The following is a 461,373-nucleotide window of genomic DNA, read 5'->3' as shown; positions in this document are numbered from 1 at the left end:
AACAGGGGAGTGTCAATTGGAGTGAGCCTACTCGGGTCTTTGATTTTTTTGATTTAAAAGGTGATCTTCAATCTTTATTTTCTTCACTTAAAATAAAACAAGTCGAATTCGTAGCTGCTGTCCATGATGCGTTACATCCTGGTCAATCAGCACAGATACATATTAATGGAGTTCTCGCCGGATGGATGGGGATATTACATCCACGTTTGGCAGATGCTTTAGATTTGCAAGAGGATGTCTTACTATTCGAAATCAATTTAGCGGCATTAATGGGACATGAAGCGCCACGTTACAAAGCGATTTCAAAATACCCGCAAATTCGCCGCGATTTGTCATTCTTGGTTGACGCGGAAATCAGCGTTATGCAGATTGAATCAGCTGTTAGAGAAAACATAACCGAAAATTGGTTAAAATCTTTTGATGTATTTGATGTCTACACAGGTGAAGGAGTTCCTCAAGGTAAGAAAAGCCTTGCCGTGGCAATGACTTTGCAAGATGAAAGTAGGACTTTAGTTGATGCAGAGATAAATTCTTTAATTAGTGCTATAATCAACATGTTAGAAAACCAATTTTCAATCATATTGAGGGAATAATCGTGAATGCACTCAGCAAAGCAATAATGGCAGAAACCCTGTGTGATGAATTAAAACTGTCCAAGCCTGCATCAAAGGAAATGGTCGAGAATTTTTTTGAAGAATTGCGACATGCTCTCGAGCATGGCAATCACGTGAAGTTATCAGGATTTGGTAATTTTACATTAAGGGATAAGCCACAAAGGCCGGGTAGGAATCCAAAAACTGGAGAAGAAATTCCAGTAGTAGCCAGGAGAGTTGTGACTTTTAAACCTGGTTTAAAGTTAAAAACAAAAATTGAATCTATAGGAAAGTAGTCCATTGGCCTATTATAATAAACATATTCTCGTATGCACCAATCAAAAAGCTGCAGGCAAACAATGCTGTGGCAATACTGGTGGGGAACCTTTTTTTGATTATTTGAAATCCCGTCTTTTGGAACTGGAGATGCATGGTCCAGGAAAAGTGCGTGTAAGTAAATCGGGATGTCTTGGGCGATGTAGTTCTGGCCCATGTATCGTGATTTACCCTGAAGGCGTTTGGTACAGCTATTCTTCTTTCTCTGATATTGATGAAATCATTGAACAGCATTTAATTTCAGGCAATATTGCAGAGCAGTTATTAATTGACCAGGAATAATCAATAAATCAGGGCAGTCTGGATGTGGAAGTAGAGAAACCTGAAATTAAATTATGAAACACATTGATTTCGGATTCCGCTTTATCGTAGAGAGCCTATAGTTTAGGGTTATGTAGATAATCGCTTAGTACTAATGATGGTGTTTCTGCTTCACACAGATTAAACAAGAGAACAAAAATTATTATGATTCTTGTTTGAAATTTGCTATATTTACGCGGATTTAATTAATTGTTTATAAATTTTTATCCTTTTTTACTTGTAGGATGTTTCTGTTTTGGTTAAAATCGCCCGTCCATGATAGAAGATTACCAATTTAGGCGGTTCGGAGTTCATTTAATGAAGACATTTAGTGCCAAAAGCCATGAAGTCAAACGTGACTGGTTAGTGGTTGATGCCAGCGACAAAGTTTTGGGTCGCTTAGCAAGTGAGATTGCTCGTCGTTTACGTGGCAAGCATAAAGCTGAGTATACCCCCCATGTTGATACTGGTGATTACATTGTAGTTACTAATGCGGAAAAGGTTATTGTGACCGGCCGTAAATTTACCAACAAGATGTACTATCGTCATACCGGATATCCTGGTGGAATAAAATCAGATAGTTTTGAAAAATTACAGGCTAGAAATCCTGTTAGAATTATCGAACTTGCTGTTAAAGGCATGTTACCAAAAAATCCTTTAGGTAGAGAGATGTATCGTAAGCTAAAAGTATATGCTGGCAACGAGCATCCACATACTGCACAGCAACCCAAGCAACTTGATATTGAGGAATAAGTATTATGGCTGAAATGAAGCAATACTACGGCACAGGTCGTAGAAAAAGTTCAACAGCTCGTGTGTTTTTACGTCCAGGTAAAGGCGAGATCAAAGTAAATGGCCGTACTTTACAGGAATATTTTTGCCGTGAAACATCTTGCATGGTTGTAATGCAGCCACTTGAAACCGTTGAGCTTGTTAATAAATTTGATGCTTATATTACAGTATCCGGCGGTGGAGTTTCTGGCCAAGCAGGTGCTGTACGTTTGGGTATCGCCAGAGCATTAGTTGCTTATGATGAAGCAGGATTAGCAGAAGATGCTGAGCCTAGTCCAAATTCGGTTCGTAGAAAATTACGTGCGCGTGGTTTATTAACTCGTGATTCACGTCGTGTTGAACGAAAGAAAGTGGGTTTGCACAAAGCACGTCGTGCAACTCAGTACTCAAAACGTTAATCGTTTATTGGTTAAAAAACCCCGCTTCTGCGGGGTTTTTTATTTTGCGTGGTAAGAGTATGAAGTTCCTAGCCTAGGAGCAAGAAAGCGGGACTCGAGGTATCTATGTCTTATGACCCCGGTTATACTGCCTTGCACCCAGGCTACAAATACATAAGCAAATGATGGTGAATGAAAATACTAAGCCTGATCATGAACAGGATAAAAGCGATCGTATCGATGAAGATCGTCGTCAATTTTTGTTAAAAACAACCTGTGTATTAGGCGGGATAGGTGCTTTATGTGCTTTAACCCCTTTTGTGGCCTCATGGTTACCTAGTGCCAAAGCTCAAGCCGAAGGTGCGCCTGTACATGTTGATCTAAGTAAATTGGAACCAGGTGAGCAGGCGGTTGTTGAATGGCGCGGTAAGCCCGTATGGATAATTAGACGAACCAAGGAAATGTTACAGCGTCTGAGTCAGGGTTCTTCAAGACTTCGTGACCCAAATTCAGTAACGAGACAGCAGCCACCTTATGCAAAAAATGAGTTTCGTTCAATTAATCCAGAATACTTGGTTCTTATAGGGATTTGCACGCACCTGGGGTGTTCTCCAAAATACAAACCCAATTTGGGCGATTTAGGCCCTGACTGGCCCGGGGGGTTTTTCTGCCCTTGTCATGGCTCTACTTTTGATCTTTCCGGTAGAGTTTTTAAAGATGTGCCAGCACCTATTAATTTGGAAGTACCGCCATATTATTTTATCGATCAGCATACTCTTGTTATTGGTGAGGACAAAGTATAGATTCTTTGTCTGCATAATCGGTAGCCTGGGTGCAGCCAAGCGAAACCCGGGATGGTGAACAACATGGTTTTCCCGGGTTTCGCTCGCTGCGCCCAGGCTACAATTTATGATTGGTAACAGAAAAGGCTTGCTTAATGAATAGACTCCTCAATTGGCTCGATGAGCGTTTTCCTTTGATGAGCACCTGGAAAAATTATTTCAGTGCCTATTATCTTCCTAAGAATTTAAATTTTTTATATTTTTTTGGTTCACTAGCCCTTGTCGTTTTGATTAATCAATTGCTAACAGGTTTGTGGCTCACCATGTTTTATACTCCAAGAGCAGAACAAGCTTTTGCTTCTATAGAATATATCATGCGCGATGTTAATTTTGGTTGGTTACTGCGATATATGCACTCAACTGGGGCTTCTGCTTTTTTTATTGTTATTTATTTACATATGTTTCGTGGTTTACTTTATGGCTCATATCAAAAACCCCGTGAATTGGTTTGGCTTTTGGGGATGTGTTTATATATTTTACTTTTAGCGGGCGCATTTTTTGGTTATTTATTGCCTTGGGGACAAATGTCCTACTGGGGAGCAGAGGTAATCACCTCTTTGTTAGGTGCCGTTCCGTATATTGGTGAACATCTTGTCGTTTGGCTTAGAGGGGATTACTCAGTTGGGAATGCCACGCTACAACGTTTCTTTGGGTTACATGTGATTGCCATTCCATTCCTGCTTGTATTTTTGGTGTTCTTGCATGTTATTGCCTTGCATCGAGTGGGATCTAATAACCCTGAAGGTATTGAAATTAAAAATCACTTAGATGCGAAAGGAAATCCTCTAGATGGCATTCCCTTTCATCCATTCTACATAGTTAAAGACTTAGTCATGGTACTTGCTTTCCTTAGCTTATTTTTTGCCGTTGTTTTTTTTGCCCCTGAAATGGGGGGATATTTTTTAGAACATAATAATTTTGTACCCGCAAATCCTTTAATCACACCCGATCATATTGCTCCAATGTGGTATATGTCGCCATTTTATGCCATGTTGCGGGCGGTTCCGAATAAATTACTAGGCATTATCTGTTTGGGCTTAGCGCTATTACTGCTTTTCTTTTTACCATGGCTTGATCGCAGCCCGGTTCGCTCAATGCGTTACAAAGGGAAGTACTCAAGGATTATGTTGTTTCTAGGCGTAACTGCTTTTATGGTATTGGGTTATTTAGGAACAATTCCTGTAACTCCAATACGCTTGTTTTGGGCACGTATAAGTACGATTGCTTATTTTGCTTATTTTATCCTGATGCCTTTTTATTCTCGTTATGAACAATCACGTCCCTTGCCTTCTCGCCTAGGAGGGCAATGATGCGGATGCATGGAATCGCCTTCTACTTGGCCGTATGGTTTGGATGCTTCGTTCTAATTCCAGATGGATGGGCGCATACGGTAAAAGTCGATGTTCAAGATAAGGCTAGTTTACAAAAAGGCGCTCGATTATTTATGAATTATTGTTCCGGGTGTCACTCTTTAAAATATTTACGCTATAATCATATGGCCAAAGGGTTAGGGCTAATAGGATTTAATGGTCAGATAAATCAAGATTTATTAAAAAGTAATCTGATTTTTACCCAAGCAACAATTAATGATCCAATTCGTATTGCCTTGCCTCCTGAGGATGCCAAACAGTGGTTTGGGGTAGTACCTCCAGATTTATCATTAGTTGCTAGAGAAAAAGGGATGAAATGGCTCTATAACTATTTAAATGGTTTTTATAAGGATGATGCTCGTCCATTTGGTACAAATAACCATCTCGTTCCGGATGTTGCTATGCCAAATATTTTAGAAACATTGGCGCATGATCTACCAGAAGTGCAATTTGATCGAAATTTACAAGATTTGGTGACTTTTCTTGTTTATGTGGGTGAACCAGTACAGTCAATACGTCACTGTTTAGGATATTTTGTCGTGGGTTTCTTAGCGATTTTATTTCTCGTCGCCTGGGGTTTAAAAACAATTTATTGGCGAAAAATCGGCGTAAAGTAACCCAAAAAGGTAAAAATGTGGTAAAGTGCGAGTTTTTGTGTGTGTACTTACCTTTGTTATAGGTTGAATTAAATAGGAGTTGCTCATGGCAATTGTTGCGAAGCGCACTATAATGTCTTTATTTTCCGATACAGACGATGTTTACAGCCATCAGGTTCGGATTGTGTTGGCTGAAAAAGGGGTGAATGTTGAAATTCTTGCTGCCAAGCAGGCCGAACCCAGCGCTGATCTCTTATCAGTTAATCCATATGGAACCGTTCCTACTTTAATTGATAGAGAACTTGTGCTTTATGAGCCACGAATTATTATGGAATATTTAGATGAGCGATTTCCTCATCCACCATTATTACCTGTTTACCCGGTTGCTCGTGCTGAAACCCGTAAAATGATGCACAGGATAGAACATGATTGGTATTATTTAATGAACCGTATTTTAAGAGAAGATAATGCGGAACAGGCGAAAGCAAATTTATTTGAAAGTTTAACCGCACTGGATCCTGTATTCGCCGATAAGACCTATTTTTTGAGTGATGAATTTTCTTTGTTGGATTGTGCATTAGCACCGTTATTGTGGCGTTTGCCTCGATTGGGTATTGAAATTGCACCGGAGTTTAAAGGAATAATTGCTTACATGCAGCGCTTGTTCAAACGTGAATCGTTTCAAACAAGTTTGACTGATGCGGAGCGACAACTAAGAGCGGCATAATTATATGACAATGACATCAAATAAACCTTATTTAATACGCGCTGCCTACGATTGGATTGTAGATAACGAATTAACACCTTATATCCTGGTTAATGCCGAATATTCGGGAGTACAAGTTCCGAGAGAACATGTAAATCATGATCGTATTGTGTTAAATATCTCTCCGGCAGCAACTCGCGGTCTTTTGTTGGAAAACGATCGTATCATCTTCACTGCTCGTTTTTCAGGAAAAACAGAACAAATTTTTGTTCCACCAGGAGCAGTATTAGAAATCTACGCTAAAGAAAATGGTAGAGGTATTGCCTTTGCGATCGAAGATGAAGAAGATCCGCCTCCAGCATCTACTGGAGCTGCTGGCGCTGAATCGGATGGCTCAACTGTTTCTAAAAATAAACCTTCATTAAAATTAGTCAAGTAAAATGGACGTAGTCCGGTGCTTTTTAGCCTGGGTTAAGTGCAGTGTATCCGAGCGATTTTATCTCTTTAGCAACGATTCGGGTTCCTTTGTACTTCATCAGGCTACAACGCTTTAAACCAGACTACTTATAAGCAAGTGTTCGAAATAGTAGATTTGGAGCACAAGATGATCATACCAGCAAATGCCTTGTATCGTTGTGAACAAATTAGAACATGTGAGCAACAAGCTTCTTCTTTGTATCAGTTGGATGAAAATGCACTTATGTCCCGTGCAGGAGCGGAGGCATTTTTTCTTATAATTAAACTTTACCCCCAGGTACGACATATTGCCGTATATTGCGGTGCTGGAAATAATGCTGGGGATGGATATGTGGTGGCCAGATTAGCGCATGAGCATGGTTTATCAGTGACGATTTACCAGTGTAAAGCAGTGGCTGATCTCCCTTTTGCTGCACAACATGCAGCGTTAATGGCTATAAATTCAGGAGTGGAGTGTCAAGCGGCTGATGAACCATTAGAGACTGAAGTAGAATTAATTATTGACGCTCTTTTAGGAATTGGCCTAAAAGGGCCTGTACGTGGAGTTATTGCATCAGCAATTAATCAGATCAACTCCAGTGGGCTACCTGTTATAGCTTTGGATATTCCCTCAGGTATAAATGCCGATACAGGAAAGGTAGATAATTTTTGTGTTAAGGCCAACATTACCTTAACCTTTATCGCTCAAAAAGCAGGTATGTATACCGCCGATGGCCCGGATTATTGTGGTATTATTCATTGTTGCTCTTTACAACTTGATTCCTGTGTCTCTCATTTGGTTCCAACTGCTCGTCTTTTAAGTTCAGATACTTTATCTTTACCCTTGGCTAAACGAAAAAAAAATTCGCATAAAGGCAATTATGGCCATGTTTTAGTAGTTGGTGGGGGGCCAGGAATGCCTGGTGCAATCAGTTTGGCTGCTAAAGCAGTAATGCGAACAGGAGCAGGAGCAGTTACCGTTGCTACATGGCCGGAACATGCCAAAAGTGCCTTATCAATAATTCCCGAAGCGATGGTAAATGGTGTTGCAACTGCCCAAGATTTAAAACCGCTTTTAGCCCAGGCTACGGTCTGTGTTATTGGTCCAGGTCTAGGGGAAAGTGAGTGGGCGATGAATCTGTTTTTGACTGCGATTACCTCACAATTACCTATGGTTATTGATGCATCTGCCTTAAGATTGTTAGCCGAAAATCCTCAACTGGATGATAATTGGATATTAACACCACATCCAGGTGAAGCAGCTTGCTTGCTTTCTTCTTCTGCTGATTTGGTTCAGAAAGATAGATACCTTGCCGCGGCAAATATCCAGAAACAATATGGTGGCGTCGTTGTATTAAAAGGGGCTGGTTCGGTGGTTCAAACAGAGAAGGATACTTTTGTTTGTCCCCGAGGTAATCCTGCCATGGCTAGTGCTGGTATGGGTGATGTATTAAGCGGTATTATTGCGGGTCTTTGTGCTCAAGGATACTCTTTATCCGAAGCAGCACAATGCGGTGTGTGGGCTCACGCAGTTGCAGGGGATCTGGTAGCAAAAAAACTGGGAGGAACTGGTTTATTGGCCAGTGATTTATTTGATGTTTTACCTCACGTATTGAATTATCCTGAATGATGACAAATAGTGAATTAAATGATGTTATAACACTAGATTTACCTGATGAGAAGGCCAGTGAACTGTTTGCCTCCCATCTGGCCTCTTGTCTTTGTCCTTCTTTAATCATGACCTTTAGTGGAGACTTGGGGGCAGGTAAGACAACTATTATTCGCGCTATGCTAAGACATATGGGCGTTCAATCTCCAATTAAAAGCCCTACTTTTTCTTTAGTAGAAAGTTATTTATGCAATCATCTAACCCTACATCATTTTGATCTCTACCGTATACATCATGAAGAAGAGTTGGAATATCTTGGTTTTAGAGATTATTTTACCCAGGAGAGCATCTGTTGTATTGAATGGGCAGAAAATGCAGGAGGAGCATTGCCACAAGTCGATATTCGTTTTAAGTTAGCTATTAAGGGGGCTGGACGTGAAATGCAAATTATGGCATTGAGCGCAGCTGGTAAAAGAATTTTAGCGCGTCTTGCAGGTGAAATATGATATTTCGCTTCTTGTGTTTTATAGTGATGTGTTTTTGCTCGATAACAACATTTAGTGCCCAACTCAAATCAATTGTTTTAAAACAGCAAGGAAATCAAACCTCACTGTTTCTAACAATTAATGGTCCATTCACCCATAAATTATTTTTGTTAAATAATCCTGAACGAGTTGTCTTGGACTTAAATAATACACAATTGGCTGTCGATTTAAAGCAATTGGGTTTAATTAATGGATTAGTCCGACAAGTTCGAAGCGGGCATTCGGAGCCTAGAACTTTAAGGCTCGTGTTCGAAGTAAATCAAAAAGTACAACTTAGATCAGCTCCTTGGAAACCCAATGGTGCTTTTGGAGGTATTCGTGTTGATTTACTGCATAGCGGTCATCTTGTTGCGCCTATTGCCGCAACTACTCCTCCAAAAGCAGTGTATGTTGCCCCAAAATCCTACTCCACGCAGAAAATACAACAGCCAAAGTTGCCTGTGAAAGTTGAGACCAAGCAACCAACACTCCCTATCCTCGCAAATCAAAAGCCAATTAAGGTGAGTGGCAGACCCTCTAGACTCCGTGATGTTATTATTGTTTTGGATGCAGGTCATGGTGGCAAGGATCCAGGGGCTAGAGGTCCACACCGCAGTCGCGAAAAAGACGTTGTTTTAGCAATTACTTTGAAGCTAAAACAATTAATTGATAGACAACCCGGGATGCGTGCTGTACTAACGCGGTCGGGAGATTATTATGTTGGCCTGCGGCAGCGTCTTGATATAGCCAGAAAATATAATGGCGATGTATTTGTGGCAATTCATGCAGATGCATTCAATAATCCACATTCAAATGGTGCTTCAGTATTTGCTTTATCGCAGAGGGGGGCTACAAGCGAAGCAGCGCGTTGGCTTGCAGAAAAGGAGAACTATTCAGAATTAGGGGGGGTTAACCTGGGCGATCTGGATGATCAGAATGGTGTGGTGCGTTCAGTCCTGATTGATTTATCACAAACAGCGACGATAAATTCTGGTTTGCAAATGGGGGGACGAGTTTTAAGCCAGCTGGGTAATTTCACCAATTTGCATAATACTAAAGTGGAGCAGGCTGGGTTTGTTGTTTTGAAGTCTGCAGATATTCCTTCAATTTTGGTAGAAACAGGATTTATCTCAAATCCAATTGAGGAACGTAATTTAACCAACCCAGCATATCAAACTCGTTTGAGCCAGGCCATTTTTCAAGGCATTAAAGGCTATTTTTGGGAAAATCCGCCTCACGGATCTCGTATTGAGGCAATGACGACGAACAATGTCCATTTGGTTCGCGCTGGAGAAACTTTACCTGCTATAGCTGCCCGTTATCATGTTTCAGTTGCAGCCCTCCAGTCTACCAATCATTTGCGCGGAATCTCTCGACTTAAGCCGGGCCAAAAACTGGTGATTCCTCCAGCATGGGCATAAGAATTCATCAATTACCGCCGCTCATAGCGAATCAAATTGCTGCGGGAGAAGTAATAGAACGCCCGGCGTCAGTAGTGAAAGAGTTGCTGGAAAACTCTTTTGATGCCGGTGCAGATGCTATTACCATCGAAATAGGTTATGGCGGGCTTAATCAAATCAAGATCAGTGATAATGGAATAGGTATTGTAGCAGAAGACTTGCCTTTGGCCATTGCAGCACACGCGACCAGCAAAATCAGTACCCTTGATGATTTATATGCAATTGACAGTATGGGTTTTCGCGGCGAAGCATTAGCAAGTATTGCATCAATAGCAAAAGTTACTATTAGTTCCAGACCTGAACATCAAGAGACAGCGACCATGCTGCGAGTCCATGGCCTCGAGCGGTCTATTTCACCTTGTGCTCGGGCTGTAGGAACGACGGTAGATGTGGTGGATTTATTTTTTAATGCACCTGTTCGAAAACGTTTTTTAAAAAGCGAAAAATTAGAGTTTCAAGCAATAGAAACCACCGTGAAACGTTTTGCTTTAAGCGCTCCTGGAATTGCGCTCACGTTAAAACATAATGGAAAGCAGGTCCTGGCTCTTCCTGCTGCAACCAATGAACAAACTCGGTTAACACGTATTACCCGTATATTCGGTAGTGCTTTTGTTAAAGAATCAATTTATCTTGATGTGGAACATGGGGAAATGAAGCTCTGTGGTTGGTTAAGTAATACTAATTTTCAGCGTAGTCAAAATGATCGTTTGTGGGTTTATATTAATCAACGGATGGTTAAAGACAAGTTAATTCACCAGGCGTTAAAGCAAGCCTATGATGGTTTATTACATCCTGGTCGATTTCCTGCATGCATATTGTATCTAATGATTAAACATGCAGAGGTTGATGTAAACGTTCACCCCACCAAACATGAAGTTCGCTTTCAACAGCCCCGTTTAGTGTTTGATTTTTTAACCTCCCAATTGACTGCGGCACTGAAGGCTAAAAAAGAAACTTGCGAAGATGCTCCCTATGAATTGAGCGAACCGACGCATCAAAATCAGATTCAAACAATTTATGAACCTTATCCGAAATTAATTGGATCCAGTAACAGCATTTATCATTGTGAAACGGAATTATCTTGGGTCATTTTAAATAGCCGATATATCATAGTGTTCATAAATCAACAACCGTATATTGTGGATATAATAACCTTATATCAACATCGGATGCAGGAGCAAATACCGCAGTTGTTCTTTCCTTTGGCAAGTAGACCTTTATTGGTTCCTATTCGTTATTCTTTTCCGCAAAAGCGACACTCTAGTTCTATAGAATTAGTACAGAGTCTCAAATCATTAGGAATACATATGGAGTGGGTGGACGATAATGAAGTACTTATTCGGAGTATACCGCTTTGTATGCCACATTTAGATTTACGGTTATTTCTAGATTCAATTGCAGAATGCAATGTAGTTCAACAGGATCAATTACTTGAAATAATGAACCAATCACAAAAATTTGATCCTAGACTTCTAAACCGTGAGGAAAAAATTGAATTAAATGAATTATTACTTAAAATATATAAAGAGCAAAACAAAAAGTTTGGCTTATTTACAGCATTAACAAATGAAGATTGTAAAAAATTAGTAGATACATAGTTTTGAGCATAATTAAAATTAAAGAAATAGTTCCCTTCTTCCCTCACCTGGGGAGGAAAGTGTCTAGGGTTAATGAGGCGATTTACACGTACCATATCAGAACCCCAGTCTCACCCTCTCATAACGGGAGGGGTTTCTTCAATATAGGTTACCGCTTGTTTTTTAATTGAGATAATGAATGGTTAAATTAGTTTTATGTTTAATGGGACCCACTGCCTCAGGAAAAACGGCTCTAGCTTGTGAATTAGTTAAACGATATCCTTTTGAACTGATTAGTGTCGATTCAGCAATGATTTATCGGAATATGGACATCGGAACTGCTAAACCCACACCAGAAGAGTTACTAATTGCTCCCCATCATTTAATCGATATTAAAGATCCAATTGAGTCTTATTCTGCAGCTCAATTTTGTACGGATGCATTGTCTTTATGTGAACAGATTTACCTGAAAGGGAAAATTCCTCTACTTGTAGGAGGGACGATGATGTATTTTAATGCATTACAAAAGGGTCTATCAACGTTACCTGAAGCCAATTCGGTAGTTCGCCAACAATTAGAACATGATGCTGCTTTAAAGGGTTGGCCCGCTCTTCATCAAAAATTATTAGAGATTGATCCTGAGTCTGCAGCACGAATTCATGCACATGACGCACAACGAATCCAACGTGCGCTTGAAGTATATTATTTAACAGGTAAAACCTTATCGGCTTTTCATGAACTGGATAAGGAAAAGCCTGACTTTCATTTTGTAAATTTAATTCTCTTTCCAGAACAAAGAGCGTGGCTGCATAACCGTATTGCACAACGCTTTGATCATATGCTAGCTGAAGGCTTTATTGAAGAAGTAACGCAGTTAAAGGAACGATGGAATTTAACCATGCATCTACCTTCAATGCGTTGCGTAGGGTATCGACAGGCAATGGAATTTCTTCAAGGCGATTATGATTTTTCTATGATGCGTGATAGAGGTATTGTCGCTACTCGGCAATTGGCTAAACGTCAATTAACGTGGCTTAGGCATTGGGGAGAGGCTTTGTATTATGATCCACAAAATGAGGCTTTTCGCGATGAGATGATAGCGAAAATCGAGGAAATATTAGATAATCTTAATAAATAAGCGTTAAAGGAACATTATGTTAGAAACTAATAAAGAACCAGCGAGTACGAAAAAAAATTACGTGGTGCATCGTAATGAATTACCCCTGAGTTGTCCCACAAAAGATATGATCTTATGGAATGCCCATCCTAAGGTTTATTTGCCAATTGAAAAAACTGGTATAGAGGTATGTCCTTATTGTGGCTCGAGGTTTGTTTTACAGAATGATTAAATCCATTTGTATTGTACGATTATCTGCATTAGGTGATGTTCTAATGGCGGTGCCACTCATTAGAACCTTACAATCCAGTTTACCCCATGCAAAGTTGACATGGATAATTTCAAAACCTGCTTTTGATTTGGTAGAAGGGATGGATGGAGTAGAGTTTATTCTAATTGATAAACCGAACAACATTGCAGATTATTGGCGCTTTAAAAAACAAATGAAAGGGCGTACCTTTGATGTATTATTAGCTCCGCAAGCGAGTTTAAGAACTAATTTACTCTATCCGTTTATCAAAGCAAAACGTAAAATTGGTTATGATGAGCATCGAGCGAATGACGCTCATGGTTTATTTGTTAATGAACGAATAACCCCGGGTTTAGAGCACACTTTAGATGGATTTTTGAAGTTTGCTCAGGCCTTAGGAATAGAGAAACGTGTTATACGTTGGGATTTACCTATTACTGAAGCAGATTATGAATGGGCAACACAACATTTACCCAAGCAAGGTCCGATTTTGGTGGTTAATCCCGCTGCCAGTAAGCCAGAGCGCAGTTGGCCTGTTGATCGCTATATTGAGGTCTTGCAAAGAGCCAGGAAAAAATGGAATGTACACGTTATTATAACCGGTGGCCCCATCGATTTCGATAAACACTTGGCAGACCAAATTATCCAAGTGATACCTGCGATTAACCTTGTTGGTAAAACAAAACCCAAACAATTGTTGGCGCTCATTAGTAAAGCCACGGTGGTTCTTTGTCCTGATACCGGACCTTCACATATGGCTACTGCTGTAAATACCCCAGTTATTGCGTTACATGCGGTGACCAACCCCCTTATTTCTGGGCCATATCTTTTTCAAGACTTGGTTGTCGATCATTATCCTGAAGCAGCAGAAAAAATTTTAGGTAGTAAACGTATCGAAGATGTTTGGGGGCAACATGTACATGGCGATGAACCCATGCAGTTAATCTCTGTTGATGAGGTGATGGAGAAGCTATCTACTGTTTTAGATGATTATAGATTCCCTACCTAAACGAGATAGCTCTTCGTCTTGGGAGCCTACCAAAATTTTCGAATCCCGATAGCCATAATCCGACCAAATTCTTACTCTGGTAGAGTTAGATCACTTAAAGAAACACCCTTCCTCCACATTTAAAAGAGAATCCTTCGTACTCCTTTCAACTAAATAAAGCTCAATTTCTTCAGTGGATGACTTATTGGGAAGGCAATAATTCCAAAAGAAAGAGGTTGTAGGGCTTTTTGCAGATTTAAAATGGATAGGCTCAGGGTCGCATAGGGGGTCTTTTGAATATAGAGGTGAATGCTGGTTCATTTTTGAATGAGAGGATTCTCTAGGAGAGCTTGCTTCTTGATATTGCTTTTTCTCTTCTTGAAGATGATCTAGGGGTTGTAGTTTAAAGCGATAAACATTCATTAGAATCATGCAGGCTTGAAAAATCATCAATGCAACACCGACTACGGGGTTAAGAGTTAAGCCAACTGAAACTAATAACCCACCTGAAAGCAAAATTGAACCCAGGTTGTAAACCAGACTCATGACCAGATTTTGATTTATATTGGACACGGTTTGTTTAGAGACAGCAAACGCAGAAGCAATTGATAATAATGCTCCATTATGGATTACAATACCTGCTGCCTGCTGGGTTAAAACATCACTGCCGTCGGAAACTACCGCAATACCTAAGTCACTGGCAGTAATTGCAGGAGTATCATTACCTGCATCCCCGATCATGGCTACCTTATGTCCTTTTTTTCTTAAGGCTTGGATATGGGATGTTTTTGATTGCTGCCCTTTTTCTTCAGCCGAACTGGCGATGCAGTTAGCATAAACTGTTTTAATACCCAGCGCTTTGGCATAACGATGAGCGGTTTCCTCATCTGCACCGGTACATAAACAGATTTCTTTGCCCATTGCTTTTAAAGCTCTAATCGTGCAGCACGCATCGTCCCGCACAGGATCGGTTATGACCATAAATCCAATTGCCATTTTATTCCGGGCAACATAGACTATTTGATCACCAGCTTGTAAGTTGGGTTGCTTGAAATTGCGTGGAATTTTGATTCCTTTTTCTTTCATTACGGTCATGCTGCCAATGACATAGTTTGAATCTTTTATTTTCCCAGAAATCCCGGAATGATGAGAGTGATCTAATAAATCTGTTTCAATGTCTGTTATCTTGTATTGACTTGCAAAAGAATAAATAGCTTTTCCTATAGGATGACTTGATTGCCGTTCAAGGGCCGCACAATAAGACAGAAAATCGAGCTCACTAAGTTTACTTTCTTCAAACAGATACAGCTCTTTTACACTAGGAACCCCAGTGGTTAGAGTGCCATTCAAATCAAACATGACCGTGTCTATTTGTTCTGCTTGTTGTAGTGTTTTAGCGCTTTTATATTGTACTCCATGCTCCGCTGCTTTATGCATCCCGGTTTTTACTGCTAAAGGAGTGATCAAGCCTAAAGTACAAGGGCATGCACTTACTAAAACAGATACAGCACATTGAATTGCTATGGCAGCAGGAAAAAAGAGTCCAATAATTATCCCAGAAGTCACTGCCAGTATAATTACGAGTGGGATAAAGTAAGTGAGTAATTGTCCTGTTTTTATTTCAATAGGTGCTTTTTCTAGCGCTGATAGTTCTATGGCTTTATCGAGTCGAGCTAAGAAGGATGAATTTTGAGTTTTTGTTACACGTATTGCTAACGGCTTTTCATTGTCGGCTAAGCGCATACCAGCGAGTACTTCCGTTTGCGGAGAAAAATATTGAGGAAAAATCGCACCGGTATTAATCGTTTTGTAAATGAGACTTTCATCCTCACAAATGCCATCAAGTGGAATAGTTTCTCCAGAATGCACAATAATTACATCATCTACTTCAATCTTATCTAAATCAATTTCATCAAAACCTTGAACGGTTCTTTTGCGCACCGTTCTAGGAGCTCGGTCTTGGAATTTTGCAGTACCAATTTTTTCTTTAATAGTCTCTTCAATTGCAATTCCTAGATGTCTAAATCCATAAATAAGCAAACCGGCCTCAAACATCATGGGAAGCCAAGGTAGAAATAGCGAAGCGACGGAAACGATTAAGATGGAGGCTGTACTGAGCGCAAATAGGCTATCCATAGTTAATGTTCTAGCCTTTGTTAGTTTTGTCCAAGCGTCGTGATACGAGTTTGCACCTAATATTAAGGTTAGTAGGGTACTAAAAACAGCCAGTGAGCTCACTACCGCTAAGGGCAGTCCACTCGTAGCGAGGCAAATGATGAGTACAGCAAGTCCTGAGACACAGCCTACCGCACCGAGAAACCAATGCGATGTAAAAAAGCTTCGAGCTTTCTCTAAGTAATTGGCTTGCTGATTCTTTATTTGTGCATTTTCTTGGGGCTTTTCTTTGGTTGATAAATATTCATATTCTTTACAAATAAATAGTTCATCAATATAGTCTTTTACTTCGTTCCATTCTTTATATTGATCCGTAGGTTCTTGCTCTTCCTCTAGAGTAATGATTGTTTTTTTAGGATCCGCGGTGGTGAGATCGACATGGAACTCTTTCATTCTATCCTTGAGTTTTTGCCTTAAATGGTACTCAAGAGAACCACTACAACTGACACAGGTCATTCCGTCGACATAAAAAGTATAGGTATTATTTTTGGACATGTTGGCTCGTTCATTAAGGTTAATTTATTAAGATTTGATAGGTTCATTTAGGCGAGATGCATCGTGATTTTCCGAACTTAATGGGGCGGATTTTATTGATAAGATGCTAGCCTTAGTCATTGATAAATAAGACGTTTCTTCCTGATTTTAGAAAATATCAAGCCTTAAGTTTTCTTAAAAACTAGAGGATTCAATGTGGGTGAAATCATATCATATGCATCATTTTTTGCACCATGTTTTTTAAATGATTTAATAAAGAAGTTCTTAAAAGGGATCTGTAACTTGGGGTGAATGATTTAGGTAAGCCAATTCATTGTTGTCGGGATGAAAGGAACTCCTTTCACCCCGTAGTTTAACTAAGGTTGTTGCCCGGATGTAAAATCAGTTGAGGGGGCGCCTGTACGAACACTTTGTAATAGCAAAATACTATTAGTCATTAGTAGGCGCTCATGGATTTGACGATCTAAATACAGCTGATAATTGATTTCAGCAAGCAATATGGCAATTTCTTTTTGCACTACGGCAGGTGGCGCATTATTCAGACTATTAATCCATGGAGTATTGCTGGGTCCTGTACCCCCTGTCCCAGAGGTTCCGCCAGTACCCCCTGTACCTGTACTCCCTGTACCCGTATTGTTAGTGCTACCCGCACTAGTCGTGTTATATAATCTCCAGGTTGCCATATTAAATTCGTTCAGTGCTTGGCTCGTTTGACTTCCGCCCTGCTGATTAGGCGCAGTTTGAGGCATTCTTTTTGACATAATGTAATAAAGGTTACTTACTCCTACGGAGTTTTGCGCTGCATAGGTACGTAAACTTGCCAGATATTTAGCCAAAGTTTGTGTGGCCTGCAGTTGTGCAGTTGATGGAGTGTTAGTTCCTGTTTTCATCAGAGTTCTAGTGTACAAATTATCATAATCTGTATATTTAGGTAATGAGATGGGAACGACACTTCCAGTCACGTAGCGTATGAAATTGGCTGCAAGTTGTTCTTGATTTTGTGCTGTTAATCCATTTTTGGGTACCTCTCCGTTGCCTTGGGTACTGCCAAGGTCTTGATTTGAATACATCAGAGGTCCTGTTAGGGCGTTGCTATTAAGATGATTTAAGAATTGCTGAAGGTAATTAGCGTTAAAAAAAGTGAACGCATTAGGAATTTCTCCTACCACTTTTGACGGTACTAAAGTGTCATAAGTCATAGAGCAGTTTTCAGTAAAGGTTTGTGGATCTTTCATGCAGTAAGTATAATTTGGAGTTGCCAAAATATTTAATACTGCTTGGCTTACGGGATCTTGTTGATAGGTTTTTTGGTCCATCAAGGCATTTACAGTAACTTGTCCAGAAGATGACAAATTATTGTAATTAGGAAAGGTATTGTTAGCTAAGGGATTAAGAATGGATGCACTAGGATTCAGGTTAGATGTGCCAGAAGTTTCCGCAGGCAGAAACTGTGCATAAGGATTTCCTGCGTTTCCTGTATTTGATCCCCCTCCACCACCTCCTGCAGTGCTGCCTGAAGTAAAAGTGTTGACAGGAATGGAACCTAATAAAGTATAAAACTGATAGGCCTGAGCAAGTTGGGAAGTTGTTAAATTGATCAGCGAATAACTTATTGAATAGCTTTGATTACCTTGTGTAGGAGTTTCCGTTACGTTATAACCTAAATAATTACCAAAATTTTGGAAGTATTCCACCAATTTTTGAATATTAGTAGAGGTTTGTTGTTGATTATATGAATCGTTTGGATCCTGAGCTGCAGCTGGAAATACAGCAAAAAAAAGTACGTTGAGCAATACAAATTTAGACGCTAATTTCATTTATTCTTCCCCTTCAAGTGCACGTAAAACAAGTTTTAGACGGTACTGACAAAAAACGCGCGACAATAATCTGAGACGCTCAAATACAATATTTCTTTTGAGAAAGACCCCGGCCGGATCGTGGCTTCCAGTGCTTGTCTCTTCGGCATGAATCAAAACACGTGACGCACTGCCTGGATGGACTGTATCAATTGCTTGCAGCAAGCGTAATCCTCGACCTGATTTGATATTACCTACAATTCGAATAAATTTGTCTTCTTCTGATAAGAGGCTCATATCTATTTTTTCGATGTCATCAAGTTCTTTGCCTAATTGCTCCATTGCTTGTTCGAACTCTGGATTTCCATCCAGGGTCCAATCTTCTACACTCTCCATAAAGGTAATGACTCTATAAATCATAGGATCAATATATTCAAACCAATATTGAGCAGACGCTTCATGACTAAGATCAGGCATATTTTTACTCTTTCTTTACTGTATTTTTAGCGGATGGACGAAATCATTACTTACTACTATAGTATATTATGAAAGAGAAAAGAAAGAAGTAAAAAATATGAAAAAGCAGTCAAGAATTGGTAATCTGCTCAGAAGAATAATTAATGTCCGTAGGTGGTTTGATTGGGATCGAATGAAGGCCTTTACCCTGTATTTGGTAAATGGTTTTAAACGTTTATTTGTCCCACAGAAAAAAGTTCAGGGTGAGTCCTTCGACGATGCAGTGAAACATTTGAATCTGACCGACGAAAGTATACTTAGCAAACAAAAATCTCTATTCCGATTGAGTATTATTATGGTATTTGCCGCTCTTTTGATTATGGGATATGCCGTATTTCAGCTTTTCTATGGTTCATTAAAAGCGTTTCTTGTAAGCATTGTTGTAACTTTAATTGCATTGGTTTTAGCCTTTCGTTATCACTTTTGGTACTATCAAATAAAGAATCGTAAGTTAGGATGTACCTTTAATGAATGGTATCGAAAGGGGTTGTTGGGGGAAAGAAATGAATAAGTTGTTGATAACGTTACTTCTCCTGGTGTTTCCTGGTCTGGTTTTAGCCGATGGTTCTTTAAGTTTTGCCCCTCCTGCGAGTGATTATTCTGTTGTCTTTCTCGGTAATTTATTTGGTGTTGTTGATGGAGTTTTAAGCGGTACTGGTAGCCAAATCATGGGAAGCATGTTTGCAGTATTTAATGCTGCAGTTTTGGCATTAGGGGGTATTATTATTATGTATACCCTCATAGTTTCCACCATGAATACTGCTCACGAAGGGCAGATGTTGGGCCAAAAATGGTCTTCAATCTGGATTCCAATCCGTTCCACGCTCGGTTTGGCTTTATTAATACCCAAAGCCTCTGGCTATTGCTTAATGCAAATTTTTGTCATGTGGATTGTTGTACAAGGAGTTGGTGCAGCAGATAAAGTATGGGATGCTGCACTAAGTTATTTGAATCGGGGTGGTGTTATTATCCAAGCCCAGCAAATAAATCCTACCGCATCCTTGACTGAGAATTCCAGCACATCCGGAATAGCGGGCATTGCTACTGGGGCGGTAAATATGCTTGCTGGACAGGTTTGTATGCTCGGCATACAAAGACAACTGGAAAATACCCGCCAAGATCTTCTTGATGCTCAATCCAAACAATCAGGAGCCTGTTACTCTGCTGAACAGGGTAGCTCAATGCAGAAATTTTGTTCCACTGTAGTCCCAGATTTTTTAAGTTCAGTTAATGCAGTAGCTGTTCAAAATGCTTCGCCAACAAATTCGTCTTGGAATGTAAGCATGCCGAATTTTGACTCCAGTTCACCTTATAGTTTTTTAAACGGGATTTGTGGCAGCATCGTCTGGAATAATATTAGCACCCTGAACTCCAAATTTGGTAGTCAACAGTTTCAAGCGACACCTAGTGCAGGGAATAATGTGAAGGTTGGAAATAACACCTTAACCCCAGCAGAGATTGCAGCGACGCAAATGTCAAGAGGCATTGCAGTCCAACAAATGTATATGGACTTAACCTCAGTATCTCGATCTATGGTCAGTAATGATCCACAACTGTCTACAACTACGAATACGAATACTACCAATCCTTTTTCTCCAGTCGCAATGCAACAATTTGGTGTCCCTTATAAGGAAAATGGCACAGTTTGTACTAGTTATAACAGCGGTACTGCCTCACAAGATAAATGTGTGATTTGGGGGCCGGTACAAGGTTCAACAGTCGGGGGAGTTCTATTTAACGGTGCAGAAATTATCAATGCGATTAACGATTATAATGGTATTATGATGCCCACGGTTAATCTCGCCCGTCTTATTTCTCAATCATCAGATAAGAATAAATCCACTGAGTTTATCAACAAAGCTACCACCCAAGGATGGATAATGGCCGGTGCTTATTTCTTTAATCTGGTACAAATTCAGGGCACTTCATCCATAGAAAATGCCGGGCAAGTCGATTCAAAGACAGGGCTGGATTCAAGTTCATTTGATCCCACCGCGATGGCTAGTCCATTTGTTATAAGCTCTGATGGTAAGACCGTCACCTGTGGTCCAGGAAATATGAAAGATAAGGACTTTACTGCCTTGTGTACCTGGTTAGGTGCAAGCAGTGATGGATTACAAAAAATACAAAATGTACAAGCCTTAATTACTAGTACTTCTCCACCTAAAAAACCTTCTTTGTCTTCCAATATGACTGCCGTAGGAAGTGCTCCTTCATCTACGACCTACGGGTATATAAACAATGCATTAATGATGCAAACTCCTGGTCAACCTGGAGTTAAGCCACTTACTTTTGCTAATTCAATTAATTTCGCGATTAATACTGATTTGTATCGTTTACAGCGGCAAAATTTTTCTTGTGGTGAAGTTAAACCGTTCTTTTCAATTTGCTTAGGGCAAATTCTTGGAAATATATTTTATAACATCATTTTAGTGACTATATATAATCTGTTTCTTGACATATTTGGCCAGATTATCAATCAGGTGGTTATGGCATTTTTAATGATCCCATTACAGGGAATGGCAAATATCTTTCAACAGGGGGTGAAGATTCTTGCTGAACCTGGAGTTAATCCAATTGTTGCCTTGGCAAATATGGGGAATTATTACATTAATTTTGCCGGTAATTTATGGATGATGTTGTTAAATATGGCAATTTCCAGCGCTTTAATTCCAGTCTTTGGTATCTTTATTTTTGCGATGATGTCCTTGGCGATGCCGCTAGTAATTGCATGGGTTGGCGTAATGGTCAGTGTCGGTTTTACTACAGCTTATTACATTCCGTTGCTGCCCTATGTGATTTTTACTTTTGGTGCTTTAGGTTGGTTGATTTCCGTTATCGAGGCGATGGTTGCAGCACCGATCGTCGCGTTGGGAGTAACCCATCCTGAAGGACATGATGCCTTTGGTAAAGGTGAGGCAGCAATCATGATTCTAGTGAATGTTTTCCTAAGACCTTCCATGATGATCATTGGTTATATTACTGCTATTGCACTCTCTTATGTGGGCGTTTGGATTTTAAATGCAGGTTATGATCAGGCTGTGTCCTTCATGCAACAGGAGCATACCGATAATTCTGTTCTTGTCGAAGGACTTTTGGGCTCATCTCCATCTTCCTCAGGTAGTGGAATCGGAGGAGTAAGTTATACAGATTGGGCCGGAATTTATGCCTTCTTCTTCTCAATTTTAACCTATACCACCCTATATTTAACGATTATACAAAAAGCATTTACCCTAATAACCTATCTACCCGATAAAGTCTTGCGATGGATAGGCGGCACTCCTGAAAGCATAGGCCAGGAAGCTTCCCAATGGGGTGAGGAAGTAAAAGGTAAGACCCAAGAAGCAGGAAAAGAAACCCAAACCGCACAGGGTCAAATCGATAAGACTTTGGGTGGATATGGTGTGAAAGGTGTTGGGATGGCCAAAGGGCTTCTGGGCAAAGGCGGTGGTGGTGGTAATGTTGATTTTCAAGGAGGTAATTCTACACAGAGCTCTGATGGTGAGGGTGGTGGTAACGAGGGAAAATCTAAAGGTAAATCGTCAAAAAAAAAGAGTAGTAGCTCCAATCAGGACTTGGGCGGCACCGATATGCCAATAACCAAGTAAGAGGCACTAGGAAAAGGGGTGTTTTTTCTTCAGGAGCAAAGAATTTGTTGTACATTGGGCAGAAAAGTATTTGCCCATATGTTATAATTGTATATTAAATAAACACTTAAATAAGTTTTTATCATGGTTGAATTATCTGCTCCTCAAAGTACTATAACGAGTCATTCAGATTTGGCTCAAGATAAGCTTAATGTTTTGCAAAAAGCAAAAATGGATGAAGAGCGATTCATGCAAGAATTGTTTCTTTTTCTGCAAAATAGACGTGGAACAATCTTAGAAGCGCAATTTGACCATAAAACTCCATTAAAAGAAATTGCCACAAGCAGTGGCTATCCTGATCTTCCTACCGCTTTAAATAATGCAAAAAATGCCCGGGGACAGCCCCCCCTAGTGCAAGCGCTGCAAGAACAAGATTTCACAGTAGTAAGATTTTTGCTCGATTCGGGTGCCGAATATGATGCTCAAGCACTCGAAGAATACGATATCGCCATACGTAGTAAACGGGGACAAGAAGCCCTTCAGCAACAGATAATTGCTCCTCCTGAGGGTTATGCTCCATCCGCTTCGGATAAGTTACATTCAGTTAAAGAATTTGGTCTGGTATTAGGTATAGTAATGACCAGCCAAGATGGTGTTTCCTCCCAGCGAGCTCATATTGGACCTACATACCAATTGATGACGGATACGGTCAAGGAATATAGTCAGAGCTATAGTAAAGAACCTGCAAAAGGGGACTTCAAACAAATTGCAGATGCCTTTGCTTTTGCAAATAAAACTGCTAATTTTCAATATAGTACTCCCGAAGGAAGTCCCGAAGCCGGCAATGCACTTTCTAAACGAATACAATCAGGTGAAGTAACCAGTGTTCCTATAAATTGCAAAGGGCACGCCATGGGATTATCTTTTGTGCCAGTCGAAGGAAATCCAGATAAAACCTATTTAGTGTTTACCAACCGTGGCGAAGGTGCAGCAGGAAAACATGGAACCCATATTTATGAAGTAAATACGAAGAAAATCACTCCAGATTTTATAAATCAGGTAATGAGTGGTCATGATAATGGAAAATCCCATGCTCAAATCATGGAACACATTAATCAGGTTACTCAAGGTAAAGATCCGGTTAGTATTATCAATCAAAAACCCCAGAAATATGATAATTGTACCATTGCAAACACGCGCGCTAATATTCATGGAGTCCTTCTCTGTCAGGAAGCCAATCGCAAAGGTGGTTTTGACCATGTGACACAAGAAGTACGTAATGAAGTGAAACAAACTTATAAAGAGTTCACTAGTGACATGAGAGATAAAAAAATTCAGCAATTAGAAAAAGCCATAGAAAAGGATCCTGACAATCCAGATCTAAAAGCTCTCGCCAAAGGGTATTTGGACAAACCCAATAGTAAATCTTCTGATGCCTTGATCGCGACGGTTGCTGAAGACCATCAAGAATCAATCAATATGACTAATCCTTAGCCTAAACACTTGTGTAATATGGGTATAAAATATGAGTTATATCGATAACGCAATTATTTAGGTGCGTTCACAATCGATAGATCAGAAATTCCGCGAATAAATTCCGACATTTCAACAGGCTCTTGACCTATTTTTAAAGAGCTTCGGACAAAATTTGCTGCTTCTAAGATCCTATCTAGTTTATATTTTTTTAATTGGATTGAATGTAAATAAGCAACAAAAAATTCAGTTTTTAAATTACCAATACCTTTACCCATACCTGCAAGGGATGCATCGATAAAGCGAACTCCGGAACTCATTGCTGCCAGGGCGTTTGCTTGCGCAAGACCAAGATTGTCATGAGCATGAAAACCAAATTGAAAAGGATATTTATGAATATACCTATCGTAAATTTCTTGGGTACGAGTGGGGAGTAAACTGCCGTTTGAATCAGCAAAATAAATAATATCAGGGGCATATTCGCTTATTTTTTTGAGGGAATCATCCAGTTCATTATCTTTGTAAAAAGAAATGCACATTAAATTAACCGAGACTTCCAGGTTTGCCTCTTTTGCCATTTTTATCTTAGACAACGCAGATGCAGGTTCGTTTTTAGCGAAGCAGATTCTTAATAAATCGACGCCACATTCTTTTAGCTCTATCAGATCGGTTTGAGAGAGATTGTTTGGAAAAACCATTACGGCCATTTTTGCTCTTTGAATCAAAGAACGACATAGAAGCAGGTAATCTTTGGCGCACCAGCCCGCTCGACCTACTTGGAGAGGTGTAAAAGTGCCATTGCGATAGCCTATTTCAATATATTCAATGCCTGAGTTATCAAGAGGGCGAAGGATTTCTTCGAGTTGAATGTCATCAAAATTAAAATTAGTTCGATGGCCTCCGTCTCTCAATGAGGCGTCTAAGAGTACAACAGGATCAAGCATATAATTCCTAGTGTTGGTAATAAAAAATACCCTTACTTAAATTATAGCTAAAATAACACCTGATGGATAAAATCAGTCAACATAATCGTTTTCTTAAAGGTTCTTATTGTTGGTATTCCTTAGCACCAGCAATAATTAATTTGTAAACTCGTTCACTGATAATACCTTGTTCGAATTTTGCTTTCGCATCCCAAGTCATAAGTTGGCCTTTTTGGCGAACTAATTTACGGGTAGCCGAAGTAACATCATTGGGATCACTTTCAAGTAAAATATCGCGGACTTCTTCGTCAAATACGAGATACTCCCGTAATGCTACCCTTTTTTCATCTACGGTAGGGACAAGTTTTTGCCAAATACACAGTCTAATGGTTTCTAGAATATCAATAGTTCTTCCTAATCGCTCTTCACCAGAAAATGAAGTCACCAACCGACGCATGGTCTCGGCAACCCCCGAAGTGTGTAAGGTAGTATAGACAGGGTGTCCAGTAAGTGCTGCTTCTAATGCGGCACTGATTGTTTCTGCATCACGACACTCACCAACCATGATTAAACGAGGTTTGCGCCGCAAAGCATTTCGTACTCCATCAGCAAAGCTTGGTAAATGCCGAGGAATTTCTGATTGGCTTACCACAGCCGAAATGGTCTCAATTTCATCATAGACAAATTCGATGGGTGATTCATAGGTGAGTACTTTACGGTTGGAGTCTTCTGTTTCGATCAACTCACGGATAATAGAGGCCAATAATGTTGATTTCCCAGAACCGGTTGCTCCGGTAATAAATACGATGCCTTCTTGAGGGGCGATTGCCTGAAGTATATTATCGGGCAGATTCATGGTTTCAAGCCGCGGGGGAGTTGTGGGGATGGTTCTTAAAGTAATTTGGATTGCATCATGTCCTTCTACAAGACACGCGGTTCCATTTACCCGATAACGGTAACGAACGCCCCGATTAGGACGAAATTCATAGTGGGTATCGATATCCTTACCCGAAAGAAGCTGAGTTGTGGCGTTGGGCCCATATATCGCATTAATTAAATCACCCAGTTCGGTATTTGATAAACGACGATTAGTGATTCGTAATAATTTTCCATAAACCTCTGCATAAATAGGTTCGCCAGTTTGGATTGTTATGTCCGAAGCATTGAGACGCTCAGTGTGTTCCAACATTTTATCCATGAAAAGTGGAGTAAAACGCGTGGGTTCATCGGACATTAAATAAACATTATTATTCATACTTCGTATCAGTGGATTCTATTGTTATCGTTAATTGGAGCTATTGTAGGCTGCCAAGATTTATCAGTTATTATAATTTTAGAACGATTTGCCAATTTTTCCATGTTTTTGAATTGCTCTAAAGCATTTTCATCTTTAGAAACCGCTGCCCGCCATTGGTCACTGTTTACATTTAGAGCAGGTAAGGCAGTAATTCTCAATACGCGATCATCGATATGGATTTCGGAGGCATCCCCTGTAATTCCCAAATCAGTATGAGAGACATAAGGAGGAGTTACCATATTCATTGCTAATAATTTTCTATAAAGGATCATTCCACCAAAATCTTCTTTAATTCGCGCAATATTTTCTTCGAGAATGGTATTTGCTTGATCAATACCATTTTTCCAACCTTTGGCCGTGTAGATACACCATATTTTTTTCTCTACTTTGGTTTTAGGCAATAAGGTGTAGTGTGGATATTCTGGTTTAACATAATCGAGCCATAAATATTGGCGCCAAGTTGGTGGAGTGGTAACAAAGTGGGCCTGTTTTGCAACTCGATAAGTACGGTCCGAAATGCGAATGGTTTGCGAATCCGCAAGATTGAGCGTATTTCTACCTTCCAAGAGTACAGGGGGTAGAATATTGTGTTCCAGAATCAGGGAATTGAAATCATAAATGGCATCGAGTCTTCGCGATTGTCTGATCAAGTGCTCATCAATAACTTTTGCTCGCCAGGCTAAACCTGCTTGTGCGCCAAGGCTTAGAGCTGTTTCTTTTAAAGCCATTTGGCGAATTTTACCGTTCTGTTTTTTATTCCTTTGCTTAACATTTACATTTGCCATAGCTTGTATTCCTGCTAAAGAGCCAGTATCACCCATATATTTTGAGGAGTGGCATGCAAGCAACGAAGCAGTTAATACAACAACTATTAAGCTAGGAATAAATTTTGGCATAGCGTAATTCAACAACCTGACTGTTAGGATAAACATGAATATAAGCTTTTCTACCCGCTTGATAATCTATATCACGCAGGATTTCAGCTAAACTTTGATCTTTAATATTAAGACTAATTAAAACAGGAATTGAAGGTGCTTTTCCTAATACACGTAGTCGGAAATGAGCTGATTTAGCAATACGGGCAGTTAACTCTTCAATTGGACCTGACCAATCCACACTTGCTCTGGCTTGTAAGTTGTATGCATTAGGTATCGTGAGCGTATTGTCTTTATGTGGTGGTAAAATTTCTTTTTCGACACGCGCCATTTCATGCATGGAATCACTTACAGATACCGCTGCTTCTGCTAATTTAATTGTAGCATCGTCGCTAGGATTGTTAACTGGTGGTTTTTTGAAGAGTACTCCACCATGTTTACAACCCACAAGCAGGATTGAGGCAATAAATAGCATGAGAAGCTTATTGTTCATTCAATCTTCTTTAATGTCTGGAAATATTCGTTTGATTGAAACAGGAGCTAAGCTCCTTGTCAAGCCTATAAATGAGGAATTATATGAATTTAAACGGAAATAATTTTGCAAAATTTTCGTCCCTTATCTCATCGTAGCCTAGACGCAGCGAAGCTAAATTCGTCATTCGTGTCTCGAATGCGCTAGATTTTATTCGTCGCACGCAGATCACAAATTAATTTAGTTTTTCAAATAAAGCATAAACTACTTGTCCTGCTTTTTTGAGTTTTATTTGACGCCACTGCGTTTCATCCAAGTCAATAACTGTAGGAGATTCCAAGTAAACAAGACCTCCACGTTTAAGGACATTACTTCTTGTTATATAGGAAATACATTGAGGTAGGAGATTGTGAGCAAAAGGAGGATCCAGAAAAATGATATCAAACTCTTCTTGGTGGCCCTGAAGATATTGAAGTGCATCTGTTCTCAATGATTTGAGTTTTGGACTGTTAAACTCAGTGATTACTTTCTGTAAATTGGTATACGCTTTGGGCGATTGCTCAAGAAAAACTACTCGTGCTGCTCCTCTAGAAAATGCCTCAAAACCTAAGGCACCACTTCCTGCAAACGGATCGAGACAGCGAGCATCTCGGATGTCATGCATGAGCCAATTAAATAAAGTCTCGCGAACCCGATCTGGAGTGGGACGGAGTCCTTTTACATCTGGAACATGTAATTTTTTTCCTCGATATAATCCGCCGATAATACGAATGATTTGTTTCACGATTTACCCACGGTAAGTAATAGTAATTTATCTGGATTAACTTGTTGTTGAAATGCCTGTTTTATTTGCTCTTTAGTCACTGCATTAATACGGGCAGTGTATGTATCGAGAAAATCTTCGGGTAAATGATAAAAAGCAATCCGTAATAAAATATTTGCAATGCTGCGATTACCCGATAAAGAAAGGGGAAAACTGCCAGTGAGATATTGTTTTGCAGCATTGAGTTCTTCATCCGTGGGACCTTTATTAATATAAGTTCGCAACACGTTTTGAATGATCTCTAAGGCATTTTGAGTTTGATTATTTTTTGTTGATAAACTGATGAGGAAGGGACCTTTTCCGGACATGGGAACAAATTGACTATCAATACCGTAGGTCAGGCCTCTTTTTTCTCTAACTTCAATAGCAAGTTGAGACACTAATGCACCACCACCTAAAATATAATTTCCTACGATAAGAGGAAAGTAATTGGGTGCATGATGATCAATCCCTATCTGGCCAAGGCGGATCACAGTTTGAGTAGAAGGAAATGGAATCTTTACTGTATCGGCGTGGGTTAATTGAGTGGCTGGGGGAATAGGGGGAGCAGAATGTCCTTCAGGAAGTTCTTGAGTCAGTTGATCGGCAAGTTGATGGGCTGTTTCACTATTAATTGCGCCTACCATTACTAAAATAGCGTTTTTTGCAACATAATAACGTTTATTAAATTCAATTACTTGACTCATGTTAATGGCATTAACTGTCTCTGCAGTACCATTGACAGGATGCGCATAGGGGTGTTGCTGATATAAGGTTTGGAAAAAATGAAGATTAGCTATTTCTTCAGGGGATTCTTGGCGTTGTTCAATGGTCATCAATAATTGTTTTTTTTCTCTTGCAAACGCTTCATCTGGAAAATCTGGATGGTTAATAATTTGTGCAAAAGTGGTCGCTGCTTTGGGCAACGCTTCTGGATCAACGAGTGTTCTGAGACTAAATATCACCATATCTCGGTTGATCTCTGCTTTGTATTGAGCTCCCACATCGGCCAGGGACTCAGCAATTTGGTTTGCATCTTGACCCGCATTGCCCTGGTTCATTACGCGACTGGTTAAGGCACTTAAGCCAAATTGGTTTTCATCGTATGCTGAACCTGCCGCGAAAGCGAGGCTGATATCAAGCATGGGCACTTCCATAGCAGGATAAAACACGACCTGAACGCCGTTTTTGGTAAGCCATTTTTCCGTTTTGAACGTGCTTGCTGTCGTTGTGTGTGACAGTCCGATCATCAATGCCATAATACATGCGCTAAAAATTCTCATGATGCTGCCCTTTGTGGTTGAGGTTCTAATATTGCTGTCGTCATGTTTTTTTCTTGAAAGTAATGCTGGGCGGTTTCCTGAACTTGTTGTGGGGTAATTGCATTGATCGCTTTAGTATAATCGTTTGCCTTTTGCCACCCGATCCCAATGGTTTCTAAGAGACCCAATTCGGAGGCCTGGCCAAAAATTGAATCCTTTTCAAAAGTTTTCTGGGCAATGATTTGATGTTTGATGCGTTGCAATTCTACCTCGTTCACCGGATTTTTTTTCAAATCATCCAATTCCTTAAGAAGCCCATTTTGCAAATCCGTTAAAGTATGATTTTGACTGGGAGAACCATATACAATAAATTGGGTTTGATATCTCGTGTATGGATTATAATAGGTATCCGCACCTGTGGCGATATGCGTTCCACGAATCAAATTTTTGGAAAAACGAGCGCTTTCACCGGCATCTAAAATTCCAGCAATGACTTCCAAAGCATAGGGCTCGTATTCTTTTTTAGCAGTTTTTACACTGGGAACGGAGTAACCCATCATGAGCAACGGTAATTTGGCTGCGCCTTGAATATGAACAATCTTTTGACCTAAGGCGGGTGGTTCATTTTGCAATTTACGCTCAGGAATGGGATGTTTGGGTATAGCACCAAAATAATGTTCTGCCAAAGTCCGAACTTGCTCTGGGTTAACATCTCCTGCAACCACTAAGGTTGCATTATTAGGCGCATAATATTTTTTATACCATTCTCGCAAATCTTCAACGGACATATGCTGTAGATCACTCATCCAGCCAATAACCGGATGGTGGTAGGGAGCACTAAGATGCGCCGTTGCCAGAAAGCGCTCAAAAGCCAGTGCTTGTGGATTATCATCTGTTCGAAGACGTCGCTCTTCCTGGATTACTTTAATTTCTTTGCCGAATTCATTTGTATCTAGAAGCAAATGATTCATGCGGTCGGCTTCCAGCTCAAAACTGGTAGCAAGTTTTGAAGCATCTATTTTTTCGAAAAAAGCTGTGTAGTCATTATTGGTAAAAGCATTTGCTTGGCCACCAATTGCCGCTATAATTTTGGAAAATACCCCTAAAGGAAATTTTGGGGTTCCTTTAAACATCATGTGTTCCATCGCATGCGAGACCCCTGTAATACCACCGGGTTCATCCGCCGATCCTACGTTATACCAAATCATGGAAACAGCGATCGGCGCTCGATGATCTTCTTTTACCAATATTTTTAATCCATTATTCAATGTAAACTCTTGAACTTGGCTAAAGGTCTGGCAAGATAGTACCATGAGTAAAGTAAATAGTATTTTGCGCACAACTTAACCTCAAAGTAAAAAAGATGATAGAATTTCATATTTTTCAGGATTTGTACACTATATGATTAAATGGTTCAAACGCAGTCATGATTCTACCTCCGCGGAGGCCGATCCACAAAAGCCTGCTGACTCGTTGTCTCCAGCTCCTGTAGAAGTAACAGAACAGGAACAAGAGCCTATAAAGGAAGGTATTTTTGCACGTTTCAGAAAAGGATTAAGTAAAACTCGTCACCAGCTTGGTGACGGGATTGGCCGCTTGTTGTTAGGTAAAAAGGAAATTAGCCAAGACTTATTAGATGAGCTAGAGACTCTTTTAGTTAGTGCTGATCTGGGAGTAGAGACAACTCAAACTGTATTAAAACAGTTGACCGATAGTTTAGCTCGTAAACAGTTATCTGATGGAAATGCTGTTTATGAAGCCCTTAAATCTCATTTGCAAGCGATATTAACCCAAAATAATCAGCCCTTAACTGTAGAAACTGCCGACCATTCTCCTTTTGTTCTCTTAATGGTAGGGGTAAACGGTGCAGGTAAAACCACTACCATAGGAAAACTGGCTAAGCAATTTCAGCAGCAAGGTAAAAAAGTTATGTTGGCAGCCGGTGATACTTTTAGAGCGGCTGCAGTGGAGCAATTGCATGTTTGGGGAGAGCGAAATGATATCCCGGTAATTGCTCAACATACTGGAGCGGATAGTGCTTCGGTAATTTTTGATGCCCTGCAAGCCGCAAAAGCACGTAAAATAGATGTCTTAATCGCCGATACTGCAGGCCGGTTGCACACTCAAAGTAATCTGATGGAGGAATTAAAAAAAGTAAAACGTGTATTGCAGAAATTATGTCCTGAGGCTCCTCATGAAACAATGTTGATATTGGATGCAAGTATAGGGCAGAATGCTTTAGTGCAAGCACGACAATTTCATGAAGCAATTGGATTGAGCGGAATTACCATGACTAAATTAGATGGTACAGCTAAAGGCGGTATTTTGTTTGCTATTGCTAATGAACTTAGATTACCCTTTCGTTACATAGGGATTGGTGAAGGGATAGAGGATTTACGCCCCTTTGATGCAGAGCAATTTGTTGGTGCACTATTTAATGATCACATTTGACCAAGTGACTAAACGCTATCCTGGTGGTTTCGAAGCGTTAAGCCAGGTGAATTTTTCCTTGCAGAAAGGAGAGATGGCTTTCCTTACTGGGCATTCAGGGGCGGGGAAAAGTACCCTGCTTAAATTGATTGCTCTTTTGGAATGGCCCACTTCCGGTCAATTAACAGTAAATGGTTTGCGTTTGAACCAATTAAAAAAACGTGACGTTGCAGCACATCGCAGTCAATTGGGCATCACTTTTCAATCACCCTATTTACTAAATGATCGCACTGTATTTGATAATGTAGCTTTACCTTTACAAATTCAAGGCATGGCTTATCCCATGATTGCCAAAAGAGTCCATGCAGCTCTGGATATGGTTGGTCTATTAAGCAAGGAAAAAATGCTTCCTATCCATTTATCAGGTGGTGAACAGCAACGCGTAGGAATTGCACGCGCCGTGGTACATAAACCTGCCTTGTTATTGGCTGATGAACCTACCGGAAATCTTGACCCCAAACTTTCAACCGAGATCATGGCTATTTTTGAGCAATTTAATCAAGTGGGTGTTAGCATCCTTATTGCCACCCATGATTTGCCATTAATTGCAGGAATGAAACACCGTATTGTCATGCTTAAAGGGGGACGAATGTGTTAGGACGAGCACAATCAATCCTGGCCTACCATCTGCAGGCAGCGATACAGAGTTTAAATTCATTATGTCGTAAACCCTTGGCCACCATGATGACCTCCATCGTGATTGCCATTGCCTTGGCCTTACCCGCTCTTTTTTGGGTGTTTTCGGATAACGTGTCTCAACTAACCGCAAGTTGGCAGCGTGGCGGGCACATCTCTCTTTATTTAAAGCCAGGATTATCCGATTCAGAACAACAAGTGGTCTTGGAAAAAGTACGTAAAACTGATGGTGTAGCTCAAGTTTCCTTAAAAACCTCCTCTGAGGGTTTGTCTGAATTAATTCAGCAAGAAGGGATGCAGGATATTATGCGTTATCTTCCGGAAAATCCTCTACCCGCAGTGGTGGATGTGGTTCCGGCTTTAATCATTGATTCACCAGCAAAATTAGATTTACTGGCACGTCAATTACAGACCATAACTCAAGTAGACAATGCCAAAGTGGATATGGAGTGGATAAGTCGCTTGCATGCTCTTTTAGGTTTTGCGGCCAAGTTTGCCAATGCATTATTGGCTTTATTGGCAATGGCAGTTATTATGATTGTAGGCACTACACTGCGCTTGGCCCTTCATAGTCGACAAGAAGAAATTCAGGTTTTGAAGTTAATTGGAGCAAAAGATCCTTTTATTCTCAGGCCCTTTTTATATTCAGGGATTTGGTACGGTGCTTTAGGTGCTATTTTTTCGGTCTTTATGGTTAATATTTTTATTTTCAGCTTGGGAGCTGCGGTGAACCAGTTGGCCGTTGCTTATCAAATGCACTATCCATTAACAGGGCTGTCAATTCGCCAGATCTTGCTACTTGTTTTATTTGCAATTATACTAGGATGGATGGGGGCACGTTTATCGGTAAAACGACAATTGGCTTCCATTGAACCACAATTATGAGTTTGTTCTTTTATCGTGTTTTTACAGAGAAATTTTTAAAGGAAGAAGCATGAGTCAGTATTTGCAACTTGCCGAAATGAATTTACCTGTGGGCAGTCTTGATTCGTACATTCACAGGGTCAATCAAATTCCTATGTTATCCTTAGAGGAAGAAATCGCTTACGCTGAGCGTTTTCATACTGAAGGAGATCTTGAGGCTGCACGCCAATTGGTTCTTGCGCATTTACGTTATGTGGTCCGAGTTGCCCGTGGTTATTTAGGATATGGATTACCTCTAAACGATTTAATTCAGGAAGGTAATATTGGTTTGATGAAGGCGGTAAAACGCTTCGATCCAAAGATGGGCGTACGGCTTGTTTCTTTTGCAGTGCATTGGATAAAAGCAGAAATCCATGAGTTTGTTTTACGCAACTGGCGTATTGTTAAAATTGCAACAACCAAAGCGCAGCGTAAATTATTTTTTAATCTTCGCCAAATGAAAAATCGTTTAGGCTGGATGAGCAATGAAGAGGTGAATGCTGTCGCAAATGATCTGGGTGTAAGCCGCGAAGACGTGTTAGTTATGGAACAACGCCTGAACGCGATGGATACACCTTATGATGCTCCTGACGCCGATGAGCAGGATGAGTTTTATACAGCTCCAGAGCGTTACTTATTTAATGCGAATGACGACCCCTCTGTGTTATTGGAAAAGGAAAATGCTGGGGATCACGGGCGTGAACAACTCATGTTTGCCCTGGATCAGTTAGATGAGCGTAGCCAGGATATTTTACAGCAACGTTGGTTAGCTGAAGAAAAGCTAACATTACACGACTTAGCTAAAAAATACGGCGTATCCGCTGAGCGGGTCCGACAGCTTGAAAAAAATGCCATGAAAAAGCTGCGACAATATATAGAAAGCGCATAACTTCTCAATTCTTAGAGCACCCTCATTGCATGCAGAATCGTCCTATATATCCTGAATACATGCCATATTTGTAGCCTGAGTGAAGCAAAGCGAAACTCAGGTTTTATCATAGATTTCTTGATTTTCGCTACGATTTACCACATCTACGTTATCCAAAAAATCACACACCAATGGCCCCACTCGTTCATCCAATAAAACACTTACATGGTTCGCGTCAGGAAGTAAGCAAAGCCTAGAATTTGGATATTTTTTACAAAACTCGATAGATTCTTTTGTGCTAATTGTATTATCTAACTCTCCATGAATGCATAGAAAAGAGATATCAGGAGATTGAGCTATGAAATGGTGTAAGCGTATTAATTTAATATCAAATTGGGCTTGTTGCTTCATAACCTGACGTAACTGTAGATAACCATGACCGCTTAGTTTAAATTTTTTTGCCATCCGGTTAACAGGGCTGCGCATCTGCGTGGGTGATGCAATTAAAATTGCGCGCTCTGGTTTATGCTCTAATTGCCATTCAGGAAGTTGACCTGCTACATTGAGCGTGTTGAGTAGCATTGAGCCACCAAAAGAATGTCCAATAACGGCATAAAAAGGCCCATGTTGATTAATGGTGTCTTTCAGAATAGCAACCGCATCTGTCCACGGTAGTTGTAACCCCTTTGCCTCTCCATGTGCGGGAAAATCAAGTGCATATACTTCATAACCTTGCTGATGGAGCGCCTGGATTATGCGTGCCATATAGGCGGCACGGGATATCCATCCGTGAGTAATCAGTATTTTTTTCCCTTTTGAGTTCTTTTGGGGTACAAAACGATGCAACACATGGTGCCGAGGAAATTCCTGGTGAATTACTTCAGTACGTCTTCCCTCGATAAACTCACAAGCCAGTTTGGCAAAATCTCGGTACTCCTTTTCCAAAGGAAAAAAAATAGGAGTAATAAAGGCTTGATAACACAATTGGGCATGTAAAATATCTCGTACACGGATTAATGATGAAGTGATCATAATTATATCCCCTTAAGAGTTTACTTTAATTGTAGCACCAAAAATAAAACATTTTGTCAACAGAATAGTTTAGTTTTTTGCTTTTGGCGGGTTGCTGGCTGTGAACTTTTTTACATTAAGAAAGAAAGGAGGGAAAATGGTAAATGCTGTTATGGAGACTCAATAGAACTTAATGTATTTCATCACTTTATCTCTTTAGCTCAATTTTATAAACTAGAGCTTTTAAACGTTAATTCGGGTTTATTTCGGGAGCTTGAGATGCATACTTCAAATTATATTTATCATGATGATGGACAGGAGCTCCATGGATTTGTTGCTTATGACAATTCTTCGGAAGGCCCACGTCCTGCTGTGCTCGTTGTCCATGATTGGTCTGGTCGCAATGAATTTGCGTGCGACAAGGCAAAATTATTAGCCAAGATGGGTTATGTGGGTTTCGCTGTAGATATGTATGGGCAGGGAAAACTGGGTTCCACTACAGAAGAGAAACAGGCGTTAATGACCCCTTTAGTTTCTGATCAGGCTCTATTACGACGTCGTGTTCAAGCTGGATTGACTGCTGTTTGCTCTATGTCTGAGGTTGATAGTAAGAAAGTTGCAATTATTGGTTTTTGTTTTGGAGGAATGTGTGCTCTTGAGTTGGCTAGATCTGGAGCAGCTGTCAAAGGTGTAGTTAGTTTTCATGGTTTGCTGCACAAACCTGGAACTATAAAATCTGAACCGATCAAAGCTAAAATTCTAGCGTTACATGGTTATGACGATCCTATGGTTAAACCCGATACAGTTCATGTATTTTGCAAAGAAATGACAGATGCGCATGTAGATTGGCAAATGCATATGTATGGACATGTGCAACATGCGTTTACTAACCCCTTGGCACATGATACCCAATTAGGAACGATTTACAATTCAGTTGCTGCGCAACGTTCATGGCAAGCAATGAGCAATTTCTTGCAAGAGGTTTTGGGAAAATAATTTACTCTAAACGAAATAGAGGAGCCGGGGAAGCAATATAAACCCCGGAGTGCCACTTAAATTATTTTGCTTCACTTCTTTCGAATGTTTTAGAGAGTTATGGAATAAATCATTAAAACTCGTAGCGAGGGGCTCGATTATTGAACAATAAAGAATTATAATGCCGAAAAAATAATCTTGCTTCTGTTTTCTGTGTTTTTTCCATAAGTCTTTTACTCTAGAGTTAAATATAATATATTGAGTGATTTAAGTTCTTACTCGCTTTTTTATTAAAAGTAGACGACAAAACAAATCAAGTTGTGGAAAATTTACCAATTATTAGGAGCCTATCCCAATTTGAGTTTCTCATCCGGTCATAACACTATGAAATTGCATCACTTCTTTGAGCAATCTGTTGATAATTGTTCAGACAATATTGCTTTGATTTGCGATAATTCATTTATTTCCTATCAGGAGTTAGAACATCGCGCTAATCAATTGGCCCATTATCTCCACGAAAATACAATCTCCAAGGGTAGCATTGTAGGCATTCTATTAGAGCGATCGATAGAATGCTATATTGCTATATTGGCGACATTAAAAACGGGTGCAGCTTATGTACCTATTGAAGTAGATTATCCCAACGAACGAATTAACTATATTTTTTCTGATCTACCCTTTGATGCAGTTTTAACTTCCTCGTTACAATTAGCCCAGAAAAATTTGGAATGGCCAACTTATTATGCAATAGATCAATTGGCCGAAGAAATTTCTCGATACCCAACAAAGCGATTAATTCTTCAAGAAGATTTAACGGCTAATGACTTGTGTTACATCATTTATACTTCAGGTTCAACTGGAAAACCTAAAGGAGTTGAAATTACTCAGCGTAGTATTTGTCACTATGTTGAAGTTGCGAGCAAACTATATGATATAAAGAGTAATGATAAGGTATATCAAGGTTTTTCTTTGGCATTTGATGCTTCTTTGGAAGAATTTTGGATGGCTTTTGCCAATGGTGCCACCCTGGTTGCTTGTACTGCTAAAGAAGTTCGCTCAGGCTTAGGTCTCGTTTCCTTCTTACAACAACATCGAGTTAGTGTTTTTTCAACCGTCCCTACGTTATTGTCTACTCTAGAAGGACAATTACCTGATCTCCGCATACTTATTTTAGGCGGAGAGTCTTGCCCCTCCAGTTTGGTGAAGCGTTGGAGTAGAGAAGGGCTGCGGATAATTAATACTTACGGTCCCACGGAAGCAACCATTATTGCTACTTATGCAGAATGTAACCCTAAGGAAGAGGTTACCATTGGTAAACCCTTGCCCGGTTATGAAGTTCTCATTGTTGATGAACAATTACGAGAAGTAGCTGAAGGAGAAGAAGGCGAGTTGTGTATTGCTGGAGTTGCTTTGGCTCGTGGTTATGTCAATCGCCCCGAAGATACTGCAAAGAAATTTGTTTTTAATCCGTTAAATCACAAACAGCGCTTATATCGAACAGGGGATTTAGTTTCAAGAGCTCCTAATGGTGATCTTCTCTTCGCTGGACGAATAGACGATCAAATCAAGTTGCGTGGATTTCGTATTGAATTAAACGAAATTGAAACAGTAATCATGCAATATACTGGCATAAAACAAGCCGTGGTTTCTTTGCAAACCCTTGAGCAACCGACACTTGTAGCTTATTTAATCCTTGATATTAAAAATGCCTTTGATGTAAATGAATTTAAATCATTTTTGAGGTCGCGCTTACCTGATTATATGCTTCCATCGCTAATTGAAATTTTGGAAACGTTTCCAGTTTTAGCCAGCGGTAAAGTGAATCGCAAAGAGCTTCCTAAACCCGTGCAAAAATCAGAGAGAGTTTATATAGCACCTGAGTCTGAGCTTGCAAAAGAAATCGCTCGCGCCTGGGAAAACGTATTTGATTGTAAAAATATTTCAATAAGTGCAGACTTTTTCTATGATTTGGGTGGACATTCCTTACATGCAGCAAAGGTCATATCTAATTTACGCAAAATACCGGTGTTAAAAAATATTTCCATTCTGGATTTATATAAAAATCCAACAATTCAACTATTAGAACAGAAGTTTAATGATCCTTGCCTTAATCCACAAACCGATGAGCAACAAGCACCCAAGAAAAAATACAAAGTGCCACAATGGAAATATTATTTATGCGGTGTAGGTCAATTTTTTGGGTGTTTATTGCAATATGCAGTGGGAACCTTACAACTATTGGCTGTTATTTTATGTTACAGCTGGGTTAGCTCTGAATATTCAATTATATCTAGAGAATTACAGCTCGCCTTCCTAGGCTTGTTTTTGTCCATGCCAATCATTTCGTTATTTATTACGATTGGTTTGAAGTGGATTTTACTGGGACGCATTAAACCTGGCGAATATCCACTTTGGGGATGGTTCTATTATCGTTGGTGGTTAGTGCAAAGGCTGCAAAAGAATTTATTTTTAGCTAAGTTTTTAGTGGGTTCGCCCTTGGCTGGTATTTATTATCGCTTACTAGGAGCTAAAATAGGTAAAAATTGTTATCTAGGGTCGATGCAGATCTCTGCTCATGATTTGTTAACCATAGGGGATAACACTTCGATTGGTGCGGACAGTAGACTTAATGGTTATATCATTGAGGATGGTTGGTTAAAAATAGGTTCCATCAGTATAGGCAATAATTGTTATATTGGTTCACGTGCAGTAGTTGGGTTAAATGCACAACTTGAAGATTATGCTGTTTTAGATGAAATGTCCATGCTGCCTGATCAAGGCTTAATTCCTCAAGGATCTTATTTTGCAGGATCCCCAGCAGTGCCAGGTACTATTCCCGCAGATCACATTACTCGGAAGAAAGTTGCGATTGAAGAATCTACCCTGTTGGAAAATACCCTTTTTGGTATTTTGCATTACTTAGGCGTTGTTTTTGTCATGGGGGTTTATTATTTATGCTTAATTCCCTCAATCTCATTGATTAGCTATTACTACGATCAGAGTCATTATTTCACCACAATGTTTTTTGCCATACCTTTAGGGGCGATCTTATTTTTAGGGCTATATTATTTATGCATTGTACTCTGTAAAAAAATCATTTTAGATAAGATAAAACCCGGCAATTATCCTTTAAAGAGCTTTTATTACTTCCGTCATTGGTTGATAGTGAAATTATTGGATGGGGATGAAATCTCGATTATGGCAGATACCTTGTTTATGCCTGCTTTTTTAAGATTACTCGGAGCAAAATTAGGTAAGGGCGTAGAAATGGGGGAAACCCCTCATATTATTCCTGATCTAGTCACTATAGATGAAGGTGGTTTCACCGCCAGTTCTGTCGCTCTAGCTTGGCCAGGTGTTTATAATGGTTTTATTTCTTTTGCCCCGGTTTCTATTGGACGTAGAGGCTTTGTAGGAAATGTTAGTTTATTATCGGCGGGCAAATCCATTGGCGAGGGTGCTCTATTAGGATGTTTGTCGGTGACCCCATCTGACGGCAGGGCATCAGAACCTCATTCTGCTTGGCTTGGTTCACCTGCTGTGTTTTTACCGAAGCGCGAGCTTTTTGTTGGCTTTTCTGATAAAGAGACCTTTTATCCCTCCAAAAAACTCTATTTCATGCGCCTATTTATTGAGTTGATACGTGTTATTTTACCCTCGACATTTTCATTAATAGCATTATTTAATATGTTGTATGTCTTGGATTACATGTTAAGTGAATACTCCTGGCTTGTGACCGCATTGGTTCTCCCACCCGTAGAAATGTTTATTACGGTTTGTCTTGTTGGAGTATTGGTTGGCTTAAAATGGATAATGTTAGGTAAATTAAAACCTTTAACCAAGCCTATATGGGATCCTTTTATTTGGAAGAATGATGTGATCGAATATTCGTACAACTATTATACGAATCCGCATTGGACCAATAAAGTTTTAGGCACTCCTTTTGCACTTTGGGTGCATCGTTGTTTAGGAACTAAAGCGGGGAAGAGGGTTTTCACAGACAGTGCTGAATTTTCTGAATTTGATCTGATTACTATTGGTGATGATGTATGTATTAATGCAGAGACAATAATTCAAACTCATCTCTACGAGGATAGAATATTTAAAGTTTCGAATGTTACTATTGGCTCTGGGTGTAATGTGGGTGTTGGTTCAATTGTTCTCTATAACACCTTGATGGAGAATAATTCTTCTTTGGGTAGTCTCTCTTTATTAATGAAGGGTGAACGTTTACCTGAAAATACCCATTGGGCTGGTATTCCTGCCCAATCCACTGCACTTGGTAGGTCATACCCACAAGTGGCTCAGCAACGTGCTCCTGAAGAAAGCCCAGAAGTGCTTCCGGAATTATTATAATAATCAGCCTGGGTTTCGCTTCGCTTTACCCAGGCGTTTATGATAGGCCTTACCTTAATAAATAATTATCAATCAAGCGTATGTTGTCGATTCGTACGGCAGCAAAACGTCGATCGTGATGTTCTTCCACATACTCTACCATAATCCCTTTTTGAGTTAGCTTTTCGATGATTTGCTCACATGTGAGCTCTTTGTACTGAAATATTTTGGCAAACTCTTCAGCTAGAGCTTTTTGATCTTGATTGAGACGGTTATTTCGTGAACTGTAAGCCAATCCACTCGGTTCACGGATCGTCGGACATGCTTTAATTTCAATATCCATAAAAAAAGCATGAACCATACCTTGAATCAATAAGTATTGTTGGTAATCTTTTTCACCGAAATAGGCCCGATGAGGTTTAGTCAAGTTCAAAAGTTTCATAACTACCGTTAATACCCCATTAAAATGTCCCGGTCTATGGGTCCCTTCCATGAGTTGACAAAGTTGGTGTTCACTCACTTGATAGTTGTATTCATCCGCATACATTGAGTGTTCATTGGGAAGAATGCAAAAATCGACACCCGTATCTTCCATAATTTTAAGATCCGCTTCTAATGTTCGAGGGTAATTTTTAAAGTCCTCGGTTTGATTAAATTGGGTAGGATTTACAAATAAACTGGAAACAGTGTAGTGATTCTCTCTTCGACTGGCTAAAAACAAAGATGCATGACCTGCATGCAAATTACCCATAGTTGGGGCAAAGCCTAGAGTGGATTGAGCGGATAAAGTCCTACGAAAACTTATCCATTCTTTTAGATCGTGAAAAATTTTCATGAGTTACTCCTGAATAGGGTTACCATCTGAATAGGACCTGAATGAAGTGACGAATAAGGGTTTGCCATAGCTTTATCCAGATCCTATTCCTACAGTTTCATAGATGAGTCAGAACAATTCTTATTGATAAAAATTTAGGAAGAATTATTCTGCTCAATTTCAAATTAAAATGAATGTTCCGCTGTTGGAAAACTAACTTGTTGAACCTGTTGGGCGTAAGCATTTAATGCAGTCAATAGAATTTCTTTACCCTGAAGGTATCGTTTGACAAACTTAGGATTGAACTCTGTTTGTAAACCAAGCATATCATGCCAGACAAGCACTTGGCCGTCAGTATGAGAACCTGCTCCAATACCAATAGTAGGTATAGTTATTGAATTAGTTATTGTCAGCGCGAGCTGTTGGGGAACACATTCGATGACTAGGGCAAAGCATCCAGCCGTCTCTAACTGACGAGCTTGCTCAATAAGTTGTTCTGCTTGCTCTTTGTTTTTTCCCTGCACTTTATAACCCCCTAATTGATGAATGGATTGAGGGGTTAAACCGATATGTCCTATAACGGGCACACCCGCCTTCACAAGATAAGAAATCGTTTGACAGGTATCTGCATCCGCTCCTTCAATTTTCACGGCCTGCGCACCTGCCTGTAATAAGCTTTTTACATTGTTTACAGTGTGACTCAGAGAACCTTTATGGCATAAAAAGGGCAAATCACTAATTAAAAATTGTTGTTTCAGCCCCCGTGCTACAGCTTGGGTATGAAGTATCATCATCTCCATGGTCGCAGTAACGGTTGTTTCATGGCCATGAACTGCCATAGCTACAGAATCTCCGACGAGTACACAATCTATATTTGATTCAGCTACAATGCAGGCAGAAGGATAATCATAACAAGTGATCACTGAAATTTTTTGGTGTTCTTCTTTTTTACGTTTGAAATCATGAATTTTCATGCTTTTCTCCTCAATAAAAAAGAGTAAGCATTATAGTGGAACGCGAAACACATTATAGGTACCTGTCGCATGGATCAAGTCCTCCAAAAAAAATTAAATATGAAGTCGCTGCCAAGAGGTCAGCGCATTATGAGTCTTTAGAGCTGCTCATAAGGTTATCATATTTGAAATTCGGATAGTTGAGAAGTGGGGATAGGCACATTATCCTTTGGGTGTATCGAGTGGACTTCATCTTGAATTTTGTTACGCTGCATTCAAGCTTACAATGGTTATTTTTATACGGGTAGTACTTCATTTTGTATTTGATGCATTTTATTCATCTATAATTCTGGGTTATCATTGATGTTTCGCGCCACGGGCTAGTTTCATTGTGAGATATTTGGTACGCGGTGTGGAAAAGAGGTTTTTTATAATACGAGTTTTTTATGCAAATCACTGAAAAATTATCCCTCCCAGGCGAGCATCCTTTATTTTTGCAAGGAGCGATTGGGAAACTGGAGGCAGTTATAACTGTCCCAGAGCAGAACCATGCCGACTATATTGCTTTTTTAGGCCATCCTCATTCCCTTCAGGGTGGCACTATGAATAATAAAGTAGTGACCACTTTAGCACGTGTCTTTAGAGAATTAGACATCCCTTCTGTACGTTTTAATTTTCGTGGAGTGGGTCAATCTGAAGGGTCTTATGATGCGGGAGTAGGTGAAAGCGAGGATATCCTGGTGTGGGTTCGTGAGTTGCAAGAAGAGCACCCCGAGAAGAAACTAATTTTTGCGGGCTTTTCTTTTGGTTCTTATGTGACTTATCGTGCTGCGGCCCAATCTGGTTCCAAATTATTAATTTCCGTAGCTCCGGCAGTTAATCATTATAATTACCATGAATTTAATCCTATGCCATCTCCTTGGCTTATTGTTCAGGGCGATGAAGATGAAGTTGTTCCACCTGCTTTAGTTTTTGATTTTGCTGCCAAAGCCGCAATCCCGTTGATTCAGTTTGCAAACACCGGACATTTTTTTCATGGTAAATTAATCGAGCTCAAAGCAAAGCTCCTGGAATATATTCGCTCTCAGGTTGTTTTATAATGAATTTGATTACTCAATATGAAGCCGCAATTCAGTGCGGTGACATTGATGATGACCCTCTGCAACGCGACATCTTGACGCATTTGGAGAGTCTTGCATATCAGGTGAAAAAATCAAATTCGTCCTGGCTTTATCCCTTAATTAAGCCTCGAATTAAAGGGGTATATATTTATGGGCCTGTTGGTGTAGGAAAAACGTATTTAATTGATTTATTTTATGATTGCCTCGAAGAGAAAAAGAAGGCTCGCTTTCATTTCCATCATTTCATGCAACAGGTGGATGCTCAGTTAAGACGCTTACAAGGACAAAAAAATCCTCTTCGCCAAATTGCTAAGGAGTTGGCCAAAACGACTCGGGTACTGTGTTTTGATGAGTTTATGGTCCATGATGTCGCCTATGCCATGATTTTAGCGGAGTTATTGCAATCTTTAATTGCTTATGGGGTGATTTTGGTTATTTCTTCGAATATACCCCCCGATGAATTATATCGCAATGGAGTTCATCGAAAACGTTTTTTACCCGCGATTACCGCAATTAAAGAACATTGTGAGGTGCTCCATTTAAATGAGCAAAGAGATTATCGAGTAGGGAGAGCTCCACTGCTAGATGCTTATTTATTTCCTTTAAATGAGCATACAACCCAAGTGATGGAGCAACAATTCAAGCTTTTGGTGAGTGAATTTAAAGAAAATGGCACCATTACGATACAGAATCGCGAGATTCCTTATCTCAAACTTGCAGAACAATCGATTTGGTTTGCCTTTGATATTCTTTGTAATTTGCCGCGTAGTCAATTGGATTATCTAGAGATTGCAGATAAATTTGATACCATTTTCTTAAGTGAAGTTCCTGCATTAACCGTCAATCATACCTTACAAACGATTATGTTCATTCATTTTATCGATGTGATGTATGATCGCGGGATTAATATTATCATTTCTGCAGAGGTAGCAGTTGAAGAGTTGTATGTCGAAGGAGAAATGCAGGAGACTTTCAAGCGGACATTAAGCCGTTTGCTGGAAATGCAGTCGGTAGATTATCTGGCACGCCATCCCAAAAGAGAGCTTAAGGAGTTGATTTCAAAATAATTCGGCGGGAATGGTTGTAAAAGTGAGCCTATAGGTTCTGTTTGCTTCCCTACATTTAAGAAATAATTAAGGATCTTCTCTCCTGCGGATTGGACTCCCGATCTAGTAATCAAACACATTACTCCATCTCGCGGACAAACCGAAGGACGTAGGATAAGCTAAGGGCTATTATTTAATAACTGTAATGCTGCCTTACTTAGGCTAAGGGTTTATCTGGAATTAGAATAATGTATAATTTTTCCCTAAATTGAGAATGATTCTCGATTTCATTTATGTTAATATGATTAAGTTATTTGACGAGTTGCTGTTAGGACATGATAAATATTACAGAATTAATACAAGGTGATAGAGTACGGTTAACCAGTTTTGGTGCTACTGGGGTGCAATACAGACGCAGACTTTTATCTTTGGGAGTTACTTGCGGCACTGAATTTTTAGTTGTGCGAATGGCCCCTTTAGGATGTCCTATCCAAATTGAAGTCAGAGGAACTTCCTTAACATTGCGCAAGGAAGAGGCGAGCCAACTGATTTTGGAGCGTATATGACTCATGTGTTATTGGTCGGCAATCCTAATTGTGGCAAGACCACTTTGTTTAATGCATTAACGGGTGATAATCAGCGCATAGGAAACTGGCCTGGCGTAACCGTCGAAAAGAAAACAGGGTCGTTTTTGGTCGCGCAACAACGGATTGAAGTAACTGATTTGCCAGGAATTTATTCTCTTATAGCTCATGCAGATGGCATCAGTCAGGATGAAGAAATTGCGGCTCAATCTGTTGTTACTATCGAAGCGGATTGCATCATTAATGTGATCGATGCGTGTCATCTTGAGCGGCATTTATATTTGACCACCCAGATTTTGGAATTAGGAAAACCCGTACTGCTTGCGTTAAATATGATGGATATTGCTCAGCAAAGAGGAATCTCCATCGATCCAAAGGCTTTGTCACAACAATTAGGTTGTCCTGTTATTCCAATCCAAGCACATAAAAAAATAGGCATTGCACAATTGATGCAGGAAGTGACACGATTGCCTCAAGCAGCGACTCCCCTGCTATTTCCCCTAGCCACACCCATACAACAGACATTAATGACCTTGGAAAATACCTTAATTCATCAAGGTTATAGTCAATCGCGTGCTTATTATTATGCCCGTAGGCTCGCAGAGGGAGATAAACTCTTATCCGATAAGACAATTGCTCAAGATTTAACTTTATTGAATGAAGTAGATCCTAATCTGGATGTATTATTGGCTGATGCGCGATATCAAAAAATACATGAAATAGTTACAGTCGTGCAAAAAAAGGGTAGTGATGCCAGCGAACATTTCACTGCAAAACTCGATAAGATAATGTTGCATCGTTTTTTTGCTCTCCCTATATTTTTTGCCATGATGTACTTAATGTTTTTATTTGCAATTAATGTAGGTGGTGCTTTTCAGGATTTTTTTGATATCAGTACCGATACAATATTTGTTCAAGGAACCTCCTGGTTATTGCATCAAATCGATGCACCGAATTGGGTCATCGCTTTATTGGCAAATGGTGTGGGCAAAGGAATTAATACCACATTAACGTTCATCCCCGTTATTGCAGCCATGTTTTTCTTCTTATCCTTGTTAGAAACATCAGGTTATATGGCAAGAGCTGCTTTTGTTGTGGATAAGGCGATGCGAAAGATGGGTTTACCAGGTAAGTCATTTGTACCGATGATTGTTGGTTTTGGATGCAACGTTCCTGCAATTATGGCCGCACGTACCTTAGATTCAGAACGCGATCGCTTATTAACAGTAATGATGAGTCCTTTTATGTCGTGTAGTGCTCGTTTGGCTATTTATGCGGTATTTGTTGCTGCATTTTTTCCATCGGGTGGACAGAATATAGTATTTTCTTTGTACCTTATAGGAATCTTGATGGCAGTATTAACGGGATTCCTCTTGCGTAAAACTACTTTAAAGGGGCATGCATCCCCGTTAATTTTGGAATTACCGGCATATCATAAGCCCGCACTCAAACGTTTACTTAAAGAAACGCTTCTGCGTTTACGTTTTTTTGTAGTGCGTGCAGGGAAATTAATTGTACCCATCTGTGTTATTTTAGGTGGCTTAAATGCCATTACTATAGATGGTGGAATTAACTCTGGTGAAGCCAGTACTCAATCATTGCTCTCTTTAATGGGGCAATCAATAACTCCTTTATTTGCCCCCATGGGGATTCATCAAGATAATTGGCCTGCAACAGTAGGGTTACTGACGGGTATGTTGGCCAAAGAAGTGGTCGTGGGTACATTAAATTCACTTTACGCGCAAATGGGTCATGTGACTGAAATTGCTGCGGCACACTTTGATTTTTGGGATGGAATTAAAACAGCTTTTTGGACAATCCCCCAAAATTTAGCACAATTGGGTTCTGCCTTGGTAAATCCTATATTGGCTAGTGCTGCAGATAATCCGGTATCACAGTCAGTATATGGAATAATGGCAGAGCGGTTTGATGGTAAAATAGGGGCTTACGCATATCTGCTGTTTGTCCTTCTTTATATCCCTTGTGTCTCTACGATGGCAGTAATACGTCAAGAAGCAAATAAGAAATATATGTGGATCTCTGTAATTTGGTCTTTTGTTGTTGCGTATGGTACAGCGGTTTCATTTTATCAAATTGCTAAATGGATGCAAAATTCAGAACAAAAGGCGTTCGTAATTCTTGCATTAATTCTCATTTTTTTTATAGGAATGCGTCAATACACTAAACGCAGCACTAGGAGGCATAATGCTGTTGCAAATACGTGAGTACATTTGCCGTGAAGGCATCGTGAGCACCCAACAATTGACTCGAGAGTTTCGTTTGGATCTTCCAGCATTACAACCTATGCTTGATTTATGGATTGGGAAGGGCGTCATCCGTAAATGCCAGGAAAAGGCAAATTGTCAAAGTACATGCTTTAAATGTCGTTCGAGTGCCCCTGAATACTATCAATATCTTTTATAGTTTATCGTTTGCCTAGATTGCTATTTTTACAGGTATTTTACTTAAGCTGTTTTAACTTTCGTGCTCATTCATTAAAATTGGGCTAATATACTCATATAGGTTTGATTTACATGTGGTAAGCAAATGGCTGATGAACCAGATATTCCAACTGCTGACGAAAACTCAGAATTTATTGATAACATCGATAACAGCATGGACTTGCGCAAGTTGCAAATGGAAGAGGATTTAAATGATCCTGTGACTTTGGTAGAGCGGGTTTATCAAATCTGGTGGCATTGGGCTGATTTTCAGTTGTATATTGTATCTCCCTCTATCGATCTTCTTGTACCTCCAGTACTGATCAAGGCGGAATTAATTCCCGGTACAAATGAGCTTGAATTTGTCTATCCTATTCTTGATTCGGGATCCAAATTATCTACTTCTAAAAGCGAAGAGCTAGTTTCTGCTGGAATGTCAATGTATAAGCTTTATATGACCATAGAAAAAATGATTTATATTTTGGTCGAGCGATTAAAAGAAGGCGGCATTGATAAGGAGACAGAGGTTCAGGTAGCTTTCGGTGGGCATTTGCTTCCTCAAAGAAAAGCGTTTGAGTCGATTATTAATTTACCGTATAACGTTGTAGTTACTAACTTCGATCCAGGCGCATGGGGTGAACGATACTTACAAATTGTGAAACAAAATGCAGAAAAGTTCGGATACCCTTCAGAATCGCCCAGAGAAACATTTAGACAACCACATAAAGCCTCTGGCTCTGGTCCAAAAAGATAAGAATATTCACGCTACTCATCGTTAATGCTTTTATTGCCTATTTAATTATTTTTAGTTGAATTTTATTACTTCACTTTATATTCTTATTATTAGTTACATCTTTACAAAAGTTTCCTTAGCAATACAATAACTTGATCTTTTATTTTGCACATCGGATATAAGCACAACAAAAGATCGAAATGCACCAAAATCTAATTATTTGCATCAGAGAATGACAATTTGTAAAAATATTCTTTTTGATTTAAGTCAGCTATCGAAGTTCTGTCTAATAGTATTTACAAATTTATTTGAATTAGATGGAGACAAATTAAAATTTGCTCGGAATACGCAGGAGCTTATCTTGCACGATAAAAACAGAGTGCTATACTTCGCATTTGTGCTATTTAATTAACTTTTTTAATTAAGGAAGAAATTCACAGTGAACAAAAAAAGACCCGTTAATCTGGATTTGGGCAGTTTAAAGTATCCCCCTATGGCTATAGCGTCCATCTTACATAGGATTTCAGGGGTAGTTTTATTTTTACTGTTACCCATTATGCTGTACATCTTTGGTCAGTCCGTGCAATCAGAAGAAACATTTGCGCAGGTGAAAAATTTGCTATCTCATCCCGCTTATAAAATGGTTATGTGGGCGTTTGGTGCCTCGATGATTTACCATTTACTTGCAGGGATTAGGCATCTTTTGATGGATATAGGGGTTGGTGAGCATCTTGATGCTGGTAGACGTTCTGCTGTGTTAGTCATTTTTCTTGCCATTATTTTGTCAATTTTTCTAGGAATCTGGATATGGTAAATAATGTCACCAGCTTAACAGGTAATGGGTTAAAGGATTGGTTGATTCAACGCGTTACAGCAATTTATTTTGCTGCATATTCCTTTTTTATAATTGGTTTTTTGTTGTTGCACCCTGAACTGGGTTTTGCACAATGGCACGCTCTTTTTTCCAATATATTAGTTCGAATTGCATCACTTATCGCATTGTTTGCGCTTTCATTGCATGCATGGATAGGTATTTGGACTGTAACTACCGACTATATGAAGTGTACTGCTCTTCGTTTATCAGTACAAATGTTCGTACTTTTATGGCTCCTGATTCAATTCATCTGGGCCTTAATGATCCTTTGGGGGTAGTAGCATGGCAATTGCACGTAACACATTTGATGCAGTAATTATTGGAGCTGGTGGAGCTGGAATGCGTGCCGCATTGCAGATGGCAAATTCTGGCTTAAAGGTCGCACTTCTATCTAAAGTATTTCCAACTCGTTCACATACAGTATCTGCTCAAGGAGGTATTACTTGCGCATTGGGTAATGCGCACGATGATGATTGGCGTTGGCATATGTATGATACCGTGAAAGGGGCGGACTATATTGGGGATCAAGATTCAATTGAATACCTGTGTAAAACAGGTCCCGAAGCCGTATATGAACTTGAGCATATGGGATTGCCTTTTTCACGCATGGATAATGGCAGAATTTATCAACGCCAGTTTGGTGGTCAATCCAAGAATTTTGGTGGTGATCAAGCAGCACGTACTTGTGCTGCAGCGGATAGAACTGGACATGCTTTATTACATACCCTCTATCAACAAAATTTAAAAGCTAAAACACACGTATTTAGTGAATGGTATGCTCTTGATCTTGTTAAAGATTCGCATGGACATATATCTGGTGTTACTGCAATGTGTATCGAAACCGGTGAAGTCGTATTTTTCCAATCGCGAGTATGTATTTTGGCTACCGGTGGTGCAGGTCGTATTTATCAATCGACAACCAATGCCTTTATTAATACCGGGGATGGTTTTGGTATCGCATTAAGGGCAGGTATCCCCTTACAAGATATGGAAATGTGGCAATTCCATCCTACCGGAATTGCTGGAGCCGGTGTTTTGGTAACTGAAGGGTGTCGAGGTGAAGGCGGTTATCTGATTAACAAAGACGGTGAACGTTTTATGGAGCGTTATGCACCGAGAGTTAAAGATTTAGCTTCCCGGGATGTAGTTGCTCGCTCTATGGCTCTCGAGATCCGTGCAGGTAAAGGTTTTGATCCCAAAGGAGTGGATCACGTTAAATTAAAATTGGATCACTTAGGTGCCGATCTGATTAAGTCACGCTTACCTGGTATTCGTGAGTTATCTATGAAATTCGCCGGAGTTGATCCAATTGTTGAACCAATTCCAGTGGTTCCTACCTGCCACTACAGCATGGGTGGTATCCCTACAAATATGCATGGGCAAGTACTTACCAAAACCAACGGTGTAGAACATATCGTAGAAGGTTTATATGCCGTAGGTGAGTGCGCGTGCGTTTCGGTACATGGTGCAAACCGTTTAGGTGGTAATTCATTACTGGACTTAGTCGTTTTTGGTCGAGCAGCAGGATTGCATGTTGAAGAGTTATGGCAATCAAATCATTTACCTGAGATGAATTATATTAGTGAGGATGATATTGCTCCGTCTTTACAGCGATATAATCGATGGAACAATTCAACTGAGGGTGAAAGCCCAGCAGTGATTCATGATGAAATGCAACGTGTAATGCAAGAGGACTTTGGCGTCTTCAGAACCGGTGAAGTAATGGCTTCTGGCTTAAAACGTCTTCAGGCTCTGCGGGAACGTTTAGCACATGCTAAATTAGAAGACAAAAGCAAGATATTCAATACGGAGCGAGTCACTGCATTAGAGTTAGATAATTTAATGGCAACTGCATATGCTACAGCGCAGTCTGCAATTGTTCGTACGGAAAGTCGAGGTGCTCATAGTCGTGAAGATTATCCGAAACGTGATGATGCCAACTGGATTAAACATACGCTATATTTTGAGGAAGGTGAGAAGATTGACTTTCGTCCCGTGAATACATCACCCAAGCACGTCGAGCCTTTTGCGCCAAAAGAACGCGTTTACTAAAGAGGATACATTACATGGCAGCAGATAGTAGAACATTGACCCTATCAATATATCGCTATAATCCTGAGGTGGATGCTAAGCCTTATATGAAAGATTATGAATTGGAGATTCCAGTTAAAAGTGATCCTATGTTACTTACGTTACTTGAACGTTTGAAAGCAGAGCAGGATCCCTCAATTACGTACAGACGTTCTTGTCGCGAAGGAGTATGCGGTTCAGATGGCATGAATATTAATGGGACAAATGGCTTGGCATGTATTACCCATGTGTCCCAGTTGAATACTGATAAAATTGTTATTCGTCCTTTACCGGGATTTCCAGTTATTCGTGATTTAGCAGTGGATATGACGCAGTTTTATCAGCAATACGAGCGTATCGAGCCTTATTTGCAAAATAATGAGATTCCACCAGCCCAAGAACGGTTGCAATCACCAGAGGAACGCGCTCAACTTGATGGATTATATGAATGTATTTTGTGCGCATGTTGTACCAGTTCGTGTCCTTCATTCTGGTGGAATCCTGAAAAATTTGTTGGTCCTGCTGGTTTATTACAGGCAAGACGATTTTTAGCAGACAGCCGTGATACCGCAACAGCTCATCGTTTGGATAAATTACAAGATCCATTCAGTGTGTTTCGGTGTCGAAGTATTATGAATTGTACTAATGTCTGCCCAAAAGGACTCAATCCGACGAAAGCAATTTCCGAGATTCGCCTACAAATGTTGACACAAGAAACCTAATAGTACTTTTCTTGTTTATTGGTACTGGTAAAAGCCATATATAGAAAAATATAATTCCTGTAAGACGGGGAACCTCTTAAATGTGCTCGAAACCAGTATAAGGATGATCCCCGCACTTGCGGGGATAGCTGTTTTATCCACGGGGATGAGTGGAATACCCAATTTACTGGTGGTAGTGATTAATACCCCTTTGGAGAAAAGAAAATGAGCAGTTCCGATCTGCAAAAAAAATGGGCTTCTTCCTATTTATCTGGCGGAAGTATGGCTTATGTTGATAGTCTGTATGAAGATTATCTTGCTGACCCCAGCTCGGTTTCATCCGATTGGCGAGCAGTATTTAGTGCTTTGCCTAAGGTGAATACCGAAAAGGAATTCTCACATAGAGATATTCGTGATTATTTTTTGCAGAATGCAGATAAAAAAACCATACCTGTAGCCCAAGCCTCAGACAGTCAGCAATTTAGGATTGCCGACTTGATCAACGCATATCGCTCATTGGGTCATCATGCGGCTAAACTTGATCCATTGGAAATGACAGAACGCACACCGGTCCCTGCACTGGAACTGGAGTATCACCACTTATCTAATGTAGATAGAAATCGTAAGTTTTTTGCAGGCACTACATTTGATGGTCCAGAAATGACTCTGGACGAAATATATCAAGCGCTGCGCGAAACGTATTGCAGCAGTATTGGTATTGAATACATGCATATTTCTAATACTGAAGAAATAGAATGGCTACAAGCACGAATGGAGTCGGTACGCGGTCGACTTAAATTAGATGCGGCAAAAAAAATGCAAATTTTAAAAGACTTAATTGCTGCAGACGGTTTGGAACGTTATTTAGGGACACGTTATGTAGGGCAAAAGCGATTCTCTCTTGAAGGGGGCGATTCATTAATTCCCATGATGAAAGAAATCATTGAGTGTGCCGGTAAAGCTAATGTTAAAGAGTTAGTTATCGGTATGGCACATCGAGGTCGTTTAAATGTGTTGGTGAATGTATTGGGTAAAGAACCCAATCAATTGTTCCAAGAGTTTGAAGGAAAAATAAAATATGAACGTACTGGGGATGTGAAATATCATTTAGGCTTTTCTTCAGATATAAGAACCAATTCAGGTTCAGTAGTACATCTGGCTTTGGCTTTTAACCCCTCACATTTAGAAATTATTGGACCTGTAGTAGAGGGGTCGGTACGTTCTCGTTTAGGTCGTCGTAGCGATCTGGGCAAAAAGGAAAAAGTTGTTCCTATTGTTATCCATGGGGATGCTGCATTTGCCGGTCAGGGCGTGGTGATGGAAACCTTTAATTTTTCTCAGGCACGTGGTTATAGCACGGGTGGTACAGTCCACATTGTTATTAATAACCAAATAGGCTTTACTACCAGTAATCCTTTGGATGCACGCTCTACTTTATATTGTACTGATGTGGCCAAAATGGTTCAGGCACCTGTTTTACATGTGAATGGTGATGATCCCGAAGCGGTCGTATTCGCAACGAAGCTTGCATTTGATTTCAGAATGAAATTTAAACGAGATGTCGTAGTGGATCTCGTATGTTATCGACGCCACGGGCACAATGAGGCAGATGAACCTGCGGTAACTCAACCTGCGATGTACCGTAAAATTAAATCCATGCGTCCTCTGCGTGAAATCTATGCCGAGCAATTGACCCAAGAAGGTTTACTAACCAGTAAAGATGCTGAACAATTAGTAGAAGCATATCGTGATACTCTGGATCAGGGTAAAGCGGTTGTCGATCTGGTTCATGGTGATTATGAAGGAAAGTATGCAGTAGATTGGACTCCCTATCTGAATGCAAAATGGACGGATAAAGTAGATACCACTATTAAAAAAGACAACTTACAAAAATTAGCTAAAATCTTAAGCGAGTTACCGAAAGGCTTTACATTACATCCGGTGGTTCAACGCTTATTAAATGAGCGCGATAAAATGACGGCCGGTGATTTACCAATGAACTGGGGGTATGCTGAGATAATGGCATACGCTAGTTTAGTTCAAGAAGGTTATGGGGTTCGTTTATCTGGCCAGGATTCTGGAAGAGGAACTTTTGCTCATCGTCATGCTGTATTGCATGATGCTGAAACTGGAGAAACCTTTACACCTTTAGAACAAATAACTAATGAACTAGACCGCCCTTTTTCAGTAATCGATTCAGTGCTTTCTGAAGAAGCCGTATTGGCTTTCGAATATGGGTTCGCCGCCTCTGCACCTAATTTCTTGGTACTTTGGGAAGCTCAGTTCGGTGATTTCGCCAATGGGGCGCAAGTGGTTATCGATCAATTCATTAGTTCTGGTGAGCAAAAATGGGGTCGTCTATGTGGTTTAGTTATGCTCTTGCCTCATGGATATGAAGGACAAGGCCCTGAGCACTCTTCTGCCCGTCTAGAGCGTTACATGCAACTTTGCGCTCAGCACAATATGCAAGTTTGTACGCCAACTACCCCTGCTCAGATCTTCCATTTATTAAGAAGACAGGTTATCCGTAATTTCCGTAAGCCATTAATTGTTATGACTCCCAAGAGTCTGCTACGTCATAAACTAGCAGTTTCTCCTTTGGAGGATTTATTCAAAGGTAAGTTTCACACTATTATTCCGGAAATTGATGCGATAGATGCACAAAAAGTTACAAAAGTGGTACTGTGCTGTGGAAAAGTTTATTATGATTTGCTGCAAATGCGTCGTGATAAAGAATTAAACCATATTGCATTGGTGCGAATTGAGCAATTATATCCGTTCCCTAAAAAAGCACTTACTACGGAGCTCAATAAATATCCTCAAGCCAAGAAGATTATTTGGTGTCAGGAAGAGCCGCAGAATCAAGGAGTATGGTTCTCTTCTCAACATAATATATTAGATTGTTTGCGTCCTGAACAAACCTTGCATTATGCCGGAAGAGAATTTGCTGCGGCACCTGCAGCAGGAAGCCCTGCTCTGCATGCAAAAGAACAACAAGCTTTAGTAGAGCAAGCTTTATTGGACTGATTGTAAGTTTATCGTAGTCTGGATTACTGCTTTGCTTTTTACCCAGGTTACAATGTGTTAACGAATTTAATAAAATAAGAAGGTATAACCATGTCTATTGAAGTCAAAGTACCTGTTTTGCCTGAATCGGTGGCTGATGCAACTGTAGCTGCATGGCATAAAAAAGTAGGTGATAAAGTTACTCGTGATGAGAATTTACTCGATTTGGAAACGGACAAAGTCGTCTTGGAAGTCCCGGCTCCTGCTGATGGAATACTGGCTGAAATAATGTTTCAAACAGGCGACACAGTTCGTTCTGGCCAATTACTTGCAAAAATAAAAGCTGGCGCTGGATCTGAGGCTCAAGCCGAGAAGAAAGAAGATAAAGCTGAATCACTGAAGGAAAATGAACAGGCTGAACGTGAGGAAGTAAGTGCAAAAGAAGATAAGTCAACCAGTCCTGTAGTTCGACGCATAATGGCAGAACATGACCTTCAACCTGGGCAAATAAAAGGCAGTGGCAAAGAAGGTCGGATTACGAAAGAAGATGTTCTCGCTTACATAGAGTCGAGTAGAGAAAAAACATCCGCTAAAGAAAGTGGGAAAGAGCAACCCCCCAAAGCATCTATGGGCCTACGTGAAGAACGTCGAGTTCCAATGACACGGTTAAGGGCTAAAATTGCGGAGCGCTTATTAGAAGCGCAACACAATGCAGCGATGTTGACGACTTTTAATGAAGTAAATTTGAAAGCCGTTATGGATTTGCGTGCTCAATATAAAGACAGTTTCGAGAAAAAACATGGTGTAAAACTTGGATTTATGTCTTTTTTCACCAAAGCAGTCGTTGAGTCATTAAAGCGTTTTCCCGCAGTGAATGCCTCTATAGATGGTCAGGATGTGGTCTATCATGGCTTTTATGATATAGGTATTGCGGTATCTACAGAAAGAGGGCTGGTCGTACCGGTGATTCGTGATGCGGATCAGATGAGTATGGCTGATATTGAATTAGCAATCAACGATGCTGCAAAAAAGGCTAGAGAGGGTAAATTAGCCATGGAAGATATGCAAGGAGGTACCTTTACTATTACTAATGGTGGGGTATTTGGTTCTTTATTGGCAACTCCGATCATTAATCCACCCCAAACAGGAATTTTGGGAATGCACAAAATTGAAGATAGACCTGTAGTGGAAAAAGGACAAATAGTGATTCGTCCTATGATGTATGTGGCTTTATCTTATGATCATCGATTGATTGACGGTAAAGATTCAGTACAGTTTTTGGTAAGTGTGAAAGAGTTATTGGAAGATCCTGCTCGTCTTTTGCTTAATGTTTAATGAAATGTAACAGTGAAATTCGCATTGACGCATAAATGTATCTGGGGGAAGGCGTAGCTGGAACCCAGAGGTTTTAAATTTATCTAAGTATATCCTGCTGTTGATCTTATTATTCGTGTCCAGGATATGATGCATAAATTAACACTTATGCTAGTGACGGATTTTGCTTTTTTAGAAAGGTAATCGCAATGAATTTACATGAATACCAGGCCAAACAATTATTTGCTAGCTACAATCTACCCGTACCAAACGGTGAAGTCGCTTACAGCGTTGAAGATGCAATGCAAGTTGCCGCACAGTTATCTACTCCCCGTTGGGTTGTTAAAGCACAAGTACATGCTGGGGGTAGGGGAAAAGCCGGTGGTGTGAAGTTAGTAGCAAATAAAGATGAATTAGCTGCAGCAGTTAAAGCATTATTAGGTACTCGTTTAGTTACTTATCAAACTGATGCTCATGGACAACCGGTTAATGCTGTTTTAATTGAAGAAACATGTGATATCGGCAGAGAATTATATCTTGGCGCGGTTGTTGATCGCGCTACCCGTCGCGTCGTATTCATGGCTTCTACGGAAGGTGGTGTAGAAATAGAAAAAGTGGCTGAAGAAACGCCCGAAAAAATTTTTAAAGTAATTATGGATCCATTAGTTGGTGTCATGCCATTCCAATGTCGGGAGGTGGCATTCAAATTAGGTCTTAAAGACGATCAAATAAAGCAATTTACACAGTTGATGATGGGCTTGGGTAAAATGTTTGTTGATTGTGATCTGAGCTTATTAGAAATCAATCCACTTGTAGTGACAAAACAAGAACAATTAATTTGTTTGGATGGAAAAATTAATATAGATGGCAACGCATTATACCGCCAACCTAAATTAAAAAGCATGCGCGATACCAGTCAAGAAGATGAGCGGGAAAATCGTGCCAGCGATTGGGAGTTAAACTATATTCCTCTGGATGGAACCATTGGTTGCATGGTGAACGGTGCGGGTTTGGCGATGGCGACTATGGATGTGATTAAACTTCACGGTGGTGAACCCGCTAACTTCCTAGATGTGGGTGGTGGTGCGACTAAGGAACGAGTAAGTGAGGCACTGAAAATTATTGTTTCTGATGACAAAGTCAAAGGCATTTTAGTCAATATTTTTGGAGGCATCGTTCGTTGTGACCTGATTGCCGATGGTATTTTGGCCGCAGTGGAAGAAGTCGATGTGAAAATTCCTGTGGTAGTACGTCTTGAGGGTAATAATGCACAACTAGGTGCTGATATTTTAAATAAAAGTGATTTGAATGTGATTGCTGCAACCAGTTTAACTGATGCTGCGAAAAAGATTGTGGCAGCTGTTGCTTAATTACTAAATTTCGAGGTTAACAATGAGTGTATTGGTTAATAAAAATACTAAGGTATTGTGTCAGGGGTTTACTGGAAAGCAAGGAACTTATCATTCAGAACAAGCGATTGCTTATGGCACACGTATGGTTGGTGGTGTGACCCCAGGCAAAGGCGGGCAGAAGCATTTAGATTTACCGGTATTTAATACCATGCGCGAAGCCGTGGAAGAAACCAAAGCGGAAGCGAGCGTGATCTACGTTCCGGCGCCCTTTTGTAAAGATTCTATTTTAGAAGCGGCTGATGCGGGCATTCAATTAATTGTTTGTATCACTGAGGGTGTTCCCGTACTGGATATGTTACAAGTTAAAGTGTATTTGGAAAATAATACTCAAGCTCGTTTGATTGGACCCAATTGTCCTGGAATTATTACCCCCGGCGAGTGCAAAATTGGAATTATGCCCGGTTCTATTCATTTACCTGGAAAAGTAGGTATTGTTTCACGTTCAGGAACATTAACGTATGAAGCAGTAAAACAAACTACAGATAAAGGTTTTGGCCAAAGTACGTGTATCGGTATAGGCGGCGATCCCATTCCAGGAACCAGTTTTATTGATGCTTTAGCTTTATTTGAGCAGGATCCTAAAACTGAAGCCATTATTATGGTAGGGGAGATCGGTGGATCTGCAGAAGAAGAAGCTGCTGAATACATTAAATCGCATGTCAGCAAACCCGTAGTATCCTATATTGCAGGGGTAACAGCACCTGCTGGGAAACGTATGGGGCATGCTGGTGCAATCATTTCGGGTGGCAAAGGGACTGCAGCAGAAAAATATGTCGCTTTAGAAGCAGCAGGCGTGAGAACTGTACGTTCGCCTGCAGATCTAGGTGATGCAATTGCCGAAGTTACAGGCTGGTAATTTATTTGGAGGTTGCCTGGGTTAAGATAAATTCCTAACCCAGGTGTACTTAGTTCCTACCAGTAAGACTGCTGATATTTCATTAACCCTATTTTTATGGTACTTCATGACAAATTTTCGAAGCATTGCGGATATAAGACGAGAGTATGGAGAGCTCAATTTAGATGAGCAATCACTTCCAGAAGATCCAATTGTTCAATTTAAGCTTTGGTTTGAAGATGTTTTAAAAAATGAAAAAAATGATCCTACAGCTATGGTGCTCTCCACAGTAGATGATCAAGGTTTACCAGATTCTCGAGTCGTGTTATTAAAAGGTTTGGAAGGTGGGAGTTTTGTTTTTTATACAAATTATCAAAGTAAAAAAGCAAAACAGATTCAAAATAAGCCATACGTAGCACTTAATTTTTACTGGCCACAAATGGCTAGACAAGTACGTATTCGTGGACAAATCAAACCAATTGATAAAGAACAATCAGATCTTTATTTTTCAACAAGACCTATAAAAAGCCAATTCAGTGCTATTGTTTCCCCACAAAGTCATGAGGTTGCGGGAAGACAAGTTTTGGAGAACGCTCTAAATGAGTTAATTCAAAAGCATGGGCAAGAACCTGTGTTACGACCCACATTTTGGGGAGGTTACAAGGTTATTCCTGATGAAATCGAATTTTGGCAAGGTCGAGACAATCGTTTGCACGATAGAATTCATTATTATCTAAAAAATGGACACTGGACGTTTCATCGTTTAGCACCATAGTAATAACATGTACTAGCGGCAAAATTTGCCGGCAAAAAGGTAAGTTCTGCCACAAATTTACATTTTATCCTTCTTTTTGTACTTACTCTATTTTTTCTGTTTTTTAAAGATACAAAAAAAACTTGGCCTGATTCTTGCTTAATATAATATAGCATTATAAAACTCAAATTGATTCTGAAGTTATTTTTTGCATGCTAAAAGAAAATTTGTCAAGAATTAGTAAATGTTTTTATTTGGTAAATAAGCGTTAATAGAAAGTCGTAAAATTGTCTTAAGTGTAGAAATTATTAACAGTATTATAGGAAATACTGTGCGAATAAATAGAGGGTATAACCATGAACGACATAACAGCCTTACTACCACATATTAAATTACGTTTTAATGTTGAACATCCAAGCTATGAAGACAGTTACGCATTTGGATACGAATGTGCGCTGGCAGAAGTAGCTGAAGAGGATAATCCATTTCGTGAAGGAACCCAACAAGCAGAACACTGGTTAGAAGGATGGTGGGATGCAATGGAGGGCGAAGAACCTTTATTTGAGTTGAATGCCTTAGAAAATGAAGAACTGACCGTAAACGAAGTAGTAGCTGCGAATGATAAAGAGTATGGTCATAAGCATGGCTTTTTATCATTAGTGATTGAAATTAGCGGTGCAATAGCAGCTTCTGCAATCGTTGGATATCAATTGTTTGAGTTGGTTGCATAAACTATATATATATGAGGGATCTTCTCTGACTGCCGAGCAAGACAGAAGATCTCTCGTCGTTACCACATTTGAATGAAGTGGTTGTCTAAGTTAGATCTAATTTTTGAAAAGTTTGAGAACCATTGATCGCATTCGTGCGATTTCAGATGGATTAAATTCCTTATAAAATTCAGTACCTATGTTCAGACATAGGGTCACCTGATCACCAAGCCCCTTAAGCAAGTCGACGCCAGATAATTTTAGCAAATGGATTTCATGTGCAATATCTACTGCCCACGCATCAAGATAGCTCATATCCGTGAACACAGGAAGGAATATATGGCCTTGCTCTTGCAGAAATAAAACCCTGGGTTGCTCGTCATTTAAACTTTGTTCTACAGGGATGATGAAGTTAGCCTTGATAAATTCAAGATAAGCTTTATTTGCTTCTTTAGTAGTTCCAGCTGCATCAAGAGCTTCTTTAATTGCAAGGTTAAGAGCGTTCATTTTTAGCCTTAGTAGTAAATGTTGAGCGATATGATAGCATTTTGGTTTAACAATAACCCAAAGAAATGTACATATAGCAATAACAGGTATATTTTATACCTTAAAATTAAACAACCTAATTATAACCATTTTCTGTACCTATGAAAATGAAATCAAACTATGTGTTGAAATAAATGACAACAGCAGTATAATGTAGGTTTTGTTTTACAGATTTATTGCTCATTTTTTGGATAAATATTTTTAGTTTTTTTCATTTTTATACTCCTAGCAATATAAAATTGAGTCGATCAATGAAATGCTGACAATCTTTATCCTGGGATTGTTTTTTGATGTGTGCGTTGTAACCCTTCAAAGCCAATTAGGATCTTATTAGCGTAGAGAGTTTATGAACAAAATACATGAGTCAAGAGTAGAAATTTATACCGGTAAAAATTATTTAGGATTTGCCTGGTTAGTATGGGGATTAGCTGCTGCATTCTATTTTTCTGATTATATGGCTCGTGTTGCCCCTGGAGTAATGCATCGCTACTTACAAATTGATTTCGGAATCAATGAAGCAGGATTTGGTATTTTAACTGCCTCATTTTATATTCCTTACATCCTCATGCAGATTCCAGTAGGCCTTACTGTAGATCGTTTAAGTATACGTTGGCTACTCACTGTGATGTCATTGGTTACCGCTTTTGGATGTTGTGTGTTTGGTCTTGCGGATAGCCTATTCATGGGCTCAATAGGTAGGATGCTTATAGGTTTTAGTGCCGCTTTTGCTTTTGTTTGTTCTCTCAGATTGGCAACATCTTGGTTTCCTCCCACAATGCTCGGGTTGCTTGCAGGTTTAACCCAGGCTTTAGGAATGCTGGGTGCGGCAGCTGGAGAGGCTCCAGTTTCATTTTTAGTCACTAATGTGGGATGGCGCCACAGTATGTTGATTATTGCTTTTCTGTTCATTGCTCTAGCAGCTTTATTGTATCAATTTGTACAAGATAAACCGGGTGAACATCGAAGTGAGATTCGCTCTATAAATCAGCTTAGTATTCTTCAAAGTTTAAAAATTATATTGTCATGCAGACAAACTTGGCTGAATGCGTTATATGCTGGATTTTTATTCGGCCCAACTGCTGTTATTGGCGAGGCAATCGGTCCTGCCTATCTACAATTTGGTAGGGGATTAGGTGCACATGCCGCTGCTTTTGCTACGGGATTAATTTTCATCGGATGGGGTATTAGTGGTCCTTTATCAGGTTGGCTCTCCGATAAGATGGGACGTCGTAAACCATTAATGATCCTCTCTGCATTATTCGGTGTTATTTTTACTTCCTTATATGTATTCAGCCCAACTTTAAGTCAAAACTCAGCTTATTTACTCTTCTTTCTTTTCGGATTGACCAATACAGGTGTCGCTATTGCCTACGCCGTTTCCACCGAAATCCATGATAGAAACGTGATAGGAACTTCTATTGCATTTACTAACATGATATCCATTTTTGTTGGGGCGTCATTACAGCCTTTAGTGGGCCGATTGGTCGATATGGTATCTGGTGCTCGTTCTTATAATGTCGAAACGCTATTACTTTCTGATTTCCAAGCAGGTTTGAAGTTGCTACCGCTTTGCTCCATAATCGCACTCGTGTTGGCATTTACCGTGAAGGAAACGTATTGTAAGCCAACAAGCCATTCCTAAGTGCCTGAAATTTTTATTGATTAAGCAGAAAATAGTTAACACTGTTTTTTTATAAGCTTATCGCACTCTGATGTTATTTGCTGTTATACTTTCAGCTGCAGTTTTTGCATGCGAATTAATAACATGGAGAAGAGAATGAAAAAATTTACAGGATTAGTCATTATCCTGGCCGTTCTAATTCTAGGCGGGTATTATGGTATGGGCGTTCTTACTGAACGAACAATCAGAAAGAATATACAAGTAATTGACCAATCTAATGGATTATATGCTGAAATCCAACAGTACAATAAAGGATTATTTAGCTCTGAAGCCCAAATTAAATGGCGTCTGCATATTCCCGAGCGTGTAGTTCAAGATGAAAATGGACAATCTAAAACTCTTCCTGCTCAAGACTATAACATGGAGATGCCATTAACCATCCACCATGGCCCATTTATTTTTTCCAATAAACGCTTACGTTTTGGATTAGGTTATGGTGAGGCAATTTTTCCATTTCCTGCAGAATACAATAAACAATTCGAAGCTCAATTTACTCCAAACTCTGTAAAACCACAGTTAGATTTAAGTATTTTTGTTAATTACCTTAATGAAAGTACTGTGGAATTCAATGTTCCTAATTTTAAATTAATTGCAAAAGATGGTTCAGGTACTCTTGAATGGTTAGGAATGGATTCAAAAACCACCATGTCTTCGGGAATGAGTAAAGTTGCGGGTAAAATTGTCTTAGAGGGTTTAAATGCTATTAAAGATGATACCCGAATTAGTTTAAATCAAGTATCCAGTGATTATGATTTACATGAAACACCTGCCGGCTTGTATTTGGGGGATGCAAATTTCTCTCTTCCTTCATTTAATGTTTTTGTAAAAGAACAAAAAATGTTTGCTTTGAACGATCTTATCATCAAGTCAGATAGCGATATTGAACAACATCTGTTTAATACTCATTTTAACTTGGCTATAAAATCAGTATTAGCAAACGGACAAAATTATGGTCCAGGAGAATTGGATGTTGCTTTAAGAAATCTTGACGCAGATGTGTTGGCTAAAATTAACCAACAAACTACCGCTATGCAAAATGGTAATGATATTCAACGCCAACAAGCCATGCTTGCTCTTCTTCCCGAGCTGCCCAAATTATTTAACAAGGGTGCCGAGTTTGAAGTTTCTAAGCTTAGCCTTAAGATTCCTCAAGGACAGATTGAAGGTAATCTTTATGTAACTTTGCCTAAAGGTGAAAATGCTAATCCATTTGAAATGATGCAAAAGATTCAAGGTAAAGCGAAGTTGCAAATTCCTTCAGAGGCTGTAAAAGCAGTTATGAAGCAATCGGTAATGCAACAAATTTCCAAAAAACCTGATCTACAACAAACCTTAACCCAGCAACTCCAAGCAAATCAAGCTGGAGGCCAAACAGCTCAGCCCGCTCTAACCCCTGAGCAATTAGCTGAAATGCAAACGAATAAACAACTAACCGCATTGCAGCAAACTGGGCTCATTACAGTTCAAGGTACGGATTATGTAATTGAAGTGAGTTTGGACCAAGGTAAATTCACAATAAATGGCAAACCTTACGATCCTTCGATGATGAAATTCTAGGATTCGACTGAAGTAATTTTGTAAGGAGTAGATCGTATAAAACAACCTACTCCTTATAAGAACTTTTTGAGTTTAAATTGAACATTATACATTGATTTTTAATACAGTTTTTTCTGTTCTGCCCTTGTCTCCATGGGCTTGTTTCGGTAATATACTGTTTTTAAAAGGAGGAGCTAATAATAATGACAACAATCAGTAATGAAGTAGTGGATAACACCGCTTCTCTAGCCGAAAGCGTAACTCTTTCAGTGCAAAAATATTTTTCAGAGCTTAAGGGAACTGATCCTGTTGACTTATACCAATTTGTACTTGAAGAGATTGAAACACCATTGTTCCGTGCCGTAATGGAACATTGTAAATACAATCAGTCTCGAGCAGCAATTATGCTGGGGATTAGTCGTGGAACTTTGAGAACTAAACTACGTCGATATTTCGATGATAAATATGTTGGTACGCGCGACTAACTCAAATATGTAGTAAAAGGGGAGCTGGGAGCTCCTTTTTTATAATCTAAATGTTAACAAGTTATTCTAATTAGCGACAGTGCAAGTATGTTCCATCTGGACGTTGCGAAGAGTCGTAAATGCTAGCAGTTGAATTTCGTAAGTGTTAAGCCCTTAGACTGAGCGTTATTCTGGCGTATCTTGAATGAAAAGCAGTTCGGAGCTTGGGTGCTGATGTAGGGCTACGTTGCTCAAAAAAACCTTCTCAGGTTCAAACGTTCATCAGTCTTCTAAGAGCTCTGAATCGAATCCAGCCCTCCTTGCAGCAGGGTTCTAAAAGATAATCAATCCTCCTATTTCCGCGGCTTGTCCGCGGGATCAATAATTTCTATCCTAAAAAATGAATTTCGCGGGCAATCGGTGAAGAAATGCCAAAAGGAACCACAATCTGCAGCTAAGATTGATGCGGAGTTGAGAGAACCTGTTTGCAAGCAAACAGGTTAGACCGGTATAGTCCTTAGGAATATTTTATGTTTATTCAGCGAACATGGAACTTACGGACTCTTCTATGTTGACTCGTTTAATTGCCTGAGCCAGCATATCAGATAAACTTACAACCCGAATTTTTTTACATTGACGTGCTTCGTCAGACAAAGGAATAGTATCCGTTACTACAATTTCATCAAGTACGGAATTTTTAATATTATTGACTGCAGGGCCAGATAAAACAGGGTGAGTAATATAGGCTCTTACGCTATGGGCGCCATTTTTCTTAAGTTCATGTGCTGCGGAGCAAAGAGTTCCTGCGGTATCTACAATGTCATCAACAATAATGCAGTTTTTATTTTTTGGCTCGCCAATGATGTGCATTACCTCGGATTTATTAGGACCACTACGACGTTTATCGATGATACATAAGTCCGCATGGTCAAGGCGTTTTGCAACCGCACGGGCTCTAACAACACCCCCAACATCAGGAGAGACAACCATCATATTTTCTAGATTCTGGTCTTGTATATCTTCGAGAAGTATCGGAGTCGCATAAACGTTGTCGACTGGCATATAGAAAAAGCCCTGTATTTGATCCGCGTGGAGATCTACAGTAAGAACTCTACAGATACCTACTGATGCCATCATATCAGCAACAACTTTAGCTGTAATCGGCACGCGTGCAGAGCGAACCCTGCGATCTTGACGTGCGTAACCGAAATAAGGAACTACTGCCGTGATACGGGACGCAGAAGATCTTCTTAGCGCATCAGCCATTGTAAGGAGTTCCATCAGATTATTATTTGCTGGAGCACAGGTTGATTGGATTATAAAAACGTCTCTTCCTCGGACATTTTCTAGAATCTCGATCATGGTTTCCCCATCGCTAAACGTACCGACAGTCGCTTTGCCAATAGGTATTTTCAAATGAGAAGAAATTTGTTGAGCTAATTCCGGATTTGCATTTCCGGCAAAAATCATCATTGTGGACATGTGTAAAAAGCCTTAGATTTAGGTTAATCACTTAACTTAAACACATAGCAGAAGACAGCCAAAAAGATATTATTATTATTTGAGCATTACAAGACGCATCCTTCCAGGTTATCTTCTGCTGTCTGTTTACTTGAATCAACAAGAATGTGGCAGGGGTGCTAGGATTCGAACCTAGGTATGCAGGGATCAAAACCCTGTGCCTTACCGCTTGGCGACACCCCTAAAATTTGCAGATTCTTACAATCATCCGTTATAAAATTGCGCTCATCCCTGCAAATGTGTTGCGTATTTTGCAGTGGTTTTGGGAACATGTCAACTTTGAAAGCAATAATTTTTTCTATTTTTAAGTGAGAGTAAGAGTTGACATTGCTGCTAGATTGTCATATGTACTTGAACAAGTAAAGCGAAATTTAGGAAGAAAATCCCTAAACTTCGCTCGGCAAAATTCAAACATGCAGACTGGATTTATACGGTCCAGTTCTGAATCACTACTTTGATCATTACTCCGTTGCCTTCAAGGCGAATCATGCTTGGCAGATCAACTCCTTTAACCGAAGTGTATTTGGTGAAATTAATCGTATAGCCATTTTGTTTTAATTCGACCAGGTGATTGTAGTCATCACGATGCTCCGCCTGGACTGGGCCTGGAGCTGGAAGCCCTCTTACCCAATAATAAAGATTATTTACCGGAAGCCTAATTCCAGTTTGTTCAACTAATAGTTCATCGGCATTGTGTGACGTTATTTTTTTAGGTCCATCTTGGAATGTGACGGTATCACCTTTTTTATCAATAAGAACCGTTCCCCCGCCTAAAGGACCCATGAGACGAATTTGGTAAGCACTAGGGCCGCTTTGTTTCCAATTCATAGTAGCGGACCAACCTTTGCTTTTACTCTTTGCAGCCATAGCACCACGAATTTCCCAGGAGGAGACCGTTTCTGTTTTAGCTTTACGTTGTTCTACCGGCATCGTTTTGTTTTCAGGCAATTCTGCAGCAGGTCGGGGAGGAGCACAGGCAGTTAGCAAGAAGAAGGGTATTATTATAAATAGTTTCATATTGTTCATTTTTCACCTCAAGTCCATTTTTGTAGTTTTTCAATTAACAATACGCTAGACTTATCGCATATGCAATCAGTCTTAATTAATATGAAATTAAAAGCAATTTATCCTGGTACGTTTGATCCAGTTACCAATGGGCATGTGGATATTATTCGTAGAGCTACTAAGATTTTCCCTGACACGATTGTTGCTGTGGCAAGCAATAAAGCAAAACGGCCTTTTTTACCATTGGAAACGAGGATACAACTCGTAGAAGAAGCGGTTGCAGATTTACCCGGAGTTCATGTAGTTGGATTTGATAATCTTTTAATTGATTTTGTATTAGAACAGAAGGCTGGAATTATTTTACGCGGTTTACGGGCAGTTTCTGATTTTGAATATGAGTTCCAATTGGCCGGCATGAATCGAAAATTATCCAAGCAAATAGAAACAATCTTTTTAACACCCTCAGAAAATTTTATGTATATTTCTTCTACTCTGGTTCGCGAAATTGCGATTTTAAACGGAGATATCTCTCAGTTCGTTCCTTCTTGTGTCGTAAGGGAACTCCAAAAGAGACAGGATGAGCATGGAACGTCAGCTAGTATTTAAAATACTTTCCCTAATTACAATTAGCATTAATTTATTGATTTTTTTTTCAAATACTTTTGCCAAACCAAATAATATTCTTCCACCAGGATATGCAATCGCCAGTGCAAATCCATTGGCAACTAATGCAGGACTTGAGATTTTAGCCAGTGGTGGAAATGCTTTTGATGCAGCTGTTGCCGTTTCTGCGGTATTAGCCGTCGTTGAACCCTACCATTCTGGTCTTGGGGGAGGGGGATTTTGGCTTCTACATCAAGAAGATCAGCATAAAAACATCTTTATTGATGGACGAGAAACTGCACCACTGGCTGCGAAAAAAGACATGTATTTAGCACCGGATGGTAGTGTAATCCCGGGATTATCCTTAAATGGAGGTTTAGCAGCCGCAATTCCAGGAGAACCAGCTGCATTGATCTATATTGCAAAAAATTATGGGCGATTACCCTTAGCAAAATCATTGGCGCCGGCCATTAGAATAGCACAAGAAGGTTTTTTGGTTGATAAACAATTAAGTTCGTTTTTAAGCAATGAAGATCGATTAACACAAATCAAAAAATATCCATCCACTGCTAAGATTTTCTTGAATAAGGGGCGTCCCTATCGCATTGGAGAACGGTTAATTCAAACCGATTTGGCGAATACCTTAAAACTCATTGCAGAAAAAGGAGAGCAAGGATTTTATGCTGGAGAAGTCGCAGATCGATTGGTGAGGGGGGTGAATGCTGCGGGAGGTATTTGGACGCTCGAGGATTTGTCTAAATATCGTATTAAGGTCAGAGAGCCTTTGATAGGAGCCTATCATAATATGCTCATTGTTACTGCCCCCCCACCTTCAGCAGGAGGAGTAGCACTATTGACTATGTTGAATATATTGTCTCACTATTCCCTCGCATCATTTTCAAAAGTTCAATGGGTTCATTACCTAGTAGAGTCTATGCGTCTTGCCTATTGGCAGCGTGAACGGTTTCTTGGGGATCCTGACTTTGTCACTATTCCTGTCGAAAAGTTACTTTCTGCAGAAAACGCCAAGCAGTTGAGTACATTAATTCCACCTAATAAGGCAATACCTAGTTCTATTTTGCAAGAACAAACCAAAAATCATCAAGGAGAACAAAAAAGTCTTACGCACACAACTCATTTCTCCATTATTGATACTGAAGGCAATCGTGTTGCAGCGACTCTGTCCATAAATTTTATTTTTGGTTCCAGTGTTGTCGCTGAGGGCACGGGGGTTTTATTGAATGACGAGATGGATGATTTCTCAAGCAAAGTGGGCCAAGAAAATGTTTTTGGTATTGTTGGAGCAGATCAAAATGCGATCGCACCTGGAAAAAGGCCCTTATCCAGTATGACGCCCACTTTTCTTGAATTACCCGATCGTGTGGCAATTTTAGGAACACCGGGCGGTAGTCGTATTCCTACCATGGTGTTAATCGCATCATTGGTATTTTATGACACGTACGGGGCAATTAGTATGGTATCAGCAATGCGTTTTCATCATCAGTATTTGCCCGATGTGGTACAGATTGAACCCGATGCTTTGCCTCCATCAATTCAACAAGCTTTAAAAGCTATGGGGTATAATCTGATGCAGTTAGGCCGAAATTATGGTGATATGCAAGCAATTACTTGGGATAAACAAACCAATATCTTGACTGCGGCATCGGATCCGAGGGCAATAGGATTGGCAGCATCCATAGTCAATACACCGAGTGGATATGGAGTAAGGTTCTAGTTTGTGTGGCAATTAAGGAGACGTATTTTCTCCCACCAGTTCTTTGATGACTTCAAAAGTCTGATGAATTAGTTTTTCTTTGTTCTCAAGTGTAAATTGTGATGCATCAATTGCCTTGCCTATATGGATTTCTGCTTTTTGTTTTAGATGAAAATTAAACGTACGTGCGGGTAAAATATTATTAGCACCCCGTATCCCTATAGGAATAATGGTTGCCTTGGACTGAATTGCGGTGATAAATCCTCCCTTTTTAAATGAACCGAGTGTTCCATCTTTGGAGCGAGTTCCTTCCGGAGCTATCCACATAACAATTCCACTTTCCATTAATTGCTTAGCAAATGCTAGGTCCTTTATGGCTTGATATCTATTTTTTCGATCAATAAAGGGAAACTCTGCCGCTTTCATGGCTTGTCCCATTAAAGGAATTTTTGCGAGTTCTTTTTTGGATAGCATGCGAATGGAGTTATTTGGAAAAGCTTTAAATGCGAGAGGAATATCATAAGCACTGGAATGATTGCACATAATAATGGTCGCCTTTCCTGCTTGGGGATGAGTATTAAAAGGGTTAATCACTTTATACTCTACTTGTACTGCATTCAGCAGTTGATCAATCCAATGGTGTAATGCTTTATCCGTCCACTTTCGGTTGAGAGTGCTAAAAAAATATTTAGAAAGACAGCGTGTACTGGTTACTGCTGTGTAAAATATGATCTTACAAAGAATCCAAGCCGTTCGGAATTGATTTATTTTCATTAGCGTTAGGGTTAAGTAAATTCGCGGTAATATAGCGCAAGTTGATACAATTGCCCAGAGAGTTTTTGGTAAGAATATAATCTCGGCATAAGTATCCCTGGTCGCAATCTACTTTAGAAAAATCCTATTGCCCTCCCTAAAGAGTTGAAAAAGGATTCGTTTGGGGGAACCATATGTATGTCAAAACCAGAGGACATGATTTTGTCCTCACCCCAACGTTCCAGCATGTAATTACGGTAATGCATTTCATGTAAATGGCCAATAGCTCCTATTTTTTCTCTTGCTTCATGCTTTCGTTCGTCTTCAATGATCTCAAGGTAACGGAGGTTATAATAGAGATTTTCAGGCATAAATTCCTTCGCTTTCTTAAAGTAAGGAATCGCCTCTTGTTTCTTTTCCTCAAAATAAACAAGGACATCAGCTAGTAAATAATACATTTTTGCCAGAGTTTGGCGCATCTCTTTTGACTTGGACTCATTAAAAGCAATGAAAGCTCGAAGCTCCTTTTTCAATTCTTCTACTTCGTCGGTGTGTTCTTTAAGGAATAGGGTTCGAGTGCTTAAATGATCGTTATAATCAATGGGGACCGCAAGTCGTGCAATCAAACAATCAATCTTACGAAGTAATAATTTATTATAAAGTTGGGTTAACGCACTATTGCTATTAAGGAATAAGTATTCACTAAGTAGATGTTGTGCTTTATTCAATTGAGCTCGATCGGAGTCTTTAGCCGAGTGTATGAGTTCATCAATTATCAAAATAGTCGATGCATAAGTCATGCTTGCCTCCATGACAAGAAAATCATGAGGTTTGATACGTATTATCTTTGACGCAAGGATGATTTGCTCTGCAGCAATTTGTGCTGCTTCAGTTTTTTGACTGAGCAATAGTTCTTTTACTCGAGATTCATTGGCATTAAATTGAGTGCAATAATGTTCTCGTAAGCGCTCAAGCCCGTGTTTATTAAATTTGAAATTAGGATGACTTGTATACAAAGTATCTGCGTCTTGAAACCGATTGTTTTCAATGGCAGAGTCAAATTGATGTAAAATCCATTCTTCTTTTATTGTGATATCCTGCATTGAATCCTCTTGATCAAGAATCTGGGGTTCAAGTCGGACGGCTTGGGCTAAACACTCAAGAGTTTGATTACCAATAAGTAGTTTGGTTATCCCCCATTTACTTCTTTCCCTTTTAGCATCGTTTATATAAGATTTAGCGACTTGGATGCGTAATTGGGGATAGGGTATCAAATAAACTGCTTGTTCTTCGTTGTCAAAATTAGCTTTGATGTAATCAACAGCTTGTTCCTGATCGCTCATATTGGGTGATAAAAATAATGCAGCGATAAGCTCAACTGCAAGTTTTAAGGCTTGGGGATCAAATTGTTCCTGAGTTAAATAATAATCGATAAAAGGTTTTTTAAACTTATGTTTGACTTCGGGAGACCATGCTAATGCTTCGTGGTATTGTTGTTGGGCAGCCAAATGTTGGGCATATGCTTCAGCAAAGAGACTGGATTGAAAACAATTTGCTTTGTTGACGGATTGTCCGTAGTAATGAATTTGGCTGATTGCATCTTTTATTATTTGGTAGTCTTGAGGATCGATGGAGGGAACTAAATAAGCCAAATATTCTTGTATTAAGGTTTGTCCAAAAGGGTACCCTACACGAATGGATGCATTGAATTCTGGAAAACTATGGGAGTGAGTGAGGAAATGACTCATTAATAATCGTTGCAGTTCTTTAGAGGTGTGATTGGTTCTGGGTGAGTGGGTTAATTTTATGAAACGTTTAGAGATTGGGAATCCATCGCTGCTTTTATTCAACTCCTCAGCTTTAAAGCCTTTGATATAGCCAGTATAGGCGATTTTGGCTAAAGTCATTTCTATTCGATTAGGATGGCAATGATTTTCAAAGCCTAACCAACCTTTAAATGATTCAAAAATTGTACGAAACCAACTAACACGAAAAATATCGATTCCATCGGTGTATAATCTTTGCCGCGGATACAGTGTAATTTCTCGCCAAAACGTCTGGTATTCATCTTCATCGAAATCGTAGATAACGAAGTCAGGAAGGTGAATTCTCCCGTTTTCTTGATATTTTCGGACGATATGTCTTGCTAATTTTAAACGCAACATACAAAACCTTAATAAAATTAAGCAATTGTATGTTAATTTAAAATCAAGTATTGAGCAATTGAGTTATATGATGAGCAGGGTAAAGACGTATTTTAGATGCATTGTTGTCTTTGTTGCTGCGTAACTGCTGAAATTAATTTTGGCAATTGGGGCAAAAAAAAGAATTACGGCCAGCAATCATGAGGGATTTGATAGGGTGTTGACAAAGCAAGCAAGGTTGATTTTTTCGACCATACACTTTGAGGGACATACTGAAGTAACCTGGTTTGCCATCAAAAGCATAAAAGTCACGCAGCGTAGTTCCACCGCATAATATTGCCTGTTTGAGTACTTCTTTAATCTGTTTTGTAAGTACCTGACATCTTAATTCAGAGAGCATTTTCGCTGGAGTAGCTGGATGAATATTAGCTAAAAATAGACTTTCAGTAGCATAAATATTTCCGACACCTACTACAATTTCATTATCCATAATCAATGATTTGATGGGTTTATTTTTATTTTTTGCCCTTTGGACTAAGTAATGCCCATTAAATTCATCAGAAAGAGGTTCAGGGCCTAAATGAGCAAATAGTGGATGTTGGTACGGATTTTCATCAATATAAAGAAACAAACCAAAACGCCTAGGATCACAGAAGCGAAGCATACAGCCATTGGTCAACGTTAACAGGATGTGATCGTGCTTTTCTGGTTCACTTTTAGCATCGACTATGCGTAAATGACCTGACATTCCGAGATGGATTGATAGATATCCTTTTGAGAGCTGGATCAGAATATATTTTGCCCTACGAGAAACTCCGACTATTTTTTTGCCAGCACACAATTGATCCAAATTAGGAGGAACAGGGATGCGAAGTTTAGAATTACGCACCGTAACCCCTTTGATTGTTTGTCCTTCGAGATGGGATTTTATTCCTTCTTTTGTAGTTTCAACCTCAGGTAACTCAGGCATTATTTTTGATCGTCATGGTCAATGATTCGGCCCTGACTTTTAGTAGTTATTTCTGTTTTAGCCGGGTTGTTTGGAAATAGATATTGTTTTATGGTTGCGATTATCCAGAGAATGCCCCCAATAAGAAGACCCCAAATCAAAACATAGGAAAACATAAACAGCAGTCCAAAGAATAGTGCAATAGCAACCCCTGCTATTAAGAAGGGCACTATATTCTCAAAAATTTTTCCTAAGGAAAATTTATCGTTCATAACATAATTCCTATATAATTATCTATTAATTATCGGCTACATAATGAAATGTTGCAACGTAAAGAGTAAAATTGTGTTATCCTTAATATGATATAAGGATTTTCTGGAATTCTTATCTGGGTACCCAAACTAAAGGATGAGTTTTTTCTTAATTTGCATTTTGCATTTTGCATTTAAAGTGGAGCTATTATGGTTTTTGGTTATTTAAACCTGTCTTTTTGGGGATATGTGATTGCAACGTTGGTTATGACGCAAATTACTATCGCAGCAGTAACGCTATATCTTCATCGAAATCAAACGCATCGGGCGATGACATTGCATCCTATTGTCAGTCATTTTTTCCGTTTATGGCTGTGGTTAACAACTGGAATGGTTACCGCAGATTGGGTTGCTATTCATCGTAAACATCACGCCTCATCAGATGTTGAGGGGGATCCTCATAGCCCTGTAGTTTTTGGCATCAAAAAAGTATTTTGGCAAGGAGCTGAACTTTATAAAACAGCTCGTAAAGATAAAGAAATGGTAGCTAAGTACTCTCATGGTACTCCCACAGATTGGCTTGAGCGAAAAGTTTATTCTCCTCATTCTGCCAAGGGAATTTTGCTCATGTTACTCATCGATCTCTTCTTATTTGGTGTGCCTGGCATTACGGTCTGGGCAATTCAAATGATGTGGATACCTGTTCATGCCGCTGGGGTCATTAATGGAATTGGTCACCATTGGGGATATAGAAATTTTGAATGTCCCGATGCTGCAAGAAATATTTTCCCCTGGGGTTTTTGGATAGGCGGAGAAGAATTACATAATAATCATCATACTTTTGCTTCTTCTGCAAAGTTCTCGGTTAAATGGTGGGAATTTGATATTGGCTGGATGTACATTCGTATTCTTTCCTTTTTAGGCCTTGCCAAAGTTAAAAAATTACCACCAAAACTGGCTATGGAAAAAGGTAAACTGCAAGTCGATTTAGATACGGTTAAAGCCGTGATCTCGAACCGGTTTCAAGTGATGTCTAATTATTATAAAAGTGTGATTAGACCCATACTGAAACAAGAAAAATATAATAACCTAGAGAGCAAGGAAGAAAAGAAACTTTTTGCGCGTGCTGGAAGTTTATTACGACGTGAAAATTGTCTTTTAAGTAATAAAGCAAAAATCCGTTTGTCTCGTTTGTTAGAAGCTCGTGAACAATTGCGTATTGTTTATGCTTACAAGCAATCATTACAAGGTATTTGGTTGAAGACGGCCTCTACCCAAAAAGAACTTATTGAGGCACTACAGCAATGGTGTCGTCAAGCTGAAGAATCAGGTCTTGATGTATTGAGACAATTTGCACAACAGATCAAAGGATATGTTCCTGTGTATAGATAATTTTTCTATATTTCTCCCTATGTCTTTTCATGAAAGTGAAAGGACAGGGTGAGAAATGGTAATTTTATTTGTTTTTTCATTTTGATTGTCTATAGTAGTATTTTAATCTCGTAATAACAGGGAGTGGTTATGATGAAAGGTGTAGCAATAGTTACTGGTGGTACGGGTGGTATAGGGACAGCCATTTGTCAACGTTTAGCTGCCGATTTTCAGGTTGTAGCGTGTTATTTCAAACATGGAAAGCATGAAGAAGCGAAGCAATGGCAAGAGGAACAAAAAAAGCTCGGTTATGATATAGATATCGTTTACGGTGATATCGCACAATTTGCAGATTGTGAAAAAATATTGGCTTTAGTCATGGAGCGTTATGGCCGAGTTGACGTTCTAGTTAATAATGCCGGGGTTACTCAAGATTGTAGTTTACGAAAAATGACTCCCGAGCAATGGCAATGTGTGATTGATGCCAATCTAACCAGCGTATTTAATATGACTCGCAATACAATCCCTGTAATGCTCGATAAAGGTTATGGTCGGATTATTAGCATTTCTTCAATTAATGGACGAAAAGGTCAATTTGGCCAATGTAATTATGCTTCGACCAAGTCTGCGCTCTATGGGTTTACTAAAAGTCTTGCCTTGGAAGTAGCAAATAAAGGCATCACTGTGAATACGGTTTCTCCTGGTTATATCGAAACTCCTATGCTTGCTTCTGTGAAAGAAGAAGTACTCAAATCAATTATCTCAAATATTCCTGTTGGCCGTTTAGGGTATCCAAAAGAGATCGCTGATGCGGTGGCTTTTTTAGCATCTTCGGAAAGTGGATTTATTACTGGTGCGAACTTAGATATTAATGGCGGACAGTATATGTAAAGTTTAGCCCAGGAGGGTGACTCTTGGGCAGTAAAGTCATTTTTTCATTAATTCTCACAACTTTCTAACTCATAGAGAACCATATGCAACATAATAATATTGTATTGATTACTGGTGGTACTGGCGATATCGGCACTGCAATCGCGAAAGAATTGAACTCCTCTTACAAACATATTTTTGCACTTGATTTAATTTCTGAGGATGAAGGAAAAGCATGGAAAAAAGAACGAGTAGATGAAGGTCATAAGAATATCTATTTTCGTCATATGGACGTAACCGATTATGAGCAATGCGGAAAGGTTATTTCTTCCATTATTGAAGAGTACGGTAATATTGATGCGTTAATTAATAATGCAGGAATTACTCGGGATGCTGTATTTACAAAAATGACTAAGCAGCAATGGGATGAAGTATTAACTGTGAACCTCGATGGTATGTTTAATGTAACTCGCCATGTAGTAGAAAACATGAAAGAGCATGAGTCCGGTCGGATCGTGAATGTTTCTTCGGTGAATGCTCAAAAAGGACAATTTTCACAAGTAAACTATGCCGCATCCAAAGCAGGAGTTTATGGTTTTACTAAGAGTTTGGCGCAAGAGCTAATGAGTAAAAACATCACTGTGAACAGTCTTTCTCCCGGTTATGTAGATACTCGATTAATGAAAGGTATTCGTCCAGATATTTTAGAAGGAATCATTGCGCAAATTCCTGCTAAACGTTTAGCACAAACTCAAGAAATTGCTTGGGCTGTAGAATTTCTAATTAGTGAAAAGAGTCGATATATTACCGGAGCTAATCTGAGCGTCAACGGTGGTCTCCACATGTATTAAAATGCTATCTTCCTTATTATAAAGACTTCTTCCTGTTTCAGGAGAGGCAATAGATTCATCTCTATTCAGTTAAGGAATTATTGTTGTTTGTATCCAACGGTCTATCCGCAGGAACCCTTAGGCAGAACCTTAAACTTAAATGGCGATGAAGAATAGGGTGATATTTTTACCCTCACCTAACATAAAGAGAAAACTATGACTCGATTAATAAAAAAATACAAAAATCGTCGGCTTTATGATACTGAAACAAGTCAGTATATAACCCTAGAAGAGTTACAGCGCTATGTTGTAGAGGGAAAGCAATTTAAAGTGGAAGATTCCTTAACCGGAAATGACATCACCAACTCTATTTTATTACAAATTATTGTTGAGATGGAGGCAGGTTCAACCCAATTTTTATCTTCAGAGATATTACGGCAAATTATTGCTCTCGCAAATCATCCAATGCATGCTTCTTTAAAACAGATGATGGAGCAAATGTTCCAAGCGATGGAGAAACCTTTACAAAATAATCCCTACCGCCAGGCTACTGAAACATGGAATCAACAAATGCAAACCATGATGCAACAATGGCAAAATTTATTTAAAGGTTGAGCGGGAAAGTGTTCTTTAAATAGAAAGGGAAACCCACGCATTCATTTTTATGCTGCATTGCAAAAAATATTTGTCTAACCCATTGACATATGTGGACTCTATGGACTAATATTAAATTGTGCAATGCAACATAGAGGAGAATATCATGACTCAACAAAATTTTGAAAGATGGACTGAAATAGCAAAAAAACTTCAAGAGCCTTTTCAAGCCATGGCTGAATTAAATGTAAAAACCTTACAAGGTATGAATTATCTCAAACCTGAAGAGATCGCGGGTATTAAAAAACCTGAAGAACTATTGGAAAAGCAAATTAATGTAGCTGTTGAAAATGGCCACAAAGCTTTAGATTATATGCAAAAATCTTTTCAAATTGTTGAAAAGGCTATGTTAGGTTTCGTTCAAGAAGCTAAAAAAGCATCTGAAGTTAAACATTAGTTATATCTTTTAAAAGCAGCGCTAACATTCAGTTGGTGCTGCTTTTAAGTTTCCTAATCATCTTATCCTTAAATCTTCCATCCATGCAATTAATCTTGATGCTGTTTCTTATAAATCCATTCTCACTCATCTATTTGGATACTTTCAACTCTCATTATTTCACAGTAGATGATTTTCAATTAATCCTTATGTCTTAATACACCCACTAACAGTTGATTAAACTTTAACAAAACTAGTCAAATAATAGATTGTTTCTGGGTGGGGGTAGAAAAGTGCTTTTTTAGTTCTCCACAAGAGGATACAATGTTCAAGATGAGAATGATTCTATGAATAAGACTACTAAAATGGGGGCATTGATTGAGTGATCATTTTTCGTTATTTAGCTAAAGAAGTGTTTCTCACTTTGATCGCGCTAACCTCCATACTGGTATTAATTTTTCTGAGCAACCAATTCATACAATATCTAAATCGGGCAGCCTCCGGAAATATTCCTGGTGTCATTATTATGAAGTTAATGGTACTTGAATTGCCTACTTTACTCAGCTTGTTGATACCATTGGGTTTTTATATTGCCATGTTACTCGCTTACGGGCGTTTATACGCGGAAAGTGAGATGACTGTATTACGTGCCTGTGGATATGGACCCAATCAATTACTAAAACATAGTTTTATCATGGCTACAGTAGTGGCAATTATTGTGGCAATAGTAATGATTTGGGTGAGTCCTTTGATTTATATTGAACGTTCTAAGCTGTTACGCACCACAGGGATTCAAACCTTGGTACAAACTATCATGCCCGGACGCTTTCATGCGATTAATGGAGGCCGGGAAGTATTTTACGTCCAGTCTATGAGCCGGGATCATGCTAAAGCGGAACAGGTATTTCTGGCAAAACGGAGTGTTATCGATAAACAAATACGATGGGATGTATTATGGGCAGACCAAGCCTTTGCCGAAACGGATGCAAAAACAGGTGAGGACTATATCATTCTGCAAAATGGTAAAGAATATCAGGGAATTCCAGGCCATGCTGATTATCAAGTTGCGGAATTTGGTGAATATAAAGCGCGATTACCCCATCCTGTAATGAAGGCATCTGAAGATCTCCGTACAATGAGTACCGCAAGTCTATTACCTTATAATAATGAAAGTCCTGCTAAAGCAGCTGAGTTACAATGGCGTATATCTGTACCCGTCATGGTCTTTACTTTAACTTTGATTGCAGTTCCTTTGAGCCGAATAAATCCACGTTCTGGTAAATACGCCAAGTTACTACCCGCAATCATTGTTTACATTCTCTATGCTAATTTTTTGTTTATCGGACGTGATGCAATGATTTCCGGAAAAACACCTCAGTGGATGGGTTTATGGTGGGTGCATCTTATTATAGGTCTCTTTGGACTATTCCTAATCTGGCGTGATCGGGTGAAGCTGGCATGAGTATGAAAATACTAGATCGCTATATTGCGAAAACTGTTCTTGGCTCCATTGCTTTAGTCACGCTGATGTTAGTAGGTTTAGAGATTTTTATTTTATTCGTAGGCGAAATTAGTGACTTGGGCCGAGTTGATTACGGTATCGTACAAGCAACGTTTTTTATCTTGTTACAAATGCCCTATCAAGTGTATTTATTTTTCCCTATGGCAAGCCTTTTAGGCTCTTTAATTGGCCTGGGTATTTTAGCCAATAATAGCGAATTAGTAGTGATGCGCGCCTCAGGTATGTCTATAGGACAAATAACTTGGGCCGTTTTAAAAGCATCTTTATTACTTATTGTGATAGTTACTGCACTTGGCGAAACCGTAGTACCTTACTTAGCCCATTATGGCAATGACTATAAATCTGCGGCAGTGAGTGGAGGTCAAACATTAAGAACCTCAAAAGGCTTTTGGTTGCGTCATGGCAATGATTTTATTTCTGTGGGTTTGATACGCTCTAATAATACCCTAAACAACATTTATCAGTTCCATTTTGATGCCCATCATCATTTAAGAATGTCGCGTTTTATTCGCGAAGCGAAATATACCCCAACAGGTTGGGTGGCCTATAATGTGCAACAATCCGATTTTGGTGCGGATAAAATCACAGCTCGAACGATTCCTTCTCTTCCTTGGGAGATCTCTGTAAAGCCCAAAATCTTGATGATTAGCAGTAGCGATCCCGATGAGATGACTCTGAAAGAACTAAATCGTTATATACGTGAGCAAAAGCGAAATCATCAAAATGTGCATAACTATCAATTCGCTTTTTTACAACGAATTATTCAACCCTTTACGACCATGGTAATGATGATTCTCTCTATTCCCTTTATCTTTGGGCCACTGCGCTCAAGCACGATGGGATCAAAATTGTTAGTGGGGGCTGCGGTCGGTTTTAGCTTTCATATTGTAAGCCGTTTTTTTGGTCCTCTAAGCACAGTTTTTCAATTGCCATCTGAATTAGCTGCCTTAGGACCTACCTTTATTTTTGCGTTATTGGGTCTATATTTGATGCGAAGAGTTAGGTAAATGACCTAAACAGGCGTTGATGCCCCTTGAGCTTCTACTCATATTCTTATTGTGGTAAAATATTGTACACCCCATGTGAAATCCTAAAAATATGAAAATTCAGTGCAAGTTTTGTCGACAGCGCATGGAACCCACTGTTTGTTGGGAAAAAAGATTAGTTACTACGGATCAAGCAGTATATTATTGCAGTTTATGCAAATCACAATTATTTGTTTTAGGTGGTTTTATGGATAAACCATTTTGGCAGAGACCCATATATTTATGGTTTTGTGGTTCATTAATCATCGATTTGATTGACTATTGGGAAAAAGCAAAAAATCTTTTAAGTGAGATGCATCTTGGTAAATTAGCTTACCTTGTTTTATCCATAATTTTGACACTAATTGCTTATTTCTTTTTGAAGTAAAGAGCCTGTGACGATGCGAGATTTTTGTAGCTTGGATTCCGCTTTGCTGCATCAAGGATTATACCACTTGTCCAGCGGCCCATCCCGATGACCAAGCCCATTGAAAATTATATCCTCCTAACCAACCAGTAACGTCTAAGGCTTCGCCAATGAAATAAAGGCCAGGGGTATCTTGAGCTTCCATTGTTTTAGAAGAAATGGCATGGCAATCTACACCGCCAAGAGTTACTTCAGCAGTACGATATCCTTCAGTCCCATTTGGTTTTACAATCCAGGAGTTGAGTTGTTTTGCTATAGATTCGAAATCACGATTTGATAAATCTGCAAGTTTCTTATCAGCAAGTTCTGGAGAAATAAATAATTCAATAACTCGTTTGGGCAAATGAGTGGACAAGATTGAGTTTAATTGTTTTTGTGGTTTTTCTAGACGTACTTTTTTTAAGTACTCCAATACATTGATTTCAGGTAATAAATTAATACAAATGCATTCTCCAGGATGCCAGTAGGAAGACAATTGCAAAATGGCAGGGCCACTCAAACCGCGATGGGTGAATAAGGTATTTTCACGAAATTCTATGCGGGCATTACTAACTAAACTATCAATACCAATCCCAGAAAGCAGAGCGGCTCGTTCTTTTTCCAATACATCCAAAGTAAGAGGAACCAGCCCGGCACGAGTGGGCCATACTTTTATCCCAAATTGTTCTGCAACTTTATAGGCAAATGGACTTGCTCCCATTGTAGGGATGGATAAACCACCACTGGCAATGATCAAAGACTCACAGCTCAATATGCCCTTGGTGGTTTGTAGTTTAAATTGGTATGATTTTTCAATCTGTTCTATGCGGGTATTAAGTTGAATAGCTGCACCTACAGCAGCACATTCTTTAAGCAGCATATCAACAATATCTTTCGATTTATTATCACAAAATAATTGACCTAAGGTTTTTTCATGGAAAGGAATTTTATGTTTTTTAACGAGTTCGATAAAGTTCCATTGAGTGTAGCGTGTTAAGGCAGATTTTAAAAAATGGGGATTATTTGAGGTGTATTTTTCAGGTTCAATATAATAGTTAGTAAAATTACACCGGCCCCCGCCTGACATTAAAATTTTTTTTCCAACTTTATTCGCATGATCTAACACTAGAACTCTACGATGACGTTTTCCTGCTTCAATCGCACACATTAAACCTGCGGCGCCTGCACCAATAATAATGACATCAACTGCTTCCATCTCGGATCGACTTGTTTTAAAACGTAAACATGCAAGATTAACACGCGTTAAGCGGGATTCAAAGATTTCTTATTGCCCTACGTGAGATTCTTTTATACAATCACTTAACGTACTAATTTTTAATACATTTTATGTATATCCTTAACCACCTATTAGCTATCTTATTGGGTATAACCATCTTACCTTTGCGCATATTTGCATACAATACGTTGTTTGCAATCTTTGCGACGCTTATTGGGGTGGGAGCTGTAATACACCTTCCTCTAGCCTTTGCCTATACGTTTAAAAATGAGGGTATGTCGCCCACAATGAATTTTCTGCTGACTATGTTGGTTGTAGTGCCAATGACAGTAGCGACTATTTCAATCGTTTTTGCAATGACTGCGACTTATTTAATATACGATACGGTACTTGGAATGCTCGAATCGTTTTGGCTGGGTTTTAGAAGTGGTTTGCTTTATGAAATGGAGGGTTTTGGAAATGCATATCGTACCCAAACTTTGAGTTCAGATTTATTTGTACAGCTAAGAGCTTTTATTGATTGGGTCAATGAAGAAGAATCAATTGATGAGGTCGATTTTGATGGGTTTCAACGTATTAGAGGAGAATTACAAGACGTTGTCGTAGTACATGAAGATCTAGAGGTTCCGGATTTGGAACAGAAAAACCCTAAGAAACTTTCCAAATTATTAGATAAAACCCAGTTACAACAAATTGAAAAACTTATAAATGTTTTGACCCAGCCCAAAAAACCTTTATCACATCAAGAAAAACAACAGTTAGAATCTTTAAAAAAGTTGTATATGCAATATAACGATTTGTCGAAGAAACTAGAGGAGGTACGTGTTGCTTTAGAACAAGATGATAAAACTCAAATTAAGGATGAAATAATTGCTTATAATGAAGTGGAAACTCCCATTTTATTGGTAAAACAATATAAAAATGACCAGGATGACAAATGGTATAATGTCCCTGCGAACAGTTATGTAACAGATAAAGAAAGTTTATTACAGTGGTTAAAACTGAAACCGCGCCATCCTCTCAATAAAGATTTGTTGAAAAAACCAGACTTTTATAACGGCATGACTACCCGGTATATCTGGTATGTTCTTACCTTAGAAGATTGCACTTCGCAAGAGCTAGATGAGGCGGCTGCACAAATGTCTGTTTTAGTTGAGGCTTTGCAGCCTTTAGTATCGGATACGCAAAAAATAGAATTGGGGCTGGGTTCTTCTTCACAATCATTTTTTAGTTCCGGACTTCAAATACCTCCATCCGATCCTGGTCCTGCACTTAAACCCTTTAAAAGTGGTCAAGTATAAGCAAGTCTCTTTTGCAAAGAATTATTTTCTTTTTTATCTGGATTATAATCACAATATTAATTTAAGCTTATACTGTAAGTATTCAGCGATCTATTTAAGGACAATCATCATGAATGAACTTGATATTTTACAATTATTTTATGATGAGATGAAAAATCGTAGTGCCACTCGAGATCAAGTCTTTTTGAACATGGAAGAGGATGCTGCGGCAATACTTTCCCAAAAGTTAGGACAGTCGGTATCCGTTGCAGATCTACAAAAATTAACGGATATATGTATTGCTAATGAATGGCTGGAGCGAACGACTGCAGATCCTAATTATAAATATTTATCGTTAACTGAAGCAGGATTACAGACTATTTTAGCTAATCAGTACAGTTAATTGTGCATTAAGGGTATAAACTTTAAGCAAAAGTAGGTAAAATACGTCAATTTTATTCTTTTTTGTTGTTAATATGCCAAAACGAACCGATATTAAATCCATTCTCATCCTGGGAGCAGGCCCTATTGTAATAGGACAAGCTTGTGAATTTGACTACTCAGGTACCCAAGCGGTGCGTGCCCTCCGGGAGGAAGGGTATCGGGTGATCTTGGTGAACTCCAATCCTGCCACCATTATGACCGATCCAGAACTTGCAGACGCCACCTATGTGGAACCAGTGTCCTGGAAAGAGGTCGCTCGTATCATTGAAATTGAACGTCCAGATGCGCTGTTACCTACAATGGGGGGGCAAACAGCTCTAAACTGTGCTTTGGATTTAGTACGCGAAGGAATCTTAGCAAAATATAATGTTGAAATGATTGGCGCAACCCGAGAAGCGATTGATCGGGCTGAAGATAGAGAAAAATTCCGTCAATTAATGATCAAAATTGGTTTGGATATGCCTCGCTCAGCGATTGCTCATAGCCTGGAGGAAGCAATTCAGGTACAAGCGCAGCTCGGTTATCCAGCAATTATTCGCCCATCATTTACCATGGGGGGTAGTGGGGGTGGTATTGCCTATAATCGTGAAGAATTTGAAGAAATTTGTACGCGAGGGTTGGAGTTGTCACCTACCCATGAGTTATTGATTGATGAGTCAGTGCTTGGGTGGAAAGAGTTCGAAATGGAAGTAGTCCGCGACAAAAATGATAATTGTATTATTGTCTGCACCATTGAAAATTTTGATCCTATGGGTGTCCATACTGGAGATTCGATTACAGTAGCTCCGGCGCAAACGCTCACTGACAAAGAATATCAGCGAATGCGGGATGCGGCTATTAAAGTATTAAGAGCAGTAGGAGTGGATACCGGCGGTTCGAATGTACAATTTGCCGTTAATCCTGAAGATGGAAGAATGTTGGTGGTTGAAATGAACCCCAGGGTTTCTCGAAGTTCTGCGTTAGCATCTAAGGCAACTGGATTTCCTATTGCGAAGGTCGCAGCCAAACTGGCTGTAGGTTATACTCTCGATGAGTTAAAAAATGAAATTACCGGTGGGAAGACTCCTGCATCATTTGAACCCAGTATTGATTATGTAGTGACTAAGGTCCCTCGCTTTAATTTCGATAAATTTCCCCAAACTTCAACCACATTGACCACGCAGATGAAATCTGTGGGCGAGGTTATGGCCATTGGATCCAATTTTCAGGAATCATTACAAAAGGCAATTCGTGGTTTAGAAATAGGGCGCTGTGGTCTGCATTCTTTATTTCCAAAAGGTGATTTAGCACGTTTAAGAGGACATTTGCGAGAACCAACTCCTGATAGACTTTGGTATATCGCTGATGCATTTAGAAATAATATGTCTCTTGAAGAAGTTCATCAGGAAAGCCGGGTTGATCCCTGGTTTTTAGCGCAAGTCGAGGAACTGATTGCTTTAGAACGTTCTGTAACAGGTAAGGCATTGGCAGATATCGATACTTTTACGTTACGCTTGTTGAAGCGAAAGGGTTTTGCCGATGCGTACCTAGCCCAAATATGGGCCTGCCCTGAAGAGCAGGTTCGCACACGACGCAAAGAGCTAGGCATTGTTCCTGTTTATAAGCGCATTGATTCATGTGCTGGTGAATTCCCAAGTGATACGGCCTATATGTATTCCTGTTATGAAACTCGTTGTGAGTCTCGGCCTGATACAGACAAGAAAAAGATCATGATTCTTGGTGGAGGTCCTAACCGTATTGGTCAGGGAATAGAATTTGATTATTGTTGTGTGCATGCAGCGATGGCGCTTAGAGAAAGCGGGTGCCAGACGATTATGGTCAATTGCAATCCCGAAACAGTTTCTACAGATTTTGATACCTCGGATCGGTTGTATTTTGAACCAGTAACCTTAGAAGATGTTTTAGGAATTGTCGATGTAGAAAAACCAGACGGAGTGATTGTTCATTACGGTGGACAAACCCCTTTAAAATTAGCACGCGCTTTAGAAGCTAACGGTGTTAAAATTATTGGAACCTCCCCGGACGCCATTGATAGAGCGGAAGATAGAGACCGGTTTCAAAAATTAGTCACTGAATTAAAATTACATCAACCCGATAATGGCACGGTGCGGAGTGAGGCAGAAGCCATAGCTTTAGCAAATAAAATTGGTTATCCGTTGGTTGTTAGACCTTCCTATGTTCTCGGTGGTCGAGCTATGGAAGTTGTCTATCAAGAAGATGATTTACGACATTATCTATCGCATGCAGTTGCGGTATCTAATGACTCTCCCGTTTTATTGGATAAATTTTTAAATGATGCAATTGAAGTAGATATTGATGCGGTTTGTGATGGTAAAGAAGTATTGATTGGTGCTGTAATGGAGCATATAGAACAAGCGGGTATTCATTCAGGAGATTCTGCTTGTACGTTACCTCCATTTAGCTTAAGTGTTGTGGTGCAACAAGACCTAATGGAACAAATGCGGCAAATGGCTTTAAATTTAGGTGTTGTCGGTTTGATTAATGCACAATTTGCAATTCAAGCGGATGACATTTATGTCTTGGAAGTCAATCCAAGGGCCTCAAGAACAGTTCCTTTTGTTTCCAAAGCGACAGGATTGCCTTTGGCTAAAATCGCTGCTCTTTGTAAATTGGGTGTTAGTTTGAAAGAACAAGGATTAAGCAGCCAAAATCACCATATGCCATCGTTTTATTCCATTAAACTTCCGGTATTTCCTTTCATCAAATTCTCTGGAGTAGATTCTATTCTGGGGCCAGAAATGAAATCTACGGGTGAAGTGATGGGTATTGCCAGACGTTTCGGACAAGCTTATGCTAAAGCACAATTGGGTGCTGGTTGCAACATAGCTAAACGACGTCGCGCTTTTGTCTCTGTTCGAGATGCAGATAAAACACGAGTGGGTGAAATTGCTAAACGGTTAATTGAATTGGGTTTTGAAATAATTGCAACGCGCGGTACTGCATTGGCCTTGCAAGCAGCAGGTGTCGATTGCCGTAGAGTATTTAAAGTGAACGAAGGGCGTCCCCACGTTTTAGATTTTATAAAAAATAATGAAATTGATTTTATTGTAAATACAACTGAGGGTAAGCAAGCTATTGCCGATTCATTTGCAATCAGGCGCAATGCATTGCAACACAAGGTTAGCTATACTACAACTTTGTCAGGAGCTGAGGCAGCTTGCTTGGCTATGAAATATGAAGATAGAGAAACTGTGACCCGATTGCAGGATTTACATTAAAAAATCGTAGGGGTAAAGCACAGCGTAATCGGGTTGCTTTTTACAAGTAACCCGTTATGGCTGATGTCCTCATCCCTGCTACGATCTTACAATGGTTTAACTTAATGTGAAAAGCTCTTTTTCTTGTTGTTTTGGAGAAAAAGTAGAATTACCAGGGAATTATTATTTTGAGGTAGATATGAGTAAACACCCCATGACATTACAAGGTGCCCAAGCACTGAAAGAAGAATTACATCGTTTAAAATTTATTGATAGACCTCGTATAGTTGAGGCGATAGCGACAGCACGAGCTCACGGTGATTTGAAAGAAAATGCCGAATATCATGCGGCTCGAGAACAGCAAAGCTTTAATGAGGGCCGTATTCAGGAGCTGGAAGCTAAATTATCTCATGCACAAATTATTGATATCAGCAAGCTTCCCAATAATGGTAAGGTAGTTTTTGGCGCTACAGTGACTGTCTGTCATGTCTCATCAGATGCTACCCTCACCTACAAAATTGTGGGTGAAGATGAGGCGGATATTAAACAAAATAAAATTTCTTATAGTTCTCCAATCGGTCGTGCTCTAATTGGTAAGGAATTGGACGATGCAGTAACAGTAAATACACCCGGCGGAATGGTGGATTATGAAATTATTGATGTACAATACGTCTAATGACCCTAAAAACTAGATCTCCCAAAATGGAACCTGGGCATCACCACAAAGCCCAGGTTTTGAATCGTTATGTTCACTAAATCGATAACCAAGTTTTATACAATAGTTTCACATTCTTCCTTAGTGATTTGTTCTGCGTTTTTCTTCCATTTTGCTTACTTGCTCCCTAAATATAAAAAGAATCTTTTTAATCCAACAAAAGGTCTATAATTAAATATAGCTTTTTGAACCGATGCTAAAAACAATATAATCTGGATGTTTACTATTACAGGAAGTAATAATGAGCGTATTATCTGAATGGTTTCAAACAACACCAATTCCAGCTAATGTCATTACTGGTTATTATGATTTTAAACTCGTAACCTTATCCTATGTAATTGCGGTTCTTGCATCCTATGTTGCCTTAACTTTTGTGGGAAGGCTTCGCGCTACAAAAAATACGTATCGCCGAATTTATTGGCTCGCAGGTGGTGCTTTTGCAATGGGAGCAGGAATTTGGTCTATGCATTTTGTGGGAATGCTCGCCTTTATTATGCCTATGCCCATGGAGTATGACATAAATTGGACTGCTGTTTCGTTAATAATTGCCATACTCGCTTCCGCTTTAGCCTTATTTATTTTACAGAGAAAAGATTATTCGATTGTTCATCTGGCTCTGGGTGGTTTAATCGTGGGTCTTGCGATATCCACCATGCACTATATGGGCATGGAAGGGATGAAAGTGCATGTAAATATTCATTATTTACCCGGGTTATTTTTTCTTTCTATTGGGATAGGGATTGCTGCGGCAGAAACTGCGCTCTGGCTAGCGTTGGAGAGTAACTATGGTTCGAGTAAAAGACAATTTAATCTGAAAATTATTAGTTCTTTATTAATGGGGTTTGCCATATGCGGCATGCATTATACAGGAATGTCAGCCGCTGTATTTACAACCAGTCTAACCCACGTTATGACCGGCGAGAATGTGGCAATTCAACAAAATTATTTAGCCTATTTTGTGGCTGGAATCAGCGGATTAATTTTTATTATTGCCCTCACAGCATCGGGTTATTACAAGAAAATGCTCACCGCAATAGATAATGAGAAAGAATTTCTTAATGCGATGCTTGATAATTTAGAGGATGGCATTATAGCCTGCAATGCAGAAGGGCGAATTACCGTATTAAACCATACAATTCAAAAATACATTAATTCAGATAAGACAGATAAGAACATTGATAATATATTGGATTATTTTAGTCTTCACACCATGCAAAATACGCCCCTCGCCCCAGATGATTTTCCACTTAAACGGGCCTTAAATGGTGAGCGTTTGCGCGACATTGAGCTCTTTATGCATATAAAAAAAAATGGAGTTCGCAATGTGGTGATTGATGGACAAAAGATCATTAACTCTGAAGGAAAGAACTTAGGTGCGGTTATCGTCATCCATGATATAACGGATTTAAAACAAACTGAGAAATTAAAGAATGAATTTGTTTCTATAGTGAGTCATGAATTACGTACCCCACTTACTTCAATACGAGGTTCTTTGGGGTTATTGGTCAGCGGTGTTTTAGGGAAATTTCCTGAAAAGGTAATGAAATTGCTTGAGATCGCGAACAATAATTGCGAACGCTTACTTTTATTAATCAATGACATTTTGGATATTGAAAAAATTGAAGCAGGGAAGATGGATTTTGAGTTAAAAGTAACAAACTTAAATAAACTAGTAAACGAGTCTATAGATGTTAACAAAATGTATGCGGATAAATTTAAAGTTAAAATTAAATTACTCCCACCTGAACATGAGTATTTAGTGACGGTTGATCCTGACCGGTTAATGCAAGTTTTAGCAAATTTGGTTTCTAATGCATGTAAATTTTCTTATGAACATGAGACGGTCACGATACAAATTAAACAATTAAACTCAGTAGTCCGCGTATCGGTTGTAAATAAAGGGAAGGGAATTTCTCCTGAATTTCAGTCACGTATTTTTCAAAAATTTTCTCAAGGAGATTCATCAACTACCCGGGGGAAAGGGGGAACTGGTTTAGGATTAAATATTAGCAAAATGATTATTGAAAAATTGGGTGGTACGTTACATTTTGAGAGTAAGCCTGATGAGCTCACCACATTTTATTTTGAATTGCCATTAGCACAAAAATCCCTTCTCGTGACAGCAGAAAAAAATCAAATAATTATTCCGGAAACCAAAAAGCGCCTACTTATATGTGACGATGATGAGGATCAATCTGATTATATTAAGTTACTTTTAGAGTCAGCCGGTTTTATTGCTGAGATTGCTTCTTCCGCGGCTGAAGCGCGACGGTTATTACAACATCAGCAATACCATGCACTTTTATTGGATCTAATATTACCTGACCAGGATGGGATCTCATTCATTAGAGAATTACGTATGGATAAAAAAACCATGAATTTGCCCATTATTGTACTTTCTGTAATTGCTCAAACAGGAAAAGAGTTATCCAATGGTGATGTTGTTTCAATTATAGACTGGCTGGATAAGCCAATTGATTTTAAAAAACTACTTAAGTCAATTAATAAAGTACAAAAAAGTGATTTTCAAAAAAAACCTCATATATTGCATATCGAAGACAATAAGGATACGCAAGAAATTGTAGAAACGCTTCTTGAAAAACATGCAAATATCTCAACAGCAAATAACCTACAGGAAGCAAAACAAATGCTTGAAAAAGACAAGTATAGTTTGGTTATTTTAGATTTATTGTTACCCGATGGGAATGGAGCAGAAATTTTACCTCTGATCTCAAAATATCATGCACCGGTGGTTGTATTTTCTGATACCAAGTTAAATGAAGATTTCTCAAAGTTTGTTAGCCAGGCTTTACTTAAATCGAATTCTTCAAATGAAATTTTGTTAAATACTATTAAAAACCTTCTTTAAGTCCTATTAAAGGAGAAAACTATGGCGAATAAAGAGCTTAAAAGGATTTTATATGCTGAGGACGAAGAGGATATAAGAGCTATCGCCCAAATTGCTTTAGAAGATATTGGCGGGTTTTCGGTAAAGTATTGCTCTAATGGGAAAAAAACTCTTGAGGCAGCCAAAGAATACACACCCGATTTGCTTTTATTGGATGTAATGATGCCTGAAATGGACGGGCCCACTACCCTACGCGAATTACGTAAGAATCCAGATTTTATAAAAATACCCGCTATATTTATGACTGCTAAAATACAAAGTAATGAGATAGCAGATTATAAGTCAATCGGAGCAATTGATGTAATTAAAAAACCTTTTGATCCGTTGACTCTCGCAACATCAATAAAAAATGCATGGTTGAAATATAATGGATGAAAATACACAAAAAAAATTGCATAATCTTTTCGTTCTCTATAGTAAGAGCCTTCCTGAGAAAATTCACAATATAGAGATGCAGTGGCATGCCCAACTTAAAGAATGGGATTTAACAAGCTTTCAGAATTTTCATCGTGATGTCCACAGTTTGTGTGGCTCAGCGGGCACCTACGGTTATACAGAATTAAGTAAGACCGCGCGTAAGATGGAAATATTATTAAAGGATATTCTTACTAAGGGTAAATTAACTCAGGATGATCAAGAGAAAATCACTCCCTTTTTTAACCAGTTGAAAAGTGTATTGGCTCAAGAAATTCCTAAGAAGCCGATTTTCGCAGAGGAAACTCAACCTACCGATAATAAGTTAGTGTATGTATTGGAGCAGGAAAAGGAATTAGTTAATGAACTTATTGAAAATTTAAAGCAAGCAGGCTATCGCGCGCAATCAATAAAAAATATGCTTTTATTATTGAGTTCAATGCAAGAAAACCAACCTATTGCAATTATTATCAATACGGATTATTTAAAAAAATCGGCACTAGAGCAGCTGATCGACATACAAAAACAACAAAAAACGCCCAGCCAATTGTTTTGTATTATCCCTAATGCTGATTTATTACCTCGACTTACTGCCATCCGGGCGGGTTGTGTGGCGTATTTTCAAAAGCCTCTTGATGTGTCTTATTTGGTGCAGGAATTAAATATAAATTGCAGTTCGTCTGTTAATGAAGCTTATCGAATCTTAATTTTGGATGACTCGAAATCTTTGACGGAATATTACTCTCTGATTTTGAAACAAGCAGATATGATTACGCGTGCTATTACTAATCCATTGAACTTATTAAAAGAGCTGGAAGCATTTCATCCTGATTTACTTTTAATGGATGTTTATATGCCTGGATGTTCTGGTTTAGAACTTGCCGCCCTACTGCGTAAGGACAGAAGATATACAAAAATCCCAATTATTTTTCTGTCTACAGAAGATGATAAAAATAAAAAATTAGCTGCAATCAGTTTAGGTGGAGATGATTTTCTTACTAAGCCTATTTCACCCCATGATTTAGTTTCAGCAGTACGATCACGATCGAACCGCGCCAGTATTTTAAATTATTACATGACCACCGACAGCCTAACAGGCCTATTAAACCACTCAAGTATTTTGAATCGCTTAAACATTGAAATTGCGCGAGCAAAACAACAAAACAGCCCTCTTTCATTTGTGATGGTTGATATTGATCATTTTAAATCGATAAATGACTCTTACGGTCATCCATTTGGGGATCTGGTAATTAAAAAGTTATCTTCTTTATTTATAATGAGTTTACGAAATCGAGACATCATTGGACGGTATGGAGGCGAGGAGTTTGCCATCATCTTGCCCGGTGCAAGTCTTGAATGCAGCCAAAAAATCTGCAATGACTTGCGATTGCAGTTTGCTCAAAATTATTTCACAGTGAATGAACAAAAGGTTCATGTAACCATTAGTGTGGGTATCTCTTATTTTGATGGGAATTATGATATTAACAACTTGGTCAATCAAGCAGATAAAGCATTATATAAAGCTAAAGAAAATGGACGAAACCAAGTAGTTGTTTTTGACGAAACCTTGGTTTTAAATTAGTTGCCAAACATGTAATTTAAGTGAAAATCAAATATTACCTGGGTTTCAAAGAACGAATACCCAGGTTTTAGCCTTAGAATTAAGGTTGGAATACTTCCTGCTGAATACCGCCGACAACCCATTGAGAACTATTAGAAAATTGACGGAAATGCCAAATTTCACACAGTGGATTTATGGGTTCATTATCTTCTTTTATTGAACCGGTAAAGCGGACACTCGCGATGAGCGAATTTGACTGTTTAGAAACATCCAATAACTCAGCATCTAAAGTAATTACATCTGTTTTATTCGCTGCACTTCCCCGCTCATCTAATTGCATCTTGATTTCTGCAAATACCTCTGGTGCGGTGAACTCACTTAAATCTTGGAGATTTTTTTGGTCATAAGCAGCTTGTAAGCGGTTAAATGTCACTTTGGCTTCCCGTAAAAAGGTTTCAGGTACAAAACCTAGGGGATATTCAGAATGATTACTCCCAGCGCTACTTCCTGAGCTGTTATTAAAGGGTTGGGTAAAATTATTAAAAGGACCTTGGCTAGAACGGGTTTGTCCTTGATTAGTTTGAAAACCAGGTTGCATTCTTTTACGGAAAAAGCCAACAATAAAAAAGAGAATTGCACCCATAATTAACCAGGTCAAGATTCCATTAGCAAAACCATGTCCCATAAACAAACTGGTGAGCAAACCGCCAATCAGTAGACCACTGAGCATTCCTCCCCATCGGCTGGTATTTTTGGTGCTTTGACCAAAAGCACTGGACTTTTGCACCTTATTAGGTGAAAACAAAGCACTTTGTGAACGTTGAATGCCAAAACTTCTGCCAGCACCAAAACGTTTTGCTGAGGCTTCATTGACCAATAGTCCAAAGCTTAATAATGCAATAAGTAAATACGAAACAAGCGTACGCATAGTATCAGACCTTTCTTTTTTAAATGAAGACCTAAGTATAAAGGAATTCGAATGAAACCGCATCTTTGTGGTTGAAATTTGCACTATAATTAAAAACTGTAAGAATTTTCAAAATTCAGTAATGGATAAAATCAAATAAAATATGACCAGGTTATGCGTTAAATACATAAGGAGTATGTTATGTCTGAATATCAAAAAGGAGATTTGGGGACTGAGCGCAGTCATTTTTTTCCAAAAGCCATGCATCACACGGCGGAGTCGGAAACAGTATTGATCCGAGTACAGGCTCTATTAAGTCGTATTGAAGAGGGAATCGCCTATTGTAAGCAACAAAAGGAACTGTATCCGAGGATGCAACAATATGCTGACAAAATATCAGTTTTAAATGCCATCAAAAACTATATTTGTGGCAATATAGGTCTTGATCTTTTAGAAGAATATATGATGATGTATCCCAAATGGGATAAAAATCCTGAAGGTGTAGATATTAATAAGTTGCTTCAGGAAGCTCTCACTTTTAAAGGTGAGCCTCAATAAAAGTCATTTATGACTAAGAAGGTTCATCTATTAAATAACTATACTATAGATTCCTTTAATGTGAATCCGTTCAATATTCCTGGGGTGAAGGGGTTTACTTGATTGTTTGTTTTTAAGAGGTAACGTCCTGAGTTACTATTGATTTCAAAGAGAATTTGCAAGCTAGAACTGTCTTGTTCATCAATTAGGACATTCACTTTCTCGAGTAGCTTAAATAAGGCCCAAGTTCCTTGCTCTGCCAATTCATAATGATTGCCTTCAATTGAATCGAGGGCGAGTTTGGCATGAGATTGAGGCCAGCTAAAACGAATAACGGACTCCGTACTTTGATTATCGATTAATTTGGTTCTGCCAATTTCAAGCTCTAGATGCGCAACAACAGGATCTAAGCTAATTTTTTGTAAACTAAAATCAATTTTACTCTCTTCCCCATGATCAGGGAAAAACATATTAGTTATAATATTTGCACGTATCAGCGCATCTAATGTCTCTGAGGCAATAGGTAATACGGAATCATTTACTGCTTTAGGCTTCCATTCTGCACTAGAAATATCCAGAAATGGCTTAACATAGTTTTCAGTAAACGTGTTTAAAGCGCCCCGAGTAGAAAAGAAATGGTTAAAGTCTGTAATTGTGATTTCTTCTTGTTGGGACGCGTCGAACGGATAACGTCTGGCAATAGTCGTTTGAAATTCCCTGTAAACGGTTTGTTGCCATTGTTGGTTAATATACTGGCGACTGTCTTTGATCAAAATACCCCATGCGTCACTCGCTAATTGTTTGGTCCATGTACTTAAAGGTTCAGGTAATTGTCGTGCTTGATTATAAAGCAGACTTACTGGATCAGAAGCACTTTCACTGGAAAAGCGAGTTTTAGTAATGTTAAATGCGGTTCTACCCCCATCATTTATCATGGATAATGTTGAAATAAAGCGTTCTAAATCCACGATTTTTTGACTGAGTTCTTTTGTACTGGAATGACTCATTAAATTTAGATCAGTAAATTGATTGGCAATTGCCTGATTAAAAGGGGACGAAGTATTGGTCAAGTCCGCTTTGGTTTCTTGTTGAATCAGGGAAATTATCTTTCTTAATGAATGAGTTTGCTCTAAATTTTTAACAATTTGTCGTCCTGTTTGATAATCTTGATAATGCAATGGTTGCGACTTACGCATAAACGTTTGCCACCAGGTCACATAGTCAAAACAATAAGCCTGGGTGATCATTTCTTGCAATTGATTTAAGTCATTGCGTGCAAGTACCCAGTTTTCTTTCTGCAGGCTGTAGCTAATGTCAGGAATTTTTTGCATGATTTCGTTAAAGCCTGCACGAGTAAAGTAACTTGGCAATTCATTAGTTGCCAATACAAACCCTTCAATGGCGATTTTTTGTTTCGTACCAGGAAAAAATTCTTTGGCAATGGAATAATAAAGGTAGCTGGTGGGTAATGCATTTAAATAATTTCTCGCATCACTAATTACCTGCGGTTTTACAATTATATTGCGGGGTGGTTTACTTAATAAAAGTTTTAATAGTGCCAGTTGTTTATTTAAAGCACTTTCTGGTTGACTTTTCCATTGATTCGCAAACCAATCTTGTACTTGCATCGCAGAAAAATGTTCCGGCTGGCTTAACATGAGGTAAATTTTCAATGCGTTATAACGAACAATAGGAGTATTCCCTGGATTATTGATTACATCTTCCAATTCACTGGTTAAGGAGGGTAAGAATTCACCGTGGAGACGATTTTGAGCATTATGGTGTAAATTATATTTTAATTGATGTACTGTTGGTAATGATAAGGAGTTACTGGGAATGTGGCTCATTGTTTTGGCTGCATTAGATAAATGATAAAGAGCCTGCTTTTCTTTATTTTTTTGACTATTGAGCACATCATAGGCCAATAATTCTTTACTTGTTTCATCGAGTAAATGGGCGGTTTTGTAATGGTTATAACTTAAAATCAATAAACTCATTCCAGCAATACTTGCGGTTATCGCAATAATAGGTTTTTGTGAGAATTTTCTAACTTGTGGAATTTGGCTACAATGTTCCTGAATAGTGCTTAATGCACCCTCAACAAAATAAGCTCTGAAATTGGTCGCTTGCGGAAAAGTATCTTGTACTACCAAAGCATATTCATGCTGAATTTTCTTGTTCAAGCGATCAATGCTCACCCCGCCTTGTTCCGCACTACAAAAATAAATGGAATGTAAATTAAAGAGTCTGGGCGAAATTCCTTGAATTAATGCTTGAATAGGGGAGCGAAGGCTTGCGACCTGTAGTGGAAACTCCCGAATTAAACTGCGACGCATTGTGGAGCGAGCAGGATGCATTTTGTGAATGACTTGTTGGCCAATTTGTTCGGTGAGTTGATTGAATTGTAATGAATAGGCTTCTACTTTTTTCTTTAATTCATTTCTACAATCGAGCGAAAATCCTAAAGGTTTTAATAATTCAGTTGCATGTTCTGATTGATAAAATTCGGTGAACCCTGCGAGGGTATCCATCTTGGTGAACATCAGCGCCAGATTGACAGGATAGCCTAGATTTGTTCCAAATCGTTCTAATAATTGTAAATGTGCTTTTTTTTGTTCAGCAAACTGTCCTGGATCGGCTATGAGCAAGTCGTTTACATCAATACATAAAACTAAGCCGGTAATTTTAAGATAGGTGTTGCATCGATTTAATTGCTTTAACGTCGTAAGCAACAAGGTTTTACTGTTGGTAAGCCAATTTTCACCAAGCTCAATAATGATCCCTTTCTGATTATAGTAAATTTTTGCATGTTGCTCGCTGAAAACGGGTATTTCTTCCATATTGCTTTGTTTTAATACGGCCGATTTTCCTTGAGCATTTCTGCCCGTAATCACAATAAATGATAGCTGATTGCTTTGAGGCTTTAGTTGTGAAAGTATTTTTTTTATGGCATCACATAATGCCCGTAAAGAATTGTCCATTAGCTATCCAGAAGAGCAAGTTGGGTGTGTCCAAATAAAACGGTTTTTGCTTTATTTTCCAATAAATATTGGCTGGTTAAAAAAGCAAGTGTTACCACAGTAACCGCAGTAACCAAGGTTATGATAACCGCTTTGTAATTCTTTTTAACAATTTTAGGTATAGGATTTTCATTGAATAAGCGGCGCGGTTGATTGAACCGATTTTGCTGAATTATTTGATAAAGATCTTCAATGTAATTATCCAATACCTGCCGTCCATCTGCTTTGAGATGGTAATGGCCCTCAAAACCAATAATCAGAAAAAAATAGACTAACTCAATGAGATCAAGATATTGATTTGGGCGTTCTTTAATGTAATTTAGGATTTCAAAAAAACGTTCTTGTGGTTGAGCATTATCATTAGTGAGCGGAGTGAATGCCTTAAACTCAGCGGTAATTTGGTATACGCGCATGTAATTTTTACCAATGATTTCATCTATAGTTGCGGCCATTAAATAATAAGCGATTGCTGCAAAATCTCCTGGGTATTTAGAAGCATCCATTTTACTTTGAAAAGCGAGTAATTCATGCTCGATATTGTCTCTGATATTCTCAATAGGGGGTAATGAAGGGCTAAGACAGAGTCGCTCTAGTAGTGATAAAAGAGGGCCTGCGGCTGCAACTAAAGCATTAGTAGAAAAGGGAGCAATGAATAATTTAGAGCGATAGTAACCTTGCGGGACGATCATAGTTCCCGAATTAACAAGGTGGCTGCTGACCAGTGAGGCTGGATAATGCGCAACTGTCATGGTCTTGCTCCTAATAGGTCTTGATTCAAGCATGAAATCGTATTGCAAACACTCTAAAGTAAAAAAGAGATGATACGTTATATAACGCGCATTGTTCAAGTGAGTCAAGCTTTATGATTTTGTATTACGGTAGAATGCGGCTGGGGGCTGGGTGTTTACTTCGTTGTTTATACTTTTATCCTTGTTGTAACGATTGCGATCCTATCTAAGGGGGCAAATACCCCCAGATTTCTCGTTAAACATTTTTATATGCAATCAATAACCCGTTCTCCATTTTTTTAACACCTTCGTTCCTTGTATTTACCTATTAACCGCTGCATAAAAATTTGAATTATAGGTCTATGAATTGACACTCAAATTAGTTTTGATTTCAAGGTGTTCATCCTGATTAAAGTCGCGAATCAACCCTATAATTTCAGTATGGCGGCGTAATTGTTCTTTATCAGTTTGCCAGTAACAGGACACCCCTGTAGGTAAACGTCCTTCCTTATCGAGTGCGTATTTATTAGCATTATGATTTAACAACATTAATACAGTCGTTTCATTATTAACATAAGCTGCTTGATGCAAAGCGGTCCATCCAGTTTTTGTTGCCTTTATATTAACATCAGCACCGGCATCAATGAGTGCCTGCAAACATTCTCCATCCTTATCATAATTTGCGAGTTCAATAATAGGATAGCTTCCACCACATTTCGTAATACATTCTTTCGCGATCAACTCCGGATTTTTATCCACGAGAGCCTTAATAACCTCTTTACCACATTTCGTATACATAGACGCATAATGTAAAGCAGTGCCATAGTCTCCTTCAACTGTAAGATCTGAATACTGAATATAAAGTTCAATAATTTTTTTTAATCGAGGAGTATTGTGAAATGCAGTTTTCATGAGAGCAAGTTGCAGCGGCGTCATTTTTTGCTCATGAAAAAACCCATAATTAGAAAATTTTGTTGAATTAATTTCACGTTGACTAGGGCTCTTTTTTTGATCTTCTATCAAAAGTTGTTCTAATTCATCTAATGATTCTTCTGAGATATTAGTTTTCGAAGATTCTACATAATCATGAAATTTATTAGGCATCTTATATCCTTTACAGTTAATTTGGGGCAATAGTAATCTCTTAGTCCTATTTTTTTATCAGTAATAATGGGACGGCCAGATGGTACCGGATAGGCGACATATGCACAATGTGCTTTTTTTTTAAAAAATTACCTCTAATATCATTATGCTTATGGTGCTCATCAACCAAGATTAACTTTGAATATATTTCTGGAGCATATTGCATCGTTCCTTAACAATAAGGTACTATTCTTGTTTGCCAAATATAGAACTATTTTGGTACTATATTTATAATAGGGATAGAAGATAAAATAAGTGAATTTTTGTTTCTAATTAAGACTTATTTAGTACTAGATTATTCGAGTTTGAGGTGTTATGCTTCGCATCAGCAAGTTGGCCGATTATGGAACAGTAGTGATGGTTTATCTCGCAAGGCACGCGAAAGGATTGTGTAATGCGCGCGATATCGCGTTACATACTCATCTGACTGTACCTACGGTAAGTAAAATTTTAAAACGTTTAACCAGTGCGGGTTTGTTAACTTCAGTGCGTGGAGTGACTGGGGGATACCGATTGCGACGACCTGCAACTGAGATTTCTGTGTCGCAAATAATTTTTGCATTGGAAGAACATCGTGGTTTCACAGAATGCAGTTTGCAACCAAATGATTGTTCATTACAAGGTGTTTGTACTATTCAGGGTAATTGGCGCTTAATTAGCCAAGCAATTGAAACTGCCCTAGATAGTGTGAGTTTGGCTACTTTGGCGAAACCCACTTTGCAAGCATACGATGTGGACCGAGTTCGACAATTGGCAAGTGGAGTTAATCGTGGCTAAAAGCAGTGAGCAAATTAATTCTCTGCTCGATAGAGAATACCAACATGGGTTTACCACCGACATTGAAGTAGATACTTTCGAACCTGGCTTGGATGAGGATGTTATTCGACGTTTATCAGCAGTTAAAGGCGAGCCTGAATTTTTGCTGGAATGGCGTTTAAAGGCTTACAGGTATTGGTTAACCATGACCCCTCCTCAATGGTCCAGTGTGCACTACCCGCCCGTGGATTACCAGGCTCTTTCTTATTACTCAGCGCCTAAACAGAAAAAAGATGCTCCTAAAAGCCTGGATGAAGTTGATCCCGAATTGCTAAGAACCTATGAGAAATTAGGTATACCCTTAAGGGAACAAGAGATGTTGGCTGGTGTTGCTGTCGATGCGGTATTTGATAGCGTTTCGGTAGCAACTACATTTAAAGAAAAATTAGCTGAAAAAGGGGTAATTTTTTGTCCTATCTCTGAAGCGGTACACAAATATCCCGAATTACTCATGCAATATTTGGGTTCCGTAGTGCCTTATCGCGATAATTTCTATGCCGCACTGAATTCAGCAGTATTTAGTGATGGCTCTTTTGTTTATGTCCCTAAAGGGGTACGTTGTCCCATGGAATTATCCACTTATTTCAGGATTAATGCGGCATCTACCGGACAATTTGAACGTACCTTAATTATTGCCGATGCCGACAGTTATGTTTCATATCTAGAAGGTTGTACAGCGCCTATGCGTGATGAGAATCAATTACACGCCGCTGTGGTTGAGCTAGTTGCTATGGATGGAGCACAAATTAAATATTCCACAGTCCAAAACTGGTATCCAGGGGATAAGGAAGGAAAAGGTGGAATTTATAACTTTGTGACCAAGCGAGGAGCATGTCGTGGCAAGCGCTCTAAAATTTCCTGGACCCAAATTGAAACCGGTTCAGCAATTACCTGGAAATATCCCAGCGTAATTTTGCAAGGGGATGATTCCGTCGGAGAATTTTATTCAGTTGCCTTAACCAATAATTATCAACAAGCCGATACAGGCACTAAAATGATCCATATTGGTAAGAACACGCGCTCAACCATTATTTCCAAAGGAATTAGTGCGGGGCGTGCACATAATGCGTATCGTGGTTTGGTTCGTATTGCACCAACAGCAACTAATGCACGTAATTATACTCAGTGTGACTCCATGTTGATGGGGTCTGAATGCTCTGCGCATACTTTTCCTTATATTGAAGTCAAAAACCCTACGGCACAGGTAGAACATGAAGCAACTACTTCAAAGATTAGTGAAGAGCAACTGTTTTATTGTCAACAACGAGGAATTGATACCGAGGATGCTGTTTCGATGATTGTAAATGGTTTTTGTAAGCAGGTATTAAAAGAATTACCTATGGAATTTGCGGTGGAAGCGACTAAATTGCTAGGTCTAAGTTTAGAAGGGGCAGTGGGCTAATATGTTAAAAATCAAAGACTTAAATGTTGAGGTAAATGGGCAATCCATTTTGAAGGGCATTGATCTTGAGGTCAATGCGGGTGAAATTCATGCCATCATGGGACCTAATGGTTCAGGTAAAAGCACCCTGTCTAAAGTATTAGCTGGCCATCCTTCGTATCAAGTGACTGGTGGAGAAATAAATTATCTAGGGCAGGATTTGACCCCTTTATCTCCCGAAGAAAGAGCACGTGCTGGTATTTTTTTATCATTTCAATACCCAGTGGAGATACCTGGGGTCACCAATGTTAATTTTCTCAAAGCCTCGGTTAATGCAGTCCGTAAAGGTCAGGGAAAAAATACTCTTGATGCAATTGAGTTTCTCTCATTCATTCGCGAAAAATGTAAGTTACTCGAAATGGACGAAAGCTTTTTATATCGCAGCATTAATGAGGGATTTTCCGGAGGTGAGAAAAAACGGAATGAAATTTTACAAATGGCCGCTCTAGAGCCTAAACTGTCTATTCTCGACGAAACAGATTCGGGCTTGGATATTGATGCATTGCGTATTATTTCGCATGGTGTTAACGCCATGCGGTCGCCTGAGCGTTCGATTATTTTAGTAACGCATTATCAGCGCTTATTGGATTATATTGAGCCAGATTTCATCCATGTGCTGGTAAATGGTCGTATTATTATGTCAGGTGATAAATCATTAGCGCTTGAATTAGAGAAAAAAGGATACAGCTGGCTCGAGGAAACGGTGTAATGATATGAGTGAAATTTTGGATTTTTACCATCAACGAGCAAAAGCCAGTTTATCTACTTTGCCTTGGCTTGCCCAATTGCAAACTAAAGCATTGAGAGATTTGAATCGAAATGGCTTTCCAACACGTCATGATGAGGACTGGAAATATACCAGTGTTGATGCTCTATTGAGCCAGCCATTTATGCTTTCTGATAATGAAAGAACCCCTCAAGAGTCTGCGGTCACAGCACACGATGGAAAAATAAATTCTGATTTACCAGTAAATCAGAACATATCGATCCAAAATGGACTCATTTTGGGGATGGAACAAGTTATCAAAATGGTTCCTCAAGGAGTATTAGTCCTTCCTTTATCGGATGCATTAACGAAACATCCGGAACTACTTAAACCGTATCTAGGAACTATTCTAAAGCAAGAGCATGGTTTTCATTATTTAAATACGGCTATGATTCATTGCGGCCTATTGATTTACATTCCAGCCGGTGTGGTGATTGAAGAACCTATCACTCTAGCCCACATACAGACCCAAACGAATCAGGCAGTTTATTTGCGACATCTCATTATTGCTGAGGCAAACACGCAGGCTACAATCATTGAAGATTATCAAGGTTTGGCTAATTGTTGTTATCTGACGAATACAGTAACTGAAGTTGTAGTTGGTGCTAACGCCAAATTAACGCATTATACAATTCAAAGAGAGAGTAAATCTGCTTTTCATCTAGGTCATTTATCGGTAAGACAATTGGCAGGTAGTGAATTTGCCAACCACTCCTTAAGCCTAGGCGGACAATGGGTGCGGTCCGATATCAGTTTGTATTTGCAAGAAGAAAAAGCTCATTCTTTGATGAATGGAATTTATGCTCCTGCTGAAGGCCAGCATGTGGATCATCATACCACAGTGCACCACTTGGTTCCTAACTGCAGTAGTGAGCAGGATTATAAGGGAATTCTCACTGGACGTTCGCGTGCGGTATTTAATGGTAAGGTAGTGGTTGCTAAAAATGCCCAGCACACCGACGCCAAACAACAAAATAAAAATTTATTACTTTCCGCAAACGCAGAAGTTGATACGAAACCACAATTAGAAATTTTTGCTGATGATGTTTTGTGCTCTCATGGCGCAACAGTGGGACAATTGGATGAGGAGGCCTTATTTTATTTGGCGACTCGTGGAATTGACCGACTCGAAGCATCGCACTACTTAATTCATGCTTTTGCGAGTGATAATTTGCGCCTTATTCCCCATCGTCAATTGGCGGATTATATGGGACATTTATTAACACAACAGTTGGGGTAAGCTAATGGACGCTTTGGATATTCAGGCAATTCGGAGAGATTTCCCTACACTTCATCAAAAAGTAAATGATTCTGATTTAATTTATTTTGATAACGCCGCAACATCACAAAAGCCTAAAGCGGTGATTGAGGCTATTTCTCGTTATTATGAGCATGACAATTCGAATGTGCATCGCGGTGTACACACTTTAAGTGTTAGAGCCACTGAGTGCTATGAAGCAGCACGTTCCAAAGTGAAACGATTTATAAATGCAAACTCGCCCCGAGAATGTATTTACGTACGCGGAACAACTGAAGCAATTAATTTAGTAGCCCAAAGTTTAGTTGCTCCACGTATTTTACCTGATGAAGAAATATTAATCACCCACATGGAACATCATTCCAATATTGTTCCATGGCAAATGGTATGCAAAAAAACGGGTGCCAAGCTGCAAGTTGCACCTATTTCTCTAGATGGCGAGATTTTGTTGGAAGAGTTTGCTAAAAAATTAAATAAAAATACCAAATTTGTTGCTATCTCCCATGCTTCTAATGCTTTAGGTACTATTAATCCAGTTAAAGAAATGATTAAGATGGCCCATGATTTTGGTGCCGAAGTATTATTAGATGGAGCCCAAGCAGCCCCTCATTTTCCAGTAGACGTACAAGATTTAGGGTGTGATTTTTATGCGTTCTCCGGACATAAGCTCTATGGTCCTACGGGTATTGGTATTCTATGGGCCAAAGAAGAACTTTTAGAGGCGATGTCACCCTATCAAGGGGGGGGCGAAATGATTAATTACGTTACCTTTGACGCCACAGAATATGCGGCACCACCTTATAAATTTGAGGCAGGTACTCCTAATATTGCTGGAGCAATTGGCTTAGGCGCTGCAATCGATTATTTAGAGTCGTTAGATAAAGAAGCACTCTTTGCATATGAACAAGAACTACTCGAATATGCAACTGCTGGGGTTCGCTCTGTAAGTGGATTTAACCTCATTGGAACTGCCAAACAAAAAGTACCTGTGGTCGCTTTTGTACATGGAACCATTCACGCGCATGATATTGGCACTATTTTAGACAGTGAAGGAATTGCAATACGCAGTGGGCATCATTGTGCTATGCCCTTGATGGATTTTTATAATGTGGCTGCTACTTCACGTATTTCCTTGGCATTTTATAATACTAAAGAGGAAATTGATGTATGCATACAAGCATTACATCGAGTTAAAGAGGTATTTGCATGAGCGCTGAATTACGAGAACTTTATCAAGAAATCATTATCGATCACAACCGCAACCCGCGTCATCACTATGAAATGAAGGATGCGACAGTGCAGGCGAATGGTTTTAACCCTTTGTGCGGGGATAAGTTAACCGTTTATGTCAAAATCGAAGCGAATTTGATTACCGAATTGAGTTTTTTAGGATGTGGTTGTGCTATATCACAAGCCTCGGCCTCTTTGATGACTGACTCCATAAAAGGCAAAACCATAGAAGAAGCCCATGAGATGTTTCATCGTTTTCACCATATGCTGACGCAAAATGAGGAAAGTCAGTTACTGTATATGGATAAGTTGACAGTTCTTGCAGGAGTGAAAGCTTATCCGGCACGGGTAAAATGTGCTACTTTGGCTTGGCATACTCTTGAAGCAGCATTGAATAAAGACAATAACGTGGTGAAAACCGAGTAATGGTTTATTAAAAGCCGCAACCTAGGGTGCAGTTACCAAAAAAACGCAGGTACTTTATGTTTGGTTTTAAGAAAAAACAGGATCCGGAATTATTGAAAGAGGCTATTATTAATGCGCTTAGGGAGATCTATGATCCTGAAATTCCCGTCAATATTTATGATTTGGGTTTAATTTACGATATTTTGATCGATGATGAAGCCCATGTGGTTATACACATGACTTTAACTACCCCAGGTTGTCCTGTTGCCCAAACTTTTCCAGGAACAGTAGAACAAGCCGTCAATAAAGTTGAAGGGGTTCGCGATTGTTCGGTAGAGTTAGTTTGGGAGCCGCCTTGGTCTCAAGACAGAATGACTGAAGCAGCTCGACTGGAATTGGGAATATTTTACTAATGTGGCAACCTTCCGCACCGATCGAGCATTTGCGTCAACGGGCGAAATTATTAGCAAAGATACGCTCTTTTTTTACTGAGCGCGACTATTTGGAAGTTGAAACTCCAATTATGGCGCGTTATGGCACAACCGATGTGTACCTTAGCAACATAAAGGCCACTTTTCGTGGCAAATCCTACTGTTTACAAACCTCTCCTGAATATCATATGAAGCGATTGCTTGCTGCTGGTAGCGGCTCTATTTTCCAAATCGCCCGTGTCTTTCGTGATGATGAGCTGGGGCGATGGCATAATCCAGAGTTTACTTTGTTAGAGTGGTACCGACTGGGCATAGATCATCATGCCCTCATGGATGAGATGGATGATTTCCTGCATATAGTGATGCAATCTAAACCTCTAATCAGAAAAACGTATCAACAGGCTTTTCTTGAAGCATGTGATGTGGATCCATTCTCTGCTCCAATTACACAATTTAAGCAAATATTGAGACGTTATGAGTTGGATAATGTATTAGCTCCTCAAGAAGAAGATAGAGATCAATATTTATTTCTGCTGATGAGTCATATTGTAGAACCTTTTTTGAGTAAAGAAACTGCTCCCGTTGCGGTCTATAATTTTCCGGAATCACAAGCAGCTTTAGCAAAAATTAATCAGGGAGTAGCCGAACGTTTTGAAGTCTATTACCAAGGTGTTGAGTTAGCGAATGGCTTTCATGAGTTGACGGATGCTACCGCCCAGGAAAATCGTTTCACTCAAGACCAAATGCTAAGAAGGGAAAAGGGTTTTCCCTCTGTGGAGGCGGATCAATACCTATTGCAAGCTTTAAAACATGGCTTGCCTTCTTGCAGCGGAGTGGCCTTAGGTATTGACCGTTTATTGGCTTTAGCCTTAGCACAATTTGAGATTTCACAAATTATTTCTTTCGATTTTAACAGAGCATAAATTTCCATTTTCTTCCCTCAAAATCATTCATAATCAACCTACAATGAATCCAAAGATGGTCTAATATTAATCATATAGGGCTTTTTTGTAGTTTCCAATTATGATACGAGCTGAAGAGATTTTTAAACCTGATTTTAAAGGCAAACCAGATTTTAAAGGTCCAATAGTATTACACATGATCGATCAAAATGGTTATGGTGATGTATCTTTAGGAATTAAAATTGCTAAGTTTCTCTCCAAAAAATATCCAGATGCTCCAGTTTACGTTTTGGCAAGATCAGATTCAATAAAAAAAATAATCGAGATTGAGCCTGACTTTTTAGAGCAAGTCACTCATCCTAAAATTAAAACGGTTAACACACAAATGACGAGTCATTATGCACTCCGTGAGTTATGTGAGGGTGCGCAACTTGCCGTAGAAACAGCTATTTATGATGACTCATTGAACAAATATTATAAAAAAAATACCTGTCCCAAAATCTTTATTGGGGAATATGGACTTTATGAGAAAAAGGACTATAAGTCACCCATAATAAGTTTAAGTGGCAATGTGGGTGTAGGAGAAGATTATCCTGGTATTTTAATTGAATCTGATTTAAAAGAATTTTCACGTTTGAGTCCTGCAGCCAAATTAGAAGCTCGAGCAAAAATTCTTAACGGATTGGATCCCCTGTTGAAAAAACAAATGTTAGGGAGTGAGAGTGGAGATGCCTCAGTTTTTCTTAAAAAGAACAGTTTTGCTTTTTCCTATTATAACTTCCCCTATTCTTATAAAAGAGCAGCCACTGTATTTGCGGCAAGTACTGAGGAAGGAAAACACGCAAACTATTTTGTAAGTGCTTCCGATAAAAACGACAAGGATCAAGTGGTATTAGAGGCTTTAGAAGACAAAGATTTTCAAGATAAGTTAAAACAACTGGGATATAGCAAGCTTGTTTTTTATACTGAAGACTCAGATAAGCCACATAAAGAGATTATTTTAGATAAAACAAATGCTGAGGGTAGGGAGTTTAGAGTATTCCAAAGAAATCGCTTTACTCACGATACCACACTTGATTTGATGCGTTTGTCTGATGTCTGCGGAGTTGCAGGCGACCAATCACTTACAGAAGCATTTTCCCTTGGTGCTTACCCTGTTCCAGAGGAATGGCATTGTCAAATAAAAATAATAAATCAAATTGCAAATACCTATTATGCTAATAATGGGGTCATGTCACATATACATGGGAATACATGGGAAAGTAAAAGCTCACTTAACGAATGGGCCTATGCTGGTGAAATATTGCGTAAATTCCGTCCTACCGTAGATATTGTTCTTACCAAATTCCAAAATGAGGCAAATCTTTACAATGCACTGGACTATCGGCTTAATATGGAACTTGAAAAGCCAAAACAAGAAGAAATAGACAAATATAATAAAGCCTTTATTGAGGCACTTGAGGTGAATCAAAGGAGTCTAAAAACAGACAAGGATAAAGCTTTTCATATAGCTACAGAGATAGCGCGTTATTATGCTAAGTACGAACCCAGTCAACCCCTGACACTTGGTAAAATACTCGATACAATGAGTACGCATGTCGGTAAATCAATTTCCCATATTGATAAAATAGCTAATGTTGTTGTTCAACAAAAAGATTGTGACTTTATAAAAAGTGAGCGCAGTACTAGTTTTATAAAAAGGAATATTACCCACACCTCCTCACGAAATACAGAATTATTTTCCAAACTCCAATCGTTGCAACGACACCATTTTCCCTCCTCAATGGAAGGAAATACCCAAGATAAAAGCAATTCGTTTAAAGAAAAATTTTCTGAAGTGCGTCAATCGGAAGTTACAGAAGGCGATCTCGATTTGGCAGTAAAGTATTTAGCTGGATTAAGTATACAAACACTCAGTGAGGAGATAGGTTTTGGTCATACCCACAATTTTGGCAAATCCTTGCATGACGGATATCACTTGGTTGAAAAAATAACCCCTTACGAACCGGATAAGCCGGTAAATGAAAATAAAAAATTTACGTTTATTATTGAGACTAATTACCATTCGGATGAAAAATATCAAATTACGATTTCTAAAGAGCAATTGCGAGAATTTTCAGAGCGACAACAGATGAAAGAGGCGCAATCTGCATACAATTGCTGAGCATACCTTGGGATTCTGTAGGCGTGAGATCAGATGGTAGCTGCCTTCTCTACGTTCTCTTGAGCGTTGCTTCTGGGGCTCAGCTCTTTTCCTTCATAAATTCTCTACTTTCCTTGTTTCATCCCAAGCTTTGCATGACCCCACCTGGGGTTTAATTACAGCATATTGATTTGCTTTCGGCGAAGATAGAGTACACTTCATTGTCACCAATGATTAAATGATCAAGTAAGCGAGCATCAACTAATTCAAGGGCCTCTTTGATACGTTCGGTGACGACAATATCTTGATGACTTGCATCAGATAGACCTGATGGATGGTTGTGAGCAAGGATGATGGCGGCAGCATTATGTTGTAAGACACGTTCTATGATGGGTCTGGGATGAATCGTTGCGGTATTGATTGTGCCAGAAAAAAGTTCTTCATAAGCTATGATGCGATGTTGATTATCCAGAAAAAGAGCTGCAAAAGTTTCATTTTTATAATCGCGCATCCGCTTTTTTAAATAAGCATAGGTTTGTTTGCTGTTGGTGATTTGGGTGTCTTTTTGCAATTGAATGTAATCACTGCGACGGCACATTTCTTTGACTGCTTGTAATTGGGCATAGCGTACGTCTCCCAAACCATGTATCTGCTTGAAACTCTGTTTATCTGCATTAAGAATGGCGCGTAAATCCCCCAAATGCTTGAGGAGATCAAATGCTAATTGAACACAGGATTTTTTATTACTGCCCGAACTGATAAAAATTGCGAGTAACTCTGGGTCTGAAAGACTTTGTGCACCATGGGTAAGCAATTTTTCACGCAGATCTAACTGCCGTGTTGATTGGACGATCGTCATTTTTCTATTCCTTTATTGCGAAGTTTATGCTTTGATCGAGGCTATTCTTATCAAAAATGTTGAACCATGCAAGATTTTATTGGGAAAAAAGTACTTCTTGGGATTTGTGGTGGGGTCGCCGCATATAAATCAGCTTACCTGATTCGAGAGTTAACTCGAGCCGGTGCCGAGGTTAAAGTGGTGATGACCCAATCGGCCCAGGAATTTGTTAGTCCCTTACTCATGCAAGCTTTATCAGGAAATGAGGTACGTACGAATTTATTTGATGCCCAGGCAGAGCGGGCTATGGGACATATTGAATTGGCGCGTTGGGCCGATTATTTGGTAATTGCACCCGCTTCTGCCAATTGTCTTGCCAAAATAGCACAAGGTATCGCTGATGATTTGCTCTCTACTTTATATCTTGTAGCCGAAGTTCCCGTACTGGTTTGTCCCGCTATGAATCGCAGTATGTGGGCTCATCCCGCGACCCAAGCCAATTGTAAGCTATTACAGACACGCGGTGTTATTTTTGTGGGGCCTGAAGAAGGTTCTCAAGCGTGTGGTGAACAAGGTTTTGGGCGGGTAAGTGAAGTGGAACAAATCATGAGTGCTTTACGTTTACATGAGGTCCATCAGTTGTTAGCAGGAAAAAAAGTACTGGTAACTGCTGGACCCACCCGTGAATCCATAGATCCAGTGCGCTATATCAGCAATTACAGCTCTGGAAAAATGGGCTATGCGCTAGCAGAAGCTGCTGCAATGGCTGGAGCACAAGTTACTTTGATTAGTGGGCCAAGTTCTTTACAGGCATCGGCGACCATAAAGCGGATTCAAGTGGAGTCTGCACAGGAAATGCTGGATGCTGTAATGCGGGAAATGCCAGCAGATGGTATATATATAGGAACAGCTGCTGTTGCCGATTATCGGGTTGAGTCACCAGCTTCTGAGAAAATAAAGAAAAAAAATCAAGATGAAATGACACTAAAATTGATAAAGAATCCTGATATTTTAAGTCGTGTTGTGGATTCAGCTAAGGCGTCTTATGTAGTTGGATTTGCTGCGGAAACAACGGATGTTTTACATTATGCCACCGAAAAATTACAGCATAAAAAACTGGATATGATCGTGGCTAACGCAGTAGGCAAAGGACTTGGATTTGAAAGTGAGGTGAATCAAGTTTCTTTGATTACAAAAAGCAAACAAATCGAGCTGCCCTTAACCCATAAAACGCGATTGGCAGGACAAATCATTGCAATCATTGCTGCAACTCTGCAAAATGATGCGCATTAATGTTAATAGGAAAAATTATGACGCAAGCGATTCAATTAAAAATTCTTGATGCTCGAATAGGAGACACAATTCCGTTGCCTACTTATGCGACCGATGGTTCAGCCGGGCTCGATTTGCGTGTTTGTATGAATGAGCCGATTCAAATTGCACCGCAAGAGACTGTGCTGTTGCCAACCGGTCTGTCCATTTATATTGCTGATCCCAAATTAGCGGCTGTCATTTTACCCCGTTCGGGTTTAGGACATAAAAATGGTATCGTTTTGGGTAATTTAGTTGGACTGATTGATTCTGATTACCAAGGGGAACTTAAGATTTCGTGTTGGAACAGAGGAATGGAGCATTTCACTGTGAACCCTGGAGAGCGTATTGCGCAATTGGTTTTTATTCCAGTTGTACAAGCAGCTTTTGAATTAGTTGCTGAATTTACTGAAACCTCTAGAGGGGATGGTGGGTTTGGTAGTTCGGGGAGGCATTAAAATGAACTATCAGCAAAAGCAAGTTTCTCGCTCTGTATTTAGGGCTTATGATATTAGAGGCATAATTGGCCAGGAATTGGATGAAAATGCGTTCTACAGTATTGGATTGGCGTTAGCCTGTTATTTACGTGATTTACAACGTCAGCAAATTTTTTTGGCACGAGATGGTCGCCTTACCAGTTTGGCTATGTCTTCAGCTTTAAAACAAGGATTACTCGATAGCGGAATTGAAGTACTTGATTTAGGGGCCGTTCCTACCCCGGTGATGTATTTTGCTGTTCATACTCAAAGTATCGATTGTGGATTGATGGTAACCGGAAGTCACAATCCGGCGAATTACAATGGCATCAAAATGGTGTTGTTGGGTAAGACTTTAATGCAAGAAGATATTGATGTCTTGTATCGGATGGTTCATGAAGGAAAACGCATCACTGGCCAAGGTAAAGATGTCGCATTCGATATATTGCCTACTTACAAAGAACGGATTATAAGTGATATAAAAATTAAACGCCCTTTAAAAGTCGTAGTTGATTGCGGGAACGGTATCGCTGGTCCTGTTGTACCTCAAGTGCTTCGTGAATTAGGCTGTGAGGTGGTTGAGCTTTATTGCGATGTGGATGGGCACTTTCCTAATCATCATCCTGATCCCACTGTCGAGGCTAATTTAGCTGATCTGAAAGCTGCGGTAGCAATACATAAAGCAGATTTGGGTTTAGCTTTTGATGGCGATGCCGATCGAGTCGGGTTGGTCACGAACAAAGGGGAAATGATTTGGCCTGATCGTTTGATGATGCTTTATGCTCGGGAATTATTAACACGCCGTCCCGGAGCTACTATAGTGTTTGATGTGAAATGCTCCAGTCATTTAGAATCGGTAATCAAAGAGGCGGGCGGTGTAGCAAAAATGTGTCCTACTGGTCATTCCATTGTGAAGCACATCATGAAACAAGAAGGAGCCGCCTTGGCTGGGGAAATGAGTGGCCATTTGTTTTTTAAAGATCGTTGGTATGGATTTGATGATGCACTCTACAGTGCTTGTCGGTTGCTCGAAATTTTTAGTGCTTCGAATAAGACCGTAAGTGAACAATTTGAAGTAATTCCTAATAGTGTTAATACTCCGGAATTAAAAATTGCCATTGCGGATGATGAAAAATTCCAGTTTATGAAACGATTTAATGAAATGGCAGAATTTCCGCCTCAAGCACGTGTTATTGCCATTGATGGGTTACGTGTGGAATTTGATAAGGGTTGGGGGCTATTGCGTGCCTCGAATACCACCCCTTGTCTCGTTGCTCGTTTTGAAGCGGAAGATGAACATAATTTGGAACAAATTCAGGAGTTGTTCAAAAAACAGATGCATTTATTGGATGCCAAACTTGAGTTGCCATTCTAGTTATAAGGCTGACCTAGGTGAAGAGATATATCCCACCTAGGTTTCTTAAAGCCTCGTTCAAAATAAAGTATTAAGTTTTTATTGAAAAGTATTCCAAAAAAGAACACACTAAGTTCAATTCATGATGAATTTTATGAGAAATGGAGTTAAGCTTGGAACATTTAAAGTTACTTGATCCTTCCAACATATCTACAGCGAACACGAGTGAAAAAGACCTGTCCCTTGTCACGATTGGCCAGGGTTGTCGCTTGACCATTGCTTCTTCGCAAGCAGTGTCACATTATTCATCTGCGGTTGCTTTACCACCCCAGGCTACTGAAGTCATCGAAGCTTCATATCAATTTTTGAAAATTCATGTTGATTCGAGAATTCCCATTTATGGTGTTAATACAAATTTTGGGGATCAGGTTCGCTATATCGACGCCGCTATAAAAGATACTGAAGAACTGGATTACTATGAATCAATTAATGAGCGACAAGAAAACATTATTCGCTCTCTTTCTTGCGGCTTGGGAGCAATTGTCGCACCTCATATCGTTCGTGTGACGATGATGCTGCGCGCCCATTGTCTGGCGCAAGGCTATTCAGGGGTGCATCCCGCCCTGATTAACGCGTTGTTAGATTTTCTAAATGCGGGTATTACTCCTGTGGTTCGGTGTTATGGTTCTATTGGCGCCAGTGGTGATCTGATTCCTCTTTCCATGATTGCTGCAGCGCTTATTGGAGAACCCGTTGCGGTAATTTATCAAAATAAAGTAATGCGGGCACCGGAGGCAATTCAATTAGCTGGACTTAAGGCTTATAAACCTGTCATGCGCGATGGTCTTGCTCTCATTAATGGTACATCCTTTATGACTGCAATCGCGAGTTTGGCAGTTTATGACTTACATCGGTTATTCAAACAAATGTTAGCGGCAATTGCGATGACCTTAGAGTCTTTACTGGTAATAAGTAGTGCTTATCATCCAATGGTGCATCAACTGAAAAATCAAAAAGGCGAAACGGCCATTAATCAATTTTTTATTGACTTCTGGGAAGGAAGTCAGTTATTGACCGATTTAGATGAATTGCGCACAACCGATTATACCTATAAACCAGTGCAAGATTATTATTCTATTCGTTCGGTTCCTCAAGGATTTGGCCCATTTCAAGAAAACTTAGAACGTGCGATTCGATGGATAGAAAATGAAATGAACTCTGTTAATGATAATCCTGTCATTGATGTTGCTGCGAATAATATTCATCATAGTGCAAATTTTATGGGCTATTATATCACGGATGCGTGTGATATTTTAAAAATGAATATTGCCCAGGCTTCTACATGGATGCATGCACTCCTTGCAAACTTAGTTCATCCCCGCAAGAATCATAATTTACCAGTGAATTTAGTACCAAATCCAGAAACGCATAATGGCTTTCGTTCCATGCAGTTGTTGTCAGCAGCACTTGCAGTACAAAATCGTAAATTTGCCCAATCACATCAGTCATTTACTTTACCTACGGAGGGTGATAATCAGGATGTGAATAGTTTAGGAACTCATGCTGCTTTTGATTTTCAAGAATCAGTTGCTAATTTGGAACGTCTCACCGCAATTTTGTTTCTCGCTGCAACACAGGCACTTGAGTTACGGGGTATTGAAAAAGCAAGTAAAAAAGCTCAATCTATCTATCACACGGTTCGTCAGTATTCTCCAAGAATAGAACACTGTAGGCCGATGACAGAAGAAATAGAACTAATTATCAATTTACTAAGGGATAGTAAAATTTAAAGGAGTAAAACGTGCGTCGGTCTCATTTATACCTAACGCTTTCTTCATTCTTCATGGCTTCACCAGTCTTAGCGACGTCCGATTTTAATCTGCCTTTTGTGAACACGGCAGGATTAGGAGTGGCTTATGCCGATTGGGCTACTGCAGCCAGTGATGCGAGTACGGCGTATACAAATCCGGCGGGGCTAGTTAAACTGACTCATCAACAAATAGTCGGTAATGCATTGGGTATAATAGGCACGGCTCGATTCACAGGAACTGCAACGACCCCAACATTTCCCTTTCCATTCCCTGTCGTTCAATCTGGTGAGGCAAAGAGCCAAATTAAGGCTTTTCTGCCTTCATTTTATTATTCTGCCCCTTTAAACCAGCGCCTTTCTTTTGGTTTTAATTTAACGACTCCATTTGGATTGGGTACGAATTATGGTTCTACACGTTCCGCTATAGCGCGTTATGCTACTACGCGTGCTCAAGTTGTGGGAATTGATGCAGGTCCAAGCTTAGGGGTAAAAATAACCGATCGTTTTTCTCTTGGAGCGGGATTCGATGCGCTGCATCTGTCATTCACCCTAAATAATATGTATGGCCCTCCTGTTTCTTTTCCTTTTGATTCAAGACTAGAAAATCATTTAAGTGGCTGGGGGTATGGCTGGCATGGGGGGGCTTTATTTGATTTTTCACCCGAAACCCGGATTGGTTTAAGCTATTATTCTAGAATCTCCCTTACTACAACGGGAGATAGTACGGTTCATGCACCTGCAGTAGGACCCGAAGTTGTCGTTTTCAGTACCAATCAACAAAAAACAAAAGCGGCTTTACCCGCCCGAGGCGAATTGAGTTTGCAACATGATTTCACAAAACGTTGGACAGGAATGGCCACTGTCTTTTACACCCATTGGAGTACCTTTAAACAAATAACCATGGAAAATACGCAAACGCCGATGGGAATAACACTTCCAGTTACAATTCCTTTTAATTATCACAATTGTTTTGATTATGCAGTTGGGGCTACATATAAGGCAACTGAAAAAATATTATTCCGTGGCGGGCTTCAATTTATGAGCACTCCCTCAAATGATAGAGACAGGGGTATTGCTGATCCTGTGGGTAGCGCTACCATTTTGGCTGTAGGGGCTCATTATCAACAAGATGAGCACTTAGGATATGATGTTGGGGTGGGACATTCGTTCTTTAACCCGATGTCAGTGAACCTTATCACTCCGTTGACTGCTCTTAAAGGACATACCCATACCCAAACAACTGCAATAGGTGGACAAATTACCTGGGCATTTGCATAGTTTTTATCATCTTAGAAGAAGCAAAGTAGAAAGTCCTAGTAATTGGATTGAAACTTTGGATCGAAAGATTTCAGATAAATTCTGAATTTAGCTTAAAAAGTGTGGAAAATGGAATTATTTTGAACTAATTTTAATGGATAGGATACCACAAATAAGTTGTCCAACCCATAAGTAATGCGATTAATCATGGAGGATTATCAGCATGAAAAAAATAACCAATTATGATCAATTCAAGAATATTCTTCCTTATTCGAGTGAAATGTTTGGAGTATATCAACCATTAATTGGCTGGAAATCAAAAAGAATATTGAAGCGTATAGAGAAATTTGCCCAGTTACAAAATGAATTTTTGCTGGATCAGCTGACGAAACATTTTGTAAGTGAAACATCCATAGCAGACGTTGATTTACGGAGTTGCCTGTTAGAAAATCCTCATTTTGATTTGGGGGAGTTCTCACCTTCGGGTAAATTGTTTAATCAACGCTCCATTTTATTACAAGAGCTGCGTAGAAGATTACAAAAAAAAATAGTTAAAAATGTTGATGAATGGCGTCAGTTTATTGCGGATAATGATTTAAAACGTATCCTTCATGAACATGTTTTCAACTATTATAAGGAAGAATTCCATGATAAATGTGAGCGGGTTGGTACTTTAAGATCGAATCCCGGCGAGACGAATGACGGACAATTTCAACGGGTTATGCAACGTAAGGAAGATCTTTATCAGCAACTTGTTACTCAATTGAAAATTGAATCGATTATTGCAAGAGTTATTATGGAATTGGTTAATAATCAATCTGTTGCTCCATTGAATAAAATATTTTATTCCAATGCCAAATACAACAGCAAGGAAGCATTTTGGGCCATTGTAAAGAACTATTCTGAGGATTACAAAGACCCCTACCTGACGTTTGATCCTAAAAAAGATATCGATAATGTCTCTTTATCACCGTTAGGTATCGTACACTTATTTCGACAGTATTTTTTTGAATTTGATACGTTTCTTGGCTCACCGACAGGTCATGTTTGGTTAGCCCCAGGATCCACAGTAGAGCTCATTGAAATGAGTACACGGAAAACAATTACTGAAAAAACATATGAAACTGAATATGAATCGATTACAAAGACGGAAAAAAGCACCACTGATCAAGATGAAATCAGCGAAGCTGTAAAACAGGAGAATAAAAACGATTTAAAATTAGGTTTTTCAACTACTGTTAACCAATCATGGGGAACGGGCAGTGCTTCTGCTACGGGTAGTTTAAATATGGATAGAACGCAACAGACAGCACGAGAAACAACGCATAAAAAAATGCGTGAACAAACGCAAAAACTTTCTTCAGAAATTCGGGAAAATTTCAAATCTACCTTTAAAACCATCACTGAAGAAATGAATACTTCTAGCAAACGTTATGTTCTATCCAATAATACCCCTGATTTGATTAATTATGAATTACGTAGAAAAATGCGTCAGGTGGGGGTACAGGTTCAGGATATTGGTAGTTTTTTATGTTGGGAAACTTTTGTCGATGAACCCGGTGAGGATTTAGGATTGTCTACATTAGTGCATATTGCCAAGCCTGCTGATTTAATTCCTAAACCAGTCATAACAGAAACTGTACCTCCTCCGGATACATCAACTAATTTTACTGCGCAAGCTGTTTGGGATTTTGGTGATAACAGAAAGAATAATAAAGATTTTCCTGAATTAGGATTTGTTCCCTTGACTACTTTTCAAGTTCCACCTCCTCCTGATGGTTTTGAACTGCAAAAATCAAATTATCCTGATCGTTATATTAATATTAAATATGTCTCACATAGTGGTGAAGATTCTGAAAATGCAATTTGGGCTTTTAATGGCAAATTTACTCCAGATTTTTCACAAATTGAAATAGGGGTTATCACTGCACCAGACGGATTGGAATGGGATGAGCGAATTGATTTTGTTGTAGGAGGGACACTGCATTACACTACCTCAGCAGCAAAACTTGCTGAAATTGCTGCAAGTAATGCGTCCAAAAAGGCTGCAGCCGTTGATATTGATATTGCTAATGCTGAGAAAACGCGACAAGCTTTTCTGGCCGCTGCTAAAGAACGAATCGAGATGGCGAGCAATATTACCAAACGTAAATATGAAGATTTACGAGAAGAAGAACGTATTATTGTTTATCGTCGTTTGATTAAATCCTTGATGACCGATATTCATTATCAGGTAAAAACAGAACCTAAAACCTTACATGTATTATCCGAATTAATTAATTCTATTTTTGATGTCAATAAAATGCTTTATTTTGTTGCTCCTGAATGGTGGAAACCACGTAAAAAATTCAGTCAATATTTGGGAGTAGGTGATTTTCAAAGTTTGACCGCGGACTCGGTAAATTGGTCAGATAATGTGGCAAGAGAAGATAATTATTTAATTACTGATAAGTCACAACCCGCGCCAATGGGAAGTTCTCTTGGATGGTTATTGCAATTGGATGGAGATAATTTGCGAAATGCATTTCTCAATGCGCCTTGGGTAAAGGCAGTTATCCCCATTCGTCCCGGCAAAGAACGTGCAGCGATAAATTGGTTAAAAAATGTCAATGTGGAAGGGGCTGATGGTTTGGATGCTGCATATGCCGCACCACAATCTGAATTGGACGAAATCAAAGCTAAATTATTGGCGATTGATCCGGCGGATGAAGTAGGATCCCATACCCAAGTAACTATTAATGATGCCATTCGCTTTTTGTGTACTCAAGTTGCACAAAAACATGAAGAATCCAATAAAACGGATCATTATCCTAAAGGGGCAGAAATTCATGATGATGATAAAGTTTCAGCAACCCCGATTGATAAAGTCTATGAATATGGCTTTTATCCTCTGCAAGGAAGCTTTCGTTATGATCCCGGGAATCCTGATCCCAATAATCCTGATAGAAATTTTCAGGTGTTTGATCAATGGATAGAAATACTGCCTACGGATCAGGTAGTACCCGTTAAGGTCACTTATAATCCTCTTACGGGAAGACAGGAACCTCCGGTATAAACAAGTTATTTATTTTTTGAAAGTTTTATAGAGCACAATTGAGTCGTGATTTAAGTTGATTTAAAAGAGGGGAATTCGATTATGGTCGGCCCAGTAGCACCTGCTGTTCGTCAAATGGATAATTATGGCGAGGAAGTCAGCAATGCTTTTGATGATGCTGAAAATGAGTTTTTTTCCTCGGGGAAGCATTTTATAAAAGATGATGTAATTAATCTGATTTCAAAATCAGGATATTTTAGAGTGGATTCCTATGAAAATACGTCAGCAATTGATCGCCACTATGTTGTTTTTTTCTTTAATAAGAAAAATTATGATATGACCAAAAATCCGGAAGTATTTGAAGTTCATGGTACTCTTGCTCAACGGTATATCGAACTTCATAGAAATCAGCCTAATATCACGGACTTTCCAATTGATAACGATCGTCCATTAAAAGTAGATAGCAATTATGTTATTTCAGTAGAAAGTGAATCAGCACTGGTATGGAGTAATGCCACCAATAAGGTAACGCAAAGAAAATATTCTGAATATAAACCGGCTAATGAAAATACATTGGTTGCTTTTACTGAAGAATATCCCATTACTGATACGAATATTAATTTTAAAAATTGGAAAAATTCTAACTTACAAAGCTTATCTACCAGAGGAGCCGGCAGACCTACGCAAATTCTTTTACACGAAACAGCCGGTATGAACATGGATGCTTCAGCTGCTTTCAATGTGCCCGCACACTTTTTGATTGGCAATATTAAGGATAACAAAGGAACTATCTTTCAAATGGTTGATATCGCGGCCAATGTTCCTCATGGGGAAATTACTAATAGCAGAGCCATTGGCATTGAATTTGTTAATGCGCCATTTGATATTTGGGAACAAGTTCAAGATCCGAATAATCCTCAAAGATCCATTGATAAAATACCCCGTGTTAAGTCCAATTTCGGTTTAACCAGCAGTACCCAGGGTATTTATCTTCATGTGGAGAAGATTAATATTAAAGATGTGACCATTAACAAACCGGTTCAATTTATTCCATTAGAGTTTTCTGATGTCGAGGAAAATGGGTTCTTTGAAGTTAAAATTCCTGAAGATAAGTTATTGAACAAAACAGCCTTATTGGCGTTCAAAATAAACGGCAAGGAGATCGCGATTGAGAAAGATAAAATTGTGACGATTCAATACTGCAAGCCTGGTAAATTTGAGCATTTAAAATACCTAGTTGAACTCTTGTATGGTAATGACTTAATTAAAGATGCTGATTTTGAAGAGGGAGAATTTTGGAAAGGTGTTTATTATGACCCTGAACAAGACAAGACCTTTTATATTTACCAAAAACTTTTTACAGAAACGATAACCACGACAGTAAATCCGGCAGGAAAAATGATCAAAAAAATGATCATGCATTTTACGATCAGTCTGGTAGAGCCTTGTATTTTTTGTCACGCCCAAATTGGTCACCATGTTGACGGATATTTACAAGGTTTATACTTGTATTTAAGAATTTATGAAGAATTATCGATTAAAGCAACCTTACAATACATGATATTTTATTTAACTTCAGAAAAAACAAGTGCAGAGAAGATCCCTTTGGAACTAAGCGAAGAAACTACAGTAACTAGAACTTCAGAAATCAATTCAGCAACTAATGCAGAAACTAATATTGATATTCAGTTTTCAAAGCCTGTAAGTCCAGCAATAATTAAAATTAATAATTTTCTAGAAATCGATATTGACGCTGCGAAAACCAAGTTTCCATAGATAAGAATTAATGATATATCTAAGGAAATTCAATGTCGTATTCTCATTAGGTTATGAGGGAAAATAGTATGAGAAAGATAGTTGTTTTATCATTTATAACTCTTGACGGAGTCATGCAGGCTCCTGGCGGCCCAGAAGAAGATCCCACGGGAGGATTTAAACATGGAGGCTGGGTCTTTCCTTATTTTGAGGAGTTCCTTGGCAAAGTGATGGACAAACAAATGGGACACCCCTTTGATTTATTGCTTGGCAGAAAAACCTATGAGATATTCGCTGCTTATTGGCCCTATAAAAGATGACCCGATCGCAGATAAATTCAATCGTGTAAAAAAATACGTTGTCTCGACAACGCTTGGGACTCTTAGTTGGCCGAATTCTGTACTTATCAATGAAAACATTAATGAAGAAATTAGAAGGCTTAAAGCGGAGGACGGGCCTGAATTGCAAATTTATGGTAGCGGTATTCTTATTCAAACACTTCTGGAGCAGGACCTCATCGATGAATTTTGGCTAAAAATATTTCCTATCACGCTTGGAGGTGGCAAACGTCTATTTGATAAAGGTACGCTCCCGGCTGGGTTCAAATTGTTGGAAAGTGGAGTTTCCCCAAGTGGGGTTATTGTTGCCTCTTATGCGCGAGCAGGAGAGGTTAGGGTAGGGTCTTTCGCACAGGATAAACCCTCAGAAGCAGAACTTATTCGTCGTAAAAAACTTAAAGACGAAACAAAGTAACTTGAGCATAAGAAAACAAATTGCTACGTATCAAATCGAGACAATTTGGTTGTTTTCTTCAGTCAGCGAATTTAGATCACAGGTTTTAGACCTCAGATTCAGCCGTATTAAAATGCAGAAGCTTTGCTGTAATTTTTTGAATTACTTGTGTTCTTATTTCTTTTTCTCTAATAAACAAATGTCCGCTATCAAATTGTTGAAACTCGCAACCTCCTAATGAATGCTCCGCCCACCCTAAATGGTCTTCAGGAGAGACCCAAGTGTCCTTTTTACCTAAGAATACCGTAGTCCCTAAGGTTAAGGGTGCTTCATTACGGTAAGAATAACTTTTCACAATGTTCATATCGCCGATAAAAATTGGTAATAACACTTTAATAATACTCTTATTCATTCGCTCATCGCTGTAATCAACAATACCATTTTCCTTAAACACTATGGATAAGGCGGTTAATTGTGCATCATCTAAGGCGCTGATTCGTTCTGAGTTTAAATCAAATAAATTAATATTCATTTGTTGCAGTTTATTGAGCAGATTATCCAGACTTTTGGAGGGGATGCGTGGATCTGGATAAGCCGATGCAAAAAGATGCGCAGGTTGAGGGAGATGATGACGACGTAAATATCGACTCAGTTCAAATCCAATCAGTGAACCAAAACTATGGCCAAAAAAAGCAAAGGGTAAACTAAGTTGAGGTTTGAGCTGATGGGCTAACAAAGAAACCAAGGTATGGAGATTATCAAGTGGTTGCTCTTCCAACCGATTTTCTCTGCCTGGCAATTGGATTGGACATACTTCTATGAAATCAGGGAATTCCTGTTGCCATTCGCGATAAATTGAAGCACCACCTCCACCATAAGGAAAACAAAATAAGCGTACTTGTGCATTTGTTTGTATTTTTCGATAGGCGATCCAGGCGTTATCAAAAGGGGGTTGAGATTCAGTAGTTTCTTCTTTGGAACCTATCCACTGACTCGCTAATACATACTCAGCAATCTCGCTTATGGAAGGGCCTTGCATTATCAAAGGTAAAGAATAGTTGATCCCAATGCTTGTTTCTATGACGCGAATCACCGCCAAAGCCATTAGCGAGTCCATACCTAATTCATGTAAAGACTGCAAGGGACTAATGTCAATTTCAGGCATTGAAAAAATCATGGCAAATTGCTTTGTTAAGTACTGGATCAATTCTTTTTTACATTGTTCATAGGGCAGGGATAAGTCCAGCTGGAATTGGGATTGAATTTCCATGATTTGATTGATTTGAATGGTATCATTGAGGACTGTCATACGTAGATCATGGCAGGCGGCAATCAAGCAGTGGTCTTTATCCAATAAGTACCAATCTGCAATGATGTATTCTCCTTTTGGATGCAGCTCTTTTAATTGGGTGTATACATATTTTTGGTCCTCCAGGGAACCATAAAATTCAAGAGTCCCCATATGGGATGCAATATAGGGTTTGGTGAATTGCTGCGGCAGCAATAAAAAGAGTGTCTGAATGCAGGCATCAATAATTCCGGGGTGCATTTGCGTTACAAATTGTTTCCCACGTTCTGCGGGTTTGGGCTCGCGTAACTCACAAAATAGTTCATCACTATTCGTCCAGTATTGATGGGCCCAACGAATCGTATTACCGGCAGGCATGCCCATGCTTGTTATTCGGTTATAAAACAGTTCCATAGTTCCACAGACCGGAAGTCGTTGCATGAGTTCGGTTTTGGTTTCAATTTTTTTGTAAGAATGGGTGTTATTCAGGACTAACGTACCGGTTGCATGCTCTATCCAGTTTTCTTTGCCATCATTGCTATAAAAGCGAAATGATGAATTGTCGCTTTTTTCATTGGGTTCTATGATGAGATGTACTACAACCGTTTTTTCATCTAAGACCAATATGGGTGATAAATAATTTAGGTTTTGAACCTTAAACGAAATGTGTTGCTGCAATTGTTTTGCTGCATACGCTAACATTTCCAGATAATAGCCGGCATGCAAAACATAAAAGGTATCTTGTACTTCAGGCATTACTTTTGTATCAAACACAAATTCAAATTGTCGTGCTGATAAAGGAGAGGAAAGAGATTTGCCACGCATTGGATAGGCAGTATTTTTTTCATTGAAACCTTGGTCTAGAATGGGCCAGTAAATTTTGCGTTGCCATGGATAAAACGGCATATCTAAAGGCGCATAAACCCGTCCCTCTTCATATTTTTTCCAATCGATGGGTACCTGTTCAACATAGTTTTTTGCTAAAGTGATTTCATCCATGTCGGAAAATTCAGATATTGGAGTGGAATAATTGGATTTCTTTGGTTCGTTATTAATAAAAACCCCCTCAATAGGCGCTACCGGATTTTTGCATAATTGAGCTAATTTTTGATAAAGATCAGCAATTGAATCAGTAATTATTACCAAGCGTTGAGTAAAGTGAGAGCGTCTGATATGGAGGTTATAACAAAGCTGTGCCAAATTGGTTTCGGGATGATTTTTTAAATATCCACACCAGCGGTCGATTAAATCGGTTAATGCAGCAGGTTCTTTTGTTGAAAGCGTAAATAACTCTTTATCCTTAGTAAGAGTGTTGGTACACGTGGGTTGTTCTTCAACAGAAGATTCACGTAACACCAGATGCGCATTAGCACCACCGAAACCAAAACCACTTACCCCAGCAATACTGACCTCCCCGTATCTGGGTAATGGTTCTGCTTTACAGGGAATACTCAAAGAATAGCGGTCAAACGGGATATGTGGGTTCGCATTAGCAAAGTTAAGATGAGGTGGAATTAAACGATTTTTTAGAGCTAAAGCTACTTTAATGACGCTCACAATTCCTGCGGCAGGTTCCAAATGCCCTACATTGGTTTTTACTGAGCCAATCCAACAGGGGTTTTCAACCGCACGATTTTTACCAAGTACTTCGCCTAATGCTTGAATTTCAATTGGATCTCCCAGAAATGTACCTGTTCCATGGCATTCAACATAGGAAACATGAGCTGGATCTGTTTTCGCCATTCGATAAGCAGATCGCAATAATTGTTCTTGTTGTAAACCATTCGGTGCGGTTAAACCATTCGTTTTACCATCTTGATTCATCGCGCTCCCAGTGATTACTGCATAGATCTTATCTTTATCCTGTAATGCTTTGGCAAGCGGCTTTAAAACAATAGAGCCTGCGCCTTCTCCTTGGACATAACCATCCGCCTTGGCATCAAAGGTATGGCATTGCCCGGAAGGAGAAAGCATGGTCGCTTTAGCCAAAACAGAATGGATCGACGGTAATAAATTGATATTTACTGCACTGACTAATGCAGTATCACAAAGCTTCGCTTGTAAGTTTAAGCAAGCTAATTGAATGGCAATAAGCGAAGAAGAACATGCAGTATCTAATACTAAGCTTGGTCCGCGTAAATCGAACAAATAGGATAAACGATTGGCTGCCATGCTGATGGCGCTTCCAGTTGGAATAAACAAAGCATCCATATCTGAGTCTAATTTTTGCAGATGGCTAAACTGACTTGCATATAAACTGGAGAAAACACCCATATTGGAGCCTGCTAAGGCATCAACCGTTAAACCTGCATCTTCCAGGGATTCATAGGCTACTTCCAATAAGATACGTTGTTGTGGATCCATCCGCATTGCTTCACGAGGACTAATACCGAAGAAATAAGCGTCAAATGCTTCAATTTGACGCAGATACCCTCCCCAATAAGGCAAATTAGGATCACGCTGAATGACTTCTCGGGTGCCTTGTAAAAGCTCCCAACGTTCCTCTGGAATTGGCGAAATAATGTTTTTGCTCTGACATAATAACTCCCAAAACTCTTGGGGATTATTGGCTTCAGGTAAACGACAACTCATGCCAATAATTGCAACTGGATCAAATAATTTGTCGTTTTGTTCTTGCAAAAGCTTTTTGAGCTTTTGGATCATTAATAATGATTTTTTTAAAGTCGTTGTCTCATTCATAAGCCTGCTCTAATTCTTTTAATTCCAATTCCAGTAATTCATTGAGTTGTGCTTCGTTTAATTGATCCAAATCAAGAGGTTCCTCTATTTTGAAAAGAGGGACAGGAGAAGGCTCAATATTAATTTGCACACGTTGCATGATGTAATCGGTGAGTTGTTTTAGTGTCGGGTAGCGATATAAGTCCATGGGGGCGACTACATCAGGGAAATGCTTACCCAGTTGCTCGGTATAATCGATGCCAGTAATGGAGTCCATTCCATATTGTTGAAAGGGAGATTCTCTATCAATTTCAGTCACTTCCAATCCGAGTACTGACGCAAAGAGATTCAGGACTAATGTGGTAATTTCCTCCGGGGTTAACGAAGAAACCACCGTTGTTGGCATATTAGAGGCATATTCAGCAACTAAATGTGTAAAGAAATCGAGTTGCTTGGCAGTGGTATTAACCTGTAAAAATTTCTTCCATTGTATCTTACATACGGTAATTTCAGCAGGATTTATTCTGAGAAGATTATGAAACACGGCAATGCCTTCTTTAATACTTAAAGAAGCCATCCCTACAGCATCTAAAAATGCATCATGATTGTGTCTGTGGCTCATTCCTTTTTCTGACCAGGCGACCCAGTTAATACTTGATGCTGGTAAGTTCAAACTACGACGATATAAGGATAGGCCATTCATAAATTCATTAGCTGCTGCATAAGCACTGAGGCCTGCCATGCCAAAATGAGGAACCGCCGCAATGGAAGAAAACAGCACGAAGCATGATAATGGAGCCTGCAAAAAGAGTTCATGCAATACCAAGGAACCGTGTACCTTTACACGTAACACATCCCTCCATAATGTTTCATCCATCTCGGCAATGGTGACATTATCGGTAGTGACGCCCGCTAAATGAAAAACACCATCAATGGAGTGTTGCCATGCTTTTTCGGCCTCCATAATGACCTGACGCATCTGTTCTTGATTGGCTACGTCCACTGCAGCATATCTGACTTGTGCCCCTTTAGCTTCTAACTGCTTGATCCAGTTATTTTTTTCAACTGTGTTAGAGCATAATTCTTTGGTTCCGGTAAGCAAAACAAAACGAGTTCCTTGTGTGACAATAAATTCTGCAACTTCATAACCTAAGGCTCCCAAACCTCCCGTAACCAATGCAGCAACAGGAGCCTTCCAGGCAGGAGGGATTTCATGATTTTGTGGCTCACTATGAGGAAGGAAACGAATGGTGTAACGTTCAGCGGCACGATAAGCAATATGGTTTTCTTTGACTTGATAACGTCCAATTTCCTTGACTAGGATTTTGATATTATGTTCCATCCCTTCATTTACATCCAAATCAAGCAGTAATGCTTGGTATTTTGCTTGTTCGGCGGCAAAAATACGGGTCATGGACCAGAGATAATGCTGCCAAATATTGATGCTATCTAAAGAGCTAACCTGTTGTGATGATTGCGATGCGAGACAAAAGGTTAATTGCTGCGGCCATGAATGCTGCACAATGGCCTGCAACAGATACAGTAACGCATGAGCAGGATCCTTTGAATCGTGTACAGAACATAACTGCTTGTTGCTGTCTATGTCCAGCAGCTTGTCGGCCGAATCTAACGATAATATGAGACCTGTGGATTCCGCGGACAAGCTACGGGGCGTAGTTTGTCGATGTGTAGCTATTTCAGGACATAAATAGACAACGCCTTTTAAATTGTCTTTATGCTGGGCGTGAATTGTGGCAAAGAGTTGTTCGTAATCGGATTTTTGTGACGCATTGACGGTGAATTTATTCTTCTCAATCATGGAGAATTGATCGCCAATAAAACAATAAATCCCTACATTCGTACCCAGTTCTTGTTCTAAGAAAGGTACTGACCCTGGTTCACAGAAAATAAGCCATGTTCCTTCTGTGTCGATTACCCCAAGATGGCATGTTGGTGGGTTTTTTTCCCACTTTGTATGGTAAAGCCAATCTTGAATATCAATCAGTACAGGGTTGTCATCAACAGGTTCAACTACTGGTTGTATTATAGACTGTGCCACCGGTAGGGGTTCTACTTCTTTTGTAGGTATCCAGCAGCGTCGTTTCGTAAATGGATACGTGGGTAAAGAGATAATATGCGGCAATTGTTGTGGGTATAATTGTTCCCAATCTATTTTTGTTCCATTAACCCAATGCTGGACCAACTCTTCATAGCGTGCATCACGGATTAATTGAGTCACCGATTGTGAATTACTTTGAGCATGATAATTCATCCAGGTGTTTGTACCCAGGTGATGAGGATAGTTTGCTAGAGCTACAAGTAATTCATCGGTGTTGGCTGCAATCACTGCAAATCGTGCCCCCATATGCTCACGTCCTGTTTGTAACGTAAAGCATGCATCTCTTAGCCAATTTTCATGTTCTAGATGTTTGTTTTGTTGTAAATAACGGTGCATTTGCTGTACTTTTGCTGTCAAACGGTCTTCATTTAATGCCGATAATAAAAAGATATATGGAATAGGTACCGTGTAGTGTTGTTTTATGGGGGGTATGTATTCTTCAACAATCATATGAACGTTCGCACCGCCCGCACCAAAAGAACTCACCCCTGCACGGCGAGGTACATTATGAGCAGGTTTCCAATCAGTGCATTCTTGTTGGACATAAAATGGGGAGTTTTTAAAATCAATAAATGGATTTAATTGTGTACTATGTAGTGTAGGCGCTAATTTTTTGTGGCGCATCTGTAAGAGTACTTTTGCCAATTGGGATACGCCGGCTGCAGATTCCAGATGACCAATATTGGATTTGACTGAACCCACGGCACAAAATTGTTTGTCTTCGGTATAGTATTCAAAGGCATCTTGCAAACCCCGAATCTCTATCGGATCTCCTAAGGAAGTTCCGGTGCCATGCGCTTCAATATAAGAAATGGTTCGCGCATCAATATTGGCATTTTTTAAGGCTTGTAAAATCACCGCTGCTTGGGCATTGGGATTGGGAACAGTATAACCACTGGTTTTGCCTCCATGGTTCATGCTGCTGCCTTTTATAATTCCATAAATCATATCATTATCGGCAATTGCAGCCGCTAAAGGTTTCAATAAGACTGACCCTACTCCTTCTGAGGGTACGTAACCGGTACCCCCGTCAGCAAAACTCGCGCATCGCCCTTGTTCGGACATAAAATTAAAACTACCCAGGAAGTGATACTTACTTGGATGTAATGACAAGTTAACACCGCCGGCGATTGCCATGGCACAATCACCACGCACGAGGCTTTCACACGCCAGATGAATTGCTGCCAGGGAGGAAGAACACGCTGTATCGACCACAAAACTTGGGCCGTTTACATCAAGGAAGTAAGAAATTCGGTTTGCTACTGAGAATGATTGAATATCCAAAGGCACCCGATTCCCTTTTTGCCACTCCTCTGCGATAAATAAAGGGTAAAAATTATAAGTCACTCCCGCAAAAACACCGACTGAGTTTTTGGCTTTTCGTTTTAATTTGTCGCGGGTATAACCTGCATCTTCTAGCGTGGACCATACAGATTGCATAAACAAACGTTCTTGGGGATCCATTAGTCCTGCATCGCGTGGTGAAATATTAAAAAAGAGGGGATCAAACTTATCGACATCAGGAATAAAGCCTCCATGTGGGAAATAATGTTCTTCACCTCCAACCAGGACAGGATAATCTCGATAATCCCAACGATCTGCTGGAACCTCACCCACACAATCTTGTCCAGAGCTTAAGTTGTGCCAAAATTCATCCATCGAGTTGGCCATAGGAAATGTGCCACTTAAGCCAATAATGGCAATATCCTGAGATGAAGGACTTGCGGGTTTGAAAGTAGATGATATGGGTTTAACCGCTTCCACCTCAAGAGAGGATGACGCCGGCATAACGTCGTTCGTACCTAAGAGCGTCGACAACTTGTCTTTATAATTTTTTATAAAGTATTGAGCTAAATCATTTAATCGATTACGTTCATAAAGTAATGTTTTGGGTAAAGTACCAAAGTCTTTTTCCAGACGGTTAGTAATTTCCAAACCAATTAATGAATCAACGCCATAAACTTCATAGGTCTCATCTTCTTGGATAAGTTCTGCTGAGGTATGTAATTTTTCTGCGAATATCTGTTGTAAATAAGCTAAAGTCTGACCCGAGAAATCCATTACTCCTTTAGTATTCACTGGAGCTAAGGATTGGGGACTTGCCAGAACCTTGGTTTCCTGATCATACCAATAGCGTTGTCTTATGAATGGGTAGGCGGGTAAGGAACCTACACGCTGTATTTTTTCCCCGAGATACACCTGTTGCCAGTCAATGACATAATGTTTCGTATATAAATCAGCCAGAATAAATAACTTATGACGGTATTGAGCGGAGTTTTCTGGTTGATGCAAGCCGTGGATTGCAGCCTGATACACTTCATCAAATACTGGTCCCTGGATCGTGCAGGTTTGGCCTTCATTCATCATGCAATAATCAGGTATTTCATGGTTACTTAATAAGTTTAAAGCATGACATAAAGCATCAACAGAACTCACCACCAATCCACAGCGGTACATAAAATGTGCTCGGCCCACATTTAGGGTAAAACTAAGTGAGGGTAAGGAAATCGTATCTTTATTCTGATTAAGCCATTGGTGCAGATCGACAATTTTTTGGGATAAACTTTGCTGCTGCTTCGCAGACAGGGTAATTAAATAATAGGGTTTAGCCTGATGGTTCTCCGCTATTCTTTGATGGGGGCGTCCCTCCTCAAGTACGACATGAGCATTCGTGCCACCAAATCCAAAAGAGCTGATTCCAGCGCGGAGCGGGATGTCTACCCCGGCATCATTTTTGATACGTTTCCAGGCTTGAGTTTCTTTGATAATAGTGAAGGGTGTATCGTTTAAATTGATGTACGGGTTTAATTCTTGTAAATGCAAAATACCTGGGAGCGTTTCGTGGCTCATGGCCAAAAGCAGCTTGATGATTCCTGCAATTCCGGATGCAGGTTCTAAATGACCGATATTTGTTTTTACAGAGCCTAACCCAATCCAATTTTGCTTTGTTCTCGATGTACGTAACGAGGAAAATGCCAGTTTTAAGCCTTCAACCTCAACAGGGTCACCTAAAGCGGTTCCTGTTCCATGAGTTTCAATATAGGATACAGTATCTGGATCTAAATTGGCTTGGGTGTAGGCACGTATTAATAACTCACTCTGCGCTTTAGCATTCGGTGCCGTCAAAGATTGGGCTTTGCCCCCATGATTTACTGTTGAGGCTTTAATGACTCCGTAAATATGATCCCCAGCTTCTTGAGCCTGTTTTAAAGGTTTGAGTAAAAGACTGGCGACCCCTTCTCCTTTAACATAGCCATTTGCGCTTTTATCAAAAGTCTTGCAGCGACCATCAGAAGATAAGGCGCCTAATTGGCCAGTAACTACTATGGTATCTGGACTCAAAATGAGGCTAACGCCGCCTGCAATGGCTAAATCGCATTCGCCCTGGCGGATTGCTTGTACTGCGCGATGAATGGCCACCAATGAACTTGAGCAGGCGCTATCGATGGCTTCACTCGGCCCTTGAAAATTGAAAAAGTAGGAAACACGATTAGCAATCATGCTGTGTGAGTTTCCGGTAGCAATAAATCCATGATGTTCTTTTTGCTGTTTGGCAATTAAAGTTTGATATTCACTAAATTCAACACCGGCAAAAACACCCACATTTTGTGAGGGAAGTGCAAAAGGGTCGTAGCCTGCATCTTCAATGGTTTTCCATACCGTTTCTAAAAAAAGTCGTTGTTGTGGATCCATAAGATTCGCTTCGCGGGCCGAAATGTTAAAAAATCCGGCATCGAATTGATCGAAATTGTTGATGAAAGCACCCCATTTGGAATTGCTTTGATGTGCTTCATTGCCATAATAATCCCGCCAGTCCCAACGTTCTTTAGGAATTTCAGTCACTAAATCATGGCCTTCCACTAAATGCTGCCAAAATGTGGCCAGGTCATCGGATTGGGGAAAAAGGCCTTGCATACCAATAATAGCGACTGCTTCAGTTTCGCTTGGGACAATACGTCTGGTTTTTATAGTAGGGATATTTATAGGCAGATAAGCTACTTCCTGATGTGCCTGTGCTACTGCTTGAGGAAATTGATTAATTAGGTATTCGCTAATCGCAAGTACACTACTGTGGGTAAAAAACACGGCAGGAGTGAACTCGATTTGGTAATACTCCGTAATTTTTTTTGCCAATTCAATAAAATGCACGGAATCCATCCCATATTCACCAAGATTTTTTTCCAGTGCAATTTTATGTTGGGTAATTTTTAGTATCTGGATTACTTGCCGAATAAGATAAGAATGAAGTTTATCAAGAAGTGCATTTTGAGTTAATGCCAGATTTGTTTGTTTATTATCGATAGAGGCGGGTTGTCCTTCATCAGAATACCAATAGCATTCCTTAGCGAAAGCATAAGTAGGTAGTGAGATTTTTTTCCTGGATTCACCCGCGTGAATTTGCTGCCAATTCAGATTTTGCCCTTCTACATAGAGTTTTGCCAACGAAAGTAATGTCTCTTTATATTGAGAAGGATTTGACAATTGCTGCATTATTACAGGTAAAACGCTAGAATGAATCAGCGTGTTTGCAGCATTTTGTCCTGCATTCATTTGCACGAACAATAGTGGAGAATGTTGGTGTGCTTTAAATTGTTGGATTATTTGTATTGCTTCATCAAGCGTGCTGACCACCATAGCGCAACGGCAATCAAAATGACTCCTACCTGCATTTAAGGTGTAACTCACTTGTTCTAGTTCAGCAAAAGGGTTTTGGCCTAACCAACTTAATAAATCATCGAGCCGTTGATTTAAGGCCAATTCTGTTTTGGCAGATACGGTGAGTAAATAATGCGATTTATTCCTGGTCGGGGTAGGTTGTATTTCCGGTGATTCGGATAAAATCAAATGGGCATTAGACCCTCCCGCACCAAAAGAACTGATCCCCGCAATTCTTGGTATATTGGGTCCAGGTTTTAGCCATTCACTCACATTTTGCTGCACGCGAAATGGTGTCTTAGACCAATCGATATTGGTATTTAAAATTTCTGAAAATAGGGAAGGTACTAGGGTACGATGTTGTAATTGCAACACCACTTTGGTTACTGCAGCAATTCCTGCTGCAGACTCACAATGTCCAATGTTAGATTTTACTGAGCCAAGGGCACAAGGAGATAGTCTTTGACTAAATACTTTATTTAACCCCGCAATTTCAATGGGATCGCCTAGTGCCGTTCCGGTTCCATGTGCCTCGAGATAACTCACTTCATTTGGATTAATATGAGCATTTCGGTAGGTTTCAACAAGCAATTCTGCTTGAGCGTTAGGGCTAGGTACCGTGTAACCGTTTGTTTTTCCACCATGATTAAGCTGGCTTCCTTTAATCACTGCATAAATGAGATCCCCATCGTCTAAAGCTTTATCTAAGGGTTTTAATAGGATTGCCCCCACTGCTTCACCGGGTACATAACCATCGCCGCCCTCACCAAAGCTGCGGCAATGTCCATCACGTGCCAAAAATTTCCCATGACTTAGCAACAGATATTTATTGGGATGCACAGAAAGATTCACGCCACCTGCAAGCGCCATATCACATTCCCCTTCGCGAATACTCTGGCAAGCTAAATGAATTGCGGTAAGCGAGGAGGAGCACATGGTATCCAGTGCCATGCTTGGACCATGAAAATCAAAAAAATAGGAAACTCGATTGGCGATGGAAGCAAATATTGAATTGGTTGGCACAAATGAATGAGCATCAGTCAATTCATTACCAAATAGCTGATATTGCCCATACATTACGCCGACGTAGACGCCTACTTTTTTTCCAGCTAAAGCTTCATGGGGATATCCGGCATCTTCTATCGTTTTCCAGGCTGTTTCTAAAAATAATCGTTCCTGGGGGTCCATCAATGCAGCTTCGCGTGGGGAAATATTAAAAAACAGGGGATCGAACTGTTCCACATCGGTTAAAAAACCACCCCATTTACTGTATGTTTTTCCCTGATTATTTTGATCCCCATCAAAATAATCTTCCAAAGGCCATCGTTCCTTGGGAATTTCGCGAATACAATCTTTTCCCGTATAGAGGTTATGCCAAAATGTGCTCAAATCCTTAGCTTCTGGATAACGACCGGTGATCCCAATAATGGCGATATCTTGCGATAGGGCAGTTTTTTTGGGCATCCTGGGTGAGATGACCAATGGGTGAACGGTATTTATCATTGGAGTGCCAATATCAGATGAATAGGACATTAATTGATGGGCATAATGCTCCATGAAATATTCCGCTAAATCGGCTAAGTTTCGGTATTCAAAAAATAATGTTTTAGGTAATTCACTAAATTCGCGTGCTAAGCGCTGATTGAGTTGCATGATCATCAAGGAATCAACCCCATAGCTTTCGAAAGGGGATTGGGGATCAATATGTTCTGACGAACATTTTAAGGTTTCTGCCAGTATGTTCCTTAAAAAATTTTCAGTGTGATTGCGAAAATTTGCGTTTACCACAGGGCGCTGAGTAGTTGTTGATTGGTTCAGCATTGCGTTATTTTGCAAGGCACTCATGAGTTTTTGTTGATAACCCGGGAGTACAATACAATTGGGGGTATTGTGCTGGAATGCCTGCAAAAATGCAGTGAATCCCTGTTGCGACGATAAACTGATAATGCCTAAGTTTTGCTCAAGCGCCTGTTGGTATTCAGGAGCAATGTGCAACCCTCCTTCTTCCCATAGTGGCCAGTTAATCGAAAGAGTATGTCCAAAACAATGGCCGAGTGCTCTTTGTTGTTCTCGTTCCCAGGCAAACTCATCCAGGAAACAATTAGCATAAGCATAATCACTTTGTCCGGCATTCCCGAACACGGCAGCGACAGAGGAGAACAGTACCAAGAAATCTAAAGGTTCATTAAGGGTCGCTGCATGTAAATTGCACATCCCATAAATTTTAGGAGCTAATACCTTGGCTACTTCGGAAATGGTTTTATGAACGATAAATCCATCATGGGTAAGGCCGGCAGCATGAATAATGCCATTAATTCCCCCGAAACGTTCTTTAGTACTTTGAATGAGGGCTTGGACCTCTTCGTAGGATGCTACATCCGCAGCCAGATAAACGACAGAGGCATTCTTCTTTTCTAATGCTGCAATTCGTTTTTGGTGTTGCTCCGATAGGGTTGAACGACCGGTTAATACGATTTTGGCCTGATAATGCTCTGCCAAATAGGTGGCGAACAAATAACCAAGTTCTCCCATACCTCCAGTAATCAAATATACCCCTGACTCCTTGAGAGCAGGAAACATTGTTATGGGAGAAGGAAGCGGTTCATATCGGCGAACATATCGCTGGTTGTTCCCATCGTATCGAACTTCAATTTCATTTTGAGTTAGTTCTGGTGCAAGGAGTCCAAGATCCTGCAGTTCAATAAAACGACAAGAGATTTTAGATTGTTCTTGATGCAGACTTTTTGCAAAGCCCACTAAAGCACGGGCATAAACACAAGGATTTTTACTAATACAAACCAGTTGTATTGGATTTTTGGGCTTTGATTGGCATATTTGGCGTGTTAGCGTTTGGAGAAAATAATAGGTTCGCTCTAAATTCTTTTGAATCGAATCAATTTCTGTAACTGAATAAGGCCCCTTATTGGAATCGTCCAGGGCAATAACAATACATTCCCGAGGTGAGTCGATTAATATATCTGTACTATAAGGATCAGTCACAAGTTGGCATGAGACCGTTGGAGCTGATACATGCTCCTTAATGGATTGGATTACTTGCGGGTTATTCCCTAAAATCAGGATGGATTCCGGAGACTTTGTTGAGGAACATAGGGATTGAATGCTCCATTGGGAAGAATAATAGGCTACCCTTGTCTCAGGTTTAGGAGATGCAGGCACTGCGCATAAGGTAAATCCCGTAATAACCAATAAGAGTGTTCCCTCTGTATCAGTCACTTGAATATTAAATACAGGCATGTGCTGATTATCTACAGCAGAAATCAAGTTGGCCCGTACGTAACATGTTTTGGTTAAAGCCTTGTAAATATCAATTTGTGTTATGGAAAAAGGCAGGTAGAGTAGGTCGCGATTTCTAAGTAATACCTGGGTAGTCTGTAAAATCCCATCGAACAAAGCGGGATGGAGTACAAATTCATGGTTCTTAAAAGGAAGAATTGCGGGAAGGGTAAGCTCGGCCAAAAGATTATTGTCATCAAAATTTAGGGTTTCAATAACCTGAAAAGCTGGACCGTAGACTATCCCTACCTGTTTAAAATAGGCATAAATTGCATCGGGTTCCTGAGTTTGGTCCAATGCTGATTTTAACTCCTGAATGTTAAGTCCGATGTGGGGGGCCACAGGAGCGCTCTCCGCACAATAGATAGAGCCACTCATATAGGAAATAGCGTGCTCTTTATCAGTTAACACAAACGATACCCAATCGCTTTCAGGAGCTAGATGAACATGCAGAGGATTGGACAAATCCGGAGTTTTTATCGGTTTTTTCCATATTATATTACTTAAGGTGAGTACGTGCTGATTGTTTGAAGCCAGACTTGCAGCAACACGAACCATCTCTAAACACACAGCACCAGGTAAGACCGCTTCATCATGTAACTGATGATCGTGCAAATAAAATTCATTTCCTGAAAATTGCTTACTAAAAATCGATGTCGAAAACGTAGACCTATTTTCATCGATCAATGGATGGATACTTTGATGCGTCTTACTTTTAAGCTCCACCCAATGTGATTCTCTGGCGAAGGGATAAGTAGGGAGCGATATTTTTTCCTGATAATTCCCATAGATGGTACGCCAATCGATGGGTTTGCCTTGTAAATACATACTCTGAATTTGTTTTAAATCAGCAGCCTGCTCATTGGTATTGGATTGTGCTGCTGCGAGCAGATATTGGTCGATATCTTCACTGGATGAAATAGAATTCAAATAGTCCTTTAACTCATCAATCGTCGTCACTATCACGCAAAAACGCTTGGGAAAATGTTGCCGTCCCGCATTCAAAGTGTAGCTGAGAGAAGCTAAAGAAGGAGCATTTTGTTGTCGATCCAACCATTTAAGCAGCTCAGCAGCTCGTTGCTGCAATGCAGATGTCGTGAGTGCAGATAAGCTAATTAGGTAAGCAGAGTTTTGAAATAAGCTTTGGACGCGCTGGGGACTCTCTTCAAGAATAATATGGGCGTTGGCGCCGCCAAACCCAAATGAACTTACTCCCGCTCTTCTAGGATTGTTCGCTGTTTTGGGCCATTGGGTCGGCTGATTCACGAGATAAAATGGGCTGTCCTCAATTTCAATATAAGGATTTAATTCATTTAAATGTAAATTAGCGGGTATCAGTTCATGATGCATTGCAAGTAAAGTTTTAATGATCCCCGCAATTCCTGCTGCAGATTCCAAATGACCAATGTGGGTTTTCACTGCTCCTAAACCGCAATAGTGCTTGGGTAAGGATTCAACCTGTTGTTCCACAGCCAGATGATGAAATGCTTTCTTTAAGCCATTAATTTCAATGGGATCCCCCAACGGCGTTCCGGTCCCATGGGTCTCGATGTATTGAATGCTGTGGACAGGGATTTGCGCGCGCTGACAAGCAGTGATGATCACCTCTGCTTGTGCATTGGGATTGGGCGCGGTAAGCGTATTGACATGTCCGCCATGATTGACTGCAGTTCCCTTAATTATCCCGTAAATATGGTCGCCATCCTCCAAGGCCTGAGTGAGTTTTTTCAATAAAATAGCGCCCGCTCCTTCACCACGTACATATCCATTGGCATCTTTATCAAAAGTTTTGCAACGCCCATCCTCACTTAACATTCCCGCTTGATTGGCAGCAATAAATGAAGTGGGAGTGATTAATATATTCACTCCGCCTGCAAGGGCAAGATCGCAATCACCATGTAAAAGCGCTTGGACTGCTTGATGAACAGCAACAAGGGAACTGGAACACGCTGTATCAATGGTCTCGCTCGGTCCGCGCAAATTTAAAATGTAGGAAATACGATTGGCAATCATGCTATTCATCGTACCTGTTGTAAGATAAGCATCCATAACTTCATTTTTTTGCAACAGTTCGGCGTAATCATGATTAAATACACCCACAAACAAACCTGTTTTCATTGTGGCTAGAGTTGAGGGACTGTATCCAGCATCCTCAATTGTTTTCCAAATGGTCTGGAGAAATACGCGTTGTTGTGGGTCAATTAACTCCGCTTCGCGGGGCGAGATATTAAAAAAAGTTGCATCAAATTGATCGATATGATCAATAAAACCACCCCATTGTACAGTCAAATCATGCCAGTTCCAGCGTGATAGAGGTACTTCACTGATGCAATCTTTACCCTGCAATAAATTAGCCCAAAAGGCATCAAGATCAGGCGCTTGAGGGAATACACCGCTCATTCCGATAATAGCAATATCATTCGATTCAGCAGATGCTGGTGTTTCCTTGTTAAACATGTTTACAACCCCAGGGGCTGCTAATAAATCGGTATAAAATTCTTCCAGAGTGGCATATTCATACAATGCAGCTGGAGATAAGGTTAGTTGATAGGCTTCATTGAGGATCGTAGTGAGGTGAATGATATTAATGGAATCGAAAGAATAACGGCTTAAGGGGGCATATAAGTCGATGTCGTTTTCATCTATGTTCAGTACATTGGCTACTAAAGTGATAAATTGATTTTGCTTACGATGATTTTCATTGGGGTTTGCTGAAATGTTCTGTGAAAAATTCTGAGCTAAAACTGCCAGATTGTGTTCATTATATAATGATTGAGCTTTTTTTCGTTGTAATTTGCCACTACCGGTTTTAGGAAGGGCTCCCTTAGGACTAAAAACTACTTCATGAATATCTACACCATGATGTTTGGTGATTGCATGACGAATGGCATTTTTGATCTCAGGCCATAGTGATTGAGGTGTTTCTTCTCCCAACTCCTGTACAATAATGATTTTTTCTTTGTTGGCAAGTTCTGTAGAAAAGGCGACTTGAGGAAGTGTTATTTTGAACGGGGAGAGGGCATGGGCCACCGTGATTTCCAAATCGAGAGGATAATATTTCTTGCCATACACCACGAGGACCTCTTTTAATCTGCCGGTTAAATAGATTTCATCCTCTTGAATCAACCCAAGATCACCCGTTCTGAAGTAATGGTGATCGATGCCAGGAACGGTTGCATGAAACACTGCTTGTGTTTCATCAGGACGTCTCCAGTATCCCTGAGCGAGTGATTTGCCGGATAACCAAATTTCACCCGTTTCTCCAGCTGCAACGGGACGTTGTGTTTCAGGATCCACAACAAGTGCCTGTAATCCGTGCAATAATTTACCGCTGCTGACTAATCGTCGTTGATGATTCGCATCGTTTTGCTGGATCAATGAATGCGGTTCCGAGCCAAAAGAGGTTACCGCAATTGCACCTGATAATTCGGACATCCCATATGCGGAACAAAACTGCTTTAATGAAAAACCGCAGGAGCCAAACTTAGTAGAAAAATCAATAAGGGTTTGATATTGCACAATATCGCCCCCATTAATTGCGACCTTCCAGTGTTTTAAATTGAGTGCTGCAATTTCTGTTTCTTTGATATCCCGTACGCAAATATCATAACCAAAGTTGGGGCAACCACTATGGGTAACTCGATAGGTTGAAATAGCGGATAACCAGGTAATAGGTTTATTAATGAATGCAGCTGGGGGAACGATAATTGCTTTGGTTCCGTGATATAGCGGTACTAATATTCCACATACCAGTCCATACACATGGGTATGAGGAGCCCAGGTCAAGGTGATGCTTTTTTTCGTGTAATGCCAAACTTTAATCGTTTCTTGCAAACTATGCTGTAAATTTCCATGCGTGATGATTGCGGCTTTGGGAGTCGAAGTTGACCCTGAGGTATATTGTAAGTAGGCTACGGTGTCGTCAGTAATAGGAATTGATTGATAATTTGTTACAGACTTAGTTTTAATTGTATCCGTAGTCAGTATCGGTACTTTTCTCTTTAGAATAGTTTTAATACCTGAGTGGAACGAAGATAAGCTTAAGACTGCGGCAATATCAGCATCTTCTGCAATACTGTTTAGGAATGCCTCATGTTTGGCAAATTCATCTTTTTTAGGGCAGGATACGGGCACGGCAATAATGCCAGCATACCAACACCCAAGCAAACTTGTTACAAACTCAACCCCTGTGGGGTAAAGAAGAATGACGCGTTTGCCAGTCATTTTTTTGGTTTGTAAATGGACGGCAATTATTTTTGCCTGGTAATCCAACTCCGCTAAGGTAAGTTCTGCTGTTTTATGTACACCATCTTCTAGGTAAAGAATTGCTTCTTGATGAGGATTTTTTTGCGCTCTGTTTTGTACTACATTAACAATGTTCTGCATGAGCAACTTCCATTTGCTAAGTCACAGTTGGGTTGCACCATGCTATCAATACTCGCAAATAATGTCATCCTTATCTTGAGAGATATTATTGTAGCTAGTGTGCAAGGGAGCGTAACCCAGGTTTACAACCCAAGAGAGCCCAGGTTTGGCCTCATTTTGCACTGTCGATAGATGTTTACCAATTAGTCAAAGCTTCATAGGTATTTGTGGCGTGTGCTTTTAAAAATTCAGAAAAATCTTTGACATCCAGTGGCTTACTAAAGTAATAGCCTTGCATGATGTAACAACCATTTTCTTTTAAAAATTTAATTTGTTCTAACGTTTCTACACCTTCAGCCAGACAATCAATATTCATTCGATGAGCCAAAGCAATGGTGTTTATTACAATATTTCTACTATCAATACTGACGTCAACATCTTGGATAAAGGTCTTATCAATTTTTATTTTATTGACTTTAAAGAGCTTAAGATTACCAAATTCAGAATAACCAGTACCGAAGTCATCAATGGCTAGGGAGATCCCCATTTCGGTAAATTTATTAATAATTGGGATGGCGTCGTTTTGAAATGCATTGGACTCTGTTAGTTCAAGTTCAAGAAACTTGGGGGATAGCTGCAGTTGATTTAAAATTTTCTCGATACGCTCAACCAGATCTTGTTGGACTAGCTGTTTTGCTGACAAATTAACGGACATAACTAATTTAAAGCCGCTGTCATGCCATTGTTTCAATTGATGGCATGCGGCGTTTAATACCCATTCACCAATCGGAAGAATCATACCGTTGGCCTCGGCTAAAGGGATAAACTCCAATGGGGAGAGCATTCCTAATATAGGATTTTTCCAACGTATTAAAGCCTCGGCACCACAAACTGTTCCCGTTCTTAAATCAATAAATGGTTGGTAATTTAAGATGAATTCGTTATTTTCAATAGCACGATACAGTTGATTTTCTATATTTAATTGTCTGGAGGCATCGGCAGTAATTACGGTATTGAAAATACGTACGCTATTTCCTCCACGCTCGGTAGCTAATGTTCGTGCGGCTTCTGCGTGCGTAATCAAGGTATCTACATCGCGGCCATCATTCGGAAATATACTGATACCCACACTTGCTGTTAAGTTTAATTCTTGTTGGGCAACATACACTGGATTTTCTAATACAACAAATAATTCCTGAGCACTGTCTTCTGCTTCCAGCGAATCAATGATTGGATCGATTAAAATAACAAATACATCTTTGCGTAATAGAGAAATGAAATATTTTTTATTCTTTTCTGCAAGTTGGGCAAAACGTTGGGCGATGCGGTGAATAATTGTAGCGGATGCTTGATGACCGATACTATCATTAATTTTCATCATATTGTTTAATGAAAAACAAGCAATGGCAAATTTTTGGTGTTCTCTAACCGCTCGTTCCGTTATATCCTGAATGTGATCAAAGAGAAAACGTTCATTAGGTAAATCGGTTAATAAATCATGTGTGGCTTGATAGGTTACTAATTTAAGCGATTGTTCTAATTCTTCGGTGCGTTCTTTAACTCGTTGTTCTAACAAAGTATTCATATCTTCGAGCTTATGGTTCAGTAAAGCATTCTCATAACCCAGACGAAATACTTTTAAAATGATTCTATTCCCTACAAAGCAAGCCACGAGCATAAATATCCCGAGCACGAAAAAGGAGCCCGTAACCGACATACTAATATGACTCGCCTCAGAATGAAATAAGTCAATGATTAGGAAGAAATGATATAAAATGGTAGGGGTGAGTAAACAAACAATACTGGTTACACCCATGGTTAAATCAATTGCCGTCGAGAAGGAAAAACAAATTAGAACAGCAGACAAAAAGATGATGGTGGTCATTCGTTGATCCATTCCATCATCCATAAACAAAATACCAATACTGCTCCATACCAGACAGATTAAAATAACAAGATAGAGGAATCCTTTCCGACATTTAAGAATTTCTTCGCGAGTTATATGCTTGTATTCAAAACGAAAAGCCCATAGGACATTGAGCAAGTTGGCAATCACCAAAATAGAGTACCATGAAATAATTAATACAGGTCGAGTTGTACTATAAACCGCTAAAACGTAAAGAAAAGCACCAACGATATTGGCAAATGCACCTAGCTTGACCATGCTGTGAAAGGATTTAGCTGTTTCAAATTCAATTTTTCGATCAATCTCGCGCTGTTCACTGGAAGTTAATTGCGGCGCCTCGATAAATTTATGTCCTGTAATGGGCTTTGACATATAAGCTCCTTGCTCTATCATAATATTGACAGAGTCATTTCCTAAACCCCTATATATAGTATATTACTATTTTATTTTCTTGCTTTGAGTACTCAAATTGTTAAAACATAGAGCATAACCTCCAAAATACTTTTATTTTGAACTCGTCCTGGAATTTTTTCCTGCAGGAGCAATCGAAACTGATTTTGTTCTGCTAGTTTTTTAATATAGTCAGGATGATGGCTGAAACGTGCACTCGTTTCAAGCGACCAAGGGATAGTCGAACTGATCTCAGTACTAAAGATAAAATAGCCTTTGGGTTTTAGATGGTGGTAAATAGTATGAAAGAGTCCGTCAAGTTCACCAAAATAAGGTAATACATCGGCTGCGACAATGAGATCATAAAATGCTTTATTTTGTATTAGAAATTGGTTGATTTCAGCTTTCACCAAATTGTCATAAATTTCTTTTTCTTTGGCCTGAGCCAACATTTTTTCTGCGATATCAACGCCGGTTAAGTGTTTACTTATATCTCGAAGAACGATCCCGGTTAAACCCGTGCCGCAACCTAAATCTAAAGTGTGGGTGTTCATTGGTAATTCGAGTTGATGAACTACACGTGCCACATGTTGCGGGATGGAATAATTTAGTGTCCCTTTCATATGTTGATCATAATAAAGCGCGTAGTTGTTAAATAAATTATGGGCATATTCGGGAGTAGTTTTTGCTTGCTCATCCCCAGTGATTGCGTGAAACATATGGGCACTTATTGTATCTTGTGGATTAATCGCCAGTGCACGCTCTAGATACTCTCTTGCTTTATCTCTTTGTTCTAACTTAATGTAAATTGCGGCCAGATTATTCAGCGATGAGGTATGGGTGGGTTCTAAGTCGAGTATATGGTCAAAAAGAATAACGGCTTCATTTAAATGACCTAAAGCCATTTGCGCTACGCCCGAATTATATAAGTATTCAATATTATCAGGTTCTTTTTGCAACAACACATCATAATGCATGAGCGCATTTTCAAAACGATCATGGTGCATGAATGTTGCTGCCAAATTATTACGGGCTTCAATATTCTCGTTGTCCAGGGCTAACGCTTTACTGAAATAATCGATTGCCAGTTGGTTTTGTTGTCTTTTTAAAGCAATGACGCCTAAGTTGGAAAGTGCCTCTATTTGCCTGCTATCTTGATCTAAAACATTTTGAAAAGCTTTTTCTGCTTCGACAAGTGCATTTTTTTCGAGGTGCAAAACACCGAGATAGAACAGTGCTTCCGTATGAAAAGGATTTAAAGAAACGACATTATTAAATTGAATTTTAGCCGCATCCAATTGGTTATTTTGCAACAACAATAAGCCCAAATTAAAATGAGCTGCACTAAAATCAGGTTCAGCATGAACTGCTCGAGTATAGTGTAATAATGCTTGTGGATAATTATTTTGCAAAGCATAAACTGTCCCTAAATTATTATGAGCTTGGGCATAATCGGGCTGCAGTTTTATGGCTTGTTGATAATACTCTGTTGCTTTATCAAGCTGATGTAATTTCTTGTAAGCGTTCGCTAGGTTATTGAGCAGACTGGCATTATCAGGACTTAAGGAAAGCGCTTGTAACAGATAGAGAATTGCGTTATCCATGTCACCTAGTTGAGCATAAGTGAGTCCTAAAAAATGCAGGGTATTTAGATGCTTGGGCTCCTGGGACAATATTTGTTCATAAAGGCTTATGGCTTGGGGCAGTTGACCTTCATATTGAAATTTATATGCTTGTGCAAAGAGTGCATCCGTATCCATCATCAATTCTTAAGTAGATCACGCAATTGCTTTAAGGCGTGTGCGCGGTGACTGATATTATTTTTAATTTTAGCAGGTAATTGAGCCACCGTGCATTCAAACTCAGGAATATAAAATATGGGATCATAACCAAATCCACCTTCCCCCAGAGGAATGTCCTGGATCACTCCTTTACATCGACCGGTTGCGATGATTGGAGTAGGATCTTTTGCATGTTGTACCACTGCGATGGCACAGTAAAACCAAGCTTCGCGCTGTTGTAAAGGAATATGGGCTATTTTTTCCAATAACAAATGGATATTCTCCGCATCGGTTGCATTGGCGCCTGCATAACGTGCGGAATAGATTCCTGGTTCACCGTTTAATGCAGGCACTACTAGCCCTGAATCATCAGCTAAAGCAGGTTTTCCTGCATGTAGACTAGCATGACGCGCTTTGATAAGTGCATTTTCAATAAAGCTTAAACCATTTTCAACCGCATCTGAAATTCCCAAATCGGTTTGTGGAGTACAATCAATAGGCGCTAATAAATCGCGCAATTCTTTAATTTTTCCAGGATTACTGGTAGCAAGAATAATTTCTTTCATCATTTAAACTATAAAAAGTGGAGTTACATAAACCTCTTAAGGTGAAGCACCGGAACCTTGAAAATTAGGCACTCTATGGCAGTTAAAAAGTTTTTTTTAAACTCCTTTCGAAAAGTTATCCAGTTTAACCTGATGGATTAAAAATAGAAATTAATTTTGTGATAATACCTGCCCTGTCTAACTTTATTAGCAACCAAAGTTTACTTTTTTTGATCACTTAAGTGATTAAAAATTAAACTAAACAAATAGCTTTATTACCGCATTTAGGCTAAAATATGGTTTTTGTCGGATCACTCAACAATGCCTATTTCACATCTTTTATTGGCTCTTTTAGTTGTGGTAATTTGGGGGGTAAACTTTCTTTTTGTTTCTTTTGGACTGGAAGAAATTTCACCGCTGTTGCTCTGTTCCCTCCGCTTTTTATTAGCAAGTGTTCCGGCTATATTTTTTATCAAAGTTCCTCAAGGCTCATTCAGAGTAATTGTCCTTTATGGCTTTGTTATGTTTGCTTTGCAATTTTCTTTTCTCTTTATGGGTATGAACATCGGTATGCCTGCTGGAATGGCCTCTTTACTCATGCAAACCCAGGTTTTCTTTAGTATGTTTTTTGCTGTGATTTTTTTAGGTGAGCAACCTAATATGGGGCAGATTATTGGCGCGTTAGTAGCTTCGCTTGGAATTGGCTTGGTTGCCATGCATTTTGATAGTGAAATCTCTTTGCCCGGTTTTATTTTAATTCTTGCCGCTGCTGCCACTTGGGGATTTGGGAACCTAATTACTAAGAAAATTAAAGGGACGAATGACAATATGATGGCAATTATTGTCTGGGGTAGTTTTGTTGCATGTCTACCGATGTTTGTCTTTTCTTTAATCGTTGAGGGACCTGCTAATTGGGTTTATACCTATGAACATATAAGTTGGCGAGGTGCTCTGTCATTAGCCTACATTGTATGTGCATCCACTTGGATAGGTTATGGAGTTTGGAACTGGCTCATCGCCCGTTATCCAGTTGGAGTAGTTGCTCCATTTACTTTATTGGTTCCTATTGTTGCTATCCTTAGTTCAGTTCTAGTTCTTGGGGAACCGTTTCAGTTATGGAAACTTGCTGCCGGATTATTAGTCATCGGCGGTTTGTGCATCAATATCTTGGGCGCCCGCTTTTTTACCGTTAAAGTACAATCTGAAACCGCATAGAATAAATCTGGCCATGGATGGTAATGGGACTTGGGTGCAGCAGCGATGCGCAACTTGAGTTTCACTTCTTGGCACCCAGGCTATAACTTGATTGAGAAAATGATATATTATATGCCTTTGTTATTAATATTGGCCTTCAATGATTCATTCGAAAACCATAACCTTGTGTGCAGATGATTTTGGCTTAGACTCCGGGGTTTCAGAAGGAATTCTTAAATTAATAAGCATGGGACGGTTGTCTGCTGTTAGTTGCATGGTGAATATGCCCGGTTTTATTTCTTATGCAAAACAACTTCTTGCTTTAAAAAAAAGCAAGCACATCAAAATTGGCTTACATTTCAATCTAACCGAAGGTTATTTAACCTCAATTCCGGGACAATCGAGCTTTACTTTAGCTGAATTGTTAATAAAAACACATATGCGCTCAGTGAAACTATCGTTCATTGCCAAAGAATTTTTAGCTCAATTGGAACAATTTACTAAAATCATGCAACAACCCCCTGATTTTATTGATGGCCACCAGCATGTTCATCAATTTCCTGTGATACGGAAAGTGGTGTTAGATCTTTATACTCAAGAATTGCGAAATTATGGGACTTATATTCGTTCCACTTGGCCTGCTATTAATCTGCCCCAATATCGATTTAAAGCGAAAGTGCTTCGATTTACTGGAGGAAAGGCCTTAACGAAACAATGCATTAAATTAAACATCCCACATAATCAGTATTTTTCAGGAATTTATGATTTTGCACCCAATACAAACTATAGAGAATTATTCAGAAATTGGATGCTTTTCGCGAAGAACAATACTTTGTTTATGTGTCACCCAGGCGAAAGTTTAAATAATTCCGATCCTATCGCTTTAGCGCGGATTAAAGAATTTAATTATTTTTCAAGTAATGATTTTTTAAAAGATTGCGAGGAGTTTCATATTCAGTTAGAGCAAGATGAACCTCTTGTGTATTCCTAAAGCAATTCAAGGTTAAATTTACTCGTTTACTCTTTTTATGTATGATCTTTTTAGACAATTATACTCTATTTGGAAAAAGGAAGAACCTTTGAATGACGTGTTTTGGATCTCTTGCGGGGCGATCATGGGTGCGAATTTACGTTATCTCGTGAGTCGTTTTTCCGTTAGATATTTATCAGCAGATATTCCTTTTGGAACCTTCATTGTTAATCTTACTGGAAGCTTCATTTTAGGCTTTTTTCTTGCTTGGACTTTAGAACGAGTGGAAGTCGATCCTCGATGGCGCTCCTTTGTAGCGGTTGGGTTTTGTGGTGCTTATACAACTTTTTCTAGTTACAGCTATGAAACCTATGTACTGATTGAACAAAGTGATTACGCACTTGCTGCGCTAAATTTTATTTGCAATAATCTTTTTTCATTATTGGCTGTGGTTGCGGGCATAGCGCTCGCTCGGGCAATCTAGTATGAATCATGTAAGCGTTTCTATCTATATTAATGAAGCAGATAAATGGCAACATCGTCCTTTGCACCTTGAGCTATTAAGCATGCTGGATCAGCACGAAATTGCAGGGGGAACAGTTTTACGCGCAATAGCTGGATTCACCCTTAAAAATCCTGTTGTTTCGACCTCATTGGTTGACATAGGAAGTAAGCTTCCCCTGATGGTGCAATTCATCGATACCGTCGAAAAGGTGGATGCCATTCTACCTAAAGTGAAAGAAATGGTGGGACATCGTCTTATCATTCGCGAGCCTGTTGAAGTAGTTCAGGGGATTCTCGCTGCTCCCTTTGAAAATCCATGAGCTCCAAAATCCTATAAAAAAGATAACTTTCGAGTTCTCTTCATTTCTACTAGGTGTCCACGTATAAATTGCTTGTAAAAATCTATTTATATACTATAATTATCTATAAATAGAGGGTTATGATATGAACCATTTACATTTGGCACCTTTTACCTCTCAGGATTTAACTGAAGATGTGCTGAAACGCAATACTCAGAATGTAGTTGCACTCTTTAAACATTGGCAATTGAAAAATGAAGAAGAATGTGAACTATTAGGAGGAATTAGTCCCGCGCAACTTGCCAAATTTAAAAAAGGTACTGCGCACATATCGGGCAGAGACACAATCGAGCGGGTAGGAAATCTCTTGGGAATCCACAAAAACTTGAGAATTCTTTATCCATACAATCGAGAAGTAGTCTATCAATGGATAAAAGGAAGAAATCAGAAACTTCACAATCTTCGCCCTTTGGACCTTATGCTGGAGCAAGGTTATATTGGAATTGCTCAAATAAGACGACTTACGGATTTTATGCGGGGGCAGTAGCGTGTCTTTGTTTGATACAGTCAGGGACTATTCACAAGATGTTTTTAGAAATATAAGGGGCATCAAGGTATCTCAAGATTTATTTGATGATCTCAGTGATGATCCAGTAAATTGGGATGCAGCCAATACCATAGAAAGTTATACTCATCCTGACTTAACCCACCAATCGTTAATTCAACGCGCATTTGACTACAGCAAGAATGATTTTATTGATTATCCATTTGAAAAAATAACCAGCTCCCGTTACAGCGACGGTACCATTGCGTGTTGGTATGGCTCAGAAACATTGAAAACGACGGTATATGAAACCAACTATCATTTTATTCAAGAAATAAAGGATTCCTGGGAAATTTTTCAAACCCAAGATATGATCATCATCGATAGAAGGGTGGCAAAGGTTTATTGCCAGGGACTAGGGCTTGATCTAACAGGAAAAAAAGAAGAGTTTCCTTGGCTTGTTGATTCGGATAATTATACTCAATGCCAAGAAACGGGTAGACGGGTAGCTCAAGAAGGACATCCTTTATTAATTGTTCCCTCTGCTCGTCATGTACAAGGAATTAATCTTGTCGTGTTTAATCCCAATTTACTTTCGAACCCTAGAGAGTATTGCAGACTACAATATGTTTTCGATGTAAAAAAGAGAACAATACAATGCATTCGAGGCGAAGAGGATATTATACTGAAACAAAGTGAGGTGGAAATTTGATTGGCTAGGTCAATTAGATGCAAGCTATCTCTTGATTCTACCTGTGTCCTCGAGTACTACTTTATAATCTGACGGCAAGCCCAAACTCTTGAAATGATGAAGCTGTAAACGGAAACACATCCCAAGACGAGAAATAAAGCAAACAGGTAATTTAAGGTGGTGTAACGTAGAAGTAAGAAATAAAGCATTTCATTAATTAGTCCTGCAGAAACAGCTACTAGAAAAAAATGCGGAAGGCTCAAGATTTTTTCATCATGCAATTGCGCAAAGGTTAAATATTTGTGTCCTAAGAAGCTGACATTGAAAGCAATTAAAAAAGCAAAAATGTTGGCTATTAGGGCCTGCACATGCATAAATTTCACTAAATTGAACACAGTAAAGAGGTGGATTAATGCAGCAGACCCACCAATACCTATAAAATAAATTAGTCTATACCTTAATTTTAATGGGGTTGTCATCAAAACTGGATTCCTCATCAATAACGTAATGGGGCCGGTGTTTGACTTCATCAAAAACTCGACCGATGTATTCACCCACTACCCCTAAAGCAAACAATTGTAAACCTCCAAAAAAAGTAATTGTAGTGACTATAGTGGCCCAACCCGGGGTTTCTATGCCAAAAATCATGGTACTGATAATAATCCACACGCCATAGAGTATGGCCAGGGTAGCAACGCTAATTCCACCAATAGCAATCATTCTTAAGGGGAATGCAGTAAAGGATGTAATTCCGGTGATGGCCAAATCCAAGAGCGAGTAAAAGTTCCATTGTGAAGTACCTGTTTTACGAGGTTGGACCTCAAAAGGAATGGCAATTTGTTTAAACCCCACCCAACTGTATAATCCTTTCATGAAACGATTTCGTTCAGGTAATTTTTGGAGTGCTTTTACGATCTTCCGATCCAGCAGTCTAAAATCCCCAGCATTTGCAGGGATGTTGATCCGGTTTATCCGTGAGGTAAATTGATAAAATGCCTTTGCGCACGTTCTTTTTAACCAGGATTCATCGGAACGATTTTGCCGGACGGCATAAACCATATCATAGCCTTCTTCCCATTTGGCAAGAAATTGACTTAAAAGTTCAAGGGGATGTTGGAAATCAGCATCTACTAGGATAACGGCGTCACCTTGGGCGTGATCAAGGCCTGCACTTATGGCATTTTCTTTCCCAAAATTTCGACTAAAACGGATGCAGCGAAGCACAAATTGAGATCTTAACTGCTGAATAATCAACGGGGTATTGTCCTGACTTCCATCATCCACAATAAGTATTTCATAAGCATATCCAAGTTTTTGCAAGGTATCAGTCAATGCAGCAATGAATTCGGCTATTCCTGCTTCTTCATTGTAGACTGGGACAACGCAGGAAACACGTTTTTTATGAGGTACTGATATGGACATTTTTGGGTTTAATAAGTACGGGAATGCAGTAAAGCGTCTATATTAACCCGAATCGAAAATTCTCGTAAGTGGATTTAAATTTTTTTTCTTCTTCTAAACAGAAACTGGTACTATGACATCCTGTTTTTTGCTTCAAGTGTTATGGACAAAATATGAAGTATACTGATTTTGATGTGGTATGGAAAAATAAGAGTGGCCCCATTTTCCTAGATAGTAAAGTGGCTAAATTTTTATTTAAACAAAAAGAAGGGGTAACTTTTCTACCTTCCTTGTTTAATAGTTCAATTTCAGAAAAATCGTCAAAATTAAGCCTTTTTTCGAGTGCAGCCCAATTTACTTTTAGTCATAATATAGTCCGATCAGGTGCCAATCAATGGCATATTATTGATAATACTCACAAGGGGAAAGGTGGGTTTGGCTCAGTAAATGAATCAAAATTTAAAATTGTTGTCACTCATGACTCCAAAAAAAAGGGATATTATGCCCAACTCATCCCTGTAAACGATGTCGTCAAAATACAACTGCCTAACGAGGATACACCCTATGCTGAACTTTTGTCGCGGACTTTAAAGGAAGCAGCACGGCAAAAAAAGCATGGTGTGAATGTTGTGGGTGTTGTTGGGGCAGGAGATAAAGTGCTTACAATCCTTGAAGATTGTGGGACCAGTCTTGATAAGCTATTACCTTTTACTCCTAGCTATAATTATCCGTTTCAATTCCGGTTGGAAGTGGCTGCACGCATAGCGAGTGAAAAACTTTTGTTGCAACAAAAAAATGTGGTGCATCGCGATCTTAAGCCCGCAAACATCTGCTATAAAAAATTAGAGAAGGGACAATTTCATATTATTTTTATTGATTTTGGATTAGCTGAAGACATCGACTCAAAGAATAATCTAAGACGATCAGGAACTCTGGCTTATATGGCTCCCGAGGTCATTCTAGGCCAGGGTAGTACTTATCAATCGGATATGTATGCTTTAGCAGCAATTTTTGGCGAAATTTTTGGCGCAAAGGAAATTTTAAAATTTAAGGAATTAGCATTAGATCTGAGAGATTTAGCTCGAGCCCCCTATTGTTTTGATGGTTTATTTACAGGTTATGATGTATCCAAAATTGATCCTCATCTTTTAGCAGATATTAAAACCTTACTGAGTCATCTACAAAGTGGAATCCCTGAAGAGCGTCCGACAATCGAACAAGTTAATAAATTTTTAATTACTCTGCCCGCAAGGATGGATGCTTATGAAGATTTCAATAATAAATGGGCACTCATGTCGCAACATTTTGCAGAATTTGAGGCCTATCATCAACGTATGAATTTATTAAAATCAAAGCATTCTTTACTCCCATTTAGGAATAATCAATTAAATGAAGAGAATTTATTGAGTCATGGATTTAATCGGGGAATGCTTCAGAAAAGACAGGCAATTTATAAAGAAATTTCAAAATTTGCTTTACCCCGTTCTCACTATGAATTGTCAAAAACATTGATAAAGGAAAATCGTAGAGCAGATTTTGAGGATGAAGATAATCCTTACCCTAATGTAGAAACAGTAATTCGGATGCTGCAACAGGAAAATTTGAAATTTAAAAACGCAATAGCTAGTTTTAATGAATGCGCCAAGGTGATAGTGAATGGGAACCAATTAACAAGAAAATTTATGAATACGAACAGCACCGGAATGAGAAAAATTGGGCGTATTTTAAGTTCATCCTTATCTCCTTTAGAGCAATTGGAACAATTACATCAAATTGGTCAAGCAAAAACGACAGCCGGATTCTTTTACTTCTTTAGCCATTCGAAAATTTTGGGTAAAGGCCGGCATAAGAACATGGAGAAACTGTACGAAAAGTTGGCTCAGATCGACCCGGAAAAAGAGCAAGATGAGTATTTTGCCAAAACTCAATTAGAGGAAATTACTCAATTTATTCAAACTACGGCAACATTTACGCATTAATTTTATAGGAGCCTAGTGCAGCGAGTCCGGTTACGAAAAGAAATGTGAAATAATAATTATAATCCACACAACAAGGGCATTAATAATTGTGACGAACACAGCAGCAGAGCCTAAATCTTTGGCTTTTTTTGTTAATGGATTCCAGGAGCTATCAATTCGATCCAAGGTTGCTTCGATAGCTGAATTCAATAATTCAGCTATGATAACGAGGAGTAAGGTACTGATTAATAAAGCCCGCTCAATGGAGGTTTTTCCTATAAAAATGGCAACGGGTAAAGCGATGATGCCAGCCAAAATTTCAAGGCGAAATGCAAATTCGTCTTGAAAGGCAGCTTTTAATCCATAATAAGAATAACCGCTGGCTTCTTTTAATTTCCGAATTGCTTTGACTGTGAATTTGGCCATTCCATTAGTCCTACGAAACTTTGTTTAACTTTCTTAGTTTGTCTGAGATTACTGTACTTTTCAAATAGATATTCCATAATAAATTACCCTTAAGGGTATTTATACAGTTCTCAATCAGTTCAGTCTTCATTTAGGGGTGTGGTATGGGGGAAAATTGTTACACAAGTTTGGTCGATTTACTTGAAAAAAAAGTAGAAAAAAATCCGGATTTTCCACTCTATACATTCATTCACAGAAAAATAAAGGAAACTAGGAGCCTCACCTATCGTGAGTTAGCGGAACAGGCAAAAAAAATAGCAAGCGTTTTGCACGAAGTAACCTCTCCAGGTGATCGTGTCTTACTTATTTATCCTCCCGGGCTAGAGTTTATTTCTGCTTTTTTTGGTTGTTTGTATGCAGGGACTATTGCCGTACCCTCTTATCCACCCTCTACAAAAGATTGGGCGGAGAAATCCCAACGTATTATTCAGAATTCAGGTGCACATGTAATTTTGACCACCAAAGAACTTATGCTGCATATCCAAAAATTAAGTTTAAAATATAATGAATATTCGGCGGTTCAATTCATCACAACAGAAGATTGGATTAATACCCCGGAGAACTGGAGTGCGCCTTTTCTTACTCAACATCATATTGCTTTTTTACAATACACCTCAGGCTCTACTGGAACACCAAAAGGGGTTATGGTGAGTCATGGTAATTTGCTGCATAATTTATTTGTAATCGAAAAAGCGAATCAGCTCACCGAAGAAGATATAAGCGTGTCCTGGTTACCTCATTATCATGATATGGGACTCATTGGGGGGATCTTACAGCCAGTTTTTAGCACGATTCCTGTAAAACTAATGTCACCCTTGACCTTTTTGCAGCGTCCAGCGATTTGGTTAGAAATAATCACCTATTATCAAGCCACAGCTACGGTCGCTCCCAATTTCGCTTACGATTTATGTACGTATAGAGTGACTGAAGAAGAAAAAGAACATTTGGATTTAAGTAGCTTGCAGTGTGCAATGAGTGGAGCAGAACCTATTCGCAAGGCAACCATTGAACGTTTTACAAACCGTTTTGAATCATGTGGGTTTTCGCCAAAGGTTTTTTATCCTTGCTATGGACTCGCTGAGTCGACATTGATGGTCACCGGAGGAAATCGCCAACAGGGAATAAGCTACCAATGGGTAGATAAGAAGACCCTTGAGCAGGGGGAGGTGCTTTATTGCGATGAATCCCATCCTGATGCCCGCAGTTTGATTAATTGTGGACAGCCCTTTGACAGTTGTTATCTTGCTATTGTAAACCCTGAAACCTTGCAGGAGTGTGGGCCACGGATGGTTGGAGAAATATGGGTGGCAGGTCAAAGTGTTACGCAGGGATATTGGCAATTAACTCAAGATACACAACACGCTTTTAATGCGCGTCTTAAAAGTAAAGACTTTCCTTTTTTACGCACAGGAGATTTAGGTTATTTGGATGAGGGATCACTTTATGTAACGGGTCGTTTGAATGATCTCGTGATTATTCGGGGTCGTAATTATTATCCGCATGATTTGGAAGATTCTATCCATGCATGCCATCCTCAGCTGCAGGAGTATGGTTGTGCCATTTTTTCCATAGAAGAACAGGATCGTGAATTATTGGTCATCGTTCAAGAAATTAGACAGGATGTTGAGAGGCTGGATTCAGAGGAAATAATTAAAACCATACGGAGCAATCTGCTGCAAACACATGGAATCGATGCTGACATTGTAGTTCTTGTGGCGCGTAAATCAGTTCCTAAAACAACCAGCGGAAAAACCCAACGTTTATTATGTAAGAAAAAATATCTCCAAGGGGATTTAGATATTATCTGCATCGATAAGAGTGCAAATAATGAAGCAGGGGAACCCATAAAGATCCTTCATGCAGAAGCTGTAGAGATTGCTCAGATACTCCAACCTATTTTTAATAAAAAGATTGCAGTTTTAGATAAAGATAAAAAGTTAAGCGAAATGGGGCTCAGTTCACTGAAACTGAGCGAGTTACACTACACCCTCTCCACAAGCATTGATGCAGAGCTATCCATTGAATTTCTACTCAAGGATCCAAGCTTGGGTGAAATTATGGATTTATTCACAGGTAAAACCAAAGAGCAACAGCTAACAAAAGAGAATCCAATTGATTTGGCTGCTGAGTTTAATCGATATAAAAACATCACCACCCATATTACCTCACTCCCCAAGGCTATTCCTCAACATGCTTTATTAACCGGAGCTACCGGTTTCTTAGGCGCTTATTTACTTCGCGAGCTTTTATCCCATACGGACTGGCGGATTACCTGTCTTGTTCAGGCCAATTCGCACGCCTTAGGAGTCAGCAGAGTCGTAAAAAATATGGAATACTATGGGATATGGAATCCAGCTTATCATGAGCGAATTAAAGTTGTTTTAGGCAATTTGGAAAAATCCAATTTGGGTGTTTCAAAGCATGATTGGTACTACTTGGCGGATACGGTCGATCTTATTTTTCATGGAGCCGCGGTACTTAATTTTATCTATCCTTATCAAAAAATGGCACCGAGCAATGTCTTCGGAACCAAACAACTCATTGATCTAGCTGGATACAGACAGTGCAAAGCACTGCATTATATTTCCACCGTAGGCTATTTTATGTCTGCTGACTTAAAGAATGATAGGGTAATTAGCGAGCGGACAGAACTTACACCGCAAGAGGGAATTTATGGGGGGTATAATCAAACCAAGTGGTTGGCAGAACAATTAGTATTTCATGCCCGAACCTATAACATTCCCACTGTGGTCTACAGACCGAGTCTAATTACTGGAGACCCTCATACCGGTAATTGGAATCAGGACGATATAGTTTGTCGTATTCTTAAAGGCTGTATTGAATCGGAAGCTCGCCCCCTATTGGATGTTGGATTCAATTTTGTTCCTGTCGATTACGTCGCCAAAGCAATTACTCGTTTGGCTATAGAAAAACCCCAGCAATCCGATACATATCATTTAATCAATCCACAGGAAGTCAGTGTAGATCAGTTATTTGAATATGTACGAGCCAAGGGCTTTAAAATAAAGGATCTCACATATCCTAACTGGAAACGAATGATAAAAGAGCAAAGTCAACTCTCTTCCTCCCTCTCTCCATTGCGTCCCTTTTTTACAGAAAAAGTATTGGATAAAGACAATTCATTGTTTGATTTATATCTTCACAATAATAAAGCGAAAATTGATTGTACTTATACAAAAACTCAGTTAGCTCATTATGACATTTATTGTGACAAAATAGATAAAACAGTATTCAATCAATATCTTAATTATTTGATTCAATGTGGTTATTTAACTCAATTAACTGAGGATGCTTTGGTCTAGAAGACCTATGTTAAGCCTTGTACTGATTCTAATAGCCTATGTGCTATATTTTTACAGGAATGAATGATTAGGAAAAAGCATGCAATGCATCCACTACATCACATCACTTCCTGTTGATGGAATTGATGTTAGTGAACGTGTCACAGACTATGGATTTGGTTTATATGAGACCATGGGAGCTCGCCCAAGCCAAGAAGATGCGGCTTTTGCATGTTGGTATGCTCCAAACCATTTTAATTCACTTACCCCCCAAGATATAGGTCGCCGTTTATGGACCAGTTATCATTTAATTAACATTTTAGGCCGTAATGTGATGTATGGAGGAACCACGGCGTCGACGACCGTGTATGATGGCCATGGGACCTTAATCACCGCAACCTTAGCGGATTCCCTCTCTTTTGCAGTGATTTACAATGTCTGGGATAAGTTAGCAGGTGTGGTACGGTTAAATAGTATCATTCATCACCCCGAGGTAGAGTTAGAGCGGATTCAAAGAGCGGGAGGCGTGGTCTTTTTCGATAGGATCAATGGTCAATTGGCGGTATCTCGAGCGCTAGGTGATTTTGATTTCAATGCGGAGGTAGTTTGTGCTGATGCCCATATCGACGTCAATCCTCTTGATAAAATTCATTCATCCCTGGGCATTTCTCCAGAACAGGTAGGAACGATGCAAATAATTACAACCTGCGATGGTTTTACAGAACCTTTAGCATTCCAGACCCAAAAAGAACAGGAACAATGGCTTTTTAATTGCTTAAACGAAATACCATTGGCAAATAAACTGGAAGAACACCAATTAGCAAAAATGCTTGTGAATAAAGCACTCGAAGAAGGATCTCGAGACAATATTTCAATTGCGATCCAGACGCTTTCGACTTCGCGCCCTTTTTTAATAGGGATCTATGACGGTCATGGAGGAAAGGGAGCCTCCCAGTTCACCGCGAAGAACATAGGTTCTGTGTTTGATTATCAGTGTTCTTTAACTCAAGAAGCCTACGTTCAGCAATCTCTAAGTGCGGAGAAGAACTTCATTACTTATTATCGGGATAATAAAGATTGGCAATGGTATGAATCTTTAGCTGAGGCTGTTCAACTAGAGAGAGAAGCTGAACTATCCAAATCCGCAGGAATTCGTGCCCAAATGCATTTATTGAGAGTTAAAACTAAAGAATATCTCGCTACGATGGAGGCAAGAAATAATGAATCTTCGGCACTTTTGAGCGCAGAAGTTCAAAATTTTTATGAGTGCATAAATACATTATGTAACCGCTATGTTGATTTGACGCTTAGCAAAGATGAGTTGCAAGAGTGTGTGAACTACATTCTTAATAGTAGTATGAGTCGATTTGAATGGACTAAATATTCATTTTTATCGTTAAATTTTAAAGAATGTAGGAACAATGCAGAAACAATTAAACGCAATTATTTATTGAAGCCAGTACTAGCACGCTTAACCACGGCCTTTGCCTCTATTTTTCATGTGAGTTAAATTCAGAACTTTTATACCCAGATTATCAGAAGCATCTCAAGATTGTGTTATTATTGCATTTTACGATTTTAGGGAGAATATTGTGCAAGAGTTTGTATCTATAAGTGTATTGATTATGTTAGCTGCAATTTCTCCGGGACCTGATTTTGCTTTAGTTACGAAAAATTCTTTACTTTACTCCAGAAGAGCAGGCGTTTATACCGCCTTTGGGGTTTCAGTGAGTCTTTTAATTCATGCGGGCTACTGTATTTTGGGATTGGCTCTAGTCATTTCTCAGTCATTACTTGCTTTTAGTATTATCAAATACTTGGGGGCGGCTTATTTGATATATATTGGTATCAAAAGCTTATTAGCGAAGGGTGACATGGAACAATTGGAAGTCAGCCATTCACCCTACTCCATTACAGGGTTACAAGCGTTTAATCAAGGTTTGTTGTGCAATCTGTTAAATCCAAAAGCCATTATGTTTTTACTGGCATTTTTTACTTTGGTAGTGAAGCCTGTTCATTCGGTTTTTACGGAGTTCGGTTATGCGGTTGAAATTGCTTTAATTCACATGATTTGGTTTTCTTGCCTCTCTTATATGTTTACCCATCAGTATGTCAAAACGAACCTGAATCGATTGCAATATTACATCGTGAAAATTATGGGAGGCTTACTCGTTGCTTTTGGTATCCGGATTGCCAGTTTAAGTCAAGCAGCGATGCTGCCAGTAGTCTTAGCGGAGTAGGAGTGAACGTCTAGGACTTTGAATTCCCCTACGGATTACTTTTAAATGCCTCATAATTAACCAACTTGTGGTCAATCTGCAAAAAATAAATTTCTATTGAAGACTTTCTTAAATAGGACCAATGTTTTGTAAAAGAGAAATTTTTTAATCAGAACTAAGTAAACAACCTGTATTTTGAACTAATATGATACTAAGTGAGTACTGATTTTTACGGTGCTTCATTATGGACATGAAGGATAGTTTGGACTGTAACAAGCGCATGCCATTAATCTTTATTGGTCATGGGTGTCCTATGAATGCAATTCAAACCAATAAATTTACATTGAACTTGCAGGCATTGGGGAACAAAATTCCACAACCTAAGGCAATCGTTTGTGTTTCAGCTCATTGGGTAACGGAAGGCACTTGGGTAACACATATGGAATATCCCCGAACGATTCATGATTTTTATTGTTTCCCCAAAAAGCTTTTTAATATGAACTACCCCGCAGCAGGTTCTCTCGAAACAGCAGAACTCATTAAAACTGTAGTAAGTCAAACTTCAATTAAACTAGATGACAACCAATGGGGATTGGATCACGGAACTTGGTCGGTGATGCGACATATATACCCCAAGGCAAATATTCCTATTGTCCAGCTTAGTCTAGACATCGAACAAACGGAAGAATTTCATTATCAAATAGGAAAGCAATTACAACAACTTAGAGAACAAAATATTCTTATCGTCGGTAGCGGTAATTTAGTACATAATCTTTCCAAGATCAGTTGGGAGTGCAAATCCAAACCTTATGATTGGGCAGTTGAGTTTGACCAATGGCTCAAAGATAAATTAGTATCCCGAGATTTCCCTGCATTAATTTCTGATTATCGTGATACTCTTTCAGGGAGGTTGAGCGTTCCTACTCCTGAACACTATTATCCATTGTTTTATATTTTAGGTGCTGCACATCATGAAGATGAACTGGTTTTCATTTATGAAGGAATTGAGAATAGTTCTATTTCAATGCGCTCATTTCTTTTCGGATAAAATTAAAATAATAAAGACTTAACTTTTTGATCTAATTAACAAATAATAAATAACCTGTCTTAAAAGGAATTAATTATGCAAGCTCTTATGGATAAACCACATATTCAATTAGCGATCATGTCTCGATGGTATGTTGTATCACGCGCATTACATGCGGTATCTAAATTAGGCATAGCAAATCATCTGGCTTCAGGACCAAAAAAAATCGACGAGCTGGCGCACGTCACAGAAACAAAGTCCGAATTGCTTGAGAGGGTATTAAAGTTTTTATGCAGTTATGATTTATTTAATTACGACAATGGTTTTTATTCATTGACTGAATTATCCAAACCTCTGCGTGATGAGGATCCTCATTCCATGCGAGATGTATTGGGCATGGTTGATGATACTTGGTGGCAAGCATTCTCTCAATTAGATGTCTCCCTCAAAACAGGAATACCTGCCTTTGAACTGCAACATGGTGATGATTTTTTTAGTTTTCTTAGTAAAAATGCAGAGAAACAGCAAAATTTTGATAGAGGGATGGCTAAATTATCTTCATATGATGATGTGGCAATAAGCAATGCCTACCATTTTGATGTTTTTTCGAGCTTTGTGGACATGGGAGGTGGTCGGGGAGGACTTGTAAAAGCAATTACCCATCGATATCCTCAGTTAAAGGCTATTCTTTTTGATACCCCCTCTGTGATTTGCCAATTGGATCCTAAGGCCTTTTCCAAACAAATAACCCTTCAAGAAGGTGACTTTTTTGCAGCCATCCCACAAGCAGATGCTTATATTTTCAAAGGCGTTTTGCACGATTTTAATGATGAAATGATGCATAAAATATTAAAAAACTGCGCCCAACAAATGTCCCAAAATGCGACTTTATTTATTGTAGAACAAGTAATGCCTGATGACGATAGACCTCATCCTAATAAAACGATGGATATTGTGATGATGGTATTACTAGGCGGTAGACAACGGACTTTGTCGGAGTGGCAACAATCAATTGAACCAGCGGGATTTATTTTTAAAAACAGTTATCCAACCAATAGTTTATTCACTTTAATGGAGTTTAAACCTAAGATCACTAAGTAAAATCTTCCTGCTTGGTGAAGCGAGCGGAATCAGGGTTAAAAGCACCAGTTCCCGGGGTTCCGCTTGGCTTCCTTAATTAGGATGCAAAATCGAACAAAAAACATTATGTGGGTCATAAAGTTCTTTTAATTTAATCCAATCAGTATATCGTTCAGCAAAATGATTTTGCCAAAATTCTTGATCTGGAGCGGCGCCCAAATATCCGGAAAGATAACGCTTTCCACCTTGGGGCAAAAAAAGCGCGTCCAAGTATTTGATGGTTTCTAAACAACTTGGAATCAATGAATTAGGCAAGCCTGGGTTGAGGATCATTAAAGCAAAAATATCTTTATCTTTAGGGAGTTGCAAAAAACCAGCTGGCGCAAGAGGGGCTATGCGCGCAAGATGTACCACAGTGGCATAATGTAAAGGTAACAAGGCCAATAGCTCTTCCAGATTATTTAATTGTGAGCCGGGTATGAAACATTCATACCACGGATGTTGCAAATCCCATTGCCCAGTTATTTTCATTGCATTAAAACGTGAATCATGGCGATGCAAATAAGAGTGAATGGACTCCTCTTGAGTATGGAGTAAGCGCCAAGGCTTTAATCCTAACTCACGAAAATCGGGTGGCAGCTGGTCGTACTCGACTGCTACGTGAATGGAATAAAACCATTGAGCAAAAGGGGCCCGACCTTTTGCCGATAATTTTGCACCTTGTATTGCTGGGGTACAAAATGATTCGACATAGTCTGCTCTGGTTTGACACACAAGTAGATCATTAAGCCACTCATCCTTATCTAAATAAATTAAGAAGTAAGTTCTGACGTTTTTTAAACATGGTCTTAATGAAATACATGCTTTGGTAATCAAACCAAACCTTCCTTGTCCTCCTAAACAGGCCTGCATTAACGAAGAGGGTTGTTCTGTTTGAATCAACTCGCCATTTCCTTGCACTATTTCGAGTGCTTTGACATGGGCTGTTACGCTACCGTATTTGAATGAAGATGCACCGATTCCGCCAGCAGAGAGTACGCCCCCCACGGTTAAATTACAATTATGTGGAACTACATGAGGTATCAGAGAGTGTTTTAACGTATTATCCAATAATGAAGCCCATGACACATTTGCTTCCACCCAGATGGAATTTGAGTCTGCTGGTGAAGCATGAGTGAAATGTTTCGTACTAAGAAGCATACCACCTGGCATCGCGAGCGATTGTCCGCTTTGACTCATTCCATTGCCTCGGAGGGTAATAGGAAGTTGATGTTCATGTACATATTGTACGAATGATTGTGCTTCTGCGGTGGTATGGGGTTCAAAAGCGGCAATTGGATTTGAATGAATCAATCTACCAAAATCTTCACGAAAAAAAACAAGCGAATGCTCATCGCTGAGCATTGCTTGTCCAAACTTTTTTTTACACTGCTTTATGTGAAATGAGTTCCACTGGTTCTTTGTTTGCAGCATCTTGATGATTCCTTTGTTTTGCAAGTTCGAGTCTTCGATTACAAGCAATAATCAAGCCATCGAACATCTTGTTAAATGCATCGTAGCATCGATCAATCATTTTTAGTGCTTCGCGACGAATATGAAGGGGTACTTGTCTTGAAAACAAAGACCGCTCCATTTCTTCTTCAAACAAAGCATGAGCCATTTCTACTTCTAAGTGTGAGGTGGAGAAATATTTGAGATTTTTATCTTCCCCTGTTTTTTTCACTTGTTTGGAAACTTTTTCAAAGAACACATGCCCTGATGATTCAATCGTTAAGAGGAGAACAATATTTAGAATTTCATCATTCGCTTTATAAACTTCGGCTAAAATAGCGTATGCTGCATCGCGAGTTAATTGAGTTTCTTTACTGTAGAGCCAACTTACGTCATTCGTATCATTTACTGAATCGATATTCACGGCACCCATGTATTTCTTATCATGTAGGAACCATTTTTCATGGCCTGCGTCTTCCAGTCTGTGGTGGCGAGCGACTTTTCGTAAGTAAGGATCGGTTACTCGTTCTTCATTTATTCTTAAAATATCCTGGAACGTCATCGCCCAAAAGGTTAATTCAGGAACAAAGTAGCTCAATTCTTTCAAACTTTTCAGTTGTTCTAATATTTCAAAAAAAGGATGATTCATGAATTCTTGTTGTTTGGAATCAATATAATCTTGTATGATTTTCATAGCCATCTCCATGAGAAATTTGTTGGACATTTTTAACAATGCATTTCGCATACCAACTTTTGTTCTCATGTTTGCTCAAAAACCTATGAAAAAGGTCGTTTTTACCCCTTTTTCAAGAAGGACAACTTAAGGCTGCCAATCTTAATGAGCAAAAAATAAACCATGTGTCAAATTTTTGACAAAGCAATCCCTTGAATTTTTTAGCTATTTAAAAATCCAAATCAATTATGCCAATTTTTTGTCATATTGTTTTAATTCTTTCTCTACTTTTTCCCAGTCAATCTCTTCAATTCGCTCCACGTTATCACATATTTTATTTAAAAATACCGCTTGTAATTCCCCATGTGCTTGCGCTTCTGCATAAGGGGTATTTGTAAACATCACTAAGACATGTTTTGAAACATAATATTCTGGATATCGATGCATTAATTCATGTTCCAGTTGTTTTTTTAAGTTAAATCTTCTGTCTCTGATATCGATTTGAATTTCGTGGAAGTTATCAAGAGACATTTGAGCTACAGCATCGGTATTAATTTTTCTTGAACGATAAAATTCAGGCATGACTTTTTGCCAATCATCATGATATTGGTCCAGAAGTTTATTTAAAATACGACAATCTTCAAACGCGCTATTCATTCCCTGTCCAAAAAAAGGGACCACCCCATGAGCCGCATCTCCAATTAGGAGGCATTGATCTTGGTGAAACCATGGATCGCATTTTATAGTACTCATATTCCCTGTGGGATGTTGGGTAAATTCTTCAATTACATGAGGCATTTCGGCATACGCATCTGGAAATGAATCTTTAAAAAAAGTATCTATTTTGAGTTCATCATCCAATTCAGCAAAACTATTCTTACCTTCATGCGGTAGGAATAGGGAGCCCGTAATGGATTTATCCAGATTTGGATTCCCTAATAATAGAAAGGCCTCTCTTGGCCAGAGGTGTAAATGTTCGTGAATAAGATGATTTTGACCAGGCTCTCCAATAGATAACTCTTTATACCCATAAGGTAAGAACATTCGCGATGCATGGACTAAATGCTTCGCCTGCAAGTGCTCACGAACACATGAACCTGCACCATCAGCGCCAATGAGAAGCTCATATTTATGTTCTAAAAAGGTGCCATTAGGTAATTTAAAGATGGCAATTTTATTCTCAACATCCATATCAATGAGTTTCGTATTGAAGTTGAGTTGCACCTTAGAAAATTTCTCCACTTCATAAATCAATAATTTATTGAGTTCATTACGTAGAATTGCATTTATAGATTCATCTTTATGTCGGCCAAACGATTGAAATTTAATTTGACCATCAGTTTCATGAATCGCACGAGCCCGCATAGGAACCATGAGTTTTTTCACTAGTGGCAAAATACCTACCCCTTCCAAGCCGGTAATGCCGCGGCAGGATAAAGCCAGGTTAATTGAGCGCCCCTCATTTGCATGCAGGCGTCTTAAATCGGGTCGTGCATCAAATAAATGGAGTCTATAACCTCTTTTAGCCAAATAAAGTGCAAGTAAGGTTCCTGCCAAACCTGAACCAATAATGGTTACTTCTTTCATTCCAGTCTCCTTTAGAACGATTGCCGCATTTAGTGAGAATAGGGTTTAATCGAGTGGACTTTAAATGATCACCCCCGTACCAATCCATTTCAGACGGCAATTACTACGACTGCTTATTTATTAATAATCAATTCACATGATAAATACCTAAAATTACATCATAATTTTTACCAGCAAGAATCGTACCGATTTGAGAAAATCTAGAAAAAAAATGGGAATAGTAAAGGGGTTATAAAAATTAATAGTGTTCGCGGAGGAACTCTTTTAAGTCTTCCGCTTTTTTAGGCATGGAAAAATAATAGCCCTGAGCATAGTCACAACCATGCTGCATAATGAATTCACGTTGTAAATCAGTTTCGACTCCTTCGGCTAACACCTGTAAATTTAAACTATGGCCCAAATTAATAATGGCTCGGGTAATGGCAGCATCATTTTCCCGATTGACCAACTCACTAATAAATGAACGATCTATTTTTAATTTATCTACAGGAAACTGCTTAAGATAAGCCAAACTTGAATAGCCTGTACCAAAATCATCAATGGCTAACTTTGTTCCCATGTCTTTCAGCTCATACATGGTTTCCACCGCATGTTTTACATTATCAACAAGCAGGCTTTCAGTAAGTTCTAACTCCAAAAATTTGGCAGGGAGACCTGTTTCAAGCAGAATATTCTCAATGATTTCAGGTAAATGAGCCTGACGGAATTGGCGCCCGGAAATATTCACTGCCATAGTTAATTGCTCATAACCTTGGCGATGCCAGCGTACAAGTTGACTGCATGCTTCACGCAAAACCCACAGCCCTATATCAAGAATTAAGCCATTTTCCTCGGCCATACCTATAAAATCATTAGGAGGAACATCTCCTAAAATATGGCTGTGCCAACGTAATAAGGCTTCAAAGCCAATCGTTTTATTCGTAGCTAAATCTATAAAGGGTTGATACACCAGATGAAATTCATTGCGCTTGAGTGAATCACGCAGTGCATTGTCGAGTTGCATACGATTTATGATGCGCGTATTCATTTCTTTATCATAGGTACGATAGGTGTTGCGGCCATTATCTTTCGCATGATACATCGATAAGTCAGCACACCTCATTAAGGATTCATAATCATCGCCATCTTTAGGGTAATAGCTAATTCCTATACTACCGGTAATTTTTAAATTATGTTGATCAATTTGAATCGGTTTGGCAATAGAGGCAAGTATTTCTTCTGCTTTTTGTTGTGCCTGCGACTCACTAACAACATCCTGTAGCAAAACCACAAACTCATCTCCCCCCAAGCGACAAACAGTATCAAAATCGTCAGTAGCAATTACTAAACGATTCGATACAGCTTGCAACATTCTATCCCCAATACTATGACCTAAAGTATCATTGGTCATTTTAAAGTGATCCAAATCAAGGAATAAAAAAGCCAGCATGGAGCCTTTTTTCTTGGCAAGTAAGATAGCTTGATCCACACGGTCAATTAATAAAACTCGATTGGGTAATTCAGTGAGTGAATCATGAGTAGCCTGTTGAATTAATTGTTGTTCCATTTCTCGACGTTGGGTTACGTCGTTAAGGATGCAGACATAATGCTTGACGTTATCAAATGAGTCTCTGACGGGTGCCACACTGACTTCAGCCCAAAAAACCTCACCACTACGTCGGTAACTTTCCAACTCTACAGTTTCTTCGCGTAATTCCTTAATCGCCAAAGTAATTCGTTTCTGATTCACATGCTCCACTTGACTACCATGTAAAAAGGTAAGATTTTGTCCTAATATTTGTCTTTCGCTATATCCTGTAATGCGTTCAAATGCTTTATTAACATAAATAATGGGCAAATCGGGCTTAGAAATATCAATAATTGCAACCCCATGGGTACTGGCTTCAATGGCACGCTCTCGGATACGAAGCTCATCTTCTTCGAGCAATTTTTGGGTTATATCCCTGAAACTGTATACTCTACCAACAATTTCAGAACCTATTCGTTGCGGTTGAGTAAATCGCTCAAAAATTCGGCCATCTTTAAAATGCAATACGGGTAGTTCTCCTTGCCACTCGGGATTTTCATAAAGATATTTTACATCTGCAATTACTGCTTCAGGATTACTTAATTGTTGCAAAATGTATTCAAAACCAATACTTTCGGTACCAGATTCCAACATATGGGAGGGAATGCGCCACATTTCTACGAATTTTTGATTCCAGTCAACAACTTGGCCTTTTCCGTTTACCATCATGATACCATCCGCAGTGGATTCAAGAGTGGCACGCAAAAGAGATAGGGACTTTTCCAGTTCCATATTTTTTTCAAGAATATCATGGGCCTTTATATTTATATTTTCTGAAAGCGGAGCTTTAACAGAGCGCTGAAATTCGGGTTGGGTGTGATACCATTTTTCAAGAAGCATAGATAGGTTAGAGGTAGGTGTAATGATTCCTAATTCTTCACAAACATTGATAAGAGAGGGTTCTCGGCCTTGTTTTTTAACTCGTTCCGCAGCCTCTGCTACCTCTTTGTAATTTAGTTCACGTCGTGCCATGTTCCCTCACTCATCCCCTCATTACTAGCTAATGAATTAACTTATTGTTCTAAGCCAATTCAATTTAAATTATATACTCTTAATGGATTTTTGCCTAAAAAGAAATCAAGCGATACTTATAGATAATTAAAACAGGGCTAATAGAAGAATTCCCGCGCGTGCGGGAATGATTTTTTGAACTTATTTTTTTGGAGCAGGTACGGTTACTGGCTGAACTTGCTTTCCTGCTAATTGTTGTACTTGTGTGTTCACAGTTTGTATTTGAGTTTGCAATTGACTTTGTACGGTCTTGATCTGATTTTGCAGCTGACTATTGGCTGTTTGTATTTGTTGCTGTAGATCATTTTGTATTTTTTGAATTTGTGCTTGGAGTTGGCTGTTAAGTTGCTGTATTTGTTGTTGCTGCTGGGCTTGTAGCTGCTTTAACTGACTTTGAATTTGCGTATTAAATTGTGCTATTTGATCATCAGCAAAAGCAGTATTGGCCAAAAAGACAGTACAAAAAAGTGATTTTGCTAAAATTTTCATTACTATTCCCTTAATTAAAAAAAATCGGACATAATACTTTAACCTAATAATCAATGAATTGACTAGAAACCTAGTAAATTTTTAGCATAAGAGGCGGTAGGATTAAATAGTGCTAACGTTTAAAACCGAAATAACAAAGAACGATGCCCAGGAGCAGTTCAAATCCGGCGGCACTATAGGCAATATTTTTATTTTGCATAAAGAGAAAAGTAGCTTGATCAATATAGTGAGGGTAAAAAAATATACTCGCTCCTTTGAGCAATACGACCCAACTAATCAAGGTTATTAAAAGCCGCCAATTCCATTGCCAAATATTATGACTTACAACCATAAGTAATCCAAGCATGAGAGTCCAAAGCCCTAAAACCAGCATTAATGGGGCATCCTTAAGGAGCGCTTGCACATAAATTGTAAACTGTTCTAAGTTGAGAAACATCGCCAAGCTTACAATGATTAGATAAATTCCAAGAACTTTGCTTAAAAACTTTGATTTGTCCATTTTTGATTATTCCGTGATCTATATAACTGAAGTGTAGTTCTTGATTCGAAGAACTTCTATGTCTGAGTTTCACTATGTTTCACCCAAATATAACCGGGATCCACTTATTCTTAGCAAACCAATATCTCTTGTCTTTTTTGTTCCTCCTCAGCTACATTCATTACATTGCGAGGGTTTGGAGGTGGAAATAAGCTTTGGCTTTGTGCATAAGTACGCGCTTCAAAATATTCCGTAGCGATATTTTGTGCTTCATCGATCAGTAATTTAAATTTTTCGGTCAGAATTTTGATAAATTCATCAAACTTATAGTGACTTAATTCAGTAAGCATGAGTCGATTGTCGAGCGCTTTAGATAAAGGCAGTCTACCGTGAAAAGTGGTTGGATTTTGGGTTCCAATAAGACAAAAACCTGGTTTTTTAGGCGGATTGCCTTCAAGATCATACCCTGAAAGTAGGGCATTTAGTAATTGTTCATGAATTTGAGTATTAAATTCTTCAATACAAACAACCTGACCCTTATGAAATGCATCTAAAAGTTTTGCTTGAACTTCTTGAGGATTAGTGGGAAAAATGGTTATGTATTCAATTCCCTTTGCTTTAAGTAATGTATGAACTAATTGACTTTTGCCCAGGCCGGGTTCTGCTTCAAGAATAATCCCATTAATGCCCAGTTCTTGATCCCATACCCCTTTTATTTTCTTTTCTCGAATAAGCAACAGCATTTCGATACTCAAAGCAATTTTTTTTCGTGAATCTGTCCAGATGAATTTTTTGTCGACAGTTTTTGGATGAAATTGTTGCAATGCAGTTTTGAGTTTCTTCTTCTCCTCGCTCCACATTGTTCCTTGTTTTATGTCGTAGCGAAGAGGTAGGCTCAGCTTTTTATCCAGACTTAATGTTTTGATTTCACTTAAAATGGCGTATCGGATCAAGAAATCATCCGTCATCAATTTGGTTTTTGAGTTCTCTTTTAAAATAAAATAGCGCAAACACATCATCTGAGCATTACGAGGCGTGATGTTAAGTCCGGCATCTTGTGCTTTGATATAGTAAGCTTCAATGAGTTTTAATAAGCCCTTCGGATCCTCATTGGATTCAAGGAGCGGCGCTAATATTTTTTTTAGCGGTTGTCCTTCAAAAGGCAAGTAGTTTGGGTATCGTTTAATTAAATTAGGTTCAAAACGCCCCTCGTAATGGGTAGGATTTCCCGCAAAAATGATTTTATGATTTTTTAATGGATAACAGGTGCCTTCATACCAAAACTCTTTATCGCCGCGGGCAAGTGCTTCAAACAAAGCGTAATGCTCCTGACTCAGATTGGCCTCATCAATGAATAATATAGGTTGACTTTCACCTTTGTGTTCAAGCCAATTTTTTATCGCTGCCAATTCATGGTAGATGATAATGGGCTTTTGATGTTCCTTCCCATACTTGGGCAAGATTTTTTGGACGAAATAACTTTTTCCCGTGCCGGTTTTACTGGTTAAAAATACCAATGGATGATGATCCAGATAGTTCAGCACCATTTCAGGGGTTGTTGGTTCTTCGCTTTCCGGAAGAATTCCAGCGCTCCATTTCAGTTTTCTAATTAAACCATCAAGCCATTGCGAATGCTGTGTGGTATTGGTGGGTAAATCTATGAAATGGCTATGGCATGGCGTTAATTTGAGTTGCTGATAGGTTTTTTTTAATAGTTCTGCCAATTCTGGATGTAACCGAGCGAAGTCTTTTTCAGGCTTATAATGGTGAACGGTTTTATGGATGGCCTTGAAAGGGGCTGGATTGTCACTTATTAACGTGATGTTTTGAGCCGAAACGACCTCTCCATTGACCCAAAGAGTAGGAGGATTGATGAAGAGAGTTTGTAATTGTTGAGCCAAAGTTGTTGAAAATTGGCCTTTGAGGACTACAGCCTTACCTGATTTGATGGCTTTAAGTAATTCAGTTTCTTCACCCTTAAATAATTTGTTTTTTAAAGAAACGTGGAAAAACAAACTGTTAAAATTGGTTTTTGGATCAATATTGATCGTGATAGCATCTACAGGTTTATAGTGTTCTTCGGCATCATCTAAATCATTTGTAATAATGAGTTGATTACTCTGGCCTAACCCATCAATGGGAATGATTGATTTTTTTAATGGTTCTGGAACAAACACATTAGGTGTTGTCTTAATATTTAGGGTGCATTGTGCTTTTTGAGCTTCCCTCAAAAGGCTGTACCACTGAATTTCAGTTAAGTTATCCGTCACTAGTAGTTCGAGTTGTTGGTCTAAAGCAAAAAATCCAGGAAGTGGTTTAAGTGTATGATTCTCGGTGATTTTGTATTGATTGGAAAATAAAGGAAGTGTTGTTTGATTAACAATTCGTTTTTTTCCAGCGATAGGCTTAATCACGTCGGGATAAGTACTCAAGTCAGGTTGGGCAAATTCTAGGTGAAAGTCTTTAGACAATTCATGCCATTCACCATTAAAGAAAAAACGGTTTGTTGCCATTAATTCTGTGATCAAGAAGCGAAACTTAGGATCTTCAAATGGCGCATTATGCACAGTTAATTTAGAAGTTTTATTTTTGGCGGCTTTCATCAGCGCACCGGGAAAAACACCTAAAGTTCCTTCATTAAAGGTATGTCTTCCTAGAAAAATAGATTCCCAGTTTAAAGGAGAAGGAAATAGGACGTCGTCATCCCCTACAGGTTGGTTCAGCTTAATCGCTGATAATTCGATAGGAGGTAGGTCAGGTGCTTGGCTGATGGCATTGAAACGTGAATAAAAGTCATCTCCCATTTTAAATGCAGATCGCTCATCCATTCCCACCACCACATGCACATTAGGGGGAATAGGGAGATTACCCAGATTTGGATTTTCCTTGTCGATGATACTATTTAAACTGACATGGCGCGCTTTAGGATCAGACCAGTTTATAAACCAGGTATAGGATTCATTTGGATTTAAAGTAGCATTTTTTAAAAACTGACTTATAGGGCTATCTACCTGCTGGTCCAGGCTGTGTTCCACTCGCAAATTACGGAGGACCATAGAATCTAAGTCACGTGAGAAAAAAGTGTTTTTGTATTCTGTGGATGCTTGATGAAGCGCCTCTATTCCATGGTTGTCTTTAAAAATAAGCCACTGCTTTGCATACCAATTCTTGGAAGTAAGTTTTTTTACAAGCTCACCGGCATTTAGGGCTTGGAGCGGTACGCTATTCCAGGTTTGAAAGCGGTTATCGGGTTTTAAAGGGCTAACCGTTTTTTTGGTTTTTTTATCTTCAGTGGTCTTTTCATCCTTTCTTTTTTTTAGTGGCGGCATGGGAAGATCAATCAAGTGAGCAACACCTCCCCCTAAATCCAAAGTAAAATGCGCATCCTTGTGTCGAACGAGAACGAATTGGTGGACATCGTTCTCTTTAAGGCTGGCATCAATTTGCAATGCAAATGCCAAAGCAGAAAAGAGTTGAGCTCGATGTCTGCACACTCCTGCACGTTGTTTGATTAAAGAATTCAATACGTTAATTGCATTCCCTTTTATATCCGCTGTAGCGGATTCTTCTTCAAAACGACAATATTCGGCCAGAGCTTGAATACGCTGCGTCTCATCAAGATTCAATAACTTTTGATATTCATTGTTGTTAATCAAGGCACCTGTGACATCAAAAGATAATTTGGAGATCCATTCTAAATGTTCTTTAGGTGCCTTGTTTTGAAGAGTAAAGTCAACGTTATTTCCTGGTTCAATGATGTAATTGACCAGACATGATTCAAGCTCCCTCTTAAATTTTATGAAATAATAACCGGAATTCTTACATCTTTTTAATTCAAAATCTGGATGTTCTGCAGCATAGTTGAGCAATGTATCGCAAGTGCTTAAGGCAGGTAATTGCAGCCATTGATTAATTAGAGGCTTTTCAAAAGTGATTTGCCCATAAACGAGTTTTTTTGACGTTTCGGATTGATTAAATTCTTCTTCTAACTGGTGGGTAGTGCATTTTAAAGCTTCAGGAACAGCCTCTAGATTTTTTTCTAAAGGAATGTAGGGTTTAAAGTTTTTACTGAAAGGGGACCAAAAGAAGGTATTAAGATGATAACTTGAAACATGAGGGCTCGGACCCGTTTTCGTTTTGAAAATCGTACGTGCAGGCAAGGATGGAGTATGCTCCGTTTCGCCTATATTTCCATCAAGAGATAAAGAATCCTCGGTATATCCATATTGTGGTATTTGTTTCAAGTGAGGTTCAAATAAGTTGATTTCAATTTGGGGGTAACTGTGTTGTACCCACTGTATCGCAATTAAATCCTCTTTGTTTCGTGGCGTTGGGAACGATATTGATTTGACGTTAGGTGCAACTTTGATTAATTGATTTAATTGCGAAAAGCTCAAAGCATTTAAAGAAAAAGTGATGTGCCTTAATGACGAAAGCGAGGCGGGTTCCAATGCATTTAGTAAAGTAAGAAGATCATCGGGATTATCCATTTCAATTTCATTTAAATTTCTTGCAGCCAGGAAAAAATACAGTAATTGATCTGAGGAAATATGAGTTCCTCGGGTAATAAGTTTTTTTAAATTGGGTAATGAGTTCGGTGCTATAGAAATCGATTCAAAATCAAGATAGCAGGATGATAATTCAAGATAGGTTAAATTGGGTGCGTTGGTTAATAGGCTATAAAGTTGCGCGGGAGCCATTTTTCCTTGGCCGAGGATAACTTTTTTTAAAGATTTTAGTGGCTTATCAGGTTGGATGAGCGGTTCACTATATTCTGTCCAATCAAATGAATAAATAAACAAAGTTTCGAGGTTTGGAGCAGAGTTTACAAGAATATAGACATCATCAAAAATAAAACTGGAGCTAATGGAAAGATCTTTTAAGTGGATGAGCGGGGCTTTCAGGTTCAACGAATCTTCCCAAGATAAAAATAGGTTGGCGAGAGCCAATTCTCTTAAGTTGGGTGTTGCATTAATTAATGCATTTATTTGACGTGTCGATGTTTTTACACTGTTTAATGAAAGCGTTTTTAAATTGGCCATTTTTTTAGAGAGCAAAGAGAGAGATGGAGCCTTGGTAATGGTTCCGTCGACGAGACAAAGCGACAATAAATTTGGTGAATTATTTAATAACGATGCAAGACGTTTAGAAGAAAAATTAATCTCTTGTGCTAATAGAAATCTTAATGAAGTAGTTAAAAGTGGATTTTCATTTTCTTCATCCTCAAAGTCATTCAATGATTCTAATTCACAATTTTCCAATGCCAAGGAGAGTAGACCTTCTCGTTTATTGAGAAAAGAAGGGAGGGATACGATGCTGTTTGTCAATGAAATATGAATTATTTTTTTCAGTATGTCAGGACGATTTTTTAATAAATAAGCGAAATAAAGTTTGTCGGGTTCAGGGAGGAGTGTAGGGGACGACATGCTGGATTGTAAAAATTGAGGAATTGGTTTTGTCTGGGGTTCACATTCGATCGCTTTTTCAAAATGGATGTACTTTCGACGCCAATCTATATCCATGTCTAAAGGAGTATCAAAGGACCATTGTAGTGCACCTACTAAATCTTTTCGAACTACTTCGGTGTCAATTAGATCGCTGAATAGATTGGGTAAATACAGCGTTAATGAATTGATGAAATTAAAAAATGCATCAGGGGAATTTAAAACTTTGTTACAAAACGCATCAAATTCAACAGTATCTAAAAAAGTTACCCGATCACCAATGAGATTTAATTTTTTTATCTCAGCGATTTCTTGGGAGGGATCCATCTCGCAATATTTCAGATGGATGGTATCAACTTCCTCTACATCTTCTATTTTTTTTAAACCTTCTTTAGTAGGAAAATACACAGAAAAATGATCATCGACTAACTTTTTTATAATGCATTGTTTCAGATAAATATTTTCGGTGGTTTCGCTCAAGCTGGATTTAAGAATGATGGCTTTTTTTTCGAGTTGAGCAGAATTTATAACAATCGCATCCCAGCATTCTGAATTATCCGCCAGAGCTTTATCAAGGTTCAGGACCCCGCCATTTGGCTCAACCGAAGATTCAATCGTGGGTAAAGGATTTTTTTCATATAATAAGTCGAGATCACTGAGGATTTCAGTTTGGGTTTTCATGCAAATCCTAATCTGAGTTTAATGCGCAGATCGTATTTCTAATTGATGGATTGGGCAATTATATATCTTTTGGTGGATTTTGTAGACATTAACGAGATTGCGTTGCCAAATATTTATCAATCATTTGACGTGAAAGGCTGATAGGTTTAGGGAGTTGTGGCAGTTTTTTTATAGAAAACCATTGAGCATCTTCAATTTCAGTTGCATCGATTTGAATTTCACCGCTGTCATATTCGGCAATGAACCCTAACATTAAATTACTTTGAAATGGCCAGGGTTGAGAGGAAAAATAATACAAATTTTTTATAGTCAATCCCACCTCTTCTTTTACTTCGCGCATAACCGTCTGTTCAAGCGTTTCTCCAGGTTCCACAAAGCCAGCCAGCAGACTGTAAACTCCAGGCATAAAATGAGGTGATCGCGCAAGTAAAAGCTCATTATCTCGCCAAATTAATACCAACATAGCAGGGGCAATTTGAGGAAAAATTAATGAGTGACATTCAGAACATATTTTAGCTCGTTCTTTTGTACTGTATTGAGTTGGATGACCACAATACCCACAAAACTGAGTGCTTTTATCCCAATACAAGAGTTGCTTGGCTTTGGAAACAAGTAAAAAAAGATCTTCGTCGCCTAGAAGTTCATGTGCTTGCCGGATATGTTGGAACGTAGCATCTTTGGGAAGTATCTCAGGGCGTTTCTGAATCTGTACAGCAAAACACGGGGTGTTGCCATAGATTCCAAAATAAATTTGGCGTTCAATAAGGAGATGAAGATCGTTAAGATTGAACAATTTGGGGATAGTGTGGTTCTGTAAAAGGATGTCTTCGCCATGAAAGATAAACCAGAATGCGGGTTCATTAAAGGAAGTAGGGGGATGAATTTGTGATGTAAATGGTTTTAACATAAATAATCCATAATTTTGTAATCCATAATTTTGTAATCCATAATAAGTGTATCGAATGGTTTTGTGGGTGGTCAAATAGAACCTAAATTTTAAGGAAAATACTCCATTCATTGAACGTCATTTCAAGCGCAGCATTGCTCAGATCCGTAACGAACATTTGCGTTCATCGGAAGCATTACAAGATGAAACAGGCGATCTTTTGCATGCAGTTTTTTCACTGTGCGTATTTTGCAATTTGTTGGCTGGTTTACCCCTAATTTGCTTGTGCATGACCGCAATGCAATAATACTAAATAAGATTAATTAAAAGGATTTGAACAATGGAGAAAGTTTCCACAGGGATCGTTGGTCTTGATAATATTCTTAAAGGTGGTTATCCAAAGGAAAGACCCACTCTCTTAAAAGGTGGACCAGGGTGTGGTAAGACCGTTTTTTGCCTTTTTTTTGCGTATAGCAATATTCTGAATAATCGGCACGTCACCTACCTTACGTGTGAGGAACCGCCTGAACTCATCCTAAAAAACATGGATCAATATGGATTATCCGGAAGTGACGCAAATAAAAATAAGAAACTGGCTGTTCTTGATTTTCGCCCAAACCTAACTGATACTGTGACCGGTGGTTTTGAATTAGATGCCATTCTTATGCGAATTCAATCCAGCTTATCAGGCGAAGACCCTGTGCTCATCATCGATTCACTCCAGAATCTACTGATTGGTTTAGAAACACCCAATTATAAAATTGATTTATTAAATATTTTTACATGGTGTAAAGAGCATCGAATTACCTTATTGGTTACGGCTGCAAATGAAGAAGACCGTTATTTTGAAGAATATGCAGCCGATTGCGTTATTTTACTTGAACAAGTGATTTGTAAAAAATTAATGACCCGCATTTTAAGAATAGTTAAAATGCGAAGTTCAGCTCACGAGACAAATCAATACCCCTTTTTGTTAACCGAAACAGGCGTTTCAATTTTACCTATTACGGACACTAGTCTTACCGAACAAGAAAATCTATCTTACATTTCCACCGGAATTCCAGTTTTGGATAAAATGTTTGGCGGTCAAGGTTATTTAGAATCATCCTCGATTATGATTAGTGGATCATCGGGTACTGCAAAATCACTTCTGGCAGCTACATTGGCAGCATCTGCAGCCAAGCAACAAAAAAGAGTGCTTTATGTTTCTTTTGAAGAGTCTCCCATTAATTTTATAAGAAATGTTAAATCAGCAGGTATCAATCTTAATGAACCCGTCGCAAACAATATGATAAGTATCCATTCTCTTCGCACAATAGAGATGGGTTTAGAGGAACACCTCATTAACATTATCACCCTTATTGAAGAGATAAAACCACATATATTAATTGTGGACCCCATCACATCATTTCTAGATATGGGTGATAGTTTTGAAGTTAAATCAATATTAATTCGTCTGATATCTTATGCAAAATACAAAAATATCACCTTTATTTTTAATCAATTTGTCCATGAGTATTTAGGGTACCAAGATCTTATCTCTGCTTCCAGCTTAGTAGATTCATGGATCAAATTAGGTCTGATTGAATCCAATGGTGAGTTTAATCGAGCATTGCAGATAGTGAAATCTCGAGGAAATGCAAGCTCAAATCAAATGAAAGAGTTTCATGTTACGAGTAACGGTATTGTCATTGAGGACCCTTATTTCGGGGATGGAGGCATGATTTTTGGATCAAGAAAAAAAGAAAAACAAGCTATAGACAAGAAAAAGAAAGAATCATTGGCAACTCAATTAGAATCAATTAATAAACAAATCGATTTGATACAGAAAGCCGATCAAAAAGATAAAGCACCTGAAAACATTGAACGCTCATTAGTTATCTTTAACTTGCTAGAAAAAAAACAAAAAATTGAAATGGAAATTCAATTGACAGAGTCAATCAATTTAGAAAATAAAATGGAGAAGTGATAATGGCTAAGTATAAGTTAAAACTTTATATTATCGGTTACACATCTACAGCTAAAAAAGCAGTTAAAAATCTCCAGGAAATTTGTGCGTTACCTGAACTTAAGGGTAGTTATGAAGCGGAAGTCATTAATTTATTAGAGCATCCACAGTTAGCCGAGTCTGAAAAAATTATAGCAACACCGTTATTAATAAAGGATTTACCTGAGCCAATTCGCAGAATAATTGGTGACTTGTCTGATCGAGAAAAAGTACTTGTGGGGTTAAATATCAGTGAAATCTGAGGAACTTCAAAAAGATAATTACTGGGAAACGTTTGTTGACGCTTTGTCAGAGGCGATTCTTGTTTTAGATTTGTCGGGTAAAATTCTTTATGCCAATAACGCATCCTGTATTTTATTCAATAAAGGAAGTGTTGATCTTATTGGCAGTGATTTTAGTTATCCAATTGAATTAGAAAAACCAACTAAAATAGAAATTCTAGATGTTAATAACCAAATAATATATGCGGAAGTATATATGAAGAAGACCATCTGGAAACATAATCCAGCTTGGGTTGCTACGTTACATGATATTACTGAAAGAGAAAATGCTGAAAAAAAATTACATCTATTAGCGAATGTTTTTCATTTTGCAAAAGAAGGCATTGTTGTTACAGATCCTGATCTGAATATCATTGATGTCAATACAGAATTTACTAACATTACTCAATATAAAAAAGAAGAAGTCCTCGGCAAAAAACCCAATATTTTAAAATCGGATATTCAAGGCGTTGGATTTTATAAAAAAATGTGGGCACATTTAAAAAGCCAAGGATATTGGTATGGTGAGATATGGAATAAGAAAAAAAATAATGAACCATATCCGCAATTGCTGGCGATATCAGAAGTAAAAAATGTTGATGGCGATTTAGTAAATTATGTTGGCGTTTTTTATGATATTACACAACAAGAGGAACAAAAAAAACAATTACTTCATCTCGCTTACCATGATAGCTTGACAAATTTAGCAAACAGAAAATCATTATTAGAGCAATTAGAAACTGCAATGGTAAAAACACGACGTTTAAATAATTACATAGCGCTTGTATTTTTTGATATTGATGATTTTAAGTCAGTTAATGATTTGTATAGTCACAAAACGGGGGATAATCTATTAATAGAAACTGCACAACGAGTCAAAAATCTAATACGCGAAACGGACACCTTGGCGAGAATCGGAGGTGATGAGTTTGTGTTATTATTGGAGGGACTGAGTCATCCTTATGATTTCAAACATGTGATGGATAAGATCTATGAAAATTTAAAGAAGCCAATCATTATAGATTCACATAAAATATTTATCACTATTAGCGCTGGGATTTGTTTTTATCCGCAAAAAATAGCCATCGGCCCGTCTGGTTTGCTTTCTCAAGCGGATCAGGCTATGTATAAATCTAAGATGACTGGAAAAAATAAATATTCTTTATATGATGTGGCGCTTGATTTAGAAATTAGAAAACAAGAAAGATTAATTAACGCAATTAAATCTTCAATTAAAAATAATGAATTAAAACTTTATTACCAGCCTAAAGTGAACATGAAAACAGGTAAAATATTAGGATTAGAGGGTTTGATTCGTTGGGAGCACCCTAAAAAAGGGCTCTTACTTCCAAATCAGTTTTTACCTCAAATAAAAAATGATGCGTTTTCTTTTACACTTTTAGAGTTCACCCTAAAGGAAGCACTTGAGCAAATACGATTATGGACACACATTGATGATCAGCTAACAATCAGTATCAACATCAGTGCGCGTCAACTCGAACAAGAAAATTTTTTTGAAAAATTAATGAACATCGTAAAACTTTATCCTAAAAATATATACAGTCGACTTGAATTAGAAATTTTGGAATCTAGTATTATCAATAAATTTGAATTAACCTCAGGCATTATTAAAAAATGTAATAAGATTGGTATAGAATTTTCACTGGATGATTTTGGCACCAAATATTCATCGCTTAATTATTTAGTCAATTTACCATTTCGCTATATGAAAATAGATACTGAGTTTATTAGAAATATTTTAATAAGTAAAAGGGATACTAAAATATTAAGAGCAATACTTGATATTGCAAAAGCAATAAACATCAAGGTCATTGCTGAAGGCGTAGAGACACAGGAACACATAAACCACCTGATAAACCTTGGTTGTCATTTAGGTCAAGGCTTTGCTATCAGCAAAGCAATGCCCGCGGAGCAGTTTGCAGAATGGTATCAATCATGGAACAGCAAAAGGCGGGGTAACCACAAACCTGGGGGATAATGTGGTAATCCCCCCCAAAATAAACCAGCAGGTGGGTAACCGGATCCAGTCGTACCGATCTAGTCTTCCGGACCTTTCTTATGTAAGAGTGGCCATAATTTCCCTAAAACATCCCATTACTATTCGCTGACTCAGCAGGAATAGGTTGAATAACATCCCAGTGCTCATAAATTTTATTGTGTTCCAGTCGAAAAATGTCAACGATGGCTTGTCCCCGCGTTCCCGGCTCTAAGATGGAATGGACATGGACAATCACATAATCTCCTTCTGCGAAAATTCTTCTAATTTCACTATGTGATTGTGGATAAGTACTTTTCAGATAATCAATGTAATTTTTTAAACCCTCAATCCCATCTTGAGCGATGGGATTATGTTGAATGTACCAAGCACCCAAGTAATTTTGCGCAGCATCAAAGTCCTTTTCATTCAAGGCCTTTTGATAAAATTGGGTTACAATGTGTTTGTTCGTTTCCTGTAGAGTTCCTGCAATTCCAGAAACTGAGTGAAACAACAAACCACTGGATATGAGTGATAACATTATTTTTTTCATTTATGCTCCTTATTAATCAAACAAATTGATTATAAATGGCTATTTAAATTAAAAAAGCGCATAATTTTGGCTAAATATATCTAATTTTTAGATGGATTCAGGTTGGCGCACGATGACCAAAGTAACTCTTGAACAGTGGCGTGTATTTCATACAGTGATTGACGAAGGAAGCTTTGCTAAAGCAGCAATGAAACTGCATAAAAGTCAATCGAATATCAGCTATACTATTGCAAAACTCCAAGACATGCTGGGGTTAAAATTACTCCAGATTGAAGGGCGTAAGGCTGTTTTGACAGAACAAGGCATTGAAATTCTAAAATTATCGCGCCAAATTACCAGAGCTGCAAAAAATGTAGCGAATGCAGCTGTTAATTTAAAATCAGTTTTTGAAAAATCGATTCGCTTGGCTATTGATGAGATTTTTCCACTCCCTTTATTGATGGCTGTATTGCAAGAATTTTCCCAGCAAAATCAACACACCAAATTGAGTATTACGCATGGGTTATTATCAGGTCCTAGCGATCAATTAATTAATGGCGATGCGGAGCTGGCTATTATTTCAAAAATTCCGGAAGGTTATACGGGCAATAAATTGATGGATGTTCATTTTATTCCATATGCTCATCAAGACAGCCCTTTGCATCAAAAACGACTCACCCTCGAGGATCTTTATGAAGAACGTTACCTCATTGCCCAGGATTCTGGTGTAAATAAAAAACGTAATGAAGGGTGGTTAGGTTCTGAATTTCATTGGAAAGTAAGTACTTTGGAAATGAAAATCCAATGTGTGGCACATGGAATAGGGTTTGCCTGGTTGCCGCAGAAAATGGTTGAGGGTCGAAACATACCTATTCTCCCTTTGAAAATGGAAGAAAATAATATCAGAACCTATCCTGTTTATTTGGTGCACCACCAACCTCAAGAAATGGGGCCATCAGCAAAACTCTTAATAGAGCTTTTTAAAAAACACGCCGACAAAAGTTAGATTTTGAGTTTTAGTAAAGCTTCATCTAATGACACCCACGTTAAATTGACCTATAAGTAATAAATCCCCTGTCGAAGAGAGAACTATGAATCCTTCAAAAAAATCCCTTATAAGCGGTTTAATGATTTTATTTTCAGTTTCAGCCAGCAGCATGACGGAAAAAGTTTCCCAATCCGAATCCGATGCGGCGCGAATTTCAATGTTGGAAAAGGCTTTGGCTCCCCAAAAACTGGATGAAGTGGCAACTTTGTTTGCAAAAGCCAATAAAGAGCGGAATGCTGCGGTCCAATTTATGCTGTTTTCGGAACAATTAAAAAACAAATTTAAAGATCGTTGGCCCTATTGGGTATCTGGGGTATCCAGTCCATGGATTACTTCTTATGAGATAAAAAAAATAGTTCAAAGTAAGAGCTCTTGGAAATTTAGAATAACATATCAATGGGCGACCGCAGATGGCCCATTTAATCCCCCCATGGTGCAAAATATAGTAGTAGCACCTGTACCTGAACCTATAAATTCATCCCAAAAATTTTGGATAATTGAATTTAATGAGCAATAGGTAAAAGAACCTATCGGTTATTTTGTCGTACTATAATTATTTAAAAGATCTGTTAAGGAATTAACAAATGCATAACGGAGAAGAGGTAATAACAAAAGATTTTCAAAGTATTTTACTTCGAAATGGGTTTTCTACTCAGGAATTTAAAATAACAATAAAGAATGGGTCAAGTTATGATCCGAATCAAATAGTGAGCACCCAAGTATGGATCACGATTGAAAGAGATTTTATACAAAAGAAATATGGCTTATACCGAACTAACTGGCCCTATGATTTTGAATCAGATTTAAATAATGGCTACTTTAACCCCTAATGAGATAAACAGGTAACTAAAATTAGGTATGTTGAAAATTCAACCCCCTAGTACCGCGAATAATTCGCAGTATTAGGGGGTGGGATAAATGGTCCATTGACTCTAGTTGATACCATTAGTGATTCGGGTATATCTATTTTATTTATTGCTTGCGAATCCTATTGTTGCCGCAAATGCTATAGCCATACCCACGCCAATAACCGTTGGGGTGAAAAAGCTATATCGGTTTGATGATTCACTTGCTGAAGAGGTAGTCTTTGCAGCATTTACGTGTTCCGGATTAGATTGTTTATTTGAAAACTTCCGCTCGGCGATTTGGTCTTTTGAATCATAAAAAACTGGATCGGTTATAATCACCATTCCGCTAGGTGTTTGCGCCTTTCCCACCATTGAGGATGCTTCCACTTCTGAAAACCCTTTTTTCATTAATTCAGCGATTTCTGCTTCTAATACTTCTTTGGTTGGGGATGCACTGGTGTCCACTTTGAGGAAGCTTTCCCCTATTTTTCCTTCAATTTGGCCATCATTCCAGGACACACTTTTTTTCTTTGCTTTCAGGGGGGCGTTTTCTATTTTCTCGTTCATAAAAACCTCATCAATATTAAGATTGGATAAAATTAGAACAATTTTAACAGTCAATGATTAAGGAAATATGAAGAATTTGTATTTTTTTTATTCATTATCGTGAAAATGGAAAAAATGAGGCTTGTGTGATTCTATGTTGCACTCAGGTTTTAACAAACCACCGGATGGCTTTATTCAACTATAATTAATGAGTAACATTTTTTATATTGGTTCATTTCATTTAGTTTTGTGAGGCACAGCAGAAGTATATTAAGGGGGGGATGGATGCTTATCGATAAGGGACACTATTCTGCTTATATCGCCAAGCGCTCACCTTCTTGGCGTGTTTTTTTCCCTCCTCTATTTCTATCCCTAATCTGCATCTTAATCGAATACAAAACGAGTTTTCTGGTTTTTCATGTATTAACTGAATTTGTTTCGGTATGTATTGCATTGACCGCAATGACGGTAGCGGCGACAACCACTCAATTCACTAAAAATCAGTTTGTGGTTTTTATTTCTTTAGCAGCAGGTTGGTGTGCCAGTATCGACATTGCTCATATTTTAGCTTATCAAGGAATGAACTTATTACCGCAGGGCGGTGGGAATTTTAGTACTCAACTTTGGGTTTCTGCGCGCATCCTCCAAGCTTTATCTTTTCTGTGTGCTATTTATTTCTTTAGGCATACTCTGAAAATTTGGGTAGTGAATCTTTGTTTCTTTTTTATAACGCTGGCAATTTTATCTTCCATCTTCTCGGGTTATTTTCCCACGACCTATATCAATAATTATGGAGTGACTTGGTTCAAACTCTATTGCGAATGGGGCGTTATCCTCATTCTCTGCATGACCCTTATCTTGCTGTGGTATGAGAAGGCAATGCTTTCAAAAGAGTTGTTGTTTTATATGAGCTTAAGCCTTATTTCGATGATTGGTTCCGATTTATCTTTATCAAGTTATAAAAATTTGTTTGGTATAGAGAATATGGTTGGTCATGTGTTAAGAATATTCTCATATTGGTTTATCTATATTGCGTTGGTTGTACAAACGTTACGTCATCCTTTTGCAATGTTGGCACGAGCTGCAACGACTTACGATAACATTCCCGATCCTACGTTTATTGTTCAGTCTGAAGGTACAATCAGCCAAGCGAACAGTGCTGCTGGAGAATTCACTCATAAAAAACCGGAAGAATTAGTGGGCTTATCTTCCCATAACCTCTTTCATAATAAGTCTATTGAACCAGAGCAATGTCCAGTGTGCTCTCAGCTGTCCGCTCCAAAACGTCAGTTTATTGTGGAAATTGAGACTAAAAAGAATGAATGGGTAGAATGTAGTATGTGCTCGATTAATTCTGATTTTTTTCCAAATTCTTGGGTACAAATCGTAAGGGATATTTCTTTGCGTAAGGCTCTTGAAAAAGAACACAATAAATTAAATTATAACTTGCGTGAACGGATTAAAGAAATTCGATGTCTTTATACCATTGCCAATTTGATAGCACTTAGAGACTTGAATATCGATGAATTATTTACCCAAGTTGTCAATGTATTGCCTGATGCGTTTCAATTTCCAAAGCATATGGTTGCAACAATAAAAAGTGACTGGGGCGAGTTTAGTTCAGACTCCAAAGCGCAAAAACTACCTTATCAATTGGAAAAAGAGTTTCAAACGGATCAGTCTCTAGTAAAAATAAATGTGGCATACCGATTGCAACCGTTAATATCTAAAACTCCTTTTCTACCTGAGGAATCAACACTTTTGGATTCGGTAGCCACGTTATTGCAGAACGCACTTACACGATTTCAATCAGAACAAAAAGCGAAGGAAGCCGAAAAACGATTTAAAGAAAGCGAAGAACACTTCCGTGCGTTTATTGAACAAGCCCATGTGGGCGTATATATACGTAGTAAAAAACGATTTTTGTATGTAAATCCACGCTTTTGTGAACTGGTTGGTCGCAAAGAAGAAGAATTATTATCCCTGGGGTTGCTGGATTTAATAGAGGATGAAAGCACTAAAAAATTAGCTCTCAAGTATTGGCGTCGATTAGATCGCGGCGAATCCAGTATTGCCTACAACCTCCCTTTAAAAAGAAAAAGTGATGGCGCCTCCTTAATTTTAAGGATTGATACGACGGTTATTTCCTGGAAGGGACATTTCGAATTTCTTTCCATAGTAGATGATGTTACCGAAATTCAACATGCAAAAGTGCAAATCGAACAATACGTAACTGAGTTAGAATCTGCAATAAAAGGGACGTTTCTTGCGGTTTCCAAGATGGTCGAACTTCGTGATCCCTATACAGCAGGTCATGAACGTCAAGTTGGATTAATTGCCAAAGCCATAGGGGAGGAATTGGGATGGTCATCTGAACGGTGCTCCTCGCTGGAGCTTATGGGATTGGTACATGATATAGGTAAAATTTCAATACCCGCAGAAATTCTTTCCAAACCCACCAGGCTTACTGGGACAGAGATGGAACTCATAAAGGTGCACCCCCAAGCGGGCTATGATATTTTAAAAGATGTTCCGCTTAAAAAACCGGTTGCTGAGGTGATCTTACAACATCACGAACGACTTGATGGTAGCGGTTATCCTCGAGGATTAAAAGGGTCAGAAATTTTGCCCGAAACCTTAGTGATTTCTGTAGCAGATGTCTTGGAAGCGATGACATCGCATAGACCCTACAGACCTGCATTAGGCATAGAAGCTGCAATAGCAGAAATTAAACGGGGCAGGGGTGTTCTTTATGATACAGAGGTGGTCAATGCGGCCTTAAAGTTAATTCAAGAAAATAAACTCCCGCTACACCCATAAAAATCAGAAACGTTTTCCATCGAAAAGACAATGAGTTGAAAGCATTACTTATTGTATATTAGACAAATCCTGTGCAATATTACTATATTAATGATTATACTCTTGAAGATAAAGGTTCTGTATGTTTCGAAAAACTGCTCCTTGCTTTTTCGCAGTGGTTATTGATGCTTTAGGTTTTGGTCTTGTTTATCCAGTAATGACCGCGCTCTTCACCGCGAATCATAGTCCCGTTTTAAGTGCCGATGCCAGTATGGCTGTGAAACATTTTTATTTGGGATTAAGTTATATGCTCTATCCTTTATGCATGTTTTTTGGCACTTCGTTTATGGGCGATTTATCTGATGTTTGGGGGCGGAAAAAAGTATTGCTATTATGCATGCTCGGAATAACCATCAGTTTTTTGTTAATGGGAATGGGGGTCGCCTTTTCTTGTTTAAGTTTATTACTCATTGGGCGGGCACTTTCAGGTTTGATGGCCGGTAGCCAACCCATAGCCCAAGCCTCCATTGCTGATTTGAGTACCCCTGAAACCAAGGCGTTAAACATGAGTTTAATTTCCATGAGTTTTAGTTTTGGTTCCGTTCTTGGCCCATTGCTTGGGGGTGTCATGTCCGATCAACAATTGCTGCCTTGGTTTACATTTACCACCCCGTTTTTGATGGCCGCATTGCTTGCCTTTATTGCTTGGATTTGGATAAAACTTGGATACCAAGATACTGTTTTAGTTTTGTCTCAGAAGAAAATTTCCATTTTCCGTCCAATACATATTTTTATTGAGGCATTTCAACATCAATCGGTTCGTATTCTTGCCTTAGTGTTTCTATTGATGCAAATGGGATTTAGTCTTTATTTTCAATTCATTATTGTACACATGAAGATGGTTTATCATTATACCAATTGGCAGTTAGGAGCAGTGCAGGGGATGATTGGTTTAGGCTTTGCTATAGGTATTTTAATTGGTATGCCTTTATGTGTGAAGCGATATAAAGTCCATCACATTGCTTTGTGGACGCTTGTTCTCACCGGTTTAGGTCAGCTTCTGGTTTATGTTATACCTAATTCATTATTGCAATGGCCTTTGGCCGTCGCGATTGCAACGTTTGATATTATGGCATTTGCTTGTCTACTAACTTTATTTTCCAATGCCGTGGATGCACAATCGCAAGGATGGGTAATGGGAATATCGGGTGCAGTGATGGCATTTGCTTGGATGATAACGGGGTTTGGTTCCAATTTATTATCCATTCTGTCCAGTGCGGGTTTGATTGCTGTAGGTGGGGTTTTACTGCTTGTCTCAGCGTTACTTTTACTAAAAAATAGAACCGTGTAGTAGGAATGATTGATTTTTAAATCATATTGTGGAGGCGACTTTTTTTATGTAAAATTATTATTCACTTGCAGAAGAGTAATAATCGATGTACAAACCTAATATATTAATAGTCTGGTCTAATTATTATAAAGATTTAGCAGAAAAACAATTAGACGTTTGCTTAAATAAATTAAAGCAATATGACTACAATTATCAGGTTGAAACGGTCGAAGCTGGAACCTATGAAATCCCAACCGTGATCCAACATTACCACCGTGTTAACCCCTTTGATGGTTATTTGCCATTGAGTTTGTTACTTAAAGGTAAAACCGATCATTATGAGTTTATTTGGGAACATGTTAAAGAATGTTTTATTCAATTTGCTTTAGATGGATTAACTCTAGGTAATGGAATTATTTCTGCTCCAAGTATGGATATTTTGAGCGAACGTGTTGAAAACGGAGAACGAGTGCAAGAAGCAATTAATGCAGTGGATTATTTAATCCGTTTTAAAAATAAAAAAAATAATAAAGTGGCTTATGTCTAAAATTCTCATTATTTCTTCTGGTATCCATAAAGATTTAGCATCGGAACAACTGGAGCTTTGTACTACTCTTGTGAAAAATGCAGGGTACGCTTATCAAGTGGAGTTATTACAAGCCGGTACTTATGAAATTCCGTTTGTGATTAATACGTATCACCAAAAAAATCCTTTTGATGGGTACATTGCATTAGGCTTAATTCTTAAAGCCAATCTGGATCATTATAATAATATTATGTCCCATATTCGCTACTGTTTCACGCAATTTGCTCTAAACGATATTATAGTGGGTAATGGAATTATTACGGGCGCTAGCATTGAAGAATTAAGTGAAAACATTCGCAGTGCAAACCCTTGCCATTCAGCATATCCGTCTGCGGTTAATGCGGTGGACTGTCTCATTAAACTAAAAAACAAAATAGCATAGTAATACCCCATTCGTGCATATTTATAATGGTTCAAACCCGCCTATCCTGAGGAGTTTAGGACGAAGGATCTATTCTAGTGGTTGTGCCATTTGAGACGAGTCATGCGGGAGGCGGGTTCTACGCAAATTCCTGGGTATAGCATCGCCGTTACCCAGGAACAATGTTAGGTCCCTTCACTAATAGTTGGCTACTTCAACTCGGGTACCTTCGGTACATTTTCCAATTGTTTTGTGGGTTTGCGCGAAAAAAAAGAGCCAAAATAACTGGAGAGAGAGCGATTAGAAACCGGTTCTTTTTCCTCGTTAACTTCGACGATTTTAGGTTCTGGATACAAGTTTTCCTGTACCATTCTAAAACCGGAAAAAATGCTCTTGAGGACTAGAGGTAACAAGCTCAACATAATTAACATGCTGGTTAAATTGGTGGATTCGTTAAATAAAGTATAATTGGTTAGGGATTCCAAGACCGCAATAATTAAAGCAATTCCTATTGTATTTGTAATCAAGGAAGACGCATTGATATTGCGATTATCCATAGGTAAGTCGGCACTTTGATTAATTTCATAAAACGCAATCCATAGCCACAACAAATCAAAAGCGACACTATACCAATGCTGCTGGGGCATTTCGGTGACATTGGCTCCTACTGCTTTAGCTAAATCAAAAGTCATCTTCCCACTTTTAAGTGCTAAAGCCATGCTGGGTTTTTCTTGTGAATTGGCTAAAGGAGCGAATTGCTGGATAAATAAGCTCTTGGGAAGATTAATATCAAAAAGTTCGTAAAAGGTTTTCTCAGAACCAAATAATCTTCTTAGTTGTTCTTCACTAATATTCGATAAGGCATCAACCCCAGGGGCAAAAGTACCATCATCTGAATGATGGGCAATGACCACGTCTGAATTTTTCATCATCATTAGATCATTAGTCCCATCCCCATTTGCGACCACAAAATAATGATGGTCTTTGAGATACCTTGCGAGGATACCTTTGCTCTCAGTACTCATTTCTGCAAAAATAATTACAGGCCGTTTTTCTTTATCGCGAGTCATTAATGTTTTAAAACGGGCTAATATGGCTTCATTAATCCCCGCAAAAATAACAGTGGAATCAGGGGAACAAACTTCTTCGCTTAAAAGGTTAAGGTTTTCTTCTTCAATATGGGCTGCTCGAATAGTGATAATCCTTTTTGCATGTTCTGGACATAATACTTTGGCAATATTTACTGCCGCTTTCGTGGTATCACCCGTTGCTACAAATACCGGAACCGATATTTCCCTACATTGAGCAATAAATTGATCTGCACCTTTTTTTACAGGATTATCAACAATAAATGTACCATGGTATTCCAAATTTTTAAGTAAGTCTGGATGTTCTAGAAGGAAGCGCTCTATCGCTTTTTTATCATCTATATCAAATAATTTCTTTAAAATTGTAAAGTCGTGTTCATTAAGTTTGGTTTGTGCAATACACCAATCACGCGATAAGACCGCAGTGCGACTTTGCATCTTATTATAGTCTTGCAGCAGTGGTGTTTTTTGAAACGCATCGGCTTTAGGTACGCCGCAAAAGACCAGAGCAAAATGTTCCCCATCCTGGACAAGTGTTAGGCGCCCTCCGAACGTACGATATAAACCCAAATGAAACGTCTCAATCTCTTTTTTCTTCTCCATGGTAGTAATCATCTTTCTAAAATGATTATTACCAAGAGTCGTTACTTCCAAACAGTGTGGATCCGCCAATAAGGTTTTGAATAATTCTAAAATCGCGTGTTCTTCAGGTTCTAATTCTTTTTTATTATTGGTAAAGGCATAACAAAATACTTCAAATGATTTAAGCCATTGTGCCGTTTCAGGTAGAAGCATCTCGTCTTTTTTTTCCTTGAGAAGTTGCTGAACTTCGGAGGACATGTCGGGAGTCCATAAGCCAAGCACATCCATTCGTGTGGTAGTCAAAGTTCCCGTTTTATCTGAAATAATAGCGACACCATTGGCAAACTGCTCACGATAGTATCCCCCAAGGGCATTACATAGATCCACAATTCGTAACGCATCAATAGTTTCAAAAGGTTGATCTCCTAAATTACTGTTTAGTTTTTTCATCAAGCGACTATTCACTGTTTCGCGTAAAAAGGCTTCAGAAAAGGGAATCATGGTTTGAAAAAGTGTGAACATAAGCCGGAGTGTTTCCGCAGGCATCTGGGTAATGTCTCTTTGCAAGAACGCCGCCATAATTATAGAGCCTAGAATAGAATATAAGACATTTCGTTGTTTGCGCTTTGCGATAATTTCATTTATGTAGGCTTTTTTTTCATAATTGCTATTCAACAACAACTCTTTCTCAGGTTTGATTTGAATAAAAATATTGTCCTGATTGTAGGTATTTAATTTATCACCTACAAGCACTCCGGCTTGTTTGCCGTCCCTTACCGCATATAAGTCTATTTTGTTGTAATTTGATGAAAAATCAGGTTTTGTATGATGCTCAATCCAAACATCCTCTCCATTTTGAGCTTTAAGATTGACGCTAAATTTTTTTCGTTCCAATGTTTTTGTAAAATCACCTTCCAAATTTCGTTGCAGGGCTATCAACTCTCCAGATATCGGAACACAATCCAAATTGATACGTTCATCACAAAGCACCAAATCCCCTGTTCGAAGCTGATATCTGGGAATTTCAACAAATTTTGAACCGCTCGCGGTAAATCTTAAAACCCGATGTAATTTATGATTGTATTCGTAATCATGATCCAGTTTTTCTTGCTGTAAACGCATTTTTTTTATGGTTGATGGGGCCAAATCGGCTAATAATGCGGGTAAGTTACGAAATTTTTGCACAATTCTGTCGGCGTATCGAATATTGTGAGAAATTAAACCCAATTGGAAAGCGCGTGAACTGATCATCAACTCGCTGGCGATAAAATGATTTATTTGAAAATAGAGATTAGATAAGGGAGTCAGGCCACTGGAAATAACCGCTGTGTCCGATCGCTGGGCCCCGCGATTATACTGGAAGCGGACCAACAACTCTTGTGCTTTTTGAGTAAGATAAGAAATGCCACTTGGAACAACTAATGCACTGGCTCCCAATCCGGCAATTAATGAATATTCATCAGAAATTTGTTCATTGAGTAAAAAGGTAGTTCCTTTAAAAACGGAACTATACATATAAATGATTGCGGTAATTTCATTAGCTACTGCAATAGAAAGTGCTGCTCCAGAATCAAGTTTCTTATCCGTAATTCGGTTTAACGCGCAATACCCTAATACGGTCGCCCCATAAAGAAATTTGATAATAAAATCATATTCCGGGTTTCCCATGAGGTATTCACTAAGATATGGGGTTAGATAATCCCCAAGAAGTAATGCGGCGCCTGAAGAAATTGCTGGCCACATGTATTTTTTAAAAGTACTCCAATCCATAGAGTCTAAAGAGAAAGTCCATGCCAGAGTATTGTAGAGCTCTTTAACTCGTAACGAAAAAAAATTGCTGAGTTCTGTTACCGTGCTTCTTATGTAATACGTCCGATCTGGTTCGGCGTGTTGTATTAATTGAAGTGGTAAGGCTCTGCTGTCTGTAGGATTCTTTTTTGAAACTTTTTTTGAGGAGGGTATTTTTGTTTGCATAGTAAATCCTTTTGTGTACACCAATAAACGCCATTGGATATTTAGGGCCCATCTTGATAGTTAACTTATCTCTATAAAAGTTCAAGAGGATTTGATAAAAAATAATTATGAAAATGTTGTTACTAAGGAGATTAAAATGCAAGGAAGTTGGAACGGCTAAGCGGAATTGCTAATGCTGTAAAGACAAGCATAGGTTACACCTATACTTGCCTCAGGATTATTATTTAAGGTTGCAAATTCCAGTTATGAACAGCTGCTGTAGTGGGCTTCGTTTTTTCTGAATCCGCAAAAAATCCTTTTTCTGCAGCCAAAAGCCCTTTAGTTAAGTTCGCTTTGTTTTCTGTGGGTGCAGTTGTACTAGTAAATGTGATCTCTTCCAGTTTCGATACGCTGTCCACCCGTTTTTTCACTCTGTCAATATCCGCTTTTAAAGCCCCAAATAAGTCTCCGGAAAATGGAATTTTGTAAGCACCTTTATCATCGACGCTAAACAGTTCACCTTGATGATTAAGGGCATAGCGTGAAAAAATAATCCCTTTTGATGTATCGGATACGAGAGTAAACGTAATCATTCCTGGTAATTGGGAACGACTTTCACGAATTACAAAAGGTAAATCTGTGTTATTTTTTAGAACGGTTGTAGCCTCTTCTGCATTGGCGACAAAATAAGGACTTTTTATAATGTTCAGATAAAGAGCTTGACCCTGTGAAATTTCAGCCTTAGGTTTAGTTTGAATTACAGGCTTGCGTACTTCTTGTTTCTTTCCGGTTAATAGCTGCTGCAGTTCAGGATACATTTCGAGCATCAATTCTTTAAGCACGTTCGCAACCGAGTCTAAGTCCTTAATATTTTTTTGCATTTGTTTCAAACATGCTCCATAGGAAGATAGTGGTATCCCGAGTCCCTGTATTTCCGCTTGCAAGCTGACATCTTCTCCCGCATAGGCATGTAAGCGTAAATGTACATTGATGGGAATCATATGGGGATGTTGGGTAAAATAATTTTTTAATGTATATAATATATCCAGCCGATCATCAAAAAAATCAAATATTATTTCTTCACCAGGATGATCTATTGACGCTTTTTGCATTTGTGCAAAAAGAATAGTTCGTTTGTATTCATCGACCTGTTGGATGTCTAAAGAGGCATGTTTATGAATATTATTGGTAGTATCCATCCAAGAATGATTACTGATTTCATCCATGATACGTTTGAATGAAGTGCCACTTTCCAAATCGCCCTCTAAATCTGCCAGCAACAAGGGATCAAAGTGGATGCCGAGATGGTTACAAATGGTTTCCATTGCCGGACAGCAAGAACCTTTAAAATTAAAGATAGTGCCACCATTTAGTAGATCGGTATAATAATCTTGTCTTGTAGAACCAATGAAGGCGTAGGCTGCTGAAAATTTAGCATTTTCTCTTTTAAGCCAAGCTAGGAAGTCTTTATTTGTTTCAAGAACGGCCTCACCCAGGTGCTTGCTAAAATCGTCATGTGGTAATTTACAGTATTCTTTATTAAATAAACATCCATCAAAATCAAAGGATAAATAGCGTATGGTCATTTTTGTACCTTAAAAAAGTTAGTTCGTAATTTAAAATGAAAAATAAATAAGTATTGAATTAGTCTGAAGAAATCGACTCAATTGGGATGGATATGAATGAAAAGCATGATTTAAGAAGGTGCAATAAATGGCACTCACCTATAAAGGTGTTGAGTTTTTTGTTAAATGCCACTGATATACTTAAAAAATCTATCAACAAATCCAGCTCATTGATTTAAGATCGCTTAAGTTGTACCAGTCCTCCGCTCATACAGAATTTTTTGGGGTCTTTATATCCCACAGCTGCATGAAATAGTTTTAACAATCGCTGTATTTTATAATTAAAATCTTAAGAGAATATTAAAATTAATTAACTTTTGGATATTTTTTAATCTATTGGTTGTATTTGTGCTAAATTTGTATAAATGGAATTGCCAATGCTACTCAGTATTCTGAGTTCATTATTGGGCCTCCACACACCAGAAAAGGGTGCATGTTAAAATGAATACTTTTGATACCATAGCAATCGAATTTGATCTAACCGACCACAGCGTTAAACAAGTTGCCCTTGATGAATTAAGTATTAATACTCACGAAATTAATAAAATTTATTGGGTCCATAGTAACTTAAATCAAGAGGATGCTTTTAATCAAGTAGTCGAAAAACTAAGCTTACCCAATGAGGTCATTCAGTTATGCTCTGAGGAAAATATTTTAGCCAATCTTATTGATAATGATAGTGCGCTAACATTGCAAATTAAATGTTTATCCTCGCTGGAGTTAAGTGATAAGAATGAAATTAATTTGGATACTTTAGTCATTCATCTTACTGAAAATTATTGTTTTACTGCGTCGCATGAGCCTCTGCCCGTATTATTTGAATTCTTCAATAATTGCTCAAAATCAGTTCATTATGCCAAAACTCCTGGTTTTATATTATTTTTATTTCTGGAGGGGATTATTAATGATTATGCTAAGGTTCTTTTGCATTATGAAGAAATAGCAGAGCAATTCGATGCTTTATTGCAAACCACTCCGGAGAATATTTATAAAAATGTCGCAGAGGTAAAACATCAAACCCTCCAGATCAAACGTTATATGATTGCAATAAGAGAAATTTTAATGCGAATTACCAGTCGAAATATTCTAGTCATTTCTCAAAAATGTCGTTCTTCCTTATCTAATTTATCGAATCATTGTCACCTGATCATCAACGAGGTAGATTCTATTCGTGAAATATTAAATAGCTTATTAGGGCAAATCGATAATGAGCTGATGCAAAAAATGAGTGAAACTATGGCCATACTCGCAGCATTTGCAGCTATTTTTTTGCCATTAAATTTAATTACTGGAATTTATGGAATGAATTTTGTCTGGATTCCCGAATTACATTGGCAATACGGATATTTTGGGGCGCTGGGTTTAATATTTATCTGTGCATTATTCTTGTATCTTTTGTTCAAAAAGAAGAAATGGCTGTAAATCAACTTAGGAGATATGCTCAAAACCCTGTTTAGGATGATGGAGATTTTCTGCGTGTTGTTTACAGAGTTCCTTATTTTGTAAAGAGCGACCACAATCGATGTAAGCAAATGAATGGGCAAAATCCCTGAGTTCCATAGTAAAGGTAGACCGTTTCACAGGTGAGATAGTGAGCATTGTGGTTCCATTTTCTTGCCGTTCAATAGAGTGTCGACCTCCATAAAAGAAATAATGAGAAAACCAATTGCGGTTTTCGTGATGCGGATTGCGCAGAATTACAAATTTTCGATGGGATATTTTGCTTTCTTTGATGCCAATCAAGGCATAAGTATGCTGTATGGTAATTCCTTCTGGTGGATCTTCCTTTGGACTGCAGACAATAGGCCTTTGTTCTTCATGAGCATTTTTTAATGAAAGGAATAATTTTATTTCATCATAACTGTATTTGTTTTCCTCCGGTAAAATGGCATATTCATCCAGCCATTGTTCTACAGAGGCGATTGCCTTAACGGGAGGATTAATGCTGTTACTCATTTGCTCCCTCATGAAAGTAGTAAAGGTCTTTTTCGTTAAAAAGTGATGATTTTTGAGCAATTGTTCAAAGTTTTTTTGGTTTAAATGAACCCAATTCCACCATGCATCAAATAGTTCTTGGTGATTATCAAAAACATACTGACGCATATTAGAAATACTCGCTAATTGATCATGTGGACGCAAAAGAAAAATTAAGGAATAAATATCTTTACCCGTACAGCCATAAATTACCTGTTTATATAACTCTGCAAGAGGTCCCTCAGCTTGTCTTGAGGTCGCAATAGAGTCGTTAAAACCACCCAGAAAGGCTTTTAAAGCATTCCGGCTATCGCCGCTTGTTAAAGTTTTATTGTAATTACCTCCCATAAAAGTAACATAAGCTTTTTCTAGAAAACGAACCCAGGTTGGACCAGAACTCAAAATGCCCCAGGAAGTGGGGAGTGATTTTTCAAGGATAAGCCATTGGGGCTCGTCATCCTTATAAAAACGAACATGGATTTTATTTTTGTGCTCAAACATTGATTCACGAATATATTGCTCTCCATTGGGCAAAGCAAGGATGGCATTGATAACTGAAAGAAGATAACAATCACCACTCCGAGCACCTTGAGCAACGTGTGAAATAGACAATTTTTTTGGATAAAGAGGGGCAAAACTCTGTTGGTGCTGGATCTTAAAAAAAGAATATTCTCCAGTGGGATTTGCACTGGTTTTTTGTTTTTCTATCGCTAATTGTTTATTAAACGATTCCTCGATTTTAAACTGAGCCTCCATAATATGAGTCTCCGCTTGGCGTAAGTCCTTGAGGCACATACAATTTATTCCTATTTATTGAGTGTAGAGCATTTAATCGAATTGCTCGATGAGTATGGGTAAAAATTATTGATTATAATTAAAAATCTAATTTAATTAAGCCTAGTGGCGGTCTGTTTTTTTATAAAATGTTCTAAGTGATTATTCATAGGGTATACGAATATGAGATTGGTTAATCTCTGTGCAGGAGTTCACTCCCATCAATGTCATGGCAATACTCATTTCGTTATGAATGATATCGAGCATATGTTCGACTCCTGCTTGCCCTCTTGCTGCTAAAGCATAAACGGTTGGTCGACCTATAAGCACTGCATGAGCACCTAGTGCGAGCATGCGAATAACATCAAGTCCAGAGCGGATTCCTGAATCGACGAGAACGGTGAGATCAGAGTGTACCTTATCTGCAATCTTTGGAAGGGCTTTTACTGTGGATGATACCCCATCAAGTTGTCTCCCTCCGTGATTGGATACGATAATGCCATCTGCACCGAATCTCACGGCGTCTTTTGCATCTTCAGGATCCAGTATTCCTTTAATAAGTAAAGGTCCACTCCAAAAATTACGTACCCATTCCAGATCCGACCAACTAAGGCAGGGATCAAAATTATTATTTAGCCAGGAGATGTAATCTTCTAAACCAATCTTTTTGTTTAAATAGGCTGAGATATTACCCAAATCGTGCGGACGTCCTCTTATGCCAACTTGATAAGCCCAGGAGGGTTTTAACATGGCTTGTAATAAACGAAGTTCGTGCGCAAATGGACCTGCCATTCCAGAGTGGAGATCTCGATACCGTGCACTCGGGGTTGACATATCGACTGTAAAAATGAGATTGGTCACACCACAGGCCTGGGCTCGTTCAAGAACGTTCTGCATAAAGCCCCGATCTTTTAGGATATAAAGTTGAAACCAAATGGGTTGAGTGCTTTGGCTGGACACTTCTTCCAAAGAGCATAGAGATACTGTTGAGAGTACAAAAGGCACCCCTTTTTGGGCTGCTGCTTTGGCTACTTGTACCTCACCACGTCGAGCATACATTCCTGTAAGTCCAATTGGACTTAAAATGATTGGCATTGCCAATTTTTGCCCTAATAGTTCTGTTTCAAAATGAGGGTGCCCTACATTCTTTAAAACTCGTTGCCGCAATAATATCTTTGCGAGATCTTCGGTATTTGCTTTAAGAGTTTGTTCCGTAAAGGCACCCCCTTCAATGTAATCAAAGAGAAACCGAGGTAATTTTCGTCGGGCAGCTTCCCGATAATCAGTAATGGATGAAATGATCATATTCATGTCCAATTTATGTCAGCCCCAACTATGAATTATCTTCTCCCTCTAACTCCTGAAAAACCTAAGTTTTCTATTTCAGAGCACTACGGCGAGGTGTTAAAAAAGCCAAGACCATGGCGATAATGAATAAAGCAGGAACGTCCCCATATAAATGAGCAAAATGTTGTGGGTAATAAAATGACTGAATAGCCATAATAGCCCCATGAACCACACTCGACCACACAGTAAACCAAATCAGACTTAAATGTTGAACGGGATTTCTTGCTGCCAGTAGCAAGAACACCCCTAAAGTGGCATAGACACCTAATATCATTTGTAAATAGACGTTATGTCCAGATTGGTGCCAAGCCCATCCGGATGGCCATAAAAAAGTTAATGGGTATATCGCGAAGATAAAAACTAGTCCAAAAATAATCAAGGCCATTCGAAGCAGGGTGTAGTTCTTTTTACCGTCCATGATCACTCCAGTTGAAAATGCTGGTTTCTATGTTCATTATAGCAAGACGGATTAATTCAGGATCTTTGAAAATTATTTGTGGGTAACAGAAAATTGATTTTCTGGAGGAAAATGCAGTAAAAACCCGGGTTATGTCTTTGGACCTGCACCCGGGATCCATTTATTTTGCAAGTTGGGGGAGGTTCTCTAATTGCATTTTGACAAGTTTTGTAATCGCCTCAAGCATTTGCTGGCATGATTCAGCATTTCCTGGTGATTGTTTATAAATAATATTAGCTACGAATGCAGATAATGCCTGAGATATTACATTATTATTACGAAAATGGGGTGGTAGTTTTTCCACGGATTGAACCAAAGAGGTTAATAAGTTTTGTCCGATAAAATTCATGGCTTTGGCATAATCTTCATTCGTTAACGTTTCAGCAGGGCGGGTGTTTTCATCGAGGGTCATGTTATATCCTGTAATTTTGATAAAGAGGAATTATAGAGTTTGCCTCTAAGTACTTCAATGCCTGCTGGTACGCGTCATCAACTTATGTTCGCGATAGGCCTTTATGAGGCACAACCGTTACCCACAATAATAAATTAAAATTTAAAGTTTGCTGAAAAGAAATGGATTTGTATAAGAAAAATCATCATCAGTTTCTTCAGCAATTGTTTGCTTTAATGGGTTCTCAGTAAGGTTATTCACAGGAGAATAAGCGCCATGACTCACTCTAGGATAGACGGATTCAATGCCCTGATGCAGCAGTCCGGTAGGGTCGAGTATGATTAATTCTCCTTTCCCGGTTAAATTAAAGGCGGCACTGCTGCCAAATAATGGAGTGGGCTTGGCCCCTTCTTGAGTCAATATTTTAAATGTTTGTTTGTAACATAAGCTCGGTTCATCTGTGTCACTTCCGGTTCCTACCAGAGTAACTTGACCTGCTAAGTCTGACCATAAAAGTTCTTTACCAGTAAGTTCTTGGATATCAGAAAGAATTCGATCTAATTCTTCTTGAACGGTTGTTTTGGTTGTTCGATCACCCAGAATGTGCCCCATGTAATAACAAGGAGTTCCCTTTTGATCCTTATGGACAACTAAAATTCCAGTACAGTTCAGGATGCCTTCGGTACCTAAGACATCAATATCACCTTCCTTAAAACCAGCGCCTGCATCGGCACCTACTCGATAGCAACTAAGTCCCTGCATGCTCGGAAGTTGATCCGAGTTAGGTTCAAAGAAGAGTGAGAAATCGTGGCATTGTTCTATCAGTGCGTGGATTTCAACTTCCTTTTCATCTTCTTGCCTCTTTTTCAAGTTTTTTAATAATATGGCAGCACGCCAATATTCTTTTTCATCAAGATTTGACAATAATTCTATAGCCTCGTCGAGCTTATTATACTGTAAGAGTATCGTATAATATTTTGACATTTCATGAAGTCGGATATTATCGATATCCAACAAAACTATTTTGTGCTCACCCTCAGTTACAACTATCGTCTTCATTATATTGCCTATTTACAAATTGGCCTGTAATTATACATATAAGCAATTTAATTTGCAAAAAATAAGAGCAAAATGGTTGTTTATGGGTCTTTTTATGACGTTTGGCGCTACAGGGTAAATATCTTTGCCCCCTAATTTAACTAGCATATGAATGGATCCACCGTGCCAAAGCATGAGCCCCTGCGATTAATTCCTCTTCATTTCCTCCAAATGATAAGCGGACATAACCTTCCTTTCCGAATGCAATTCCTGGCACAAGGGCAACATTTGCTTCTTCTAAGGCGTGTTTACAAAAATCTTCGGAATTCATTTTTTTAAACCCCAGACTTTCTAATGAAAGAAATAGATAAAGGGATGACGATGGTTGTTTTATAGCTAAGCCCAAAGAGTCATGCAAAGCTTTAATGAGAATATTTCTTCTGTTTTGCATGCATTGTTGGACCCAAGTACTGATTAGATTTATTTCATTTAATGCAGCAACAGCCGCCCATTGGCTTAAGGTGGTTACACCACTGGTACTTTGACTTACTAATGAAGTTAAGGGTTGGATAATGGATTGAGGGGCAAACACAAAACCGATTCGCCAACCGGTCATGGCAAAATTTTTTGAGCAACTTTGAATAATAATGACCCGCTCTTGAAACTGGGAGAAAGAGCCGCAGGATACATAGGCATGTTCATCATAGGTGAGGGCACTATAAACTTCATCTGCAATAACTAAGAGATTCTGTTCGTGAGCGATTTGTAATAATTCGATAAGTTCAGATTCCGTATACAAGGCACCTGTGGGGTTCGTTGCATTATTCAAAATCAAAATTTTGCTTTTACTACTGCATGCATTTTTGAGAGATTGCGGTGTCAATTTCCATCCTTCGGTTTCTTGGGTTTCCACGACGATGGGGACACCGCCAAATAATTTAGTTATAGCTGGATAGGAGACCCAATAGGGAGCGGGAATTATGACTTCATCGTCCTCTTCCAACAGTAATTGCATCAACAAATAGATTCCCAATTTTCCACCGTTAACCACAAGACAATGTTCTTTTTGAAATGAACAGCCATACCATTCATTCATCCATTCACATGCAAGGTGGCGCAATTTTGGGATTCCAGATATTGGTGGGTAAAGGGTATGTCCTTGTTCAAGAGCCTGCATCGTAGCAGTGACAATAGAGGGATGAGGTAGAAGTTTAGGTTCACCGGCACTTAGGTTATAAATTTTAATGCCGGCATTTATCTTTTGTTGAGCCAATGAGTTGATTACAACAGTTGCTGAATTCTCAGGTAAATGCCTCATTATTTTTGTACCTTTCTAGAATTTGCAATAATGATTTTGAATACACGATTTATAAATTCTTGTTGTAAATGGTACTCTTTGGATAAATGCCCGTAATATTCGAATAATTCTTTCTCCCGCGATCGGTCCGTTATTTTTTTCCCTTCTTTTGATTTTAAAGCCCCAATTTGTTTCGACAATTCCTGCCGTTTCGCTAATAGTTCAATGAGGTTCGCATCTGCCTGTTCAATTTGTTTTCTCAATTCATCGAGTGTATCCATGATGTTCTCCTTACTTGAGAAGAGTTGCGTTATCAGCATGTTTTTTTACTAAGATAAACGCCGTTCGATTCGGTTTGCTGTCTTGAATATCGGCGGCTATTATTTCTAAACCATAAAGTTGTGCACAACGTGCCGGTGCAATAACTGCCGAATGAGCTGGCAAAGTCCCGTCTGTCAAATCCTTTGCTGCTTTTGCGGTATCAATCCACTCTATTTGTTCAATATTATTAAATTGTTTTTGCAAAAACTGGCGACATTGAGCGAGTCCTTGAGGATGGGACACGATGTACGAAATTTGGTGGTATTGCACACCGGGTCTTACAAGCAAACATTGATTAATCTCATGCCATAATTCATCAATGGGGGTAAATAAATGCTTTCCCATTGCTAAAAATGCGGGTTTTACCAAACCGCCTATAAGATTAACCACAGGAAATATGCCCAAATCTATGGTTTCACGTTCAATCGCATCAAGAACACCTTCCATATCCAGTAAGTGAACCAACATGGGAGCTATCCCTTTCTGCTTAGCATAAACCAGTGCCGCTTCTTCAGAAAACGAGCCCGCATCCCCTGAAATACCCAATAAAGTAATCATGCAAGAGCCTCCTTCGGTAATTCTGTTTTCTCCAACGACCGCAACTCAGCTAATTCCAACAGAAAGCGCTCTGTTTGCTCCCAGCTTAAACAAGGATCAGTAATGGATAAGCCGCCTAAGTCAAGATCCTCGGGGTGAACAGAATCCACTTTTTGATTTCCCTCTTTGATAAAACTTTCAACCATGAACCCTTTGACCAATTGTTTTAAATCAGGATACTTCCTAATACTTTCTAAAACGCTTAAAGCAATTGAGGGTTGTAATTGATGATTTTTTTTGCCTTCAATCAAACAATTATCATGGCTGACATCAACGATGACCGAAGGGTTAACGATTTGATGCATATCCATGTATTGTTTTACTTCCTTAAGATGAGCAATTGAATAGTTAGGAGCATTGTTTGAACCACGTAAAACCATATGAGCATGATTATTACCGTGAGTTTGCACTTCATAACCATCAAATACTGCCACGTGAGAGTGTTGGGAGGCAATAATACTGTTCACCCCAATCGCCAAGGAACCATGGGTGGGATTTTTTAATCCTACGGCACAATCTAAAGCCGAAGCAAAAATTCGATGTTCTTGATCTTCGGAGCTGCGTGCTCCGATTGCTACCCATGAGAGAAGTTCAAGAAACCCTTTAGCATTATGAGTAAACAGTGCTTCATCGGCAATTGGAAGTCCCATCTCAATGACTTTAATCATCATATCCCGAGTATATTTTATTCCGGCTGCAATATCGGGTTCAGAAAATAGATCAGGCTGGTTTACAGGACCTGTCCATCCTTTAGTTGTACGAGGTTTTTGGATATATACCCGCATGATTAATTTTAATTCATGTTTAACTTTCTCATTCAATTTCACTAAACGGTTGGCGTACTCCAGAACAGCTTGTTTAGGCCACGCAGAACAAGGACCCACTATCATTAAAAGCCGATCATCACGGCCTTCTAAAATCGCTTTGACTTCTCTTCGATCGCGAGTAATTTGCTGGTGGGCAGAAAGGGACAAAGGAATTTCTTGAAGAATTGATTCTACAGAAGGGAGTTTTTTTAAGACTGAATAGCTCATCATACCCTCCTTAAATCAGTAAGCACTGTGGATAGAGGGGGAGAACGATGTGTTCGTGGTGGATGGCGCATGATATACACTCCTCTTTGGTTCTATCCAACGCCCATACTTTGTTGTCTGGGAATTCGGGTACCAAAAACCCCCAGACTCTGCTGGGGGTTGGAATGTTAGTTAATTCTACCGACCACCCAGCTCCGGGCTAAAAAAGCTAAAATAAAAAAAGCAAGCAAAGGTTTGTGGTAAACCTGCTTTTTCATTTAACTTGTGGTGTACAGTAGAATGGGACATTAAATTTCACAAAATTGTACTATTAATGTACAAATATACAACTTAATAAATATTATGTCAAGAGCCAAAGTGGTGAGGGGACATTCTTTAATTTGATAAATCTATGAAAATCTTTTCAATTAAAGAGATTTCTAAGGTGAGAAACATAGTTTATAACTTGCCAGCGCCACGCAATGGGGCTATATTTTTTTATTTCTATCCCAAAAAACAGTAAGAAATGACCAAAATCGCACTTTATTTAGCGGGTGGTGGAGCTCGTGGAGCCTATCAGGCAGGCGTACTCCATGCGATCAACACCATTCTTGGTGTAAGGAAAATTCCTTTCAGTATGATCACTGGCGTTAGTGTTGGCAGTATTAATGCCGCAGTAATCGCTGAAAATGCACTGGATTTTTCTGCGGGTACGAACAAGTTAAATGAATTATGGAGCAACATTACTTGCCAGCACATATTTAAGTCCAGTAACTACGCGCTCAGCGTATCAGCAATGCGCAATATGAACAGTATGCTTACTAAGCAACGCTTGTTGGGACATATTCTAGATACCTCGCCTTTGCGTCAGTTCATCACCAACATTATTAATTTTGAGACTTTGGAAGGGGTTATTAAAAATAAAAATTTGGAAATGTTAGAAATCATCAGCAACTGTTATGAAGCCCAAAAAACCATTTCCTTTTATCAACATTATGCAGAAAAGTTTGAGGATTGGGATGATCCGCTTCATAGTAGTCAACGAGTTAATCTTAAAATGGAGTATTTTCTAGCATCAACCTCATTACCGTTATTCTTTCCACCCGCAAAAATAAATGGACTTCATTATGGAGATGGGCATGTGGGATTAGCGGCTCCTCTACGAGGTGCTATTCGTAGTCAAGTCGATAAAATTTTAATAATTGGTACACGTACATTACCCAATGTTAGTGACGTAGAGAAATTACAAAGCAGTGATATTGATTTTTCCCGTGTGTTAGGGGGAATGGTCAATGGGTTGTTTTTAGATAATCTTGAACGTGATCTTGAGATGGTTGGCCATATGAATCATATGGCTCGCATGATACCTACAGAGAAGGAATATGCTCATTGGCGGCCAATTCAAACCTTGCATTTACGGCCTAGTACGGATGTAGCCGGCATGGCTCAATCTCAATACCATAACATTCCTATTTTACTACGTATGTTTCTTAATTTTCTGGGTGCGAAACGTCATTCTGGTGATCTACTCAGCTTTTTATTATTTGAAAAAGCCTTCACACGTCAATTAATGAAACTGGGTTTCGATGATACGCTGGCAGCAGAGGGTTCTGTTTTAGATTTTTTTAATAGCTAGGGTGCAAGGCGGGAATTTACTCATCAAATCATACTTACTTTATTGGTGAGAGGGAATTCCCGCCTGCGCGGGAATGACACGTTGTCTCTTAAGAGTGTTTCCTAGTGTATCACTTTATGATCATGAGCCACTTTGAGGATGGATCAATTTTTTGACTATTATTGGGGTTTCCGGCTGTGTAGTGTTTGCTCATTAATGTGCTGGTGGCACTGTCAAATTTATCATTATTAATGTGTTTGTTAAGACAACTTCCTACCGAACTTGCTCCTGAGCAGAAGGCTTGATTGAAATCATAATACTGATTGAGTCGACTTTTAGCTGCGGTAGCACCGATGAAATTATAAGTAATGTAATCGTTTAATTGCCATGGGGCTTGTGCATTAGATCTTGATAACTTCAGGGTTTTAAAAGAAGAAGCATTGCCATGATCTGATCCAATAGAAGCAGAATATATGATGGGAATGACATAACCATTTCGTTCTACTTTAATTGCATGGATTTCATCAAAGTGAGTATGCGCTGCAAGCATGCCAATAACCAGTTCCGGATACGCTTTTATAATTCTTTTAAACGAGTCTTTATAGGTTGTTTCCCAACTTTGCGGTGGGACATGCATCGCTAAAAGAACACGCTCATGGTTTGCTTTACTTATTTTAAGTTCATTTTCTAACCACTGAAGCTCTTCGGTGGCACCCTCCCGCGATGGTGAAAATCCTGGTCTTGATACAAATACCACACTGTTTAATGAAATAAGCTTGAGATGATCCCCTAGGTATGCAGAGTAATAGCCGTATTTCTGGTTTTCCTGGCTGATACAAGCCTCCCCATTAAAAGGACATTTAAGCCCTGTTGAAAGAAATCCATCATCATTTCCTGTTATCGCTTTTAACAAATCAGAAGCAGATTCATCGTTATAAGTAAATGGCCCATAATCTCGTTGCAGCGAATCATTATTACCAAAAATATAAAAATAAGGTGAAGGATTTATTTTTTCATTCAGTTGTTCAAAAACCAAGTTGATGTTGTCTTTTGTTGTTTTACGCGAATAGGCGTTGTGGGCTGGTAAGTCACCCAGCAAAAGAACGGCATGCTTTGTTTGTTGATCCAAATCAATTTGTTCGCCAATACTAGCTATTAATGTTTTAAAGCTTTCAGGGTCCAGTTCTTCGGAAGAATTGGGATAGGGATTTATGTGTGTCGGTTGTTTTTTTGTAATATCCACATGCGGATCGGATATTAGGAACACATTAAGTTGGTTTTGAGTGTTATCACTGGCTGCTGTTGCAAGGCAATTAGCCATAGAGAGTAAGAGCATGGCCAAGGCTATTGTTAATCTTTTGAACGTTATCATCTAAATTTCTCCGTCTGTGTGGATGATTTTGTAACTTTATTCAGAGAGGTTCGAGGTGCTCCACTGACACTACTATGATACCAGCAGCGGATTTAATGAAGATTACTGTGTGTACGCAAATTATGCAATTGGAATATTAATTGACCTTTTGAAGTTCTCTGCACCGAATAGGTCATTAATAGGAACCAAGCAATTAGATTGACTATTCAGGTACATTGAAGTGTTTTACATTCACTAGAGGTTATGTTCAACTGTACGTAGTGTTAGGGTATTGGTTTTTGAAATTTTGCTGCATGGATAATGACGTAATTTATTAGAATTAATTGATTAGCCTAAGGAGATAAGAGCAATGGAAGGTGTTTTAATTTGTTTAACGCTTCTTTTTTTATTGGTTATCTCTGGAGTGATAACACGCTTTATTTCTTTTCTACCCGCTCCATTAATCCAAATTACTATAGGAACAATTCTGGCAGTTTTATTTCCAACCTTTGATGTTGGATTTAATCCTGAACTTTTTATGTTATTGTTCATCCCACCGTTGTTATTTAATGACAGTTGGCATTTTCCTAAGCGTGAGTTTTTGCTCTATACCAGACCCATTATTATGCTCTCAATTGGGTTGGTTTTTTTCACCGTAGCAGGGATTGGTTATTTAGTCCATTGGTTCGTTCCACTCATTCCGTTACCCGCGGCGTTTGCATTAGCTGCAGCACTTTCTCCAACAGATGCAATATCCCTTAGATCCATGACTGCCGGAGCTCGGATACCTGAACGAATTATGCATATCTTACAAGGAGAAGCTCTTTTAAATGATGCCTCAGGCTTGGTTTCATTTAAATTAGCGGTTGCCGCGATGGTCACAGGTGTATTTTCACTTAAAGGGGCAGCATTTAGTTTATTATTTATTAGTCTAGGTGGGATTGCTGTTGGTTTTATTCTTACTTATATTTTTATTTCACTATTGGGAAAATTAACCCAACATAGCGCTCATGAGACCACTACGGAAAATCTTTTGTTATTACTTTTACCCTTTAGTGTATATCTAGTCGCAGAAAAGTTAGGATTTTCAGGAGTTCTAGCTACGGTTGCTGCTGGTTTTACGGTAGATAGAGCCGGATTTTTAGATCGAACAATGGCCAAAATGCGTATTGAAGGCCATTTTGTCTGGGGAGTGCTCGATCTCACTTTAAACGGAATCATATTTATTCTCTTGGGTTTGTATTTACCCCATTCGATTAAATTTCTTGCGACTACAGGGTACAGTTTCTCTGAATATACACAAATTGTTGTTCTTATCACGGTGACGCTAATTTTATTGCGAACCTTATGGATTTATTTAACTTTGCCTTTTGAAGCATTAATTTCTAGAAGAAAACGTAGTACATGGCGTTTCCCTAATATAAAAATAATCGGCACCTTTTCACTAGGTGGGGTACGGGGAGCGATTGCTCTGGCGGCGATCTTATCGTTACCTCATACGATTAATGGAGCTCCTTTCCCCGAACGAAAGCTTTTAATCATCCTGGTGATTGGCGTTGTTCTTTGTTCCCTTTTAATAAGTAGTTTGCTCTTGCCGTTAATAACGCCTGGATTGAAGAACTTGATGCATAGACATACTCAAAATGAGGAAAATGAAGCAGTACTGGCATTAAGCAAAGCTGCAGTTGAAGCAATCAAAATAAAAATGAAGAGTTTATGTGAAGAGATTAATGATGGAGATAAAGCTTTATGCATCGAGGTTGCAGATAAATTAATCGCGACTTTTAATCAATTTATCGCTTCCAATCATGGTTCTGAACATGAAAAGATCAAGAGTATGTTAGCGTTAACAATTGAGCGGCAATTAAGATATGCGGCTCTAGAAGGGGCTCATTTGGAATTGCGCACTTTGCGAAAAGAAAGAAAAATCAACAATACAACGATGATGAAAATTATTTCAAGACTGGATTTAAGACAAATGACTTTGCATACAGAACATCAAACACTTTCAGACTCATTTGAGAGAGCAGTCAAAGAATAAGATTTCGTGTAGTTTATAAAGCGATTTATGGAGGGAATTAAGCTCTTAACCTAACTCCCAGCTTGAATATAGTGTGCTTTTCATAATGTATTTGATAATGAAAATGTCTCCATTCCTTGCTTCTCTTCTTTTTTTTGTTTATTGAGCTGAAACAAACATAGAGAAACCAAAGAAGGAACCTTATCATGTGCTTTAAGTAAGGTATGTCTATAAAGCGCGGTTTCTTCAATCGATTTTAATGCTGCTTTTGGATTACTATGTAAACCCTCAAGCCGGAATCTTGCTGGGGTATATGCACCGTTTAATAACATGTGCCGCAAACCCCAGTTATAGGAATTTAGATTAGGTGTTATGCCCAGTTTTTCCGCCAATGCAGTTGAAAATTCTAGTTCATCGCGGTCTTTGGAGGTATGCGCGGCTTCTTCTTTCATTGTCTCGATTGGAGGTAACTTCAAGCGACCACTAAATACCCCACAAGCATAGCGTGCTTGCAATTCAACAAGAGGAAATACGGCTCCACGAGCACCGGGATACATACCTATATATGCTAGACGGTGCGTAGCGAGTGAAAAAGTATCTTCATAAAGTAACGAAGTTGGAGGAAGACGCAGATGTTCAGGGAGAAATGATAAGTCTCTTTCATAACCAGTACAAAAGATAACAACATCAAATTCAAGAGTACGACCATCTTTTAAGACGACACTGGAGTTTAGAAAATAGTCGACTTCGCCACAAATAGGTTTTAATTTCCCGCAACGCACTTCTTTGAAATAATCATCGGCTACCACAAAACCCACAGGAGAATTAGGGGACATATGCCACTCTGGGACCTCATTTTGTTCCGGGCAGTGCTGCAACATGAATTGATATTGTTCTTCTCGAGACATGGGTTTTTGTGAACTAGCATAGGTTTTTAATAAGTCTCTGGGCAGAAAAGGGCCATCATTTTGAGGATCCGAAGAGCGATATCTTTTTATTACCCAGCGTTCTTTTCTTAATAAATGGGTCACCTCGGTTATTTTGGCAACTTCTTCTGCAAGTGAAGTACCGCTTAAAGATCCCCCAAGTATTAAAACACGCTTATTTACAAAGTCCTTGGCAGACTTATATTTGGAGCTATGGAGCATGTTATCCTGTAATTGGTCTAAGCCTTTAAACTTAGGAATATAGGGATTGGTAAATTTACTTGTTGCAATAATAAGCGAATCAAACAATTCTTCTTTTAGCGTTGTTTTATTTTCTTGCCAACGAATCAGCCATTTTCCATCTTGTTCTAATACCTCTATGACGCGACACCCAAAGCGAATATAAGGTAAAAGATTAAAGTGTTTTGTATAGTTGGATAAATAATCATATACCTCTTGCGTGGTTGGAAAATCAGCGGTGTCAGTTGGCCAATTAAAATTAGAAAAAGTTCCGGTATGCCGTGAGATATTTACTTTCATTCCGGGCCAAGCCGAGCCTTGATCCGAAGGCTTACGATCATCTGGACCCCATACACCACCAACCCGGAATGACATTTCAAAAAGAGTGGGAACTATCCCTTCATCAAGAGCAGCTACAGCGGAAGTAAGACCAGAAGCACCCGCCCCAATGATGGCAATTTTGGGCATAATGAAAAACTCTCCATATTTGATATTTTTTTACTAAAGTGAATTAATCTCAGCACGCTAGGACAAGGTTGGGCTGCGTGCTGATGAGACAGTGAAGAGATTTACTTACCTCCGAAGCAAGCATCCAGAGTGACTGCATTATCAGCAGGAAGCCAGTGGCCGTATTTTTCTCCATGCCACCGACTGGTTTCTTCGAGCTTCGCGAGTACTGTTTGTTTGGTGAGTTCCTTGCGTTTTATCCAATCAGTACAACGCTTCTTAATCTGTCTACGAATTTGATCGCGCATAAAAGCGTAACGACAAGGATTATAGGCTTCATTTAGGTTATCTGAAATATAGGGTTCCAATAAGTTATACTCATTAACGTGTTTGGAAAACTCCCATTTATCCCCATTCAAAACTAGGATTGGGGGAAGTGTCTGCTCTCCAATATTCACGCTATGTGCCAGATTCATATAAAACTTCCACCCTGCATAATTGGCAGCTAAATCCGCATTGGAATACACCCCATTAATTAATGTACCTAGATAGGTCTGCTCTAGAATTTGACCGTAAGTAACAATAGCGGCATGGGCTTGTTGTGTTGTTTTTCCATGATCCAGAAAATAGTTATAAATTTTGTAATAGGTATGCCCCATCATGAAAAAATGCCCCAGTTTATCGGTACCAAAATGGTAACCATACATATTAATCGTTGGAGCAAGTCCAATCACAAATAGGGGCGATTGCGAAAAAACGAGCCAATAAACAGTTTTCCAGGGCCAGACTTCTTTATGCATCATGGGATTGGAATCTTTAGGTAAACGACGTAACCAACGTGGAAAACCCGGGCCGGTATTTGTATATATTAAATCAGCAATATAGGTATCTTTACGGCGAGCTGCTAATTGTGACGCCGCATGTCGACTCTTTTTTGCTCTGGGGAGAAGCATTTGAATTTCTGCATTGGTTTGCGCGATGGATTTTTCAAGGACCTCGTAAAGTCTGTAACTTGCTGCTGGGCCGATGTCTTGTAATTCACCAGGTGGAAGAGTAAATTGATCCGTTTCTTCAGCTTGAATGTCCTGTATGCCATAAACACTAAATAATACAATTAAAAAGAAGATCCTTGTAAAAGCCATATTCCTTTTCCTTTCCTTAATCGGTGAATCATTAGAATACAAAATGTTTCCTACTGTCTAGAAAAATTATTAAGAAATGTATTTTAAATGAGATAATTTACGTTCAAATGATATTTATGCCGGATTGGGTACATAAAAATCAAGAAATGCCCTTACCTTAGGTAGTTCCGATCCATAGGAGTGATAAAATGTAAAAATCTCATATTGTTTAAACTTTATTTCCGGCAGAATATGAATGAGTGTTTTTTCTTTCAGGGCCTGCTCAACGAGTGTGTCACCTGTTAAAAAGAGACCTATTCCTTTTTTACAAGCCTGGTTTAGCGCATTAAAGTCATCCATAAAGAGTATGGGATGGGGGCAGGATAGATAAGTTCCGTTTTCTAGTGGGAGTTCCGTAGCCGGTTTTCTCAGACTGTGGGAAATAAATGGAAAGTCCATGAGGTCGAAGGGTCGAACGGGCATTCCATATCGTTGGATTAGACTAGGTGCTGCACAAAGAATATTGTTGATTGGGCTCATTTTTCTGTATTTTAAATGGTCTGTAAATGGTGGAATTTCCGGAAAACCGACCATCACATCAATATCTTTACGCGCTAAATCATTATCTTGTTCGGAGAACAAAAATTCACATTCGATCAAGGGATACTGAGCCATAAACTCAGCAAGCCGATCGAGAATGAGTTCCTTAGCAAGAATGGTCGAAACCAAAATGGTAATTTGACCTTGAGGAATGGATTGTCTTGATTCGATAAATTGTTCAATACGTTGTGTCTCCGCAAGAAGTTTCTGAAATTTTTCCAGGAGTACTACACCAAATACCGTCAGTTGCACTTTACGAGTATCTCGGATAAAGAGTTTTTCCCCAAGTTGATCTTCCAAGTTCTTAACTTGCTTACTCACAGCGGTCGGTGTAATGCACAGCTCGGCCGCAGCACGATTGTAACTTAGATACTCTGCTACTTTTATAAAGCATCTTAATTGAGAAAAATTTAACATAATAACCGATTTAGTTATTTAATTAAGCATCAATTATAAACTAAAAGTTCATAATTGCCGAACAAATATGGATTAATATTCCCCTAATTGATAAGTACAATTGGAATAAATCAAGTAGAGAGGTAGATTATGAACTATCAATATCATCACGTTGGAATACCCGTTACACAGCCACGTGCAGGGGAGCGTTATAGTGCTGTTATGGATATGTATACTTCAGGAGGTGAACTACCCGGACGTATTCAATATCATCGATTTGGTCCGAATTGCCCTTTACATAAGCTGATTCAAACTCAACCCCATATAGCCTATAAAGTGCAATGTATTGAGGAGGCAATAAAGGGCAAACATGTTCTTTTAGAGCCTTATTTTCCCTTAAAAAATTTTCGAGTAGCAATGATCGAGGACCATGGGGCAATTATCGAATTCATTGAAACAAGCTTGTCTGAAGAGGAAATATGGGATGAATCAAAGCACCAAGATTCTATGCTCTACTCCAAAAGCGGTTAGGCAGTAAGGATTTGCCGGTTGATTAGATGCTCGGCACATCAACTGCAAATAATGTGTAAATTTTGAAAATAAATTAACCAGGCCTGTATTAATATTAAATATAATAGTAACTTGCCCACATTAAATGCAAATTAAGATGTCCGAGTCGATTCAATTTGTGGTAACTGGAGAAAGCGCCGGTATCGTTGAAGTAAAAATTGATACTTCTTCATCAGAAATCACCGCAACCTTCATCTATAAGCCAAATCCTGGGACCCCCGTTCCCAAAGAAATGTTATTAGGTTATCGTGATGCCTCAGGAAAAGGTCATATGCTTTCCATGACTCAAGAAAAAGAGGGAGAATGGAGCGCAAAACGATCAATTGCAGCCAATGAAAGCAGCGATTTTTTTATGCATCCCGATGTGCAGCCTGGGAAATTGGCTCAAAAGCCTAATATTATCCATAAAATCGCTTTATCCGATGGGAAAATTATCCGATCGGTGTATGAGAATCGTGAATTAGCCGAAGAAAATAAAGGGACTATTCAAAAACGCGTACTGAGTGCAACGGGCATTTTAAGTGAGCCTATAGAGGAGCCTTATACATTAAAGTCTGGGGATCAGTTGGTTGAAGTCTATTTTCCGGCAGGATATAAAGTTTCTGCATCTAGATCTAGAGAGTACAATATTCAGGTGATGCTCGATGGGGATATGCATTTACGTGAGGATGCCTTTGGAAACCGCATGGGCACAAAACACATTTTAGATAATTTAATTGCTGAAGGTAAAATAGAACCGGTCATTGCAGTATTTGTATCACCTTCCCCACCTACTATGGGAAAAGGGCAATGGGCTTCTATGCCAAGACTTAAAGAATATGGTTGTGATCTGCATACCGATGCGATGCTTACTAAAATTCCCAGTGCATTAAAGCGAGCAGATATCCAAGTGACAAGAGATCCTCAAAAAATAGGGATATGTGGACAAAGTATGGGGGGGCTGCAAGCTTTATATACAGCCAAAATGCACCCGGATATCTATGGACACGTGATTGCTCAATCTCCCGCGGTTTGGTGGGGACCCTCATTACTCCGCTTAAAAGGTAAAGAAGTCGATGAGCCTGTACGTTATGAAGAGGACCGAACTTGGCGTGCACCTTTGGCTAATAAGGATGAGCAACAATATTTATTGCATATGCTTAAGACAGGCTATGATGAATTGTCCAAACAAAAAGTACCTCAAGGAGGCGTTAATATTCATCTCCAGGCAGGAACCTTGGAAACAGGAGACTGTGGGTTAGGTGATGAACCATTAACTCAAGCCACTATGGCCCTAGCCCAAGAATTACAGGTTCCATGCACACTTCATGATGGGGGACATGCAGTAGAACCTTGGGCAACTGGACTTGCTGTTCTTTTACCCCAAGTCCATCCTAAGCTGAGTGCTTTGAAGGAGAGTTGGCTTGCTTCTGCGCCAAAGACTGAATCTGGCGCTATTGATTTAACCAAAGCCGAGCGTTTTGCCGAAGGGGGGACCCATGCGCTTTATCGATTTCCGGATGCCCCTTATGTTATTAAAGTAATGAAACAAAATCCCAATCCTAAGGAGCTTGAAGAGTTAGAGAAAAAATATGCTGTTTTATACGATTGTTTTGATCGGGACAATAAACAACGATGTATTCGGGAACAACATACTATCCAACACGTTTTACTCCCTGGAAAAGAACCTCAAAAGGCAGCTTTATCAATCGTTCCCTATGAAAAATGCTTCAAGTCTAAAGTGAAATTTGATTTTAAAATAGAACCCGCGGAACTCGATCCCTACTTAATGGAGCACAATAAAGTGTTGTGCGATAAAGCGAATAAAATACTTATTCATAAGGATCACTCTGATTCCAGTTTTGATTTTAATGATTACTCGAGGATTGATGAACGAATCGGCAAAATAGTACAACGTTTAGATGGCGATCCTAAACTTAAGGAGCTAATGATTGAGTTTCTAAATCATTATCGTGATTTTTATCAAAAAACGAATATCATTATGGATGCTATGGGGTTTGAAAATATTCTTTTCTTTCAAGATGAAAAGGGTGAGTGGCAATTTAAAATAGGAAGTGTCATCAAACACGATACGGGAAAATATACTAATGAGTTATTTCAAGCACTACATAGTGAAAAAGAAGTTGATTTGAATTCTTTTGTTAATTTTACCCATGCCTATTTTTCACCGGCGAATATTAGAGCGGTAAATCTCTGTGCGATGAAACTTGGTTTAGAACCTGTAATTAATGATGTGATCATCGATCCCAAAGATTTATTCAAAATATCGCAACGATTATCTATTCCTGAACGAATGCTTGCCTATGCACGACATGGCGATTTTGAACAGGTAGGTACTATGCTCGAGTCAAATAAAGGACTCCTTAGTTTTAATCTCCAAGATTTCTGGGCATATTCTTTAATTGCTGATGAATACACAAAGCATGGACAGTCACCCAAAGCACTTAAAGCTTATTTAGATGCCGTCAGTAAATTTCCAGTTATCTTGCCGGAAAATAAAGAGGATGCAAAACGGATACACGATGCGAAAACAGCCATTGTCGATCGAAAAAATATACACGATAAAAAAATAATGCTCCATCAAGAACTCACTATGTCTTTACCCTCATCCGTATTAACTAAAACTATGACTCATAATTATAAAAAGCAGCTGCAAGAAACAAAATCTGAAAACCCTTCTATTATTTCTATTTCATATAACTGATGGATCGATTTCTTTTGGGCGAGAATTAAGCTACGAAAGAAGCCATTCGAAGATTTGCAATATTCTCCAAATGAATTAAGATGGTTCAATTTGACTGATATTTTGCTCGGAGTATCTATGTTTGGTGAGTTATTTGAAAGTTCAATAGCCTTAAGTATTCAATATTACTCCAACCAAGCATATGAATATGTGACTAATATTTTGCACCAAGCAGAACAATTTGGAGTTGGCCGTACCAGAGATTTTATTCGAGATCCGAAAAAGATGATCCAAACTTTAACCTCTGAAGCCCGGAGTAGCGAAGAGGGATACAGCGTTGTGAGTTTGGGATATTTGGGAGGACACTATGCTGTTATTACGCCAAAGTCTCAAGCTCAGTTTGTTGAATTAATCACTCAATTCGATAAAGAACAATCAAGCCGAAAAGGACATGCCTCGTTTAAATTTTTTTCTGGGAATGATTTTTTTATAATTTCAGATATTGGACATGATGCACTGACATCGAGAAAAAATCTGTCTCGTTTTCTAACCCCATCCCGGCTTGCTAATCCTCTCAGCATAGAAATAGAAAAAAGGACGGTTTCTGAGATGGATATTAAAATTCGTCATTCAATATGTGGAATTGTGCGAGCGGTAATGGTCGAAAATATGCTGGGTATCAAGCAATTACCAGAAGATACCTATAATATGATGGAGTCTTATCGAAACGATGTAAAACGTTGGGGTGCATTTCCTTTCCCTGAATTGCTTAATTTTATGCCGAGCTTAAGAAAAAAACGAGATACTTACCGGACTTTTTCAAAGGGGATTTTAGAGCAGGAGTTCGAAAAAGTGGTTGCCGTGCTTCATTCCGACGATCATCCCGGAGATGCAAATTTAATTGCTGCTTCTATAGTAAGTTTGTTTAAAGATGAAAACCCAGATCTCTCAAAGAGTGAATTTTCAAATGCTTTAAAATCTTTACCTGTTTCTGAGATTAGACGCTATTTTCAAAATCCCATCGTTCAATCGCTACCGATGATCCTCAAAGCAGCAGATAATTTAACTGATGCGATTGTCTTATGCCTCGAGCAAATTGCATCCGACCCAAGCAAATTTGAGATGATTCGCGATGAAATTGATGAAGCTCATTTGACTTTCGAAGAGTTAGACATTAAAGCTCTGAAATCTTTACCCATACTCGATGCATTTTATAAGGAGTCAGTGCGGTTTGATGCTCCTATTGCAGTACCCCGATATACCCAAAATGGATATTCATCGGATTCAATGAATATTCCCCCTAACACGATGATTATATTTGATTTACATGCTTTAGCTAAAGGCGAACAATATTGGACGAATCCTGATGCGTTTGACCCTAAACGATTTTTACAACCGAAGCAGCACATGAAAGTTGGGAATGAATCCGATAACAAAAATAATCATATCCTTGGTCAATTTCCATTTGTCCCATTTTCAATAGGTCAACGCAACTGCCCAGCATTTGCGGTTACAGAAGTGTTATTTAAAGCAGCTATTGCGAAATTTGTGTCAGACTATCAACTGAGTTTTGTTAAAAAAGAGGATAATGATTCAATATTGCACGTTGCTTCCAGGGATAAATCGTTCCGTTTAACCCAATAATGACTTCAATTATTAAATTGGTCTTGCTTGAAATTGGGGTTCCACTTTCGCGAGACAACAGCTTTTAACTTAATAGCAAATGAGTCCTACGCTAGGCTTTCCAAGATATATAGTTAGCCCATAGCCGATCCCAAGCAAAATAATCTATAATGTTCCATGTGAGGACGACCTCACCCGAAATGGTTACACCCGGGACGGCCCGACTTAATGAAAAGAGGGTAATATGGCCTGGATTATATTAACTGTTGCTGGTTTACTTGAGATAGTATGGGCTTTTTTCATGAAATTGTCTCAGGGTTTTTCGAAACCGCTTCCTTCCATCGTTACAATTGTGGCAATGATTGCAAGCTTTATATTGCTAGCTCTTTCTATGAAAACCCTACCCTTGGGAACTGCTTATGCAATCTGGACTGGAATCGGTGCAGTTGGTGCGTTCCTGGTTGGACTCCTTATGCTGGGAGAACCAGTCAATATCATGCGAATTGTTGCAGCATTTCTCATCGTTTCCGGGCTTTTGATGATGAAGTTTTCTTCCTAGATGAAGGGCTCGAATTGGCTTAGAGCTTAAAAGCAAAATAACCACTTCGGGTTCAGTTCATTGCTCTAAACGATACCTCTTTAAAATTTCAATGTCCCGCGGCTTTTCTGCGGGATCCCTAGAAATACAAATTGCACTTCATTGCATTCGGGAATATCGTAGGTGCCTCCCGCGGATGTCGCGGAAGGTAGAGATAGGGAGGGTTGGTGTTTATTAAATATACATCGACGTGCGAATTTCTTCGAACTGAGCGTCATCATGCTCTTGCATTTTTTCCGCTGCCTGTAACTCCTCTTGCTCTTGTTCTTGTTGTGTTTTTAATTTCATTAACTCAATCATGTTTTGGGTTTTTAACTCGTGTAATATAGCCGCCAATAAAAAATCAGTGGTGGTTTGCAGGCTTATTTCTTGAACAGGTTGCTGGATTTCCTGTGTATTTTGTGCCTCTTGTTTTGCTGATGTGGGCATTGGTTTTGAATTAAAAAAAAGTGGCGCCTCCTGATTTGAGTAGGGTTTTTGGGCTTTATTATTTCCATTTGCTAGACGAGCATTTGTAGCTTTTTTACCCATGATGATCTCCTTTTCCTTATGAGTCCCCTTCAGATTAATCTAAATATTGATTTAAATGCAAATGTTTTTTTCAAGATTGGCAAATTTTGTGTTTTTATCATTAATATTGCTCATCAAGTCTAGATCTCATCCTTTTTTTCTTTTCCAAGTGAATAAAAAAGAACAATATTGTCTTAAATTGCTCATCCTGGGTTTCTTTTAATATTTTGTTAATTTTATCGTGTTATAGTTTTGCGCATCTTGTTAAATTTATCACCGATTCATTCTTTGTTTATTAGTCATATGAGAAAAAAATATGAAAGAACTCTTTGAGAAAAATACTTCGAAATCTGGCAGTACTACGTCTTTGACACACCCTGATATTTGTACTTGTACAATGTGTATGAAAAGCAAATTATCCACTGAGGAAGCAAGCAGGCATTTCCGTAGCTTGCAAGCTACCATGGTGGATCGAAGAAATCCCGATACACCTGGTAGCAAACCCTTAATGAAAGCCGTAGAAGCCTATGCCATTCTTAAAGCAGGCACAGAAATAAACATGATGGAAGCAATTGGACTTACGGAATATGATCTACCTGATTCAGGAACTACGATTAAAATAAGTCCCCCACAAGAATTAACCATTAAAGCAACATGGAAAAATAAAAATCAGGAACGTGCTGTTAGTGGTACGGATGCGAATGTTTTTGGTAGCTTGGGTGTATTAGCAATTCCTTCCGATGTGCAAGTAGTGAATATACCCAAAATGAATGCTCGTTCAGTACCTAGAGAATTTTTAGCTAAATACGGGGCTGAGTTAATTCCTCTAGACCAATCATTTATTTTGGATAGTGTTAAAGAGCCAGCATTAGAAAACCTATACCTGGTCGAATATCAGTGGGACTCAGATTACATCCAAGACTATGTTATGAAAAGAAAGGGCGGGGGTGGGTTATTTGTAGAAACCCATCCATTTCCCCACGTATTTACACCGTTGTCCCCGAAGTGTAGTGGTGCATTGATTCTCGGAATAGAGCAAGGTGGAGGCACATTTTCTTTTGCTGCTTTTGAAATACCCTATGGATATACAATAAAAATTGGTAGTAATGTAATCCATGGTGACTCGTTTTTTGTAGGGCCTTATGCTATCGCATTAACCGAAACTGAATTAGCTGATTCGGTTATTTTGAAGCAAGATACGCCCCAACGTGATCCGCAACAAGTAGTTCAGATACCTACCCCAACGTTTAAAATCGATTTATTTGAAGATACTCAAATACCTAAAGGTGTTTTTGAAAATCGGATGAACTTTTTTAAACAATTACCCAAGGAAGTTGCAAGTGACGTTCGTCCTTTATCTACATCTTCTCAAAAAAGGGTATGATCCACAATCTGGAGCAGTACCTCCTTTACGGTATCCAAAATAGTTCAGTCATCCTATTTGGAATACTTAGATGATGAGCATATGGAGAACTACTCAAAGTAGTTACTCCATTGGCTTTCTGGAGGAAATAAGGAGCTAACTGAAACGTTTAATCTTTCCAAAGGGAAAAATAAAGTGTATTATACAAAAAACATCCAAATTGGAAAATAATTTCCACTGAAATTTTGAATATTTGTAACTTTCCCTAGGATTTTTAAGAGGTAAATGGATATGTTTAGTAAATTCGGACCAGCAAAAAATACTTTTGAAGAAGAAATAGCATCAGAGCAACGTCAAAAGCTGCAAGAAAATTTAGAAAGGCTTGCTGTTCCAAAAATTGAACAAGAAAAAATCATGCAAATGCGAAATAATTCATCTGATGAATATCATAAGTCGCGTTGTTTTTGGTTCCTTGAAAATCAGACATTTCCTCAGAAACAAACCATGTTTAACCAGCATCACATTGACACATTTAAAAAATGTCAGCGTGAACTGAGTGACGCATTAGACAATGGGCCAGAAGAACCAAAGTCAGAGAGCATGAAGTTTAGATAGATTATGGGAAGCATCTTGGCTGTGAAGATGCCCGATTGTACCGTGGTTATCGAAATTCTGCCGGGTCGGGTAACCAAAATACCCGGTTTGATGCATTAATCACTACATCAAGATAAGGGCTTCCTGTCGCCATATCTATGAGTTTATCGGCCCATTTTGCATAGGTTTCTGCGGATTGGAATTCAAATTTTTGTTCTGAATTCATCAATGTTAATGCAATCAGGACGCCAATCATTTCATAAATGATTGGTTTTTGGTAATCATGCATGCATTTCTGGGCAATAGTAACTCGGTCCTTTTTTCCATCCATAAGGACCGGTTGAGCAATGTGTTTTAATACATTTTCTTCCATGGTTAGCCCTGTCAATGCAGCCACGCGTTGAATCAGTTCTTCTTGGGGATATACCAGGGCCGTAGCCACCTCCCGATTAATTCCAGGTTCATAGAATACAGGTTGATGCTTGAGTATATTAGGAAATTCTTCGATATAAGGCACACACTGAGTTACTTCAAAGTAATCGTCAATCGATTTAAGCATGGGTTTGAAATCAAAACCTACTTGCGTATCCAACTCAGCGTTTAAGTCATTTAAATAGCAAACGATTGCCAACCCCCCCATGATCCGAGCGCGAGCCTCGGGGGAGTTGGTATCTGCCTTACTGATTGGATATGCAATGCTGAGCCAACGATTGGGAGCTGAAGCCAACGCCTCTATTTTAGACCGGAGATTACGAGCATACATTTTTATAGTGTAGTCTATAACGAGATCACATATCTCTTGGCGTGGTCTTAAAATCATCATTTCCGTAGGCTTGGACATGCTTGATCCCTTGATTTTGGCTTCGTTCATGCTAGTTACTCATTTTAATTCAATGTGTACTCTTGCTCTTTGTTTGGCTCCAGCTGTTTTAGTAAGCTTCTCCTATTGATCATCTGAGTTAGCACCAGGTCGTGGAGTGGTAATGCATGGGGTATAACATCGATCCTTAGCATTAATAAACGCTTTTACCCCATCAAAACTACCATTAGACTTAACTAACCAGGGTTGATCCCCTTGCCAAGTAGTGATTTTTATCCGCTGCAACATACCAGGAAGTTCTCTTACACCACTTGTTGAGACGATAGCGAGCCCGTCCCCATGATTTTGATGAATACAGTGAGGAGATTGGTGATGTAACGAAAGAATATCTTCCGGGAAGAGAGGAACCGCACCACCAACTATCCGTGCCCTATTAATATTACCAAAAAGGCTTCCAGGTCCTTGAGCAAAAGCTAAGGTATGAGCTAAAGCTTGTGAATATTCGCTGTCATAAAATGAATGCTTCATTAAGGCGAACTCATCGCTTCGCATTGAATTAATATTATTTTTATATTCAGTTTTAATTTTGTGGATTATTTTGACACGTTCATCCTGGGTCAATCCCTCTCGTTTTAAAGATTCAGCGAGCTCGATAAGAAGCATACAATGACCGCCCAATTTTTCAGCAATATCTACAATTGAATCTAAATGTTGATCTTTGATAATTTGCCCACTTAAGCCAGCTACAGTTTGACCCGAAATTAAACCAAGGCCATACATTGCCGAACCCACTCCAGCCTCAAGTATTTTTTGACATTCTTTTTGAGATAGATGAGTAAGTTTAGATAACTCTTTTACATCGATACTTAATATTTTTTCAAGAGCTGCTCTTGCCTCGGGATATCGTTTGGCAAGATGTTTATGTATACTTATACGGTGTTGCATATCAATGTAGAATGCTTTGCAGGCATCAACACCTTCTTGAGCGTGTTGGTGTCTCTCATGCAACATCGAGGTATATTCTTCTAGCGTTTTTCCTTGCATTTTGGCTCGTTCCTCGAGCTGTTCATCAGGTAAGCTCAAGGCAGCCTCCATAAGCTTCATATCCGCGAAATATTTGCAGCCTTTTTCTGTGATGCACTCCATATGGTTCTGTAAAGCGATCCCACATGCCTCTACTAATTTTTTGTGCTGCTTGGGATGCTGGAACAAAGTCAAAAGACCTCCGGTAAACCCTTGGACGACTAATTCTTGAGAGCGACTCGGTGTATATGCCTCTTTTCCTGGATGAGGAATTTTTCCCACGGGTAATTGTTCGGCATAAGCTAATAATTTCTGAGGTGAGTCAAACTCAGCTTCTGCATGTTTCATTAAATGCTCTTGGTCCGCGCGATAGAGTTTTTCAGCGTCTTTGAATCGTTGTTGATCTTTGGAGTCCAAATTGTAAAGTATCACTCCTGTTCCAACTCCAGTACCAATGACAATTGCTGCTGTTTTTTTCAACTTAAAAGCATATTTATAACCCGAAGTTATTTGTCTTTGTGCTTGCTTAATAGAGATAACTTTTGACCACATAATAATTTCTCGCAAAGGTTTGTACTTGTTGTCCATTATAACATCACCTTGATTAATGAATTATTAAGTAAAGTTACTGTCCGAATTGGTGGGCAAAAAATCCTAAAATGGTTTTGCTTAATTAAATCCATAATAGGTGTAACATCTCTAAGAAAAGGGGCAACTGCAGCCTAGTTCCTAAATATTCTAAAAAATGCCAGGAGTGTTCAAATGAATCGATATACAGGTAAATGCTTATGTGGTGAATGCCGATATGTTATTAGCGGGCAAAAACCAAAAGTAATGTTCTTATGTCATTGTAGTCGTTGTCGAAAAGAAACCGGAAGTATCCATGGGGCGAATGTGTTCTTTGAATCGGCTCAATTATCGTGGGTGAGCGGAGAGAGTAATCTTGGCTATTTCAAGTTACACAACACGAGAAAGGAACGCATTTTTTGTAAGACTTGTGGCAGCCCGCTTCCTCGACAAGATGAGAGTGGGGGCGTGATTTTACCGGCAGGTTCTTTAGATCATGATGTGTTCTTAGAGCCAACAGCCCATATTTTCTATGCAAGTCGCGTCTCTTGGGAAGATAAGCTCGCGGATTTACAACGATTTGATGAATTACCACCAGCGGATTAAAGCAAGTCAATGGTAGTTATATGGTCATCGCAAGAGCTTCGCTACATGAGTGACGCAGCCAAAAGAGCCCTAGAAAGTAATAACTATCTCATTTGTACGAGTTCATAATAATACGGTGAGACAGGTTTTAGGCTTCCTTGACTATAAGACCATAGTTTTTTAGGAGGCTCTAAAACTACCGTCTTATCAGTAATCGTGGGTATAAAAAAATCATTAAGATTTGTAGAAATTAAAATGAGTGTCTTTCCAGAAACCGAATTTGGTGACCAATATCGATACATTAAACTATCCATATTAAAAATATGTCGCCCTACAATTGGATAAATGTCTTGAATGGCTCCATTTTTCAATAATTTTGCTTGATAAAATGCAAGCTCACTTCCTATGTTATATACATCTAATGGAACTAAGATTGGTTGAGTATTTCTTTTATAACTCAAATTTTTTGCTACATCATGGAATTGTTCTGTCAGATTTTCCCATGAAATCATTTTTTGAAAGAAGAGTTGCGATGCCTTTTGCGAGGGGCTGAAGGTGAGCAGTACCATCACACAAACATAGCAAAATAATAAAAAAACGGAGCCTATATGCCATAATTTATAGGAGGTATTATGTTTAGAAATAAGTATTGCAAGCCAAGGAACAATCGCTATTAGCCCTGGACCTATCCAGTCTAACTTAATACCATGATTAAAACTATATACTCCGAAAAAGATTAAAGGAAACAGGGTAAATATTTGCAAAAACCGTTTGGCTTTGACGTCAATGCTTACTATATCTGCAGATTTTTTATCTAATAAAAAATAAAGGCCCATGACTCCCGCAGGAAGTAAAAATAAGAAAATTAATCCCATGAAATGATGGAAAGAAAACCGATTAACTGACTTAAACCGACGTACGCTTTGAAAGGCAAATGAGGCCCATTCGTGCATAAAATTCCAATAGATAACTGGAGTAAAAATAAGTGCGGTAATCAATACACAAAGATAGGGCTCTTTGCGAGCAAACCAATACCGGGTTGAGGGGACGGTGATTAGATAAAGAAGTACCGCAGGCCCCAGCAATACAATGGTATATTTGGATAACATTCCAAGACCAAGCCATACACCCGCCTTGTACCAGGATTTAGATTCATCGAAAAGAAACACACGATATAAATAATAGAGTGCAGCTGCCCAACAAAGCAGGACGGGTTGATCCGGGGTGGTGAGCGTGGATTGAATAAAATAATAAGGCATGAGTGATAGTACGAGCACAGCATACAGGCCAGAGCCTCGATGAATTAATTCCGTTAATTTGAAGCTGAAATAAGCAACACCTCCCCAACATAGCAATGCCGGAATACGAATACTGAATTCACTGGTACCAAAAATTAGGGTAGAAAATTTAATTAGCAAAGCGACCATGGGGGGATGGTCCAGATAACCAAAATCTAGATGTTGTGAATAGTTCCAATAATAAGCTTCTTCTACGAATACATCGTGTGAACCCATACATAAAATTCGTAGGGCTAAAGAAACAAAAATAATCGAAAGGGTGAGTAATACACTAATATTTTGACTCAATCCATGACGAGATAGAGCAATATGTTCGGATTTAAGTATAGAAGTCATTATCCATGTACAGAAAACTTAAACAAACCACATTCTATCCTTTTTAAAGTGGCTAGCAAAGTTATTATTGCGTACTTGTTTTAGTACTCTGTCATTTTACCAGCAATTTAAAAGTTTAAGACTTGTATCTAGAAGAGCTTATAATCTTTTTTGTTTCAATTGACTTAGAATTTTTAAGCATATTGTAGTGATTTCGCAAGTATCCAGTTTAAAATGAAAAACTAATACATCACATGGAGTTCGGATTATGTATGCAGTGTTTCACCGATTAAATATGCTAGGACTCATCTGGTTGTTCACTTATATGCCTTTTTCTTATGCTGAGGAGCTTAATGCAGATCTATTAGGGGATATTAAAACAGCCCTTGTTCCCATTAAATCAGAATATCATCACAATGCGTTAGAAGATCGAGGAATAATCCAGGTTACTGATGGTTCTGCCTGCGGCGAATCCAATCGCTCCGGAAGTGAAGAGGCAATTACTTTACCAGGAAGCATTGATTTACCGGATTATGCAACTGATGCGACTGTTTTTTTGAATGGATGGGATACCCGCTACTTAAGCAGTGATCATCATATCGGACGTGTTGCCGCCATAATTAGAAACATCCAACAGGAAAATTCTCGCTTAACGTGGGAAGCGGTGGGGTTATTACGAGATAAAAATTTTGACGATGGCTATAGATGGTGTTATCGCTTTACCGTGGTTGCATGGAATCGAAATCAAATAGATGCTCGGGTTTTGGGAGTAAGAGATAACACGACGTTCTCTTTTGAAAACGAGCATGAGCAAGTCGCGCTGGTGACTGCTGCGGGTTTTCTCAATAATAATTTCCTGACACGAGGTATTAAGGCAGCTGTACTCCCTCGAGGTTTTGTTTATGGTTGGGAAGAGGGATTTAGTCAGGCTGATCATCATCTCTTGCAAATAGCGTATAACCTCGATCATAGTGAAACGTTTATTCAGGCGGGACGCAATTGGAGTGGTCCACCTCCTTCAATAACTAACAGCCAGGCATCCAACTTTGCAAGCTGGGAAACCCTTGGTATTTTTAAAGACAACAGTACGAAACGAGATTTTAGATTTGGTTCTGCAGTATCTGTGCTTGCCGGACGTGGAGTTGAGACCAAGCAACCTCCTTTTACCATTATTCCGAAAGAAGATTTTGGCAATTGTGGGGAATTAGGAGGGGAGGTTGTGACGCAAAATCTAGTAATCGAAAATGTTCCTTATGACTATGCAATCCCCGTCTTAACGGGATGGGAACTACGCTATCCTTGTAAAGATCATCATGTCAAACGACTGGGTGTTTGGTTACATGATATGAGTTATGAAAAAGTGGCGGGAAGTTCAGTAGGAACTTTGCGTTACAGTATTTCCAGTATATTGCGCGATAAGAATACGGTCCCACTCCATATTCCACGCCATAAGGTCTCGATATTGGGAATGAATATTACTCCAGCCCCTCCAGTCCCTATACCTGATAAGAAGTCGTGAACCATTAAGGTACGATGCAAGGCTGTGTTCCTTCGGGATCTGAGGTAGTCTCGGTACTTAAAAAGTGCCGATACCTCAGGTTCGAAGTAGCAATAAATTTTTCTTCCGCGCGGGTACTTCACGAATTAGAATAGGGGAAGCTATTTCAACCTCTGGCTCAACGAGCTCAGCTTTTCAGGTAACGGGTCTGTCAGTTCTTACTTATCGAGATAATTTAATATGTGGAAAAGTATCCTCATATTGCTTAGAAAATAGGTTGAGTCATTTTGACCCAACAATTCAAAGTTATTGCCAGAAAAATAAAAATATAGTCTAGTTGGTTTCGTTTGATTTATGCCACTTATTTAATTAATATTCTCGAAATTGCTCCTAGTGGTTTATTTAATTTCATGAGATTTTTTAATATATCTTTACCCTTAAGCGCTATTCAACAGATAGTTAGTTATCTACCCTCAGCCGATAAGAAGAAATTAAGTAAAGTGAATCACGGTTGGCGACATGTATTAATGCATCAGGGCTCTGAATTATGCATTGAAGCCCAGGATTTAACGGATGTTTCCGAATTACTACCACATATCCAAGCAATTTTACCCGTAATTCCCAAGGCCCCCATTTCCATAAAACAATTAACCGAAGGATTTTCTCCTTGGGCCAATAGTTATCTGTTGCAGGTGGGTTCTGAACGGTATGTATTACGTCATATAAGACATAAGGAAGGACGAACTCGTGAGGTATTTGCCTCAATTTTTTTCGCTCAGAAAAAAATTGCGCCCGAAGTAGAGTATTTTGATTTTTCTGCGGGAATAATCATCATGCGTTATGTAGAGAATAATCCCTCTATTAACAGCCGGCTGAATGATGAGCAATTAAAGCTTATTGCAAAAAAATTCGCAGTACTTCATTCCGGACCAAAGTTACCCCGACGCGCGGAAATTGAAAAATCAACCCTCATCACGGAACGTCGGGCTACTTTAAACAGTTACATTAAAGTTTCGCCTGTTTTTTTCTTGCAGCATTATGCGCTGATGCAACTTGATTATTTAACAGATTTAGTGAAACAAACCCATTATTGTCATAACGATATGAATCCTAATAATCTGTTAGCGACCCCCGAGGATTTCTATTTTATTGATTGGGAATGCGCAGGATTACTTGATCCATTTTTAGACTTAGCGATTGTAGTGGCCACGTTACGCTTAAAGCCTGACGCTGCAAATTCTCTTTTAACGCATTATTTAGGACGTAAGCCATTCCCTGAAGAAGAGTTGCATTATGGGTACATGCAACAAATCGCTTTATTGCGATTTGCGATAAGTTTTGCAGCAAATATCAGTGATCCCACTCGTGTTAATCACGTCGATATCGCTTCAATTCCAGCGTTTAACGAATACCAACCTAGTGATGGTGCGATTGATAAAAGTAGTGATGCAGGTAAGTTTTATATTAGTGTGATGCTGATCAAGCAAGCCATGCAAACCATTAATGATTATCAATTTAAACGACAGCTCAATACCAAACTATTAGGAAGTATAAATAAACCGGAAAAAGATTTTAATTTTGGAGCGCTCCAACTTCCTTATTTTATCATGGGAGGTATTTTACAATATCTTCGTAAAGAGGAGCTTCTTCCTTTACGTTTGGTATGCGGTAGCTGGCGATTGTTCCTAGATGAACAGGTAATAAAACCTAAAGGACTAATTCTTGATGGGGCAGTAGACGAACTCAGTAATTCCAAAGCAATTGCAACACGTCTCAAGTCGACATTACAGTCATTTCTACCCTGGAGGGCAGGATCTTTAAAACCCCTGAACGGGGGGTTGTCTCCTTTTTGCCAGAATTTTATAGTACACGCATACAATCAAAACTACGTAATAAAAATATTAGAAGAAGACAGTGCTCAGGGATGGATAGAATTGTATGCAGCTCAAGCTGCTTCGCGTACTGGTATTGGCCCTAAAATAATTTATTTTAATGCAGCACAAAAAGTAGCTATTTTTGAATTTGTTGCCAATGATCCGAAGTGGCCGTTGGATAAATCATGGGATCGATTGGCCTCACTAAGTTCAGTAATTAGTGCCTTGCATGCAATGAAAGTTCCCAAGAGCATAAGTAAGGAAAGCCCTAAATTTTTGCAATTAAAAAAGATTGTTACAGAACTTGTTGAAAAAGATCCGAGGTTTGAAGATTTTTCCTTAGTTTTATCACTATTTAATGATTTAGATCACCTACTTAATCTAAATCCAAAAACCAGTCTGTGTCACTATGATATGAATCCTTGGAATCTATTATTTCAAACTGAAGGAACTCAATTTTCATTAATTGATTGGGAGTTTGCACGAATAGGAAGTCCACTTTTTGACTTGGCAACTATTGCGAATTTCTTGCGTTTAAATGCGTTGGAAGAAACTTTTTTGCGTATTGCTTATGCAAAAGGACGTGTTACCCCTCTAGACGAGGCCTGCTACCAAATAACTAAAGCCTATGTTTATTTGCGATATGCTATTTGTTCACTTGGACTAAATACCAGTGCTGAGTTGAAGCTTGATTCAGACCTATTACTTGCATTACCACCCTTTAATCAATTCAATCCATTTCAATTAAAAATTGATAAAAATACGAATGAAGGACGCTATTATATCGCTTTAATGTTTGTAAAAGCAGCTATGAATTTGCTTAAGGACAAACAATTCATCATTCATTTAAAAACGTACCAGCAGGGGTTTAAAACGGACTATATTCCCTCCTTTTTTGCACATTCATCAGAAAGGTTAGATGAACTAAATGGAACAGGAATTGTTGCCAATAACTCAAAAGAATTCACATCTTGAGGATACTACACCCGTACTCATAGGTTTAAGTTTAAGGCTCCCCCAGATAGAAACGGAGGAAGCCTTGTGGCAATTTTTAATTGCGGGTCAAAAAACAAGAAGTTCTGTATCGTCTTCAAGAATGTGGCGTGGTGAAGATGAAACGACCTATGCCAATTTGTTTACCAATTGGAATTTTTTTGATCCCAGTTTGTTTAATCTGACTGCCAAAGATATTGCGCATCTCGATCCACAACAAAAATTAGCATTGTATGGTGTGCACACCTGTCTGGAAAATGCAGGCATGATGCGTTCTGAGCTGCAGCAAGCGACAACCGGTGTGTATGCCGGAGTAATGTCGGTGGATCACCTGCATTCTTATGCAACGACTACCTCCGACAGTGACAGTCGTTTTTTCTTAAATAATTGTGAGGCAAGTGTTGCCAATCGAGTTTCCTACTGTTTTAACTTTACTGGAGAAAGTAAGAGTATTAATGCCGCTTGCGCGAGTTCATTGGTTGCCTTAAAAGATGCCTGTGACAGCATTAGACTAGGTGAAAATGATTTTGCTTTTGTAATTGGCGTTAATTATATAGATAGTGCTTTGCGGCATCAGAGTTTCAAAAAAGCGGGTATGCTCTCGCGAAGTGGCTGGTGTCATACTTTTTCTATGCAAGCCGATGGGTATTTGCCTTTAGAGGGAATGATTACTTTGCTAGTTACCTCAAAAGCTAAGGCTGAGGCCTTAAATCTTTCGGTTTTAGGAGCGGTTACGGGAATTAGTTGCAATCACAATGGAACTACCAGTACGATGACTGCCCCTAGTGTGACTGCCCAATCCCAACTGATTCGCTTAGCCCAAAAACAATGTTCCTATCTGGATGTTGCATATATTGAGGCCCATGGCACGGGAACGAATCTTGGGGATCCTATTGAGCTTGAAGCCTTAAGTCACCATTATCCGGGTTGCTACATTGGCTCCATTAAAGCAAATGTAGGGCACATGGAAGCTGGGGCTGGATTACTCGGTGTGGCTAAGTGTTTGTTGATTTTAAAGAATCGGAAAATTCCTCCTCATGTACTTTCAGATAAAGCGAATGTTTTATTATCTGAAACGTTAAATATCAATACAGAACCGGTGGATTATAATCACTCGCAAATTGCAGTAAGTTCTTTTGGATTTGGTGGTACGAATGCACATGCTATTTTGCAAAGAGTCCCTGAACGTATCCCGATAAATATTAATAAGCCTTTCAAATTACCGGTATTGCTCAGTGCAAAAACCAAAGAAGATTTGGAGTCTTTGGTGGCTCTCTCTGAAGATTATGTGTTGCAGGAAGATGCGTATCATATGGCATTAAACTCAATTTATACCCAGGAGCATTGCGTTTCTTTCCGTCAAGCAGGATGGCTTTATGAGCAGCACATTACCTGGATGCCTATAAAGAATGACTATTTAGTGCTTCCTGGGGATTGTGCACCAACGAGTTCCTTGCAATTAAGATCTTATCTATCGTCTGCGTGTTTAGAGCAGTTACCCGAATACTGGGTTCATCTCATTCATGATTTTTTATCCGACATACGGTGTATTGAAGCAGAGGGCAGCGCGGTTTCTTTGGCCATCAAAGCCAATCAAAAAATCCAAACACATTTAATAGTAAATGGAACATCCTATCCAGCCCTCACTGATTTAGATGATTATGTGTTCAAACTTGTTGAGGGCTTGGTGATCGAATCGTCCCAAGTGAATCAACTTATTGTTGAAAGCATGGCCCTTTACCAGCATCAATATACATTTAGAGGATTTTTGCAAACAGTACTCCCCACAGAATTAATTGTTTTGTTTGAACAAAATGATCTACAAAAAATTCAAAATCGCTTATGCCTTTGGACCAACGAAGAAATAATGCCGAGGCATGTAGATAAAAAATTTATCCGATATGAATTGGTACTTATGCTTTTATGGGCAAGGGTACGTGTTATTAATAAATGGCAATTAAGTACGGTTAAAAATGAATTGCTCCGACGTTTCACTGCTTCTTTTGTTGAGCTTATTGCGCTGCTTGAACACCAACTGCTTCTTCCTGAGGAGATCGAATTACTGGTTCAGCTTGATGATATTTATATCGAGCTCTTTAAGAACAGATTAATTGAGCGAATCACTACACATTCTGATGCAAGTGCCTTCACTTTATTAGTTGCTTATTATAAACCAATAACGTGTATTCAGGATGTGCAAAACAGCAGTACTAATCAATGTATTGTTCATTTTAAAGCAGGTCAGCGCATTTGTATCGATCTGGATAAAGTGAGCGACAAGGATGTTTTGACCATAACTGATGAGCTGGTTTTGCAATTATGGCTTAGGGGATTTGTTATCGATTTTGAGCGTTATTTAGGATCTCTTCCTTTCCAGCGCAAGTCTTATTTTAAAGAAACAACGAAGCATTCTATAGAGAACGTAAAGCAATTTTATACTTTGCAAACCACCTTGAAATGTATTAATCAGCATGAGTTTGCTCATCTTAAAACGATGCATTGGAATGAGTATTCGGTACATGATATTTTGACGCACGACCTTTGGGTCACGATCGATTACTCAGAACAAGATCCAATTCAATGGGTATTGGAAATCATTCGGCAAATCTCGGTTAAATGCAGTAATCAGCTTAAAAAACAACGGATTATTTACTTAAAATTAGATGAAAATTATTCCTCGCAAGAAGTCGAGTTAATTACGCATTTTGTCAACGCAGTAAATTTAGAAATTAACCCACTGCTTCTAAGGGTAATTGATTTTAAGGGAAGATTTTATTTGTACCAGCAAGTCGCTTTGCAATGTTCTAAGGAGGCACGTAAAGGTTTTGCTTATCGTGGAACCTATGTTTTAGTTGGAGGTGCTGGGGGAGTGGGTTTAAAGCTTGGAAGCTATCTTCAAGAAAAATACGCAGCACAAATTTATGTAGTAGGTCGCAAACCCTATGCTCAATTACATGACCAAGTACAGATACAACTCCAGCAAAATAAGATGATTTATCATTGCTGTGATCCGGGTGCAACCAAAGATTTTTTAAACTATTTAAAACAGCTTGCTGCAGCAGAAAAAATTTCAGGTATTTTTCATTTGGCTGTGGCGCGTCATGATGAGTGGTGGGTTAAGCAAAGCGAACATTCATTATCCACTACCTTAAAGCAAGTGAGTCAACGCAACAGTTGGTTAGTGTCGGAGGAACTCGCACAATACACGAAAAATCTGTATGTTTTTACCTCTATTCAAGCATATTCTCCCAATTTAGGGGCTACGATATACAGTTTTGAAGCGGCGTTAAAGAACTATTTAATTACCCAACAAAATAGTCTTCCTTGTTTTGTCACTGCGTTGGGCGTAATTGAAGGGATTGGTTTGGCCACCTCGGCTGATTACACCAAGTATATGGCAAATAATGATTTGGCTCCTTTATCGTTTGCTGAATTGATGGAATCATTTGAACTGCAAATTGATACTCAAACTCCCTTTGCTTTAATTACTGGTCGCACGAAACCGCACAATTCTATAATTCCGGTGACAGTCAATAAAAATCAGATCTTGGAAGAGTATGTGGCATTAAGCCTTTTATTACGAATCAACCAATCTGTTCCTATCCATGGTCGAAAGCTGGAGATGATTTTTCCAGCGTTCCAAAAACATTTTCAAAAATTAGTTCGGGAATTATTTAATATCTGGCAAAAACTGCAGCTCGTGCGCATGGAAGAGAATTTTATTTTTATTGCCCAAGAGATAAACCAACTTGAAAAGTTAAAAAGCAATTATGAAGATGAATTAAACGAAGGAAATTATTCCTCCCGGCTTAAATTATTTATCGCAGTATGTGACCAATATCCTGAGATATTATCTGGTGCTTTGTTGCCACACCAAGTTATTTTCCCTCAGGGTAATACGGAATTAGTACAAGGTTTTTACGAACATCATGTGGTTGCTGACTATGCGAATCAGATAGTGGCGAGGAAACTAAGAGATTACAGTCGATTATCCCCAAAACCCATAAAAATTCTTGAGGTAGGTGCGGGCAGCGGTGCTTCAACCCGAGCTATTTTAACAGAGCTACACGATCAATCATTTACCTATTATTTCACCGATATTTCTTCTGCATTGGTCAATAAAGCAAGGCGCTGTTTTTCGGAGTATGAGCATTCCATGGAGTTCCGAGTATTTGATATGGAACAGATGGATGCGCAACATGAGTTTTATCAAGCATTTGATGTAGTGATCGCGACAAATGCCATTCATGCAACGAGTGATATTCTAAATTCACTAAAGAGTTTGAGCGAATGCTTGGCTGATAGTGGCCATTTATTATTAAATGAATTGGTTGAAAAGACCAATTATACCACTGCTATCTTTGGTTTATTTGATGGATGGTGGAATGCCAAAGACCAACATTTACGGCAAATGAATTCCCCTTTATTGAGTGCTGAACAATGGGTATCAGTGCTGCAGAAAATGAATTTAACCGATATTGAGTATCAATACTCTTGTTTAAATTTCTCTTCTGCAGAACAAATTGTTATTGATGCCAAAATAAAACGTGAACCTCAGATTAAAAAACAGCCTGCGTTGATGATGGGTGACGCAAAAGGTTCCGCGGAGCTTGTGGGAACACAAGACGTACCAGTTTATCCGGATAAAAATCCACAATGGATCATTGAACAATTGGCGCAAACACTTTATTTGGATAGCAAAACGATTCAATTAGAAGATCGATTGTCGGAGCTTGGTTTTGACTCATTAAGTTTAAGTGACTTATACCAAAAATTAAAAACTAGATTTCCTGATCTTGGTATTGCGGAATTGTTTGCGGTCGATACGGTGGATGCTCTAGTAAAACGATTCACTGACCATGAAGGCATCAAAATTCCTGATATTCATTTTGAACTAAACCATTATAATCAGGAAACAGATATTGCCATTGTGGGACTGAGTTATCAGCTTCCCCACACAGGATCCGATGATTTTATTTCTATGCTGCAACAGGGTAAAACCGCGTTTGCACCTATTCCTAAATCACGTTGGGAACATGAGTCCTTCTTTTATGCACAAAAAGGAAAGCAGGGAACCTCTTATGCCCATAGTGGCAGTTTTTTAAAGGATATCGATTGCTTCGATGAAGCTTTTTTTAAACTCTCCCCACGTGAAGCTGCTTTTATCGATCCGCAAGAACGTTTGCTGTTGCAAAATGCTTATTTTGCCCTTGAGGATGCGAAGGCTTTCCCTATCGCCTCGGACAATAAAATCTCTGTATTTGTGGGGATCAGTGGCGCTTATTATTCTTGGTTAAACGAAGATTGGACGACTCAAAAACATGCTAATTCTGCGTGCGCTTATTGGTCCGCAGCAAACCGAATTTCGTACAGTTTTAATTTGCATGGTCCCAGTATGGCGGTGGATACAGCATGTTCGTCTTCGCTATCCGCGCTTCATTTGGCATGTCAAAGTGTGCTAGCTGATGAATCGACTATGGCGGTAGTGGGTGGAGTAAATTTAATTGTACACCCACGACAAATGGTAGAGCTCTCTGATTTACACATGCTTTCAGCTCAAAGCATTAACGCCACCTTTTCGCAAAATGCAGATGGTTTTGTGTATGCTGAAGGGGTTGTGGCTTTATGCATTAAAAAATTAAATGCGGCGGTTGCAGAAGGGAATAAAATTTATGGAGTCATCAAAGGCAGTGCGCTCAATTCAGGTGGCAAAATGCATGGTTATACCGTGCCAAATTCTGAAGCCCAAAAACAGGTTATCCTTGCTGCCTTGCAAAAAGCAGGGATTAATTCCTGGCAAATCAATTATATTGAGGCACATGGTACAGGCACAATTTTAGGTGACCCTATAGAAATAAAAGCATTAGGTGAGGTCTATCAAAATAAAGCTTTCCTAGGTTCAGTTAAAAGTAATATGGGTCATAGTGAAGCATGTGCTGGTTTGGCGGGTTTGGTACGAATCTTATTGCAGTATCATCATGAGGAAATCTTCGCTGGAGTAAATGCTTGGCCGTTGAATGAACATTGTCATTTTGAAAAGACACAGTTCATTATCCCAGAACAAAATATTCCGTGGGAACACAATAGGGGAGCACGTTTTAGTGCACTCAGTTCTTTTGGTGCGGGTGGTTCAAATGCCCACATTATTTTACAAGATTATCCTCTTATTCCTGAAATGTGCACCCAACATCATACGTTTAAAAAACAAGCCCATTGGAGTATTCCTAAGAATTATTCGGCAATAATTGAAGAATATCCCTTAATTCTGGAAACTAAAGCCTATTATTTTGAACAACATCGATTACATCAACGTCCAATATTACCTGGTGTGGCGCATATTTATTTTTGTTATCAAGCCTATCTACGGAATAAAGAAAAGGCGTCGCTTCGAATCAGCATTCGCGACATAAAATGGCTTAATCCTATTTATGCGGATCATGAAACAGATACCCATTCACTCATAGTTCGTTTTAAACCGGAAGACACCCATCTTCTTTGTGAATTAACCGGGACCCTATTGTATTCAAGCAGTACTTATCATTCTTTAAATGAAGTTACAGTGCTCAGCGAATATGCTTCATTTGCTAAAGAGTGCACTCACGAGCTGTTAACGGCGACAATGTATGCACAATTTCGCCGTAATAATTGGTATCATGGTGAAGCATTTCAATCCGTACACACTCTTCGCGTAAATCCACAACAAAATAAAGCGGTTGCCACATTAATACTCGCAGAAGCTCAAGAAGTGCCTACCTTGGATCCCCGTTTATTTGATGGTGTTTTGCAATGTGTTTCAGTGTTACAAGCAGAGTTGCCAAGAGATCAGGTATACATTCCTCAAAAGATTGAGGTGTTAAATTTAGTTCACGACTGGACTACTAAAATTTATGTAGCTGTGGAAGACAAATCTCTCCGTGAATTTTCTCCTCGCTATAATATTTCTATTTTTGATGAGCAGTATCGTTTGGTAAGCCATATTAGTGGTTTTTGCATGATTCCTATTCACAAACAACAAATTATTCCGCAGATAGATTCTTCTGCCGAATCCAGAAATTTAGCTGCATTATCCGCTTCTGAGCTCATGTCCTTCGAAGTCAAAGTGAGTCAAAAACCAATTCATTATTTTAAGCCCTTTTGGCAGCGCATTGATTGTGAAAAGGCAAAAGAAAGAACGATTGAGTGGTTGACTGCCACCCAAACACCCAGCATTGATTCGGCTTGTTCTATAATGCGGGTAAATCAATTACACAATACAACTCAATTTATAAGCCTCCTACAGAATGTACAACATGCTGTGCAAACACGAAAAAAATTACAGCTGATTTTATGTTTTGAGGATTCGGGAGAAACTGCTGTTTACGCCCAGGCAATCCATGCTTATTTACGTACAGCACAACGTGAGTTTCCTGAACTCCGTTACAGCGTAGTCCTTTTGCCTTGGGAATTGAGCGCTCAACTCTTGTCACAGGTAGCCGAGAAGGAATTGCCTACCTGGGTTAAAGTGAACCGGGAGGGTGCTTTTCATACTCAATATTACCATGCGGTTACTCCAGAGCAAAAAGAAGCCCGTTTGTTATTTAAAAAAAATGGGGTATACGTTATTGCGGGAGGACTGGGTGCGATTCCGCAAATTATTGCTCAATACCTGGTGCATCAATATCAAGCCCATATTCTACTTCTGGGACGACGTAATCCATCCATTGACAACATGCATTGGTTAGGCCAAAACAACATCAGCTACAAGCAAGTGGATCTCGGTGACCGTGAGACCCTGCACGCTTTGATCGCTCAGTTTGTTTCAGAACATGGGGGTGTCTTGAATGGTTGTATTCAGGCAGCTGGTGTTCAACAAGATAGTCTTATTATTAATCAGTCAGCGGCAGCAATTGAAACGGCTTTGACCGCAAAAGTAATTGGGACTTTAAATTTTGATAAAGCGACCAGGGGCTATCATCTGGATTTTTTTCTTTTGTTGTCTTCCTACTCTTCGATACTCGCTAATGTTGGGCAGTCTATTTATGCAGCTGCTAATGGATTTTTAGATGGTTTTTCCGTTTTACGAGAATCCTGGCGTATCCAAGGAAGGTGCTCAGGATTTACTTACAGCATTAATTTGCCTTTTTGGGAACAAGGAGGCATGCAGGTCAGTGAGTCAGTATTAGCACGCATGCAAAAAGAATGGGGAATGGAGGCAATTAGCAATGCTACGGGATGTCACATTTTTGAAACATTATCCGCTTTACCTTGGCCGCAAATTATGGCGCATCAAGGTGAGCCAGGAATCATTTTACAGCACTTAAATGATTTGAAATCGACGCAACAATACAGGTCTGAAGTGAATATGGAATTTAAACTCTTCGTGGTCAACACGATTAAAAAAGTATTAGAACTTAAGGAGCATTTTGAGCTGACAGCCTCTTTTGGCGATCTTGGTTTTAACTCAATTTTATTTACTGAGTTGGCCAATTATTTGAATGATACCTATGATTTGGCCATCACCCCGGCTACTTTTTTTGGTTATAAAACCGTTGCCGAATTCATTAGCCATTATGAGCAGGCTATATCTCCTGCGGCGGGGAGGATTCAATCCGAAGAGGTAAAATCATTTACCCCTCATCATGTGCCTAGAGAAGATGTGCCGGTGATTATCGGGTTCAGTGCGCTCTTACCAGGATGTGGAAGTTTACACGATTTTTGGCAATTGTTAGTGAATCAAAACCATGTCTTTAGCCAAACTCCTGCAAATAGGTTGCATTACATGCAACAACATCCGGGGACATTTATTGAGGGTGTTGAGGCATTTGATGCGGCTTTTTTTAATCTGTCACCATTGGAGGCCATGGTGATGGATCCCCAGCAACGACTGTTATTGCAGGAGGTATGGCATGCCTTAGAAATGGGGGGAATCAACCCCTTACACTTAAAAGGATCCGCAACAGGGGTTTATGTGGGGGCGTCCACTTTTGATTATGCTAAACAATTAACGCGAAACCAAGTGAACAATCCCTACATTCCAGTTGCAACCGTACATAGTTTACTCGCGAATCGAATATCTCATTTTTTTGATTTAAGTGGCCCTAGTGAAGCATTAGATACGGCCTGTTCCAGTAGTTTATATGCCCTAGATCGCGCCGTAAAAGCCATCAAGCAAGGGGAGATTGAGCAAGCAATTGTATGTGGAGTGAATCTGTTACTAGATGATGAATTCTTTAATGCGTTCACTCAATCAGGAATGCTGTCCTCTACGAACATCTGCAAACCCTTTGATAAGCAAGCAGATGGATACATTAGAGGGGAAGGAATTATTGTCGTTATTCTCCAGAACCAAGCGCGAGCACAGTCACAAAATAATACGATTTATGCCAGGATTCTTGGAAGCGGGGTCAATCATACGGGTAAAGCTAATACCCTCACTTCACCCAGCTCAATAGCGCAACAAAAACTGTACGAACATATCTATAGTTCGATTGATATAGAACGCATTAGTTATATTGAAGCCCATGGGACAGGCACGTCACTAGGTGATCCTATTGAGTTGGAAGGTTTGAAAAGTTTTGTGGCTGATAAAAATGTAGCGATTGAAGTGGGCTCAGTCAAAGGCAATATTGGCCATCTAGAACCTGCTTCAGGGTTGGCTGGATTAATAAAAATTTTGTTGATGTTTCAATATCAAATGATTCCAGGACAAGCGAATTTATCTGAAATCAATCCATACCTTAAATTGCAGCAATCGGGCCTGTCGATCAGTGAAGAATCTCATGCATGGCAACAAAAGCATCTTCATGGAGCATTGATTCCTCGATGTGCGGCGGTAAGCTCTTTTGGTTTTGGCGGGGTTAATGTGCATGTTGTTTTAGAGCAGGGTACTCTAAATCAACGACCTCGAATCGACTCTTTTGTACCGTTAATCCCTCTTTCGGCAGCCAATGAAAAAAGCTTGTATGACTTGGTAAAAAATTACATTACCTGGTTGCAAGAAACGCCTCATTTGGAACCGCAAAGTTTCTGTTTTACCCTACAAAAAAGACGTCTTCATCATCGCTATCGAGTGATTTTCCAATGGCATAATCAGCAACAATTAATTCAGCAGATGCAGGATTGGCTTGATTCATCAGTATTTCCTTATATTAGCGATAACTATCAATCCATTGCCCAAGCTTATCTGAATGGGGAGGTTGCTTTTAGTCCTCCAGAAAACGCGGATGAAATGATGCCTGTTCATGGGACTCCAGCTTATCCTTTTATCCGTAAAAAACTCTGGTTTAAAACTCCAGAAAATCACTTAGTTTATGTGAATAAAGAGCTGCCGGCGGAAATGATACATCAACCGTTATGTAACCAAAATATTGTAATCATACATGAGGATTGTTGTGCCGGGCTACTTAAACCAATTAGCTCACAACTCGAAAAAAATAATAAGGTTTATAGTTATAACTTGAGTGAGTTTAATCTGGATGAATTTAAGATATTTTTAGAGGTTCGCCCTGATATAGATCACTTTATTATTTATCCGCAGTATCCTGACTTTAATTTAAAGATTAATTTATTTCAACAGGATCCTCTCGGTCTAGTTCAGCCTTTATTTGATTTATTGAAAACGACGTTAGGCTCCAATTTGTTTACAAAAAAAATTACTATTGGGTGGTATTCTTATACTGCTCAGGCCAATCATCCACAAGTAGCAATGGTTAGCGGGTTATTAGGATCTTTAGCTAAAGAAATGCCCCATTGGCACGTGCACCATTTAATTATGGATACCCCTTTAGAGCAGTCGATGTTGGATCTGGTAGCTCCAGGACCCTCTCAAACCATTGAGTATCGAAAAAAACAGTACTGGTTTCCTTCTCTGGAGTTAGCTCCAGAGGGTGAGGAAAAGGATTTTTTAATATCGCATAAGACGTATTTGATCCTTGGAGGTATGGGTGGTATCGGTCGTCGTTTGACGCAATTTTTGATTGAATCATACAAAGCTAAGGTTATTCTTGTAGGGCGTAGTGCTTTAGATGAAGAGGCACGACAATTTATCCAAGCATATGGGGAGCAAGTTGAGTTTATTCAAACCGACGTAACTCATGAAGCAGAATGCGCGTTGCTCATTAAGTATCTGCAGGTGAAATATCCCATAATCCATGCAGTATTTAATTTAATTATGCAATTGCAAGACAGCACGGTTGATTCGATGACTTGGCAACAATTTAGCCACGTGATTCATGCCAAATTATTCAGTGCTTATTTTATTTATCAGTTGCATCAACAAATACAAATTAACGCTGCAGTGATTTTTTCCTCCATGCAAAGCAGTGCGTGTCTTGCAGGCCAGGCCAACTATGCCGCGGCGAGCAATGCCTTGGATGCCTATTGTTTGCGCTTGGAACAGGAAGCCGCATTACCTGTTAAAATTATCAATTGGAGTATTTGGCAAGAAGTTGGCGCAGTCACTGATTCGTTTTATCTCGAACGAGCGCGCGATTTAGGTTTTATTCCTTTGACCACACAACAAGCATTGGAAGCGATGCAACTAGGTTTAAATAGCCCCTATGCCCAGTTTGCAATTCAAAATAAAAGTGCGGCGCACAGTCTGCAGACGCGAACCGTTTTACCCATTAAAGCAGGACTAAATGGCGTGAACCAATTCGTTTATTGCTTGGCTTCTGATTTGCGAAAAAGGCAGATTTTTCACGACAATATACTCCCCAAATACACCCGATTGGTTACCTATTTAACTGGATTACCTGAAGTTTCTGCCACTGCCGAATCATTGCATGATTTGCTTGAGCGCTGTTGCCAAGAGCATACGGCTTATGAGGCATATTATCGTTTGGCATATCTTTGTTATTTGAACTACAAACTAATCCTTGAGGGAAACAAAGCCGCCGCAGAGATCATTTTTTCAGAAGAGGGACTTAAATTATTGTTCGCTCTTTATGCTCAAAGTCCTGAGTCAAAAATGTGTAATCAATCCATCGCACGACATATTGCCGAATATCTTAAGAACAGTACGCAACGGGTAAAAATTTTGGAGCTAGGTGCCGGAGTAGGTGCAACCACAAAAACATTGATGCATGTACTAAATGACTATGAGCAGCTCGATTATTATTATACGGATGTCTCTTCCTTTTTCCTGAATCAAGGTAAAAAATTACAGCAACACGTACATTTTAATTTGCACTGCGAACACTTAGATATGAATCACTTAGCACAAGTGGCTGATGATTCCTACGATGTGGTGCTCGCTTCGAACGTAATTCATTTGGCAAATGATTTAGAGTATACGCTTAAAGAAATGCAACGTATTCTTAAGCCACAAGGGATATTTTTACTTAATGAGGCAGTGCAAGAACAAGCGTATTTAAATTTTATTTTTGGTTTATTTGATGGTTGGTGGCAAGCGAGCGGCGCCGAGCGCTTAAATGCTTCTCCTTTGTTAAGCCAGGATCTTTGGCTGCAAAAATTAACCGCAGCAGGTTTTGATCTTTCAGAACAACATTTCCGCGAGCAAGTAACCGTGCAAAAGGTATTTTGTTGTCACAGGAAGCAGTCTAATTCCAACTCATCGGTTTCTTGGACACCGTCTCCTCCATTTTGTGAGGAAGGAATGATTACACAGAAAATTGCGGAATTCGTTCTTGAAGCACTTCATTTCCCTAAAAACGAGACTGTTGAATTAGACCGTCCTTTGGCAGAAATGGGGCTTGATTCAATTACGGGCGTCAGTTTAGTAACCCATATTAATAAAGCATTTAATTTATCATTACGCACGGCTGTCATTTTTGATTATCCTACTTTGCAGCGTTTAGCCGCCTTTGTTCAGTCTCAGTTAAAGGAAAAAGAACCTATCATTCCAGAAAGACAGCCGGTAGATTTATTTGCAGGGGAATTGATTAATGATTAAGCAACGACGTAAATATACTTACAGTCCCCAAAGTAATTTGTACTGGTTAGCGCACCAGATTGATGGTCATTATGTGTTCCCGCTCGATAATTTACTCATGATGATCTACTCCACTCTGAAGCCTTTAGCTACAGCACAAGTCATGCAATTAACCGAGCTTGAATTAAAGAAATTATTAATTGCCGAAGAAGAACAAACGATTAATTTAGTTCTCGAAATCGATCCCATAAATCATTATTGCAGCATTGAGCAATTGCATGATGATGGCAGTAAGGAAATCGTTTTACGAAGTAATTATCAATTTAAATTAGAAAGCGAAATAGATAAAGTACGAGAATTTTTGTCTACAACCTTAGGCGACATGTCTGTGGTATCCATGGATCCTAAGGTCCACCCAACAAGTTCATCGGGAAGACGGGAATTTCGTTTTGATGACACTATAGCGAAGAGTGATTTTTATCAGAAGGATTCATTACACTACTTAGGGGATTGTTATCGGATTATTGAACAATATCATTTGAATGATTCATTTTTTGCAGTCCTAAATCCTAAGGCCAGTTATCCTGCGGTTTTGGGGAGCATGTTGCATTCTTTGATTTATCTTGATGATCCTTGTTTTCAGAAAAATCCTCGTCCCGGATTACCTAAAAAAATCAAAAGAGTGTTATTTCATGTTCGGAATCAGCCTAATGAATTTTTATATGCTAAAGACCAAGACGCTACGGTTTGTGATGCGCAGGGAAATTGGCAAGTCATTATGGAAGGAGTTGAGTTCACGCGATCTAAAACACCTGAAATTAAAGCGCTTAAAGAGTCTTTAGATATTGCTGTAATTGGTATGGCGGGGCAATTTCCACAAGCTAAAAATCTGGAAGAATTATGGCGTGGTTTATGTGAAGGATTTAATGCGATTACCCCCTTAGAGAAACGAGGAGAACACTATTTTCGTGAGCCCAATTATGCTGGGTGGTTAACTGATGTCTTTGCCTTTGATCCCGAATATTTCCATATACCAAAAATTGAAGCGCAAGCAATGGATCCGCAACAGCGTTTATTTTTAGAAACAGCAGCAACTGCGCTAATGGATGCGGGTTATTCCCCCATGGAACTTCCTGATAAATTCTGCGGTGTTTTTGTGGGGGCAAGCCAGAATAATTATTTGATACACAGTTTACAAAAACCTATTGCCCAAAGTTTTTGGGGAAATGCCCCATCAGTTATTGCTGGACGAGTTTCTTATACTTTTAATCTAACGGGACCGGCAATTACTTTTGATACCGCATGTTCTTCTTCCTTGGTTGCCATACATCAAGCGTGCCAGGCGATTAAAAATGGTGAATGCTCGAGTGCTCTTGCAGGCGGGGTGTTTATTATGAGCAATGATAATTTTCTCCAGCAAGCACATCATGCCAAAATGCTCTCTCCAGATCATGCTTGTCAAACCTTTGGTGATAAAGCGAATGGATTTATTCCCGGCGAAGCGGTTGGCTGTGTTTATTTAAAGCCTTTAGCGCAGGCGCTTCAAGATCACGATCCCATTTATGCCGTAATTAAGGCTAGTGGAGTGAATCAAGATGGACAATCAAATGGCATTACCGCACCTAATGGTTTAGCACAGACGTCACTAATGCAACAGATATACACTTCCTATGGCTTATCAACGAAGGATCTCGCATACATTGAAACTCATGGAACAGGTACCGAGCTGGGTGATCCTATTGAAGTACATGCGTTGCAGCGATTATTTACAACACAGTCTACGAATCCTGAACAATCATGTGGCCTGGGAAGCATAAAATCCAATATTGGTCATACAGTCCATGCCGCCGGGGTGTGTGGTTTTATCAAAACTATTTTATGCAGCTATTTCCAACAAATTCCAGCAACACTTCATTGTGAACGTGAAAATCCACAAATTGATTTTGCCAGTACCTCCTTTTATCCCGTCAAAGAATTAAGCCCATGGCCTAAAAATAAATCGCTTGCAGCAGTAAGTTCATTTGGATTTTCTGGTACCAATGCCCATGTGGTCATCCAACAGTTTGCCAATCAGAATAGACCTCAGTTTCCAGTATACCCATTCAAAAAAATTCAGTGTTATTGGGAGTACACTTCAGAATATACCTTATCCGCGGATCAGACTTATTTCAGTCAGCATCTCGTAAATCATCAGGCCATTTTACCAGGGGTAGTGAGTCTGGCCTTAACTCAGTATTTCCTTAATGAACTACCCTTAAATTGTGTGAATGTGCATTGGCTCAAAGCATTGCCTGCACTTAATCCATTGTTGAAGGTTAATATAAATAGAACTCATAGCGCCCTTGAACTCCTTCATGATGGAGATTCGTTTTTTAGAGCAGAATTTGCAGAACATGAAAAAGACGTAGTTCCTTTTAATTTGCATGAGTTCAAACGTATCTCCCAAACAATTGACTGCGCTGAATTTTATCGCTGTTTTGAACAAGCAGGGATTAACTATGGTCCGGATTTAAAAAACATCAAGCAACTTTTTGCCTTAGAAGACCGGGTTTTTGCTCCGATTCAATTTAATGGAGATTTTAGCGAGTTTTTGTTTAATCCTTACCTCCTAGACGCTGCGTTACAAACCGTTGGCTATTTCACTTTGTATCAACAACAACCGCTTTCTTTACCGGTAAGCGCTAAAAAAATGATACTTCTTAAAAAGTTAGGGAATCATGCTTTAGTGTGCACAAAAAAAATAGGCCCGCTTAGTTTTCATATTCAAATTTTTGATGAAGAGGAGACACTGTGTGTCGTAATTGAAGAATTAAAAGCGCATTATCTTATAACATCTTATCGTCCTACTACGCCCGGTTATTTATCTGCAGGATCCAGAAATATTGAGACCTCATTGGATCCCGCGGATAAGCCGCGGGACGTAGGAGTACATGCACAAGTACTGAATACATCAGCAAACCTACCGCTTGCATCCCAGGGGTTGTCCACCGATGTAGATAATGCAGGAGTAGATACAAAATCGACTCAAGAATTAGTCTATTCTATTTTTTCCCATCGCCTAAACATGACCTCTGATGAGCTAAAAAGAGTGGGCCAATTTAGTAAGCTAGGTTTAGATTCTTTATTGGCTATGGATATTATTTTTGATTTAGAATCTCATTTTGGCAGTCAACCCAAAACGCTGTTATTTGACCATACAACGTTTGATGAATTAATAGCACATTTCAGCATTCATACTCCTCGAAGACGCGAAGAGCAAAAGCCACAGCCTTGGTCCGTCCCAATTTCTTCTGCAGCGGATATGGCAATTATTGGCATGGCTGTTAATTTTCCTCAAGCTTCTGATTTCCCCTCATTCATCGAGATTTTGGAAAACGAGAAAAATTGCATTCAGCCAATTGATAGTCGAAGTTATGGTTTTGGCGCATTGCTCGAAAATGCCAATGATTTTGATGCCCTTTTTTTTAATATTGCGCCTAACGATGCATTGATAATGTGTCCGCAAGAACGAATTATGCTGCAAAACGCATGGCATTGCTTAGAAGATGCGGGAATTCGTCTTGACAATCAACCTCAATCCGTTGGGGTGTTTATTGGTGCTATGAATAATTTTTATCAATTAACGGGTTTTGAAAAAAGCTTAAAAGAACAAAAAACAGTTTTAGCGAATTCAACCGCTGCAAGTATTGCCAATCGAATTTCCAGTGTGCTTAATTTTACTGGACCGAGTCTTACGCTTGACAGTATGTGCTCCTCTTCATTAACCGCATTACATTTAGCAATGCAAGCCATTCTTGCCAATGATGCATCCATGGCTTTAGTGGGAGGGGTAAATCTCATTAGTCATGATTATAAATATCAAGAACTCTTGCATCGAAATATGTTATCGCTTCAGGGACATTGTGCCAGTTTTGGAGAACACGCCGATGGCTATGTACCAAGTGAAGGAGTCGTGAGCATTTTAATCAAACCCCTCCACGCAGCAATCCGTGATGGGGATCGTATCCATGCCGTGATTAAAGGCAGTAGTGTCGCTCATAATGGGACCAGTTCAGGTTATACCGTTCCTAATGCAAATGCCCAAGCAGAAGTAATTAAAAAAGCAATCGTAAACGCAGGGTTAAAACCCGAAGACATCAGTTATGTGGAGTGCCATGGTACTGGAACCCAATTAGGGGATCCGATTGAAATAAAAGGTTTAAGCAAAGTATTTACCGAGCGGGATTCGCCATGCTTTATTGGTTCCTTAAAATCAAATTTAGGCCATATGGAAGCAGCAGCAGGGCTTGCAGGTATGGTCAAAGTAATCGCACAAATGCAACAAAAAAAGCTTTATACAAGTCTGCACGCGAGCAGTCTGAACCCTAATATTCAATTGCCTAAATCATTAATTCTATGTCAAAACCCATCCAGTTGGTCTGTTCATCCTAAGGACCAGTGTTATTATGCGGGTGTGTCTAGCTTTGGTGCAGGTGGCAGTAATGCGCATGTGATTTTACAAAGCTATGAGCATACGATTCAGCCTAAAGTTAGTCCCCTGCCGCGAACCGTATTTCAAAATCGTCGCTATGCTCATGAAGTTGAAAATAGCACGACTCCAGATCGATTTTATGAATATGTATGGCAGCAACAGGAACATACGAATAAACCGCTGGTGCCCTCATCATGTAAATGGGTGGTGCTAAGCACTAAAAGTAATGAAGCAGAGATAAGAAAACATTTGGCTCAAGATGTTATCCACTTTATTTATACCTCTCAAAGTGAATGGCACTTCCCTCAAGAGCAGAGCGCAGTAACGTCAAAACAAATAATCGAGTTATTGCCTGATGAGTTTATATTGCTTGATTGCTGCAATGATGAGCTTGAGTTAATTGAACATTTAAGTTTTTTACAACAGATTGCTCTCGCCACTAAAAAAGGAACGATACTGCAGATTAACGAAAGCCATTCACCTAACTTGGAGGTGATCGCTTATTTTCTGAGGTGCATGAATGAACAAACTATAGGATTAAAAACAGCTACCCTAGTGCTGGAGCCTCCATTTTTTACCTACGAGCTCATTCAAGAGGAATTAAGGCAAATAAACCTTAGTTATCATAAAATTCGTTATACTCAAGCACAGCGCTTTATCCAAGTATTACAAGAGCGGGAATATAAGAAATCAGCCTCTATTGCCATAGACTCGGAAAAGGTTTACTTAATTACAGGCGGTACGAGTGGTATCGGTGCGGAAGTTGCAAAGTGGCTCGTTGCGCGCGGTGTTCGTAAATTAATTTTAACTGGAATTACCCCTTTACCCCAAGAAAATTTATGGGAGCATTATCTGAAGTCGTCCTGTAAGGCAGGAAAAACCGTTCAATTGATTCACCAATTAAAAAAGCAAGGTTGTGTAGTTTTTTACTACATCGGAGATTTAGCTCAAGAGGAATTATTAGCCACTTTTTTAAAAATAGTCATGAAGGAAAAAAGTCATTTTGGTTGGATTTTCCATTGTGCAGGCGTTACCCCAAAGCAAACCAAGTCCCTCACTGAGCTTACCAAAAATGAGTTCGCTCAAATGTTCCATCCTAAAAAAGCAGCACTTGATGCGTTATGGCCGGTAGTAAACTCTTATGGATTCGAACGATTAGTTCTTTTTTCTTCTGTATCAGGGGTTCTTCCAGAACTTGCAATGGGGGTCGTTGATTATGCTTTGAGTAATCATTATTTAAACGCATTTGCCCAACTGCATCCGGGAAAAGTATTGAGTATTGCATGGCCTGCATGGAATGAGTTCAGTAAAAACGCGGAGCGAAGTAGCAGTTATCAACGAAGCCAACTTGGAAGTTATAAAACCCATGAAGCCCTGGCATTACTTACAACGTTATTAGCTTCTGCAACAAGTTCTTCAGTGATCATGCCAAGTAAGAATGGCCGTTCTCTAAATGCTCCTTTGTCAGAGCAGAATTTATCAATTCCAAGCAATGCATTAGAGGTGTTAAAGCGGATCCTTATGGAGGTGGTCGGTGTTACTGAAGACGAGATTAAGCTGGATAGGAGTTTTGCCGAATATGGAATTGATTCGGTTCTTTTAATGGCTTTGTTAAAGAAAATAGAAGCGGTAATGGGCTTAATGCTTGCTGCAGAAGTGATCTTTGAACACAATACGCTTGGCCGCTTAGCGTCTCATATCCAACAAATTAATGGCTTCGAACCCGAGACATTGAGCAAGCCAATGATAACTCTAAAACAACGAAACAATCCGAAGAAAATTGCAGTAATTGGTATCGGATGCCAGTTCCCTGGTGCCCATAATGTGGAACAATTTTGGGATAATTTACTGGATGCTAAAATCTCAATTACCCCCATTCCTAAAGACCGCGTTGATCGAATTGAATATGTTGCTTTTCACGGTGGATTTATTGAGGAACATGCATGGGCATCTGCACTTGATTTTGGATTTTCTAAAGCGCATCAACGGCAAATTAATCCTTTAGTTACGCGTGCATTGACGTTAAGTCAGCACGCTATTTTTGATGCCGGTTTTACCAAGGAAACAATCAAAGGGATGAATGCCGGGGTCTTCGTAGGTGCACGTGCAGATTTTAGTGCGCAACAAGAGATTAACCAGTTTACCATTATTGGTCAGGGGCAAAATTTTATTGCGGCTCATATCAATCATTTTTTTGATTTGAGCGGTACTGCGGAAGTCGTAGATACGGCTTGTTCATCTTCTTTGGTTGCATTGTATCATGCAGTTTCTGCGCTAAGAGCAGGTGATATTGAACTGGCTTTAGTCGGGGGTATTGATGGATTAGTCAATACTCGGCCTTTTGCTTTGATGGATGCAGCTAAAGCGTTATCACCGGATTTTAGATGTCGTCCTTTTGATGTTCGTGCGAATGGCATTGTTCTCAGTGAAGGCGGTGGTTTTGTCGTTTTAAAACCTTTAGAACAAGCAATCGCAGATGGAAATAAGATCTATTGTGTGATTGAAGGCATTGCGGTCAATAATGATGGGAGTACTATGGGGTATACGACTCCCAATCCTAAAGCTCAGCAAAAAGTGATTCAAAAGGCATTAGCCAATGCCGGTTTGACAGCACAGCATTTGGACTATGTTGAAATGCATGCTACCGGCACAGAATTGGGTGATCCTATGGAATTACAGGCCTTAACTCATGTTTTAGGCCACTCATCCATTAAAAAATGTGTAGTCGGTGGTGTGAAAGCAAATATTGGTCACACATTAAGTGCTGCTGGCATGGCTGGGTTCATTAAGACGGCTTTATGCAGTTACCATCATTGTTTGTTGCCTCAGCCTGAAAAAATAACTCCCAATCCTCGTTATGATTTTGCCCATTCTCCGTTGTGTTTGCTTGATGAACCCAAAATCTTAGATGCGACTCGCACTCATTATTTTGGGGTGAGTGCATTTGGTTTTGGAGGAACAAATGCCCATGTAATTCTTTCGAGTAGTATCCCAAAGCACCAATCAATAAAGCGAGCCGTTTCACAACGGAAAGAACCAAATTCCGAAATAATGGATGAATTTTTTAATGTTGAACGAATTTAAAATTAAATTAAATGCAGATAATTATCTGGTTGCGGATCACCGAATCGATGGCACCCGGGTGCTACCTGGCATTGCGTATTTAGACATTATTGCACGCTGCTTTCAGTCTGAATGTTTTGAGCTCACCCAAGTGAGCTATCCTCATGCGGCTAAAGTGGAACCAGGTGAGACCCTTATTTTATGTATGGTTTATAATTCCCAAGATCATTCTCTAGAAATCTATCATCAAGAACAAAGTCAAAATATCGTTCATTTCAAATCAGTCGTTGAGTTTAAGAAACCGAATTTACCTGTCTTGATGCACCTGTCAAAAGAAAATGAACAAATTCATTCAATGAGCACGATATATAGTTTGGCACGTGCTTCATTTATTGAGCATGGTGAATTTATGCAGGTCAGTGGTACCACGGGCATCAATGATTCAAAAATCACTATGAACTTGACTTTAGGGAGCAAAGCCCAAGCTTATTTATCCTCTTTTTATTTACATCCTGCGCTATTGGATGGTGCTACCTTTGCCATAGCTGCGTTGCATTTTGATGAAGTAGCGCATGCAGGTCCGGACATAGGTTATTTACCATTAGGAATTGATAAGGTAAGCGTCTTTGGACGGGTTACAACATCAACATTGATAGTCAAAGCTGAAATAATGCCAACGCAACATGAGTCGTTAATCAAAAGTCGTATTCATATATTTACACCGACAGGCGATTTAGTAGTTGCTCTTGAGGGCTTAACAAATAAGCGATTTCAGCGTCGGCAATTTAGGCAGCAAGATGTAATACAGTCCGTAAACCCGTTGCCAACCGTTCATGGGGATACATACAAAAAAATTGCAGCATTGATAAGAAATCATATACAGGATGCCCCTGATTTTTTAGAGCCTCAGGTCTCTTTTTTTGATTTAGGTTTTGATTCCAGCAGCCTAATCGCTTTGGTCGATGTACTCGAACAACAATTCAATTTGGAGCTTTACCCCACGTTATTGTTCGAACAAAATACCATGGAAAAATTAACTGCATATATTAATTCGCGGGGTTCATCTTCCATAACAAGAAATCTCACACAAAAAATAAGTACTCTTCGCTCGTCGACGTCCATGAACATAGCCACATCGATGGATCCTACGATCAATCCGCCAAAGGCTGGCTGTGTAGAGCAGGCAGAACACTTATCGGCACCCTTAGAATATGCTGATTATGCACTTTATATTCCTACAAAAACCAAAATAAAGGAGCGTTTAGATAATAAGCAGGTATTGATCATTAATGACCGCTTAACCTATGACCAAGCATTGAAACTTTATCAAAAACACCCTAAAGAAGATTGGGTGATTTATGATGGACGCTATCATCAGACGGATCTTGATTTGCACACTGTTTTGTCTCGTTTAGTAGAAACATTTGCCAAGCTTCTATCCGGTGGTCAAGGAACCTTGCCTCCAATAGTTTTGGGGTTATCTCCTAAGCAAGTACTTTTAATCCCTTCCGTTTCTGCATTCTTTTCGTGTCTTGCTAAAGAATACCCTCAACAGCAATTCTCGATTCTCGTAAGTGATGAATGTGTTAACGAAACTACTAGGTATTTATCGAGTAGGCAGAGATGTATTTACCTTCATCAAGATGCGCTTTATGCGGTAAGTTACCTGCAACCACAATTGAATTATGCGATATCCCATTCCAGTTTTAAAACTGGAGGAAGCTATTTGATTGTTGGTGGTCATGGAGGCTTAGGCCGATTGCTCGCCAGTTATCTGCGTAGACAATACAACGCGAAAATTCATGTTATTGGACGAAGTCAAAAGATTGAATCTGATGAGAATATTACCTATTACTCCTTGGATGTAGCCGATGCGGATGCAGTAAACGATTTTTTCGCAACGCATGATTTTCCTATCGATGGATTATTTTATTTAGCGGGTGAAAAGCATGACCGGTTGCTGATGAATATTAGTAACAATGATATTACCAAAACGCTACGTTCTAAATTAGACGGTTTGAGGGTAATTCATCATGCACTACAATATAAGCAACTTGATTTTTATTGTATTTATTCGTCTTTATCCGCCGAGATTGGCAATCTTGGACAAAGCATTTATGCTGCTGCTAATGCTGCTGTAAATGGCTATGCCTGCGAACAAGAACAATTACGGCTTGCGGGAAAACAGTATTCCCGATTTATTAGTATCAGTTGGCCTTATTGGTTAGATGGCGGGATGGAAATTAACCCGCATCAATTGCAAAAACTGCAAGAGGAATATGGGACCTTACCTTTAGGCGCGCCACGTGCTTTTGCATTGTTAGAACATGCATTTGCAACAAATGTACCTCATGTGGTGATTGCTAACCCTAAATTGCTCCAACATCGGTTATTAAAGTCACAAACAAGGCAGCTTAAGTTCCCTACCCAACTGGAGGCGCCTGAAGTTAATGAACACGACATTGCGATTATTGGAATGTCATTTCAATTACCTGATGCCGCCAATCTGGAAGAACTCTGGAATAATTTAGCTGCCGGCAAAAATTCAATTAAAATGGTGCAACGAAATTGGCATTATACCCCTTATCCTTGGGGAGGTTATTTGGATGATATTTCCAGTTTTGATCCTTTATTTTTTAATATCTCACCCCGAGATGCAACGCTAATTGATCCCCAAGAACGATTGTTTTTAGCGAATGCCTGGCATTGTTTAGAAGACGCGGGTTATGCACAGATTCAAGAGAAAAATATGGGGGTGGTTGCGGCGTCCATGTTTCATCTTTATCAGAACTATGGAGTGGAGCAATACCAAGAGTGTTCTGAGGTTAAATGTCCGCAATCTTCAGGGGCAAGTATAGCGAATCGTGTGTCTTATGCGTTGAATTTGACCGGTCCTAGTTTCTCTCTAGATTCTATGTGCTCCTCTTCACTTACTGCCATTGAATTAGCTTGTCGTTATTTAACAACGGATGAAGTGGATGCGATGTTAGTGGGGGGCGTAAACCTTTGTTCCCATCCTTATAAATTAGCCTCATTGGTGCAAAATAAATTCTTATCACCAACTGGGAAAAGCGCTCCATTTCATGAGCAAGCCGATGGCTATGTCCCTGGCGAAGGCGTTGTTGTGCTGCTTTTGAAAAAGGCAAACAAAGCACTGGCTGACGGGGATTCGATTTATGCATTGATTAAGGGTTTAGCATTAAATCATGGAGGGATGGGCAGTGGATTTACTGTTCCTAATGCGGCTGCCCAAGCAAAGGTGATGCAGCACGCTTTAACCAAAGCGCGAATTAAACCTGAGCAAATCGATTACATTGAGGCACACGGAACAGGAACCTCTTTAGGTGATCCAATTGAACTTGCTGCATTAAAGCAGGTATTTGGTACGCGTTCAGTGCAAAAACCATTGTACGTGGGTTCGATTAAAAGTAATTTTGGGCATTTGGAAGCAGCTGCCGGTATGGCTGGGATTGTGAAATTGATTGCCCAATTCCAAGCGCAAGCATTAGCACCGTCCATCAATGCATTGCCTTTAAACCCGGGGTTAAATATCAATGCGGCACCCATTCAAATATGTACCCATTACTTGCCGCAACAAACACTTCACTTTGCTGGACTGAGTAGTTTCGGGGCCGGTGGCAGTAATGCACATTTAATTTTACAAAATTATTCACACAATCTCATTGCACGACCCAAAACTCAATACAACAAACAAAATTATTGGTTGCCTGATGCAGAAATAGCGACTCATCATTGTTATCGAATGGATCGGATTATGTGTAACGTGGAGCCTGTTTCAATTTTTGAAGAGCTCTACCAGCTGGATAATGGAGTCCAGCAAATGTATTTCAAACGGGCTACCACAGAAACACGAGTGAAAAAAGTAGTCATTGTTTTTGGGGAAGCACGCTTTACCTCAGAACAGCTTATTGCCTGGATAAGCCAATGTATTGTGGTAAATCCGGAGGTTCAATTTATATTTATCCATCAAAGTCGGACTCAATGGATGGAGTCGCATGCATTGATGATGTCTTTGCCGAATCAAGTAAAATATTATCATAAGAATATTTTAATTCCTCATTTATTTTCTTTGTCTCCTTCTGAGGTAGCCAATATAGTGAGTAATGAAGCGCAACAGCTCGATCATCGCTTGGTGGTATATGATACAACCCGCCAGGCAATTAGTTTAAGTTTAGTAACCACGCCACTTCACCCAATACGACTCCAATCGGAACTGCGGGTAGTCGTATTGGGTGGTTTGGGCGCTATTGGATACCAATTTTGCCACACATTAATAGCTGCCGGAATTTATCAATTTGATGTTATTGGACGCAGTGCCCTGGATGTGAAACGACAGCAGATGCTTGCTGATTTAGGAGGCGAAATTCAGTACATCCAACATGATTTTTCTAGTCCCTATCATCGTTCTTTTACTTACGATTTTATCATTAATTGTTTAGGAGTGATGCCTGGTAAAAACAAAAATGAAGTGGCACAACGAAAAAAAATACAACCTCACTTAAGTCGATTTATTCAACTAAATCATCCCCATAAACTAATCAGTATTTCTTCTTTATCTGCATTAGCTGGATTTAGTAACCAAGAGGATTATGCAATTTATAATGCTGCTTTGATTGCACATTCTGACTATTGCCAAGAACATGTGTGTGTCTACTTACCTTTTGTCATGACGGAAACCTCAGCATCATCTGCTGAGTTAAATTGGTTGAAATGGAGTAAAAATACTCAGGGTTTAGAACCGTTAACGACGGACAACATACAAAGTATTTGTCGCCAGCTACTTACTTTAGAAGCAGGTGAGTACATTCCGTTTAAGGGGGATCCTCAACAATTTCATAAATATTTAACCCAAGAGTGTTTGACGGTTCAAGTTAAGAAATTGCAGGAACATATAAGCCTCAATCAAGGGAATTCATTATATGAATTAATTGAATCCATTTTGGGAATTTCTGCTCAGCAAATTAAAGCAGAGAATACTTTTTATCAATTGGGATTTAATTCATTGACGCTTAGTGAATTCGCCGAAGCAATCGCCAAACAGTATCATATACACATTGATCCCAACCAGTTTTTTGAATTCCATACGCTACAGAAACTACATGAATATTTACAGAATAATACCAAAAATTTTCCTCTCCCGTTGTCCGAAAAACTGGATTCAACCTCAGTCGGTGTGGTTATTTGTGGTTATCATTGTTCTTTCCCTCAATGTCCTACCCCCGAAGAATACTGGCACGCTTTATTGACTGGTAAAGATTGTACTCAGATGCCTTTAAAGATCCGTTTTAAGGATGAGCACGATGAATCACGTAAGATAGGCTTTATTGACCATTATGCGGATTTTGATTTTCACTTTTTTGAGTTGGGTTTGGAACAAGCAAAATATATGGATCCCCAACAGCGCAAGCTATTAGAACTATCCTGGCATGTATTCGAGCAAGGGGGCGTTTCACCTGCCACATTGAAAGGAAAAAATATCGGGGTATTTGTTGCTATCCAATTTGATGATTATGCACGTCTATTGGATCGGAGTCAGATAAATAGTCTTTATCAAATTACCGGGTGTGCAAAGACTTTCGCTGCAAACCGCATTTCCCATTTTTTTGATTTCCATGGTCCGAGTGAGACCATTGATACAGCTTGCTCGAGCAGTTTTACCGCCTTGAACCGTGCTGTTGCGGCAATTAAGAACGGTGAATGTGAGTCCGCACTGGTTCTAGGTGTGAGTTTGCTTTGTGATATAAAAACACTTGAATTGACGACCCAATTAAATGTTCTCTCACCCACGAATTATTGCCGTCCTTTTGATGCCCAAGCGGATGGGTATGTAAAAGGTGAAGGGGTTGCTGGTCTATGGTTGGTGGGGGATACTTTGGCGGCCGCGCAAAAGTTACGTATTGAAGCCACAATAAAAGCGATTCAAGTCAATCATGGAGGGCAATCACAATCATTAACTGCTCCGAATCCGCTGGCACAAAAACAATTATTATCACAAGTGTATCAGGGTGGAATATCGATTGATGAAATCGATTATTTTGAAGCACATGCGACCGCAACTCGTCTAGGGGATCCTATCGAGTTCTCGGTCTTACAGGAGTTATTTGCGCCACGAATAAAGCCGCTTTATATCGGTTCGGTAAAGAGTAATATAGGTCATACCGAACCTGTGGCAGGCCTTGCGGGGGTGATTAAAGGATTGTTGATGTTGAAACACCAAATAATTCCGCCGCAGGCAAATTTTCAGGAAGTGAATCCCCTCATTCGACTTGCTGAAAGCCCGTTTCGAATTGCAAAAAAAGCGGAGGTTACTCGATTAACAACGATTGCGATTAATAGTTTTGGTTTTGGGGGCAGTAATGGTCATTGTATTTTGACGCGCGATGAGACCTCCTCAGAACAATTACCGAAGCTGCCTTATGTTCCGATCAAATTATCCGCCAAGAGCAATGAAGCGTTGGTAAGAATTTCAGAACAGCTACTGGATTATGTATGTACTGTAACCGATAGTGTTTGTCTGACTCAATTAAGTTATACCTTAAACGTAGGACGTGCTGATTTTGAATGCCGCAAGTTATTGATTGTGGAAGACCTTGACGATTTGTGTGAACAATTAAAAAGGGAGGGTAAATCATCTAATTGGTTACATGAGAATTACTCCCAGGAACAGACTCTTCTTGGGTTGCAGCATATTCCTCATCAATTGAAGGATTATTTAGAAAGGCTTGCCCTTGCCTATCAAGAGGGTCGTTCAATTGATTGGCAACGTGTTTATGAGGGTATTAATGCCATTCCATTGGTATTACCTGTTTATCCTTTTGCAACCCATTATTGTTGGTTTGACGCTCCAGAGACATCTAAAGCTATTAATAAAGAGATTGAAGCGTATGAGCCAATTTGGAGAAAAAAAAATGTTCGTTCGCTGGAGTTGCATCGTTATCAGCACCGGGCTCTATTTTTAACGCGAATGCAGGAGCAACAGGTAAAAGAAGCGCTGCAGCAAATTCCCTATAAAGGGATGAGTTGTTTTATCTTTGTTGAAGAGCAGGATTCAGTAGAACAGGGCATGCGATGGCTGCACGAACACCCTTGTGAATTGATTTATTATTTTGCGGGGATGTGTCAAGAGCCCATAAACACGATATCTCTTCTGGACTCCCAGCGCTTGGGAATGGCGGGCTTTTTAGATTTAATTAAAAGGCTGGAAGAACTGGCCTATCGTGAAAAATCCTTAACCCTTTATATTTTTAGCAATAATGCTTATGGATTAAAGGAATCGGTTATTAATCCTTATGCGGCAAGCATGCATGGTTTAGCCCAATCATTAAAAAAGGAACATCCATTTTGGTTGATTGAGTGCATTGATCTTGCGGACAATAGGATTAGTGCTCAAGCGCTTGTTTTATCAAATCAAGGCCAAGCTTTTCCTTTGGTTTTGGCGCATGACGGAGTGTGGCACCGGCAACTTAAAGCTGTGAATCATACATTAAATCCCTGCCTACGTACTGATGAGGTCATCGTGCTTATTGGTGGTGATGGGCACGTAGGAAGGCTTTTGGTGCCCAAGTTTATTGAACGTAATCCTCGCGCACTCATTATTGTTGGTCGCTCTATCAAAACACGAACCGAAGGAGTCCTTCATTGGAAAACAATGGATTGCACGGTAGCGGTTGAAGTTGACTCTTTGCTAGATGAGGTGATTCAACGCTATGGGACAATTGATTGGCTCTATCATTTAGGCGCTTGTTATAGTGAATCTCCGGTGACTTCATTGAATTATGAAGATTATTTGTCGCAAATGAGTGTGAAGGTATTAGGTACTTATCATTTAATCAAAGCATGTCATCGTAGGGAAGTGAAACACGTTATCATCACTTCTTCAGTACAAATTTATACGCAAAATAAAAATAGAGGTGCTTACTCTGCAACCTGTTATTATGCGGATGCATTAATTAAGGCGTTGCGTTCTGAGAAAGCGAAATTGGTTCATTGGGGTTTTTGGCAACAAGACGATGAGGTTGCAAACCAATTGATGCTCTCCTCAGGGATTTCTCCGATTACTCCAGAGCAAGGTTATCATTCCTTACAATTGACAGCTTCTTTGCCTCAGTCTGATCTAAGTTTTTTCAATGTTTCAGAATCAGTAAAAACCATGATGCCAATTTGCACGGATTCCCTAACCCAAGAAATTGAGGATTTGCTTCTCTTTAATCGAGGATTATTTGAGTTAGAGTATTTTTGTTTTCACTTAATGAAACATCATTTGCAGACCCAAGGATTAGTTTGGAGTCAAAATTATTCAAGACCAGAAGTGCAAAAGGACTATGAACCTTATTATTTAGCATTAATCAACATGCTCAAAGATTTTGAACGAAATCATGTTTCTCAAAACCCACATCAAATTAAATCCCACATTGAATTACTTCACGATCAATTGCAATTAATAAGGAAGTACCCTCAAATTAAACCGTTTGTTCAATTACTTAAGGTGTGTGGACTGCATTTTACTGAGGTAGTTACAGGACAAAAAACCATCCAGCAGATTATGTTCCCTTTTGGCCGAGATGATTTAGTTCGTGGTATTTATCAAAAGAATCTTTTGGCACATTATTACAATCAAACCATTGCCTCTTTAGTCAAGGACATTAGTGATGCCCGTGATACTCAGGTTGATATTCTTGAGTTAGGAGGGGGTACGGGGGCCACAACAGAAGCAATACTCACGCAATGTGCACATAAGGTTCATTTCACATTCAGTGACATTAATCCTCAATTTGTAGCGCGGGCTAAAGAATACTTCTCTAAGTATGCTGAAGTGGAAACATGTATTCTAGATATTAACAAGCCCATGATGAACAAACAATTTGATCTCATTATTGCAAGTAATGTATTGCATACTACTGATAATATTCGTCAATGCCTGCTGAACATTATTCCATTACTTCGTAAGGATGGCGTATTGATTATCAATGAAGCAACAGCGAATAGCTTATTTCTTGCTTGTACCTTCGGCTTATTTAAGCAATGGCATACCAATAAAGATGAATATCGTATCCCCGCAAGCGCGTTACTCCATGCAGAAACTTGGGAAAAACTACTGCAAGAAATTGGTTTTTCAGTGGAGATGTTGGCGATGCCTAAAGAGGTAGATCAATCAATTTTTGTGGCACGCTTAAAAATAGGACCTCGCCCTCATACTTTGGTACAAAAGGCGATGGTCTCTCAAAAAGAGAGGGAATTGATGCCTGCAAAAACTGCGAATTCAGATGAGTTATTGACACTTTTTGCAAGACATGTACATTGTGCAACAACCACCTTGGATTTAAATCAATCATTAGTCCATTATGGCTTGGATTCATTGGCAGCAATTCATTTGGCAGAGCAAATTAAATGTGAGTTAAAACTTAATATTTCACCCACTGTATTACTTGAGCCTGTTTCTATATCACAACTCATTAATTCTATTGCGAAGAAGAAGGAAGAACTTTTATGTTAAGTAATGAAGAATATACTGAAGTGAGAAAATCACTGAATTTTAAGCGTCAACTTACAAAGAGTCTTGGTTTTTTAATTGCTGATATCGCTTTGCTTTATGCTGCAGTTATTTTGTTGGGAAAAAACAACTTACTATTCTATTGCCTGGGTGAACTTTTTTTGGCGATTTTATTTCTGCATAATTTTATTTTACTGCATGAGTGTGGTCATAATACTTTATCGAATAAATCCTGGCTCAATGTGGTTCTGGGTCATTACATGAGTATTTTTTGTTGTATGCCATTTTATCCATGGAAAATCATTCATGAAGAGCACCATAAGTGGACTGGGCATATCGATAAAGATCCGGTATTTGAATTACTGAAGCAGGCCAAAATAAGTAAGAAGTTACCGTGGATCTTTCATGTAGGCTGGAGAACCTTTATTCCCTTAAATGTGTTGTTCTTACATCTGGTTTATTGGACTTATCCTCTTAAATTGCTCAAACAAAAAAAACTATCCCGAATCAGGTTTCGACAATGTTTGTTTTCGGTACTCTTTTTATTTTTTGCTTATGTATTTTTAAAATGGTGTTTCCCCAGTTTTGTAACGTTTAAAAACCTAGTTCCAGCGATTTTGATTTATGGAGTCCTCTGGGAAACTTTGTCTACTCCGCAGCATTTAGGTTTAGAACCTACTCAACATCGACCTACCCTAAAAGAACATACTTTAACGACGCGAAGTACCTGGTTTCCACGATGGTTACAGCATTATTTATTTTTAAACTTTGGTTATCACGTGGAGCATCACTTTTTTCCAGCTTTACCTTGGCATGAATTGGAAAAAGCACATTACAAAATTAAGCCCTTGTTAAGTAATGAATATCAAATGGTCACAGGTGGAATATGGAATATTCAAATGCGTAGCCAAAACATGGAGAAGGCGATTGGAGTGCGTGATGATTAAGATTTCGAATGTGACTCATTTTGAGCCCGTAACATGTGAAGCGGCATTGTGTTTGGAAAAACAAATAATCGTTAGTGAGTTTCAAGCCGGAAAAGGTTCTAAAAGTCACTATATTGATTATCTCGATTTAACAACTTCTTATGTCATGCTCATTGCAGAGCGAGATGCGCAACTTTTGCTATGGGAAAGTGAAGCATTGCTAGAACATTGTCAGGAAAATTATATTATAAAGATTCATTTCAAATTGTCTGCTAATGAGCTTGCACTATTTGAGGGAGCGAAAGCATTAGAATCTTGGTGTGCGCGAAACCGTATGGTTTTACGGAAACTCAAAGATGAGGCCCATATATCGTATTATTTTACGTTGTTTGATTCTCATAAAATCACCGGTGAGCTGCTGGTTTCTCCAGTACTTTATTTTGATAAAAATCCAGTCTTTACCCTGCAAACGGAAGAGGATGTAGTATCGCGGTTGGTTAAGGTAAAACCTGTTGGTTTAGAAGTCAAAAAAAATCAGATTATTTGCTTTGATAAGTACCATTATCAAATGATGTATCACCCTGATTTTAATTTTATACGAGTTCATGATGTACATCGAAATCATTAAAACCCAGCGATTCAAATTTATAAATTACTGTCCTGTTGTTGTCGATACAGAAAATAAAACGTGCATTTTTATCGATCCTTCATGGGAAAAAAGAAAATTTCAGGATTTTGTAACGCGCAATGAATTAAGGGTTGTCGCAATTTTGTTGACCCATCATCATCTCGATCATTCGCATTTGGCGAATTATTTTGCCAAATATTATGAGTGTCCTGTGTTTATGAGTAGTTCTGAAATAGAGTATTATGGATTTCAATGTCATAATCTTAAAGCGATTTATCCTTTTCAAAACCTCCTTAATTTAGAGCATCTTCCCAGCATCATCATCCATCAAACCCCGGGACATACTTTCGGCGGTCTTTGCTTTCAAATTGATAACGTTTTATTTACAGGGGATACTTTGTTTAATGAGGGGTGTGGGTTTTGCCATAGCAAAGGTGGAGATGCGGGCATGATGTTTGATTCCCTGAATTATCTAAAAAAAATGATACCTGATGAAGTGTTGGTGTATCCAGGCCACCGTTATCATCATGATCTGGGGCAGTGTTTTTCGGAAGTGAAAAAAATGAATATTTATCTAAATATTGAAGATCGCAACGATTTTATCCAGTTTCGTACTCGAAAAACAAAAGGGTTATTAAATTTTAGGTGAGCTATGAGTGTATTATTATTTCCAGGACAAGGATCTCAACACAAAGGGATGGGAAAGGAGTTATTTACATTATTTCCCGAGATGGTGGAGCAAGCAAATCAAATCCTCGGTTATGACATTAAGCAAGCTGTATTCAGCGAAGTAATAAATCAAACACGATACACTCAACCACTCATTTACTGTATTTCGGTTATGGCTTGGCTTGAGAGAAAAGCTGATTTAAAAGTGGATATGGTGTTGGGACATAGTTTAGGGGAATATGCAGCACTGTATGCCTCTGAAGTTTTCGATTTTGCGACGGGATTAAACATCGTTAAACGCCGCGCAGAATTGATGAGTGAGGCTAAAGAAGGGGCCATGGCGGCAATTGTAGGAATAAGTCCGACACAAATCCAGGAGATTATCGAAAAAAAACAACTGTCGGTTGTAATTGCTAATTATAATTCCCCAATGCAAACCGTAATTGCAGGAACCAAGCAATCAATTGATGCCAGTTCCAAATTATTCGTTGAAGGACGCTTTATTCCCTTAAAGGTAAGCGGTGCATTCCATTCACCCTTGATGCATGAGGCTGCTGAAACCTTTTATTCTTATCTCAAGGAATTCAAATTGAATCCACCGCGATATCCCATCATCTTCAATGCAACCGCACGGGCACATGTTGATTGTCCAATAGAGATGGCGAAACTACTTAGCCAGCAGTTAGTGAGTCCTGTATTTTGGCATCAAAGCATAGAATATTGTTTAGCTTTGGGATATTTGGATTTTGTTGAGCTGGGACCAGGTCAGATCTTAACTTCCTTGGTGGATGCGATTCTTCACGATCCAGTAATAACAAGTGCCGTCAACTGACTCCAGGGGCTCAGTAATCTGATGTTGTTTGCGATACTCATCCACCGCTCTTTGGCATTCAGTAAAGCCACCATAATCATCAATAATGCAAATACCATTTTGCGCGAGCTTGGGATATAAGGTGTTAAGCACATCCAACGTGGATTGATAAAAATCAGCGTCAATCCGCAAAAGAGCAATCTGTTCAATTTGCTCTTGCATTTGCGGCAAGGTGTCTTTAAACCAGCCTGGCATTAATTTGATGGTGTCATCATACAAATCATATCGTTTGAACGCCTCTAAAAGATCCTGATGAGAAGTTGAAATTAATGATTCTTTTTTAATATAGGTCAATGAATTGGCGAGAGCAAAAATCTTACTTAAAGTAGTTTTATCATATTGTTCATTAGGAAAGGCTTCCATCACATAGTTCGCCAAACGTTGTTGAGATTTTTTGGGCAAAAGCCTTCTGATTTTTAATAAACTTTTAAGACGAATTAATTTAGAATAAGAAGTCACCAAGGAGCTTGATTCAGGGAATAAATCAGCACCCCAAACATTCCTTTTGGGTACGTCCTGATCACCATAAACATTCAGACAAGCTTTTAAATACAATAAAGCACCGCCTCGCCAGCATCCTGCTTCAACAACATCCCCCACTACACGGTTACTCGTTATATGTTTGATTGATTGTTCTATATTATCTAAGCGCTTAGGACCGATAAGTGTTCTTACTTGTCCGTTCGTCATAAATGACCTAAAGGCTTTGGTGGAAGCAATGTTAAATTGCCAGTGGTCTGGTTGAGAAGTGTCTAATGAACCAGTAAGTGATTTTTTAATTACAGTGAGATACTTTTCTGCGATTTTATGTAGTGAATTCATTGTATATTATAAGTAGCAAACAGATTAAATGGATTAAGAATGAAACGACTCATTGAATATTCCGCCCAGTTTTCCGGGAATTATTATACAGATTAACTTATTGTTTTGTATCAATTAATATGAGGTTTGATTGAAAAAAATTAGATACCGCGCATAAAGCGCGGTATCTGGAAATCCAGTCTTGGCCTAAAATTGATACGCAGTACTTTGTTCGTATGGGGTATTGATGTCTACACCGTAGGTAGCCTGGCCAAATTTTCTTAATGTTTCCCATGAGTTGGGAAATTTATAAGGATCAAAATAGTGAAAGAAACGATATACCGCTGAACCATAGCCGATAACATCTCCCTTGGTGTTGGTTGTTACATTGAAATGAAGTTGTAATGGTTTTTTTAAGCCTTCTACTTTCGCTAAAAAGTCTTCTAATGATGTGGTTTCTTTGACGTGCTCCACAAGCGTATTTTTTAGTTCTTGCCACTCCTTTTGATTTTGTTGGGCTCGGGCATTGATTAATTGAACTTCAAATTGTTTCGGATCGAGATCATCTATAACGGGGACGGGGACGGATTTTACCCGGGATTTAGCCTCCTCAACTGAGTGTTGCTTTTTTAACGCTGCGGTTTCCATTTTCCCACAATTAGGTAGACCCGCGTATGGCAAAGGTTTTTCTCCGGATAAAACGCGTTCCAGATTTCTAAAATTGTGGAATTTTTTGTGCAGTCTTGTTTGTTCTTCTTTGGATTTATAGTCTATATGCTTTAAAAATTCATTCTCATCGCGATAGGTCTTAATCAGAAAACCATCAGAGTTCCAATAATCTCTACTGACGATTTTATCGGCGATTTTCTTAGCATATTCAGACGCGGTAAGTTCAAGATGGGTTTGGACTTCTTTAGTCCTAGAATATGAGGTCTCATCCTTTACCTCTTCAGTTAAAACAAATGTGGCTTTCGCATGAGGATCTACTCCATGTGCGATTAAAGCTTGAATTATTGCAAGATGTTTATCGATCGATTGCATCGAATCATCAGTCCGAGTCATCTTATCCAGGTAGAAATGCAACAAAGTCATATTTTTTGCCGATACTTTTATCTTACTACTATAAGCATTACTGCTGAACGGATCAGTATAAAAAGTACGCTCAATGGTTTTATCAAACTCCGCTCCTTTCTCTTTGAGAGTCGATAGGAGTTTTAGAATATCGAGTTGTCTTAATTTGTTATCTTCTTCAAATAACTGAAAAATTAAATAGAAGGGAGAATGTTTCGCACGATGGTTTAATGTCGCTGTACCTGCTTTCTCCAATAAGAAATAAAATAGATTTTTAAACCCCAAATTCATCGCAGCCATCAAGGGGACGTGTCCATTATTCGGGTTCGTTACATCAAGGGTAGCCCCGTGATCAAGCAGTGTTTTTACGATTTCGAATATGGCTGCTTCTCGTGCATTATGACGATATAACACTGGAGCTGATATCACTTGCATGATTGCAGGTAAATTAAGCGCATCAGAAGTTTGAGGATTGGCTCCTTGTTGCATTAAATAGTTTAGTATCTGTAATGAATTTTCTCGGCCATCAAGAACAGCCATAATTGCTGGATTAAGAACACTCATTCGGCTGATGTCACCTGCTTTTTGAATGCTACCTGCAGCAAGGATTATATTTCGAACTAAATCTATGCGACCAGCGGCAATTGCAACATGAAGAGGAAGCTCATTTAAATACTGCTTTTTAGGAATTAATTTTGCGGTTTTAAATTCTTCAAACAACTTTGGATGTTGAATGAGCTTTTCCCAAGTGAATATGGGACTCTCTTTATCGGTCATAACCCATTTAAATATTGATACTTTATCCTTAGAAGAAAATGGAGAAAAATAATCATTTGCGAGAAGATCCAGTACAGAAGGCAGGTCCGGTTTGGGTTTGAAAAAAGGGCTGGCTCCAAGCTTTACTAACAATTGGAACACTTCAACAGAACCTGAATTTATTGCTGCTTCCAGAGGTGTGTATCCTAAATAAGAAGACTCATCAAATAAATCGAGTGTTTTGGATTCTTTAAGAATTTTCTGTGCTTGATCTTCAATGGCTTTTAATTGCTTCTTTAGTTTTTTCTCGGTTCTAGCATTTTTACTTATTGTTTTTAACAATTCTCTTAAGGACTTGCCCATGAATTTTCCTAACCCTTCAAGTTTATAAAAATTTAAAATTAAAAATCATTTTTTAATCTTCATGCGCAGTTTATCACCGAGAATAGGGTTCCTCAACCGACCATTGAATTGCAAATAAGTCAACAGTTTTTGGGTATCTTCATTGAATGATTAGTAGGAATTTTAGAGCAGGGCTAATACCTAAGTCGCTTTACTTTTAAAGGGGTTCCCGTCTTACATCGCTATATTTTTAGCAGTTTCTGAAAAATCGGGGACCACGATGCTCTCATCGCTGCAGACCGCTTCCATTTTGGCTTGAAGTTCCTTCTTCCAGTCAGTTGGATTATCACCTTGGATGCCAAAAACTTTTCTTAAACCTTCATCCTTAGAGATTTCATTAATTAAATTTATAGCGGATGTTGTTGATGTAGAATAGGATTGCATAATATTGGTTCTTGTTTTACATACAGTCTTAAGTAGGAGGTTAATGGCCTCTTCTAGTTTTTGTTCGTCTCCTTTCATGTAATAAACACTTATTTTTATTAAATTTTGTTTAATATAATTCTCTTTTTTATCTTTAAACTTTCCTTCTTCCTTATTCACCAACTCCTTTTGAAGATGAATAGGATTAAGTTCAGGATTTTTTTGCAACATCATGCGAATTTCGTCTTCCGATAAATTTGCGTAGGGATTTTCTGGAGATTTACTCACTAATACTCTTTGTTCAACCGGGGACAAACTAGCGACCGGGGCATGGACAAATTGCTCTTTTTGTTTGGCATACGCTTCCATCATTTTTTGCCAGCCTTCCTGATATCTTGAGGCAAATTGTGGATCTAAGTTCATTTGTTGTTGATAAAATTGATGAAAATTAGGTGGATTAGCAACAGTGTCTTTACTCGGAGGTGATACCTGATAACCAGGGATCAGATCCAATGCGTATTGAGCTGGTCCAAGCACCTCATGCAAGCTATGAAGCCCTCCGCTTACCATATACGCAGATACCGCGGATAAATAGTGTTGCTTTGCTTCAACACTTGTAAAATTCCCATAGTTTTCCATGATCCCCATAAATAAACTGGTCATCCCGGATGGCCCTGCGGCATAGATTGCATCATTTTCAATTAAGTCGCGAGTAAAGGGTGCATCTAGATTTGGTTCTTGATACTTTGAATCAGGAGTCCAGCTAGAGCGGTCTACATCCAGTCCCTCTTGATTTTGCCCTACACGCATAAGCCCCATTTGGCTTGAGAACGTATTAGGTAGACCTCCTTCGCGCCCTCTTGTTGGATCCGCTCTAAATAATTCGGAACCATATATCTGGATATCAGAAATAAATTTTAATTTCATGCCATCGAATTCTTGAAAAAATGCTTGGGGATTATCTCGATATTCTCCATTGTTGTATTCTTTGACTAATTCAAGCATTTTCCCTGTCGGCGCATTCCTATTAGGAGGTAGTATCGACTCGGGTAGTTTTCTCATCCACTTTTGCGCAAAGAGAAATTGGATAAACATGATTTGATTAAAATCATTAGGGTCATTTCTTTGTAAAATTTGTTTCACTTGATCTAGATTAATTTGTACTGGCTGGGAGCCAAACCCAGTCTGCTCTTTTCCGCTTGTCAAATTTTCTGCAAATTCATCCAAAATATCCCCGTAGCCCTGGTGTTCTATTTGTTCAAAAACATTTAATAAGGCTTGGGATACATGGTTAACGGATTCCATCATTTTATCCGTCGGATTCTTGAGTAATGCGATTTGCATTTCTGATTCAAAACGCCTTGCTAATGGATTTTCATATTTTTCTTGTAGTGTTTGTTGATAGGCACTATGTTCAATAGTTGAAGCAATGTCACGAAGCAATGTTTGGTGTTCCTCATTTGTAATTTTTTCTGCAAGAGTAGTTAGAAGAGTAGCAGCTTTCTTTGGATCCTGTTCATGATTTTCAATTAGGATTTTCATCTCTTCTATAGTGTTCATTTCTTTCATTGCGTCACGGGCATTACTATCGTTTTTTTCAAGCTCCATCAAGTTGTACAAAGCAAAAAAATAGGCTTCAGATTTTGATTTGAAGGGCGATTTTTCTACTTTGATATCATGTGCAATAGCTTGTAATCTTTCTTTTGCCTGCTGTACACTGAAACGTTGATCGGCATCAGGATGAGTTAAACCGAGAACCAGCGCTTTAAATTTTTGACCTTTGGGGGATTGAAATACGTCCTCATCACACTTCAGAAAATCTGGATGATCTTTAGCTTCTTTAGGAACATGGTTAATCTCTCTTCCTGTTAAATAACAATACAAGCTAAGACCCATAAGATAGGAATGTTCTTTCTCTGCAGAAAAGGATAATGCTCCAGCATGATCCGCCTGTTCAAATTGTAAGGAACGAAATCCCAATGTATATTGTAAATAACCTTCTCGTTGTATTTTAACCGGATCGACAAGTCCATTTTCGGTATTTATGAACGATTTTGTATCCGCGATAAGCACCTGATCAAATTCGGTCACTAAAAAATTTGTGGGCTTCGCATCCGGAAAAAAAGCATTATTTGCTTGAAAATTTAAAAAAGTATCAGCCATTTGGCCATAAATATTGACTGCATTCAAAATTTGGATTTCTTTTAGCTGAGCAAGTATTTTTTGTTTTTCATCCACTAAAACTTCAGCTTCAACTGAAACTTCATCTGCATCTGTGAGTTTAAATTCATCGTATAATTTTTGTAATTCTATCTGGTCTGTCTCTTCAATGGTGCCTGCAATATCTTTTTCAATGAGTGCAATTTTTGCTTGGATTTTCATGCCATGAGATAATACATCCCCTTTAGCGCAAAACTGCGTCAGCTCAAGACTATACATGTAATCACTAAAATACTGCTGTATGGCTTGTTGACCCGCATATACTTCTGCAATATTGTCCCTAACAGAGGTTTCTTTAAGACGTTCATATGCTTTTCGGTAATTTCCTTTATGGGGGGTAATTTTTAATACTTGTCTCAAGCCGGTTTCATTGTCTGTAAGCAAATAATTTTTAGAATTTTCACCACCTAAAAATTTTATTTCATATTTTTCTATTCCTGGGATTATTGGGTCAAATTCTTGATGAAATGTTTCAGCATCAAACTCACCGGGGTTAATAAGCATCGTGGTAATTTTTTTTACGTGCTCAAAGCTTAAATTGTCAATGGTTTGAGCCAAATCGATATCTTCAGGGGGGTAAACTTTAGAACGTAATTGAGGATTATTTTTTACTATGTTAAACAAGCGGTTATTTATTCTACCTATAAGATCATTTAATTTTTCTCTATCTGAGGTAGAAATGGTTTCCGATGCAATTAAATCACGAAGAGATCGTTTTAATCTAGAAAGTTGGTAATAATTTTCTTCGGTATTTTCAGAAACGATTCTAGGATCGAGTTCTTTCAATAAACGAGTTGCTTTTCCTATTGCTGGTGATGTTTGTGTACCGAAAATTTGTGAAAAGAAATCTGGCTTGTTTTCTTTTTCAAATAATCCAGCTGAAGGGATACTATCAGTCTTTTTACACGTTTCAATGTCCCATTGATTAATTTGTTTCGCACTGAACCCAGGACACCCTAAAGTATTCAACTCATTGCGAATTTCTCTGGATAAATCTTGATAAAATTTAGTGTAAGGAAAGTTTGTAGCGATTATTACAACGGCTATGGTACCCCCAATATTCGCATCAATTTTCAGTAATTGTTGGCGCACCTGTAATAACGCTTCCGCTTTTTGGGCATGTGCAGCTAAGTTATAAACATCAATTAAACGATTTAATTTTTCTATATCCCGATTAATATCGTCTATATAAGTATCCTCATCATCTTCTTTTTTAAATAACTTGGCTTTATTTATCATAGGGCACCACGCAGTGTAAATTAGGTGAGTGTACTCACAACAGGCCGATCCCATTTGCTATTAATATAGCTTTGTAGGGATTGATCCATTTTATCCGTTAGCTCGAGCTGGGCTCCCGCTTCGAGAAGAGTATTAACTAATGTCTCAACTTTATGGAAGTTGGGCTCCTCTTTGTCTACTTCGCGGAATTCATGTAATAAATTCATTAGAGCGGTTCGTCCCGATTTATCTTGTTGATTCACATTGATCCCTTCAACATTAGTAAGCAGCCAGTTGACCAATTCAGCGTTGAGTGACATCAATGCATAATGAAGAACATCCTTTCCATATTGATCCTGCAATGTCACATTTGCACCTTTTTGAATGAGTAGCTTAACCTGTTCCGTATGTCCTTGTTCGGCTGCTAACATTAATGGGGTTTTTAAATTAAGGTCTTGAGCGTCGAGATAAGGATTCCTCGCAAATTGCCCTAGCATGGATCCTTTGCTGTACATCGCGGCATAATGAATCGGCAATCGACCATTTTTATCAGGTATAGCTAATAAAGCTTCATCTTTGATTAGAACGTCTACACATTCGCTTTGGTTATTTAAAATTGCAGAATGAAGTGGAGTATGAGTAGCTGAATTCTTCATCTTAAGAAGGCTTGGATAATCAAGGAAATCTTTAAGAATGTCAGTAAATCCATTTTCAGCCGCAATATGTGCTAAGGTATTATCACTGTCATCAGTTGCATTGATACTTCTTGGATTATCAACCCATAGGTCATAAAAAATGGTTTGCTTTCTTTTTAAGAGACACGGTTTATCTTTAGCTAAAATAGACGGTGGCATGGTCAGGGCTAAATGAGCTGGGGTTTGATGAAGTCGAGTCGGTAAATTAGATTTGGCGCCGTGCTCAAGTAATACTGTTGTGGTAAGTGGGTAGCCATAAAGTGCAGCAAGATGCAAGGGAGATAATTGGCCATTTGTGACAACATTAACTGCACTTCTATCTTGTTCTAATATCTTATTCAAGTAGAGATCATATCCCTTCTTACTGGCGTATTGTATCGCATTCATACCACCTAAATGATCAAATTTTTCAGAACACTTGACGACGGGAATGTCAACAACTGTATCAAGAAAATGAGAAATCTCTTGTTTTAAGAGCGTTAGTTTCTTATCCGCCGTAGTCGAATTTTCATAAAGAGGTTGTTTACTAACATTCTGTAAATACCATAGCTCAACTTTGCTTACGTCGCGCGGAGCAAGCTTTTGAGGATTTAAGGATAAAGATTTAAGTAGCTCTTCCCATTTTGACACGTTATTCTCCAAATAAATTTAAATGAATTAGTATTTATATCATTATAAAAATATTGAGGTTAATTTATAATCAAAAACTTTTTTATAAGTATAATACAATCTAAGCACATTGTTTGTTTATTAAGCAGCAGCCTATCTTGGATAGAGAAGAAATTCTCTTGTTCTTTAAGCAGGGCCTTTGTTTAGGAACAACAAAAGAATATAGAATTTAATTGTTCTAAAAATGTAGCAGCCTCTTTGGGCTCCGGGTAATTTTGAATGGGTATTAGCTCAGGATATTGTTCAACCATCCAACTCATTGTACTTTCCCAAGCACGATTAATATTTCTTGATATTACTTGATCGTTCCTAAATAATTTAAAGAAATCGCTATAGTTTCCTGCATGAGGTCCATCCGTTTTGTAGTTAGGTAATAAGCCTAAGCGCTCATGAATCACAGTGAGGGTTTCATGAATACTATGGAGCCCTCCACCTACCATAAACACGATAATTGCTAAAATATAATGGTAGTGCTCTTCCAGGGTTTGAAATTGCCCCATGAATAACATACTGGCACTTAACAAAGAGGTCATTCCAGATGGGCCTGCAACATAAGGGATGCCACGATGAATAAGAGACTGAGTGTACTTTGAATCCAAATCTGCTTCCTGACAAATGCAATCAGGATTCCATGTCGTTTCAAATGAGGGGAATTGTTTACGATCCTCTTGATTGATACAGATACCTAGCTTTTTGGAACTACAATATTTAAATTCGCCTCTACCCCTATCATGATATAAGGGAAATGAAGAATAATTCCAGAAAAAAGTACCAATATCCGTCTTATTTTCTAAAATAAATTGTCTCAGACTCCCTTCATATCTAAAGCCTTTGATATGCATTTGAGATTGTAGAGGGAGCTCAAAATGAAAATAAACATCTCGCATAAACATAAAATGAATTAACATGATTCTTGCGAAATTTCTTCGTTCTTTAAGCGTTTCTATAATCTCCTTAATATCTGGAGTCATTGAATAGCGTCCAAAAGCCAAAGCGAGCTTTGGCTTTTGTGGTTCACCAGGATCAGGACCTAAATTTTCCAGAAAAACGTCGAAGATTTTTTGATCATAGTTTGATTCTATAAATTGAATGATGTTGTTACTTACTTTATTCATACAATCCCAGGTTGTTTTGCTGAGATTTTGCAACATGACTGTTGCGATATTGGATTCAAAAATACGAGCTATTCGGCATTCAAGATCTTCAGTATGGATCTTCGGCTTTTTAAAGTAATTTAGAAAATCAGAATTATTCGTTGTTTCAATCACATGGGTAATAAAATATTTAAGAGGTTCTGAAATGTTTGGATGTTGGCTTAAATGGTGTTTTAAAGTGAATGCCAGGGTCACAAAAGATTGCTCATGATCAAGAAAAGAATTTTTTAGATCAGAAATTATTGACCGAATAAATTGGTTATCCTGGGCCACTGCTGCCTTATGCAAAGAGAGCTTTGTGATGATCAAAGCAAGTACGTTAAGTTTTTCTTTGCCAGGCAATTGGCGCACTTCCTGAAAAAAATCTCGCATAAGTTTTCAAAATAGCAGTCAGATTTCCAAATGGTACCACAATTCACTTCGATTATAGATTCATAAATCAACACAAGGCATCAAACTCAACTATACTAACTGCAGAGATGTACTATTAACGACCATCATTGGTAATATATAACTGTGGAGTGTCAAATGTTAGTAAAAAATATTCAAAAGATTTTAATGATTTTCATTATGAGCAGTTTTGTATCGAGCTCTTTTGCTGCTTGGGGATATCATAAAAGCTCTACGAAGTGCTATAACGGTACATGTTATCATAAAAGCGTTAATAAAGGTTGTGCTAACGGTAAATGCGGTAAAGTACGGGCGGGGACTATCTGGCACAGATAATAGAGAAATTCTTATTCTTCGTTTGGAAAAAAGTCAATTTGGCGCACCAAATGATGATTTGATTTGTTTACACAACTCTTTATAGTACTAACTCTGCTACTACGGCACAAAACAAGACCACAATCCAGGCTTGAACACGCCAAAATTGCAGCAAGAGAAATGCAGTCATGGCTAACAAATAATCATTTAATGAGAAAATTGCACTGGTCCAGACGGGTTGGTAAAAAGCAGTGAATAAAAGACCCACTACGGCGGCATTAATTCCTAATATTGCTCGTTGCATGGATGGATGTTGACGCAAATTATCCCATAAAGGCAATGCTCCGATTATCAATAAAAACGAAGGCAAGAAAATAGCAATTAAAGCAACCAAGGCTCCAACCCATCCATTCGGGGTATTGGTTGATACAGCACCAAGGAAGGCTGCGAATGAAAAAAGGGGGCCAGGTAAGGCTTGTGCTGCACCATAACCAGCAAGAAAAATAGAATTATCAACCCATCCAGTAGGGACAACTTTCGCTTGTAGTAAAGGCAAAACTACATGCCCTCCACCAAAAACCAAAGAACCTGCCTGATAAAAGGCATTAAATAGTTGCAAAGGGTAATTTGCGAGGTAAGAAGATAACCAGGGTAATAAAGTGAGTACAATAAAAAAAACAAGCAATACAATGATTCCAGTGCGTTTACTGAGATTAACTGTTAATTCACTAGGAGGGAGTGATTTTTTGGGAGAAAGAAAAAATAAGCCAAAAAAGCCACCAATTAGGATCATGAGTATTTGTCCGCTGGCATGTGGAATCATGCTTGAGCCGATGCAGGTCAATACTGCAAGACTTGCTCTGGTTTTATCAGGGCATAAAGCAAGGCTCATTCCCCAAAGTGCTTGGGCAACAACCGCCACCGCCACAACTTTTAGGCCATGTAGCCATGAAGGGTTATCATGAATGCCTATCTGGATCAGAGCAAAACCGAACATTACCATCAATAAAGCCGAGGGTAGAGTAAATCCAAGCCAAGCCGCAGCTGCACCCCGAATACCGCCTTTGGATAGTCCAAGAGCAATACCCACTTGGCTACTCGCAGGTCCAGGCAAAAATTGACATAATGCGACTAAATCGGCATATGCATGGTCGCTTAACCATTTTAACCGACCCACAAATTCATCGCGGAAATAACCCAGATGAGCTATTGGGCCACCGAAGCTAATGCATCCTAGCTTCAGAAAAATTAGGAATATTTCTAATATTGGGAGGTGTTCTTTTTTATACTTTTGGTTAATCAAAGACCTCTCCATAAGTATATAGTTTTTGTGAATTTCAGAGAGAAGCCTAACATTAAATGATGAGGCTCCACAACAAACAGGATCTCCTAAATGTATAGTGGCCTACTTTAAATAGATAGGCATGAATTATGTATGGAAAAAGAAAACTTAGCTTGCATTAAAAATTTTTATAGCTAGGGCGTTGCTAGGATACTGTGTTCTTTTGCGCATATCTTCCAAACTGGTGAAGAAATTAAATGTCCAATTGCAATCTTGATAAGCACCTGTATGTCGTCCAGATGTTGTCCCTGCGTCTCGCTCAAGAAATCCTTTTTCAGAATCTGAATCTGCAATATTTACCAAGGCATGAATGGGATTAGATGCATCCCTCTTAACCAGGCAGATACCCTGATTTAAGCCAATATCTTTAAAAGAACAATCAACAATTTTATATTTTTTTACACTTCTTAACGCACGAACAAGTAATTGAATATCTGCTACTTGTGTACTCGCCTTAATTGTAAAAACAGATGTTTTTTTAGTATATGAAATCCTGACATTGTTCTTATTCAGGGTATTATCATATTTGTGAAGGAGACTCAAAATCGCTTTTTTTTCATCTCGAGCATTCATTTTTTTTGTACCACAGGATAATGGAATTAGATACATCACATTCTGTTTGGATTTAGGTTCAGATTCTGATTTAAAATTCGCAACTTTATCCTGCATAGCGATTACATGCTCTGTTGATGCCAAGCAAGAAACCGGCAAAGTAGGGGATTTAGATGTTCTTGAAATAATATAGTGAGTTTTATCGATCTTTTGTTTTTTTACCATAGAAGTATTCACTGCCACGCTACTCCCTTGAAACATATAGGATGAATAACCGGATTCCCGGGAAGTATGTGGAGGGGGGGTGGAGTGCCGCTCCATAAATTGGTCAATTTTTCTTTGTTCTTCTTCATCTTCTATGCAAACAAGGCTCGTGCCCACTTCTTTATAATAATGCTGTTCCTGTTCACTTGGGGGGAATTTTCTTTTCATGGTTATCTTGGTAAAAAAAAATCAAAACGATTAATTATAACCCAATATTATATGGAAATTAAGTTAAGAACAATAAAAAGAGCATTTTTTAAACACTTTATCGGTCTTTATAGGCTCAATTTGTTCTATAATGAATCCCAGGAGGTGATTGCTATGATTTTGAATATTACTGCAACGCAATTTCCTGATATGACGCTTAATGATATTGAATACAGTCGAAATATCTATAAAAGCATTGATTTCAACTTCGGTAAAGATGCCAGCATTGCATTAAATGAAGCCAATCTGGAGAGATTTACAAGTCGATTTAAGGCGATTCATAGTACTCATGCTAAACCGCTTGATGGAATCATTACTCTAGGAAGAATGAAAAATGTTTCTCCAGATACCATAAAATTGCTCTTAACTATGGATGATTTTTCAGACATGCTGGATTATCGAAGTTTTTTAAAGCTAGTAGTAAGCTCTGATGAAATAGCGCAATTTGTACTCGATAATCCTAAACTTAAAGCAAAACTCGATAGTATTGAACCTTCGATAGACACCCAAAAATTTAAAAACTCGTGTACAGCAAGGGCGATAATGAAAATACTTTTGGAGCGAGGGAAGATTGAACCAAGTGATTACACACCAAGCAAAGAATTGGAAATATATAAAGAAATTTGGCTAGAACCGGGAAAAGTCGCCTCACCCGAAAAGATCGTGGATTACTTCCGCAAACATAACCTGGATGCAATTGGAGTTGAAATTCGAGAGCTATCTAAAGCTTCACTCAATAAATACTCAAAAAACACACTTATAACCTCACTCTATTCATTGTTTAAGACCGATGTTTCCACAAGAAAAAAAGTAACTCTTGTAGGAATGAGCGAAGCTGATTTTCCTGACGGAATGACCGCGCTAATTGTCATCAATACTGGAGTACTCCATACCTTATTAGGTAAGAAATGCGATGGGCAGTTTGAAGTGGTCGATCCTCAATTTGGCGACAAAAAAATATATAAGGGATTTATGGATTTTCTTGAAAAAGAGAGAAGAAGTCTCGGTGTTTTTTTTGAAATTTCTTCGGAGCCTGGGGAAACTTTTAGGCCTTAAGGTTCCCGCAATATAAAACCCTGGTTTCGCTGGAAAAATCAGAGCTGTCTTCCTTAAAAATCGTTCTTTGTATAACTCTCTTAATAATACGATTGCGAGCTACTTCAGGGTCATGCTCCCACAGCCACTTTTCTTTCAAAAGAAAAAGGCTGGTACTTCATAGGTGCATACTACATTCAGCAACAAGGTCAAGATGGAATTCGATTATCCAGGTTGTGGTCAATTCTTTTAAATGATGTTCTTGACAAGGACATTGTGAATTACAATAATTTCGTTTGATTTTTTGATAATCATATTGCTGCAGGGATTGCCGGCCCTAACTAGGAAAAAAAATGAACAATAAAATAGTTATGTTGGCTCTGACCTCCTTATCTTTTACGTATTCGCTCCCTACCTATGCTGCTGATTACAATTTGAATGGCTTATCATTAAGTACCTCCGTAGGAATACTTTCCGGAACGGCTCACGAATATGTTTATTATCCAAAAACAAATACTAAGCTAAGCCAGCTCGATTGGCGCATAAAAAATGCTGCAATAATTAATGGGGAATTAAATTATGATTTACTCGGGTGGCTTAGCATGAATGGACGAGGCTGGACCACAATAGCAAAAAATAAGGCGGCTATGGATGATTATGATTGGTTCAACCCTAATCAAGAAGCGTGGACCCATTGGTCGCATCATGACGATACTCATCTAAATTATGCCAATCAATTTGATTTAAGTTTAAGAGCATGGCTCATGCAAAAATCAGATTATCAATTGGGCTTGGCTGCTGGGTATCAATGGGATTCTTTCCGTTGGCGAGCGATTGGTGGTTGTTATCAATACAATAACGGAACCGAGATTGGTTGTTTTCCTAGTACTCAAGCTGGAATTGGCTACCAACAAAAATTTAGAACTCCTTATGTGGGTGTAGCTGGAAAATATTTCATTCATAATTTTGAATTTAATGCACTTTTAAAATTTAGTAATTGGGTTTCAGCGCGGGATCACGACGAGCATTATGCTCGCAACATCACGTTTGACGAGCATGGAACTAACTTTAGATATTATGCGGCAACGATTAATTCTGGTTATTTTGTAACACCTAACGCGAAAGTTTTTGTTGAGGCTTCCTACAACCATTATTCGAATGGCCGCGCCGATACCGAAATAACAGATAATGATACGGGTGAAAACGGTTATGAACTTAATTCCGCGGGTTTATCCAATAAAAACTATTCTCTAGCACTTGGTTTACAGTATCTTTTTTAACAATAAGCATAGCAAGGTAGGTGAGTTGTTTGACTCAACCTACTTACTGCGCTTTAACTCCTAGCACAAGTGCTATTAGTCATAAATTGGTTTCGCCCAATCATCATCGTAATAGGTTACTGCTTCTTTGGCTCGATGGGATATAAGCTCATCAAGTGATTGAGTGTAATAGTGTTTTTTGAATAAATCATCAGAAGCAATAACAGCACGGTCTTTCATCAAATCCGCTTTGGGTTCTTGCGGATTTGATTGGAAAAAATAGCCCATAAATTCTGGATGGAGTTCAACCAATTTTTGAAGTGTGTTGTTAAAAGGATTGTCAATTCCACTGTGCTTGGCATAAAACTCAAGATAAGCGGTAACATATTCTCGGAGCGCTAATTGTTCATCGTGATGGTCTATTTTCTGCGCGTATTTATTTCTTAAAAGTGAAACAAACTGGCAGTAGAGACCATGGAATTCTTTTATCGCTTCTTGATTATCACTAGAAATAGCTACATAGAACGGATTATTGACTTCTTTTTTGTTGATTGTAATTTTTTTTATACTGCAATAGGGTACAGCTAAGGCCACATGCTCTGTTTCCCGCTCCATCCGCCCAGGAAGGTTGAGGTTATTGTGACGATATGTTGCATGAAGATCTACAGCAAAAGTACGGAACAAAGTAGGGTCAATTGTAATAAAACATCCTTGTCCCCAATCTAGTGCAACTTGAGGATTTTCAGACATACTTACCATGTGAAAATCATTGGAAAGATTTGTTAATTTGTGCTGTTTAATCTCTTCAATAGTTATAACTTCGGGGTAAACTCTTCCAAAAATACCCATAAGAAGGGTGGGAATTCCAAAAATGACAGAGGGGAGATTCTCCTCCCCTCGATACAAATTGGAAATATCGGGCGATGTTTTTATAACATTTGAAAACTTAATACCTGAACTTGAGTTTTCTTTTTCATTTTGAAAAAATTGGGGATATTTACTGTACATAGAATGACTTTGCGATTCAAATTTGGAAAAAATAATAACATATATTGCTATTTTTTTACAGAAAAGGGTGGGTACTTTATTAAATAACGAAAAATGAAATCAAACTGTACTATTTTAGGGTAAGGTTCGAGCTGGGTAGGGTTGGCATTTCTTCAAAAACTTTACGCACAAAATTATTCATTAATGCGGATTCGGCTTTTTTTCGAAATAACATATTAACGAACTCTGCGGCTTCGGTAGGCCAATAATCTTCAGGGTTTGATTCCTTGCTATTTTCTTCAGTGATTAGGCTATCATTTTCTTTTAAATGGGCTTTTATTGCTTCTTCATCGTATGCTACAAGAGCTCCATAACGTATACTTAAAAATCCACCCTTGGGGATTACTTTGTATTCTTTTTTATCGGCCATATGGATGTATTTATTTTTATTCGAGTCATAGGCATAAAATTCATCATCGGTAGGAACTGGGATAATAAAAAGTTTTAGTCCTCTCTTTTTCAACAACTGATGCACTTGAAAGGGTTCAAATCCAGACTCACGGATCGTATTGAGGGGCAAATAACCCAATGCTTTTGTTTTGCCAACTTGTGCCAAATCCTTCATTTCTGGATGTGAGAAAAAGTCATAAGTGGGTTTTGTTGGTGTAAATAGAGGCTTACTTGTGCTGAGAGGTTCGTCATCGGAAGACTTCGTGGTTAATTTATTTTGTTTTCCCGATGATTTCTTTTTAAAAAGTTCTTTTAATGATTTCATGTTGAGCAAATAAAGAAACGTTTGTATAAATTATATGCAATTAATGGAGATTCATCAAAGCTCGTGACAGTAAGGGGAATCAAAAACCTGTACTAAATTTATGTTTGTTGAATTTTGTTATTCAATTTTGACAAGGGCGGGTGATTTTGCTTTGAGTTTTTTTGGGGGAATTATTCTATACTCTTAGATAAGTCAAACACGAGGTCATAAAAATGGACTATAAAAGGCCCGAAACTGAGTCTCTAGATGGTGCTATCCTAAAAATTCTAAATACATTATTAGAGTTGGAGATGGCAGGTGTAGTACGTTATACCCATTATTCCTTTATGGTCTTTGGCTTTAATCGCATTCCTATCTGTAAATGGATGCGTGAGCAGGCCCAAGAAAGTTTAACTCATGCTCATTTGTTAGGCGAGCTTATCACGCATTTTTCCCAGCATCCCTCGCTTAAAATTGGCAAATTATTAGAAACTCATCAGCATAATATTGGGAATATTTTAGAAGAGGCTCTGGAGCACGAAAAACAGGGTTTGGATTTGTATTATCAATTATTGCAGCATGCAGAAAAAAAATCGGTATTGATTGAAGAGTTTGCCAGAAAAATGATTCAGGAAGAAGAAATGCATATTGGTGAAATTCAAAAAATGTTAACTCCTCCTGGCATGTTAAAAAATTAGAATATTCCTCTAATACATACATTTATGGTGATACTACCCGGATTTATTTGATAAAAAATCAAATTTGATGAGACCTATTTTAAAAATTATGAGCATAAGGTAGTCTGCAAAAAATAGACTTAAATTGTAACTTATTGTATGGCGAGATATAAATTTGAAGTAACTTACTTGCAAAACGAAGATATCCGTATATCAGCCCGAGATAGAGTAACAAATGAACTATATGGATATGTGCAAATCAGCTCTTCGTTGAACTTGGAAAATAAAGAATTAATAGAAATAGCGCAGCTCTATGTTATCTCCAATAAAAGAGGTTCTGGGTTAGGAAGTATACTTACATCCAGAGCCATTGAGTATGCTCTAAAAATAAATAAGGGCATTCATATGTTGATCCAACCTGGCTCTGAAGGATTTTGGAAAAAATATTTTAATGCTCGTTTTAATGGAAAAAGAATGACCTTATTGGGTGGAGAGACCTTAAATTCAAAACTCTATGAAGGAGCTGTATTCGAAATATCAATGATGAGTTTAATTCGAAACTATAAGTTTCCTCTGGATAAAGAGTTACGTTTACCTGGAGTTGAGCGAGCATGTCGGATTGTGTGATAAAAATGCAAAATGGGGGAGATAATTTCTTTATGGGTTTCTGATTTGCTATTCGCATTAATCAGACTACTCTATAAATATTAGACACAAAAGAAGTCCATCTTGGAGGGAACCAAATGAAAAAATTACTGATTTCTACATGCCTCACTGCATTAAGTACGGTTGCCACCGCAGACAGTGTGATTGTGACGCAAACCCAATCCTGGCAAAGTGTGCCTATTGTAGTAAATACGGAGAAACATATTTATACCATTGAAAAACCCGTACCTGAAGGTAATTTTTATTATACCTATTCGGGTTATCGATGTTTAAGAGAGCAAACTAATATTGTGGGTGTCAATGCAGTGGTTCTACATGCAGGGGTTGCTGGTGAAGGTGATATATATTGTTACCCCGAGTAATTTAGGAAAAAAAATTCTCCTTTTGACTGGGTAGCTGGCTTGTTTTGCAGACAAACTCCCACTATCTAATGTAGTGGGGTTGCTTTTATGGGATTTTATTCCGTTGCAACCTCCGGACAAGCAAGTCTGACTGTCAGATTCACTACGCTGTCCTCCTGTTAGGACCGTAAGGTAGAATTAAGTTGTATAATTCCTAGCTCACCATTGCTCTTCCGACCTATAGTTAAATCAATCTTAAGTAATTGCGTTACATTACCATTTTCAAATTGATAATTAATCTTTAAAGGAAGGGTGAGTGTCCATTGATTATATCTCGAGTCAATGAGTTGAGGTGGCCCGTCTATTTGACTTATTGCACTTAGTTTTTTGGTCTTAAATGCCTGTATGTTTCCTGATTTTTCAAGGGCATTTATAAATTCATTCCATCCCTGTTCCGTATAGCAAGATTGCAGTTTCTGCAATTGGTTATCTATGGCCTCCGAATCAAAATTAAATGATTTAGTGGTAGCATATTCAGCCCAAGCTAAAATTGTGGCTTGATTAATATCTCCTACACCATTAGGACTTTTATAATCACAATCGATAAAGTCTGCTGTTTTTTGTGGTGCTAGAGCAGATGAATGCATATTGTTTAAGCTGGGTTGATTAGATTGAGCTACTGGAGATTGATTGTTTGTTGCGGTATTGTTATTTACCGAGTCTTTGAGCGCGGCAACAATTCGCATAATTCCAAATTCACCACTCAGTTTACGTACCATCGTTAAATTAACATTCAGGAATTGAGTTACGTTGATTTGTTTGTTTTGATAAACAACTTTTAAGGGAAGCTCTATATTCCATTGATTATTTTTCGTCTTAATGAGTTTAATTTGGCCATCAACCTTGCTGGTCATAGTAAAATTTTGTGATTGAATCGCCTCAATATTTCCTGATTTCTCTAAAGCACTTTTAAAATTTTCCCAGCCAGTTGCAGTATAACAGGACTCTAATTTCTTTAATTGAGAGGGTATCGATAAGGAATTAAAATCAAAAGATTGAGTTGTGGCATATTCTGCCCACTTTATTATCAGATCTTCATCAACCTTGGTCATCTCCTCAGGAATTTTATAATCACAATTAATTATCTCTGATCCTTTTAATTCCTCAGAGGGTTTATTATAGGTCATTTGAGGGATTTTAGAGGATTTCGAAGGTGTCCCATTTTGAGCGAGTTGTATTTTATTATCTTGCAGTAGTTTTTGAGTCGGAGCTCTTCGATTAGAAAATAAATTCATATTGGATGCCAAAGGCGAAGCACGATTGGAGGATAAAGGAAGTACACTCGGAATGGTTTTCATTTGTAAAATGACAAGCTCCCCACTCATTTTCTTCCCTAAAGTTAAATTAATATTAAATAGCTGGTTAATTTGATTCTTATTATTTGGATGAGCTATGTGTAATGGTAAGGAAGTCCCTGCTTGATTTTTAAGAGGGGATTCTTTTTTTCTTTGCTGATTGACTGGGTTTTGAGTTTTAATCATTTTTAAATTATCTAAATCACTCAATGCGGAATAAAATTGGGCGGATTCGATTTTTTTAAAATAGGCGAGTAATTGAGGCCATTTCGTATCAAAAATATCTGATTTATTAGCGCTAAAGTGATTATTAAACCATTCATATCCATATGCAAGGACAGGTGTGGCAATAGATTCCTCTTCAACATCTTTTTTATAATTTTCGGAAGTTAATTGTGCTACCTGAATATGGTTTACTCTACCCTCATCGAAGCCTTGATCATTTGGTGCTTCAATAATATTCTGAAAAAATTTGATATTACTGTGTTCTGATTTTAAACACAAACCGGGCTGATTTAAGGCTCTATCCATCTCAGAAAAGATGATGTTTGGATCAGATATGAATAAAGAACTTAGAAATGCAGCCCCCCTTTTTTTTAGGTTTTCCAAAGTGTTTATTTGATCAGTCACGCCCCAAGAAAGACTTCTCATCGCCTCTCTAAGTGATGAAGCTTTTATGGATATTGAGGCGGAACGTGGGGTGGTGATCATTTGCACAATTCCAAGTTTAAATGCATTTCTCCAGCTAATGATGATGTACACATTGAGAAAATGAGTTACCTCTTCTTGATCATTCTTGTAAAAAACTTTAATAGGAACCGTTATTTTCCATTGATTTTCCTGATCATCAATGACTTGGACTTCTCCATCCAAAGTACTGCTCACTGTTAGATTTTGGGTTTTAATTGAATTAATATTTCCTGATTCTTTTAATGCATTAGTAAAACCAATCCATCCATTTTCTGTATAACATGCTCTTAAATTTTTCATCTGCGCATCAAAGGATGGAAAATCAAAATTAAAAGAATGAAGTACAGCATATTTTGCCCAATTTATGATTAAGTTTTTATCAATTTTTTGAGTGTCCCCAGAAATTCGATAATCACAATTGATTTCAAGTGACAGGGGTTTTGTTATAGCGTTTGTTTTTTGGGACTGAGCCGACTTTGCACGGGTAGATATTTTTTCGGAAATCGTATCTGAAGTTTGAACAGCATATACTTGAGTACAGATTAAATTAAATAATGCTGCGCAAACTATATTTTTTTTCATGTGATAACATCCTTATTAATATCTAGTAGGTTCTTGCTAACATCCTGTAATTATAGTTAATATTTTTAATAATTTTCTTATTAAGTGTATTCAATAGTACGGGAATTTCAACACAGAACGGATGAATCTTTTACTAAAAGTAATTTTGTTAATTGTTCCGGGGCGGGGCCTATAGGAGCTCGGAAAAATGACGCGTAATCCGGGAAATTCAGCAAAAAAAACCGGGGTTCAGGCTTACGCCTTCACCCTGGATACAATTAGTTGTAGATAAGCAAATATGCAGTGCTTAATTGCTATACTGAACTCAATTTCATTGACGTTAAAGTTTGCTCTTCCAGCTCCTTACCTTCTTTCTTTAAATTTGAGAGCTGTTTTCCTAAATCATCTTGTTTGACTTTATTGTTCCAAATGAGCAAATGAGTTTTTTTCGATATTTCTTCTTTAATCGTAGCAATTTGCTTAGGGGTAAGTTCCTGTGTATGACGATAATAAGCATAAAGTTGAGCACATATTTCTTCGATTTTTGCTTCTTCGCTTAAACTATCGTTCTCCGGTTTTAGATGAAAATCGATCACGGAGCACAATGTAGCTCGTACATTGTTCATGTGAAACGCAGACATAAATGCCCGGTAATATGCGCTATTACGAACAAATAAAGGAATGACTGGATTTTGCAAACTCCAAAAACCATCAAGTCGAATCACATGAATAGGTACTTTATTCATCAATGCAAGTCGGGCTGCACCCGTGTAGACTCTAGGTGGTTCTTGACCTAATCGTGAAAAATTCCCTTGGGGAAACAGCGCGACGCAGCCATTTTCATTAAGCGCTTTACTCGCCTCCTCTAACGCACCGGCATTAGCAGGACGTCCAGCCTGACTTTTAGTAGCTTTTGACTCTACGGGTATTGCATGAAACATTTTTAAAAATCCCTTCACCCCGGGTATATTATTATAAGCATCTGTTGCAAAAAAACGTGGGGGTGTGCCTTTTATTTTTGAGGCAACAACAACTGCTTCCCAGCCCGTTCTATGTGGGCCTACTGCAATGAGTTGTTTTTGGGTATCAGTAAGTTCTAAGTCTCCCCCTTTGGTATGCATCATTCGCGTCATAAGCAATAAAAAACCAGCTAATATCCGCGCAAAACGATTTTCATAGTTTAGGTGATTGTTAGATTCAGCGATTCTTGCAATCGCATAGGTCATCATCGTAAGGCCAGCAAGTAAGAACAATAGGGTAAAGGTACTTGATCCAGACTCATCATTATTATTAAGTTGTTCTAAATTGGAATACATATTGATTACTCCTTGTAAAGACTAGATATATTAAGCGCTAGCCATCCAAAATCTGTTATAGTACCTTTAAAATTAATGTTGTCAATTAAATACCCAAAAAGAAAGAATGAAATATTTTGGGGCACTTTTAGTAAATAGTGATTAGTATTTAGGGGTGTGGTGGGAGAGTGAATCGATCCTGGTTTGTGCAATAAATAGAAGAATATTGCTGCACACTCGTCCTATAATTAGTGCTATAGAGGCGCTGAGCAGCCCATTCATTGGATAAAAATTATAGAATAAAACGAGTGGGAGAACTAACCCAATTAATTCCGCAAAAACAGACCATGTTAATACATGGGTTTTCAGTTGATGAATTATTACAGAACGCTGCCAAATAACGAGTAATGTCAATAGAGGATAGATGATTAATATTTTTAATGGTAGAACTGCAGCTTGAGACAGATCAGATTGCAGTACGTTGATCTTTGTTAAATAAATATTTAATAGAGGGGTAAAAATAATTCCAAATAAAACTGCAAACATAATAAGAGTGATAAGAGCAAAAAACTTTTTTAACTGTAACTTGTTTTCCTCACTAAGATTTAAAAAATAAATAACTACGTTCTGCAACGACATTGCAGTTGATTTAAAAATCATAATAAACCCATTGATAACCGGAAAGACAGCTAGTGACAGGGTTGGGTTCAGGCCATAATTCAGAAAAATGGTAATAATAGGAGTGGTTATAATACTGGCTACGGTGGTTATAATTAACGGATAATAGAAATGTGAAATTCTATAATAGGAAAGCTTATAAGAGGATTTCACCTCAAAGATTCCATGGATGGGTTTTCTGGCAAACACACGAGTTATTGTCGCTTCAACGAACAAACCAATCGAGAACCCAATTGCCGCCACATAAGCACTGTTTAAAGAGCTAAAATTTGCCAGACACACCGCAGTAACTACACTCGATATAAATCGAAAAATAATCGCATAAAATATGATGGGCTGCTTATCTCGAGAAATTAATATTCCTTGATAAAAAGCTTTAAATCCCGCAATAGCAAAAGCAGGAAGAAGAATTGTAACTACATGTTGGCTAATAACTGCAATAGTTCTATCGAATGATAATCTTGTGATGAATAAATATTGATACAGAGGCGTCAATACAAACAGCATCATGCAAATTAATAAAAAACTTACTACGTAAATGAAGAAATTTCTAACTTTTTCATAAGACTGTTTATTTTTTATAAGCTTTATAGCCACTGTATTGAACATTAATAATGGTGATTCTGCGAGCAAGAATAAGGAGTAGGCAAGACCGAATGCAGCTAAATTAAGTTGTTTATCGGGCAGGTACGTAATTATTATGGTTAATAGAGGAAATTCAAAAGCGAGCACCAGCCATAAAAATAACAAAGGGGCCCAAAAAATAAAGATTGTTTTATTGCTAAGCACTTGTGCTGTCATGAAGTTATTATTCGCTCAATTGCTTCTAAAAAATGATCAATTTCTTCACTTGTATTCGAATAGCCCAGACTTACTCTCACAGTACCATTTGGAAATGTTTTTAATGCCTTATGGATCAGTGGAGCACAATGCAACCCTGTTCTAACAATAATATTATAATTATCGGAAAGCAACGCGCCAATGTGTGAAGGCAACATGTTATTCACGGAAAATGATATAAGGGGTATTTTCTTTTCAGAGTCCTCAGTGCCATAAATTTTTATTCGATCAAATCGTTTCAAACCAGCGAGGCATTTGCTATTTAACGCTTGTTTATGAGCAAACATGGTTTGAAGATTTTGTTGCTTGATATATTCAATTCCTGCGGCTAAGCCAGCGATTCCGATATAATTTGGAGTTCCTGCCTCAAATTTTTCTGGCGCCACAATGGGATGAAAGAAGGGGGCTGAATTTGTGCCCGTCCCGCCAGTGATCACTGAATCGACACATTTCGTATCTCGAATGTAGGCCAGACCAATGCCAAAAGGCCCCAGTAAACTTTTATGACCGGTTACAAATAAAAAATCGCAATTTATTTGCTCCACATCAATGGGTAAAATTCCGGCAGATTGTGACGCATCAACTGCAACTTTTACATTAAATTGCTGCGCTATTTTTATGACGTCCTCAATTGGATTAATATTCCCGGTGACATTCGATACATGATTAACGATAATTAACTTGGTATTACTTTTTATAAGTTGCGGTAACACATCCAATTGTAACTCGCCCTTGAGATCACAAGGAATACGGCTCAATTCGATATGCCGGCAATCTTGCAAATAATGTAATGGACGAATGACTGAATTATGCTCCGTATCCGTGTAAATTACATGATCTTCATTTTTAATAAACCCTAGTAGCACTTGGTTTATTGCAAAAGTAGCATTCAAGGTGAAAATAATATGATCCACACTAGGGATATTGAAAAATTCGGCAATGTTTTCCCGGGCATGTGCAATCCCTTTATCCGGTTTGATCTGATGCTCGCTGCTGGCCCGTTTTGCACAGCTATCCATGGTCTGCATTAATTCTACAATAGCATTGATCACTTCTGGGGGCTTCGGAAATGAAGTTGAACCATGATTTAAATAAATAATGTCTTTATTCATTTGGCTAACCTATTAAGAATAGGCATGTAATTTTCAATGGCTTTATTTACTAAATCTAAATTGGTATGTGTTTCCCAATTTGAGCGCTCAGGATAGCCAATTTTATTGCAAATTAAAGTTCGCAATAAATGTGACTCTACTTGGCTGTCAGAAGCTGGGTATATATTGATATGACCTGAAAAATCCTCGAAATATAAATAACTCCCGTATCGCTCAAAAAATTGAAAAATTTGCGAATATTGTTCTAATTCCATTTGGATAAATAATTTTTCCAACTCAGAATTAATGGATACTTTTAGGGGGAGTACATGCAAATGAAAATGATCACATTTTATTGCGGTATTGACTATGGTTGAACAATGGCCAGCTCGACCATGCTCGTAATACGCCGCAGCACCATAAGCTGTTTGTACAATCTCACCTGCGACTTTTTTTAAGATTAAATATTCCTCACGAAGCATAGGATCGATTTCTCCGGAACACCCAATGTGGGTATTAGAGGTAATCATTAAATGTCCGTCTACAATCGGTGAAATATCACAAATCAGTGAGAAATTAGCAGTGCGAGCAAGAATTTCGGTTTCCGAATCAGGTTTACATAAAAAGCATCCATGAATGAGTTCCGGAACCTGTTGCATGTAACTTGGCACAATTTTATGTAGAGATATAACTTCGTGATTATTTAACATGGTAACCACACTTATGAAACAACTTAATTGAATTATAGTTAAAAAATTATGATTTTGGGCGATAGCAAAAGATTTGAATGTGTTTTATAGCAAACGCTATGATCAATATTTTGTGTCTAAACTCCTCTCATCGGGCCAGCGGTTATCCCTCTACATAACACGCTTCATTCGCGGTATGTCGGTTTATACCTCATCTAGATCAAGTAGCAATCACGGGTGTTGAACTTTGCAGATAGGGGCGGTTTGTAGTTAAAAGTTCATCCCGTTGTCAACATGCCACAAGATATACCTGTGACTGTTTTTCTTAAAAGAGGTAAATCATTTCTTTTCATCGCCTCAATCTGGATAAGGTTCAAAGGATGAACCAAGGTTGATCTTAATTGAATACTTTCCCCAAGCCAGGGTTGATGAAAACAAAAATCAGTTTCACCAGTTATTTGCTGGAAGAATTGAACGGTTGATTCCAGTTCTGATTGAAATGGTTTGAGATATTTATTAGAGCCAGTTAATTGACATAAGTACTGTTCCCAGATTGGGAGGTATACTTTGGAAAGGGTTACGCCTAATTGTTTTATAAAAGCAGCGAAAAGAGAGTTTTCTGTATAAAGCACCTTAAGCTTATTTTTTTCAAGGTTATTAAGCTCTAGCCAGGTTGAGCCAAGACCCCACCACGTTGGGAAAAGAAGTCGCGTTTGAGTCCAACATAAAATCCAAGGGATGGCTCGAAGCTTTCTTTGATCGGGTCCTGATTTACGTCTGGTTGGCCGTGAACCAATTTTCAACTCAGTCAAAAAATGATATGGAGAGGCCTGTTCAATTGTGGGCCAAAACCATTCGCTTTGAATCAGGTCTTTATATTTCTGACTGACTTTGTTCGAAAATACCACCAACTCCTCGGGATAACCCTTATCTATGTTGTTTTCTTTTTGTGAATAGATATCAATAAATTTGTCAACCTGACTTTTGAGTATGGAACTCGAACCAAAGAGTCTTGCAACCATCTCTCCTTGTATCGTCACTTTATAATGAGTCATCATTTCTTTAGACCAGGAGGCCGTTTGTTCTTTGATATCCCCGCCTCCTCGCTCAATACTGCCGCCCGATCCATGAAAAAAAATAGGCTTAAGGTTTTTTCTTTCTAGGGTAGACTGAATACTTTTTAAACTTTTAGCAATCATAACCCGGGAAGGTAAAACGCCATTTTCTTTTGACGAGTCTGAATAGCCCAGCATGACTTCATAATTTCCACCCCACTGTTGAAGATGCTTCTGTCTAATATCTTCAGTAATCGAGTGATTTAAGATTGTATCAGCGCTGGTCAGCGCAAGTTGGTTTTCAAACAAGGGGACGACAGGTAAGGCGTAACTTTTAAAAACATGTTTCACTAGGTTAATGCCATTTTTTATATCTTCAGCAGATTCAACCATGCTGAGAATAAAACCGCGGATGTAATTTTTGGGCTCTGCCCCTTGGGTAATCGAGTAAACCTGCTCCAGCATCTTGATAATCGTGGTTTTTTTTATACAGGTTAAACTTTCTTTTACAACCCCTGAATCTTCCCTGAGTTCTAGGGGTATAACCAGTCCGGGATAAAGTTGAAAAATACTGAAAATAATGGAAAATTGTTCGGGTTTGAAATTCAAAAATTGTAAAGTATTTTTTTGTAACGAAGCTAATTCTTCTTTGAATACAGATACTTTTTCGTGATCCCGTGGTTTTATTTTCCTGAGTTCCTGCGCTTTTTGAGCACTCTGTTTGATTTGATTTGTCAAAGTTTTGTCTTTGTCTAAAGCGGTGGAGAGTTTGACAATTTCTAGTACTTCTTGCAGAGATTCTTGAATGTAGGTTATAAAAAAAGAGCGAGAAAGTTCGAGACTCCTAACCATGATTTTTTCATTAACACCAGAGTGTCCATCTTTATCCCCGCCTACCCAAGTACGTAATTGGATAGGAATGCCTTGAGTTAAAAAGGAATGATACAGTTCAACATTAAGAGGATTAAGAGCGTATTGATAGATATAGCGCGCCTCGTCTTCTACGCTTGGTTTTTCGTGATAGGAAATATTAATTTGCAGTGAGATTTTAAGCATTTGATCTAAATGAGTCTCATTCATTAGATAGGGGGATTTAAGTACTTCAACCAGATAATCCCTAATTGCTTTAAACAGTTTTAAAAATTCATTAGTTCGCGCTTCTGTGGGATGTGCAGTTAAGACATAATGAATACCTTGAGGCTTCTCAGAAAAGACTTTTTCCTTTCTTTGATTAATACGAAAAATCCGGTAGGCACTCTCACAAGCATTGATGAGCTCCATCATGAGGGAAAACCCATGTGCAATTTGATAAAGCTGCTTTCCTTTTAGCTTGGAAAGCTCCATTTGCAGACTGTGAAGTGCCTTTCTTAGTGCACCGGTTCCACTGCCAATCGTATCTTGCATGGACAGTCGAATTTGTTCAATTTGTTCATAGGTCTCCTTCCCATAAACTTCTGCAATGGATTTTCCCAACCGAGTAAGGGACCATGAAACCATGTGGCTCAGTTCCCTTGGCAAATGGGAGACATTTTGTTTCATCGGTAACTCCGTGTAATAAAAGGATCTAAATAGTTCCATTCTGCAATCCGTCACGCATCGCCATTAAAAGAGCTTCCTCAACTGGTTAAAACACGTTTGATCATAATGCCCATTAAAGAAAAATCTTAACATGATTAAAATATACTTATACTGGAAAATAGTTTGTTTTACTAATCTCTCTGTCAAAGAAATGCAATTACCCAAAGCAAATTACCTATCAATTTTTTACGTTTTTATGAGTGTCTGGTGAGTTTATTTGAATGGCTTGGGCAGAAGTGATGGTACTGCCCCTTTTAAATCCTTAATTTTAATTTAAATGCTCGCAACCCGAGTCTGGGCTGTTAAAGCCCGGACTTAGCGCACCTCGGTCATTGCATCAGTTATTTCTGAATTTATTTTAGCTAGCTCCATCAATAAAAGAGGTTGCAATTTTTTCTGATAAAGCTTTTTCACAAAAAAAATTCAAAAGTAAATTAACTTTTTGTTCATCCGCCAGGGACTTGGGAAAAATTGCGTAAAGATTAATATCGGGAGACGATTCGTGAGGTAACACTGGGATTAAGGTTTCATTTTTTATTTCTTCATAAACTGAAAAATAAGGGGCCCATAGAAGCCCTACATCTGCAACGGCCGCCTGTTTTAAAACGGCTGCATTATTGCTTTTAAAATTTCCGGAGACAGGAATAATTTTTTTATTAAAAACCCATTTATTTTGAAGACCATAAAGCGAATTAATCAAACAATTATGCTTTGGTAAGTCATCGATCGTTTGAGGTGTTCCATGTTGCGCAAGATAACCCGGTGCGGCAAAGACACTCCGTTGGATCGAAAATAATTTTTTGCAAACCAGTTTAGAATGCTTCAGATCTTCGAATGAAATAGCTAGATCAAATGTAGAGGAATAAAGTTCTTTTATATCAGAGCCTACAATAACATCTAGCTCAATCTTAGGAAATTGTCGCATGAATTCAATAGATAATGAGGTTAAATAGGGAATGGCCGGGGTAACGGTAAGATAGAGTTTAATTGTGCCGATTAGTTCGACCTGATCCGATGTCGCAATTCCCTTTACTAACTCTAACTGCTCGAAAAGTTTCAATGCCTTTTCATACAGCTGATGCCCCGATTCAGTGACAACTAAGCGTGTTGTAGAACGAATCAAGAGGGTAACTTTTAATTCCTCCTCCAACCAAGTTATTTGCTTACTCAATTTAGAGGGAGATATATATAATTTCTGAGCGGCTTTTGAAAAACTTTTACAGTCAACTGTTGCAATAAAGCCTTTCAAACACGATAAGATATTCATATTTAATTTAATTTAATTTAATTTAATTTAATTTAATTTAAAATTTAATTCTTTCTAAGTGTATAGACCTATATGATTGTTTTGTAAATTCACATCTAATAACTCAGCGAGGGGAAGCTCCTATTGCTTCTGAAAATGATTAAAGATATCAATATGATATAATTTTGCCCCCGTAACTATTTTTATATTTATTGTGTAAAAGCTATGCCTAATCCTATTTGTTTTATTAATCCAACTTTAACCAAAAATATCCCTACTGTTGAAGCACTTATGAATTCAGTACATGGGGGATCTAGGATTAGTAGAGGCATATAAAGTTTATTGTGTGCCCAGTCAACTGGTGAGGATATACGCTTCGTACTTTCACCTGTTTTTTATTCAAACAGTCGCTCCAGCGAATGGTTTTATCTTCATAAATTATAAAGAAGGACGTAATAATCAGAAATCTCAAGTTTACAAAAACGTAGAATAATTGTATTTTCCGCTGGGATTCTTACGTAACACGATTTGAATCGAAGGATCCTATACGCATCCATGAAAAAGTGGGTCACAAAGCGTATTTCTTTATTTTTATTCTTGAGGTTTAATATGAAATTGTTTCGAATGATATTGCTAAGCTTTTTATTTTCTACTGCCCTAATTACTCATGCTGCGGCTGTTCCGACGGAAGATTATGATTTTCAACAAGAGCGAATGAAGCTTACGCCTGATTCTGTGATGGTTATTTCAACGTTTGATAGTCAAGATCATGTTACTGCCTATACCTATGCTGGAGTCCGTTTATGGAATGTCCCTTTCCACGCTAAAATATTATCATGGCAAATTGCAGGAGATTACGTTTTTGTTTTTTCTAAAGATCGTAAAGGAACAAAAACTTATATTACCTGCCTAAACCGACATACTGGAGCCCCAATTTGGCAAAAGCCTTAAGGCTTTAGTTCACCTGCTCTTTAATGTACCTTTTGAGAAAGTAATGGCAAATGCTCTGTTTATAAATCCTTATTTCTATAGAGCCCATTGTTCCATTCATTGCTCTCTATAGTCATGGTTTTCTTGAGTGTCATTCCCGCTTAGGCGGGAATACGTCCCTCCAATTAATTTCCTATTTGAGCTACGGATTCCGGCTGCGCAGGAATGCCTTAAATTTATGGAGGGTAAGAGATAGATGATGCTCGTTAGAGTAAAATAGGTTTGTATTTATTTAAAGATTTATGTATAAGCATTTCTTTTTTAACGTAAACAAGAGAAATAATATGCCAAAAACAATAAAAAATAATTGTCCTGGAGATGAAAACGCTTATGTTGAATTTGACAGTGGTTCAAAGATTTTTCGCGCAGTAGTACAAGATGTGGAATTTTTTGACACTCCAACAGGCTTAACTCATGTGAAAGTGGATTTTAATCGCGATGAAGCGAGGGTGGAGTTAAGTTTTGTTATTTCAGATAATCAATCCGTAGCAAAAAATCAAGCAAGTGAATTTCAAAATTTAGTAGGAAAATTAAACGCTACAAGCTTTTTTAATCAATTTTACCTTTCTCGAACCGACTTTTTTCAAAAACAATGCAAACATTTTGTCGGCTTGACTTCTAATGCCTCCAGTGAGAAGAAAAGCTCCATCACAAATCCCCATGAAAGCAATGGCCACAATGGAAATTTTGCATTTTAATTTTAAATTAGAATAGGTTGTTTTGACCAACGTTAGAATTTTGACAATAGTGGTTGAGTCAAGCGACTCAACCACTAATGAGCCATTACTTTCTTGGTGGAATCATTTTCAATAACTAAGTTTTGAGTATAAAGACTAGGTTTTCGGGTTAATATAGCAAAACCAAACACCAGCAGGCTAAAGAGTAATAAATAAACTAAATCCCAATACGGAGGGATAATATGTTTGCCCCCGTAATTACCAAGATAAGAGAAAATACCTAGACCAACAAGATACAATATAAACCACAGGCCTTGTTTAACATCCAATTCACGGTTCTCTTTCTTTTTTATAAAACAATAAAAAACGGTCCATCCTAAGCCCAGGAGCGTGATTACCAATAGTTTTCGCACGCTGTTGAACCCGGCCCAATAAACACCAACTGTGCAAACATAAAACCCCATAAAAGCAATAAGGTTGCAACTCGGTAATTGAAAAGGTCGTTTATAGTTTGGTAATTGTTTACGTAAACAAATAAGTGCGATAGGCCCGATGGAATAACTAACCATTAATACCGCCACAAGAAAAGCGGACATTTCCTGCCATCCATGTAATACAAGTGACATTATCGCAGCAAGAACAAAGTTCACGCCTAAACTCACCCACGGTACTTGGTACTTATTGCGTTTGGCAAGGAGTTGAGGTGTATGCACAACCGAGCTCATACTGCTTAACATATGAGCTGCTGTCGTTGAATACACCAGGCCAGTCGAATAAGGTGATATGAACGCATCAACGTACAATAAAATACTCAACCATACTATGCCGGCTAGAGCAGCCAGAGCCGCGAATGGTCCTGCGTCTCCTATAAACGATAAATTCATCCAGCCCTTTGCAAGTGAAGGACCACTAACACTGCCTATAAAAGCCCATTGTAAGCCTGTGTAAAGTAACGTTGTAAATAACAATGAACCACACAAAATCAACGGAATGTATTGGCCTGGTTTCTCAAGCTCGCCCATCATGATCACCACTTGCCTAAATCCCAATAAAGAGAAAAGTACACCACCACTTGACATCGCAGCCATAATCCCCTGCCAACCGTAAGGCATGAAACCACCATATTGAAAAAAATTACCTGGGTGATAACTCATGGTTACTAAGCTTGCGATGGTGAGTACGGGGATTATTATCTTCCAGACCGTAAATGCTGCATTAATGCGGGCAAATAAACCAATTCCAAAATAATTGAACAAAACAAAACTCATTAATACTATTAAGGACAGTAGATAGCCTAAGGGAGTATTTTTATAATTAACCCCATGCTGCATTACTAGACCTGGGATATAATTACTGGCGTATTGAATGACTCCTTGGGTTTCAATTACCGGCAGGATGGCTAACGAAAACCAGGTCATGCTGTTCACGAGCGCACTTGTTAAACGCCCATGAGTATATAAAGACAAGCAGGCCAAGCTATCGGACTGCGGAAACATCGTTCCTAACTCAGCATAGGATAAGGCCACAAATAAAAGTAAAAACCCTGCAATTGGCCAAGCTATAATGGCAGCCGGGCCAGCAAAATGAGCTGAATATAAAGAACCAAACAACCATCCAGAACCTACCATGCTGGTAATAGAAATCCAAAGTAAACTCAGTGGGGTTAAATTATTCTTCATCTGAATTTCCATGTCCTTATAGTTGATGCAAGCAACTTCAGCTCTGCGAGCATAAATAATTAATTGTAAACAGAAATTTCCAGGTTACCAACTATAAAAATAAACGAGAGTGCCTTTCGTTCGTTATAAAGCTCTGAGAGGGGACCTTGTGATGATGATCACCCAAGGCTCAAACGAGTTAGCTGAAAAAACTTTATGAAAGATGGAACAGAGAAATACGGAATGTGAGCCCAAATCAAGACTAAAACATGCACGAGAATTTTAGTGAAACAGTCAAAAAAACAAAGAGTCCTTATTTGCACTATCCACTCATTTGGAAATTATCACTTTCCAAATGAGGACGTTCTCAAAAAATTACACATTGTTTAAAATAAGAACATTTGGTAATGAATTAGGATTTGGATATGAGAAATCGGACAGCGGCGCAAAACTTTCTTACTCGAGTGGAACAATTTATTACCCCTCAATCAAATCCGCAAATTATGAAACAAATATTCTCTGCACTTGGTCTAAATGAACTGACCACGACCAATGAAGAATATAAATTTTTTATTCAAACAATTAAAAAACGAGTAATTGATTTGAATCCCCTGATTTCAAAAATCAAAGAAGGTATTTTAAATAACGAGTCCGTATGTAGATTACTGGCCTATATCGAAAAACATGAATTAATCAATGATGCAGAACTCCAAAACGCGGCTTCGACGATCCAGTTACAGATCAATTTACTATGCCTTTTAGAAGCGATCACCATTACTATGGCTAATAGTAACGATTTTGCTCATGACATGTATAACCATATGATGAAGCAGAGGGGAAGCGGGCCTACAGGTAATCCTTTTTACAACCTATTAATTGGAATCCCTTCACGGGCAACTTTATTCGAACGTTTAAAACTGATTTCGATAGATCCTGGTGTAACAAGTATCATATTTCATCGACTGATGGAAACCAATCCTGAAACTCCCGAAGATCTCCAGGATTTTGTAAATCAAAAGCATTTGTCTGGATGGAATGCCGATATCGAACTTGCTAATTTGGATGTTGCATCAACCAGCACACTCCCCGCAATGGCTGTTAATATTTTAGAAGCAGTATGGGAAGACGCTACAGGCCACAACAAAAATACCAGTGGTATGTTGAATGCCCAAGCAGGTTTAGGACTAATTGGTTTAATGGAAGAAAAAGAATACACAACTTCTTTTAAACTTGCTGAAACCACCTTACCTCAAGGAACTACGATTGCATCAGATTTAAGCTATTCACTGATACCCGAACTGAAAGTAGATAACTCAGTAAAAAAAGTATCCCAGTTTCATATCGATAAGGAATGGATGAATTTATACAATAGCTGGAATTTATTGTTTGTAATTGCAAATATTGATCCTGTATTCGTACCCATTAAATTGTTAATACCTAGTGTTTTTTCTGCGGAAGCATCCAATTATAAAGAAACAAGAGTACTCGCGCTATTTCTAGTGGCGAATCTCTTTTTAAATGAGCAGACTTCAAACAATCCGCTTTTTACTAATAATTATATTTTTCAAAATGGATCTGCAATTCTGAAAAAATGGGGTGAAATCAATAAAAATCATTCGAATGAATTATTACAACAGTTATCTCCCCAAGAGGGCAAAGACTCTCAGGTCTTATACAATCAAGTTCTAGGCGAGCATCCTACTGTAAACTTTGGATTAAAACTTCTATCTTACTTTCAAGATTCACATCAGTTTAGACTCACTAAAGCAAAAGAAAATAAATTAAATAATTTTTCTTTTTTCTTAGGTAATGCAGAGTCTAGGAATCCTGTAAAACCTGTGAGTTTAGATACTCCGAAGCGGGTGCTGGGATAAATTTATTAAGATTAATTAGTAAGGATTAAAAAGAGGAATTATTGTGTATAGCCCATGCGAATATGTTGCGCCCTCCTTGGATAAAACAAAAGACAACAAATACAAAAAATTTGTGCGAGAAATAACAGAAAATTATAACTCTCGTTCTTTTGCGGAAAAATTAGAGAAGTTTTTTGCTGCTTCCACAGAAAGAAATCCACCGCGAGTAGCCTCGCTTCCTGATTTGTTAAAGACGAACTTTATTGTAGGCGAAACCCACCATGATCGCGCTCCTAAGAATTTTTTAATTGAAAATATGCGCATTCTAAAGGCAGCAGGTTATACTACTTTATTCCTGGAACATCTATATTACGATGATCAGCAAGAGCTTGATGAGTACGATCCGGACTGGTTCTGTAACTCAGAAAAATATCAGCGAACTGAAGCTCGTATCGAACGTTTAAATGATGATTTTTCCTACCCTCTGGAAGTAAGAGATATTCATGATGAATCTTGCCATTGCCGACAATGTACTTATTTGGAAAAGAATCATTTTTTACAACTGGTCAAGGCGGCCAAACGTTGTGGAATCCGTGTGGTAGGAATTGATACGGAGTATACTTATTCGGAACAGTATAATGAGCGGCATAAAAAATATGCTTATGGCGGTCCAACAACTGTAAATAAGGATTCGTTTCGCGAAAGAAGTATGAATTATACTGCCGCCAAAATTATAGAGAAAGAAACCCAAGAGCATCCTGGGAAATGGTTCGCTTTAATGGGAGAATATCACTGCTATTCATCAGAAGAATTTAGTGGTGTACCCCAGCTTACAGGAGCTACAACGGCTCTTGTAAGTACGGACAAAAAATTGGATAAAATAAAAGTACAATTTGATGGAGTTGCGTCTTCCGAGGAGTCCATAGAATTTGGGAGTAATTTGACGCGAATAGTAAAGGTTCCTTACGGTGTCAATATTCAGACACCTCTTTTCAAATCCATTCCAGCTATTAAAAACCCGGTAGTTCAGACTATGGATTCCCGAAAGGAAGAAGAAAAAGAGCAATTACGAAGAGAGTTTCCTCGCCGCTGTGCAGCTCAAATTGAACGTTTGGATTCCATCTCAAAAATATTTAACAATTCCCATGCGAGGGAGAAAAAGAGAGTTCTTGAATTAGCGCAAAAAATCTTGAATGATGAGAACTTAAGTGTAAGCGATAGATTCACTGCATTTCATAAAATCATTAATGACCACCGGGCTACTTTAACAAGGCCTCATAGTACGATCCCCAAAGATGTTATGAAGGGATTGCTGGTTTTTGTTGCTTCCACACTTTTAGTGGTTCCTGGTATTTTGCTTGGCATGCGCTTTTTTAGTTCGCATCGCTCCACTACTATAGAAGAAGAAATAGTAAAACCATTAAATGATCTGATGCCATAGAAGATGTAAGTCATTGTAAGCGACCCCAACGAGCGCATTTTTTTGAGCATTGATATCCAAAATATTTAAGATTTTGAGGAATCCACTGTTTTGCCATTAGATTCCTCCCAATTAAATTATCCCCTCTCCTCAACTTTATAGAATCATGATATGATCTCAATTTAACCAAATTGCTTTTTTAGAGGGTTGATGTGCAAGGTAAACGAGAACCACAAGCTTATATTGATGCTTTAAGAAAGGGTGATTACGTCTTTGCAGCTATCGGTTTAAGCAAACTAATGTATGCTAAATATCAGTCATTAAGTAAAAGGGTTCTGTTTGCGGATGATGTGACCCCTTTATTGAGAAATTTATTTGCGGAAACAGACCTTTCTATTAACGACTTACCACTTATCCAATTCGGAATATTATATAATCAGGCATCCAATGAGTCAGAGGTTACCTATTATTTGACTCAAATGATGGCATCTGCCGCAGAGCTATTAAGTCATGAAGAATGGTTAAGAGAACAAGAAGGTAATCGAAATAAATCACCTAAAGATATCCGTCAATTGGTTAGGGATGAAATAACTGAAGCTTTTAAAAAACAAAATGGACTTCAGGAAGCTGAACGAATAACTGAAGGAAAAATGGGTATGGATCCGGGTGTTTTGGTTGCAAAAGAAACAACGTACAAAAAGACATGGGCATACGCTGTTAATCATTTAATAAATGAAAATAATGTTCTAATACGAGAAACCGGAAAAATACTACTTGATCGTCTCGACGAAGTAGGAGCTAAAATAGAAGAATTAGATCGAAAAGCTGTTTCCAAAGAAGGCGATAAAGAAATAGTAAGATTATGGCGAGAAACGCGGAAACATCAAAGAGAAGTAGAGGATCAACTTTCGATACTGATGGTTCAGCCGAAAGAGTTCCATGCAAACAAAGCTTTATCTTGGGTGATGGATCAAGATTTTTTGTACGAGGTAAAACAGCAAACTGAAGCCTATTTAAACTTTTTAAATAACAATCCTGTTGACGAACCAGAGAAACATAAAGGATTGTTAAAAACTTATGATGCGCGTAAATATGCTACAGCAATGATGCTTACAGCCATTAAAACAGCTTTTTTAAGACCACCTCAAGCAACATTGGCCATTTTACAAGATAATGCTAAAAAAATTGAAAATAACCGTCCTGGCTTTTGGGAATTAGGTATTGTTGCTTGGATAATTGATCATTTCATTAAAAAATCCGAGATGACAAAAATAACCGACATGACTTTAAAGTTAACTAAAGATGAGATAAAAAAACTAGGAACTAATAATTTTTTTTACAAAAAAGCGCATCATGAAACCATATCTGAAAGGAGCGGACATGAAGTCGTGATGAGGAGACTCCAAGGTTAATAACAAGCATTTTTAAAAAACCAGTCTTCAATAAAATAACTCAACTCGCTTTAAGTAAATTCAAAACTTTTAATCTGCTCATTAAGATTCGGTTTTCCCTTCACAGTTATTTCCTTTTCCTGAAAAAAATGGTGAACGTTTTTTTTTGCAAATTGGCTTTTTAGGAAGGACTCTATACTTGAAAAGAATGCTTCTGGAACATCTGATTCCATTGAATGGTCGGCTTGGGGAAATATAATAAATTGATTGTCTGGGATCTTGCTTGCCATGAGTTCGGAATGTTTTTTGTCGGTAATCCAATCTTCTTCGCCCACAAGGATGAGTGTTTTACAGGCTATTTCATGTAAGCGATCTTCATAATCAAATGTCCTTAAAAAACCTCCAAATCCTTGATTCAAAGGTTCATGAGCAAAAATATAATCAGGAGCTGGTCGAGTCACGGGGATATGGTGTCTTTTTTTCCAGGAATACATAGAATCCATAATATCAAAAAATTTATCTAATTCTTCATCACTGCTAAAACTGCCTTCCCATAACTGTTCACAGGCTTTTTGTTGCTCTAAGTTTCCTCTATTTTTGACATTTAAGCGTGCTGTATCAAGGTTTCTAAAACTTGGAGAGCCTGCTGCCAGCACCAGATTGGAAACATGGCTGGGGTAGGCAAGTGTATATCCTAATGCACACATTGCTCCATAAGATTTACCCAATAAAACGATTTTATCCAGCTTGAGATAGGTACGAATTTCTTCAACATCCCGAATATAATTTTCCATAGTATATAAGGAAGGGTCGTGTTTATCGCTTAATCCACATCCTCTAGGATCGATAAAAACCATTGTTCCAGTGGTGGCAAGACATTCATAATCTTTGTAATGAGAGTGATTCGCACCTGGTCCACCAGGCAGCATAAAAATGTAGGGCTTTTTATCGAGATGGTTTTCATTTTCACTCACTATCTTGATATGCAAACGAGTTGGGGGTGCATTATCTCGTGCAGGAATATCAATAAATAAATCCTTACTCCACATGTATTTCTCCTGAGTATTTTTTACAGACCATCTTTAATTAATTTGTAATCGGATTTCAAACAGCCCACATAGATTTAGGCTGTAGACCCAAGCTATTTCTTAGAAAAAATACCATAGAACAATCAGAAAGTAATCTTGTATTTACTATAGTTTGTCGGGCAACGACCCCGACAAACTCGGTAAAAATATGAGACAGAAAACTAGTTGTATAGTGGTCCTAAAACATTTCAGTCTTCAAACAAACCTCTTTTGAACTCCTTTAGAATCTGATTCCTTACTTATCTCTACCTCTTCTTTTGATGTCTTAGTTAGTTCTTCTTTATTATTCCCCTTAAATATAGAGAAGTTCATAAGGCTGCTTTCTTCTTTAGGATTTTTCTTGTCTGTGATGACATCTTTAATAAGGCTGGCTATTTGCTCATTATTTTTTAAAATATCCCATGCTTCACTATCATTGTAGAGTGCTTGAGCTAATTGAGGATAGTTTGGAAGGAATTCTAAAGTAAAGGAATGAAACAAGGACTTATCATCAGTTGCTGCTCGTTCAATGAAAAGAGTGGCTAGTGTTCTTAGTAAAGAATGGTGTTCTGGCGACAATAATCCTGTTCTCTTGATTGCGAATAAAACAGCTATCAATTCGTCAGAACCAATTAAAGTTCTTAAATCACGAAGTATAAGAAAAAGAAGGTGAAAATAGGATTCTGATTTCTTAAAAAACGTATGAGCTAGGGATTCCACGAACTTATTCAAAGCTTCTTTCGATAAATCCTGTTTGGAATGATAGTGTAGAAGAAGCGTTGTTAAATGCTCTGGGGCAATATATTGTGAGATCTCAAAATTCCGAATAATGGGTAGAAGAGTTTGTTTGTTATCTTCTGCATAACTAGGACTACTAATAAGTAATTGATTGAGTTCATCAATCGCAGGAGGAAAACCCACTTTTGCTGCACACAGGACTGAAGACAGGTCACTTTTTTTCCCTTTGCATTTTACTTGATACTGATTTTGATACCATGCAACAAGGTTAGAATTTTCTATTGCCGCAAATTCCAACAATAGAGGAGATAATTTAGTTATCTCTTTCTCATGCCAATAGACTACCGCCGCTAAAGCGACTGCAGGCACCTTCATAATTAATTCTTCGAATACATCAAAAGCCGCTCGATCATTTGTGCGAACCAGCTGCATGAGTGTCTCAATGGCTTCCTTTTGCTTTTCACCAGTGTGTTCTAAAATCATCGTTTTGACTTGCAGTACCTGCAATTCTTTTTGGAGCCCTTGAATTTCCTTATTTCGTATACCCGAAGCAATATCTAAATAATGGTGCGCTTTACTAAAGTTTCCTGTATTAGAATAATAAGAAGCAAGCTCCTTTGCTACTTCAATCATATTTTCTATGTGCTTATCCGTATCATTTTGGCTACATAGTGCATCCAAAGTTTCAACTGCCTCAGGCATCCTTTGTTTCACCGCCTGCAAAAGATAATTAACCCCTCGTCTCAAATAAAAACTAACTTCCTGCCGGGCACCAGGTTTTGCATCAGGACGCATCGCTTTGATTTTCAATGCCATTGCGTAATGACAAGTTAACTTACCTAATTCACTTAGAAAAACCGAATTTTTCTTGCCTATGAGTTCCTCCGCTTTTTGTTTGCATGGGCCTTCTGTGAGAAAAAAATATCGATAAATTTTTATAAAATCATCAGGCTTATTGGAAATAAAATGCATTAAATTAAATGTTTCAGGCATGTGTTCATTATCATTAGGGGTAATCCCAAGGGCTTCAAAAATTTTGAGGTACACGCGTGCTTGTAGAGTGGGTGAGGTTGCACCACTACCACTCAATAATAAGAAAAGGTACATTAGTTCAAGACGACTTAATGATTCCGACTTTTCTTGCTTATTGTTATTGTTGGTAACTTTATCTCCTTCAATATCAAAAAATTGGTGCCCTTGATCATATAAAAATTGTGTCAGTATGGTCGCACCTTTCAAATAACACTTAAGGGACAAGGAATCGGGGTGGGTTATTTGACACCCATAATATGCCTCAATCAATGCCTTTAAAAGGACATTAAATTTTTTATAAGGACTAATTTTTTTTAGATGAGTGACTTTGGAGTCTACAGGATTTAAGTTTTGAATCGCTTTGATTAAATCTTTTTGACTTAGTTCTAGATTTTGCTTTAACGTGGAGAGCATGTTATGAAGAGAAGTCTGGCCATCTGGCTTTAATAGTTTCATGCTATTTTCAAGCATCTCAATCTCAGCTTGCAATTCGTTAACTATTTTTTTAAGAGTAGTTACCTGCCCATTTGTAATCTCGTTGATTTGCGTTCCTTGTATAAAAGAAAGGAGTTGTGGTTTAGGGTCCCTTTCTAATTCAGCGAATTCTGCAAGGACATCAAAATCAGAAATAGATAACTTTTCGAACTCTTGAATCAGTAACTCAAGTTGCTTGATAAACACATCGGGTTTTTCTTGTAAGAAAGTCTGTAAGAAATTAGTCAAAGATTCAGTAGTATACTGGCCAGCTCCCTTTAGTAAAGTCATTAAATCAGGAGAAGAAATACGTTCAAAAGGGATATCAAATCCCAACGCTTTATTTAACGCGTTTTTTACTTCTGGAGGATAATTCGTATCTTGGCTTTTACTAAATCCATCAGAACTGAATATGTTTTCATAAATGTTGTCCCAATAAGTTGGACCGCTATCCCCATCAATCCAAAACCATATATATCCATTAGATACACCAATAACTGTTGCGAGTCCTTTTGGAGACATAACCCTATCTAAAAAATAGGTTCCAAAAGGTTCGGTTGCTATCTGGCTAATCTCGAAAGAAATTAGTTTCTTGGATTTAGAAGAGATTATGATCGTTGATACAGGCTTAATAGAATTTAAAATTTCAATTTTTTTCTGCACAATTTCACCTTGATTACTAAGATTTAGGAAAGGACATTTTTTTGCATATTAAAACAAAAAATTCAAAACGAGAACAGATACTTTATATAGAAATCATATTGATCAACAAATCCTCAGAAGGGTTTTAAATTGAAAGTAAATTATGAAGAAAAAATGGTAATTTTCGCGCACGATGGAGTGTGCGCGCGAAAAAAAATTTTACTTGACTGGGAAGCGGTGATTTACTTGTTCTGAAAGGTTATCATGGAGTACGTTTCTGCTGTATAATACGGTTCTTCATCCACTTTGTATTCTTTAGCTAACTCTGCTGCTGTTTTATGATCAATGCATTCTATCCCAAGTTTTTTACATAGAAGCACAATCTCACCTGGCTCAAAAAATGTCTTGAAAGGGGATTTTTTATTAGCAAACTCATCTAAAGTTTTTTCTAAGCATTGTTCTTTCGCAGTGGAGTCTAATTGTTTTGCGCCAGTTTGCATCAGAGTATGCATGTAGTCGAAGGTAATGGTTAAATGGCTAAATTTACTTGATAAATCACGTAAAATTCGTATTACTTCTTCTTTTTCGAGATAAAAAGTATTTCCTTCCCATAAAATTAAAGTTGGCTTTGTGAATTCAATATCATTGTTTGCTAACTCAGCGATTAAATCTCCCTTAACATAGTCTAAACCAATATACGTGGCATTTTTATTAATACTTTGTTCGGAATAAAGTTGTTCCTTGCATTTTAAAATTTGCGGATGGTCAATTTCAAAAAATCGTGCACCGAATTGTTGAGTATATTTGATTTTACGAGCGGGTAGGGTATCAAAGCCGCTTCCTAAAATGATGATTTGCGTAACCTCTTTGTTTTTGACTGCATCGGATACGGTACGTCTAAAAAAACGGGTGCGGGTAGCTAACGGCAACCACATTCTTTTATCTAACCGTTGTTCGGCTTCTTCTTTAACTTGCTCGCTCACGAAGTTTTGCATCAGAGAATCTTTAAATAAATCGTTTTCTCTTGTGCCTTGTTTTTGGGTTAATGCCGGCCAATTTTCTTTAGATTTAGCCTCTTTTTTCCAATAATTAGCTAATAGGGAAGTGGTTGCAACATTATTATCTTTTAAGATTTTTTCACGCATAAATGACTTTCTCTTATTTTAATAATTCATCTATAATCGGGCGCACGCCTGAATAATAAGCGGCATGATCGGCGTCTAAATATACAATATTATCGGTAACCTCTCTACTCATCCTTAGCTGATCACTGAGGAGTAAAACCTTATCATTTCGGCAAACTAAAGAACGTTTCGGAATACAATTAAAGTGTGCACCAACATGGACTGGTTCGGTAAACGGATGTAAAGGTTGAGGTTGTAGCCGAACCATTGCTTTTTGGGCATCCTGCGGGCGACAACAGTTAAACATTATATTGACTAAATTCGAGGAATACTGAAGGCGAATTTCTTGTAATGTTTCATCAATGATCAAAAAAGGAGTAAGATTATTTGATTCAGATTCTTGCGCCAATGAAAACAGAGATTTATGGTTTTGCGGAACATAGGCTGCGACAAAAATGAGTTCACGAATAGCATTAGGAATAATCTCAGCAACCGCTGCAATGACTAAACCTGCCATACTGTGGCCAACCAAAGTGACCCGTTCGGGTTGTTGCCGAATCAAACTAACAACACTTTGCACATAGTGATTAAAATATATAGAGCTGCTTAGTTGATTGTTTATACCATGACCCGGCAAATCTGGCATCAATACCTTATGCCCTTTGGAGAAGAGCTCTTTTGCAATAGGCCTCCAACACCAAGAAGCATGCCAGGCACCATGGATAAAGATAAAAGTTTGTGAACGTCGCATAAAACGGGACTTAGTTAATGATGATCAATTTAATGGCCATTTTATGAAAATTGAATTAATAAATAAAAGCTTTATTTCGAATTAATGAAGTAACCTTAGATTTTGAAATTTAAATTCTCTAGCCTAGGCCCAAAACTATTAATAATAAATTAATGTTGAACTGATATAATAAAATGGTAGCGATATCTCCTAGGTTATAAATCAAATTTCTATCGCTACACCCTCCCTATTTTCATACCAACTAAATCCCGCATAATTTTTTTATTCTAATCACCCAAAAAAAGATTTATTTTTTAAAGACCTATGCTATTTTACTTAACCGTTGAGTACTATATTTTCAGAACAGGATATCTACCTCGCTGTACAATTCTGACTTTAAAAATCGATATCGGGAACAATAAATCTCCTAGCAATTTTGCTAAGAAACGTTTTATTTATAATTTGACACATACTATTCGTAAATGAGAAGACCTATGCTCGAACATACAAAAAAAAATCCAATAAGTGAGGAGCCTACTCTTTCGTCAACTAATCCATCCTATCCGTCGCAAACATCCCCAGAACTAGCGGTAACTCAAGGTCAAACCGGTGAAAAGGATCTGCGGAAAACATCGGACGAAGCCCCTCCACTTAATAGCAAGCCGACTCTCGATAGCTCTCTTTCCGAAAATAAGGTACCCTTACCCACAGTAAAAAAAGAACTTAAATTCACAAAGTCTTTAAAAGTAAATGATATGCGCCTATTTCTTAAAGATGAAATGCCCCTTGGAGCGCTTTATACTGATCCAGAAAAAAAACCTTCTGGACCAAAGGTATTAAAAATCAATACGACTTGGGAAAAAAATACAAAGCAAATTCAGCTACTTGCAAACAAACAGCGAAGAATACAACACGATAAATTACTCAAGAAATTATTAATACTCATTGAAACCCTTCTTGAACAACCAATGGTATTCCGCTACCTCGATCATTTAGAAAAATTTTCTGTGAAACCTCCTAATAATCTTACGAGATTTATTAATTTTTTAATCTTTTAGAGGAAATTCGTTTCGCCATTCAGGATGCTACGATAGAAACTAAAACGGCGACTTGGTTTGCAATGAATTTAGACGGGCCCTCATTAAAGGATGATCTATTTTTAGAAGAAATCCGTTACTTTCCCGAGCGGATATCTAGTTTGATAGAAAAATTTTTTACGACTCTTGTAATTGAAGAAAAACTAAATAAGGATGTATTAACAGCAAAATTCAATGAAATTTTTTCAAAGGCTCCTCCCAATAAGGAGCATATTTTTCATAATATTAACCAAAGTGTGCTTGACGCTGCCAAAGAGCTATTTTTGCAGCAAGTCAAAGAGGATTTAATTGCTCTGCGAAATAGCATTGATCACAGTTTTGATTCTTCAACATTTAAGCAAGAAAGATTCCTTTCAATTAATTCTTCTCCAGACAAGTTAACTCCCTGCAATACCTCTGCATCCAAATTACAGGATGAGAAATTTTCAGATCTATTTGGCATGCTAAGAGCGATGGAATTTTCTAACTTGAAAGGAATAGTGATCCATGATTTTAGTGACTTTCAGAATAAATCAAAACTTACTCAGTTATTGTTCTTTATTGAAAAAAATCAACAAACCTTACAGAAAGTAACGATTATTAAGGGAGGTACTAGAGAGGATATCGTCAGTTTTCGTAGCAAATTGGAATCTTTTTCGAACATCACTTTAAATATTGAAGAAAGTCCTGCTTCTCCGCCTCAATCAGAAAAAAAAGGCTTTAAGTTCTTTAAGCGTCCAATTTTCCGACATGATGAAAGCAATGCTCATTCTGTTGGCTCCAAGGTTCAGCCAGTCTAATTACTAGCATAAGGCAAAAATAGGTTGGATCATTTGATCCAACACTCTTGCCAGGGGAATCAAATTGTAACTACATGATCAATCTATCCATTTCTACTTCATTATGTTCCGCTCTTTTTTTAGGAGCATGAAAAATACTGTTTCTCGGTTTAGAAGGATGTGGCATAACTAACTGTGTTTTAGAGTTGTCTAATGTAGTTAAAATTTTTATAGCCTGCGTTTGTGTAAATCTTCGAAACAATTGAGTATTAATAAAGACCATAGCCCTTTTTTCAATCTGAGGATATTCTTTCTTAAATTCGATAGGACCTCGGAGCATTAAAGTGAGAGTTTCTCTTTTATAAGTACTAAAATAAAGATTTTTAATAGTATTTTGACTCTCCTGGATCAGAGCACAGGCATTATTAAATTCCACAATAGCTTTGGGAATTTTATTATTTTCTCTAAGTCTTTTATATTGTTTTTTCGTAGGTACAATACTTTGTTCAGCTAGTATTTTCATAGCATGGGTATAATTGCTTAGTACATTACTTGAGTGTCTTTTAGGTGATGCGTCTCGGGGGTGATTTCTAGGTTGAACTAATAGTTGTCGCAGATGTTTTTCGAGTGTTCTCAAAGTTGGCCGATGTTCTGGCTGGTGGACGAGACATAATTGAATGAGACGATTGAGATCCACGGAGGGTTTTAAAATGGATTGCATCATAGCGCCTAGAGCATAAACATCCATACTTTTTTGGGCAGTTATCGGCTTTTGAGACCAGCACTCGGGTGCAATTTGCGTATATTTCTTTTTATTTAATATCCGCTCCTCGTTCGTTGTTACACAAAAGATATCCGGGTTGAGTGGCATCCCTTTTTTTACAGATATACCTCCATCAAGCAAATAACTTTTTCCCGAGTTTTTGTCAAAATGGATATTATCCGCTTTTAAATCCAGAACAATATAACCTTTATTATGGCAGTCTTTTAATGCTTCAATTGCAGAAAGAAAAAGCTTTATTTGTTGCCTTTCATTAGTCAAGTGCAATTTTTCATAGGGTACACCAACAATATAGGGAAGCACCAATCGATAAGTGTCATCGCGCTCTATTAATGCATTATTTTGTTTCGGGTAGAGCGTCTTAAAAAATGTGTATTTATTATAAGCCTCGATAAAATCAATATCGTCTTTATCCACAGGTTTAAGCACGGCAAGTGAGCGTTGACCATCAGTAGATTGGAATTTTCGTGCTCTGGCGTAAGTTCCAGAACCAATATTTTTTTGGGGATAATATTTCGTTTCTCCGTCACTTTCATAACAAGATTCTTCAGAAGTATCATCATCATGGAATTTATAGTTTTTTGGCATATCCTTGCCCTCTCATCCCTGAATTCTTTAAATCCATTTTGCTTATTTTATATGATAAAGTCCATTATTAAAAATTCACTGATTTAAAAAATTGGGCAATTAAATCAAACAGTTAAACGCCAAAGACGCGCGCCGGACATAAAGAATGGGACTTTATCTGACGCATTTTGAACCATCCAATTGGTTTGTTTTTTTAATAATATTTTGGTGCTGAATTATCGGATTTTTCTGAATTAGATTGCTCCGATTCCTGCAGTTTTTTCGTTTTACTTATACTTTGGATAACAGCAACACTAGAAGCTCTTCCTTTGCCTTTAAAATCACTTCGTTTATGAGAAACGTTCTCTTTTTTGTCTTCTTCTATCTGTTTTGTTTCTCTTGTTGTTTGCGGCGTTTTATCTCTAAACATTAAATGCTTTTCTAAATCACGATGTGAATATTGGCTTGATTTAAGGTTCAACTTCGGAATGGATTTTTTTTCTTGCTTCGGTGTTGTTTGTTCCAATTCTGGATCTACGGCATATGAAGCAGAAGAAGAGGCTAATTCCTGTTCTGGCAACATTTTAATGGAAGCTTTTTTCTTGGCCTTATGTTTCTTCTTCTCTGGGGCACAGGCTCTTGGGACATCTAATGGCGGGGAAGATAGCTCTGAATTTGGATTAGCAGTTGATGAAATAACATGCTTCTTCGTAGCTAGCTTTAGAATTAATAAAGCTTGGGAAAACTCCAGCCGTTTACTTGATTCCTCATGAGTTAAGCCGCGGATAACCTGTCGTACACTCTTGCCTAAGGGAGAGTTAAAGGCGGGATGGTTAAAATCGAGTCGTGTAGCGGGTCCTTGCATACCGAGTTGATCTACATAAGCCGATAAATTGGTAACAGCCAACTGAATGGTCTGTATATCCAATCCCAGGGTGGGTATGTCTTTTTTTAATTCATACTGTTGTTTGCTCATGAAGTTAAATAACGATTTCTTTGAGTTCCCAAAATTACTGGCAACCCGGATCCCTGTTATCACTTCATAAATACTAATTCCCATTTTATATCGGGATTTATAATCAATTTCCGAAATTGAATATTCATTAGTATTATCTAGGTTGGGTGTTACGCTGAGTGATGTGGGTCTGGAACGATAGATAGGGGTTTGAGCCACTTCCATCTTCGGAATAGAGCTTTCTGTGTATACATTCAATAAAGACTTAATATCAGAAAGGACTAAACGTCCATCATCAGCAATAATAAAATTACTCGGTTTAATATCGGTATAACGAAAGCCAGCCCTCTCTATATCTACCATTTGCTGTAACATTTTCATGGAATAATCCAAAGAAGTATCGAAATCCTCTGCATCTTGCTCAAGACTTCCCTTGGCACAATATTCTATTAGCTCAAGGTAATAACTACTTTTGCGATTTTTGAAAGGAAGTAAAAGATATCGTTCGGGAAAGTGCTTAGCAACCTCTGGATTTACTCGCAGGACATCATAGGCTGCGACATATTTTTCTTCAGCGGATAACACGCGAAATATAACACTAATATCTTTATATGTTGCTGAAAAAAGAGAAATCGCTGATCCACCTAGGAATTTGATTGTAACCGGTTTTTTATCAATTGTAATCAGTAAAACTTGCGGATTATCACCAGCATTAATAAGTGCTGCTAATGGAGCTTTTGCCTGGCCATTCTCGGTCACCAGTTTCTTAAAGGCAGTAGTTAGTTTCTCAATAATTTTGTTTCTCATTTCCGCAGTTTTGCTAACCTTCCCCATGAGTAAAACCTATACCAAAAAGGAATAGTATTATCCATTCCAGTGATTTAAAGTCAACGAGTCCGCCTAGATTTTAAACACGCCTGAATCGATATTGATTAGGCTCCTTTTTAAAACAATTTTTCAATCAAGTAGGGAATCACTGGCTTTTTGTGGTCCATCCAACTACTCTAAAAGACACGCAAAATTATTTTATGGATATGGAACTAATACAAAAGGGAGGTAGTATGAAACGTCCAGCAAAAATTGCCTTGGTTTTTACTTCTATTTGTTTTTTTAGCATGCCCACCGCTTATGCCATGCAGTTTAATATTCATGGTACGCAAGCAAAAAAACTATACAATATGCTCACAGGGCCTGGGGTTCAAGAAGAAGGTGCAGCGGGACATTCTTATCGTAAAGGAAAAAGCATCCTTTGCCGTTATACCAATGCTGATATGAGTAAGAATGGAAAAGAAGTTCCTAAGAAGTCCCCATCTCGTTACGCGTGTTCCATTTATTTTAACCACAATGGATTAGCTACTCCGGGACAAAATCCAAAATAAACTCCTAGAAAATCTAAGTTGGGTCATTTGACCCAGCAGACGTGTTGGTTTGTCCTATAATTAAACATCATTTAAAATTACGAGATTTTTATGGAAAAAAATCCATTTAATATAGGTACTTCAGGATGGAGCTATTCAGGATGGTTGGGTAATTTCTATCCTGAAAAGATCAAACCTCATCTAATACTTCCTTATTATGCTGAGCTGTTGAATAGTGTGGAGCTTAATAACAGTTTTTATCAAATTCCTAAAGAAAAAAATATAAGGAACTGGGTAGAGATAACACCACCCGATTTTACTTTTTCATGTAAAGCAAATCGATATATCACCCATTTTCAAAAGTTAAAAGACAGCACTGAAAGTTTAGATAAATTACTTAAAGCCTTTAGTAATTTTGAAGAAAAGTTAGGACCTATACTATTTCAATTTCCTCCTTGGTGGAAAATAGAAATTCCTACTTTGAAGACATTTATACAGCACCTTCCTAAAAATTATTTTTACACCTTTGAATTCAGACATAAGAGCTGGTTTTGCGAAGAACTGTATGAGCTGTTAGATAAAAACCAAATGTCACTGTGTTTTTATGATCATAAAATGTATCGTTCACCGGAAATAATCACTAGTTCCTTTATCTATATCCGCATGCATGGACCTAATATAGAGGCATATAAAGGAGCTTATGAAGAAACTACTTTAGCGGAATATGTGGAGAAATTTGTTAATTGGCATAAAGAGGGGAAAAGAATTTATTGCTATTTTGACAATGATGAAAAAGCCAATGCGCCTAAAGATGCACAACGCATTAATCAATTATTGAAAAATAAAACTGCTTTAATAAGGGCGAATTAGCTTAGTCAGGAATTAACGGTTCCCATCCAAAAACACTCCTGCCACCATACATAGGAGAGACCTTTTTTTCATGAGCCATTATTTCTTCTACAGAGGGACCAGAAATAATATGTTGTTCTAATTCGCGTGCTTGATTATCAAGTCGTTTAATGGCATCCAATTTATCGCTTTGACCTAAATTTGCTTTTTGTATTGCAGTTTTCAACACCCGAATGGTTTCGTCATAGACTTTAACTGGAACAGGGAAGGGGTGACGATCTTTTCCACCATGAGCTAAAGAAAAGCGGGCAGGATCGGAAAATCTGTAGGGAGCCCCGTGAATGACTTCAGCTACAAAGGCCAAAGCGAGAATAGTTCTTGCCCCAACGCCAGGTGTTAAAAGAAGCTCGGTAAAATCTTCTGGGCCTCGATTGATGGCTGCAGCAATATTGGCATGTAAACGGGTAATGGAAATATTTTCGGCTCGAACATCATGATGTGCAGGTAAGTCGAGATGGGGTAAAGGAAGTTGTGCTGTTGAGTCATTTACTGACTTTAGGTCATTCTTTTTTTGCTTGGATATCTCTGCAAGAATACGCTCAGGAGAACACGTTTTCAAAAGCTCAATTTGCTTAAATCGTGATAATTGAGCCCGTTGATCGGTAAGATTGATTATATTACCTTGATGAAATCCTTCTATGGCAGTATGAGGTGCCTCAATAAAACTAGTCAATCCTTCAGATAACCAGTGATATCGTCGCGCTTGTTTATTAAGCGTATTCATGCCTTGTTGAATAATTGTCCACTTGCCATCATCAGTAACGATGAAACCATGCAAGTATAGATCGAATCCATCCTGGACCGCCGCACTATCCACTTTAGCTACCAGACGGCTGCATTGCGCTAACTGCTGTCCGTCAAAACCGACTTTGCTTCCAATACTAAGAAGCTCCTGCGGAGTTTGTCGTGAATATTTGCCTCTGCCACCACAAACATGAACCCCAAGTTCTTGCGCGAGTGGGGTTAAACCACGCTTCAGGGCACCAATAACACTCGTGGTAATCCCCGAAGAATGCCAATCCATGCCCATAACTGCTCCAAAGGATTGGAACCAAAAGGGGTTTGATAAACGGCGAAGAATTTCATCTCGGCCGTAATGATGAATGATAGCTTGACATATGATCGCACCTAATTTTGCCATACGCTCCGCAAGCCAAGTAGGCACACGACCATAATGCAAAGGTAAATTGGCGCTGCCCGTTTTCTGAGCCATAGAGTCATTTTTAATGAATTGGAAGTTAATAAAATTATAGCAAATTGCTGTATCAAGAAGCATTAAAATAAATAAGCTAGGTCATCTAACTTGTTTTGTCATTCCCCCGCGGGCGAAGAATCAATTTCACAGACACGTAAGAATTAATTTGAGGGATCGATTCCCGCCTACGCGGGAATGACACTATACAGGCATGAGCTTATGTGTGAAATTGTGATAAGAAGTGTGAAGCGAAAGGTTTGATGGAAAAGATTAAACCTCATATTGCGCCGAACGCCATCCTGCTTGGTGGTCAAGCTTGCTGTGTTATAAGAATTAAGTCTAGATGAACTTTCGGAATGGGATGGGGCTAGAAACTCAACTACTGGAGCTAATCATGTTTAGAGTCACTCGTCAAACGAAACTCCTGAATGCATGCCTTAAAATCCCCTACATTAATTTCCTTAGCCAACATAGGTGCATCACCTTTGTTTCGATAACTGGTATAATCTATTTGAGGTATCGACTTCGATATATACCAATAATCCGGATTGATATTCTGACTACAAGGACCCTTAGAGGTTAGAGTTGCTCGTTTCGTCAAGATGCAACGGTTGGGTGTTTCAATAAATGATAAATCTTGTTTAATTGTATCCCCTTTGTAACCATAAGTAATTATTAGTGTTACAGTAGAGTAGCCTTGCCCAAGCTCACCGATAGGGCTCTCTATGTCAATTGACCGATTGGGTTTATTTAATAAGTCAGCTTGCATCAGAATAAATTTATCGCAGTGTGTCATTCCATAGTTATGAAACTGCTTTAGTAATTGCTCATTATCACTTAGTGCAACAACCTTAAACGATTGTAAGCTCAAAACAAGAAAGAGGGCGTAAAATTTTTTGTTCATTAAAAAGTTCATCTCATTAAATCGGGAATCATTGAAAACGTTAAATTTGAATCTCTAGAAAGGACCATAATGATGTTTACATTACATGATTTTTTGTTATTTTTCTAAAACTTTCGGAGTATTACATTGTAAATTTTTTTAAAAAATTGCTCAAAGGTCCTTCGGCTTCCTCGTATTTTTTTGACCAGACCTCAAGTACACTGGATATTTGAGTTTGTTCTGCTTTTGAATCTTCATCAAATTTTTGCATTTCGCGCTCTATATCACCTTGCGGATCAGAGCTTTCGAGTGCAGCTCTTTTGAGGGCTTTCAATTTATCTTCTCTCTCAAAAGGTTGATAAAAACCTAAATTACCATATCTGAATTCCTTGGCTAATCCATTATTTAGTTGTTCATAATCTCTTAACATTTCTTCCTGGTGTTCTATCAGATATTCAAATCGGAGAATTCCTTTTTTAATTTCTTTTATCCTCTGCTCTTTACTATAAAGGTCGATTCGATTTGGATTATATAAAATTGTCCATTTTATGCCATTTGATATCAATAATAAGTTAATCAATAAATAATTCGTCCGAAGATTTACATCATAATATAAGTGTAGAATCTCTAATTCATGGGTTAGTTTATCAATGGCTTTTATTTTATCATCCACTGTAATGGCTTCTTTAATTTCTTTATTATATGTATTAACCGCATCTAAAGCATATTCATAAGCTAACTTAGGCTCTGGAGTTAGTATATAAACAGGTACCCCTTTTTTGATTTTTTGATAAATGTTTTGAGCGAGCGCTTCTATTTCATCATCCTTAAAATTTTTAATGTTCGTACTGGTGGCTGAAGAAGTTTCACCAGCACATGCGAGTGCATTTTTCCTCGCATCTCTAATTACATCAATTAACTCTTTTTTATTTGAAAATTCCAATTTAGAAGGACTGCCAAGCATAAATCCCTCTGCGTTGTCGTCATTTCTAATTCGGAATAATAATTCTGTAATTCCTTCTATCGTTGCTGTATCTTTGAAAATTGGAAATCCGTTGTAAATAGTGCGGTATTCTGTAAGAGATTCTCCTTCCGCTTCCATTTGTGACAAACCTTGACTCAGTTGAAGATGCAATCTGTTTATTATCTCAAGTGTTATATGGGTTTTAATTTTTGGATCAAATTTATATAGTTCGAGAATTGTGGTAGTGGTTTCAAACAAATTTTTAACACAATTTCGCTCCCTAAACTCATAATCTATCCAATTTTCCTTGCCATGGTGAAATAATTCGAAGTCAACAAATAATAAATATCGTAATTTAGGAGGGATTGCAGAAATATCTTTTATAATAGAGTGGGTTTTAAATCGTTCTTCCCCAACATCGTCCTTATACGATATATATTCCTCTTCTTCTTGTTCGTGTTTTAGTGGATCGAGTTCTGCTCGAGTTATGATTATTCCACTCGTATGAGTGATGGATTCTAGCCCCTTTATAAATTGTTCTTGGTTTAATTCTTCTCCCATGGTTGTTCCATCTATTTTAACCTTTGCAATCCCAGTATGATATAATTTATGGGGATGACCATGTCGCTGTAAGTCAATTCCTGTTTTTTTATATAATTTTTTCGATGCGTGTGCGGCTTTTTTGAAGTCTGGGTAAGTTTTTACAGGAGTTTCTGAAATGGATTGATGTTCTGTAAAAGTTATATGGGCAATACTTTCTAAGGTTTCTCCTGCTCTTAACAACCTAGGAAAATCATTTACAAGAACATAAACATACTTGTGTTTAAGAGTGCTCTTCTCTTCCATATATATTCCTCTAAACCAAAATACCTTTTAATATTAATAATAATAGATTATTTTTTGATCGGTTTGGTCGTTAATTGTTGATTATGCAAGTAACAGTTTTGAAGATGTGAAAACGATTAACTCATCACAGGCGCAAGGTGAGACTTGCTTCGAGATTGGAAGAAAACAAACAGAGTTAATAGAGTCCAGGGTCTTTAACCCTGGGCTCCCCGATGGGCAACAAATTCCGGTTTATAAAAATGTTCGATTAAATCGATGTATTCGGCAGTTTTATTGCCTAACCGAGATGTAGTGAGTGCACTAAATTCTTTGTCCTCTAATGGCTTGGTATCCGGTTTTTGTTCAAGAAGGTCTATTAAATGACGAGCAGCATTTATTTTTTCTTCAACGCTCGATTCAAATTTGACTTCAATTAGTTTGGTTTTGTATTGTTTGGATGACTCAATATCTTTTTCCAACTCATCTTTTTTTGTCTGTATGTAATGGGATAAGATATTAATTAGCTTTAAGGTTCGTTCAGATTCGGATACCTGCAGAGGTACATCCGCTTCATTTGGGTGAATTCCAGTGGTATCCAGTAAGGAATCGTCAACAACGGTTTGAACGTGTAGTTTTTCAATGGAATTTTTATCCAGTCGTTCTTTTGAAATGTCTGGGAGACCCTGGGTATTTTCTTTTATATTTTCCTGAGGAATGCTTGCTAAAAGTCTTTGAATGGCTGGATGCAAATCATGCGCTTTCACACGGTGTTCGATTTGGAAATTAAGTTCTTGCAATGCAAAATCTGCATGAGTTTGAGTGTATTGAGGTGCTGGGACTTTAGAAATTATTTCTTTATAAGTTCTATCCAGCAAAGCAACGTTGTTAATATCGTGTTCATATCTATTTAATGCCTGATCAATAAAAACAAATGTACTTTCATTTTAACTCTTCAACGAACTTTGGAACACTAATAAGCAGTATAGTAATTGACTTAAAAATGAGCAGACTTTGGCACTACACATTCTTTGTTGGAGTCCCTGGTTAAGTGATCAAAATCTGTAAATTCGCTATCAGTTAAGTTGGGTCGTTTGCGACCCAACTTCGGTACCACCTACAACAGGTTATTTTTAAAAAACCGTACCTGAGCTCAATATTTCATTTATAGTGAGAAGCAGCTCCGGGCTGTTTTTCGCTCTAAATTAGGGCTGCCACGGTGCTCTTCCTTCGAGCTTTCATCAAAAAATCTTAGGCCCGCTTGCTTACCTTTAGAATTATTTGATTGGGGGGATTGTTCGGAGGGTGGAGTTAGAGGGTTGTTTTGAAGTGATTGAGAAATAGGGCTTTGATTCATTTTTTTTATCAATGATTGTTCCATCTGTGAAGGATTTCGAGCCGATTCTTTCCTATGAAAAACGGTTGGCCAAGTAAAAGCGACGGATACGAATACTAATATGATTGGAGACAAGATTGCCATGGTAATGGTTAAGGCAAGTTTTGCCCCTATGGCCTCACCCAGTGTTTCCCCAACATGAATTCCGCTTCGGATTCCACCGGCCACAGAATACGCAAGGGAATCACCAATCAAAGCTAATAATTTGAGCATATTGAGGGCTCCATATTTTATCTTTTCTGCTTTTGTTTGGCCTTCTTCCAGGGGTTGATATATTGATTCAAATTTCTCTTTAAGGTCGACATAGGTTTTCGGGTTAAAAACTTTATAAACTTGTGAAAAAGTATTAACAACCATGGTTGTCGAAGTACATATCATGGCAATCATATGTGCTAACAAGGTATTAGAGTTCGCCCCTATCGCATTAAAAAGCTTATTAACTCCGGATACCGTAGTAAACCAGGTTAGTGTTGCATAAACAGCTAAAAAAATCGTACTCACAACTCCTAATAAGACACATCGCAACAGACCATAGGGTTTTTGGTAATCTTCAATAAAAAGATTTTTGAATTTTGTATAATTTTCACGTATCCCTACAGCTTGAAACGAATAGAAAGAAACCGCTGCAATAAGAGATAGTCCAATCGTAACTGCCAAAACCAGAGGGTTAGAAGCCATCATACCTGCCCCTAAAAAAGTGAGCAGTCCTACGAGACCAGCATATCCGGAAATGCCCGCAGAAATACAGGCTAATAAGGTTACGATACCAAAAAATAATTTCTGACCTCTATCCAATACCGTTTTTTCTTTAATATTTTCTTCAAGAATCTTAAAGGTTTTTTGCTTTTGAGGTTGAAAGCCAGCACTATCAAGCATGGCTTGGCCACGGCTTAATAAACACACGATGCCGTTACAAAAAGACAGAACTATCGCCAAAGCGAGGCTCAACCCAAAGGGGGCTCCTAAAGTACTTAATAATCCCAGGCAAAACACCATACAAAGTGCCATGGAAGTAACGACTTTACCGGTGACTAATGGCACTCCCTTTAACAGTCTATTTCTATTTTGAGTGGGAGTTCTTGCAAATTCCTGGCCATTGCTAGAGTAGGTTGCGATTTGTAAGACTTCTTGCTTGGATAGTCTTTTTCCACCTGAAAGTATTTCCCCCCACTTAAAGGTGAGGAAACTCCAAAAATGGTGATAAAACGGACGCTCCAGGAGATCGGTTATTCGCAGATCGCCATTTAAAATAGCTTTTTGGACTTGTTGCGATTCTTTTTCGGTAAATTGATATTGGTTGAACGAAGTAATAATCCAGTCTTTTTGCGTATTGAATTTTCTCTTTAAAACCATTAGGACATCAGGACGTTTATAATTAACAAAACTGGATGGCTCTTGTTTTAATAAACTTATTATTTCTTTCATTACGACAAATCCCTTGAATGCAAATCGTGTAGCTTATTTATAATTTCACAAGAATTCCATTCAAATTTTTAATTAGTTATTAATAGATATGAGCTGCTATCATTTAAATTAGAAATGATTTGACATACTTTGCGAGTTACATTCTAATCTTATTTTTTTATCATGATGATGGATAATCATGGCATTTGTGAATTTTTTAAAACCAGCTCCATATCTTGATGAAATTCAGGATAAAACCGTTGTTAAACAGCAATATCGTTATTGGCGTATCCGCACCTTTTATGCCATGTATCTAGGATATGTTTTGTTTTATTTTACGCGAAAAAGTTTTATCTTCGCGATGCCTGCGTTGCAAAGCACCCTAGGAATGACCAAAACTGAACTCGGAATGATCGCTAGCATTTTGAGCTTAAGTTATGGCATCAGCAAATTTTTGAGTGGAATTCTGGGCGATAAGTCAAATCCCCGTTACTTAATGGCGATTGGACTAATTTTGACAGGTGTTTTTAATATTTTGTTTGGTTTGTCTTCTACTTGGTGGTTATTTGCAATCTTTTGGGGATTGAATGGTTGGTTCCAAGGCTGGGGATGGCCAGGATGTACTAAATTATTAACGCATTGGTATTCACAATCAGAACGTGGTCGTTGGTGGAGCATTTGGAATACATCACATAACGTGGGGGGTGCATTAATTCCCTTGATTGTTGCGATGTGCGCGCAATATTTCGGTTGGCGTTCAGCCATGTTTGTGCCGGGAGTAATCTGCATTTTTGGAGGCGTTTTTTTAATCAATCGTTTAAGGGATACCCCGCAATCGCTGGGTTTACCTGCGATAGAGCAATATAATAACGATTTTTCTGGTTCAGCAAATCACCACCCAGAAAAAACAGAATTTTCAGTTAAAGAAATTCTTTGGAAGTATGTATTAAGCAACCCATATATTTGGATTCTTTCTATTTCTTACTTGTTTATTTATGTAGTTCGAACTGCCATTAATGATTGGAGCATGCTGTACTTAACCGAAGCGAAGGATTATTCATTAATCACAGCAGGTAGTTGTGTCATATGGTTTGAGGTAGGTGGTTTTTTTGGAAGTCTGGCCGCGGGCTGGCTGTCGGATAAAATATTTCAAGGTAAACGCAATCCGATAAATGTGCTCTTTACTGCAGGTGTATTTGTCACTTTGTTGCTCTTTACATTCACTCGAGGATATACACCATTTCTCGATTCATTGTTTCTTTTTTTCTTTGGTTTTTTTATCTTTGGACCACAAATGATGATTGGTATGGCATGTGCGGAGTTAGCACACAAAAAAGCAGCGGCAACCGCAACTGGCTTTGCCGGATTTTTTGCTTATTGTTTAGGTGCTGTTCTGGCTGGTGCTCCTTTGGGTGCAATTATCAAAAATTACGGCTGGGATAATTTCTTCCTCACGCTGTTAATTTGTTGCTTGATTCCATTATTTTTGATGTTGCCACTCTGGCATGTGAAAGCCAATACAAGAGAGGATAAATCAGAATTTTCAGGCAATTCTGAATTTGCTTAGTTTACGTAGAATGAGTAGCCCTCTAGCAAAAGCCGCATAGGGGTAACGCTGCTATATATTCTTGTTTTACAAAAATGAGGATATTAGTGAGCTGCGAATTCAATTATGTAAAGAATAGGAAAAAAGTTTCAGAGATGTTATACAAAAGCTCTGGACTATCCTGACATAATCATGTGTAGGTGATATTTATTTACATTCAACAATATATCTTCCTACAAGCTGAGAAATAAATATAGCTAAATTTCGCTTCGCTAATTCGGGCTCCCTATTTGAACCTGACCTATAATGCTAAATTACCCTGGTTGTTCTAGATTATGTTTCAAGACCGCTGAAAGCTTGCTCTTGGGAAAGGCGACAATCCCGTTCAAATTGTTCTATGGCTTGCAACGTTTTCGTTTCTAATACTTTAGCCGTCCTAATAATCTCTTGTCTTATATCTATTAATGAGGTGATGCTGGTCTCTTTTCCTATTTTCAAAAGAGTTGATGAGAGACGATTTAATTCACTTAGGGGAGTGTGCAAGCTAATTTCCAAAATTTGTTTTTTTAGTTCGCGATGCGCATCACTTATGGTTCTAATCTCTTGTAATAAACAACAATATGTTTCAAAAAATTTAAGCTTCAACATGCCGTTTTCGAGAATCAACATGTGGGTTTGATAAGTTTCTGGGGCGTAAAAACGCATGTTTTCTAAGGTGTTGCGTGCCGCTGGGAATAAACCGTTATAAGTGCATCGGAATAAAAGCGCCATATCGCAGTTCAGTGCTTTGAAAACACACTGGTATACTTCATCAATTGTTCCACAAAATGCCGGGTCATCTGAATTTAAAGAAATCATTTCTTCTTTAAATAAAGCTTGGAATTGAGTATGGGCTTGTAAATCTGGAATGGATTTCGGAAAAAATGCAACATCACTTAAAGGGCATATTTCAAGAGTCATCCCCGAAGTTTTAAGTGTTTTTTTGAGCTGGGGATAATCTGCAATATTCCTACCATGGGCAAACCAATCCAAATAATTTCTTGCAACTTCTAGGGTACGTTCAGGGGACTCCGGCTCCACATGGGCAGTAAGAAAATACCAGGGATTGCCCATTTTTTGTCTAAAATGATTGAGTGATTCAAAAAATTCAAAAAAATTATCCAATGGAAAACCATCTTCTGATCCGGCAAGGCCTATCGTTGTTACCATAGGATTAGGATATTGTTGAATCATGTCCCATATTTTTTGAAATTCTTCTGAATTTATATGTCGTTCTTGATAATAGCGTAACCTCAATGTAGTGGTGTCACCAAAATCCTTGATACCTCGGGCAAGACCCCGATTATAGGCTTGGTTAAATTCAAGGAAAGTCATTTGTTCTTTACATTGTATCCAAGAAATTCCTGGTAAAGCGAAGATGACATGATGTTCATAACAGTGTTTATAAAATGCGTAAATAATGTCTTCAATATCTTGCGGCGTTTGCAAAATATTTGAAATACGTCGAAAGTCTTTGATAAATTGATCAAGATTATCCGAACCAGTAAATTTCCATTGCTGAGTTTGGTCGTCGACCAAGTCATCGGGAAATGGGATATTATTGCGGGCTGCTATTATTTTGGCTAATTTGGTATCGATCAAAATGCCCGCTTCAGCGTGAACATGCAAATCTGTTTTTGGCATTTTGTGAATAAGCAGGGTATTTATATCAATCCCTTCATCACATAAAGTCTGTAAATGATCCAAATCTTCTGAACTGAGCAAAGGTAATGAAATTGAAAATTCAGAGCGGGTTTCTTTAAAAAATCGTTCTTGCATATCATCCTCTTTAAAATATGAGCCACATCCATCTCGCTGGATATGTTCCCACAGCAACTTATTGTTTTCAAATGAAAAATATTTAGATTACTTTTTTCAGCGGATAATTTAGCTTGCTGACTGCATGTAAACATGATCAGCTATGAAAATTGGTTGTTTGTAACAGTATATTAAGATAAAGACGTCCTCTTGAGTAAAAAACATGGCAGTAAAGCGTAAACTGGTTGCATGCAGCCAGGGACTTATCTGTTGAGTCTAAAATCTACTGTATCGTAGAAAACCTACATGTAATCCAATAGGATATTTAAACTTTCCTATGTGTAGTAAATTTATATTAACCCAAAAGACGATCCAAGAAATAGCAATATAACCCATGAGACTATGTAATTTATTAGAAACTGTAGGAGCAAGCTCCATTGCCTTTTGCTCCTCAAAGTTCTTTCATTTCGCTTCAGGGATAACATGCACATATGGGCTTCAGACAACACACCTAAAAAACGGACCACATTACCTCGTTGAGTAAGAGGCTTTTTCAAGAGGAAGAGAGTGTGACAGGGGGAGATTTTCTTGTTTTCCAGGTAATGGGGTAATAATAAACTAGGAAGAGATTCTTAAAGTTCTTCCTGGTGTATACAAGTTAATTTAATCGGATTGCCCACAAACGCTCTTGGAGATGTTTTGCTACGAGGATCCGCCCCATCGTAAAGTGCTATATACTCAGCACGATACCCGTGGGTAGTTTTTGTATATTTAACCGTTTCTGGTAGCGCATAAAAATATCCCATAAAAAGTTCACCATTATCAGTAGGTTCAACAAAATAAATGGTAAATACTTTTTTATTTAGCGCTTCAACTATGTAGAGGTCTCCATATTTCTCTCTCTTTGAGCAGTTTATATCACTACATTTATCCACATAACGCAGTACATGATCATTTATTTTTATTTTTAAATCATAGCCTTCACCTCGGGGATAACCTGAAATGACCATATGTTCGGATAAAGATTTACAATCAAGATTAAGTTGTGGGACACCTGCAAGGAGAGGTACAGAATAGTTTACTAAAATTAAATTGACTAAAATAATAATTAATTTTCTCACAATGTACACTCCATTATTTATGGTTTTTGCAGTGCTCTCGTTAAGTTAGTCAATAATCCATGATTCATACATGGCCTTAGCAATAGGGAGATTTATATCATATTGATCTGAAGGGGCAGTATACGCCCAAGTATAAAAAGCCAATTCATCATCTCTGGAAATGATAAATTCCAGTTGTTTAAACGTTTTGCCCTTAAAAGTATAAGTAAAAACAAGGTATTCCCCATGAAATCTCTTGGGATTTTTAGGTAACTCTCCCTCACCTTGAGACAAAATTTTCGCATTAGATGCTTGCGTGGAAAGTTGTTTTTTTAAATCATCCACTATTTCTTTGATACTTGAATACTTACCTCCGGATTTTTTTGAAAGTATTGTTTGAATATTAACATTAACATGATAAGCAGCGGTTCCTTTTTTACCCATGAACACAATAGTCCCCTTTGAAGGAGAAACATAGGACCAATCGTCAGGATATCTGATTGAATATTTATTGCCCTTAGCTTCAAATAACTTGGGTAAAGAATTTTCTTGAGATGGTGTAGTACTGGGGGGCTCACTAGTTTTATTATTTATCATTATCGATGCACCAGTAGGAACCACCTTAATATTTAAGATTTTCCAAGTATCATCTTCTTTTATTAAGCGATATTCGATTGGTGTTTTAGCACCATCTTTTGCAGTTAAAGTTCCCTTCACAAATCCTAAATTATTCTCAATTTCTCTTGTGTTAAAAAAATAGCTTTCATTATTTTTTATTGAGGGATATTGGTCTAAAAATTTTTTGAAATCATTTATAGAGGTGGTTTTTTGAAAATCTTTCGATGTATATGAGTACGCTTTTTCAATATTGCCAGATTGCAGAGCATTCAGCTGATGCTCAATGGTATAAACCAGCCCACTAGTAAAGTAAAATACGAGTGCAAATACCATAAGTACATACAATAGCAACCATGCTAAAACTGTACTAATCACTATTGCAGTTTTGAATGGTGAAGAGTTTTGGGTTAACTCCAATAAACCTCCTTGCTTGTCTTCAAACTTATTAGTCACAATAAGAATCAAATCAACCAAAACCCAAATACCAAACCCACCTATTGTAACGAGCATTAATAATCCAGTGCCTATTTTACCGACATATAACCGGTGTGCACCCAACACTCCTAAAAAAAAGTTGAGTAGAAGTGCTGTGGTTGCTGATTTTGGGCTTATATGTTTAGAGAATTGGATTGTTTCTTTTGGAGCTTGATCGTGTGATAAATTAGACTCATTTTTCGCACCACATTTACTACAAAATTGATCAACTGATTCAAGAGGGTTTCCGCATTGTTTACAAAAACTAGCACCGTCCATGATTTTCCTTTTTGGACACCTACTCGGCCATGACACCGAAAAATATAAGCATCACATTTATTTTATTAAATTAATATGCATTATTTTTATAATAGGCTAAAAAACGATAATATCAACGCAAATAGATCGTAAGAGGCAAAGCGATTTCTTCTTTTGTGTTTTTCTGACTTTTCGGGTATTTGTTTATTATAAATTCCTAAAAAATGCATTGCTTCACTCATAGTCAGCTTTCATAGGGTGACTAATTGATTTATTGATATACGAGTACTCTTTTCTACCTATAAAAGAGTACTCGTATATTTCCCGACACGATTAAATCGTGGCACCACTATATCAAATCAAAACGATCTGCATTCATAACTTTCGCCCAGGCAGCAACAAAGTCCTGCACGAATTTTTCTTTGTTATCATCCTGAGCATACAATTCCGCATAGGCGCGAAGAATTGAATTAGAACCAAAAACAAGATCCACTCGAGTGGCGGTCCACTTTAATGCTCCAGTTTTACGGTCACGAATTTCATACAAATTATTGCTTATAGGATTCCAGGTGTTGGCCATATCGGTCAGGTTGACAAAGAAGTCATTTGTTAGAACTTCTTCACGTTCAGTAAACACTCCATGCTTCGTACCGCCGTGGTTAGACCCTAACACACGCATGCCGCCAACAAGAACGGTCATCTCTGGGGCAGTCAGTCCCATAAGTTGGGTGCGATCGAGCATAAGCTCTTCGGCACTGACAGCATAATCTTCTTTAAGCCAGTTACGATAACCATCATAAAGTGGTTCTAGCACAGCAAAAGAAGCAGCATCAGTCATCTCGTCAGTCGCATCACCACGTCCTGGAGTGAAAGGAACGGTGATGTCAAATCCAGCTTTTTTGGCAGCCTGCTCGACTCCGACATTACCTGAAAGCACAATCACATCGGCCACACTGGCGCCTGTCTCAGCGGCGATAGACTCTAGAATCTGCAATACTTTTGCAAGACGTTGCGGCTCATTACCTTCCCAATTCTTTTGCGGTAACAGTCGGATACGTGCTCCATTAGCACCGCCTCGCATATCAGAACCACGGAAAGTTCTCGCACTATCCCATGCGGTAGAAACCATTTCACTAATACTCAGATTGCTGGAAGTGATCTTGGCTTTGACAGCAGCAACATCATAATCTTTCTTACCTACAGGTACTGGATCCTGCCAAATCAAATCTTCCTTCGGTACATCAGGCCCAATGTAGCGTGCTTTTGGCCCCATGTCTCGGTGGGTGAGTTTGAACCAGGCTCGCGCAAAAACTTCTGCAAAATATTCAGGGTCTTTGTAAAATCGCTCAGCAATTTTGCGATAAACGGGATCCATCTTCATTGCCATGTCAGCATCGGTCATGATGGGATTGTAACGGATGGAAGGGTCTTCGACATCCACCGGCTTATCGTCTTCCTTGATATTAATCGGCTCCCATTGGTTGGCGCCGGCCGGGCTTTTCTTCTGTTCCCAATCATAATTGAGAAGCATATAAAAATAGCCATTATCCCACTTTGTGGGATGGGTCGTCCACGCACCTTCAATACCGCTCGTAACCGTGTTACGACCAAAGCCTCGACTGGTTTTGTTAATCCAACCAAGGCCCTGATCTTCAATATCCGCCGCTTCAGGAGCAGGTCCTAAAAGGTTTGTGTCGCCATTACCATGACATTTGCCAATAGTATGACCACCAGCAGTCAGTGCGACTGTTTCCTCATCATTCATAGCCATGCGTCCAAAGGTCACACGGATATCCTGAGCTGTGTGAAGCGGATCAGGGTGACCATTCACTCCCTCAGGGTTCACATAGATCAATCCCATTTGTACCGCGGCTAGCGGGTTTTCCAGCGATTCACGACTGTCGTCATCGTAACGCGTGGCGCCCAACCATTCTTTTTCTGAGCCCCAATAAACATCTTTTTCAGGATGCCAAATATCTTCGCGGCCAAAACCAAAACCAAAGGTTTTAAGCCCCATTGATTCATAAGCGATGGTACCTGCCAACGCAATCAAGTCCGCCCAACTAATCTTGTTGCCATATTTTTTCTTAATCGGCCATAACAAGCGGCGAGCCTTGTCTAAGTTCACATTGTCAGGCCAGGAATTCAAGGGCGCAAAACGCTGATTACCTGTACCAGCACCACCACGACCATCGGCCACACGATATGAACCAGCAGCATGCCAGGACAGACGAACCATCAAACCGCCATAATGTCCCCAATCAGCAGGCCACCATGCCTGACTGTCGGTCATTAAAGCATGCAAATCGTTTTTAAGTGCCGCAAAATCAAGTTTTTTGACTTCTTCACGGTAGTTGAACTCCTTTCCCATTGGATTAGTCTTGCTATCATGCTGATTCAATATATCGAAGTTCAAAGCATTGGGCCAAAAGTCCCTGGTCGAATCGCCTGTCACCGTTATACCACCATGCATCACTGGGCATTTAGCAGCTGCGTTCCTATCTTTTCCATCCTTAGCCATTTCATCACACCTTAATTTAAATTTGAACTATAGCTTAACAGGATGGTCTGAGCAATCGAAGCAGGTCTTATTAAATATCTATAAAAATCGCGCGCCGGATTATGAATTACCGTAATATAAACGCAGTATGATTTCTAATTATCTTGATAGGTCGAAGAGGATCCAATTTGGGCGAAATCATACCGTATAGACTTCAAAAGCAAGTGAGTTGGATAAGCTAGTTCACTAATGATGCTTTACCCTCAGTCGAACATTTCTTATCAGGATAAACCATTGGTAACTATTACCCGCGGAGATGATTGCAAACGAGATTGCACACATGCCATCCAGTTGTGATTTAAAATCGAAACCATCACCTTGCAAGTTAGCAAAACAGACAATATCCAAATATCAAATTATTAAGGGAGTTTTATGCCAAAGAAGTGAAAGGGCGACATCAAATTTAAGAATGCTGGAGTTGGTTGCATCATCGTTGTTTTGTCTTTAGGCCAGTATTATAAGTTTGGGTATTTACTTCACAAAAGGTTTGGGGTAAAGGATATGCATCAGATGCGTGATGTTTCTTATAGGGTTGGCTAAGGAGAACATTCGAACGGATTATATTATTGCATTTGCTTCGGTCGAACATGTTGCTTCAGTTCTGGTTATGCCAAAATGTGGCATGTTGTCTTTATAGAATTAGAAATATTTAGCTTATAGAGAACACAATGAATTTTTTTAAAAAATTGTCTTTTGAGGATGAGTCTGAATTAGAATCATTTCTTAGTCGCTATCCAGAAACCTCAATGTTTTTACGCTCGAATTTACGTAATTCAGGTATAGAATATAAAAGTAATACCCCATATCACGGGGAGTATTTTTCGTGCTGCAATTCTTTGGGTGAGATTCAAGGCGTTATAGCTCATTATTGGAATGGAAATATTATGATGCAGTGCCCAGATCTAACTGCATTAAAGAAGTTATTCCATTATTTTAAATCGCATTGCTCTAGACCTATTTGTGGGATCTTAGGAGATGAAAGGCAAGCTAAAATTGTGATTGATTTGCTGGAGATTAATTCGTCATCTTTTGCTTTAAACGCAACGGATGGCTTGTATCAGTTGTTAGTATCAGAAATGAAGGTGCCCGATTCTGTTTATCAATTAAAAAAAGCAAAGTACTGTGCTCCAGATATTTTAAAAAGATGGTTAACTGATTACCACGTTGAAGCTTTAGGTGCCGATTTAAGCAACCTATCTGATGTAGAATCAATAAATAATGCAATAAAAGAAGCCTCTAATCGTGATGATCTGTGGATCTTAGAGGATGATGGATTACCACTTTCTTTATGCGGGTTTAATGCCTCATTACCAGATATTGTGCAAATAGGACCTGTTTGGACGCCTGTTGAATATCGTAATCACGGTTATGCTAGAGCCGTCGTTGCTTTATGCTTGTTGGAGGCACAAAAAAATGGGGTGAAGCAAGCGATACTATTCACAAATAATCTGGCAGCAGAACGCGCATATTTTTCAATTGGATTTAAGAAAATAGGAGAATATAGGCTAGCGATATTGAGAGATAAATATCAAATTAATAAGGTGTAAAAATGAATCGAATTATTGAGACAGAGCGAATTTTCTTAAGACCTTTTTGCATCGAAGATATTGAGCGATTTGCTGAAATTTGCGCAAATCCAAATGTGATGCGTTATATTGGTGATGGCAAACCTGTTAGTCGCGATGTTATTGCGGAAAAAATACCCGAGTGGATTGAATTGTATAAAAAACAAAAATACGGTTTGATGGGGCTTGTTATGAAGGAAACCGATGAACTTATTGGTTTTTGTGGCTTTATTCATCAAGCAGTCGATGAGAGCGAATATATTGAATTGGGCTACCGTTTAGATGAAGCATACTGGGGAAAAGGTATTGCAACAGAAGCTGCTGTGGCGGTTAGAGATTACGCTTTTAATGTGCTTGGGATTCCTATGTTGATTTCGATTATTAACCATAAAAATGAGGCTTCGAAGCGTGTTGCAAAAAAGGTTGGCATGCAATTGATGAAACAAACGAATTTCAAAAATGTTTTGGTTGATGTATTTTGTCTCAAAAGAGAAGAGATCAGTTAACTGTATGAAAAGCATTATTATTCGTGAGCCTAAAATTAAAGATAAAGAGAGTTTTTACAAGCGTAGTTATATTCCATCACCTAATTGAGAATATAAAAATCACAGAAAATATTATCAATATTACAATGAATTAAGTGCTACTTTGCAAATTCGCTTGAAGAAAAGAATGCAAAAGCAACTCAAAGCGGGCTGGCTAAGAGCTGGCAAAGATGGCAATCCTAGCCATAAGAATACCGGGAGTTGGCACGCCAGGCTGTATGTTTCTTCGCGCAAGATACGGAATAATGAATAAAATAGTTGGGACAGAGAAAATTCATTATTAACTGAGGGCTCACTGTATTTGATTGATTATTGTCCATTATGGTATGATTTTGATTTTTAGCATAATTGGAGATATGAATGTTTTATAAAGTAGAGTTTCCAAAAATATCTGAGCAAAAGATGAAAGAATATGAATCTAAGTGGGGTTGTTTTAAACAATGGGAAGCAGATGAACGTAAATTATTCTTTGGAACTGAAGGAAAAAAAATGAATCAAAATGCTTTCTTCTATCAACCAGAGCCTACTTATGAGGGGCCAAGTCGTATCAGTGAAGATCCTCGTTTTAAATAGTGTCCCAAATTTTAAAATGGTTTGGGACAAGTTGCGACATATAAACTTCAGTATTTACAATGTGTCTCGGATGTCCCAATTGCCCCAGTAATTATTTCTTCAAGTTCAGCTTATTCCGAGATTTTATTTTTTATTACACTTATCCCACGGCATTGAGAAAAATGAATTAGCTCTTTGCGTCGCTGGGAGATATTGAGCTCAAACCCAAAACCCATTACCTTGCAAGATACTAAGAACCACGAAATCCACCCCCTGCTTATATCTGATTTTGTTTATGAGTTAATGGGGCGAGGAAGCCGGAATAAAATTTAGTGAGTTTGTATGCCAGCAGAAAGTAAAACGGGTTATATCTATCCAACCTATACGGGTCAGACCCGTGGGGTCAGGCCTTGAATTTTGAATTACAACCACGTGCCAATAAAAAACCGGTACAATTCACAATTCAAGGCCTGACCCTATTGATGCGCGCGAAGATATTTCTGAAGCATTGGAAAAAGGGTGGTCGATAACTGTCATATGGGAAACGCTTAAGGATGAGGGGAGCTTCACCGCAACTTACAATACGTTCCGGCATACGTATTGAAGTACCTGAATGGCCAAAAATCCGGGTATTCAAAAAAGGATACCGACGATCAGCAACCGAAGGGACTGACCTTAAATCAGGACAAAGAGAAAAAGCCAACCGCTATGCCTTCATTTACCTTTAATTCAAAACCCAATTTAAAGGAATTATTATAATTGAATGAATTTTTATTCGTGGGTATAGGTTTCAATAAGTCCCACATGCCACCTCCATGGCACAGGGTGGGGACGGCTAAAACCTAGTAGTGACGTGCCTGCCCCAAATGTCCCTTTTGTCCCTGAGACATTGGAAAACATGTTTGTGTGTATGTATTTTCGTGAAGATAAAATTTTAATCAATCTACCTCGGGGGATTCAACTTTACATCCTTTTAGCTTTTCGAATTAATGAGTTTTTATTTGTTCTCATTTTATTTGGCGTCTCTTTAATTCAAAAAAACAGTTTTATCAATTGGATTGATTGAGACTTGTTAATTGTGAATAGAGATGGATCCCAAATAAACGCACACTTTTTGTCAAGTCAATGACATCATTTTTAGTTATAACTAATATATTCCTATCTTTATCTTTTCCGCCTCGATGGACAAGATCGTGCCTCATATGTATTGCATATAATATAGGCTGCTTATTGTCTAAAAAGTGTAAATTAAATGCCGCCAAATAGAGCTTTTCAATTTTTTCTAATCTGTGCCAAAGAAGGTCAGATAAGTATTGTTTTATATAATCATCTATTGCTTCATATTGCTTATATATATTTGATATAGGGAATTTACGCTCATTAAAATCTTTATTTTTTTCTAGAAACTGTCTTTTATATATTGGATTAGAATTAATGAGTGTAGTAAAAGCCTCTGAAAGGTAAGTTTCTAGGGTAGTGATAACATTTATATATAGTAGTTTTAAAGTATGCAATCGAACATCATTGTCAAATTGCAAATCCGCGATTTTTTCTATCATATTTAAGTTATTTATGAAATCCTCATAGTATTCAGGGTTAGGTTCTATATAATCGAAAATCTTTGAAGAAACTTCTTTTCCTGACCAATTATAACACTCCAATGACAACTTATCCGCTAGCTGAGTAATAAGTCTCTCTGGTACTTCGTCTGAAAATTGCCCTTCAAGTTCTTCATAAGCGTCATAAGGCCCACCATAGATATAGATATACTCGCCCTCTGCATAGGGGCATTCTTGAGCAGGATCTTCATAATTATCACGAAACCAGTCTTCCATGTACGATATTTGTTCTTCTTCTGACATATCTGATAAGGATTGGTCTAAATTTTGACTCATATTATTAACCTATTTCATGCTCCCATTATGAAAAATATAGCAGAATCTAGATATTTGATTTTGTTAAGGTCTTATAAATCGCCCCTTTTACTCTTTAAAAGAAAAGCAGGGCTTTAACCAAAGAAATAATATCGTTAATTCCAATTATTAGACCGTATCTATCGATGTATAAAAAAGGGATTGATAGAGCATGTTTGAGTGTTTAGAAGGAGTTGCGTAATCTCGACTATGCACGCTCTGCAGTGGCGCAATTAATATTTTAAATATTCTATAATTATGGAATTGAGGATAAAGGTGCTTGGTATGGATATATTTATAAAGATATACAATAGATTATGCAAATTCTTCTTAAAATCTTTGCCTTATCTGACTGTAATTATCATTGGTTTTTTATTTATTTGGATATCTAATTTATATCCTAATTATAAAGATTTGTTCATAGGTATTAGCTCAACATCATTTTCTATACTATTTGTTATTTTTATTTTTGAATCGGTTCAATATTTTTCAAACAAAAAATTAAGTAAAGAAATTCACGATTATGTGAACTTCAAATCTGGCAGGGTCATTATGGATATGCTTCATAGATTACAACGTCTTATCTATTTAGATAATCTGAAACCAACAGAATTGAAAGATTTCAAAAAAATGAGCGATTACACTGAAACTATATTGGAAGAAATTATTTTAAATAAAGAGTTTTTAGGATTTGATATTTTTATATCTTGGGATAAATATATTCAAGAAATTGAGCTTATTTTGGATAATTCTCTTATTTCTAAGAATCTTACTTCTGAGCAAACGATTTGGTTGTTAAGTATCTATAAGAGGATTAAAACTTTTGGTAGGATTATAGATGACGGATATGACAATATTTTTATTTTAGTGAAGCGAAATAATAACCCGGATATTGAGATAGCCAAAAACAAAGATTTTGCATATTACCTAAAATATAAAGGAAATTTAATTCAGTCAGCATATTGTGATTCTCAACGAGAAGATAAATTAACAAATATATATAAAGTTAATTCAGAAGCAGCATTAGCATTGGCAAGAACAATCATAAAAATGATAAATTATTTTGATAAAAATCCCTTGTTTAAGAAAGAACTTATTTTAGATCCTCAGGCGGTAAAGATTGTTAAAAAAAGCGCTATTGAATCAAGGTAATCTGTTACCAAAAGTTACGTAACGGATAGACTAGAGAAGGACTTCAACTAAAGTGAATATTAGGGTGTCTACAGCTACAATATTTTTATTTAAGAAAATAGTTAGTCAAAATTAAACGTGATTCAACTTATTTAAGTATGTTTTTTTTGAGAAGGGCAGATTTCATGTTTAGGGTCCCACCAGATAACTCTTAAAACATTTTCTTGCCGAATTCCCCATATTCGCTTGAGTCCATTTAACCTTAAGGAGAAAAGCTCGTTTACATCATCCATATTAAGAGATCTTAAACGATCTTGGGCTTCTTTTATTAGTTTATAACTTTCTACGTGGTGGCTCTTGGCACTTTGTAAATCATTCCAGCTCAAGTGCTCTTTCAAGACCAATTCATTAAAAATTAGATCGTGGAGCTGAGTATCGTTTAGTTTTTTAAAACTCCATGCCCCATCATTATCAGCTAAAGCAAAACTCCATACTACTTGACCTGTGTCATCATTTGAGAGATTTAGTCTTGAAGGTTTTTTAGTGGGTGTTATTTTAATATTTTGGTTTACTTGTTTTTTCTTATTTCCAGACATATTATTCGCTCGGAATATTTGCATAATAATTGGTCATACTACCTATTGTAATTTCCTGATTTCCTCGTTCATTTGGAGCTAATCCTTCTCTCGCTTTCCTCCATGGCTCTTCAGCATGTGTTAAATCACTTAACCATTGAGAGTTCTTGTCTCCATAGTAATGAATAACACTATCTATACTTTCTTTTTCATCTTTAGTAAGGTTAGTGCTATTACCATCTTCAATATCAATTTTTGATATTTCAAAACGTCCCTGGAAAGGAAAAAAGAGAGATGGGCAAATTGGACCGTTGATCCAAGCCTCTATACGTTCAGGAAATAATCGTTTGTCATCCCAAGTTGCATGCCATGCTTGTGAATAATAGACAAGTTTTTGCAATTTCATGGTAGTCAAACTACCGGTTTGCTCGAGAATGTACTTTGCTACATCAAAAACATTTGCCATTGAATATCCTAAATTAATTTTAAGTATTGGTTCTTTTTACCCATATTTAAAATACTATATATAACAATAGTACAAGAGTTTGAACTTAAGCAAGTTATTGAGGTTACATCTCAAATGTTGTTAAGGTGAATTCTTCAATTATTCTGTCTACATTGCGTCTACATGACTTTTTATAACTTTCTAAAAACCACTGTAACTACTTGATTTTATTGGTGGGCCCACTAGGACTTGAACCTAGGACCAACGGATTATGAGTCCGCTGCTCTGACCAACTGAGCTATGGGCCCGGAGAGGGGGTCATTTTAAACTTAATTTGCTTAATGTTCTAGTTTTTTTTGTGATTTTTTTAGAGTGTTTTTCCTCTCCCATTAGGGAGAGGGGAGGGAAGGGAAAGAGGTATCACAAATTCCTTTTTCCTTCCCCTTAATTTGGATCACTAACCTTCATCGCCTTCTAAGAAGCTTCTCAGCTTTTCTGAACGAGATGGGTGGCGTAGTTTGCGGAGCGCTTTGGCTTCGATCTGACGAATCCGCTCGCGGGTTACGTCAAATTGTTTGCCTACTTCTTCCAAAGTATGGTCGGTATTCATTTCAATACCAAAACGCATGCGGAGTACTTTAGCTTCTCTTGGCGTTAAAGTTTCCAAGATTTCTAAAGTGGCTTCACGCAGACCTTCGGCAGTTGCCATGTCGATTGGCGATTCGATGTTATTGTCTTCAATAAAATCACCTAAGTGCGAATCATCATCGTCACCGACTGGGGTTTCCATGGAAATAGGTTCTTTGGCAATTTTTAACACTTTACGAATCTTGTCTTCGCTTAATTCCATTTTTTCAGCCAATTCTTCAGGTGTGGCTTCACGGCCAGTTTCCTGCAGAATTTGTCGGGAAATACGGTTCAGCTTGTTAATCGTTTCGATCATGTGTACCGGAATACGGATGGTACGGGCCTGATCGGCAATCGAACGAGTAATTGCCTGTCTAATCCACCATGTTGCATAAGTAGAGAATTTGTACCCTCGGCGGTATTCAAATTTATCTACTGCTTTCATCAAACCGATGTTGCCTTCTTGAATTAAATCAAGGAATTGCAAGCCACGATTGGTGTATTTTTTAGCAATGGAAATTACCAAACGTAAGTTTGCTTCAACCATTTCTTTTTTGGCGCGTCGTGCTTTGGCTTCGCCAATCGACATTTTACGATTGATGTCTTTAATTTCACCAATAGTTAAGCCGTATTCGATTTCGAACGCGACCAATCGAGATTGGATGCGCAAAATTTCCTCGGTATATTCCTCGATACGGACCATATCAAGTTTTTTGCCGTGTTTGCTGATAATGGAATTGAGCCATTCCATATCGGTTTCCTGACCTGGAAATGTATCAATAAATAGTTTTCGTGGAATACGCGCTTTTTCTATGCAAAGACGCATAATGCTGCGCTCAAATTCTCGAATGTGGTTACGCAACTGACGGAAATGACGTGTTAAGCGATCTACCTGTCTTGACGTTAGCTTGAGCTTTAAGAATGACTCAGACATGGATTCCAATGCTTTTTCGCTTTTAGCATGTTCTCTGCCAAATTCTTTTAAAGCAGCGGCAGCAACTTCATAAGTTTCACGTAATTCATCAAAATAAATTTTAGCTTGCTCTGGGTTTGGACCATCATCGACTTCTCCCAAACCGCCACCTTCGCCTTCTTCATCTTCTTCATCAGACAGCAGTAATTCACTCACTTGCTCTTCATCAAGCATAGAGCCAATACTCGAAGCAGGAGCTATTTCATCTTCAACATCAGAGAAACCACTGATAATTTCATTCAAACGAATTTCTTGAGCATTGAAACGATCGTAATCGTCAAGCACTAACTGGACTGTTTCTGGGTAATGAGCTAAAGACTTAAGGACTTGATAAATACCTTCTTCAATGCGTTTCGCAATGCGGATTTCACCTTCACGGGTCAACAGCTCGACGGTGCCCATTTCACGCATGTACATACGAACTGGATCGGTAGTACGACCCGTTTCTTTGTCGACAGAGGCCAGCACCATTGCGGCTTCTTCGATATCAGGTACTTCTTCAGTATTCAGCAGAAGTGCCAATTCATCATCACCGGGCGGCAATTCAAAGACTTTGATGTTCATGCCTTCAAGCATGCTGATAATTACATCAAAATGTTCTGTATCGACGATATTAGGCAGCAAGTCATTGATTTGACTGTAAGTCAAATAACCTTGCTCCTTGCCTAGGCTGATGACTTTGGTTATCTGTGAGCTTTGCTGTTCTTGATCATTCATGGTCATAGGCACTTCTCTAGGGACAATTGGATATTTCCTAAAAAACAATGGAATCTACAGTATCTATAACACTAATTGGATTTAGATTGCTTCTTTAGGGTTACAAAACCTTACAATTATAAACCTTGATACTGCAACATACCAGTAGTTTTTCATCGCTTTTTTCTGAACACCTTCTTTACAAGATTTTAGCACATTATGAACAACTCCAAGAGTTGGGGTTAATACCAATTGCAAATCAATAAACTTATTCAAGCTAAATACCACTTCAAATATGGCGTTCTTTTAACATTTCTTGTAATTTTATTCGTTCTATTTCACTCAATCCTTGCTGACGTGATTTATTAATTAACTGACGTATGGTTAATTCGCGATTTTGCTTTTGTAAAAAAAGCATAATATCGATAAATTCTTTAACTAATTCTGGTTCTGGAACCAGATGTTCCCAAGCTGCTAGCTTGTTCATTGAGTCAAAGTAAGGATGATTACGCCAGGATTCAATAAGGGTTGCGGTAGTCGCCTGGGGATTGTTTGCCAATTGCTGTAACACCTGCAAGAGGATCTCATGTTCTTGCGGATCGAAAAGCTCAAGGTTGATTTTGGGTTTAATCTGAGCATAAATTTCTGGATGTTGGAGTAGCAATGCCACCGCGATACGCATCGGCGTACGCGCAATAGTCATCACCTGTTCCTGTTGAGGGGATTTAGACTCCTCAGTAATTAATTGATTCAGTCGATGCGTTTCGATATGGGTTAAACGTGCCAAATCTTCAATGAGCAATTGTTTGTATGACCCTTCATCCATCTTTTGTAAGAACGGCTTGGCCAAATTAATGAGTTGCGTTTTTCCTGAGGGGCGAAGTAGATTGAGATCTTTGGCTAAGCTGTCAAAAAGAAAACGATGTAATGGGGTGGCTTGCTTGATACGATTTAAAAAATTTTCTTTGCCTTCCTGGCGAACCAAGCTGTCCGGATCCTGACTATCTGGCAAAAACATAAAACTGGCATCGAGCCCTAAGTTCAAGTGAGGCAAGCTACTTTCTAGCGCGCGCCATGCGGCTTGTCTTCCTGCATTATCCCCATCAAAACAAAAAATCAGTGATTTGGTGTGTTTGGCCAGCAGCTGAATATGATAAGTACTGGTTGCTGTGCCTAAGGTGGCTACTGCATTCATAATTCCGTGTTGGGCTAAAGCAATCACATCCATATAGCCTTCAACCACAATGATGTATTCAATGGTCTTTTGCTGGCTTAGAATTTGATGCAAGCCATATAATTCCCTGCTTTTTTGAAAAATCACCGTTTCAGGAGAATTGAGGTATTTGGGTTTTTGGTCCTTGTCGAGGACGCGTCCGCCAAAGCCTATAATTCGCCCATGGCGGTCATGAATGGGGAACATGATCCGGTTACGATACCGATCATAGATTTTTCCATCATCGTTTTTAATCAACATCCCAGTAGTCAGAAGTTCGCGTTGATTGCGAGGAAACGCTTTTTCGAGGTTATGCCAACCTTCGCTTGCATAACCTAACTGGTACAGCTTTGCAATTTCTCCGCTTAAACCTCTTCCTCGTAAATAATCAATTGCCGGTTGCCCTTCATGTTTTAATTTTTTTTGATAATAAAGACTGACATTCGCCAGGAGTTTATAAAGATCCTGAGAGGAATTATTTTTCTCGTTTTGTTTGTCTCGAGGAATAGTTAAACCCACGCGGGTAGCTAGAGTTTCAACTGCATCAACAAATCCCTGATTAAGGTAATTCATGACAAAGCTGATCGCATTGCCTGATGCACCACAGCCAAAGCAGTGATAAAACTGTTTTTTAGCAACAACGTTAAACGAAGGGGATTTTTCGTTATGAAAAGGACAGCAAGCAATATGACTGTTCCCTCTTTTTTTCAAGGGAACATAGCTGTCAATTAGTTCAACCAGATCCGTTCGGTGGAGGAGATCATCAATGAATGGCTGCGGGATTAAGCCAGACATGTTGCTCCTTAGCTTAATTGAGCCTTAATCATGGCACTAACTTGAGCCATATCAGCACGTCCTTGCAAGCTAGGCTTTAAGATTGCCATTACTTTACCCATGTCAGCCATTTTTTCAGCTCCAGTTGAAGCAATAGCATCTTGAACCATTTGTTTAATTTCTGCTTCAGATAAAGGCTCTGGTAAGTATTTTTTAATAATATCCAATTCAAATTGTTCTTGGGCAACTAAATCATTACGATTCGCTTTTTCGTATTGCGCTATAGATTCTTTGCGTTGTTTGCTCATTTTATCCAGAATTACCAACATACGCTCATCATCCACTTCAATGCGCTCGTCCACTTCGACTTGCTTTACTGCTGCAGTAATTAAACGAAGTGTAGATAAAAGCTCTTTATCCTTAGCCCGCATTGCATCTTTGACATCGTTATTGAGACGTTCTTTAATTGTCATTTGTTATTCCTTAAAATCTAACGAGCAGCTCGCCCTAATTCTGGAACGGCTTTCTGACCGAACCGTTTCTCAAGATTTTTATATATTTTGAAAAGCTAAAGGCCACTAGATACGACATCATAATCATAATTATTTGTGACTATGCGCTGTATATGTGGCCTTAGTAAAAAATACAGGACAGAGAATCCTATTTACGTCGGCGTTTTCCGCCTTGTTGTTTTGCTGTCATATCACGAGAAATTTTCTTCAGATGACGTTTTACCGCAGCTGCTTGTTTGCGTTTACGCTCAGCAGTTGGTTTTTCATAAAATTCACGACGGCGTAATTCGGTTAAAATACCGGCTTTTTCACAAGAGCGCTTGAAACGGCGCAATGCATATTCTGGATTTTCGCCTTCTTTGACGCGAACGGTAGGCATTAAACTAGTCCTCTGGTTATTTGATCTTAATAGGTGGGCAATTCTAGTGCTAGTTGAAGCACTCGTCAAGTTTTAAGTAGATAAATTTTATTTTTAACTCATTTAGAGCTCTTTTGAAACTGAGGGGAAAGAGGGATTGTTTCGTCGAAACGGTGCTTAAATATGTGATACAATGGTTGAATTTTTTTATCAGGCTCTAATTTATGTTGGTTTTAGGTATTGAATCCTCCTGTGATGAAACCGGAGTAGCGATTTACGATTCAGAGGCAGGTTTATTAGCGCATGCCTTGCATTCGCAAATCGATACTCATCGTGTGCATGGCGGGGTAGTTCCAGAGCTGGCTTCACGTGATCATATTAATTATTTGGTGCCTTTGCTTGATAAAGTATTACAACAAGCAGGGCTAGATAAAAAAGCACTGGATGGAGTTGCTTATACTGCGGGTCCGGGTTTAATTGGCGCATTATTAGTTGGATCCTGTTTTGCCAAAAGTCTGGCTTATGCCTTACACATTCCTGCTTTAGCCATTCATCATTTAGAAGCCCATCTCTTGGCCGCCAAAATGGAAACGCCTTCCCTCGAATTTCCCTTTATTGCCCTTTTAGTTTCTGGCGGTCATTGTCAATTGGTTGAAGTCAAGGAGTTGGGGGATTATCGAATCCTCGGCGATACTTTAGATGATGCTGTGGGCGAAGCTTTTGATAAAACGGCCAAACTGATGGGAATACCTTATCCAGGAGGGCCGGTACTTGCCGCTTTGGCGGATCAATGCGAATCCACTCCTTATCGATTTCCGCGTCCAATGACGGACAGGCCTGGTCTTGATTTTAGTTTCAGTGGCTTAAAAACCTTTGCATTAAATACCTGGAACCAAAGTACTAAAGATGAGCGTGCCTGTGCTGAGATTGCCAAAGCATTTCAGCAAGCAGTGGTTGATACCCTAATGATTAAATGCAAACGAGCCGTCCAGGAGTCGGGATGCAAACGATTAGTGGTTGCTGGGGGAGTCGGTGCAAATAAAGCCTTACGCTTGGGCTTGCGTGAATGGATTGAGAGCATTGGGGGTATGATTTATTTTCCGGCTTTAGAATATTGTACCGATAATGGCGCTATGATTGCTTATGCGGGATGTTTGCGGATGTTACGTGGAGAAAAAGATTCAAGTCTGGGTGTTGATGTAAGAGCAAGATGGCCTTTAGCTTGATATTGTCCTGGTCTAACCTAATGTAAATTAGGAGAGAGAAGAAGTGGTATCAAATAATAATAATTTATTGAATACCACGTGTGTTAATGAGTCGAACTATATTAATATGGACAGGAAAAATAAGATGAGATCTCTTGTTTCTCAATACTCTCACCCTCGTCACCTAGGCCCTGGGAGAGATCTCTAATTTTGCTAGATTCCATATGAAAGAGTTTTCTTGCAGCATCAATAAATAGTGCCCACCAACCTCTAGTGTCTAATAGTTTTTTTGCTTGTGCGCTGCCATAATTAATTCCGCAATTGGTTACGGTTGCTTTCGCTGATACTTTATCTTCATGTGCTCTTAAATCGACATTTATAGTCATCAACGCTTGATAAACGTATGGCTTTTCACCGTTTGGGTCATCCGGAGAAATTTTAAATCGCTCTGCCCCCCCAATTACAAATAAAGCTTTTTGAGTTACTACTTCTTGGAGAATGAATCCTTTTTCAGTGGTAATGAAATTGAGCGCTCTTTTTTGGCAAACAGGGTCGGATATCGTATCTGGATCTATTGCGGGCACTGTGATTTGAGGTTTACTTTCTTGATGCTCAGGGTTGTTGAAAAATGTTGTTCCAACAGTTCCTTTTTTATTAATAACACCGAAAGCTCGATCGGCAGCGGTAGTGGCGGGGCGAAGCCCTCCTTCGCTCAAGAGAATCATTACTTGGTGAAGAGCATCCTCTCGCTCTTGCTCAGGCATACGACATACAAGATGCTTCTCAAAAAAATCTCTTAGTTCTTTCTTTGAAGTAAAATAACTTCCATCATTATATTTTGCAAATTTTCGGTCGTTTTTGAGTAACTGCTCTAAGCTCATACCGTCAATTGTAATTGAGGCGTGCTCGGTAAATCTGGACCAATCTATAGTTTCAGATCTTGGTTTTATTTCAAACTCATGAAAAGGGCTGGCTGTTGTTGTATCAAAAGAATAATACTCTTCCTTCGGGTTCTTTTCGAACACATAGTTTTGATCTTTATATGCCATAAGTCACCACAAAATTTGAACTTAATGGGTGTTATTATACACAAGTGAAAAACTAATGTACATGTTGTTGCTTTCTTTCTTGAGTTTGATTTATTAACTAAATGAATGTTCTATTCTAACTAATAAAAGGGCGGGGGTTAGCCGTATATTAATTATAGATATGGGTACAGAATCTATACCCATATAGTTTGGCTAAAAATTAAAGAAAATTTCTAGGTTAAAGCAACTAAACTTGTGGTAATTGCTGAAATACAACGCCTTTCGATAAATTAGTTATTCTTTCTTTTCTTTCTTTTCTTTCTTTATTTTAGGTTTTACAGGGGCGGATTTTTTAGCCGCTTTGGTTTTCTTTTCAGGTTCCTCAGTTTTTTTAGAAGTTGTTTTTTTTACTTTAGGTTTAGTCACCACAGTTTCAGTGATAATAACCTCTTCTACTTCAATGACTGTCTCTGTAGGTATGGTTTCATTTTTGGTGGAGGTAGGGGCGGGCTCCGTTTTGCCCTCCATCATGCTGTCCAGAACATCATTTTTCAATTTTATTTTCGGTTCTTTCTTATCAATAAGACGAATAATATTCTCTTTATGCTTGTAAAGAATTAAGAGCGCCATAATGAAAATGGGGGGAAAAATATCCAGGCGTTGAATCAACAGTAGGGAATAAAATGGAGCGAAACCAACTGCAGTTATGGATGCTAAAGAGGAATAGCGTGAAAATTTGGCAACCAGCAACCACGTTGCTGCCACTGAAATACCCACCAAAAACTGGAAGCCTAAGAGTGCGCCAATTGCTGTTGCAACTCCTTTTCCTCCTTTGAAGTCAAAGAAAACAGGGTACATATGACCAATAACAGCAGCTAGAGCGGTAAATCCAATGGTTACTGGGTCAGCACCTAAGAGTTTGGCAATGAGTACTGGAATAGTACCTTTGAGAAGGTCGGCCACCATAACCAAAGCCGCATATTGTTTTCCGGCAATGCGTAATACATTGGTGGCACCGGGATTTTTTGAACCCTCTGTACGTGGATCAGGTAAGGAGCAAGCCCTGCAAACAATCACCGCCGAACAGATAGATCCCATTAAATAGGCAAGAACTACCAAAAATATGAATAACATCACCGATTGCTCCTTATCCGGAAAGTAACTTATTATTAATTAATCTTTATTGGGTAGCAAGTACTTGTGCCGTAACTTGAATTTTGAACTTGAAACGCGTTATCCGGGTTTCGATACGCTGCATACAGGCTACAATTTTTATTATAAAAATAGTGCTTGTAAGTCATTGGTATAACGTCTGCCAAAAGCCGTGACTTGCCAATGAGCATCGGTTAGCGTGATGAGCTTTTTTTGTTCGGCTATTTTGAGCTTAGAGAGTAAAGCGCTCAGTGGTCTTCCTGTAGTCTGGGCGAACAGTTCTAATGGAATCGGTTGTTCTAGGCGGGTGGTGTTGAGCATAAACTCAAATAGCAGATCTTGGGGTGTCACTAGATCCCTACTGGCCAAAAAAGGTTTATTTGAGTCGAGATATTCTTTAGGTTGACGATGCTTACGCGTTCTTAGGATACCTTCTGAGGTTGTTATTTTGCCATGAGCTCCGGCCCCTATACCTAAGTAATCCCCAAATAACCAGTAATTCAAGTTATGCCGAGCTTGTCGAGTAGATTGCGCAAATGCAGAAATTTCATAGCGTTCAAAACCAGATTCCTTAAGTAAGGCGAGTCCTTCTTCTTCTAAGTGCCAAGCATCATCTTCGGAAGGTAAGGGAGGTTTTTCTTTGTAAAATACCGTATTTGGTTCTATGGTTAACTGGTACCAAGACAAATGTTCGGGTTGATGGGCAATCGCCGTCTTTAAATCTTCGATTCCTTGGGCTACGCTTTGCTTGGGTAAACCATGCATAATATCCAGATTTAGATTGTTAAATCCGGCATTTCTTGCGGATTCGATGGCCCGATGCGCCTGTTGGGCATCATGAATACGGCCCAAAGTATTTAGATGTTCCGGATTGAAGCTTTGAATCCCTAAGGATAGTCGATTAATCCCAATGTGTCGGTACTCAGTAAAGCGTTGTTGCTCTACAGTGCCAGGATTGGCTTCCAGAGTAATTTCAATATCTTCAGCAAAGGATAAAAGCCGTCTTAATTCGGTAAATAAGGTATCGTATGCTTGTGCGGAAAAAAGGCTAGGAGTGCCACCGCCAATAAAAATAGAGCAAATATCACCTGCTTCAAAGTGTTCCAGATCAGTTTTTAAGTCAGCAATAAGTGCCTGGACATAATTTTGTTCCGGTAAACTCTCAGGACTTTTATGGGAATTAAAATCGCAATAAGGGCACTTGCGAATGCACCATGGAATATGAATATACAACGATAAAGGGATCATTACTCTTTTTAAGACTGGCTTGTTTGGGAATGCAATAGTATCATGTTGCGAGTTTTCTAACAAAAAATGTAATCATGCAAGTTGCTTTCTTTCCTGCTTAGCGAGAGAGAATTTGTGTTGATTACCGCTAAATAAGAGGAAATCACATGGCAAATAAACGAGTTAGAGTGGCTGTTACTGGAGCAGCTGGACAAATTGGTTATGCATTATTGTTTCGAATCGCTTCTGGACAAATGTTTGGTGCAAACACTGAAGTAGAATTAAATTTACTTGAGCTAGAAGCAGCACTGCCTTCTCTAGAAGGGGTTGCAATGGAACTGGATGATTGTGCCTTTCCTTTATTGAAGCGTGTGGTTTGTACTTCCGAATTGAATAAGGCAATGGATGGAGTGAATTGGGCTTTGTTGGTTGGCTCTGTACCTCGCAAGCAAGGTATGGAACGTTCTGACTTATTGCAAATTAACGGAGGCATATTCACCAAGCAAGGGCAAGCAATTAATGATTACGCAAGTGATGATGTACGTGTCTTTGTGGTGGGTAATCCATGCAATACAAACTGCTTGATCGCAATGAATAATGCGAAAGACATCCCAAATGATCGTTTTTATGCTATGACCAGTTTGGATGAATTAAGAGCACGCAGTCAATTGGCTAAGAAAGCTGGGGTTGATATTACCGCAATCACTGAAATGACCATTTGGGGTAACCATTCGTCTACCCAATATCCTGATTTTTATAATGCGAAAATTAATGGGGTTTCTGCAGCTAAAGTGATTGATGAGTCTTGGTTAAAAGACACATTTGTTTCTACTGTACAACAACGGGGTGCTGCAGTAATTAAAGCGCGCGGTTCTTCTTCTGCTGCCTCAGCTGCCAATGCCGTGATTACTGGTGTTAATCGTTTAGTGACTGATACTCCTGCTGGTGAATCATTCTCTATGTGCCGTAGCTCTCAAGGCGAATATGGGGTCGATGAAGGTTTAATCTTCTCATTCCCATGCCGACGTGAAAACGGAGAATTGAAGGTTGTAGAAGGCTTAAGCTTCAATGACTATGGTCGTGATATGTTCCACAAAACCTTAGATGAGTTAAAGCAAGAGCATGATACAGTAAAAGATTTGGGTTTGCTGGGTTAAGAATAGTTTTTTAATGCTGCTTGAATGCTGCAAAATTCTTGTCTATATGTCATTCCCGCGAAGGCGGGAAATGACATAAGATTTTTTTCAACAAAACTCCCTAAGAAAAGTTGTTGACATAAAAATCAAATCTAGGGAAAAATTCTTTCTCAACAATGAATAAAATCGTAGTTATAGATGTATCTCTCAACCTAAATGCCGTTATTTCAAACAAATCGAGGCTTAAATTCCTCGTGTTCTACTACTGAAGGGTGCTCTTGACGGTTTTTATATTCTTCACTTTGATATATTTGGAACAATTCTGAGCCATCCAAAACTTCTTTGGCTTTAGAATTACGTAAAAGCGTAGAAATAGAACGTCCATTGGATAATATTCCATTCAATTTATCCACCAGCTGTTCTACCTGTACTAAAGGATTGGGATGGTCCTGTAGCATATCAGGCAAATATTTAATTATTGCTTTGGCAATTTGTTCGTCAGTTAAGTAAAAAATTAAGCGTGTACTCGCTATTTGAATGAACTTCTCTTTAGACTCCATAATCAAATGCAATAAAAATTCTGGCTCTTTTTGTAAGTGAGAAATGAGTCTTTGACTAAACCCAAGCTGATCTCGGTGAGCGATTAATTTGGTATGTAAGCTTGATTCTTGCTGAGCATGAATTTTTTCGTACATGGCGTTTAACCATGGGACAAACTCAACATCTTGTTGTGTGTCGTTAAATTGGAACCTTTGGGATCTTTTAGGATGAGCAAGATACTTATCCCAGTTTATAGCTGGCATTTGATGTTGTGCAGCCAAAGAATCAATTGCATCTTTTATAGGTGCAAAATTAATACGCCATTTTTCTAAATGGTGTAACGTTGCACCTAAAGCTTTTACCAGCTCAACAAATGTTGCTTTTTCATCAGGCTGATAACGTTCAATTACGTCCTTTAGTTGCTGGATTTCAGGATAAGTATATTTTCCGTTTCTCATCGGTATTAAATGAAAAACAGATTTAACAGCTTCTATTAAAGCAGAAAAAGGGTCATCCATATTCATCCTCAGCAGGAGCAGGCCCTTCTATAAAGGTAGTTTATAAAAAAAGAAAATGCCAAGCTTTTTTACATATTGCCAGTAATAAAGGTGGATTTTCTAAAAAACACGCTTAAAATCGAGTATTTTTATTGCATTGCAGCATATTCTGTACTTAAATTGTCCATCTTTCCATACTTCGAAAGGTATAGGTAAACGGGGTCCTTTGAGGTGATTGTTTAGATTAATTCTGATACAATAAGTCCTTTATTTTTTCTGGGGTGGTGAGGTATGCAGTCTTTAAAAATAAACTGTATCATGATTATTGCCATTGTTTTATGGGCTTCAGCATACGTTGGAATACGCATTGGATTGACTGGTTATTCCCCAGGCGCACTTGCTCTTTTACGCTTTATGGTCGCTTCACTCTGTATGATGGTTATCTACTACGGTCTAGGAATCAAAAAACGAGTACTATGGAAAGATCGTCTTCAATTACTGGTTGCCGGCATGGCGGGCATTGGAATTTATAATATTTGTTTGAATTATGGAGAGTTGAGTGTCTCTGCGGGCATAGCCAGTTTTGTCATGGGTTTAATGCCGGCAATGACCATTCTTTTATCCCTGGTTTTTTTACGCGAGAAACTGGCGCGTGGGGTTTGGTTCGGGATTATAATTAGTCTATTGGGTTTGGCTTTATTAACGATTGGTGAGAACACAGAACCTGGAATACAACAAGGTATCACGGCGATTTTGGTTTCTGCTTTAATGGGCGCAATTTTAACGATTATTCAGAAGCGATTCGTGAGTGTTTATCATCCGGTTGCGATTATTGCCTGGGTAATGTGGGGAGGAACCTTATTGTTATCTATATTTCTTCCCGATATGCTGCAGCAAATTAGGATAGCTGAGGTGCAAACTACAGCAGCGGTTGTGTATATGGGTATTTTCCCAGCCACTCTGGCTTATTTAGCATGGGGTTATGTATTAAAATATTTATCGGCCTCCAATGCATCCATCTCTTTATATGCTCTACCCATAGTATCCACATTAATGGGATTTCTTTTGTTAAACGAACAACCTTCATTACTTTCTCTTGTGGGTTGCAGTGTTACTTTACTCGGTGCTTTTATTGCCAATCGTTTTCAAATGCGCCTTACTTTTACTCAAGAAAGACAATTACCTAATTAGTCTAGGTGAAGGCATAGTTCGGTAACCTGATTCGGCAAGCTTGCATAGCATAAATTACACTTCAATGCCCTAGGCTATAGAGACTATTAAGTTTCTTATTTATTCTCTGTGAAAAGAGACGAACAGGGTTTATACTCTTGATTTTGATGTTATTTTGTGAGAATGCTCATGGAATTGAGAATTGATAATACGCCCTTTAAAGCTTTATTTCAGCCCTTAGATTTAGGTTTCACTCAACTAAAAAATCGATTGTTGATGGGATCTATGCATACCGGCCTTGAAGAAGATAAAGAGAGTCTGAATCGTTTAGCACAATTTTATCGAGAAAGAGCGCTTGGAGGAGTTGGACTTATCACAACAGGGGGATTTGCTCCCGATCGTGCTGGGCGTTTAGCTCCGTTTGCTGCCAAACTAACGAACAGCAAAGAGCAGAGTCGACATGAATTAATCACTCATACAGTACATGAAGCAGGCGGTAAAATCCTCCTGCAAGCCTTGCATGCAGGCCGCTATGGCTTTCATCCATTTATTGTTGCTCCCAGCGGTATCAAATCACCTATTAGCCCTTTTAAACCCTGGGTAATGAGTCAATATCGCATAAAAAAAACCATCAAACATTTTGCTCGTTGTGCGCGTCTTGCTCAAATGGCCGGTTATGACGGTATTGAGATTATGGGCAGTGAAGGGTACTTAATTAATCAATTTATTGTGACACACACCAATCAGCGTCAGGATGAATGGGGTGGAAGTTATACAAATCGTATTCGCTTTCCTGTTGAAGTAGTTCGGAGTGTACGAGAAGCGGTAGGCGAAAAGTTTATTATTATTTTTCGTTTATCAATGCTTGATTTGATTGCTGATGGCAGTAATTGGGAAGAGGTAGTCATTCTTGCCAAAGCGATTGAAGAAGCAGGTGCTACCTTGATTAATACAGGTATAGGTTGGCATGAGGCACGCATTCCAACGATCGCTACTATGGTACCTGCAGCAGCATTTACCCATATAACCAAGCATTTGAAACCTGAAATAAAAATTCCGGTGATTACCTCCAATCGCATCAATACCCCTGAATTGGCTAATCAATTAATCGAGTCTGGGGTGGCTGATATGGTTTCAATGGCTAGGCCTTTTTTGGCGGATCCATTGTTTGCTGAAAAAGCCAGAATAGGTGAAAGCGAAGCAATAAATGTATGTATTGCCTGCAACCAGGCATGTCTTGATCGAGTTTTTGTAAACAAAACCGCCTCCTGTTTGGTGAATCCACGTGCATGTAATGAAACGGAATTGATTTATGAGGTCACTGCAAAACCAAAATCTATCGCGGTCGTGGGATCGGGGCCTGCCGGGCTTGCTTTTGCCACGGTGGCTGCAGAACGCGGGCATAAAATCACGTTATTTGAAAAAAGCAACCAAATTGGTGGACAATTTAATCTCGCTAAAAAAATTCCAGGTAAGGAAATTTTTCAACAAACTTTGGATTATTTTAATTATCAATTGCAAAAATATAAGGTGACTATCCTGCTCGATACCGAAGCAACAGCCGAGTTATTACAAGATTTTGATGAGGTTGTTTTAGCAAGCGGAATTAAACCACGTGTTCCTGAGATCAAAGGCATTGACCATCCTAAAGTTGTTAGTTACATCGATGTGGTTACTGGAAAAAAAGAAGTAGGTCAACGAGTGGCTATTATTGGCGCGGGTGGAATTGGCTTTGATGTGGCTGAATTTTTAACTCATGAGCATCCAGTTCCAAAGGATCAATTTTATAATGAGTGGGGGATTGATATCCAAGGAAAATATCGTGGTGGCATCAAACCTCCGGAAGTAACTCCAAGTCCTCGTGACGTTTATTTGTTACAACGTAAAAAGGAAAAAATGGGCCAACGTCTTGGCAAAACAACAGGTTGGATTCATCGTTTAAGCCTGAAGCATAAGCAAGTCAAAATGATTTCTGGTGTACATTATGAAAGGATTGATGATGAAGGTTTGCATGTAAATATCAATGACAAAGCGCAGATTTTACCCGTAGATACAGTGGTTATATGCGCTGGACAAATCGAATTCGCTGAATTGTATACCCCTTTGAAAGAGGCAGGAAAACTCGTGCATCTAGTGGGAGGTGCCTATAAAGCATTGGAGTTGGATGCACGCCATGCCATAGATCAGGCCTGTCGATTAGCAGCATTGATTTAATTTAAAGCTTGGCGCGAAGGGGTAGTCGGAACTCAGGATTTTTTGATAATTATACAAATTATGTGCTGATCTTTTACAAGTAAACTATAATAGCAACAGAACAATTAATACGGATTTACCCTAATCAATTCATAAATATAGTGCATTATTTTGTTTATTTTGTTATTATACTGTTCAATTTTTATATCACTTAGCCTATTAGAGGTTATGTTTTAATCGATCAGGATTTTTATGTCTCAAGAAATCACAAGCTTCGCGTCCTTTAATTTTTCAGATGCTTTAAACAAAGCACTAGAGGACATGAAGTTTACTACACCATCTCCAATTCAAGTACAAACAATTCCCTTATTGCTGGAAGGTCGTGATGCGATTGCTCTGGCACAAACCGGAACAGGGAAAACTGCAGCTTTTGCTTTGCCTATATTGCAGAATTTATCTCCTAAGGTGCAAGGTACTCAAGCCTTAATTTTGGCTCCAACTCGCGAATTAGCAATACAAGTTGCTGAGCAGTTTGAGCTATTAAGTGCGAACCAACGTGGTATTACTGTTGCTGTTTTATGTGGCGGGCAAGATTACAGTCGTCAATTAAAGCAATTGAAAGCAGGGGCTCAGGTTGTGGTGGGAACTCCAGGCCGTATTTTAGATCATATCGATAGGCGTACTTTGCAATTAGAGAATTTGCGTACGTTTATTCTGGACGAAGCCGACGAGATGTTGCGTATGGGCTTTATTGAAGATATTGAAACCATTATGGCAAAACTGCCCGAAGAAAAACAAATTGGTCTTTTTTCGGCAACGATGCCACATCGTATACGCCAAATTGCCAATACCTATTTGCACAATCCGGTTTCTATCGAAATACGAACAGAAACGGCAACGGTTAAAAGTATTGAGCAACGCTTTTTATTTGCTTCTGGACATCAAAAACCTGATGCATTATTGCGGGTGCTAGCTGTAGAAGAATATCAAGGGGTTATCGTATTTGTGCGCACTAAAAGCAGCACTGAAGAAGTTGCCGAGTGTTTACAACAACAAGGATTGCGCGCGATGGCCATTCATGGCGATATTACCCAGGCATTACGTGAACGCATTATTGCGCAATTCAGACAAGGAGCAATTGATATCCTGGTAGCAACAGATGTAGCTGCACGGGGTTTGGATGTAGAGCGTGTAACTCATGTAATTAACTATGATTTACCTCATGATAATGAAACGTATGTGCATCGTATCGGTCGAACAGGGAGAGCTGGACGTTCTGGAGTCGCTGTTTTATTCGTAACACCTAAAGAATCGCGTTTAATAACCAGCATTGAGCGACATACCCGTCAGCGTATTACCAAAGTAGCCGTACCCAATGATCATATGATCCAAGTGGCGCGGCAGGAACGTTTTATGGCCAATATTACTGCACGTTTGGAACATGAAAACTTGCCTTCATACAAACGCATCATTGAAGAGTACATTAAAGAACATGACGTTTCCGCTGTAGATGTTGCTGCAACACTTGCCTTATTACTCCACAAAGATCTTCCTTGGCAAAAGGAACAAGCGTTACCTAAAGCGTCACGTCCTGCTAAAGAGGGACGTGTTGAGCGTGGTGGCAAATTTGAACGTTCTCGGCCAGATGAGCGAAGAGGGGGTTCTAGTGACAAGAAGGGGTTCCGAGAAGGTCGTGAACAGCGTAAAAAATTTAATGACGACTTTGTAGAACAAGATTTATTCCGGATTGATGTAGGTAAAGTTCATGGAGTAAAGCCAGGGAATATCGTCGGTGCGATTGCCAACGAAGCGGGTTTACAAAGTAAACAAATCACAGGTCTGAAAATTCATGAAGATCATTCAACAGTACGCTTACCTAAAGGGATGCCTAAAGAGGTCATGAGTGATTTAACGAAAGCCTGGGTTTGTGGGCGCCAATTAAAAATAACCTTGATTGGTAGCGCTTAATAAAGTCGTAACCGGATCTCTATAAAAATATCCTTCCTCCGGGTGTTGTTGCACCCGGATACTTCCTCGTTTTATTCTTTCAGTTATGCTTTATAAGCCAAAAATGCTGCTGTGGTAGCGGCGGCAGCAATCACCACCAAGCCTGCAGTGACCGGTGTAAAAAAAACATAGGGGTTTTCAGTTCGTTCTATCTTATTTTTGAGATCGTTTTTAACATCTATAATCTTTTCTTTCACTGAATTAATTCGGTTATTGGGATTGGTATTTTCAGTTAAGAGTGGTAGATATTGTTCCAAAAATATTGTATTGGCAGCACTTAATTCTTGAACTCGTTCATCGTCTTCAGAGTAAAATGATAAAGAACTGCGAGCAATTGCTTCAAAAACAATGGCACTAAAATGTAATTTATCCTGTTCACTCCAGTGTGATGCATCAGTTATTTTGGAATTTAGTTGGTAACGAGAGGTAGGCGATTTATTTTCGAGATAATGATGAATTGCTTTGGCTAATTCATCCTCATCAGAAAGAATTTGTTCCATACAATCCAGACATTTAAGGAGGAAATTTTGTTCAAAAGTCATTTTTGGAGCTTCCCTGGCAAAAATACTAATATAAATATCTTTTGATTAAGGAGCAATGGGAAACCCTTCGAGATGGTCTTCTTGTCCATGAAATAAGCATATTTATGATTTAAATAGTTGATTTTAGAGTGACTGAATTTACTTAACCTTTTGATAAATATATTAAAATAATGAAAACTAGGTTTATGCAAAAAAATTGCTTATGAATGATCTTTCATACTATAATGCGGGTGGCTTTTTGTTTTTAAAATAACCAGATACACTCTTCAAAATTCAGTGCAGTAGCAATTTTATAATAAGATGTCACTGCTTTATTTAGGATTAGACTTAAGGGTATTCATGAAACTGTTAGCAACTATAGGGGCTTTTTTATTTTCCGGGATTATTTGGGCTACACCTCTTCATAATATAGTTGTATTTGGTGATAGTTTATCTGATAACGGTAATTTATATAAATTTATGAAGTATCAATTACCCCCATCCCCACCTTATTTCGAAGGTCGTTTTTCAAACGGACCTGTTTGGATCGAATATGTAATTGCTTCGTACTTCCCTGAAAACCCTGCGGGACATTTATTAGATTATGCTTATGGTGGTGCTGGTGTGTCTGAGGAAGAAGGGGCTGATGATGTCTTATTTACTTTAAGAAGAGAAGTAAATAATTATTTGATGGAGCATAATGATAAAGCGAGTGAAGACAGTCTTTTTGTAATATGGATAGGCTCAAATAACTACCTTGCTTTTCCATCTGATACCGAACAAACATTGCATGATGTGCATTCAGGAATTGTAAACAGCATCCATCGATTAGTAGAAAAAGGGGCGAAACATATTTTAGTGGTTAATTTGCCAGATTTAGGACGCACTCCCGCTGCAATTGAATTCGGTTCAATTAACGAAATGACTTATTATGCTCAAGAGCATAATAATATGTTAAATAAGTCCATTGAGGAATTTAAACAAAAATACCCCGATGTAGAGTGGTTATACTATGATTTGCATCAGGCATTTGAGGAAGTCATGATGCATCCTCAAGATTATGGATTCACCAATATCACGGGCACTTGCGTTAATTCTGTAGTGGATGAGATAACCAAAAAATCGGTTTTAAAAATGGCGGCAGCCGTCAAAAATAAAATTGCGCCGGATGCATGTAACGGTTATCTGTTTTTTGATTTAGTACATCCAACTGCCTTAGCGCACCAAATTCTGGGAGAAAAAGCCAGAATAATGTTGGATCAAGCGGGTATAGAATTAACAGATTAACTCGCCTTTAATTTATCTGGATGCAGCATATTTCCCTATGTTGTATCAAGCATAAATTGAGCTAGGAACATGTATTAGGATGATATGAAAAATAGTACAAGGATAGTTTTAATATTTTTTTTGGTATGTTCAGCTGCTTTTGCAGACAAACTAACCATCAAGGTAGAGGGCAAGAGTATCGATTTGCCTTATTGGCCCGCCAAGAAAGAAAAATATGGCGCAGTGCTCTTAGTAAATGGAGGAGCACAGCCACAATCTACCCTTCTGTTAGATAATCTGGCAAATGAATTAGCACAAAATGGATGGCAGGTTGTATTACTCAATAATAAAAGCAGTACTGCTGTAACCTGGATCAAACAATTTCCGGAAGTGGTCACGACTTTGCGGAATCAAAAAAACATGCGTATAGTGGTCGTACACTATGGGGAACAATTAAAAGAAACATTTGATTATCTTGAAAAACCCCCCGTTCCTGAAATTGAAGGATTGGTCTTGTTATCCGCATACGATATTCCTCCATCTAAAAATAAAAAGCCTAAATTAAATATGCCCGTCTTTGATATTGTTGCTCAGTTTGATTTTGATTTGACAAAAGAAGAGATGGCAGCAAGGAAAAAAGAATTTGGCCCGGATAAAAACAATTATTTAGCTTTAGAGATACCCGGTGCTCATCATGATTACGAATACAGTAAACAACTTCTCTTTTCATTTATTCATGGATGGATGGTAAAGTTGCCCAAGTTTCACCCTAAATCCCCTCCCGTGATGTACTCTTATTTAGGGCCGATCACCCCTTTTTTAAAAGATTCGGCTTTTAACTGACCCTGAAGATTTCTTTTGGTGCACTTTATTTCGATGAAGTTACCAGCCTTTACTGGTGCAAATTAATTCATAAGCTTTCACTATTTTCTGGGTTTTTTCATTGGCTATCTTAATCATTTCTTGGGGTAAACCTTGGGCAATTAATTTGTCCGGATGATTACGACTTAACAAACGCCTATAAGCCTTTTTTACTTCTTGTTTGGTGGCATTTGGCGATACCTCCAAAAGAGCAAAGGCATAATCCATATTGGTTTTACTGGGTTGGTAATTGTATCTACTGTAGGATGAATACGAGTGAGATGACGAGGAGGATTGTTGGGATTGTTGCTTCGCGTCATCGGGTGCTTCCGAGGAATAACTGGTGCCAAAATCTTCATAAAAACGATATTGTCTGTGCAGTGGTGCAAAATCGAGTTTCGAAAAAATTTTATCTAATATTTGGATTTTCTTTGTCCCAAGTCCATCTGCTTGGGCGGCGCGATACTGAATATCAATAAACAATCGTAACAAGTCACGATTATCCTTACAGGCCTTCTTTAATTGTGCAAGCACTTCATCTAAGTTAAATTGGGGTTTTTTGCCCTCATTAAATAATTGTTTTGCCCGAGTTTTTTGTTCACTACTTAAACGCATTTCGTCCATAAAAAGACGCGCCATGTCTAGTTCATGTTCCGAAACACGTCCATCCGCTTTGGCCAAATGTCCCATAATGGAAAAGGTGGCTTCGAAAAAAACATTTTGAATTGCTTTACGTTTTTCGGTGTAATACAGCCAATTAGGATTGGAAAAATAATTGTATAAACCCCGATCAAAGAAATTACCCACCAAAAGACCAAAGATAGCCCCTGTAGGACCGTCGATTAAATAGCCAAAAAATGCGCCAATAATCTTCCCCCACCACGTTGATACAATAAAAAAGTCTCGAAGAGACATTACAAAGGATTCCTTATATTTAGTACGTTAAATTGATTTTATCGCTTTATACCACACTTTAAGTATATACTGTCGGTTTTTGGGTTTGGTTTTATATGCGATTTTTTTACTCTTTTTTGATGTATTTGCTAAGTCCTTTTTTAATCATTCGTTTATGGTGGAAAGGAAGAAGCTTACCTTCATATAGGGAGCGTATATCCGAACGTTTTTTTCTTGGAAAGCATGATTATAAACCTTTTGATGCTTGGATTCATGCGGTATCTTTGGGTGAAGTAATTGCCGCCATCCCCTTGATTGATGCCCTGTTGGAAAAAAACTGGTCCGTATTGGTCACTACGATGACTCCAACGGGCTCAGAGCGGGTGCAAGCACGCTTTGGTAATAAGGTTACTCATCAATACATACCCTATGATCTTCCTTGGGTGCTCAAACGCTTCTTTAAACAAACTCAGCCGCGTGTTGGTGTGATTATGGAGACAGAGTTATGGCCAAATTTAATTTATGAAGCTCGTGCAGCACAGGTGCCACTGTTACTAGCTAATGCACGGATATCTGATGATTCCTTGAATGGATATAAAAAGATTAAATTTTTAATTAAACCTATTTTGAATCAATTCTCTGCCATTTTGGCGCAAGGTGAAGAGGATGCCAGACGTTATATCACTCTAGGTGCAAGAAAAGAGATAGTACATGTCTTAGGGAATATGAAATTTGATTTGCAAACCAATAAGATAGACAGCGAACGTTTTAGCGATTTAAAAAGTCACTGGGGCGCAGAGCGAGTGGCTGTGATTGCTGCAAGTACTCACGAGAACGAAGAAATGCAGATTTTATCGCATTTAAAACGATTGCAACAAGCAATCCCTGGGGTCGTTTTATTAATCGCGCCTCGTCACCCTGAACGGTTCCAAGCGGTTTATCACTTATGTCTGCAATCAGGTTTTAAAACGGGATTACGCTCGGATCTAAAATCCTTAAGTCCCGAAAACGAAATTGTTGTATTAGACAGCTTGGGTGAGCTTTTAGGTTTATATCAAATCAGTAATTATGCTTTTGTAGGCGGAAGCTTAGTTCCTGTAGGTGGGCATAATGTCTTAGAACCCATTGCGATGGGAGTACCGGTATTAAGTGGAAATCACATTCATAACTTTAAAGCCATTTGCGATGAATTACAGGCGGCTGAGGGAATCATGTTGGTGGATCAAGCAAATGCAGTGATTGATGGAATTATTAAACTGCATACACAGTCCGAGCTCCGTCAACAGATAATTCAAAATGCGACTGCCATTTTTGAGAAAAATAAAGGTTCAGTAGTACGGCATTTACAGCAAATCGAAGGGCTCATTTAGGTTCAATGTTTCGTTCAAGTCACCTTGAGGGAATCTATCCATCCAATTAATTCTGAACTTTGTTTTTGAGATGGATTCTTGCGTGCGAGGAAAAATGACATGAATTTGAGGTGAATGTCATGAATTTGTGTATCAAATTCGGGATGACCTAAGGTCTCCGAACTAACGTCGTTGCGTCGGGGATGAGGAATTCAGGTATTAAGTAATAGAACTCGAACGCACTGTATTGAATTTTGAAGAGGCCTCTTCTTTTCAGAAGAGGAGGTCTATTAAATTAAGAACCTTGATTTTGTTTTTCTTTAATCTCTGACAAGGTCTTACAATCAATACATAAAGTGGCTGTAGGTCTTGCTTCTAAACGTTTGAGGCCGATTTCGATACCACATGCTTCGCAATAGCCAAAATCTTCATTTCGCAAACGCTCTAAGGCATCCTCAATCTTCTTAATCAATTTACGCTCACGATCACGCGTACGTAATTCAATACTGAATTCTTCTTCTTGACTGGCTCTATCTGAAGGATCTGGAAAATTAGCCGCTTCATCTTTCATGTGCGTCACGGTGCGGTCGACTTCTTCCATCAACGATTGACGCCAAGCTAGCAATATTTTTTCAATATGTGCTAACTGCTTTTCATTCATATATTCTTCACCAGGGGCTTCCTTATAGGGGGTGATTCCCATACTACCTATCGCGTCGTTTTTCACGTTGTGTCGTCTCTCATTGGTTTTATCAATTAATTGCTCGGTCATTTTTAGCCTCCGTTCCCATGTACAACTTTGGGTTTACAGAAAGCGGTTAGGTATACCAAAAAACGATTGTATCATCAATAAAATTATCGCCAACCCCCACTTACTCTGTCATTTCCCTGTATATCTTGCCAACATTGTACGTTCTTATATTGTAATTCATTAAGTATAGTTTGTACTTTTAACTTTTGATCATACCCGTGTTCTAGCAAAATCAGGCCATCCGGTAACAGGTACTCATAACCTTGTTTAATAATACATTGTAGATCAGCTAAACCTTCTTGACTACTGACTAAAGCATTTCTTGGTTCAAAACGTAAGTCACCTTGGTGTATATGGGGATCCTGTTCTGAAATATAAGGCGGATTCGCAAGCAGTGCATGATATTGGCGTCGAGGGATAGTACTAAACCAATTGGATAAATGAAATGTTACATTCTTTATCTCATGGCGTTGTGCATTTTCTTGTGCAATATTTAAAGCTTCTGCACTGATGTCCGTCGCGATGATGTGCCAAGCGGGTCGCTCTTTAGCGAGAGCCAAGGCGATTGCTCCGCTGCCAGTTCCTAGATCAAGGACATAGGTATCTGGGCGATTGGGAATAAGCTCCAAGGCTAATTCCACTAATCGTTCGGTTTCATGTCGTGGAATTAAGGTATGCTCATTAACTTTTAAATTCAGGGACCAGAATTCGCGTTCACCAATGAGATAGGCAATGGGAACTCCTTGGGCTCTTTGGACTATTAAATTTTGAAAGAATTCCCATTGTTGTGAAGTAAGTAATTCTTCAGGATGTGCAAACAGGTAAGTCCTGGTTTTTTTTAAAGTGTGACACAGTAAAATCTCAGTTTCCAGATCCGGGGTTTTTCCCAGGGCAGAACGAATATTAATCATTTCGTCCCAGCTCTGCGAGTAATTCGGCATGGTACTCGCGTTTTAATGGTTCGATTACTAATGCTAAATTTCCTTCCATCACGTCATTGAGTTGATAGATGGTTAAGTTAATCCGATGATCCGTCAAACGTCCTTGAGGATAGTTATAAGTACGAATTCGCTCCGAACGATCGCCTGTTCCCACTAGGGATTTGCGAGTTTGTGCTTGTTCTTTCTTTTGTTTGCTTTGTTCTGCGTCCAGCAAACGTGTTTTAAGTAACGACATTGCTTTAGCACGGTTTTTATGTTGAGAGCGCTCATCCTGGCATTCTACTACCACACCGGTTGGGATATGTGTAATCCGTATGGCAGAATCCGTTTTATTGACGTGCTGACCTCCAGCGCCCGAAGAACGATAGGTATCAATTCGCAAATCATCGGGATTAATTTGAATGTCGTCAATCTCATCTACCTCGGGCATAATAGCTACTGTACAGGCAGAGGTATGTACCCGACCTTGAGATTCGGTTTCAGGAACACGTTGTACACGATGAGCCCCAGATTCAAATTTAAGTTGCGAGTACACAGCATTACCACTAATACGGACGATGATTTCTTTATATCCACCGTGCTCGCCATGGCTGGCACTGATTAACTCTTGTTGCCAACCTTTTCCTTCTGCATATCGACTATACATCCGATAAAGATCCCCTGCAAAAATTGCGGCTTCATCACCGCCTGTTCCTGCTCGGACTTCGAGATAAATATTACGTTCATCATCTGGATCTTTAGGTATCAAATGCCACTGTAATTGTTCATCAAGCTCTTCTATTTGTTGTTGAGCTTCTACTAACTCTTCTGAAGCCATAGAAGCCAGCTCTTCATCCTCTCCCTCGAGTAATTCGTTCAATGAGGACAAGTTATTTTTGGCCTCAACATAGGTGGCATAACATGTTGCTACGGGTTCTAGCTGCGCATATTCTTTCGAAAGAGTTTTAAACTGATTCTGATCTGCAATAACGGATGCTTCAGATAACAAGCGACCCACTTCTTCATACCGCTCAAGCATTTGTTGCAGTTTGAGTTCAAGAGATTTCTTCATAGGATGACTGATGTGTTGTAGTATTAAAAAGATATTGTGCCAAAGTAAATAAATCTTCCCGGCCATCTTTAGCGATTTGCCTTAAACCTGCAGTAGGGTTGTGGGTAAGTTTATTAACCAAGCGTTCGCTAAATTCATTTAAAACGACCTGCTGACATTGTCCTGCAGAAAGTTTTTTCAAAGCACGTTGCAACTCTTTTTGAGCCAAGTCTTGCATTTGACTGCGATAATCACAAATGACTTTTTTGGCTTTAAGTGAGCGATGTTTGCGGATGTATTTATTCAATTCTTCATCGATTAAGTGTTCCGCATGTAATGCGGCATTGCGTCTTTCTTCCATCCCTTTATTGATCATGAATTGCAAATCATCAATGTTATAAAGTTGGATTGGTCCCAATTCCTTAATGTTTTCTTCTACATCGCGGGGAACGGATAAATCCAAAAAAAACATGGGTGCATGATTTCTTTGATTTAATGCCTCTTCGACCAAACTTTTATTAAGAAAATGAATTGGACAATTTGTGGCAGAAACAATCACATCTGCTTGAGGTAAATATTCAGCAATATCAGTGATAGGTATGGTTTTTCCATTAAACGAGGTTGCAAGTTTTTCTGCATTTTCTAGGGTTCTACTTGCAACCATAAACCGTTCAACACCTTGCTGACGCAAGTATTTAGCAACTAAAGAAGCAGTTTCACCTGAACCAATTAAAAAAACATTAAGCGATTTGTAGTCTGTAAAAATCTGGCCTATTAATTGTACAGCAGCATAGGCAATTGAAACGGGATTTGTCCCAACCCCACTTTCCGTTCGTATTCGCTTTGAAGCACTAAAAACATATTCAAAAATTGGACGTAATTCTGTTTTTATCGCACCGAGGTTGCAAGCATGCTGGTAAGCTTGTTTCATTTGCCCAAGAATCTGGGGCTCTCCAATCATCATAGAGTCTAAACCACTGGCAACACGTAATAAATGCTTGATTCCTTGATGGCCTTTATGCACATAAAAAAATGGGGATAAGGAATCTAGTGGTAATTGATGTTCCTTGGTAAGCCAATGGGCAATGACTTGTGGGTCTTGGGTGTTGCAATATATTTCTGTGCGATTACAGGTCGATAAAATAGCCGCTTCATTCACTCCTGGAAGTTTTAACAAGCTATGGAGCAAGGAATCCTGGGTAGCCGGAGATAAGGCGACTTTTTCACGCACGTTTATTGGAGCAGTTTTATGATTTAGCCCGCAAGCAACAAACACCATAGGATATAAATTATTTGAATATGAATTATTGAGTTAATCGTGGAATTGTAAACGATTAGGCAGTAAATTTGTAGGGGCCTACTGTCTTATTTCTTATTTTGATTCTAAGTAAAGGATTCTATAACCTCAATGAGGTGCGGTATACCCAGCGTATGGCTGTATTTGCCGCTTAATAAAAAAAAAACTTAATTGTAAAATTAAAGTACATATTTATTCTGCCGCTAACAAGAATAGAGGGTTTTATACAAAATCCCAAGTACGGGGAGAGCATCATGGATATTATCCTGCAGGGCGAACATAGTGGCGAAGAAGCAGCAAAAAGCTTGGCACGTGTATTAGAATTATTTAAAGATCGATATCATATCGCTGGATTTCGGGAGATTCATTTAACGGTCACGTTAATTGATGAACAGGGTGATGATGTTGAATTGGTTGATAGCGAATCGAATCAGGCGTATCGTATTTTTGAGGTTTATAGACAAGGTTATGAACTCAACGGTAAGAAGGGTACACCGGTATTACAATTAATCGTAGATAACACGCGCCCTCGATAAAGGAGTAGCTTATGTTTTTGGCAATTATCGCCATTATTCTCACATTGATTTTGGTTGTTGGAATACATGAGGGGGGGCATGCATTAGTAGCACGCATATTTTCAGTAAAAATCAAAAAAATTTCTATCGGTTTTGGGAAGCCGTTATTAGTTTGGCAAAGTCGAAGTGGTTGTGAATGGGTATGGGCCTTTTTTCCATTAGGTGGTTATGTCCAGTTAGAAAATACGCGGATTAGTCCTGTAGATCCTAAAGATCATTCCGTATGTTTTGATAGAAAACCAATTTGGCAGCGTATTCTTATTTTATTAGCGGGAGCGGTGGCAAATCTGATTACCGCCTGGTTTGCTTTTATTCTGGTGTATAGCATCGGTCTTACCTATACGATGCCAGAAATCAAAGAAGTACTTCCCAACAGTATTGCAGCACAAAAAGGAATGCTTCCTGGGGACAAATTCAAATCAATTAACGGTTCTGCTACTCCGACTTGGAGCGATGTGGGAATGAGTTTGGTAACTCTTTGGGGAAAGGATAATATTCCAGTTACGCTGATTCGGGCTGATGGTCAAGAATCAAATACCACACTTGACTTAAGCCATCAGCAGTTTCATGGGACAAAAATATCTTTATTGACGGAACTAGGAATTAAACCGAATTTATCTGCACCAAAAAATACATTGCGGGCCTCATCCCTTATGGATGCCATACATAAAACGAATGTATTTATGGGGAACATGGTTTATTTTTTCCTGATGATATTGAAACAATTACTGACCGGAGTGATCCCTTTTTCAGTCTTATTAGGACCCTTAGGTATTTTTGCAGCGTCAGTGGCTTCACTCACCCAAGGAATGGTGGTTTTTCTATTCTTCATAGCCAGTTTAAGTTTGGCGGTTGCAGTAGTTAACCTATTCCCTATCCCAGGTTTGGATGGAGGCTCTATAGTGTATGCGCTCATTGAAAAAGTTCGTGGAAAAGCGGTCTCTGTACCTATGGAACTTTTATTGCATCGATTGGCATTTATAATATTTTGTGTCTTATTGGTCCATTTAATAATGAATGATCTGCAGCGAATCTAAATTATTTTCGATCTAGCTATTGCTCATGGGTGATTTACTTTCTCCTTGGAGGCCAATTACAATTGAGCACTTTAGATAAAAATGGGACAAATCATGTATCAGAAATTGCAAAAAGAAGAGCCAGTCGAACGGCAAACATCAAGTTATAAGCGTTTTTTTTCGACAGAAAAAAAGAAAAAAGGAGAATGTGATGGGATTCAAATTAAGATTGAAAATACTCACTTAAATATTGATAGAGGTAGCTTTGAAGGCAGTATTGGAGCAGCAGAAGAAGCAATTCAATCTTTTGCAGAGCACCATGAGATATCCTATAAATCTCTTGGACATGGTAATGCAACATTGATTGTTCAAGGAATGGAGCATAGCATTACACCCTATGGTATTGATATTCCCATGATGTTGAAATTTTGTAATATTGATGAGTCACAATTAACCCAGAAACTGGATATATAATAAAACCTTCAGCTCTTATCCGAGGTCCAGCAGCTTGACCTCGGAATCCAAAAGCATTGCTCTACAATCCTGGAAACCGCGGGGAGTAGACTAAGAGGGGGACTTAAGGGGCAGCGAAACCCTGGATCCGGATTTTTATAATTTACCCACCGTACGTGCACAGCACCATACATCTACCTGTTTTACTCCCGACTTTTTTAAAGCCAATGCCAGCTCATTTGCAGTGCTTCCGGTCGTTAAGAGATCATCAATAATTGCTACATGATGCCATGGAAGTTTTTTTGTTTTAAACGCATGGCGTAGATTTCTTTGTCGGTGTTCTCCATCAAGACTTGCCTGAGGTTCTGTATTAATGATTTTTTGGCAACTGGTTAAATCATAGGGTAACTGGAGTTTTTTGGCGAGTAAACGAACTAAAACGGCAGCATGATTAAATCCACGTGCCTTGATCCGTTGCGGATGCATGGGGACTGGGATTAAACATTGGGGCTTCGTTTCATGACCGAGAGAATTCACAATCAAGTGACTTAAAAAAGAACCCAGATAAAGACCATTATGGTATTTAAATTGATGCAAAAGACTACGCAGTGGCTCTTCAAAAATGTAATGAATAATTGTTCGATCGAAATAAGGAGTTTTTTTAATACAGCGACCGCAGACTAACAGATGCGTATCAGGTAACGGATAAGCGCAGTAATGACACGCAGGGCCTAAACGAGTCAGGAGCTCAATACACGCGTTGCATACCGCCATTTTGCAATTATGAAATTGGTTGCATAGAGCACATATTGAGTACAAGCGTAAACTTTGTGTTAAACTCCATATTTTCTGGCGCACGAGCGTTGGAATCCATTAATTTTTTCCTGGTTTTATAATGGCTGTTATCTACGAAATTAGCAAGGCATTTAATCAACATGCCGCTGAATATGAACGTACTGCTAAGGTACAACAAGAAATTGGAGTACGGTTACTCGATCGATTACAGTATTTGAATATGAAGCCGCAGCGTATTCTTGACCTAGGATGTGGGCCGGGCTTTTTTTCTTATGAATTGAGTAAAATGTATCCAAAGTCCCAAGTTATTGGTTTGGATTTGGCTCAGCTTATGTTAATCCAGGCACAGAAAAAACAAGGTTGGCGACGCAAATGGCCTTTAGTGGCAGCAGATATGTTGCATATGCCATTTGTTACAGGCACATTTGATTTAATCTTTGCCAACCAAGTTATTCACTGGGGCGGTCCTTTGCAGCGAGTTTTTCGAGAATTGAATCGAGTCATGAATGCCAATGGATGTTTGATGTTTACTACCTTGGGACCAGATACCTTTAAAGAATTGAAACATGCCTGGTCCGGAGTAAATAAGTATGCTCATGTGAACGAGTTTGCCGACATGCATGATGTAGGTGATTTCTTAATGTCAGAGCATTTTTTGGAACCAGTGGTCGATATGGAAGTATTGGCAGTGCATTATGAAACATTGCCCCAGTTATTACATGCTTTAAAAGCCCAAGGAGTAATCAATATTAATCCGCAACGAAACCAAGGTTTAACCGGGAAAACAGCTTGGCAACAATTCGAACAAAATTATTCTACCCAGCAAACTGCTAATGGAAAGTATCCATTGACCTATGAAGTCGTGTACGGACATGCCTGGAAGGGAGAACAAAGAAAGACAGAACTCGGGGTTGAAACCATGATCCCTATTTCACAGATAATAAGACGCAAGAGCTAAATATCTATTTTTTCTTAATTGCTTGATATTCTTGTAATGCTCTTTTCCTTGCTAGATTATGATCTATTATTGGTAGAGGATAATCTTGGCCTAGAGTGATGGGTAACTCATTTTGAGGGGCTTCCCAAGGTTTGTGAATCCATTTATTGGGAACCTGCGTTAATTCCGGTATCCATCTTTTAACGTATTTACCGAGGGGATCGAATTTTTCTCCTTGGAGTATGGGGTTGAAAATACGAAAGTAAGGTGCGGAATCAGTCCCTGTTCCCGCTATCCATTGCCAACTGGTGGAATTGTTTGCTAAATCAGCATCAAGAAGTGTGTACCAAAACCATTTAGCTCCTTCTCGCCAATCGATTAATAAATCTTTGACCAGGAAAGAGGCAACAATCATTCGTACTCGGTTATGCATGTAGCCGGTCCTCCATAATTCCCGCATCCCCGCATCGACAATTGGAAATCCGGTTAAGCCTTGCTGCCAGAGTTTGAGTTGTTTCTTATTTTTTTGCCATGAAAAAGCATTGAACTCTTGACGAAAATTTTCATGAGGTAAATTCGGAACATGGTAAAGTAAATGATAGGAAAACTCTCTCCAACCTAGTTCTGCTTGGAAGCATTCCACCGAACTTAAATTATATTTTTTTTGAAACTGGATTTGTTCGATTGCTCTCCATATTTGCCAAGGGCTGATTTCACCAAAATGTAAATGGGGTGATAGACGGGAGGTACCTTCTTGACTCGGTTCGTCACGAGATTTTTTATAATTTTGTAAGTGATTTTGAATAAAAAAATCCAGCTTTTTCTGGGCTCCAAGCTCACCGGGTTCCCAAAACTCATGAAATTCTTTTGCCCAATCAGGTTTTTTAGGTAAGAGGTTCCATTCGGCTAGATTTTCTGAACTTGTGTTAACGCTATTAGGCCAATTATGAATTACAAGATAATTGGGTAGTTCAATTTGCTGTAAACATTGTTTCCAAAATGGGGTAAACACTTTAAAGTACTCGCCGCTTTTATTTTTGATAGTCCACGGCTCATTAAGCAAACTCCCGTTGAACGAGGTGACTTTTATACCTAAGGTAGTCAACTCATTCTTAATGTGTTTATCCCGTGCAATACGTGCTGGCTCATAACATCGATTCCAATAAATCTCAGTAATTGCATGGTGTTCGATGAGTTTTTTTAAAATCTGTAATGCATTTCCTTTTTTAAAGCATAGCTTCAGACCCTGTTTTTTTAATTCATTTTGCAAACTAGCGAGGCTATGATGTAGCCACCAACCTTGAGATCCACCAATTAATTCGTCGAGGTCTTCTAAAATGTAAAGAGGTATGATCGTGCGATGATTTTTACACGCTTTATACAGTGCTGGATTATCATGACAGCGCAAGTCTTGACGAAACCATACAATTGCAATTGACATTTCTGATTCCTTTTAGGCATGGATTAACTTGAAATGACGGTAATTATTCGCTTTAACATTACTTTAGCAATATAACTGAATTTTACTAACTATCCAGTTTACTACGTTCGTGTAATTGTTGGGTTAAGTCAATCAATGCAAGTGCTTTCTGATCAAATATTTTGAGCGCATCGAATGCAATTTGATAATGCGCGTTAATTTCTTCTTCCAATTTACTTTTTGAATATAAGGTGGCAAATGTGGTTTTTTGGTTTGCCAAGTCAGAAGAGCGGCCTTTACCCAAGTCTGCAGGAGCATAATAATCTAAGTAGTCATCTTGCATTTGAAACACCAGACCTAAATGACTGGCATAAGTCCTTAAAGCAACTTGATGTACTTTGGATACTGTATGGGCATTTAGAACCATTTCAATGCACGCTAAAATAAGTCGACCCGTTTTAAGATAGTGGATTTCTCTCAGTTGTTTTTCGCTAGTAGAAGATTTCGCTAATTCAGACAAATCTAGGCTTTGTCCACTCACCATACCGCTAATGCCGCTAGCTTTAACCAGTTCAAGAGTCACCGCAATAACTTGTTGGGGTTCAATCAGCGGAGAAAGATGGGTCAAGAGAACTTCAACTGCCAAGGGTTGCATGCCATCACCGGCTAAAATGGCTGTTGCCTCATCAAAAGCTTTATGACAGCTCGGTTTACCACGACGCAAATCATCATTGTCCATTGCAGGAAGATCATCATGAATTAAAGAATAACAATGCGTTAATTCAATTGCGGCAGCAATAACATCGAGAATTTTTAGATCCAGATCCAGCAACTCTCCAGTTAAATAGACTAAAATAGGTCTAATTCTCTTTCCACCGGTGAACAGGGAATAATTAATTGCAGAACGTATCGTTGTGGCAGGCACAGAAGAGTTATTGATTATTTGTTTAAGAAATTCTTCATGCCGTTTTATGTAATTACTTATCACTTAATTGTTCATCCGAGCTGGGTTCTGCCGAGGTTAATGTTTCTATTTTCTGTTCGGCTTTTTGTAGCACATCCTGACAACTTCTAGCTAGGCTAATTCCTTTCTCAAATTGTTTCAGTGAGTCTTCTAAAGAGAGTTCGCCTTTTTCAAGTTGCCTGACAATTTCCTCTAGTTCCGTAATCGACTGCTCAAAATGCATACCTTGGCTCATAGATTTTGTCCTGATTGTGCAAAATGTACTGATTATACTGAGTTGTACTCAGGATTCAATGTCAGTAAATTAATTTTATTTGACTTGGATTTCCGGGTTACTCTTCGCTGCACCTAGTCTACCTCGGAATCGAGCGAGTGAAGATTCGATAGACGAAATCGTGTATATTAAACAGCAACCGAATTAGATGGAATAAGTATGAAAACGAAAACCCAATTTGTATGCAGTCAATGCGCCGCAATTTTTAAGCAATGGGCCGGACAATGCACGCAGTGTGGGGTATGGAATTCTATTGCTGAAGAAGGGATGCCGGTCAATAAAAATTCGCGCAGCGGTTCTTGGGTGAATCAACGTTCGGTAATCACTGCTGTAGAAGATGTAGTTATGGATAAAGAAGTACGCATGGATTGTGGTTTATCCGAATTGAACAGAGTCCTTGGTGGCGGTTTAGTTTATGGCTCTGTAGTTCTGATCGGGGGAGATCCGGGTATAGGTAAATCCACTTTGTTACTGCAAACTTTGGCAAATCTCTCCATGCAGGAAACCGTTTTATATGTCACTGGTGAAGAATCCTTACAGCAAGTAGCAATGCGTGCCAAACGCCTGGGATTGCCCTTGGCGGGGTTGAGGCTTTTAGCGGAGACACAGGTTGAATCAATTATTGCTCATGCCCAAAAAGAAAGTCCCAAAGTGATTGTTATCGATTCCATTCAAACAATTTTTACGGAAAATATAAGTTCTGCCCCAGGAGGAGTAAGCCAGGTACGTGAGTCGGCCGCTCAATTGGTTCGTTTCGCGAAGCTAACTCAGACCGCAGTGTTTCTAGTTGGACATGTAACGAAGGAAGGCGCTTTAGCCGGTCCACGAGTTTTGGAGCATATGGTAGACAGTGTTTTGTATTTTGAAGGTCAAAGTGACAGCCGGTTCCGAGTCATTCGTGCCATCAAAAATCGTTTTGGTGCAGTCAATGAGCTGGGTGTGTTTGCAATGACGGACAAAGGTCTAAAAGAAGTGGCCAATCCTTCAGCAATTTTTTTATCGCGTCAACCAGAACCTACTGCAGGTAGTGCAGTGATGGTTACTTGGGAAGGGTCGCGTCCAATGTTGGTAGAAGTCCAAGCGCTAGTTGATGAAGCACATGGACAGCAATCCAAACGTGTAACAGTTGGACTTGAGTCCAATCGCTTGGCTATTTTACTGGCTGTTTTACATCGACACGGAGGAATTGCTACCTACGATCAAGATATTTTTATTAATGTAGTAGGGGGTGTAAAAGTGACGGAAACGGGATCTGATTTGGCTTTATTAGCCGCCGTAGTGTCGAGTTTACGTAATCGAATTTTTGATCGGGAAACCATTATCTTTGGGGAAGTTGGGTTGGCCGGTGAAATTAGACCCGTACAAAGTGGACAAGAGCGATTAAAAGAAGCAGCAAAACATGGTTTTAAACGAGCAATAGTGCCTTTTGCCAATGCACCCAAACAGCAAAACTCGTCAATGCTGATCGAACCCGTTAAATATTTACACGAAGTTTTGGAAAAAATGTAATTCTGCAAGTGTAGCCTGAGTGCGCGCACTCGGGTTACGGCTTTTCCTGCACCTAAACCACACCCTTGGATCTCATTCCTATATGTAACGTTTCAAGAATTTATGACATGATGGATGAATAAAGTCTTTACCTTTTTTGATGTAATCAACGATAGGAGCAATGATGACTTTTCCAGCCAAGCTAAAATTTGATTTTATGGATATGCTAACCCGCAACAAGATTTCGTTTAGTCAGGGTTGGACGAATTTTATGGGCAACGTACGTAATCCCTCTGCCGTAGTTGTTGATGTAGACAGTGAAGCACAAGTCCAATTAATAATGAAAGAACTAAACCGGATGAATAAGGAACGAACTCCAAAAGATAAAATTACATTAAGAGCGACTGCCGGTTGGGAGAATAAAGACCAAAGTCAGAGCTGTTGTTTATTTCCATGGTCCAAAGTCCAAGAAGAAGAATATGGTAAAGGCAGTTTTTCCTTTTCAGAAGTGGTAGGAGGAAGAACCTCGGCTCAGGGTGAAGGTACCGACATTATTCTTCGTTTTAAAAAAAAATTTCACAAAGCGAAGGTTCTTGGGCCTCTGCACACAAAACCCGCATGGCTTAATCCCAACAATCCAATTCATCAACTTCCTGCCTTCTTGGTCGAAGTAAGTGCTGGAATGCAAATAGCTGAATATGCAGAGTTTTTGCGGAAAAATAATTTATCTTCTTCGACATTGAGTATGTTGAGTTGGGCAAGCTTGATAGGATTGCTTGGTCCGGGAGGACATGGTACCGGCCGAGACGAGCCGGCAGTAAGTGGCTTGATAGAGTCAATCCGAGTTTGTGATATGGATGGGGCTATTCGTGAACTCACTCCCGATCATCCTGATTTTCACACATTGTGTGCTGCACATAGCGGTTTTCTAGGCGTTATTCTTAGTGTCAAAATGCGCGCGGTACAGGCTTACAATTTACGTGAAACAATTGCACTATTTCATAATACCGAAGAGATGAAGGGCAAACTGGGGGATATATTAAAGAATAATCACTACGTGAGTGTTATGGGAATGCCCAGCTCGTCCCCTCTGGGTGAAAACGTTCATCAGTGGCAAGTGCGTATGTGGAATTACACTATGGATAAACCCACTCAAAAAAGTCAACCTACCTATTCACCAACAATTACATCTTTTGTTCAAGAGCTGGGATTAAGATTGGGTGAAGATTTAATGGATTTTTTGGTTAATTCGGAGTTAAAAGGTTTATTACCCGAGTTTATGTTAATTGCTGCAGCCCAGTCGATTGAGGAACGTGGAACAAAACCTATAATCGATTTTGAAAATCACCTCACTCATCCTCAAGTCGCTTTCCCCGAAAAATTACGTGATGTGGATTATTTTATTCCTGTTCAAGATGATAAAGCGGGGGAACATTTAGAAGCTATTTTGCACCAAATCGAAAATCAAGTTGTTAAGGCATCAAGGCTTGGGGAATATCCGATAACCTATGCGGTCTATGTTCGTTATTTGAAAGGGACTAATGGTGGATTGTCTCCAACCGGTACGAGTAGTCCTGATGAACATATTATTGCTTTAGATGTGGTCACTCACCCCGAAACACCAGGTATTGTACGTTTTGAAAAAGAATTTTTAGGGTTTTTGAAGGAACAAAAATTCGAAGTAAGAAACCATCTAGGAAAACAATTTCCCGCTGGGGTGGTTCATTATTCTCAGTTTTTAGATTCGAAAAACATGAAAGAATTTATCGAAGCAGCGCAACGGTGGAATGCGACACCCAATAAAAATGACGGAGCAGAGCGTTTGGCTATGGCTCCTTTTAATACCAATTATTTCCAAGAAATGCTTGATTTAAGCAAGGCTTTGGAAGCTGAATTAAAGAATAAGAGTATAAAAGAGGAACGTCTTTCCCACAAAGTGAAATCCATAGAATATACTAAAGAAGAATGTGTAAATTTTTTGATACGTCTCTATGAGGTGGTAGATTTAATGCCAGTCCAGAGCGAGGCAGCAAAGAATGCCAAAACGATTTTTCTAAAGGCGTGTGAGAATGAATTAGAAAATCGAAGGATACGGGATTTGGTGATTTCTTAACGAGTCTTACAGTGTAGTCTGGGTGTTTTACACAGGCTACACTCTAACGATGGTAGGATAATATATGGACATTACTCCTTTTTTTAAATTGATGGTTGATCGCGGTGCTTCAGACTTATTTTTCAGTGTAGGGGCGCCACCTAATATTAAAATAGAAGGGGTAATTTCTCCTGTAGGCCAAGTGCCACTCAAATCTCAACAAATGGCTGAAATCGCATTATCGTTGATGAGCGATGATCAGCGTAAAGAATTCGAGTCTACTTTAGAACTGAATATGGCACTCTCCATTGCTTCGGTCGGGCGTTTCAGAATTAATATGTTTCGCCAGCGTGGAGACATCTCGATGGTGGTGCGTTATATTAAGAATAAGATTCCTTCACTGGAACAATTAAATTTACCTCTGATTTTAAAATCAATTGTTATGGAGTTACGCGGCCTGGTTTTAGTGGTAGGTGCTACCGGTTCGGGTAAGTCAACCACCTTGGCATCAATGATTGATTATCGCAATGAAAATCAAAGTGGGCATATTTTAACCATTGAAGACCCCATCGAATTTATTCATCAACATAAAAAATCAATAGTGGATCAACGTGAAGTAGGTATTGATACGATGAGTTATGATAATGCGCTAGTCAATGCAATGCGTGAAGCCCCGGATGTGATTTTAATTGGTGAGATTCGTGAGCGCAATGCTATGAAGCATGCTATTGCTTATGCAGAAACAGGACATTTATGTATTTCGACACTTCATGCCAATAATGCAAACCAGGCTATGGATCGAATTATCAATTTTTTCCCTGAAGACGCCCGAAAACAGGTATTGATGGATTTGTCACTTAACTTACGGTCTATTATTTCAATGCGCCTTATTCCTGGTGTGAATAATCAGCGGATGGCCGCTGTAGAATTATTATTAAATACACCTTATGTTTCTGATTTGATCGAGAAAGGAAAAATTGATGACATTAAAGAGGCAATGGAACGCAGCACCGAACAGGGCATGCAGACATTCGATCAGGCTCTATTGAAATTATACCGCAGCGGAGCCATTTCCCAAGAAAATGCGATTAAGTATGCTGATTCCAAAAATAATGTGGGTTTGCAAATCCGTTTAAACAGCAGCGGAGATTTTGATTCTCAAAATGATACTTTAACCATTGATGAGAATTGATTTTTTTGTTCTTTATGTTAAAATTTAGCGCAACTTGATTCCGATTTATGGTTCATGGCTGCATTTTTTCAGATTAGAGATATTACTTTAGGACCGGCGTCACACGCATCGGGTCATGAGGCCTATCTTAAAGCGGTATATACTCCTCCCGATAAGGAAAAATCTCCTTACCGAATCATTTATAAAAAGAATAAATACGGACAACCTGGATTTTCTCGTTTTGAAGTGATGTTTAGTCAATTGGCTCGCCTGTTTTTATTGTCAAATCTAACTCCACCCAACAACCTGGTGGTAGATGATGACCAAAACATTCTTGGTTTGGCGGTTCAGCATCTTTGCTATGTTATAGCAAATAGGGAGGGGTTCGAGCATGATTTTTATACGTTAAATGATCCGAATACAGGTTGTGCCTCCACTCCTATAAGTCTTAGGGATCCTACTCAAATACCTATTTATTTTCTGGATAAGTTGCCGCAGGGTTTTTTTGCGCGCTTAGTTGAAGCGGAGATTGGAAAAAAATTAACCATTGATTATGACTCTTTAGCCAGCATCCTTTCGACTTCTTATACTTTGGAAGAAGATGACCTGCATAAAGGGAATTATGGATTTTATCTGGTAGAGCGCCATGGCAAACCTAGGGTAGTGTTCTTTAAAATTGATCATGATTTGATGTTTGTAGACAGCATCATGAGCTTTCAAACTCGCCGGCCGTTCCATTTAATACATGGGGCTCATGCGTTTGACATTATGGTCCAGGATCTTAAATCACTAACGTGTTTAACCTATTCTTCTAATTCCTATTGGCCAACCAAATTTAGCTATATTGCTAATCCCTTTGACAATAAGGAATATCATAATTATGCCGACATTAAAGCTTTTTCGTTATTAAGTAATAATCCTAAGTTCATTAAAGCAAAATGGAAATCATTTTATAAACATATTTTAATACCCCATGAGCTTATTGAGCAGACCCTTCAAGATTGTGTAGAGATGGATAATGCTGCCGTTCGGGCAGAAGTTGCATTGATGACTCAAACTACCATAGCAAGGCTTTCCCGTTTGCGAGCTGCATTATTCTCGGTAAAAGAGTTTCGAGATTATGTGGGAAATTTGGATAGTAAAAATACCCATGACTTATTGAAAGAAATTATTCCCCCCCATTTAATAACGGCGGCTCTAGTTGAAAAAGTTCGTACATCCTTTAAACGTTATAAGAGTTTATGCCTTAAAGGGAGTGGATTTGAAAAAGGGGATACGCCGTTACATACCGCAATTAAATTGGGTGAATATCGGTATGAAGAAACTTTAAGTATGTTTGGCCAGTTCATTAATGTAAAAAATAAAGCCGGTAAAACTCCTTTAGATTGTATAGCAGAACGAGTTCAAGCTGGATTAAATGATGAGGAGGATGTAACAAAAAATGGAAAGCTAATCCTCAAGCATCTAATTGAAAATGGGGCCCATATGACCGAAAAATTTAGAGCCTCCGGTCTTATGTCTTTAGTGAAAGCCTATACGTTTAAAAATCCTTATTTGGATAAAATCAAACCGAACATGAGTTATCCCGCGCTAAAATTGATTTTAAGAGATATAGGTGAAGATCATCATTTTTGTCTAAAATTTCAAAAGAATTTAGCCTTAGAATGTATTAAACGCTTTATTGAAGTGAATCAGAATCGGCCTAATTTTGAGAATACGCTGCATCATTTAAGATATGACATAAATGGTCGCTCATCTGAGGAAGAATCGGCAGGAGTAAAATACATACGTCAGCTCCGCAGTAAGTTATGGATTATACGCCAGCTACGTGGATTATACGGTTGGAGTTCTACACAATGGGAAATCAATATCTTGATTAACCGGGCTTTAGAGCGCAATCAATCCAAAGACTCCAATCTTTTTTCATTCTTTTCTTGTGGTCAGAAAAAAGAAGCTGCTTTGGAATATGAGTTGCAAGAATCCTATTGTGCAACATAACCCAGCCGATAATGACAAAAATGACCAACTTAATACCTCAAATGCTCGCGACGATTAAAAATTAATGCGTTTGCATTTCTCCAAGGTGGAATGGGTAATCATGTCGGCAACGGGCATACGCAGCGCCAATTTTAGTAGGATCCGGGTAAAACGCATAATGAGTCGCTTTGTAAGCACAACAGGGAACCGCACTCACAAAACAGCCCCTTTTAGCGTTCCAGCGGTAATGGCCATCTTCTGCAAGTTGCAATGTTTTGCCATCAAAACAGACATAACGTGGGTGCGAAGGAATTTCACCAATGACACACCCTTGAGCATAAATACAATCTATTAATGCAAATAATAGTCCAGTTAGTATTATTTTCAACGCTTAATCCTTTAATCTTGCTATAATAATGTTATAAAGTTAGTTCATCTTACCTCCTTTGTTCAAGCAAGATGTGATTAAGCAATGAAATTTAAGGTTAATTTAATAAAATAAGTTTAAAATAGATACATTATGGTTTGCGGAGTGTGCGAATATGCCTAAGAATAGAGAGCTTTTAGCAGTGTTAAAGGATACTGCAAAGTTACGAGGACCTACTGTTGTAGAAGCGGAAAGGAATAGTGCTTTAGACGAGTTGTTAAAATCCGATATCAATAATCCACAAGAATTTAGATCCGCAGTCCTATCACAGGAAAGTTTAACTTTTTGGCAGAAAATGGACAACTCAATTGCTCCTCCTGGTTGGGATTTAGGATCAATAAAACGAGGTGTTAGAGCTCTTGTATGGGTCTCTGCTAGACCCGTTCAAAATGATGATTTCTTGAGTACAAAACCGTCTGAGGGTCCCTCTTTCAAAGAAATAAAACAAGCAGCGGCAGAACAACGTGTCAAATTTTCATTAGCAGCCGCGCAAAATGATGTTTTAGTAGGCCTTTTAACCTCTGATTTTACCGATAATGGAACAATACTTAGACAATACTTAGCATCAAGGGAGAACTCTCTTGGACTTAAATTTGGTGAGATACATGGATGGAATCCAAGCAATGAGGATGTCCTAACCCATGCCTCTTTAGCTAAGATAAGAATAGAAGCAGCAAATCAGCTATTACTAAAATTAATAGCCAAACCCGAACTCACTGATCCTAAATTATTTGATGATCTGACCAAGGCAACAAATATAGGAGAATTTCAAACTGCTGCTAAAGCACTTATTACTGCAGGAGGGATTACTCTACCTCCTGGAAAAACACTAGATGATATAACAAATGGTTTAGCATTTGACTCCGTTGCTGTAGTTGTTGATGCAGCTACAAAGCGAAGAGATAACTTACTGGATCTAAAGGCTATAGCTGAGTTTGAAAACCAATTACAAATATTTAAAAGCAGCGCTACAAGCCCTGATCTTTTGGGAATGAAAAATACTCTCAAAAAAGGTCCAAAACCATTCATAGATGCTTTGGCTGCAGATGCAAAATTAAAAGAGGATCCTCAGCACCCGTACAAGAATAGAATGACGACATTGGAAGATAGTCAAAGAACAAATCTTGGAACGAAGCATCAACAACCATTATGTGAGCAATATCTTAAAGCAAAGATCTTAGCTGTAGATAAGGCGATTAATGATGCAAATTTACTCAATGCATTAAAAGAAGCAAGTAAGGCTAACTTAAAAACCCAATTAGAAACTTTTGTCGTAGCAGACGCAGATGATAAAACAATCATCGGCATGGCTGTAACCGATAGTAACTTAGCAGCGTTTAAAGTAGCTCTCACAGCGAATATTATAAAAAAAATAGGTTCTGGTGGCCAACCTGGTGATCTTAAAGCTCTAAAGGAGCTAGAAGCGGCTTCTGTAAATTTAGAGAGTTTCCGAAAAGAGCTGGTGAAAAAAGTCGGAAATGGGGTTGCATTTGAATTTGTTGAAGAAAATGATTTACCTGAATTAAGAAAGGCTCTTCGTGACCAGATCGGAGTTATTACACGAAAAGAACGCGAGAAGAAGTTCGAAACAGAAGTTGAAAAATATTCTCGTTTGGGTTCAAAAGCGCATCCAACACTAATTGATGTATTTAAACAACTACCCGAAACCAAACAAGCGGAAATAATGAAACCGGGTAAAGAGCACGAGTTGCTCTTTGTAATCAATGCAAAAAGTGCCGAAGAAATTAAGTATTATTGGGGAACCAAAGATGCCAAAGGCAATAACCTTGATTTGACCGGGCTTGTTCAAGAAAATGAACGAGCTGCTGCATTTAAGCAAATCATGAATCCCACAATAGCGAAAGTTTTGATGGGACTTCCTACTGTTACTCCAGCTATGGTGGGTGCGATAAATACAGCTTTATTAGCTCAAAAAGACAATATTTTTTCTAATCCGGGAGACTACAAAAATTTCATTGATGCACTTCATAACGCGTGTGGTGCTCCAGCTGCGCCATTTAATGGTACAGCAGCAAGTACAGGCTTTTATAAAGCTTTCAATCTGATAGATTATAATGATGGAAACTTAATTGATGCTTCTGCTAATGCTACACCTACTACGGTATCTGAAAAGATTCAAGACGAACATAAGAAAAATAAACTTTTATTTGAGGCTCACAAAACTGCATCTGGGATGGTTAATACCGGGTCTGGATCGCAAGTACAGCAGGCTTTGAGCGCAACAGAGAAAAAATTTGTGGAGATTATTGCGAGAGTAGCGCCGCAGCAGGCTAATCTTCTTAGCATAGATGATCAAGTTAATCCAATCTCACTGGAGATAAAAAGGCTTTATCAACAGACATTCGCATCAAGCACTAACGTTCACCAGTTTCTTGATAAACTGATTCCAGAAGATCAAGCCAATAGAGATCCAGCAAAGCGAACACTAAAAAATGAATTAAGCAAAGAGTTCACGCCAAGCGTTTACAATGAATTAAAAGGGATGAGAGTTAAGTCTCTTTTTAACCAAGGTGCCCGAGACCAACTCTACCTCATAAATGAAATCACCACAGATTTAGAGAGATTGCAAAAAGATAAGCCTGCTATTAAAAAACATAAAGGCCATTTAGAAGCGCTCGAAAAGAATCTCAATGCACTCCCTGCTTTATATAGCGGCGCAAACGAAGTTAAAGCAAAAAACAAAGCCGAGAAGATGTTAGAAGAATATAAGGCTTTGGAAAAACAATGTGATACGGTCATCGTGCATTTAGAACATGTTCGAGCCGAGCTTAAAGTCCGTCTTGATAATACACCTTCTGGTGCTCTACCTGCTGGTGACGTAAAGGATCAATTTAACCTTCTTCATAAGGAATTAAATAAAGAAATCATAGAGATTGAGGACCAGCTCAAATTTTACAAAAAAATAAAACAAAAAATATCGGGAGAAAATGGAGCCCTGGAACAAATAAAAGGCATACAGAATCGTAAGCTGACTGCTGTGATAGAGACAACATCAACGAGTTACACGGAACTCGACTTGGCTGATATACAAAAAATTGATGACGACAGAGTCTTTCCTATAAAGCCGGGGGCAAGAAACTCTAATTTAACCTCTGCAGTTACAAATACTAACGACTCTCCGACATTGCTGAAAATTCCGGATCAAGGTAAAATTCTTGGTATCAATACGTTTTATGGCACCAAGACTGACCCAAATAATCCTGGTCAACAGATAGATATAAAAGGACGTATTGCTATCAATTATCATCCTGAAGATGCCTTGCCCCCCAAATCATCTCTAGTAGGAAAAGATGTAGTCAGTTCCAGACCTATAAAGGTGATGATTGCCGTGCCCGTAGAAGATCCAGTTCATAGAGCGGATCAATCATTGAGAGCTGCCAAAGAATTGCTAAAAGACTGGGATGGCGAGAGTCTCATCAAATTAAAAGGATGGCAAGGTAAAGAAAAAGAGTTGGCCTATTTATGGACAGCAATATGTGTTTTAGGGGAGCACCACCCTAAATTTTCTCGTGATAAAATATCCGTTACCGGTACAGCGAACTGGAAACCCGATGGGGAACGCAACTGGAGAGGTTTTAAGGCCGAATCTGTATACAATAAAGTATTCATGGAAAGAGCCAGCGGAACCACGGCGGAACACGTAAGGGAGTTTACTGCTATAATCGCCCCAAAGAAAAGAGAAGAGGTGGATAAAGGCGTAAAAAAATCTACTTCATTCTATCGAGATACACTGACCGATACTAAAGAGCATAATATTGAAACAGAGGTTAACAAAGACTTGGCAGTAGAAGGAAAAGCGAAGACTTTAGGGGGTTAGATTTAGGAACTAATTACTAAAAGGGGTAATAGAATTGAATTCAAACCAACTGGCGATTGGTGTATTTGACTCAGGGATGGGCGGCTTAACGGTTTTACGAGCATTGCGGGAGAGCTTACCGCAAGAATCGTTTATCTATTTGGGGGATACAGCTCGACTTCCTTATGGGACTAAAAGTCCAGATACGGTAAAACAATATGCCATGCAAATGGCAAAATTGTTGGTAGAGCGGCGGATTAAGGCTTTGGTAATTGCTTGTAATACCGCTACTACAGCCGCTTTACCGTATTTACAGGAAATGTTACCCGGTATGCCGGTGCTTGGTGTGGTTGCACCAGGTGCCGCGGCAGCCGTTGCGGCAACTGAAAACAAACGTATCATTGTTTTAGCTACCGAAACAACGATTGCCTCCAATGCATACCAACAGTTAATCACGCAACACTTACCCCAAGCAATCATTAATACGCGCGCATGCAGTGTTTTAGTTGCCCTAGCAGAAGAAGGGATGGTCAACAATCAAGTAGCCCGCGAAGCGTTAAAACATTACCTGGATGGTTTTACCCATGAAGATACAGTGCTCCTGGGATGTACCCATTTTCCTGTTTTTAAGTCTTTGTTGAGCGACTTGTTACCTAAAGGAGTCACTATAGTCGATTCAGCTCATGCCACTTCCCAGGCCCTGTATCAGTTGCTTGAAAAACAGGACTTGTTGAATGATGCTCCTTCTTTGGGACGTTCGGTAAGTTATTTAGTAACCGACTCAATCAAGCGTTTTCAGATTGTTGGCGAGATATTTTTGGGCGATCGCTTGTCCTCTGAGGATATCGAGCTGGTGGATGTTAAAGGCTAAACGTAATTTCACTGTACATTTTGGCAACGCTGCAAACTATTTAAAAAACTTTCGTTCCCGCTTTCGCGGGAATGACATAGTCGGCGATGTCGTCGCTCCAAATTTATTCTTCCTTGGGTGGCCGACTCATTAGATTTTGGACCACTTGTTTTGGACTAATTTTTCCTTGTAGCAGTGCATTAATTTGTTCACAGATGGGCATTTCTACCTGCTGTTGTTTGGCAAGGAAGCATACTTGCGAAGCGTTATATTTCCCTTCTACGACTTGGCCAATTTGCTGTTCTGCATCGTTGATGCTGATATTTTGTCCTAAAAGTAAGCCGAAGCGGCGGTTTCGGGACTGATCATCGGTACAAGTTAAAACTAAGTCGCCGACACCGGCTAGACCAAGAAAAGTTTCTGCTCGTGCTCCCAAAGCTAATCCTAGGCGCTCCATTTCGGCCAGTCCGCGGGTAATTAATGCGGCTTTTGCATTCGCACCATATCCTAAGCCGTCACTGATACCACAGCCAATTGCCAAGACATTTTTAATAGCACCACAAATTTGCACGCCGATGAGATCATCGCTCAAGTACACACGGAGGTTATCATGATGAAGTAATGCACGCACCTCTTTTTGATATTGCGCATTATTGGAAGCTAAAGTCACTGCAGTGGGCAGGAAGTGAGCTACTTCTTTGGCAAATGATGGACCTGAAATAATTGCCTTAGGAAAAGTAGGACCAAAAGCTTGACTCACTAAATCACTTAATAATTGATGGCTTTGTGGATCAATACCCTTAGTCAGCCAAGCAAGTCCTTGAGGTGGTTTTTTTATTTTGCTGATAATTTCTCCAAAAGCATGGGAAGGAACAGCAATAATAACGAAATTGGCTTCGTTCATGCACTGATCAAAATCGGCTGAAGGTTCTAAAGTTTTAGGGAAACCAATATCAGGTAAATAGCGTGAGTTTGATTTTTTCTCAGTCATAAGAGCAATTTGCTGCGGATCATGTCCCCACAACAAAACACGATGTCCCACTTTGGCTAGGTGAATTGCCACCGCAGTTCCCCAAGAGCCAGCACCTAATATGGCAATGTTTTTTTGGTTCATTTTATGCTCTTAAAAAGGAGTGTATTGGTTAGCGAGATAAGCGTAGTATCTGAGTTGAAAAAATAGAATTCTTATTCCCACTCCCGGGTTAAGGCTTTGCCTAAACCCGGGCAAACAATACTTTAGTTCATACTTAGTATTTTTAAGCTTGGCCTTCTTTTTGTTTTTCTGCAACTTGTTGCATGTATAACGCATCAAAATTAATAGGTGCCAATACCAGTTGTGGGAAACTGCCACGAATTACTTGTGAGGTAATTGCTTCACGGGCATATGGGAATAAAATATTGGGGCAGAAGCTGTTTAATATATGATCCAGTTGATTGGCTGGAGCACCCTGAATGGTGAAAATACCTGCTTGTTTTACTTCTACAAGAAATGCAGTTGCTTTTTGGTTGCTTACGGTGGCAGTTACTGTTAATACTACTTCATAAACACCTTCTTCCAGTTTGGTGTTGGAAGTATTGAGTTCGAGGTTTAACTCGGGTTCCCATTGTTGTTGAAACACAGCAGGCGTATTCGGCGTTTCATAAGATAAATCTTTAATATAAATCCTTTGAATCATGAATTGGGTTTCATTTTGGTTTTGCGCTGGGTTTGCTTGTTCGCTCATGATATTGCTATCCTCTTAGTAATTGATCGAGTGTTCCCTGGGCATCCAGGGCATATAAATCATCGCAGCCACCGACATGTTGGCCATTAATAAAAATTTGCGGTACTGTATGTCTTCCGCTTTTAGCTATCATTTCCTGACGTAATTCGGGCTGTAAATCAATGCGAAGGTCAGTAAATGAAGTACCTTTATGGTTTAATAATTCTCTGGCTTTGACACAGTAGGGGCAATAACCCGTACTGTACATAATTATTTCTGCCATAATCTATTTTCCTTTAACCAAGGGTAATTCTGCATTTTGCCAGGCAGTAATTCCGCCGCTAAGTACATGCGGTTGGTACCCTTGGGCGCGAATTTTGTTGGCTAGGGTTTGGGCTTCCATTGCTCGTGTAGCAATTAGGATAAGGGGAGTATTTTTATATTTATCCATTTTCTGTTGTTCAAAATCCTCGTTTTTGGCATTGATCGCATCAATAATATGTCCTTGTTTAAAGGCATCTTTGTCACGCAAATCGATGACTACAGCATTCTCATTATTGATCAAATCAACAGCTGCCTGAGGAGTCAGTTCTTTTGCTTTCTTTTTCTGTGTAAACAACTCATTGATGAATATAAGTAATAAAACCACAATAAGGGCAAGCCATAACTGCCAATGATTTATGATAAATTGACCTAAATGTTCCATGTTCTCTCTTGATATTTTATTTATGTAGCGAATTATCCTCAGAATAGGGCATGAACGCAAGTAAAGGAACTATATAAAAATAGCATTGGTTGAGCACAACTAAACTCGGGTAAAGGGATGGTGCCAACCAGGGGTGTGGTTAGCGCTGTTTTTTAAGCAGCACATAGACTGCACCGTTCCCACCATCCTTTGGTAAGGCGCTATGGAAAGCTAAAACCTCCTCGAATTGAGGCAACCAACGGTTCAGTAAATTTTTAATTACGGGTGGTGCACCGAGATGGCCTCCTTTGCCGTGAATTATTAATAGACATCGTTTACCCTGTTCGGCCTGGGTTTGAATAAACTGGCATAAAATGTCCTTCGCTTTTTCGCCTTTTAAACCATGTAAATCCAACCGTGCTTCCCAGAGAATTTGTCCATTTCTTAATGCTTTTAATCGCTGGTGGGAAATACTTGGATGTGAATAGGAAAGGGTGGTTTCAGAAAGTACCGTGTCCACAATCATATCCGACAAGTAATATTCCTTTATTACGGGTGTGACTGATAATTTGCTCTTTTGGGTGGGAATTGAAGGCTTAGGTTCAGAATTTTTTACCCGCTGGGTTTTTTCATTTAATGGTTTTACCGAGCTCATGTGTTCACGGAACAGGGCTTTGTCTTCATCGGATAAAAAATCATCAGCCATTTTTTACTAGAAATGATTAAGTGATAAGAGAAGTATAACTCAGGTAGAGGGCGATTGTACCTTGGATTTGAATGCGGTAGATGTAAGTGGGGTCTAACTTCTACTATTTAAATTAAACTGTGTGCCCTGAGGCTACATTTGTTGTTTAACATAGGGTACAATTTGTACTTTTTCTGGATGAGAATCGTAATCCCATGAGCAATTATATACTTAAAGAAACGGAAGAATTAGACACCATTTTGGATTTTTTACGTTTTAGTGTGTCCTGCGCAATGAATGCGAATTTGTATTATGGTCACGGCACGGATAATGCTTGGGATGATATGCATTCCTTGATTTTGAGAAGTTTATTTTTGCCCTACGATTTAGAATCAAATTGGCTTAATGCACGCTTAACTACTAGTGAGAAAAAACATTTACATCAGCAATTGGAAAAACGGATTAATCAACGAGTACCCGTCCCGTATTTAATCAAAGAAGCTTATTTTTGTGATATTCCATTTTATGTGGATGAACGGGTTCTCATTCCTCGCTCTCCCATAGCTGAACTGATCAAAAATGAATTTTCTCCTTGGGTCAATGCAGAGAAAGTACATCGTATTTTAGATTTATGTACTGGCAGCGGATGTATTGCGATCGCCTGTTGCTATGCTTTTCCGGAAGCTCAGGTCGATGCAGTGGATATTTCTAGTGAAGCACTGGCTGTTGCTGCAATCAATCGTGAACAACTCGGTGTGGAAGAGCAACTTAATTTAATTGAATCAGATTGTTTCTCGAAAGTGCCCAAGGTAGGCTATGATTTAATAGTGAGTAATCCTCCATATGTAGGTAAGGAAGAGATGCAAACCTTACCTGACGAATTCCGTCATGAGCCTGTGTTGGCTTTGGAAACGAGTAATAATGGATTGGCCATTGTCGAAACAATTCTTAATAACGCTTATGATTATTTAAATGAAGAAGGTGTTCTGATTGTTGAGGTTGGGAATAGTGAAGCAGCTTTATGTGAGGCCTATCCTCAGGTTCCTTTCACTTGGCTGGAAATGAGTCATGGGGGACAGGGGATATTTTTGTTAACGAAGCAGCAACTAAAAGAGTACTTGAATGTCCGGTAATACCTTTGGCACTTTATTTACAGTAACAACTTTTGGTGAAAGCCATGGTCCGGCTATTGGCTGTGTGGTTGATGGTTGCCCGCCAGGATTACTGTTAAAAGAAGAAGACATCCAGCCTTTTCTGGACAAACGCAAACCGGGGCAATCCAAATTTACAACACAACGCCGAGAAGAGGATAAAGTACAGATCCTTTCTGGTGTTTTTGAGGGTAAAACTACAGGCGCTCCTATAGCTTTATTGATTCACAATACAGACCAACGTTCTCGGGATTATGAAGAAATTAAAAATTTATTTCGTCCTGGGCATGCAGATTTTACTTATCATCATAAATACGGCCATCGGGATTATCGTGGTGGTGGGCGCTCTTCAGCACGAGAGACTGCAGCACGTGTGGCAGCCGGAGCTATTGCACGCTTGTATTTGCAGCATCATTTAAACCTGGAAATTGTGGGTTATTTGCAACAAATGGGTGATCTGGTTTTGCACTTTGCAGATGAATCAGAGATTTATAATAATTCTTTTTTCTGCCCTAATAATACGCAGATTCAGGAACTTGCTCATGCGATCGAGCAATTAAGACGCCAAGGGGATTCAGTAGGCGCTCGCGTCAAGGTACTTGCTAAAAATGTACCTGTAGGACTTGGAGATCCTGTATTCGATAAACTCGATGCCACACTAGCTTATGCTATGATGTCTATTAATGCAGTTAAAGGTGTTGAAGTGGGTGCAGGTTTTGCAGCCGTGAATCAGTTAGGTTCTGTGCATCGCGATCAAATGTCTCACCAGGGTTTTCTTAGCAATCATGCGGGAGGAATTCTAGGAGGGATTTCTACGGGACAAAATATAGAAGTTAGTATTGCGCTAAAGCCTACTTCAAGTATTACAACTCCGGGAAAGACACTCAATGTTTTTGGCGATGAAGTAACCGTAGTGACTAAAGGGCGGCATGACCCTTGCGTGGGAATTAGAGCGGTGCCTATCGCTGAAGCAATGATGGCTTTAGTTTTAATGGATCATTATTTGAGACATAAGGCATTGATTTCTAATTCATAATTGGAAAATGCCCAGAATTCTCACCCTTCAATGGAGAGGGGATATACCCCCCTTTTTTTACTTGGGAAAGAAAGTGCCCGTAAGGGCTCATAAGCATATAGAAGAGGTCATAAATGAGCAGAGAATTAAATGTAGCCATAGTTGGGGCCACAGGTGCAGTTGGCGAAACTTTTCTAACCGTATTGGAAGAACGAAAATTTCCAATAAAGACGCTCTATCCTTTAGCTAGTTCTCGTTCCGTTGGTAAAACAATAACATTTAAAAACAAACAATTGGATGTTTTGGACCTCGCTGAGTTTGATTTTAGCAAAGCGGATATCGCCTTATTTTCGGCAGGTGGGTCGGTTTCTAAAGAATATGCGCCTAAGGCGGCTGCAAGTGGCTGTGTGGTTGTTGATAATAGCTCTTGTTTTCGTTACGAAGATGATATTCCTTTAGTAGTTCCCGAAGTCAATGCACATCGTATTGCTGAATATAAAAACAGAGGGATTATTGCCAATCCGAATTGTTCTACCATTCAAATGGTTGTGGCCCTGAAGCCTTTGTATGATGCTGTAGGAATTACCCGCATTAATGTTGCCACCTATCAATCCGTTTCTGGGACCGGCAAGAAAGCGATTAGCGAATTGGTTTCCCAAGTAGGAGACCTTCTGAATGGCAGACCTGCGCAGGTGAACGTTTATCCGCAGCAGATTGCCTTTAATGCCATTCCTCATATTGATCAGTTTGAAGAAAATGGTTATACCCGCGAAGAAATGAAAATGGTGTGGGAAACACGCAAAATTATGGAAGATGACAGTCTGATGGTTAATCCAACCGCAGTGAGAGTTCCTGTTATTTATGGGCATTCGGAGGCCATTCATTTAGAACTAAAAAAACCTTTAACTGCTGAAAAAGCACGGCAAATTCTTTCTAAAGCTCCCGGTGTTAAAGTGATTGATAATGTAAATAAAACAAGCTATCCGACTGCAATAAAAAATGCGATTGGCAAGGATGATGTATTTGTTGGTCGAATTCGAGAAGATATTTCTCATCCAAATGGATTAAATTTATGGGTTGTTGCAGATAACATTCGTAAAGGTGCTGCGTCTAATGCTGTGCAAATTGCTGAAATTTTGCAACGAGAGTATTTATAGTTTCAATGGTTTTTCGATGCCTTCTCCTCTTGGTGGGGGGGAAGGATCTTCATCATGCCAACATAGTATTTCGATCAAACAGATCGTTAAAAAAATCCTCCTACTTTTTATAACCTAAGTTATACTTTGATTAATACGATTGGATTTTTGAAAATATGCTAAATGAATATTATTTAACTGATGATATTGAAGAACCTGTTCTAGCGAGCAGTATTTTATCTTATGCTACTCCTCGTGTTTCGGGTAAACGTTTTAATGAATTAAAAACAGGACAAATAGCCTGGGAAGCAAAACTGGATCTTTCTGATTTATCACCAGAGGGAGCCCGTAACGCTTTGTTGCAGTTTATCCAAAAACAGATAAAGATGCATAAACAATGCATACTTATCACTCACGGTACAGTAAGTTCTAGAAATACTCCGCCAGTATTAAAAAATTTAGTTAATCACTGGCTGCCACAAATCAAAGAGGTTACTGCTTTTCACAGCGCTCTTCCGAAAGATGGTGGCATTGGTGCTGTATATGTTTTGCTAAGATCAGCCTTGGATTTGCCCGTACCTACACGCATCGAGAAGAGTACTTCTTTTTTGGTTGCCGAAACCAAGGCTATGGAACGACAGAGGCGTCTGGCTGAACAACAAGGCGAGCGACGGATAGCCTTAGTGAAAGCCCGCGAGCATTCCGATTATGAACCTTCGCCAGGTCCTGAAGGCGAGTTGCAAAATAATATTTTACAACATCCCGCGTTAGACAGTCAGCGTTATGATGGCGTGGACTCTCCTTTAAACCCTGAGCCACCTTTGAATACTGATGCCCGACGTGAGTTTGATAATGAGCTACGCAATCAGGAACAAGAAAAACAACTGCGTTTAGGTAATATGCCCAAATTTAACAATACACCTAAACCTAGAGGTCCTTATTAATGACTATTGCAAGTGACATAATCAGTCGTCGAATGCCTGATTTTGAAGCTTATCTTCGAGCAGGTGAATCGCTGGACGATATTGATGAATATGGTTTTACACCCTTAATTGAGTGTGCTATCACACGTCAAATAGAAATTGCCGAACAATTAATTGCTCGAAAGGTGGATGTCAATAAAGGAGATGTAACCGGACGAACTCCTTTACATTGGGCTGTAGATAATAATGATGTTGCATTGGCACGTTTGCTCTTAGATCATGGCGCAGATCCCAATGCGTATACCCGCAATGGGCTTTCTATATTGGTTTATCCGGTATTACGTAATCAAGACACGCTCAAACATTTACTTTATCAATATGGGGCAAAGCTTGATTTTGCCCTTGATTTTATTAATGGCAAATTGGTTGGGCATCGTTTTGAATTACAAGGTGATGTAGATATAGTTAATGCTAAAGGTGAGTTTATTGAACTTGATTATGAAGGATTCATTCTTGAATTTACCGTTGCCGTGATAAGAGATGCTTTAAGACGCTTTATCAATAGTTATTCAACCCGCCATTTACGTGAGTATTTTCCCTTAGCTTATGTAATCATGGACGCGTTTACGCTTGCAGAAGAACTGTTACAATATCAACACTTACCGTTCCTTAGTGCACAACATATTCAAAGACTCGACGATTTATTAAAAGTCCCTATGTTAATTCTGCCCGCTGCAAGTCGAGGTCATGCAATGGGCTTTATTCGTTTTGGTCAATGGTGGGCTAAAATTGATCGCGGTGAAAACAGTCTCCAGGAAGGAAGTGTTAATATCTATAAAATTACTCGCCCAGAAGCACTAAATGCTCATTTTTTAGAAAATTTTCTTTATAAAAAACAAGCCAGAAATTTTTTCCATCAGAAGATCAACCATCAACTAGGCTTGGTACCGGTAGCAAAGATTCCCATTAGTTCGCAAATTAGCGGCAATTGTTCTTGGGCCAATATACAAGCCATTGTAGCAGTTGCTTATGCCATTCAAGAATTGGAGAAAAACGGGTTTTTAAACTCAGATCCTGCTATGGCCTTTTACAATGAATGGGTCGCATGGGATAAGGATCGGGCTATAGATGAATGCATCCAGCGTTTTTATTTGGCCAATCCTGTGCGTAAAGCCAGTATTGCGGCAATGTTAGGGGGTGTTTTATTCCAAGCATTAAATTATGAGAACGAACGGCATTTAGAGATGGCGGAAAAAATACTTAAAATTCTAACCCTGCCCGATTATGAATATATTTTGAAAAGTTATCTTGAAGAGTACTGCATCAAGCGACTGACTAAAAAAGGCAATAATTTACTCAAAATCCTCGATGATTGCGGCATTAATCCCAATATTGGGGTCAACCCTATTGCTACAGGCTTATGATTCTTTGAAACGTAATTATAGTGCAGGGTCCTATCGTCTTATTGTGCTTATTTTTTCGGCTATAATCTAAAGGTAAGAACAATAATATCCTGATAAGGAGATCTCTATGTTGAAGTGGGCGCTCATATTTTTGCTAATCTCCATGGTTGCGGGATTATTTGGTTTTCGTGGTGTTGCCTCTAGATCTGCCAAGGTCGCTAAAGTGCTTTTCTTTTTATGTATAATTATTTTTCTGACTATTTTAATTTTATTCATATTTGGGACCGCATCCCTCATTTCAGCACCGTAAATTTTTTTATCTGGGCGATACCCTCTCCCTCAGGGGAGAAGGTGAACTTAATTACAAGAATAGTTAAGATAGCGAGGCAATATCAATCACAAAGCGATAGCGGACATCGCTTTTCACCACTCGTTCATAAGCGTCATTAACTTGTTGAATAGGGATTAATTCGATATCCGATACAATGTTGTGTTGGCCACAAAAATTCAGCATTTCTTGAGTTTCCTCAATGCCTCCAATGACGGAGCCAGCCAGGCTTCTACGTTGAGCAATCAGGGGAAATGGATTGAGCGGTACAGCCTCTTCAGGAATTCCGACCACCACCATAGTGCCATCACGTTTGAGTAGTTTGATGTAATCTTCCCAATTAATTTTTGCAGAAACCGTACAGATAATGAGATCAAAATAATTTTTTAATTTTGGAAAAGTATTCGAGTCTGAAGAAGCAAAAAAATGATCAGCACCCAGACGTTTACTGTCGGCTTCTTTATTCTGAGAGTGACTCAAGACGCTTACTTCGGCGCCCATTGCATGAGCCAGTTTCACGCCCATATGTCCCAGTCCTCCCAATCCTAAAATAGCAACACGTTTTCCAGGACCGATATGCCAGTGTTTCAGAGGGGAATAGAGTGTTATTCCAGCACAAAGAAGGGGGGCTGCTGCATCCATAGGTAAGTTTTCTGGAATTCTTAGAACGTAATTTTCATCCACAACAATTTTGGTCGAGTAGCCTCCTTGAGCTAAGTTGTTACTATTCGGCTCATAATTGTTATAGGTGAAAGTTATTCCCCCCTCGCAATACTGTTCTAACCCTTCATGACAACTTTCACATCGTCGGCAAGAATCAACTAAGCAGCCAACCCCCACATGATCGCCAACTTTAAATTTACTGACAGAGGAACCGACTTGACTCACGATACCAATAATTTCATGCCCAGGAACCATTGGAAATAGGGATCCTCCCCATTCATCTTTAACTTGATGAATATCTGAATGACAAATACCACAATAGTGGATTTCAATCAGTACATCATTTTTTCCAACTTCACGACGATTAAATGAATAGGGGGTCAGTGGTGCTTTGGCCTTTTGAGCTGCATAACCTTTTACAGGTATCATTTAAACTCTCCTTGTTAATGGGTAGTCATATTTTTATCATCCTTTAAAAAGTGTATAACTTATTCCGTTGTAATGCGTATTGTAGAGATAAAATTAAATTGTGATACCTAAAGCAAGCTTAACTTAGTGCCATTCCTACATGGGGGATTTCTTTATTTAATTCATCAAAAATCCCGCCTTTAGAAACAAGAGCTTTTTCAAAGGATTCTAATTTTCTCAGCGAGTCTGTTTTAGTATTAAAAAAGGTGCCTAGATAACCTTGTTCACAATATAATGCAGTCAAAATGCCCGGGGCAATAGTTAAGCCTGCAATAATTCCGCCTATTGCTTTGACACATATAATAAGTGATTTTAATATAGGGTTGAGTTCATTATACCACTTTGCCCAACCGCGATATTTGCCAAACTCTTCTTTGGCACTTTGAATTGAATCGTGACAAGTTTGTTTGAACTTTGTAAAACTTTTTTGTGAAAGAGGATTATTGAAAAAACTAGTCCCAGCATCGAGCAGGCTTGAGCCTAATAATTGCGCAATAGGAGCTACGGTTGAGTAATTGGGGTCGAAGTTATCATTTAACAGAGGTGGTTCCTCGGAAGTATGAGGCTCATAAGTTTTAGTTCCTTTATCTGCCAACTCATGTAATTTAAACTTGAGCATTTGCAGCAACTGATTAAATTTATGTTCTTCTCTTTCAATAGCCAACATAGCTGCAAATTTTTCTTCCACTTTTGGCAATGTCTGTTGAATTGAACGTTGTTCAAAATGTTCTGATAAATGATTATTGACTTTTTCGACCAAGCGATCGACTAGAACTGAGAGATTATTATCAGCAATCTTATAAAGAGCAAGTTTTTTTCTAAGGAGTAGAAGTGCTTCTAAATCAAGCTCTAATAAATTACCTGCTGCCACAAATAAAGAGGAGGATTTGATGGAAAATTCAATATTATCGTCGGGGAGAATCACCGAATAGATGGTATGAAAAATATTATAAAAACAATGTCCGCTATTAAAAGTACTCTCTGGAAACTTATGTTCAATTCGATTTACAATTTGAATAAATTGAGTTTTTTCATCTTCACTAAGTGAAGATTCTTTTAAACTGGGATTAAGACCGAACTCCAAAGCGGAACGTCGTTTATTATCTTGAAAAAAAATATTACTTGTATGGCCTTGACGGAAGATACACTTCAGAGATTTACCTTGCAGGGGGTGCAATGCCCCGGCTGACTCGAGCACCATATATTCGATAATATCAGTACGTTGTAGTTGCTGTTCTTCGTAGTAAAAACCGGATTGATTTAAGTGATCTACAATAAGTTTATAGAAAGACATAATTTTATAATAAATGATAAAAAGGTGCGAAACTCTAACATAAATTTGCACCACTTCCATTATATTTTATTAATTATCAGATGGTTAAATCTTCTTGTTGGGTTAAAAGACAAGAACGTTTGCTCAGAATTATTTTCGGGGAGATGAAAGTTTTTTAATGCGAGGAGTAATCACCTGCGGATTCTTGAATCCAGTTCTGGATGAAACAAAGCGAAATCGGATTTTCTGATAAAAGAGTTCCCCAGGTTTCGGCATTCGCCTCACCCAGGGTACATTTTCAACATTATTCCTTTATTGCTGGTTCTCTTTTTTTATTGCTTTCTCCCTTGGCAACAGTGGATTTGATATTTCCTTGTTGTTGACCTTGTTGACCTTGTTGACCTGTTTTTCTTCGATTTTGGTTGGAAGGAGAAGTATTACCTGTATTGGTACGTTGCTGTTGTTGTTGATTACCGCTAGGCCGACGTCGTCGATTTTGCGATCTTCTATCACCAGAACTTCTAGAAGATTTGGCTTGCGGCTGATTACGGCCTGGGATTTTTTTAGCTTGATTTTGTGGCACTGCAGCCGCAGAGTCTGTATGTCCACCGAATAAGCTGGACCATAAACGTTTGATGAAACTAGTTTGGCCACTTTTTACGGGTTGATGTTCTGTAAATGGTTTGACAGCGGGTTCATCCCGTAAAGAAGCTTCTGCCTCACTGCTGGTAACGTGTAATTCAGGCTGTTGAATTAAAGAATAACTGGGTTTTTTAGATTTACCCACATTATCCTCTTTAAGCCGAGTAATCGTATACTGGGGTAAGTGCATATAAGGATTGGCGATAATTACTACCGAAACGCCATGTCTCTTTTCAATATCTTTAATGAAATTACGCTTCTCATTTATGATGAACGTTGCCATTTCTGCAGGAAGTTGTACTTGTATCTCAGCGGTCTTTTCCTTTAATGCTTCTTCTTCGATAAGACGCGTAATCGAGAGCCCGTGAGACTGAATGTTACGAACAGTCCCTCGTCCTTCACACCGTGGGCAAACTTCTTGAGCGCTTTCGCCTAAGGATAATCTTAGGCGTTGACGAGACATTTCTAATAGTCCAAAACGAGAAATACGTCCAACCTGAATCCGTGCTCTATCAGCTTGCAAAGCTTCTTTTAAGCGATTCTCAACATCACGTTGATTTTTACTGGAACTCATATCGATAAAATCGATAACGACCAGACCACCCAAATCACGTAGACGTAATTGACGGGCAATTTCGTCAGCTGCTTCAATATTGGTATTGAAGGCGGTGGCTTCGATATCTGATCCACCCGTTGCTTTGGCTGAGTTTACATCAATTGAAACCAGAGCTTCGGTTCGGTCAATCACCAAAGCACCTCCAGAAGGCAACATAACTTGGCGTTGATATGCCGTTTCTATTTGGCTTTCAATTTGATAAAAATTAAACAAGGGGATACTGCTGTTGTAAAGCTTCAAATTGGGCAGGAATTCAGGCTTTACTCGCTCAATATATTGCTTGGCTTTAATATAAGAAATCTGATCATCAATGATGATTTCGCTGATTGACTTGCGTAAGTTGTCGCGAATGGACCGAATGATGACATCACCTTCTTGATGGATCAAGCTAGGAGCAAGTTCTGTGTTGTAAGCCTGTTTGATTGATTGCCATTGATTACACAACATATCCAGGTCATCTTGCAACTCTTCTTGGCTTTTGCCAACGCCTGCTGTACGGATTATAAGCCCCATATCATCAGGAAGAGTCAATGCGTTAAGTGTTTCACGTAATTCATCACGTTCTTCTCCCTCGATACGTCTGGAGATACCACCAGAGCGAGGATTGTTAGGCATCAGAACTAAATAGCAGCCTGCCAAAGTGATATAGGTAGTGAGTGCTGCACCTTTGCTACCACGCTCTTCTTTGTCTACTTGAACCAATAATTCCTGACCTTCACGAATTAATGAAGTAATGGGAGGCTTTTCATCGCCAAACTCTTCAGGATTTTTGCTTAAATATTCAGGTGCAATTTCTTTAAGTGGCAAAAAACCTTGACGCTTAGAACCGTATTCTACAAAAACGGCATCGAGACTGGGCTCCCGTCGGGTGACGGTTGCTTTATAAATATTCCCCTTTTTCTTCACTTCACCAGGACATTCAATATCCAGGTCAAATAAATAACGATCTTTGATAAGTGCAACACGAACTTCCTCAGTTTGAATTGCATTGATTAACATTTTTTCCATCTATTACCCCAATATTAGGGCGCCGTCATTTAAGTCGAGATAGTATAAGGCTCAAAATTCCTTAGAGGTTCAATTGGATATACTGACATTGATACGCTTTGGGTTGAGGCCTGAATTTTCTGTGCATCGATGCACACATCTGTATGCTTTGTTGCAATATTTGAAAACCCGGGAGTTTCACCACAAGAAGGTAATAGGTCAGTAGCACCTGGAATTGAACAATAAGCGATGTGATCTTTAAGCGAACCCATGGCCGTATAAACAGACTTTACGCAGGTTACCTGTTCAATAGACCTCTTTACTGCACTGGATAACTGCGTCATCGGTACGCGGCTCGAATCTTCATGTACTGAGGAGTACGCTCCGGTTCGGTGCTTCGTTTTCCCGAGCATGTATTTCCTTGCAGCGAGTTTCGAAAGGGGTCTAAAGATAGGTGCATGCTCTGAAATATACTGGTTACAAATCAAACGGGTTGAAATATGAAGCCAAAGGCGTGCGAAAGCCCGGAAATAATTCGTAATCGGTATAAAGCATGTCTGGCATGCGTAGGTTTCTGTCAAAAATATGCTCAATTTATCTCTGGCATTGGGTTGCTTCCTTATATCTGCTTAAATGGAAGCGCTATTTCTTATGTAACTATAATTTAACAAGTAAATCACTCATTTAGGGCGGGTCAAGACCCAATTTCCTTAATGTTCAGCATATACTTAAAGTAAATAGTCACGCTTTTTTTATTTAAATGCGTTATAATTCGGTTGCATGGAAATTTTCCCACGCTACAGGCGATCATACCAAAAAAATCACGCCCAGCAAACAGGTTTATTGACAATGAGTGAAGTTAGTTATAAAGAAATCAGTAATGAAGAAGAAGGACAACGTCTCGATAATTACCTGATTCGTATTTTGAAAGGTGTTCCTAAAAGCCATATCTATAGAATTATTCGTGGTGGTGAGGTACGAGTTAATAAAAAAAGAGCCCAAGCTAATACACGATTATATGCTGGTGATAGTGTACGTATTCCTCCCATTCGTTTGTCAGAATCGAAAGAGGTGTTTGTAGGTGACGCCTTGGCAAAACGACTTACCGAATGCATTATTTTTGAAGATTCTTGTTTCTTAGTAATCAATAAGCCGGCAGGTATCGCAGTTCATGGAGGAAGTGGTTTAAGTCTCGGTGTGATCGAGGCGTTGAGAAAAACAAGACAAGATTTAGCTTATTTAGAATTAATTCATCGTCTCGATAAGGAGACGTCAGGTTGTCTTTTATTAGCCAAAAAAAGAAGTACTTTAAGGGCAATGCATGCATTGCTTGAAGCGCGTGAAGTACAAAAGACTTATTGGGCATTACTGACCCATCGCTGGGAAGGTAAAAAACAGGTGACTGTTCGTGCCGCACTTGAAAAAAATATTTTAAAATCAGGTGAACGTATTGTTTCGGTTAAACAAGAAGGGAAAGCCTCGGAAACAGGTTTTAAACTTCTTGAAAACTATCAACATGCTTGTTGGGTTGAGGCCACTCCAAAAACCGGGCGCACACACCAAATTCGTGTGCATAGTGCCCACTTAGGACATGTTATAGTTGGCGATAAAAAATATGGATCACTTGCAGGAGAAATAGAAGGGATAGATAATCTGGATCATCGTCTTTTTTTACATGCGCGATCCATTCAATTTGAATTGAATGGTACAAAGCATTTGTTTCAAGCTGATGCAGATAACCATTTTTCTACCGCACTAAAACAGTTACGTGCGAGGAGCGTAGTGAGCAATGAGCAATCCATATGATTTAGTAGTATTTGACTGGGAAGGTACTATTGCGGATACTTTAGGAATCGTTTTACATATAGTTGCTACAGAAGCGAATTTATTAGGATTTGGTAATTTTGATCCGTACCAGGCCAGAAAATATGTTGAGTTGGGTTTAGTGCAAGCTTTGCGGAAAACATATCCCCATTTGACTACTACACAACATCAACAATTATTACAAGCCGTACAATTAGCCATGCATTCTCGATCAACGGATGTCTGTTTGATGCCTGGAGTACGTGAACTGATCTATCAGTTGCATGAGGCTAACATAACCCTTGCGATTGCAACGAATAAAGGACAGCAATCTTTATTACGTGCCTTGCAGACTACGGGTCTTGATAAAATATTTAAAATAACCCGCTCTGCGGGACAGGTTCCAGCGAAACCTTGTCCGCAAATGTTGGAAGAGATTATTGAAGAACACGGTGGAACTGCAGCTACCACATTAATGATAGGCGATTCGCTTACAGATATGGAAATGGCAAAGGGTCTCCAAGTTACTGCCGTAGGAATAGACATTTATCATCAACAAGAAGAGTCTGCACTTAAAGCTGCCGGTGCAGTTGTTGTATTCGATGATTATGAACAAATAGCAGGTTTTTTAAATTTATCGAAGAGTAGTTAAACCCATACATATTATCTGTAGGCATGGTGAGAAAATAAAAACGAGTCCGAATTCATAAAATCCAATTCGCTCAGGCTCCATTTTATTTGTAGACTACTCAAAGGATGGGGGTTGCTTTATTTCGTCTTATGTAAAGGGAGTATCAAGCGTTGAGTACATTAACCAGTTTGCCAAATTTATTAACTTTACTGCGCATTGTTTTGATTCCAGTATTTGTTATTGTATTTTATTTACCGTTTTCTTTCGCACATATGCTGGCAGCATGCATTTTTGGTGCAGCAAGCTTTACTGATTGGTTGGATGGATATTTGGCACGTAAGCTCAAAATGATGTCTCCTTTTGGTGCTTTTCTTGATCCTGTCGCTGACAAGTTACTCGTTTCTACAAGTTTATTGTTGTTAGTCGGAGCTAAAGAGATTAATTATATTACTATCCCGGCGATTGTAATTGTTGGGCGTGAAATTGTTATTTCTGCGTTACGCGAGTGGATGGCGGAAATCGGCCGACGTGCAAGTGTTACGGTTGGATATGTGGGAAAGATAAAAACTTTTCTGCAAATGGTCGCTTTGATTTTATTATTGGCATTCAATTCTTTAGATACTTGGGGCGGAATTTTTGGTTTTGTCCTGCTGTATGTGGCAGCAATTTTAACGATTTGGTCGATGATTATTTACTTGGCAATTGCATGGCCCGAATTAACGAAAAAAAATTAACTTTATTATTGACAGGGTGTTAAATTTCGGTAGAATCACACCCCGTAGAGACGCGGGAATAGCTCAGTTGGTAGAGCACAACCTTGCCAAGGTTGGGGTCGCGAGTTCGAGTCTCGTTTCCCGCTCCAAATTAAAGCGACACAAAAGTCGCTTTTTTTTTAGAGCTTGAAGAAGTATTAGAAGTATCAATGAGGCTGTGTGGCAGAGTGGTCATGCAGCGGCCTGCAAAGCCGTGGACGCCGGTTCGATTCCGGCCTCAGCCTCCAAAATCAATTTGCCCAGGTGGCGAAACAGGTAGACGCAAGGGACTTAAAATCCCTCGGAGGAAACTCCATGCCGGTTCGATTCCGGCCCTGGGCACCAATCACCAATCATTCTGAAGCGAACAAGACTAAAGCCAGAATCGCAAAGACCATACCCAATCCATGTTTTAATGTTAATCCTTGTTTAAGAAATACAACGCTAAGTAGTAGCGTGATCATAGGATACATAGAGGTGACGAGTACGACTGGCATCGTAGGTCCATTACGTAGTGCCAAAATGAAAAAAATGCAGGCAATACCACTCGCTAAACCATTCAATAAGCCATAGGTGCTTCCTTTGGGACAAAGATCCAATTTAAAATCAAGTAATATCAATGCGATGATGCCTGAAATTAAAACGCCAATGCTTGAATAAAAAGTGATCGATAAAGGATTAATAAAATTTGATGCTCTGGTACCCCAATATCCCCAGGCACCATAAAGAAATAAAGCAATGAGCGAAGGAAAATACCAAGAGCTAGGATTCATACAAATTACCTTACCTGATAACAGGTTTACAGATTAGTTATATAGGATAAGGTACTTTATTAAGATAATACAACCGAATATTCTTTCTCGAGGCTAAGTTAAACATTTAACCTTATTGCCTGACTGAAATTTAATATGTAAAGATAATTGCCATCTTTGCGAAAGATTTCGTTTCTCAATGTGGGTTTTTATTGGATCCTTTGAACACTCTCTTAACTTAAAGAAATCGGACTCATCTACCTAGGTTGCTATTTGGAGTCGATGCCTGGGCAATTGCTGCTTGTTCGGACTGAAATTCCAGTTCTCTTTGCTGGTCTAACCATTCAATTAATCGAGGACGAAAGGTTCTAAAAAATAAATAAAAACGATTGGATGAGCGAATCTTGGCTCCTTCATCCTGTTGATATAAAGACATCAATTTTTTTGGGGTTGTTAGTTTTAAATTTAAAGCAATTTTATCTGCGTGAAAGGCGATATCAGTCAAATCATGATTCGTTAATTTGAAAAAATCTTCAATGATTTCACGACCTTCTATTTTGAAATCGTTGAGAGTAAATTGATGTTTTGCAAAATAGTCACTTTTTTTTCCATTGGCTGTTTTTAGGTCTTGTTTTGCACCAGCTGCAATAAGCTCCCTACTTAAATCATCAAAATGATAAAATCTTGCCCAATGAAGTGCGGTCATTCCTTGCGCATCCGCGTGGTTTACGGTGCAACCTAATTCATGCATTTTACTCAATATATGTCTTGCTGCTTCTTTATCTGCCAGTTTACATGCTAATAACAGAGCTGTATTGTCATAAGAAGTCGCTAAAAGAAATTTTGAATTGGCTAAATGCAATGCCTGTTGCAGCTTCGATGGATTACGTTCAATAATGGCTTGATGTAAGGGGGTATTTGTAGGTACTTCATCATCATAACTGTCTTTATCATGAACAGACAACTGGCAATATAGATTTAGATTTTTTAATGTTTCTTGATATGAATCTAAGCATTGTAATTCTTTAAGATAGATAGCAAAAAAATTTTTAAGCGCGTTTGAATGATGTAATAAAGACAAGGTGGGTTCTAAAATATGAGGATTTAACAAATCATGATCCCGTAAATAGCTCAGAAGGGATTGAAGAGTTTCTATGCTGCTTTTATATCTTAGTTGGGGCAACATGGATTGTATTATTTCTCTTTGTACGAGACCCAGTTTGTTGATGAATTTAAAAAAAGTGCTGAGGGATAAAATAGCCTCCACTGAAAGATTTGTCTCTATTAATAATTCTGCGAGTAATGGGATTAAGTGATGAGGAAGACTTTTACAAAGCCCAAATACATCAAAAATCAAATACCATTCACTGTATTCTTCTATATATAGGGAATCAGAATCCCCTTTATCCATAGCAAAACGGACCGGAGTAACGTGGCTAAGTGCGGTATAACGAACAAGCTTGTTTTCTTGTGCTAGAAAACAAAGGAGATCATAAATTTTATCCTCTTGCTCCGGGGCGAGCCTTATCGCTTTGACCAGAGCTATTCGCGTTTCCAGATTCGTATTTTTATCCGTAAACACCCGTAGAGCCCAGATCGGATTAGAAAAACGTTTGGTTTTAATGAAGGACACAAGATGAAGGAAATCAGTGAGCTGATCAAGAGCTCCTCCGGATGCAGTTAAGCTAAGTTCTTCACTTAACAAAGCATCAATTTCATCAAAATGCACGTCGGGTTTATTAACTAAAGCAGTAATCTTATCGCTAAAAAGGATTTTTTTTACGTTCCTTTCTGATGAGGCCATAATGTTCCCTCATTAAAATATTAAATTTTTTATCACGAGTTACTTATATATAAGATAAGGCTCTGAAAAGACTCAAGTTATACCTGCTATGGAGAAACAATTGTTACTTCTACAAGAGAACAATATTTTGCCATTGTGCACATCTTCATCATTTCAGTCAATTTGTTTATCTTCCTGGTTGAGGGCTAAAACTTAAGAATTCTAAATGATTGATTACATGATCATTGTGTAAAACCACTAATACTGCGGAACTGAAACAATACTATTATTAATCCCTTAATCAGTGACTTATTATTGAAATCAATTCTATTCGGCGCCTCTGACTAAATATCCACAAATTCTGTGGATAACTATGTGAGTTAACTGATGAAGAAATAATAAATAACAGAACTCTGCATAAGGTATATCGCTTGGATGATTTTTTCTCTACAATAAGACTTTAACCAAAATAAAAGCAAACATGTATAAACCATTAGCCCTTTTTATGGGGTTACGCTATACGCGGTCAAGAAAGAAGAATCATTTTGTCTCCTTTATTTCGCTGAGTTCAATGCTAGGTATTGGCATAGGCGTTATGGTTCTCATTACCGTCTTATCGGTAATGAATGGGTTTGACCAACAAATACATAATCGATTTTTTGGAATGGCTCCTGAGATTACGGTTTCTGGACCCAATGAACGTCTTAGTGATTGGCCCGAAGTAGCTAAAAAAATTCAAACGGTTCCGGAAATCAAGGCACTTGCACCCTATGTAGGTGGGCAAGGATTAATGGTTCATGAGGGACAGGTTTATCCTATTGTTCTAACAGGTGTGTTGCCTGAAAAAGAAGAAACGATGAGCCATTTACAAAAAAAACTATTGGCCGGAAATCTAAGTAATTTAAAGGATTTTGGTATTATTCTGGGTAAAGGGCTTGCAGATAATATGGGAACGATGATTGGAGATAAGGTAACAGTCATGATTCCCCAAGCAACTGTAACTCCCGCTGGAATGATTCCTCGTTTTAAACGATTCACTGTAGTAGGGGTTTTTTCTGCAGGAAGTGGATTTAATTTTGATACAAAACTGGCATTCATCAATATGGGAGATGCCCAAAAGTTATTGCAAATGGGCGATGAAGTAACTGGAATCAAAATGAAAATAGCGAATGTCTATCAAGCACCTGAATTAACTTCTCGATTATCCCATTTGTTAGGTGAAGAATATCAAGTAGGTAATTGGACACAGCAATATGGAGCATTTTTCCAGGCAGTTAAAATGGAAAAAACGATGATGTTTATGATTTTATTGCTGATTATCGCAGTAGCTGCGTTTAATTTGGTCTCTTCTTTGGTAATGGTTGTTAATGACAAACAAGCAGAGATCGCGATTTTAAGAACCATTGGTGCAACTCCTTCCACAATACTATGGACATTTATTGTTCAAGGAATGATGGTGGGAATTGTAGGCACAATTTTTGGTTTGGTCGGTGGATTAATATTGGCAAAGAATGCAACTACAATAGTGAATCATCTGCAATCCTGGTTTCATTTTAAAGCCTTATCATCCAGTATTTATTTTGTTGATTATTTGCCTTCTAAAATTCTATTGAGCGATCTATGGAAAGTTTGCGTTATGGCATTATTAATGAGCTTTTTTGCAACAATTTATCCTGCATGGCGCGCCTCAAAAACAGTGATTGCGGAGGCTTTGCATTATGAGTGATATTATTTTAAATGCTAATAAATTATGTAAGTCCTATAACGACGGCGCTTCGAAAGTGAATGTATTACGCGGGATAGACTTATCTATAGGTAAGGGCGAACGTTTGGCAATTATTGGTCCTTCAGGCTCCGGTAAAAGCACTTTATTGCATTTATTGGGTGGGCTGGATAAACCCACAAGTGGCGATGTATGGATAAAGGGTACCAATTGGCAAAAGATAAATGAAAAACAGCGTTGTAAATTACGTAATCAAGGTTTGGGATTTATATATCAATTTCATCATTTGTTACCGGAGTTTACCGCACTTGAAAATGTTTCCATGCCGCTATTGTTAGGAAATGTTTCAGTAAAGGATGCAGAGGCAGAAGCGAGTAAAATGCTCGATGACGTTGGCCTTAAAGAAAGAAAAACACATAAGCCTGCACAGCTTTCTGGAGGAGAACGGCAAAGGGTTGCAATAGCTCGAGCCTTGGTGCACCAACCTTATTGTGTCCTGGCTGATGAGCCTACAGGAAACCTGGATCAAACTACTGCAACGAAAGTATTTGAGTTAATGCTGGAGTTGAATCGAAAAAGAAACACTGCTTTGGTGATTGTGACTCATGATCAGCAATTAGCAAGACAAATGGATAGAGTTCTAGTGCTAGGAGAGGGGATGTTATTAGAAGGTTAAAGAAAGTACTGACCTAGTCTTAGTACTGTTTCAGATAAGGATTATCAACAAACAGAGGAGTTAACAAGGATGTTTAAGAAAAAAGCAGTCAATGTCAGTGAAACTGCCGAGAGTACTACTAAGGAAGCTACCTCAGTTAATTTTAAGAATTTTCTTGAAGGTGCTAAAAAGGACGCCAAGAAATATGATCTGATTGATACCGGCGTCACAACACCCTCTTATCCATTTTTATCACCCCAAAACAAATATAAAAGATTGAAACCTCAGATCCCGCCGTTTATTGTTCAGGGACTACAAATTATGGATGAAGAACCATTCGAGCCAAAGCCCACTTCACCATAAACAACTATCGGATAATTGTTAAACCCCTATGTGAGTAAGATTTTAGCTCGATTAGGAAACCCAGGGTTACGGTAGGTCGTAACCCTGGGTTTTTAAGGATTCCTGGGGCAGGCGTTTCACCCATGATAACGTAAGTTTTCTCTTAATAATCCGCGTGTCCTGGTGTACGAGGGAAAGGAATTACATCTCGTACGTTGGCTAAACCGGTGACATAGCTTACCAAACGCTCAAAACCTAAACCAAATCCTGCATGCGGCACAGTACCGTATCGGCGAAGATCTCGATACCATTGATAATTCTCTTTACTTAGATTGCATTCTTCGATTCGTCTATCTAGAACATCGAGACGTTCTTCGCGTTGACTTCCCCCGATAATTTCACCGATTCCAGGTGCTAAAACGTCCATAGCAGCGACGGTTTTTCCATCATCATTGAGGCGCATATAAAAACCTTTAATTTCTTGGGGATAATTAGTCAGAATTACTGGTTTTTTACAATGAACTTCTGCTAAATAACGCTCATGCTCTGATTGTAAATCCAAGCCCCAACTTACAGGGAATTCAAATTTTTGGCCGCATTGTTCCAAAATTTTAATCGCATTAGTATAGGTCATGACTTCAAAATCTGAATCTGCAATATGCTCTAAACGTTCGATACATCCTGGAGCAACAAATTGGTTGAAAAATTCCATATCATCCATACGTTCTTCCAAGACCGCTTTGCATAAATAGCGCAACATTCGTTGGCTTAAATCACAAATATCTTTCAAGGTAGCAAAAGCGATTTCAGGTTCAATCATCCAGAATTCAGCGAGATGGCGACTGGTATTTGAGTTTTCAGCACGAAATGTTGGGCCAAAAGTGTATACTTTTGACATAGCCATACAATATGCCTCTAAGTTGAGTTGCCCAGAAACGGTAAGAAAAGTCTCTTTACCAAAGAAATCTTTGTTAAAGTCAATTTGGCCGAATTCATTTTTAGGTACATTCAAAAGATCTAAGGTGGATACACGAAACATTTCACCCGCGCCCTCACAATCACTAGAAGTAATTATAGGGGTGTGGATCCAGAAGAAACCTTGTTCGTGGAAAAAACGATGAATGGCTTGCGATAAACAATGACGGATTCGAGTAACAGCGCTAATTGTATTTGTACGAGGACGAAGATGAGCTACCTCTCGTAGAAATTCCAGCGTATGACGTTTTGCCTGAATAGGATAAGTATCTGGATTTTCAACCCAACCCACGACTTTTATAAAGTCAGCTTGAATTTCAAATGATTGGCCTTTCCCTTGGGAGGCAACCAGCTTTCCTGATGCAATCAAAGAACAGCCAGCGTTGAGTTTCGTGACTTCTTCATGATAATTTGCTAAACCATCGGTAGCTACGATTTGAATGGGAGCAAAACAGGAACCATCATGCAGGCTAATAAAAGACAATCCTGTTTTTGAATCACGCCGGGTCTTTACCCAACCTCTAACGGTAACGTGTTCATCAATTTTGATTTCACCATCCAAACATTGTTTTATGGTAAAAACTTCGGTCATTTTTAACTCCTCACTCTATATATTCGTGCATGGTAATAAGGTATGTTTAAAGTACTTTTTAAATTCTATCCGTCTGCATACGCTGATTGGGATAAAGCGCAGATGTAGCATTACATCAAGCTTAACCTATTGAAGAATTAGTTGGGTTAACGAGTCTGGATATGCCAAAATCGTAATTGGGAACCCATGAGTATAGATACCTTTAACTAAAAATGAGATGATACACTGGGGTTATTCGCATTTCTACTATCTTAGTGCTAAAACCTATTGATTTTCTCATTCCAGTACGTTATTCCTAAGGCAAAAATTAACCTGTTTCAATTATCGTTGAGGCACCATTATGTTGCGAAAAGTATTATGCATCTCGTTGTTTTTGTGTTCCTTTGTTGTTTCAGCAAAAGATACCGTATTAAAATTATATAGACCTTATGGTGAGGTATCAGAGCAGGTAGTTCCTCAGGTGAAAAAAGAGCTTTTAGGTGAATGTTACTCTCAATCTCAATTAATCATTCGTGAAGATGCCTGGCGTTGTATTGCAGGGGGTAAAACATATGATCCGTGCTTCGTTAAAGCAGGTCCGAATAGGACTGAAGCTTTATGCCCTCGCTCTCCCTGGAATGGAGACAGTGTGCAGATTAAAGTTAAAGTGCCTTTGAATAATGAGCAACACAAAACATTAGATATGTCTCGCACTTATCCTTGGGGAATCGAGTTAACCAATGGAGAGCAGTGTCGCGCGATTAAGTCGGATATGATTTACGACCAAATGCCCGTGCGTTATAAATGCAGTAATAAAAATTACTTGGTTGGTTATTTACAACGATGTAAAACGGTATGGAGTATGCTTGAAAAAACACCTCAGGGTGTTGTAACTGTAGAATTAAGTAAAGTTTGGTTCTAATAGAAGATAAATATCTGCCTGTAAGCCTATTTATTTTTCATTTTATAAAAATTTTAGTTGATAATGTCATTAAAAAACCTGAAAATTCCCCTTTTTTAAAGCTAATATTTTTTGTAAAGGATCAAATATGCAACAAAAACAAGAAACAATATTTGAGGATTCCCGTTTCCTTAAAAATGAAAACGAACTGAATCAATTACAAAGTTCTGAGGTTTATCTGCCTCATAGAAAAGTTCAATTATTAAAAGAAAATATAAAAAAACTAAACGATGTAATACATTATTATGATGATGCAAATTTGCAAATTCGCATTTTGGCTAAACTAGGCGAATATAATGCTACTTTATCAGCGGTATTAGCTTCTATTGTTAATCCAACACAGAGGGATATAGCCGATCAACTTGAGTCCATAGCACTTGCTCAAGAGTATAATCCCGAAACAGTCAATAAATTAGATGAACAATTAGCTACTAGTCTGCAAGAAGAAGAATACTTTACTCAAATATTGGGCCAGGAATTTGGCAAACAAATAGAAATTGAAAAAAGGTGTTCCAAACTGCGATTCTTTAAATCGGACACCAATAAATTGACAACACAGGATATGGCTGAAGAGGAGCATCCAGGTGAGCCCTCATTGAAATAACGTGTTGGAATGTTATTCCCTACTTAAAACTGTACTAAGGCAACGCCATATGACGTTGCCAACAACGGTTGCAGATTTAAATCCGGGTAACAGCACTTATTCCGGAACTGCTTTCCTAAATGGCTCTAGAGTTAGACAATGAGCATTGATTTCATTAATAAGAGGATAGTTATCCATTGCAAAATGAAAGCGGTTGGCATTATAGACTTGAGGGATAAGACAAAGATCGGCCAAAGTTACTCCATCGCCAAAACAAAAGGGCTGGCTCCGTTTGATATTCAATAACTTCGCTTCAAAGGCATCAAATCCTGCTTTAAGCCAGTGGTGGTACCATTCTGTAACTTGTGGTTCATTTGCTTGAAACTGCTCTTTTAATCGATTTAATACTCTTAAATTATTTAGTGGGTGCATATCACAGGCTACGATTAAGGCAAGAGATCTTAGGGTCGCTCTATCGAAAGAATTTTGAGGTAATAATGCGGGGTTAGGATACATCTCCTCCAGATAGTCTATGATCGCAAGTGATTGGCTTATAACCTGGCCGTTAATTTCTAAACTAGGTACTAATTCTTGCGGATTTACCTCTCTATATTCAGCACTATGCTGCTCACCACCATGATTCACTAAATGAATGTTAATTTTTTCATAAGTGATATTCTTTAGGTTCAGAGCAATACGCACCCGATAACATGCTGTGGAGCGAAAATAATCATAAAGTTTCATGGCTTATTACCTGTTTAACAACTTGATCAATGGCTCCAAACAAGCTTTTACCGTGTTTATCGAACATTTCAATACGAATTCTATCTCCAAAACGCATAAAAGAAGTTTTTGCTTGGCCCTTTTCTATAATTTCCAACATCCGTCTTTCGGCAATACAAGAAGAACCTTTACTGCGGTCGAGATTAGAAACAGTCCCTGAACCAATAATAGTCCCGGCACTGAGTACTCTGGTTTTTGCTGCATGTTGAATCAGTTCTGGAAAAGAAAATGTCATATCAATTCCAGCATTGGGTTGACCAAACAATTGGCCGTTCAGATGACTCAATAAAGGTAAATGCACACGTTGTCCATCCCAATCCGTACCTAGTTCATCGGGAGTAATCGCTACGGGAGAAAAACTGCTCGAAGGTTTGGAATGGAAAAAACCAAAACCTTTTGCCAATTCATCCGGTATCAAATTACGTAATGAAACATCGTTGACGAGCATTAATAGTTTAATGTGCTGTCCTGCATTTTTATGGCTTATACCCATGGGAACATCATCTGTAATAACTGCAACTTCTGCTTCAAAGTCGATACCAAATGCCTCATCCGCAACTGATATGGGATCTCTAGGTCCCAGAAATGAATCAGAACCTCCCTGATACATCAATGGATCAGTCCAGAAATTCTCTGGTAATACTGCACCCCGAGCCTTGCGTACAAGTTCGACATGGTTCACATAGGCACTGCCATCAGCCCATTGATAAGCACGTGGTAAGGGAGAGGTACATTGTTGTGGATCAAAATCGAAGGTGTTTTCCAAATAGCCTTCATTAAGTTGTTGGTAAACATACTCTAACTGTTCTTTTACTGCATCCCAATGATCGAGAGCATTTTGTAAGTTGGGTGCTATTTGGGGCACAGGTCGTGCAAGAGTCATTGCTTGATTGACGACACATAGCTCACCGTCTCGTGATGATTTTGATTTTAAACTGGCAAGTTTCATAAGCTCCTCATTTATATACTGGATGAAGCAGAGTGTAAACGAATTTTGAAAACCCTGGGTTTCCGTTTAGCATCACTTCATTAAGTTATGAATTTTGTCATCCCGCGTAGGCGGGAATCCATCGCTGAATGCCTTTGGCGTCCAATTAGAATTGGATCCCCGCCTACGCGGGGATGACAAGGTCACGAATGATAGTGGCGCTTGGTTAACCAGATGTATTCTTTACACAGATTCTTTTAAAGTACCACGTCGGATTTGATCACGTTCAATGGCCTCGAATAGTGCCTGGAAATTACCTTCACCAAATCCCTGATTTCCTTTGCGATGAATAATTTCAAAAAATACTGGACCAAAGATATTTTCGGTGAAGATTTGCAGTAATAATCCATGTTTCGGATCGTGTTCACCATCGATCAGAATTTTTTCTTCTTGAAGTTGTTTGACGGGTTCGTGATGCCAAGGGAGACGATCATGCAACATTTCATAATAGGTGTCGGGAACATCAAGGAATTTAACACCTTGTTCTCGTAATGAATGTACCGTCTCGTAAATATTCTCAGTGGTTAATGCGATATGTTGAATGCCTTCGCCTTTGTATTCGTGAAGAAATTCTTCAATTTGTGAAAAATCATCTTTAGATTCATTTAAAGGAATTTTGATTTTTCCACAAGGACTACCTAAAGCTCGACTTAATAAGCCAGTCATTTTTCCTTTAATATTAAAATAACGAATTTCCTGGAAGTTAAAAATGGATTCATAAAATTGAGCCCATTTATCCATATTGCCTCGGAATACATTATGGGTTAGATGATCAATCATCACCAAGCCATTACCCTCTAATTGTTTATTCGCTTGATGTTCCCAGTGGCCAGAGAAGGGTTGATGTTGATCATCAACAAAATAAATCACACTCCCCCCGATGGCTTGAATACCAAGTAAGCCATGATGTGCATGTGCGCAATCTTCAAAAACTATCGCTCCATGTTGTAGAGCATATTCAAAAGCTGCTTTAGCATTTTTTACTTTAAATCCCATGGCGCATGCACCGGCTCCATGAGTGTTGCTGTGTGTTTCAGCTTGGCAATTCGTGGCAGCATTCACTATAAATTGAATCTCACCTTGTTGAAATAATGTGATGTCTTGGTTTATATGGTGGGCAGTAGCTTGGAAACCCATATCAGTGAATTGTTGATGCAGGCGTTTTTTATCTGGACCTGAAAATTCTAGGAAGGCAAAACCATCTAATCCACAAGGGTTGTTGTTTGATTGCATTGTTATTACTCCTTTAAAAGTATTCGGTACTTAAAAAATCCTTTCCTATGAGACGGGAAAAACAAGAATCGTTTGCCTAGGTGACACTGCGAACCCAGGAATTTTTGAAAACCTGGTTGCGGTGTACATCATAAGGGCTAACGTTATGTCTTAAGATGGCTGTACTAAAAATAATCCATCAGCTATAGGTAACAAACTAATAAAAACACGTTGATCATTTTTAAGTAATTCATTAAGTTTTCTGATTTCTCTGGTTTGTCCACCCGTTTCATTTTCATCGATTACCTTACCATCCCAGAATATATTATCAATAGCAATTATTCCCTGAGGCTGAATGAGTTTTAATGCCAGTTCATAATAATTCACGTAATTGGTTTTGTCGGCGTCTATAAAAATAAAATCGAATTTTTGCTCCCAACCTTCGGCAATTAAAGCATGTAATGTATCTAATGCTCGACCCAGTCGTAATTCAATTTTATGATCCTGTTTCGCTTCTTTCCAAAAAGGATGTGCCTTGCTCGTCCATTCTGCACTGATGTCACAGGTAATCAGTTTACCATCCTCAGGAAGCATTAAAGACATGGCCAAAGCACTATAACCAGTAAAGGTTCCTAACTCCAAAACATTTTTGGCGCGGACTAAACGCAAAAGAAATTGCATAAACTGTGCTTGTTCCGGCGCAACTTGCATGTTTGCAAGTTCCATGGTGGATGTCACTTTGCGTAGACCCGTTAAGGAAGGGTGCTCACGCAAAGATTTATCCAGCATGTATTCATAAAGTTCAGGAGTTAGGCTTAAGTGTTTCATATCATTCGTTCTTTTTAAGATAATTTTTCTTTTGCCAAATTATCTGCAATTTCGCTGGTGGGTAGATTTTCTTTAACCGACAGAGTGAAGATTTCAGTTAGATGGGTATAAATCGCATCAATCTGTTGGTTAATTTGTTCTTCGGGAGTATGAAGATATTTAGATGCAGCAAAAATTAACCCTCCCGCATTAATGACATAGTCTACTGCAAATAAAATACCTTTATCATGTAATTTTTTACCATGATAGGTATGAGCGAGCTGGTTATTTGCTGCACCTGCAATAATTGTAGTTTGCAATTGAGAAATAGTGATGTCGTTGATAATCGCACCTAATGCACAAGGAGCAAAAACATCACAAGGAACTTTGTGAATTTGATCCGTACTTACAGCTTTAGCACCCAACTCAGTAACCGCGCGATCGACTGCGGCTGCAGAGACATCAGCCACAGTTAGGGTAGCTCCTAATTCATATAAATGTCGGGCCAATATAAATCCGACATGTCCCAAGCCTTGGATGGCTACATGAATTCCGTTTAGACTTTCCTTCCCTAGTTTGAAGGCAACTGCTGCTTGGATACCCCGTAGAATACCTTGAGCCGTAGAAGGAGATGGGTCGCCATCATACTTAGATAAGCTCGCTACATAAGGAGTATGTTCTGCAATAATATCCATATCCGGCAATTCAGTTCCACTATCCAGAGCAGTAATGTAACGGCCATTTAATTCGTGAACAAATCGACCAAATTGATGCATGTACTGAGCTCGATCAAATGGACCTTTAGGTTTTATAATCACTGATTTACCACCACCTAATGGCAAGTTCACGGACGCTGCTTTAAAACTCATTCCTCGAGCAAGGCGCATTGCATCTTGAATCGCAGCGTAAGTATTCGGATACTCGATAAAACGGCAACCTCCTAAAGCAGGTCCCAATTTTGTATTATGAATGGCGATTATTGCTTTCATTCCAGTTATGGGATCTACTTTAAAATGTAAGTCACCAAAACCATGAGAGAGGGCGTAATCGAGGAAATCATCATCGGCTATCATTTGGTTAGTATTTGATATATTGTCCACAGAAATCATTGCTTTTGCTCCTCTTGCAAATATTTTGCAGAAGTTATATTCCTATTTTTTGATTAAATCAATGGTACAGTTAATAATTTGGTGTCTTTAGGTATGCTGGTATACACTTATTTATTAATTCATCAGACTGGAGAGTGTTATGCGCCAAGTGTTTGTGAAAATGCTGATTTTAATGCTAGTTACACCGTTTGCTTTTGCTGCAGAGATTATACCGCCACCTATTCCACGACCTCAATTGGTTCTGGACAAAATTGATTTTCAACTTTCAGCAAAGCAGTGGGTTACAACTCAAACTGCATTATTAGGCGTCAATATTAATGTAACCCTAACCAATGCTGATTTGGTGAAAGCACGAACTGATATTATGGACCGCTTGAATAAAATTGCAAAAGGCGAGTGGCATTTGACTGAATTCGATCGATCCCAGGACAACTCTGGTCTCGAGAAGTTATATGTTCAAGCACAAGCACGAGTTAATCAAAGCGTGTTAACTGATATTTATAAAAATGCCAAAGACGTGAGTTTACCTGGGGCAAAATATGAGATAGGCAGTGTCGATTTTAAACCAAGCTTTGATGAAACACAGGCTGTTTTAAGTCAGGTTCGCGAACGATTGTATCAACAGGTGAATGATGAGCTTGCGCGGATTAATAAAGCTTACCCAGGGCAAAATTATAGCCTTAGTAGTTTGGATTTTATTGAAGGAAACAATCCATCTCAACCACGGCCTTATCAAGCTAAGACGATGAATACGATGATGGTAGGCGAGTCAGCCGCTTCAGCACCTGCATTAACTGTCAGTAATGAGTTAATATTAACTGCAGTGGTTGAGGTTGCCTCAAATAGGAAGCAATAAACAACGACCAGAGTGGCTTGTCATACATTGAATCCCATGGGGCAAGCCCTATTATGGCAAAATGTAGGATATTAATAACAAGAATGTTTAATAACAGGGATGATGGTAACAAGGGGTAGGTAATTAATAGCTGGCTGCTTGTATAAAAACTCGTATTTACACAAGGGGAATTAATTGTTGGTTGTTGAAAAAATTATTGGGCATCGAGGAGCTTCGGCTTATGCTCCTGAAAATACTTTGGCTTCATTTGATAAAGCTTTGACTTTAGGATGTCGCTTCATTGAGTTTGATGTAATGTGTAGCGCCGATGGAGAGCCTTTTGTAATTCATGACGATAATTTAAAAAGAACCACGAACGGACGTGGCGAAGTGGGCTTGGTTGAAGCGAGTTATTTGCAATCTTTGGATGCAGGTTCATGGTTTTCGCGGCAATTTAAAGGGGAATCTATTCCTCATTTTAAAGAAGTTTTGAAATGGTTATCTTTTGCAGGTGTACAGGCAAATGTGGAAATCAAACCTTATCCGGGTGCAGAAGAACAAACAGCTGTAGCGGTGATGAGTCATATCCAACGGTATTGGCCCCAAGATAAAGAGTTACCTTTAGTTTCCAGTTTTTCTTGGGATGCCCTTGTATTATGCCGCAGTATTGCACCAGAAATGCCTTTAGGTTTGCTACTTCATGAATGGGATGAGCAATGGCAACAAAAAGCAAAGCAATTGGAATGTTTTTCCATTCATTTTAATCGAAGAGTGTTAACCGAGCAGCGGGTAAAAGCAATCAAAGCTGCGGGCTATATTCTTTGTGCTTATACGGTGAACCGCAGACGTTTGGCTAATAAATTATTTGGCTGGGGCGTCGATGCGGTCTTTAGTGATTATCCCGACTTACTCGCATGAAAAAAATACTTCTTTATTTATTCATTATCTTTTCTACCTTCTCAGTCCAGGCAAAACGGGTAGAGTTAATGTTTTGGCATGGAATGGCTGGGCATTTAGGGGAAGAAGTGAGATTTTTGGCTGATGAATTTAATCACAGTCAAAGTCAATACACTATTAAACCGGTTTATAAGGGCAATTATGTAGAAACATTAACGAGTTTTGCTGCTGCATTTAGAGCACATCACCCGCCTGCGATAGTACAAATTTTTGAAGTGGGTACTGCCATTATGGAGTCACCAGAGGGGGTAATCAAACCGGTAGATGAACTTATGCAGGAACAAGGAATAACCTTGCCCAAAGAGGACTTTATTCCGTCTATTCGTGAGTTTTATAGTAAAAATGGGCACTTGATGGCTTTGCCTTTTAACCTCTCCGTTGCAACTTTGTATTACAACCTGGATGTCCTTGCCAAAGTTGGTTATTCCCAGGCTAATTTTCCGCGCACCTGGGGTGAAATGGAAGTGCTGGCAAAAAAGTTAAAAAAAGCAGGTTATGATTGTACTTATACTACAGCCTATCCAGGCTGGGTGCTTTTTGAATCGTTTTTGGCGATTCATGGATTACCTTTGACTCAGGATAATCCGGTTCGCGCCGTTTATGTAACACCACAATTGGTCCGTCATTTTGAACGTTTGCAGCGTTGGTACACACTGCATTATTTCAGATATGCAGGCAGAGTTGATGATGCCACCATTTTATTTACTAGTGGGGTTTGCCCCTTATTTAGCCAATCATCGGGTGCTTATAACAGTTTATCTGCCTTGGTACCGTTTCATTTAGGCATTGCTAGTATGCCTTTGGATACCTCAGTAAGTCAGGTGAGGCACGCAAATGTTGCCGGAGGAGCTGCGTTATGGGCAGTAGCGGGTCAATCGGAGACTCATTATAAGGGAATAGCGCAATTTTTTGCGTTTATTGCAAAACCTGAAATACAGAAGCGATGGCATGAGCAAACTGGTTATCTTCCTATAGGCTTACAAGGAATTTATGCGGATATTTTGCAAAGCAGTACTCATCCTACCTTATTAATGGCACGTACTGATTTAACAGGGGAGGTTTTGGAAAAAACATTACCTCGCTTTGGGCCACAAAATCAGATTCGCGGTATAAACGATGAAGTCTTAGAGGCAATGTTTGCAGGTCTTCTGAGTCCGAAGGATGCGTTGCACGAATCTGCGGTACGTACTGATCATGTGTTGTGGCGCTTTGCTAGGAATACTAAAGGACAATAATCAATTAATTCGTTCTGGCCATGAATATATGGGATGGAGTTATACGGAGTTTTAATCTATGAATATAAAAAAACCTCCGCCGAGGCGGAGGTTTAATCTAGGTAAAAGAACACTTATCTCAAATTTAGAGAGTTAGTTCTTGTTTTATTCCAAGTTGCTCTTCCAGTTTTGTTGCATTTTTTTGCATTTTTTCCAATGTTGTGCTTCCTTCTTGGATTACTTTTTCAAGTTTAGTATTCTCAACCTTTAGCAGTTCAATGTCCTTTTCTATGATTGAGATGTTTTGTGCTATTTCTTCGAGTGCTCCCTTCGTGTCACTTGCACCTATTCCCATTGCTGGTCGCAAAAGTGATTCTCTCACCCACTGAAGATAGTAGAAGGGATTTCTAGCAAATTCCGTTGGAAGATTTTGTCCTAATTTTCTTCCTGGGAGAATCGATAATTCGTCTACAGACTTAGCTAATTGCTCGAGTTTGTCTTTTACTTTTTCTTTTATGTCTAAGGTCTTTTTCAAATCATTTAATCGTCCCTCAGCCAACTCCAAGTTCTTCTTCTGTCTCTCAATCTCCTGGGGTAACGGTTGATATTGTTTAAACAGACTAGAAGTTTGATAGCTTCGTATTACACTTTGAAGGCTAATAATAGCTTTTTCTTCTAATTGTGCCTGTTTTTCTCGGTTCAACATTACTGCTCTTGTTTTTGCTGCCGATTCTTTAGGATCAATAATCTCTTCTACAGTAAGAATTAAACCTTTACCTTCATATCGTTTATCAATGTATTGTTGAGCACGAGCTAAAACATCTTTATTTCGTACACAACGACCAGTTGCCTGCGGACCTGAAAGTATTCCGTTAATCACATTAATATCTGATTCAATTACCGGCGAATAAGTGTTGATAATTTGCACGTTTAAGATATCTTTGATACTAACTCCGGTTGCAATGACCGGATCCGCTACAATCTGTGTCCTAAGGCCTACTTCAATTTGAGCAAGTTGATCATCAATTGTTGATTGCTGTGTCCCCATATCAATTGCACTGGCATAACTTTCAGTCGCTTTTAAAGCTTTTAAGTCAACTGGAGCAGCTTTGGTTACAATATCAGATATAGGTTTTGAGGCTTTGATGCTGCTAACCATTTCTTCTGCTCTATCCAAAATCAACTTGACAATGGCATCTTTTTGCTCTGCAGGCAATTTGGAAATGGGGGCTCCCAACTTCGTCAATGCTTCATTTAATTTTATTCTGCTTTTCCCTTCACAATCTTTCAGCTTAGACAAAAACATCTCATGAATCTCGCCATTTCTTATCTTATATTTTGCGATATGCTGATCCCAGTCTTTTATATATTCTTCCAGTTTATGAGTTCGGTCCTTTTCAGCAAGATCATTAGGTTTTTCATTAAAGACAAGTGCAAGCGCGTAGCTATTTATTGTTCTTTGAATATCTTTTTGCTGTTCTTTATCGATATCCCTTTTTAAATCTACTGGGCGTACTGGAACTTCTTGTTCTATTGTTGTCTTCTCCACTCCGGCATTGAACTTTTTAGCCAATTGCAATTTTGCTTCAATTTCAGAAGTTCGTCTTAATTCAGCAACTTTAGCTTGGAATTGTTCAATCGTGGGGCCATCTCCCTTTGCAATATTTTGATAAATTTCAGCTAATTTCTCACGAGTCGCTTTGTCATCGGAGAAAGCCATATTGCGTTGACAACGAATACGATTCAATTCCAACGCTTGCTCAATGGCCATTTCTTGAGCTTTAGAATCTTCAATATCAGTATGTGCTTCCTTTATCTTTTCTTTTAATTCAACAGGATCCGTATAACCATTCATTCCTTCTTTAAGATAATAATCATCAAAGTAATGGCTTACAGCTTCAGTAACTAAATCTTTCTCTGCCAGATATGCTATTTCTGGTTGAATGGGACGAATTGTTCCTAACTCAATTGCTGCCCCAAGACTTAAATCATCTAGAGGTTCACCCGAGAAAAGATCATACAATTTGGAAGTGGGTGTAGCTGTTAATGCCAGAATTGAATTTCGATCCTTTAATCCTTTTAAAATTTGAGCGTCTTCATCATTAAATGTATGACGATGGCTTTCATCGATTAAAACCATGGAATCTTTTATTTCACCAGCAATAATTTTGAACAAAGGATGCTCAGCTTGTAAAACGATTTGATCAAAATGCTCCTCAGAAGTATCTGCAATCACAGTGGCAAAATATTCTTTGATGGCTTGGATATCAAGCTCAGTCAACGGCTGATCCCAGTCAACGTCAACATTTCGTTTTAGGGTATCAAAAGTAAACACGGTAGGAGTATGCTTATTACCATTGATAACACCAGCACCAAGCATCTTTTGAGTTTCAAGTGATTGTTGATCAACCAAGGTTTTATCAGGAACAATCATAACGGTGCGTCCAACAGCTTGAGCAATACCAGCCATAACGATACTCTTACCTGAACCGGTTCCCATCACTGCAAGTCGTTGTTCTTTCCCTATTTTCAGACTGTTGTAAAATTTAGCTAATATTTCTGTTTGATAAGCATGTGGAATGAAAGATTTGGTTTCTACAGATAACCCTTTCTTAGTGACCGCATGAAGATCACCTTCTTTGTCATAAATCAATTTAACCGTTGCGGTCTGAGCTGGATCAAAAAATAATTTTCCTCGGCTCACTTCAGCTTTTAATTTACTGGTGATCTTAACAGTATATTCTTGTTTGTCATCTTGAATTCCATCATAGGTCATATCAACAGTGTAAATAGCACCACCGATAGTAATTGCGGCAATGAGATGTGGCTTACGGTCTTCTTTTTCGACCCAATGACTTTTTGACTCACCTGGTTTCCCTGCCTGTGCTAAAATCGCTTTCACGACATTACCAATTTTAGGCTCTTTCTTTGAGTTTTCTATATCAATAAGTTTTTCCGCCTGACCTACTGTAACTACTGCCCCATTAGTAACAACTTCTTTTAATAAGTGAACAGCTGCAACGGTATCGGTGTAATCTTTAAGATCTTCAATTTGTTTTTCAACAATTTTACTTTCTGCGCCCATATGATTCTCCCCTTAAGAATGCTTTTTAACTTTATTTAGGTTAGGTCATTGTGAGTTTATTAGTGGATGTAGGTCACAATTTACCTAATAGAGGGGATTATACAAAAAAAATATTAAGTGACTATTAAGTGATTTCATTGAAAACAAATTAATCATTTGGAGGTATAATTAATAATACAGTCGTAGTGAAGAAAAGATGGATTGTATTTTTATTATTTACTGTATTTTAAATTTCTTTTCTTTGTTAATATTTGTGGCTAGATGGCTCTTTTTTAATGACATATAATTGAGTCTTTTGTTTGAGAAAAGATGACACACAACAGGATAGTAAGGGCGAGGGCGGAAAATGGCATATCTTAAGTTCAATCAAGGTGGGATAAAAAATAAAATTAATACTCGCCTTATTAGTTTAGGTCTAGAACCTGATGATCGAATGATGAAAACTCTTGAAGAGAATCCCCAATACGTGAATCGTCTTACTTCTTTATTCAATGTCTTAAAAAAATATAAGATTGTATTGAATGATTCGCTGCATAGGGCGATAGCAAGTAATGTCGCTCAGGCAGGAGCGCTGGTTGACTTATTAGAATTTATGCACGCAGAAAAGATTGATCTCGCATTTATATCAATAGAACGTTTATTGGCGAGTGCAAAATCTGAAACCACCCTAAAACAAGGGATGCAAATACTTAAAACTCATAATTCACTTAATTCTGCGAGTTTGAATCTGATGTTCCTTTATCCGGAACAATCTTTATTAATTGCTGATTTAATCGTTAATTTTCAAAAACACGCATACTCTACTGATAAAATAATTGAAAAGCTTGATCAATTTTCAGTAGAGAATATAAGTACAGTGATTGAACTCCTAACGATGCTGTTAAATAAAAATCTCTATTATTTTGAATGTTTCGATATTCTTTTAAGACAACAAGAATATGTACATAAAATTTATGAAGGTGCTAAAAAACTTGCTGCGGAAGATAAACTTGCACCAAGTTATTTCGAGGTTGTTGAGAAGTTCCCTAAAAACGCCAATATTTTTGCAAATATTATTTTGTTATTAAATCATGGGTCAATAATTGATTATCGAAAAACTGAAGATGTATTAATAGCAAGCAAATTAGGAATTGGGGAGTTTCATTTTTTGACTCATTTGCAGCAGGCAAATATGTTAGATGTGGAAAACTATAAAAAAATTTGCCAATATAATCATCCTATTTTAACCAATCCGGAAGTGATTGAACTATTTGGCAGTCTTCCCTTATTTGAAGAATTCGATAAAACTGAGTTAGAAAAAATGCTGACTTTAATTACTGAAGATCCAAGTCTAGATATTCATTTAGCTGAATTCATTGAACTGATTCAAAAACACCAGTTCAGCAACAAGCCCCATTTATAAGCAGATGAAATTTTTTTTGCTTAATACTGCTGTTATGTGATATATTTTGTCCTTAGAGAACAATTTAAGGACAGTTATGGCTGATACTACTAATTGCCAAGAGCCCGGACCAGTGGGAAATAGAAGCACTCAAACAATGCTCAGAGCTCTAAATGATGCTGCAAAAGCGGAGGAGCCGGTTAACGATTTTGTTAGCCGTTTGAGAAGGTTAAATTTGGAACCTGATGAGGGAATGCTCAGACTTCTTTCAGACTATCCTAACTATGGTAATCGTCTCATTTCTTTATTCAAGATGTTTAAACAAACTAACGTTTCGATGACTGATAAGCTTTCAGATATCATTTCCAAGAATATTAGCAGTGTCGGTGGAGCGGTCAATTTGTTAGGATTAATAAAGGAACTAGAGATTGATCCTCAAACGATTTCATTGGTCTGTTTATTTGATGCTGCGCGATTTGATTTAAATATAGCTCAAAGTGCACGTGAACTTCACCATCAAGGCCAACTTGATTTAGCTACTTTTAAATTGTTGCTTAATTACCCAGAGCAATCACTTGAAATTTCAAGATTACTCATTAATCTTCAAGAACATGCATACAATGTTGAAAGTCTTGTAGAGAGGCTTGGTGCCAGTTCGATTACCGCCAAACATATGAGCACCATACTGGATCTACTTAATTTAATGCTTGAGAATGAGAGCTATTACTCAAATGCAGTTGATATTTTTTTAAGACAAGAACAATATATCACTAAAATTTATGAAGGGGCTATAAAACTTGTATCTGAACATTATCCCTTGTGTACCTATTTTGAGCTGATTGAGAAAAATCCACAAAATGCTAATGTTTTTGCGAAAAATATTTTGTTATTCCACAATGCATCACTCATCAAACCTGATAATGATTTATTCGAGATAAGCAAGTTAGGGGTCGGAGCATACCATTTCATGAAACATTTACAACAAGCAGATATGTTAAGTGCCGCGAACCTTCAAACAATGGGTAAGCCCAATAATATATTGAATCAAAAAGAGGTGATTGAAAATTTAAGTAGTCTTCCTTTAATCACCAACTTCGAAAGTGAAGAATTAGCACAGATGTTAGAATTAGCGAACAAAGAGGAAGTTTCCCCGAAAGAGATTCAAATCTTCAATGCACTACTAAAGGATCATCTTATTTCATCCAGTATCTGCGCACCCTCTCTAAGTAACTGAGCAAACAGCTTCGCTGTTTGCTTTCCTTTACAAATCAAACTTGAACTCAACACAGGTCAACTTACTTCCAATTTGAGGTAAGATTAAAAGTCTGATGCCCATCAATCTTTTAATTTCCCTGGTATTGAAGTTTTGGCAGAGCATTCAGTTGCAGCTGAATTGCTTGCTGCCGGGCAGCTTCATCTTCTTTTTCTTTTATGGCAAGAGCATCATTAATGGCATTAAGCTCAGTTTCTTGTTGGATAATTTCAGGACTGTCCAGAGATGTATCAGCATCTACGGGCACGTCTGGGTAAGCTACTTGTGGCGGATTATACCCAGGAGCATAAGTATAATGGATTGGTTGATATGTTGTTCCAACCACATAGGCAGTTGGAGCGCAACCAGTGAGAATAAATGCTATTCCTAAGAGACTACCGGTCCAGGGTTTCTTTATCATAAGACATTGCCTTTAAAGCCTATTGGATTAGCTTTTTTGCTTAATATTGTATAATTATAGATCAAAAGGTTGAATAACTGTTCTGTTTCGGGGTGCGAAGGACACGTGAGTTGAAATACGGATCATTTGGTAGCCTCCCGGTTCCTGCTTTATGGAGCCGGGCGTGGACAGTTATAAGGGTTCTAGGAAATTCTCAAGACTAGGTTTTTGGCCCAAGCGATACTGATAAACAATATAGAACGCCATGATATTCTTTAAATAATTTCGCGTTTCTTGCCAAGGTAAGGTCTCTATCCAAACATCAATCTCTTTAGGAGGATGGGTTTTTAACCAATAAACAACTTGTTTTGGTCCTGCATTATAGGCTGCAGCCATGAGGATGGGGTGATTACCGAACCGCTTTGCAAGCTGTTTTAAATAAGCTACACCAATATTGATATTCTTTTGAGATAGAAACAACTGCTTTTGATCATTATAAGGAATCTTGTCAGCTTTTGAGACCACTCTCGCCGTATAAGGCATGACTTGCATTAGACCTCGAGCACCTACCGAAGAAGTTGCATCATCTCTAAAGCCACTTTCCTGCCGAATAATTGCGTAAATAAATTCCGGTGCAACCGCATATTTTTTAGAATAAAGTGAAACGCTATTTTTATAAGCCAACGGAAACCTTAACGAAAGTTGGTTATTTAAGGTTTCGTTATTGCTCAAATAGACCGATTTACCATGCCATTCAAGTTTTTGATCAATCCAGTAGACCAAGGCACTCGCCTCATCTTTGGGTAATTCACTAATGAAATCATTGAGCAAACGTGATGCTTGAAGCGTTTGTTTGCTGGTGTAGAGCGTTTCGATTTGATCAATAAAGGCCTGATAGGGTTTCAAAATCTCCAAGTTTGTGGTCGGAGTTTCATTGGTAAAACTGGGGTTCTTATTAAGATGGAGACTGGCTAGAAAACCATAATACTGTCTGTTTTTGGCTAAAGGTTCATAAAGAGTTCGCGCCTCTACTTTTTTTCCTTGTTCTTCTAAGGAGCGTGCTAACCAGTACTGCCAACAGGGTTCACTTTTCCGTTTGGAATCATTAATTAATTCAGCGACTTGAGGCCAGTTTTTTCGTTTTAAAGCAAAACGTATTTGCCAATCCAATAATACATCATTGTAGTATTCTGGTTTCACTTTGGTAAACCATTGCAAGGCATCTTCATGATTTCTCATGGCCTTATAAAGTGCAATATGGGCTAAAAATGCTTGGTTCTGCGCTGAGTTTAGCATTTTTTGAGTTTTACTTTGTTGCCATAATTTAAGCGCTTTATTCATATTAATTGAAACCATACGCTTAAGGCCATAAAGATAGATGCTGCTATTTAATCCACCTGGAGGTAACTTAATAATGTTCTCCGGATTTTGATAAACGGCATTTAAATTATTCAACTCAGCTAAATGAGGTGTTTTATATTGTTTTAATAGATATCGTGCTAATTGAATATTGCGTTGATCTAAAGCCAAATCAATTCGTTGGGTAATTAAATTTTGATCAAAGTTATTATCTTTAAGAAGAATATCAAACAAACTGTTGCAAGAAGGAGGTTTTGATTCACCGCTCAGCCATAAAGGGATAGATTCTTTCAGGGCTTCTTGTTCTTTACCCGTATTGTATTTTGCAATTTGTTCATAACAAACAAGATTCAAATCATTAGAGGGTTGATAATATTGGCTAAAGTGGATCCAATCTCTATTCTTAGCCAATTCATACAGCCACTTTTCACGCAATTTTGTGGATAAAGGAGTTGTTCCACTAATGAAATCCAAAAAGGTTTCGCTGGGTGTGGCTGTGGTTGGAAGATTTTGGGTAAAGGATAAATAGGTATTAAAACGTTGCATATAGGCTTCCCCTGAGAGGGCAAGGCAAACCTGAGAACTAAATATTCCACATAGGAGTAAAATAATTTTTTTCATAACTGTCTTAATTAATTTCTTGAATATTTGCTAATTGTTTTCGCATGGCATCAATTGTTTCTTTATAATTTTTGCTCTTGAAAACTGCAGCACCGGCTACAAATTGGTTTGCACCCGCGCGCGCCAAAGTAGCAATATTATCAATGTTTACTCCCCCATCGACACACAGATCAAGTTGAGGATAGAGTTTCCGGATTTGTGGGATTTTATCAATAATTTCAGTTATCATTTTTTGTCCCCCAAAGCCTGGATTTACGGTCATGATCAGGACAAAGTCTAGTTTATAGGCACACCAGGTCAAGATTTCAATGGGTGTAGCTGGATTTAATACAAGACCTGCTTCACATCCTAAATCTTTTATAAGGTTCAAACTGCGATCAAGGTGTATGGTGGCATCTGGATGAATACTAATTCTTTTTGCTCCTGCATTTGCGAACGATTCAATGAGTGCATCAACAGGTTCAACCATCAGATGAACATCAATGGGGAGGTGCGGAAAACGCTTGCGAAACGCCTCACAGAATGCCGGTCCAAATGTTAGATTGGGTACATAATGATTATCCATGACATCAAAATGAATAAAATCTGCTCCCGCATTCATTACAGATTCTACTTCATTGCCCAAACACATGAGATCCGCAGATAAAATCGAGGGTAAAATATGATAAGTCATAGGAGTAGTTTTTTTAATTTGAATAAGTATTATATCATATGCTGTCTTAAGAAAACATTCTACGATGTTGTATCAAGAGGGTTGGATTTTATTGTCTTTAGTGAATGAAACAAACCTATGCAAGGCTCGTTGCAGCTTGAAAATTTGGTCAAAATATGAGACAATATGTTTCTATTTCTGCTCTTGTAATTTTTGAAAATTATCTCAGATAATGCAAGATTACAGAGACCTAATCATGCTTTTTAGGGAGGATAATATGAATCAAAACTGGCCTACCAGAGACAGAGATTTACAAGCAGCCCGTGTGATTATGGAAGAATATGCGAGTGAACGTGAAAGTGACTCATTAGGTCTTTTTGAAATTGTGGTCGATCAAACGGAAAAAAAAATGAGTTTCCGTTTATCCGCATGGGTCGTTACTTTAGCAAAGCATTTTAATTCAATGTATGGACTAAGTCAGGGCGATTTTGTAACGCGACAAGTGATTACACGTTGTCTTACTCAAGGACAGACCTTACATTAATAAGATTTTCCAACAAGGCCTGGAAAAAGAGCACAGGATCTAATCCAGGCTTTCATAAGAACTAAACATCTCAGATTATACCCATTCTCCGGTGCACTTAAAATTCAAAAAGGTATTTATCATAATTCAATTTAAAGTCCTTAGAATTTTGGAATTGGACGAGGGCTTGATTTATTTGGGTTAATAAATCTGGATCAGCAGGATTGATGGCTATTCCATAGCCATGACCGTACATGTAGGGTGGGCCTATTAATTTAAATGAATCTGCAGAATTCGATGCCCAATAAACAGCCGTTGCATTATCCAGCAAAATAATATCTACATCGCCTCTGCCTAATGCTGATAATTGGTCTTCAATGCCAGGATATTCCTTAATATTGGGATTTTTTACACCCATCTCTAAAAGTTGGTCTAAAAATACGGTCCCCGATTCGAGTCCTATGGTTTTAGTATTTAACAAATCGAGATTAAAAGGTTCTTTGGAAATAGACTTTCTTTCTAAAAATCGCGAATAACTGAGTAAATAAGGTAAACTGAAATTGACTATTTTAGCGCGATCCTGAGTAATCGTTATCGAACTGACTGCGACATCTAATTTTTTGCTGGCAACTGCATCGATCAATTGAGCAAAACGCATCACATGAAAGGCACATTTCCGATTCATGATTTGGCATAGACTGTTCATCATATCAACATCGAAACCATAGGCTTCATTATGAGATCCTTGCATCACAAATGGGGGATCAAAGCTCTCAATACCTACATCTAAAGGTTCACCCAGAGCAAAGAGCGAGGAAGTAGAACAAATAAATGCAATCAGTATTAATCGAATCATTTTGAATCTATGAATTGTTATTGATTTTTATAGGTTATATTATAACGAGAGTATTAATTTTGGGAATGAAATATAAGAAATTTATGCAAATAGAAATTCCTGAGTTATTGCAAGCAAAAGCATGGTTCATTGAAAAACATCTCTCTGGTGTGCACCATCCTTTGCGTGAAAGTGCCATTAAGTTACTTCTTATTAGTGATTATGCATCAAGGCAGATTCAATTATTAAAAATATTACTTATGGAAGATGAATGCTGTTCTTTGCTGTCACGTGAAGACTACTTTCATGCTTTAAAAAATATATCATTCCAACAGCCGCAAGCCTCTTATTTACGAGCCTTGCGTCAATTTCGTAATACTCATTTTTTACGCTTACTGCTTCTAGAACTATCCGGTATTGCAAACACAGAGCAAATTCTCTGCGCCTGGTCTGATTGCGCCGATGCACTTATTTTGCACGCAATAGATTATTGCAAACACGAGTTGTCCGGACGTTATGGTATTCCGCGGGATAATGCCGGAGATGAAGTCGAGTTATACACGCTGGCAATGGGAAAGCTGGGAGGAAGAGAGTTAAATTATTCTTCTGATGTGGATCTTATTTTCGCATATACGATGGTCGGAGAAACCGATGGTGAGGAGCATATTGATAATCAGCATTATTTTAGCCGATTGGTTCAGCAACTGGTGCAAACATTACAAAATGTAACTGCAGATGGATTCGTGTTTCGGGTCGATTTAAGATTACGCCCCAATGGAGACAGTGGACCCCTGGTTTCAAGCTTGGCTGCAATGGAAACTTATTACCAAGAGCAAGGGCGTGATTGGGAACGATATGCTATGGTTAAGACTCGGGTAATTACTGAGAACGTAGATGAGCTCCAACCCTGGTTTAAGCGTTTAATTGTTCCTTTTGTATATCGCCGCTATGTGGATTTTAGCGTTATTGAATCGTTGCGTAGTATGAAAGCTATGATTGAGCGGGAAGTTCAATTAAATCCACGTTTGGATGATATAAAACGAGGTCGAGGTGGCATTAGGGAAGTAGAGTTTGTTATTCAGAATTTTCAGTTAATACGGGGTGGTCGTTTGCCCCAATTACAAGAACAAAATGCTTTGACGGCACTTACTGTTTTAAAGCACGAGAAATTATTACCTCATACTGACGCTTTAAAACAAGCGTATCTTTTTTTACGGAAACTCGAAAATACCCTCCAAAGTTTAAATGATCAGCAGACTCATTCATTGCCCGAAGATCTGGTGAAACAAAAGCAAATTACTCTCGCTATGGGATATCTTTCTTGGGACGATTTAATTAATAAATTACATAAATATCAGCGTATTATAAGTTTCGCATTCCATTCAGTACTTGGTAAAGTTAAAGATTATGAAGATGAGAAAAGACTCTTAGCCAATCAATTATCCAGCCTTTGGCAAGGACATGTTGAAACCAGTATGGCAATTAATTTGTTAACCAGCTTAGGTTTTGAAGATGCGACGCATTGTTATCAAATGATCCATTCTTTTCGTCATAGTCCTCGTTGTCGTCGGTTAACCCAAGGCGCACGCATGCGTCTGGACCGATTCATGGTGATGTTACTTGCTGAACTCACTCAGGTTGAAAAAACGGATGAAGTTTTATTACAAGTTATGCACCTGTTGGAAAATATTGTTGGTCGTAGCGCGTATCTTGCTTTATTAACCGAGAATCCTCAGGTTTTAACTGAATTGTTGTTTTGGTTTGCCCAAAGTCCGTTTATCACTTCTTTATTAGTGAACCAACCCTTTTTGTTGGAAGTATTGTTGGATCAAGGACAAGAATGGCGTCCTCAATCCTTGCATCAATTGCAAAGGCTATTGATAGAAAAACTAGCTCATCATCCTGATGTGGAAGTGCAAGAGGAATTATTGCGCCAATTTAAACTTACCAATTGGTTAATGGCTGCACGTGCTGAACTATATGGTTTTTGTAATGCAGTACGTATTGGTCAATTTTTGTCTGATGTAGCACAAGTTATTGTAAATCAGGTTTTAGTGATCGCAAGCGAACAATTGGATTTACGATATCCGGAGATGGAACAAGCCAAATCACATTTTGTAATTATTGCGTATGGTAAGCTGGGAAGTCGTGAAATGAATTATGCTTCAGATTTGGATTTGGTTTTTTTACATTCTGCGAAACCCGCAGAAGAGGGATTGATTACTCGTTTAACTCAAAAAATTTTGCATATGCTAACAACACGTTCTCAGTCTGGAGTACTTTATACAGTAGATACACGTCTTAGACCTTCTGGTGCAGCGGGGTTGTTAGTAAGTCACGTTGATGCTTTTGTGGCATATCAAAAAAATCAGGCTTGGACATGGGAACATCAGGCGTTACTAAAGGCGCGTGTTCTGACAGGAAATACCCGGATCAGGAATACATTTCTGCAATTGAAAAAATCGGTATTATTGTTAGCACGCGATAAGCCTACTTTGCTGCATGATGTATTAGCGATGAGATCCAAAATGGAACAGTATCAAGATAGGAATTCTATTTCGGGTGGTTTGTTGGACCTGGAATTTTTAGTTCAGTTTTTAATACTCCATCTAGGAGAGCCTTCTTCAGCTCGATACACTAATACATTAAGTCAATTACATCATTTGTTCTTAGTAGGTGCGTTAAGTAAAGAGCAGTACACTTTCTTTAAAAAAGCATATAAGAAACACCATCAATTACTGCACCAAAATTTGCTGCGTCCCGGCAGTGTAAAGGACCAAAGCCTGCAGGATGAAATATTAGCAATGTGTAAAGAAATTTATAATCGCACTCTGTAGCCTGTTGGCGCGCTGCGAACCCCGGTGATTAAAGGAGAGATTCGCATTAGTAATCTAGGTTATAGCTGCGCCTTCACTCTGGTTACTTCAAGCTAGTGGTTGAATTCGGCATAAAGGTCGTAATCATCACTATCTGTGATAACTACCTCGGCAAAAGAGCCCGCTTTAATACCCGGAGTAGGTGGTAGGATAACAAGACCGTCAATTTCCGGAGCATCACTTTGGCTGCGTGCGATAATTTGTTCCTGCCCTACCTCATCAATTAAGACGGTTTGGATGCTACCTATTTTATTTTCCAGTTTATTGCGACTAATTTCTGCTTGTAATTGCATAAAACGATGATAACGTTCCTCTTTAATTTCTTCGGGTACTGGATCACTTAATTCATTGGCCTTGGCCCCTTCCACCGGAGAGTATTTGAAACAACCTACTCTATCCAACTGTGCTTCCTCAAGAAAGTCGAGTAGTTCTTCAAACTCCTCTTCTGTTTCCCCAGGAAAACCCACGATAAAGGTCGAGCGGAGAGTGATATCTGGACAAGTTTCTCGCCAAGAAGCAATGCGTAATAAAGTGTTTTCACTGCTTGCAGGACGTTTCATTGCTTTGAGTATCCGTGAATTAGCATGTTGTAATGGAATATCCAAATAGGGGAGAATCAATCCATCACGCATTAAAGGGATAATCTCATCTACATGCGGATAAGGATAAACATAATGCAGGCGAACCCAAATACCCAGCTCGCCTAATTGTTCGCATAAATCATAAAAACGTGTGTTAACTGTTTTGTTTTTCCAGCTGACAGGTTGATAGCGTGTATCTACCCCATAGGCGCTAGTATCCTGAGAAATCACCAAAATTTCGTTAACCCCTGCATCTTTTAATTTTTGGGCTTCAGTTAAAACCTGGGCCATGGGGTAACTTTGTAACTTTCCACGCATTGTAGGGATAATGCAAAAGGTACATTTTTGATTGCATCCCTCAGATATTTTCAAGTAAGCATAATGACGAGGGGTTAATTTAATCCCTTGTGGCGGAATAAGTTGTGTAAATGGATCCACCGGCGGAGGTAAATGCTGGTGAACTGCATTAATTACTTCTTCATAGGCATGCGCACCGCTAATGTGCAAAACATCAGGGCAAGCTTCTTTAATAATTTCCGCTTTAGCGCCTAAGCAACCGGTGACAATAACACGTCCATTTTCAGCCATTGCTTCTTTTATGGTATCCAATGATTCTTTGACCGCACTATCAATAAACCCACAGGTATTAATTACTACCACACCTGCATCTTGATAACTGGATACTAATTCATATCCTTGTGCACGCAGTTGGGTAATGATACGTTCTGAATCGACTAATGCTTTGGGACAACCCAGGCTAACAAAACCTACTTTATGATTCATAAAACTCTAACTGTAAAAAAAGTGAACGAATTATACCTCTTAATGCATCTTATTGTCGACAGGATTCTTTGATTTAAATCATTTTTTGATGGAACTTACTTGATTATTATTTTGATTTAAAAAGGCATACACATTAGCCATGGTTTCATTCCATGAAGGAAAGTTCTCGTAGGTGGAAAGAGAAGAAATACTCATTTCCATTAACATGTCTCGATCTTTAATTAATTTGATAATGTAATCTCGAAGCATAGTGCTATCTCCGGGTTCGATCAAGAATCCATTAATCCTATCATGGACAATTTCCGGAACCCCTCCAGTGTTACTTGCGATAACGGGGATACCTGCTCCCATTGCTTCGGTATAAACAATTCCATAACTCTCAAAATAGGAAGGAACAATCAATACATGCTGTGAGAGCAGTTCCTTTTTCAAGTGTTCAATATCCAGTAAGCCATGAATTTTGATATTTGCTTCTAGTTTTAAGGTGCGAATCATCGTGAAGATTTTTTGGGTATACTTAAAATCAAAATTAAAATCACCAACGATGGATAATTGCCATAAGTCGTGATCTATTTCGGATAAGGCCTGAAGGAGTAGATGCAGCCCCTTGTTATATAATAAATTGCCAACAAAAATAATCATGAATTTGTTATTTTGACACTTAAATTTAATGTTATTTTTTTTAATATCCAATTGCAGGCGATCTTTACCAGGGTAAGCAATCAATGAATTTTGATGGGATCCAATAATTTTGAAGATGGATTGTTCTGTAGAAATACTATTGAAAATAAAACCATCGACTGACTTAAGGTATAGACGCTCGATTTTTTTGGTTATCCATTTAGTCCAAAAATGGTGTAATGCATGCGCTTGTAACAAATGCACAATACTTATAATCGGAAAATCCCTTATTTTTTTTAGCTTGTTATTCAAAATAAATAATGAACTAAAATTCATTTCATCTTCTAGAAGAACATCAGGAGAAAACTCAATCACTTCGTTGAGGAGTTTTTTTGAAAAATTATAGCTAAGTAATCCCCAAAAACCTTTTGGCTGTTGGGAGAAAACCTTAACGACTACTCCTTGTGCACGTAGATATTCAACTAACTTATGGTCATAAATATAGCCACCCGTAGTGGTATTTAGGGACCCATATACAATTAATCCTACGCGCATTTTGCTTCTCGATAGCTGGCTTGAGCAATCTCATCTTCCCATAATCGCACCGTAATTTGGCTGCTCGTTGGGAGTTCAAAATGATGATTAAATTTTTGCCAGAGAATTTTAGAAAACAATTCAAGACTCGGATTTTGATTCTTAAACTCAGGGAGCTCATTTAATGTTTTATCCTGGAAATAGGATATTAATTGGTCAATACGTGCTTTTACTTCAACAATATCAATCAGGAAATTGTATTGATCCAGTTTTGTATCTTCAATTTCGAGTTCGAAACTATAATGGTGAGAATGTCTCTCATTTTCTGCCCCAAAATCTTTTCCGATTAAAAAATGTTGGGCAATGAAATTTTTTCGTAACATTAGACAATGCATTTTTACACCTCATAAGTTAAAGTGATAAATAAAGTATCCTTTGGATTAGAAGCCAATAATTGATACGCTGCATCTGCCTCCGTAATATGAATGTTATGCGAAATAAAACGAGACGGTTTTATTTTTTCCAACATGTTAAATGCAACTTCGATACGTCGCTCTTTAGTCCATCTGCCTTGAAGTTCAGAAGCAATGGTACTGACTTGACTGGCGATGACTTTAATTCGATTTCGATGAAATTTACCTCCTAAATCAATAGAACATGATTTTCTGCCATACCACGACCCTAGAACGATGCGTCCCTCAAAAGCTGCAAACTCAATGGCAGTATTGAGCGCATCCGGATTACCGGTCAATTCATAAATAAGATCTATCGTGTTCTGTTGTGACTGTTCCAGGTATTGATTAAATTGCAACTTAAGATCTGGATGTGTGGCATCAAAAACATATTCTGCCCCTAACTCCTTACATAAGGTTCTTCTTTTTTCATATAAATCAATTCCTATAAGGGTAGTTAAGGGGAATTGTTGCAGTAAGGCAGTAGTAAGAATGCCTACCACACCCAGCCCTAAAATGAGAACATTTTCTCCAATCAAAGGAGAGCCATCTAATACTAAGTTGATTGCTGTTTCCATATTGGGTAGGAATAAAGCATCATAGGGCGATATATGCTCGGGTAAAAGGATTAGATGTTGTTCCTTTGCGCAAAAATAACTTTCATGCGGATTGAAGACGAAAACCCATTTATTTAATAAGTGGTTTAATTTTTTATTGCCTGTCTCAATGACTTTCCCCACAGAACAATAACCATATTTAAATGGATAATTCAGTTTGTGCCTAAGCGAGGGAATGCTTGTATCAATGCAGAGGTCGGTGGGCATTAAACCGCGATAAAAAAGCATTTCCGTCCCTGCACTGATGCCTGACAAGACATTTTGCACTAACACTTCATCTGTTTTTGGCCTGGGAATTGATTCTTCCAGGACAGAAACTTGGTTAGGTTTATTAAAATACAATACATGGTTTTTCAATGTAGATTCCTTTCTATATCAGCCATGATAATAATATCCTTGCCGAGTTTATATTGAAGTACGTTTTTTAGTTGAGGAAAGCCTACGTGTTCCTTTATTTCTTTCGATAATACCGAAACTCCGCCAACGAAAATGGGAGCTACCGTTATAATTACTTTGTCGACATGGTTTTCATTAAGAAAATTGGTGATAATGCCTCTTCCGCCTTCCACCATTACTGTCTTAATACCCAAAGTAAATAACTTTTCTAAAGTTTGGTTTAAATCTGTTCGACCTTCACTTGTTGCATCAACTTGCACGACCGTCGCATTCATTTCATTGAGTAATTTTTGTTTTTCCGGATCCGCCTGATCGGTAGTGAAAATTATAGGAGGTTTTGAGTTTTTCAAAACCCGTGCAGTTAAAGGAATACGCAGTTTACTGTCTAATATAACAACTTGTGGATTATTCCCTTTATAATGTCGTACGGTTAGAAGAGGATCATCTGCAATAATGGTTCCCACTCCAACCAAAATGGCATCATTTTCAGAACGCAATTTGTGCGTCATTACTAGAGATTCTTGAGAGCTCAACATGAGTCTTTTTTTGCGGTGAAATGAAATGGAGCCATCCAAGCTTTGTGCATAAGCCAAGGTGACTAAAGGTTTTTTCTTTTTAAAGAAAGAAGAACATTTTTCGTATAACTCTTTGAGATCTTCTTCTTCAAAAACATGGTTCATTTTTTGGGTTTTAGTCAACAGATAAAATGCATTATGATGGTGTATAGAACCTTTGATAGGGACTCTTGAGGTGACATTTAATTGATACTGATTGAGCGCTTCAATTTTTTTAGGATTATTAGTAAGCAAACGAAGCGATTTGATTTGTAATTCTTTTAAAATTTGAGCGGCCACTTCATAAGAACGCTCATCTCCTCCATGACCTAATGCTAAATTCGCATCCACTGTATCCTTACCCTGATCTTGTAAGTTATAAGTGCGTAATTTATCGATTAATCCAATTCCCCGTCCTTCTTGGCGAAGGTAAATAATAATTCCCCGACCTTCAATAGCAATTTGACTCATACTCAATTGTAATTGCTCACCACAATCACAGCGTAAGGAGCCTAAAATATCGCCTGTCATACATTCGGAATGAATTCGAACTAAAATATTATCTTCGTTATGTACTGCACCATAGGTGAGTAATAGATGCTCTTTATCATCTTGATTTGTAGTAAAGAGTGAAAGCTCAAAATCCCCATATTTTGAAGGAATTGCTGCAGAAACTTCTTTTTTTACAATCAGTTGATTATCCATAATCTGTTCCTTAGACGGAATTCCGCCCCTCAGGTTTCTTATTGCCTATATAACTATAGTCCATAAAAAAAGACGGTCAACTTATAATCACTTAAGTAAAACAATAATCACAGCATCCATTTATATTTGTAGGTGTGTTATTTATGAGCATCGTTAATTTTGGGAAAGATTTGGGAATTACTAGCATCTGTTGAGCAGCTGTGACAGGAATAATCCACTTTAAAGCTGAATAATTATGAAAAAATGCATTGTTATCTTCAAAGAGATTAAGGTAATCCTTAGGATTATTCTATTTGATTTAAGATTTTTAAAAACTTATTTGCTGAAACTTCACCCACCACTGTAAGACTATTAAGCTCTTTACCTTGGGCATCTAAAAAAATAAAAGTTGGAGGTGCTACCACATGAAAGTGGTTGAGTAGCGCTTTATTTTCGGCATTGTTTGCGGTGACATCTATTTTTATTACCGTAAAGCGAGCTAATTCTTTTTGCACCTGAGGATCTTTGAATGTAGTTGTTTCCATTACTTTACATGAAGTGCACCAATCCGCATAAAAATCCAGCATCACGGGTTTGCCATAGGCATCCGCTATTGCTTGTTTTATCGTGGTCAAGCTCTGATCCTGCTGTAGTTTAATGGGGGCAGCGCTCGCGGATTGTATGGTTAAAGGTTGTAATGGATTTGTGGCACCCATACTGGCACCCACTAAAATCAAGAACCCATAGACGAGGAGAATGAGCCCTATACCCTGATTGAATTTTTCGCGATGAGTCACAGAATAGGTGAGGGCACCACTGTAAATCCCTGAAAAAATGAGTAAGCTTGCCCAAAGGAGCATGCTGATCAATGGGGGAGCTATTCGAGCGATGAGGGTAATGGCAACGGCAATAAAAATAATGCCAAATAGGGATTTGATGGTATTCATCCAGTCGCCAGTTTCAGGTAACCATCTGCCAGCAGAAGTCCCAATGAGAAGAAGTGGAGTGCCCATTCCCAAACTTAAGACAAATAAAGTCAGACATCCTAAAAGAACATTCCCGGTCTGAGCAATATAGGTTAATACTCCAATCAGTGGCGCAGTTACACAAGGCGAGAGAATCAGAGTGGATAAACACCCCATAATTGCGGCCCCAAAATAGTGCCCGCCCCTTTGATTACTGGAGCCGTGTATTTTCGCTTGCCAAGAATGGGGTAGCTTAAATTCATAAAATCCAAACATGGATAAAGCCAGCAGAACAAAAATCAGGCTAAATACTCCCAAAGCCCAAGGTGATTGCATGCTAATTTGCAAGTTGGCTCCTAGCAAAGCCACTACAGCCCCAATGATTGAATAGGTAATCGACATGCTAAGTACGTAGCTTAGCGAAAGAAAAAATGCTTTTCTTGTGGTAATTTCTTTACCATGACCTACAATAATTCCTGATAAAACCGGAACCATAGGTAGAATGCATGGTGTGAATGATAAAAGTAAACCAAATCCATAAAAAGAGAAGAGAATTAGGAACCAATTGTGGCTCAAAAAGATTTTAGTCACCCCATCATTTTGTGATTCTTCAGTAACTTCGGGCTCAATATTTGGGAGTGGCTCCAAATTCACGTGTGCTAAAGCCAAATCATTATCTATGGACAATTGAATTTTCTTAGTTTCCGGAGCATAACAAAAACCATCATCAGAACATCCCTGATAATGTAAATCAATTAAGGCATCTCCTGGCTTATTCCCTAAAATTCCAACGGGAATAGTGACTTGATTCCGATAGACAGAAAACTCATGTCCTAATTTATCTATTTTTTTCTCCGGGGGGGGAAAACGCAGGGTTCCTAAATGAACTGTGCCATTTTTTTCCGTTGTTAATTTGATGCGATCGCTATAAAGAAAATAATGGGGTTTGATCTGGAAATTAATTGCAAATGTATTAGGATCAATCTTGTTTGCATTCACATGAAATACTTCAGCAGCCGGAAGTGGGTTTGCATGGAGAGCAAATGTAGTTATGCAGCAAAATAACAATAAAAACCATTTTCTCATCTGAAAACCTTTATAATTCGGAGCTTAAAATAGATATATGGGTTACTATATCAGAACATCCCGTAGTGTGAATAAAAATAAATACTAAAATTTTTTTATTTTAACCCTTGAAACTTATTTTCTTGTCCCCATATGACTGTCAGTGACATTACAAATTGACTTTTAAGTTTAATTAATCAGGAGATAGAAGCATGAAAATTCGTCCTTTACACGATCGAGTTGTTGTTCGTCGTCTGGAAGAAGAACGTACTACAGCTGGTGGTATTGTTATTCCAGATAGCGCCACTGAAAAACCAATGCGTGGTGAAATCATTGCTGTTGGTGCTGGTAAAATCCTGGACAACGGTGATGTCCGTGCGTTGGCAGTAAAAGTGGGTGATGTTGTCCTGTTCGGCAAATACTCAGGGACCGAAGTGAAAATCGACGGTAAAGAACTGGTTGTGATGCGTGAAGACGACATCATGGGTGTAATTGAGAAGTAATCGATTCATTAGGAGAGAGAGATAATGGCTAAAGAATTACGTTTTGGTGACGATGCGCGTTTACAAATGCTCGCTGGTGTTAATGCATTAGCTGATGCAGTGCAAGTAACAATGGGCCCACGTGGTCGTAATGTGGTATTAGAAAAAGCTTATGGTGCTCCAACTGTTACTAAAGACGGTGTATCTGTTGCTAAAGAAATCGAATTCGACCAACGCTTCATGAACATGGGCGCGCAAATGGTTAAAGAAGTTGCTTCTAAAACTTCTGATACTGCTGGAGACGGTACTACTACCGCTACTGTATTGGCTCGTTCGATTGTGGTTGAAGGGTATAAAGCAATTGCTGCTGGCATGAATCCTATGGATTTGAAGCGCGGAATTGACAAAGCAGTTACAGCAATTACTAAAAAATTGCAAGCAATGTCTAAGCCTTGCAAAGACAACAAAGCAATTGCCCAAGTAGGTACCATTTCTGCTAACTCTGATGAAGCAATTGGCGCTATCATCGCGAGTGCAATGGATAAAGTTGGTAAAGAGGGTGTTATTACTGTTGAAGACGGTAACAGCCTTGAAAATGAATTATCTGTTGTTGAAGGAATGCAGTTTGATCGTGGTTATATTTCTCCATACTTCATCAACAATCAACAAAACATGACTTGTGAACTTGAGCATCCATTCATTCTGTTGGTTGACAAGAAAATCTCCAGTATTCGTGACATGTTGTCTGTATTGGAAGGCGTTGCTAAATCAGGTCGTCCATTGTTGATCATTGCTGAAGATGTTGAAGGCGAAGCCTTAGCTACTCTAGTAGTTAACAACATGCGTGGTATTGTTAAAGTATGTGCTGTTAAAGCTCCTGGTTTTGGTGATCGTCGCAAAGCAATGTTGCAAGACATCGCAATTCTGACTCATGGTGAAGTAATTTCTGAAGAAATTGGTAAGAGCTTAGAAGCTGCTACTTTGGAAGATTTAGGTACTGCAAAACGTGTCGTAGTAACCAAAGAAAATACTACGATTATTGATGGCGAAGGTAAAGCGGCTGAAATCAATGCGCGTATCGCTCAAATTCGTGCTCAAATCGAAGAAACTACTTCTGATTACGATCGTGAGAAATTACAAGAGCGTGTTGCTAAACTTTCTGGCGGTGTTGCGGTTATCAAAGTTGGTGCTGCTACTGAAGTAGAAATGAAAGAGAAGAAAGCTCGTGTTGAAGATGCATTACACGCTACTCGTGCTGCTGTAGAAGAAGGTATCGTAGCGGGTGGTGGTGTTGCTTTAATCCGTGCACAAAAAGCTCTGGATTCTTTAAAAGGCGACAATGACGATCAAAACATGGGTATCAACATCCTACGTCGTGCTATTGAAGCACCTATGCGCCAGATCGTATCAAACGCTGGTTATGAAGCTTCAGTAGTTGTAAACAAAGTAGCTGAAAACAAAGACAACTATGGTTTCAATGCTGCGACTGGTGATTTTGGTGACATGGTTGACATGGGTATTTTAGATCCAACTAAAGTAACTCGTATGGCACTACAAAATGCTGCTTCTGTAGCAAGTTTGATGTTGACTACTGAGTGTATGGTTGCTGATTTACCGAAGAAAGATGAAGGTGCTGCTGATATGGGCGGCATGGGTGGAATGGGTGGTATGGGAGGCATGGGCGGCATGATGTAAGCCTCTCTCCATTTCTATCCTTTGAAAACCCGCCTTTATGGCGGGTTTTTTTTATTTAAAAATAATGGAATTTTTACCGTGTATCATCCAAAATGAGGAAGAATAATAAAGTCAGGAGCCATGATGGGAGCAATGATTAAAAAGTTGGAAGTGGTTTTAGCAGATACCTATGCTTTGTATCTTAAAACTCAAAATTATCACTGGCATGTTAAAGGAGCGCAGTTTAAAAGTTTGCATGAATTATTTGAAATGCAATATAAGGCATTGGCAGAGGCGGTGGATGAAATTGCAGAGCGAATTTTAATTCTAGGACATAAAGCCCCAGCTACTTTTACAGCATTGAATCAATTAAAAACAATTAAAGATGGTGACTCGAATATTGATGCGAATCACATGGTAAGTGAGCTGGCTCAAGATCATGGAAGTTTGGTCAAAGATTTAAACGCCGCAGTGAAACTCGCACAGGAACATGATGATGAAGGGACCGTTGCGTTGCTCAGTGAGCGTATTGGGGCCCATGAAAAAGCACGCTGGATGTTGAACGCGTCTGTGGGCTAAATCTATTCATAACCCGGGTTCAGCAAAGCGGAGCCCGGATCTTCGGTTTCACTTCTTTTATCTGGCGCCAAGGGTTTACTTATTCTTTATCACTTTCTTTTCGGCACTTTTTTTCATGACAATGATGCTAATGCGTCTGTTTTCAGGACTGTAGGGATCTTTTAAATTAAGAGGCACAGTGGATGAAAACCCTGACACGCGTAAAACTCTATCAGGATTGAAACCTGCTTTAACCAACGCGCGTCGGGCGGCATTGGCTCTTTGGGCTGACAATTCCCAGTTAGTGTATTCTAATTCATCAGGATTGTGGTAGGGATGGGCATCGGTGTGCCCTTCAATGGTAATTTTATTGGGGACGTTATTCAGTAGTTTTGCAATTTGGATAAAGACATGCTCCATGCCTGGATTTAGTTTATCTGAACCCACATCAAACATAGGTTTATTTTGATTATCGATTAATTGAATGCGTAAGCCATTTTTTACGACTTCCATAATTAATTGATTTTTTAAACCAGCAAGAGATGGATCTTCTTTGATGCTTAAATTAATTTTTGACTTTAACTCTTCAAGTTTTTGGGTTTCAGATTCGGTGGATTGAATTACTTGAATATCTTGGGCTTTTTTATTCGGAGCAGAGGGGTGGTCTGTGGTTGAAACTTGACCATTAGTATCTTTTACTTTAGGTCCGCCCCCTTTAAGATTAAGTTGCTGATTACCCACGTTCTCACCACCAAAAAAAGTGATTTTCAGTGGTTGTTTAAAGTACTCGGAAATACCGTCTTTTTGCGCTTTATTTAGAGAAGCAATCAACCACATTAACAAGAAGAAGGCCATCATTGCGGTTACAAAATCAGCAAAAGCAATTTTCCACGATCCTCCGTGATGCTTATGTTGATTTTTTTTTACCTTTCGAATTATCGGAGCTGTGCTAGATTTTCCTTTATTGCTGTCATTCATGTTCTAACCTCATTAGCCCGGAGTGGGTTCTGCAGAAGAACTTTCCTCTGAATTGGATGAGGATGCTGCCGGCTTAAAATTTTTGATTTCTTCATTGAGTTGGGTAAAGGAAGGACGTTGTGCGGAAAACAATACTTTACGTCCAAATTCAACGGCAATAATAGGTGGATTGTTGTGTAAACTCGCCAAAATTGTAGCTTTGATACACTGCAGCATCAATTGCTCCTGATTGGCATGATGCTCCATTGCTGAGGCTACAGGACCAACAAATCCATAGCCGATTAAAATACCTAAAAAAGTACCTACAAGGGCATGGGCAATGAGAACTCCTAATTCTGGGGGAGGCAAGTTTATAGATTCCATGGTATGCACTACACCCAGAACAGCCGCAACGATACCAAAAGCGGGCATAGCATCAGCAAGTTTGGATAGGGCATTAGCAGGAATCATTTCTTCTTCATGATGCGATTCAATTTCCATATCAATTAAAGCCTCCAACTGAAAAGGTTGGAGGTTTGAAGTGATGATTAATCTTAAATAATCACAAATGAATTCAATAATATGGTGGTTTTTCATTATCGAAGGGTAGGCATTGAAAATCGCGCTTTCTTTGGGGGCTTCAATGTCAGTTTCTAAAGACATTAATCCTTGTTGGCGTGCCTTATTCAGTAGCGTGTATAATAGGCTTAGTAAATTACTGGAAGTATCCTTAATAGATTTTTCTCCCCGAAAAACCTTCGGTAGCGCTTTCAACAATGATTTTAATACTGCAGCACTATTCCCAACAATCAGTGAGCCTATGGCTGCACCACCTATTATAAGCAACTCAATAGGTTGAAATACTGCAGCCAGGTGGCCTCCACCCAAAGCGAATCCCCCAAAAACACAAAGTAATATGACAACATAGCCAATTAAAATTAACATTTTTAAACGATCTCCAAATTCCTTTTGAATCTTCCGTATTCTTTATTTAAGGTAATCGTGCACTACACGACCATAAGGTAAAGTGAGATCCGTTAATAAATGTACTCCATTTACTATGCGTTTTACTGGCAAGTTTGCTACTGGTGCCAAGGCATGATGTTTCATTTCCAATTGAGCCGGTCCTTTCCATGCACCTTTGATGACGACATTTTCAAGGAAGTATTCAACGAGCTCACAAACTCGAACAGTCCCATCAACATGAGGAATGATTTTTAGCAAGTAATTGGGCGTAGCGAGTGATTCAGCCACTTTTTTTATATCCAGTGCTTCGTATTTATAACCCATAGTTGCCGTAGCAATTCGACAAGGTCCATATTCTAAAGTACCCAACAACGTTTCATGAACTACTTCCAGTTTAGGTTGGGCCAGCTTTTTGGGAAATCCCCAAATTTCTCGACCGCCAGCAATAGGAGGAAGATCGTCTAAAAACATAGCATGCGTATAATTTCCTTTTTTCCCTTTATAGCTGACTGGGATAACTTGGCCTGATTCGGTATAGTCCCCAAATCCTGTTGAGTCGGGCATGCGAATAAATTCGAACTTAACTAAAGGTTCTACTACTTCTAATGGTTCTGGAACCACTTCACGGAGCAGCTCTATATCCGTTTCATAGGTAATAATTAAAAATTCCCTATTGATAAAACGGTAAGGGCCACGAGGATAACATGGACTGGTCAGTGGCATGGCAAATGCTTGTTTGATGACCTCTGCTTCATTCATTTTTCAGACTCCTCTTTTAAATGTTTATTTGGCGACATGTCATATACAGCAATGCCGTTTGTATCGGGTATTTTTTGGTCCCAGGGAGATTTTTTGACAGCTTTTCTTCCATCCTTGTACCCATTTTGTATGCGTTCCAGGATACTCTTTTTTGAAAATTCATAATCTTTCGAAGAAAACTCAGTCTCATCATGTTCATATAAAAAGCGAACTAAAGAAATGGTAGATTGATGTCCACGGGCCATGCACAGTTTAAGTTCTGGATTCCCTTTTTCCGATTCAGGAATATAACGTGAAAGCACGTGAATGGTATTTTTTAATGCATGTATTTGTTGGTACATTTCTACGGCTTGTGCAAAACGGCTGGAATACTCTATATCCTTTCGACGCTTCATTACGGCATCCAAGGACGTTGGGTATAAGCCATAGGAGTCAAATAAATGAATTGCAAAACACAGTAAATGACGAGGGCATTGATTGACAGATAAGATGTACGTTGCTGGAGAGTTACTGGATATTCCACCATCCCAGTAGTATTTCCCTTCAATTTCAACCGCTGGAAAACCAGGAGGCAATGCACCACTGGCCATAATATGCTCGGGACCAATTTTTGTGTTTTGTGAGTCAAAATAAACCATTTCGCCTGAGCAAATTTCAACGGCACCAAGGCTTATGCGGGTCTCATTGGAGTTATTGAGTCGATCAAAATCAATAAATTGTTCCAGAGTCGATCTTAAACTCTTGGTGTCGTAAAAACTTATGGTATCGGGTGTATCGTAATATCCCATAAGCAGGGGAGGAAAACGGGGTGAAAAAAATCCGGGTTGTCCCATAATTAATGCAGTTTGGGCGGATAGAAAATGTTCGATTTTTCGACTTGCAACATCATCGGGAAGCAGCCTACTCTCGAGAAAAGAGGGGGTAGCTATGGTCTCCCAAAATTGATACATTTTTTCAACCCGTATTTTGGGTGGATTGCCTGCGGCAATTGCCGCATTAATTGCGCCGATTGAGGTGCCTGCGAACCAGCTTGGATAGTAGCCTGCTTCATCCAAAGCACGCAAAACCCCTACTTGATAGGCCCCTAAAGCGCCTCCACCCTGAAAACAACAAGCAACATGATGGTGCGTTGTAACTTTTTTTGTTCGCGCCATAGGCCTTACTCCATGAACCATCCATGACTAACAATCAGCGACTGACCGGTCAAGGCATTTGATTCAAAAGAAGCAAAAAATAACGCGGTTTGTGCTACGTCATCCGTGGTAGTGAATTCTCCATCCACTGTATCTTTAAGCATTACGTTCTTAATAACTTGTTCTTCGGTAATTCCTAATTCTTTAGCTTGTTCAGGAATTTGTTTATCGACGAGTGGTGTACGTACAAATCCTGGGCAAATCACATTCGCTCTAACATTATGGGCGGCCCCTTCTTTGGCTACCACTTTACACAAACCCAGCAAACCATGTTTTGCAGTCACATAAGGTGCTTTTAATTTAGAGGCTTCTTTAGAATGGACTGAACCCATATAAATAATGCTTCCCCCTTTTCCAGAGTCATACATGTGTCTTAGGGCTGCTCGAGTTGTTAAAAAGGCTCCATCCAATTGGATTGATATTAACTTTTTCCAATCAGAAAAGGAGAGTTGTTCCACAGGACTGATGATTTGAATTCCTGCGTTGCTGACCATAACGTCAACCCCACCAAAGTATTTAGCAACTTCATCTACGCCTTTATCCACTTGGTTTTCATCGGTGACATTCATGGCAACAGCCATGGCTTCTCCACCTTTAGATTTTATTTCTTCTGCTGCAAGATTGGCTTGTTCCAGATTTAGATCTGCAATGGCAACTTTAGCACCTTCTTTTGCATAGACTAGAGCGATTTCTTTACCTATGCCGCTGGCGGCCCCTGTAATTATTGCTACTTTATTTTTTAAGCGCATGAGTACAATCCTTGTATTTTGAGTTAATGATCAGATATTTAGGCTTATTTAAAATTCTTTAAGAAGTATAGCAATGGAAATTTGATATTGCCTTATATTCCTAAGATTTTTGTTAGATATAGAAAAATAGGTTATCAAGGACTGTTATCCTAAAGGTTAAAGAGCGAACAAAAACGGCAAATTACCCGAGTATAATTATGATGGTTCACTTTTGGTTCTTCCTGGATTCTAATAATTCTTGTTAAGTGTTAGGAGAGGGGATTTCAAATACGAAAATCAACCCCCTTAACCTCTTGGAGGTTAAGGGGAAGTTCAGTTGTATTAGTAGTAATAATAAGGGCGATAGTATCGGCCGTAATAGTATGCACGGCGGTCTTGATTTTGACCGATTGCATTTCCGACTAGTGCTCCAGCGCCTGCACCAATTACAGTTCCGAGTGCACTACCTCCAGATACAGCATAACCGATACCTGCACCGGCAGCACCACCTGCAGCAGTACCTACTTGAGTATTGGTGCATCCCCCAAGCATAAAAGCTGATACCCCAACAAAAACTAAGGGAGCGATAATTTTTTTCATAGTGTAACTCCTTTTTATAGTTTTCAGGATTTCTGCATTAATAGAGCACGATTCAATACAATAAATCCTAGTTGCTTCATCTTCACTATGATTCTAGTACAAAAAAAACATTTTATGTAAAATAATTGACCACATTATGGATTGCATGTTTTTTTTTAATATCAAATTTTACTCTTACCCATATTTTCCAGTAGTATTAGTACTATGAAGAATAATAAAAAACAGAGGACTTTATGTTTAAAGGAAGCATAGTAGCTTTATTAACACCCATGAAGAATGATCAGATTGATGTCCCTCGTTTGCGAGAGTTAGTCGAGTTTCATATTGAAATGGGAAGTCATGGTATTGTTGCTGCGGGGTCTACCGGTGAATCAGGTACCTTATCCCATGAAGAAAAATTACTGGTTATTAAAACAGTAGTAGAACAAGCGAAAGAACGAATCCCTGTTATTGCCGGTACTGGCATGAATGCAACCCGAGATTGTATTCAATTAACCAAAGAAGCCATGGAATGTGGTGCACATGCCGCACTCATTATGACTCCTGCTTATATCAGACCGACTCAAGAGGGGCTATATTTGCATTATAGTCAAATCGCTGAAGCGGTTCCTATGCCTATTATTCTATATAATGTGCCAACGAGAACGGCATGTGATATGTTACCTGAAACGGTCGGAAGACTTGCGAAGATTTCCAATATTGTGGGAATAAAAGATGCGACGGGACAGATGACTCGATTACAACAAATTTTGCGACTTTCAGAAGGCAGTATCGATGTGTATAGTGGAGATGATTTTACTGCCGCCTCCTGGATGTTGGCAGGTGCGAAGGGGAATATTTCAGCAGCAGCTAATGTGGTTGCCAAACTAATGGCTAAATTATGCGACTCGGCCTTAGATGGCGATCATGCGGCATGCTTACGTTTAAACGAACAATTAATGCCTTTATATGAATTATTGTTTGTTGAAACCAATCCAATTGCAATAAAATGGGCAGCGAACAGAATGGGGTTAATGGATAATGAATTAAGATTGCCATTAACTCGTTTATCAAAAGAGCATCATGAACCATTGGAAAAGATGATGAAGAGTTTGGAGTTGATTTAAGTGAAAAAGTTGGGTTTTATTTTTTTTGTAACACTTGTGCTCTGTGGCTGTAGTCGTTATGCCAGTAATGGTGAACATCTTTATTTGAGTAGTCGAAATGGTCCCTCATTGGAAGTTCCACCACCATTAACGAAAGCAAATATTAGTAATTTTTATGATTTGCCTGAACAGAACCAGGATGCACGTGTAAGTATCGCGCCACCTGTATCATAAGGGGTTTATTATGACGCCATCAGAATCAGCTGAGTTACTTATTGTACAGGAGTTGTCGCAGCGTATTGTGGAAGCGCAACGTAAAATCAGGATTCTTGATAGTATTAAATGGGATGAATCAATAAGAAAGGATTTTTTTAAACATAAAGGCAAAAAGCTTCCAGCTGTCGATAAAGAGTATTATGACAAAAAGCCTTTACCTTTTGATGTCCATGATAAACAAGAAGAATTCCGGATTATTTTACGAGATACCCAGAACCAACTTGGACAATATTCTACTTTAACTCGTTTAATACGTCGGCAGTGCGAGGAATACAGTCGGGCTACGCAGATGCTTGCCAAACGAGGTACTCCCGCGTTTTCAGAATTGGCCACAGAATTGTATGGCAGTCCAAACGATGTATTCTATGCGGGCGGGCCCCGTATGTCTGAGATGGGTACTTTACTCTTTGATGTCTTAACAGGGCTTAGTGTTCAGTTACAGTCTGAAGCCGACGTAAAGCGTTATACACCCCAACAAGCTCAAGAAATTCTACAAACACGATTAGGCCAATTTTTCGACAAACATCCTGGTAAGGTCACCGTAATGGTCAGTGACGATATGATTGCCGATGCTTCTGCAGGTGCAGACAGTATTAAATTGAGTCAGCAAGCCATGTTTAGTGACCGAGATATTCGTTATCTTGAAGTACATGAAGGCTGGGTGCATGTAGGGACCACCCTCAATGGTTCCATGCAGCCTAATTGTTTTTTTCTTTCTAAAGGGTCTCCTTCCAGCAGTGTTATTCAGGAAGGTTTGGCGGTGATTACGGAAATTGTTACTTTTTCTTCATATCCTAGTCGCATGTTAAAGATTACTAATCGGGTGATTGCTTTGGACATGGTGACTCAAGGAGCAGATTTTCTCGATATTTATAATTATTTCATGGAATGTGGGTTAAGCGAAGAAGACAGTTACAATCAATCTGTACGTGTCTTTAGAGGAAGTACGCCTACAGGTGGCCCGTTTACTAAAGATTTATCTTATGCCAAGGGATTTGTATTGATTTACAATTACATCCGTTTTGCGATCAGCCGCAAGCATGTTGATTCCATTCCTTTATTGTTTACGGGGAAATTAGTTCTTGATGATTTGCCTTTACTTACCGAACTTAAAGAGCGGGGAATTTTATCCAATCCTGTGTACCTTCCGCCTCCATTCCAGGATCTAGCTGCGTTAAGTGCATGGATGAGTTTTTCCTTGTATTTGAATCAATTTGATCTAAATGAAATCCAAAAGAATTTTCGCTTTTTGATTGTTTAGAACATCGGCGTAGCTTAGGCAAAGCGCAGAGAAAGCCAGAAGGGACCATTGGCTCATTCCGGGGTTCTCCCAATCTAGCCAGCGTGGTGGCCGTAAATTGAGGGCATTTCAGTATAGAGAGCCTGGGTTACGGACTTTGCTTTCACCCAGGGCTAAGACATTTATGATTAAGCTTTACACGCAACAGCCTGGGCAAGCTCAACTGGTTCTTCTTGTTTCCGTTGTTGAGGAAAGAAGCGAGACAAACTGTAATTTACATTAGGTTTCTCTTGCTCTTGTATGGTTTTTAAAAGCCCAGGATATTCGTCCAAAAGCAATTGAGCTTGTTCTTTAATGTAGGAATCATTCGATTTATTAATCATATTGAAATAATAAGTCGCGGTTTGTAGATCCTTAGCATCATTTGAGTTCCCTAAAATTTGTACCATAACAAGCATGGCGTTAGTACATTTCAAATTAGCCGCCTGCCGCATGGTTTGTTTGTATTCAGAGGACGTGGGTGGATAAATATGGGCTAAGTGATATAAAGCCATAGGATTATCCCGAGCTAACGCGATCATTTTTGGTAAATGTTGGATCACTGCTTGTTGTAAAACATGATCGTTAGGTGATCTATGTAGTTGATTTACCAATGCCGCAAATTCATTACTTGAAGTGGCCATATCCTACCCCCTAACGTGACTACATACCCTTGTAGGATAAAAGATCAAGGTTAAGGTAAGATTAAGGGGGGGATGCTTTACGATTTTTTTACGCTTTCAAATGCTGCCCATCCTAAATGGAACAACATATGGGCCAATATCGCGGCAATAAGTCCCCATTGCCAAAATAAATAGCCAAAAAGTAATGATTGATAAAGGCTTAGTATAATTAGCGAGTAAATAAAACGTCTGGTAGACGTACAACCGGAAGCGATGTACACAGGGAGCTGGCTTACTACCAATACCAAACCGCTAATAAAAATTGAAATCCAGATGATTAAGCTAGGGTATTGGTTTGTAAAGAGTAACGCAAAAAAGGTTGCAAGGTTCATTAAACCCCAGCGGCCAATAATTTCTTCTACGACACCACCATAAAGAACACAGCCATCTACCCCCAGGGCGGTGCGTAAACGAGTCATGGTTTCCATATTGTTCTTATCGACGATGCGTGCGATGAGGCCATAATAGAGAATTAAAAAAATTATTACCCCCACCACGGCATACAAAACAGTAGGTAATAAAATAGGAATTAATACACTGACTCCTGCTGTACCTTGCAGCAGAGCCTCAAGCCTTGCGTCATGTAAACCGGTCGAGGGAGATAACACGGCGCCTGCAAAGCTGAGAATAAAGATCATAAATAAGGTTTGCAAAATGGCGAAGCGACTCATTCTGTTCTTTAGTTCTTCGGAATTATTCGGCAATAAAAAATAAATTAAACGTTTAATAGCAATGACGACGCCAGGGATGGATAAGCAGAATAGAACGGTGATCAAAGGCCAATTGATTGTCATTTTTTATCCTTAAATAGAACTGCATAGAAAAAGCCATCCATACCTTGTTCTCCGGGTAAAATTTGTTGACCATGCCCTGTTGCCCGTCCCCATGGCCTAGGTTCTCTTATTATCGTACAGTCAGAATGGGTTGCAACAAAATTTGCGATTTGTTGCTCATTTTCAACAGCCATTACTGAACAGGTAGCATAAACAAGTAAACCACCTTTTGCGAGCAAGGGCCATAAGCAATTCAGCATGTTGTGCTGAATTTTGGTTATGGTAACAATTTCTTCATTATTACGTAATAACTTAATATCGGAGTGGCGTCGAATAACCCCTGTTGCAGAGCAGGGGGCATCCAATAAAATACGATCAAATAGTTGGCCATCCCACCACTTGGCGGGAGTTAAGGCATCCCCTTCGACTAAATCGGCATGCAAGTTGAGCCGATCTAAGTTTTCTTGAACTCGCTTCAATCGTTTAGCATCAACATCTAAGCCAATACACGCGGACAGATGGGGTTCCTTTTCTAGAATATGACACGTTTTTCCTCCGGGAGCGCAGCAGGCATCGAGGAGGCGTAATCCAGGTTCTAAAGACAGTAAAGAGGCTGCTAATTGTGCTGCAGCGTCTTGAACAGAAACTCGTCCCTCTGCAAATCCTGGAAGTTTGTGCACATCACACGGTTTGCTTAAAGTAATTCCTTCAGCTGCTGTAGGGTGAGGTTCAGCGGCAATGCCTTCTTGATTTAAAATTTGAATGTATTCAGTAACTGAATTTTTTTGCCCATTTACCCGTAAGGTCATGGGTGGATGCATATCATTTGCTTTGGCAATTTCTTGCCAGTTATTCGGCCAATCTGCTTGCAAACGTTCCAGCAACCATTGGGGTTGGCCATGAATAAATCGAGTATCTTTTTTTAAGCGTTCCAGAATTTCTTTTTGCTGGCGGCAGAAATTGCGTAAAACAGCATTGACTAAACCCTTTGCCCAGCTTTTTTTGATTTTTTCAAGTAAGGAAACTGTTTCTTTGACTACAGCATAATCAGGTGCTTGCATGTAGTGCAATTGATAAAGCCCTATGAGTAATGCAACCCAAATTTCCAGTTCTTTCGGTTTTTTTTGCAGTAAGCATTCCGCGATAGCTTGTAAACGAAAATAATGACGACAAAAACCGAAGCAAATCTCTTTGGTCATCGGGGTGACTTCGGCTGTTGCAGGCATAAGTTGCGATAAAGAGGATTTCTCAGTTAATAACTGAGTTAAAATTTTTAAAGCGTGCAGTCGTTCGTTCTTGTTCATCAAAACACAAACCCTGCATGTACTTGTGCTTTTTTGGAGTTTAGCCAATCGGCAATTGAGATTACTTTAGCACCTGGAAGTTGGATTCGTTCTACCAGCAGACTTTGGTTTCCAGTTGCAATCAACATGCCTTTTTTGTCGATGCGAATGACGGTACCGGGTGCTTGTGAGAATGATTGGTTTACGACAGTTGCTTGATGAATGCGCAACGCTTCCTCCCCAAGGGTTGTATAGGCGATGGGCCAAGGATTAAACGCACGAATTTTTCGGTCGATTTCTGCAGCTGAGTCCTGCCAATTGATGCATGCATCTTCTTTGTTAATTTTGCTGGCATAAGTAGCCAAATCATTATTTTGAATTTCAGGTTTTTCAGTGTGGGTGGCTAATTCATCGAGGGTTTGTAATAAAGGTCTAGCCGAAATCTGTGCCAGTTTGTCATGTAAGGTTTGTGCAGTCTCTAATGCCGTGATCGGGCAGGCAACCTTGTGAAGCATAGCACCGGTATCCATGCCTGCATCCATTTGCATAATCGTAACCCCGGATTCGGTATCCCCATGAAGGAGTACAGACTGAATAGGGGAGGCACCACGCCAACGAGGCAACAAGGAGGCATGCACATTAATACAACCTAAGCGTGGAATTTCCAACACTGCTTTAGGTAAAATCAATCCATAAGCAATCACCACTAAGACATCAGGTTTTAAAGCTGCAAGCTCTGCAATTGCTTCGGGATTTTTAAAATTCACAGGTTGAAATACTGGAATATTATGATTTAAAGCCCACTCTTTTACCGCGGAAGCTTGTAGTTTTCTACCCCGACCAGCAGGACGGTCTGGTTGAGTATAAATGGCTTTAATATGATGTTTTGAATGCAACAATGCCTCAAGACAAGGCAAACCAAATTCTGGAGTTCCAGCAAAAACTATATTCAATGTACTCATGGTAACTACCTGTCGATCAAGGATCGTCTTTAAGGGACGCATCTTTATGAAAAATCTTGTGGAACCGACAAGACCTTATCTACGTGCATGTTGGCGCTTGAATTTATCTAGTTTTTTTCGTGCCATAGCTTTTTTTAACGGAGATAGTAGATCAATAAACAGTTTGCCATTCATATGATCAATTTCATGCTGCAAACATTCGGCAAGTAAGCCTTCTGCTTCAATCTCAAAAGGTTTTCCGTTTCGATCTAAAGCTTTGACGGTAACTTTTTCGGCACGAATAACTGTATCATAAGCCCCAGGAACAGAAAGGCAGCCTTCTTCAAATTTTTTTTCACCTTCTGACGCAATAATTTCAGGATTAATGATAACCAATTGGTTCTGCTTGTCTCCCATAATATCTATAACGGATAGACGCAAGCTCACACCAATTTGAGGTGCTGCAAGTCCGACGCCCCGTGCGTCATACATTGTTTCAAACATATCGTCGATTAAAGTTTGCAATTTATCATCAAAATGCACAACTGGTTTTGCCACATCTCTTAATCGAGAGTCAGGTAAATATAGAATCGTATGAATGGCCATTGTTTATCTGGTTCTCTGTACAAAAATCATGTTAATATTATCCTTCATATATTGTAAGGCTGCAAGATATTCCAACAAAGGATTGACTCTAATGAGATTTATTCTCTTTATATTCTTTTTTTTCCTATCTAACTTAAACTATGCATTAAGTTTAAAAGCAGATGCTCCAGGACGTTATGTTGTGCAACCCGGGGATACTTTATGGACAATAGCCAATCGCTATCTCAATAATCCATGGGAATGGAAGCAGCTTTTGCAGGCCAACCCTCAGCTAAAGAACCCTAATCGTTTATACCCAGGAGCTGTGCTTGTTTTACGTTATTCCAAAAACCAACCTTACCTTAAAGTATTATCCAATGGGACAATAAAGTTATCTCCTAATGTCCGTCCTTTGCCTTTAGATGAACCCATTCCTGCAATCCATTTAAGCGATATAAAGCCATTTCTAAATGAATCGCTGATATTAGATCAGGATGTAGTCAGTAGGGCCCCTTATATTGTTGCGTTGATAGGGGAACACATGTTAGGTGGTCAAGGAGATGAGGTCTATGTTCGAGGATTACATCCAGCACGAGAAATTCCCCCTGGCGGGATTCCTGCCTATTCTATTTTTAGAGGGGGGAACGATTATGTGGATCCAAAAACTAAGGAACTCTTAGGATATCGAGCCGATTTGATTGGTTATGCCGAGTTGATAGCGGGGGGTGAGCCAGCAACTATTTTATTAACCAGCATTAACGAAGGAGTTAGAATACATGATAGTGTTCTGATTAATAATAGTCCTGAATTTAACTTGTACTTTGAACCTAAAGCACCTCTCTTTATTGTAAGAGGCTATATTATTGACATGCCTAATGGGATGCCTAGTGGGAATGTTGAAGAGGCTGCAGGGGGTGTGGTGGTTATTAGTTTGGGTGCTCGTGATGGATTGGAAGCTGGGGATGTTCTCGGTATTTATAGGGAGTCAGGCACTGTTAATGACCCCAAAAATCCTTTGATCCCTATTCGATTACCGCCTGAACGTATTGGTGAGCTTATGGTGTTTCGGGTGTTTAGTAAAACAAGTTTTGCCTTGGTTGTTCGGTCAACACGCGCTGTTAATTTATTAAATTATGTGGCTAATCCATGAATAATTTACCCTATTATCTTGCATTAAACCGAATAGAACGAGTGGGTCCCCGCACCGTTATCAAACTACAAAATCGTTGGCCTGAGTTGCAGCAAATGTTTCAACTCTCCGTCACTGAACTCGAACAAGCGGGCTTACCGGGGGGGGTAGCGCAGGCTATAGCTCAATTTGATATGAATGTGATTGAAGAAGACTTGCGTTGGTTGCATGCAGCAGACGATCATCATCTTCTTACCTGGGAGTCTCCTGAATATCCTTCTTTACTAAAGGAAATTACGGATCCCCCCATTGTTTTATATGCTAAAGGCCAGCTTGCCTGTTTAAATCAGCTTAAACTTGCAATAGTAGGAAGTCGTAATCCTACAGTAACTGGAAGTGAAAACGCACGACACTTTGCAAAGGCAATCGCTTCGCATGGAGTGGCTATTGTGAGTGGTTTGGCTCTAGGTATTGATGCGCAAGCTCATCAAGGTTGTTTAGAGGCCGAAGGGCAAACAATAGCCGTGTTAGGGACAGGAATTGATCGAATTTATCCCCATCGGCATCAGGCATTATCACAAAAAATTACTCAAAATGGCCTATTAATAAGCGAATTTCCTTTGAAAAGTCCTCCTATCGCTGGACATTTCCCCCGAAGAAATCGTATAATAAGTGGTTTATCATTGTGCATTTTGGTTGTTGAGTCGGCAATCAAGAGTGGATCACTAATCACGGCACGAATGGCCTTAGAACAAAATCGAGATGTTTTAGCGATCCCGGGCTCCATTCACAATCCTCTGGCTCGAGGGTGTCATTACCTGTTGCAGCAAGGAGCCAAATTAGTTACTTCAGTTGTGGATGTTCTTGAGGAGTTAGGAATTGTTTCGGAACCGCAAACAGCTGATAAAGCTATTTTACCTCTTGCCAGCGGGAATAAAAACCTAGTAAAGTTCATTGGCTTTGAAATGACTACAGTGGATCAGATCATTTTACGTAGCGGATGCACCGTTGAGCAAGTCACAAGTGAACTTGCAGAATTAGAATTAAATGGGGCTGTTGTATCTGTGCCCGGTGGTTATATGAGGTGTTAGTATATGAAAGATAACTTATTTGAGATGTTATTGAGTTTATTTGAACAAAGTCTTACTCAACTACAAGAAAGCCATAAAACCGCTGATTCGGATGCAACGGAACTAAATGAAGATGAAGACGTAGCTTCTGAAGAAGTTTTACATTTGAAATTACAACAACACACATCAACTCGTATTTTCACTTACGATGAGCAAATGAAACTGACTAAGGCCAGTTATCAATTTCTCATGCGTATGAAATTATGGAAAGTTCTTAATACCGAATCATTTGAAATGATTATGAATCAATTATTATTTTCTGAGTCTCGCATCGTTACTCTTCAAGAAACTAAATGGACAATAAGAAATGCTTTGGCGACTTCATTGAATGAAGAACAATTGGCTTTTCTTGATTTAGTTCTTTATCAAACAGAAGATGAATTGACATTACATTAAAAGATCGTCTATTACCTATATTACTATAAGTTGGTGATATTTCATTTTCAGCCTCACTATCCCATGTTGTTCTCAAACGTGGGTATTGGGATGCTTAGGGATGAAGTGAAAAGGATAAGGTTAACGTTATATGAGTAAACATTTGGTGATTGTTGAATCACCCGCAAAAGCGAAGACAATTCAAAAATATTTAGGCGGTGATTATGAGGTTGTAGCCTCTTATGGACATGTGCGCGATTTGCCAGCACGTAAGGGGTCCGTTAATCCCGAAAAACAATTTGCAATGACTTATGTTCCTATTGAAAAGAACTCGCGTCATATCGAAACCATTGCCAAAATGCTCAAAAAGTCAGATTCCTTATTCCTCGCAACGGACCCTGATCGCGAGGGTGAAGCTATTTCTTGGCATATTTTTGAATTAATGAAAGAAAAAAATCTTACCAAAGATAAACCTATTCATCGAATTTTTTTCAATGAAATTACTAAATCAGCAATCCAGGACGCCATAAATAACCCACGTTCAATTTCCATGGATTTAGTGAATGCGCAACAAGCTCGACGTGCGTTGGATTATTTGGTGGGATTTAATTTATCTCCGTTGTTATGGAAGAAAGTTAGAAGAGGGCTTTCTGCGGGCCGTGTACAAAGTCCAGCGCTGCGACTTATTGTCGAGCGAGAAGAGGAAATTGAACGTTTTGTTGCTCAAGAATATTGGAAGATTTTAGCGGAGTGCCTTCATACAAAAGTATCTTTTGAGGCGCGATTGACGCATTACAAAAATGAAAAACTGCAGCAATTTACGGTATCCAAAGAAGAACAGGCTCAACTCATCAAAGAGGACCTGATTCGTCAAGCCCAGGGCTCTTTACTCGTAACTCAAATTGAGAAAAAGCAACGCAAACGTAAACCTTCCCCCCCGTTTATCACCTCAACCCTCCAACAAGAAGCTGCACGAAAATTGGGTTTTACCGCCCGAAAGTCGATGATGGTTGCGCAACAATTGTATGAAGGTATAGATATTGGAACGGGGACTGTGGGTCTTATCTCCTACATGCGTACCGACTCAGTGAATTTATCGTCAGAAGCAATAGAGGAGACACGACAATTTATTTCGGAACGTTATGGTGCCGATAATTGTCCTGCAAGCCCCAGAGTTTATAAAACGAAATCTAAAAATGCTCAAGAAGCGCATGAGGCAATTCGGCCCACATCTATTAAACGAACACCAGAAATGGTGCAATCGGCTTTAACTACCGATCAATACAAACTCTACAGTTTAATTTGGAAGCGTACCGTAGCTTGCCAAATGGCTGATGCAATTTTGGATACGGTTGCTGTTGATTTAAGTTGTGGTGAAGGCAATATGTTCCGTGCGAATGGTTCGACAATTACGTTTCCTGGTTTTCTCTCTGTGTATGAAGAAGGGCGTGATGATACCAAAGACGATGAAAATGAAGGGTCGTTACTACCTGCATTGAACGTCGGTGAGAAAGTCAAAGTACAAGATATATTAGCCAACCAACACTTCACTGAGCCGCCGCCAAGATATTCTGAAGCAACTTTGGTTAAGGCACTGGAAGAATATGATATTGGACGACCGTCCACTTATGCGTCGATCATTCACACATTGCAACAGCGTGAATACGTTATTGTTGATAAGAAAAGATTCTTTCCAACGGACGTTGGTCGCATAGTAAATCGCTTTTTGACCGGTTATTTTACCCGGTATGTAGACTATAAATTCACTGCTGAACTTGAAGATACCCTGGATGCCATCGCCCGGGGTGAAAAAGAATGGATTCCGGTTTTAGAAGACTTCTGGCAGCCATTTGTCCAGCAAATTCAAACTACGGATGAACAGGTACAACGTAAAGATGTAACCACTGAAGTTTTAGATGAAGAGTGTCCAAAATGTGGAAAACCCTTATCCATAAGATTAGGTAAACGTGGACGCTTCATTGGCTGTACGGGCTATCCAGAGTGTGATTACACGCAAGATATCGCAGGTCAGGATCATGAAAAAAATGAACCTGAAGTGGTCGAGGGAAGAGTATGTCCGTCTTGTTCCAGTTCCCTGCATATAAAAACAGGACGTTATGGTCGTTTTATTGGTTGCAGTAATTATCCTCAATGCAAGCATATGGAACCTATAGAAAAACCAGCTGACACAGGGGTGGAATGTCCTAAATGCCATGAAGCAAAAATCTTGCAACGCAAATCAAGAAAAGGAAAGATTTTCTATTCTTGTGGAAATTATCCTAAATGTAATTATGCTCTCTGGAATGAACCGATAAATCATCAATGCCCAAACTGTAATTGGCCGATTTTGACGGTAAAAGAAAGCAAAAAGTTTGGTCGACAAATTCTTTGTCCACAAGAGGGATGTGGTTATTCTTCAAAGGAAGAACTTGAGGAATCTAAATAGACCTTTTAATCCTGGGTACGGTGTGTACCGCGCCCAGGGTATAAAATGGTTTTGATCAATAAAAATCAATATTAGTCGTCGTCACATCTAACGGACCTACTGGATAAGAATAAACCGATACGGGTTCAACAACGGGTGCAACAGCAGGAGTAACAACGCGTGTGACAGCAACAGGTCTGTAGGAAACTACCGGTCGATATCTGACTACAGGTTTGTATGTAACTGCTGAGGTATATGAAATTGCCGGTGTGTATACCGGTGTATAAGCGGTGGTGCAACAACATCCTGCCAAAGCAATACTTCCTAAAAGAATAATCCATTTCATTATGTAGCCCCCTTTAATGGATGCCTACAAAAAGTGTAGATTATTTAAACATTAAACTCAAGATTTGAACTATTAAGGCCTTTGTAACTGTGGAGCAGTTCCCTTTCTCTATGAAAATAAACTCATTCTTCCTGTTCATTTTGAATCAGTATATACTCATCATTTTCTTCTTAGAAATAACTCAAACAGGATGTAATGATGTTAGACAGGACCATTGTAGTTGATGAGCAATTTTTAAATCGAGTACAACAAGCAGATTTTCCCAAACCCCATAGTACAATGTGTCCGGAAACGGCGGAATTGGATAAGAAAACTGCTATCGAGCTCTTTGATTCGCAAATCAAGTCACGTCTTCTTGATTTGATTGCCAGACAGCTCAAGGAAAAAGGTTTATCATTTTATACCATTGGCAGTAGCGGACATGAGGGTAACGCGGTTTGGGGGCAAGTTTTTCGTCCCGATGATATGGCCTTTTTGCACTATCGAAGCGGCGCTTTTTATTTACAGCGTGCTAAAAAGGTACCAGGTACTGACGGAGTTAGAGACATTTTACTTTCTTTAGTTGCCGCATCTACTGATCCGATTTCAGGAGGACGACACAAAGTTTTTGGTAGTGTTCCTCTAAATATACCGCCACAAACTTCAACCATTGCTTCGCATTTACCCAAGGCTTTGGGTGCTGCATTATCGATTACGCGAGCCAAAGAATTAAACATTCAAAGTAACCTAAATCCAGACTCAATCATTATTTGTTCCTTTGGAGATGCATCTACAAACCATGCTTCCACGCAAACCACTTTAAATGCTTGCTCATGGATTGCCCAACAAAATTATCCTGTTCCCATCGTGTTTATTTGTGAAGACAATGGAATAGGAATTTCAGTACCCACACCACCTCAGTGGATAGAGCGCTCCATCAGTTCTCGACCTGGTTTGCATTATATTGCTTGTGATGGCTTGAATATTGCTGATGCCTATGCGAGCGCACAAGAGGCAGAGTACTTGGCGCGGGTCAAAAAACAGCCTGTTTTCTTACACATGCGTTGTGTCCGTTTATTAGGGCATGCAGGATCAGATATTGAATCACAATATTGTACGCAAGCGGAAATCGAAGCTCGAGAAGCGCAAGATCCTTTATTGCATACGGCGGGTCTTTTATATCGCGAAGGTTGGATGAGTATTGAAGACCTATTGAGTTTATACCAAAGTAATAAAGATTTAATTGCAGCCAAAGCGGTGGAGGTCATAAGACAGCCTAAACTCTCCAGTGCCGAAGCCGTAATGTCTTCATTGATTCCCAGCGGACCTAAGAAACAACCATTTCCTTTGCCGAGCGAAGAACAGCGCGCAAAAGTTTTTGCCAATGCCTTTTCACAATTAGCTCAAAAACGAAATTTATGCCAGCAGATCAATTTTGCTTTGACTGATTTAATGCTGCAATATCCTAATATGCTGATTTTCGGTGAAGATGTTGGCAAGAAGGGTGGGGTTTATAGAGTGACCGCCGATTTACAGGCTCGTTTTGGACAACGCCGAGTATTTGATACGATATTAGATGAAACCACAATTCTCGGGACTGCAATTGGCATGGCGCACAATGGATTTATTCCCGTCCCAGAAATCCAGTTTTTGGCTTATTTGCATAATGCTGAGGACCAGCTTCGTGGCGAAGCCTCCACGTTGTCCTTCTTTTCCAGTGGCCAATATCAAAACCCTATGGTTTTGCGTATAGCCTCATTGGCTTATCAGAAGGGATTTGGGGGGCATTTCCATAATGATAATTCTATTGCTGTGTTACGCGATTTGCCGGGTGTAATTGTCGCCTCTCCTTCAAATGGACCTGACGCAGCAAAAATGTTGCGTACATGCATGCGTCTGGCGCATGAAGAGGGAAGGGTAGTCGTCTTTTTAGAGCCAATTGCTTTGTATATGACCAAAGATTTGCATGAAGCGGGTGATAATGGATGGTTATTTAATTATCCAGCACCTGATGCTCAGATCGAGCCGGGAGAAGTAGGTGTTTTTGGAGAGGGCCCCACAGTCATATTAACCTATGCCAATGGATATTATTTATCACGGCAAGCTGCAAAGGTACTGCAAGAAGAACACAAGATTGCTGTGAAAATAGTCGATTTACGTTGGCTTAGTCCCTTACCGGTCGAAGCAATTTTGAAAGAAATAGCCAAAGCGAAACAAGTATTAATTGTCGATGAAGGCCGACAAAGTGGCTCAGTAAGCGAAGGATTAATGACCATGTTGTTGGAAGAAGCCTCATCCAAATTGAAAATAAAACGAATTACCGGCAAAGATTGCTTTATTCCTTTGGGTAATGCTTGGCAATATTTGTTACCCAGTAAAGAAAGTATTATTGAAGCGGTAATTGCGTTACAGTCAGATAAAAGGGAGAAAGAAAGTGGACGACTTGTTGTTTCTTGATGATCAATTAAACGGTGATGAACGCATGATACGTGATAGTGTCGCGCGGTTTGTTACTAATGATGTAATACCTTTGATGGTAGAGTCTTTTGAACATGCTCAATTTCCACGCGAGCTTATTAGAAAATCTGCAGAAATGGGGTTGTTGGGTTTGACCTTACCGGCGGAATATGGTGGGGCAGAGGCTTCATACGTGGCTTATGGCCTAGTGTGCCAGGAGTTAGAACGCGGAGATAGTGGCTTACGTAGCTTTGTTTCGGTACAAAGTTCTTTATGTATGTTTCCCATATTTCGTTTTGGTTCTGAAGAACAACGATTGCGCTTTTTACCTGGAATGGCTACAGGTGAGATCATTGGCTGTTTCGGCTTGACTGAGCCTGATTTCGGTTCCGATCCTGCGGGCATGAGAACTACTGCCAAAAAAGTTAAAGGCGGATGGACTCTTAATGGTGCAAAAATGTGGATCACCAATGCACCCATTGCTGATATTGCTATTGTGTGGGCAAAAACCGATGAAGGGGTTCGTGGATTTATTGTAGATACTAAATCTGAAGGATTAAGATGTCCTGAAATCAAATTAAAGATGTCATTGCGTGCTTCAATCACCGGCGAATTAGTATTTGATAATGTTTTTGTTCCTGATGAAAACTATCTTCCTGGCAGTGAAAAAGGTTTAGGGGCTCCTCTGAGTTGCTTAAGCCAGGCACGATATGGAATTGCTTGGGGGGCGATGGGCGCGGCAATGGCTTGTTTTGATATTACTCGCGACTACCTGTTAGAGCGTAAACAATTTGACAAACCTTTGGCATCATTTCAGCTTATTCAAAAAGATCTGGCAGATATGTATACTGAAATTATTAAGGCACAATGTCTTAATTTACAAATAGGCCGAATAAAAGATAATCATCGTGAAAATCCAGTGATGATTTCTCTGGCTAAAGGTAATGCATGTCGGGAAGCATTAAATATTGCACGAAAGTGTAGGAATCTATTAGGTGCTAATGGAATCAGCCTTGAATATCATGTGATTCGTCACATGCTTAACTTAGAATCAGTCTTTACGTACGAGGGCACAGATAACGTTCACACTCTTGTACTAGGAAAACATATTACAGGAATTAATGCTTTTGCTTAAACCAAGCACAAAAACGGTTAAGCACCAAGCTCAATGACTTAAACGTAACCCGTGAATTCTAACGGGTTACATTCTATTTCACCCACGACAAGTCATTGGCATCGGTAGAGTTTAACAGGAGTTCCTTTCTCAAAAATGGAACTTATCTTCATGCAATGGGATTGTGTGAAGTAAAGCAGGTTTATTGGGCAACTTACAGGAGTATCTATGTTTAAAATGATTTTAAAAAGAGCGTTAATATTAAGTTTACCTGTATTGAGCATGAATGTGCAGTCCGGGCCAAGCAAAGAGTTTTTAGCCAATCAATGCTATGAGCTTTCTCGAGTTATAATATCCTTGGCGGATAATCAGGAAAAAAAGAGCTGCACCAATAAGCTTTATAGAGCTTCCGTACAAATGAGCACTGCAGCCCTTTTAATAATGGAAGACTCTTCTGATGTAGCAAAAGAGATATTGAATAATGCAGTAGCAGACCTGCAATATGCAGAATTACTCAGCTGCAAACAATACATTCAAATCGCACACTCTAAATTTGAAGCTCAGAAGATTAAAACATTATTGTAATAATGATACTCTTCAAGTGCTTATAGAAGCCTTGAAGAGTTTGAGGAGCTTTTAGTGTATTCCTATTTAAAAATTCTATTTTTAGTTCTTATTATTTTTGTTGTTGGCGTTGCAATTGGCGTGCAGTTCCATCCATCAATTCATGAATTCATGGAAAAAATCTGGAATAAGCTCACTCGAGAACAAATAATGGAAGAAGTGCATTTTTGTCCTCCAGCTCATATCGTCCAACAACATCAATATAACCCTGAAGCATTTCAAGTCGACAAATTATATTGGCAGATGGAGTATCAAGGCTGGAAAGCACCTGAGAAGATAAGCTTTATGCAAGCACTCATTAATTCTAATAATAATTTAGTGTGTTATTACCACTGGCCAAATCCAAAAGATAAAGGTACTTATTTATGGCTGACCATTCACTTATCCCCCTCTGTAAATCAAATAGTGACCCCTTATGGACCCTACTGGACCATTCAAAAGGAAGAGATGCAATCACTATGCAGTGCAGGAATAAATGCCTGTGGCATTTTGCTTTCAGAAAGTGCTAAAAGAATTATTCCTCAAAAATAAATACTTTAGCAGTACCCGGGTAGGGCGTAGTAAACCCGGGTTCTGAGCTCAACGTTCCCGGGTGTCGCTAGACTCCACCCCGATTAAAAATACTCGTTATTCGATAACCCCTTGTTATTTCCCCCAGACTTAGTTATCATTTGCCATCAGATCGGGGCGTAGCGCAGCCTGGTAGCGTACTAGCATGGGGTGCTAGTGGTCGAAGGTTCAAATCCTTCCGTCCCGACCAGTCTCATCAAGGGTTATAACGAATCCACATCCCCTAGCATGAATTCTTGGCTACACTTCTGGCTACACTTTCAAAATTTTCCATAGGCTAGTGTGTAAAAAAAATAGCTCCTCAATTCAATTGCCACTTTCATCTATTGAATTTATAATCGGCACTCTGCTAAAAAATAATTTTGAACAAGGAGATGTGATGAAAGAATTTTATATTAATAGAATCGATGCAGAAGAAGATAAAGATGAGTATATGCCTTGGTAACTAAAGAAGAGAAAAAGTATTCCATCTGATATTTTGCTGTAGAAGTAGTATGAAATTAATCTTAAACAATGATGTGTTTGCAGTAATCGATGATTTCTTAGAGCCATCCCCTTTTGAAAAAATTTGGAATTTTATTCAAACTGAAAAATTTAAGTTTGTTCATTCTTCTAGATGGATAAATGCTTTTAGTCTCGAGGATGGCGCTCCTCTGTGGGGTAACGTTACTATTTCTCATTCAAGGCCTGAACCCTGCACTACAGAGCAAATTTACCCTACCGATACAACAATTGATTTATTTATACAGGCACTAATTGTGGGCTCTGCGGAGTTTTCTCATTTAATAGGGTTTAAAGATAGAGATTGGGACTTTTTCTATGCTAGGCCCTACCTTTACCCAAGGGGTTCAGGACTTTCTTGGCATACCGACGGAAAATATAAAATCTCAGGCGCGTATGTTTATTACTGTCATCCTAATTGGGATATGAATTGGGGAGCCGAATTATTAATTAATCCTATACACCAGCAAGAATTTGAATATCCTGAAGTCTCTTTAATTAATAATGAGATGAAAAAAGCAGGGTTCCACCTTAATAGCTCAGAGTTGAATAACTATATTGGCGATGGAATAGGCTATTATATCGTACCGAAACCTAATCGATTGGTTATTTTTAAAAATAATATTTTGCATTGTATAAAAAAAGTAGAAAATGCAGCAGGAAATCATGTACGGGCATCGATAACTGGTTTTTTTATGAGTAATGACAAAATACAGGAAGTGAAAGGGGGGCTGAAAAGACCATTCATTTATAATTATTAGTTTGAGCCCCACCAAATTATAGACAACCCCCAATCTTAATATGCTTGGAATTAAGAAATGAATTTAGTGCACGAAATATCCCCTACACAGGCTCAAGAAAAAGTAAATTTTGTTATTTTGATACCTCATACGGATGAAGTTACTTTATATAACCCTATACTTAGGGAAGAAGATGTTCCTTATAATGAACAACCAAGTCATTATCAATTTAAAAAATGGTCTGCTTGGTGTTCTGCTCATTTCTCCTCTTATTACTACTTTGTTAAGTATAAAAATGCTCTCTTAAGATGTAAGCAATTTTTGTATGATTTTGGGCCTTTATCAACATTAGATCATGCTGCTTTATACGATCATTGGGTTTGGGAAATGAAACCCCACGTTTTGAATCAGGAAAGTATTTGTTGGATTGGTTATGATTATTCGAAATCTAAAACGTTAAGTTTTTTATCCCATGGAACTAATATTGAACTTCGTTTACTTGAAGGAAATTTGAAGGATGAGGAGTTCTTAGATCTTTGTAAATTTTTTTCTCCTCTTTCATCATCAAGTGAAATCTTAGAAAAGAGCTTTTTTGAACTATCGTATTGGTCACGCTACAACAACTGCGTAGAAAATGCGTGCATTAATAGAAATGAATATAAACCACCTTCAAGTTTATGGAATTTAAGATGGCCAATGCATAATATCCTTAGAAGTAGCAGGCCGGATTCCTATACTAAGTATTTAAACCATCTTAACTTAGACTTTATTCCAGATAGCCAAATTATTTATGGTAATGAAAATCAAGTAGAAGAAATTCAATTTGTTATGTTTCCGAAGAATGAAAAGAAAAACCAAATTGCATGGTTTCGTGTTTTCAATAAAGCCTCTTTCCCAATAAAGAAGCCAGCACTTTCTAGATTGCCAAATATGAATTCATTTAGTGGATACAGTAATTTTAATTTAACTGTCCTAAACCCGAAGAGTGATATGATTTCCAGCAATATATACATTGCCAGTGTTAATAATTGTTATGGGCCACATGATGCTCTGTGGTGGGATAATGAAAATACTTATTTACTACAGCTAAGCGCTAGTGCTAATAACTCTATAGAGTATTTTAAGGGAATTTTTTGTCAACTTATGGATGACAAACGATCAATGGACTCATGCACTTTTAGTATGGATATATTAAGCTAGCACCAAAAGCTACCAGTAAAGCTCCAATCCACTGATATTGGGAAATCTTTTCACCAATAAAATAAGCAAATATTTGCGCAAATACCACTGAGGTATTACGAAGAGTAAGGGCTAGACCAGCTTCAGCATGACGCAATCCAATTAAAAATAGCAAGAAAGATAATGCACTTATAATTCCTCCTAGAGAAGTCATTTTCCAATTGGATTTAACTTGTTCTTTGAATATTTGTCTTTGTTTTTTCTTCATCAAAAGAAAAACACAAGGCAAAGCAATCCATAAAGCTGCAGAAAAGAGCGCAGCTGGGTTTGCACCATATGCTAAAGAACGACCGTAGCATAAATGATAACCAGCAATGCAGATGCCACATAGAACAGGAAATAACAGTTGTCTTGATTGATCAGGGTTAAAAGTTTGGCTTGTTAGTATCAATCCAAAAAGAACAGAGGATACACCAATGACACTAAATAAATTTATATTTTCACCAAGGAAGCATGCTGAGATAAACCAGACAATTACCATGGCGCTACCTCGCATAATAATGTAGGCTTTCCCAAGCGAAGACTGACTAAAACTGATAGCTAATGTGATTATATAGCCTCCTTCAAATAAACCGGAGGTTAGTGCCCATAAAAAGGAATCAGATGTTTCAAACAATGGACCAGAGAAAAGAGGAATAAATAGAAGCGAGAATACAGTTGCAAAACTCATAATTCCCAATACTTCGTAATAGGGAGTTGAATTGCGTTTGGCAAATGTATTCCATGTTGCATGGAGTATTGCGGATAAAATTATAAATACACCAGAACCCATTTCAGTTCATTTTGAGTTAAATAATCGATTATTGTAACATTGAATCAACGGGCTATAATACTTGTTTAAAACCTAATAGAAGTTTCAAAGTGGTTTTAGAGTTTAAACTAGTAGAAAAGAAGCCCCAAAGAGGGGCTTAATAGCTTGAAAAAATATATGCCTGTCCACCAAACTCTACCGAACAATAATCACTAATAAAAAGATCACGAGCAAAAGCTTCATAATCAAAATAGCAGATCAAACTATCCGGCAATTGATGGGCATAACAGTCATCAAATAACTGCCTGGAAAAATCAACCTCTGAATCATAACAACCTTGGTAATGCTCCTCCAACATAGTTTGTGCATCATCTATCGAATAGTCAGAGAGAAGAGCTAAACCCAGCTCCCCGTGTTCTTGGATAAATGAGGTGTACTCCACAATATTGCATATTGATTCGTACTCATGGATTTTGATGCTGCCGAATCCTTCATAATCATGTATGGCATATTCTTCAGCATTGGGTTCAGGGCTGTTATCCAGCATTTCCCAGATTTCTTCTATGATGTCATCTTCGCTTTGCGTGGCATCTATCCAAACACCATACAATATGGAGTTATTGTAAGAGGCTAAACAGGCAACGTAGATTGAAGGGGTGTCCATGGGATTATCTCCTTGTGTTAAGGGGGCAATCCCACACAGGAGCTTGCTCCCGTGGTAGGGTATGATCAAAACGGTAGTTCTTCTGAATCGGGTTGCAGTATTTCTCGCATCTGAGCCATGTGCTGTTCTGCGGTTTTGCTGCTTGATTCATCAGTAGATTTGGGTGTGCTGAGTAGCTGAATATGGCTGACAACAATGCTTAAGGCTTGACGCGCTTTACCTTCATTGTCAGTCCATTGATTAGAACGTAGTTTGCCTTCAAGGTATACTTGCGCCCCTTTCTTTAAATATTCAGTCACTTTAGTCAGCTTTCCAAAAAGCACTAGCTGATACCATTCCACTCTGGTTTGCCATTCATCATTCTGTTTGAATGACTCATTGGTTGCTAAAGTGGCTGTGACAAAAGATTGTCCGTCTTTTCCGGTGATGCTTTTAGGATCAGCCCCTAAATTGCCGATTAATTGAACGCGGTTTAAAGATGCAGTCATTGTATTCTCCTGTTATTTGTTAAATGTGAGCGCATAACAGAAAAACATCCGCATAGGCAGATGGTTTTCTGTTATGCAGATAAGACTTAAATCGTTTCAATCAACAAGCGATTCGTTGAGTATCAAACAGTTTGACAAAAGAAATCAGAGATTCCAGTTTGTGCATACTTAACTCTGCTTGCTGAATATCATGGGGATTGATTTGCAGTCGGTGGCGACTTAAATCATTGACACAACAATTCAGCTCAAACAGCAAATGTTCGATCTCAAATTGTGCTGGTTCCAGTTGTTGCATTATAGGCTCCTTGGAAATAGGGAGGATTAGCCCCAAAGGGACTATTAATCCCAATTGGGTTATGCAAAAAGATCACCGAAACATCGGTTGATTTACCTGGTTATTAATGATGATGTGCTCGAAGCACTCCTCGGGCGCAAGGCCGTAAAGACAACTCCTGATGGGGTTTCCCTGCTAAACGCTTTGCCATGGAATTAGGGAACAAGATGGCATATCACAAGACCTGTAGGTTTCGTCAGAATCGCACTGACTCTTCAGTTGTGTTGCTTTTAGATTATCAAGCCAGAACTGGAAATCAAGCGCTTTTTCCAAATGATAGTAAATGAACTTATTTGAAAATTTATTAATACACAGTTTTCTGATAAGTGATACAATTCAAAGATTAGCTCCCCGTTATTTGAGTATTATTTAGATGATTAAAGCCTCCTCAAATGAGTTGCGTTTTTGTTTCAGACCAATGAATAAATCTCAACATGAACTTGTTCTGGCGTGGATTCATCAGCCACATATTAATGAATGGCTTCATGGTGATGGTCTAAGTAATACGATTAAAGACATTGATCAATTTTTAAGTGATGGGGAATCGTGGGCTACTCATTGGATAGCCTATGATAATGAAATCCCATTCGCTTATTTAATTACTTCTGAAATAGAGAAATCAGAAGAATATCTTGATGGTGCAGTTACTCTAGATTTATTCATTTGCAGATTGGATTATATCGGTAAGGGATTATCAGTATGGATGATTCATGAGTTTATTTTAAGTCAATTTTCTGATGCAAAAATAGTGCTTATTGATCCTGAGATCTCTAATGAGCGTGCGGTTCATGTTTATAAAAAGGTTGGTTTTGAAATTATTGGAGAATTTCTAGCTTCATGGCATCCAGTGCCACATTATAAAATGAAATTGTGTATTGAAAAGCTAAAAAAACAAAAAGTGTCAGCCTAAATAAATTTTGGTTATGGATACTCTGGAGTGGCCGAGGTCTCTACTTATAATTCCACGGGCTTCACGATCTATTGCTTTTTCTGATTGAGACAAATATTTAGATGATTTTCCACCCTCAATTGGACATTTTAATGACTGTTTATCTGGAGAAAGCTGACTCGTGATTTCATGATATCTTTTTTGAGCATAGGCATGACGCAGACCATGGCACTTTTTAAGTCCCAGCTTTTCTGTTTCAGTTTGGTATTGCCTTAAATATTGTTTATAGGTTTTGCCTTTGGGGATCAATGATCGACCATGAGGTACTTGCTTAATCGCTTTTTCTAGCCATTCTTTTTGTTCATCGTTGGTGATATCTATGGATCTCCCAATACCGCCTTTTGTCCAGCTGGATTTTAATATTAGACGGTCCCCTCTCCAAGCATCACTGATAACTAATTTCATTGACTCTTCACGGCGTAAACCAAAGAGGCATTGGGCCTCAAGAGATAGACGTATCATTGGATTTTCGCATTTTGAGAAATCTACGTTAGTGATGGCTTTGTTATGTGTTGGCACATAATTCCGCTTGTCAATTTGATAATGATCATTGCTCGGCTTGATCAATTCTGGTTTATTGAGCCAGATAGATAACTTCCTTAGTTTAGACATGTAATTTTTGATAGTAGCGGGGTTTTTACCCAGTTTTTTCCAGTGCTCTACTAACACATAAATGTGTTTTGATTTTAGCCCTTTAACATGAGCAACCATAAAACCCTGGTCATGTAGATCCTTAATGCAGCGATTTAAGATATGGCGTGTGTCGGCTTTGCTGGCATGGGAATATACGCCTAACTCTTTGACACATTCATTGATCGAAAATAATGCGCTTTTCAGCTTTGATTTACTCATGGAGGTATGCCCATAGTGTGTTGCGGGATTTTATTCCCAGTTCATCATGTAATACTAAACAGGTTTGGTAGTTGCCCAGAATCGGTAGTAAGTATTCGTACATCTGTCTTGCATATAAATAACGCCAGGATTTTTTTATTGGGATGCTGTGGTCTACCAGTGCATGATTCCAATCTAGCTTGATGCGTTTGTAGCTAAAAAAATGTACCAGGCTTTGCCTATTGGTTAGTTGTTCTAAATCAGACAGAATATTTTTTTGGATTTCATTTCTGATAGGAATGGTTCTATCCACCGAGTTAAAAGTGATCTCGCGTGTGAGCGAGAGTTTATGTTCTTTAATATGGATACCTGGCCTAATATGTATTGCTTCACTAAAAGTTAGGCCAAATTGTGTTTGCAGTGCCATGATGATACGTGGTGTCCTATCAGAGAATGATTCCCAGAGGTTAGGTTGCCATTTTAATCGTTGGCGTTTTGGCTTTTTTCTTTGCAATTGCAAGGATTTGTTATCAATATTGAGTATTTGACAATCAATATCCTGTAAATAATTTCTGATAATTGTCATGTAACGCATAATCGTGGCGTCTTTGACACGGTCTTTTTTCCAATATTCAACCAGCTTTTGAATATGCTCTGATTTCATGACTTGCCATGAGGTAGGCACATCACCAATGCAAAATAAATCATCAATCATTTTTTGTATGACGTAAGCACGCTTTTTCTTTTCTTGATAGCTGCCTCGGTTATCAAGCTGAAAGTACCGATTAGCAGTTTGTCTTAAGGAATATTGTCTCATCATCCAATCCGAAAATTCATTTGCCCTGTTTCTGGTTTAGTGTTGGTCGAGCGGCTCACTCAAAAATGAAACCTGGCAAAAGCCATAAAGCTCGAAGTTGGGGGGCAAAACAATCGTTATAAGGCAAACGATCTCGCCGATTATTACAGTTTTTCTAGTGGTTATTTCTCCTTATTTTGCTGATTAATAAAAACGACAAGACAATGGGCCTTGTCACAAGTCCATGGTCAAATTGAAATAAATTGACTTAAACTCCCGAGGGAGTTGCCCTGCCGGATGGCAGAGATTCCTAGATGGTTTTCCCGACTGAACGTCTAGCCACAGAGTTAGGGAATGAAGTGGCTTTGCACAAGACGTTGGATACGTTTCGCTGGAATCACACCAGCTCTTCAGTTGTGCTTCATTAAAAAGTACCAAAGCGGTGCTTGCTGCGCAAGGGTTTGAAGAAGAGAATTTTGTCCTGACGCCAGACGGGCGCCAGGACAAAATGCGCTAATGTTTTGATTTTACCCGGTAAAATCAAGGTTGGTTTTCTGCGTCACTGCACAAAATTGCAGTGACGCAGAACAGAGGAGTAGAATACGATGCATTAATGATTGGGTTATATATTGTCAAAGGATACTCTGAATCAGACTTACGTTCATTGCCCCTCAAAAATTTGTTTTGTGTAGTCTAAACTTGGAGGGATTATATGTATGCAGAAGAAGGATTAATATTAATTTTATAGAACTGGGGAACATGAAAATTTTTATTGGAATATCAAAAAAATAAGGGGGCATGACTCACATGAAGCATATCAGACTGTCTAAAATAGAAAAAATGAGCTTTTTTAAGGTTGTTCTTATTGTTATTTTTTTCTTCACAGCAATAAACGCCTATGCAGGCAAGGAATCCTATCATATTAAATATCATAAAGATTCCAAAATAAAAAATGTATCTTTATCCAATATCGAGATATTAATAGAGTTCCATCGTAATGGAAATTCAATTGGGAGAATTACTACAAAAACAAGTAATACTCAAGATATTAAGATAGACAACACTTATGGAAAAAATTTGATTATTCATATCCTATCAATGAATATTGATGGAAAAAGGATAAGATGCTGGGGTGTATCGGTAATCCCCCCATTTTTAACTGACACTAAAAGTAGAAACCTAGGCTGCTAGAGCCAATTTTCTTTTGGGTGGTATACCTCCAATAGCCGAGTTAGGACGTTCATTGTTATAAGACCAAAGCCACTT

The 461,373-nt window shown here is 38.7% G+C and carries 361 protein-coding genes, 6 tRNA genes and 1 pseudogene (1 of these 368 only partly in view); 204 read left to right on the top strand and 164 right to left on the bottom strand.

The features are described from left to right. From pheT to ACWTE2_RS30220, 17 genes are all read left to right on the top strand, one after another. Window positions 1–593: the 3' end of a phenylalanine--tRNA ligase subunit beta gene (pheT, locus tag ACWTE2_RS30300; protein ID WP_454785669.1), read on the top strand. Its footprint begins 1,789 nt before the window's first position; the window shows 593 of its 2,382 coding nt (coding positions 1,790–2,382); the start codon falls outside the window, past its left edge; the stop codon is at window positions 591–593. A 2-nt stretch (window positions 594–595) separates the two neighbouring features. After that, the gene (locus ACWTE2_RS30295; RefSeq protein ID WP_182392391.1) at window positions 596–889 is read left to right on the top strand and encodes an integration host factor subunit alpha; all 294 of its coding nucleotides are present in this window, start codon (window positions 596–598) and stop codon (window positions 887–889) included. A gap of 4 nt (window positions 890–893) precedes the next feature. Continuing rightward, window positions 894–1,211 (top strand): (2Fe-2S) ferredoxin domain-containing protein, encoded by a 318-nt coding sequence (locus ACWTE2_RS30290; RefSeq protein ID WP_182392392.1) that lies wholly within the window; start codon window positions 894–896, stop codon window positions 1,209–1,211. 336 nt (window positions 1,212–1,547) lie between these two features. Then, window positions 1,548–1,982 carry a 50S ribosomal protein L13 gene (rplM, locus tag ACWTE2_RS30285; protein ID WP_028380713.1) on the top strand — a complete coding sequence of 145 codons (435 nt, stop codon included), beginning with the start codon at window positions 1,548–1,550 and terminating at the stop codon, window positions 1,980–1,982. Between the two features lie 5 nt (window positions 1,983–1,987). Beyond that, entirely contained in the window at window positions 1,988–2,419 is a 432-nt protein-coding gene (gene rpsI, locus ACWTE2_RS30280) for a 30S ribosomal protein S9 (RefSeq protein ID WP_182392393.1), read from the top strand. 164 nt (window positions 2,420–2,583) lie between these two features. Then, the gene (petA, locus tag ACWTE2_RS30275) at window positions 2,584–3,201 is read left to right on the top strand and encodes a ubiquinol-cytochrome c reductase iron-sulfur subunit (protein ID WP_454785700.1); all 618 of its coding nucleotides are present in this window, start codon (window positions 2,584–2,586) and stop codon (window positions 3,199–3,201) included. Window positions 3,202–3,335: 134 nt separating this feature from the next. Next, window positions 3,336–4,550 (top strand): cytochrome b, encoded by a 1,215-nt coding sequence (locus ACWTE2_RS30270; RefSeq protein ID WP_454785668.1) that lies wholly within the window; start codon window positions 3,336–3,338, stop codon window positions 4,548–4,550. Then, entirely contained in the window at window positions 4,550–5,227 is a 678-nt protein-coding gene (locus tag ACWTE2_RS30265; protein ID WP_454785699.1) for a cytochrome c1, read from the top strand. Before ACWTE2_RS30270 ends, ACWTE2_RS30265 begins: the two co-directional genes overlap by 1 nt. A gap of 85 nt (window positions 5,228–5,312) precedes the next feature. Beyond that, window positions 5,313–5,933 carry a glutathione S-transferase N-terminal domain-containing protein gene (locus ACWTE2_RS30260; protein ID WP_182392395.1) on the top strand — a complete coding sequence of 207 codons (621 nt, stop codon included), beginning with the start codon at window positions 5,313–5,315 and terminating at the stop codon, window positions 5,931–5,933. A 4-nt stretch (window positions 5,934–5,937) separates the two neighbouring features. Continuing rightward, entirely contained in the window at window positions 5,938–6,351 is a 414-nt protein-coding gene (locus ACWTE2_RS30255; RefSeq protein ID WP_454785667.1) for a ClpXP protease specificity-enhancing factor, read from the top strand. Between the two features lie 165 nt (window positions 6,352–6,516). Further along, a complete protein-coding gene (locus tag ACWTE2_RS30250; RefSeq protein WP_454785666.1) occupies window positions 6,517–7,998 on the top strand; it encodes an NAD(P)H-hydrate dehydratase in 1,482 nt (493 codons plus the stop codon). Further along, window positions 7,998–8,483: a tRNA (adenosine(37)-N6)-threonylcarbamoyltransferase complex ATPase subunit type 1 TsaE gene (tsaE, locus tag ACWTE2_RS30245; RefSeq protein WP_454785698.1), complete on the top strand. Its 486-nt coding sequence runs from the start codon at window positions 7,998–8,000 to the stop codon at window positions 8,481–8,483. The genes ACWTE2_RS30250 and tsaE overlap by 1 nt, the downstream gene beginning before the upstream one ends. Then, window positions 8,480–9,922 carry an N-acetylmuramoyl-L-alanine amidase gene (locus ACWTE2_RS30240; protein WP_454785665.1) on the top strand — a complete coding sequence of 481 codons (1,443 nt, stop codon included), beginning with the start codon at window positions 8,480–8,482 and terminating at the stop codon, window positions 9,920–9,922. The genes tsaE and ACWTE2_RS30240 overlap by 4 nt, the downstream gene beginning before the upstream one ends. Further along, a complete protein-coding gene (mutL, locus tag ACWTE2_RS30235; protein ID WP_454785664.1) occupies window positions 9,913–11,559 on the top strand; it encodes a DNA mismatch repair endonuclease MutL in 1,647 nt (548 codons plus the stop codon). The genes ACWTE2_RS30240 and mutL overlap by 10 nt, the downstream gene beginning before the upstream one ends. A gap of 178 nt (window positions 11,560–11,737) precedes the next feature. Beyond that, on the top strand, window positions 11,738–12,676 hold the full coding sequence (miaA, locus tag ACWTE2_RS30230; RefSeq protein WP_454785663.1) for a tRNA (adenosine(37)-N6)-dimethylallyltransferase MiaA: 939 nt from the start codon (window positions 11,738–11,740) through the stop codon (window positions 12,674–12,676). Between the two features lie 16 nt (window positions 12,677–12,692). Then, window positions 12,693–12,887, top strand: a complete 195-nt coding sequence (locus tag ACWTE2_RS30225; RefSeq protein ID WP_182392402.1) for a zinc-finger domain-containing protein — start codon at window positions 12,693–12,695, stop codon at window positions 12,885–12,887. Further along, window positions 12,880–13,914, top strand: a complete 1,035-nt coding sequence (locus tag ACWTE2_RS30220; protein ID WP_454785662.1) for a glycosyltransferase family 9 protein — start codon at window positions 12,880–12,882, stop codon at window positions 13,912–13,914. Before ACWTE2_RS30225 ends, ACWTE2_RS30220 begins: the two co-directional genes overlap by 8 nt. Before the next feature lie 90 nt (window positions 13,915–14,004). Here ACWTE2_RS30220 and ACWTE2_RS30215 read toward each other — a convergent pair whose 3' ends face one another. The 3 genes from ACWTE2_RS30215 to icmW all read right to left on the bottom strand — a co-directional run bounded on the left by ACWTE2_RS30215 (window position 14,005) and on the right by icmW (window position 18,836). Continuing rightward, on the bottom strand, window positions 14,005–16,563 hold the full coding sequence (locus tag ACWTE2_RS30215) for a heavy metal translocating P-type ATPase (protein WP_454785661.1): 2,559 nt from the start codon (window positions 16,561–16,563) through the stop codon (window positions 14,005–14,007). Window positions 16,564–16,919: 356 nt separating this feature from the next. Further along, on the bottom strand, window positions 16,920–18,380 hold the full coding sequence (gene icmX, locus ACWTE2_RS30210) for a type IVB secretion system protein IcmX (protein ID WP_454785660.1): 1,461 nt from the start codon (window positions 18,378–18,380) through the stop codon (window positions 16,920–16,922). Further along, window positions 18,381–18,836: a type IVB secretion system protein IcmW gene (gene icmW / locus ACWTE2_RS30205; RefSeq protein WP_182392406.1), complete on the bottom strand. Its 456-nt coding sequence runs from the start codon at window positions 18,834–18,836 to the stop codon at window positions 18,381–18,383. A 97-nt stretch (window positions 18,837–18,933) separates the two neighbouring features. On the opposite strand from icmW, the gene icmV reads away from it, so the two are divergent. From icmV to ankD, 3 genes are all read left to right on the top strand, one after another. Next, window positions 18,934–19,386 carry a type IVB secretion system protein IcmV gene (gene icmV, locus ACWTE2_RS30200; protein ID WP_454785659.1) on the top strand — a complete coding sequence of 151 codons (453 nt, stop codon included), beginning with the start codon at window positions 18,934–18,936 and terminating at the stop codon, window positions 19,384–19,386. Beyond that, the gene (gene dotA, locus ACWTE2_RS30195) at window positions 19,379–22,483 is read left to right on the top strand and encodes a type IVB secretion system protein DotA (protein WP_454785658.1); all 3,105 of its coding nucleotides are present in this window, start codon (window positions 19,379–19,381) and stop codon (window positions 22,481–22,483) included. The genes icmV and dotA overlap by 8 nt, the downstream gene beginning before the upstream one ends. 123 nt (window positions 22,484–22,606) lie before the next feature. Then, the gene (gene ankD / locus ACWTE2_RS30190) at window positions 22,607–23,956 is read left to right on the top strand and encodes a Dot/Icm T4SS effector AnkD/LegA15 (protein WP_454785657.1); all 1,350 of its coding nucleotides are present in this window, start codon (window positions 22,607–22,609) and stop codon (window positions 23,954–23,956) included. A 53-nt stretch (window positions 23,957–24,009) separates the two neighbouring features. On the opposite strand, the gene ACWTE2_RS30185 is transcribed toward ankD, so the two are convergent. From ACWTE2_RS30185 to ACWTE2_RS30155, 7 genes are all read right to left on the bottom strand, one after another. After that, on the bottom strand, window positions 24,010–24,879 hold the full coding sequence (locus tag ACWTE2_RS30185) for a beta/alpha barrel domain-containing protein (RefSeq protein ID WP_454785656.1): 870 nt from the start codon (window positions 24,877–24,879) through the stop codon (window positions 24,010–24,012). A gap of 103 nt (window positions 24,880–24,982) precedes the next feature. After that, window positions 24,983–26,113 (bottom strand): Dot/Icm type IV secretion system ATPase DotB, encoded by a 1,131-nt coding sequence (gene dotB, locus ACWTE2_RS30180; RefSeq protein ID WP_454785655.1) that lies wholly within the window; start codon window positions 26,111–26,113, stop codon window positions 24,983–24,985. Between the two features lie 8 nt (window positions 26,114–26,121). Then, window positions 26,122–27,051, bottom strand: a complete 930-nt coding sequence (locus ACWTE2_RS30175) for a type IV secretion system DotC family protein (protein ID WP_182392411.1) — start codon at window positions 27,049–27,051, stop codon at window positions 26,122–26,124. Continuing rightward, a complete protein-coding gene (gene dotD, locus ACWTE2_RS30170) occupies window positions 27,032–27,523 on the bottom strand; it encodes a type IVB secretion system lipoprotein DotD (protein WP_182392412.1) in 492 nt (163 codons plus the stop codon). The genes ACWTE2_RS30175 and dotD overlap by 20 nt, the downstream gene beginning before the upstream one ends. Window positions 27,524–27,737: 214 nt before the next feature. Then, complete coding sequence (rsmD, locus tag ACWTE2_RS30165; RefSeq protein ID WP_454785654.1) at window positions 27,738–28,286, bottom strand: 16S rRNA (guanine(966)-N(2))-methyltransferase RsmD; 549 nt, start codon at window positions 28,284–28,286, stop codon at window positions 27,738–27,740. Next, entirely contained in the window at window positions 28,283–29,587 is a 1,305-nt protein-coding gene (locus tag ACWTE2_RS30160; RefSeq protein ID WP_454785653.1) for a M16 family metallopeptidase, read from the bottom strand. Before ACWTE2_RS30160 ends, rsmD begins: the two co-directional genes overlap by 4 nt. After that, window positions 29,584–30,879, bottom strand: a complete 1,296-nt coding sequence (locus ACWTE2_RS30155; RefSeq protein WP_454785697.1) for a M16 family metallopeptidase — start codon at window positions 30,877–30,879, stop codon at window positions 29,584–29,586. Before ACWTE2_RS30155 ends, ACWTE2_RS30160 begins: the two co-directional genes overlap by 4 nt. An 88-nt stretch (window positions 30,880–30,967) precedes the next feature. Between ACWTE2_RS30155 and ftsY the strand changes: the two genes are divergently transcribed. From ftsY to rpoH, 4 genes are read left to right on the top strand one after another with little or no spacing between them, the layout of a single operon-like run. Then, entirely contained in the window at window positions 30,968–32,017 is a 1,050-nt protein-coding gene (gene ftsY / locus ACWTE2_RS30150) for a signal recognition particle-docking protein FtsY (protein ID WP_182392416.1), read from the top strand. Further along, a complete protein-coding gene (gene ftsE / locus ACWTE2_RS30145) occupies window positions 32,004–32,654 on the top strand; it encodes a cell division ATP-binding protein FtsE (protein WP_182392417.1) in 651 nt (216 codons plus the stop codon). Before ftsY ends, ftsE begins: the two co-directional genes overlap by 14 nt. Then, the gene (gene ftsX / locus ACWTE2_RS30140; protein ID WP_454785652.1) at window positions 32,648–33,577 is read left to right on the top strand and encodes a permease-like cell division protein FtsX; all 930 of its coding nucleotides are present in this window, start codon (window positions 32,648–32,650) and stop codon (window positions 33,575–33,577) included. Before ftsE ends, ftsX begins: the two co-directional genes overlap by 7 nt. 49 nt (window positions 33,578–33,626) lie before the next feature. Beyond that, window positions 33,627–34,484 carry an RNA polymerase sigma factor RpoH gene (gene rpoH, locus ACWTE2_RS30135; protein WP_182392419.1) on the top strand — a complete coding sequence of 286 codons (858 nt, stop codon included), beginning with the start codon at window positions 33,627–33,629 and terminating at the stop codon, window positions 34,482–34,484. A 96-nt stretch (window positions 34,485–34,580) separates the two neighbouring features. Here the strand turns inward: rpoH and ACWTE2_RS30130 are convergent, their stop codons facing one another. After that, complete coding sequence (locus tag ACWTE2_RS30130; protein ID WP_454785651.1) at window positions 34,581–35,495, bottom strand: alpha/beta hydrolase; 915 nt, start codon at window positions 35,493–35,495, stop codon at window positions 34,581–34,583. 258 nt (window positions 35,496–35,753) lie between these two features. Here ACWTE2_RS30130 and ACWTE2_RS30125 point away from each other — a divergent pair, with 258 nt between their 5' ends. Both ACWTE2_RS30125 and ACWTE2_RS30120 read left to right on the top strand, forming a co-directional pair. Next, the gene (locus ACWTE2_RS30125; protein ID WP_454785650.1) at window positions 35,754–36,470 is read left to right on the top strand and encodes a dienelactone hydrolase family protein; all 717 of its coding nucleotides are present in this window, start codon (window positions 35,754–35,756) and stop codon (window positions 36,468–36,470) included. 363 nt (window positions 36,471–36,833) lie between these two features. Then, window positions 36,834–40,805 carry a Pls/PosA family non-ribosomal peptide synthetase gene (locus ACWTE2_RS30120; RefSeq protein WP_454785649.1) on the top strand — a complete coding sequence of 1,324 codons (3,972 nt, stop codon included), beginning with the start codon at window positions 36,834–36,836 and terminating at the stop codon, window positions 40,803–40,805. Between the two features lie 49 nt (window positions 40,806–40,854). Here ACWTE2_RS30120 and panC read toward each other — a convergent pair whose 3' ends face one another. Together panC and panB are read right to left on the bottom strand one after the other, a co-directional pair. Continuing rightward, entirely contained in the window at window positions 40,855–41,619 is a 765-nt protein-coding gene (gene panC / locus ACWTE2_RS30115) for a pantoate--beta-alanine ligase (RefSeq protein ID WP_454785648.1), read from the bottom strand. A gap of 164 nt (window positions 41,620–41,783) precedes the next feature. Beyond that, complete coding sequence (gene panB / locus ACWTE2_RS30110) at window positions 41,784–42,572, bottom strand: 3-methyl-2-oxobutanoate hydroxymethyltransferase (protein WP_454785647.1); 789 nt, start codon at window positions 42,570–42,572, stop codon at window positions 41,784–41,786. Between the two features lie 425 nt (window positions 42,573–42,997). Between panB and ACWTE2_RS30105 the strand changes: the two genes are divergently transcribed. The 16 genes from ACWTE2_RS30105 to ACWTE2_RS30030 all read left to right on the top strand — a co-directional run bounded on the left by ACWTE2_RS30105 (window position 42,998) and on the right by ACWTE2_RS30030 (window position 60,173). After that, on the top strand, window positions 42,998–43,651 hold the full coding sequence (locus tag ACWTE2_RS30105; RefSeq protein ID WP_454785646.1) for an alpha/beta hydrolase: 654 nt from the start codon (window positions 42,998–43,000) through the stop codon (window positions 43,649–43,651). Further along, entirely contained in the window at window positions 43,651–44,739 is a 1,089-nt protein-coding gene (gene zapE / locus ACWTE2_RS30100) for a cell division protein ZapE (RefSeq protein ID WP_454785645.1), read from the top strand. Before ACWTE2_RS30105 ends, zapE begins: the two co-directional genes overlap by 1 nt. Before the next feature lie 314 nt (window positions 44,740–45,053). Beyond that, entirely contained in the window at window positions 45,054–45,284 is a 231-nt protein-coding gene (locus tag ACWTE2_RS30095) for a FeoA family protein (RefSeq protein ID WP_182392427.1), read from the top strand. Beyond that, window positions 45,281–47,527: a Fe(2+) transporter permease subunit FeoB gene (feoB, locus tag ACWTE2_RS30090; RefSeq protein WP_454785644.1), complete on the top strand. Its 2,247-nt coding sequence runs from the start codon at window positions 45,281–45,283 to the stop codon at window positions 47,525–47,527. Before ACWTE2_RS30095 ends, feoB begins: the two co-directional genes overlap by 4 nt. Then, the gene (locus tag ACWTE2_RS30085) at window positions 47,508–47,726 is read left to right on the top strand and encodes a FeoC-like transcriptional regulator (protein ID WP_182392429.1); all 219 of its coding nucleotides are present in this window, start codon (window positions 47,508–47,510) and stop codon (window positions 47,724–47,726) included. The genes feoB and ACWTE2_RS30085 overlap by 20 nt, the downstream gene beginning before the upstream one ends. A 123-nt stretch (window positions 47,727–47,849) precedes the next feature. Continuing rightward, window positions 47,850–48,497, top strand: coding sequence for a virulence factor (locus ACWTE2_RS30080; RefSeq protein WP_182392430.1), 648 nt, complete (start codon window positions 47,850–47,852; stop codon window positions 48,495–48,497). A 418-nt stretch (window positions 48,498–48,915) separates the two neighbouring features. Next, window positions 48,916–49,290: a succinate dehydrogenase, cytochrome b556 subunit gene (gene sdhC, locus ACWTE2_RS30075; RefSeq protein ID WP_182392431.1), complete on the top strand. Its 375-nt coding sequence runs from the start codon at window positions 48,916–48,918 to the stop codon at window positions 49,288–49,290. Beyond that, a complete protein-coding gene (gene sdhD, locus ACWTE2_RS30070; RefSeq protein WP_454785643.1) occupies window positions 49,284–49,628 on the top strand; it encodes a succinate dehydrogenase, hydrophobic membrane anchor protein in 345 nt (114 codons plus the stop codon). Before sdhC ends, sdhD begins: the two co-directional genes overlap by 7 nt. Before the next feature lie 4 nt (window positions 49,629–49,632). Continuing rightward, complete coding sequence (sdhA, locus tag ACWTE2_RS30065) at window positions 49,633–51,402, top strand: succinate dehydrogenase flavoprotein subunit (RefSeq protein ID WP_454785642.1); 1,770 nt, start codon at window positions 49,633–49,635, stop codon at window positions 51,400–51,402. Between the two features lie 14 nt (window positions 51,403–51,416). Then, window positions 51,417–52,142, top strand: a complete 726-nt coding sequence (locus ACWTE2_RS30060) for a succinate dehydrogenase iron-sulfur subunit (RefSeq protein WP_454785641.1) — start codon at window positions 51,417–51,419, stop codon at window positions 52,140–52,142. A gap of 204 nt (window positions 52,143–52,346) precedes the next feature. Next, a complete protein-coding gene (locus ACWTE2_RS30055) occupies window positions 52,347–55,148 on the top strand; it encodes a 2-oxoglutarate dehydrogenase E1 component (protein ID WP_454785640.1) in 2,802 nt (933 codons plus the stop codon). A gap of 90 nt (window positions 55,149–55,238) precedes the next feature. After that, the gene (gene odhB / locus ACWTE2_RS30050) at window positions 55,239–56,462 is read left to right on the top strand and encodes a 2-oxoglutarate dehydrogenase complex dihydrolipoyllysine-residue succinyltransferase (RefSeq protein ID WP_454785639.1); all 1,224 of its coding nucleotides are present in this window, start codon (window positions 55,239–55,241) and stop codon (window positions 56,460–56,462) included. A 188-nt stretch (window positions 56,463–56,650) separates the two neighbouring features. Next, the gene (gene sucC, locus ACWTE2_RS30045; RefSeq protein WP_454785638.1) at window positions 56,651–57,811 is read left to right on the top strand and encodes an ADP-forming succinate--CoA ligase subunit beta; all 1,161 of its coding nucleotides are present in this window, start codon (window positions 56,651–56,653) and stop codon (window positions 57,809–57,811) included. A 22-nt stretch (window positions 57,812–57,833) separates the two neighbouring features. Next, window positions 57,834–58,709 (top strand): succinate--CoA ligase subunit alpha, encoded by an 876-nt coding sequence (gene sucD, locus ACWTE2_RS30040; protein ID WP_454785637.1) that lies wholly within the window; start codon window positions 57,834–57,836, stop codon window positions 58,707–58,709. 106 nt (window positions 58,710–58,815) lie between these two features. After that, entirely contained in the window at window positions 58,816–59,463 is a 648-nt protein-coding gene (gene pdxH, locus ACWTE2_RS30035; RefSeq protein ID WP_454785636.1) for a pyridoxamine 5'-phosphate oxidase, read from the top strand. A 335-nt stretch (window positions 59,464–59,798) separates the two neighbouring features. Beyond that, window positions 59,799–60,173, top strand: coding sequence for a transmission trait enhancer LetE (locus ACWTE2_RS30030; RefSeq protein WP_454785635.1), 375 nt, complete (start codon window positions 59,799–59,801; stop codon window positions 60,171–60,173). Window positions 60,174–60,269: 96 nt separating this feature from the next. Here ACWTE2_RS30030 and ACWTE2_RS30025 read toward each other — a convergent pair whose 3' ends face one another. Beyond that, entirely contained in the window at window positions 60,270–60,659 is a 390-nt protein-coding gene (locus ACWTE2_RS30025) for an SseB family protein (protein ID WP_182392441.1), read from the bottom strand. Window positions 60,660–61,044: 385 nt separating this feature from the next. On the opposite strand from ACWTE2_RS30025, the gene ACWTE2_RS30020 reads away from it, so the two are divergent. The 3 genes from ACWTE2_RS30020 (at window position 61,045) to ACWTE2_RS30010 (ending at window position 64,400) form a co-directional block, all read left to right on the top strand. Next, the gene (locus ACWTE2_RS30020; protein ID WP_454785634.1) at window positions 61,045–62,340 is read left to right on the top strand and encodes an MFS transporter; all 1,296 of its coding nucleotides are present in this window, start codon (window positions 61,045–61,047) and stop codon (window positions 62,338–62,340) included. Window positions 62,341–62,475: 135 nt separating this feature from the next. Further along, on the top strand, window positions 62,476–63,936 hold the full coding sequence (locus ACWTE2_RS30015) for a YdgA family protein (RefSeq protein ID WP_454785633.1): 1,461 nt from the start codon (window positions 62,476–62,478) through the stop codon (window positions 63,934–63,936). A 182-nt stretch (window positions 63,937–64,118) separates the two neighbouring features. Next, a complete protein-coding gene (locus ACWTE2_RS30010) occupies window positions 64,119–64,400 on the top strand; it encodes a helix-turn-helix domain-containing protein (protein WP_003633193.1) in 282 nt (93 codons plus the stop codon). A gap of 513 nt (window positions 64,401–64,913) precedes the next feature. On the opposite strand, the gene ACWTE2_RS30005 is transcribed toward ACWTE2_RS30010, so the two are convergent. The 3 genes from ACWTE2_RS30005 to lolB all read right to left on the bottom strand — a co-directional run bounded on the left by ACWTE2_RS30005 (window position 64,914) and on the right by lolB (window position 66,899). Further along, window positions 64,914–65,861 (bottom strand): ribose-phosphate pyrophosphokinase, encoded by a 948-nt coding sequence (locus ACWTE2_RS30005; protein WP_454785632.1) that lies wholly within the window; start codon window positions 65,859–65,861, stop codon window positions 64,914–64,916. A 147-nt stretch (window positions 65,862–66,008) separates the two neighbouring features. Beyond that, window positions 66,009–66,083, bottom strand: a tRNA-Gln gene (locus ACWTE2_RS30000). Between the two features lie 243 nt (window positions 66,084–66,326). Further along, window positions 66,327–66,899, bottom strand: coding sequence for a lipoprotein insertase outer membrane protein LolB (lolB, locus tag ACWTE2_RS29995; protein WP_454785696.1), 573 nt, complete (start codon window positions 66,897–66,899; stop codon window positions 66,327–66,329). Here lolB and ACWTE2_RS29990 point away from each other — a divergent pair. From ACWTE2_RS29990 to ggt, 3 genes are read left to right on the top strand one after another with little or no spacing between them, the layout of a single operon-like run. Then, window positions 66,835–66,975, top strand: coding sequence for a hypothetical protein (locus ACWTE2_RS29990; RefSeq protein WP_454785631.1), 141 nt, complete (start codon window positions 66,835–66,837; stop codon window positions 66,973–66,975). The two genes, lolB and ACWTE2_RS29990, sit on opposite strands and share 65 nt — an antisense overlap. Before the next feature lie 11 nt (window positions 66,976–66,986). Next, window positions 66,987–67,511, top strand: coding sequence for a pantetheine-phosphate adenylyltransferase (gene coaD / locus ACWTE2_RS29985; RefSeq protein ID WP_182392446.1), 525 nt, complete (start codon window positions 66,987–66,989; stop codon window positions 67,509–67,511). Beyond that, the gene (gene ggt, locus ACWTE2_RS29980; RefSeq protein WP_454785630.1) at window positions 67,489–69,243 is read left to right on the top strand and encodes a gamma-glutamyltransferase; all 1,755 of its coding nucleotides are present in this window, start codon (window positions 67,489–67,491) and stop codon (window positions 69,241–69,243) included. The genes coaD and ggt overlap by 23 nt, the downstream gene beginning before the upstream one ends. Before the next feature lie 12 nt (window positions 69,244–69,255). Here the strand turns inward: ggt and ACWTE2_RS29975 are convergent, their stop codons facing one another. The 4 genes from ACWTE2_RS29975 to ACWTE2_RS29960 all read right to left on the bottom strand — a co-directional run bounded on the left by ACWTE2_RS29975 (window position 69,256) and on the right by ACWTE2_RS29960 (window position 73,340). Continuing rightward, on the bottom strand, window positions 69,256–69,996 hold the full coding sequence (locus ACWTE2_RS29975) for a lysophospholipid acyltransferase family protein (RefSeq protein WP_182392448.1): 741 nt from the start codon (window positions 69,994–69,996) through the stop codon (window positions 69,256–69,258). A 113-nt stretch (window positions 69,997–70,109) separates the two neighbouring features. Next, window positions 70,110–72,140: a hypothetical protein gene (locus ACWTE2_RS29970; protein WP_454785629.1), complete on the bottom strand. Its 2,031-nt coding sequence runs from the start codon at window positions 72,138–72,140 to the stop codon at window positions 70,110–70,112. A gap of 133 nt (window positions 72,141–72,273) precedes the next feature. Beyond that, window positions 72,274–73,089 (bottom strand): bifunctional DNA-formamidopyrimidine glycosylase/DNA-(apurinic or apyrimidinic site) lyase, encoded by an 816-nt coding sequence (gene mutM / locus ACWTE2_RS29965; RefSeq protein WP_454785628.1) that lies wholly within the window; start codon window positions 73,087–73,089, stop codon window positions 72,274–72,276. Next, window positions 73,089–73,340, bottom strand: coding sequence for a hypothetical protein (locus ACWTE2_RS29960; protein WP_454785627.1), 252 nt, complete (start codon window positions 73,338–73,340; stop codon window positions 73,089–73,091). The genes mutM and ACWTE2_RS29960 overlap by 1 nt, the downstream gene beginning before the upstream one ends. A gap of 189 nt (window positions 73,341–73,529) precedes the next feature. On the opposite strand from ACWTE2_RS29960, the gene ACWTE2_RS29955 reads away from it, so the two are divergent. The 8 genes from ACWTE2_RS29955 (at window position 73,530) to ACWTE2_RS29920 (ending at window position 80,355) form a co-directional block, all read left to right on the top strand. Then, window positions 73,530–74,711, top strand: a complete 1,182-nt coding sequence (locus tag ACWTE2_RS29955; protein ID WP_454785626.1) for a DesA family fatty acid desaturase — start codon at window positions 73,530–73,532, stop codon at window positions 74,709–74,711. Window positions 74,712–74,840: 129 nt separating this feature from the next. Next, window positions 74,841–75,581, top strand: a complete 741-nt coding sequence (phbB, locus tag ACWTE2_RS29950; protein WP_454785625.1) for an acetoacetyl-CoA reductase — start codon at window positions 74,841–74,843, stop codon at window positions 75,579–75,581. A gap of 83 nt (window positions 75,582–75,664) precedes the next feature. Further along, the gene (gene phbB / locus ACWTE2_RS29945; protein ID WP_182392454.1) at window positions 75,665–76,411 is read left to right on the top strand and encodes an acetoacetyl-CoA reductase; all 747 of its coding nucleotides are present in this window, start codon (window positions 75,665–75,667) and stop codon (window positions 76,409–76,411) included. Between the two features lie 195 nt (window positions 76,412–76,606). Further along, window positions 76,607–77,005, top strand: a complete 399-nt coding sequence (locus tag ACWTE2_RS29940; protein WP_454785624.1) for a polyhydroxyalkanoate synthesis regulator DNA-binding domain-containing protein — start codon at window positions 76,607–76,609, stop codon at window positions 77,003–77,005. A gap of 145 nt (window positions 77,006–77,150) precedes the next feature. Continuing rightward, a complete protein-coding gene (locus tag ACWTE2_RS29935; RefSeq protein WP_454785623.1) occupies window positions 77,151–77,441 on the top strand; it encodes a phasin family protein in 291 nt (96 codons plus the stop codon). Window positions 77,442–77,802: 361 nt separating this feature from the next. Further along, window positions 77,803–78,882, top strand: a complete 1,080-nt coding sequence (lptF, locus tag ACWTE2_RS29930; RefSeq protein WP_454785622.1) for an LPS export ABC transporter permease LptF — start codon at window positions 77,803–77,805, stop codon at window positions 78,880–78,882. After that, the gene (lptG, locus tag ACWTE2_RS29925; protein WP_454785621.1) at window positions 78,879–79,949 is read left to right on the top strand and encodes an LPS export ABC transporter permease LptG; all 1,071 of its coding nucleotides are present in this window, start codon (window positions 78,879–78,881) and stop codon (window positions 79,947–79,949) included. Before lptF ends, lptG begins: the two co-directional genes overlap by 4 nt. Window positions 79,950–80,073: 124 nt before the next feature. After that, window positions 80,074–80,355 carry a hypothetical protein gene (locus ACWTE2_RS29920; protein WP_454785620.1) on the top strand — a complete coding sequence of 94 codons (282 nt, stop codon included), beginning with the start codon at window positions 80,074–80,076 and terminating at the stop codon, window positions 80,353–80,355. 58 nt (window positions 80,356–80,413) lie between these two features. Here ACWTE2_RS29920 and ACWTE2_RS29915 read toward each other — a convergent pair whose 3' ends face one another. Next, window positions 80,414–81,589, bottom strand: coding sequence for a BaiN/RdsA family NAD(P)/FAD-dependent oxidoreductase (locus ACWTE2_RS29915; RefSeq protein ID WP_454785619.1), 1,176 nt, complete (start codon window positions 81,587–81,589; stop codon window positions 80,414–80,416). A gap of 209 nt (window positions 81,590–81,798) precedes the next feature. Between ACWTE2_RS29915 and ACWTE2_RS29910 the strand changes: the two genes are divergently transcribed. From ACWTE2_RS29910 to ACWTE2_RS29880, 7 genes are all read left to right on the top strand, one after another. Beyond that, entirely contained in the window at window positions 81,799–82,911 is a 1,113-nt protein-coding gene (locus ACWTE2_RS29910) for a coiled coil protein (protein WP_454785618.1), read from the top strand. A gap of 109 nt (window positions 82,912–83,020) precedes the next feature. Then, complete coding sequence (locus ACWTE2_RS29905; RefSeq protein ID WP_454785617.1) at window positions 83,021–83,293, top strand: hypothetical protein; 273 nt, start codon at window positions 83,021–83,023, stop codon at window positions 83,291–83,293. A gap of 73 nt (window positions 83,294–83,366) precedes the next feature. Further along, window positions 83,367–86,573 carry a carbamoyl-phosphate synthase large subunit gene (gene carB, locus ACWTE2_RS29900; RefSeq protein ID WP_454785616.1) on the top strand — a complete coding sequence of 1,069 codons (3,207 nt, stop codon included), beginning with the start codon at window positions 83,367–83,369 and terminating at the stop codon, window positions 86,571–86,573. Between the two features lie 178 nt (window positions 86,574–86,751). Further along, window positions 86,752–87,228 carry a transcription elongation factor GreA gene (gene greA / locus ACWTE2_RS29895; protein WP_182392464.1) on the top strand — a complete coding sequence of 159 codons (477 nt, stop codon included), beginning with the start codon at window positions 86,752–86,754 and terminating at the stop codon, window positions 87,226–87,228. A 280-nt stretch (window positions 87,229–87,508) separates the two neighbouring features. Continuing rightward, a complete protein-coding gene (locus ACWTE2_RS29890; RefSeq protein ID WP_454785615.1) occupies window positions 87,509–90,136 on the top strand; it encodes an MHYT domain-containing protein in 2,628 nt (875 codons plus the stop codon). Window positions 90,137–90,157: 21 nt separating this feature from the next. Continuing rightward, window positions 90,158–90,550 (top strand): response regulator, encoded by a 393-nt coding sequence (locus ACWTE2_RS29885; RefSeq protein ID WP_454785614.1) that lies wholly within the window; start codon window positions 90,158–90,160, stop codon window positions 90,548–90,550. Continuing rightward, window positions 90,543–92,171 (top strand): diguanylate cyclase, encoded by a 1,629-nt coding sequence (locus tag ACWTE2_RS29880; RefSeq protein ID WP_454785613.1) that lies wholly within the window; start codon window positions 90,543–90,545, stop codon window positions 92,169–92,171. The genes ACWTE2_RS29885 and ACWTE2_RS29880 overlap by 8 nt, the downstream gene beginning before the upstream one ends. A 79-nt stretch (window positions 92,172–92,250) precedes the next feature. On the opposite strand, the gene ACWTE2_RS29875 is transcribed toward ACWTE2_RS29880, so the two are convergent. Continuing rightward, the gene (locus tag ACWTE2_RS29875; RefSeq protein WP_454785612.1) at window positions 92,251–93,078 is read right to left on the bottom strand and encodes a Tim44 domain-containing protein; all 828 of its coding nucleotides are present in this window, start codon (window positions 93,076–93,078) and stop codon (window positions 92,251–92,253) included. Window positions 93,079–93,258: 180 nt separating this feature from the next. On the opposite strand from ACWTE2_RS29875, the gene ACWTE2_RS29870 reads away from it, so the two are divergent. After that, entirely contained in the window at window positions 93,259–93,615 is a 357-nt protein-coding gene (locus ACWTE2_RS29870; protein ID WP_454785611.1) for a hypothetical protein, read from the top strand. Between the two features lie 38 nt (window positions 93,616–93,653). Here the strand turns inward: ACWTE2_RS29870 and icmF are convergent, their stop codons facing one another. The 3 genes from icmF to ACWTE2_RS29855 all read right to left on the bottom strand — a co-directional run bounded on the left by icmF (window position 93,654) and on the right by ACWTE2_RS29855 (window position 98,446). After that, complete coding sequence (gene icmF / locus ACWTE2_RS29865) at window positions 93,654–96,575, bottom strand: type IVB secretion system protein IcmF (RefSeq protein WP_454785610.1); 2,922 nt, start codon at window positions 96,573–96,575, stop codon at window positions 93,654–93,656. Beyond that, window positions 96,575–97,363, bottom strand: coding sequence for a type IVB secretion system protein IcmH/DotU (gene icmH / locus ACWTE2_RS29860; protein ID WP_182392471.1), 789 nt, complete (start codon window positions 97,361–97,363; stop codon window positions 96,575–96,577). Before icmH ends, icmF begins: the two co-directional genes overlap by 1 nt. Window positions 97,364–97,702: 339 nt before the next feature. After that, window positions 97,703–98,446 (bottom strand): ankyrin repeat domain-containing protein, encoded by a 744-nt coding sequence (locus ACWTE2_RS29855; protein ID WP_454785609.1) that lies wholly within the window; start codon window positions 98,444–98,446, stop codon window positions 97,703–97,705. A 354-nt stretch (window positions 98,447–98,800) separates the two neighbouring features. Between ACWTE2_RS29855 and ACWTE2_RS29850 the strand changes: the two genes are divergently transcribed. The 9 genes from ACWTE2_RS29850 (at window position 98,801) to ACWTE2_RS29810 (ending at window position 107,898) form a co-directional block, all read left to right on the top strand. After that, a complete protein-coding gene (locus tag ACWTE2_RS29850; protein WP_182392473.1) occupies window positions 98,801–99,262 on the top strand; it encodes an SUF system Fe-S cluster assembly regulator in 462 nt (153 codons plus the stop codon). Then, window positions 99,255–100,703 carry a Fe-S cluster assembly protein SufB gene (gene sufB / locus ACWTE2_RS29845; RefSeq protein WP_370530104.1) on the top strand — a complete coding sequence of 483 codons (1,449 nt, stop codon included), beginning with the start codon at window positions 99,255–99,257 and terminating at the stop codon, window positions 100,701–100,703. The genes ACWTE2_RS29850 and sufB overlap by 8 nt, the downstream gene beginning before the upstream one ends. Window position 100,704: 1 nt before the next feature. Next, complete coding sequence (gene sufC, locus ACWTE2_RS29840; protein WP_454785608.1) at window positions 100,705–101,451, top strand: Fe-S cluster assembly ATPase SufC; 747 nt, start codon at window positions 100,705–100,707, stop codon at window positions 101,449–101,451. Window positions 101,452–101,455: 4 nt separating this feature from the next. Further along, on the top strand, window positions 101,456–102,748 hold the full coding sequence (gene sufD, locus ACWTE2_RS29835) for a Fe-S cluster assembly protein SufD (RefSeq protein ID WP_454785607.1): 1,293 nt from the start codon (window positions 101,456–101,458) through the stop codon (window positions 102,746–102,748). Between the two features lie 4 nt (window positions 102,749–102,752). Further along, window positions 102,753–103,976 carry a cysteine desulfurase gene (locus tag ACWTE2_RS29830; RefSeq protein WP_304599266.1) on the top strand — a complete coding sequence of 408 codons (1,224 nt, stop codon included), beginning with the start codon at window positions 102,753–102,755 and terminating at the stop codon, window positions 103,974–103,976. Next, window positions 103,973–104,422, top strand: a complete 450-nt coding sequence (sufU, locus tag ACWTE2_RS29825) for a Fe-S cluster assembly sulfur transfer protein SufU (RefSeq protein WP_454785606.1) — start codon at window positions 103,973–103,975, stop codon at window positions 104,420–104,422. The genes ACWTE2_RS29830 and sufU overlap by 4 nt, the downstream gene beginning before the upstream one ends. Window positions 104,423–104,478: 56 nt before the next feature. Next, entirely contained in the window at window positions 104,479–104,814 is a 336-nt protein-coding gene (locus ACWTE2_RS29820) for an SUF system Fe-S cluster assembly protein (RefSeq protein WP_182392478.1), read from the top strand. After that, complete coding sequence (gene epmA, locus ACWTE2_RS29815; protein ID WP_454785605.1) at window positions 104,814–105,755, top strand: elongation factor P--(R)-beta-lysine ligase; 942 nt, start codon at window positions 104,814–104,816, stop codon at window positions 105,753–105,755. Before ACWTE2_RS29820 ends, epmA begins: the two co-directional genes overlap by 1 nt. Before the next feature lie 100 nt (window positions 105,756–105,855). Beyond that, the gene (locus ACWTE2_RS29810; RefSeq protein ID WP_454785604.1) at window positions 105,856–107,898 is read left to right on the top strand and encodes a hypothetical protein; all 2,043 of its coding nucleotides are present in this window, start codon (window positions 105,856–105,858) and stop codon (window positions 107,896–107,898) included. A 151-nt stretch (window positions 107,899–108,049) separates the two neighbouring features. On the opposite strand, the gene radC is transcribed toward ACWTE2_RS29810, so the two are convergent. Further along, window positions 108,050–108,736, bottom strand: coding sequence for a RadC family protein (gene radC / locus ACWTE2_RS29805; RefSeq protein WP_182392481.1), 687 nt, complete (start codon window positions 108,734–108,736; stop codon window positions 108,050–108,052). A gap of 66 nt (window positions 108,737–108,802) precedes the next feature. Here radC and coaBC point away from each other — a divergent pair, with 66 nt between their 5' ends. The 9 genes from coaBC to ACWTE2_RS29760 all read left to right on the top strand — a co-directional run bounded on the left by coaBC (window position 108,803) and on the right by ACWTE2_RS29760 (window position 120,465). Beyond that, window positions 108,803–110,008, top strand: a complete 1,206-nt coding sequence (gene coaBC / locus ACWTE2_RS29800; RefSeq protein WP_454785603.1) for a bifunctional phosphopantothenoylcysteine decarboxylase/phosphopantothenate--cysteine ligase CoaBC — start codon at window positions 108,803–108,805, stop codon at window positions 110,006–110,008. 17 nt (window positions 110,009–110,025) lie between these two features. Further along, window positions 110,026–110,484: a dUTP diphosphatase gene (gene dut, locus ACWTE2_RS29795; protein WP_454785602.1), complete on the top strand. Its 459-nt coding sequence runs from the start codon at window positions 110,026–110,028 to the stop codon at window positions 110,482–110,484. Window position 110,485: 1 nt separating this feature from the next. Further along, entirely contained in the window at window positions 110,486–111,877 is a 1,392-nt protein-coding gene (locus ACWTE2_RS29790; RefSeq protein ID WP_454785601.1) for a phosphomannomutase/phosphoglucomutase, read from the top strand. 152 nt (window positions 111,878–112,029) lie between these two features. Then, entirely contained in the window at window positions 112,030–113,646 is a 1,617-nt protein-coding gene (locus ACWTE2_RS29785; protein ID WP_454785600.1) for an HAL/PAL/TAL family ammonia-lyase, read from the top strand. An 11-nt stretch (window positions 113,647–113,657) separates the two neighbouring features. Beyond that, window positions 113,658–114,944: an OmpP1/FadL family transporter gene (locus tag ACWTE2_RS29780; RefSeq protein ID WP_454785599.1), complete on the top strand. Its 1,287-nt coding sequence runs from the start codon at window positions 113,658–113,660 to the stop codon at window positions 114,942–114,944. A 202-nt stretch (window positions 114,945–115,146) separates the two neighbouring features. Continuing rightward, window positions 115,147–117,978 (top strand): peptidoglycan-binding protein, encoded by a 2,832-nt coding sequence (locus tag ACWTE2_RS29775; protein WP_454785598.1) that lies wholly within the window; start codon window positions 115,147–115,149, stop codon window positions 117,976–117,978. A gap of 81 nt (window positions 117,979–118,059) precedes the next feature. Beyond that, window positions 118,060–119,733 carry an N-acetylmuramoyl-L-alanine amidase gene (locus ACWTE2_RS29770; RefSeq protein WP_454785597.1) on the top strand — a complete coding sequence of 558 codons (1,674 nt, stop codon included), beginning with the start codon at window positions 118,060–118,062 and terminating at the stop codon, window positions 119,731–119,733. Between the two features lie 68 nt (window positions 119,734–119,801). Beyond that, window positions 119,802–120,032 carry a dihydrofolate reductase family protein gene (locus tag ACWTE2_RS29765; protein WP_454785596.1) on the top strand — a complete coding sequence of 77 codons (231 nt, stop codon included), beginning with the start codon at window positions 119,802–119,804 and terminating at the stop codon, window positions 120,030–120,032. Next, window positions 119,995–120,465: a dihydrofolate reductase family protein gene (locus tag ACWTE2_RS29760; protein ID WP_454785595.1), complete on the top strand. Its 471-nt coding sequence runs from the start codon at window positions 119,995–119,997 to the stop codon at window positions 120,463–120,465. Before ACWTE2_RS29765 ends, ACWTE2_RS29760 begins: the two co-directional genes overlap by 38 nt. A gap of 85 nt (window positions 120,466–120,550) precedes the next feature. Here ACWTE2_RS29760 and ACWTE2_RS29755 read toward each other — a convergent pair whose 3' ends face one another. From ACWTE2_RS29755 to rdgB, 5 genes are all read right to left on the bottom strand, one after another. Beyond that, window positions 120,551–124,432, bottom strand: a complete 3,882-nt coding sequence (locus ACWTE2_RS29755) for a beta-ketoacyl synthase N-terminal-like domain-containing protein (protein ID WP_454785594.1) — start codon at window positions 124,430–124,432, stop codon at window positions 120,551–120,553. Then, window positions 124,425–138,866, bottom strand: coding sequence for an SDR family NAD(P)-dependent oxidoreductase (locus tag ACWTE2_RS29750; protein WP_454785593.1), 14,442 nt, complete (start codon window positions 138,864–138,866; stop codon window positions 124,425–124,427). The genes ACWTE2_RS29755 and ACWTE2_RS29750 overlap by 8 nt, the downstream gene beginning before the upstream one ends. Window positions 138,867–139,041: 175 nt before the next feature. Further along, window positions 139,042–141,123: a putative bifunctional diguanylate cyclase/phosphodiesterase gene (locus ACWTE2_RS29745; protein WP_454785592.1), complete on the bottom strand. Its 2,082-nt coding sequence runs from the start codon at window positions 141,121–141,123 to the stop codon at window positions 139,042–139,044. A 92-nt stretch (window positions 141,124–141,215) separates the two neighbouring features. Then, window positions 141,216–142,901 (bottom strand): tetratricopeptide repeat protein, encoded by a 1,686-nt coding sequence (locus tag ACWTE2_RS29740; protein ID WP_454785695.1) that lies wholly within the window; start codon window positions 142,899–142,901, stop codon window positions 141,216–141,218. A gap of 2 nt (window positions 142,902–142,903) precedes the next feature. Beyond that, entirely contained in the window at window positions 142,904–143,488 is a 585-nt protein-coding gene (gene rdgB, locus ACWTE2_RS29735) for an RdgB/HAM1 family non-canonical purine NTP pyrophosphatase (protein WP_454785694.1), read from the bottom strand. A 300-nt stretch (window positions 143,489–143,788) separates the two neighbouring features. Here rdgB and ACWTE2_RS29730 point away from each other — a divergent pair, with 300 nt between their 5' ends. From ACWTE2_RS29730 to ACWTE2_RS29705, 6 genes are all read left to right on the top strand, one after another. Further along, window positions 143,789–144,682, top strand: coding sequence for an EamA family transporter (locus tag ACWTE2_RS29730; RefSeq protein WP_454785591.1), 894 nt, complete (start codon window positions 143,789–143,791; stop codon window positions 144,680–144,682). 139 nt (window positions 144,683–144,821) lie between these two features. Beyond that, on the top strand, window positions 144,822–145,652 hold the full coding sequence (locus tag ACWTE2_RS29725; protein WP_454785590.1) for a ChbG/HpnK family deacetylase: 831 nt from the start codon (window positions 144,822–144,824) through the stop codon (window positions 145,650–145,652). 97 nt (window positions 145,653–145,749) lie between these two features. Beyond that, window positions 145,750–146,115, top strand: coding sequence for a fluoride efflux transporter CrcB (gene crcB / locus ACWTE2_RS29720; protein WP_255464402.1), 366 nt, complete (start codon window positions 145,750–145,752; stop codon window positions 146,113–146,115). A 1-nt stretch (window position 146,116) separates the two neighbouring features. Beyond that, complete coding sequence (locus ACWTE2_RS29715; RefSeq protein ID WP_182392496.1) at window positions 146,117–146,455, top strand: DUF190 domain-containing protein; 339 nt, start codon at window positions 146,117–146,119, stop codon at window positions 146,453–146,455. 124 nt (window positions 146,456–146,579) lie between these two features. Then, window positions 146,580–146,981 carry a hypothetical protein gene (locus ACWTE2_RS29710; protein WP_182392497.1) on the top strand — a complete coding sequence of 134 codons (402 nt, stop codon included), beginning with the start codon at window positions 146,580–146,582 and terminating at the stop codon, window positions 146,979–146,981. 1 nt (window position 146,982) lies between these two features. Beyond that, the gene (locus ACWTE2_RS29705; RefSeq protein ID WP_182392498.1) at window positions 146,983–147,690 is read left to right on the top strand and encodes an RES family NAD+ phosphorylase; all 708 of its coding nucleotides are present in this window, start codon (window positions 146,983–146,985) and stop codon (window positions 147,688–147,690) included. 56 nt (window positions 147,691–147,746) lie between these two features. Here ACWTE2_RS29705 and ACWTE2_RS29700 read toward each other — a convergent pair whose 3' ends face one another. Next, window positions 147,747–148,148 (bottom strand): GtrA family protein, encoded by a 402-nt coding sequence (locus ACWTE2_RS29700; protein ID WP_454785589.1) that lies wholly within the window; start codon window positions 148,146–148,148, stop codon window positions 147,747–147,749. Beyond that, complete coding sequence (locus ACWTE2_RS29695) at window positions 148,120–149,091, bottom strand: glycosyltransferase family 2 protein (RefSeq protein ID WP_454785588.1); 972 nt, start codon at window positions 149,089–149,091, stop codon at window positions 148,120–148,122. Before ACWTE2_RS29695 ends, ACWTE2_RS29700 begins: the two co-directional genes overlap by 29 nt. A 152-nt stretch (window positions 149,092–149,243) precedes the next feature. On the opposite strand from ACWTE2_RS29695, the gene ACWTE2_RS29690 reads away from it, so the two are divergent. Further along, complete coding sequence (locus ACWTE2_RS29690) at window positions 149,244–151,049, top strand: protein kinase domain-containing protein (RefSeq protein WP_454785587.1); 1,806 nt, start codon at window positions 149,244–149,246, stop codon at window positions 151,047–151,049. Window positions 151,050–151,079: 30 nt separating this feature from the next. Here the strand turns inward: ACWTE2_RS29690 and ACWTE2_RS29685 are convergent, their stop codons facing one another. Continuing rightward, window positions 151,080–151,454 (bottom strand): diacylglycerol kinase, encoded by a 375-nt coding sequence (locus ACWTE2_RS29685; RefSeq protein ID WP_454785586.1) that lies wholly within the window; start codon window positions 151,452–151,454, stop codon window positions 151,080–151,082. 143 nt (window positions 151,455–151,597) lie between these two features. Here ACWTE2_RS29685 and ACWTE2_RS29680 point away from each other — a divergent pair, with 143 nt between their 5' ends. From ACWTE2_RS29680 to ACWTE2_RS29660, 5 genes are all read left to right on the top strand, one after another. Continuing rightward, window positions 151,598–154,816 (top strand): thioester reductase domain-containing protein, encoded by a 3,219-nt coding sequence (locus ACWTE2_RS29680; RefSeq protein WP_454785585.1) that lies wholly within the window; start codon window positions 151,598–151,600, stop codon window positions 154,814–154,816. 79 nt (window positions 154,817–154,895) lie between these two features. Then, the gene (locus ACWTE2_RS29675; protein ID WP_454785584.1) at window positions 154,896–156,305 is read left to right on the top strand and encodes a PP2C family serine/threonine-protein phosphatase; all 1,410 of its coding nucleotides are present in this window, start codon (window positions 154,896–154,898) and stop codon (window positions 156,303–156,305) included. An 82-nt stretch (window positions 156,306–156,387) separates the two neighbouring features. Beyond that, window positions 156,388–157,035 (top strand): LysE family transporter, encoded by a 648-nt coding sequence (locus ACWTE2_RS29670; protein ID WP_454785583.1) that lies wholly within the window; start codon window positions 156,388–156,390, stop codon window positions 157,033–157,035. 223 nt (window positions 157,036–157,258) lie between these two features. Further along, window positions 157,259–158,062 (top strand): 4,5-DOPA-extradiol-dioxygenase, encoded by an 804-nt coding sequence (ygiD, locus tag ACWTE2_RS29665; RefSeq protein ID WP_255464306.1) that lies wholly within the window; start codon window positions 157,259–157,261, stop codon window positions 158,060–158,062. A gap of 75 nt (window positions 158,063–158,137) precedes the next feature. Next, on the top strand, window positions 158,138–159,142 hold the full coding sequence (locus ACWTE2_RS29660) for a methyltransferase (protein ID WP_454785582.1): 1,005 nt from the start codon (window positions 158,138–158,140) through the stop codon (window positions 159,140–159,142). Window positions 159,143–159,214: 72 nt separating this feature from the next. On the opposite strand, the gene ACWTE2_RS29655 is transcribed toward ACWTE2_RS29660, so the two are convergent. The 8 genes from ACWTE2_RS29655 to nudC form a co-directional block, all read right to left on the bottom strand. Next, complete coding sequence (locus tag ACWTE2_RS29655) at window positions 159,215–160,594, bottom strand: FAD-binding protein (RefSeq protein WP_454785581.1); 1,380 nt, start codon at window positions 160,592–160,594, stop codon at window positions 159,215–159,217. Continuing rightward, complete coding sequence (locus ACWTE2_RS29650) at window positions 160,545–161,306, bottom strand: hypothetical protein (RefSeq protein ID WP_182392508.1); 762 nt, start codon at window positions 161,304–161,306, stop codon at window positions 160,545–160,547. The genes ACWTE2_RS29655 and ACWTE2_RS29650 overlap by 50 nt, the downstream gene beginning before the upstream one ends. Window positions 161,307–161,531: 225 nt before the next feature. After that, window positions 161,532–162,872, bottom strand: coding sequence for an FAD-dependent oxidoreductase (locus ACWTE2_RS29645; RefSeq protein ID WP_454785580.1), 1,341 nt, complete (start codon window positions 162,870–162,872; stop codon window positions 161,532–161,534). Window positions 162,873–163,110: 238 nt separating this feature from the next. Continuing rightward, window positions 163,111–165,411 (bottom strand): sensor domain-containing protein, encoded by a 2,301-nt coding sequence (locus ACWTE2_RS29640; protein ID WP_454785579.1) that lies wholly within the window; start codon window positions 165,409–165,411, stop codon window positions 163,111–163,113. A 180-nt stretch (window positions 165,412–165,591) separates the two neighbouring features. Beyond that, a complete protein-coding gene (locus ACWTE2_RS29635) occupies window positions 165,592–165,939 on the bottom strand; it encodes a hypothetical protein (RefSeq protein WP_454785578.1) in 348 nt (115 codons plus the stop codon). A 112-nt stretch (window positions 165,940–166,051) separates the two neighbouring features. Continuing rightward, complete coding sequence (locus ACWTE2_RS29630) at window positions 166,052–166,438, bottom strand: hypothetical protein (RefSeq protein WP_182392512.1); 387 nt, start codon at window positions 166,436–166,438, stop codon at window positions 166,052–166,054. Window positions 166,439–166,548: 110 nt separating this feature from the next. Beyond that, the gene (locus ACWTE2_RS29625; RefSeq protein WP_454785577.1) at window positions 166,549–172,542 is read right to left on the bottom strand and encodes a hypothetical protein; all 5,994 of its coding nucleotides are present in this window, start codon (window positions 172,540–172,542) and stop codon (window positions 166,549–166,551) included. Window positions 172,543–172,630: 88 nt separating this feature from the next. Next, window positions 172,631–173,449 (bottom strand): NAD(+) diphosphatase, encoded by an 819-nt coding sequence (nudC, locus tag ACWTE2_RS29620; protein ID WP_454785576.1) that lies wholly within the window; start codon window positions 173,447–173,449, stop codon window positions 172,631–172,633. Window positions 173,450–173,768: 319 nt separating this feature from the next. Here nudC and kaiC point away from each other — a divergent pair, with 319 nt between their 5' ends. The 3 genes from kaiC to ACWTE2_RS29605 are packed head-to-tail and all read left to right on the top strand — an operon-like array spanning window position 173,769 to window position 177,695. Beyond that, window positions 173,769–175,397 carry a circadian clock protein KaiC gene (gene kaiC / locus ACWTE2_RS29615; RefSeq protein WP_454785575.1) on the top strand — a complete coding sequence of 543 codons (1,629 nt, stop codon included), beginning with the start codon at window positions 173,769–173,771 and terminating at the stop codon, window positions 175,395–175,397. Window positions 175,398–175,399: 2 nt separating this feature from the next. After that, window positions 175,400–175,678: a circadian clock KaiB family protein gene (locus ACWTE2_RS29610; protein ID WP_454785574.1), complete on the top strand. Its 279-nt coding sequence runs from the start codon at window positions 175,400–175,402 to the stop codon at window positions 175,676–175,678. Next, window positions 175,668–177,695, top strand: a complete 2,028-nt coding sequence (locus ACWTE2_RS29605) for a putative bifunctional diguanylate cyclase/phosphodiesterase (RefSeq protein ID WP_454785573.1) — start codon at window positions 175,668–175,670, stop codon at window positions 177,693–177,695. Before ACWTE2_RS29610 ends, ACWTE2_RS29605 begins: the two co-directional genes overlap by 11 nt. 103 nt (window positions 177,696–177,798) lie before the next feature. On the opposite strand, the gene ACWTE2_RS29600 is transcribed toward ACWTE2_RS29605, so the two are convergent. Beyond that, a complete protein-coding gene (locus ACWTE2_RS29600; protein WP_454785572.1) occupies window positions 177,799–178,245 on the bottom strand; it encodes a nuclear transport factor 2 family protein in 447 nt (148 codons plus the stop codon). Window positions 178,246–178,357: 112 nt separating this feature from the next. Here ACWTE2_RS29600 and ACWTE2_RS29595 point away from each other — a divergent pair, with 112 nt between their 5' ends. The 3 genes from ACWTE2_RS29595 (at window position 178,358) to ACWTE2_RS29585 (ending at window position 180,102) form a co-directional block, all read left to right on the top strand. Then, window positions 178,358–179,230, top strand: a complete 873-nt coding sequence (locus tag ACWTE2_RS29595; RefSeq protein WP_454785571.1) for a LysR family transcriptional regulator — start codon at window positions 178,358–178,360, stop codon at window positions 179,228–179,230. Between the two features lie 85 nt (window positions 179,231–179,315). Then, window positions 179,316–179,789 (top strand): hypothetical protein, encoded by a 474-nt coding sequence (locus tag ACWTE2_RS29590; RefSeq protein ID WP_454785570.1) that lies wholly within the window; start codon window positions 179,316–179,318, stop codon window positions 179,787–179,789. 67 nt (window positions 179,790–179,856) lie between these two features. After that, a complete protein-coding gene (locus ACWTE2_RS29585; protein ID WP_454785569.1) occupies window positions 179,857–180,102 on the top strand; it encodes a hypothetical protein in 246 nt (81 codons plus the stop codon). Window positions 180,103–180,240: 138 nt separating this feature from the next. On the opposite strand, the gene ACWTE2_RS29580 is transcribed toward ACWTE2_RS29585, so the two are convergent. Further along, complete coding sequence (locus ACWTE2_RS29580; RefSeq protein WP_454785568.1) at window positions 180,241–180,687, bottom strand: hypothetical protein; 447 nt, start codon at window positions 180,685–180,687, stop codon at window positions 180,241–180,243. A gap of 264 nt (window positions 180,688–180,951) precedes the next feature. On the opposite strand from ACWTE2_RS29580, the gene ACWTE2_RS29575 reads away from it, so the two are divergent. The 4 genes from ACWTE2_RS29575 to ACWTE2_RS29560 all read left to right on the top strand — a co-directional run bounded on the left by ACWTE2_RS29575 (window position 180,952) and on the right by ACWTE2_RS29560 (window position 185,763). After that, on the top strand, window positions 180,952–183,486 hold the full coding sequence (locus ACWTE2_RS29575) for an MASE3 domain-containing protein (protein WP_454785567.1): 2,535 nt from the start codon (window positions 180,952–180,954) through the stop codon (window positions 183,484–183,486). Window positions 183,487–183,607: 121 nt separating this feature from the next. Then, entirely contained in the window at window positions 183,608–184,816 is a 1,209-nt protein-coding gene (locus tag ACWTE2_RS29570; RefSeq protein WP_454785566.1) for an MFS transporter, read from the top strand. 85 nt (window positions 184,817–184,901) lie between these two features. Further along, window positions 184,902–185,342, top strand: coding sequence for a 6,7-dimethyl-8-ribityllumazine synthase (locus ACWTE2_RS29565; RefSeq protein WP_182392524.1), 441 nt, complete (start codon window positions 184,902–184,904; stop codon window positions 185,340–185,342). Further along, complete coding sequence (locus ACWTE2_RS29560; RefSeq protein ID WP_182392525.1) at window positions 185,335–185,763, top strand: 6,7-dimethyl-8-ribityllumazine synthase; 429 nt, start codon at window positions 185,335–185,337, stop codon at window positions 185,761–185,763. The genes ACWTE2_RS29565 and ACWTE2_RS29560 overlap by 8 nt, the downstream gene beginning before the upstream one ends. A 188-nt stretch (window positions 185,764–185,951) precedes the next feature. On the opposite strand, the gene ACWTE2_RS29555 is transcribed toward ACWTE2_RS29560, so the two are convergent. Together ACWTE2_RS29555 and ACWTE2_RS29550 are read right to left on the bottom strand one after the other, a co-directional pair. Next, on the bottom strand, window positions 185,952–189,386 hold the full coding sequence (locus ACWTE2_RS29555) for a cation-translocating P-type ATPase (protein ID WP_454785565.1): 3,435 nt from the start codon (window positions 189,384–189,386) through the stop codon (window positions 185,952–185,954). 224 nt (window positions 189,387–189,610) lie between these two features. Continuing rightward, entirely contained in the window at window positions 189,611–190,951 is a 1,341-nt protein-coding gene (locus ACWTE2_RS29550; protein ID WP_454785564.1) for a hypothetical protein, read from the bottom strand. Between the two features lie 480 nt (window positions 190,952–191,431). On the opposite strand from ACWTE2_RS29550, the gene ACWTE2_RS29545 reads away from it, so the two are divergent. Further along, window positions 191,432–192,412 carry a magnesium transporter CorA family protein gene (locus ACWTE2_RS29545; RefSeq protein ID WP_454785563.1) on the top strand — a complete coding sequence of 327 codons (981 nt, stop codon included), beginning with the start codon at window positions 191,432–191,434 and terminating at the stop codon, window positions 192,410–192,412. 6 nt (window positions 192,413–192,418) lie between these two features. On the opposite strand, the gene ACWTE2_RS29540 is transcribed toward ACWTE2_RS29545, so the two are convergent. The 9 genes from ACWTE2_RS29540 to ACWTE2_RS29500 all read right to left on the bottom strand — a co-directional run bounded on the left by ACWTE2_RS29540 (window position 192,419) and on the right by ACWTE2_RS29500 (window position 200,220). Next, window positions 192,419–193,759, bottom strand: a complete 1,341-nt coding sequence (locus tag ACWTE2_RS29540) for a C2 family cysteine protease (protein ID WP_454785562.1) — start codon at window positions 193,757–193,759, stop codon at window positions 192,419–192,421. Window positions 193,760–193,900: 141 nt separating this feature from the next. Beyond that, the gene (gene lldD / locus ACWTE2_RS29535; protein WP_454785561.1) at window positions 193,901–195,043 is read right to left on the bottom strand and encodes an FMN-dependent L-lactate dehydrogenase LldD; all 1,143 of its coding nucleotides are present in this window, start codon (window positions 195,041–195,043) and stop codon (window positions 193,901–193,903) included. A 73-nt stretch (window positions 195,044–195,116) separates the two neighbouring features. After that, a complete protein-coding gene (locus ACWTE2_RS29530) occupies window positions 195,117–195,503 on the bottom strand; it encodes a DUF6632 domain-containing protein (protein ID WP_454785560.1) in 387 nt (128 codons plus the stop codon). Between the two features lie 160 nt (window positions 195,504–195,663). Then, entirely contained in the window at window positions 195,664–195,954 is a 291-nt protein-coding gene (locus tag ACWTE2_RS29525; RefSeq protein WP_454785559.1) for a hypothetical protein, read from the bottom strand. Window positions 195,955–196,095: 141 nt separating this feature from the next. Further along, window positions 196,096–196,992 carry a hypothetical protein gene (locus ACWTE2_RS29520; protein WP_454785558.1) on the bottom strand — a complete coding sequence of 299 codons (897 nt, stop codon included), beginning with the start codon at window positions 196,990–196,992 and terminating at the stop codon, window positions 196,096–196,098. 136 nt (window positions 196,993–197,128) lie between these two features. Beyond that, complete coding sequence (locus tag ACWTE2_RS29515; RefSeq protein WP_454785557.1) at window positions 197,129–198,289, bottom strand: pyridoxal phosphate-dependent aminotransferase; 1,161 nt, start codon at window positions 198,287–198,289, stop codon at window positions 197,129–197,131. Continuing rightward, window positions 198,289–198,549: a chorismate mutase gene (locus ACWTE2_RS29510; RefSeq protein WP_454785556.1), complete on the bottom strand. Its 261-nt coding sequence runs from the start codon at window positions 198,547–198,549 to the stop codon at window positions 198,289–198,291. Before ACWTE2_RS29510 ends, ACWTE2_RS29515 begins: the two co-directional genes overlap by 1 nt. A 10-nt stretch (window positions 198,550–198,559) precedes the next feature. After that, window positions 198,560–199,147: a prephenate dehydratase domain-containing protein gene (locus ACWTE2_RS29505; RefSeq protein WP_454785555.1), complete on the bottom strand. Its 588-nt coding sequence runs from the start codon at window positions 199,145–199,147 to the stop codon at window positions 198,560–198,562. Then, on the bottom strand, window positions 199,144–200,220 hold the full coding sequence (locus ACWTE2_RS29500) for a 3-deoxy-7-phosphoheptulonate synthase (RefSeq protein WP_454785693.1): 1,077 nt from the start codon (window positions 200,218–200,220) through the stop codon (window positions 199,144–199,146). The genes ACWTE2_RS29505 and ACWTE2_RS29500 overlap by 4 nt, the downstream gene beginning before the upstream one ends. Before the next feature lie 505 nt (window positions 200,221–200,725). Here ACWTE2_RS29500 and ACWTE2_RS29495 point away from each other — a divergent pair. Then, on the top strand, window positions 200,726–201,835 hold the full coding sequence (locus ACWTE2_RS29495) for a patatin-like phospholipase family protein (RefSeq protein WP_454785554.1): 1,110 nt from the start codon (window positions 200,726–200,728) through the stop codon (window positions 201,833–201,835). Between the two features lie 109 nt (window positions 201,836–201,944). Here ACWTE2_RS29495 and ACWTE2_RS29490 read toward each other — a convergent pair whose 3' ends face one another. Further along, window positions 201,945–203,186 (bottom strand): metallophosphoesterase, encoded by a 1,242-nt coding sequence (locus ACWTE2_RS29490; protein ID WP_454785553.1) that lies wholly within the window; start codon window positions 203,184–203,186, stop codon window positions 201,945–201,947. A 349-nt stretch (window positions 203,187–203,535) separates the two neighbouring features. On the opposite strand from ACWTE2_RS29490, the gene ACWTE2_RS29485 reads away from it, so the two are divergent. Then, window positions 203,536–205,206 carry a Na+/H+ antiporter gene (locus ACWTE2_RS29485; protein ID WP_454785552.1) on the top strand — a complete coding sequence of 557 codons (1,671 nt, stop codon included), beginning with the start codon at window positions 203,536–203,538 and terminating at the stop codon, window positions 205,204–205,206. Window positions 205,207–205,286: 80 nt separating this feature from the next. Here the strand turns inward: ACWTE2_RS29485 and ACWTE2_RS29480 are convergent, their stop codons facing one another. From ACWTE2_RS29480 to ACWTE2_RS29470, 3 genes are all read right to left on the bottom strand, one after another. Continuing rightward, window positions 205,287–206,819: a flavin-containing monooxygenase gene (locus tag ACWTE2_RS29480; RefSeq protein WP_454785551.1), complete on the bottom strand. Its 1,533-nt coding sequence runs from the start codon at window positions 206,817–206,819 to the stop codon at window positions 205,287–205,289. A gap of 101 nt (window positions 206,820–206,920) precedes the next feature. Beyond that, window positions 206,921–207,940, bottom strand: a complete 1,020-nt coding sequence (locus ACWTE2_RS29475; RefSeq protein ID WP_454785550.1) for a hypothetical protein — start codon at window positions 207,938–207,940, stop codon at window positions 206,921–206,923. A 114-nt stretch (window positions 207,941–208,054) separates the two neighbouring features. Beyond that, complete coding sequence (locus ACWTE2_RS29470; RefSeq protein WP_454785549.1) at window positions 208,055–208,936, bottom strand: LysR family transcriptional regulator; 882 nt, start codon at window positions 208,934–208,936, stop codon at window positions 208,055–208,057. A gap of 129 nt (window positions 208,937–209,065) precedes the next feature. Here ACWTE2_RS29470 and ACWTE2_RS29465 point away from each other — a divergent pair, with 129 nt between their 5' ends. The 4 genes from ACWTE2_RS29465 to ACWTE2_RS29450 all read left to right on the top strand — a co-directional run bounded on the left by ACWTE2_RS29465 (window position 209,066) and on the right by ACWTE2_RS29450 (window position 214,350). Next, the gene (locus ACWTE2_RS29465; protein ID WP_454785548.1) at window positions 209,066–209,446 is read left to right on the top strand and encodes a helicase; all 381 of its coding nucleotides are present in this window, start codon (window positions 209,066–209,068) and stop codon (window positions 209,444–209,446) included. 136 nt (window positions 209,447–209,582) lie between these two features. Further along, window positions 209,583–212,189 (top strand): alpha/beta hydrolase, encoded by a 2,607-nt coding sequence (locus ACWTE2_RS29460; protein WP_454785547.1) that lies wholly within the window; start codon window positions 209,583–209,585, stop codon window positions 212,187–212,189. Window positions 212,190–212,306: 117 nt separating this feature from the next. Further along, a complete protein-coding gene (locus ACWTE2_RS29455) occupies window positions 212,307–213,812 on the top strand; it encodes a cytochrome P450 (protein WP_454785546.1) in 1,506 nt (501 codons plus the stop codon). A gap of 223 nt (window positions 213,813–214,035) precedes the next feature. Next, a complete protein-coding gene (locus ACWTE2_RS29450; protein WP_454785545.1) occupies window positions 214,036–214,350 on the top strand; it encodes a DMT family transporter in 315 nt (104 codons plus the stop codon). Window positions 214,351–214,563: 213 nt separating this feature from the next. Here ACWTE2_RS29450 and ACWTE2_RS29445 read toward each other — a convergent pair whose 3' ends face one another. Further along, window positions 214,564–214,920, bottom strand: coding sequence for a hypothetical protein (locus ACWTE2_RS29445; protein WP_454785544.1), 357 nt, complete (start codon window positions 214,918–214,920; stop codon window positions 214,564–214,566). 295 nt (window positions 214,921–215,215) lie between these two features. On the opposite strand from ACWTE2_RS29445, the gene ACWTE2_RS29440 reads away from it, so the two are divergent. Both ACWTE2_RS29440 and ACWTE2_RS29435 read left to right on the top strand, forming a co-directional pair. Next, a complete protein-coding gene (locus tag ACWTE2_RS29440; protein WP_454785543.1) occupies window positions 215,216–216,283 on the top strand; it encodes a hypothetical protein in 1,068 nt (355 codons plus the stop codon). A gap of 264 nt (window positions 216,284–216,547) precedes the next feature. After that, complete coding sequence (locus ACWTE2_RS29435) at window positions 216,548–216,877, top strand: hypothetical protein (RefSeq protein ID WP_454785542.1); 330 nt, start codon at window positions 216,548–216,550, stop codon at window positions 216,875–216,877. 46 nt (window positions 216,878–216,923) lie between these two features. On the opposite strand, the gene ACWTE2_RS29430 is transcribed toward ACWTE2_RS29435, so the two are convergent. After that, complete coding sequence (locus tag ACWTE2_RS29430; protein ID WP_454785541.1) at window positions 216,924–217,697, bottom strand: hypothetical protein; 774 nt, start codon at window positions 217,695–217,697, stop codon at window positions 216,924–216,926. 102 nt (window positions 217,698–217,799) lie between these two features. Continuing rightward, window positions 217,800–219,287 carry a hypothetical protein gene (locus tag ACWTE2_RS29425; RefSeq protein ID WP_454785540.1) on the bottom strand — a complete coding sequence of 496 codons (1,488 nt, stop codon included), beginning with the start codon at window positions 219,285–219,287 and terminating at the stop codon, window positions 217,800–217,802. 174 nt (window positions 219,288–219,461) lie between these two features. Here ACWTE2_RS29425 and ACWTE2_RS29420 point away from each other — a divergent pair, with 174 nt between their 5' ends. Beyond that, window positions 219,462–219,872 carry a GFA family protein gene (locus ACWTE2_RS29420; protein ID WP_454785539.1) on the top strand — a complete coding sequence of 137 codons (411 nt, stop codon included), beginning with the start codon at window positions 219,462–219,464 and terminating at the stop codon, window positions 219,870–219,872. 83 nt (window positions 219,873–219,955) lie between these two features. Here ACWTE2_RS29420 and ACWTE2_RS29415 read toward each other — a convergent pair whose 3' ends face one another. Then, the gene (locus ACWTE2_RS29415; RefSeq protein WP_454785538.1) at window positions 219,956–221,485 is read right to left on the bottom strand and encodes a glycosyltransferase family 39 protein; all 1,530 of its coding nucleotides are present in this window, start codon (window positions 221,483–221,485) and stop codon (window positions 219,956–219,958) included. A 247-nt stretch (window positions 221,486–221,732) separates the two neighbouring features. Here ACWTE2_RS29415 and ACWTE2_RS29410 point away from each other — a divergent pair, with 247 nt between their 5' ends. The 9 genes from ACWTE2_RS29410 to fabD all read left to right on the top strand — a co-directional run bounded on the left by ACWTE2_RS29410 (window position 221,733) and on the right by fabD (window position 258,800). Then, a complete protein-coding gene (locus ACWTE2_RS29410) occupies window positions 221,733–222,983 on the top strand; it encodes a hypothetical protein (protein ID WP_454785537.1) in 1,251 nt (416 codons plus the stop codon). Between the two features lie 389 nt (window positions 222,984–223,372). Then, window positions 223,373–225,811, top strand: a complete 2,439-nt coding sequence (locus ACWTE2_RS29405) for a phosphotransferase (protein ID WP_454785536.1) — start codon at window positions 223,373–223,375, stop codon at window positions 225,809–225,811. After that, window positions 225,765–238,721 (top strand): SDR family NAD(P)-dependent oxidoreductase, encoded by a 12,957-nt coding sequence (locus tag ACWTE2_RS29400; protein ID WP_454785535.1) that lies wholly within the window; start codon window positions 225,765–225,767, stop codon window positions 238,719–238,721. Before ACWTE2_RS29405 ends, ACWTE2_RS29400 begins: the two co-directional genes overlap by 47 nt. Further along, window positions 238,714–246,255: a beta-ketoacyl synthase N-terminal-like domain-containing protein gene (locus ACWTE2_RS29395; RefSeq protein ID WP_454785534.1), complete on the top strand. Its 7,542-nt coding sequence runs from the start codon at window positions 238,714–238,716 to the stop codon at window positions 246,253–246,255. The genes ACWTE2_RS29400 and ACWTE2_RS29395 overlap by 8 nt, the downstream gene beginning before the upstream one ends. Next, window positions 246,239–255,748 (top strand): SDR family NAD(P)-dependent oxidoreductase, encoded by a 9,510-nt coding sequence (locus tag ACWTE2_RS29390; protein WP_454785533.1) that lies wholly within the window; start codon window positions 246,239–246,241, stop codon window positions 255,746–255,748. Before ACWTE2_RS29395 ends, ACWTE2_RS29390 begins: the two co-directional genes overlap by 17 nt. Beyond that, complete coding sequence (locus tag ACWTE2_RS29385) at window positions 255,742–256,692, top strand: fatty acid desaturase family protein (RefSeq protein WP_454785532.1); 951 nt, start codon at window positions 255,742–255,744, stop codon at window positions 256,690–256,692. The genes ACWTE2_RS29390 and ACWTE2_RS29385 overlap by 7 nt, the downstream gene beginning before the upstream one ends. After that, window positions 256,685–257,299, top strand: coding sequence for a hypothetical protein (locus tag ACWTE2_RS29380; RefSeq protein WP_454785531.1), 615 nt, complete (start codon window positions 256,685–256,687; stop codon window positions 257,297–257,299). The genes ACWTE2_RS29385 and ACWTE2_RS29380 overlap by 8 nt, the downstream gene beginning before the upstream one ends. Then, window positions 257,277–257,948 carry an MBL fold metallo-hydrolase gene (locus ACWTE2_RS29375; protein ID WP_454785530.1) on the top strand — a complete coding sequence of 224 codons (672 nt, stop codon included), beginning with the start codon at window positions 257,277–257,279 and terminating at the stop codon, window positions 257,946–257,948. Before ACWTE2_RS29380 ends, ACWTE2_RS29375 begins: the two co-directional genes overlap by 23 nt. Window positions 257,949–257,951: 3 nt before the next feature. Next, window positions 257,952–258,800: an ACP S-malonyltransferase gene (gene fabD / locus ACWTE2_RS29370; RefSeq protein ID WP_454785529.1), complete on the top strand. Its 849-nt coding sequence runs from the start codon at window positions 257,952–257,954 to the stop codon at window positions 258,798–258,800. Here fabD and ACWTE2_RS29365 read toward each other — a convergent pair. The 7 genes from ACWTE2_RS29365 to ACWTE2_RS29335 all read right to left on the bottom strand — a co-directional run bounded on the left by ACWTE2_RS29365 (window position 258,741) and on the right by ACWTE2_RS29335 (window position 271,219). Further along, on the bottom strand, window positions 258,741–259,661 hold the full coding sequence (locus tag ACWTE2_RS29365) for a TylF/MycF/NovP-related O-methyltransferase (RefSeq protein ID WP_454785528.1): 921 nt from the start codon (window positions 259,659–259,661) through the stop codon (window positions 258,741–258,743). The genes fabD and ACWTE2_RS29365 overlap by 60 nt on opposite strands. Before the next feature lie 186 nt (window positions 259,662–259,847). Continuing rightward, window positions 259,848–261,830, bottom strand: a complete 1,983-nt coding sequence (locus ACWTE2_RS29360) for an ankyrin repeat domain-containing protein (RefSeq protein WP_454785527.1) — start codon at window positions 261,828–261,830, stop codon at window positions 259,848–259,850. A 213-nt stretch (window positions 261,831–262,043) separates the two neighbouring features. Then, the gene (locus tag ACWTE2_RS29355; protein WP_454785526.1) at window positions 262,044–265,691 is read right to left on the bottom strand and encodes a hypothetical protein; all 3,648 of its coding nucleotides are present in this window, start codon (window positions 265,689–265,691) and stop codon (window positions 262,044–262,046) included. A 20-nt stretch (window positions 265,692–265,711) separates the two neighbouring features. After that, a complete protein-coding gene (locus ACWTE2_RS29350) occupies window positions 265,712–266,995 on the bottom strand; it encodes an ankyrin repeat domain-containing protein (RefSeq protein ID WP_454785525.1) in 1,284 nt (427 codons plus the stop codon). Window positions 266,996–267,177: 182 nt separating this feature from the next. Beyond that, complete coding sequence (locus ACWTE2_RS29345; protein ID WP_454785524.1) at window positions 267,178–268,560, bottom strand: hypothetical protein; 1,383 nt, start codon at window positions 268,558–268,560, stop codon at window positions 267,178–267,180. A gap of 433 nt (window positions 268,561–268,993) precedes the next feature. Beyond that, complete coding sequence (gene chrA, locus ACWTE2_RS29340) at window positions 268,994–270,196, bottom strand: chromate efflux transporter (RefSeq protein WP_454785523.1); 1,203 nt, start codon at window positions 270,194–270,196, stop codon at window positions 268,994–268,996. A 147-nt stretch (window positions 270,197–270,343) separates the two neighbouring features. Next, window positions 270,344–271,219: a hypothetical protein gene (locus ACWTE2_RS29335; protein ID WP_454785522.1), complete on the bottom strand. Its 876-nt coding sequence runs from the start codon at window positions 271,217–271,219 to the stop codon at window positions 270,344–270,346. 153 nt (window positions 271,220–271,372) lie between these two features. Between ACWTE2_RS29335 and ACWTE2_RS29330 the strand changes: the two genes are divergently transcribed. Both ACWTE2_RS29330 and ACWTE2_RS29325 read left to right on the top strand, forming a co-directional pair. Continuing rightward, complete coding sequence (locus ACWTE2_RS29330; protein ID WP_454785521.1) at window positions 271,373–272,314, top strand: dehydrogenase; 942 nt, start codon at window positions 271,373–271,375, stop codon at window positions 272,312–272,314. Between the two features lie 332 nt (window positions 272,315–272,646). Next, window positions 272,647–273,573 (top strand): omptin family outer membrane protease, encoded by a 927-nt coding sequence (locus ACWTE2_RS29325; RefSeq protein WP_454785520.1) that lies wholly within the window; start codon window positions 272,647–272,649, stop codon window positions 273,571–273,573. Window positions 273,574–273,648: 75 nt separating this feature from the next. Here the strand turns inward: ACWTE2_RS29325 and lart1 are convergent, their stop codons facing one another. Then, the gene (gene lart1 / locus ACWTE2_RS29320) at window positions 273,649–274,560 is read right to left on the bottom strand and encodes an NAD(+)--arginine ADP-ribosyltransferase Lart1 (protein ID WP_454785519.1); all 912 of its coding nucleotides are present in this window, start codon (window positions 274,558–274,560) and stop codon (window positions 273,649–273,651) included. 109 nt (window positions 274,561–274,669) lie between these two features. Further along, on the bottom strand, window positions 274,670–275,314 hold the full coding sequence (locus ACWTE2_RS29315) for a hypothetical protein (RefSeq protein ID WP_454785518.1): 645 nt from the start codon (window positions 275,312–275,314) through the stop codon (window positions 274,670–274,672). A 212-nt stretch (window positions 275,315–275,526) separates the two neighbouring features. Between ACWTE2_RS29315 and ACWTE2_RS29310 the strand changes: the two genes are divergently transcribed. The 3 genes from ACWTE2_RS29310 to ACWTE2_RS29300 all read left to right on the top strand — a co-directional run bounded on the left by ACWTE2_RS29310 (window position 275,527) and on the right by ACWTE2_RS29300 (window position 276,998). Then, window positions 275,527–275,991 (top strand): ferritin-like domain-containing protein, encoded by a 465-nt coding sequence (locus ACWTE2_RS29310; protein ID WP_454785517.1) that lies wholly within the window; start codon window positions 275,527–275,529, stop codon window positions 275,989–275,991. A gap of 138 nt (window positions 275,992–276,129) precedes the next feature. Beyond that, window positions 276,130–276,597 (top strand): GNAT family N-acetyltransferase, encoded by a 468-nt coding sequence (locus ACWTE2_RS29305; RefSeq protein WP_454785516.1) that lies wholly within the window; start codon window positions 276,130–276,132, stop codon window positions 276,595–276,597. A gap of 116 nt (window positions 276,598–276,713) precedes the next feature. Beyond that, window positions 276,714–276,998 carry a hypothetical protein gene (locus ACWTE2_RS29300; RefSeq protein WP_454785515.1) on the top strand — a complete coding sequence of 95 codons (285 nt, stop codon included), beginning with the start codon at window positions 276,714–276,716 and terminating at the stop codon, window positions 276,996–276,998. A 158-nt stretch (window positions 276,999–277,156) separates the two neighbouring features. Here ACWTE2_RS29300 and ACWTE2_RS29295 read toward each other — a convergent pair whose 3' ends face one another. The 7 genes from ACWTE2_RS29295 to ACWTE2_RS29265 form a co-directional block, all read right to left on the bottom strand. Next, window positions 277,157–279,604 (bottom strand): DotI/IcmL family type IV secretion protein, encoded by a 2,448-nt coding sequence (locus ACWTE2_RS29295; protein ID WP_454785514.1) that lies wholly within the window; start codon window positions 279,602–279,604, stop codon window positions 277,157–277,159. 293 nt (window positions 279,605–279,897) lie between these two features. Beyond that, window positions 279,898–280,899, bottom strand: coding sequence for a lysophospholipid acyltransferase family protein (locus ACWTE2_RS29290; protein ID WP_454785513.1), 1,002 nt, complete (start codon window positions 280,897–280,899; stop codon window positions 279,898–279,900). Between the two features lie 141 nt (window positions 280,900–281,040). Continuing rightward, on the bottom strand, window positions 281,041–282,357 hold the full coding sequence (locus tag ACWTE2_RS29285) for a hypothetical protein (protein ID WP_454785512.1): 1,317 nt from the start codon (window positions 282,355–282,357) through the stop codon (window positions 281,041–281,043). Next, complete coding sequence (locus tag ACWTE2_RS29280; RefSeq protein ID WP_182392577.1) at window positions 282,354–283,508, bottom strand: aminotransferase class V-fold PLP-dependent enzyme; 1,155 nt, start codon at window positions 283,506–283,508, stop codon at window positions 282,354–282,356. The genes ACWTE2_RS29285 and ACWTE2_RS29280 overlap by 4 nt, the downstream gene beginning before the upstream one ends. Beyond that, entirely contained in the window at window positions 283,505–284,197 is a 693-nt protein-coding gene (locus ACWTE2_RS29275; RefSeq protein WP_454785511.1) for an HIT family protein, read from the bottom strand. The genes ACWTE2_RS29280 and ACWTE2_RS29275 overlap by 4 nt, the downstream gene beginning before the upstream one ends. A 257-nt stretch (window positions 284,198–284,454) precedes the next feature. Continuing rightward, window positions 284,455–286,770 carry a phosphoenolpyruvate carboxylase gene (locus tag ACWTE2_RS29270; protein ID WP_454785510.1) on the bottom strand — a complete coding sequence of 772 codons (2,316 nt, stop codon included), beginning with the start codon at window positions 286,768–286,770 and terminating at the stop codon, window positions 284,455–284,457. Window positions 286,771–287,167: 397 nt separating this feature from the next. Then, entirely contained in the window at window positions 287,168–288,076 is a 909-nt protein-coding gene (locus ACWTE2_RS29265) for a LysR family transcriptional regulator (RefSeq protein ID WP_454785509.1), read from the bottom strand. A 588-nt stretch (window positions 288,077–288,664) separates the two neighbouring features. On the opposite strand from ACWTE2_RS29265, the gene ACWTE2_RS29260 reads away from it, so the two are divergent. After that, a complete protein-coding gene (locus ACWTE2_RS29260; protein ID WP_454785508.1) occupies window positions 288,665–289,006 on the top strand; it encodes a hypothetical protein in 342 nt (113 codons plus the stop codon). Window positions 289,007–289,329: 323 nt separating this feature from the next. Next, window positions 289,330–289,743, top strand: a complete 414-nt coding sequence (locus tag ACWTE2_RS29255) for a hypothetical protein (protein WP_454785507.1) — start codon at window positions 289,330–289,332, stop codon at window positions 289,741–289,743. Window positions 289,744–289,817: 74 nt separating this feature from the next. Here ACWTE2_RS29255 and ACWTE2_RS29250 read toward each other — a convergent pair whose 3' ends face one another. Then, entirely contained in the window at window positions 289,818–291,401 is a 1,584-nt protein-coding gene (locus ACWTE2_RS29250; RefSeq protein ID WP_454785506.1) for an APC family permease, read from the bottom strand. Window positions 291,402–291,805: 404 nt separating this feature from the next. Here ACWTE2_RS29250 and ACWTE2_RS29245 point away from each other — a divergent pair, with 404 nt between their 5' ends. The 3 genes from ACWTE2_RS29245 to ACWTE2_RS29235 all read left to right on the top strand — a co-directional run bounded on the left by ACWTE2_RS29245 (window position 291,806) and on the right by ACWTE2_RS29235 (window position 296,065). After that, window positions 291,806–293,254: a symporter gene (locus ACWTE2_RS29245; protein ID WP_454785505.1), complete on the top strand. Its 1,449-nt coding sequence runs from the start codon at window positions 291,806–291,808 to the stop codon at window positions 293,252–293,254. Between the two features lie 43 nt (window positions 293,255–293,297). Then, window positions 293,298–294,674: a membrane-targeted effector domain-containing toxin gene (locus tag ACWTE2_RS29240; RefSeq protein WP_454785504.1), complete on the top strand. Its 1,377-nt coding sequence runs from the start codon at window positions 293,298–293,300 to the stop codon at window positions 294,672–294,674. Between the two features lie 191 nt (window positions 294,675–294,865). Beyond that, entirely contained in the window at window positions 294,866–296,065 is a 1,200-nt protein-coding gene (locus ACWTE2_RS29235) for a hypothetical protein (RefSeq protein WP_454785503.1), read from the top strand. 50 nt (window positions 296,066–296,115) lie between these two features. Here the strand turns inward: ACWTE2_RS29235 and ACWTE2_RS29230 are convergent, their stop codons facing one another. From ACWTE2_RS29230 to ACWTE2_RS29215, 4 genes are all read right to left on the bottom strand, one after another. Next, a complete protein-coding gene (locus ACWTE2_RS29230) occupies window positions 296,116–297,093 on the bottom strand; it encodes an alpha/beta fold hydrolase (RefSeq protein ID WP_454785502.1) in 978 nt (325 codons plus the stop codon). 234 nt (window positions 297,094–297,327) lie between these two features. Further along, entirely contained in the window at window positions 297,328–300,018 is a 2,691-nt protein-coding gene (locus tag ACWTE2_RS29225; protein WP_454785501.1) for a hypothetical protein, read from the bottom strand. A 221-nt stretch (window positions 300,019–300,239) separates the two neighbouring features. After that, window positions 300,240–301,142, bottom strand: coding sequence for a class I SAM-dependent methyltransferase (locus ACWTE2_RS29220; protein WP_454785500.1), 903 nt, complete (start codon window positions 301,140–301,142; stop codon window positions 300,240–300,242). A 13-nt stretch (window positions 301,143–301,155) separates the two neighbouring features. Continuing rightward, window positions 301,156–301,872 carry an alpha/beta fold hydrolase gene (locus ACWTE2_RS29215; protein ID WP_454785499.1) on the bottom strand — a complete coding sequence of 239 codons (717 nt, stop codon included), beginning with the start codon at window positions 301,870–301,872 and terminating at the stop codon, window positions 301,156–301,158. Window positions 301,873–302,345: 473 nt separating this feature from the next. Between ACWTE2_RS29215 and ACWTE2_RS29210 the strand changes: the two genes are divergently transcribed. Together ACWTE2_RS29210 and ACWTE2_RS29205 are read left to right on the top strand one after the other, a co-directional pair. Beyond that, on the top strand, window positions 302,346–302,909 hold the full coding sequence (locus tag ACWTE2_RS29210; protein WP_454785498.1) for a hypothetical protein: 564 nt from the start codon (window positions 302,346–302,348) through the stop codon (window positions 302,907–302,909). A gap of 140 nt (window positions 302,910–303,049) precedes the next feature. Further along, window positions 303,050–303,727, top strand: a complete 678-nt coding sequence (locus tag ACWTE2_RS29205; protein ID WP_454785497.1) for a hypothetical protein — start codon at window positions 303,050–303,052, stop codon at window positions 303,725–303,727. 70 nt (window positions 303,728–303,797) lie between these two features. On the opposite strand, the gene ACWTE2_RS29200 is transcribed toward ACWTE2_RS29205, so the two are convergent. Together ACWTE2_RS29200 and ACWTE2_RS29195 are read right to left on the bottom strand one after the other, a co-directional pair. Continuing rightward, window positions 303,798–305,075 carry a protein kinase domain-containing protein gene (locus tag ACWTE2_RS29200; RefSeq protein ID WP_454785496.1) on the bottom strand — a complete coding sequence of 426 codons (1,278 nt, stop codon included), beginning with the start codon at window positions 305,073–305,075 and terminating at the stop codon, window positions 303,798–303,800. Window positions 305,076–305,268: 193 nt separating this feature from the next. Next, window positions 305,269–306,843, bottom strand: a complete 1,575-nt coding sequence (locus ACWTE2_RS29195; protein WP_454785495.1) for a protein kinase family protein — start codon at window positions 306,841–306,843, stop codon at window positions 305,269–305,271. Window positions 306,844–307,070: 227 nt separating this feature from the next. On the opposite strand from ACWTE2_RS29195, the gene ACWTE2_RS29190 reads away from it, so the two are divergent. Together ACWTE2_RS29190 and ACWTE2_RS29185 are read left to right on the top strand one after the other, a co-directional pair. Further along, window positions 307,071–307,388: a hypothetical protein gene (locus ACWTE2_RS29190; RefSeq protein WP_454785494.1), complete on the top strand. Its 318-nt coding sequence runs from the start codon at window positions 307,071–307,073 to the stop codon at window positions 307,386–307,388. Window positions 307,389–307,478: 90 nt separating this feature from the next. After that, on the top strand, window positions 307,479–308,237 hold the full coding sequence (locus ACWTE2_RS29185; protein ID WP_454785493.1) for a DUF72 domain-containing protein: 759 nt from the start codon (window positions 307,479–307,481) through the stop codon (window positions 308,235–308,237). Window position 308,238: 1 nt separating this feature from the next. Here ACWTE2_RS29185 and ACWTE2_RS29180 read toward each other — a convergent pair whose 3' ends face one another. From ACWTE2_RS29180 to ACWTE2_RS29160, 5 genes are all read right to left on the bottom strand, one after another. Continuing rightward, entirely contained in the window at window positions 308,239–309,489 is a 1,251-nt protein-coding gene (locus ACWTE2_RS29180; RefSeq protein WP_454785492.1) for a DUF763 domain-containing protein, read from the bottom strand. A 370-nt stretch (window positions 309,490–309,859) separates the two neighbouring features. Further along, on the bottom strand, window positions 309,860–310,375 hold the full coding sequence (locus ACWTE2_RS29175) for a hypothetical protein (RefSeq protein WP_182392597.1): 516 nt from the start codon (window positions 310,373–310,375) through the stop codon (window positions 309,860–309,862). Between the two features lie 121 nt (window positions 310,376–310,496). Then, on the bottom strand, window positions 310,497–312,164 hold the full coding sequence (locus ACWTE2_RS29170; RefSeq protein WP_454785491.1) for a hypothetical protein: 1,668 nt from the start codon (window positions 312,162–312,164) through the stop codon (window positions 310,497–310,499). 194 nt (window positions 312,165–312,358) lie between these two features. After that, window positions 312,359–313,018, bottom strand: coding sequence for a hypothetical protein (locus tag ACWTE2_RS29165; RefSeq protein ID WP_454785490.1), 660 nt, complete (start codon window positions 313,016–313,018; stop codon window positions 312,359–312,361). 287 nt (window positions 313,019–313,305) lie between these two features. Beyond that, on the bottom strand, window positions 313,306–314,961 hold the full coding sequence (locus ACWTE2_RS29160) for a hypothetical protein (RefSeq protein ID WP_454785489.1): 1,656 nt from the start codon (window positions 314,959–314,961) through the stop codon (window positions 313,306–313,308). Window positions 314,962–315,139: 178 nt separating this feature from the next. Between ACWTE2_RS29160 and pgtP the strand changes: the two genes are divergently transcribed. After that, window positions 315,140–316,507, top strand: a complete 1,368-nt coding sequence (gene pgtP, locus ACWTE2_RS29155; protein WP_454785488.1) for a phosphoglycerate transporter protein PgtP — start codon at window positions 315,140–315,142, stop codon at window positions 316,505–316,507. A 312-nt stretch (window positions 316,508–316,819) separates the two neighbouring features. On the opposite strand, the gene ACWTE2_RS29150 is transcribed toward pgtP, so the two are convergent. The 4 genes from ACWTE2_RS29150 to katG form a co-directional block, all read right to left on the bottom strand. After that, entirely contained in the window at window positions 316,820–318,304 is a 1,485-nt protein-coding gene (locus ACWTE2_RS29150) for a hypothetical protein (protein WP_454785487.1), read from the bottom strand. A 611-nt stretch (window positions 318,305–318,915) separates the two neighbouring features. Next, window positions 318,916–319,404 (bottom strand): hypothetical protein, encoded by a 489-nt coding sequence (locus tag ACWTE2_RS29145; RefSeq protein WP_454785486.1) that lies wholly within the window; start codon window positions 319,402–319,404, stop codon window positions 318,916–318,918. Window positions 319,405–319,449: 45 nt separating this feature from the next. Continuing rightward, window positions 319,450–320,754 (bottom strand): DUF4864 domain-containing protein, encoded by a 1,305-nt coding sequence (locus ACWTE2_RS29140; RefSeq protein ID WP_454785485.1) that lies wholly within the window; start codon window positions 320,752–320,754, stop codon window positions 319,450–319,452. 328 nt (window positions 320,755–321,082) lie between these two features. After that, window positions 321,083–323,254 carry a catalase/peroxidase HPI gene (gene katG / locus ACWTE2_RS29135; RefSeq protein ID WP_454785484.1) on the bottom strand — a complete coding sequence of 724 codons (2,172 nt, stop codon included), beginning with the start codon at window positions 323,252–323,254 and terminating at the stop codon, window positions 321,083–321,085. A 707-nt stretch (window positions 323,255–323,961) separates the two neighbouring features. Between katG and ACWTE2_RS29130 the strand changes: the two genes are divergently transcribed. The 4 genes and pseudogenes from ACWTE2_RS29130 to ACWTE2_RS29115 all read left to right on the top strand — a co-directional run. After that, the gene (locus ACWTE2_RS29130; protein ID WP_454785483.1) at window positions 323,962–324,840 is read left to right on the top strand and encodes a GNAT family N-acetyltransferase; all 879 of its coding nucleotides are present in this window, start codon (window positions 323,962–323,964) and stop codon (window positions 324,838–324,840) included. Between the two features lie 2 nt (window positions 324,841–324,842). Beyond that, window positions 324,843–325,364, top strand: a complete 522-nt coding sequence (locus ACWTE2_RS29125; RefSeq protein ID WP_454785482.1) for a GNAT family N-acetyltransferase — start codon at window positions 324,843–324,845, stop codon at window positions 325,362–325,364. Between the two features lie 399 nt (window positions 325,365–325,763). Further along, complete coding sequence (locus ACWTE2_RS29120) at window positions 325,764–325,976, top strand: hypothetical protein (protein ID WP_454785481.1); 213 nt, start codon at window positions 325,764–325,766, stop codon at window positions 325,974–325,976. Between the two features lie 466 nt (window positions 325,977–326,442). Continuing rightward, window positions 326,443–326,714 (top strand): annotated as a pseudogene (locus tag ACWTE2_RS29115) (TraK family protein); the annotation flags it as partial. A gap of 290 nt (window positions 326,715–327,004) precedes the next feature. Here the strand turns inward: ACWTE2_RS29115 and ACWTE2_RS29110 are convergent. Beyond that, window positions 327,005–327,850, bottom strand: a complete 846-nt coding sequence (locus ACWTE2_RS29110; RefSeq protein ID WP_454785480.1) for a hypothetical protein — start codon at window positions 327,848–327,850, stop codon at window positions 327,005–327,007. Window positions 327,851–328,153: 303 nt separating this feature from the next. Between ACWTE2_RS29110 and ACWTE2_RS29105 the strand changes: the two genes are divergently transcribed. After that, a complete protein-coding gene (locus ACWTE2_RS29105) occupies window positions 328,154–329,020 on the top strand; it encodes a hypothetical protein (RefSeq protein WP_454785479.1) in 867 nt (288 codons plus the stop codon). Window positions 329,021–329,151: 131 nt separating this feature from the next. Here the strand turns inward: ACWTE2_RS29105 and ACWTE2_RS29100 are convergent, their stop codons facing one another. The 7 genes from ACWTE2_RS29100 to rpsU form a co-directional block, all read right to left on the bottom strand. Then, on the bottom strand, window positions 329,152–329,595 hold the full coding sequence (locus ACWTE2_RS29100; RefSeq protein ID WP_454785478.1) for a hypothetical protein: 444 nt from the start codon (window positions 329,593–329,595) through the stop codon (window positions 329,152–329,154). A gap of 1 nt (window position 329,596) precedes the next feature. Beyond that, on the bottom strand, window positions 329,597–330,040 hold the full coding sequence (locus ACWTE2_RS29095; RefSeq protein WP_454785477.1) for a Panacea domain-containing protein: 444 nt from the start codon (window positions 330,038–330,040) through the stop codon (window positions 329,597–329,599). A gap of 210 nt (window positions 330,041–330,250) precedes the next feature. Continuing rightward, window positions 330,251–330,327, bottom strand: a tRNA-Ile gene (locus tag ACWTE2_RS29090). A 149-nt stretch (window positions 330,328–330,476) separates the two neighbouring features. After that, the gene (rpoD, locus tag ACWTE2_RS29085; RefSeq protein WP_182392626.1) at window positions 330,477–332,342 is read right to left on the bottom strand and encodes an RNA polymerase sigma factor RpoD; all 1,866 of its coding nucleotides are present in this window, start codon (window positions 332,340–332,342) and stop codon (window positions 330,477–330,479) included. Between the two features lie 262 nt (window positions 332,343–332,604). Beyond that, window positions 332,605–334,323: a DNA primase gene (gene dnaG, locus ACWTE2_RS29080; protein WP_454785476.1), complete on the bottom strand. Its 1,719-nt coding sequence runs from the start codon at window positions 334,321–334,323 to the stop codon at window positions 332,605–332,607. A gap of 8 nt (window positions 334,324–334,331) precedes the next feature. Continuing rightward, window positions 334,332–334,775, bottom strand: a complete 444-nt coding sequence (locus ACWTE2_RS29075) for a GatB/YqeY domain-containing protein (protein ID WP_454785475.1) — start codon at window positions 334,773–334,775, stop codon at window positions 334,332–334,334. 187 nt (window positions 334,776–334,962) lie between these two features. Continuing rightward, entirely contained in the window at window positions 334,963–335,193 is a 231-nt protein-coding gene (gene rpsU, locus ACWTE2_RS29070; RefSeq protein WP_010652681.1) for a 30S ribosomal protein S21, read from the bottom strand. Between the two features lie 203 nt (window positions 335,194–335,396). On the opposite strand from rpsU, the gene tsaD reads away from it, so the two are divergent. After that, window positions 335,397–336,398, top strand: a complete 1,002-nt coding sequence (tsaD, locus tag ACWTE2_RS29065; protein ID WP_454785474.1) for a tRNA (adenosine(37)-N6)-threonylcarbamoyltransferase complex transferase subunit TsaD — start codon at window positions 335,397–335,399, stop codon at window positions 336,396–336,398. 101 nt (window positions 336,399–336,499) lie between these two features. On the opposite strand, the gene ACWTE2_RS29060 is transcribed toward tsaD, so the two are convergent. From ACWTE2_RS29060 to hemW, 3 genes are all read right to left on the bottom strand, one after another. Then, entirely contained in the window at window positions 336,500–337,426 is a 927-nt protein-coding gene (locus ACWTE2_RS29060; RefSeq protein ID WP_454785473.1) for a hypothetical protein, read from the bottom strand. 273 nt (window positions 337,427–337,699) lie between these two features. Then, entirely contained in the window at window positions 337,700–338,542 is an 843-nt protein-coding gene (gene plsY, locus ACWTE2_RS29055; RefSeq protein ID WP_454785472.1) for a glycerol-3-phosphate 1-O-acyltransferase PlsY, read from the bottom strand. Between the two features lie 138 nt (window positions 338,543–338,680). After that, window positions 338,681–339,805 carry a radical SAM family heme chaperone HemW gene (hemW, locus tag ACWTE2_RS29050; protein ID WP_454785471.1) on the bottom strand — a complete coding sequence of 375 codons (1,125 nt, stop codon included), beginning with the start codon at window positions 339,803–339,805 and terminating at the stop codon, window positions 338,681–338,683. 146 nt (window positions 339,806–339,951) lie between these two features. Here hemW and ACWTE2_RS29045 point away from each other — a divergent pair, with 146 nt between their 5' ends. Further along, on the top strand, window positions 339,952–340,941 hold the full coding sequence (locus ACWTE2_RS29045) for a malate dehydrogenase (RefSeq protein ID WP_182392633.1): 990 nt from the start codon (window positions 339,952–339,954) through the stop codon (window positions 340,939–340,941). Between the two features lie 206 nt (window positions 340,942–341,147). Here the strand turns inward: ACWTE2_RS29045 and ACWTE2_RS29040 are convergent, their stop codons facing one another. Further along, on the bottom strand, window positions 341,148–341,978 hold the full coding sequence (locus tag ACWTE2_RS29040) for a hypothetical protein (RefSeq protein WP_454785470.1): 831 nt from the start codon (window positions 341,976–341,978) through the stop codon (window positions 341,148–341,150). Between the two features lie 270 nt (window positions 341,979–342,248). Between ACWTE2_RS29040 and ACWTE2_RS29035 the strand changes: the two genes are divergently transcribed. The 3 genes from ACWTE2_RS29035 to ACWTE2_RS29025 all read left to right on the top strand — a co-directional run bounded on the left by ACWTE2_RS29035 (window position 342,249) and on the right by ACWTE2_RS29025 (window position 347,288). After that, entirely contained in the window at window positions 342,249–343,148 is a 900-nt protein-coding gene (locus ACWTE2_RS29035; protein WP_454785469.1) for a DMT family transporter, read from the top strand. A 168-nt stretch (window positions 343,149–343,316) separates the two neighbouring features. Beyond that, window positions 343,317–345,341, top strand: a complete 2,025-nt coding sequence (locus ACWTE2_RS29030) for an oxidoreductase (RefSeq protein WP_454785468.1) — start codon at window positions 343,317–343,319, stop codon at window positions 345,339–345,341. Between the two features lie 231 nt (window positions 345,342–345,572). Next, window positions 345,573–347,288, top strand: a complete 1,716-nt coding sequence (locus ACWTE2_RS29025; RefSeq protein WP_454785467.1) for a DEAD/DEAH box helicase — start codon at window positions 345,573–345,575, stop codon at window positions 347,286–347,288. A gap of 83 nt (window positions 347,289–347,371) precedes the next feature. Here the strand turns inward: ACWTE2_RS29025 and ACWTE2_RS29020 are convergent, their stop codons facing one another. After that, window positions 347,372–347,869, bottom strand: a complete 498-nt coding sequence (locus ACWTE2_RS29020) for a hypothetical protein (RefSeq protein ID WP_182392638.1) — start codon at window positions 347,867–347,869, stop codon at window positions 347,372–347,374. Window positions 347,870–348,208: 339 nt separating this feature from the next. Between ACWTE2_RS29020 and plaA the strand changes: the two genes are divergently transcribed. After that, window positions 348,209–349,135 (top strand): GDSL family lysophospholipase PlaA, encoded by a 927-nt coding sequence (gene plaA / locus ACWTE2_RS29015; RefSeq protein WP_454785466.1) that lies wholly within the window; start codon window positions 348,209–348,211, stop codon window positions 349,133–349,135. A gap of 84 nt (window positions 349,136–349,219) precedes the next feature. Continuing rightward, window positions 349,220–349,957, top strand: coding sequence for an alpha/beta hydrolase (locus tag ACWTE2_RS29010; protein WP_454785465.1), 738 nt, complete (start codon window positions 349,220–349,222; stop codon window positions 349,955–349,957). 39 nt (window positions 349,958–349,996) lie between these two features. On the opposite strand, the gene djlA is transcribed toward ACWTE2_RS29010, so the two are convergent. Further along, a complete protein-coding gene (djlA, locus tag ACWTE2_RS29005) occupies window positions 349,997–350,890 on the bottom strand; it encodes a co-chaperone DjlA (RefSeq protein WP_454785464.1) in 894 nt (297 codons plus the stop codon). 95 nt (window positions 350,891–350,985) lie between these two features. Between djlA and waaA the strand changes: the two genes are divergently transcribed. Next, on the top strand, window positions 350,986–352,239 hold the full coding sequence (gene waaA, locus ACWTE2_RS29000; protein ID WP_454785463.1) for a lipid IV(A) 3-deoxy-D-manno-octulosonic acid transferase: 1,254 nt from the start codon (window positions 350,986–350,988) through the stop codon (window positions 352,237–352,239). Window positions 352,240–352,513: 274 nt separating this feature from the next. Here waaA and dksA read toward each other — a convergent pair whose 3' ends face one another. The 4 genes from dksA to hemA all read right to left on the bottom strand — a co-directional run bounded on the left by dksA (window position 352,514) and on the right by hemA (window position 356,219). Beyond that, entirely contained in the window at window positions 352,514–352,990 is a 477-nt protein-coding gene (gene dksA / locus ACWTE2_RS28995) for an RNA polymerase-binding protein DksA (RefSeq protein WP_031562609.1), read from the bottom strand. An 83-nt stretch (window positions 352,991–353,073) separates the two neighbouring features. Next, complete coding sequence (gene prmC / locus ACWTE2_RS28990) at window positions 353,074–353,880, bottom strand: peptide chain release factor N(5)-glutamine methyltransferase (RefSeq protein ID WP_454785462.1); 807 nt, start codon at window positions 353,878–353,880, stop codon at window positions 353,074–353,076. After that, entirely contained in the window at window positions 353,873–354,961 is a 1,089-nt protein-coding gene (prfA, locus tag ACWTE2_RS28985) for a peptide chain release factor 1 (protein WP_182392644.1), read from the bottom strand. Before prfA ends, prmC begins: the two co-directional genes overlap by 8 nt. Further along, window positions 354,945–356,219 carry a glutamyl-tRNA reductase gene (gene hemA, locus ACWTE2_RS28980; RefSeq protein WP_182392645.1) on the bottom strand — a complete coding sequence of 425 codons (1,275 nt, stop codon included), beginning with the start codon at window positions 356,217–356,219 and terminating at the stop codon, window positions 354,945–354,947. Before hemA ends, prfA begins: the two co-directional genes overlap by 17 nt. A gap of 272 nt (window positions 356,220–356,491) precedes the next feature. Between hemA and ACWTE2_RS28975 the strand changes: the two genes are divergently transcribed. The 3 genes from ACWTE2_RS28975 to ACWTE2_RS28965 all read left to right on the top strand — a co-directional run bounded on the left by ACWTE2_RS28975 (window position 356,492) and on the right by ACWTE2_RS28965 (window position 358,302). Then, on the top strand, window positions 356,492–356,773 hold the full coding sequence (locus ACWTE2_RS28975) for a hypothetical protein (protein WP_182392646.1): 282 nt from the start codon (window positions 356,492–356,494) through the stop codon (window positions 356,771–356,773). Between the two features lie 11 nt (window positions 356,774–356,784). Beyond that, a complete protein-coding gene (locus tag ACWTE2_RS28970; protein ID WP_454785461.1) occupies window positions 356,785–357,849 on the top strand; it encodes a M50 family metallopeptidase in 1,065 nt (354 codons plus the stop codon). A 93-nt stretch (window positions 357,850–357,942) separates the two neighbouring features. Further along, the gene (locus tag ACWTE2_RS28965) at window positions 357,943–358,302 is read left to right on the top strand and encodes a hypothetical protein (RefSeq protein WP_454785460.1); all 360 of its coding nucleotides are present in this window, start codon (window positions 357,943–357,945) and stop codon (window positions 358,300–358,302) included. Between the two features lie 135 nt (window positions 358,303–358,437). Here the strand turns inward: ACWTE2_RS28965 and ACWTE2_RS28960 are convergent, their stop codons facing one another. After that, entirely contained in the window at window positions 358,438–359,139 is a 702-nt protein-coding gene (locus tag ACWTE2_RS28960; protein WP_454785459.1) for a ComF family protein, read from the bottom strand. 37 nt (window positions 359,140–359,176) lie between these two features. On the opposite strand from ACWTE2_RS28960, the gene bioC reads away from it, so the two are divergent. Next, window positions 359,177–360,034 carry a malonyl-ACP O-methyltransferase BioC gene (gene bioC, locus ACWTE2_RS28955; RefSeq protein ID WP_182392649.1) on the top strand — a complete coding sequence of 286 codons (858 nt, stop codon included), beginning with the start codon at window positions 359,177–359,179 and terminating at the stop codon, window positions 360,032–360,034. Window positions 360,035–360,038: 4 nt separating this feature from the next. Here bioC and ACWTE2_RS28950 read toward each other — a convergent pair whose 3' ends face one another. From ACWTE2_RS28950 to ACWTE2_RS28940, 3 genes are all read right to left on the bottom strand, one after another. Next, window positions 360,039–361,454 (bottom strand): cryptochrome/photolyase family protein, encoded by a 1,416-nt coding sequence (locus ACWTE2_RS28950; protein WP_454785458.1) that lies wholly within the window; start codon window positions 361,452–361,454, stop codon window positions 360,039–360,041. An 85-nt stretch (window positions 361,455–361,539) separates the two neighbouring features. After that, window positions 361,540–362,421 carry a polyprenyl synthetase family protein gene (locus ACWTE2_RS28945; RefSeq protein ID WP_182392651.1) on the bottom strand — a complete coding sequence of 294 codons (882 nt, stop codon included), beginning with the start codon at window positions 362,419–362,421 and terminating at the stop codon, window positions 361,540–361,542. Then, window positions 362,411–362,632: an exodeoxyribonuclease VII small subunit gene (locus ACWTE2_RS28940; protein WP_182392652.1), complete on the bottom strand. Its 222-nt coding sequence runs from the start codon at window positions 362,630–362,632 to the stop codon at window positions 362,411–362,413. Before ACWTE2_RS28940 ends, ACWTE2_RS28945 begins: the two co-directional genes overlap by 11 nt. Window positions 362,633–362,830: 198 nt before the next feature. Here ACWTE2_RS28940 and radA point away from each other — a divergent pair, with 198 nt between their 5' ends. From radA to ankK, 4 genes are all read left to right on the top strand, one after another. Beyond that, window positions 362,831–364,180 carry a DNA repair protein RadA gene (radA, locus tag ACWTE2_RS28935; RefSeq protein ID WP_182392653.1) on the top strand — a complete coding sequence of 450 codons (1,350 nt, stop codon included), beginning with the start codon at window positions 362,831–362,833 and terminating at the stop codon, window positions 364,178–364,180. A 160-nt stretch (window positions 364,181–364,340) separates the two neighbouring features. Further along, window positions 364,341–366,272: an FAD-binding oxidoreductase gene (locus ACWTE2_RS28930; protein WP_454785457.1), complete on the top strand. Its 1,932-nt coding sequence runs from the start codon at window positions 364,341–364,343 to the stop codon at window positions 366,270–366,272. A gap of 64 nt (window positions 366,273–366,336) precedes the next feature. Next, window positions 366,337–367,443: a PilT/PilU family type 4a pilus ATPase gene (locus tag ACWTE2_RS28925; protein WP_454785456.1), complete on the top strand. Its 1,107-nt coding sequence runs from the start codon at window positions 366,337–366,339 to the stop codon at window positions 367,441–367,443. Window positions 367,444–367,497: 54 nt separating this feature from the next. Beyond that, window positions 367,498–369,420: a Dot/Icm T4SS effector AnkK/LegA5 gene (gene ankK / locus ACWTE2_RS28920; protein ID WP_454785455.1), complete on the top strand. Its 1,923-nt coding sequence runs from the start codon at window positions 367,498–367,500 to the stop codon at window positions 369,418–369,420. Between the two features lie 61 nt (window positions 369,421–369,481). Here the strand turns inward: ankK and ACWTE2_RS28915 are convergent, their stop codons facing one another. After that, window positions 369,482–369,787, bottom strand: coding sequence for a hypothetical protein (locus ACWTE2_RS28915; protein WP_454785454.1), 306 nt, complete (start codon window positions 369,785–369,787; stop codon window positions 369,482–369,484). A 154-nt stretch (window positions 369,788–369,941) separates the two neighbouring features. Between ACWTE2_RS28915 and ACWTE2_RS28910 the strand changes: the two genes are divergently transcribed. Beyond that, window positions 369,942–373,664 (top strand): interaptin, encoded by a 3,723-nt coding sequence (locus ACWTE2_RS28910; RefSeq protein WP_454785453.1) that lies wholly within the window; start codon window positions 369,942–369,944, stop codon window positions 373,662–373,664. Between the two features lie 34 nt (window positions 373,665–373,698). Next, the gene (gene murI, locus ACWTE2_RS28905) at window positions 373,699–374,514 is read left to right on the top strand and encodes a glutamate racemase (protein ID WP_454785452.1); all 816 of its coding nucleotides are present in this window, start codon (window positions 373,699–373,701) and stop codon (window positions 374,512–374,514) included. Between the two features lie 103 nt (window positions 374,515–374,617). Here murI and ACWTE2_RS28900 read toward each other — a convergent pair whose 3' ends face one another. The 5 genes from ACWTE2_RS28900 to ACWTE2_RS28880 all read right to left on the bottom strand — a co-directional run bounded on the left by ACWTE2_RS28900 (window position 374,618) and on the right by ACWTE2_RS28880 (window position 377,587). Further along, window positions 374,618–375,607, bottom strand: coding sequence for an NAD(P)H-dependent glycerol-3-phosphate dehydrogenase (locus ACWTE2_RS28900; protein ID WP_454785451.1), 990 nt, complete (start codon window positions 375,605–375,607; stop codon window positions 374,618–374,620). A gap of 142 nt (window positions 375,608–375,749) precedes the next feature. Beyond that, entirely contained in the window at window positions 375,750–376,217 is a 468-nt protein-coding gene (gene secB, locus ACWTE2_RS28895) for a protein-export chaperone SecB (protein WP_182392661.1), read from the bottom strand. Between the two features lie 7 nt (window positions 376,218–376,224). Then, window positions 376,225–376,479 (bottom strand): glutaredoxin 3, encoded by a 255-nt coding sequence (gene grxC, locus ACWTE2_RS28890; protein WP_454785450.1) that lies wholly within the window; start codon window positions 376,477–376,479, stop codon window positions 376,225–376,227. Window positions 376,480–376,482: 3 nt separating this feature from the next. Continuing rightward, window positions 376,483–376,902 (bottom strand): rhodanese-like domain-containing protein, encoded by a 420-nt coding sequence (locus ACWTE2_RS28885; protein WP_182392663.1) that lies wholly within the window; start codon window positions 376,900–376,902, stop codon window positions 376,483–376,485. A 139-nt stretch (window positions 376,903–377,041) separates the two neighbouring features. Continuing rightward, window positions 377,042–377,587: a Smr/MutS family protein gene (locus ACWTE2_RS28880; RefSeq protein ID WP_454785449.1), complete on the bottom strand. Its 546-nt coding sequence runs from the start codon at window positions 377,585–377,587 to the stop codon at window positions 377,042–377,044. Between the two features lie 194 nt (window positions 377,588–377,781). Here ACWTE2_RS28880 and prmB point away from each other — a divergent pair, with 194 nt between their 5' ends. The 6 genes from prmB (at window position 377,782) to ACWTE2_RS28850 (ending at window position 383,504) form a co-directional block, all read left to right on the top strand. Further along, window positions 377,782–378,699, top strand: a complete 918-nt coding sequence (prmB, locus tag ACWTE2_RS28875; RefSeq protein WP_454785448.1) for a 50S ribosomal protein L3 N(5)-glutamine methyltransferase — start codon at window positions 377,782–377,784, stop codon at window positions 378,697–378,699. Beyond that, window positions 378,689–379,753: a chorismate synthase gene (gene aroC, locus ACWTE2_RS28870; protein WP_454785447.1), complete on the top strand. Its 1,065-nt coding sequence runs from the start codon at window positions 378,689–378,691 to the stop codon at window positions 379,751–379,753. Before prmB ends, aroC begins: the two co-directional genes overlap by 11 nt. A gap of 113 nt (window positions 379,754–379,866) precedes the next feature. Next, complete coding sequence (locus ACWTE2_RS28865) at window positions 379,867–380,889, top strand: aspartate-semialdehyde dehydrogenase (RefSeq protein ID WP_454785446.1); 1,023 nt, start codon at window positions 379,867–379,869, stop codon at window positions 380,887–380,889. A 155-nt stretch (window positions 380,890–381,044) separates the two neighbouring features. Further along, window positions 381,045–381,812 (top strand): Smr/MutS family protein, encoded by a 768-nt coding sequence (locus ACWTE2_RS28860; protein WP_454785445.1) that lies wholly within the window; start codon window positions 381,045–381,047, stop codon window positions 381,810–381,812. Next, window positions 381,812–383,215, top strand: a complete 1,404-nt coding sequence (gene ankH / locus ACWTE2_RS28855; protein ID WP_454785444.1) for a Dot/Icm T4SS effector AnkH/LegA3 — start codon at window positions 381,812–381,814, stop codon at window positions 383,213–383,215. The genes ACWTE2_RS28860 and ankH overlap by 1 nt, the downstream gene beginning before the upstream one ends. A gap of 106 nt (window positions 383,216–383,321) precedes the next feature. Next, on the top strand, window positions 383,322–383,504 hold the full coding sequence (locus tag ACWTE2_RS28850; protein ID WP_182392670.1) for a DUF1328 domain-containing protein: 183 nt from the start codon (window positions 383,322–383,324) through the stop codon (window positions 383,502–383,504). A 63-nt stretch (window positions 383,505–383,567) separates the two neighbouring features. Here the strand turns inward: ACWTE2_RS28850 and ACWTE2_RS28845 are convergent, their stop codons facing one another. From ACWTE2_RS28845 to ACWTE2_RS28835, 3 genes are all read right to left on the bottom strand, one after another. Then, window positions 383,568–384,614: an NAD(P)-dependent alcohol dehydrogenase gene (locus tag ACWTE2_RS28845; protein ID WP_454785443.1), complete on the bottom strand. Its 1,047-nt coding sequence runs from the start codon at window positions 384,612–384,614 to the stop codon at window positions 383,568–383,570. Window positions 384,615–384,732: 118 nt separating this feature from the next. Beyond that, complete coding sequence (locus ACWTE2_RS28840; RefSeq protein WP_454785442.1) at window positions 384,733–385,947, bottom strand: hypothetical protein; 1,215 nt, start codon at window positions 385,945–385,947, stop codon at window positions 384,733–384,735. A 283-nt stretch (window positions 385,948–386,230) separates the two neighbouring features. Further along, a complete protein-coding gene (locus tag ACWTE2_RS28835; protein ID WP_454785441.1) occupies window positions 386,231–388,192 on the bottom strand; it encodes an Rne/Rng family ribonuclease in 1,962 nt (653 codons plus the stop codon). Window positions 388,193–389,020: 828 nt separating this feature from the next. Here ACWTE2_RS28835 and ACWTE2_RS28830 point away from each other — a divergent pair. From ACWTE2_RS28830 to ACWTE2_RS28805, 6 genes are all read left to right on the top strand, one after another. Beyond that, the gene (locus ACWTE2_RS28830) at window positions 389,021–389,977 is read left to right on the top strand and encodes an RluA family pseudouridine synthase (RefSeq protein WP_454785440.1); all 957 of its coding nucleotides are present in this window, start codon (window positions 389,021–389,023) and stop codon (window positions 389,975–389,977) included. Further along, window positions 389,961–390,626, top strand: coding sequence for an HAD family hydrolase (locus ACWTE2_RS28825; protein ID WP_454785439.1), 666 nt, complete (start codon window positions 389,961–389,963; stop codon window positions 390,624–390,626). Before ACWTE2_RS28830 ends, ACWTE2_RS28825 begins: the two co-directional genes overlap by 17 nt. Window positions 390,627–390,775: 149 nt before the next feature. Beyond that, window positions 390,776–391,339 carry a CDP-diacylglycerol--glycerol-3-phosphate 3-phosphatidyltransferase gene (gene pgsA / locus ACWTE2_RS28820; RefSeq protein ID WP_182392677.1) on the top strand — a complete coding sequence of 188 codons (564 nt, stop codon included), beginning with the start codon at window positions 390,776–390,778 and terminating at the stop codon, window positions 391,337–391,339. 52 nt (window positions 391,340–391,391) lie between these two features. Continuing rightward, window positions 391,392–391,467 (top strand) — tRNA-Gly (locus ACWTE2_RS28815). 64 nt (window positions 391,468–391,531) lie between these two features. Next, window positions 391,532–391,605 (top strand) — tRNA-Cys (locus ACWTE2_RS28810). 10 nt (window positions 391,606–391,615) lie between these two features. After that, window positions 391,616–391,702 (top strand) — tRNA-Leu (locus ACWTE2_RS28805). A gap of 8 nt (window positions 391,703–391,710) precedes the next feature. Here ACWTE2_RS28805 and ACWTE2_RS28800 read toward each other — a convergent pair. Beyond that, complete coding sequence (locus ACWTE2_RS28800) at window positions 391,711–392,130, bottom strand: EamA family transporter (protein ID WP_454785438.1); 420 nt, start codon at window positions 392,128–392,130, stop codon at window positions 391,711–391,713. A 232-nt stretch (window positions 392,131–392,362) separates the two neighbouring features. Then, window positions 392,363–393,913, bottom strand: coding sequence for a Dot/Icm T4SS effector AnkQ/LegA10 (gene ankQ, locus ACWTE2_RS28795; protein WP_454785437.1), 1,551 nt, complete (start codon window positions 393,911–393,913; stop codon window positions 392,363–392,365). Between the two features lie 460 nt (window positions 393,914–394,373). On the opposite strand from ankQ, the gene ACWTE2_RS28790 reads away from it, so the two are divergent. The 3 genes from ACWTE2_RS28790 (at window position 394,374) to ACWTE2_RS28780 (ending at window position 396,633) form a co-directional block, all read left to right on the top strand. Beyond that, complete coding sequence (locus tag ACWTE2_RS28790) at window positions 394,374–395,618, top strand: lipoprotein-releasing ABC transporter permease subunit (RefSeq protein ID WP_182392680.1); 1,245 nt, start codon at window positions 394,374–394,376, stop codon at window positions 395,616–395,618. Next, window positions 395,611–396,291 carry a lipoprotein-releasing ABC transporter ATP-binding protein LolD gene (lolD, locus tag ACWTE2_RS28785; RefSeq protein ID WP_182392681.1) on the top strand — a complete coding sequence of 227 codons (681 nt, stop codon included), beginning with the start codon at window positions 395,611–395,613 and terminating at the stop codon, window positions 396,289–396,291. The genes ACWTE2_RS28790 and lolD overlap by 8 nt, the downstream gene beginning before the upstream one ends. A 69-nt stretch (window positions 396,292–396,360) precedes the next feature. Then, the gene (locus ACWTE2_RS28780) at window positions 396,361–396,633 is read left to right on the top strand and encodes a hypothetical protein (protein ID WP_454785436.1); all 273 of its coding nucleotides are present in this window, start codon (window positions 396,361–396,363) and stop codon (window positions 396,631–396,633) included. Window positions 396,634–396,775: 142 nt separating this feature from the next. Here the strand turns inward: ACWTE2_RS28780 and asnS are convergent, their stop codons facing one another. Beyond that, the gene (gene asnS / locus ACWTE2_RS28775; protein ID WP_454785435.1) at window positions 396,776–398,179 is read right to left on the bottom strand and encodes an asparagine--tRNA ligase; all 1,404 of its coding nucleotides are present in this window, start codon (window positions 398,177–398,179) and stop codon (window positions 396,776–396,778) included. Window positions 398,180–398,519: 340 nt separating this feature from the next. Here asnS and ACWTE2_RS28770 point away from each other — a divergent pair, with 340 nt between their 5' ends. Beyond that, window positions 398,520–399,080: a hypothetical protein gene (locus ACWTE2_RS28770; protein ID WP_454785434.1), complete on the top strand. Its 561-nt coding sequence runs from the start codon at window positions 398,520–398,522 to the stop codon at window positions 399,078–399,080. A 127-nt stretch (window positions 399,081–399,207) separates the two neighbouring features. Further along, window positions 399,208–399,723: a hypothetical protein gene (locus ACWTE2_RS28765; RefSeq protein WP_454785433.1), complete on the top strand. Its 516-nt coding sequence runs from the start codon at window positions 399,208–399,210 to the stop codon at window positions 399,721–399,723. Window positions 399,724–399,819: 96 nt separating this feature from the next. On the opposite strand, the gene maiA is transcribed toward ACWTE2_RS28765, so the two are convergent. From maiA to ACWTE2_RS28740, 5 genes are all read right to left on the bottom strand, one after another. Next, window positions 399,820–400,446 carry a maleylacetoacetate isomerase gene (maiA, locus tag ACWTE2_RS28760; RefSeq protein WP_454785432.1) on the bottom strand — a complete coding sequence of 209 codons (627 nt, stop codon included), beginning with the start codon at window positions 400,444–400,446 and terminating at the stop codon, window positions 399,820–399,822. Next, window positions 400,433–401,434, bottom strand: coding sequence for a fumarylacetoacetate hydrolase family protein (locus tag ACWTE2_RS28755; protein ID WP_454785431.1), 1,002 nt, complete (start codon window positions 401,432–401,434; stop codon window positions 400,433–400,435). The genes maiA and ACWTE2_RS28755 overlap by 14 nt, the downstream gene beginning before the upstream one ends. Window positions 401,435–401,656: 222 nt before the next feature. Next, complete coding sequence (hppD, locus tag ACWTE2_RS28750) at window positions 401,657–402,706, bottom strand: 4-hydroxyphenylpyruvate dioxygenase (RefSeq protein WP_454785430.1); 1,050 nt, start codon at window positions 402,704–402,706, stop codon at window positions 401,657–401,659. A 150-nt stretch (window positions 402,707–402,856) separates the two neighbouring features. Next, a complete protein-coding gene (locus ACWTE2_RS28745; protein WP_182392689.1) occupies window positions 402,857–403,513 on the bottom strand; it encodes a class I SAM-dependent methyltransferase in 657 nt (218 codons plus the stop codon). 14 nt (window positions 403,514–403,527) lie between these two features. Further along, window positions 403,528–404,601 (bottom strand): Leu/Phe/Val dehydrogenase, encoded by a 1,074-nt coding sequence (locus ACWTE2_RS28740; RefSeq protein WP_454785429.1) that lies wholly within the window; start codon window positions 404,599–404,601, stop codon window positions 403,528–403,530. A gap of 139 nt (window positions 404,602–404,740) precedes the next feature. On the opposite strand from ACWTE2_RS28740, the gene ACWTE2_RS28735 reads away from it, so the two are divergent. The 3 genes from ACWTE2_RS28735 to ACWTE2_RS28725 all read left to right on the top strand — a co-directional run bounded on the left by ACWTE2_RS28735 (window position 404,741) and on the right by ACWTE2_RS28725 (window position 407,628). Next, the gene (locus ACWTE2_RS28735) at window positions 404,741–405,457 is read left to right on the top strand and encodes a hypothetical protein (RefSeq protein WP_182392691.1); all 717 of its coding nucleotides are present in this window, start codon (window positions 404,741–404,743) and stop codon (window positions 405,455–405,457) included. A 177-nt stretch (window positions 405,458–405,634) separates the two neighbouring features. Then, window positions 405,635–406,354: a glycerophosphodiester phosphodiesterase gene (gene ugpQ / locus ACWTE2_RS28730; RefSeq protein ID WP_182393593.1), complete on the top strand. Its 720-nt coding sequence runs from the start codon at window positions 405,635–405,637 to the stop codon at window positions 406,352–406,354. Next, window positions 406,351–407,628 carry an extracellular solute-binding protein gene (locus tag ACWTE2_RS28725; protein ID WP_454785428.1) on the top strand — a complete coding sequence of 426 codons (1,278 nt, stop codon included), beginning with the start codon at window positions 406,351–406,353 and terminating at the stop codon, window positions 407,626–407,628. Before ugpQ ends, ACWTE2_RS28725 begins: the two co-directional genes overlap by 4 nt. Window positions 407,629–407,752: 124 nt before the next feature. Here ACWTE2_RS28725 and ACWTE2_RS28720 read toward each other — a convergent pair whose 3' ends face one another. Further along, entirely contained in the window at window positions 407,753–410,692 is a 2,940-nt protein-coding gene (locus tag ACWTE2_RS28720) for a DEAD/DEAH box helicase family protein (RefSeq protein WP_454785427.1), read from the bottom strand. A gap of 346 nt (window positions 410,693–411,038) precedes the next feature. On the opposite strand from ACWTE2_RS28720, the gene ACWTE2_RS28715 reads away from it, so the two are divergent. Both ACWTE2_RS28715 and ACWTE2_RS28710 read left to right on the top strand, forming a co-directional pair. After that, entirely contained in the window at window positions 411,039–412,094 is a 1,056-nt protein-coding gene (locus tag ACWTE2_RS28715) for a hypothetical protein (protein WP_454785426.1), read from the top strand. Window positions 412,095–412,170: 76 nt separating this feature from the next. Beyond that, window positions 412,171–413,307 (top strand): hypothetical protein, encoded by a 1,137-nt coding sequence (locus tag ACWTE2_RS28710; RefSeq protein ID WP_454785425.1) that lies wholly within the window; start codon window positions 412,171–412,173, stop codon window positions 413,305–413,307. Window positions 413,308–413,416: 109 nt separating this feature from the next. Here the strand turns inward: ACWTE2_RS28710 and ACWTE2_RS28705 are convergent, their stop codons facing one another. The 3 genes from ACWTE2_RS28705 to rpe all read right to left on the bottom strand — a co-directional run bounded on the left by ACWTE2_RS28705 (window position 413,417) and on the right by rpe (window position 416,378). Continuing rightward, complete coding sequence (locus ACWTE2_RS28705) at window positions 413,417–413,746, bottom strand: hypothetical protein (protein ID WP_454785424.1); 330 nt, start codon at window positions 413,744–413,746, stop codon at window positions 413,417–413,419. 171 nt (window positions 413,747–413,917) lie between these two features. Then, the gene (locus ACWTE2_RS28700) at window positions 413,918–415,705 is read right to left on the bottom strand and encodes a transglycosylase SLT domain-containing protein (RefSeq protein ID WP_454785423.1); all 1,788 of its coding nucleotides are present in this window, start codon (window positions 415,703–415,705) and stop codon (window positions 413,918–413,920) included. Between the two features lie 7 nt (window positions 415,706–415,712). Then, window positions 415,713–416,378: a ribulose-phosphate 3-epimerase gene (gene rpe, locus ACWTE2_RS28695; protein WP_454785422.1), complete on the bottom strand. Its 666-nt coding sequence runs from the start codon at window positions 416,376–416,378 to the stop codon at window positions 415,713–415,715. Between the two features lie 256 nt (window positions 416,379–416,634). Here rpe and ACWTE2_RS28690 point away from each other — a divergent pair, with 256 nt between their 5' ends. Beyond that, window positions 416,635–416,901: a hypothetical protein gene (locus ACWTE2_RS28690; RefSeq protein WP_182392699.1), complete on the top strand. Its 267-nt coding sequence runs from the start codon at window positions 416,635–416,637 to the stop codon at window positions 416,899–416,901. A gap of 97 nt (window positions 416,902–416,998) precedes the next feature. Here ACWTE2_RS28690 and ACWTE2_RS28685 read toward each other — a convergent pair whose 3' ends face one another. Beyond that, window positions 416,999–417,736 (bottom strand): transporter substrate-binding domain-containing protein, encoded by a 738-nt coding sequence (locus tag ACWTE2_RS28685; RefSeq protein WP_454785421.1) that lies wholly within the window; start codon window positions 417,734–417,736, stop codon window positions 416,999–417,001. Window positions 417,737–417,819: 83 nt separating this feature from the next. Here ACWTE2_RS28685 and glnE point away from each other — a divergent pair, with 83 nt between their 5' ends. Next, entirely contained in the window at window positions 417,820–420,552 is a 2,733-nt protein-coding gene (gene glnE, locus ACWTE2_RS28680) for a bifunctional [glutamate--ammonia ligase]-adenylyl-L-tyrosine phosphorylase/[glutamate--ammonia-ligase] adenylyltransferase (protein WP_454785420.1), read from the top strand. A gap of 92 nt (window positions 420,553–420,644) precedes the next feature. On the opposite strand, the gene rimO is transcribed toward glnE, so the two are convergent. From rimO to dsbD, 6 genes are all read right to left on the bottom strand, one after another. After that, window positions 420,645–421,955, bottom strand: a complete 1,311-nt coding sequence (rimO, locus tag ACWTE2_RS28675) for a 30S ribosomal protein S12 methylthiotransferase RimO (RefSeq protein WP_454785419.1) — start codon at window positions 421,953–421,955, stop codon at window positions 420,645–420,647. Window positions 421,956–422,033: 78 nt separating this feature from the next. Next, entirely contained in the window at window positions 422,034–423,131 is a 1,098-nt protein-coding gene (locus tag ACWTE2_RS28670) for a glycosyltransferase family 4 protein (RefSeq protein ID WP_454785418.1), read from the bottom strand. Then, window positions 423,122–423,493: a 6-pyruvoyl trahydropterin synthase family protein gene (locus ACWTE2_RS28665; RefSeq protein WP_255464324.1), complete on the bottom strand. Its 372-nt coding sequence runs from the start codon at window positions 423,491–423,493 to the stop codon at window positions 423,122–423,124. Before ACWTE2_RS28665 ends, ACWTE2_RS28670 begins: the two co-directional genes overlap by 10 nt. A 14-nt stretch (window positions 423,494–423,507) precedes the next feature. After that, window positions 423,508–424,536, bottom strand: a complete 1,029-nt coding sequence (locus tag ACWTE2_RS28660; protein WP_454785417.1) for a zinc-dependent alcohol dehydrogenase — start codon at window positions 424,534–424,536, stop codon at window positions 423,508–423,510. After that, window positions 424,533–425,834: a GTP cyclohydrolase II gene (gene ribA / locus ACWTE2_RS28655; protein WP_454785416.1), complete on the bottom strand. Its 1,302-nt coding sequence runs from the start codon at window positions 425,832–425,834 to the stop codon at window positions 424,533–424,535. The genes ACWTE2_RS28660 and ribA overlap by 4 nt, the downstream gene beginning before the upstream one ends. 284 nt (window positions 425,835–426,118) lie before the next feature. Continuing rightward, window positions 426,119–427,864: a protein-disulfide reductase DsbD gene (gene dsbD / locus ACWTE2_RS28650; protein ID WP_454785415.1), complete on the bottom strand. Its 1,746-nt coding sequence runs from the start codon at window positions 427,862–427,864 to the stop codon at window positions 426,119–426,121. 191 nt (window positions 427,865–428,055) lie between these two features. On the opposite strand from dsbD, the gene groES reads away from it, so the two are divergent. The 3 genes from groES to ACWTE2_RS28635 all read left to right on the top strand — a co-directional run bounded on the left by groES (window position 428,056) and on the right by ACWTE2_RS28635 (window position 430,578). After that, a complete protein-coding gene (groES, locus tag ACWTE2_RS28645; RefSeq protein ID WP_182392708.1) occupies window positions 428,056–428,346 on the top strand; it encodes a co-chaperone GroES in 291 nt (96 codons plus the stop codon). A 24-nt stretch (window positions 428,347–428,370) separates the two neighbouring features. Continuing rightward, the gene (gene groL / locus ACWTE2_RS28640; RefSeq protein ID WP_182392709.1) at window positions 428,371–430,020 is read left to right on the top strand and encodes a chaperonin GroEL; all 1,650 of its coding nucleotides are present in this window, start codon (window positions 428,371–428,373) and stop codon (window positions 430,018–430,020) included. Window positions 430,021–430,143: 123 nt separating this feature from the next. After that, on the top strand, window positions 430,144–430,578 hold the full coding sequence (locus ACWTE2_RS28635; protein ID WP_182393594.1) for a Dps family protein: 435 nt from the start codon (window positions 430,144–430,146) through the stop codon (window positions 430,576–430,578). Window positions 430,579–430,653: 75 nt separating this feature from the next. Here the strand turns inward: ACWTE2_RS28635 and motB are convergent, their stop codons facing one another. From motB to ACWTE2_RS28605, 6 genes are all read right to left on the bottom strand, one after another. After that, window positions 430,654–431,535, bottom strand: coding sequence for a flagellar motor protein MotB (motB, locus tag ACWTE2_RS28630; protein WP_454785414.1), 882 nt, complete (start codon window positions 431,533–431,535; stop codon window positions 430,654–430,656). Between the two features lie 12 nt (window positions 431,536–431,547). Beyond that, window positions 431,548–432,459 (bottom strand): flagellar motor stator protein MotA, encoded by a 912-nt coding sequence (gene motA, locus ACWTE2_RS28625; protein ID WP_454785413.1) that lies wholly within the window; start codon window positions 432,457–432,459, stop codon window positions 431,548–431,550. 42 nt (window positions 432,460–432,501) lie between these two features. Next, the gene (locus tag ACWTE2_RS28620) at window positions 432,502–433,239 is read right to left on the bottom strand and encodes an acetoacetate decarboxylase (RefSeq protein ID WP_454785412.1); all 738 of its coding nucleotides are present in this window, start codon (window positions 433,237–433,239) and stop codon (window positions 432,502–432,504) included. Continuing rightward, window positions 433,236–434,393: a patatin-like phospholipase family protein gene (locus ACWTE2_RS28615; protein ID WP_454785411.1), complete on the bottom strand. Its 1,158-nt coding sequence runs from the start codon at window positions 434,391–434,393 to the stop codon at window positions 433,236–433,238. Before ACWTE2_RS28615 ends, ACWTE2_RS28620 begins: the two co-directional genes overlap by 4 nt. A 5-nt stretch (window positions 434,394–434,398) precedes the next feature. Beyond that, the gene (locus tag ACWTE2_RS28610) at window positions 434,399–435,181 is read right to left on the bottom strand and encodes a 3-hydroxybutyrate dehydrogenase (protein ID WP_454785410.1); all 783 of its coding nucleotides are present in this window, start codon (window positions 435,179–435,181) and stop codon (window positions 434,399–434,401) included. 321 nt (window positions 435,182–435,502) lie between these two features. Next, window positions 435,503–435,760: a glycine zipper domain-containing protein gene (locus ACWTE2_RS28605; protein ID WP_182392715.1), complete on the bottom strand. Its 258-nt coding sequence runs from the start codon at window positions 435,758–435,760 to the stop codon at window positions 435,503–435,505. 233 nt (window positions 435,761–435,993) lie between these two features. On the opposite strand from ACWTE2_RS28605, the gene dapA reads away from it, so the two are divergent. From dapA to ACWTE2_RS28590, 3 genes are read left to right on the top strand one after another with little or no spacing between them, the layout of a single operon-like run. Continuing rightward, the gene (dapA, locus tag ACWTE2_RS28600; RefSeq protein ID WP_454785409.1) at window positions 435,994–436,866 is read left to right on the top strand and encodes a 4-hydroxy-tetrahydrodipicolinate synthase; all 873 of its coding nucleotides are present in this window, start codon (window positions 435,994–435,996) and stop codon (window positions 436,864–436,866) included. Next, the gene (locus ACWTE2_RS28595) at window positions 436,867–437,079 is read left to right on the top strand and encodes a hypothetical protein (RefSeq protein ID WP_182392717.1); all 213 of its coding nucleotides are present in this window, start codon (window positions 436,867–436,869) and stop codon (window positions 437,077–437,079) included. Between the two features lie 10 nt (window positions 437,080–437,089). Further along, window positions 437,090–438,382: a flavohemoglobin expression-modulating QEGLA motif protein gene (locus ACWTE2_RS28590; protein ID WP_182392718.1), complete on the top strand. Its 1,293-nt coding sequence runs from the start codon at window positions 437,090–437,092 to the stop codon at window positions 438,380–438,382. A gap of 167 nt (window positions 438,383–438,549) precedes the next feature. Here the strand turns inward: ACWTE2_RS28590 and ACWTE2_RS28585 are convergent, their stop codons facing one another. The 5 genes from ACWTE2_RS28585 to def form a co-directional block, all read right to left on the bottom strand. After that, window positions 438,550–439,044 (bottom strand): hypothetical protein, encoded by a 495-nt coding sequence (locus tag ACWTE2_RS28585; RefSeq protein ID WP_182392719.1) that lies wholly within the window; start codon window positions 439,042–439,044, stop codon window positions 438,550–438,552. A 77-nt stretch (window positions 439,045–439,121) separates the two neighbouring features. Next, window positions 439,122–439,877 carry a CPBP family intramembrane glutamate endopeptidase gene (locus ACWTE2_RS28580; protein WP_454785408.1) on the bottom strand — a complete coding sequence of 252 codons (756 nt, stop codon included), beginning with the start codon at window positions 439,875–439,877 and terminating at the stop codon, window positions 439,122–439,124. Further along, on the bottom strand, window positions 439,874–441,160 hold the full coding sequence (rsmB, locus tag ACWTE2_RS28575; RefSeq protein WP_454785407.1) for a 16S rRNA (cytosine(967)-C(5))-methyltransferase RsmB: 1,287 nt from the start codon (window positions 441,158–441,160) through the stop codon (window positions 439,874–439,876). Before rsmB ends, ACWTE2_RS28580 begins: the two co-directional genes overlap by 4 nt. Beyond that, a complete protein-coding gene (gene fmt / locus ACWTE2_RS28570; RefSeq protein WP_454785406.1) occupies window positions 441,160–442,101 on the bottom strand; it encodes a methionyl-tRNA formyltransferase in 942 nt (313 codons plus the stop codon). Before fmt ends, rsmB begins: the two co-directional genes overlap by 1 nt. Window positions 442,102–442,176: 75 nt before the next feature. Further along, window positions 442,177–442,686: a peptide deformylase gene (gene def / locus ACWTE2_RS28565; protein WP_182392723.1), complete on the bottom strand. Its 510-nt coding sequence runs from the start codon at window positions 442,684–442,686 to the stop codon at window positions 442,177–442,179. Window positions 442,687–442,777: 91 nt separating this feature from the next. Here def and ACWTE2_RS28560 point away from each other — a divergent pair, with 91 nt between their 5' ends. The 4 genes from ACWTE2_RS28560 (at window position 442,778) to topA (ending at window position 447,745) form a co-directional block, all read left to right on the top strand. Then, a complete protein-coding gene (locus ACWTE2_RS28560) occupies window positions 442,778–443,815 on the top strand; it encodes a LysM peptidoglycan-binding domain-containing protein (RefSeq protein ID WP_454785405.1) in 1,038 nt (345 codons plus the stop codon). Continuing rightward, window positions 443,812–444,885: a DNA-processing protein DprA gene (gene dprA / locus ACWTE2_RS28555; RefSeq protein WP_454785404.1), complete on the top strand. Its 1,074-nt coding sequence runs from the start codon at window positions 443,812–443,814 to the stop codon at window positions 444,883–444,885. Before ACWTE2_RS28560 ends, dprA begins: the two co-directional genes overlap by 4 nt. Before the next feature lie 3 nt (window positions 444,886–444,888). Continuing rightward, window positions 444,889–445,320: a DUF494 family protein gene (locus ACWTE2_RS28550; protein WP_182392726.1), complete on the top strand. Its 432-nt coding sequence runs from the start codon at window positions 444,889–444,891 to the stop codon at window positions 445,318–445,320. A 130-nt stretch (window positions 445,321–445,450) separates the two neighbouring features. Then, entirely contained in the window at window positions 445,451–447,745 is a 2,295-nt protein-coding gene (gene topA, locus ACWTE2_RS28545) for a type I DNA topoisomerase (protein ID WP_454785403.1), read from the top strand. Window positions 447,746–447,800: 55 nt separating this feature from the next. Here the strand turns inward: topA and ACWTE2_RS28540 are convergent, their stop codons facing one another. After that, window positions 447,801–448,070, bottom strand: a complete 270-nt coding sequence (locus tag ACWTE2_RS28540; RefSeq protein ID WP_182392728.1) for a hypothetical protein — start codon at window positions 448,068–448,070, stop codon at window positions 447,801–447,803. A 198-nt stretch (window positions 448,071–448,268) separates the two neighbouring features. Here ACWTE2_RS28540 and ACWTE2_RS28535 point away from each other — a divergent pair, with 198 nt between their 5' ends. The 7 genes from ACWTE2_RS28535 to ACWTE2_RS28505 all read left to right on the top strand — a co-directional run bounded on the left by ACWTE2_RS28535 (window position 448,269) and on the right by ACWTE2_RS28505 (window position 455,255). Beyond that, window positions 448,269–450,506 (top strand): dehydrogenase E1 component subunit alpha/beta, encoded by a 2,238-nt coding sequence (locus tag ACWTE2_RS28535; protein ID WP_182393595.1) that lies wholly within the window; start codon window positions 448,269–448,271, stop codon window positions 450,504–450,506. Beyond that, window positions 450,484–451,641, top strand: coding sequence for an acyl-CoA dehydrogenase family protein (locus tag ACWTE2_RS28530; protein ID WP_454785402.1), 1,158 nt, complete (start codon window positions 450,484–450,486; stop codon window positions 451,639–451,641). Before ACWTE2_RS28535 ends, ACWTE2_RS28530 begins: the two co-directional genes overlap by 23 nt. Before the next feature lie 207 nt (window positions 451,642–451,848). Continuing rightward, window positions 451,849–452,205, top strand: coding sequence for a hypothetical protein (locus ACWTE2_RS28525; protein ID WP_454785401.1), 357 nt, complete (start codon window positions 451,849–451,851; stop codon window positions 452,203–452,205). Window positions 452,206–452,259: 54 nt separating this feature from the next. Beyond that, the gene (locus tag ACWTE2_RS28520; RefSeq protein WP_454785400.1) at window positions 452,260–452,775 is read left to right on the top strand and encodes a hypothetical protein; all 516 of its coding nucleotides are present in this window, start codon (window positions 452,260–452,262) and stop codon (window positions 452,773–452,775) included. A gap of 152 nt (window positions 452,776–452,927) precedes the next feature. Further along, window positions 452,928–453,004, top strand: a tRNA-Pro gene (locus ACWTE2_RS28515). Window positions 453,005–453,308: 304 nt separating this feature from the next. Beyond that, window positions 453,309–454,076, top strand: a complete 768-nt coding sequence (locus ACWTE2_RS28510) for a 2OG-Fe(II) oxygenase (RefSeq protein WP_014842633.1) — start codon at window positions 453,309–453,311, stop codon at window positions 454,074–454,076. A gap of 57 nt (window positions 454,077–454,133) precedes the next feature. Beyond that, window positions 454,134–455,255 carry a hypothetical protein gene (locus tag ACWTE2_RS28505; protein ID WP_014842632.1) on the top strand — a complete coding sequence of 374 codons (1,122 nt, stop codon included), beginning with the start codon at window positions 454,134–454,136 and terminating at the stop codon, window positions 455,253–455,255. Here ACWTE2_RS28505 and ACWTE2_RS28500 read toward each other — a convergent pair. The 4 genes from ACWTE2_RS28500 to ACWTE2_RS28485 form a co-directional block, all read right to left on the bottom strand. Continuing rightward, window positions 455,233–456,066, bottom strand: coding sequence for an EamA family transporter (locus tag ACWTE2_RS28500; RefSeq protein WP_014842631.1), 834 nt, complete (start codon window positions 456,064–456,066; stop codon window positions 455,233–455,235). The genes ACWTE2_RS28505 and ACWTE2_RS28500 overlap by 23 nt on opposite strands. 136 nt (window positions 456,067–456,202) lie before the next feature. Continuing rightward, window positions 456,203–456,709 (bottom strand): antirestriction protein ArdA, encoded by a 507-nt coding sequence (locus tag ACWTE2_RS28495; RefSeq protein WP_014842630.1) that lies wholly within the window; start codon window positions 456,707–456,709, stop codon window positions 456,203–456,205. Between the two features lie 65 nt (window positions 456,710–456,774). Then, window positions 456,775–457,197 carry a single-stranded DNA-binding protein gene (locus ACWTE2_RS28490; RefSeq protein WP_014842629.1) on the bottom strand — a complete coding sequence of 141 codons (423 nt, stop codon included), beginning with the start codon at window positions 457,195–457,197 and terminating at the stop codon, window positions 456,775–456,777. Between the two features lie 100 nt (window positions 457,198–457,297). After that, the gene (locus tag ACWTE2_RS28485; protein WP_014842628.1) at window positions 457,298–457,492 is read right to left on the bottom strand and encodes a hypothetical protein; all 195 of its coding nucleotides are present in this window, start codon (window positions 457,490–457,492) and stop codon (window positions 457,298–457,300) included. 412 nt (window positions 457,493–457,904) lie between these two features. Here ACWTE2_RS28485 and ACWTE2_RS28480 point away from each other — a divergent pair, with 412 nt between their 5' ends. After that, window positions 457,905–458,441: a GNAT family N-acetyltransferase gene (locus ACWTE2_RS28480; RefSeq protein WP_014842627.1), complete on the top strand. Its 537-nt coding sequence runs from the start codon at window positions 457,905–457,907 to the stop codon at window positions 458,439–458,441. On the opposite strand, the gene ACWTE2_RS28475 is transcribed toward ACWTE2_RS28480, so the two are convergent. Together ACWTE2_RS28475 and ACWTE2_RS28470 are read right to left on the bottom strand one after the other, a co-directional pair. After that, the gene (locus ACWTE2_RS28475) at window positions 458,433–459,332 is read right to left on the bottom strand and encodes a phage integrase N-terminal domain-containing protein (RefSeq protein ID WP_014842626.1); all 900 of its coding nucleotides are present in this window, start codon (window positions 459,330–459,332) and stop codon (window positions 458,433–458,435) included. The genes ACWTE2_RS28480 and ACWTE2_RS28475 overlap by 9 nt on opposite strands. Further along, a complete protein-coding gene (locus ACWTE2_RS28470) occupies window positions 459,325–460,128 on the bottom strand; it encodes an integrase (protein WP_014842625.1) in 804 nt (267 codons plus the stop codon). The genes ACWTE2_RS28475 and ACWTE2_RS28470 overlap by 8 nt, the downstream gene beginning before the upstream one ends. A 786-nt stretch (window positions 460,129–460,914) precedes the next feature. Between ACWTE2_RS28470 and ACWTE2_RS28465 the strand changes: the two genes are divergently transcribed. Further along, window positions 460,915–461,298 carry a hypothetical protein gene (locus ACWTE2_RS28465; protein ID WP_044497860.1) on the top strand — a complete coding sequence of 128 codons (384 nt, stop codon included), beginning with the start codon at window positions 460,915–460,917 and terminating at the stop codon, window positions 461,296–461,298. Window positions 461,299–461,373: the final 75 nt, after the last annotated feature.

The organism is Legionella nigrisilvae (genome assembly GCF_977063395.2).
Note: the sequence above shows the minus strand (reverse complement) of the source record. Positions and strands in the feature narration are given on the sequence as shown.

Bases quoted from the DNA above. Each gene is read 5' to 3' on its own strand.
- rplM (WP_028380713.1), top strand. From the start codon at position 1,548: ATGAAGACATTTAGTGCCAAAAGCCATGAAGTCAAACGTGACTGGTTA.
- rpsI (WP_182392393.1), top strand. From the start codon at position 1,988: ATGGCTGAAATGAAGCAATACTACGGCACAGGTCGTAGAAAAAGTTCA.
- petA (WP_454785700.1), top strand. From the start codon at position 2,584: ATGGTGAATGAAAATACTAAGCCTGATCATGAACAGGATAAAAGCGAT.
- ACWTE2_RS30270 (WP_454785668.1), top strand. From the start codon at position 3,336: ATGAATAGACTCCTCAATTGGCTCGATGAGCGTTTTCCTTTGATGAGC.
- ACWTE2_RS30265 (WP_454785699.1), top strand. From the start codon at position 4,550: ATGCGGATGCATGGAATCGCCTTCTACTTGGCCGTATGGTTTGGATGC.
- ACWTE2_RS30260 (WP_182392395.1), top strand. From the start codon at position 5,313: ATGGCAATTGTTGCGAAGCGCACTATAATGTCTTTATTTTCCGATACA.
- ACWTE2_RS30255 (WP_454785667.1), top strand. From the start codon at position 5,938: ATGACAATGACATCAAATAAACCTTATTTAATACGCGCTGCCTACGAT.
- ACWTE2_RS30250 (WP_454785666.1), top strand. From the start codon at position 6,517: ATGATCATACCAGCAAATGCCTTGTATCGTTGTGAACAAATTAGAACA.
- tsaE (WP_454785698.1), top strand. From the start codon at position 7,998: ATGACAAATAGTGAATTAAATGATGTTATAACACTAGATTTACCTGAT.
- ACWTE2_RS30240 (WP_454785665.1), top strand. From the start codon at position 8,480: ATGATATTTCGCTTCTTGTGTTTTATAGTGATGTGTTTTTGCTCGATA.
- mutL (WP_454785664.1), top strand. From the start codon at position 9,913: ATGGGCATAAGAATTCATCAATTACCGCCGCTCATAGCGAATCAAATT.
- miaA (WP_454785663.1), top strand. From the start codon at position 11,738: ATGGTTAAATTAGTTTTATGTTTAATGGGACCCACTGCCTCAGGAAAA.
- ACWTE2_RS30225 (WP_182392402.1), top strand. From the start codon at position 12,693: ATGTTAGAAACTAATAAAGAACCAGCGAGTACGAAAAAAAATTACGTG.
- ACWTE2_RS30220 (WP_454785662.1), top strand. From the start codon at position 12,880: ATGATTAAATCCATTTGTATTGTACGATTATCTGCATTAGGTGATGTT.
- ACWTE2_RS30215 (WP_454785661.1), bottom strand. From the start codon at position 16,563: ATGTCCAAAAATAATACCTATACTTTTTATGTCGACGGAATGACCTGT.
- icmX (WP_454785660.1), bottom strand. From the start codon at position 18,380: ATGAAATTAGCGTCTAAATTTGTATTGCTCAACGTACTTTTTTTTGCT.
- icmW (WP_182392406.1), bottom strand. From the start codon at position 18,836: ATGCCTGATCTTAGTCATGAAGCGTCTGCTCAATATTGGTTTGAATAT.
- icmV (WP_454785659.1), top strand. From the start codon at position 18,934: ATGAAAAAGCAGTCAAGAATTGGTAATCTGCTCAGAAGAATAATTAAT.
- dotA (WP_454785658.1), top strand. From the start codon at position 19,379: ATGAATAAGTTGTTGATAACGTTACTTCTCCTGGTGTTTCCTGGTCTG.
- ankD (WP_454785657.1), top strand. From the start codon at position 22,607: ATGGTTGAATTATCTGCTCCTCAAAGTACTATAACGAGTCATTCAGAT.
- ACWTE2_RS30185 (WP_454785656.1), bottom strand. From the start codon at position 24,879: ATGCTTGATCCTGTTGTACTCTTAGACGCCTCATTGAGAGACGGAGGC.
- dotB (WP_454785655.1), bottom strand. From the start codon at position 26,113: ATGAATAATAATGTTTATTTAATGTCCGATGAACCCACGCGTTTTACT.
- ACWTE2_RS30175 (WP_182392411.1), bottom strand. From the start codon at position 27,051: ATGCCAAAATTTATTCCTAGCTTAATAGTTGTTGTATTAACTGCTTCG.
- dotD (WP_182392412.1), bottom strand. From the start codon at position 27,523: ATGAACAATAAGCTTCTCATGCTATTTATTGCCTCAATCCTGCTTGTG.
- ACWTE2_RS30160 (WP_454785653.1), bottom strand. From the start codon at position 29,587: ATGAGAATTTTTAGCGCATGTATTATGGCATTGATGATCGGACTGTCA.
- ACWTE2_RS30155 (WP_454785697.1), bottom strand. From the start codon at position 30,879: ATGGTACTATCTTGCCAGACCTTTAGCCAAGTTCAAGAGTTTACATTG.
- ftsY (WP_182392416.1), top strand. From the start codon at position 30,968: ATGATTAAATGGTTCAAACGCAGTCATGATTCTACCTCCGCGGAGGCC.
- ftsE (WP_182392417.1), top strand. From the start codon at position 32,004: ATGATCACATTTGACCAAGTGACTAAACGCTATCCTGGTGGTTTCGAA.
- rpoH (WP_182392419.1), top strand. From the start codon at position 33,627: ATGAGTCAGTATTTGCAACTTGCCGAAATGAATTTACCTGTGGGCAGT.
- ACWTE2_RS30130 (WP_454785651.1), bottom strand. From the start codon at position 35,495: ATGATCACTTCATCATTAATCCGTGTACGAGATATTTTACATGCCCAA.
- ACWTE2_RS30125 (WP_454785650.1), top strand. From the start codon at position 35,754: ATGCATACTTCAAATTATATTTATCATGATGATGGACAGGAGCTCCAT.
- ACWTE2_RS30120 (WP_454785649.1), top strand. From the start codon at position 36,834: ATGAAATTGCATCACTTCTTTGAGCAATCTGTTGATAATTGTTCAGAC.
- panC (WP_454785648.1), bottom strand. From the start codon at position 41,619: ATGAAAATTTTTCACGATCTAAAAGAATGGATAAGTTTTCGTAGGACT.
- panB (WP_454785647.1), bottom strand. From the start codon at position 42,572: ATGAAAATTCATGATTTCAAACGTAAAAAAGAAGAACACCAAAAAATT.
- ACWTE2_RS30105 (WP_454785646.1), top strand. From the start codon at position 42,998: ATGCAAATCACTGAAAAATTATCCCTCCCAGGCGAGCATCCTTTATTT.
- zapE (WP_454785645.1), top strand. From the start codon at position 43,651: ATGAATTTGATTACTCAATATGAAGCCGCAATTCAGTGCGGTGACATT.
- ACWTE2_RS30095 (WP_182392427.1), top strand. From the start codon at position 45,054: ATGATAAATATTACAGAATTAATACAAGGTGATAGAGTACGGTTAACC.
- feoB (WP_454785644.1), top strand. From the start codon at position 45,281: ATGACTCATGTGTTATTGGTCGGCAATCCTAATTGTGGCAAGACCACT.
- ACWTE2_RS30085 (WP_182392429.1), top strand. From the start codon at position 47,508: ATGCTGTTGCAAATACGTGAGTACATTTGCCGTGAAGGCATCGTGAGC.
- ACWTE2_RS30080 (WP_182392430.1), top strand. From the start codon at position 47,850: ATGGCTGATGAACCAGATATTCCAACTGCTGACGAAAACTCAGAATTT.
- sdhD (WP_454785643.1), top strand. From the start codon at position 49,284: ATGGTAAATAATGTCACCAGCTTAACAGGTAATGGGTTAAAGGATTGG.
- sdhA (WP_454785642.1), top strand. From the start codon at position 49,633: ATGGCAATTGCACGTAACACATTTGATGCAGTAATTATTGGAGCTGGT.
- ACWTE2_RS30060 (WP_454785641.1), top strand. From the start codon at position 51,417: ATGGCAGCAGATAGTAGAACATTGACCCTATCAATATATCGCTATAAT.
- ACWTE2_RS30055 (WP_454785640.1), top strand. From the start codon at position 52,347: ATGAGCAGTTCCGATCTGCAAAAAAAATGGGCTTCTTCCTATTTATCT.
- odhB (WP_454785639.1), top strand. From the start codon at position 55,239: ATGTCTATTGAAGTCAAAGTACCTGTTTTGCCTGAATCGGTGGCTGAT.
- sucC (WP_454785638.1), top strand. From the start codon at position 56,651: ATGAATTTACATGAATACCAGGCCAAACAATTATTTGCTAGCTACAAT.
- sucD (WP_454785637.1), top strand. From the start codon at position 57,834: ATGAGTGTATTGGTTAATAAAAATACTAAGGTATTGTGTCAGGGGTTT.
- pdxH (WP_454785636.1), top strand. From the start codon at position 58,816: ATGACAAATTTTCGAAGCATTGCGGATATAAGACGAGAGTATGGAGAG.
- ACWTE2_RS30030 (WP_454785635.1), top strand. From the start codon at position 59,799: ATGAACGACATAACAGCCTTACTACCACATATTAAATTACGTTTTAAT.
- ACWTE2_RS30025 (WP_182392441.1), bottom strand. From the start codon at position 60,659: ATGAACGCTCTTAACCTTGCAATTAAAGAAGCTCTTGATGCAGCTGGA.
- ACWTE2_RS30020 (WP_454785634.1), top strand. From the start codon at position 61,045: ATGAACAAAATACATGAGTCAAGAGTAGAAATTTATACCGGTAAAAAT.
- ACWTE2_RS30015 (WP_454785633.1), top strand. From the start codon at position 62,476: ATGAAAAAATTTACAGGATTAGTCATTATCCTGGCCGTTCTAATTCTA.
- ACWTE2_RS30010 (WP_003633193.1), top strand. From the start codon at position 64,119: ATGACAACAATCAGTAATGAAGTAGTGGATAACACCGCTTCTCTAGCC.
- ACWTE2_RS30005 (WP_454785632.1), bottom strand. From the start codon at position 65,861: ATGTCCACAATGATGATTTTTGCCGGAAATGCAAATCCGGAATTAGCT.
- coaD (WP_182392446.1), top strand. From the start codon at position 66,987: ATGCAATCAGTCTTAATTAATATGAAATTAAAAGCAATTTATCCTGGT.
- ggt (WP_454785630.1), top strand. From the start codon at position 67,489: ATGGAACGTCAGCTAGTATTTAAAATACTTTCCCTAATTACAATTAGC.
- ACWTE2_RS29975 (WP_182392448.1), bottom strand. From the start codon at position 69,996: ATGAAAATAAATCAATTCCGAACGGCTTGGATTCTTTGTAAGATCATA.
- ACWTE2_RS29970 (WP_454785629.1), bottom strand. From the start codon at position 72,140: ATGTTGCGTTTAAAATTAGCAAGACATATCGTCCGAAAATATCAAGAA.
- mutM (WP_454785628.1), bottom strand. From the start codon at position 73,089: ATGCCTGAGTTACCTGAGGTTGAAACTACAAAAGAAGGAATAAAATCC.
- ACWTE2_RS29960 (WP_454785627.1), bottom strand. From the start codon at position 73,340: ATGAACGATAAATTTTCCTTAGGAAAAATTTTTGAGAATATAGTGCCC.
- ACWTE2_RS29955 (WP_454785626.1), top strand. From the start codon at position 73,530: ATGGTTTTTGGTTATTTAAACCTGTCTTTTTGGGGATATGTGATTGCA.
- phbB (WP_454785625.1), top strand. From the start codon at position 74,841: ATGATGAAAGGTGTAGCAATAGTTACTGGTGGTACGGGTGGTATAGGG.
- phbB (WP_182392454.1), top strand. From the start codon at position 75,665: ATGCAACATAATAATATTGTATTGATTACTGGTGGTACTGGCGATATC.
- ACWTE2_RS29940 (WP_454785624.1), top strand. From the start codon at position 76,607: ATGACTCGATTAATAAAAAAATACAAAAATCGTCGGCTTTATGATACT.
- ACWTE2_RS29935 (WP_454785623.1), top strand. From the start codon at position 77,151: ATGACTCAACAAAATTTTGAAAGATGGACTGAAATAGCAAAAAAACTT.
- lptG (WP_454785621.1), top strand. From the start codon at position 78,879: ATGAGTATGAAAATACTAGATCGCTATATTGCGAAAACTGTTCTTGGC.
- ACWTE2_RS29920 (WP_454785620.1), top strand. From the start codon at position 80,074: ATGGAACCCACTGTTTGTTGGGAAAAAAGATTAGTTACTACGGATCAA.
- ACWTE2_RS29915 (WP_454785619.1), bottom strand. From the start codon at position 81,589: ATGGAAGCAGTTGATGTCATTATTATTGGTGCAGGCGCCGCAGGTTTA.
- ACWTE2_RS29905 (WP_454785617.1), top strand. From the start codon at position 83,021: ATGAATGAACTTGATATTTTACAATTATTTTATGATGAGATGAAAAAT.
- carB (WP_454785616.1), top strand. From the start codon at position 83,367: ATGCCAAAACGAACCGATATTAAATCCATTCTCATCCTGGGAGCAGGC.
- greA (WP_182392464.1), top strand. From the start codon at position 86,752: ATGAGTAAACACCCCATGACATTACAAGGTGCCCAAGCACTGAAAGAA.
- ACWTE2_RS29890 (WP_454785615.1), top strand. From the start codon at position 87,509: ATGAGCGTATTATCTGAATGGTTTCAAACAACACCAATTCCAGCTAAT.
- ACWTE2_RS29885 (WP_454785614.1), top strand. From the start codon at position 90,158: ATGGCGAATAAAGAGCTTAAAAGGATTTTATATGCTGAGGACGAAGAG.
- ACWTE2_RS29880 (WP_454785613.1), top strand. From the start codon at position 90,543: ATGGATGAAAATACACAAAAAAAATTGCATAATCTTTTCGTTCTCTAT.
- ACWTE2_RS29875 (WP_454785612.1), bottom strand. From the start codon at position 93,078: ATGCGTACGCTTGTTTCGTATTTACTTATTGCATTATTAAGCTTTGGA.
- ACWTE2_RS29870 (WP_454785611.1), top strand. From the start codon at position 93,259: ATGTCTGAATATCAAAAAGGAGATTTGGGGACTGAGCGCAGTCATTTT.
- icmF (WP_454785610.1), bottom strand. From the start codon at position 96,575: ATGGACAATTCTTTACGGGCATTATGTGATGCCATAAAAAAAATACTT.
- icmH (WP_182392471.1), bottom strand. From the start codon at position 97,363: ATGACAGTTGCGCATTATCCAGCCTCACTGGTCAGCAGCCACCTTGTT.
- ACWTE2_RS29855 (WP_454785609.1), bottom strand. From the start codon at position 98,446: ATGCCTAATAAATTTCATGATTATGTAGAATCTTCGAAAACTAATATC.
- ACWTE2_RS29850 (WP_182392473.1), top strand. From the start codon at position 98,801: ATGCTTCGCATCAGCAAGTTGGCCGATTATGGAACAGTAGTGATGGTT.
- sufC (WP_454785608.1), top strand. From the start codon at position 100,705: ATGTTAAAAATCAAAGACTTAAATGTTGAGGTAAATGGGCAATCCATT.
- sufD (WP_454785607.1), top strand. From the start codon at position 101,456: ATGAGTGAAATTTTGGATTTTTACCATCAACGAGCAAAAGCCAGTTTA.
- ACWTE2_RS29830 (WP_304599266.1), top strand. From the start codon at position 102,753: ATGGACGCTTTGGATATTCAGGCAATTCGGAGAGATTTCCCTACACTT.
- sufU (WP_454785606.1), top strand. From the start codon at position 103,973: ATGAGCGCTGAATTACGAGAACTTTATCAAGAAATCATTATCGATCAC.
- ACWTE2_RS29820 (WP_182392478.1), top strand. From the start codon at position 104,479: ATGTTTGGTTTTAAGAAAAAACAGGATCCGGAATTATTGAAAGAGGCT.
- epmA (WP_454785605.1), top strand. From the start codon at position 104,814: ATGTGGCAACCTTCCGCACCGATCGAGCATTTGCGTCAACGGGCGAAA.
- ACWTE2_RS29810 (WP_454785604.1), top strand. From the start codon at position 105,856: ATGATACGAGCTGAAGAGATTTTTAAACCTGATTTTAAAGGCAAACCA.
- radC (WP_182392481.1), bottom strand. From the start codon at position 108,736: ATGACGATCGTCCAATCAACACGGCAGTTAGATCTGCGTGAAAAATTG.
- coaBC (WP_454785603.1), top strand. From the start codon at position 108,803: ATGCAAGATTTTATTGGGAAAAAAGTACTTCTTGGGATTTGTGGTGGG.
- dut (WP_454785602.1), top strand. From the start codon at position 110,026: ATGACGCAAGCGATTCAATTAAAAATTCTTGATGCTCGAATAGGAGAC.
- ACWTE2_RS29790 (WP_454785601.1), top strand. From the start codon at position 110,486: ATGAACTATCAGCAAAAGCAAGTTTCTCGCTCTGTATTTAGGGCTTAT.
- ACWTE2_RS29775 (WP_454785598.1), top strand. From the start codon at position 115,147: ATGAAAAAAATAACCAATTATGATCAATTCAAGAATATTCTTCCTTAT.
- ACWTE2_RS29770 (WP_454785597.1), top strand. From the start codon at position 118,060: ATGGTCGGCCCAGTAGCACCTGCTGTTCGTCAAATGGATAATTATGGC.
- ACWTE2_RS29765 (WP_454785596.1), top strand. From the start codon at position 119,802: ATGAGAAAGATAGTTGTTTTATCATTTATAACTCTTGACGGAGTCATG.
- ACWTE2_RS29760 (WP_454785595.1), top strand. From the start codon at position 119,995: ATGAGATATTCGCTGCTTATTGGCCCTATAAAAGATGACCCGATCGCA.
- ACWTE2_RS29755 (WP_454785594.1), bottom strand. From the start codon at position 124,432: ATGAATGAGACAACGACTTTAAAAAAATCATTATTAATGATCCAAAAG.
- ACWTE2_RS29750 (WP_454785593.1), bottom strand. From the start codon at position 138,866: ATGCAGAACATTGTTAATGTAGTACAAAACAGAGCGCAAAAAAATCCT.
- ACWTE2_RS29745 (WP_454785592.1), bottom strand. From the start codon at position 141,123: ATGTCAAAGCCCATTACAGGACATAAATTTATCGAGGCGCCGCAATTA.
- ACWTE2_RS29740 (WP_454785695.1), bottom strand. From the start codon at position 142,901: ATGGATACGGATGCACTCTTTGCACAAGCATATAAATTTCAATATGAA.
- rdgB (WP_454785694.1), bottom strand. From the start codon at position 143,488: ATGAAAGAAATTATTCTTGCTACCAGTAATCCTGGAAAAATTAAAGAA.
- ACWTE2_RS29730 (WP_454785591.1), top strand. From the start codon at position 143,789: ATGCCTATTTCACATCTTTTATTGGCTCTTTTAGTTGTGGTAATTTGG.
- ACWTE2_RS29725 (WP_454785590.1), top strand. From the start codon at position 144,822: ATGATTCATTCGAAAACCATAACCTTGTGTGCAGATGATTTTGGCTTA.
- ACWTE2_RS29715 (WP_182392496.1), top strand. From the start codon at position 146,117: ATGAATCATGTAAGCGTTTCTATCTATATTAATGAAGCAGATAAATGG.
- ACWTE2_RS29710 (WP_182392497.1), top strand. From the start codon at position 146,580: ATGAACCATTTACATTTGGCACCTTTTACCTCTCAGGATTTAACTGAA.
- ACWTE2_RS29700 (WP_454785589.1), bottom strand. From the start codon at position 148,148: ATGACAACCCCATTAAAATTAAGGTATAGACTAATTTATTTTATAGGT.
- ACWTE2_RS29695 (WP_454785588.1), bottom strand. From the start codon at position 149,091: ATGTCCATATCAGTACCTCATAAAAAACGTGTTTCCTGCGTTGTCCCA.
- ACWTE2_RS29690 (WP_454785587.1), top strand. From the start codon at position 149,244: ATGAAGTATACTGATTTTGATGTGGTATGGAAAAATAAGAGTGGCCCC.
- ACWTE2_RS29685 (WP_454785586.1), bottom strand. From the start codon at position 151,454: ATGGCCAAATTCACAGTCAAAGCAATTCGGAAATTAAAAGAAGCCAGC.
- ACWTE2_RS29680 (WP_454785585.1), top strand. From the start codon at position 151,598: ATGGGGGAAAATTGTTACACAAGTTTGGTCGATTTACTTGAAAAAAAA.
- ACWTE2_RS29675 (WP_454785584.1), top strand. From the start codon at position 154,896: ATGCAATGCATCCACTACATCACATCACTTCCTGTTGATGGAATTGAT.
- ygiD (WP_255464306.1), top strand. From the start codon at position 157,259: ATGGACATGAAGGATAGTTTGGACTGTAACAAGCGCATGCCATTAATC.
- ACWTE2_RS29660 (WP_454785582.1), top strand. From the start codon at position 158,138: ATGCAAGCTCTTATGGATAAACCACATATTCAATTAGCGATCATGTCT.
- ACWTE2_RS29655 (WP_454785581.1), bottom strand. From the start codon at position 160,594: ATGCTGCAAACAAAGAACCAGTGGAACTCATTTCACATAAAGCAGTGT.
- ACWTE2_RS29650 (WP_182392508.1), bottom strand. From the start codon at position 161,306: ATGAAAATCATACAAGATTATATTGATTCCAAACAACAAGAATTCATG.
- ACWTE2_RS29645 (WP_454785580.1), bottom strand. From the start codon at position 162,872: ATGAAAGAAGTAACCATTATTGGTTCAGGTTTGGCAGGAACCTTACTT.
- ACWTE2_RS29640 (WP_454785579.1), bottom strand. From the start codon at position 165,411: ATGGCACGACGTGAACTAAATTACAAAGAGGTAGCAGAGGCTGCGGAA.
- ACWTE2_RS29635 (WP_454785578.1), bottom strand. From the start codon at position 165,939: ATGAAAATTTTAGCAAAATCACTTTTTTGTACTGTCTTTTTGGCCAAT.
- ACWTE2_RS29630 (WP_182392512.1), bottom strand. From the start codon at position 166,438: ATGGACAAATCAAAGTTTTTAAGCAAAGTTCTTGGAATTTATCTAATC.
- ACWTE2_RS29625 (WP_454785577.1), bottom strand. From the start codon at position 172,542: ATGAAAACCCAAACTGAAATCCTCAGTGATCTCGACTTATTATATGAA.
- nudC (WP_454785576.1), bottom strand. From the start codon at position 173,449: ATGTTAAAACCATTTACATCACAAATTCATCCCCCTACTTCCTTTAAT.
- kaiC (WP_454785575.1), top strand. From the start codon at position 173,769: ATGGAGAAAGTTTCCACAGGGATCGTTGGTCTTGATAATATTCTTAAA.
- ACWTE2_RS29610 (WP_454785574.1), top strand. From the start codon at position 175,400: ATGGCTAAGTATAAGTTAAAACTTTATATTATCGGTTACACATCTACA.
- ACWTE2_RS29600 (WP_454785572.1), bottom strand. From the start codon at position 178,245: ATGAAAAAAATAATGTTATCACTCATATCCAGTGGTTTGTTGTTTCAC.
- ACWTE2_RS29595 (WP_454785571.1), top strand. From the start codon at position 178,358: ATGACCAAAGTAACTCTTGAACAGTGGCGTGTATTTCATACAGTGATT.
- ACWTE2_RS29590 (WP_454785570.1), top strand. From the start codon at position 179,316: ATGAATCCTTCAAAAAAATCCCTTATAAGCGGTTTAATGATTTTATTT.
- ACWTE2_RS29585 (WP_454785569.1), top strand. From the start codon at position 179,857: ATGCATAACGGAGAAGAGGTAATAACAAAAGATTTTCAAAGTATTTTA.
- ACWTE2_RS29580 (WP_454785568.1), bottom strand. From the start codon at position 180,687: ATGAACGAGAAAATAGAAAACGCCCCCCTGAAAGCAAAGAAAAAAAGT.
- ACWTE2_RS29575 (WP_454785567.1), top strand. From the start codon at position 180,952: ATGCTTATCGATAAGGGACACTATTCTGCTTATATCGCCAAGCGCTCA.
- ACWTE2_RS29570 (WP_454785566.1), top strand. From the start codon at position 183,608: ATGTTTCGAAAAACTGCTCCTTGCTTTTTCGCAGTGGTTATTGATGCT.
- ACWTE2_RS29565 (WP_182392524.1), top strand. From the start codon at position 184,902: ATGTACAAACCTAATATATTAATAGTCTGGTCTAATTATTATAAAGAT.
- ACWTE2_RS29560 (WP_182392525.1), top strand. From the start codon at position 185,335: ATGTCTAAAATTCTCATTATTTCTTCTGGTATCCATAAAGATTTAGCA.
- ACWTE2_RS29555 (WP_454785565.1), bottom strand. From the start codon at position 189,386: ATGCAAACAAAAATACCCTCCTCAAAAAAAGTTTCAAAAAAGAATCCT.
- ACWTE2_RS29550 (WP_454785564.1), bottom strand. From the start codon at position 190,951: ATGACCATACGCTATTTATCCTTTGATTTTGATGGATGTTTATTTAAT.
- ACWTE2_RS29545 (WP_454785563.1), top strand. From the start codon at position 191,432: ATGAATACTTTTGATACCATAGCAATCGAATTTGATCTAACCGACCAC.
- ACWTE2_RS29540 (WP_454785562.1), bottom strand. From the start codon at position 193,759: ATGTGCCTCAAGGACTTACGCCAAGCGGAGACTCATATTATGGAGGCT.
- lldD (WP_454785561.1), bottom strand. From the start codon at position 195,043: ATGATCATTTCATCCATTACTGATTATCGGGAAGCTGCCCGACGAAAA.
- ACWTE2_RS29530 (WP_454785560.1), bottom strand. From the start codon at position 195,503: ATGGACGGTAAAAAGAACTACACCCTGCTTCGAATGGCCTTGATTATT.
- ACWTE2_RS29525 (WP_454785559.1), bottom strand. From the start codon at position 195,954: ATGACCCTCGATGAAAACACCCGCCCTGCTGAAACGTTAACGAATGAA.
- ACWTE2_RS29520 (WP_454785558.1), bottom strand. From the start codon at position 196,992: ATGAAGACGATAGTTGTAACTGAGGGTGAGCACAAAATAGTTTTGTTG.
- ACWTE2_RS29515 (WP_454785557.1), bottom strand. From the start codon at position 198,289: ATGAGGCATTTACCTGAGAATTCAGCAACTGTTGTAATCAACTCATTG.
- ACWTE2_RS29510 (WP_454785556.1), bottom strand. From the start codon at position 198,549: ATGGATACACTCGATGAATTGAGAAAACAAATTGAACAGGCAGATGCG.
- ACWTE2_RS29505 (WP_454785555.1), bottom strand. From the start codon at position 199,147: ATGATTACTTTATTGGGTATTTCAGGGGATGCGGGCTCGTTTTCTGAA.
- ACWTE2_RS29500 (WP_454785693.1), bottom strand. From the start codon at position 200,220: ATGAGCTATTCAGTCTTAAAAAAACTCCCTTCTGTAGAATCAATTCTT.
- ACWTE2_RS29495 (WP_454785554.1), top strand. From the start codon at position 200,726: ATGACCAAAATCGCACTTTATTTAGCGGGTGGTGGAGCTCGTGGAGCC.
- ACWTE2_RS29490 (WP_454785553.1), bottom strand. From the start codon at position 203,186: ATGATAACGTTCAAAAGATTAACAATAGCCTTGGCCATGCTCTTACTC.
- ACWTE2_RS29485 (WP_454785552.1), top strand. From the start codon at position 203,536: ATGGAAGGTGTTTTAATTTGTTTAACGCTTCTTTTTTTATTGGTTATC.
- ACWTE2_RS29480 (WP_454785551.1), bottom strand. From the start codon at position 206,819: ATGCCCAAAATTGCCATCATTGGGGCGGGTGCTTCTGGTCTTACTTCC.
- ACWTE2_RS29475 (WP_454785550.1), bottom strand. From the start codon at position 207,940: ATGGCTTTTACAAGGATCTTCTTTTTAATTGTATTATTTAGTGTTTAT.
- ACWTE2_RS29470 (WP_454785549.1), bottom strand. From the start codon at position 208,936: ATGTTAAATTTTTCTCAATTAAGATGCTTTATAAAAGTAGCAGAGTAT.
- ACWTE2_RS29465 (WP_454785548.1), top strand. From the start codon at position 209,066: ATGAACTATCAATATCATCACGTTGGAATACCCGTTACACAGCCACGT.
- ACWTE2_RS29460 (WP_454785547.1), top strand. From the start codon at position 209,583: ATGTCCGAGTCGATTCAATTTGTGGTAACTGGAGAAAGCGCCGGTATC.
- ACWTE2_RS29455 (WP_454785546.1), top strand. From the start codon at position 212,307: ATGTTTGGTGAGTTATTTGAAAGTTCAATAGCCTTAAGTATTCAATAT.
- ACWTE2_RS29450 (WP_454785545.1), top strand. From the start codon at position 214,036: ATGGCCTGGATTATATTAACTGTTGCTGGTTTACTTGAGATAGTATGG.
- ACWTE2_RS29445 (WP_454785544.1), bottom strand. From the start codon at position 214,920: ATGGGTAAAAAAGCTACAAATGCTCGTCTAGCAAATGGAAATAATAAA.
- ACWTE2_RS29440 (WP_454785543.1), top strand. From the start codon at position 215,216: ATGAAAGAACTCTTTGAGAAAAATACTTCGAAATCTGGCAGTACTACG.
- ACWTE2_RS29435 (WP_454785542.1), top strand. From the start codon at position 216,548: ATGGATATGTTTAGTAAATTCGGACCAGCAAAAAATACTTTTGAAGAA.
- ACWTE2_RS29430 (WP_454785541.1), bottom strand. From the start codon at position 217,697: ATGTCCAAGCCTACGGAAATGATGATTTTAAGACCACGCCAAGAGATA.
- ACWTE2_RS29425 (WP_454785540.1), bottom strand. From the start codon at position 219,287: ATGGACAACAAGTACAAACCTTTGCGAGAAATTATTATGTGGTCAAAA.
- ACWTE2_RS29420 (WP_454785539.1), top strand. From the start codon at position 219,462: ATGAATCGATATACAGGTAAATGCTTATGTGGTGAATGCCGATATGTT.
- ACWTE2_RS29415 (WP_454785538.1), bottom strand. From the start codon at position 221,485: ATGACTTCTATACTTAAATCCGAACATATTGCTCTATCTCGTCATGGA.
- ACWTE2_RS29410 (WP_454785537.1), top strand. From the start codon at position 221,733: ATGTATGCAGTGTTTCACCGATTAAATATGCTAGGACTCATCTGGTTG.
- ACWTE2_RS29405 (WP_454785536.1), top strand. From the start codon at position 223,373: ATGAGATTTTTTAATATATCTTTACCCTTAAGCGCTATTCAACAGATA.
- ACWTE2_RS29400 (WP_454785535.1), top strand. From the start codon at position 225,765: ATGGAACAGGAATTGTTGCCAATAACTCAAAAGAATTCACATCTTGAG.
- ACWTE2_RS29395 (WP_454785534.1), top strand. From the start codon at position 238,714: ATGATTAAGCAACGACGTAAATATACTTACAGTCCCCAAAGTAATTTG.
- ACWTE2_RS29390 (WP_454785533.1), top strand. From the start codon at position 246,239: ATGTTGAACGAATTTAAAATTAAATTAAATGCAGATAATTATCTGGTT.
- ACWTE2_RS29385 (WP_454785532.1), top strand. From the start codon at position 255,742: ATGTTAAGTAATGAAGAATATACTGAAGTGAGAAAATCACTGAATTTT.
- ACWTE2_RS29380 (WP_454785531.1), top strand. From the start codon at position 256,685: ATGATTAAGATTTCGAATGTGACTCATTTTGAGCCCGTAACATGTGAA.
- ACWTE2_RS29375 (WP_454785530.1), top strand. From the start codon at position 257,277: ATGATGTACATCGAAATCATTAAAACCCAGCGATTCAAATTTATAAAT.
- fabD (WP_454785529.1), top strand. From the start codon at position 257,952: ATGAGTGTATTATTATTTCCAGGACAAGGATCTCAACACAAAGGGATG.
- ACWTE2_RS29365 (WP_454785528.1), bottom strand. From the start codon at position 259,661: ATGAATTCACTACATAAAATCGCAGAAAAGTATCTCACTGTAATTAAA.
- ACWTE2_RS29360 (WP_454785527.1), bottom strand. From the start codon at position 261,830: ATGGGCAAGTCCTTAAGAGAATTGTTAAAAACAATAAGTAAAAATGCT.
- ACWTE2_RS29355 (WP_454785526.1), bottom strand. From the start codon at position 265,691: ATGATAAATAAAGCCAAGTTATTTAAAAAAGAAGATGATGAGGATACT.
- ACWTE2_RS29345 (WP_454785524.1), bottom strand. From the start codon at position 268,560: ATGCGAGATTTTTTTCAGGAAGTGCGCCAATTGCCTGGCAAAGAAAAA.
- ACWTE2_RS29335 (WP_454785522.1), bottom strand. From the start codon at position 271,219: ATGAAAAGAAAATTCCCCCCAAGTGAACAGGAACAGCATTATTATAAA.
- ACWTE2_RS29330 (WP_454785521.1), top strand. From the start codon at position 271,373: ATGATTTTGAATATTACTGCAACGCAATTTCCTGATATGACGCTTAAT.
- ACWTE2_RS29325 (WP_454785520.1), top strand. From the start codon at position 272,647: ATGAACAATAAAATAGTTATGTTGGCTCTGACCTCCTTATCTTTTACG.
- lart1 (WP_454785519.1), bottom strand. From the start codon at position 274,560: ATGTACAGTAAATATCCCCAATTTTTTCAAAATGAAAAAGAAAACTCA.
- ACWTE2_RS29315 (WP_454785518.1), bottom strand. From the start codon at position 275,314: ATGAAATCATTAAAAGAACTTTTTAAAAAGAAATCATCGGGAAAACAA.
- ACWTE2_RS29310 (WP_454785517.1), top strand. From the start codon at position 275,527: ATGGACTATAAAAGGCCCGAAACTGAGTCTCTAGATGGTGCTATCCTA.
- ACWTE2_RS29305 (WP_454785516.1), top strand. From the start codon at position 276,130: ATGGCGAGATATAAATTTGAAGTAACTTACTTGCAAAACGAAGATATC.
- ACWTE2_RS29300 (WP_454785515.1), top strand. From the start codon at position 276,714: ATGAAAAAATTACTGATTTCTACATGCCTCACTGCATTAAGTACGGTT.
- ACWTE2_RS29295 (WP_454785514.1), bottom strand. From the start codon at position 279,604: ATGAAAAAAAATATAGTTTGCGCAGCATTATTTAATTTAATCTGTACT.
- ACWTE2_RS29290 (WP_454785513.1), bottom strand. From the start codon at position 280,899: ATGTATTCCAATTTAGAACAACTTAATAATAATGATGAGTCTGGATCA.
- ACWTE2_RS29285 (WP_454785512.1), bottom strand. From the start codon at position 282,357: ATGACAGCACAAGTGCTTAGCAATAAAACAATCTTTATTTTTTGGGCC.
- ACWTE2_RS29280 (WP_182392577.1), bottom strand. From the start codon at position 283,508: ATGAATAAAGACATTATTTATTTAAATCATGGTTCAACTTCATTTCCG.
- ACWTE2_RS29275 (WP_454785511.1), bottom strand. From the start codon at position 284,197: ATGTTAAATAATCACGAAGTTATATCTCTACATAAAATTGTGCCAAGT.
- ACWTE2_RS29270 (WP_454785510.1), bottom strand. From the start codon at position 286,770: ATGAAACAAAATGTCTCCCATTTGCCAAGGGAACTGAGCCACATGGTT.
- ACWTE2_RS29265 (WP_454785509.1), bottom strand. From the start codon at position 288,076: ATGAATATCTTATCGTGTTTGAAAGGCTTTATTGCAACAGTTGACTGT.
- ACWTE2_RS29260 (WP_454785508.1), top strand. From the start codon at position 288,665: ATGAAATTGTTTCGAATGATATTGCTAAGCTTTTTATTTTCTACTGCC.
- ACWTE2_RS29255 (WP_454785507.1), top strand. From the start codon at position 289,330: ATGCCAAAAACAATAAAAAATAATTGTCCTGGAGATGAAAACGCTTAT.
- ACWTE2_RS29250 (WP_454785506.1), bottom strand. From the start codon at position 291,401: ATGAAGAATAATTTAACCCCACTGAGTTTACTTTGGATTTCTATTACC.
- ACWTE2_RS29245 (WP_454785505.1), top strand. From the start codon at position 291,806: ATGAGAAATCGGACAGCGGCGCAAAACTTTCTTACTCGAGTGGAACAA.
- ACWTE2_RS29230 (WP_454785502.1), bottom strand. From the start codon at position 297,093: ATGTGGAGTAAGGATTTATTTATTGATATTCCTGCACGAGATAATGCA.
- ACWTE2_RS29220 (WP_454785500.1), bottom strand. From the start codon at position 301,142: ATGCGTGAAAAAATCTTAAAAGATAATAATGTTGCAACCACTTCCCTA.
- ACWTE2_RS29215 (WP_454785499.1), bottom strand. From the start codon at position 301,872: ATGCGACGTTCACAAACTTTTATCTTTATCCATGGTGCCTGGCATGCT.
- ACWTE2_RS29210 (WP_454785498.1), top strand. From the start codon at position 302,346: ATGCTCGAACATACAAAAAAAAATCCAATAAGTGAGGAGCCTACTCTT.
- ACWTE2_RS29200 (WP_454785496.1), bottom strand. From the start codon at position 305,075: ATGCCAAAAAACTATAAATTCCATGATGATGATACTTCTGAAGAATCT.
- ACWTE2_RS29195 (WP_454785495.1), bottom strand. From the start codon at position 306,843: ATGGGGAAGGTTAGCAAAACTGCGGAAATGAGAAACAAAATTATTGAG.
- ACWTE2_RS29190 (WP_454785494.1), top strand. From the start codon at position 307,071: ATGAAACGTCCAGCAAAAATTGCCTTGGTTTTTACTTCTATTTGTTTT.
- ACWTE2_RS29185 (WP_454785493.1), top strand. From the start codon at position 307,479: ATGGAAAAAAATCCATTTAATATAGGTACTTCAGGATGGAGCTATTCA.
- ACWTE2_RS29180 (WP_454785492.1), bottom strand. From the start codon at position 309,489: ATGGCTCAGAAAACGGGCAGCGCCAATTTACCTTTGCATTATGGTCGT.
- ACWTE2_RS29175 (WP_182392597.1), bottom strand. From the start codon at position 310,375: ATGAACAAAAAATTTTACGCCCTCTTTCTTGTTTTGAGCTTACAATCG.
- ACWTE2_RS29170 (WP_454785491.1), bottom strand. From the start codon at position 312,164: ATGGAAGAGAAGAGCACTCTTAAACACAAGTATGTTTATGTTCTTGTA.
- ACWTE2_RS29160 (WP_454785489.1), bottom strand. From the start codon at position 314,961: ATGAAAGAAATAATAAGTTTATTAAAACAAGAGCCATCCAGTTTTGTT.
- pgtP (WP_454785488.1), top strand. From the start codon at position 315,140: ATGGCATTTGTGAATTTTTTAAAACCAGCTCCATATCTTGATGAAATT.
- ACWTE2_RS29150 (WP_454785487.1), bottom strand. From the start codon at position 318,304: ATGCAAGAACGATTTTTTAAAGAAACCCGCTCTGAATTTTCAATTTCA.
- ACWTE2_RS29140 (WP_454785485.1), bottom strand. From the start codon at position 320,754: ATGGACGGTGCTAGTTTTTGTAAACAATGCGGAAACCCTCTTGAATCA.
- katG (WP_454785484.1), bottom strand. From the start codon at position 323,254: ATGGCTAAGGATGGAAAAGATAGGAACGCAGCTGCTAAATGCCCAGTG.
- ACWTE2_RS29130 (WP_454785483.1), top strand. From the start codon at position 323,962: ATGAATTTTTTTAAAAAATTGTCTTTTGAGGATGAGTCTGAATTAGAA.
- ACWTE2_RS29125 (WP_454785482.1), top strand. From the start codon at position 324,843: ATGAATCGAATTATTGAGACAGAGCGAATTTTCTTAAGACCTTTTTGC.
- ACWTE2_RS29120 (WP_454785481.1), top strand. From the start codon at position 325,764: ATGTTTTATAAAGTAGAGTTTCCAAAAATATCTGAGCAAAAGATGAAA.
- ACWTE2_RS29110 (WP_454785480.1), bottom strand. From the start codon at position 327,850: ATGAGTCAAAATTTAGACCAATCCTTATCAGATATGTCAGAAGAAGAA.
- ACWTE2_RS29105 (WP_454785479.1), top strand. From the start codon at position 328,154: ATGGATATATTTATAAAGATATACAATAGATTATGCAAATTCTTCTTA.
- ACWTE2_RS29100 (WP_454785478.1), bottom strand. From the start codon at position 329,595: ATGTCTGGAAATAAGAAAAAACAAGTAAACCAAAATATTAAAATAACA.
- ACWTE2_RS29095 (WP_454785477.1), bottom strand. From the start codon at position 330,040: ATGGCAAATGTTTTTGATGTAGCAAAGTACATTCTCGAGCAAACCGGT.
- rpoD (WP_182392626.1), bottom strand. From the start codon at position 332,342: ATGACCATGAATGATCAAGAACAGCAAAGCTCACAGATAACCAAAGTC.
- dnaG (WP_454785476.1), bottom strand. From the start codon at position 334,323: ATGTCTGGCTTAATCCCGCAGCCATTCATTGATGATCTCCTCCACCGA.
- ACWTE2_RS29075 (WP_454785475.1), bottom strand. From the start codon at position 334,775: ATGACAATTAAAGAACGTCTCAATAACGATGTCAAAGATGCAATGCGG.
- rpsU (WP_010652681.1), bottom strand. From the start codon at position 335,193: ATGCCTACCGTTCGCGTCAAAGAAGGCGAAAATCCAGAATATGCATTG.
- tsaD (WP_454785474.1), top strand. From the start codon at position 335,397: ATGTTGGTTTTAGGTATTGAATCCTCCTGTGATGAAACCGGAGTAGCG.
- ACWTE2_RS29060 (WP_454785473.1), bottom strand. From the start codon at position 337,426: ATGGCATATAAAGATCAAAACTATGTGTTCGAAAAGAACCCGAAGGAA.
- hemW (WP_454785471.1), bottom strand. From the start codon at position 339,805: ATGATCCCTTTATCGTTGTATATTCATATTCCATGGTGCATTCGCAAG.
- ACWTE2_RS29045 (WP_182392633.1), top strand. From the start codon at position 339,952: ATGGCAAATAAACGAGTTAGAGTGGCTGTTACTGGAGCAGCTGGACAA.
- ACWTE2_RS29040 (WP_454785470.1), bottom strand. From the start codon at position 341,978: ATGGATGACCCTTTTTCTGCTTTAATAGAAGCTGTTAAATCTGTTTTT.
- ACWTE2_RS29035 (WP_454785469.1), top strand. From the start codon at position 342,249: ATGCAGTCTTTAAAAATAAACTGTATCATGATTATTGCCATTGTTTTA.
- ACWTE2_RS29030 (WP_454785468.1), top strand. From the start codon at position 343,317: ATGGAATTGAGAATTGATAATACGCCCTTTAAAGCTTTATTTCAGCCC.
- ACWTE2_RS29025 (WP_454785467.1), top strand. From the start codon at position 345,573: ATGTCTCAAGAAATCACAAGCTTCGCGTCCTTTAATTTTTCAGATGCT.
- ACWTE2_RS29020 (WP_182392638.1), bottom strand. From the start codon at position 347,869: ATGACTTTTGAACAAAATTTCCTCCTTAAATGTCTGGATTGTATGGAA.
- plaA (WP_454785466.1), top strand. From the start codon at position 348,209: ATGAAACTGTTAGCAACTATAGGGGCTTTTTTATTTTCCGGGATTATT.
- ACWTE2_RS29010 (WP_454785465.1), top strand. From the start codon at position 349,220: ATGAAAAATAGTACAAGGATAGTTTTAATATTTTTTTTGGTATGTTCA.
- djlA (WP_454785464.1), bottom strand. From the start codon at position 350,890: ATGTCTCTTCGAGACTTTTTTATTGTATCAACGTGGTGGGGGAAGATT.
- waaA (WP_454785463.1), top strand. From the start codon at position 350,986: ATGCGATTTTTTTACTCTTTTTTGATGTATTTGCTAAGTCCTTTTTTA.
- dksA (WP_031562609.1), bottom strand. From the start codon at position 352,990: ATGACCGAGCAATTAATTGATAAAACCAATGAGAGACGACACAACGTG.
- prmC (WP_454785462.1), bottom strand. From the start codon at position 353,880: ATGATTAATATTCGTTCTGCCCTGGGAAAAACCCCGGATCTGGAAACT.
- prfA (WP_182392644.1), bottom strand. From the start codon at position 354,961: ATGAAGAAATCTCTTGAACTCAAACTGCAACAAATGCTTGAGCGGTAT.
- hemA (WP_182392645.1), bottom strand. From the start codon at position 356,219: ATGGTGTTTGTTGCTTGCGGGCTAAATCATAAAACTGCTCCAATAAAC.
- ACWTE2_RS28975 (WP_182392646.1), top strand. From the start codon at position 356,492: ATGGATATTATCCTGCAGGGCGAACATAGTGGCGAAGAAGCAGCAAAA.
- ACWTE2_RS28970 (WP_454785461.1), top strand. From the start codon at position 356,785: ATGTTTTTGGCAATTATCGCCATTATTCTCACATTGATTTTGGTTGTT.
- ACWTE2_RS28965 (WP_454785460.1), top strand. From the start codon at position 357,943: ATGTATCAGAAATTGCAAAAAGAAGAGCCAGTCGAACGGCAAACATCA.
- bioC (WP_182392649.1), top strand. From the start codon at position 359,177: ATGGCTGTTATCTACGAAATTAGCAAGGCATTTAATCAACATGCCGCT.
- ACWTE2_RS28950 (WP_454785458.1), bottom strand. From the start codon at position 361,454: ATGTCAATTGCAATTGTATGGTTTCGTCAAGACTTGCGCTGTCATGAT.
- ACWTE2_RS28940 (WP_182392652.1), bottom strand. From the start codon at position 362,632: ATGAGCCAAGGTATGCATTTTGAGCAGTCGATTACGGAACTAGAGGAA.
- radA (WP_182392653.1), top strand. From the start codon at position 362,831: ATGAAAACGAAAACCCAATTTGTATGCAGTCAATGCGCCGCAATTTTT.
- ACWTE2_RS28930 (WP_454785457.1), top strand. From the start codon at position 364,341: ATGATGACTTTTCCAGCCAAGCTAAAATTTGATTTTATGGATATGCTA.
- ACWTE2_RS28925 (WP_454785456.1), top strand. From the start codon at position 366,337: ATGGACATTACTCCTTTTTTTAAATTGATGGTTGATCGCGGTGCTTCA.
- ankK (WP_454785455.1), top strand. From the start codon at position 367,498: ATGGCTGCATTTTTTCAGATTAGAGATATTACTTTAGGACCGGCGTCA.
- ACWTE2_RS28910 (WP_454785453.1), top strand. From the start codon at position 369,942: ATGCCTAAGAATAGAGAGCTTTTAGCAGTGTTAAAGGATACTGCAAAG.
- ACWTE2_RS28900 (WP_454785451.1), bottom strand. From the start codon at position 375,607: ATGAACCAAAAAAACATTGCCATATTAGGTGCTGGCTCTTGGGGAACT.
- secB (WP_182392661.1), bottom strand. From the start codon at position 376,217: ATGAGCGAACAAGCAAACCCAGCGCAAAACCAAAATGAAACCCAATTC.
- grxC (WP_454785450.1), bottom strand. From the start codon at position 376,479: ATGGCAGAAATAATTATGTACAGTACGGGTTATTGCCCCTACTGTGTC.
- ACWTE2_RS28885 (WP_182392663.1), bottom strand. From the start codon at position 376,902: ATGGAACATTTAGGTCAATTTATCATAAATCATTGGCAGTTATGGCTT.
- ACWTE2_RS28880 (WP_454785449.1), bottom strand. From the start codon at position 377,587: ATGGCTGATGATTTTTTATCCGATGAAGACAAAGCCCTGTTCCGTGAA.
- prmB (WP_454785448.1), top strand. From the start codon at position 377,782: ATGAGCAATTATATACTTAAAGAAACGGAAGAATTAGACACCATTTTG.
- aroC (WP_454785447.1), top strand. From the start codon at position 378,689: ATGTCCGGTAATACCTTTGGCACTTTATTTACAGTAACAACTTTTGGT.
- ACWTE2_RS28865 (WP_454785446.1), top strand. From the start codon at position 379,867: ATGAGCAGAGAATTAAATGTAGCCATAGTTGGGGCCACAGGTGCAGTT.
- ACWTE2_RS28860 (WP_454785445.1), top strand. From the start codon at position 381,045: ATGCTAAATGAATATTATTTAACTGATGATATTGAAGAACCTGTTCTA.
- ankH (WP_454785444.1), top strand. From the start codon at position 381,812: ATGACTATTGCAAGTGACATAATCAGTCGTCGAATGCCTGATTTTGAA.
- ACWTE2_RS28850 (WP_182392670.1), top strand. From the start codon at position 383,322: ATGTTGAAGTGGGCGCTCATATTTTTGCTAATCTCCATGGTTGCGGGA.
- ACWTE2_RS28845 (WP_454785443.1), bottom strand. From the start codon at position 384,614: ATGATACCTGTAAAAGGTTATGCAGCTCAAAAGGCCAAAGCACCACTG.
- ACWTE2_RS28840 (WP_454785442.1), bottom strand. From the start codon at position 385,947: ATGTCTTTCTATAAACTTATTGTAGATCACTTAAATCAATCCGGTTTT.
- ACWTE2_RS28835 (WP_454785441.1), bottom strand. From the start codon at position 388,192: ATGGAAAAAATGTTAATCAATGCAATTCAAACTGAGGAAGTTCGTGTT.
- ACWTE2_RS28830 (WP_454785440.1), top strand. From the start codon at position 389,021: ATGAGTGAAGTTAGTTATAAAGAAATCAGTAATGAAGAAGAAGGACAA.
- ACWTE2_RS28825 (WP_454785439.1), top strand. From the start codon at position 389,961: ATGAGCAATCCATATGATTTAGTAGTATTTGACTGGGAAGGTACTATT.
- ACWTE2_RS28800 (WP_454785438.1), bottom strand. From the start codon at position 392,130: ATGAATCCTAGCTCTTGGTATTTTCCTTCGCTCATTGCTTTATTTCTT.
- ankQ (WP_454785437.1), bottom strand. From the start codon at position 393,913: ATGGCCTCATCAGAAAGGAACGTAAAAAAAATCCTTTTTAGCGATAAG.
- ACWTE2_RS28790 (WP_182392680.1), top strand. From the start codon at position 394,374: ATGTATAAACCATTAGCCCTTTTTATGGGGTTACGCTATACGCGGTCA.
- lolD (WP_182392681.1), top strand. From the start codon at position 395,611: ATGAGTGATATTATTTTAAATGCTAATAAATTATGTAAGTCCTATAAC.
- ACWTE2_RS28780 (WP_454785436.1), top strand. From the start codon at position 396,361: ATGTTTAAGAAAAAAGCAGTCAATGTCAGTGAAACTGCCGAGAGTACT.
- asnS (WP_454785435.1), bottom strand. From the start codon at position 398,179: ATGACCGAAGTTTTTACCATAAAACAATGTTTGGATGGTGAAATCAAA.
- ACWTE2_RS28770 (WP_454785434.1), top strand. From the start codon at position 398,520: ATGTTGCGAAAAGTATTATGCATCTCGTTGTTTTTGTGTTCCTTTGTT.
- ACWTE2_RS28765 (WP_454785433.1), top strand. From the start codon at position 399,208: ATGCAACAAAAACAAGAAACAATATTTGAGGATTCCCGTTTCCTTAAA.
- maiA (WP_454785432.1), bottom strand. From the start codon at position 400,446: ATGAAACTTTATGATTATTTTCGCTCCACAGCATGTTATCGGGTGCGT.
- ACWTE2_RS28755 (WP_454785431.1), bottom strand. From the start codon at position 401,434: ATGAAACTTGCCAGTTTAAAATCAAAATCATCACGAGACGGTGAGCTA.
- hppD (WP_454785430.1), bottom strand. From the start codon at position 402,706: ATGCAATCAAACAACAACCCTTGTGGATTAGATGGTTTTGCCTTCCTA.
- ACWTE2_RS28745 (WP_182392689.1), bottom strand. From the start codon at position 403,513: ATGAAACACTTAAGCCTAACTCCTGAACTTTATGAATACATGCTGGAT.
- ACWTE2_RS28740 (WP_454785429.1), bottom strand. From the start codon at position 404,601: ATGATTTCTGTGGACAATATATCAAATACTAACCAAATGATAGCCGAT.
- ACWTE2_RS28735 (WP_182392691.1), top strand. From the start codon at position 404,741: ATGCGCCAAGTGTTTGTGAAAATGCTGATTTTAATGCTAGTTACACCG.
- ACWTE2_RS28725 (WP_454785428.1), top strand. From the start codon at position 406,351: ATGAAAAAAATACTTCTTTATTTATTCATTATCTTTTCTACCTTCTCA.
- ACWTE2_RS28720 (WP_454785427.1), bottom strand. From the start codon at position 410,692: ATGGGCGCAGAAAGTAAAATTGTTGAAAAACAAATTGAAGATCTTAAA.
- ACWTE2_RS28715 (WP_454785426.1), top strand. From the start codon at position 411,039: ATGGCATATCTTAAGTTCAATCAAGGTGGGATAAAAAATAAAATTAAT.
- ACWTE2_RS28710 (WP_454785425.1), top strand. From the start codon at position 412,171: ATGGCTGATACTACTAATTGCCAAGAGCCCGGACCAGTGGGAAATAGA.
- ACWTE2_RS28705 (WP_454785424.1), bottom strand. From the start codon at position 413,746: ATGATAAAGAAACCCTGGACCGGTAGTCTCTTAGGAATAGCATTTATT.
- ACWTE2_RS28700 (WP_454785423.1), bottom strand. From the start codon at position 415,705: ATGAAAAAAATTATTTTACTCCTATGTGGAATATTTAGTTCTCAGGTT.
- rpe (WP_454785422.1), bottom strand. From the start codon at position 416,378: ATGACTTATCATATTTTACCCTCGATTTTATCTGCGGATCTCATGTGT.
- ACWTE2_RS28690 (WP_182392699.1), top strand. From the start codon at position 416,635: ATGAATCAAAACTGGCCTACCAGAGACAGAGATTTACAAGCAGCCCGT.
- ACWTE2_RS28685 (WP_454785421.1), bottom strand. From the start codon at position 417,736: ATGATTCGATTAATACTGATTGCATTTATTTGTTCTACTTCCTCGCTC.
- glnE (WP_454785420.1), top strand. From the start codon at position 417,820: ATGCAAATAGAAATTCCTGAGTTATTGCAAGCAAAAGCATGGTTCATT.
- rimO (WP_454785419.1), bottom strand. From the start codon at position 421,955: ATGAATCATAAAGTAGGTTTTGTTAGCCTGGGTTGTCCCAAAGCATTA.
- ACWTE2_RS28670 (WP_454785418.1), bottom strand. From the start codon at position 423,131: ATGCGCGTAGGATTAATTGTATATGGGTCCCTAAATACCACTACGGGT.
- ACWTE2_RS28665 (WP_255464324.1), bottom strand. From the start codon at position 423,493: ATGTTACGAAAAAATTTCATTGCCCAACATTTTTTAATCGGAAAAGAT.
- ribA (WP_454785416.1), bottom strand. From the start codon at position 425,834: ATGGATAATCAACTGATTGTAAAAAAAGAAGTTTCTGCAGCAATTCCT.
- dsbD (WP_454785415.1), bottom strand. From the start codon at position 427,864: ATGAGAAAATGGTTTTTATTGTTATTTTGCTGCATAACTACATTTGCT.
- groES (WP_182392708.1), top strand. From the start codon at position 428,056: ATGAAAATTCGTCCTTTACACGATCGAGTTGTTGTTCGTCGTCTGGAA.
- groL (WP_182392709.1), top strand. From the start codon at position 428,371: ATGGCTAAAGAATTACGTTTTGGTGACGATGCGCGTTTACAAATGCTC.
- ACWTE2_RS28635 (WP_182393594.1), top strand. From the start codon at position 430,144: ATGGGAGCAATGATTAAAAAGTTGGAAGTGGTTTTAGCAGATACCTAT.
- motB (WP_454785414.1), bottom strand. From the start codon at position 431,535: ATGAATGACAGCAATAAAGGAAAATCTAGCACAGCTCCGATAATTCGA.
- motA (WP_454785413.1), bottom strand. From the start codon at position 432,459: ATGTTAATTTTAATTGGCTATGTTGTCATATTACTTTGTGTTTTTGGG.
- ACWTE2_RS28620 (WP_454785412.1), bottom strand. From the start codon at position 433,239: ATGAATGAAGCAGAGGTCATCAAACAAGCATTTGCCATGCCACTGACC.
- ACWTE2_RS28615 (WP_454785411.1), bottom strand. From the start codon at position 434,393: ATGGCGCGAACAAAAAAAGTTACAACGCACCATCATGTTGCTTGTTGT.
- ACWTE2_RS28610 (WP_454785410.1), bottom strand. From the start codon at position 435,181: ATGCGCTTAAAAAATAAAGTAGCAATAATTACAGGGGCCGCCAGCGGC.
- ACWTE2_RS28605 (WP_182392715.1), bottom strand. From the start codon at position 435,760: ATGAAAAAAATTATCGCTCCCTTAGTTTTTGTTGGGGTATCAGCTTTT.
- dapA (WP_454785409.1), top strand. From the start codon at position 435,994: ATGTTTAAAGGAAGCATAGTAGCTTTATTAACACCCATGAAGAATGAT.
- ACWTE2_RS28590 (WP_182392718.1), top strand. From the start codon at position 437,090: ATGACGCCATCAGAATCAGCTGAGTTACTTATTGTACAGGAGTTGTCG.
- ACWTE2_RS28585 (WP_182392719.1), bottom strand. From the start codon at position 439,044: ATGGCCACTTCAAGTAATGAATTTGCGGCATTGGTAAATCAACTACAT.
- ACWTE2_RS28580 (WP_454785408.1), bottom strand. From the start codon at position 439,877: ATGACAATCAATTGGCCTTTGATCACCGTTCTATTCTGCTTATCCATC.
- rsmB (WP_454785407.1), bottom strand. From the start codon at position 441,160: ATGAACAAGAACGAACGACTGCACGCTTTAAAAATTTTAACTCAGTTA.
- fmt (WP_454785406.1), bottom strand. From the start codon at position 442,101: ATGAGTACATTGAATATAGTTTTTGCTGGAACTCCAGAATTTGGTTTG.
- def (WP_182392723.1), bottom strand. From the start codon at position 442,686: ATGGCCATTCATACGATTCTATATTTACCTGACTCTCGATTAAGAGAT.
- ACWTE2_RS28560 (WP_454785405.1), top strand. From the start codon at position 442,778: ATGAGATTTATTCTCTTTATATTCTTTTTTTTCCTATCTAACTTAAAC.
- dprA (WP_454785404.1), top strand. From the start codon at position 443,812: ATGAATAATTTACCCTATTATCTTGCATTAAACCGAATAGAACGAGTG.
- ACWTE2_RS28550 (WP_182392726.1), top strand. From the start codon at position 444,889: ATGAAAGATAACTTATTTGAGATGTTATTGAGTTTATTTGAACAAAGT.
- topA (WP_454785403.1), top strand. From the start codon at position 445,451: ATGAGTAAACATTTGGTGATTGTTGAATCACCCGCAAAAGCGAAGACA.
- ACWTE2_RS28540 (WP_182392728.1), bottom strand. From the start codon at position 448,070: ATGAAATGGATTATTCTTTTAGGAAGTATTGCTTTGGCAGGATGTTGT.
- ACWTE2_RS28535 (WP_182393595.1), top strand. From the start codon at position 448,269: ATGTTAGACAGGACCATTGTAGTTGATGAGCAATTTTTAAATCGAGTA.
- ACWTE2_RS28525 (WP_454785401.1), top strand. From the start codon at position 451,849: ATGTTTAAAATGATTTTAAAAAGAGCGTTAATATTAAGTTTACCTGTA.
- ACWTE2_RS28510 (WP_014842633.1), top strand. From the start codon at position 453,309: ATGAAATTAATCTTAAACAATGATGTGTTTGCAGTAATCGATGATTTC.
- ACWTE2_RS28505 (WP_014842632.1), top strand. From the start codon at position 454,134: ATGAATTTAGTGCACGAAATATCCCCTACACAGGCTCAAGAAAAAGTA.
- ACWTE2_RS28500 (WP_014842631.1), bottom strand. From the start codon at position 456,066: ATGGGTTCTGGTGTATTTATAATTTTATCCGCAATACTCCATGCAACA.
- ACWTE2_RS28495 (WP_014842630.1), bottom strand. From the start codon at position 456,709: ATGGACACCCCTTCAATCTACGTTGCCTGTTTAGCCTCTTACAATAAC.
- ACWTE2_RS28490 (WP_014842629.1), bottom strand. From the start codon at position 457,197: ATGACTGCATCTTTAAACCGCGTTCAATTAATCGGCAATTTAGGGGCT.
- ACWTE2_RS28485 (WP_014842628.1), bottom strand. From the start codon at position 457,492: ATGCAACAACTGGAACCAGCACAATTTGAGATCGAACATTTGCTGTTT.
- ACWTE2_RS28480 (WP_014842627.1), top strand. From the start codon at position 457,905: ATGATTAAAGCCTCCTCAAATGAGTTGCGTTTTTGTTTCAGACCAATG.
- ACWTE2_RS28475 (WP_014842626.1), bottom strand. From the start codon at position 459,332: ATGAGTAAATCAAAGCTGAAAAGCGCATTATTTTCGATCAATGAATGT.
- ACWTE2_RS28470 (WP_014842625.1), bottom strand. From the start codon at position 460,128: ATGAGACAATATTCCTTAAGACAAACTGCTAATCGGTACTTTCAGCTT.
- ACWTE2_RS28465 (WP_044497860.1), top strand. From the start codon at position 460,915: ATGAAGCATATCAGACTGTCTAAAATAGAAAAAATGAGCTTTTTTAAG.